317 protein-coding genes, 6 tRNA genes and 7 pseudogenes are annotated in these 348384 nt (G+C 60.2%); 126 read left to right on the top strand and 204 right to left on the bottom strand.

From position 1 onward, the window contains the following. The first annotated feature begins 311 nt into the window (after positions 1-311). The gene (gene rhtA, locus ACM6I7_RS26035) at positions 312-1199 is read left to right on the top strand and encodes a threonine/homoserine exporter RhtA (protein WP_027613370.1); all 888 of its coding nucleotides are present in this window, start codon (positions 312-314) and stop codon (positions 1197-1199) included. A gap of 169 nt (positions 1200-1368) precedes the next feature. Continuing rightward, positions 1369-1650, top strand: a complete 282-nt coding sequence (locus tag ACM6I7_RS26030; RefSeq protein WP_007965435.1) for a hypothetical protein — start codon at positions 1369-1371, stop codon at positions 1648-1650. A gap of 1 nt (position 1651) precedes the next feature. Here ACM6I7_RS26030 and ACM6I7_RS26025 read toward each other — a convergent pair whose 3' ends face one another. Beyond that, positions 1652-2230 (bottom strand): TetR/AcrR family transcriptional regulator, encoded by a 579-nt coding sequence (locus ACM6I7_RS26025; protein WP_097088222.1) that lies wholly within the window; start codon positions 2228-2230, stop codon positions 1652-1654. A gap of 92 nt (positions 2231-2322) precedes the next feature. Here ACM6I7_RS26025 and ACM6I7_RS26020 point away from each other — a divergent pair, with 92 nt between their 5' ends. Both ACM6I7_RS26020 and ACM6I7_RS26015 read left to right on the top strand, forming a co-directional pair. Beyond that, complete coding sequence (locus tag ACM6I7_RS26020) at positions 2323-3051, top strand: SDR family oxidoreductase (RefSeq protein ID WP_414889527.1); 729 nt, start codon at positions 2323-2325, stop codon at positions 3049-3051. Between the two features lie 40 nt (positions 3052-3091). After that, the gene (locus ACM6I7_RS26015) at positions 3092-3688 is read left to right on the top strand and encodes a 2-hydroxychromene-2-carboxylate isomerase (protein WP_414889526.1); all 597 of its coding nucleotides are present in this window, start codon (positions 3092-3094) and stop codon (positions 3686-3688) included. Between the two features lie 49 nt (positions 3689-3737). On the opposite strand, the gene ACM6I7_RS26010 is transcribed toward ACM6I7_RS26015, so the two are convergent. From ACM6I7_RS26010 to ACM6I7_RS25995, 4 genes are all read right to left on the bottom strand, one after another. Beyond that, positions 3738-5546 carry an aminopeptidase P family protein gene (locus ACM6I7_RS26010; RefSeq protein ID WP_414889525.1) on the bottom strand — a complete coding sequence of 603 codons (1809 nt, stop codon included), beginning with the start codon at positions 5544-5546 and terminating at the stop codon, positions 3738-3740. 56 nt (positions 5547-5602) lie between these two features. After that, the gene (locus ACM6I7_RS26005; RefSeq protein WP_414889524.1) at positions 5603-6769 is read right to left on the bottom strand and encodes an aminotransferase class V-fold PLP-dependent enzyme; all 1167 of its coding nucleotides are present in this window, start codon (positions 6767-6769) and stop codon (positions 5603-5605) included. Positions 6770-6974: 205 nt separating this feature from the next. Continuing rightward, complete coding sequence (locus ACM6I7_RS26000; RefSeq protein ID WP_003226640.1) at positions 6975-7589, bottom strand: LysE family translocator; 615 nt, start codon at positions 7587-7589, stop codon at positions 6975-6977. A gap of 99 nt (positions 7590-7688) precedes the next feature. Continuing rightward, positions 7689-7946, bottom strand: a complete 258-nt coding sequence (locus ACM6I7_RS25995; protein ID WP_041069780.1) for a hypothetical protein — start codon at positions 7944-7946, stop codon at positions 7689-7691. Between the two features lie 392 nt (positions 7947-8338). Between ACM6I7_RS25995 and msuE the strand changes: the two genes are divergently transcribed. From msuE to ACM6I7_RS25975, 4 genes are all read left to right on the top strand, one after another. Further along, a complete protein-coding gene (gene msuE / locus ACM6I7_RS25990; protein ID WP_047599911.1) occupies positions 8339-8902 on the top strand; it encodes an FMN reductase in 564 nt (187 codons plus the stop codon). A gap of 10 nt (positions 8903-8912) precedes the next feature. Continuing rightward, a complete protein-coding gene (gene ssuD, locus ACM6I7_RS25985) occupies positions 8913-10058 on the top strand; it encodes an FMNH2-dependent alkanesulfonate monooxygenase (RefSeq protein ID WP_095137367.1) in 1146 nt (381 codons plus the stop codon). 130 nt (positions 10059-10188) lie between these two features. After that, positions 10189-11376 carry an acyl-CoA dehydrogenase family protein gene (locus ACM6I7_RS25980; RefSeq protein WP_346651726.1) on the top strand — a complete coding sequence of 396 codons (1188 nt, stop codon included), beginning with the start codon at positions 10189-10191 and terminating at the stop codon, positions 11374-11376. 25 nt (positions 11377-11401) lie between these two features. Then, on the top strand, positions 11402-12505 hold the full coding sequence (locus ACM6I7_RS25975; RefSeq protein WP_414889523.1) for a sigma-54 interaction domain-containing protein: 1104 nt from the start codon (positions 11402-11404) through the stop codon (positions 12503-12505). On the opposite strand, the gene ACM6I7_RS25970 is transcribed toward ACM6I7_RS25975, so the two are convergent. Beyond that, positions 12502-12867: an antibiotic biosynthesis monooxygenase gene (locus ACM6I7_RS25970; RefSeq protein WP_414889522.1), complete on the bottom strand. Its 366-nt coding sequence runs from the start codon at positions 12865-12867 to the stop codon at positions 12502-12504. The two genes, ACM6I7_RS25975 and ACM6I7_RS25970, sit on opposite strands and share 4 nt — an antisense overlap. A gap of 95 nt (positions 12868-12962) precedes the next feature. Here ACM6I7_RS25970 and soxR point away from each other — a divergent pair, with 95 nt between their 5' ends. From soxR to ACM6I7_RS25950, 4 genes are all read left to right on the top strand, one after another. After that, a complete protein-coding gene (gene soxR / locus ACM6I7_RS25965) occupies positions 12963-13412 on the top strand; it encodes a redox-sensitive transcriptional activator SoxR (RefSeq protein WP_103368494.1) in 450 nt (149 codons plus the stop codon). 103 nt (positions 13413-13515) lie between these two features. After that, complete coding sequence (locus ACM6I7_RS25960) at positions 13516-13974, top strand: VOC family protein (protein ID WP_097088236.1); 459 nt, start codon at positions 13516-13518, stop codon at positions 13972-13974. A gap of 208 nt (positions 13975-14182) precedes the next feature. After that, complete coding sequence (locus ACM6I7_RS25955) at positions 14183-15058, top strand: alpha/beta fold hydrolase (RefSeq protein WP_027613383.1); 876 nt, start codon at positions 14183-14185, stop codon at positions 15056-15058. A gap of 24 nt (positions 15059-15082) precedes the next feature. Further along, positions 15083-16033: a LysR substrate-binding domain-containing protein gene (locus ACM6I7_RS25950; RefSeq protein WP_414889521.1), complete on the top strand. Its 951-nt coding sequence runs from the start codon at positions 15083-15085 to the stop codon at positions 16031-16033. Between the two features lie 114 nt (positions 16034-16147). Here ACM6I7_RS25950 and leuD read toward each other — a convergent pair whose 3' ends face one another. After that, complete coding sequence (leuD, locus tag ACM6I7_RS25945; RefSeq protein ID WP_097088242.1) at positions 16148-16762, bottom strand: 3-isopropylmalate dehydratase small subunit; 615 nt, start codon at positions 16760-16762, stop codon at positions 16148-16150. Further along, on the bottom strand, positions 16759-18177 hold the full coding sequence (gene leuC / locus ACM6I7_RS25940; protein WP_150368226.1) for a 3-isopropylmalate dehydratase large subunit: 1419 nt from the start codon (positions 18175-18177) through the stop codon (positions 16759-16761). The genes leuD and leuC overlap by 4 nt, the downstream gene beginning before the upstream one ends. Before the next feature lie 390 nt (positions 18178-18567). On the opposite strand from leuC, the gene ACM6I7_RS25935 reads away from it, so the two are divergent. Genes ACM6I7_RS25935 through ACM6I7_RS25900 form a run of 8 tightly spaced genes read left to right on the top strand, consistent with a single transcriptional unit; the run spans position 18568 to position 24822 of the window. After that, entirely contained in the window at positions 18568-19758 is a 1191-nt protein-coding gene (locus tag ACM6I7_RS25935) for a PepSY-associated TM helix domain-containing protein (RefSeq protein ID WP_414889520.1), read from the top strand. Beyond that, positions 19755-20297 (top strand): hypothetical protein, encoded by a 543-nt coding sequence (locus tag ACM6I7_RS25930; protein WP_027613388.1) that lies wholly within the window; start codon positions 19755-19757, stop codon positions 20295-20297. The genes ACM6I7_RS25935 and ACM6I7_RS25930 overlap by 4 nt, the downstream gene beginning before the upstream one ends. Further along, positions 20294-20635: a hypothetical protein gene (locus tag ACM6I7_RS25925; RefSeq protein ID WP_103368488.1), complete on the top strand. Its 342-nt coding sequence runs from the start codon at positions 20294-20296 to the stop codon at positions 20633-20635. Before ACM6I7_RS25930 ends, ACM6I7_RS25925 begins: the two co-directional genes overlap by 4 nt. Next, a complete protein-coding gene (locus ACM6I7_RS25920; protein WP_027613390.1) occupies positions 20632-21207 on the top strand; it encodes a DUF6162 family protein in 576 nt (191 codons plus the stop codon). The genes ACM6I7_RS25925 and ACM6I7_RS25920 overlap by 4 nt, the downstream gene beginning before the upstream one ends. A gap of 35 nt (positions 21208-21242) precedes the next feature. Continuing rightward, on the top strand, positions 21243-22172 hold the full coding sequence (locus tag ACM6I7_RS25915; RefSeq protein WP_098964849.1) for a metal ABC transporter substrate-binding protein: 930 nt from the start codon (positions 21243-21245) through the stop codon (positions 22170-22172). Continuing rightward, entirely contained in the window at positions 22169-23017 is an 849-nt protein-coding gene (locus tag ACM6I7_RS25910) for a metal ABC transporter ATP-binding protein (RefSeq protein ID WP_285373371.1), read from the top strand. Before ACM6I7_RS25915 ends, ACM6I7_RS25910 begins: the two co-directional genes overlap by 4 nt. Next, on the top strand, positions 23017-23916 hold the full coding sequence (locus tag ACM6I7_RS25905) for a metal ABC transporter permease (protein WP_003226663.1): 900 nt from the start codon (positions 23017-23019) through the stop codon (positions 23914-23916). The genes ACM6I7_RS25910 and ACM6I7_RS25905 overlap by 1 nt, the downstream gene beginning before the upstream one ends. Next, entirely contained in the window at positions 23917-24822 is a 906-nt protein-coding gene (locus ACM6I7_RS25900; protein ID WP_414889519.1) for a metal ABC transporter substrate-binding protein, read from the top strand. Positions 24823-25008: 186 nt separating this feature from the next. Here the strand turns inward: ACM6I7_RS25900 and ACM6I7_RS25895 are convergent, their stop codons facing one another. The 5 genes from ACM6I7_RS25895 to ACM6I7_RS25875 all read right to left on the bottom strand — a co-directional run bounded on the left by ACM6I7_RS25895 (position 25009) and on the right by ACM6I7_RS25875 (position 29578). After that, on the bottom strand, positions 25009-25233 hold the full coding sequence (locus ACM6I7_RS25895) for an MbtH family protein (RefSeq protein WP_414889518.1): 225 nt from the start codon (positions 25231-25233) through the stop codon (positions 25009-25011). Between the two features lie 83 nt (positions 25234-25316). Continuing rightward, positions 25317-26729 (bottom strand): aspartate aminotransferase family protein, encoded by a 1413-nt coding sequence (locus ACM6I7_RS25890; protein WP_103368485.1) that lies wholly within the window; start codon positions 26727-26729, stop codon positions 25317-25319. 143 nt (positions 26730-26872) lie between these two features. Beyond that, on the bottom strand, positions 26873-27358 hold the full coding sequence (locus tag ACM6I7_RS25885) for a GNAT family N-acetyltransferase (protein WP_097088262.1): 486 nt from the start codon (positions 27356-27358) through the stop codon (positions 26873-26875). Between the two features lie 217 nt (positions 27359-27575). Then, positions 27576-28898: an ATP-binding protein gene (locus tag ACM6I7_RS25880; RefSeq protein WP_414889517.1), complete on the bottom strand. Its 1323-nt coding sequence runs from the start codon at positions 28896-28898 to the stop codon at positions 27576-27578. Beyond that, positions 28898-29578, bottom strand: a complete 681-nt coding sequence (locus ACM6I7_RS25875) for a response regulator (protein ID WP_007969056.1) — start codon at positions 29576-29578, stop codon at positions 28898-28900. Before ACM6I7_RS25875 ends, ACM6I7_RS25880 begins: the two co-directional genes overlap by 1 nt. 153 nt (positions 29579-29731) lie before the next feature. Here ACM6I7_RS25875 and dsbD point away from each other — a divergent pair, with 153 nt between their 5' ends. The 3 genes from dsbD to dsbG are packed head-to-tail and all read left to right on the top strand — an operon-like array spanning position 29732 to position 33081. Further along, positions 29732-31465 (top strand): protein-disulfide reductase DsbD, encoded by a 1734-nt coding sequence (dsbD, locus tag ACM6I7_RS25870; RefSeq protein ID WP_414889516.1) that lies wholly within the window; start codon positions 29732-29734, stop codon positions 31463-31465. Beyond that, positions 31466-32335 (top strand): TlpA disulfide reductase family protein, encoded by an 870-nt coding sequence (locus ACM6I7_RS25865; protein ID WP_003226672.1) that lies wholly within the window; start codon positions 31466-31468, stop codon positions 32333-32335. Continuing rightward, the gene (gene dsbG, locus ACM6I7_RS25860; RefSeq protein ID WP_027613399.1) at positions 32311-33081 is read left to right on the top strand and encodes a thiol:disulfide interchange protein DsbG; all 771 of its coding nucleotides are present in this window, start codon (positions 32311-32313) and stop codon (positions 33079-33081) included. The genes ACM6I7_RS25865 and dsbG overlap by 25 nt, the downstream gene beginning before the upstream one ends. Positions 33082-33194: 113 nt before the next feature. On the opposite strand, the gene ACM6I7_RS25855 is transcribed toward dsbG, so the two are convergent. Both ACM6I7_RS25855 and ACM6I7_RS25850 read right to left on the bottom strand, forming a co-directional pair. Then, the gene (locus ACM6I7_RS25855; RefSeq protein ID WP_103368482.1) at positions 33195-34010 is read right to left on the bottom strand and encodes an alpha/beta fold hydrolase; all 816 of its coding nucleotides are present in this window, start codon (positions 34008-34010) and stop codon (positions 33195-33197) included. A gap of 190 nt (positions 34011-34200) precedes the next feature. Beyond that, positions 34201-47199 (bottom strand): non-ribosomal peptide synthetase, encoded by a 12999-nt coding sequence (locus ACM6I7_RS25850; RefSeq protein WP_414889515.1) that lies wholly within the window; start codon positions 47197-47199, stop codon positions 34201-34203. A gap of 370 nt (positions 47200-47569) precedes the next feature. Here ACM6I7_RS25850 and ACM6I7_RS25845 point away from each other — a divergent pair, with 370 nt between their 5' ends. Continuing rightward, on the top strand, positions 47570-48124 hold the full coding sequence (locus ACM6I7_RS25845; RefSeq protein WP_027613402.1) for an RNA polymerase factor sigma-70: 555 nt from the start codon (positions 47570-47572) through the stop codon (positions 48122-48124). 134 nt (positions 48125-48258) lie between these two features. On the opposite strand, the gene ACM6I7_RS25840 is transcribed toward ACM6I7_RS25845, so the two are convergent. The 3 genes from ACM6I7_RS25840 to ACM6I7_RS25830 form a co-directional block, all read right to left on the bottom strand. After that, complete coding sequence (locus ACM6I7_RS25840) at positions 48259-49272, bottom strand: GNAT family N-acetyltransferase (RefSeq protein ID WP_414889514.1); 1014 nt, start codon at positions 49270-49272, stop codon at positions 48259-48261. Positions 49273-49351: 79 nt separating this feature from the next. Continuing rightward, a complete protein-coding gene (locus ACM6I7_RS25835) occupies positions 49352-50149 on the bottom strand; it encodes a substrate-binding periplasmic protein (protein ID WP_027613404.1) in 798 nt (265 codons plus the stop codon). Positions 50150-50241: 92 nt separating this feature from the next. Continuing rightward, positions 50242-50865 (bottom strand): TetR/AcrR family transcriptional regulator, encoded by a 624-nt coding sequence (locus ACM6I7_RS25830; RefSeq protein WP_027613405.1) that lies wholly within the window; start codon positions 50863-50865, stop codon positions 50242-50244. 183 nt (positions 50866-51048) lie between these two features. Here ACM6I7_RS25830 and ACM6I7_RS25825 point away from each other — a divergent pair, with 183 nt between their 5' ends. From ACM6I7_RS25825 to ACM6I7_RS25790, 8 genes are all read left to right on the top strand, one after another. Continuing rightward, complete coding sequence (locus ACM6I7_RS25825; protein ID WP_414889513.1) at positions 51049-52839, top strand: acyclic terpene utilization AtuA family protein; 1791 nt, start codon at positions 51049-51051, stop codon at positions 52837-52839. A gap of 12 nt (positions 52840-52851) precedes the next feature. After that, positions 52852-53721, top strand: coding sequence for an SDR family oxidoreductase (locus ACM6I7_RS25820; RefSeq protein WP_414889512.1), 870 nt, complete (start codon positions 52852-52854; stop codon positions 53719-53721). 3 nt (positions 53722-53724) lie between these two features. Then, complete coding sequence (gene atuC / locus ACM6I7_RS25815; protein ID WP_414889511.1) at positions 53725-55341, top strand: geranyl-CoA carboxylase subunit beta; 1617 nt, start codon at positions 53725-53727, stop codon at positions 55339-55341. 30 nt (positions 55342-55371) lie between these two features. After that, on the top strand, positions 55372-56529 hold the full coding sequence (atuD, locus tag ACM6I7_RS25810; protein ID WP_115983977.1) for a citronellyl-CoA dehydrogenase: 1158 nt from the start codon (positions 55372-55374) through the stop codon (positions 56527-56529). Further along, positions 56526-57323, top strand: coding sequence for an enoyl-CoA hydratase/isomerase family protein (locus ACM6I7_RS25805; RefSeq protein WP_414889510.1), 798 nt, complete (start codon positions 56526-56528; stop codon positions 57321-57323). The genes atuD and ACM6I7_RS25805 overlap by 4 nt, the downstream gene beginning before the upstream one ends. A 109-nt stretch (positions 57324-57432) precedes the next feature. Beyond that, positions 57433-59394 (top strand): acetyl/propionyl/methylcrotonyl-CoA carboxylase subunit alpha, encoded by a 1962-nt coding sequence (locus ACM6I7_RS25800; protein WP_414889509.1) that lies wholly within the window; start codon positions 57433-57435, stop codon positions 59392-59394. A gap of 70 nt (positions 59395-59464) precedes the next feature. Next, positions 59465-60007, top strand: coding sequence for an exonuclease domain-containing protein (locus ACM6I7_RS25795; protein WP_027613412.1), 543 nt, complete (start codon positions 59465-59467; stop codon positions 60005-60007). A 114-nt stretch (positions 60008-60121) separates the two neighbouring features. After that, positions 60122-60406: a pyrimidine/purine nucleoside phosphorylase gene (locus ACM6I7_RS25790; protein WP_003226701.1), complete on the top strand. Its 285-nt coding sequence runs from the start codon at positions 60122-60124 to the stop codon at positions 60404-60406. 71 nt (positions 60407-60477) lie between these two features. On the opposite strand, the gene ACM6I7_RS25785 is transcribed toward ACM6I7_RS25790, so the two are convergent. Together ACM6I7_RS25785 and ACM6I7_RS25780 are read right to left on the bottom strand one after the other, a co-directional pair. Next, complete coding sequence (locus tag ACM6I7_RS25785) at positions 60478-61284, bottom strand: MOSC domain-containing protein (protein WP_027613413.1); 807 nt, start codon at positions 61282-61284, stop codon at positions 60478-60480. 198 nt (positions 61285-61482) lie between these two features. Further along, positions 61483-62418 carry a chemotaxis protein CheV gene (locus ACM6I7_RS25780; RefSeq protein WP_003226705.1) on the bottom strand — a complete coding sequence of 312 codons (936 nt, stop codon included), beginning with the start codon at positions 62416-62418 and terminating at the stop codon, positions 61483-61485. A 455-nt stretch (positions 62419-62873) separates the two neighbouring features. Between ACM6I7_RS25780 and ACM6I7_RS25775 the strand changes: the two genes are divergently transcribed. The 3 genes from ACM6I7_RS25775 to ACM6I7_RS25765 all read left to right on the top strand — a co-directional run bounded on the left by ACM6I7_RS25775 (position 62874) and on the right by ACM6I7_RS25765 (position 65385). Beyond that, positions 62874-63344 carry a hypothetical protein gene (locus ACM6I7_RS25775; protein ID WP_027613414.1) on the top strand — a complete coding sequence of 157 codons (471 nt, stop codon included), beginning with the start codon at positions 62874-62876 and terminating at the stop codon, positions 63342-63344. Positions 63345-63835: 491 nt separating this feature from the next. Continuing rightward, the gene (locus ACM6I7_RS25770) at positions 63836-64729 is read left to right on the top strand and encodes a sensor histidine kinase (RefSeq protein WP_027613415.1); all 894 of its coding nucleotides are present in this window, start codon (positions 63836-63838) and stop codon (positions 64727-64729) included. Next, positions 64726-65385 carry a response regulator transcription factor gene (locus tag ACM6I7_RS25765; RefSeq protein ID WP_007969079.1) on the top strand — a complete coding sequence of 220 codons (660 nt, stop codon included), beginning with the start codon at positions 64726-64728 and terminating at the stop codon, positions 65383-65385. Before ACM6I7_RS25770 ends, ACM6I7_RS25765 begins: the two co-directional genes overlap by 4 nt. On the opposite strand, the gene yegS is transcribed toward ACM6I7_RS25765, so the two are convergent. Further along, positions 65369-66286 carry a lipid kinase YegS gene (gene yegS, locus ACM6I7_RS25760; RefSeq protein ID WP_414889508.1) on the bottom strand — a complete coding sequence of 306 codons (918 nt, stop codon included), beginning with the start codon at positions 66284-66286 and terminating at the stop codon, positions 65369-65371. The genes ACM6I7_RS25765 and yegS overlap by 17 nt on opposite strands. A 318-nt stretch (positions 66287-66604) precedes the next feature. Here yegS and ACM6I7_RS25755 point away from each other — a divergent pair, with 318 nt between their 5' ends. Then, a complete protein-coding gene (locus ACM6I7_RS25755; protein ID WP_171061883.1) occupies positions 66605-66913 on the top strand; it encodes a hypothetical protein in 309 nt (102 codons plus the stop codon). Between the two features lie 57 nt (positions 66914-66970). Here the strand turns inward: ACM6I7_RS25755 and glp are convergent, their stop codons facing one another. Continuing rightward, on the bottom strand, positions 66971-68197 hold the full coding sequence (gene glp, locus ACM6I7_RS25750) for a gephyrin-like molybdotransferase Glp (RefSeq protein WP_414889507.1): 1227 nt from the start codon (positions 68195-68197) through the stop codon (positions 66971-66973). Next, the gene (gene moaB / locus ACM6I7_RS25745; protein WP_003226719.1) at positions 68181-68720 is read right to left on the bottom strand and encodes a molybdenum cofactor biosynthesis protein B; all 540 of its coding nucleotides are present in this window, start codon (positions 68718-68720) and stop codon (positions 68181-68183) included. The genes glp and moaB overlap by 17 nt, the downstream gene beginning before the upstream one ends. Before the next feature lie 82 nt (positions 68721-68802). Here moaB and mobA point away from each other — a divergent pair, with 82 nt between their 5' ends. Beyond that, positions 68803-69405, top strand: a complete 603-nt coding sequence (gene mobA, locus ACM6I7_RS25740) for a molybdenum cofactor guanylyltransferase MobA (protein WP_414889506.1) — start codon at positions 68803-68805, stop codon at positions 69403-69405. Between the two features lie 78 nt (positions 69406-69483). Next, positions 69484-69705 (top strand): YgdI/YgdR family lipoprotein, encoded by a 222-nt coding sequence (locus tag ACM6I7_RS25735; RefSeq protein WP_027613420.1) that lies wholly within the window; start codon positions 69484-69486, stop codon positions 69703-69705. A gap of 76 nt (positions 69706-69781) precedes the next feature. Here ACM6I7_RS25735 and ACM6I7_RS25730 read toward each other — a convergent pair whose 3' ends face one another. The 3 genes from ACM6I7_RS25730 to ACM6I7_RS25720 form a co-directional block, all read right to left on the bottom strand. Beyond that, complete coding sequence (locus ACM6I7_RS25730; RefSeq protein WP_414889505.1) at positions 69782-70672, bottom strand: pseudouridine synthase; 891 nt, start codon at positions 70670-70672, stop codon at positions 69782-69784. Positions 70673-70753: 81 nt separating this feature from the next. Next, a complete protein-coding gene (locus ACM6I7_RS25725) occupies positions 70754-71071 on the bottom strand; it encodes a transcriptional regulator (protein ID WP_003226726.1) in 318 nt (105 codons plus the stop codon). 167 nt (positions 71072-71238) lie between these two features. Continuing rightward, entirely contained in the window at positions 71239-71475 is a 237-nt protein-coding gene (locus ACM6I7_RS25720; protein WP_027613422.1) for a glutaredoxin family protein, read from the bottom strand. 201 nt (positions 71476-71676) lie between these two features. Between ACM6I7_RS25720 and ACM6I7_RS25715 the strand changes: the two genes are divergently transcribed. Further along, positions 71677-73389 carry a cation:proton antiporter gene (locus tag ACM6I7_RS25715; RefSeq protein WP_027613423.1) on the top strand — a complete coding sequence of 571 codons (1713 nt, stop codon included), beginning with the start codon at positions 71677-71679 and terminating at the stop codon, positions 73387-73389. Here the strand turns inward: ACM6I7_RS25715 and ACM6I7_RS25710 are convergent. Further along, positions 73386-74594 (bottom strand): ammonium transporter, encoded by a 1209-nt coding sequence (locus ACM6I7_RS25710; protein ID WP_123587420.1) that lies wholly within the window; start codon positions 74592-74594, stop codon positions 73386-73388. The genes ACM6I7_RS25715 and ACM6I7_RS25710 overlap by 4 nt on opposite strands. Positions 74595-74899: 305 nt before the next feature. Here ACM6I7_RS25710 and ACM6I7_RS25705 point away from each other — a divergent pair, with 305 nt between their 5' ends. From ACM6I7_RS25705 to ACM6I7_RS25670, 8 genes are all read left to right on the top strand, one after another. Beyond that, the gene (locus ACM6I7_RS25705; RefSeq protein ID WP_003226733.1) at positions 74900-75214 is read left to right on the top strand and encodes a DUF883 family protein; all 315 of its coding nucleotides are present in this window, start codon (positions 74900-74902) and stop codon (positions 75212-75214) included. Between the two features lie 2 nt (positions 75215-75216). After that, on the top strand, positions 75217-75603 hold the full coding sequence (locus tag ACM6I7_RS25700) for a phage holin family protein (RefSeq protein WP_027613425.1): 387 nt from the start codon (positions 75217-75219) through the stop codon (positions 75601-75603). Beyond that, entirely contained in the window at positions 75600-75938 is a 339-nt protein-coding gene (locus tag ACM6I7_RS25695) for a hypothetical protein (RefSeq protein ID WP_027613426.1), read from the top strand. The genes ACM6I7_RS25700 and ACM6I7_RS25695 overlap by 4 nt, the downstream gene beginning before the upstream one ends. A 124-nt stretch (positions 75939-76062) precedes the next feature. After that, positions 76063-77226 carry an EAL domain-containing protein gene (locus ACM6I7_RS25690; RefSeq protein ID WP_150368243.1) on the top strand — a complete coding sequence of 388 codons (1164 nt, stop codon included), beginning with the start codon at positions 76063-76065 and terminating at the stop codon, positions 77224-77226. A 76-nt stretch (positions 77227-77302) separates the two neighbouring features. Then, positions 77303-78631 carry a deoxyguanosinetriphosphate triphosphohydrolase gene (locus ACM6I7_RS25685; RefSeq protein WP_003226741.1) on the top strand — a complete coding sequence of 443 codons (1329 nt, stop codon included), beginning with the start codon at positions 77303-77305 and terminating at the stop codon, positions 78629-78631. A 348-nt stretch (positions 78632-78979) separates the two neighbouring features. Further along, entirely contained in the window at positions 78980-79606 is a 627-nt protein-coding gene (locus ACM6I7_RS25680) for a response regulator transcription factor (protein WP_027613428.1), read from the top strand. Positions 79607-79614: 8 nt separating this feature from the next. Beyond that, a complete protein-coding gene (locus ACM6I7_RS25675) occupies positions 79615-83256 on the top strand; it encodes a transporter substrate-binding domain-containing protein (protein WP_414889504.1) in 3642 nt (1213 codons plus the stop codon). Positions 83257-83304: 48 nt separating this feature from the next. After that, the gene (locus ACM6I7_RS25670; protein ID WP_414889503.1) at positions 83305-86250 is read left to right on the top strand and encodes an HD domain-containing phosphohydrolase; all 2946 of its coding nucleotides are present in this window, start codon (positions 83305-83307) and stop codon (positions 86248-86250) included. Here ACM6I7_RS25670 and ACM6I7_RS25665 read toward each other — a convergent pair whose 3' ends face one another. Continuing rightward, positions 86251-86733 (bottom strand): GAF domain-containing protein, encoded by a 483-nt coding sequence (locus ACM6I7_RS25665; protein WP_027613431.1) that lies wholly within the window; start codon positions 86731-86733, stop codon positions 86251-86253. After that, positions 86730-87620 carry an ATP-binding protein gene (locus ACM6I7_RS25660; RefSeq protein WP_096794965.1) on the bottom strand — a complete coding sequence of 297 codons (891 nt, stop codon included), beginning with the start codon at positions 87618-87620 and terminating at the stop codon, positions 86730-86732. The genes ACM6I7_RS25665 and ACM6I7_RS25660 overlap by 4 nt, the downstream gene beginning before the upstream one ends. Positions 87621-87785: 165 nt before the next feature. On the opposite strand from ACM6I7_RS25660, the gene ACM6I7_RS25655 reads away from it, so the two are divergent. Continuing rightward, on the top strand, positions 87786-90107 hold the full coding sequence (locus tag ACM6I7_RS25655) for a response regulator (RefSeq protein ID WP_414889502.1): 2322 nt from the start codon (positions 87786-87788) through the stop codon (positions 90105-90107). Here ACM6I7_RS25655 and ACM6I7_RS25650 read toward each other — a convergent pair. The 3 genes from ACM6I7_RS25650 to msrB all read right to left on the bottom strand — a co-directional run bounded on the left by ACM6I7_RS25650 (position 90091) and on the right by msrB (position 91531). Beyond that, a complete protein-coding gene (locus ACM6I7_RS25650) occupies positions 90091-90552 on the bottom strand; it encodes a MarR family winged helix-turn-helix transcriptional regulator (RefSeq protein WP_027613434.1) in 462 nt (153 codons plus the stop codon). The genes ACM6I7_RS25655 and ACM6I7_RS25650 overlap by 17 nt on opposite strands. After that, positions 90549-91034 (bottom strand): glutathione peroxidase, encoded by a 486-nt coding sequence (locus ACM6I7_RS25645; RefSeq protein ID WP_027613435.1) that lies wholly within the window; start codon positions 91032-91034, stop codon positions 90549-90551. The genes ACM6I7_RS25650 and ACM6I7_RS25645 overlap by 4 nt, the downstream gene beginning before the upstream one ends. A 101-nt stretch (positions 91035-91135) precedes the next feature. Continuing rightward, on the bottom strand, positions 91136-91531 hold the full coding sequence (gene msrB, locus ACM6I7_RS25640) for a peptide-methionine (R)-S-oxide reductase MsrB (protein ID WP_103368503.1): 396 nt from the start codon (positions 91529-91531) through the stop codon (positions 91136-91138). Between the two features lie 223 nt (positions 91532-91754). Between msrB and ACM6I7_RS25635 the strand changes: the two genes are divergently transcribed. Further along, positions 91755-92966 (top strand): pyridoxal phosphate-dependent aminotransferase, encoded by a 1212-nt coding sequence (locus ACM6I7_RS25635; RefSeq protein WP_003226761.1) that lies wholly within the window; start codon positions 91755-91757, stop codon positions 92964-92966. A gap of 304 nt (positions 92967-93270) precedes the next feature. Beyond that, on the top strand, positions 93271-94158 hold the full coding sequence (gene htpX, locus ACM6I7_RS25630) for a protease HtpX (RefSeq protein ID WP_007964827.1): 888 nt from the start codon (positions 93271-93273) through the stop codon (positions 94156-94158). 181 nt (positions 94159-94339) lie between these two features. Here the strand turns inward: htpX and ACM6I7_RS25625 are convergent, their stop codons facing one another. Continuing rightward, a complete protein-coding gene (locus ACM6I7_RS25625; protein ID WP_414889501.1) occupies positions 94340-94993 on the bottom strand; it encodes a thiopurine S-methyltransferase in 654 nt (217 codons plus the stop codon). 104 nt (positions 94994-95097) lie between these two features. On the opposite strand from ACM6I7_RS25625, the gene ACM6I7_RS25620 reads away from it, so the two are divergent. Continuing rightward, a complete protein-coding gene (locus tag ACM6I7_RS25620; RefSeq protein ID WP_097088299.1) occupies positions 95098-95865 on the top strand; it encodes a DODA-type extradiol aromatic ring-opening family dioxygenase in 768 nt (255 codons plus the stop codon). Positions 95866-95982: 117 nt separating this feature from the next. On the opposite strand, the pseudogene ACM6I7_RS25615 reads toward ACM6I7_RS25620, so the two are convergent. After that, a pseudogene (locus ACM6I7_RS25615) lies at positions 95983-97690 on the bottom strand (DEAD/DEAH box helicase). 387 nt (positions 97691-98077) lie between these two features. On the opposite strand from ACM6I7_RS25615, the gene ACM6I7_RS25610 reads away from it, so the two are divergent. Continuing rightward, complete coding sequence (locus ACM6I7_RS25610) at positions 98078-98869, top strand: crotonase/enoyl-CoA hydratase family protein (protein ID WP_414889500.1); 792 nt, start codon at positions 98078-98080, stop codon at positions 98867-98869. A 119-nt stretch (positions 98870-98988) separates the two neighbouring features. On the opposite strand, the gene ACM6I7_RS25605 is transcribed toward ACM6I7_RS25610, so the two are convergent. Beyond that, a complete protein-coding gene (locus tag ACM6I7_RS25605; protein ID WP_027613441.1) occupies positions 98989-99744 on the bottom strand; it encodes a spermidine synthase in 756 nt (251 codons plus the stop codon). Positions 99745-99897: 153 nt separating this feature from the next. On the opposite strand from ACM6I7_RS25605, the gene ACM6I7_RS25600 reads away from it, so the two are divergent. Further along, on the top strand, positions 99898-101244 hold the full coding sequence (locus ACM6I7_RS25600) for a class II 3-deoxy-7-phosphoheptulonate synthase (RefSeq protein ID WP_414889499.1): 1347 nt from the start codon (positions 99898-99900) through the stop codon (positions 101242-101244). Positions 101245-101361: 117 nt separating this feature from the next. Here the strand turns inward: ACM6I7_RS25600 and ACM6I7_RS25595 are convergent, their stop codons facing one another. Together ACM6I7_RS25595 and ACM6I7_RS25590 are read right to left on the bottom strand one after the other, a co-directional pair. Next, the gene (locus ACM6I7_RS25595) at positions 101362-102588 is read right to left on the bottom strand and encodes a winged helix-turn-helix domain-containing protein (RefSeq protein WP_414889498.1); all 1227 of its coding nucleotides are present in this window, start codon (positions 102586-102588) and stop codon (positions 101362-101364) included. A gap of 64 nt (positions 102589-102652) precedes the next feature. After that, entirely contained in the window at positions 102653-102874 is a 222-nt protein-coding gene (locus tag ACM6I7_RS25590) for a DUF1127 domain-containing protein (RefSeq protein WP_007964812.1), read from the bottom strand. 96 nt (positions 102875-102970) lie between these two features. On the opposite strand from ACM6I7_RS25590, the gene ACM6I7_RS25585 reads away from it, so the two are divergent. Beyond that, positions 102971-103825 (top strand): LysR substrate-binding domain-containing protein, encoded by an 855-nt coding sequence (locus ACM6I7_RS25585; protein ID WP_025113145.1) that lies wholly within the window; start codon positions 102971-102973, stop codon positions 103823-103825. Here the strand turns inward: ACM6I7_RS25585 and ACM6I7_RS25580 are convergent. Continuing rightward, complete coding sequence (locus ACM6I7_RS25580) at positions 103815-104564, bottom strand: sulfite exporter TauE/SafE family protein (protein ID WP_027613445.1); 750 nt, start codon at positions 104562-104564, stop codon at positions 103815-103817. The genes ACM6I7_RS25585 and ACM6I7_RS25580 overlap by 11 nt on opposite strands. 110 nt (positions 104565-104674) lie before the next feature. Here ACM6I7_RS25580 and ACM6I7_RS25575 point away from each other — a divergent pair, with 110 nt between their 5' ends. From ACM6I7_RS25575 to ACM6I7_RS25565, 3 genes are all read left to right on the top strand, one after another. Continuing rightward, a complete protein-coding gene (locus ACM6I7_RS25575) occupies positions 104675-105631 on the top strand; it encodes a LysR family transcriptional regulator (protein ID WP_096794959.1) in 957 nt (318 codons plus the stop codon). A gap of 73 nt (positions 105632-105704) precedes the next feature. Continuing rightward, on the top strand, positions 105705-106169 hold the full coding sequence (locus tag ACM6I7_RS25570; protein ID WP_096794958.1) for a MarR family winged helix-turn-helix transcriptional regulator: 465 nt from the start codon (positions 105705-105707) through the stop codon (positions 106167-106169). A gap of 320 nt (positions 106170-106489) precedes the next feature. After that, complete coding sequence (locus ACM6I7_RS25565; RefSeq protein WP_333989037.1) at positions 106490-106909, top strand: organic hydroperoxide resistance protein; 420 nt, start codon at positions 106490-106492, stop codon at positions 106907-106909. Between the two features lie 190 nt (positions 106910-107099). On the opposite strand, the gene ACM6I7_RS25560 is transcribed toward ACM6I7_RS25565, so the two are convergent. After that, positions 107100-107669, bottom strand: coding sequence for an elongation factor P (locus ACM6I7_RS25560; RefSeq protein ID WP_003226785.1), 570 nt, complete (start codon positions 107667-107669; stop codon positions 107100-107102). Positions 107670-107717: 48 nt separating this feature from the next. Then, positions 107718-108860 carry an elongation factor P maturation arginine rhamnosyltransferase EarP gene (gene earP, locus ACM6I7_RS25555; protein ID WP_414889497.1) on the bottom strand — a complete coding sequence of 381 codons (1143 nt, stop codon included), beginning with the start codon at positions 108858-108860 and terminating at the stop codon, positions 107718-107720. 124 nt (positions 108861-108984) lie between these two features. On the opposite strand from earP, the gene ACM6I7_RS25550 reads away from it, so the two are divergent. Together ACM6I7_RS25550 and ACM6I7_RS25545 are read left to right on the top strand one after the other, a co-directional pair. Continuing rightward, a complete protein-coding gene (locus ACM6I7_RS25550) occupies positions 108985-109395 on the top strand; it encodes a hypothetical protein (protein WP_041069540.1) in 411 nt (136 codons plus the stop codon). Between the two features lie 2 nt (positions 109396-109397). Beyond that, a complete protein-coding gene (locus ACM6I7_RS25545; RefSeq protein WP_003226791.1) occupies positions 109398-109880 on the top strand; it encodes a GreA/GreB family elongation factor in 483 nt (160 codons plus the stop codon). A 9-nt stretch (positions 109881-109889) separates the two neighbouring features. Here the strand turns inward: ACM6I7_RS25545 and cysB are convergent, their stop codons facing one another. The 5 genes from cysB to ACM6I7_RS25520 all read right to left on the bottom strand — a co-directional run bounded on the left by cysB (position 109890) and on the right by ACM6I7_RS25520 (position 113857). Further along, positions 109890-110864, bottom strand: coding sequence for an HTH-type transcriptional regulator CysB (gene cysB / locus ACM6I7_RS25540; RefSeq protein ID WP_007908591.1), 975 nt, complete (start codon positions 110862-110864; stop codon positions 109890-109892). A 113-nt stretch (positions 110865-110977) separates the two neighbouring features. Further along, positions 110978-111481, bottom strand: a complete 504-nt coding sequence (locus ACM6I7_RS25535; protein WP_027613453.1) for a universal stress protein — start codon at positions 111479-111481, stop codon at positions 110978-110980. 98 nt (positions 111482-111579) lie between these two features. Beyond that, positions 111580-112485 carry a 5'-nucleotidase gene (locus ACM6I7_RS25530; RefSeq protein ID WP_027613454.1) on the bottom strand — a complete coding sequence of 302 codons (906 nt, stop codon included), beginning with the start codon at positions 112483-112485 and terminating at the stop codon, positions 111580-111582. Positions 112486-112513: 28 nt separating this feature from the next. After that, positions 112514-113470 (bottom strand): putative 2-dehydropantoate 2-reductase, encoded by a 957-nt coding sequence (locus ACM6I7_RS25525; protein WP_414889496.1) that lies wholly within the window; start codon positions 113468-113470, stop codon positions 112514-112516. Next, positions 113471-113857, bottom strand: coding sequence for a thioredoxin family protein (locus ACM6I7_RS25520; RefSeq protein ID WP_414889495.1), 387 nt, complete (start codon positions 113855-113857; stop codon positions 113471-113473). It lies immediately after the preceding gene. Here ACM6I7_RS25520 and ACM6I7_RS25515 point away from each other — a divergent pair. Continuing rightward, positions 113856-114299 (top strand): PilZ domain-containing protein, encoded by a 444-nt coding sequence (locus ACM6I7_RS25515; protein ID WP_414889494.1) that lies wholly within the window; start codon positions 113856-113858, stop codon positions 114297-114299. The two genes, ACM6I7_RS25520 and ACM6I7_RS25515, sit on opposite strands and share 2 nt — an antisense overlap. 129 nt (positions 114300-114428) lie before the next feature. Continuing rightward, positions 114429-115505, top strand: coding sequence for a 3-deoxy-7-phosphoheptulonate synthase (locus ACM6I7_RS25510; protein ID WP_027613457.1), 1077 nt, complete (start codon positions 114429-114431; stop codon positions 115503-115505). Positions 115506-115565: 60 nt separating this feature from the next. Here ACM6I7_RS25510 and ACM6I7_RS25505 read toward each other — a convergent pair whose 3' ends face one another. Next, a complete protein-coding gene (locus tag ACM6I7_RS25505; protein ID WP_003226804.1) occupies positions 115566-115847 on the bottom strand; it encodes a GNAT family N-acetyltransferase in 282 nt (93 codons plus the stop codon). A gap of 635 nt (positions 115848-116482) precedes the next feature. On the opposite strand from ACM6I7_RS25505, the gene oprI reads away from it, so the two are divergent. Beyond that, positions 116483-116734, top strand: coding sequence for an outer membrane lipoprotei OprI (oprI, locus tag ACM6I7_RS25500; protein WP_025113130.1), 252 nt, complete (start codon positions 116483-116485; stop codon positions 116732-116734). Positions 116735-116856: 122 nt separating this feature from the next. On the opposite strand, the gene ACM6I7_RS25495 is transcribed toward oprI, so the two are convergent. The 3 genes from ACM6I7_RS25495 to ACM6I7_RS25485 all read right to left on the bottom strand — a co-directional run bounded on the left by ACM6I7_RS25495 (position 116857) and on the right by ACM6I7_RS25485 (position 118921). After that, complete coding sequence (locus tag ACM6I7_RS25495; protein WP_027613458.1) at positions 116857-117828, bottom strand: L,D-transpeptidase family protein; 972 nt, start codon at positions 117826-117828, stop codon at positions 116857-116859. A gap of 136 nt (positions 117829-117964) precedes the next feature. Then, complete coding sequence (locus tag ACM6I7_RS25490) at positions 117965-118258, bottom strand: hypothetical protein (RefSeq protein WP_003226812.1); 294 nt, start codon at positions 118256-118258, stop codon at positions 117965-117967. Between the two features lie 57 nt (positions 118259-118315). Then, entirely contained in the window at positions 118316-118921 is a 606-nt protein-coding gene (locus tag ACM6I7_RS25485) for an arylesterase (protein WP_007964780.1), read from the bottom strand. A gap of 10 nt (positions 118922-118931) precedes the next feature. Between ACM6I7_RS25485 and ACM6I7_RS25480 the strand changes: the two genes are divergently transcribed. From ACM6I7_RS25480 to greB, 3 genes are read left to right on the top strand one after another with little or no spacing between them, the layout of a single operon-like run. Next, positions 118932-119615, top strand: coding sequence for an ABC transporter ATP-binding protein (locus ACM6I7_RS25480; RefSeq protein WP_007964778.1), 684 nt, complete (start codon positions 118932-118934; stop codon positions 119613-119615). After that, positions 119615-122119 (top strand): ABC transporter permease, encoded by a 2505-nt coding sequence (locus ACM6I7_RS25475; protein ID WP_414889493.1) that lies wholly within the window; start codon positions 119615-119617, stop codon positions 122117-122119. Before ACM6I7_RS25480 ends, ACM6I7_RS25475 begins: the two co-directional genes overlap by 1 nt. Before the next feature lie 34 nt (positions 122120-122153). Beyond that, positions 122154-122651 (top strand): transcription elongation factor GreB, encoded by a 498-nt coding sequence (gene greB / locus ACM6I7_RS25470; protein ID WP_016770885.1) that lies wholly within the window; start codon positions 122154-122156, stop codon positions 122649-122651. A 5-nt stretch (positions 122652-122656) separates the two neighbouring features. Here greB and ACM6I7_RS25465 read toward each other — a convergent pair whose 3' ends face one another. The 3 genes from ACM6I7_RS25465 to ACM6I7_RS25455 form a co-directional block, all read right to left on the bottom strand. Then, on the bottom strand, positions 122657-122965 hold the full coding sequence (locus tag ACM6I7_RS25465) for a hypothetical protein (protein ID WP_003226820.1): 309 nt from the start codon (positions 122963-122965) through the stop codon (positions 122657-122659). 248 nt (positions 122966-123213) lie between these two features. Further along, positions 123214-123648: a DoxX family protein gene (locus ACM6I7_RS25460; protein ID WP_007964771.1), complete on the bottom strand. Its 435-nt coding sequence runs from the start codon at positions 123646-123648 to the stop codon at positions 123214-123216. 108 nt (positions 123649-123756) lie between these two features. Continuing rightward, positions 123757-125178 (bottom strand): transglycosylase SLT domain-containing protein, encoded by a 1422-nt coding sequence (locus ACM6I7_RS25455; protein ID WP_027612461.1) that lies wholly within the window; start codon positions 125176-125178, stop codon positions 123757-123759. Positions 125179-125413: 235 nt separating this feature from the next. On the opposite strand from ACM6I7_RS25455, the gene ACM6I7_RS25450 reads away from it, so the two are divergent. From ACM6I7_RS25450 to ACM6I7_RS25440, 3 genes are all read left to right on the top strand, one after another. Beyond that, a complete protein-coding gene (locus ACM6I7_RS25450) occupies positions 125414-126220 on the top strand; it encodes a TatD family hydrolase (protein ID WP_414889492.1) in 807 nt (268 codons plus the stop codon). A gap of 212 nt (positions 126221-126432) precedes the next feature. Further along, on the top strand, positions 126433-127914 hold the full coding sequence (locus ACM6I7_RS25445; protein WP_414889491.1) for a methyl-accepting chemotaxis protein: 1482 nt from the start codon (positions 126433-126435) through the stop codon (positions 127912-127914). A 213-nt stretch (positions 127915-128127) separates the two neighbouring features. Beyond that, positions 128128-128493, top strand: coding sequence for an Mpo1-like protein (locus ACM6I7_RS25440; protein ID WP_047295495.1), 366 nt, complete (start codon positions 128128-128130; stop codon positions 128491-128493). Positions 128494-128498: 5 nt separating this feature from the next. Here the strand turns inward: ACM6I7_RS25440 and ACM6I7_RS25435 are convergent, their stop codons facing one another. The 3 genes from ACM6I7_RS25435 to ACM6I7_RS25425 form a co-directional block, all read right to left on the bottom strand. Beyond that, the gene (locus tag ACM6I7_RS25435) at positions 128499-129293 is read right to left on the bottom strand and encodes an acyl-CoA thioesterase (RefSeq protein WP_414889490.1); all 795 of its coding nucleotides are present in this window, start codon (positions 129291-129293) and stop codon (positions 128499-128501) included. A 225-nt stretch (positions 129294-129518) separates the two neighbouring features. Further along, positions 129519-130286 carry a CHAD domain-containing protein gene (locus ACM6I7_RS25430; protein WP_414889489.1) on the bottom strand — a complete coding sequence of 256 codons (768 nt, stop codon included), beginning with the start codon at positions 130284-130286 and terminating at the stop codon, positions 129519-129521. A 79-nt stretch (positions 130287-130365) separates the two neighbouring features. Continuing rightward, positions 130366-130644 (bottom strand): hypothetical protein, encoded by a 279-nt coding sequence (locus tag ACM6I7_RS25425; protein WP_414889488.1) that lies wholly within the window; start codon positions 130642-130644, stop codon positions 130366-130368. A 216-nt stretch (positions 130645-130860) separates the two neighbouring features. Here ACM6I7_RS25425 and ACM6I7_RS25420 point away from each other — a divergent pair, with 216 nt between their 5' ends. Next, the gene (locus tag ACM6I7_RS25420) at positions 130861-131898 is read left to right on the top strand and encodes a patatin-like phospholipase family protein (RefSeq protein ID WP_047598663.1); all 1038 of its coding nucleotides are present in this window, start codon (positions 130861-130863) and stop codon (positions 131896-131898) included. Between the two features lie 119 nt (positions 131899-132017). On the opposite strand, the gene ACM6I7_RS25415 is transcribed toward ACM6I7_RS25420, so the two are convergent. The 6 genes from ACM6I7_RS25415 to kdpF form a co-directional block, all read right to left on the bottom strand. Further along, entirely contained in the window at positions 132018-132713 is a 696-nt protein-coding gene (locus ACM6I7_RS25415; protein WP_096794947.1) for a response regulator, read from the bottom strand. Positions 132714-132761: 48 nt separating this feature from the next. Then, entirely contained in the window at positions 132762-135413 is a 2652-nt protein-coding gene (locus ACM6I7_RS25410; protein WP_414889487.1) for a DUF4118 domain-containing protein, read from the bottom strand. 130 nt (positions 135414-135543) lie between these two features. Beyond that, on the bottom strand, positions 135544-136089 hold the full coding sequence (gene kdpC / locus ACM6I7_RS25405; protein ID WP_097088328.1) for a potassium-transporting ATPase subunit KdpC: 546 nt from the start codon (positions 136087-136089) through the stop codon (positions 135544-135546). A 243-nt stretch (positions 136090-136332) separates the two neighbouring features. Continuing rightward, a complete protein-coding gene (gene kdpB / locus ACM6I7_RS25400) occupies positions 136333-138396 on the bottom strand; it encodes a potassium-transporting ATPase subunit KdpB (protein WP_049827884.1) in 2064 nt (687 codons plus the stop codon). A 10-nt stretch (positions 138397-138406) separates the two neighbouring features. Then, positions 138407-140101 (bottom strand): potassium-transporting ATPase subunit KdpA, encoded by a 1695-nt coding sequence (gene kdpA, locus ACM6I7_RS25395; protein ID WP_414889486.1) that lies wholly within the window; start codon positions 140099-140101, stop codon positions 138407-138409. 8 nt (positions 140102-140109) lie between these two features. Next, positions 140110-140199: a K(+)-transporting ATPase subunit F gene (gene kdpF / locus ACM6I7_RS25390; protein WP_007963673.1), complete on the bottom strand. Its 90-nt coding sequence runs from the start codon at positions 140197-140199 to the stop codon at positions 140110-140112. 399 nt (positions 140200-140598) lie between these two features. Here kdpF and eat point away from each other — a divergent pair, with 399 nt between their 5' ends. From eat to ACM6I7_RS25375, 3 genes are all read left to right on the top strand, one after another. Beyond that, a complete protein-coding gene (eat, locus tag ACM6I7_RS25385) occupies positions 140599-141963 on the top strand; it encodes an ethanolamine permease (protein ID WP_007963671.1) in 1365 nt (454 codons plus the stop codon). A gap of 127 nt (positions 141964-142090) precedes the next feature. Beyond that, positions 142091-142258 (top strand): DUF2897 family protein, encoded by a 168-nt coding sequence (locus ACM6I7_RS25380; RefSeq protein WP_003226857.1) that lies wholly within the window; start codon positions 142091-142093, stop codon positions 142256-142258. 158 nt (positions 142259-142416) lie between these two features. Then, a complete protein-coding gene (locus ACM6I7_RS25375) occupies positions 142417-142974 on the top strand; it encodes a TetR/AcrR family transcriptional regulator (protein ID WP_414889485.1) in 558 nt (185 codons plus the stop codon). Here the strand turns inward: ACM6I7_RS25375 and fabF (ACM6I7_RS25370) are convergent. The 4 genes from fabF (ACM6I7_RS25370) to ACM6I7_RS25355 form a co-directional block, all read right to left on the bottom strand. Continuing rightward, the gene (gene fabF, locus ACM6I7_RS25370; protein WP_414889484.1) at positions 142971-144245 is read right to left on the bottom strand and encodes a beta-ketoacyl-ACP synthase II; all 1275 of its coding nucleotides are present in this window, start codon (positions 144243-144245) and stop codon (positions 142971-142973) included. The genes ACM6I7_RS25375 and fabF (ACM6I7_RS25370) overlap by 4 nt on opposite strands. A gap of 17 nt (positions 144246-144262) precedes the next feature. Further along, entirely contained in the window at positions 144263-145060 is a 798-nt protein-coding gene (locus tag ACM6I7_RS25365) for an SDR family NAD(P)-dependent oxidoreductase (protein ID WP_247840534.1), read from the bottom strand. Between the two features lie 212 nt (positions 145061-145272). Beyond that, entirely contained in the window at positions 145273-145608 is a 336-nt protein-coding gene (locus ACM6I7_RS25360; RefSeq protein ID WP_210558246.1) for a ComEA family DNA-binding protein, read from the bottom strand. A gap of 110 nt (positions 145609-145718) precedes the next feature. Continuing rightward, a complete protein-coding gene (locus tag ACM6I7_RS25355) occupies positions 145719-147713 on the bottom strand; it encodes a polysaccharide biosynthesis protein (protein WP_414889483.1) in 1995 nt (664 codons plus the stop codon). Positions 147714-148233: 520 nt separating this feature from the next. Between ACM6I7_RS25355 and ACM6I7_RS25350 the strand changes: the two genes are divergently transcribed. The 3 genes and pseudogenes from ACM6I7_RS25350 to ACM6I7_RS25340 all read left to right on the top strand — a co-directional run. After that, positions 148234-149034, top strand: a complete 801-nt coding sequence (locus ACM6I7_RS25350; RefSeq protein ID WP_414889482.1) for an ABC transporter permease — start codon at positions 148234-148236, stop codon at positions 149032-149034. A gap of 13 nt (positions 149035-149047) precedes the next feature. After that, a complete protein-coding gene (locus ACM6I7_RS25345) occupies positions 149048-149791 on the top strand; it encodes an ABC transporter ATP-binding protein (RefSeq protein WP_414889481.1) in 744 nt (247 codons plus the stop codon). A gap of 569 nt (positions 149792-150360) precedes the next feature. Continuing rightward, positions 150361-151050, top strand: a pseudogene (locus tag ACM6I7_RS25340) (IS66 family transposase); the annotation flags it as partial. A 186-nt stretch (positions 151051-151236) separates the two neighbouring features. Here the strand turns inward: ACM6I7_RS25340 and ACM6I7_RS25335 are convergent. From ACM6I7_RS25335 to ACM6I7_RS25285, 11 genes and pseudogenes are all read right to left on the bottom strand, one after another. Continuing rightward, positions 151237-152769, bottom strand: coding sequence for a glucosyltransferase domain-containing protein (locus ACM6I7_RS25335; RefSeq protein WP_414889480.1), 1533 nt, complete (start codon positions 152767-152769; stop codon positions 151237-151239). Between the two features lie 135 nt (positions 152770-152904). Next, a complete protein-coding gene (locus tag ACM6I7_RS25330) occupies positions 152905-153303 on the bottom strand; it encodes a GtrA family protein (protein ID WP_414889479.1) in 399 nt (132 codons plus the stop codon). A gap of 134 nt (positions 153304-153437) precedes the next feature. Then, on the bottom strand, positions 153438-154325 hold the full coding sequence (locus tag ACM6I7_RS25325; protein WP_414889478.1) for an aldo/keto reductase: 888 nt from the start codon (positions 154323-154325) through the stop codon (positions 153438-153440). Beyond that, entirely contained in the window at positions 154322-155059 is a 738-nt protein-coding gene (locus ACM6I7_RS25320; protein ID WP_414889477.1) for a glycosyltransferase, read from the bottom strand. The genes ACM6I7_RS25325 and ACM6I7_RS25320 overlap by 4 nt, the downstream gene beginning before the upstream one ends. A 29-nt stretch (positions 155060-155088) precedes the next feature. Continuing rightward, entirely contained in the window at positions 155089-156216 is a 1128-nt protein-coding gene (locus tag ACM6I7_RS25315) for an NAD(P)/FAD-dependent oxidoreductase (RefSeq protein ID WP_414889476.1), read from the bottom strand. Then, positions 156216-157241 (bottom strand): glycosyltransferase, encoded by a 1026-nt coding sequence (locus ACM6I7_RS25310; protein ID WP_414889475.1) that lies wholly within the window; start codon positions 157239-157241, stop codon positions 156216-156218. Before ACM6I7_RS25310 ends, ACM6I7_RS25315 begins: the two co-directional genes overlap by 1 nt. A 977-nt stretch (positions 157242-158218) precedes the next feature. Continuing rightward, positions 158219-158326 (bottom strand): annotated as a pseudogene (locus tag ACM6I7_RS25305) (DUF6127 family protein); the annotation flags it as partial. Positions 158327-158353: 27 nt separating this feature from the next. Next, positions 158354-158499 (bottom strand): annotated as a pseudogene (locus ACM6I7_RS25300) (transposase domain-containing protein); the annotation flags it as partial. A gap of 142 nt (positions 158500-158641) precedes the next feature. Further along, complete coding sequence (gene tnpB / locus ACM6I7_RS25295) at positions 158642-158779, bottom strand: IS66 family insertion sequence element accessory protein TnpB (RefSeq protein ID WP_414889530.1); 138 nt, start codon at positions 158777-158779, stop codon at positions 158642-158644. A 426-nt stretch (positions 158780-159205) separates the two neighbouring features. Next, positions 159206-160186, bottom strand: coding sequence for an NAD-dependent epimerase/dehydratase family protein (locus ACM6I7_RS25290; RefSeq protein ID WP_414889474.1), 981 nt, complete (start codon positions 160184-160186; stop codon positions 159206-159208). Between the two features lie 315 nt (positions 160187-160501). Beyond that, a pseudogene (locus tag ACM6I7_RS25285) lies at positions 160502-161268 on the bottom strand (IS66 family transposase); the annotation flags it as partial. Between the two features lie 657 nt (positions 161269-161925). Here ACM6I7_RS25285 and ACM6I7_RS25280 point away from each other — a divergent pair. The 3 genes from ACM6I7_RS25280 to ACM6I7_RS25270 all read left to right on the top strand — a co-directional run bounded on the left by ACM6I7_RS25280 (position 161926) and on the right by ACM6I7_RS25270 (position 165306). Then, positions 161926-162552, top strand: a complete 627-nt coding sequence (locus ACM6I7_RS25280; protein WP_414889473.1) for a glycosyltransferase — start codon at positions 161926-161928, stop codon at positions 162550-162552. 75 nt (positions 162553-162627) lie between these two features. Continuing rightward, on the top strand, positions 162628-164523 hold the full coding sequence (locus tag ACM6I7_RS25275) for a glycosyltransferase family 4 protein (protein WP_414889472.1): 1896 nt from the start codon (positions 162628-162630) through the stop codon (positions 164521-164523). Positions 164524-164529: 6 nt separating this feature from the next. Continuing rightward, positions 164530-165306 (top strand): glycosyltransferase family 2 protein, encoded by a 777-nt coding sequence (locus tag ACM6I7_RS25270; protein ID WP_414889471.1) that lies wholly within the window; start codon positions 164530-164532, stop codon positions 165304-165306. A gap of 473 nt (positions 165307-165779) precedes the next feature. Here ACM6I7_RS25270 and ACM6I7_RS25265 read toward each other — a convergent pair. The 19 genes and pseudogenes from ACM6I7_RS25265 to mtnA all read right to left on the bottom strand — a co-directional run. Further along, positions 165780-166543 (bottom strand): annotated as a pseudogene (locus tag ACM6I7_RS25265) (IS66 family transposase); the annotation flags it as partial. A gap of 218 nt (positions 166544-166761) precedes the next feature. Further along, the gene (locus tag ACM6I7_RS25260; protein ID WP_414889470.1) at positions 166762-168666 is read right to left on the bottom strand and encodes a glycosyltransferase family 2 protein; all 1905 of its coding nucleotides are present in this window, start codon (positions 168664-168666) and stop codon (positions 166762-166764) included. A gap of 341 nt (positions 168667-169007) precedes the next feature. Continuing rightward, positions 169008-170030, bottom strand: a complete 1023-nt coding sequence (locus ACM6I7_RS25255) for an MraY family glycosyltransferase (protein WP_414889469.1) — start codon at positions 170028-170030, stop codon at positions 169008-169010. Next, positions 170027-170986 carry a UDP-glucose 4-epimerase family protein gene (locus ACM6I7_RS25250; RefSeq protein WP_414889468.1) on the bottom strand — a complete coding sequence of 320 codons (960 nt, stop codon included), beginning with the start codon at positions 170984-170986 and terminating at the stop codon, positions 170027-170029. The genes ACM6I7_RS25255 and ACM6I7_RS25250 overlap by 4 nt, the downstream gene beginning before the upstream one ends. Continuing rightward, positions 170983-171906 (bottom strand): glycosyltransferase, encoded by a 924-nt coding sequence (locus tag ACM6I7_RS25245; protein WP_282412741.1) that lies wholly within the window; start codon positions 171904-171906, stop codon positions 170983-170985. The genes ACM6I7_RS25250 and ACM6I7_RS25245 overlap by 4 nt, the downstream gene beginning before the upstream one ends. A 53-nt stretch (positions 171907-171959) precedes the next feature. After that, entirely contained in the window at positions 171960-172850 is an 891-nt protein-coding gene (rfbA, locus tag ACM6I7_RS25240; protein WP_123534800.1) for a glucose-1-phosphate thymidylyltransferase RfbA, read from the bottom strand. After that, a complete protein-coding gene (gene rfbD / locus ACM6I7_RS25235; RefSeq protein WP_414889467.1) occupies positions 172847-173740 on the bottom strand; it encodes a dTDP-4-dehydrorhamnose reductase in 894 nt (297 codons plus the stop codon). The genes rfbA and rfbD overlap by 4 nt, the downstream gene beginning before the upstream one ends. Next, entirely contained in the window at positions 173737-174813 is a 1077-nt protein-coding gene (gene rfbB, locus ACM6I7_RS25230) for a dTDP-glucose 4,6-dehydratase (RefSeq protein ID WP_282412744.1), read from the bottom strand. The genes rfbD and rfbB overlap by 4 nt, the downstream gene beginning before the upstream one ends. A gap of 224 nt (positions 174814-175037) precedes the next feature. Beyond that, positions 175038-175277, bottom strand: coding sequence for a lipopolysaccharide assembly protein LapA domain-containing protein (locus ACM6I7_RS25225; protein WP_225135894.1), 240 nt, complete (start codon positions 175275-175277; stop codon positions 175038-175040). A gap of 27 nt (positions 175278-175304) precedes the next feature. After that, positions 175305-175601: an integration host factor subunit beta gene (ihfB, locus tag ACM6I7_RS25220; protein WP_003189779.1), complete on the bottom strand. Its 297-nt coding sequence runs from the start codon at positions 175599-175601 to the stop codon at positions 175305-175307. 152 nt (positions 175602-175753) lie between these two features. After that, complete coding sequence (locus ACM6I7_RS25215; RefSeq protein WP_027612423.1) at positions 175754-176032, bottom strand: hypothetical protein; 279 nt, start codon at positions 176030-176032, stop codon at positions 175754-175756. A 205-nt stretch (positions 176033-176237) separates the two neighbouring features. Continuing rightward, positions 176238-177923 carry a 30S ribosomal protein S1 gene (rpsA, locus tag ACM6I7_RS25210; protein WP_027612422.1) on the bottom strand — a complete coding sequence of 562 codons (1686 nt, stop codon included), beginning with the start codon at positions 177921-177923 and terminating at the stop codon, positions 176238-176240. 119 nt (positions 177924-178042) lie between these two features. Next, positions 178043-178732 carry a (d)CMP kinase gene (gene cmk, locus ACM6I7_RS25205; protein WP_015093983.1) on the bottom strand — a complete coding sequence of 230 codons (690 nt, stop codon included), beginning with the start codon at positions 178730-178732 and terminating at the stop codon, positions 178043-178045. Continuing rightward, positions 178729-180936: a bifunctional prephenate dehydrogenase/3-phosphoshikimate 1-carboxyvinyltransferase gene (locus tag ACM6I7_RS25200; RefSeq protein ID WP_414889466.1), complete on the bottom strand. Its 2208-nt coding sequence runs from the start codon at positions 180934-180936 to the stop codon at positions 178729-178731. Before ACM6I7_RS25200 ends, cmk begins: the two co-directional genes overlap by 4 nt. 28 nt (positions 180937-180964) lie before the next feature. Beyond that, positions 180965-182077, bottom strand: a complete 1113-nt coding sequence (gene hisC, locus ACM6I7_RS25195) for a histidinol-phosphate transaminase (RefSeq protein ID WP_096794922.1) — start codon at positions 182075-182077, stop codon at positions 180965-180967. Between the two features lie 13 nt (positions 182078-182090). Beyond that, positions 182091-183185, bottom strand: coding sequence for a prephenate dehydratase (gene pheA / locus ACM6I7_RS25190; RefSeq protein ID WP_003226907.1), 1095 nt, complete (start codon positions 183183-183185; stop codon positions 182091-182093). Beyond that, entirely contained in the window at positions 183185-184270 is a 1086-nt protein-coding gene (gene serC / locus ACM6I7_RS25185; protein ID WP_027612419.1) for a 3-phosphoserine/phosphohydroxythreonine transaminase, read from the bottom strand. Before serC ends, pheA begins: the two co-directional genes overlap by 1 nt. A gap of 231 nt (positions 184271-184501) precedes the next feature. Beyond that, positions 184502-187156 (bottom strand): DNA gyrase subunit A, encoded by a 2655-nt coding sequence (gene gyrA / locus ACM6I7_RS25180; protein WP_027612418.1) that lies wholly within the window; start codon positions 187154-187156, stop codon positions 184502-184504. A 426-nt stretch (positions 187157-187582) separates the two neighbouring features. Continuing rightward, positions 187583-188659 (bottom strand): S-methyl-5-thioribose-1-phosphate isomerase, encoded by a 1077-nt coding sequence (mtnA, locus tag ACM6I7_RS25175; RefSeq protein ID WP_096794920.1) that lies wholly within the window; start codon positions 188657-188659, stop codon positions 187583-187585. 108 nt (positions 188660-188767) lie between these two features. Here mtnA and ACM6I7_RS25170 point away from each other — a divergent pair, with 108 nt between their 5' ends. The 5 genes from ACM6I7_RS25170 (at position 188768) to ACM6I7_RS25150 (ending at position 193732) form a co-directional block, all read left to right on the top strand. Continuing rightward, entirely contained in the window at positions 188768-190102 is a 1335-nt protein-coding gene (locus ACM6I7_RS25170) for a TRZ/ATZ family hydrolase (protein WP_027612416.1), read from the top strand. A gap of 58 nt (positions 190103-190160) precedes the next feature. Then, positions 190161-190859 (top strand): bifunctional 2-polyprenyl-6-hydroxyphenol methylase/3-demethylubiquinol 3-O-methyltransferase UbiG, encoded by a 699-nt coding sequence (gene ubiG, locus ACM6I7_RS25165; RefSeq protein ID WP_096794918.1) that lies wholly within the window; start codon positions 190161-190163, stop codon positions 190857-190859. Between the two features lie 4 nt (positions 190860-190863). Next, positions 190864-191535, top strand: a complete 672-nt coding sequence (mupP, locus tag ACM6I7_RS25160; protein ID WP_003226921.1) for an N-acetylmuramic acid 6-phosphate phosphatase MupP — start codon at positions 190864-190866, stop codon at positions 191533-191535. A gap of 167 nt (positions 191536-191702) precedes the next feature. Beyond that, positions 191703-192443, top strand: a complete 741-nt coding sequence (locus ACM6I7_RS25155) for a YciK family oxidoreductase (protein ID WP_027612414.1) — start codon at positions 191703-191705, stop codon at positions 192441-192443. 362 nt (positions 192444-192805) lie between these two features. Beyond that, the gene (locus ACM6I7_RS25150; RefSeq protein ID WP_333989005.1) at positions 192806-193732 is read left to right on the top strand and encodes a GGDEF domain-containing protein; all 927 of its coding nucleotides are present in this window, start codon (positions 192806-192808) and stop codon (positions 193730-193732) included. 136 nt (positions 193733-193868) lie between these two features. On the opposite strand, the gene ACM6I7_RS25145 is transcribed toward ACM6I7_RS25150, so the two are convergent. Beyond that, positions 193869-194630 carry a TenA family transcriptional regulator gene (locus tag ACM6I7_RS25145; RefSeq protein WP_262924845.1) on the bottom strand — a complete coding sequence of 254 codons (762 nt, stop codon included), beginning with the start codon at positions 194628-194630 and terminating at the stop codon, positions 193869-193871. 79 nt (positions 194631-194709) lie between these two features. Then, complete coding sequence (locus ACM6I7_RS25140) at positions 194710-197169, bottom strand: EAL domain-containing protein (RefSeq protein WP_097088389.1); 2460 nt, start codon at positions 197167-197169, stop codon at positions 194710-194712. A 173-nt stretch (positions 197170-197342) separates the two neighbouring features. Between ACM6I7_RS25140 and ACM6I7_RS25135 the strand changes: the two genes are divergently transcribed. After that, on the top strand, positions 197343-201959 hold the full coding sequence (locus tag ACM6I7_RS25135) for a deaminase domain-containing protein (protein WP_414889465.1): 4617 nt from the start codon (positions 197343-197345) through the stop codon (positions 201957-201959). Here ACM6I7_RS25135 and ACM6I7_RS25130 read toward each other — a convergent pair whose 3' ends face one another. From ACM6I7_RS25130 to ACM6I7_RS25110, 5 genes are all read right to left on the bottom strand, one after another. After that, positions 201960-203777: an ABC transporter ATP-binding protein gene (locus ACM6I7_RS25130; RefSeq protein WP_097088393.1), complete on the bottom strand. Its 1818-nt coding sequence runs from the start codon at positions 203775-203777 to the stop codon at positions 201960-201962. It lies immediately after the preceding gene. Further along, complete coding sequence (locus ACM6I7_RS25125; RefSeq protein ID WP_171061881.1) at positions 203770-204372, bottom strand: DsbA family protein; 603 nt, start codon at positions 204370-204372, stop codon at positions 203770-203772. Before ACM6I7_RS25125 ends, ACM6I7_RS25130 begins: the two co-directional genes overlap by 8 nt. 35 nt (positions 204373-204407) lie before the next feature. Further along, positions 204408-205349 carry a rhodanese-related sulfurtransferase gene (locus tag ACM6I7_RS25120; RefSeq protein WP_096794914.1) on the bottom strand — a complete coding sequence of 314 codons (942 nt, stop codon included), beginning with the start codon at positions 205347-205349 and terminating at the stop codon, positions 204408-204410. Positions 205350-205634: 285 nt separating this feature from the next. Continuing rightward, complete coding sequence (locus tag ACM6I7_RS25115; RefSeq protein ID WP_003226935.1) at positions 205635-205934, bottom strand: BolA family protein; 300 nt, start codon at positions 205932-205934, stop codon at positions 205635-205637. Between the two features lie 12 nt (positions 205935-205946). Further along, positions 205947-206465 carry a DUF2059 domain-containing protein gene (locus ACM6I7_RS25110; RefSeq protein WP_003226938.1) on the bottom strand — a complete coding sequence of 173 codons (519 nt, stop codon included), beginning with the start codon at positions 206463-206465 and terminating at the stop codon, positions 205947-205949. Between the two features lie 193 nt (positions 206466-206658). On the opposite strand from ACM6I7_RS25110, the gene ACM6I7_RS25105 reads away from it, so the two are divergent. After that, positions 206659-208053, top strand: coding sequence for a class II fumarate hydratase (locus ACM6I7_RS25105; RefSeq protein WP_414889464.1), 1395 nt, complete (start codon positions 206659-206661; stop codon positions 208051-208053). 113 nt (positions 208054-208166) lie between these two features. Here ACM6I7_RS25105 and ACM6I7_RS25100 read toward each other — a convergent pair whose 3' ends face one another. Next, positions 208167-209126, bottom strand: a complete 960-nt coding sequence (locus ACM6I7_RS25100) for a DMT family transporter (RefSeq protein WP_183785961.1) — start codon at positions 209124-209126, stop codon at positions 208167-208169. Positions 209127-209335: 209 nt separating this feature from the next. On the opposite strand from ACM6I7_RS25100, the gene ACM6I7_RS25095 reads away from it, so the two are divergent. Beyond that, on the top strand, positions 209336-209530 hold the full coding sequence (locus ACM6I7_RS25095; RefSeq protein ID WP_115989173.1) for a DUF6316 family protein: 195 nt from the start codon (positions 209336-209338) through the stop codon (positions 209528-209530). A gap of 110 nt (positions 209531-209640) precedes the next feature. Here the strand turns inward: ACM6I7_RS25095 and ACM6I7_RS25090 are convergent, their stop codons facing one another. Both ACM6I7_RS25090 and pap read right to left on the bottom strand, forming a co-directional pair. After that, complete coding sequence (locus ACM6I7_RS25090; RefSeq protein WP_414889463.1) at positions 209641-210825, bottom strand: thiolase family protein; 1185 nt, start codon at positions 210823-210825, stop codon at positions 209641-209643. A 103-nt stretch (positions 210826-210928) separates the two neighbouring features. Next, a complete protein-coding gene (gene pap, locus ACM6I7_RS25085; protein WP_139054910.1) occupies positions 210929-212443 on the bottom strand; it encodes a polyphosphate:AMP phosphotransferase in 1515 nt (504 codons plus the stop codon). A 335-nt stretch (positions 212444-212778) separates the two neighbouring features. Between pap and mnmC the strand changes: the two genes are divergently transcribed. From mnmC to ACM6I7_RS25060, 5 genes are all read left to right on the top strand, one after another. Then, positions 212779-214758 carry a bifunctional tRNA (5-methylaminomethyl-2-thiouridine)(34)-methyltransferase MnmD/FAD-dependent 5-carboxymethylaminomethyl-2-thiouridine(34) oxidoreductase MnmC gene (mnmC, locus tag ACM6I7_RS25080; RefSeq protein WP_414889462.1) on the top strand — a complete coding sequence of 660 codons (1980 nt, stop codon included), beginning with the start codon at positions 212779-212781 and terminating at the stop codon, positions 214756-214758. A gap of 149 nt (positions 214759-214907) precedes the next feature. Next, positions 214908-216680, top strand: coding sequence for an N-acetylglutaminylglutamine amidotransferase (locus tag ACM6I7_RS25075; protein ID WP_047598738.1), 1773 nt, complete (start codon positions 214908-214910; stop codon positions 216678-216680). Positions 216681-216683: 3 nt separating this feature from the next. Beyond that, positions 216684-218432 carry an N-acetylglutaminylglutamine synthetase gene (gene ngg, locus ACM6I7_RS25070; RefSeq protein WP_027612399.1) on the top strand — a complete coding sequence of 583 codons (1749 nt, stop codon included), beginning with the start codon at positions 216684-216686 and terminating at the stop codon, positions 218430-218432. Positions 218433-218597: 165 nt separating this feature from the next. Continuing rightward, positions 218598-219788, top strand: coding sequence for an osmoprotectant NAGGN system M42 family peptidase (locus tag ACM6I7_RS25065; RefSeq protein ID WP_027612398.1), 1191 nt, complete (start codon positions 218598-218600; stop codon positions 219786-219788). Positions 219789-219958: 170 nt separating this feature from the next. Beyond that, the gene (locus ACM6I7_RS25060; protein WP_003192759.1) at positions 219959-220186 is read left to right on the top strand and encodes a YheU family protein; all 228 of its coding nucleotides are present in this window, start codon (positions 219959-219961) and stop codon (positions 220184-220186) included. On the opposite strand, the gene csrA is transcribed toward ACM6I7_RS25060, so the two are convergent. The 3 genes from csrA to ACM6I7_RS25045 all read right to left on the bottom strand — a co-directional run bounded on the left by csrA (position 220183) and on the right by ACM6I7_RS25045 (position 221726). Continuing rightward, positions 220183-220368: a carbon storage regulator CsrA gene (gene csrA / locus ACM6I7_RS25055; RefSeq protein WP_027612397.1), complete on the bottom strand. Its 186-nt coding sequence runs from the start codon at positions 220366-220368 to the stop codon at positions 220183-220185. The two genes, ACM6I7_RS25060 and csrA, sit on opposite strands and share 4 nt — an antisense overlap. A gap of 146 nt (positions 220369-220514) precedes the next feature. Beyond that, positions 220515-220847, bottom strand: coding sequence for a YnfA family protein (locus ACM6I7_RS25050; RefSeq protein WP_003226957.1), 333 nt, complete (start codon positions 220845-220847; stop codon positions 220515-220517). A 63-nt stretch (positions 220848-220910) separates the two neighbouring features. Further along, positions 220911-221726: an SDR family oxidoreductase gene (locus tag ACM6I7_RS25045; RefSeq protein WP_097088415.1), complete on the bottom strand. Its 816-nt coding sequence runs from the start codon at positions 221724-221726 to the stop codon at positions 220911-220913. Positions 221727-222049: 323 nt separating this feature from the next. Between ACM6I7_RS25045 and ACM6I7_RS25040 the strand changes: the two genes are divergently transcribed. Next, positions 222050-222208 carry a DUF3309 family protein gene (locus tag ACM6I7_RS25040; protein ID WP_169432680.1) on the top strand — a complete coding sequence of 53 codons (159 nt, stop codon included), beginning with the start codon at positions 222050-222052 and terminating at the stop codon, positions 222206-222208. A 57-nt stretch (positions 222209-222265) separates the two neighbouring features. Here the strand turns inward: ACM6I7_RS25040 and ACM6I7_RS25035 are convergent, their stop codons facing one another. The 10 genes from ACM6I7_RS25035 to ACM6I7_RS24990 all read right to left on the bottom strand — a co-directional run bounded on the left by ACM6I7_RS25035 (position 222266) and on the right by ACM6I7_RS24990 (position 231705). After that, positions 222266-224359 (bottom strand): LTA synthase family protein, encoded by a 2094-nt coding sequence (locus tag ACM6I7_RS25035; RefSeq protein WP_027612395.1) that lies wholly within the window; start codon positions 224357-224359, stop codon positions 222266-222268. Positions 224360-224671: 312 nt separating this feature from the next. Next, entirely contained in the window at positions 224672-225277 is a 606-nt protein-coding gene (locus tag ACM6I7_RS25030) for an START domain-containing protein (RefSeq protein WP_027612394.1), read from the bottom strand. A 41-nt stretch (positions 225278-225318) separates the two neighbouring features. Next, the gene (locus tag ACM6I7_RS25025) at positions 225319-225573 is read right to left on the bottom strand and encodes a YkgJ family cysteine cluster protein (protein ID WP_027612393.1); all 255 of its coding nucleotides are present in this window, start codon (positions 225571-225573) and stop codon (positions 225319-225321) included. Positions 225574-225738: 165 nt separating this feature from the next. Beyond that, entirely contained in the window at positions 225739-226227 is a 489-nt protein-coding gene (locus ACM6I7_RS25020; protein ID WP_103369250.1) for a translation initiation factor 2, read from the bottom strand. A 78-nt stretch (positions 226228-226305) separates the two neighbouring features. Further along, on the bottom strand, positions 226306-227745 hold the full coding sequence (locus ACM6I7_RS25015) for a PLP-dependent aminotransferase family protein (RefSeq protein WP_003226969.1): 1440 nt from the start codon (positions 227743-227745) through the stop codon (positions 226306-226308). A gap of 201 nt (positions 227746-227946) precedes the next feature. Then, a complete protein-coding gene (locus ACM6I7_RS25010; protein ID WP_414889461.1) occupies positions 227947-228759 on the bottom strand; it encodes an OmpA family protein in 813 nt (270 codons plus the stop codon). Beyond that, complete coding sequence (locus tag ACM6I7_RS25005) at positions 228756-229112, bottom strand: DUF4398 domain-containing protein (RefSeq protein ID WP_027612390.1); 357 nt, start codon at positions 229110-229112, stop codon at positions 228756-228758. The genes ACM6I7_RS25010 and ACM6I7_RS25005 overlap by 4 nt, the downstream gene beginning before the upstream one ends. Positions 229113-229121: 9 nt before the next feature. Next, positions 229122-229943 carry a substrate-binding periplasmic protein gene (locus ACM6I7_RS25000; RefSeq protein ID WP_414889460.1) on the bottom strand — a complete coding sequence of 274 codons (822 nt, stop codon included), beginning with the start codon at positions 229941-229943 and terminating at the stop codon, positions 229122-229124. A gap of 80 nt (positions 229944-230023) precedes the next feature. Next, a complete protein-coding gene (locus ACM6I7_RS24995; protein WP_007961977.1) occupies positions 230024-230953 on the bottom strand; it encodes an electron transfer flavoprotein subunit alpha/FixB family protein in 930 nt (309 codons plus the stop codon). A gap of 2 nt (positions 230954-230955) precedes the next feature. After that, positions 230956-231705, bottom strand: a complete 750-nt coding sequence (locus ACM6I7_RS24990; RefSeq protein WP_414889459.1) for an electron transfer flavoprotein subunit beta/FixA family protein — start codon at positions 231703-231705, stop codon at positions 230956-230958. A 525-nt stretch (positions 231706-232230) separates the two neighbouring features. Between ACM6I7_RS24990 and ACM6I7_RS24985 the strand changes: the two genes are divergently transcribed. Beyond that, positions 232231-233895 carry an electron transfer flavoprotein-ubiquinone oxidoreductase gene (locus ACM6I7_RS24985; RefSeq protein ID WP_027612388.1) on the top strand — a complete coding sequence of 555 codons (1665 nt, stop codon included), beginning with the start codon at positions 232231-232233 and terminating at the stop codon, positions 233893-233895. Between the two features lie 183 nt (positions 233896-234078). On the opposite strand, the gene ACM6I7_RS24980 is transcribed toward ACM6I7_RS24985, so the two are convergent. Further along, a complete protein-coding gene (locus tag ACM6I7_RS24980; protein WP_007961974.1) occupies positions 234079-234969 on the bottom strand; it encodes an AraC family transcriptional regulator in 891 nt (296 codons plus the stop codon). Between the two features lie 190 nt (positions 234970-235159). On the opposite strand from ACM6I7_RS24980, the gene ACM6I7_RS24975 reads away from it, so the two are divergent. Beyond that, positions 235160-236212, top strand: a complete 1053-nt coding sequence (locus ACM6I7_RS24975) for an NAD(P)-dependent alcohol dehydrogenase (RefSeq protein WP_027612386.1) — start codon at positions 235160-235162, stop codon at positions 236210-236212. Here ACM6I7_RS24975 and ACM6I7_RS24970 read toward each other — a convergent pair. The 5 genes from ACM6I7_RS24970 to ACM6I7_RS24950 all read right to left on the bottom strand — a co-directional run bounded on the left by ACM6I7_RS24970 (position 236209) and on the right by ACM6I7_RS24950 (position 241384). Next, a complete protein-coding gene (locus ACM6I7_RS24970; protein WP_096794901.1) occupies positions 236209-237012 on the bottom strand; it encodes an IclR family transcriptional regulator in 804 nt (267 codons plus the stop codon). The two genes, ACM6I7_RS24975 and ACM6I7_RS24970, sit on opposite strands and share 4 nt — an antisense overlap. 60 nt (positions 237013-237072) lie before the next feature. Next, positions 237073-238377: an MFS transporter gene (locus tag ACM6I7_RS24965; RefSeq protein ID WP_414889458.1), complete on the bottom strand. Its 1305-nt coding sequence runs from the start codon at positions 238375-238377 to the stop codon at positions 237073-237075. A gap of 180 nt (positions 238378-238557) precedes the next feature. Next, on the bottom strand, positions 238558-239706 hold the full coding sequence (gene dgoD / locus ACM6I7_RS24960; protein WP_007961968.1) for a galactonate dehydratase: 1149 nt from the start codon (positions 239704-239706) through the stop codon (positions 238558-238560). 48 nt (positions 239707-239754) lie between these two features. Beyond that, on the bottom strand, positions 239755-240375 hold the full coding sequence (locus tag ACM6I7_RS24955; RefSeq protein WP_103369247.1) for a 2-dehydro-3-deoxy-6-phosphogalactonate aldolase: 621 nt from the start codon (positions 240373-240375) through the stop codon (positions 239755-239757). Positions 240376-240394: 19 nt separating this feature from the next. Next, the gene (locus tag ACM6I7_RS24950) at positions 240395-241384 is read right to left on the bottom strand and encodes a 2-dehydro-3-deoxygalactonokinase (RefSeq protein ID WP_096794898.1); all 990 of its coding nucleotides are present in this window, start codon (positions 241382-241384) and stop codon (positions 240395-240397) included. Between the two features lie 190 nt (positions 241385-241574). On the opposite strand from ACM6I7_RS24950, the gene ACM6I7_RS24945 reads away from it, so the two are divergent. After that, complete coding sequence (locus tag ACM6I7_RS24945) at positions 241575-242021, top strand: hypothetical protein (RefSeq protein ID WP_414889457.1); 447 nt, start codon at positions 241575-241577, stop codon at positions 242019-242021. A gap of 43 nt (positions 242022-242064) precedes the next feature. On the opposite strand, the gene ACM6I7_RS24940 is transcribed toward ACM6I7_RS24945, so the two are convergent. The 3 genes from ACM6I7_RS24940 to ACM6I7_RS24930 all read right to left on the bottom strand — a co-directional run bounded on the left by ACM6I7_RS24940 (position 242065) and on the right by ACM6I7_RS24930 (position 243983). Beyond that, entirely contained in the window at positions 242065-242559 is a 495-nt protein-coding gene (locus ACM6I7_RS24940) for a hypothetical protein (RefSeq protein WP_049827881.1), read from the bottom strand. After that, complete coding sequence (locus ACM6I7_RS24935; RefSeq protein WP_027612380.1) at positions 242552-242842, bottom strand: hypothetical protein; 291 nt, start codon at positions 242840-242842, stop codon at positions 242552-242554. Before ACM6I7_RS24935 ends, ACM6I7_RS24940 begins: the two co-directional genes overlap by 8 nt. Positions 242843-243503: 661 nt before the next feature. Further along, positions 243504-243983, bottom strand: a complete 480-nt coding sequence (locus ACM6I7_RS24930; RefSeq protein ID WP_007961964.1) for a GNAT family N-acetyltransferase — start codon at positions 243981-243983, stop codon at positions 243504-243506. Positions 243984-244198: 215 nt separating this feature from the next. Here ACM6I7_RS24930 and ACM6I7_RS24925 point away from each other — a divergent pair, with 215 nt between their 5' ends. From ACM6I7_RS24925 to ACM6I7_RS24910, 4 genes are all read left to right on the top strand, one after another. Next, positions 244199-244852, top strand: a complete 654-nt coding sequence (locus ACM6I7_RS24925; protein WP_027612379.1) for an HD domain-containing protein — start codon at positions 244199-244201, stop codon at positions 244850-244852. Between the two features lie 97 nt (positions 244853-244949). Then, complete coding sequence (locus tag ACM6I7_RS24920; protein WP_027612378.1) at positions 244950-245294, top strand: hypothetical protein; 345 nt, start codon at positions 244950-244952, stop codon at positions 245292-245294. A 44-nt stretch (positions 245295-245338) separates the two neighbouring features. Further along, complete coding sequence (locus ACM6I7_RS24915) at positions 245339-245596, top strand: hypothetical protein (RefSeq protein WP_096794892.1); 258 nt, start codon at positions 245339-245341, stop codon at positions 245594-245596. Between the two features lie 63 nt (positions 245597-245659). Continuing rightward, the gene (locus ACM6I7_RS24910; RefSeq protein WP_027612376.1) at positions 245660-246040 is read left to right on the top strand and encodes a Rho termination factor N-terminal domain-containing protein; all 381 of its coding nucleotides are present in this window, start codon (positions 245660-245662) and stop codon (positions 246038-246040) included. Between the two features lie 118 nt (positions 246041-246158). On the opposite strand, the gene ACM6I7_RS24905 is transcribed toward ACM6I7_RS24910, so the two are convergent. The 27 genes from ACM6I7_RS24905 to ACM6I7_RS24775 all read right to left on the bottom strand — a co-directional run bounded on the left by ACM6I7_RS24905 (position 246159) and on the right by ACM6I7_RS24775 (position 271010). Beyond that, positions 246159-247088 (bottom strand): PfkB family carbohydrate kinase, encoded by a 930-nt coding sequence (locus ACM6I7_RS24905; RefSeq protein WP_414889456.1) that lies wholly within the window; start codon positions 247086-247088, stop codon positions 246159-246161. Further along, the gene (locus ACM6I7_RS24900; RefSeq protein ID WP_414889455.1) at positions 247081-248547 is read right to left on the bottom strand and encodes a purine-cytosine permease family protein; all 1467 of its coding nucleotides are present in this window, start codon (positions 248545-248547) and stop codon (positions 247081-247083) included. Before ACM6I7_RS24900 ends, ACM6I7_RS24905 begins: the two co-directional genes overlap by 8 nt. Positions 248548-248768: 221 nt before the next feature. Then, a complete protein-coding gene (locus ACM6I7_RS24895; RefSeq protein ID WP_414889454.1) occupies positions 248769-249767 on the bottom strand; it encodes an ADP-ribosylglycohydrolase family protein in 999 nt (332 codons plus the stop codon). Beyond that, positions 249764-250477 (bottom strand): GntR family transcriptional regulator, encoded by a 714-nt coding sequence (locus ACM6I7_RS24890; RefSeq protein ID WP_027612372.1) that lies wholly within the window; start codon positions 250475-250477, stop codon positions 249764-249766. Before ACM6I7_RS24890 ends, ACM6I7_RS24895 begins: the two co-directional genes overlap by 4 nt. A gap of 187 nt (positions 250478-250664) precedes the next feature. Next, positions 250665-251633, bottom strand: coding sequence for an L-arabinose ABC transporter permease AraH (gene araH / locus ACM6I7_RS24885; RefSeq protein WP_027612371.1), 969 nt, complete (start codon positions 251631-251633; stop codon positions 250665-250667). Between the two features lie 12 nt (positions 251634-251645). Next, positions 251646-253190 (bottom strand): L-arabinose ABC transporter ATP-binding protein AraG, encoded by a 1545-nt coding sequence (araG, locus tag ACM6I7_RS24880; protein ID WP_134787069.1) that lies wholly within the window; start codon positions 253188-253190, stop codon positions 251646-251648. Positions 253191-253223: 33 nt separating this feature from the next. Beyond that, positions 253224-254228 carry a substrate-binding domain-containing protein gene (locus ACM6I7_RS24875; RefSeq protein WP_027612369.1) on the bottom strand — a complete coding sequence of 335 codons (1005 nt, stop codon included), beginning with the start codon at positions 254226-254228 and terminating at the stop codon, positions 253224-253226. A 136-nt stretch (positions 254229-254364) separates the two neighbouring features. Then, entirely contained in the window at positions 254365-255183 is an 819-nt protein-coding gene (locus ACM6I7_RS24870; protein ID WP_414889453.1) for an SDR family oxidoreductase, read from the bottom strand. Positions 255184-255453: 270 nt separating this feature from the next. After that, the gene (locus ACM6I7_RS24865; protein WP_414889452.1) at positions 255454-256329 is read right to left on the bottom strand and encodes an SMP-30/gluconolactonase/LRE family protein; all 876 of its coding nucleotides are present in this window, start codon (positions 256327-256329) and stop codon (positions 255454-255456) included. A gap of 132 nt (positions 256330-256461) precedes the next feature. After that, positions 256462-257178 (bottom strand): FadR/GntR family transcriptional regulator, encoded by a 717-nt coding sequence (locus ACM6I7_RS24860; RefSeq protein WP_047598787.1) that lies wholly within the window; start codon positions 257176-257178, stop codon positions 256462-256464. 192 nt (positions 257179-257370) lie between these two features. Then, the gene (locus tag ACM6I7_RS24855; RefSeq protein WP_027612365.1) at positions 257371-257931 is read right to left on the bottom strand and encodes a DUF1285 domain-containing protein; all 561 of its coding nucleotides are present in this window, start codon (positions 257929-257931) and stop codon (positions 257371-257373) included. Positions 257932-257946: 15 nt separating this feature from the next. Further along, positions 257947-258552: a DUF4823 domain-containing protein gene (locus ACM6I7_RS24850; RefSeq protein WP_007967613.1), complete on the bottom strand. Its 606-nt coding sequence runs from the start codon at positions 258550-258552 to the stop codon at positions 257947-257949. A gap of 169 nt (positions 258553-258721) precedes the next feature. Beyond that, positions 258722-259690, bottom strand: coding sequence for a GTP 3',8-cyclase MoaA (locus ACM6I7_RS24845; RefSeq protein ID WP_027612364.1), 969 nt, complete (start codon positions 259688-259690; stop codon positions 258722-258724). Positions 259691-259827: 137 nt separating this feature from the next. After that, entirely contained in the window at positions 259828-260466 is a 639-nt protein-coding gene (locus ACM6I7_RS24840) for a TetR/AcrR family transcriptional regulator (RefSeq protein ID WP_007950805.1), read from the bottom strand. A 352-nt stretch (positions 260467-260818) separates the two neighbouring features. Beyond that, positions 260819-261610, bottom strand: coding sequence for a TatD family hydrolase (locus tag ACM6I7_RS24835; RefSeq protein ID WP_027612363.1), 792 nt, complete (start codon positions 261608-261610; stop codon positions 260819-260821). Between the two features lie 15 nt (positions 261611-261625). Next, complete coding sequence (locus tag ACM6I7_RS24830) at positions 261626-261982, bottom strand: PilZ domain-containing protein (protein WP_027612362.1); 357 nt, start codon at positions 261980-261982, stop codon at positions 261626-261628. 42 nt (positions 261983-262024) lie between these two features. Continuing rightward, positions 262025-263008 (bottom strand): DNA polymerase III subunit delta', encoded by a 984-nt coding sequence (locus ACM6I7_RS24825; RefSeq protein ID WP_027612361.1) that lies wholly within the window; start codon positions 263006-263008, stop codon positions 262025-262027. Then, positions 263001-263633: a dTMP kinase gene (gene tmk, locus ACM6I7_RS24820; protein ID WP_414889451.1), complete on the bottom strand. Its 633-nt coding sequence runs from the start codon at positions 263631-263633 to the stop codon at positions 263001-263003. The genes ACM6I7_RS24825 and tmk overlap by 8 nt, the downstream gene beginning before the upstream one ends. Before the next feature lie 19 nt (positions 263634-263652). Next, complete coding sequence (gene mltG / locus ACM6I7_RS24815) at positions 263653-264849, bottom strand: endolytic transglycosylase MltG (RefSeq protein ID WP_096794882.1); 1197 nt, start codon at positions 264847-264849, stop codon at positions 263653-263655. Positions 264850-264852: 3 nt separating this feature from the next. Continuing rightward, positions 264853-265668, bottom strand: a complete 816-nt coding sequence (gene pabC, locus ACM6I7_RS24810) for an aminodeoxychorismate lyase (RefSeq protein WP_414889450.1) — start codon at positions 265666-265668, stop codon at positions 264853-264855. Further along, the gene (fabF, locus tag ACM6I7_RS24805) at positions 265668-266912 is read right to left on the bottom strand and encodes a beta-ketoacyl-ACP synthase II (RefSeq protein WP_003227039.1); all 1245 of its coding nucleotides are present in this window, start codon (positions 266910-266912) and stop codon (positions 265668-265670) included. Before fabF (ACM6I7_RS24805) ends, pabC begins: the two co-directional genes overlap by 1 nt. Before the next feature lie 108 nt (positions 266913-267020). Beyond that, positions 267021-267257 (bottom strand): acyl carrier protein, encoded by a 237-nt coding sequence (gene acpP / locus ACM6I7_RS24800; RefSeq protein WP_003175607.1) that lies wholly within the window; start codon positions 267255-267257, stop codon positions 267021-267023. A 196-nt stretch (positions 267258-267453) separates the two neighbouring features. Beyond that, complete coding sequence (gene fabG, locus ACM6I7_RS24795; RefSeq protein WP_027612356.1) at positions 267454-268194, bottom strand: 3-oxoacyl-ACP reductase FabG; 741 nt, start codon at positions 268192-268194, stop codon at positions 267454-267456. Between the two features lie 16 nt (positions 268195-268210). After that, positions 268211-269149 (bottom strand): ACP S-malonyltransferase, encoded by a 939-nt coding sequence (gene fabD / locus ACM6I7_RS24790; RefSeq protein WP_414889449.1) that lies wholly within the window; start codon positions 269147-269149, stop codon positions 268211-268213. 122 nt (positions 269150-269271) lie between these two features. Further along, on the bottom strand, positions 269272-270282 hold the full coding sequence (gene plsX / locus ACM6I7_RS24785; RefSeq protein ID WP_080963300.1) for a phosphate acyltransferase PlsX: 1011 nt from the start codon (positions 270280-270282) through the stop codon (positions 269272-269274). 4 nt (positions 270283-270286) lie between these two features. Continuing rightward, positions 270287-270469 carry a 50S ribosomal protein L32 gene (gene rpmF / locus ACM6I7_RS24780; protein ID WP_003179396.1) on the bottom strand — a complete coding sequence of 61 codons (183 nt, stop codon included), beginning with the start codon at positions 270467-270469 and terminating at the stop codon, positions 270287-270289. A 13-nt stretch (positions 270470-270482) separates the two neighbouring features. Then, positions 270483-271010 carry a YceD family protein gene (locus ACM6I7_RS24775; RefSeq protein WP_003204262.1) on the bottom strand — a complete coding sequence of 176 codons (528 nt, stop codon included), beginning with the start codon at positions 271008-271010 and terminating at the stop codon, positions 270483-270485. Between the two features lie 105 nt (positions 271011-271115). Between ACM6I7_RS24775 and ACM6I7_RS24770 the strand changes: the two genes are divergently transcribed. Then, complete coding sequence (locus ACM6I7_RS24770) at positions 271116-271694, top strand: Maf family protein (RefSeq protein ID WP_414889448.1); 579 nt, start codon at positions 271116-271118, stop codon at positions 271692-271694. Positions 271695-271746: 52 nt separating this feature from the next. Here the strand turns inward: ACM6I7_RS24770 and sppA are convergent, their stop codons facing one another. The 3 genes from sppA to rluC are packed head-to-tail and all read right to left on the bottom strand — an operon-like array spanning position 271747 to position 274370. Then, on the bottom strand, positions 271747-272736 hold the full coding sequence (gene sppA / locus ACM6I7_RS24765; RefSeq protein ID WP_103369222.1) for a signal peptide peptidase SppA: 990 nt from the start codon (positions 272734-272736) through the stop codon (positions 271747-271749). Positions 272737-272758: 22 nt separating this feature from the next. Beyond that, positions 272759-273421, bottom strand: coding sequence for an HAD-IA family hydrolase (locus tag ACM6I7_RS24760; protein WP_414889447.1), 663 nt, complete (start codon positions 273419-273421; stop codon positions 272759-272761). Further along, positions 273408-274370: a 23S rRNA pseudouridine(955/2504/2580) synthase RluC gene (rluC, locus tag ACM6I7_RS24755; protein ID WP_027612350.1), complete on the bottom strand. Its 963-nt coding sequence runs from the start codon at positions 274368-274370 to the stop codon at positions 273408-273410. Before rluC ends, ACM6I7_RS24760 begins: the two co-directional genes overlap by 14 nt. A gap of 699 nt (positions 274371-275069) precedes the next feature. Here rluC and rne point away from each other — a divergent pair. Beyond that, the gene (gene rne / locus ACM6I7_RS24750; RefSeq protein ID WP_414889446.1) at positions 275070-278309 is read left to right on the top strand and encodes a ribonuclease E; all 3240 of its coding nucleotides are present in this window, start codon (positions 275070-275072) and stop codon (positions 278307-278309) included. Positions 278310-278499: 190 nt separating this feature from the next. Here the strand turns inward: rne and ACM6I7_RS24745 are convergent, their stop codons facing one another. The 12 genes from ACM6I7_RS24745 to ACM6I7_RS24690 form a co-directional block, all read right to left on the bottom strand. Beyond that, on the bottom strand, positions 278500-279096 hold the full coding sequence (locus ACM6I7_RS24745) for a nucleotidyltransferase family protein (protein WP_336839152.1): 597 nt from the start codon (positions 279094-279096) through the stop codon (positions 278500-278502). Then, entirely contained in the window at positions 279093-280073 is a 981-nt protein-coding gene (locus tag ACM6I7_RS24740) for an XdhC family protein (RefSeq protein WP_210558169.1), read from the bottom strand. Before ACM6I7_RS24740 ends, ACM6I7_RS24745 begins: the two co-directional genes overlap by 4 nt. Continuing rightward, positions 280073-282394: a molybdopterin cofactor-binding domain-containing protein gene (locus ACM6I7_RS24735; RefSeq protein ID WP_414889445.1), complete on the bottom strand. Its 2322-nt coding sequence runs from the start codon at positions 282392-282394 to the stop codon at positions 280073-280075. Before ACM6I7_RS24735 ends, ACM6I7_RS24740 begins: the two co-directional genes overlap by 1 nt. Further along, positions 282391-282861 (bottom strand): (2Fe-2S)-binding protein, encoded by a 471-nt coding sequence (locus ACM6I7_RS24730; protein ID WP_027612345.1) that lies wholly within the window; start codon positions 282859-282861, stop codon positions 282391-282393. The genes ACM6I7_RS24735 and ACM6I7_RS24730 overlap by 4 nt, the downstream gene beginning before the upstream one ends. Positions 282862-283256: 395 nt before the next feature. Next, complete coding sequence (gene murB / locus ACM6I7_RS24725) at positions 283257-284276, bottom strand: UDP-N-acetylmuramate dehydrogenase (RefSeq protein WP_414889444.1); 1020 nt, start codon at positions 284274-284276, stop codon at positions 283257-283259. After that, positions 284273-284737, bottom strand: a complete 465-nt coding sequence (locus ACM6I7_RS24720; RefSeq protein WP_097088465.1) for a low molecular weight protein-tyrosine-phosphatase — start codon at positions 284735-284737, stop codon at positions 284273-284275. The genes murB and ACM6I7_RS24720 overlap by 4 nt, the downstream gene beginning before the upstream one ends. Further along, entirely contained in the window at positions 284737-285501 is a 765-nt protein-coding gene (kdsB, locus tag ACM6I7_RS24715) for a 3-deoxy-manno-octulosonate cytidylyltransferase (RefSeq protein WP_097088468.1), read from the bottom strand. The genes ACM6I7_RS24720 and kdsB overlap by 1 nt, the downstream gene beginning before the upstream one ends. Beyond that, complete coding sequence (locus ACM6I7_RS24710; protein WP_003174668.1) at positions 285498-285683, bottom strand: Trm112 family protein; 186 nt, start codon at positions 285681-285683, stop codon at positions 285498-285500. The genes kdsB and ACM6I7_RS24710 overlap by 4 nt, the downstream gene beginning before the upstream one ends. A gap of 21 nt (positions 285684-285704) precedes the next feature. Beyond that, a complete protein-coding gene (gene lpxK / locus ACM6I7_RS24705) occupies positions 285705-286715 on the bottom strand; it encodes a tetraacyldisaccharide 4'-kinase (protein WP_097088470.1) in 1011 nt (336 codons plus the stop codon). Then, positions 286715-287143, bottom strand: a complete 429-nt coding sequence (locus ACM6I7_RS24700; RefSeq protein ID WP_097088472.1) for an ExbD/TolR family protein — start codon at positions 287141-287143, stop codon at positions 286715-286717. Before ACM6I7_RS24700 ends, lpxK begins: the two co-directional genes overlap by 1 nt. After that, entirely contained in the window at positions 287140-287775 is a 636-nt protein-coding gene (locus ACM6I7_RS24695) for a MotA/TolQ/ExbB proton channel family protein (RefSeq protein ID WP_003227083.1), read from the bottom strand. The genes ACM6I7_RS24700 and ACM6I7_RS24695 overlap by 4 nt, the downstream gene beginning before the upstream one ends. Positions 287776-287886: 111 nt before the next feature. Then, entirely contained in the window at positions 287887-290100 is a 2214-nt protein-coding gene (locus ACM6I7_RS24690; protein WP_414889443.1) for a DNA internalization-related competence protein ComEC/Rec2, read from the bottom strand. A 136-nt stretch (positions 290101-290236) separates the two neighbouring features. On the opposite strand from ACM6I7_RS24690, the gene ACM6I7_RS24685 reads away from it, so the two are divergent. After that, positions 290237-290755 carry a DUF2062 domain-containing protein gene (locus ACM6I7_RS24685; protein ID WP_414889442.1) on the top strand — a complete coding sequence of 173 codons (519 nt, stop codon included), beginning with the start codon at positions 290237-290239 and terminating at the stop codon, positions 290753-290755. Positions 290756-290835: 80 nt separating this feature from the next. On the opposite strand, the gene ACM6I7_RS24680 is transcribed toward ACM6I7_RS24685, so the two are convergent. The 4 genes from ACM6I7_RS24680 to ACM6I7_RS24665 form a co-directional block, all read right to left on the bottom strand. Next, the gene (locus ACM6I7_RS24680) at positions 290836-291615 is read right to left on the bottom strand and encodes an ABC transporter permease (RefSeq protein WP_027612336.1); all 780 of its coding nucleotides are present in this window, start codon (positions 291613-291615) and stop codon (positions 290836-290838) included. Beyond that, the gene (locus ACM6I7_RS24675; RefSeq protein WP_027612335.1) at positions 291612-292544 is read right to left on the bottom strand and encodes an ABC transporter ATP-binding protein; all 933 of its coding nucleotides are present in this window, start codon (positions 292542-292544) and stop codon (positions 291612-291614) included. The genes ACM6I7_RS24680 and ACM6I7_RS24675 overlap by 4 nt, the downstream gene beginning before the upstream one ends. 133 nt (positions 292545-292677) lie before the next feature. Continuing rightward, on the bottom strand, positions 292678-293301 hold the full coding sequence (locus ACM6I7_RS24670; protein ID WP_414889441.1) for a glutathione S-transferase family protein: 624 nt from the start codon (positions 293299-293301) through the stop codon (positions 292678-292680). A 43-nt stretch (positions 293302-293344) separates the two neighbouring features. After that, complete coding sequence (locus ACM6I7_RS24665; protein ID WP_115989143.1) at positions 293345-294004, bottom strand: transglutaminase domain-containing protein; 660 nt, start codon at positions 294002-294004, stop codon at positions 293345-293347. Positions 294005-294252: 248 nt separating this feature from the next. On the opposite strand from ACM6I7_RS24665, the gene ACM6I7_RS24660 reads away from it, so the two are divergent. Together ACM6I7_RS24660 and ACM6I7_RS24655 are read left to right on the top strand one after the other, a co-directional pair. Then, positions 294253-296700, top strand: a complete 2448-nt coding sequence (locus ACM6I7_RS24660; protein ID WP_183784410.1) for an acyl-CoA dehydrogenase — start codon at positions 294253-294255, stop codon at positions 296698-296700. Between the two features lie 89 nt (positions 296701-296789). Next, positions 296790-297197, top strand: coding sequence for a PA2817 family protein (locus tag ACM6I7_RS24655; protein ID WP_007967565.1), 408 nt, complete (start codon positions 296790-296792; stop codon positions 297195-297197). 84 nt (positions 297198-297281) lie between these two features. Here the strand turns inward: ACM6I7_RS24655 and ACM6I7_RS24650 are convergent, their stop codons facing one another. Continuing rightward, positions 297282-298280, bottom strand: coding sequence for a LysR family transcriptional regulator (locus ACM6I7_RS24650; protein WP_027612331.1), 999 nt, complete (start codon positions 298278-298280; stop codon positions 297282-297284). A gap of 90 nt (positions 298281-298370) precedes the next feature. Here ACM6I7_RS24650 and ACM6I7_RS24645 point away from each other — a divergent pair, with 90 nt between their 5' ends. The 4 genes from ACM6I7_RS24645 (at position 298371) to ACM6I7_RS24630 (ending at position 302438) form a co-directional block, all read left to right on the top strand. Further along, entirely contained in the window at positions 298371-298997 is a 627-nt protein-coding gene (locus ACM6I7_RS24645; protein ID WP_414889440.1) for an alanyl-tRNA editing protein, read from the top strand. A 90-nt stretch (positions 298998-299087) separates the two neighbouring features. Beyond that, positions 299088-299858: a 2OG-Fe(II) oxygenase gene (locus ACM6I7_RS24640; protein WP_414889439.1), complete on the top strand. Its 771-nt coding sequence runs from the start codon at positions 299088-299090 to the stop codon at positions 299856-299858. Position 299859: 1 nt separating this feature from the next. Next, positions 299860-300498 (top strand): LysE family translocator, encoded by a 639-nt coding sequence (locus tag ACM6I7_RS24635; protein WP_414889438.1) that lies wholly within the window; start codon positions 299860-299862, stop codon positions 300496-300498. Between the two features lie 200 nt (positions 300499-300698). Then, entirely contained in the window at positions 300699-302438 is a 1740-nt protein-coding gene (locus ACM6I7_RS24630) for a dipeptidase (protein WP_414889437.1), read from the top strand. Between the two features lie 131 nt (positions 302439-302569). Here the strand turns inward: ACM6I7_RS24630 and ACM6I7_RS24625 are convergent. From ACM6I7_RS24625 to ACM6I7_RS24600, 6 genes are all read right to left on the bottom strand, one after another. Next, positions 302570-302645, bottom strand: a tRNA-Gly gene (locus ACM6I7_RS24625). A gap of 2 nt (positions 302646-302647) precedes the next feature. Next, positions 302648-302723 (bottom strand) — tRNA-Glu (locus tag ACM6I7_RS24620). A gap of 55 nt (positions 302724-302778) precedes the next feature. Further along, a tRNA-Gly gene (locus ACM6I7_RS24615) sits at positions 302779-302854 on the bottom strand. A 3-nt stretch (positions 302855-302857) separates the two neighbouring features. Further along, a tRNA-Glu gene (locus ACM6I7_RS24610) sits at positions 302858-302933 on the bottom strand. Between the two features lie 104 nt (positions 302934-303037). Beyond that, positions 303038-303113, bottom strand: a tRNA-Gly gene (locus ACM6I7_RS24605). Between the two features lie 2 nt (positions 303114-303115). Next, positions 303116-303191 (bottom strand) — tRNA-Glu (locus ACM6I7_RS24600). A gap of 384 nt (positions 303192-303575) precedes the next feature. Here ACM6I7_RS24600 and ACM6I7_RS24595 point away from each other — a divergent pair. Beyond that, a complete protein-coding gene (locus ACM6I7_RS24595; RefSeq protein WP_171061878.1) occupies positions 303576-304334 on the top strand; it encodes a hypothetical protein in 759 nt (252 codons plus the stop codon). 742 nt (positions 304335-305076) lie between these two features. Here ACM6I7_RS24595 and ACM6I7_RS24590 read toward each other — a convergent pair. The 4 genes and pseudogenes from ACM6I7_RS24590 to ACM6I7_RS24575 form a co-directional block, all read right to left on the bottom strand. After that, positions 305077-305781, bottom strand: coding sequence for a methyl-accepting chemotaxis protein (locus ACM6I7_RS24590; RefSeq protein WP_414889529.1), 705 nt, complete (start codon positions 305779-305781; stop codon positions 305077-305079). A 204-nt stretch (positions 305782-305985) separates the two neighbouring features. Beyond that, a pseudogene (locus ACM6I7_RS24585) lies at positions 305986-306039 on the bottom strand (hypothetical protein); the annotation flags it as partial. A 1113-nt stretch (positions 306040-307152) separates the two neighbouring features. Next, complete coding sequence (locus ACM6I7_RS24580) at positions 307153-308505, bottom strand: PLP-dependent aminotransferase family protein (RefSeq protein WP_027612324.1); 1353 nt, start codon at positions 308503-308505, stop codon at positions 307153-307155. A gap of 191 nt (positions 308506-308696) precedes the next feature. After that, positions 308697-309458 (bottom strand): SDR family oxidoreductase, encoded by a 762-nt coding sequence (locus tag ACM6I7_RS24575; RefSeq protein WP_027612323.1) that lies wholly within the window; start codon positions 309456-309458, stop codon positions 308697-308699. A gap of 239 nt (positions 309459-309697) precedes the next feature. Between ACM6I7_RS24575 and ACM6I7_RS24570 the strand changes: the two genes are divergently transcribed. Then, positions 309698-310702 (top strand): NADP-dependent oxidoreductase, encoded by a 1005-nt coding sequence (locus ACM6I7_RS24570; RefSeq protein ID WP_027612322.1) that lies wholly within the window; start codon positions 309698-309700, stop codon positions 310700-310702. Positions 310703-310828: 126 nt separating this feature from the next. Here the strand turns inward: ACM6I7_RS24570 and pyrF are convergent, their stop codons facing one another. After that, positions 310829-311527: an orotidine-5'-phosphate decarboxylase gene (gene pyrF, locus ACM6I7_RS24565; protein ID WP_007968913.1), complete on the bottom strand. Its 699-nt coding sequence runs from the start codon at positions 311525-311527 to the stop codon at positions 310829-310831. A gap of 283 nt (positions 311528-311810) precedes the next feature. Here pyrF and ACM6I7_RS24560 point away from each other — a divergent pair, with 283 nt between their 5' ends. The 3 genes from ACM6I7_RS24560 (at position 311811) to xopAW (ending at position 314694) form a co-directional block, all read left to right on the top strand. Continuing rightward, the gene (locus ACM6I7_RS24560) at positions 311811-312572 is read left to right on the top strand and encodes a response regulator (protein ID WP_371260451.1); all 762 of its coding nucleotides are present in this window, start codon (positions 311811-311813) and stop codon (positions 312570-312572) included. Beyond that, entirely contained in the window at positions 312572-313621 is a 1050-nt protein-coding gene (locus ACM6I7_RS24555) for a sensor histidine kinase (protein WP_027612320.1), read from the top strand. Before ACM6I7_RS24560 ends, ACM6I7_RS24555 begins: the two co-directional genes overlap by 1 nt. A gap of 233 nt (positions 313622-313854) precedes the next feature. Further along, positions 313855-314694: a XopAW family type III secretion system calcium-binding effector gene (gene xopAW, locus ACM6I7_RS24550; protein WP_414889436.1), complete on the top strand. Its 840-nt coding sequence runs from the start codon at positions 313855-313857 to the stop codon at positions 314692-314694. Between the two features lie 659 nt (positions 314695-315353). On the opposite strand, the gene ACM6I7_RS24545 is transcribed toward xopAW, so the two are convergent. The 9 genes from ACM6I7_RS24545 to ACM6I7_RS24505 form a co-directional block, all read right to left on the bottom strand. Further along, positions 315354-316394 (bottom strand): AI-2E family transporter, encoded by a 1041-nt coding sequence (locus ACM6I7_RS24545; RefSeq protein ID WP_027612318.1) that lies wholly within the window; start codon positions 316392-316394, stop codon positions 315354-315356. A gap of 69 nt (positions 316395-316463) precedes the next feature. Beyond that, a complete protein-coding gene (locus tag ACM6I7_RS24540) occupies positions 316464-317270 on the bottom strand; it encodes a DUF4892 domain-containing protein (protein ID WP_096796782.1) in 807 nt (268 codons plus the stop codon). 115 nt (positions 317271-317385) lie between these two features. Continuing rightward, a complete protein-coding gene (locus ACM6I7_RS24535; RefSeq protein ID WP_095137174.1) occupies positions 317386-318240 on the bottom strand; it encodes an alpha/beta hydrolase in 855 nt (284 codons plus the stop codon). After that, positions 318237-319043 (bottom strand): alpha/beta fold hydrolase, encoded by an 807-nt coding sequence (locus ACM6I7_RS24530; RefSeq protein ID WP_027612315.1) that lies wholly within the window; start codon positions 319041-319043, stop codon positions 318237-318239. Before ACM6I7_RS24530 ends, ACM6I7_RS24535 begins: the two co-directional genes overlap by 4 nt. A 118-nt stretch (positions 319044-319161) precedes the next feature. Continuing rightward, positions 319162-319605 (bottom strand): hotdog fold thioesterase, encoded by a 444-nt coding sequence (locus ACM6I7_RS24525; RefSeq protein ID WP_414889435.1) that lies wholly within the window; start codon positions 319603-319605, stop codon positions 319162-319164. Between the two features lie 31 nt (positions 319606-319636). Further along, entirely contained in the window at positions 319637-321292 is a 1656-nt protein-coding gene (locus ACM6I7_RS24520) for an AMP-binding protein (protein ID WP_414889434.1), read from the bottom strand. Between the two features lie 161 nt (positions 321293-321453). Continuing rightward, positions 321454-321906: a phosphohistidine phosphatase SixA gene (gene sixA, locus ACM6I7_RS24515; RefSeq protein ID WP_135296348.1), complete on the bottom strand. Its 453-nt coding sequence runs from the start codon at positions 321904-321906 to the stop codon at positions 321454-321456. Further along, positions 321903-322250, bottom strand: a complete 348-nt coding sequence (locus ACM6I7_RS24510; protein WP_007968953.1) for a DUF4389 domain-containing protein — start codon at positions 322248-322250, stop codon at positions 321903-321905. The genes sixA and ACM6I7_RS24510 overlap by 4 nt, the downstream gene beginning before the upstream one ends. A gap of 18 nt (positions 322251-322268) precedes the next feature. Then, the gene (locus ACM6I7_RS24505; protein ID WP_007968955.1) at positions 322269-323294 is read right to left on the bottom strand and encodes an NAD(P)H-dependent glycerol-3-phosphate dehydrogenase; all 1026 of its coding nucleotides are present in this window, start codon (positions 323292-323294) and stop codon (positions 322269-322271) included. A 196-nt stretch (positions 323295-323490) separates the two neighbouring features. Between ACM6I7_RS24505 and ACM6I7_RS24500 the strand changes: the two genes are divergently transcribed. From ACM6I7_RS24500 to ACM6I7_RS24475, 6 genes are all read left to right on the top strand, one after another. Continuing rightward, positions 323491-325614 (top strand): TonB-dependent receptor domain-containing protein, encoded by a 2124-nt coding sequence (locus ACM6I7_RS24500; RefSeq protein WP_166497761.1) that lies wholly within the window; start codon positions 323491-323493, stop codon positions 325612-325614. Between the two features lies 1 nt (position 325615). Next, on the top strand, positions 325616-326548 hold the full coding sequence (locus tag ACM6I7_RS24495) for an ABC transporter substrate-binding protein (protein WP_414889433.1): 933 nt from the start codon (positions 325616-325618) through the stop codon (positions 326546-326548). Beyond that, a complete protein-coding gene (locus ACM6I7_RS24490; RefSeq protein WP_414889432.1) occupies positions 326545-328449 on the top strand; it encodes a response regulator in 1905 nt (634 codons plus the stop codon). The genes ACM6I7_RS24495 and ACM6I7_RS24490 overlap by 4 nt, the downstream gene beginning before the upstream one ends. A 247-nt stretch (positions 328450-328696) precedes the next feature. Continuing rightward, positions 328697-329212, top strand: coding sequence for a 3-hydroxyacyl-[acyl-carrier-protein] dehydratase FabA (gene fabA / locus ACM6I7_RS24485; protein ID WP_003227150.1), 516 nt, complete (start codon positions 328697-328699; stop codon positions 329210-329212). 11 nt (positions 329213-329223) lie between these two features. Further along, on the top strand, positions 329224-330444 hold the full coding sequence (gene fabB / locus ACM6I7_RS24480) for a beta-ketoacyl-ACP synthase I (protein WP_007968959.1): 1221 nt from the start codon (positions 329224-329226) through the stop codon (positions 330442-330444). Between the two features lie 392 nt (positions 330445-330836). Next, positions 330837-331025 (top strand): hypothetical protein, encoded by a 189-nt coding sequence (locus tag ACM6I7_RS24475; protein WP_095137166.1) that lies wholly within the window; start codon positions 330837-330839, stop codon positions 331023-331025. Positions 331026-331095: 70 nt separating this feature from the next. Here ACM6I7_RS24475 and ACM6I7_RS24470 read toward each other — a convergent pair whose 3' ends face one another. The 8 genes from ACM6I7_RS24470 to ACM6I7_RS24435 all read right to left on the bottom strand — a co-directional run bounded on the left by ACM6I7_RS24470 (position 331096) and on the right by ACM6I7_RS24435 (position 340697). Continuing rightward, positions 331096-331638 carry a DUF2058 domain-containing protein gene (locus ACM6I7_RS24470; protein WP_007968960.1) on the bottom strand — a complete coding sequence of 181 codons (543 nt, stop codon included), beginning with the start codon at positions 331636-331638 and terminating at the stop codon, positions 331096-331098. Between the two features lie 26 nt (positions 331639-331664). Next, positions 331665-332498: a nucleoside triphosphate pyrophosphohydrolase gene (mazG, locus tag ACM6I7_RS24465; RefSeq protein ID WP_414889528.1), complete on the bottom strand. Its 834-nt coding sequence runs from the start codon at positions 332496-332498 to the stop codon at positions 331665-331667. 127 nt (positions 332499-332625) lie between these two features. After that, positions 332626-334869, bottom strand: a complete 2244-nt coding sequence (gene relA / locus ACM6I7_RS24460; RefSeq protein WP_027612305.1) for a GTP diphosphokinase — start codon at positions 334867-334869, stop codon at positions 332626-332628. Between the two features lie 101 nt (positions 334870-334970). After that, positions 334971-336347 carry a 23S rRNA (uracil(1939)-C(5))-methyltransferase RlmD gene (rlmD, locus tag ACM6I7_RS24455; protein WP_414889430.1) on the bottom strand — a complete coding sequence of 459 codons (1377 nt, stop codon included), beginning with the start codon at positions 336345-336347 and terminating at the stop codon, positions 334971-334973. After that, positions 336347-337249, bottom strand: a complete 903-nt coding sequence (cysM, locus tag ACM6I7_RS24450; protein ID WP_027612303.1) for a cysteine synthase CysM — start codon at positions 337247-337249, stop codon at positions 336347-336349. Before cysM ends, rlmD begins: the two co-directional genes overlap by 1 nt. Positions 337250-337358: 109 nt before the next feature. Continuing rightward, complete coding sequence (locus tag ACM6I7_RS24445) at positions 337359-338381, bottom strand: PDDEXK nuclease domain-containing protein (RefSeq protein WP_414889429.1); 1023 nt, start codon at positions 338379-338381, stop codon at positions 337359-337361. 182 nt (positions 338382-338563) lie between these two features. Next, positions 338564-339988: a histidine kinase sensor domain-containing protein gene (locus ACM6I7_RS24440; protein ID WP_414889428.1), complete on the bottom strand. Its 1425-nt coding sequence runs from the start codon at positions 339986-339988 to the stop codon at positions 338564-338566. After that, positions 339975-340697 carry a response regulator transcription factor gene (locus ACM6I7_RS24435; protein ID WP_414889427.1) on the bottom strand — a complete coding sequence of 241 codons (723 nt, stop codon included), beginning with the start codon at positions 340695-340697 and terminating at the stop codon, positions 339975-339977. The genes ACM6I7_RS24440 and ACM6I7_RS24435 overlap by 14 nt, the downstream gene beginning before the upstream one ends. A gap of 217 nt (positions 340698-340914) precedes the next feature. Here ACM6I7_RS24435 and ACM6I7_RS24430 point away from each other — a divergent pair, with 217 nt between their 5' ends. Together ACM6I7_RS24430 and ACM6I7_RS24425 are read left to right on the top strand one after the other, a co-directional pair. Further along, complete coding sequence (locus ACM6I7_RS24430) at positions 340915-343668, top strand: response regulator (protein ID WP_027612300.1); 2754 nt, start codon at positions 340915-340917, stop codon at positions 343666-343668. An 83-nt stretch (positions 343669-343751) separates the two neighbouring features. Then, positions 343752-344741 carry a 2-hydroxyacid dehydrogenase gene (locus tag ACM6I7_RS24425; protein ID WP_027612299.1) on the top strand — a complete coding sequence of 330 codons (990 nt, stop codon included), beginning with the start codon at positions 343752-343754 and terminating at the stop codon, positions 344739-344741. A gap of 12 nt (positions 344742-344753) precedes the next feature. Here the strand turns inward: ACM6I7_RS24425 and ACM6I7_RS24420 are convergent, their stop codons facing one another. After that, positions 344754-345194, bottom strand: a complete 441-nt coding sequence (locus ACM6I7_RS24420; protein WP_027612298.1) for a hypothetical protein — start codon at positions 345192-345194, stop codon at positions 344754-344756. Between the two features lie 133 nt (positions 345195-345327). Here ACM6I7_RS24420 and ACM6I7_RS24415 point away from each other — a divergent pair, with 133 nt between their 5' ends. Together ACM6I7_RS24415 and ACM6I7_RS24410 are read left to right on the top strand one after the other, a co-directional pair. Further along, positions 345328-345762, top strand: a complete 435-nt coding sequence (locus ACM6I7_RS24415; RefSeq protein ID WP_025112952.1) for a hypothetical protein — start codon at positions 345328-345330, stop codon at positions 345760-345762. After that, positions 345762-346166: an META domain-containing protein gene (locus tag ACM6I7_RS24410; RefSeq protein WP_047599708.1), complete on the top strand. Its 405-nt coding sequence runs from the start codon at positions 345762-345764 to the stop codon at positions 346164-346166. The genes ACM6I7_RS24415 and ACM6I7_RS24410 overlap by 1 nt, the downstream gene beginning before the upstream one ends. Before the next feature lie 254 nt (positions 346167-346420). On the opposite strand, the gene ACM6I7_RS24405 is transcribed toward ACM6I7_RS24410, so the two are convergent. After that, complete coding sequence (locus ACM6I7_RS24405; protein ID WP_096796797.1) at positions 346421-346888, bottom strand: TlpA disulfide reductase family protein; 468 nt, start codon at positions 346886-346888, stop codon at positions 346421-346423. 114 nt (positions 346889-347002) lie between these two features. Between ACM6I7_RS24405 and arsC the strand changes: the two genes are divergently transcribed. From arsC to ACM6I7_RS24390, 3 genes are read left to right on the top strand one after another with little or no spacing between them, the layout of a single operon-like run. Then, positions 347003-347356 carry an arsenate reductase (glutaredoxin) gene (gene arsC / locus ACM6I7_RS24400; protein WP_096796798.1) on the top strand — a complete coding sequence of 118 codons (354 nt, stop codon included), beginning with the start codon at positions 347003-347005 and terminating at the stop codon, positions 347354-347356. After that, the gene (gene wrbA, locus ACM6I7_RS24395) at positions 347353-347949 is read left to right on the top strand and encodes an NAD(P)H:quinone oxidoreductase (protein ID WP_115989123.1); all 597 of its coding nucleotides are present in this window, start codon (positions 347353-347355) and stop codon (positions 347947-347949) included. The genes arsC and wrbA overlap by 4 nt, the downstream gene beginning before the upstream one ends. A 2-nt stretch (positions 347950-347951) precedes the next feature. Next, positions 347952-348377, top strand: a complete 426-nt coding sequence (locus tag ACM6I7_RS24390) for a DUF2069 domain-containing protein (RefSeq protein ID WP_135296356.1) — start codon at positions 347952-347954, stop codon at positions 348375-348377. The last annotated feature ends 7 nt before the right edge of the window (positions 348378-348384 follow it).

Here is a 348384-nt window from a genome sequence, read left to right as displayed (position 1 = left end):
CGAGAAGATCGAACCGTCAAAAGAGCCAAACATCACCGCCCTTTCAACTCCTTCCAGGCTTCGATGAACTGAAGCAAGCCGCCGTCGAAAACTGCGCAACTCATTGAATCTCAAGGAGTTTTCCGTTTCGACTGCGCCGGAAGTGGGGCGAATTATAGACCTCCTGAATCTGCCGTCAACCGTTAATTTCAGTTTTCTATCAATGCACCGAAAAAGCCTGCTTATATATAGATGCAACGTCAGCGAATGCGCAGTATATTGCCCAACACTTAAAACAACACCCTGTTCTCACCTTCGGATGATGCCTTGCAATGACTGACCAACCTCGCTCTCTGGCCTCAATGCTGTTCCCGGTTGGCCTCTTATTAATAGCCATGGCATCCATTCAGTCTGGCGCCTCTCTGGCCAAGAGCATGTTCCCGGTGGTTGGCGCTCAAGGAACGACCACTCTGCGCCTGGTCTTCGCCAGCGTGATCATGCTGTTGTTATTGCGCCCTTGGCGCGCAAGGCTGACAGCTCAGTCCCTGCGCACGGTGATCGTTTACGGAATGGCGCTGGGCGGGATGAACTTCCTCTTCTATATGTCATTGCGCACCGTGCCACTTGGAATTGCAGTCGCGCTTGAATTCACGGGTCCGTTGGCCGTCGCCATCTACGCCTCCCGCCGCGCTATCGACTTTCTCTGGATTGCTCTGGCGGCAGTTGGCCTGCTGCTGTTGATCCCGACAGGAGCGACATCCACGGGGATTGATCTAATGGGCGCCGGTTACGCCTTGGGGGCCGGCGTGTGCTGGGCGCTGTACATTCTGTTCGGCCAAAAGGCTGGCGCCGACAACGGCGTGACGACCGCGGCGCTGGGCGTGATGATTGCCGCACTGTTTGTCGCCCCGATCGGCATCGTGCATGCCGGCGCGGCATTGCTCACCCCGTCGCTGATCCCGGTGGCCATCGGCGTCGCCATCCTCTCGACTGCTTTGCCCTACACGCTGGAGATGGTCGCCCTCACCCGCATACCAGCCCGCACCTTTGGGACGTTGATGAGCATCGAACCGGCCTTTGGCGCGTTGTCCGGGCTGCTATTCCTGCAGGAGTACCTCACGCTGTCACAATGGATGGCGATCCTGTGCATTATTCTGGCCTCCGTCGGGGCAACCATGACCATGGGCAGTAGCGCCAAACCCGTTGTAGCGGCAGATTGAAACAGGATTTGACGAAGGTCTGGCAATTGGCGTTCATTTAGGCCATGTTTAGACCCCTTAACTCAGTGCCAGACATGGATTTTTTCGGACAGGGATATCGAACCGCTTAAAGCGCAGGCGAATACAGGCAGACCCGAGCGCCAGACTCGTGGCTACCATAAGGACGGTAATGAAACGAATTTTGATACTGATCGCTGTATTGGCAGTAGCGGGGTGCGCAGCCACTTCCAAGACCCAAGTGAAGCACGGTAAAAAAGGGCTGCACATCAACTGTTCCGGGCTGTCGTCCTCTTGGGACAAGTGCTACACCAGCGCCGCCAATGCCTGCGCCCCAAAGGGCTACAAAGTCATCGCCAAATCAGGGGACGCCGTGGAAGAACCCGGCGACTACCCGTTCGGTCTTAATCCGGCCGGTTATACCAGCCGTAGCATGATCGTCATCTGCAAATGAATCATGCTGGCTGCTCGCCTTGTCGAGCAGCCAGCTGACGCCCGATTTCCTCATGACTGGATTTCAAAACCGTCCGTTGAATCTCCGGCGTCACCAGCATCCGCGCCACTACCAACGCTCCGACGCATTGCGACAGAATCGCCCACGCCAGGCTGTCGCTTTCCAGAATCTGCGCCCAACTGGCGTGCAACCGACAAATCCACAGTTCAGCCTGCTCGCGAACCTGATCATCTGAACGGGCAATTTCCGCACCCAGTGTTGGCAAGGCGCAGCCCGATTCAGGCTGCTCCACGTGAGCCATGCTCAGGTACTGTTTCAGACAGCGTTCCAGCCGCTCACGATCCTGCGCCCCCTGCCCTCCCAGTCGCTCCAGGCTCTGACACAGTTCACGCTCGACGATCGCCGTGAACAGCTCGTTTTTCGACGAGAAGTGGTTATAAAACGCTGCGCCACTGAGGCCGATGGCCTTCATCAAACCATCGACACCGACTGTGGAAAAGCCAGAACGCTTGGCTGACAGCGCGCTGCTGTTCAGCAGCTTTTCTCGGGTTTCCAGCTTATGACCGGCGGAATACCGCATGTGCTTGCCCTCTTGATCGACCGCCTTGACGTTGTCCGGATCCTAGCATAACGTTCGTTCACTTAACGATCGTTTACTAAAGGGATCTACCCATGAATAACAAGAAGGTCGTGTTGGTGGTGGGTGCGGGCGATGCCACTGGCGGAGCGATTGCCAAGCGCTTTGCCAGAGAAGGTTTTATCGCTTGCGTCACCCGGCGCAGCGCCGACAAATTACAGCCGCTGGTCGAGGCGATTCAGGCCGAGGGTGGCGAAGCTCACGGCGTTGCCTGCGATGCGCGCAAGGAAGAAGACGTGATTGCGTTGATTGAAGAGATTGAAACCCACCTCGGCCCGATCGAGGCGTTTGTCTTCAACATCGGCGCCAACGTGCCTTGCAGCATTCTCGAAGAAACTGCGCGCAAGTATTTCAAGATCTGGGAAATGGCCTGTTTCTCCGGTTTCCTCAATGCCCGCGAAGTGGCCAAGCGCATGGTCACCCGCAACCGCGGCACCATCCTGTTCACTGGCGCCACCGCCGGGCTGCGCGGTGCTTCGGGATTTGCCGCGTTTGCCGGCGCCAAACACGGCATCCGTGCACTGGCGCAAAGCATGGCGCGCGAGTTGGGGCCGATGAACATCCACGTCGCCCATGTAGTGGTCGATGGCGCGATCGATACCGACTTCATCCGCAACAGTTTCCCCGAGAAGTACGCGACCAAGGATCAGGACGGTATTCTCAATCCCGAACACATCGCCGAAAACTATTGGTATCTGCACAGTCAGCCACGGGATGCCTGGACCTTCGAGCTGGATCTGCGCCCGTGGAACGAACGCTGGTAAGCCCCGCCTCCTCCATAACAATAATCAGAGAGCAGCGAAGATGACGAAAACCGTGGAGTTCTATTTCGACCTCGGCAGCCCTGCCACCTACCTGGCTTACACCCAATTACCGAAAATATGTGCCGCAACCCAAAGCGAGCTGATCTATATCCCGATGCTGCTGGGCGGCGTGTTCAAGGCGACTGGCAACGCATCGCCGGCAATGATTCCGGCGAAGGGCCGTTACATGTTTCAGGATCTGGATCGCTACGCAAAACGTTACGGTGTGCCGCTGAAATTCAATCCGCACTTCCCGATCAACACGCTGATGCTGATGCGCGCGATCACCGGCATCCAACTGCACCAACCGGAACGCTTTCACGCATTTATCGATTGCCTGTTCAATGCATTGTGGGTGGAGGGACGCCCTCTCGATGAGCCGGAGACTGTCGCTGCGGTTTTGAGCGGACAGGGCTTCGATCCCAATGAAGTCCTGGCCCTGACCAACGACGAGACAGTCAAGGCCGCTCTGAAGGACAACACCGAAACAGCCATTAAACGCGGGGTGTTTGGCGCGCCGAGCATGTTTATCGGCAACCAGATGTTCTTTGGACAGGACCGCCTCGACTTCGTCGAAGAGGCCCTGCGTCAGGCTTAGAAAAACCTCAGAACCCGGACGCTGCCAACAGCGCCCGGGTTTCAGCCATTCAAATCGCCGCTGTGCGCGTGTTCAGCCACTCCAGCGCGGCCCCCTCCAGCAACGGACTCAGACGCTCACGCACTTCAGCATGGTAGGCGTTGAACCACTCCTTTTCTTCCTGCGTGAGCAAGGACGGCTCCAGGCAGCGCGTGTCGATCGGGCACAGGGTCAGCGTTTCAAACTTGAGGAACTCGCCAAACTCGCTGCTCCCCGCCTCGCGGTTCATCGCCAGGTTCTCGATGCGCACGCCCCAACGACCTGGACGATAGGTGCCCGGTTCGATCGAGGTGATCATCCCAGGTTGCATCGCCGTTTGCGGTGCCGGTACTGCCTGATAGGCGATCACCTGCGGGCCTTCATGCACGTTGAGGAAATAGCCGACCCCATGACCGGTGCCGTGACCGTAATCCACGCTTTCAGCCCAAATCGGCGCACGCGCGATGGCATCGAGCAACGGCGACAGAATGCCTTTCGGGAAATGCGCCCGCGACAGGGCAATCACTCCTTTGAGCACACGCGTGCAGTCACGCTTCTGCTCAGCCGTCGGCGTACCGACCGGCACCATTCGAGTGATGTCGGTGGTGCCACCCAGGTACTGGCCGCCCGAGTCGATCAGCAGCAAGCCGTCACCCTCGATCACCGCGTGTTCTTCTTCGGTGGCGTGATAGTGCGGCATCGCGCCATTGGCGTTAAACGCGGCAATCGTGTTGAAGCTCAGCGACACGTAATCCGGACGGCGCTCACGGGCAGCGGTGAGTTTTTCGTCGATGGTCAGTTCGGTGATGCGTTCACGGCCCCAGGCCGATTCCAGCCAGGCGAAGAATTCGCACAACGCCGCGCCATCCTGTTCCATGGCCTTGCGAATGTGCTGTGCATCGGCCTCGCTCTTCTGCGATTTGGCGAGAGTGGTCGGGTTCAGGCCTTCAACCAGTTTCACCGCGCTGTCGAGGTTATCCAGCAGACCGCTGGTCACCCGCGCCGGATCCACCAGCAGACTCGCACCACCCGGTACGGCGCGCAAGGCGTCGGCGACCTCGCGGTAATCGCGCAGAGTCACGCCGTCCTGTTCCAGCACTGCACGCAGTTCGGCATCGACTTTGCTCAAGGCCACAAACAGCGTGGCCTGCTGTTGATTGATCAACGCAAAAGAAACAAACACCGGGTTGAACGACACGTCGCCGCCGCGCAGGTTGAACAGCCAGGCGATGTCATCGAGGGTGGCGATGAAGTGCCAATCGGCGCCACGTGCCTGCAGGGTCTCGCGCAGTTTGGCGAGTTTTTCGCCACGGCTGACCGTCGCTTGCGGTGGCAGATGTTGGTAGATCGGCGCGTTCGGCAGGCTCGGGCGATCCGCCCAGACTTCATTCAACAGGTCGATGTCCGTGCGCAGACGCGCGCCACGCGCCTCAAGCTTGCTGCTCAGGGTACGTGCCGAAGCCACGGCCATCACCGCACCGTCGACCGCCACCACGCCACCTTCGGGTGTCTGCTCCGCCAGCCAGTCCAGCGGGCTCGGCTGACCCGGTTGCAGCTTGACCAGTTCGATGCCGCTGCCCTTGAGTTCCTTGGTCGCCTGTTCCCAATAGCGACTGTCGGCCCAGACCCCGGCGAAATCAGCAGTCACGATCAAAGTGCCGACCGAACCATGAAAGCCCGACAGCCATTGCCGCCCCTGCCAGTAGCCCGGCAGGTACTCCGACAGATGCGGGTCGGCCGATGGCACCAGCAACGCATGAATGCCTTCGCGGCGCATCAGTTCACGGGTGTGCGCCAGGCGCTGGGGAACCGTTCCTTCGGTCAAAGTCTGGGTACTCATCATGTCTCCTGCCAATCACTTCATCGTTATTGTTCGTAGCCGTGAAAACCGGCTGGTTAAAGCCCTGTCGCCCAGAATGCCGGGGCACTGGCGCAGGCGCCTTTGATCAGTGCTGCCGCCTGATCGACATCATCGGCGGTGGTGAAACGGCCGAGACTCAGGCGAATGGTGCGACCGGCCAGCCGGGCGTCGTGCCCCAGTGCCAGCAGCACGTGAGAAGGCGTGTTGCTCGCCGAGTTGCAGGCCGAGGTCGCGGAAAAGGCGATCGACTGGCTCAAGGCCGCACTGTTGAATTCACCTTCGCTGAAGGTCAGGCTCAACGTGTGCGCGATGCGCTGGCTGGCGCTGCCGTTGAGACGTACGCCTGGCAGACTCAGCAACTGTTCGAGCAGCCGTTCACGCAGCGCCACGATGGACTTTTTCTCGGCATCGAATTCGGCAGCCGCCAAGGCGAATGCCGCGCCCATGCCGGCGATCTGATGCGTCGCCAGGGTCCCGGAGCGCAGCCCGCCTTCGTGGCCGCCGCCATGAATCTGCGCCTGCAAGCGCTGCTGCGCGCGTGGGCCGACATACAACGCGCCGATCCCCTTGGGACCGTAAAGCTTGTGCGCCGAAAACGACATCAAGTCCACTGGCCACTGCTGCAGATCGATCACCACTTTGCCGGCGCCCTGCGCAGCATCGACATGAAACAACGCGCCACGGCCGCGCACGACTTCACCGATCGCCGGGATATCGTTGAGGGTGCCGAGTTCGTTGTTGACCAGCATCAGCGATACCAGAAAGGTGTCGTCGCGCATGGCTTCGCTGACCGCCTGCGGGGTGATCAGGCCTTCAGCATCAGGCACCAGATAGGTCACCGCAACGCCGGCATCCTGCAATTGCCGGGCAGTATCGAGAATGGCTTTGTGTTCGATCTGACTGGTAATGATGTGGCCGCCGGCAACGCCGCGCGCTTGGGCCACGCCCTTGAGGGCGAGGTTGTTGGATTCGGTGGCGCCGGAAGTCCAGACGATCTGCGCGGCCTCGGCGCCGACCAGTTCGGCGACTTGCCGACGGGCCTGCTCGACCGTGTGCCGGGCCTGCTGGCCGAAGGCATGGGAGCTGGACGCCGGGTTGCCGAAGTTACCGTGAAAACCCAGACAATCGATCATCACCTGGATGACCCGCTCGTCCACCGGGGTGGTGGCGGCGTAATCGAAATACAACGGACGTTTAATCATAAAAGACTCGCAGAGCGTGTTCCGGGATCAGGAGGCTCGTGTCTGCAAACGGCACAACGCAGCCTTGTGAGCTGCGCCTGGGTTCGAGACCGTCATCAATACCTGATCGGATGCCGTTAAAGAAGAACAACTTCATTTAAAAGTGCGTAGGAACGCTCCTGAAGCCGAGCTTAACAGGCATCGGGCCGGCGGTTGAAGCAATGCGTCAGTGAAAGCTTTCGAGAAGTAACGGGTACAGCGAAATCACCAACAGCGCCGCCATGCCCCAGTTGAACACGCGCAACCAGCGCGGGTCCTTCAGCACGTTACGCAGCAGCGTGCCGCACGCTGCCCAGACGCCGACGCTGGGCAGGTTGATGATGGCGAACACGGCGGCGATCACCACCACGTTGGTGAAGTAACCCTGCATCGGCGTGTAGGTGCTGATGGCGCCGATGGCCATGATCCAGGCCTTGGGATTGACCCACTGAAACGCGGCGGCACCCAGATAGCTGATCGGTTTGGCCTCGCCTTCCACGCCCTCACCCACCGGCCCCGAATGGGCGATTTTCCACGCCAGGTACAACAGATATGCAGCGCCGAGATAGCGCAGCACGGTGTAGAGAATCGGGTAAGTCTGGAATACCGCGCCCAGGCCGAAACCCACGGCGACCACCAATACGAAGAAGCCGCAGGTGATGCCGAGCATGTGAGGAATGGTGCGGTTGAAGCCGAAGTTCACGCCCGACGCAAGCAACATGGTGTTGTTCGGCCCCGGTGTAATCGAGGTGACAAGGGCAAACAGGGCAAAGCCCAACAGCAGATCAAGCGAGAGGGTCATGGGGCAATCCGTCAGGGTCATTCAGGTGTTGACCCTATCGCACGGCAGCGCGCAAACCCACGGACAGTTACGCGAAAATTCAAGCAGTACAGTTTGCGATTAGCTTGGACGACCGTGCAGCTGTATCGCACGCCCGGCGCTCATTTCAGCTTTCTTGTCGAATTGCGATTCGCCCAGCAGTGCAGCTTTTTTCGCATGATATTCGTCGAAAGACAAGCCGCTGCGGTTCAGCGCTTCCATTGCCAGTTCGCGGGTTTCTTCGGCGGTGTACGGCCGTTGTTCAGGGGAAACGTGGGTCGCGCAACCGGCGAGTACGGAGACAGCGAGCAGCAGCGAAACAGTCAGTAAACGATTCATGGGGAGCGTCCTGGCGAGCGGTAGTAGTCGATGGACAAAGGCTACGCCCGCGCCTCTCCGGGCAAAAATCAACGCTCTCAATAGTGGCTATCAGGAATTCAGCTTGATCGGCGACATATCTCTTAACGATCTATAAATATCGATTAACGTTCTTTTACGGAATAAACAGCAGCCGCTATAAATCCCTGCACACGGCGAACAACTGTTGCTCCAGCAACTGTTGCCCAGGCAACAGCAGATCAACAAACCCGCCTGATATCTGCACAACCGACTCACGCCATAGCGCTAAGGCCCAAGTAAACCGGGGCTCTCAGGAATTGGTACAGCGCTTGCTCAAGCCTTGGCACTTACTCACTGCTCGCTGAGCAACTGTTGATAAAAAGGAACTGATCATGTCGCGTCCCCTGAAAGTCGTCGCCCTCTCCGGCGGCACCTGGCGTCCATCGCGCACGCTGGTGCTGACCCAAGCGCTGCTGGCCGAGCTGGCCGGGCACTTGCCGGTCGAGAGTCATCTGATCGAACTCGGTGACATCGCCCGCCCGTTGGGTGGTGCCCTGTCGCGTCAGGAGCTGAGCGCCGAGGTCGAGGCCGAACTGCAAGCTATCGAACAGGCCGATCTGCTGATCGTCGCCGCGCCGGTGTATCGCGGTTCCTACCCGGGCCTGCTCAAGCATCTGTTCGACCTGATCGACCTCAACGCGCTGATCGACACCCCGGTGCTGCTCGCCGCCACCGGCGGCAGCGAGCGCCATGCGCTGGTGCTCGATCATCAGTTGCGGCCGCTGTTCAGTTTCTTCCAGGCGGTGACCCTGCCGATCGGGGTCTACGCCACCGAAGCCGATTTCGCTGACTACCAAATCACCAGCGAACCGCTGAAAGCGCGGATCCGTCTGGCCGCCGAACGCGCCGCGCCGCTGTTCGGCACACAAATCAAACCGTTGCTGAAAATCGCTTAAGGAGCTGTTCATGGATGTTTTCTGGTTCCTGCCGACCCACGGCGACGGCCATTACCTGGGCACCACCCAAGGCGCGCGCCCGGTCACCCTGAATTATCTGAAACAAGTGGCGCAAGCCGCCGACAGCCTCGGCTATCACGGCGTGCTGATTCCCACCGGGCGCTCCTGCGAAGACTCGTGGGTGATCGCCTCGGCGCTGGTGCCGTTGACCGAACGCCTGCGTTATCTGGTAGCGATCCGCCCGGGGATCATTTCGCCCACCGTTTCGGCGCGCATGGCGGCGACGCTCGATCGACTGTCCAACGGTCGTCTGCTGATCAACGTGGTGACCGGCGGCGACCCCGACGAAAACCGTGGCGACGGCAGCTTCCTGAGCCACAGCGAACGCTACGAAGTCACCGACGAATTCCTCAAGATCTGGCGCCGGGTATTGCAAGGCGAATCGGTGGATTTCGAGGGCAAGCACCTGAAAGTGCAGAACGCGAAAGCCTTGTATCCGCCGGTGCAGAAACCGTATCCGCCGTTGTATTTCGGCGGCTCGTCCGACGCGGCGCATGACCTCGCTGCCGAGCAAGTCGACGTGTACCTGACCTGGGGCGAACCGCCCGCCGCCGTTGCCGAAAAACTCGCCGATGTACGTGAACGTGCCGCTCGCCATGGACGCAAGGTGAAGTTCGGTATTCGCCTGCACGTCATCGTTCGCGAGACCGCCGAAGAGGCGTGGAAGGCTGCGGACAAACTGATCGAGCACATCAGCGACGAGACCATCGAAGCCGCGCAGAAATCCTTCTCGCGCTTCGACTCCGAAGGCCAGCGGCGCATGGCGGCGTTGCACGACGGGCGTCGCGACAACCTGGAAATCGCCCCCAACCTGTGGGCCGGCGTCGGTCTGGTACGCGGCGGCGCCGGCACCGCGCTGGTGGGCGATCCGCAGCAAGTGGCCGCGCGGATCAAGGAGTACGCCGACCTCGGTATCGAGAGTTTTATCTTCTCCGGCTATCCGCATCTGGAAGAGGCCTACCGCTTTGCCGAACTGGTGTTCCCGTTGCTGCCCGAGCCGTATGCAAGCCTGGCTGGACGCGGCGTCACCAACCTCACCGGGCCGTTTGGCGAAATGATTGCCAACGATGTGTTGCCCACCCAAGCCAAGGCCTAAAACGCCCCCTGTAGGAGTGAGCCTGCTCGCGAAAGCGGTGTGTCTGCGACGGTGATGTCGACTGTGCTGACCACATCGCGAGCAGGCTCACTCCTACAGAGAATCGCGTCGATTTGATGAGGAACACCGCGTGACCGCCAACCCACAAAGCACCCTGCTCTCCCCGCTGCAGACCGCGCGCCAACTGGCCGCCGAATTCGCCGTCACCGCCGTCGAGCGTGACGAGCGCGGCGGTACGCCGAAGGCCGAACGCGATGCCCTGCGCGACAGCGGCCTCCTGGCCCTGAGCATTCCCACCCGCTACGGCGGCCTCGGCGCGACATGGAGCGAAACCCTGCAAGTCGTGCGCGAGTTCGCCAAGGTCGACAGTTCCATCGCCCACGTCTTCGGCTTTCATCACCTGATGCTCGCCACCGTGCGCCTGTTCTCGCGGCCCGAACAATGGCAGCCGTGGTTCGAACAGACCGCGCGGCAGAACTGGTTCTGGGGCAACGCCCTCAACCCGCTCGACACCCGCACCGTGGTCAAGGACTTCGGCGGTTGGCGCGAGTTTTCCGGGAAGAAAAGCTTCTGCTCCGGCGCCAGCGATTCGCAGATGCTGATCGCTTCGGCCGTCGACGAAAGTGCCGGCGGCAAGTTGCTGATCGCGGCGATCCCCAGCGGTCGCAGCGGCATCACTCTGCACGACGACTGGAACAACATCGGCCAGCGCCAGACCGACAGCGGCAGCGCTACGTTCGAACGGGTGCGGGTCGAGGAATCCGAACTGCTGCTCGATCCCGGCCCGTTGAGCACACCGTTCGCCTGCCTGCGTCCGCTGATCGCGCAACTGACCTTCACCCACATGTTTCTCGGCATCGCCGAAGGTGCTTTTGAGGAAGCGCGCCAGTACACGCTGAGCGAAACCCGGCTCTGGCACAAATCCGCCGCCCGCAATGTGCGTGAAGACCCGTACGTACTCGCGCATTACGGCGAGTTCTGGGTGGCGCTGGAAGGCATCCGCCTGCTGGTCGAACGGGCCGCCGCGCTGCTCGACGAGGCCTGGGCCCAAGGCCCGAACCTGACCGCAGAAGAGCGCGGACATCTGGCCACAGCGATTGCCACCGCCAAGGTCGCCGCCAGTCGTCAGGGGCTGGATATTTGCAGCCGTTTGTTCGAAGTCACTGGCGCGCGCTCGACCCACGCTTCGCTGCGTCTCGATCGGCACTGGCGCAACCTGCGCACGCAGACCCTGCACGACCCGCTCGACTACAAACTTCACGAGTTGGGCGACTGGGCGCTGAATCAGGCGCTGCCGGTGCCAACGTTCTATTCCTGATCCTGCCTTTAATGGAGCGAGCCCCATGCAACTGCTGACCCTTCCGCCCTCACCCGCTCTGGCGACGTCGATCCGTGCCACCGCACAGGTCTTCGAAGACCCCAAGTCCCAGGCCCTGCTGGCGCATCTGCAGCAGGTCGCGCCGAGCGAAGCCAGCGTGCTGATCATCGGCGAGACCGGCACCGGCAAAGAGCTGGTGGCGCGGCACATCCACAATCTGAGCCACCGCCGGCATCGGCCGTTTGTCGCGGTCAACTGCGGTGCGTTCTCCGAATCGCTGGTGGAAGCCGAGCTGTTCGGCCATGAAAAAGGCGCCTTCACTGGCGCCCTCAGCGCCAAAGCCGGGTGGTTCGAAGAGGCGGATGGCGGCACCTTGTTCCTCGACGAAATCGGCGATTTGCCGATGGCGATTCAGGTCAAGTTGCTGCGGGTGTTGCAGGAGCGCGAAGTGGTGCGCCTCGGCTCGCGCAAGAGCATTCCGATCGATGTGCGCGTGCTGGCCGCGACCAACGTGCAACTGGAGAAAGCGATCAATGCCGGAAACTTCCGCGAAGACCTGTTCTACCGGTTGAACGTGGTCAATCTGGAACTCAGTCCGCTGCGCGAACGACCCGGCGATATCCTGCCGCTGACCCGACATTTCATCGAGGCCTACAGCCAGCGCCTGGGTTACGGACGGGTCAGCATCAGCTCCGGTGCCGAACAGAAACTGCGCAGCTACAGTTGGCCGGGGAACATCCGCGAACTGGAAAACGTCATCCATCACACCCTGTTGATCTGCCGCAACGGCGTGATCGAACGCGACGATCTGCGCCTGTCGAACCTGCGCATCGAGCGCCCGGACGATCAGCAGTCGAGCGCCGACGATTCACCGGAAGCGCTGCTGGAGCGAGCCTTCCAGAAGCTCTTCGAACAACAGGCCGGCGCCCTCCACGAAAAGGTCGAAGACGCCCTGCTGCGCGCCGCCTATCGCTTCTGCCATTACAACCAGGTGCACACCGCCGCGCTGCTCGGTCTGAGCCGCAATGTCACCCGCACGCGGCTGATCAAGATCGGCGAACTGGCGGTGAACAAACGGCGACTCACGGAGAACCTGCACGGTGAACGCCTGATCCAGTTGTCGATCTAGCCGACCAGATTGCAGTGCAGCGCATCGTCATGACTGCGGGCGATGCTGCTCAACACCTGAAATGAATTGAAGGTCACGGTCTTCGCCTGATGGGCGCGGATCAGCTGCCAGAAATCCTGCTCGCCGCTTTCAAAGCGACAGAACGCCGCCTCCCCGGCCTCGCGGCTCTGCCATTGCAGTAAGCTCAGCACCCGCCGACCGTCGTCGCTGACCTGGACGCTGGCGCTGACAAAGCCAGCGTAGCGCTGTGCCAGATGTTCGCTCTGCTGCGCCAGCGCACAGACCAATGCCGGTTGCTGGCGCGGCTCGATCTCGAATTCGATCAATTGGGTAAAGCTGCGATTTTTCGCTGAGGTTTGCATGAGAAGTCCCCACTCATCGTAAGCCGAGTCTTGCGACTCGAAGGCCTGCAGGGTAAAACCTCTAGTTAAGTCAAGGTCAAGAGTCCTTTTGCAAAATGATCACCCCGGAAAACCTGCACAAACAGCTCACCGTGGGCGAAGTCGCCGCGCGCAGCGGAGTCGCGGTCACTGCCCTGCATTTTTATGAAGCCAAAGGCCTGATCACCAGCCAGCGCAATGCCGGCAATCAGCGCCGTTACCCACGGGCGGTCTTACGCCGGGTGGCGTTGATCAAGGTCGCGCAACGCCTGGGCATTCCGCTGGCGGAGATTGGCGAGGCGCTGAAGAGACTCCCCGACGACCGCGCTCCGACAGCAGCAGACTGGAAAGTCCTGTCCGAACAATGGCGCCGCGAACTGGACGAGCGGATCAATCAACTGACCTTGTTGCGCGACCGCCTCACCGGTTGCATCGGTTGCGGGTGTCTGTCGATGGAGGCCTGCCCGTTGCGCAATCAGGGCGATGTGCTCGGTGATCAGGGGCCGGGGGCGCACTTTCTGGACTGACTGCTCGTCGGGGAAAAATCCTGGCCGCGCAGACAGTTCTATAGTGAATCTTCCACAAATCCGGTGGAGCCATACCTCGCAAAACAAAAACAGGGAGAACGTCATGAGCGTCAAACCCATTCCCGAGGGGTATCACAGCATTACCCCGTACCTCGGCATCCTCAAGGCTGCCGAAGCCATCGAGTTCTACAAGAAAGCCTTCGGCGCGACCCAGGTCATGCGCCTGGACATGCCAGACGGGCGCGTCGGCCACGCCGAACTGCGTATTGGCGACAGCGCGATCATGCTCGGCACGCCGTGCGATCAAGGGCCGTTGAGTGGTCCGGACAATGCCGTGTCGGTCGGTTTGCATCTGTATGTCACCGATGTCGACAAGTCCTTTCAGCGGGCGCTGGATGCCGGGGCGAGTGCGGTGTCGGAGGTCAAGGATCAGTTTTATGGCGATCGCAGCGGGACGCTGAAGGATCCCTATGGGCACCTGTGGTTTCTCGCCACGCGCAAGGAGGATCTGACGGAAGAGCAGATCAAGCAGCGGGCGATGGAGATGTTCAGTCAGGGTTGAGATTTTCAGGGTTTTGGCTGGCCCTATCGCGAGCAGGCTCACTCCTACAATTGGAACGCATTTCAACTGTAGGAGTGAGCCTGCTCGCGATGAGGCCAATGCGGATAGATCACACTTCACGAACCACCACACCACGCTTCAACCCTTGCCCCGAATGCCGAACACTTTCAGGATGCATCCCACCCGCACCTGAACAAGGATCAGCCCGATGTTTGCCGGATTCGTCAAAGACCAGCGCCACGTCAACGGCGTCGACATCGCCTATCGCCTCGGTGGCAGCGGCCCGGGGCTGTTGCTGTTGCACGGACACCCGCAGACCCACGTGATCTGGCACAAGATTGCCGAGCAGTTGGCGGAGCATTTCACCGTGGTCGCCGCCGACCTGCGCGGCTACGGCGACAGCGCCCGACCGGCTGCCGATGAACAACACCGCCATTACTCAAAACGCGAAATGGCCAGGGACAACCTCGAGTTGATGCAGGCGCTGGGCTTCGAACAGTTTTCGATTCTGGCCCACGACCGTGGCGCCCGGGTCGGCCATCGCCTGGCCCTCGACCACCGCGCGGCGGTGCAGCGGATGATGCTGCTGGACATCGCCCCGACCCTGGCGATGTACACACAGACCAACGAAGCGTTCGCCCGCGCCTATTGGCACTGGTTCTTCCTGATCCGCCCGGCGCCGTTGCCGGAAACCCTGATCGAGGCCGATCCCGCAGCCTATCTGCGCAGCGTGATGGGCAGCCGCAGCGCCGGACTCGCGCCGTTCACCGAGCCAGCGTTCAGCGAATACCTGCGTTGCCTGCAACGTCCCGGCAGCGCCCGAGGCATTTGCGAGGACTACCGCGCCAGCGCCAGCATCGACCTGGAACATGACCGGGCCGACATCGCTGCCGGGCATCATCTTGACCTGCCGCTGCGGGTGCTGTGGGGTGCGCAAGGCACAGTCGGGCGCTGCTTTGACCCGCTCAAGGAATGGCAGCTTGTGGCGACCAACGTCAGTGGCAAGGCGCTGCCGGCCGGGCATTATCTGGCCGAAGAAGTGCCCGAACTGTTGCTCGCCGAAGCGCTGGATTTCCTACGCTGAATCGAGCCCTGTACCGCCGATGCTATGCTGGCGGCTTGTGCCGCCAATGCTCGTTCCCACATGTCCCAGAACCAAGACCCCGTGCCCCTGCCCGAAGACCTGCGCGTGCTGCTGACCGTTATCCGCAAGAACGGTTTTGCCGCCGCTGCGGATGAACTGGGCCTGTCCCCGGCCTACGTCAGCAAACGCATCCAGATTCTCGAATCGACCCTCGGCACCCGCCTGCTGCACCGCACCAGTCGCCGGGTGTCGCTGACCGAGGACGGTGAGCGGGTGCAGCGCTGGGCCTTGCGCATCCTCGATGATTTTCAGCAACTGCATGACGACCTCGCCGACGCCCACGACAACCCGCGCGGGCGTTTGCACATCTGCAGCAGTTTCGGCTTCGGTCGCAACCATGTGGCGCCTGCGGTTTCGCGGCTGGCCGAGCTTCACCCGCAGTTGCAGATTCGCCTGGACCTGTTCGACCGCGCGGTGGACATCGTCAACGAAGGCTTCGATCTGGAAATCCGCGTCGGCGACGACCTGCCCGGCCAGCACATCGGCCGGCAACTGGTGAGCAACCGCCGTGTGCTATGCGCTGCGCCCGCATACCTTGAGCGCCGAGGCACACCGCAGACTCTGGACGATCTGCAACAACATGACTGCCTGGTGATCAAGGAGCGCGACAACGCTTTCGGCGTCTGGCATCTGGATCGCGACGGCACGCAGGAAAGCGTGCGGGTCAGTGGGCCGCTGTCTTCCAACAACGGCGAGATCGTCCTGCAATGGGCGCTCGACGGACGCGGCGTGCTGCTGCGTTCATTGTGGGATGTGAAACCGTTGCTGGAACAGGGCCGACTGCTGCCGGTGCTGGCCGCTTACAGCCAGAGCGCCAATGTCTGGGCGGTGTACCCGACGCGGCTGGCCAATTCCGGCAAGCTACGGGCGTGTGTGGAGTTTCTGCAGGGGCATTTCAAAGCACTGTCACTGTAAAAACAGCCTCCTGTGGGAGCGAGCCTGCTCGCGAAAGCGTCGGGTCAGACAATTGAGTGCTGGCTGAGACGACGCCTTCGCGAGCAGGCTCGCTCCCACAGGGTAAAAGGCGTGTCAGGTCAGCCATGGGTTGGCGGCCAGATGTTCGCGCTCGAACGCCTCGATCTGCTCACGCCGCTGCAAGGTACTGCCTATCGCATCCAGCCCCAGCAACAGTGCGGTCTTGCGCAAGCCGTCAATCTGGAAATCGATGACTTCACCGTCCGCCAGACGTATCTGCTGCGCCTCAAGATCCACATGGATCAGTGCCGTTTCAGGCTGACTCACCAACCGGCCAATGCGCTGCACCTGTGCCTCGTCCAGGGTAATCAGCAACACCCCGTTGCGCTGGCAGTTGTCGTAGAAGATCCCGGCAAAACGGCTGCCGATCAGCGCGCGAATGCCCATTTGCTGCAACCCCCACACCGCGTGTTCGCGGCTGGAACCGCAACCGAAATTCGGCCCGACCACCAGAAAGTTCGCGCCCTGCCAGGCCGGTTGGTTCAACACGAATTCCGGGTTGGGCGTACCGTCGGCAAGAAAGCGCAGATCGAAAAACAGTCCACGATCCAGTCCCTGACGATCGATACCCTTGAGAAACTGCTTGGGCATGATCACGTCGGTATCGACGTTGGCCGCGAGCAGCGGCGCGGCCCGGCCGCTGACTTGCGTGAAGGGTTGCAGGCTCATGGGCGTTCTCCAAAGTGGCGGATGTCGGTGAGGTGGCCGCTGATCGCGGCGGCGGCGACCATCGCCGGGCTCATCAGGTGGGTGCGCGCCCCGGCGCCCTGGCGGCCTTCGAAATTGCGGTTGGTGCTGGAGGCGCAACGGTCGCCGGGCGCGAGCACGTCATCGTTCATCGCCAGGCACATCGAGCAGCCGGACTGACGCCATTCGAAACCGGCGTCGATGAAGATCTGCGCCAGCCCTTCGGCTTCAGCCTGAGCGCGGACCTCACTGGAGCCGGGCACGATCATCGCCCGCACATGCCCGGCCACCCGCCGACCGCGCACCACGCTGGCGGCGTCACGCAGATCCTCGATCCGCGCGTTGGTGCAGGAGCCGATAAAAGCGTGGCTGATGACGATATCGCGCAGCGCCATCCCCGCCTCCAGGCCCATGTATTGGAGGGCGCGGCGCATGTCCTGACGCAGGATCGGATCGTCGATGCGTTGCGGGTCCGGCACCTGCGCACCGATCGGCGCGGCCTGATCGGGGCTGGTGCCCCAGGTGACCATCGGTTCCAGCAGACTGGCGTCGAGATGGATTTCGCGGTCGAACACGGCGCCGGGATCGCTGCGCAGTTCACGCCACTTTTCCACGCCCCGCGCCCACAGTACGCCTTGCGGCGCGCGGGGTTTCCCCTTGAGATAAGCAAAAACTTTTTCGTCCGGTGCCATGAACGCGCCGCGTGCACCGGCTTCTACCGCCATGTTGCAAATGGTCATCCGCGCCTCGACGCTCAGCGCATCAATGGTCGAACCGCAGAACTCGATCGCATAGCCAGTGGCGCCCGACGCACCGATGCGGCCGATCAGCGCCATGATCACATCCTTCGACGTCAGCCCCGGCGCCAGTTCGCCATCCACCGTCACGCGCAGGCTTTTCAGGCGTTTGTAGACCAGCGTCTGCGAGGCCAGCAGGTGCTCGATTTCCGAGGTGCCAATGCCAAATCCGAACGCCCCCAGCGCACCGTACGTGGTGGTGTGGCTGTCACCGGCAGCGATGACCATGCCCGGCAGAATGAAGCCCTGCTCCGGGGCGATCACATGCTCGATGCCCTGACGTTTATCGAGAATGTCCAGCAGTTCGATGCCGAAGTCCCGGCAGTTCTCCGCCAGATACGACACCTGCCGCGCACCGCCGGCATCAGGCATCGCCGCCACCCGTTTGGGGGTGGTCGGGTTGACGTGATCGACCACCGCCAACGCCGTACCCGGCCGCCAGACCTTGCGCCCGGCAGCACGCAGACCGCTGAACGCCTGCGGGCTGGTGTATTCGTTGATCACTTGGCGATCGATGTACAACAGCACATGGCCCTGATCGTCGAGGCGGCACACGGTGTGCGAATCGATGTGTTTGTCGTAGAGGGTTCTGGGGGTCATCAGGGGGCTCACTAGGGGAATCGAGTGATTTCCATCATAGGGAGCGCCTTGACTGCATCAATTGCCAGGCAGTGAGAGCGGCATTCATGAATCGTGTTTGATCGGCCGATCACCGAACGCCCCTGTGGGAGCGGGCTTGCTCGCGAAGGCGTCGTGTCAGTCGACCTCAATGTTGAATGATCGACCGCTTTCGCGAGCAAGCCCGCTCCCACAGGGGGGAATTGCGAAACATTTGCTTTCATATCGTCTTTCGGGATTTGTCCGGCTCATCCGTCCTATATAGATGCAGGCCGCTCGCACAGGCAACAGCCACGACCGCGCCTTTTGCGGACACCCGCGCTGCGAAGCCCGTAGCCGCGTGCCCTTTCATCGAAATCAAGACGCGCAATCATGTCGAAGAAATCCCGCTCCAAACTGTGGTTCCTGGTGCATAGCTGGCTCGCGCTGCCGATCTGGTTTTTTGTCCTGATCGTCTGTGTTACCGGCACGCTGGCGGTGGTCAGCCAGGAAATCGTCTGGCTGGCCAACCCGCAGATGCGCGCCAGCCAGCCATCGGATGACGCGCCGCTGCTCAGCTACGATCAAGTGCTGGCCGCGATCAAACAGGCCGAACCGCAGACGCTGGTGGAAAGCATCAGCCGTCCCGACGAATCGCACTTCGCCCTCGACGTCGAGGTCAGCTACCCCGACGGCCGCTCGCAGACGGTCTACGTCAACCCGTACACCGGGGTGATTCAAGGCCCGGCGCCGGACTTCAACTTCAAGGCGTTCACCCGCGCCCTGCACGGCTGGTGGCTGGTGCCGTTCACCAATGGTTTCAGCTGGGGCTGGTACCTGGTGTCGTTCCTCGGCCTGCCGATGCTCGCTTCGCTGGTCACCGGGCTGGTGGTGTACAAGCGTTTCTGGAAAGGTTTCTTCAAACCCACCCTGCGTTTTCGTCACGGTGCGCGGATCTTCTGGGGCGACTTCCATCGACTGAGCGGCATCTGGTCGATCTGGTTCATCGCGGTGATCTCGATCACCGGCACCTGGTTTTTGATCCAGGCCATTCTGGCCGACAACCAGGTGTCCATCAGCAGCGAACCGATCATTCCCGCCATGTCTCGGGAAAGCGTACCGATGTCGAGCGACGCCAGTCCTCCCCCACGGATCAGCCTTGATCGCGCGGTGCAGATCGCCGAACAGCACATCCCCGGGCTGGAGGTCAGCTTCGTCAGCCTGCCGGGCAATGCCTACAGCCACTTGAGCGTTGGCGGGCGCGGCTGGTATCCACTGATGTTCCAGACCGCCACGCTCAACCCGTACAACGGTGAGATGGCCGCCACGCGACTGCTGACCGACCGTTCCTCGCTGGAGTTCGTCACCGAGTCGATGCGCCCGCTGCACACAGGTGATTTCGGCGGTCTGTGGATCAAACTGATCTGGTTCTTCTTCGGCCTGCTGCTGAGCATGATGGTCCTCAGCGGCCTGTTGATCTGGACCAAGCGCACCGCGCTGGCCACCGCCAACGCCCTCAAGCGCGAAAATAAAAAGGCCCGCAGCCCCCGCGTCAGCCGTGAACCGGCGGAGGTCAGCCTGTGAGCCCGTCCAATCGCACTGCCCAACCGTCCGCCCTGCGCCGCTTCTGGCACAAATGGCGTTTTCATCTGAACGCCCTGTTGCTGCTGATTCCGTTGGGCTTCATGCCCAAGTATTTCGCCGATGCCGCGCTGTTTCGCGGTGACGTCGGCCTCGGTGAGCATGAGGTCGGCGAAATCCAGGTCGGCCCGTGGAGCCTGCGCCTGGCCGAACTGCGTAACGAAGCACCGCGCCTGAGCGGCCCCGCCGGTTACATGAAGGACTTCAATGCCGCCCTCTGCGATGCCTGTGTCGAACAGGTCAAGGCGACGTACCTGCGCATCGGCAAACCGCGCAGCCTGCGCGCCGCCGGGGTGATTTTCTTTGGCACGCCGTATCGCATGGGCGCGCAATTGCCGGTGGCGGAAAAAACCAAAGCCGATGCCGAACTGTGGATCACCATGGAAGGCTGGGACGGCAGCATGCATCAGGCCTCGATTCCCCTGAGCCAGGCCTCCCCCGCCACCCTCGCCTGGCTGAACCAACAAGGAGCCAAACCATGAACCGCGTTCCACGCCCTTCCCGCCTGCGGTTGCGCGCCGCGTTGCTGATGCTGTGCGCAGGTTTCAGCACCGGCGCCCTGGCCCATAACCCGATGTGCGAATGCAAGGCCGTCGATGCCGAGCAGATCAAATGCACCGGCGGCTTCTCCGACGGCAGCGGCGCGCCGGGGGTGACCCTCGATGTGATCGGTTACGACGAAACCATCCTGCTGCCGGGCAAGCTCGGCGCCGACTCAAGCCTGACCTTCAAGAAACCGGCGGCCGAGTTTTATGTGCTGTTCGACGCCGGCCCCGGCCACGTCGTGGAAATCGACCAAGCCGACATCGAGGCCCCATGAGCACGCCCACCACCCAAGTCGTCCGCCCGGCCGGTGCCGGGCATGAAACCCTCAATGTTCTGCTGTTGTGTTTACTGATCCTTGCCGTCGCCGGCTCGGTGGTCGCGTGGCGCGGGGTGTCCCATGAACCGGAACCGGTCGCCAGCCATCAGCTCGATGCGCGGCGCGACCTCAGCGCTGCCGAGCAAGGCATCTACGCCGACCTGCGGGTGACCCTCGATGAAATCCGCCTGCTGCGTGCAGAACAGCAAAGCCTGCCGACACCACAGACCCTGGCTGAAGAAGGTTTCGCCCCGTTCGCTCAGGACGCCAGCTCGGTCAGCCGTGGTGGCCATGCCTGGCAGTTACTGGCGGACCGCGCCTATTTCGGCCACAGCCAGTCGCCCGCCGTCGCCGGTTCGTTCGTGATGCTACTGAGCGCCGACGCCACTGCCGCGCCGGACATCTGGCTCAACCGCGCCGCCGAGCTGCAGACGCCCACCGAACTGACTGACGCCGCGCTGTCCGCCGCAGGCTGGAAACAGATCGTCGCGCAGTTCGATGCCGGCGTGACCCGCGAGCATCGCCACTGAACCTTCGCCTTCACCCGAGAGAAGACCGCTTGCCCATGCTTATTTCCCTGACTCGCCGTCCCCTCCTGCGCACCCTGCTGTTAGGCCTGTGCGCGTGCCTGCTGAGCCCGCTGGCCAGCGCCGATCCGGGCAAACGCCTGCGCATCGGCATCACCCTGCACCCGTATTACAGCTATGTGGCGAACATCGTCGGCGACAAGGCCGAGGTAGTGCCGCTGATTCCCGCCGGTTTCAACCCGCACGCCTACGAGCCACGCGCCGAAGACATCAAGCGCATCAGCGGGCTGGACGTGATCGTGCTCAACGGGGTCGGTCATGACGACTTCGCCGACCGCATGATCGCCGCCAGCGAAACGCCGAACATCAAGACCATCGAAGCCAACGAAAACGTGCCGCTGCTGGCGGCCACCGGTACCGCTGCGCGCGGCGCCGGCAAAGTGGTCAACCCGCACACCTTCCTGTCGATCAGCGCCTCGATTGCCCAGGTCAACAACATCGCCCGCGAGCTGGGCAAACTCGACCCGGACAACGCCAAGGCCTATACCCAGAACGCCCGCGCCTACGGCAAACGCCTGCGGCAGATGCGCGCCGATGCGCTGGCCAAACTGACTCAGGCACCGAACGCCGAACTGCGCGTGGCCACGGTGCATGCGGCTTATGACTATCTGCTGCGCGAATTCGGCCTGGAAGTGACGGCCGTGGTCGAACCGGCCCACGGCATCGAACCGAGCCCGAGCCAGTTGAAAAAGACCATCGACCAACTGCGCGAACTCGACGTGAAGGTGATCTTCTCCGAGATGGATTTCCCCTCGACTTACGTCGAGACCATCCAGCGTGAGTCCGGGGTGAAGCTGTACCCGCTGTCGCACATTTCCTATGGCGAATACAGCGCCGACAAGTACGAAAAGGAAATGACCGGCAACCTCGACACCGTGGTGCGGGCGATTCAGGAGTCCGGGGCATGACAGCAAAAGAAACCCTCTCTGACACCCCGCCATCCCCTGTGGGAGCGAGCCTGCTCGCGAAGGCGTCCGGTCAGTCAGCATCATTATTGAATGAACCACCGCATTCGCGAGCAAGCCCGCTCCCACAAGGGGTAAGTGGGCCGACTCTGGATTTTGCGGGAGTCTCTCTGACCCTCGGGCGCACCACGATCCTCGACAACGTGACCTTCCAGGTTCAGCCCGGTCACGTCCACGCCCTGGTCGGCCCCAACGGCGGTGGCAAGAGTTCGCTGATCAAGACCCTGCTCGGGCAAATGCCGCATCAGGGTCAACTGAGCCTGCACTGGCCCGGCCAACCCGGCACCATCGGCTACGTGCCGCAGGCGCTGGAGTTTGATCGCGGCCTGCCGATGACCGTCGACGATTTCATGGCCGCCATGTGCCAGCGCCGCCCGGCGTTTCTCGGCCTGAGCAAGCATTACGCCAAGGCCATCGGCGAGGCGCTGGAACGGGTCGGCATGCAGGACAAGCGGAAGCGGCGCATGGGCGCGTTGTCCGGTGGCGAACGGCAGCGCGTGTTGCTCGCTCAAGGCTTGATCCCGGCTCCGCAATTGCTGGTGCTGGATGAGCCGATGTCGGCCCTCGACGAAGCCGGGATCCAGGTGTTCGAACGCCTGCTCGGCGACTGGCGCGCCGCTGGCATCACCGTGCTGTGGATCGAGCACGATCTGGAAGCGGTCAAGCGTCTGGCCGACCGGGTCACCGGTCTCAACCGCCGCGTGCTATTCGACGCCACGCCGCAACAGGCACTGACCCCGGAACGTCTGCTGAGTCTGTTTTCCACCCATCCACGGAGCGCGGTCTGATGAGTTACGAAGCCTTTCGTTTGATGGTTCAGGGCTGGGCGTCGTCCGGGTACCTGCCGGAAGCGCTGGCCTACGGCTTTGTGGTCAACGCATTGCTCGCCGGCCTGTTGATCGGTCCGGTGCTCGGTGGCCTCGGCACGCTGGTGGTGGTCAAGCGCTTTGCGTTTTTCTCCGAAGCGGTCGGGCACGCGGCGCTGACCGGCGTGGCCATCGGCATTCTGCTCGGCGAACCCTACACCGGGCCGTACGGCAGCCTGTTCGGTTACTGCCTGTTGTTCGGCATCCTGCTCAACTACCTGCGCAACCGCACCGGCCTGGCGCCCGACACCCTGATCGGCGTGTTTCTCTCGGTGTCGCTGGCGCTTGGCGCGAGCCTGCTGTTGATTCTGGCGGGCAAGATCAACGTGCACATTCTGGAGAACGTGCTGTTCGGTTCGGTGCTCACCGTCAATGGCAACGACCTGCTGGTGCTGGCCATCGTCGGTTCGCTGGTCATGGCCCTGGCACTGCCTTTGTACAACCGGATCATGCTCGCCAGTTTCAACCCGCAACTGGCGGCGGTGCGCGGCGTCGCGGTGAAGACTCTGGATTACCTGTTCGTGATTCTGGTGACGCTGATCACCGTCGCGGCGGTGAAGGTCATCGGCGCGATTCTGGTCGGCGCGTTGCTGGTGATTCCGGCGGCGGCCGCGCGTTTGCTCAGCCAGTCGCTCAAGGGCTTCTTCTGGTGCTCGGTGCTGATTGCTACCGTCAGCACGCTGTGCGGGATTCTCGCGCCGATCGTCTTCGATCTGCCAATCCCGTCCGGCGCCGCGATCATCCTGGTCGCCGGCATCGCCTTCGCCCTCGCCGCCATTGCGCGCGGGGTTGTCCCGAGTCTGAAAGGGAACCTTGGATAAATGATCTTCTCACTGCGAAAACTGACCCTGGCCATGGCCCTGTGCGGCGTGGTCGGCAGCCCGTTGCTGGCGGCTGAAAACCCTCAACCGCTGCGCGTACTGGCCTCTTTGCCCATCACCTACGGCCTCGGCGAAGTGCTGCTCAAAGGCACCGACGTCAGCCTGGAACGCGCGGCCCCGGCGAATCTGCCGGGCAGCCGTCAGACCGCATACTTCACCGGTCGCGGCGCTCCGGCGCTGGGCAAACTGGCGAGCAATGCCGACGCGGTGATCGGCGTGCGCTCGCTGTGGGCCGATGATCCGCTGTACCCGATCGCGCGGCGCAGCAACATTCGCATTGTCGAAGTCGACGCGGCGCGCCCGGTGGATGGCGCCCTGCCGGGGATTGCCGTGCAGCCGGGGCTTAAGGTCGATGGTTTGAACAGTCAGCCATGGCTGGCGAGCAACAACATGGGGCGCATGGCTGACGTGATCGCCGCGGATCTGGTGCGCCTGGCGCCGTCGGCCAAACCGAAGATCGAGGCCAATCTGGCGATGCTGAAACAGCGCCTGCTCAAGCTCAGTGCCGACAGCGAAGCGCGCCTGGCCGAGGCCGACAACCTCAGTGTGCTGAGCCTCAGCGATCACTTCGGTTATCTGATCGGCAGCCTGAATCTGGAGCTGATTGGCCAGGACGCGCGAGCAGATGCCGAGTGGACAGCCGAAGATCTGAAGAAGCTCACGGCGACGCTGAAGGACAACGACGTGGCGCTGGTGCTGCATCATCGTCAGCCGTCGGAGGCAGTGAAAGCAGCAATTGCCGCCTCGGGGAGTCATCTGCTGGTGTTGAGTACCGATGCAGCGGACCCGGTGGCGGAGCTGGAGGGGAATGTGGATTTGTTGCTCAAGGGGTTGAGCGGGGCGTAGTTTCAGTTACACCGCGTTATCGTTCTTCGCGAGCAAGCCCGCTCCCACAGGGGAGTTGTGTGCACCACAGATCCAATGTGGGAGCGGGCTTGCTCGCGAAGAGGCCCGCCAGAACAACACCATTGCGAGCAATGAAAAAACCCGCTGCCTGTCACCAGTCCAGCGGGTTTGTTTTTGCCTGGCAGATTACTGAGCAGCCGCCTGCCCTTCCATCTTCTGCCGCAGGCTCAACGGACGCATGTCGGTCCAGACTTCTTCGATGTAGGCCAGGCATTCCTTCTTCAGGCCGCTCTTGCCCAAGGTGCGCCAGCCCTCCGGCACGGCTTTGTAATCCGGCCAGATCGAGTATTGCTCTTCGTGGTTGACCACGACCTGAAAGAGGATGTCCTCGCGGTCGAATACTGACGTCATGCTGGTTCTCCATCGTTGTAAGGGTGGGCTGCACCGGGGGTGCAGCCGGGTATGTAGAAAGAACGTTCGGCGCTGCGAAAAATTTACACAGCGGCGGTGGCAGCGGCCAGGGCCCGGCCGAAGATCTCGGCGACGCGGTCGATTTCGGCAGCGGTGATCACCAGCGGCGGCAGGAAGCGCACCACCGCACCATGCCGGCCGCCCAGTTCGAGAATCAGTCCGCGCTTGAGGCATTCACGCTGCACCAGCGGTGCCAGACGCGCGAACGCGGGTGGGTGACCGAGCGCATCCGGCGCGCCGTTGGGGTCAACCAGTTCGACGCCGAGCATCAAGCCACGACCACGAATGTCGCCCAGTTGCGGGAAGTCGCGTTGCAGGATGCGCAGGTGTTCGCTCAGGCGTTCGCCCATCGCCGCAGCGTGTTCGCAGACCTTGTGCTCAAGCAGATAACGCATCACCGCGGAACCGGCAGCCATCGCCATCTGATTGCCACGGAAGGTGCCGGCGTGGGCACCCGGTTGCCAGGTGTCGAGCCAGTCGCGATAGACCACCACCGCCAGCGGCAGGCTGCCGCCGATAGCCTTGGACAACACCACCACGTCCGGGACGATATCGGCGTGTTCGAAGGCAAACATCTTGCCGGTACGCGCGAAACCGCTCTGGATCTCGTCGACGATCAGCGCCACCCCGGCCTTTTCGGTGATCCGACGCAAGCCGCGCAGCCACTCGATATCGGCCGGGATCACCCCGCCCTCGCCCTGCACCGCTTCGACAATCACCGCTGCCGGCAACTGCACGCCGGCCTCAGGATCATTAAGCAGGTTTTCCAGGTAACTCAGGTTGGCTTTGACCCCGGCCGCGCCGCCGAGACCGAATGGGCAACGGTAGTCGTAAGGGAACGGCATGAATTGCACACCGTTGCTGAGCAAGGCGCCCAGCGGCTTTTTCGGCCCCAGGCTGCCCATCAGACTCAAGGCGCCCTGGCTCATGCCGTGATAACCGCCGGAGAACGACAGCACGGTGCTGCGCCCGGTGGCGGTGCGCACCAGTTTCAACGCGGCTTCCACCGCATCGGTACCGGTCGGGCCGCAGAACTGGATTTTCGCTTCGGCCGCCAGTGCTGGCGGGAGTAAACCGAACAGGTCCTGGACGAACTGATCCTTCACTGGCGTGGTCAGGTCGAGGGTGTGCAGCGGCAGCTCATCGGCCAGCACTTGCTGGATCGCCTCGATCACCACCGGATGGTTGTGCCCCAACGCCAGAGTCCCGGCACCGGCCAGGCAATCGATGAAGGTGCGACCTTCGACATCTTCGACGTACAGGCCCTTGGCGCGCTTGAGGGCCAGCGGAATGCGTCGCGGATAACTGCGGGCATTGGATTCCTGCTGGCTCTGCCGGGCCAGCAGTGGTGATTCGTTGAACTGATACAGGGTTTCCACCGGCGCGGAGCTGATCCGGGCCGACGACTCTTCGATAAGGCTGGTGGCGACTGACATCTCTCGACCCCTCAATACGCTATGGATAGTGACCAAAACAGCACACCGCACAGGTGCGCGTTCCGGTCGCGGGGCGCACATGCAGGTTTTCCTGTTCTGGAAACGCTTAAGCGGGGCGAGGATTTAGACCCTTGATCGAGATGTCAGTCGGACAATGGCAACAGCTTGTGCAGCGTAACGCGGTGCAAGCCCTGATCGCTGGCGCGTGGCACTGCATCGCAGTAGCCCAGATGCCGATAAAAAGCCGCGCCGCTACGGGTGCTGGCGATGCGCGCCTGCGGCACACCCCGAATCCGCAGCCAGCCTTCAAGGTCGGCCATCAGGGCGCGCCCTGCGCCACGGCGAAACCATTCCGGCTGCACATGACAAAAGCCTATCTCACCGCTGGCCGTGGCCATGCCGACACCCACCGGTTTGTCCTGCAACAAGGCGATATTCAGGTAGCAATGCGGGTCGGCAAGGTGCGCGCTGATGACGTCGGCAGATTGTCGGCCGATCCAGCGGCTGACCAGTTGCGGATCGTTGCGGTGTTCGAGCGCACAACCGACGCGAATCGATCGCTCGATGATGCGACTGATGATGCCGGCGTCGGCAGGTTTCGCCGGGCAGATGCAGATCGATGCTTCCATGGCGCGTTCCCTCAATCCATTGAGTCAGAGCAGCCCCGACCTTAACGCCGAGGCTGGCGAATCACCAACGCAGAGACGTTACATTTGATGTGCCACACCACAAATCCCCTAATGTGGGAGCGGGCTTGCTCGCGAAGGCGGCGTGCCAGTCAGCAACCTGTCGACTGACCGGACGCCTTCGCGAGCAAGCCCGCTCCCACAGGGGATTTTTGCTGGTTCAGACAGGTTGCAGCGGCATGGTCAGCTCGACGCGCAAGCCATCCGGACGGCTGTCGAAATGCAGGGTGCAGGCGCAGCGCTGGACGATGGCTTGCACAATGGCCAGGCCGAGACCGCAGCCGGTGCTCTGACCGTTGCGCCAGAAGCGTTGGGTCAGATGCTGCAGATCTTGCGCCGCAATCCCCGGGCCGTGGTCGCGCACCACAAAACGGGCGCGCTGGCCGACCGTTTCCAGACTCAGCTCCACCTCAGCGTCCGCCGGGGTATGGCGCAGGGCGTTGTCGAGCAGATTGCGCAACGCGGCAATCGACAGCACCGCCGGCATTTGCACCGGCGCACTGGAGAGCTGCTTGGGCAATTGCAGTTTGATGCGCTGACGCTCGCCGCCGGCCGCATCCTGCATCGCCAGTTTCGCCACCTGTTCGGCGCTGCACTGCACGCCGTCATCGAACGACAGACTGCCCTCGACCCGCGCCAGCAACAGCAGTTGCTCCAGCGTGCGGTGCATGCGGTCGGCGCCCTCTTCGGCGCGTGCCAACGACTGATCACGGGCACTGCCTTCGGTCATGCGTGCCACTTGCAGGTGGGTCTTGATCGCCGTCAGCGGGCTGCGCAGTTCGTGGGCGGCATCACCGGTCAGGCGGCGTTCACGCTCGATGGTCTTGCCGATGCGCTGGAACAGCTGATTCTGCGTATCGAGCAACGGTTTCAATTCGCTGGGAAATGATTGCAATTGCAGCGGCTCAAGCGAGTCGGCATTACGTCGCATCAGTGCTTCGCGCAGCCGATTGAGCGGCGCCAGCCCCTGGCCGATGCCCAGCCACAACAGGCACAGGCAACCGAGCAATGCCACGCCCACCGGCACCGAGGCCGCCAGCAGGATCGACATGTTCAGCGCTTCGCGTTCAATCTGCCGATCGGCCGTGGTGATCCGCACGTCCCCCCGCGCGAGAGTGAAACTGCGCCACGGCGCGCCATTGATCATCTGGTCATGGAAGCCCATCTTTTCCGCTTCCAGGGTTTGCTCGGGACTGCTGTGACTACGGGCCAGAATCTCCCCGCGCAACGAACTGACCTGACAAGCCATGCCGCCGGGAATGTTCAATTGTTCGGCACTGAAATGGGTGCCCTCGCCCTTGCTCGGCAGCGCCGGTAGTTGCTCCAGCAGCCCGGCGACCATGCGCGCCGAGGCTACCAGCCGCTGGTCGAGGGAAAACATCATCTGATTGCGCAAGTCGCTGAGCATCCAGGCCGCGGCCAGCGCCCAGATCAGGGCGAACGCGGCGCCGAGGGTCAGACTCAGGCGCAAACGCAGACTCATCACTTCTGTTGTTCTCCACCATCGGCCGGCCCGAGGCGATAACCCAGACCGCGCACGGTTTCGACGATGCCCTTGCCGAGTTTGCTGCGCAGGTGATGGATGTGCACGTTGAGGGCGTTGCTCTCCAACTCGTCGTTGAAGCCGTAGACGCTGTCCTTCAATTGCTCGGTCGACAATACCCGGCCACGGTTATGCAACAACGCCTGCAACAGCGACTGTTCGCGCCGCGACAGATCCACCGGTTGCCCGGCCAGGGTAGTTTCACGGCTGCTCGGGTCGTAGGTCAGCGCGCCGTGCTCGATCAGGTTGACGCTACGCCCGGCGACCCGGCGCAGGAGGGTTTGCAGACGGGCGAACAATTCCCGCAGATCGAAGGGTTTGAGCAGGTAATCGTCAGCCCCGGCCTGCAAGCCATCGACCCGGTCGGTCACCGAGTCGCGTGCGGTCAGGATCAGCACCGGAATTTCCAGGCCCTGCTGACGTAGTTGTTGCAGCAACTTGAGGCCATCTTCGTCGGGCAGGCCGAGATCGAGCACCATCACGTCGAATTCGGCAACTTTGAGCATCGCTCGCGCTTTCGAGGCGGTGTTGACGTGCTCGACCGTCAGGCCCTGCGCCGTGAGACCGGCAACGATACCGCTGGCGATCAGTTCATCGTCTTCGCAAACCAGTACGTGCATGATCCGTCCCGTAGAAAAAAGCCGATTAGGCCGTTGGCCGATTAAGCTGACATTATGGCGCCCAACGCCACAGCGACAAGGGCGTGACGGTTAATCATCGGTTAATCGCCATCCACCATTGTGCCCACACTTGCACAGGGACAAGGCTCCTCCATGCGTCATTTTTTTCTTTTGTTTGTACTGCTGATCTCCGGCCTGGCCCAGGCGGGAAACAACCCATTCGAGACCAAACCGGAGTTTCTGCCGGTCGACAAAGCCTTCGTGCTCACCTCCGAACGCCTTGAGTCCGGGGAAACCCAGCTGTTCTGGCAAATCACCGACGGCTATTACCTGTACCAGAAACGCCTGAAATTCGACGGTTTGACGGCCGAGCAGCAGCCTGCGCTGCCCGAGGGCGAGTCGCACAGTGACGAGTTCTTCGGTGAACAACCGGTGTATCGCCAAGGGCTGGAGGTGAAAGTCCCGGCGTCGGCCAGCGGTCAGATCAAGGTCAGTTATCAGGGCTGCGCCGATGCCGGCCTGTGTTATCCGCCGCAGACCCGGGTCATCGATCTGGGCGGCAAAGCCACGCCAACGGCCAGTGCCGAAGCACCGGATCAGGCCCTGGCCAGCAGCCTGCAACAACGGGCGCTGGGCTGGAGCCTGCTGGTGTTCTTCGGCCTCGGCCTGTTGCTGGCGTTTACCCCGTGTTCGTTGCCGATGCTGCCGATTCTGGCGGGCATGATTGTCGGCAGCGGCGCCACCCCACGCCGTGGTTTCGCCCTGGCCAGCAGCTATGTGATCTGCATGGCGCTGGTGTATGCAGCGATGGGGGTGATCGCTGCGCTGCTCGGCGCCAACCTGCAGGCGTGGCTGCAAAATCCATGGCTGCTCGGTGCATTTGCAGCAGTGTTCGTGGTGCTGGCGCTACCGATGTTTGGCTTCTTCGAATTGCAATTGCCGGTGGCCCTGCGTGACCGCCTCGAACACGCTTCGCGCAGTCGCAGCGGCGGCAGCCTGATTGGCGCCGGGGTGCTCGGCGCGTTGTCCGGTCTGCTGGTCGGTCCGTGCATGACCGCACCACTGGCCGGCGCTTTGCTGTACATCGCGCAGAGCGGCAATGCGCTGCACGGTGGCTTGATTCTGTTTGCGCTGGGCATCGGTATCGGGGTGCCGCTATTGCTGTTGGTGACCGTCGGCAATCGCTTCCTGCCAAAGCCTGGCGCGTGGATGAACCTGCTCAAGGGCATCTTTGGTTTCCTGTTCCTCGCGACCGCGTTGCTGATGCTGCGCCCGGTGCTGGACTCGTCACTGTGGCTGGGCCTGTGTGGCGCGCTGCTGCTGATCGCGGCGTTCTGTGCCTGGAAGCAATCGGACGGCTTCGGCCGGGTCGCCCAAGTGTTCGGCGCCAGTTCGTTGCTGCTCGGTCTGTGGGGCAGCCTGTTGCTGATCGGCGCTGCCGGTGGCAGTGACGACCCGTATCAACCGTTGCAGGTTTACAGCGCCGGGCGGGTCGCCAGCACCACGCCGAGCGGGCATGACGCGTTCACCACGATCAAGGATCCGGCCGCCCTGCTGCGCGAACTGGATAGCGCCAAGGCTCAAGGCCAGTGGGTGCTGCTCGATTACTACGCCGACTGGTGTGTGTCGTGCAAAGTCATGGAGAAACAGGTGTTCGGCAAGGACAAGGTCATGCAGGCGTTGAGCGATGTGCGCCTGCTGCGCCTCGACGTCACTGCCGACAATGCCGCCAGCCGCGAGCTGCTCGGCCGCTACAAAGTCCCGGGGCCACCGAGTTTTGTCTGGATCGGCACCGACGGCGAAGAACGACGTAGCCAGCGCATCACCGGTGAGGTGGATGCCGAGACGTTCCTGCAACGCTGGACCACCACCCGAGACGCCAATTAAATGCTGACGTTCACCCTCGGCACCTTTGCCATCGCGCTTAACCACCTGCTGCTGATCAGTGCCCTGGCGCTGGCGACCTTTGTCGGCTGGCGGGTGGCCAAGCGTGGCGGCGATAACCCCGAGTCGGCGCTGTTCAGCCTGTTTCTGCTGGGCATGCTCGCGGCACGCGTGGCGTTTGTCGCCCTGTACTGGGGCCACTATCGCAACGATCCGTGGCAGATCATCGACCTGCGCGATGGTGGATTCCTCGCCTGGCCGGGGGTGATCGTGCTGCTGCTCGCCGCTCTCTATCGCGGCTGGCGTCGCCCGGGCCTGCGTCGGCCATTGGGGTTTGGCGTGGCCAGCGGCGTGCTGTTCTGGTTGTTGGCGACCCTGTCACTGAACATCTACGAACAAGGCACGCGCCTGCCGGAAATCACCCTGCGCAACGCCGCAGGCGAGACCATCCAGCTCAGCGACTATCAGGGCGGACCATTGGTGATCAACCTCTGGGCAACCTGGTGCCCGCCCTGCCGGCGCGAGATGCCGGTGCTGGAAAACGCTCAACAACAACGCCCGGACCTGACCTTTCTATTCGTCAATCAGGCCGAAAGCATGCAAAGCGTTGCCACCTTCCTGGAAACCCAGGGCCTGAGCCTGAACAACGTGCTGTTCGACCGCAGCGGTCGACTGGGTCAGGCCGTGGGCTCCATGGCGTTGCCGACTACGCTGTTCTATAGCCCTGACGGTCGCTTGCTGAGCAGTCATCTGGGCGAACTGTCGAACGCCAGCCTGGCCCGCGCCCTGGAAAATTTCGACATCCCGAATCCAACCGCCGCACCGGCCACCTCTGCAAGGAAACTGCCATGCCCCGCCTCCGCCACCTGCTGACGCTGACTCTGGGCACTGCCCTGCTGCACCTGCCGTCGGTGCAGGCCGCCGAAGAATTGCCCGCCGCGATCAAGCAGATCGAAGCCAAGGGCGCAAAAATCGTCGGCCAGTTCGACGCCCCGGACGGCTTGCGTGGTTATGCGGCGCAGTACCAGAACCGTGGCATGGCGTTGTACCTGACGCCGGACGGGAAACACGTGCTGCTCGGCAATCTGTACGACGCCGACGGCAAGGATCTGAGCAGCGAGCCGTTGCAGAAACTGGTCTATGCGCCGATGGCCAAGGAAATCTGGGGCAAGTTCGAAGCCAGCAACTGGATTCAGGACGGCAACAAGGACGCGCCGCGCACCGTGTACCTGTTCAGCGATCCCAACTGTCCGTACTGCAACATGTTCTGGGAACAGGCGCGACCATGGGTCAAGGCCGGCAAGGTGCAGCTGCGGCACATCATGGTCGGGATCATCCGCGAAGACAGCCCGGCGAAATCCGCCGCGCTGCTGGCGGCGAAAGATCCGGCCAAGGCCCTGGAAGATCACGAAAAGGCCGGCAAGGCCAGCACCCTGAAGCCGTTGAAAGACATTCCAAAAGCGGTGCAGACCAAACTGGCCGCCAACATGCAGTTGATGGAAGACCTGGAACTGCAGGCGACGCCGGCGATTTTCTACATGGATGACAAGGGTGAGCTGCAACAGCAGCAAGGCGCGCCTTCGCCGGAGAAACTGGCGAAAATTCTCGGGCCAAAGTGAGTCCGGCTTCTTTATTGCCTGATCGGGCCTCTTCGCGAGCAAGCCCGCTCCCACAGGGATCACCGCGGTCACTGTGGGAGCGGGCTTGCTCGCGAAAAGAACGTTGACACGGTTTAGCGGTTGCGCTCAGCCAAAAAAGTAAACAACACCTCGCTCACAAACTGCGGATTCTCCAGACTGGAAATATGCCCCGCCTCCGGCACCAGCACCCACGGGCAACCGATCAATTCAGCCATTTCCTGTGCCTCCGACGGCGGTCGCGGTTTGTCCTGATCGCCGCACAGCACCAGGGTGGTCGCGGCATTCAGTTCGCCCAGGCGCGGCAACAGATCATCACGACTGAAGGTGATACGCCCCATCGGCACGATGCTTTCGCGCAGGCGATCCGCGGTGTAGGCCGCCAGTTTGGCGCGGAAGTCCTGATACAGCGCCGACTGCGGATCGATGCCCGGGCGGAAGAAGATCGGCACCACGATGTCGAGCAACTGAGGCGCAATCTCGCCGCTTTCCTCGATCTGCTTGAACAGCGAGAAATAGTACTGACGGGTTGGCTCAGGCTCGACGCCGACGTAGGTGTCGAGCAGTACCAGACCGTTGATCCGCTGCGGTGCCGACAACGCCAGACGCACGCCCCACATGCCGCCGACTGACAGCCCCGCCAGCGTTATCTGCTCGATCTGCAGGTGGTCGAGCAAGGCCTCGACCTGCCGCGCGATGTCATCCAGCGAGGTGGTGCCTGGCGGCAAGCGCCCGGATTCGCCGTGGCCCCACAGGTCCAGCGCAATCACCCGGTAGTGCGGCGACAGCGCAGCGATCTGCGGCGCCCACATGGCCGTGTCCCACAGATAACTGCCCGCCAGCAACACGGCCGGGCCGGTGCCTTGATCAATGTAGTGCAGCGCTTGTCCGTCAACCGTGAAGAAAGGCATCGACCACCCCCGAGACAAAAAAGAGAACCGGCAGACTGAGCTGCCGGTTGTTGATCGTCAACCGTGTAAATGTCTGAAAATGTGCCGCCCCAATCGCGAGCAGGCTCGCTCCCACAGGGGATCTGTGATCGACACAAAACCCATGTGGGAGCGAGCCTGCTCGCGAAGGGGCCGGTACAGACGCCGAAGATTACAAGCCCTCCAGCTCCGCCATCAGATCATTCAAGCGATCCACTTTATCCTCGGTCATGTCACTCGCCGCCAGGCCTTCGATGTACTCGGCCAGTTCCTGCACCGTGCTGCACTCGAACATCGCCCGCAGCGGCACATCGCGTTGCAGGGTTTTCTGCACCCGCGAGGCGATCTGCGTAGCCAGCAACGAATGCCCGCCCAACTCGAAGAAGTTGTCGCGCACGCCGACCTTGTCGACCTTGAGCACTTCGGCCCAGATGTCGGCCAGGGTCTGCTCCAGTTCGTTGCGCGGGGCCAGGTAATCCTCGCTCTGCAACTGGCCGATCTCCAGCGCCGGCAAGGCCTTGCGGTCGAGTTTGCCGTTGGCGTTGTGCGGCAGCTGATCGAGCCACAACCAGTGCAGCGGCACCATGTATTCCGGCAGTTCGCTGCGCAGGCGTTGCTTGATCCGCTCCAGACGTTCGCTCGGGTTGAGCGCCGAATCCGCCGCGACCAGATAGCCGACCAGGTGCTTGCCATTCACGCCTTCCTGCACGCCGACCGCCGCATCGCGGACTTCCGGTTGTTCGTGCAGACGCGCTTCGATTTCACCCAGCTCGATCCGGTAACCGCGAATCTTCACCTGATGGTCGACCCGGCCAACGTACTCCAGCACCCCGTCGCTGCGCCGCCGCGCGAGGTCACCGGTGCGATACAGACGCTCGCCCGGCGCGCCGAACGGGTTCGGCACGAATACCGGCGCGGTGCGCAGCGGATCGCTGACGTAACCGCGACCGACGCCGGTCCCGGCCACGCACAACTCGCCCACCGCGCCCAGCGGCACCAGTTCCAGCGCGCCATCGACCAGATACAGCAAGTTGTTGTCGGTCGGCGTACCGATCGGCAAATAGCTGCCGCGAGTCGAAGCCATGTCCACACGGAAGAACGCCACGTCATCCGAGCATTCCGCCGGGCCGTAAGCGTTGACCAGACCGATCTGCGGATAACGCAGCAGCCACTGGTGCGCCAGTTCCGGCGGCATGGCTTCACCGGTCGGCAGCATCCAGCGCAGGCCGTCGAGGCTCAGGCGATCGGAAGCGAGCATGCCCTGAATCAGCGACGGCACACTCTCCAACACGGTGATGCCCTGCGCCTGCACATGCACCAGCAGACCCTGCGGATCGTGGGCGATGCTGTTCGGCACGATGTCCACCCGCGCCCCGAACAGCGGCGCGGCGAGGAACTGCCAGACCGAAATATCGAAGCTTTGCGAAGCGGTCTGCGCGATCACGTCGGCGTCGGTCAGTTGCAGGTACGGCACCTTGCTCAACTGGTTGTTGAGCATGCCGCGCTGCTCGACCATCACGCCTTTCGGCAACCCGGTCGAACCCGAGGTGTAGATCACGTAGGCCAGGTTGTCCGGGCCACTGTAGATTCCCGGGTTGTGCAGCGATGTCGCCAGCGCCTGCACTTCTTCCCAGACCAACAGCCGTGGACGGTTGGCGCAGCTGAACTCATCGAGCAAAGTCTGCGCCTGTTGGCGGCAGGCTTCGCTGCACACCAGCACTGGCGTGCGGCTCAGTTCGATGATCCGCTGCAGACGCTGGCTCGGCAGGCCCGGATCCAGCGGCAGGTAACCGGCACCGGCCTTGAAGCTGCCGATGATCATCCCCAAAAGATCCAGATTACGCTCGGCCAGCAGCGCCACCGGTTGATCCATCTGCACCCCGGCCGCAACCAGTGCATGGCCGAGACGGTTGGCATTGTGGTTGAGCGCGGCATAGCTCAGTTGCTGATCAAGGCAAGTGGCGGCGATGCGCTGCGGATGCGCCGCGACCTGCGCTTCGAACAGCGACACGTAACTCTGCTCCAGCGGATAATCGTGCGCGCTCTGGTTGCAGCCGTGCAGCAGGAAGTCCTGCTCATCAAAGCCCAGCAGCGGCAGATCAGCCATGTCACCGTGGAAACCATCGACCAGTGCCAGCAGCAGGCGTTTGAACTCGCCGAGCATGCGCTCGATTGTCGATTCGTCGAAGTAACGCTGGTCATACGACAGGTGCAGGCCGAGGTCATCGCCCGGGTAGCACACCGCCGTCAGCGGGAAGTTGGTGTGGGTACGACCAGAGTCCGACGTAGCGTTGAGACTCTGCGCTCGGTCCAGCACCGAGACTTCCACTGGCGCGTTCTCGAACACGAACAGGCTATCGAACAGCGGCTGGCCTTTCGGCAATTCGCTCTGCTCCTGGATGTTCACCAGCGGCAGGTATTCGTACTCGCGCAGTTGCATGTTGCTGTCGAGCAACCCGCTCAACCACTGCCGCACGCTGCTGCGCTGATCGTCCTCAGGCATTTTCACCCGCAGCGCGATGCTGTTGATGAACAGGCCGACGGTGCGCTGCATTTCCGGCATTTCCACCGGGCGCCCGGCCACGGTGACGCCGAACAGCACGTCGCGATCACCGCTCAGACGGCGCAGCACCAAGGCCCACGCCGCTTGGGCGAAAGTGTTGATGGTCAGTTGATGAGCCTGGGCCAGCTCGCGCAGCCGGACGCCATCTTCAACGTTGAGACGGGTGTAGCGGTCACCGACGATCATGCCACCGCTTTCGCCGGCGTGTTCGCGCAGGAACGGTCGGTCGCTCGGGATCGGCGTGGTGCGTTCGAAACCTTGCAGGTTCTGCTGCCACCACTGGCGCGCCTCGGCCAGGCTCTGGCGTTGCAGCCAGCCGATGTAGTCGCGGTAACGCGGCGGCACCGACAACTGTGCTTCGCGACCTTCACCGAGGGCGGTGTAGATCTCGAAGAAATCGTTCATCAGCAGCGAACGACACCAGGCATCAATCAGGATGTGGTGGTTGCTCATCATGAACCAGTAACGCGCCGCGCCGACCTTGATCAGGCGCAGGTGGAACGGTGCCTGATTGAGCAGATCGAACCCGGCCTCACGCTCGCTTTTCAGCAGCGCTTGCAGCTTCGGTTCTTGCTCGTCCTCGGCAACGGCGCTCCAGTCCAGGTACTCGATCGGCGTGCGACCCGGGGTGTGGATCACTTGCAGCATGTCCTCGCCGACGTTCCAGCAGAACGACGCACGCAGCGCTTCATGACGGGCGATCACCGCTTGCCAGGCCTGGGCGAAACGCTCGGGATCGAGCTCGCTGTTGATACGGTAGCGATCCTGCATGTAGTACAGACCGGTGCCCGGTTCGAGCAAGGTGTGCAGCAGCATGCCTTCCTGCATCGGCGTCAGCGGGTAGACATCTTCGATCTGCGCCGCCGGCACCGGCAGTGCATCGAGTTGCGCCTGGGTCAGTTTCGCCAGCGGGAAGTCCGACGGCGTCAGGCCACCGGCCGTGTCTTGCAGGCAATGTTCGATCAGGCTTTGCAGCTCGCCGAGGTAGGCGTCGGCCAGATCGTTGATGGTTTGCGCCTCGTAGCGCTCGGCACTGAAAGTCCAGCGCAGCAGCAGTTCGCCGCCGTACACCTGACTGTCGATGCTCAACTCGTTGGGCAACGGCGCTTGCGGATCGTGGGCCGCACCGACCGGCTCGTCCAATGGACGGAACAGCGCATCGCTGGCGAAACTCTGGTCGAACTGGCCGAGGTAGTTGAAGGTCACCGGAGCATTCGGCAACGCCGCCATGCTGCGCTGACTGAGGTCATCGGCCAGATAACGCAACACGCCATAACCGAGGCCTTTGTGCGGCACGGCGCGCAGTTGCTCCTTAATCGCCTTGATCGAAGCGCCCTGCCCGGCGGCCTCTTCGATGTTATGCGGGGTCAGGCGTAATGGATAAGCGCTGGTGAACCAGCCAACGGTGCGGGTCAGGTCGATCTCGTCGAACAGCGTTTCGCGGCCGTGGCCTTCCAGGTGAATCAATGCCGACGGCTGCCCGCTCCAGCGGCACAGCACGCGGGCCAGCGCGGTCAGCAGCAGGTCGTTGACCTGCGTGCGGTAGGCCCGCGGCGCCAGTTGCAGCAGTTGTTGGGTACGCTCGGCATCCAGGCGCACGCTGACGGTTTGCGCGTGACGATTCTGCTGTCCGCCCTGCGGGTTTTCGCACGGCAGATCGGCGTTCGATCCGGCCAGTTGGGTTTGCCACCAGTTCAGTTCTTCACGCAGTGATTCGCTGCCGGCATAGGCCTGCAAACGTGCAGCCCAGTCTTTGAAGGCACTGGTTTTTGCCGGCAGTTTTACCGACTGTTCGGCGTCGAGCTGGCGATACACGGTTTGCAGGTCGTCGAGCAATACGCGCCACGACACACCGTCGACCACCAGGTGATGGATCGCAATAAACAGGCGTTGCTGCCCTTCGGGACCATCGACCAGCAAGGCGCGCAGCAGCGGGCCGTTCTGCAGATCGAGACTGCGCTGGGCATCGGCGAACAGCGCTGCGCACTTGTCCATCGCCGCCACCCGCACTTGCCACAACACCTCGGCGTCGGACACCGGTTGATGCGTTGCCTGCCATTGATCGTTGGCCTGAGTGAAGCGCAAACGCAGGGCGTCGTGCTGTTCGATCACTGCCAGCAGCGCCTGCTCCAGACGATGCGGTTCCAGCGCCACTGTCGGTTCCAGCAGCAACGCCTGGTTCCAGTGTTGACGCTCAGGAATATCAGTGTCGAAGAACCAGTGTTGAATCGGCGTCATCGCCGACTCACCGAGCACCAGTCCCTGCTCGGCAGTGACTTGCTCGCTGCGGCTGGCGACAGCGGCGAGGGTCTGCACCGTCTGATGCTGGAACAGATCCCGTGGACTGAAATGAATGCCCTGCTGCCGCGCCCGGCTGACCACTTGAATCGACAGAATCGAGTCGCCGCCGAGTTCGAAGAAGTTGTCGTTGAGCCCGACCTGCTCGACGTTAAGCACCTCGCACCAGATCTGTGCCAGGGTCTGCTCCAGCTCATTGCTCGGGGCGACATAGTGCTGACGGTTCAGCTCGGGATCCGGTGCCGGCAAGGCGCGGCGGTCGAGTTTGCCGTTGGCGGTCAGCGGCATGCTCGCCAGCAGGATCAGGTGCGTCGGCACCATGTAATCCGGCAGTTGTGCCTTGAGGTGCGACTTCAGTGCTTCACGCAGTTCGGCCTGTTGCGCTTCGCCTTGCTCGGCGACGTCGCTGACCAGGTAGCCCACCAGTTGCTTGCCGCTCGGCGCATCCAGCGCCAGCACCACCGCTTCGCGGATCGAGTGGTGATCGAGCAGACGGGTTTCGATCTCGCCCAGCTCGATGCGGAAACCACGGATTTTCACCTGATGGTCGATCCGGCCCAGGTATTCCACCAGACCATCGGCACGCTGGCGTACCAGATCGCCGGTGCGGTACATGCGTCCGCCATCGGCGGCAAACGGGTCTGCCACGAAACGCTCGGCGCTGATGCCCGGACGGTCGTGATAGCCCTGCGCCAGACCGGCGCCGCCGACGAACAATTCACCGGTCGCGCCTTGCGGCACCAACGCCAGATCGGCGTCGAGAATGTACGCCACGCGGTCACCGATCACGCTGCCGATCGGCACGCTGCCGGCGCCCTCTTCCAGCACTTCCGGGGCGAGACTGGCGAGCGGCATGACCACGGTTTCGGTCGGGCCATAGGCGTTGAAGAACAGACTCGGTTTGAACGCGGCGCGAATCCGTTGCAGGTGTTCGCCGGTCAGCGCTTCGCCGCCGGTGATGATCATCCGCACCGGCAGAACCTGGTTTTGCGTGGCGAGGAACTGCGCCAGCTGGCTGCCGTAGCTCGGGGTGAAGCCGAGCACATTGATCCGGTGGGTGCGGATCAACCCGCAGATTTCTTCCGCATCCCACTGCCCTTGCGCTCGCAGCACCACCTGCGCGCCGCTGAGCAGCGGCACCAGCAGACGCTCGGTGGCGGCGTCGAAGTTGATCGAATAGAAGTGCAGCTCGCAGTCGTCCGCACGCATGCCGAAACGCTCGATCACCGCCTGGCAATGCATGGCGATTTCGCCGTGGGACACCACCACGCCTTTCGGCTTGCCGGTCGAGCCCGAGGTGTAAATCAGATAGGCCTGATGCTGCGGCAGGCTGATAAAAGGCAACTCGCTGACCGGGTAATCCAACAGCGCCGCGCTGTCATCTTCCAGGCACCAGCGCGCCACGCTCGACGGCAAATCGCCGAGGGCGTTGAACATCGCCCGGTCGCTGAGCAGCAGACCGATGCGGCTGTCTTCGATCATGTAGTGCAGGCGATCGAGCGGGTATTCCGGGTCCAGCGGCACATAGGCGCCACCGGCCTTGAGAATCGCCAGCAGGCCGATGACCATTTCCAACGAGCGCTCCAGCGCCAGACCGACCCGCACTTGCGGACCGACCCCACGCTCACGCAGAGCCCAGGCCAAGCGATTGGCGCGGGCGTCGAGTTCGGCGTAGCTCAGGGTCTGCCCGGCGAAGGTCAGGGCCGGGGCATCTTTGCGCGCCAGCGCCTGCTCGGCGAACAGGTGATGGATGCACTGGTCGAGACGACGTTCGCCCGGTTCAACGCCGAGGCTGTCGAGCAACTGCTGTTGTTCAGTCGGGGCGAGCAGCGGCAACTGGCTCAGACGCTGTTGCGGATCGGCGATCAACGCTTCCAGCAGGTTGCGCCAATGCTGGGCCATGCGCGCGATGGTCGGTTCGTCGAACAGGTCGGTGCTGTAGGTCAGGCAGCAACCGAGGCGATGATCGAGGTCGGTGACTTCCAGGTTGAGGTCGAACTTGGTCGCCCGCGCATCGTTGGCCAGGTACTCGACGGTCATCCCGGCGAGCATGCGGCTCTGCTGGAATTCCCAGCGCTGCACGTTGCACATCACCTGGAACAACGGGTTGTACGCCGCGCTGCGTGGTGGTTGCAGCGCTTCGACCAGATGATCGAACGGCAGGTCCTGATGCGACTGGCCTTCGATAACGGTGTGGCGCACTTGCTCGAACAGTTCGCCGACCGACATCTGGCCGTCGAGCTGGCAACGCAGCACCTGGGTATTGAGGAATGCGCCGATCAGCCCTTCGCTTTCCGGACGAATCCGGTTGGCCACCGGCGCGCCGATGCGCAGGTCGGTCTGGCCGCTGTAGCGGTAGAGCAAGGTGGCGAGCGCAGCGGTCATGGTCATGAACAGGGTCAGACCGTTTTGCGCATTGAACGCGCGAACGCGAGCGGCGAGATCATCACTGAGGTCGAAACGGAACAGCTCACCCTGATGGCTTTGCACCGGCGGACGCGGACGATCGCCGGGCAGTTCCAGCAGCGGATGTTCGCGACCGAGTTGCGCAGTCCAGTAGTCGAGCTGGCGCTGACGTTCACCTGACTCCAGCCACTGCCGTTGCCAGACGCTGTAATCGAGGTACTGCACCGGCAACGCTTCAAGCGGCGAATCGCGCTCATCGACAAAGGCTTCGTACAGCGCGCTGAGCTCGCGGGCAAAAATATCCATCGCCCAGCCTTCGGTGACGATGTGATGCAGGGTCAGCACGAAGTAATGCTCGTGCTCGGCGGTCTTCACCAGACAGGCGCGCAGCAGCGGGCCGCTTTCCAGGTCGAACGGCAGATGCGCTTCGTCATCGGCCAGTTGCTGGACGTTCTGTTCACGCTGGTCAGCCGGCAGCTTCGAGAAATCTTTCCAGCCCATGCGCACGCCGGTCTCGGCATGCACCTGCTGACGGGCCACGCCATCGACGCTCGGGAACGTGGTACGCAAGGTTTCGTGGCGCAGGATCAACGCCTGCAAGGCTGCCTCGAAATGCTCGACGTGCAACACGCCGCGCAGGCGCGCCATGCCCCCGACATTGTACGCCGGGCTGTCCGGTTCCATCTGCCAGAGGAACCACATGCGCTGTTGCGAGTACGACAACGGCACCGGTTTGCTGCGATCGACTTTGGCAATCGACGGCTGTTGGTTGGTCTGGCCGCTGGCCTGGATCAGGCGGATCTGCTCGGCGAAATCGCCGAGTTCGCTGTGCTCGAACAATGCACGCAACGGCAGCTCGACGTCACAGGCCTGACGGCTGCGGGAGATGATTTGCGTGGCCAGCAACGAGTGCCCGCCGAGGGCGAAGAAGTCGTCACGCAGACCGATCCGTGGCAGACCCAGCACTTCACGCCAGATCGCGGCGATCTGTTGTTCCAGCTCGGTGGCCGGTTCGACGTGTTCACGCACTTGCCACTGCGGCTCAGGCAAGGCGCGACGGTCGAGCTTGCCGCTCGGGCTCAGGGGCATTGCGTCCAGACGCATCAGTTGCGCCGGGACCATGTATTCCGGCAGCTCGGCGGCCAGCGCGGTTTTCAGGCGGGCGATCTGCACGTGCTGATCTTCACTGGCATCGACAGCGGTGAAGTAGCCGATCAGTTGCGCGCCGACCGCGGTTTCGCGCACCAGCACCACGGCCTGGGCGACGCCGTTTTGAGCCAGCAGCCGCGCTTCGATTTCTTCCGGTTCAACGCGGAAACCACGCAGTTTGACTTGCTGATCGAGACGCCCGAGGTATTCGATCACGCCGTCCGAGGTCCAGCGTGCACGGTCACCGGTGCGGTACAGGCGTGCACCGTGCTCGCCCAGTGGATCGACCACAAAGCGCTCGGCAGTCAGTGCCGGGCGACCGAGGTAACCCCGGGCCAGACCGATGCCGCTGATGCACAGTTCACCCGGCACACCGGCCGGCACGGGATTGAGATCGGCGTCGAGCACGCGGCAGATCACGTTGCCCAGCGGCCGGCCAATCGGCGAACGCTCGCCGTCGGCCGTGGTGCAGTGCCAGTGGGTGACGTTGATCGCGGTTTCGGTCGGGCCGTAACGGTTGTGCAGTTGCACCGCCGGCAGCTGCGCCAGCACGCGGTTGCGCAGTTCCGCCGGCAGCGCTTCACCGCCGGAGAACACCCGGCGCAGGCTGGTGCATTCGGCGCTCAGCGGTTCGTCGATGAACAGCGAAAGCAGCGGCGGCACGAAGTGCAGCGTGGTCACACCATATTCTTGAACCAGTTGCGCGATGCGATGCGGATCACGGTGCTCACCAGGGCCGGCGATCAGCAGACGCGCGCCAGTGATCAGCGGCCAGAAGCACTCCCACACCGACACGTCGAAACTGATCGGCGCCTTTTGCATCAACACGTCGCTGTCGTTCAGGCGATAGCTGTTCTGCATCCATTGCAGACGTTCGGCCAATGCAGCGTGGGTGTTGCCGACGCCTTTTGGTTGACCAGTGGAGCCGGAGGTGTAAATCACGTAGGCGAGATTGTCGCCGTGCAGGTGCAGACCCGGTGCCTGACTCGGCCAGTTTTCCAGGTGCAACGCGTCCATGGCGATCACGCTGACGCCGTCACTGGCCGGCAAGCGGTCGAGCAATGCGGTCTGGGTCAGCAGCAGTTCGACGCCGCTGTCGCTGAGCATGTAAGCCAAGCGCTCGGCCGGATAATCCGGATCCAGCGGCACATAGGCGCCACCGGCCTTGATGATCGCCAGCAGGCCGATCAGCAGTTGCGGCGAACGCTCGGCGGCAATCGCCACGCACACGTCCGGGCCGACACCTTTGTCGCGCAGGTAGTGCGCGAGGCGGTTGGCCTGGGCGTGCAATTCGGCGAAGTCGAGGCTACCTCCGTCCCACACCAGCGCGGTGCGTTCCGGGGTCCGCCGCGCCTGTTCGTTGAGCAGTTCCGGCAGCCAGTGTTGCGCCGGGGTGCACGGGGCGACGCTCCACGCTTGTTGCTGTTCCTGCTCGCACGGAGTGAGCAATGGCAGGTCGCCGATCGCCTGTTGCGGCTGCTCGCAGACCGCGCGCAGCAGGTTGCTGAAATGCTCGGCCAGACGCTCGATGGCCGCTGCTTCGAACAGTTCATCGGCGTAGTCGAAGGACAGGGTCAGGCGCCCGTTGCGATCTTCTTCGCTGTGCAGTTGCAGGTCGAACTTGACTTCGCGGCTGTGCCACGGCAGCTCTTCGGCGAGCAAGCCCGGCAGGCGCTTGAGCGCACTCAAGTCGCGTTGCTGGTGGTTGAACATGACCTGGAACAGCCCCTGTTCGCGAGCCTGCGGGAACGTTTCGAGCAGTTGTTCGAACGGCAGATCCTGATGGGCCTGCGCACCCAGTGCAGCCTCGCGGGTCTGCGCCAGCAACTCGACAAACGACAGCCGCGAATCAACCTCGGCACGCAGCACCTGGGTGTTGATGAAGAAGCCGATCAGGCCTTGGGTTTCCAGGCGCGGACGGTTGGCGTTGGGGATGCCGATGCGGATATCGCGCTGACCGCTGTAGCGGTGCAGCAGGCTCTGGAACGCCGAGAGCAACAGCATGAACGGTGTCGATTGATGCGCCTGCGCAGTCTGCTTGATCGCGTCGCTGAGGCTGACGCCGAGGCGCACGCTGTGGCGCGCGGCGCTGTGCAATTGTCTGGCTGAACGCGGGTGGTCGGTGGCCAGTTCCAGCACCGGATGCTCGTCGCCCAGTTGGGCTTTCCAGTAGGCCAGTTGCCGCTCGCCCTCGCCTTGCGCCAGCCATTGACGCTGCCAGCTGCCGTAGTCGGCATATTGAGTGGGCAGCGGCGCGAGTTCGGCGCGCTGGCCTTGGGATGCCGCAGCGTACAGGCGCGAGAGTTCGTCGATCAGCACGTTCAGCGACCAGCCGTCGGCGATGATGTGATGCAGGGTCACCAGAAGCTGATGATCTTCATCGTCGAGGCGTACGAGTGTCACCCACAGCAGCGGGCCTTTTTCCAAGTCGAATTGAGTGCGCGCCTCGTCCTCGCGGATCTGTTGCGCGCGGGCTTCACGCTCGTGCGCCGGCAAGCCGCTGATGTCGATCAGTTGCAGATTGAATTCAGGGGCGGCATCGACTTGTTGCAGCGCCACACCGTCACGCTCGAAGAAGCGCGTGCGCAGCGATTCGTGGCGCTCGATCAGTTGCTGGAAGCTGGCGCGCAACGCATCTTCATCCAGCTCGCCGCGCAGACGCAGGGCGCCGGGAATGTTGTAGGCGCTGCTGTGCGGGTCGAGTTGCCAGGTGATCCACAGTCGGTTTTGCGCCAGCGATTGCGGCAGTGCTTCGCTGCGCGACAAGGCGTTGATTGCGTCTTGGGCGTTACCGCCATCCTGTTGCTGCTGCGCCACGGCAGCGGCGAATGCCGACAGGGTCGGTGCTTCGAACAACAGGCGCAGGTTCAGCTCCAGGCCCAGTTCTTCGCGCACCTTGGCGATCACCTGAGTTGCCGCAATCGAGTTGCCGCCGAGCAGGAAGAAATGATCGTCGGCATTGACTTGTTTGACGCTCAGATGCTCGGCCCAGATCTTGCCGATCAGCGCTTCCAGCTCCGAAGCTGCCAGGGTCGATTCGCTACTTTGCACCTCGGCGGACGGGAACACCGCGTAGCTGTCGAGGCTGCCGTCGGCCAGACGATTGCGGCACGCCGAGCGTTGCAGCTTGCCGCTGGACGTCTTCGGCAATGCACCGGGGTTGAGCAGCACCACCACGCTCGGCGCTTGTTGATAGGCCTCGGCCACCGCTTGGCGAATAGCTTTGATCAGCGCTTCGGGCGGCAGGATTTTCTGCACGCTGCGGCTGATTTCCGCCGCGATGCCGATGCCTTCTTCGCCGTCCTGAGTGACCGCGAATGCTGCAACGCGGCCTTTGCGCACCACTTCCACTTCACGCTCGACGGTTTGCTCGATGTCCTGCGGATAGAGGTTGTGACCGCGCACGATCAGCATGTCTTTCAGGCGCCCGGTGATGAACAGTTCACCGTCGCGGATGAAGCCCAGATCGCCAGTGCGCAGCCAGGTGCGACCGGCGTGCTGGACAAAGGTCTTGGCGCTGGCCTCGGGATTGCGCCAGTAGCCGTGAGCGATGCTCGGGCCGGCGGCCCAGACTTCACCGACGAGGTTGTCAGCCAGTTCGTTTAGCGTTACCGGATCGACGATTAGCACCGCATGTTCAGGCTGGCTGATGCCGCAACTCATGATCGGGCTGCCGTCGCCCGGCTCGGCGCGGTTTTGCGCCAGTGCCTGATCATCGACGCGCAGCGCAGGAATGCCGGTGCCCCGTGGTGTGCCGGCGACGAACAGGGTCGCCTCGGCCAGACCATAGGAGGCCATGAAGCTGTCTTCGCTGAAGCCGCACGGGGTGAACTTCTCGGCGAAGCGCTCAAGGGTATCGAGACGGATCGGTTCGGAGCCGGAATAGGCTACGCGCCAGCGGCTCAGGTCGAGGCGCTCCAGCGCCGATTCGCTGACCCGCTCGCTGCACAAACGATAGGCGAAATCCGGCCCGCCGCTGATGGTGCCGCCGTATTGGCTGATCGCTTCGAGCCAGCGCAACGGGCGACCGAGGAAGTAAGCCGGCGACATCAGGATGCACGGCACGCCGCTGAAAATCGGTTGCAGCAGGCCGCCGATCAGGCCCATGTCGTGGTACAGCGGCAGCCAGCTGACGATCACGTCGTCAGGGTTCACATCGATGCCAAAACCGTGGCGAATCAGCAGCTCGTTGGCCACCAGATTACCGTGGCTGACCTGCACGCCTTTGGGCAGCGCGGTGGAGCCGGAGGTGTATTGCAGGAAGGCGATGTGGTCTTGCGGCAGAGCCGGTTCGACCCAGCGCTCGGCCAGGGCGTTGTCGAGGGTATCGACGCACAGCAACGGCGGCGCGCCGTCGATTTGCTGCAAGGCATCGCGCACGTCGGCACTGGTCAGCAACAGACGCGGTTCGGCGTCGGCAATGATCGACAGCAGGCGTTCCTGATGATGACGACGGGCGGACTCCGGCGGATAGGCCGGCACGGCGATCACCCCGGCGTACAGGCAACCGAAAAACGCCGCGACGTAATCTGCGCCACTTGGAAACAGCAGCACCGCGCGATCGCCGAATTCAGTCTGACTCTGCAACGCGGCAGCAATAGTGCGCGCGCGTTGATCCAGTTCGCGGTAACTGAGCACCACGCCCTGCTCCTCGGTTTCGGCGAGAAAGCGCAGGGCCAGGCGATCCGGCGTCTGTGCCGCACGGCGCTGGAGGGCTTGGACCAGAGTGCTGGGGAGTTCGAACGCGTCGGTCATGAGGTTTCCTGCCTGAATTCGGCTTGCTAAGTGGAATCGGGTTGCTGCGTCACGCCGATCGAGGGCGTGCAGGGCGCGGTCTGTGCCGACCGCGCAAGGCATCGGAATGCTGTCTGGCCGGGGCTCGGTACCCGGAACCATTCACCAATGAGAACGGATGACGTCTTGAAATAATTAGTCGGCAGGCTGGATCGCCAACGGGGGCTGGGGTGTGGCGGTGTGTCGCAGTTCTCGATTCGCACCTTTACGGAGCATTAGTTCTCTTTCTCAATTGACAATCATTATCATTCAACATAATTTGTCGCTCGATGTGTAGGACGGCCTCGTCCCCCAGGCGTCCCACTAACCTATTGGCAGCAAGGTGATTTCCATGACGGAACAAGTATCCACAAGCAGGTGCGATTCACCGCTACTTCAGGCCTTCGTCGACAATCGACTGATTCTGGTGAAGATTGCAGCGCGCATTACCGGCTGCCGTTCACGCGCCGAAGATGTGGTGCAGGATGCGTTCTTCCGCTTGCAGTCGGCCCCGCCGATCACGTCGTCGATCAAGGCGCAATTGAGTTATCTGTTCCAGATCGTGCGCAACCTCGCCATCGATCACTACCGCAAACAGGCGCTGGAACAGAAGTACTCAGGCCCGGAAGAGGAAGGGTTGAATGTGGTCATTCAGGGCGCTTCGCCGGAAACCTCGCATATCAACTTCTCGACGCTGGAACACATCGCCGACGCGCTGACCGAACTGCCCAGCCGCACCCGCTACGCCTTCGAGATGTACCGTCTGCACGGCGTGCCGCAAAAGGACATCGCCAAGGAACTCGGCGTCTCGCCAACCCTGGTCAATTTCATGATTCGCGATGCGCTGGTGCACTGCCGCAAGGTGTCGGGCAGTCGCGGGGATGCGGCTTCGATGGGTCGTCGTTAATCAGCGAAATCGTGGTAACCCCATTCGCGAGCAGGCTCGCTCCCACATTTGTCCTGTGTATGCAGAACCTGTGTGGGAGCGAGCCTGCTCGCGAATGCGGCCTCAAGATCACGTAGATCTTTGAGGCCTGAACCTCAGGCCAGCTTGCACCGATCAAAAAACCGCTCACGCCCCAGAATCATCAACGCCGCGCGCTTGTGCGGAAAGTCGAATTCCTTCTCGCAGTGGAAGCACTGATTCTGCATGTGGCCGATCATCTTCGCGTTGTCGGCACGCGGTTCGGCGACCACGCGCTGGGTACGCGGATCATCCAGAAACAGATAGTGCACCAGCGCCGACAACCAGCTCGCGACCTTGTGCGGGCCACGGTGACTCTCTTCCCCCACCAGCATGTGAATGCCACGGTCGTAATTGTCGACATCATAGAACGGCGCGATACGGTCTTCCTTGGCCCAGTAGGCCTCGAAATAGGCAAACGGTTGATCGTCGAAGCAGCCGATCAACGTCAGCGTGTGCGGATCGGCGTCTAGCTTGCTCAGGTATTCGCGATGCTGCTCAAGACTGCCCTCCTCCTGCCAGAAACTGGCGACACGCGGACTGTTCTGCCAGCGATTGAACCGCGCCAGATCCTGCTCGATCTCCAGCGTGCGCAGGGAAATCCACGCCCCGAGGCGTGCATCGAAACGTCGATAGACTTCGCCGCGCGGCTTGACCGGACGCAGCGGATGGCGCTTGCCCTGGCTGATCACCATTTGTTGTGGGTAGCTGCCGCTCAGCGATGTACCGAGCCATGGCTGCGGCAATTGCCAGAACAGGGTGCGCTCGCAACGGTATTCGCCGGCCACTTCGGTGCTGACCAGCAAGCCGCTGAGCAAGGCTTCGGTGGGCGGCTGGTCCAGTTGCCAGAGCAATTGCTGACGCTCCGGCTCACGGGCGAACAACCAGTAACAGGCAGCCCACAACGCCAGGCCGGGGGGCAGGGCAAAACGCTCATCGAGCTGAATCGGGCCGGTGCCGTCACGATTCAGACGCAAGCGAACCAGCGGTTGCCCGTCCAGGCTCAGGCTCAGACGGCTTTCAGTAGCATCGGCTACCAGTTCACTGCCCGAAGGCAAGGCCAGGGCAGTCAGGTCATTCAGATTGGACATGGGTCGGGCTCACGATAATCGTCGACAGTTCAACGATGGGACGTGAGCCGCACGGGAAAATTTAGCCGGCGGGGTGAAATCAGTGTTGCGGTACCGGTACCAGAGCGATCTTGTATGGCTCGAAAATCTTCAGCATCTGTCCGTTGTCCCGCAGCTCCTGCAACAATTTGCCAAACGCCTCACCGGTGATCGGCGCGGCCGGGCGCAAAATGGAGTAGTGGTGATAAACCTGATCGATGCGCTGCGACACAAGCAACTTGTCGGCCACCTTTTCGTTGCGTTTCAGGTAGTCGAACAGGTAAGAGCGCGTGACCAAGGCAATGTCGGCGCGCCCGCGCAGCACCATCAACAGGTTGCTGTCATGGGAATAGGTCAACGTGGCCTTGAACGTATCCGCGAGAAATTTGGGGTCGGCGTTGAAATTGGCGAACTCGTAGTGATAACCGCTGTAAAGCGCCAGCCGCTTGCCCTTGAGATCCGAGAAGTAATCCTGCTGCCGACCCTCCTCGCGTTGCGCGACGAAAATCTCGGCATCTTCCAAGCCCATATCGACCGTGGTGTGTGGAATGTCCTTCCAGCCCCACTCCGGGTTTTCGAAAATCGCCATGTCGGTGCGCCCTTCCTTCAAGTCACCGAAACGCCGGGGAATCGAGGTCGGTACCAGGACAAACTGATACTCCGTCTGCAACGCATTCAGCGCTTCGACCAATTCCGGCAGCAGACCGGTGTCGGCTCCGTTTTCCGGGCGGATGGTGTAAGGCGGAAAGTGCGCGGCGCCCACTCGAACCAGTTGCGCCGCCTGCGCAGGCAACCCTGAAAATGCCGTCAGCGCGACGAGTACCAGCCCCGTGGCCGTCCGAATTGGCGAAGACTTCAAAACACCCCACTCCCCGAAAAAATACCGATCAATGCATTCAAGCTAGGCGGTTTCGCCCAGTTAGCCAGTTTCCTGACCTGTTGGAACGTGGGTTAACGCTCTTCGAGCACCAGAATCAGCGCTTCATCGGCCAACTGATCGAGGCTCAGGCTGCCGCCGGCACGAAACCAGGTGGTGGTCCAGGACAGCGCGCCAGTGAGAAAACGTCGGGTAATGAATACATCGCCACGGATAAACCCCGCCTCCTTGGCTTCGCCCAGCACCTGCAACCAGAGGTCTTCATAGACATCGCGCAGGGCCAGCACCCGGGCCTGACCTTCTTCGGACAGCGAACGCCATTCATAGACCAGCACCGCCATGGCTTCGCCGCTGCCGCCCATGATCGACTGCAACTCGCAGCGAATCAGCGCCAGCACCCGCTCGCGCACGTTGCTGGCTTCGGCCAGCGCAGCGCGCATCAACGCGGTGTTGTAACGGATGGTTTCTTCCATCACCGCCCGAAGGATTTCATCCTTGCTTTTGAAGTGATGAAAAATGCTCCCGGACTGGATCCCTACCGCCCCGGCCAGATCGCGCACGGTGGTGCGTTCATAACCCTTGTTGCGGAACAGGTGAGCCGCCACTTGCAGCAGTTTGCCGCGGGCGCTGTCAGGGTCGGTCAACTGGCCTTGGTCGACCAGTTCGCGCATGACCCTCAGGGCTTTTTGCTCGTCCACCCGTTCTCTCCTACAGTCGATCAGTCTGTTGCCCCCTGAACACGCAGGGTTGCGCGCAATTTAAGCCGCGGGCCGCAACCAAGCAAGCGCTTGGGCAGAAGATATTTCAGTGGTTTACAAACCAAGCGCTTGCTTGGTAGCCTCCAGACACTTCTGTCGCAGGTTCCTGAGTCGGAGATAAAAATGCCCACCACCGTTCGGATCGGATGCGCCAGCGCATTCTGGGGTGACACCAGTACCGCCGCCGCACAACTTGTGGCCGGCGGGCAGCTGGATTACCTGGTGTTCGATTACCTGGCCGAGATCACCCTGTCGATCATGGCCGGCGCGCGCATGAAGGACCCGCAGGCAGGGTTCGCCGGGGACTTCGTTGAGGTGCTCGCGCCGCTGCTGCCGCAACTGGCTGAACAGAAAATTCGCGTGATCAGCAACGCCGGCGGGATCAATCCGAAAGCCTGTGCCGCCGCCCTGCAAGCCGCCTGCGACAAGGCCGGGGTCAAGCTGAAAATCGCCGTGCTGCTCGGCGATGACCTGCAACCGCAATTCAAGCAACTTGCCGCCCAAGGCATCCACGAAATGTTCAACGGCACGCCGCTGCCGCCGATGTGCGTATCGACCAACGCCTACCTCGGCACACCGGGCATCGTCGAAGCCCTGCGCCTGGGCGCCGACATCGTCATCACCGGGCGCGTGGTCGACAGCGCGGTGGTCAGTGCGGCGCTGGTGCATGAATTCGGCTGGGCGTGGCACGACTACGACAAAATGGCCCAGGCCGCGCTGGCCGGGCACATCATCGAATGCGGCGCGCAATGCACCGGGGGCAACTTCACCGACTGGCGCGACGTGCCGGACTACGAACACATCGGTTTTCCCATCGTTGAAGTCAGTGCCGACGGCCAGTTCATCGTGAGCAAACCCGAAGGCTCCGGCGGGTTGGTGACACCGCTGACGCTTGGCGAGCAGATGCTCTATGAAATCGGTGATCCGCAGGCCTATCTGTTGCCGGATGTAGTCTGCGATTTCACTCAAGTGAAACTGCAGCAACAGGGCAAAAACGCCGTGCACGTCCACGGAGCCAAAGGCCTGCCGCCCAGCGATAAATACAAGGTCAGCGCAACTTACCCGGACGGTTTCCGCTGCACCGCCAGTTGCCTGATCGCCGGCATCGATGCGGTGGACAAGGCGCGCCGCGTCAGTCAGGCAATCATCGACAAGACTGCAGAAATGTTCAGCCAGCGCGGCTGGTCGCCCTACAGCGAAGTCGACATCGAACTGCTGGGCAGCGAAGCCACATACGGCCCTCACGGCCAGCGTCGTGACAGCCGCGAGGTGGTGATCAAACTTGCGGTGCGCCATCCACTGAAACCGGCGCTGATCCTGTTCTCCCGGGAAATCGCCCAGGCTGCCACCGGCATGGCACCGGGACTGACCGGCATCGTCGGCGGACGGCCGACGGTGTATCCGCTGATCCGTCTGTTCTCGTTCCTGATCGATAAAACCGCCTGCACCCTGCACATCGACATGGCCGGTGAACAGCATCCCTGCGCCCTCCCCGCGCAAATGCCGCTCGACAGCCATGACCTGCCAACCCCCGACCAGCCACCCAAACCCCAAGGCCGCGCCGACGCCAGTGTGCCGTTGGTGAAACTGGCGGTGGCGCGCTCCGGTGACAAGGGCAACCACAGCAACATCGGTGTCCTGCCGCGTCGACCGGAATACCTGCCATGGATCGCCGAAGCGCTGACGCCAGCGGTGATCGTCGACTGGATGCGCCATGTGCTCGACCCGATTCACGGCCGGGTCGAACGCTGGTACCTGCCCGGCACCCACAGCCTGAATTTTCTGCTGGAGAACGCGCTTGGCGGCGGTGGCGTGGCGAGTCTGCGCATCGACCCACAGGGCAAGGCCTTCGCCCAGCAGTTGCTGGAAATCCAGATCCCGGTGCCGCAGAGCATCGCCGAACAACTCGACTAGAGGTTGGGCTTCATGGCTTACGCATCGATTTTCAAAGCCGATCTGTTCAGCGGCCAGACCATCATCGTCACCGGTGGCGGCAGTGGCATCGGCCGTTGCACCGCGCATGAACTGGCGGCGCTCGGCGCCACTGTGCTGCTGGTCGGGCGCAAACCGGAGAAGCTGCAAAAGGTCGCCGCCGAAATCAGCGAAGACGGCGGCCGCGCCCATTGGCAGGCCTGCGATATCCGTGACGAAGACGCGGTGAAACAACTGGTCACCGAGTTGATCGCCGAACACGGGCCGATCCACGGTCTGGTCAACAATGCCGGCGGCCAGTACCCGTCGCCACTGGCCGCGATCAATCAGAAAGGCTTTGAAACCGTGTTGCGCACCAACCTGGTCGGCGGCTTCCTGATGGCCCGGGAAGTGTTCAACCAGTCGATGAGCAAGCACGGCGGCAACATCGTCAATATGCTCGCCGACATGTGGGGCGGCATGCCCGGCATGGGCCATTCCGGCGCGGCACGCTCGGGGATGGACAACTTCACCAAAACCGCCGCGTTCGAGTGGGGGTACGCCGGGGTGCGGGTCAATGCGGTGGCGCCGGGCTGGATCGCGTCCAGCGGCATGGACACTTATGAAGGCGCTTTCAAAGCCGTGATCCCGACCCTGCGCGAACACGTGCCACTCAAACGCATCGGTACCGAATCGGAGGTCAGTGCGGCGATCGTTTTTCTGCTCAGCCCGGCGGCGGCGTTCATCAGCGGCAGCACCTTGAAAATCGATGGTGCGGCCAGTCTCGGCAGCCGCGCATGGCCGTTGCACAAGGCAAGCCACAGCGAGTCGTTCAACGGTTTCCATCGGGCGTACCTGCCCGACGTGCTCAAGGACAAGGAGTAAGCCATGCCGCAGATCCAGTCCCAACTCGATCCGCACAGTGATGCTTTCGCGCGCAACTGCGCGGCGATGCTCACGGCCATCGAGCAAGTCCAGCAACTGGAACAGAACCTGCTGAACAAGGCTGCCGAAGCCAAGGGCAAATTCGACAAGCGCGGGCAACTGCTGCCCCGCGAACGCCTGAACCTGCTGCTCGACCCCGGTGCGCCGTTCCTCGAACTGGCGAGTCTGGCCGGCTACAAGCTGCACGACGACAAGGACGGCAGCGCTGCCGGTGGCGGCCTGATCGCCGGCATCGGTTACGTGTCCGGCATACGGGCGATGGTGGTGGCCAACAACAGCGCGATCAAGGGCGGCACGATCTCCCCCACCGGCCTGAAAAAATCCCTGCGGCTGCAACAGATCGCCCTGGAAAACAAACTGCCGGTGATCACTCTGGCAGAGAGCGGCGGCGCCAACCTCAATTATGCGGCGGAGATATTCGTCGAAGGCGCACGCAGTTTTGCCAATCAGGCGCGGATGTCGGCCATGGGGTTGCCGCAAATTACCGTGGTGCACGGCTCGGCGACGGCCGGTGGCGCCTATCAACCGGGGCTGTCGGATTACGTGGTGGTGGTGCGCGGCAAGGCCAAGCTGTTTCTCGCCGGACCGCCACTGCTCAAGGCCGCGACTGGCGAGGTCGCCACCGATGAAGAGCTGGGCGGCGCCGAGATGCACGCGCAGGTCGCCGGCACCGCCGAGTATCTGGCCGAGAACGATGCCGACGGCGTGCGCCTGGTCCGCGAGATCTTGCGCATGCTGCCGTGGAACGAGCAACTGCCGTGGCTGCCGGAGCCGCAATACAAGGCGCCGCTGTACCCGATCGACGAGCTGCTCGGGCTGATTCCCGACGACCCGAAGAAGCCCTACGACGTGCGCGAAATCGTTGCGCGGATTGCCGATGAATCGGAGTTTCTCGAATTCAAGGGCGAGTTCGATCAGCAAACCATCTGCGGCCAATTGAAAATCCACGGTCGCGCCTGCGGCTTGATCGGCAACAACGGCCCGATCACCCCCGCCGGCGCGAGCAAGGCCGCGCAGTTCATTCAGCTGTGCGACCAGAGCCAGACGCCGCTGCTGTTTTTCCACAACACCACCGGTTTCATGGTCGGCACCGAGTCCGAGCAGCAAGGCGTGATCAAACACGGCTCGAAACTGATTCAAGCGGTGGCCAATGCCCGAGTGCCTAAACTGACGATTGTCGTCGGTGGCTCCTACGGTGCCGGCAACTATGCGATGTGCGGACGCGGTCTCGATCCACGTTTCATCTTCGCCTGGCCCAACAGCCGCACCGCGGTGATGGGCGGCGCGCAGGCCGGCAAGGTGTTGCGCATCGTCACCGAGGCCAAACAGCTCAAGGAAGGCCTGGTGCCGGATCCGAAAATGCTCGACATGCTCGAACAGGTCACCGCGCAGAAACTCGACAGCCAGTCCACCGCGCTCTACGGCAGCGCCAACCTGTGGGATGACGGCCTGATCGATCCGCGCGATACGCGCACCCTGCTCGGTTACCTGCTGGATATCTGCCACGAAGCCGACATCCGCACGCTGCAACCCAACAGCTTCGGCGTCAGCCGCTTCTGACTGCCACAGATCCCAAGGAGAACAATAAAAATGATCTTCACCCCGGAACACGAAGCACTGCGCCGCACCGTCCGCCAATTCGTCGAGCACGAAATCAACCCGCACGTCGATGAATGGGAAAAGGCCGGACGCTTTCCAATCCACGAGATTTTCCGCAAGGCCGGCGACCTCGGTCTGCTGGGGATTTCCAAGCCGGAAAAATTCGGCGGCATGGGTCTCGACTACAGCTATTCGATTGTCGCCGCCGAAGAGTTCGGCACCATTCATTGTGGCGGCATTCCGATGTCGATCGGCGTGCAGACCGACATGTGCACCCCGGCGCTGGCCCGCTTTGGCTCCGATGAATTGCGCGACGAATTCCTCCGTCCGGCGATCACCGGTGAGCAGGTCGGTTGCATCGGCGTCTCGGAAGTCGGTGCCGGCTCCGACGTCGCCGGACTCAAGACCACCGCGCGCAAGGACGGCGACGACTACGTGATCAACGGCAGCAAGATGTGGATCACCAACTCGCCCAGCGCCGATTTCATCTGCCTGCTGGCCAATACCTCGGACGACAAGCCGCACATCAACAAGTCGCTGATCATGGTGCCGATGAACACTCCGGGCATCAGCCTCAGCTCGCACCTGGACAAGCTCGGCATGCGCAGCTCGGAAACCGCTCAGGTGTTTTTCGACAACGTGCGTGTGCCGCAGCGCAACCGCATCGGCCACGAAGGCGCCGGGTTCATGATGCAGATGCTGCAGTTCCAGGAGGAACGCCTGTTCGGCGCGGCGAACATGATCAAGGGTCTGGAATATTGCGTCGACAGCACCATCGAGTACTGCAAGGAACGCAAGACCTTCGGCAACGCGCTGATCGACAATCAGGTGATCCACTTCCGCCTCGCCGAATTGCAGACCGAAATCGAATGCCTGCGGGCGCTGGTCTATCAGGCCACTGAGCAATATGTGAAAGGTCAGGACGTCACACGTCTGGCATCGATGGCCAAGCTCAAGGCCGGGCGTCTCGGCCGTGAAGTCAGCGACAGCTGCCTGCAATATTGGGGCGGCATGGGCTTCATGTGGGACAACCCGGTAGCCCGCGCCTATCGCGATGTGCGGCTGGTGTCGATCGGCGGCGGCGCCGACGAAATCATGCTGGGGATCATCTGCAAACTGATGGGCATTCTGCCGGGAAAAAAGAAATGAGCCCCCTGCCCGACTGTCAGACTCTGCTGCTGGAACTGCACGGCGGCGTGCTGCACATCACCCTCAATCGCCCGGACAGCCGCAATGCGATGAGCCTGCAAATGGTCGCCGAACTGCGCGCGGTATTGGCGGCGGTGCGCGATGACCGCGGGGTTCGCGCTCTGGTCCTCAGCGGTGCCGGTGGGCATTTCTGTGCGGGTGGCGACATCAAGGACATGGCTAATGCCCGTGCCCAAGGCGCCGACGCTTACCGCGAGTTGAACCGCGCCTTTGGAGCTCTGCTGCAAGAAGCTCAGGACGCACCACAAGTGCTGATCACCGTTTTACAGGGCGCAGTGCTCGGTGGTGGTTTCGGGCTGGCATGTGTCAGCGATATCGCGATGGCCGACCATCAAGCGCAGTTCGGTCTGCCGGAAACCAGCCTCGGTTTGCTGCCAGCGCAGATCGCGCCATTCGTGGTGCAGCGCATCGGCCTGACCGAGACCCGCCGACTGGCGCTGACTGCGGCGCGTTTCGACGGCCATCAGGCGCGGCGGTTGGGGCTGGTGCATTTCGTCGAGCAGGATCCGCAGGCACTGGCAGAACGCCTCGACGAAGTGCTCGACCATGTTTTGTGCTGCGCGCCCGAAGCGAATGCGGCGACGAAAAAACTGCTGCTCGCCAGTGCCGGGCAGCCCTCGAATGAACTGCTGGATGAGGCAGCGCAATGGTTCAGCGAAGCGGTGACCGGGGCCGAAGGGATCGAGGGCACCATGGCCTTCGTGCAAAAACGCAAACCGCGATGGGCCCCTTAAAAGCTTCGCGAGCAGGCTCGCTCCCACAGACGGAACGCATTCCAAATGTGGGAGCGGGCTTGCTCGCGAAGAGGCCAGCACCGACACCGCAAATTCCGAGGGAACAGCCATGCCCGTCATCCACAAAATCCTGATCGCCAACCGCGGTGAAATCGCCTGCCGCATCCAGCGCACCGCCCAGGCCCTCGGCTATCGCACCGTCGCCGTATTCAGCGATGCCGACGCCGATGCCCTGCACGTGCAGATGGCCGATCAAGCGGTGAACATCGGCGCCGCACCGGTGCAGCAGTCCTACCTGAACATCCCGGCGATCCTCGACGCCGCCCGCCGCAGCGGTGCCGACGCGATCCATCCCGGCTATGGCTTCCTCTCGGAAAATGCCGAATTCGCCCGTGCCTGCGCAGAGGCCGGCCTGACCTTCATCGGCCCCAGCGCCGAGGCCATCGAGCTGATGGGCAGCAAGCGCCTGTCGAAAATCGCCATGCTCGACGCTGGTGTTCCCTGTATCGCCGGCTATCAAGGCGCCGCGCAGGACGACGCCACGTTGCTGCGTGAAGCCGAGCGCATCGGCTACCCGCTGATGATCAAGGCCAGTGCTGGCGGCGGTGGACGCGGCATGCGCCTGGTGCACAGCAGCGACGAGTTGCCGGCGCAATTGCGCACCGCCCGCTCCGAGGCGCTGAACGGTTTCGGCAGCGATGAACTGATCCTCGAACAGGCGCTGATCGAACCTCGGCACGTCGAGGTGCAACTGTTCGGCGATCATCACGGCAACCTGATCTACCTCGGCGAGCGCGATTGCTCGGTGCAGCGCCGCCATCAGAAAGTCGTCGAGGAAGCACCCTGCCCGGTGATGACCCGCGAGTTGCGCCAGGCCATGGGCGAAGCGGCATTGAAGGCTGGCCGAGCGGTGAATTACGTCGGTGCCGGCACCGTCGAGTTTCTGCTCGATGCCCGTGGGCAGTTCTACTTTCTGGAAATGAACACGCGTTTGCAGGTCGAGCATCCGGTGACCGAGTTGATCACCGGGCAGGATCTGGTCGCCTGGCAATTGGCCGTCGCCGAAGGGCAGCCGCTGCCGTTGACTCAGGATCAGGTCGCGCTGAACGGCCACGCCATGGAAGTGCGTCTGTATGCCGAAGATCCGACGCAGAATTTCCTGCCGCAGACCGGTCGTGTACAGGCCTGGGAACCGGCGTTGGGTCCGGGGGCGCGGATCGATCATGGCGTGCTCGAAGGTCAGTGGGTCAGCCCGTTTTATGATCCGATGCTCGGCAAACTGATCGCCCACGGCGCCACCCGCGAAGAGGCGCGCCGCAAGCTGTTGCGCGCGGTGCAGGACAGCGTGCTGCTCGGCGTTCAGAGCAACCAGCGTTTGCTGGTCAGCCTGCTGCAACATTCGCAGTTCATCAGCGGTGAATTCAGCACCGCGTTCATCGCGCAGCATTTCACTGACCACCCATGCCTGCACACTTACGCCCCCACCGCCGAGGAGCTGGCCATCGCCGCCGTGCTGTTTTATCAGTCTGGCGCGCAGGCGCATCGTGCGCCGCTCAAGGGCTGGCGCAACAATGCGGGCGCGCCGCTCAATTACCGCCTCGGGCTTGAACAGCAGGACTGGACCGTGCAACTGCTTGCGGACGGGGATGACCGCTTCACCGTGAACGTGATGCAGCGCGCACTGGTACTGACCGTCATCAATTGCGACGAGCGCGCGGTGACACTGGAAGTCGACGGCCTGCGCCAGCGTCACGCCTACCGGATCGATGACGAAGAACTCTGGCTGTTCACCCACCCCGGCAACCTGCGCCTGGAGGATCGAACTCATGCGCTGATCAGCAGTCAGAGCAGCGTCAGCTCCGGCACACTGAAAGCGCCGATGGACGGTGCCATCGTCGACGTGCTGGTCAGCGAAGGCAGCCCGGTCAGCAAGGGTCAGTTGCTGGTGGTGCTGGAGGCAATGAAAATGGAGCACCCGCTCAAGGCCGGCATCGACGGCGTGCTCAAGCGGGTGCAGGTCAAGGTCGGCGATCAGGTAAAAAGTCGTCAGGTTCTGTTGCAGGTCGAGTGAGTCGCCAGGCGCAAACGCAAGGTTTGACTACGCTCTGATCTATCAGGACGCGTAAATCAGGAAACCTGCGATGCCCCATTGGCTGGTCATTGATCTGGAAGCCACCACAGATGAAGGTGGCTGGCCGGTTACGGAAATGGAAATCATCGAAATCGGCGCGACGCTGGTCGACCGTGCCGGTCGCGAGCAGGATCACTTTCAGCGGTTCGTCAAACCGACCCGGCGGCCGTTGCTGACGCCGTTCTGCCGTGAGCTCACGCACATCACCCAGGCCAACATCGACGCCGCGCAGCCGTTGAACGAGGTCTGGCCGGCCTTCGAACGCTGGCTCGGGCAACACCAGACACGCCTCGAAGGCTGGGCCAGTTGGGGCGATTACGACCGCAAGCAGTTGCTCCAGGAATGGCAGCGCCTGCAACTCGACAGCCTGCTGAGCCGGGTGCCACACATGAACCTCAAGCAGCGCTTCGCCAAGGCCCGGCGCCTGGAGCGACCATTGGGGTTGAATGGCGCGCTGCAACTGGCCGGCATGCAATTCAGCGGGCAACAGCACCGGGCCCTGGAAGATGCGCGCAATACCGCGCGGTTGTTGCCGTTGGTCTTGCCACTCTGAAGTCAGGGCGAGAACTCGCCGGACACGCCCCGGGCAGGTGACGGCGCCGGGAGCGTTGTGCATACTGACCGGCCCTTTTTAACCCCTGTTTGCCCTTTTCGAGAGGAATCGCCCATGTTCAAAGTCAACGAGTACTTCGACGGCACCGTCAAGTCGATCGCTTTTGGCACCGCTGAAGGTCCGGCGACCATCGGCGTCATGGCCCCGGGCGAATACGAATTCGGCACCGCTCAGCGCGAGATCATGCACGTGGTCTCCGGTGCGCTGACCGTCAAACTGCCAGACAGCAGCGACTGGGAAACCTTCGCCGCCGGCAGCCAGTTCAACGTTCCGGCCAACAGCAAGTTCCAGTTGAAAGTCGCCGTTGATACCGCTTACCTGTGCGAATACCGCGGCTAAGCCCACGGTTTTTCCCGGTGCAAAAAAATGCCCGTGTCCATGGACACGGGCATTTTCATTTCCGGCAGCGGTTACTCGAGGATTTCCACCGGCATTCCGACTTCCAGTTGACCATTGCTGTCGTTGACCAGGTTCTGCCCGAACATCGCGCCATCGGCCTGCGCACGATATTTCTGCAGGGTTGCCAGCGGTTCGCGATCAGCACTGCGTTCGCCGGTTTGCGGATCGATGGTGGTCAGAATGCAGCGCGAGCAAGGCTTCACCACGCGGAACTCGACGTCACCGATACGAATGCGCTTCCAGCCGTCCTCGGCGAACGCCGCGCTGCCTTCGATCACCAGATTCGGCCGAAAGCGCAGCATCTCCAGCGGTCGTCCGACCTTTTGCACCAGATCCTCAAGTGACGCTTCGCCAATCAGCAACAGCGGGAAACCGTCGGCGAACGCGACCTGATCGTCCTCGCGGCCATAACCGGCCTGCGTCATGCGCGCGCGATCAAGGGGCACCTGCACCAGACGCGTCGGCTTGCCGATGAAATCGCTGACCCAACGGGCGGCTTCATCACCGGCATCCGGAACCCGCAGTGTGTCACGCCAGATGGTCACACCGCGCAGGTCGGAATCGGCCTCGGGCAGTGGCACGTCCAGCGCGGCAAGCCCGGGGGCACTCAGGGTCAGACCGCCCTGCGCATTCCACAGCGCCGACAGCTGGCTCATTTTCGCCTCGGCCCGCTGGGTCAGAAAGCGGCCGCTGGCCTCGTCCACGAGCATCCAGCGTCGGTCCCCTGCAAGACCCAGTTTGTCCAGGCCAATCGATTGCAGAATCTCGGGTTTGCCGGATTTCAACGGATAACGATAAAGCGCGCTCAGACGCAGCATGGCCAGCTCCCCGGTGGGCAAAAAAGCCACCCTATACGAGCTTTATCGGCGAATCAAAGGCAGATGCACGCCACCTGGAAGATAACTTTGTGGCGAGGGGATTTATCCCCGATGGGGCGCGAAGCGGCCCCACATGAATCAAGAAGCGGGACCGCTGCGCAGTCCATCGGGGATAAATCCCCTCGCTACAGGTTTTCGTCAGGCCGGCACTTCATCGAGCATCAGACGCTGACGCACCACATCGACCAGTTTGTCCGGCTGGAACTTGGAGAGGAAGTTGTCGCAACCGACCTTCTTCACCATCGAGTCGTTGAAACTGCCGGACAGTGAAGTGTGCAACACCACGTACAGGCCACGCAGACGCGGATCGTTGCGGATCTCGGTGGTCAGACGATAGCCATCCATTTCCGGCATTTCCGCGTCGGTGAACACCATCAACAGCTTGTCGGTCATGTTCACGCCGGTATCGGCCCAGGCCTTGAGCATGTTCAGTGCCTTCAGGCCGTCACTGGCGATGTGCATTTTCACCCCGAGCTGGCCGAGGGTGTCGCGCAGTTGCGAAAGCGCCACGTTGGAGTCGTCCACCAGCAGCACTTCGCGGCCACGGGCACGCTCCAGCACCGGATCATCGAGCTTGTCACGCGAGACTTTGGCGTTGTATGGGACGATTTCGGCGAGGACTTTCTCGACGTCGATGATTTCCACCAGTTGATCGTCAACCTTGCTGATTGCAGTCAGGTAGTGCTGGCGGCCAGCACTGGTCGGCGGCGGCAGAATGGCTTCCCAGTTCATGTTGACGATGCGATCCACGCCACCGACGAGGAAAGCCTGCACCGAACGGTTGTACTCGGTGACGATGATGGTGCTGTTCGGGCCCGGCACCAGCGGGCGCATGCCGATCGCCTGAGACAGATCGATCACCGGCAGCGTCTGCCCACGCAGGTTGACCACGCCGCAGACAAACGGGTGACGCTGTGGCATCAAGGTCAGCTTTGGCAGTTGCAGAACTTCCTGAACCTTGAACACGTTGATCGCGAACAATTGGCGTCCGGCCAGTCGAAACATGAGAATTTCCAGGCGATTCTCACCCACCAGTTGCGTGCGTTGGTCTACCGTGTCGAGAATGCCGGCCATCAATGACTCCTGGGCTTGTTCTGATGAATTCACTACTAAGTGGGGTTATCGGCTGTTTATGGCGATTCTTGATCCCACAAAATTCACCATCAAAATGCCACACACGGGCATTGATGTCACATTAACATCATGGTTTACTGACCCGGTGTTTTCATCTGCTACATCCTCTTCTGGCGCGACCACAGTTTGCGCCAAAGGTTCCCGCGCGTAAGGGAATCCCCTAGGAACAATCAGGCCCAACCTGATGTTCGCAATATCCAATAGCCATTAATGTGACGCCATTCTCATTGCATGAACGGAGTCAGGCTATTGTGTGCGATCGCAGGTCAGTGGAACCCCACCCTCTGGAAAACCTCAGCCAGTGCAATTGCACGGTGGGGCGCGATCTCCCGACGATCCACGAACGTCGACACACACGGCATTCCCTCATCAGACATGACGCTGTGGAGATAAGCATGCCAATCGACCGTAAAGACTGGGCGCAACGCTTTCCCGAATTCCTCGTCGAAGCTGAAACACTCCTGGCCAAGTCCGAAGAGTGCCTGAGCCACCTGCAATTGATCAGCAACGACAAAGATGCCATCGACTGCATGCGCAACACCCTGCTCAAACTGGCGAGCCGGGCTGAAGCGTTGGCACTGGAGGCGATCTCCGAGTTTTCCCTGCATATTCACAGCCTGCTCGACCACGCGCCGGATCATATCGATCTGCACGCACAGGCGCTGAATGCGCTGCAGGACTGTTTCACCCTGATGGCCTGGCAGATTGAACTGGTCGATCACAATACCGGCCAATTGAGCCTGGATGGCAGCGAACAAACCTCTCTGATCGAAGCGTTCGCGTTTCAGGTCGGTCAGAGCCAGTTCAAGCCACCGCTCCGGCCTCAGCCGCTTTCGCTGTTGTCTTATTCCGAGCGTCAGGCGTGATCCGCCGCATTCAAAGCGTAAATCCAGGCTGAAGACGGGAATCGCTTAATGTCGCAATTGAATAGTTCATACCTGCCAGCGACAATTCGAATTAAATAATCACACCTGACACCAGCGGATATTCTGCCGCGGCCTCAGGGTTTGCCTGTGTCTGTGTAACGATCAACTTCGAACCGCACGGATCTCTACCAAGCACAATAAAACGACATTTTCCATAATGGAACTCACGTCCAACATGGCGTATTTCCTGACTCATTGGACATATATGGCAAACGCGACCAACGGTATCTTAAGTGGTATTATGCCGACCGTTAGTTGCTTTCAACTAATGGCACAGTGATTCAGCGACTGTCATCCAACGAACTTGATGGTCGAATATCGTTCACTGTACTTCGTTAAAATCAATAACATAATTGACAGCATTTTCAGACAGAGATCCGCCAGCCACCGGCCGGTCTGCCCGTAGCGAACATCCATTGGCTCCATCCGTTATGTACGCCAGCCTCAAGTCAATCATCAAATGGCCACCGTCCCGGGAAAATGCACGCCGGTTCACTCTCATATTGAGTGTCATCGCCGCCGCTGGCAGCCTGCTGACCTACGGATTGTCTGCTCCGCTCTCACTGGGTCTGCTGCTGTTGAATATTGCCGCCACTGCTTGTGTCTGGGTGCAATATCGACTGTCGCGCAAATCGATCAAGTTTCAGCCTCAGGAACTCGCCGATCGTTTGCTGGAAGTCCAGGAAAACGAACGCCACCGTCTCAGCCGTGAACTGCACGACGATATCGGCCAGTTACTGACAGCGGCCAAGCTGCAAAGTGAATGGCTGAAAAAACGCCTGCCAGCCGACTTGCAAGCGCAATGCTCGACACTCTGCGACACCCTTGATGAAACCCTCAACAAGGTGCGCGACGTTTCCGCCATTCTCAATCCGCGCCAACTGACCAGCCTCGGGCTGGAGGCCAGTCTGCGCGCGCACCTGCTCAAGACCCTGGCGAACACCTCGGTGCACTGGAGCCTCGATTGCCAGCAACGGCTCAATGGCATTCCGGAAGAAATGGCGGTCGCTGCCTTTCGCATTGCCCAGGAAGCGGTCACCAACATTCTGCGTCATGCGCAGGCCAGCAATCTGCTGATCCGCGTGCAACGCCTGCCAAAAGGCCTGACGCTGTTGATCAGCGACGACGGACAAGGCTTTGCGCCTGCCGCGGATCCAGGTCGAGAAGGACAACGCGGCATGGCCGGGATGGCCGAAAGGATCGAACAGTTGGGCGGCACGCTGAACGTCATCAGCGAGCCGGGCAAAGGCACTCAAATCGAAGCACTATTCCCCTGGGCGCCCCGTGCACTCGAGCGGGCCAGTACGAATAAGGTTATGCGTTGACTTGTAACTTACTTCTGGTGGATGACCACTCGCTGATCAGGGCCGGCGTGCGCGCTCTGGTGCTCGATATTCCCGGTTACGCGGTCGTTGGCGAAGCCAGCGACGGCTCGCAGTTGCTCGAAATGGTCGAGCAACTGGCGCCCGACATCGTGTTGCTGGATATCTCGATGAAGGAAACCGGTGGCCTGGAAGCCTTGCAACGGCTCAAGCGGGTGCGCCCGCAAAGCAAGGTGCTGATTCTCTCGATGCACACCGATCCGGCGCTGATCATGCAGGCGCTGGAGTCCGGCGCGCACGGTTACCTGCTCAAGGACACCACGGCCACCGAGCTTGAACATGCCCTCGAAGCCCTGCGCAACAACGAGCGCTACCTGAGCCCGGCGATCGCCCATACCGTGATCAACCAGGCGCTGACCCGCACGCAGAAAAACCAGCCGGAAGTGGCCGACTCGCACAATCTGACGGCACGCCAGCTGGAAATCCTGCGGTTGATCGTACGCGGCAAATCCACCCGGGAGATCGCCAACGGCCTGGGCCTGAGCATCAAGACCGTCGAGACCCACCGCTCGCAGATCATGAAACGCCTGCAGATCTACGACGTGGCGGGTCTGGTGCTGTTCGCGGTGCGCGAACAGATCATCAGTCTGGACGACTGATCAAGCCCGCGCCGCCCAACAGCGGCGAATGCTCCGGCAAATGCACCTGCAAGGCGGCGGGGCGCGCCTCGAAACGCAGGCTGTCGCCCTCCAGCGGCTCGCCGTCAAGGTTGATGCTCAGCCCCTCGGCGACCTTGATTTCAACCCAGGGCAAACGGGCCCGGACAAACATACTGTCGAGGCCGAAGCCGTCGCTGAGCAGATTCTTCAGCGTGCCCACCAACTCCTGTGGCGCCGGCAGAATACTGATGTCCAATAGACCATCGTCCGCCAGTGCCTGCGGGCACAAGACGTGTCCGCCGCCCGCCTGACGACCGTTACCGATGCCCAATGCGAGCAGCTCGCCGCTCCAGTGAAAGTCCGGCCCTTGCAGTTCACCGTAAGCCGCGTGCAGCTCACTGAAGCGCGACAAACCGGTGAACAGATAGGCGGCCCCGCCGAGCACTTTTTTCAGATCTTCAGAGGTATTGGCCGTGACCTGGCTGCCGAAACCACCCGTTGCCATGTTCAGGAAAATCTGCCCACCGACTTCGCCCAGGTCAATCTTGCGCGGTGGCACGTCCAGCATTTCCAGTGCTTCGGCTGGCTCCAGCGGGATCCCCGCCGCGCGGGAAAAATCGTTAGCCGTTCCTAGCGGCAACAGCACCAGACTGGCCTCGTCCGGATGCGCGGCAAGCGCTTCAGCGATATCGCGCAACGTGCCATCTCCGCCTCCGGCGATGATCTTCCGATAGCCACTCGCCAGTGCTTCTTCCACCAGACGCTGAGCGTCACCGGCCTCCCAGGTCAGCCGTACGGCCAATTCCCAGCCCTGCTTGCGTTTGCCTTCGACGGCGGCGCGAACCGCCTCATTGAGTGCCTGCTTGCCATGCAGAATCAACAGCGCCCTGCGTTCACTCATTACGGTCACTCCCCAAGATTGAATCGGTATGAAACATCTTGACCACTGGTGCAGGCAAAAAAGCCATGGGAACACCATTTAATTCAAGCGACTGACCTGTTGCGTCCTACGCGACGGTATTTTTTCTTACAACATGTGAGGAATCGGCTCAATTGACCGGACACGATCCTTGATTCACCTTGTGCAGGTGGTATCAATTTTCGATTCAACAACACAAGGATGTGCAGGTAATGATTGGATACACCCTCGGAGCTGTTGGCAGTCTGGATGACGGGAAGGCCGGTGCGCTTACACTTGAAACAGCCGATGGACATTTCCATGCCAAGCCATGAAGCCAGAATTGCAAATAGTCCGGTTGCCCCTCTCGACGAAAGTCGCGCCAGTCACAAATCCGATTTCAGAAAGAACGCCAGAACCGCTGGAGAAGTTGATATGGAACCGCGCGTGACCGAACTGGAAACCCACCTCAAATACATTCGTCGGGATATGGACGAAGTTCGCGGGGATGTAAAGACCATCAAGCACCGTCTCGCCTATTCGGCGGGTGCGACGGCGGTGGTCCTGGGACTGCTGGGATGGGTTGCCAACAGCCGGTTCGATCAGTTGGTCACACTGATGAGCCATTGACAGAGGAATGCAGGCATCGACGCGGTATCGGTCGAGCCTGCAATTACCGGAAGCGGATCAGCCGAGCAGGTCGCTCAGGGGAATGAACCCGACCTCATCGCCTTCTACCAGCGTGCGGCCTTCCAGCACCTCTACCAGACCATCCGCCCAGGCCGCGCTGCGCAGCACACCGGAGCTTTGATTGCGGTAGATGATCGCCCGCCCCTGCTCGAGACGACCGCGCAGGTATTCGCGCCGATTGCCGGCCACAGGCCAGACAAAACCTGCCGGAATCGTAAACTTCAGGGGTTCGACATCCTGTACGCCCTGACGCCGCAACAAGTAGGGCCGCGTGAGCAGAGCAAAGGTCACCAGCGTCGAAGCGGGGTTGCCCGGCAGGCCGATGACCGGCACCTTGCGAAAATGACCGAATGTCAGCGGCTTGCCCGGTTTGATGGCCAGTTTCCACAGCGCCAGCTCGCCCTCTTCCCGCAATGCGATGCCAAGAAAATCCGCTTCACCGACCGACACGCCTCCGGTCGAGAGAATCAGGTCGACACCCTGCAAGTCGCCAAGGCGCGCCCGCGTGGTCGCCAGATCGTCCGGAAGAATACCGGCATCAATCACTTCACAACCCAGGCGCTGCAGCCAGCTGCACAACACCACCCGATTACTGTTGTAGATCTGCCCCGGCCCCAGCGGCCGGCCCGGCTCGACCAGCTCATCGCCGGTGGACAGCACCGCCACTCGGACCTTGCGTACCACATTCAGCCCGGCACACCCCAGCGACGCCGCCAGACCTTGTTCGATCGGTCCCAGCCGGGTACCTGCAGCCAGAATCAACTCACCCACGGTGGTTTCCTGGCCTTGCGGGCGAATGTTCTGGCCGACGCTCATGGTTTCGATGAAACGCACGCTGCCGTCGCCCTGAACTTCGGCGTTCTCCTGCATTTCCACGCAATCGGCCCCGGCAGGCACTGGCGCACCGGTGAAGATCCGCGCGCAGGTACCGGGCTTCAACGGCTCAGGCGCCTGCCCGGCAAAGACTTTCTGGCTGACCGGCAGCGGTGCGCCGGTCCAGTCGGCCAGATTCAGGGCATAACCATCCATGGCACTATTTGGCCAGGGCGGCAGATCCAGGGTCGAAACCAGGTCTTCGGCGAGCACCCGGCCTTCCACCTCAGCCAATGGCAGAAACTCGCGCTCGACAATCGGCGTGGCTTCAGCCATTTCCAGCAGGCGGGCCAACGCTTGCTCGACAGGCATCAGGCTGCCGGTCTTGCCCGGCTTACCCACGGGATTCACAAGGCGCCGCCTGCTTCAGGTGAGGGACGAAGTTGCACGGACGGTGCCGCGAATCCAGCTGTTCGGCGAGAATGCCGTCCCAACCGGTGCGCACCGCATTGGTCGAACCTGGCAGGCAGCACACCAGTGTGCCATTGGCCAGGCCGGCCAGTGCCCGCGACTGCACGGTCGAAGTACCGATATCGGCCACCGAGATCTGGCGGAACAGTTCACCGAAGCCGTCAACCTGCTTGTCGAGCAGACAAGCCACGGCTTCAGGCGTGCTGTCACGCCCGGTGAAACCAGTGCCGCCGGTAATCAACACGACCTGCACGACGTCCTCGGCAATCCAGTGGGCAACTTGCGCGCGGATCTTGTACAGGTCATCTTTGAGCAGGACCCGTTCGGCCAAGCGGTGACCGGCAGCAGTCAGGCGGTCGACGAAGACCTGGCCTGAGGTGTCGGTTTCCAGGGTTCGGGTATCGCTGACAGTCAGCACCGCAATGTTCAGCGGCGCAAAAGGTACATCGGCCTTGGCTTTCATTAGGCTCGTCCAGTTGTAGGAGAAACAGCCCGGTGTTATATCACAGCGCCTGAATTTTTCGCCGCCCCGCTGGAGAGCTGCCATGACCTCGAATACGCCATTGCCCCCCTGCTCCATTCTGCTCCTGGCAGGCGGACGCGGCCAGCGCATGGGCGGCCAGGACAAAGGGCTGGTCGAATGGCAGGGTGAGCCGCTGATTGCGCATTTGCAGCGCAAGGTCCGACCGCTGACTGACGATCTGATCATCTCCTGCAATCGCAATCACGAGCGTTATGCAGCCTACGCCGATCAATTGGTCAGCGATGAGCAAGGCGATTTTCCCGGGCCCCTGGCCGGCATCCTCGCCGGACTCAAGGCAGCCCGCCAGCCACACCTGCTGGTCTTGCCCTGCGATGTGCCGCGAATCGACGCCGCGCTGTTGCAGGACATGCGTGAAACCGCCGGCCGGTTTCCTGAAAAACCTTTAATGTTGCGTCACGACGACCACTGGGAACCCCTGCTGTGTGTAATTCCCGTCGCCCTGTTGCCAGCCTTCGAAGCCGCGTGGAACGCCGGCGAACGCAGCCCCGGCCGGGTCATGCGCAATCTCGGCGCGACTGCCCTGCAATGCCCGGACAATGACCCGCGACTGGCCAACCTGAACACCCCCGAACTGTTAAATACGCACAACACTGTGTCAGACTGACAGCATTCAAGGAACTCTCACGCCTTGTACACGTCTCAAGCTCAGTAACCAAAAGTATTCCCATTCGGAGACACACCCATGACTCAACGGACCCTCGCCACTTTCATGCTCGCACTGGGCCTGGCTACCCTCGCTGGTTGCTCCTCGCCAACAGTGCTCACCTTGAATGACGGTCGCGAAATCCAGGCCGTCGACACCCCGAAATACGATGAAGATTCGGGCTTCTACGAGTTCAAGCAACTGGACGGCAAAGAGACCCGCATCAACAAGGATCAGGTTCGTACCGTTAAAGAGCTGTAAGCTTTACGTCTATACCGGATACAGAAAAGCCCGCATCAATGCGGGCTTTTTCATGGGCACGGGAAAGTGCCTGGCATCACCACTGCAGGGTGATCCGGCTCTCGAATTCACGATCCTCGCCCGTCACCGGATCGACAAACCGCAGCCCCTGCGCCAGCAGCTTGAGCGGATTGGCGTAATCGTCCTCAACGTCTTTCAGCACCTCCGGGTAAAACGGATCATTGCAGATACTCGCTCCCAGCGCGGTCATGTGTACCCGCAACTGATGCTTCTTGCCGGTCACCGGGTACAGGCCGTAGCGCCACAGATCACCGTTCTTTTCCCGGACTTCCACCGCTGTTTCCGTATTGGCAACGCCTGGCCCTTCCTGCATGCGGAAGAATGGTTCGCCATCGATCAGACGGCTTTTGTGTACCAAGGGAAATTTGAGCGCCGGAAGCGCACGGGCAATCGCCTCATAGCGTTTATCGATCTGCCGCGTAGGGAACAGCGACTGATATGCGGAGCGGGTTTGTGGGTTAGCCGAAAAGATCACCAAGCCTGCCGTGTGCCGGTCAATGCGGTGCAGTGGCACCAGATGCGGATTATCGAGGCGACGGATCAGACGACGCAGCAACGTCTGTTCGACGTATTCGCCGGCCGGCGTCACCGGCAGGAAGTGCGGCTTGTCCGCCACCACCAGATGTTCGTCCGCATACAGGATCGACTCGACCACCGGGATCGGTTTTTCATCCGGCACTTCACGGAAGTAGTGAATACGCAGGCCTTCCTTGTACGGCAGATCCAGCGCAATCGGCTGTCCCTGCCCATCCAGTACCCGGCCCCGGGCGATCCGGTCCAGCCATTGCTCGCGACTGATCGCACTGAAATGCTCACACAGGCAATCAAGGACCGTAGGCCAACTCCCCGGAGGAAGGTAAAGGGTGCTGGCCTGATTCTGCGCAGCGGAAAACGTTGGTGTGGACATACGGAAATTCGAACCCTCAATGCAGGTCGGCATTATCCAACACTGAGCGATACGAACCTAGCGCCGATTCCACCGCCCGCCTCAGGCCGGGATCGACTTGAGCGCGGCGGCTTCGGTGAATTCCTTGAGCCAGCGCAGCACATCGACCGCCTCCCAGCGCCCCGGGTCATACAAGGCGTACAGCAAGCCCTGATAACCGACCACATCCAGTTGCTTGTGATAACCGGCACGCTGGAACAGCGCCTCGATCTCGGCAAAACAGGTGTTGAAATGCAATTTGTTGAAAGGCGTCTTGCCCTCCGTGACCAGCCCGTCCAGGCGCAACTCGAGGACGGCCTCGCGCACCACGTCAACCGACATCCGGTTCACGCTGTTCTTCAACTGTTCGACATTGACCACGGTTCATCCCTCTGACTGCCGGATTCACCTGCTCAAGTCATCAAAAGCAGCAGGCCCATCCAATTACTGTATGCACATACAGTAACCGAATAATCCGCAAAGCGCCAAGGGAAGGATGCGCGGTCGCGACCGGCGGAAAGCCATGTCGCGTCAACGAAGAAACAGGCTCAGCGCAGGAAGGCCACCACCTGATCGGCACTGAAAGGCCAGCTCAGCTCCGCGCCGGTGTCAATTCGGCGCAGTACCGGAATTCGCAGGCTGTAAGCCTCGAACCAGGATTCATCGTCAGCAATATCCACCAGTTCGACCAGCAGACCATGCTCGACAAAAGGCATCAACTCGGCCTCTGCCACCTCACACAAATGGCATCCCAAGGTGCCGAACAACTGACATTCAGGAGGCATGATCGCTCAACCGGAAAAATGAGCGTTCATTCTAGGCCTGCCTCGAAAACCCGTCGAGCCGCTGCCGCCCAAAGGCCCGAGCACGGCAACCAGTACGCAAAACCCTGACGCAAATCAGTCCAGAGAAAAGCCAATCAGGCCATGCTCCCGGGCTTTTTGCCTCTACGCTTGAGAAGCCTGAGCCTGAAAACGGAGTGCCTTGTGTTTGCCAACCTGCTGATCATCCTCGCCTCATCCCTGGTGATGATTGCCCTGTTTCGCCGCCTGCGCTTGCCGCCGGTGCTGGGCTATCTGTGCGTGGGCCTGATGGTGGGGCCGACCGCGTTCAACTGGGTCAACGAGAGCGAGCACCTGCCGGACGTGGCCGAGTTGGGCGTAGTGTTTCTGCTGTTTTCGCTGGGCCTGGAGTTTTCCCTGTCGAAAATGATCGCGCTGCGCCAGGTGGTGTTTCGCCTGGGCAGTCAGCAGGTATTGCTCAGCACGGCATTACTGGGAATGGTGCTGATCGTGCTGGGCATGCCGGCGACCCCGGCCCTGCTGCTTGGCGCAGGGCTGTCGTTGTCGTCAACGGCGATTGTCACCAAGGAGTTGAGCAGCCTGGGCGAGGTGTTCAGCAGTCACGGGCAAAACGCGGTCGGGGTCCTGCTGTTTCAGGACGTGGTGGCGGTGTTATTGCTGACCCTGGTGCCGGTGTTCGCCGGAAGCAGTACGCAAGCCTGGTACTGGGCCTTGCCGCTGACGCTGGTGAAGACCGTGGTGCTGTTTTTCGGTCTGTTGCTGGCCAGCCGCTGGTTGCTGCCACGGCTGTTCCACGAAGTGGCGGCCTCGCGCTCGGCGGAATTGTTCGTCCTGCTGGCGCTGGTGATTGTGCTGCTGACCGCCTGGCTGACGCACCTGCTGGGCCTGTCCCCTGCCCTTGGCGCATTTCTGGCCGGCATGCTGCTGGGCGAGAGCCACTATCGCCATCAGATCGAGGCCGATATCCGGCCGTTTCGCGACATCCTGCTCGGGGTGTTTTTCGTCAGCATCGGCATGCTGATCGATCTGCAACTGTTCGTCAGTCACAGCCTGCTGATTCTCGGCCTGACCCTCGGCCTGATGCTGATCAAAGGCACGGTCGTCGCGCTTTTGGTGAAGTGGCGCGGCAGCGATCACGAAACCGCCTGGCGCAGCGGCCTGGCGTTGGCGCAGGGCGGGGAATTCTGCTTCGCATTGATGGCGCAGATGCAGCAAAACCGCATGCTGCCTGACGAGCTGGGCGGCCTGCTGCTGGCGGCGACGTTCTGCTCGATGTTGCTGACTCCGCTATTGTTGCGCGGGGCACCGAAAATTGCCCTGCGCCTGCATCGCAAGCCGAATCAGGAGGCGCAAATCGAGGAGATCAGTGCACTCAACGCCGACCTCGATCAGCATGTGGTGATTTGCGGCTACGGGCGCGTTGGCCAGTCCATCGGCCGTTTCATGCGCAATGCCAACCAACCTTACATCGCGTTGGACAACGATCCGGTGCGCGTGCAGGAAGCCGCGTCCGAGGAAAGTGATGTGCATTATGGCGACTCATCGCGCGGTGACTTGCTGACGGCCATCGGCTTGTTGCGCGCGAAACTGCTGGTGATCGCCGTGGATCAGAGCGATGTCAGCCTGCGGATTCTCAAGGAAGCGCGCCGGCTCAATGCGCGGATACCGATTCTGGTGCGCACCCGCGATGACAGCCAATGGGCGGAGCTGAAGGCTGCCGGCGCCACCGAAGTGGTGCCGGAGTTATTGGAGTCGAGCCTGATGCTCGCCTCCCACGCCTTGATCATGCTCGGTCTGCCAGCTCATCAGGTACAGGAGAAAGTCGACCAGGTGCGCATCAATCGCTATCGCCTGTTGCATGGCTTTTACCCCGGCACCGACGACAAGGAAACTTAGTCCTGACTGACCGCGCCGATCTTGTGCAGCGACAGATCGGCGCCGTAATACTCTTGTTCCTGACTCAGGCGCAGGCCGTGCAAGGCCTTGATCACGCCGTAAACGGCGAATCCGCCGAGCAATGCGACCACCACACCGAGCGCAGTGCCGATCAACTGACTGATCAGGCTGACGCCACCGAGGCCACCCAGCGCAGTCTGGCCGAAGATGCCGCAGGCGATCCCGCCCCACACCCCGCACAAACCGTGCAACGGCCAGACGCCGAGTACATCGTCGATACGCCATTTGACTTGCGCGGCGGTAAAGCACCAGACAAACAGTGCACCGGCAATCGCGCCGGTCACCAGCGCACCCACCGGGTGCATCAGGTCGGACCCGGCGCAGATCGCCACCAGCCCGGCCAACGGACCGTTGTGCAGGAAGCCCGGGTCATTGCGCCCGACGATCAACGCCGCCACCGTGCCGCCGACCATGGCCATCAGCGAGTTGACCGCCACCAGACCGCTGACGCCCTGCAAGGTCTGCGCGCTCATCACGTTGAAGCCGAACCAGCCGACAATCAGAATCCACGAGCCCAGCGCCAGAAACGGAATGCTCGACGGCGCGAACGCCACCAGTCGCCCTTCGCGATAACGGCCGTTGCGCGGGCCGAGCAGCAAAACCGCCGCCAGTGCCAGCCAGCCGCCCATGGCGTGCACCACCACCGATCCGGCGAAATCATGGAACGCCGCGCCAAAACGTGCCGTCAGCCAAGCCTGCAGACCGAAGTTGCCGTTCCAGATCATGCCTTCGAAAAACGGGTAGATGAACGCCACGATCAGCGCCGTTGCGCACAACTGCGGAACGAAGCGCGCGCGCTCGGCAATCCCGCCGGAGATGATCGCCGGAATCGCCGCAGCAAACGTCAGCAGGAAGAAAAACTTCACCAGCCCATATCCGTGATCGGCACTCAGCACCGCCGCCGGTTGCATGAAGGTCACACCGTAAGAGATCCAATAGCCTATAAAGAAATAGGCCAGGGTCGAAACGGCAAAGTCGCTGAGGATCTTCGACAGTGCGTTGACCTGGTTTTTCTGGCGCACCGTGCCGACTTCAAGGAAGGCGAAACCGGCGTGCATCGCCAGCACCATCACCGCACCGATCAGAATGAACAACGTGTTGGAGCTGTGAACCAGCGTGTCCACAGCGCTTTGCAGATTTTCCATAAAGAGGCAGACCTGAAGGCTAAAAAGGCACCAAAGCGGTTCGCGCGGACAATTCATGCACCAAGTTGCGACCGGTCGGTCTGCGCAATGAAGCTGCGATGAACCGGTTTGGCGCACAAGGTCGATGTCCTGACACGAACCAGGATTATTTGAGTTAAGGTTTTGCTGCATGTACGCCCGCCAACAGCGCACAGCGGCAGCAGGACGCACCACGACATAGCAAAAGCTGTACCAGTCATTTGTACTGAACCTTCGCGCAAGGCTCATACTCGAACGCTTCAGACGTCACTTACGGAGATCCACCCATGGCCAGCATCAAGGCAAAGACTGCTCAAGAAATCCTGATGAACGACTTCCAGACTCTGGTCGCCGACACCGAGCGGCTGCTCGAACACACCGCGTCCCTGGCGGGCGATCAGGCTGATGAGCTGCGTGATCAGATTCACGACAGCCTGTTGCGCGCCCGGGAAACCCTGAAGCTGACCGAAGACACCCTGCGTGATCGCGGCCAGGCAGCGGTCACCGCCACCGAAGATTATGTGTCGGCCAACCCTTGGCAATCGGTGGGCATCGCCGCCGGGGTGGGCTTCCTGATTGGCCTGCTGGCCACTCGGCGCTGATCATGTCGATCGGCGAATCCGGCCTGGGGTCGGGCACCTCCTCTTCCACGCGGCGTCTGGGCGCCGCTGTTCTCGGCTTGCTGCACAGCCATGTCGAACTGTTCGGCATTGAATTGCAGGAGCAGAAATCACGCACCGTCAGCCTGTTGCTGTTCGCAGGGCTGGCGCTGGTGTTTGCCCTGCTGTTGCTGGTGGGTCTGTCGACGCTGGTGCTGATCGTGTTCTGGGATACCTATCGTCTGGCAGCGATCATCGGCCTGTGCGTGTTCTACACCCTGGCGGCTGCTTTCTGCGGGCTGCGTCTCAAGGCAGCAGTCTTCGATGAATCCTCGCCCTTCCACGGCACGCTGGAAGAATTGGCCAATGATCGGGAGCGCCTGCTGCCATGAGCCTGCCTGAACTGCCACACAACAGCTCGCGCCGGGAAATGCGCAAGGCGCTGATCCGCCTGCGCATGGAAATGCATCGTCAGGAAATCCGCCACGAAGCCGGGCAAGTGCTGCAGCCCTTGCAGCGCATGCGCGGCATGACGCAAAACCTGCAAGGCGGCTTCGGCATCAAGCACGCGCCGCTTTGGGGCGTGGCCGCCGTCACCCTGCTGGGCTTCATCACCGGCAAAGGCGCAAAAAGCGGCGGTGTTGGCGGGCTGACCCGGCTGATACGGCTGGGCACCAGCCTCGGGCCATTGATCAAACTGGTCATGCAGAGTTCGGGCAAACGCTAAGCCGATGCATCTGGCTACATTCTTGCAATATCCGCGGGATGAACCTCTTTACCCGGAGGTTCAATCCCGCGCGCCTACCCGGTCGGCGGGGTTCATCCAGAACAAGAACGACTAAGGAGGCCCCGTGATCGACGGGCAACCGCTCGCCTGCTTTCAACCTTTCATCGATACCGCCACCGGACGTATTGCAGGCGTCGAAGCATTGGGTCGCCTGCGCCAGCCTGACGGCCAACTGGCCTCGGTCGGGCCGTTGTTTGCCGACCCACGCACACCCGCCATCGCTCTGCGCCGGCTCGACCGGCAGATCCGCGACAACGCCCTGAGCCGACTGCATGAAGCCCCCGCCGAGTGGTTTCTCAGCCTGAACATGTCGCCGCGCTGGATCAGTCGCCTGCGCGCCGATCAACCGCTGCCCAGCCTCAAGCAGATGCTGCGCCACGGCGTCGATCCGCAACGCATCGTGTTCGAGATCACTGAACTGGGCGGCAATGGTCAGCGCCTGGCCGAAGTGGTCGCGCGCTATCGCGAGGCAGGGGCGCGGATCGCTATCGATGACTTCGGCGCCGGTTACTCGCAGCTCGATCGGGTGCTGGCGTTGCAGCCGGACATTCTCAAACTCGACATGCGCCTGTTTCAGGCTGCCGCACTGGGCGGGCCGAGCAGTGACGTGGTCAAGGCTCTGGCGCAAATGGCCGAAAAAACCGGCTGCTGGATCATCGCCGAAGGCGTGGAAACCGAGGCCCAGCTCAATTTCGCCCTGGAATGCGGTTCGCGCTACGTTCAGGGTTTCCTGTTCGCCCGGGCGCAGGAGGCGTTTTATTCGACCGACGCCTTCGTGCAGCGCTTCGCCGAACTGCGCCAGCGTTACGTGCGGCAGAAACTGGCCGAACGCGGGCGCCTGATGCAGATGCGCCAGCAACTCGGCGAACTGATGGCGATCCTCCAGAGCTGGGCTCAGGCCCACGCGCCGCTGAGTGCGCTGCCGCAACTGGAAGCCTTCCCGTGGTTGCTGCGGTTCTACCAATGCGACCGTCACGGCACCCAACTCACGCCCAACCTCGAATGGCGCAACAACGGCTGGGTCGCCGACAACCGCTACCTGGGGCACAACTGGTCATGGCGTCCGTACTTCTATCATCTGCTCGCCGAAGGCTGGGAAGAGCGACGCCTGACCCTGTCCAGCACCTACCGCGATGCCACCAGCAACCAGTATTGCCTGACCGCCGGGCAGTTCTTCGATAACGGCGAGCGCCTGCTGCTGATCGATATTGATGCCGCGGGCTTGTAGTTCCGCTTGCAGGTGTGTGGCTGAACCGGGAAGCTAGGGCAACAGTCATCCCAGTCACCGACGGAGAGAACCAGCCTTGGATTGGCAGACCCTGCTCAACCGCGAACGCCTTGGAAAACCGCTGCACAGCCCGCAAGAGCTGGGCCGCAGCCCGTTCCACAAAGACCACGACCGCATCATCTTCTCCGGTGCCTTCCGCCGTCTGGGCCGCAAGACCCAGGTGCATCCGGTGTCGAGTAACGACCACATCCACACCCGGCTGACCCACTCGCTGGAAGTCAGCTGCGTCGGGCGCTCGCTGGGCATGCGCGTCGGTGAAACCTTGCGCAGCGCCCTGCCCGACTGGTGCGACCCGAGCGACCTGGGCATGGTCGTGCAATCGGCCTGCCTGGCCCATGACATCGGCAATCCGCCGTTCGGCCACTCCGGTGAAGACGCGATTCGTCACTGGTTCCAGCAGGCAGCCGGGCGCGGCTGGCTCGACGGCATGAGCGAAGCCGAGCGCGGTGACTTCCTCAATTTCGAAGGCAACGCGCAAGGCTTCCGGGTGCTGACTCAGCTGGAGTATCACCAGTTCGACGGCGGTACCCGCCTCACCTACGCCACCCTCGGCACCTATCTGAAGTACCCGTGGACCGCACGTCACGCCGACTCGCTGGGCTACAAGAAACACAAATTCGGCTGCTATCAGAGCGAACTGCCGCTGCTGGAGCAGATCGCCCACAAGCTCGGTCTGCCGCAACTGGAAGACCAGCGCTGGGCGCGCCACCCATTGGTGTACCTGATGGAGGCTGCCGACGACATCTGCTACGCGCTGATCGACCTCGAAGACGGCCTGGAAATGGAGCTGCTGGAGTACGCGGAAGTCGAATCGCTGCTGCTCGGTCTGGTGGGAGACGATCTGCCGGAAACCTATCGCCAGCTCGGCCCGCAGGATTCGCGTCGACGCAAACTGGCGATCCTGCGCGGCAAGGCCATCGAGCACCTGACCAACGCCGCTGCCCGGGCATTCGTCGAGCAACAGGATGCGCTGCTGGCCGGCACCCTGCACGGCGACCTGGTGGAACACATGCACGGCCCGGCCAAACGCTGCGTACTCAACGCCAAGGACATCGCCCGCAAGAAAATCTTCCAGGACAAGCGCAAGACGCTGCATGAAATCGGCGCCTACACCACTCTGGAAATCCTCCTCAACGCGTTCTGCGGCGCGGCCCTGGAGCAACATGGCGGCCGCACGCCGTCGTTCAAGAGCCGCCGGATCCTCGATCTGCTGGGCAACAATGCGCCGGATCCCCATGGCCCGCTGCACACCTCGTTCCTGCGCATGATCGACTTCATCGCCGGGATGACCGACAGCTACGCCAGTGACATGGCGCTGGAAATGACCGGGCGTTCCAGCCACTGACAGAAAAAATTGCTCAACCGGGTCAGGCAACTGCCCGGATGAGCAATACCTCGATTGAACCGGTTCTGTGGTCTCAGGCAAACGGATCGACTGAAAGGTAAATCCGTTTAACAGCCAACTACGCAAACAAAACCTTGTTTATTCAAGGCTCGACAAGCAACTTAAAACATTCAGATAAACAAATCAGCACAACACTTCCTTACGCGACACAGAGTTTGGTCGTAGTCGGTTTCCTTTTAGTGCGTAGGACTTATCCTATATTGCCGCAACAGCCCCGGGAGTTCATGCGGCAGCTCATTTATCTGAGCTAAGGTGCGCCCTTTATTCGCGCACGTATGGGATTTGATTATGAACTCCGTTTTTATTGTCGATGATCACCCCGTCATCCGACTTGCCGTTCGAATGCTGCTCGAGCATGAAGGTTACAAGGTCGTCGGCGAAACCGATAACGGGGTCGATGCCATGCAAATGGTCCGCGAATGCATGCCCGACCTGATCATCCTTGATATCAGCATACCCAAACTCGACGGCCTGGAAGTTCTCGCCCGTTTCAACGCCATGGGCACCCCGCTCAAAACCCTGGTACTGACGGCGCAATGCCCGACGCTGTTCGGCATTCGCTGCATGCAGTCCGGTGCATCCGGTTATGTCTGCAAAGAGGAAGACTTGAGTGAACTGGTCAGTGCGATCAAGGCGGTACTTTCCGGTTACAACTATTTCCCCAGCCAGGCATTGAATCCGGTACGCCTCGACGACGTGCGTTATGCCGAACTGGAGTTATTCAAATCCGTCAACGACCGCGAGCTGATGGTCCTGCAATTATTTGCCCAGGGACGCACCAACAAGGAAATAGCCAAGGGCATGTTTCTCAGTAACAAGACAGTCAGTACCTACAAAAAACGCCTGATGCAAAAACTCAAGGCCAGATCTCTGGTGGAACTGATCGAGATGGCCAAACGCAACGCGCTAGTGTGAGAGCCTGAATGCCCAGTCGTTTAAAGATCTGTCTCGCCCTATGTTGCGTCAGCCTGTGCCTGACGACTCAGGTGCATGCCAGCTTCGTCACCGCGCAAGATTATGTGCTGCGCAGCCGCTCGGGCCACGAAGCGCCATCCGTGTCCCTTGAACCCGCGCAACGGCAATGGCTGGAGAGTCGCCGCGAACTGGTACTGGGCACTTCCGCGCCGGACTATCCGCCGTTCGACATGACCGCCAGCGGTCGTGATTACGAAGGTTTTACCGCCGACTACGCCGGTCTGCTCGAACAGGCTGTCGGGTTGCCAATCCGGGTCCAGCGCTTTGCCTCACGGGAAGCCGCCTTGCAGGCGTTGATTGCAGGTCAGGTCGACATGCTCGGTACGGCCAACGGTTTCGAGGCCAGTAACGTAAATATCCTGCTTTCAACGCCCTACGCCATCGATCAGCCGGTTCTGGTTACCCGCGAAGGCGAGACCCGCTCGCTGACTGAAGGCCTGGCCGGTCTGCGGCTGAGCATGGTCTATCACTATCTGCCCCAGGATGAGGTCAAGGCGCAGTATCCCAAAGCCATCCTGACGTCCTATCCCTCCTATCAAAACGCAATCAACGCGGTAGCTTTCGATCAGGCTGACGTGTTTCTGGGTGACACCATTTCCACCCACTACATGATCAACAAGGGTTATCTGAACAACATTCGCATGGCCAATTTCGGCAAACAGGAAGCCCATGGTTTCAGCTTTGCCGTTCACGCCGACAATCCGCAACTGCTGGCGATCATCAACACCGTGCTGCAAGCCATACCGGCCAGCGAACGGGACAACATCGCCAAGCGCTGGAGCGCCGGCAGCGACATTCTGCTGACCGACCAGAAGCTGCAATTGACCCACCACGAAGAACAGTGGCTCAAACAGCACCCGGTGCTGCGCGTCGTCGTCAACGAGGCGTTCGCGCCGCTGACATTCTTCGACAGCGACGGCAACCTGCGGGGCATCACCGCCGACCTGCTCGAACTGCTGCGCCTGCGTACCGGCCTGCGCTTCGAACTGGTCCGCAGCCGCAGTGATGGTGAAATGATCGAGCAGATCAATCAGCATCGGGCGGATCTGATCGCCGCGTTGCTACCCAGCCCCCAACGGGAAAAGACCCTGCAATTCAGCCGTCCCTATCTGGAAAACTCCTTCGTCCTGCTGACGCGCAAATCCGCTGACAGCCCGACACATCCCACCCAGCTCAAGAACCGATACCTGGCGATTGCCCAAGGCAGTCCCATGGCTGATTACCTGCGCCGCGAATTCCCCAACATCCACCTGATCGAAACCTCCGACACTTTCGGTGCCGCAACCTTGCTCGCCGAAGGCAAGGCCGATGGCGCCGTCGCCTCGCTGGTGATTGCCAATTATCTGATTTCGTCGCGGATCTTCGAACATCAATTGCAGATCACCACCACCCTGGGCACACGTCAGGCGGCCTTCTCGCTGGCCAGCGCCCGTGACAATGCCGAACTGGGCTCGATCCTCGACAAGGCGCTGCTGAGCATCACACCGGAGGAACTGGGGGTCATCAACAGTCGCTGGCGCGGTTTCTCCAATGCGGCTCAAAGCAACTGGCATCACTACAAGCGCCTGTTTTACCAATTGATCGGCGCGGCCTGCCTGCTGCTGTTGCTGTCGCTGTTGTGGAACGCCTACATGCGTCGCCAGATCAAGCAACGCCAGGCCGCCGAACGGGCACTCAACGATCAGTTCGAATTCATGCGTTCACTGGTCAACGGCACCCCTCACCCGATCTACGTGCGCGACCGCCAGGGTCTGCTGCAAAGCTGCAACGACAGCTACCTCGAAGCCTTCAACGCCAAACGCGAAGACGTGATCGGCAAAAGTGTCATGCAGGGCACCCTGAGCAACGCCTTCGAAGCCCAGGCATACCAGGCGGATTACCAGCGGGTGGTGGCCGAAGGCACGCCTCTGCTGCTCGATCGACCGCTGCACATCGGTGGCCGGCGTTTGACGATCTACCACTGGATCCTGCCGTACCGCGACTCCAGTGGCGATGTGCAAGGGATCATCGGCGGCTGGATCGACATCAGTGAACGTCGCCAGTTGTTCGATGAACTGCGCCGGGCCAAGGAACAGGCGGACAACGCCAACCGCGCCAAAAGTACCTTTCTGGCCACCATGAGCCACGAAATCCGCACGCCGATGAATGCCATTATCGGCATGCTCGAACTGACGCTCAAACGCATGAATGATCAGGCTCCGGATCGCTCCTCCATTGAAACCGCCTACTGCTCGGCCAAGGATCTGCTGGGCCTGATCGGCGACATTCTCGATATCGCGCGGATCGAGTCCGGGCACCTGAGCCTGAGCCCGGAACGGGTCAATCTGGTCGAAACAGTGGCGTCGGTGGTCAGGATCTTCGACGGCCTCGCCCGCCAGAAAAACCTCCTCCTGCCGCTGATCATCAATCCGCCCGGGCTGCAGGTCGACGTGGAACTGGATCCGTTGCGCTTCAAGCAGATCCTGTCAAACCTGATCAGCAATGCCATCAAATTCACTGAGTCCGGGCAGGTGCGGATCAATCTGGATGTGCTGCCCAACGGGCCGGGCCAATGCTCGCTCGTTCAGTTGACGATCCAGGACACCGGGGTCGGTATCAGCATCGAAGATCAACAACGCCTGTTCGAGCCGTTCGCCCAGACCGAGAGTGGCCGGCAGCAAGCTCGCAGCGGCGCAGGCCTGGGGCTGGTGATCTGTCGCAACCTGTGTGAAATGATGGGTGGGCAGTTGCAGTTGAGCAGCCAGCCGGGGATCGGCACCCAGGTCTGCCTGTCGCTGCCGCTGCAGACGCTGCCGTGCCAGGTGACCACGGCAAAAACCGAGCCTGTGCTGCAAACCTCTGCACCACTGAACATTCTGGTGGTCGACGATCATCCGGCCAATCGCCTGCTGATGTGCCAGCAACTGGAGTTCCTCGGGCACCGATTCACCCTCGCCGAAGAGGGTCGGAGTGGATTCGAGAAATGGCAGACCGGTGCATTCGACCTGGTTATCGCTGACTGCAACATGCCGTTGATGAACGGCTACGAACTGACCGAGGCGATCCGCCAGCAGGAACAACGCACTGGCCGCCCTCCGTGTACCGTGCTGGGTTTCACGGCCAACGCGCAGCCTGAAGAAGTACAGCGCTGCAAACAGGCCGGCATGAATGACTGCCTGTTCAAGCCGTTGAGCCTCAGCGCACTGAGCCACTGGATCAATGGTCTGCAGCCCGCGACGCTTGAACCGGCGTTCAATCTTGACGGGTTGAGTCAGTTGACTGGCGGCAACCCGCTGCAAGTCCGGCGTCTGCTCACGCAATTGCTCAAGAGCAGCCGTCTCGATCGCGAGGAATTATTAGCCCTGGCCCCCTGCAATGATCGTCAGGCAGTGGCGCTGGTCGCCCACAAGATCAAAGGCGCCGCCCGGATCGCCCAGGCCTCGCGTCTGATCGCCTGTTGCGATGCGCTGGAACAGGCCTGCATGCAGACAACGCCCGCACCGACCATCGTGCGCTGCGTCGAGGCCACCGACGCAGCCATGCTCGAACTGGAGCAGGCGTTGCGGCAACAACTGGAACCGTTCGAAGAAAGCACAATGACCGAGCCTTAACTATGCTTGGACGCTGAGCAGTGTGTTTACTTCAATGGAGAGTCAGCAATGCCCAGCCCACTGCGCCCGGATCAACGCCGGTTCCCGTTGCACGTGCACATCAGCGTCATGTTCACCTTTCTGCTGTTGCTCACAGGCGTGGTGCTGGGGCTGTTCAATTATCGCCAGACCACCCGGATCATCCTGTCGAGCAGTGAAAACCTGTTCAATCGCATCGAACAGGATGTGCGCCTGGACCTGCATTCAACCTACGAACCGATCCGGCACCTGCTGAGCCTGCTGGCCGACAATCAGGCGGCCGAGGCGCCGAACCTGCAACAGCGTCTGGCGCTGCTCAAGCCGTTCAGTCAGTCGCTCAAGGACAACACCGATCTCGCCTCGCTGTATCTGGGCTACGGCAACGGCGATTTCTTCATGGTCCGGCCCTTGCGCACCAGCGCGCTGAAAACCCTGCTCAAGGCACCACCAACAGCGGCCTATCAAGTCTGGAGCATCGAGCACGACGCCAGCGGCACCGTATTGTCGCAGTCACTGTTCTTCGACCAGACGCTGACGCCTGTCGGACGCGACACCAATCCCGACGACCGCTACGACCCGCGTACCCGCAACTGGTACAGCAACGCCCTGCAACAGGGCGATCAGATCACCACCGAACCCTATGTATTTTTCTCCACGCACAATGTGGGCACCACCCTGGCCAGACGCAGCAGCGCAACCAGTGTGATCGGTGCCGATCTGACTTTGGAGGCACTCTCGGCCACCTTGACCAAGCATGTGGTCACCCCCTCGACCGAAATCGTGCTGTTCGATGTCGATGGCAATGCGGTGGCCTATCCGGACAGCAGCCGGCTGATCGTCGACGACAGCAGCGCACGCCTGGCCAAAGCGGCCGACCTCAGCCCGAATCTGCACGCGTTGCTGTCCACCGCCCATCCGGGCAAACGGCTCGACGTCAATGGCCGCCACTGGATCGTCGCCCGCAGCACCCTGCAGGAAGGCGGGCCGAAAGGTTTGCAGATGGCCCTGCTGGTGCCCGAGGACGAACTGCTTGCCGATGCCTACCGCATGCGCTGGCAAGGCGCGCTGATCACCTTGGCGATCTTGCTGCTGTGCCTGCCGCTGGGCTGGCTGATCTCGCGGATTCTGGTCAAACCGTTGCACGCGCTGGTCAAGGAAGCCGACGCGATCCGCAGTTTCGATTTCAACTTTCCGGTCACCCGCCGCTCGCCGGTGCTGGAGGTTGACCAGTTGAGCCTGTCGATGGCGCGCATGAAGGACACGCTCGCCAGTTTCTTCCGCATCACCGACAGCCTCTGCGCCGAAACCCGCTTCGCCCCGCTGCTGCAACGGGTGCTGTTCGAAACGGCGCAGATCGCCCAGGCGCAGGCGGGGTTGATCTATCTGCGCGAAAGCGATGGCAACCGGATGGAGCCTTACGGACTGGTCATTGATGGCGCCTCGCACGAGCCGGGCGAGTTCGCTGTGCTGGGCCGGGATCTCCTGGCCGATCAAGGGCCGGCGTGGTTCCAGCAACTGATCAACGCTGACAACGTGGTCAGCAGCCTTGGCTTCGAGCAGGCCGGGGACTTGCAGAAAGTCCTGTTGGCCATGCAGTCGCCGCGCATCCACCTGATCGGCATCCGCCTGCGTAATCGGCACAACGAAACCATCGGCCTGTTGCTTCTGCTGATCAACGACAGCGGCAGCGCTCAGGACCTGGAAAAACTGCGCCCGGACCGCATCGCCTTCCTGCAAGCCGTGTCTGGTGCGGCGGCGGTGAGTATCGAAAGTCAGCGCCTGCAAGCGAAGCAGAAGCAGTTGCTCGACGCGTTCATTCAGTTGCTGGCCGGCGCCATCGACGCCAAGAGCCCCTACACCGGCGGCCACTGCCAGCGCGTGCCGGAACTGACCCTGATGCTCGCGCAGGCCGCGGCCGCCAGTCAGGCGCCGGCGTTCCAGAGCTATCAGCCCAGTGAAGATGAATGGGAAGCCCTGCACATTGCGGCCTGGCTGCACGATTGCGGCAAAGTCACGACACCAGAATATGTCGTCGACAAGGCGACCAAACTGGAAACCCTCAACGATCGCATCCACGAAATCCGCACCCGTTTCGAAGTGCTCAAGCGCGATGCCTGGATCAGTTACTGGCAGGCGATCGCACTGGGCGGCAACGCGGCGCAACTGAGCGAACTGCGTGACGCCACGCTGACGCAACTGGATGACGACTTTGCCTTCGTTGCCCGCTGCAATCTGGGCGGTGAGGCCATGGCGCCCGCCGATCTGCAACGTCTTGAACGCATTGCCGAGCGGCGCTGGACGCGCACCCTCGATGATCGCCTGGGGGTGTCATGGGAGGAAAACCGCCGTCAGGCGCAAACGCCGGCGGCGAATCTGCCGGTCAGCGAGCCACTGCTGGCGGACAAGCCCGAACACCTGATAGAACGCGCCGACAGCGAACTGATTCCGGAAGACAATCCGTGGGGGTTCAAACTGGATGTGCCGCGTTACAAATACAATCGCGGCGAACTGTACAACCTGAGCATTGCCCGGGGCACGCTGACCCGCGAAGAGCGCTACATCATCAATCACCACATGGTGCAGACGATCCTGATGCTCAGCCACCTGCCCTTCCCCGGGCACCTGGACAGCGTCGCGGAAATCGCCGGTGGGCATCACGAAAAGATGGACGGCAGCGGTTATCCCAAACGCCTGAAACGCGAGGACATGAGCCTGCCGGCACGGATGATGGCGATTGCCGATATTTTCGAAGCCCTGACAGCGGCGGATCGACCGTACAAGAAGGCCAAATCCTTGAGTGAAGCCCTGGGGATCATGGCCACCATGTCCCGCGAGGCGCACATCGACCCCGAGCTGTTTGCGCTGTTCATCAACGATGGGGTGTACATGCAGTACGCCGCACGGTTTCTCGATCCGCGCCAGATCGATGTGGTGGACCCGGCCAGCCTGCTGCGCAAGGCTGGCCTGAGTGCCTGATCAGCAGTCGGTCAGACGCAGGAAAATCGCCGCCAGTTGCTCGATTCCGGACTGATCGGCGGTGCCGAAACGTGCGAGTTTCGGGCTGTCGAGATCAAGTACGCCGATCAACCGACCGTCCTTGACCAGTGGCACCACCAGCTCGCTGTTGGAGGCGCTGTCGCAAGCGATATGACCGGGGAACGCATGCACGTCTTCAACGCGCTGGGTCTGTCGACTGGCCGCTGCCGCGCCACACACACCGCGACCGAAGGGAATGCGCACGCAGGCGATCTGCCCCTGAAACGGGCCAAGCACCAGTTCTTCGTTGCGATTGAGGTAGAAACCGGCCCAGTTCAAATCGTCGAGCTGGTTGAACAGGAACGCCGAAAACTGCGCGGCGTTAGCGATGAAATCGCGCTCGTCCGCCAGCAGCGATTCCAGTTGTGCGGCCAACATGCCATAGCCTTCGAGGCCCTGGCCGCTTTGTTGCAAATCAATCATGCCTTGTGCTCCAGCAATTTCAGTCCCACCCAGTAACGGGCGAATTGGTACGCGCAACGTCCGTTGCGATTGCCGCGCCCGGTTGCCCAGCGCACGGCGAGGATGTCGAGCTCTTCGTCGCGCTGCCAGCTCAAGCCGGCCTTGGCGGCCAACTGGCCGATCCAGTGTTCGACGACGTTGAGGAAATGTTCCTGGGTAAACGGATAGAACGACAGCCACAGGCCGAAACGGTCGGACAAGGCGATCTTGTCTTCCACCGCCTCACTCGGATGCAGCTCGCCGTCGACGCGTTTCCAGTTTTCGTTGTCGCTTTCCTTTTCCGGCACCAGATGGCGGCGGTTGGAAGTGGCGTACAGCAGAACGTTGTCCGGGGCCTGTTCGAGCGAGCCGTCGAGCACGCTTTTCAGCACGCGATAATCGCCTTCGCCGGATTCGAACGACAGGTCATCGCAGAACAGCACGAAGCGTTGCGGCAGTTTGCCGATCTGCTCGACCACTCGCGGCAGGTCGGCCAGATGGTCGCGCTCGATTTCGATCAAACGCAGGCCGGCCTTGGCGTGTTCGGCCAGCAGCGCGCGCACCAGCGACGATTTACCGGTGCCGCGCGAGCCCCAGAGCAGCGCATGGTTGGCCGGCATGCCGTCGAGAAACTGCTGAGTGTTGCGGCCCAGTTGTTCCAACTGACGATTGACACCGATCAGGTCGGACAGGCGCATGTCGAGGCTGACTTCCAGCGGCAGCAAATAGCCGCTGCGCCCGTCACGCTGCCAGCGCGCGGCCAGGCAGGTTTCCCAGTCGATCAGCGGACGCGGCGCCGGCAGCAAGGGTTCGATCCGCGCCAGAACCGACTCGGCGCGTTCAAGAAAAGCATTCAATCGGGAATCCACGTCTTCTCCTCGGGCACGTTCACAGTGATGATGTCGATCCAGCGACGACAGACAGATCTCAATCCCCATTCAAGCCTTGTTACAAGGCGCTTCGGGAACCTCGGTATCCATACATGATCGACTATGCTTGAGCAGCGAAGGGAAACGGAAGTGGTTCAACACCCCATGGATATCAAATTCACCCACCGGCTGTCATACAAGCAAGCCAGATTCACGGTGCTGGTCGGGTTCGTTCTGGGCACGCTGCTCAGCCTGCTGCAAATCGGCATCGATTATGCCAGTGAAGACGCCTCCATCAACCGTGAAATCCTGTCTTTGCTGGAAATCAGCCACAATCCGGCGTCGCGAATCGCCTACAACATCGATGCGGAACTGGCGCAGGAACTGACCCTGGGCCTGTTGCGTTCGCCGGCGATCATCTCGGCGCAACTGACCGACAACAACGGCAACGTCCTGGCCAACGTCAAGCGCCCGGAGCTGCAAAGCGGTTACCGGGTGATCAGCGACTTTCTGTTCGGTGCCAAGCGCCAGTTCGAAGACCGCCTGTACCTCGACCACCTGCCCGAGGAATCACTGGGCACGCTGAGCCTGGAGGTCGATACCTACGCGTTCGGCAGCCGGTTCCTGCGCCGCGCCGAAGTCACCCTGCTCAACGGCTTTGCCCGCAGCCTGATTCTCACCGGGATCCTGTTGGCGCTGTTCTACGTGATGCTGACCAAGCCACTGGTGCGCCTGATCCGGGAACTCAGCGCGCGTGACGCACGCAGCGCAGAGCCAACCACCCTCGAATGTCCGACCGGCCACGCCAATGACGAGATCGGCGTACTGGTCAAAGTCGCCAACCAGCAGTTCGACAATATCGCCACGGAGATCCAGCAACGGCGCAACGCGGAAAACCGCCTCACCGATTACCTCGGGCAACTGGAGCACATCGTCTCGGCCCGCACCGCCGAGCTCAAGGCCATCAACACCCGGCTCAGCCAGTCCAACGAAGAACTGGAAGTCGCTCGCAGCACCGCACTGGACATGGCCGAAGCGCGCTCGGCATTCCTCGCCAACATGAGCCACGAGATCCGCACCCCGCTCAACGGCCTGCTGGGGATGATCGCCTTGTCCCTCGATGGGCCGCTGAATGCCGAGCAGCAACAGCAACTGTCGATTGCCCATGACTCGGGCAAGGTGCTGGTGGAGTTGCTCAACGATATTCTCGACCTGTCCAAATTCGATGCCGGGCAACTGGAGCTCGAACACATCCCGTTCGACCTCGGCTCACTGATCGAAGACACCGCCAACCTGCTGTCGCAGAACGCTGCGCCGAGCGTCGAGCTGACCTGCCTGATCGACCCGCACTTCCCCGCGCTGGTGCTGGGGGATCCGACCCGGGTACGGCAAATCGTCAGCAACCTGCTGTCCAATGCCCTGAAGTTCACCCGCTTCGGCCGGGTCGATGTGCGCCTGTCCGCCCACAAGGACGGGGTGCGCATCGAAGTCTGCGACACCGGCATTGGCATCGCTCAGGATGCCCAGGTGAAAATCTTCCAGCCGTTCACCCAGGCCGGTGCCGGCATTACCCGGCAGTACGGCGGCACCGGTCTCGGTCTGGCGTTGACCTACAACCTGTGCGAGGCCATGCAAGGCCGATTGACCATCAGTTCCGAGGCCGGTTTCGGCAGTCAGTTCTGTGCCGACCTGCCACTGCTGTGTCACACCCGGGCGGTCATGCCGCCGCCACTGCACGGCAAGGTGCTGGCGATCACGGCCGCCAGCAGCGGGCTGGCGGAACTGCTCAAGACATTGCTGCCGGTGTGGGGCGTGACCTATGAGCAGCGCACCATGGATGACCCGTTGCTGGGCCTGTCACCCGATCTGCTGATCACCGATTGCCCGGAATGCCTGTTCAGTCTGCGCCCGACCATCAGCGCACCGATCCTCGTCGTAACCGCTTATGGCAGTTTCATGCCCGGCGAAGAAGCCGCCGCGCTGGCGCCATTGCAGCAACAAGCCCGACCGCTGGCACGCAACGCGCTGTACCAGATCCTGCGGCGCATTCTGCTGGCCGATGTCACCACGAGCAACGATGCGCGCCTAGAGAGCCAGCCGGTCCGGCGGCGCGGAAAGGTGCTGCTGGTGGAGGACAACCCGGTCAACCAGTTGGTGGCCAAAGGCATGCTCGGCAAGCTCGGTTGCGACGTGGTGGTCGCCGCCCACGGTGCCGAGGCGCTGGATCAACTGGAGCACGATGAGTTCGATCTGGTGCTGATGGACTGCAACATGCCAGTGATGGACGGCTACGAAGCGAGCCGGCAGATCCGCCAGAGCGGGCGCTGGCCGAATTTGCCAATCGTCGCGCTGACCGCCAACGCCATGTCCGAGGAACGCGAGCGCTGCCGTGCGGCAGGCATGAGCGATTACCTGGCCAAGCCGTTCCGCCGCGAAGAGCTGGCGGCCCTGCTCGACCAGTGGATGCCGGCTACGTCAGCGCTTTGATCTGCCCCAGCAGATGATCGAGGCCATTGCGCAAATCGTTGAGCCGATCAAGATCCACCCCGCTGTCGCACAACAACCGGGCCTTGAGCGGCCCGACCTGCTCGCGCAGCGCTTGGCCTTGCGCGGTCAGGCTCAGATGCACTTCACGCTCGTCGCGCGCCGAACGCTGGCGCTGCACCCACTGCAATTGTTCAAGACGCTTGAGCAACGGCGTCAGGGTGCCGGAGTCCAGCGCCAGGCGCTCGCCCAACGCCTTGACCGTCGGTTGCTCCGGTGCACTGTCCTGCCACTCCCACAGCACCAGCATCGCCAGGTACTGCGGGTAGGTCAGGCCGAGTTGATCGAGCATCGGCTTGTAAGCGCGAATCACCGCCCGGGACGCGGCGTACAACTTGAAGCACAACTGACTGTCGAGCTTCAGCGAATCGTCGGGCAGGCTGTTCATTTGAGCAGGGCTTCGATCTCGCCGCTGATGTCCTGCGGCTTGGTGGTCGGGGCAAAACGCTTGACCAGTTGCCCATCCTTGCCGATCAGGAACTTGGTGAAGTTCCACTTGATGCCCTCGGAGCCGAGCAAACCCGGAGCGCGCTTTTTCAACTGCACGAACAGCGGATGCGCATCAGACCCGTTGACGTCGATCTTCTTGAACAGCGGGAAACTCACGCCGTAATTCAACTCACAGAACTCGCTGATCGCACCCTCGTTACCCGGCTCCTGCTTGCCGAACTGATTGCACGGGAATCCCAATACCACCAGGCCCTGATCCTTGTAGGTCTGCCACAGCTCTTCCAGGCCTTTGTATTGAGGGGTGAAGCCGCATTTGCTGGCGGTGTTGACCACCAACACCGCTTTGCCGGCAAAATCGGCCAGGGTCTTTTGCTCACCCTTGATGGTGGTGACAGGGATATTCAGCAGGTTGTCGCTCATGAGACGGCTCCACGGGTTATCGGGAAAGGCCAAACATAGCGAGCAATTAAATTGTGTGCAATTTAATTATCCGAATGGCGACCCGCAGGTCGCCTGTCCGCTTACTCGCGCGGCTCGAGATTCAGGCACACCGAGTTGATGCAATAACGCAAGCCGGTCGGTGGCGGGCCATCGGGGAACACGTGGCCCAGATGCGCGTCGCAGCGGGCGCATTTGACCTCGGTGCGGATCATGCCGTGGCTGGTATCGCGAATCTCGGTCATGGCGCTTTTGCCGATCGGCGCGTAAAAGCTTGGCCAGCCGCAGCCGGAATCGAATTTGGTCTTGGAGTCAAACAGCGGCTCATTGCAGCAGACGCAGTGATAGACACCGTCGGTTTTGGTGTCGTTGTATTTGCCGGAAAACGGCCGTTCGGTCGCACTGAGACGGCACACGTTGTACTGCTCGGGGTCGAGCATCGCCCGCCATTCTTCCAGGGTTTTTTCCAACTTTTCCATCATCACACCTCAGCGGCTGAAAAAGCCCGATCTGTACCTTTTCCACGGATCGGGTGGCACGTATGATTGCGCCTCGTCACACGCCAGTCTGGCAGCCAGACCGGGCGCATTCAAACGGATTCTCGGCGCCATGGCGCAAGACTCCGCCTGTGCGAAGACGCAGGAATCCCAGTACGGTTGGCCATCCGCCGTCTGGATCGTTCATTTTCGGGATCACATCGCCATGCAGTTCAGCAAATCGAACAAGCTCGCCAACGTCTGCTACGACATTCGCGGCCCGGTGCTCAAGCACGCCAAACGTCTGGAGGAGGAAGGCCAGCGCATCCTCAAGCTGAACATCGGCAACCCGGCGCCGTTTGGTTTCGAAGCGCCGGACGAAATTCTTCAGGATGTGATCCGCAACCTGCCGACCGCCCAAGGCTACAGCGACTCCAAAGGCCTGTTCAGTGCCCGTAAAGCGGTGATGCAGTACTACCAGCAAAAAAATGTCGAAGGTGTCGGCATCGAAGACATCTACCTGGGCAACGGCGTGTCCGAGCTGATCGTGATGTCGCTGCAGGCGCTGCTCAACAACGGCGACGAAGTGCTGGTGCCGGCCCCAGACTACCCGCTGTGGACCGCCGCCGTGAGCCTGGCCGGCGGTAACGCCGTGCACTACCTGTGCGACGAGGGCGCCGACTGGTTCCCTGATCTGGCCGACATCAAGGCCAAGATCACCCCGAACACCAAGGCCATGGTGATCATCAACCCGAACAACCCGACTGGCGCGGTGTATTCGAAGGAAGTGCTGCTGGGCATGCTGGAAATCGCCCGCGCGCACAACCTGGTGGTGTTCTCCGACGAGATCTACGACAAGATCCTCTACGACGACGCCGTGCACATCTGCACCGCTTCGCTGGCGCCCGATCTGCTGTGCCTGACCTTCAACGGCCTGTCGAAATCCTATCGCGTGGCGGGTTTCCGCTCCGGCTGGATCGCCATCTCCGGGCCGAAACACAATGCCCAGAGCTACATCGAAGGCATCGACATGCTGGCCAACATGCGCCTGTGTGCCAATGTCCCGAGTCAGCATGCGATTCAGACCGCCCTCGGCGGCTATCAGAGCATCAATGACCTGGTGCTGCCGCAGGGCCGGCTGCTGGAGCAGCGCAACCGTACCTGGGAGCTGCTCAACGACATTCCGGGCGTCAGCTGCGTCAAGCCGATGGGCGCGCTGTATGCGTTCCCGCGGATCGACCCGAAAGTCTGCCCGATCCACAACGACGAAAAATTCGTTCTCGACCTGCTGCTCTCCGAGAAGCTGCTGGTGGTGCAAGGCACGGCCTTCAACTGGCCTTGGCCGGATCACTTCCGCGTGGTGACCCTGCCCCGTGTCGACGATCTGGAAATGGCCATCGGCCGCATCGGCAACTTCCTCAAGTCCTACCGCCAGTAACCGGTCAACGGTGCGCAACGGCCCGAACGTTGCGCACTGTCTGATTCAGCAACACTTCTGCTCTCCCCGCCTCGCTGCGCCTTCTACACTTGCGATTCATATGGCCCACCCGCCTCTGGCGCAGTGGCGGCGGGTAGCGGCCGGCTGTAATCCCTTTCGGTTTTGGCCGTGGGCAATGACCTGCAGACTCGAGAATCCGCTGTAGGACACAGTTTGAAATAGTCACTCGGTTGAATCACCCGGTGCCGCACCTTATATACCCCGCAGTACGCTACATCTTTAGCTTGAGGAGATTTCTACAACCATGATGCGCATCCTGCTGTTTTTGGCCACTAACCTGGCGGTCGTGCTGATAGCCAGCATCACCCTGAGCCTGTTCGGCTTCAACGGGTTCATGGCGGCCAACGGGGTTGATCTCAACCTCAGTCAGCTGCTGGTTTTCTGTGCGGTCTTTGGTTTCGCCGGTTCGCTGTTCTCGCTGTTCATCTCCAAGTGGATGGCGAAGATGAGCACCAGCACCCAGATCATCAGCCAGCCACGTACCCGGCATGAGCAATGGCTGCTGCAAACCGTCGAGCAACTGTCCCGCGAAGCCGGGATCAAGATGCCCGAAGTCGGTATTTTCCCGGCCTACGAAGCAAACGCCTTCGCCACCGGCTGGAACAAGAACGACGCGCTGGTCGCGGTCAGTCAGGGCCTGCTCGAACGTTTTTCGCCAGATGAAGTGAAAGCCGTTCTGGCCCACGAAATCGGTCACGTGGCCAACGGTGACATGGTCACCTTGGCACTGATCCAGGGCGTGGTGAACACCTTCGTGATGTTCTTCGCGCGGATCATCGGCAACTTCGTCGACAAGGTGATTTTCAAGAACGAAGAAGGCCAGGGCATCGCCTACTACGTGGCGACGATCTTCGCCGAGCTGGTTCTGGGCATTCTCGCCAGCGCCATTGTCATGTGGTTCTCGCGCAAACGCGAATTCCGTGCCGACGAAGCCGGCGCACGTCTGGCCGGTACCAATGCGATGATCGGTGCATTGCAACGCCTGCGCGCCGAACAGGGCCTGCCGGTGCACATGCCGGACACCCTCAACGCATTCGGCATCAACGGTGGCATCAAACAAGGCTTTGCCCGCATGTTCATGAGCCACCCGCCGCTGGAAGAGCGTATCGACGCGCTGCGTCGTCGCGGTTGATCGGTTTGGCGCAGTAACGAAAAGGCCCGCAGCGATGCGGGCCTTTTTTGTACATGCGAATAATGGTTGTTGCTGATGACCTCTTCGCGAGCAGGCTCGCTCCCACATTGGATTCTTGTATACAGATCTAGTGTGGGAGCGAGCCTGCTCGCGAAGGGGCCGGCACTGTCAGCAAAATGTATCACGAGGAAACCCGGTAAACCCGCTCCTCTAACCGCGTCACCCCCGCCTGCAGGAACCTGACACTCTCCGCCAGCACATCCTGCTCCTCAAGCACCTGCACCTGCCAGACTTCGCTCAGCAAGCGCTGCACCTCATCATCCCCCACCGCAAACGGTGGCCCGGACATCTGCGCCTGATCGTAATCCAGGGTGATCAACAACCCTTGCACACTTTGCGGCAGGATCTGCTGCAGATGCGCCGCATAGCGCTCACGCATCGGAGCCGGCAAGGCAATCAGCGCTGCCCGGTCGTACAACGCCGCGCAATCCGCTACATCGTCGGCTGTCAGCGCAAAGAAATCACCACACCACAACTCGATGGAATCGGCGCGATAGACTTTGAACGGCCCCTTGGCAATGACCTGCGGCGTTACCTGATGCTCACTGAAAAAATCCTCGACGGCCTTCAGCGACAGCTCGACTCCGAGCACCAGATGCCCGCGCCCGGCCAGCCACAACAGATCCAGGGTTTTCCCGCACAGCGGCACCAGCACCCGGGTCTGGGCCGGGATCGCCAGTTGCGGCCAGTGCCGCTGCAGATACGGGTTCACCTCAGGCAAATGAAAGCCGATCTGATTGGATTCCCACTTCTTGTGCCAAAACTCAGGCTGCATGCATCACCCCAAAAAATTCGATCAAAAGGCGTTAAAACTTATATTAGATTTAGATCAATGATCTGACTGAAGATGAGGCCATCTTACCGCTCAGGAACCTTTCCATGTTTCCCAGCCTGTTTATCTCCCACGGCTCACCGATGCTGGCCCTGGAACCCGGTGCCAGTGGCCCGGCGCTGGCGCGTCTGGCGGCCGAACTGCCGCGGCCTAAAGCCATCGTGATCGTCTCTGCCCACTGGGAAAGCCAGGAACTGCTGGTCAGCAGCAATCCTCGTCCGGAAACCTGGCATGACTTCGGCGGCTTCCCGCGTGCCCTTTTCGAAGTGCAGTACCCGGCACCGGGCAATCCGCAACTGGCAGCCGAAGTGGCTGAATTGCTTGACGCCGCGCATCTGCCGGCACGCCTCGACCCGCAACGACCGTTCGATCACGGCGTCTGGGTGCCGCTGTCGCTGATGTACCCGCAGGCGGATATTCCGGTGGTGCAGGTGTCGCTGCCGAGTCGCGGCGGCCCGGTGTTGCAAACCCGTGTCGGACAAGCGCTGGCGAGTCTGCGCGAGCAGGGCATTCTGCTGATCGGCTCCGGCAGCATCACCCACAACCTGCGCGAACTGGACTGGCACGCCGGCCCGGAAAGCGTCGAGCCGTGGGCACGTGACTTCCGTGACTGGATGATCGACAAGCTGGCGGCCGACGATGAGGCGGCACTGCACGATTATCGTCAGCAGGCGCCCAATGCGGTGCGCAGCCATCCGAGTGACGAGCATTTGTTGCCGCTGTATTTTGCGCGGGGTGCGGGAGGTGAGTTCCGCGTAGCGCATAAAGGCTTCACGATGGGTGCACTGGGTATGGATATCTATCGCTTCGGCTGACGTCATCGCTGGCAAGCCAGCTCCCACAGGGTTGTGGGGCGAGGCAAAAAGCAGGCAAAAAAAATCCCCGAACCAGTCGGGGATTTTTCATGTTCGATCAATCAGCCCAAGGGCGGATCAATCTTCGCGGTAGCGACGCAGTTTCAGCTGCTTGCCAGCGACGCGAGTGTCCTTCAGCTTGGTCAGGAGTTTGTCCAGACCATCTTCCGGCAGCTCGACGAGGCTGAAGCTGTCACGCACCTGGATGCGACCGATCGCTTCGCGGGCCAGACCACCTTCGTTGAGGATGGCGCCCAGCAGGTTCTTGGCGGCGATACCGTCACGCGCACCCAGCGCGGTACGGCAACGGGCACGACCTTCGCCCAGAGGCATTGGCGCGCGACGCTCGCGGTCACCACGCTCAGGACGATCACCGGAACGCTCAGGACGGTCGCCACGCGGTGCATTGTTCGGCACCAGTGGGCGTTCCTTCTCGATCGCCGCCAGGTTCAGCGCTTGACCGTTGGTAGCCTTGCGCAGCAGAGCTACAGCCAAGGCACGCGGGGTGCAACCGATGTCAGCGGTCAGGCGATCCAGCAGTTCGCCGTGAGTCGACTCGGCATCAGCGACCAGCGGCGACAGGCTGTTGGTCAGTTTCTTGATGCGTGCATCGAGAACGGCCTGAGCGTCCGGCAGACGCACTTCGGCAACCTTCTGACCGGTGACACGCTCGATCACTTGCAGCATGCGGCGCTCACGCGGAGTCACCAGCAGCAGTGCGCGACCTTCGCGACCGGCACGGCCGGTACGGCCGATACGGTGCACGTAGGATTCCGGGTCGTACGGCATGTCCACGTTGAATACGTGGGTGATGCGCGGAACGTCCAGACCACGGGCAGCCACGTCGGTCGCGACAACGATGTCCAGGCGGCCATCTTTCAGCGAGTCGATGACGCGTTCACGCTGGTTCTGGGCGATGTCACCGTTCAGCGCAGCGGCCTTGTAGCCTTTGGCGTCGAGGGCACTGGCCAGATCCAGGGTCGCTTGCTTGGTGCGCACGAACATGATCAGCGCGTCGAAGTCTTCCACTTCCAGCAAGCTGAGAACGGCGGAGGTCTTCTGGTCAGCGTGAACCAACAGGTGAGCCTGTTCGATCGCGGTAACGGTCTGGGTCTTGCTCTGGATCTTCACGTGCTTCGGATCGCGCAGGTGGCGCTCGGCGATGGCACGGATCGACTGCGGCAGGGTTGCCGAGAACAATACGGTCTGACGGGTTTCCGGCATGGCCTTGAAGATCACTTCCAGGTCGTCCATAAAACCGAGTTTGAGCATTTCGTCTGCTTCGTCCAGAACCAGGTGGTTCACGGTAGCGAGGACTTTTTCGTCGCGACGCAGGTGGTCGCACAGACGGCCCGGAGTGGCGACAACGATCTGTGCGCCATTACGGATTGCTTTCAATTGTGGGCCCATCGGCGCGCCGCCGTAGACAGCCACAACAGTTACGCCCGGCATTTGCTTGGCGTAAGTTTCGAAAGCGGTTGCAACTTGTAGCGCCAACTCACGAGTTGGGGCCAGGATCAGAGCTTGCGGCTCGCGCTTGGACGGATCAATGCGGTGCAGGATAGGCAGGGCAAAGGCAGCGGTTTTACCGGTACCGGTTTGCGCCTGACCAATCATATCGTGACCGGCGAGGATGATCGGGATCGACTGCTGCTGAATGGCCGAAGGCTCTTCATAGCCGGTAGCGACTACTGCAGCGACAATATTGGGATGAAGTTCAAGAGCGGCGAAGCCGCCGATTTCCTGGGTCATGGGTCTGCCTCTAAGTGCATCCGCAAAGACCCATGCTCCAAAGCTGCACATGCCGTGTTGAGACTCAAGAGTCGCCCTGGCAGCTTTGTCGGCGGGGATTTGCGAAAACGTATGAATGAAAAAGAATCGTCAAGGAAGAGCCCGCAGTGCGGACGTGCAGCCGAAGCTGACTTCGGGGAATTGCGCTACCTAAACGCGGCCCGGTTAAAGGCCGGCGCGCACTATACCGGAATTTGCCCGAAAAGGGAGCTTTTTTTATCGCCTGAATCGGTGTGTCACCGCTGTGTAACGGGGTTTTGCGGATAATCGTGCAAAGGTCTATTTTGCAAAGGCCCGGCCCTGCGGGTGATGACGCTTAAACGATTCATCGATGTGCGGCATACCGTCGCTGCACCCGCCCTTCCCGCCCGAGGATTTCTCCATGAATCAGCCCTGCCCCGGCCGCGTCAGCCGTGAACGTCGAGGTCATATCCACTTGATCGGCCTCGACCGGCCCGCCAAACGCAACGCCTTCGACCTCGATCTGCTCAATGACTTGAGCCTGGCCTACGGCGAGTTCGAGGCCGACAGCGAGGCGCGGGTGGCGGTGGTGTTCGGGCATGGCGAACACTTTACCGCCGGTCTGGATCTGCTCAACGCCAGCGCCGCCCTCGCCGAAGGCTGGCAGGTTCCGACCGGCGGTTGCGACCCATGGGGTGTTTTCGTCGGTCCACGGGTCAGCAAACCGGTAATTGTCGCCGCGCAGGGCTACTGCCTGACCATCGGTATCGAGTTGATGCTGGCCGCGGATATCAACCTGTGCGCGAGTAATACCCGCTTCGCGCAAATGGAAGTGCAGCGGGGGATTTTTCCGTTTGGGGGCGCGACTTTACGTTTTCATCAGGTGGCGGGATGGGGCAACGCGATGCGCTGGCTGCTGACCGGCGATGAGTTTGATGCCCACGATGCGTTGCATCTGGGTTTGGTGCAGGAAGTGATGGCCAGTGAGGATCTGTTGCCGCGGGCGATCGAACTGGCCGAACGGATTGCCCGGCAGGCACCGTTGGGGGTGCAGGCAACGCTGATGTCGGCGCGCCAGGCGCGGTATGAAGGCGAGACGGCGGCGGCGCAGGGGTTGCCGGCACTGGTGAAGAAGTTGCTGGGGAGTGAGGATGCCAAGGAGGGGGTGAGGTCGCTGGTTGAGCGGCGCCCTGGAGTCTTCAAAGGGATCTGAGAAAACGGGTGCTCTTCAGGCCCTCTTCGCGAGCAGGCTCGCTCCCACAGAAAATTGTGTGAGTGCCACAGGACCCATGTGGGAGCGAGCCTGCTCGCGAAGGGGCCATCACTGGCAACTCATGTCGCCGGGCGAATCGCCTTGATCAACGACTGCAGCGAATAACCCAGCCGTGGCGCCAGCACTTCGGCGCGGGCGGTCAGCGCCTGCATGTCGAGTTCCTGATCGAGATCCGCCGGCACAATCAGAATCACATTGCCCTCCTTCACCGGCAGCTCCCAGTAATGCCGGTGATAAAGCCCGCGCAACAACGCCGCGCCCAACGGTTTGCCGTCATCGGTGGCCCACTGGTTGATCACCAGCCAGCCGCCCGGGTTCAGACGCTTCTGACAGTCGCCGAGAAAACTCCAGGCCAGGTGCCCGACACCCGGGCCGACATCGGTGTACAGATCGACAAAGATCAGATCCGCAGGCTCGGCCGTCGGCAGCAACTCCAGCGCATCGCCGACCCGAATGTACAAGCGCGGATCGTCATCCAGCCCCAGGTATTCGATCGCCAGGCGCGGCACGTCCGGACGCAGTTCGATGGCTTCGACATCTTCCAGCGGCAGGAACTTGAGGCAGGCCTGGGTCAGCGTGCCGGCACCGAGGCCGAGAAACAGTGCGCTCTCCGGTTGCTCATGGCACAACGCGCCAATCAGCATCGCCCGGGTGTAGTCGTATTCCAGCCAGCTCGGATCGGCGGTGAACACGCAGCTCTGTTCGATGGCATCGCCAAATTCCAGAAAGCGGTAATCGGCCACTTCCAGCACGCGAATCACGCCGAACTCATCCTGTACCTCGGCGAGCAACAGCTCGACGCGCTCCTCAGTCATTTCGTCTCCTGATGGTCACCGGGCGCGGTGACGCGATGGCACCGCTGCGGCGCCGTGGCAAAGCGACGATTGTCGGTGATGGGGCGGGAGCAGGTCACGCACTAATTGCTGCTACCATGGGCTTCCCGTGCGTAGAACCAATTAGAGACCGTGATGAGCCAACCGTGGAGCCCTGACAGCTGGCGCGCCCTGCCGATCCAGCAACAACCCCAATACCCTGACGCGGCGCATCTGCGCCAGGTCGAGCAGACCCTGGCCAGTTATCCGCCGCTGGTGTTTGCCGGAGAAGCGCGCGAGCTGCGCCGTCAGTTTGCCGAAGTGACTCAGGGCCGGGCGTTCCTGCTGCAGGGCGGCGATTGCGCGGAAAGCTTTGCCGAGTTCTCGGCGGCGAAGATTCGCGACACGTTCAAAGTATTGCTGCAAATGGCGATCGTCATGACCTTCGCCGCCGGTTGCCCGGTGGTCAAGGTCGGGCGCATGGCCGGCCAGTTCGCCAAGCCGCGCTCGGCCAACGATGAAACTATCGAAGGCGTGACCCTGCCGGCCTACCGTGGCGACATCGTCAACGGTATCGGCTTCGACGAAAAGAGCCGCGTGCCGGATCCGGAGCGCCTGCTGCAGTCCTATCACCAGTCCACCGCCACCTTGAACCTGTTGCGCGCCTTCGCCCAGGGCGGCTTTGCCGACCTGCATCAGGTGCACAAGTGGAACCTGGATTTCATCGCCAACTCGGCACTGGCCGAAAAATACAGCCATCTTGCCGATCGCATCGATGAAACCCTGGCGTTCATGCGCGCCTGTGGCATGGACAGCTCGCCGCAACTGCGCGAAACCAGTTTCTTCACCGCCCACGAAGCGCTGCTGCTGAACTACGAAGAAGCCTTCGTGCGTCGCGACAGCCTGACCAACGATTACTACGATTGCTCGGCGCACATGCTGTGGATCGGCGACCGCACCCGTCAGCTCGACGGCGCTCACGTCGAATTCCTGCGCGGGGTGAACAACCCGATTGGCGTCAAAGTCGGCCCGAGCATGAACCCGGATGATCTGATTCGCCTGATCGACGTGCTCAACCCGGACAACGATCCGGGGCGCCTGAACCTGATTGCGCGGATGGGTGCGAACAAGGTTGGCGATCACCTGCCGGCGCTGATCCGTGCGGTGCAGCGTGAGGGCAAACAGGTGCTGTGGAGCTCCGACCCGATGCACGGCAATACCATCAAGGCCAGCAGCGGCTACAAGACCCGCGACTTCGCGCAGATCCTGGGTGAGGTGAAGCAGTTCTTCCAGGTGCACGAAGCCGAGGGCACTTATGCCGGCGGGATTCATATCGAGATGACCGGGCAGAATGTCACCGAGTGCATCGGTGGTGCGCGGCCGATCACTGAAGACGGGTTGTCGGATCGTTATCACACCCACTGTGACCCGCGGATGAATGCCGATCAGTCGCTGGAACTGGCGTTTTTGATCGCGGAAACCCTGAAACAAGTCCGCCGCTGAATCAGTCAGATTTTTAGCGTCGGGCAGGCCGCCTTCGCGAGCAAGCCCGCTCCCACAGTGGATCTGTGTCGTACACAAAACCCATGTGGGAGCGAGCCTGCTCGCGAAGAGGCCAGCTCAGTCACTACAGATTTCAGCCAATGCCACCCGCAACCGCCCCGCACTCTCGCGCTGACAATTAAGCTGCACTCGCGCAAGCCCCAGCCAATCGGCCATCTGCCGCAAATTCAACGCCAGCGCCAGCATCCCCTCTTTGTCCAGCCCCGGCTCTTCCTCGTGCACTGCATGCACCGCCAATCGTCCCGACGCCCGCTCGGCGCGCAGATCGACCCGCGCCGCAATCCGCTCATTGTGCAGAAACGGCAACACGTAGTAGCCGTAGACCCGCTTGTCCTGCGGCGTGTAAATCTCCAGCCGATAGCGGAAGTCAAACAAGCGCTCGGTGCGACTGCGCTCCCAGATCAGTGAATCAAACGGTGACAACAGCGCACTGGCGACGACTTTGCGCGGGACTTTCGGCTGCGGCAGGCAGTAGGCGATCTGTCGCCAGCCAGCGACTTCGCAGGTCTGCAACTGCCCGTCCTCGACCAGCTCCGCCAGACGCGGGCGCGCATCGCCAGGGTTCAAGCGGAAATAATCGCGCAGATCCTTTTCCGTGCCGACGCCCAATGCCTGGGCCGCGTGCAGCAGCAGACCACGCTGCGCTTCGGCTTCATCCGGCAACGGCTGCTGTAGAATCGATGTCGGGATCACCCGCTCCGGCAAATCATACAAACGCTCAAAACCGCGGCGGCCGGCGACGGTCACTTCACCGGCGGCGAACAACCATTCCAGCGCATGCTTTTCCGCGCTCCAGTCCCACCATTGCCCGGCCTTGTCCTCGCGAGTCGACAGACTGCCGGCGCCCAATGCACCGCGCGCCTCAACCGCGCTTAAAACCCGGCGCACGACGTCCTGCTGCTCAAGACCAAACTTCGCCAGTTGCTGATAGATGTCTCTGCCAGTTCTGGCCCGCTGCATCCGCCACCCCATCAACGGATACATCGCCAGCGGCAGCAACGACGCTTCGTGGCCCCAGTATTCGAAGAGCGTGCGCCGACGCCCCGAACTCCAGGCAGCCTGGTCGAGCAGATCGGAAGAATAGGAACCCAGACGGGAAAACAGCGGCAGATAGTGCGAGCGCACCACGGCGTTGACGGAGTCGATCTGCAACAGCCCCAGCCGTTCGATCAGCCGGTTGAGTTGCGGCGCCTTGACGGTCGGCGGCTGGCGCCCATTGAACCCTTGGGCAGCCAGCGCCAGACGTCGCGCCTGTTTGAGGGAAAAGGCCAGAGTCGCGGGCATGAGCATCTCCTTGTCTGCTCGCAACCTACCTCACCTGAAAGTGGTTTGTGTAGTAAGGCCCTGATCATTTATGCATCGGATCGTCCCAGAACGGCCGGATGGCCTCGTGCTCGACGTCGGCACGGCTGACCCCGATGTCCTTCAGCGCTTCGTCGCTCAGGCTGGCAAGCAACTCGCGTTCTCGGTGCAGTTCGTACCAGCGGCTAAACTTGTGCAGCAGGTCGGAAACGATATGACCGTGGCCGGAAAATTTTGTGTCGTCTACATACTCTCTTTGACCTTTCATCGTGTTGCCCTCCTTGTGGATGGCTCAAGTCTCGCGCTGGCGCTAAGATCAATCCAACGAATGTTTCTGATGGCATTCATCACGGAGATTCATCAATTGTCGGCCTACCCCAGTATCGATACCGATGTCCTGCGCACTTTCGTTGCGATTGCCGATCAGGGCGGTTTTACCCGCGCCGGCGAGATGGTCAACCGCACGCAATCGGCGGTGAGCATGCAGATGAAGCGCCTCGAAGAAGATGTGCTGCAACGTCAGTTGTTCGAGCGCGACGGCCGCCAGGTACGTCTAACCGCCGAAGGCCAGGTGCTGTTGGGTTACGCGCGGCGCATCCTGAAATTGCACAGCGAAGTGTTCAACACGCTGCGCGAGCCGCACATGGTCGGCACCGTGCGCATCGGTACGCCGGACGATTACGTGATGCGGTTTCTGCCGGGGATCCTCTCGCGGTTCGCTCAGTTTTACCCGCTGATCCAGATCGAAGTGCATTGCGAGTCCAGCAAACAGCTGTTGCAGCGCACCGATCTGGACTTGTCGATTGTCACCCGCGAGCCGGGCAACGAGATCGGTCAGTTGCTGCGTAAGGAGCGTTTCGTCTGGGCCGAGGCGCAGAATTTCAGCGCCCACGAGCAGACGCCGTTGCCGCTGGCGATGTTCAACAGTGATTGCTTCTGCCGTTTGTGGGCGTGCAATGCGCTGGACGCGATGGGCCGCGACTACCGCATCGCCTATAACAGCACCAGTCTGTCGGCGCTGATGGCGGTAGTGAGCGCGGGTCTGGCGATCACCGCGCAACTGGAAAGCCTGATCACCCCGGACATGCGCATTCTTGGCGCCGCCGAAGATTTGCCGCTGTTGCCCGAGGCCAGCATCATGCTGATCCGCAACCTGAACAATCCGTCGCCGATCACCGAATGCCTGGCCGAACACATCGTCGAAGGCTTCAAACTTTAAACGCGAGCATCACCGCGCACAGCACCAGAAAACCGCAGAACAGCCCGCGCAGGAGCCTTTCCGGCATGGCGTGGGCGACTTTCACCCCCCAACTGATGCTGGCCAGACCGCCGATGGCCAGCGGCAGGCCGATCATCCAGTCCACTTCGTGATGCACCGCGTAGGTCACCAGGGTCACGCCGGTGCTTGGCAACGCCAGAGCCAGCGACAAGCCTTGAGCAACCACTTGGCTGGTGCCGAACAGACTGGTCAGCACTGGCGTCGCCACCACGGCCCCGCCGACACCGAACAAACCGCCCATGGTCCCGGACGCTGCGCCCAAAACACCGAGCCATGGCCATGAGTAACGCATTTCGGAGGTCACGGCGGTTTTCTTGCCGAACATCTTCAGCAGGTTGTACGCCGAGAGCACCACAAGGAACGCGACAAAACCGATGCGCATGGTTTGCGCATCGATGCCCACCGCCCAGATCGAACCGATCCACGCAAAGCAAAAACCCATGACCGCCAACGGCAGCGCATGACGCAGCTCGATGCGATTGCGCTGATGATAGCGCCACAGCGCCAGCATCACGTTCGGCACCACCATCACCAGCGCCGTGCCTTGGGCGATCTGCTGATCGAGGCCAAACCACACGCCCAGCAGCGGGATGGCGATCAAACCACCGCCGATGCCGAAGATCCCGCCCAATGTGCCAAGGGCGGCGCCAAACAGCAGGTACAACAAAAACTCGATCACAGCGATGTCCTCATCCGTCAGGCGATTCATCCTACGCAGTCGAGGCTGGCGGGGAAACGCACAGCAACGCACAATGGCTATGCCAATTTCGCACAAGCACCGAAACACTAATGAATCCCAATCAGTTGACCGAACAGCTCGGACTGTTTCTCGATGTGCTGGAAAGCGGCAGTTTTTCTGCAGCTTCCCGTCGTCATCCGCTGACGCCTTCCGCCGTGGCGCGGCGCATCGACAGCCTGGAAAGCGCGGTTGGCAGCCAGTTGTTCATTCGCAGCACCCACGCCGTGCGGGCGACCCCGGCAGGTCTGGCGTTTGCCGAGCGAGCACGACGCATCGTCAGCGAACTGCAACTGGCCCGCGCCGAGGCGGTGTCGTTGAGCAGTGCGCCGGAAGGCTTGATTCGCATCGATGCCCCGGCCGCTTTTGGTCGCCGCCATCTCGCGCCGGTCATCGCTGACTTTCTGGTGCTGTACCCGGGCCTCGACGTGCAGTTGCACCTGATCGACAGCTTCATCGACATGCACGGCTCGAATCTGGGCAAAGTCGATCTGGTGCTGCGCGCCGGGCAAATGGCCGATACGCGGCTGGTCGCCACGCCGCTGGCGAGCATGGTGCGCATTGCCTGCGCCAGCCCCGACTACCTCAAACGCCGTGGCGCACCGCGCCATCCCGCGCAGTTGAGTGAACATGACGGGCTGGATTGGGAAGGTCTCGCCCCGCCCTTCGCCTGGCGCTTCGAACTGGACGGGCAAATGCAACTGCATCGCCCCGCGCGCATCCGCATGAGCGCCAACAATGCCGAAGCGCTGGTGTGCGGTGCTCTGGCCGGGCTGGGCATCGCGCATTTGCCGACCTGGCTGGCCAGTGAGTACCTGCTGCGCGGCGAACTGCTGCCGCTGTTCTGCGAGAACGGCCTGCCGCAACCGGAAAGCACCGGCATCTATGCGCTGCGCATGGAACAGCAGACCCACTCGCGCAGCCGTCTGCTTCTGGAATACCTCAAGACCCGCTTCAGCCCGGTGCCACCGTGGGATCTGGCGCTGCAACGCGAGCTGGGCCGACACTAGATCCTGGATAATTATCTGGCGCATTAAACATTCGGGCGCTAGATTCAAGCCCATCACCGAACAAGGCTTTGCCATGACCACCGAACGCGACACCCCCGACAACTGCGATCACCTGCTGCTGGATAATCAGGCCTGCTTCGCCCTGCATTCCACTTCGCTGATGATGACCAAGGTCTACAAGCCGCTGCTGCAAGCGCTGGGCCTGACCTATCCGCAGTATCTGGCGATGATGGTGCTGTGGGAAAAGGATGGTTTGACCGTGGGCGAAATCAGCACGCGGTTGCTGACCGATCCAGGCTCGCTGACACCGTTGCTCAAACGGCTAGAAGGTGAAGGCTTGCTCAGCCGCACGCGCAGTCGTGAAGATGAGCGTGTGGTGATTGTCGAGTTGACCGAGCAAGGTCGAGCACTGCGCGACAAGGCGCAAACCATTCCACAATGCATCCTCGGCGCCAGTGGTTTCACCCTCGAACGCCTGCAGAAGCTTCAATCTGAGTTGCAAGCCCTACGCAACCATCTGCAAAACAGTTTGGCCTGAGCCCGCCACTGTAGGAGTGAGCCTGCTCGCGATAGCGGTGAACGCGCCGCCATCGTGTTGACTGCTGCACCGCTATCGCGAGCAGGCTCACTCCTACAGGTAATCTCGTTGTCTGAAAAATATTTTTCCACGCCTGACCTTCCCGCCATCCTCTCTAAACCGCGCCTTCCAGGCTAACCAAACGAACCAGTCCTTCGTCGAAGCGCATATTTTCCAGAAAATTATCTTGCGCACTAAACATTAGCGAGCTACATTCACCTCGCACTTACTTAGCGCGCAAACAATTAGCGCAAAAACAGACACCCAACGAGGCCCACACCATGCAAACTCTCTACACTGCAATCGCAACCTCCACTGGCGGCCGTGATGGTCGTGCGATCTCCAGCGACAACATCCTCGACGTCAAACTCGCTACCCCGAAAGAACTCGGCGGTGCCGGCGGCGCAGCGACCAACCCTGAGCAACTGTTCGCTGCCGGTTACTCGGCCTGCTTCATCGGCGCACTGAAATTCGTCGCCAGCCAGACCAAACGCAAAATCCCCGACGATGCCTCGATCACTGCTCATGTCGGTATCGGTCAGATTCCTGGTGGTTTCGGTCTGGACATCGACCTGCACATCAGCCTGCCGGGTCTGGAACAAGCCGACGCGCAGACACTGGTCGACGCGGCGCACCAGGTCTGCCCGTACTCCAACGCCACCCGTGGCAACGTCGACGTGCGTCTGCACACCACCGTTTGAGAACAACACCAATCCACTGTGGGAGCGGGCTTGCTCGCGAATGCTTTGTGTCATTCAACACACAGGTTGTCTGACCGGGCCTATTCGCGAGCAAGCTCGCTCCCACAGGGTTCGGTGGTAGACGTGGAATCGCAGACACAAAAAAGCCCGACTCAATGGTCGGGCTTTTTCTTTCCGTAAAAAGCAGTGCTTATTTGGCACGGCCTTTGTAGGAACCGCCTTCGCGGGTATCGATCTCGATCATGTCGCCGATTTCGATGAAGTCAGCAACCGACAGCTCGGTACCGTTCTTCAGTTTGGCAGGCTTCATCACCTTGCCGGAAGTGTCACCGCGAGCGGAACCTTCGGTGTAGTCAACCTGACGCACGATGGTGGTCGGCAGTTCTACGGAAACCAGACGCTCTTCGAAGAACACGGCTTCGCAAACGTCGGTCATGCCTTCTTCAACGAAAGGCAGAACGCTTTCGATGTCTTCGGCGTTCAGTTCGTACATGGTGTAGTCAGTGGTGTCCATGAACGTGTAGGTGTCGCCGCTGATGAAGGACAGGGTCGCTTCTTTGCGGTCGAGGATCACGTCGTCCAGCTTGTCGTCCGCACCGTAAACGGTTTCGGTCTTGTAACCGGTCAGCAGGTTCTTCAGCTTGGTCTTCATGATCGCGCTGTTACGGCCCGACTTGGTGAATTCAGCTTTCTGAACCAGCCAAGGATCGTTGTCGATACGGATCACGGTACCGGGTTTGAGTTCTTTACCAGTTTTCATTGCGAATATCCGAATTTGGATGGGATTTACAAAAATCTAGGCCGCGTATCATATCCAATTTAGGTAAAACTGTACCAGCGCCGTGGCAAGATCCGCCTGCAAGCCTTGTTCCAGACACCATTGCTCGGCGTTTTCCTGCAGTTCTGGCCAGTGTTTACGGACCTGGAGCCAGTGCTCGCCGATCGGTTTCCCGGCACTCCAGGCCCGCCACAGACCGCTCATCGCCTCGGCAGCGGCCGGGGAAAGCCTTTTGGTATAGAGCGCGAGAAAGGCATCGAGCTTGTCGAGGTGAATGTCTTCGTCCTGCTGATAGATGTGCCAGAGCATCGGTCGCCCGGCCCACTGTGCACGGACGAACGAGTCTTCACCGCGCACCGCGTTGAAGTCGCAGCACCACAGCAACTGATCGTATTGATCCTGACGGACGAACGGCAGCACCTGCACCGTCAGCGCCTGACGCACGTCCAGATCGCCGACAGCCAATGCATCGACCCCGAGCCAGTGCGCAACATCACCGAGAATCCGCCCTTCCGGCACCAGCAGATGGGTCGGAGTGCTATCGGCCGCCAACGCATCCAGCCAACTGGCCAGCCCGGCATTTTCGTAGGCAAACAACGAGATCAGCTGTGCGTCAGCTGCGCGATCTACGCCCAGGCCGTGCAGGAATTGTCGCTGCGCAGCCGCGTCCTGCTGAAATCGCCGACGCCGCTCAAGCAGACCGTTTTCACGCAGCAAACCGCCCGTCCCCGGTTGAAATCCGGGAAAGAAAAAGAATTTCTGTACCGACTTGTACTTCACCGACGGCAAACCGTGACAACCGGTGACCCAGTCTTCGGCGCTGAGGTAATCGAGGTTCATCCACAGCGGTGGCTGTTGCCGCTCGGCCATGGCGTCCATGTACGCCGATGGCAGCTGACAGGCAAATGCGGCGATCACCACGTCCGCCGCCTCCGTCTGCGGCCAGTCGCTCGGCCAATGCCGCACCTCGACACCCTGCTGCGATTGCTGCGCCAGGTGGATGTCGATCTCGGGGCAGATACGCTCGAAGGCGCGCAGGTCGTCGACCCACAGGCGCACCGCCAGCCCATGCTCGGCTACCAGTTGCCGGGCCAGACGCCAGGTCACACCGATATCGCCATAGTTGTCGACCACGGTGCAAAAAATATCCCAGCGGGTTTTCGGTACCGGCATGCAAGTCTCCCGTTGGCAAAAGCGCTGATTGTCCGCATAAATGACCTCGCGCAGAAGAGCCGACGGCGATTAATCTTCGTGCGACAATCGCCACTTGCCCGCAATCATCCGCCAGGAGGCAGCCATGCCCTATCGTCCCAATCCGCGTCGCCCGTTGCCCGTTCAGCTTAGCGCGCTGCAACTGACCGGCAGCATTGCCCTGGGCATGTGGCTGGGTTTTCTGGCCATTGCCCTGACTTGCTGGCTGATTTCGCGTTTTGTGTTGACCGAGCAACTGGCACCGGTTGCTCAGGCGGTGCAGCAACTGGCCAAGCCGCCAGCGGCGGTTCAGGTACAACCGGACATTCCGCCACAGAGTCCGCTGTTCGAACAGTACGAAGAAAACCTGCGCAAGAACGAGCAGCAGGCGCGCCTGGATCAGGCTCGCGGCAGCAGTCGCAACCAGTCAAATCCGAAATGCCAGTTCTGGCTGCAACAGGACCAGACCGCGCCGAGCGAAAAGAGCCGCGCCAACGTTTTGCAATTCTGCGATTGATCATGAACAAACACACCGTCCACCAACTGATCCTCGACAAACTGCGCGTCGACCTCGACATCGCCGAACGCGCCGCGCAGACCGCTTACGAAACCGCGACCCACGAAGAGAACATCGCCGAGAACAAATACGACACGCTAGGGCTTGAGGCTTCCTATCTGGCGGCGGGTCAGGCGAAACGGGTCGAGGAAATCCGGCAGTCACTGGCGCTGTGCCAGAACCTGACACTGCGTGCCTATGACGAAAATCGCGGCATCGAGATCGGCGCCCTGCTCGGTCTGGAGGACGAAAAGGGTCGCGAGCAATGGCTGTTTCTGGCCCCGGATGCGGCGGGCCTGAAAGTCGATGTGGTGGGTCAGCCGATTACCGTCATCACCCCGCGCTCGCCGCTGGGCAAAAGCCTGCTGGGCAAGTTCGAGGGCGATGAAGTGGAGATTCTGGTGGCGGGCACCCGGCAACAGTTTGCTGTCACCGAGGTGCTTTGAGGCAGGGTCTTAGTGGACCGGCAGTTCGACGCCGTCGAACAGCTCTTCCAGTTCCTGCTTGTTGTGGCACTGGATGGCTTTGGCCATCACTTCGCGGGTCAGGTGCGGGGCGAACTTCTCGATAAAGTCGCACATGAATCCACGCAGGAAGGTACCGCGACGGAAACCGATCTTGGTGATGCTCGACTCGAACAGCTCGCTGGCATCCAGCACCACCAGGTCGTTATCAAGTTTGGTGTCGACCGCCATCTTGGCGACGATACCCACACCCAGGCCCAGACGCACGTAGGTTTTGATCACGTCGGCGTCGGCCGCGGTGAACACCACTTTCGGCGTCAGGCCACGATGACTGAAGGCTTCGTCGAGTTTCGAACGGCCGGTGAAACCGAACACGTAAGTCACGATCGGGTATTCGGCCAGCGCTTCGAGGGTCAGCTTCGGCAGCTTGGTCAGGGGGTGGCCCTGGGGCACGACCACGCAGCGGTTCCAGCGATAGCACGGCATCATCACCAGATCACCGAACAGCTCCAGCGCTTCGGTGGCGATGGCGAAATCGACGGTGCCGTCAGCGGCCATCTCGGCGATCTGCATTGGCGAACCCTGGTGCATGTGCAGCGCCACGTCCGGGTATTGTTTGATGAAATTGCTGATCACCGGCGGCAATGCATAACGCGCCTGGGTATGGGTGGTGGCGATCGACAGGGTGCCTTTTTTCTCGTTGGAGAATTCCTGGGCGATCTGCTTGATGCTTTCGACCTTGCGCAGGATTTCGCCAGCGGTGGTGATGATGCGCTCGCCGGCCGGAGTGACGCGGGTCAGGTGCTTGCCGCTGCGGGCAAACACTTCAACGCCAAGTTCGTCTTCCAGCAGGCGGATCTGTTTACTGATACCCGGTTGCGAGGTGTAAAGGCTTTGGGCGGTAGCGGAAACGTTGAGGTCGTGGTGCGCCACTTCCCAGATGTAGCGCAGTTGTTGAAGCTTCATATGTATCCCTCAAAGCAGGTAGACGCCACGGGCATCAGCGACGGTATATAACTATATTAATGGTTTGATGAATAAATCTAGAACTTTTTTATCAAAAGGCCATTATTCCCGCTTCAGCGATCCCCCCGGCGCCGGCGCTCCACCAAGGGCACCAGATAAACCGGCACCTTGGCCAATTGCAGGACCCGAGTCGCCGTGCGCCCCAAAGGCGTTTCCGCCCCTACGCCGTGGCTGTGAGTGCCTACGATCAGCAAATCCACAGAGAGTTTCTGCACCTGGTCGAGAATCACCTGCGCCGGATCGCCCTGCACTACCCGAACCGCGCAAATCCGCTGCAGATCCTGCTCGCCCTCGTCGCCCAGCTCTTCGCGAAAACTGTCCAGCACCCGTTGCTCGATATTGGCGATGACAGTTTTCAGACCCTGACTGTGAAATTCGTTCAATGCCTGTTCGTCGAGATAACTCTGCAACACCGACTCGGCAAACAGCCCCATGGGTTCCACTGCATGCACCACATACAAGTCGGCATTGAATGTCCGCGCCAGCGCCAGGGCATGCTGCATCACTAAAGGTGCGTACAGACCGAGGTCAGTGGCATACAGCATCGAACGAATCATATGACCTCCTCGCGTGCCAACATGGCGGAGATTTGATTCAGCTTAGCAGTGCCTTGGCGAGTACGACGTGCGACGCAACGTCTTGAAGCACTGGGGCTTTAGATCGACGGTTCGTTACTGATGCCATGCGGTACGTGACCGGTGGCGACCACTTCGCGGGCGGCCTCGCAGTGGCCGGTCTGATCGTCGAAGAACACATCGGCAGCGAAGGCTTCGAGAAACGCCGATTTGGTCAGCCCGCCGAGAAACAGCGACTCGTCGAGGCGGATGTCCCACTCGCGCAAGGTGCGGATCACCCGCTCATGGGCCGGTGCCGAACGCGCGGTAACCAGCGCCGTGCGGATCGGGCAGTCGTCTTCGGGGAACTCGCGTTGCAGCGCATTGAGTGCCGCCAGAAAGCCCTTGAAAGGCCCACCGCGCAATGGCTCGCGCGCCGACTCGCGTTCCTTGGCCTGAAACGCCAGCAGCCCGCCGGCCTGATAAACGCGCTCGGATTCGTCGGAGAACAACACCGCGTCGCCGTCGAAGGCGATGCGCAACTCATCACTGGCCGCGCGACTGGCGCCGCCGGAGAGAATCGTCGCCGCGGCAAACCCGGCGTCCAGCGCGGCGCGCACATCCTCGGCGTGGGTGGACAGAAACAAGTCACAGCCAAACGCTTTGAGATAGGGATACGGACTGCGCCCGCCGACGAAGGCCGCCCGCGAGATGTCCAGCCCATAATGATCGATCGAGTTGAACGCGCGCAGGCCGGTGTCGGCACTGTTGCGCGAAACCAGAATCACCTCGACCCGGGCGCGGTCGAGGCGACTGTTGAGACTCAGGAGTTTTTCCACCAGCGGGAACGCATCGCCGGGCGCGAGAATTTCGTCTTCGTGTTCAATCTGGTATTGCCGATAGGCTTCGACGCCGCTCGCCAGATAGACCTTATGACTCTCGCTCAGGTCGAACAAGGCGCGAGACGAAATCGCCAGCACCAGTTTGTCATCGATGTTCTTGGCCATGCCTTCCCCCACTCCCCCGAAAACCGACTCAAGTGTTGCGTCGGTCGATAAAACTCAATGTGCGATACAGCGCTTCCATCCGTGGCAACTCACAGCCTGCCGCTTTGGCTGCGGCCAATGGCCGGGCGTAAATCGCTTCCAGCTCCAGCGGCCGTTTATGCAGGAAATCGTGGTACATGCTCGGCCAATAGTCGGGCATTTTCTCGGTCATCATGAACAGGTACTCGGCGTAACCGGGCGGAACGTCGTGACCGCAGGCCTTGGCGCCCTGCACCACTTCGGCCATCAACGCCTGGATCAGCGCGCGACTGTCCCCGTCGGCCATCAGCGGCGTGGTGCCGGCGCCGAGCAACACCGAAAGACCGTTGTAGGGAATATTCCACACCAGTTTCTGCCAGCGCGCCTGTTGCAGATTGGGCATCGCCTGCGAATCGATGCCAGCGGAGCGGAACAGACCGGCACCCTCCTCGACCAGCGCCATGCGCGCCGCTTCATCCGCCGCCGGGCCACTGTGATAGCCGACATTCACCGCACCCAAGGCCTGGTGGGTGATGTGCCCGGGACCTTCGCGATGCACGCAGATCAGGCACAGACCACCGAGCAGATGCAGGGAATCGGGCAGCAACTCGCGCAAGCTGTCTTCGACGTCCAGACCGTTCTGCAGCACCAGCACTTTCGCGCCGGGCCTGGCCGCAGCGATGATCGCCGGGGCCAGACCCGCGCTGCTGGTGGTCTTGGCGCCGACCAGCAACCAGTCGCAAGCCGGCATGTCCTCGGCCTTCGCATACGCCTGCACCGGGTTCAGCGTCAGGGTGCCATGCACGGCACTGTCCACCTGCAAACCACGTTCGGCCACCGCCGAGAATTCACTGCGCAGTAAAAAGTGCACATCGAAACCGGCCCGCGCCAGCATCAGACCGTAAAACCCGCCAATGGCCCCGGTGCCGATAATCCCGATCACCGGTTTGCTGTCTGCTCCCACCATCTATGGCAACTCCTCTGCAATTCGACCCAGTGCCTGCGCCACTGCCGCGTTCAGCGCAACGGCGGTCAGACGCGTGTGCAATGCCCCAAAGAACTCGCCGTCGCGCACCACAAACAGCGCCGGCAAATGAAAGACCTGATAGCGCTCCACCAACCCGCTGTTGTTGCCGGCATCGATCCAGCACAGGCGATCCACCGCCAGCTCGAACCCGGGCAACACCTCTCTGGCATAGCGGCAGCTGGAACAGCCGACGCTGGTGAAAATCACCAGCGAAACGCCGCTCATCGCCAGCAGCCGCTGGTCGGCGTCGAAATCGGTCAGCTCGGATTCGACCACTATACTGGGGGAAACAATGTCAAATGGCCGACACATGGAGTCTGTGCTCATGGGACGTTTCATTCCTCATCCGGACGATGTGCCGGTTGAATTAACCTTGCTCAAGCCCGAGTGTATTTCCAGGCAACAGCTGCACACTATCAGCCTCGGCGGGATCGCTTGCAATTATCACCGCGCGTGGCGACACGGCACGGCGCTGCAAGTGCGCATGCCGACACTCAACGCCGAGATCTGTTATCCGGGCTATGTCGCGTGGTGTCTGCGGCGCAAAAAGGGCTATCTGCTGGGGATCGCGTTCACCGATGAGCAGACGCTGTTCAGTGCCCGGATGGGCGAACAGGTGTGCCAGATCGAGCGTTATTGCCGCATGAACGAGGCCCACGACGATCTGCAGGATATTCAGGCGCTGGCCCTGCAATGGGTCGAACAACACGCCGACGAGTTCTCCCACGACAGCGTGCGCAAGGCTTTTGCCCAGCCAGTGCTGGATTAAAGCGGCGTTTGCCCATTGTCGAGCCGCGTCTGACGCGCTAAGGTTCGGCTCCCCGACGCGCTTAAATCTGCTGTGCTCCGCCGCGCGGGGATCGCTGGCGGCCGGCACCCGTGACCTGACGAGTAAACGATGGCTGATTTACCGATCAACGACCTAAACGTCGCCTCTAACGAGACCCTGATCACTCCCGATCAGCTCAAGCGTGATATCCCTCTGAGCGATGCTGCGCTGCGCACCGTCACCAAGGGCCGCGAAGTCATTCGCAACATTCTTGATGGCACCGACCACCGTCTGTTCGTAGTGATCGGCCCGTGCTCGATCCACGACATCAAGGCTGCCCACGAATACGCCGATCGCCTCAAGGTGCTGGCGGAGGAAGTCTCCGACACCCTGTATCTGGTCATGCGCGTGTATTTCGAGAAGCCACGAACCACCGTTGGCTGGAAAGGCCTGATCAACGATCCGTACCTGGATGACTCGTTCAAGATTCAAGACGGTCTGCACATCGGTCGCCAGTTGCTGCTGGACCTGGCCGAGAAAGGCCTGCCGACTGCCACCGAAGCCCTCGACCCGATCTCCCCGCAGTATCTGCAGGACCTGATCAGCTGGTCGGCCATCGGCGCACGCACTACCGAATCCCAGACCCACCGTGAAATGGCTTCCGGCCTGTCCTCGGCTGTCGGCTTCAAGAACGGCACTGACGGCGGCCTGACCGTGGCGATCAACGCCCTGCAGTCGGTGTCCAGCCCGCACCGTTTCCTCGGTATCAACCAGGAAGGTGGCGTGTCGATCGTCACCACCAAGGGCAACGCCTACGGTCACGTGGTGCTGCGTGGCGGCAACGGCAAGCCGAACTACGATTCGGTCAGCGTCGCCCTGTGCGAGCAGGCGCTGAACAAGGCGAAGATCAAACCGAACATCATGGTCGATTGCAGCCACGCCAACTCCAATAAGGACCCGGCCCTGCAACCGCTGGTGATGGAGAACGTCGCCAACCAGATCCTCGAAGGCAACCAGTCGATCATCGGCCTGATGGTCGAGAGTCATCTGAACTGGGGCTGTCAGGCCATCCCGAAAGACCTCGCCGACCTGCAATACGGCGTGTCGATCACCGATGCCTGCATCGACTGGTCCGCCACCGAGAACACCCTGCGCGGCATGCACGCCAAGCTCAAGGATGTTCTGCCGAAACGTCAGCGCAGCTGATCAGCGTTTCACGGGCATAAAAAAACGCCGGGCATTGCCCGGCGTTTTTGTGTGTGCGATTCAGATCTTGGCGGCGCGGCGCTGATGACGTTCCATGTAGCGCTCGACGTAGGAGCATGACGGGATCACCGTGTAGCCCATTTCTTCGGCGTACTGCAGCGCGCTTTCGGTCAGCGCTGCGGCAATGCCACGGCCGCGCAAGGCGTTGGGCACGAAGGTGCGATAGATATCCAGGGTCTGTTTCCCCAGATCCATATAGGTCAGGTAGGCACGATGACCGTCCACATTGGTCTCGAACTGATGACCAGCCTGGTCATGGTGGATGGACAACGCCTCGCTCATCACTACTCCTCGCGGGTCTCGAATTCTGACCCCTACCTTACCGATGTTTTTCCGGCGAAGGAACATCTACGCCACCCCGTGCCTGATGGACACCGAGAAAAACCACACCGGTCTCGCGCAATCGAGCACGTCATAAATAGTAGGCACCATTGGCGAAAATGCTCAAGGTGCGCTCGTCATCATGCTCGTTGAACGGGTGACTCCGATGGGCGTAGTGGCAGGCGCGGGGACGATCTTCCCCAGGCACTCGCCTGAACATTGCCGGATGTCGAGACTTAAGACGCAGCCTCTTCTTTAAAGTCACCTCAAGAGCGACAAAGATATGTGAGGTGTCATGCAAAATCGGAACAAAAGTGTAGACGAATTCATCTAGGCAGACTTGGTGCAAGACGCAGAAACAGCACCGGACAACGGGAACTTTTTCTCATTAACACGCTCAAGCCGGGGCCTGTAGCTGGATATTTTTTATACAGCCCGGTTAAAAGTTGCTCGAAAAAGAATCAACGCCTACAATTTTTTTTGCTTCTTGCGCTCCGTCAGTTTACTTACTACAAGTAATGGGTAGTATGTACGCCGGCTATTTCCTCAATCGGAGGAGAAAGCCACTTAATTGAAAGTCCTTGAAGGGGAACACGATGAACAACGTTCTGAAATTCTCTGCTCTGGCTCTGGCCGCAGTTCTGGCTACCGGTTGCAGCAGCGCATCGAAAGAAACCGAAGCACGTCTGACCGCTACTGAAGACGCAGCTGCTCGCGCTCAAGCTCGTGCAGACGAAGCATACCGTAAAGCTGATGAAGCTCTGGCTGCTGCTCAAAAAGCACAACAGACTGCTGACGAAGCTAACGAGCGTGCTCTGCGTATGCTGGACAAAGCTAGCCGCAAGTAATAATCCCTCGGGATTGTTATCAAGCCGACCCATTTTTTGGGTCGGCTTTTTTATTGCCGGTACTTTCCCCCGGGCAATAAAAAACCCGCCGACGCTGCACGCGCCTGCGGGTTTTGATCGACTTACTGCTGCAGGTCGATCGGGGTGTTCGAGACCATCGGCGCCGAGGTATTCGGTGTGCCGATTTCAGTTGGCAGGCCATCTTCGGCCGCTACCACATCACGCACGACATCCCAGTTCACGCGCAGGTTGTTGGTGACATCTTCGCGCTTGAGCATCGCATTGATCACTGCAGTGTGCTTGTCGACCACCGACGGGTTGCCCTTGTCATCGATGGGTGTGTGCGCTTCCAGATAGACCTTGCCGCCACTGCTGCCGAACTTGTAGGCATCGTTGAGAATGCGCACCGAAGTGCCGACCGGCACCATGGCCGCCATTTCCAGCACGTTGTTGTTGAACATGCGGAAGCAGCCGTGGCTGGTGCGCATACCGATGCCGAACTTCTTGTTCGAACCGTGGATCAGGTAGCCCGGAGTGCCCAGGGTGAACTTGAACGGCCCCAGCGGGTTGTCCGGGCCGGCCGGTACCACGTTCGGCAGCGGATCACCGTCGGCGGCGTGCTCGGCCTTGATCGACGCCGGAGGGGTCCAGGTCGGGTTCGGCGTCTTGGCAGTGATCGAGGTGTGTGCGATTGGCGAGCCCCAACCTTCACGCCCAATCCCCAGCGGGAAGGTGTACACCACGTTCCGGCCTTTCGGGTAATAGTAGAGGCGGTACTCGGCGAGGTTGATCACGATGCCTTCGCGTGGACCCGGCGGCAGAATGAACCGGGTCGGCAGGACGATTTCGGTACCGGCGCCCGGCAGCCAGGCATCGACGCCCGGGTTGGCCGCGACCATTTCCGAATAGCCCAGGTCGTACTTGGTGCCCAGGTCAGCGAAGGTGTCTTCGTATTTGGCCTTGATCACCTGCACCTGGCCGATGATGTCCTCACCGGGTGGTGGCAGGGGAAACTCCAATGCAGCAACGGGACCGGCCACACACAGGGCGGCAAGTGACAGGCAGCGGGTGACGGCAGGAAAGCGCGGCAACATCCGGAAAATCCTTCGCATGATCAACAAGGGTATAAGAGCGCGATTGTACACCGCACCTCGGGAATTCGGGGAGATGCGCCGATGGCCAGCCAGAAGTCTTCATGTAGGAGCTGTCGCAGGCTGCGATCTGTTGATCCTAGAGTTCGAAACGCAACTCAGGCCAGATCGGCGAGGTGCCGCGCTTCTGCGACTCGAGAATCGCCCGGCACAACGAACACAGACGCTGATCCTGAAACACCCGACGATCCACACTCGACCAACGCGGTTGGGCTGGAAGCAGACTGCCACACAACGTGCGGTCTGCCGAGCCACCGAGTTCGAGCTGACGGGTCACCAGATGCACCCGCACTTCCTGGCAGGCGAACAGATCCAGCTGTTCGTCAGGCTCGATCAGTTGGTAGGCAAACAGGGACCAGGCAGGACGCGGCATCGGGGGCTCCAAATAAGGGGGCGCCACATTAGCCGAAAGCCTGCCACTAGAAAAGCCTCATAACAGCGGTTTTAGCGTCGGCCAGACATTTTCCAGCAACTTGCCCTGAGCCCCGGCGGCCGGGTGCAGACCATCGGCCTGCATCAGCTCGGGATGCCCACCCACGCCGTCGAGGAAAAACGGCACCAGCGGGATCTTTTTATCGTCGGCGAGTTTGCCGTAGACCTCGGCGAAGGCATCGGTGTAACGCTTGCCGTAGTTGGGCGGCAATTGCATGCCCAGCAGCAGCACCTTGGCGCCGCTCTGACGAGAGCTGTCGATCATCGCCGCAAGGTTTTGTTGCAATTGCGTTGGCGGCATTCCGCGCAGGCCATCATTGCCCCCAAGCTCGAGGATCACCAGTTCCGGCTTGTGCTCTGCAAGCAGCGCCGGCAGGCGCGCCTGGCCTCCGGCACTGGTGTCGCCGCTGATGGAAGCATTGACTACTTTGTCGTCAAAACCCTCCTGCTTGAGCCGTTGCTCGAGCAGCGATACCCACCCCAGGCGGGTATCCAGTCCGAAACCGGCGCTGATACTATCGCCAACGATCAGGACAGTACCCGCCGCTGCGTTCTGGGCCATGCACATCAAGGCCAGGCCAGCACTCAAAAACCAAACACGCATCGGATTCTCCATGGGCGCAAGCATTCTCACCGCGAAGAACCTCAGCAAAGTGGTTCCCAGCGCGGAAGGTGAACTGACTATCCTGCACGAACTCAGCCTGGAACTGAACCAGGGCGACAGCCTGGCCATCGTCGGCGCGTCCGGTTCCGGCAAATCCACCCTGCTCGGCCTGCTCGCCGGCCTCGACCTGCCAAGCAGCGGCGAAGTCATCCTCGCGGGGCAAGGCCTGAGCAATCTCGACGAAGACCAGCGCGCGCGAATCCGTGCCGAACACGTGGGTTTCGTCTTTCAGTCCTTCCAGTTGCTCGACAGCCTCAACGCCCTGGAAAACGTCATGCTGCCGCTGGAACTCGATGGCCGCAAAGACGCCCGCGAACGCGCCACCGAACTGCTGCAACGGGTCGGTCTCGGCCAGCGCCTGACGCACTCGCCGCGCCAGCTCTCCGGCGGCGAACAACAGCGCGTGGCGATTGCCCGGGCTTTCGCTGCCGAGCCGGACGTGCTGTTCGCCGACGAACCCACCGGCAACCTCGACAGCCACACCGGCGAGCGCATCAGCGACTTGCTGTTCGAACTGAACAAGGAACGCGGCACTACTCTGGTGCTGGTGACCCACGACGAACGCCTGGCCCATCGCTGCCGGCGCCTGATCCGACTTGAAGCCGGGCTGCTGGTTGCCCCTCTGGAGCCTTGATGGCACGTCTGCCGCTGTTGCGTCTGTTCAGTCTCGCCCTACGTCAACTCATGCGCGATGCACGCGCCGGCGAATTGCGCGTGTTGTTTTTTGCCTTGGTCGTGGCGGTCGCGGCGAGTACTGCCATCGGCTACTTCGGCGCCCGCCTCAACGGTGCGATGATGCTGCGCGCCACCGAGTTCCTTGGCGCCGACCTGGTGCTTGAGGGCAGCTCGCCGGCCCGCGACGAACAGATTCGCAGCGGCACCGAGCTGCGCTTGAATCATGCGCAGGTGGTGGAGTTTTCCAGCGTCATTGCCACCGACAATGGCATTCAGTTATCGAGCATCAAAGCCGTCGACCGCGCCTACCCGCTGCGTGGCGAGCTGAAAAGTGCCCCGGCCCCGTTTGCCGCTGAAACCTCGGGCGGCGAGCCGCAACCCGGTGAAGCCTGGGTTGAAGCTCGTCTGCTGACTGCGCTGGATCTGAAGATCGGCGACAGCATCGACGTCGGCATGAAAACCCTGAAGCTGACCCGCGTGCTGACTTACGAGCCGGATCGCGCCGGCAACTTCTACAGCCTCACGCCTCGGGTGATGATCAACCTCGACGACCTCGCCGCCACCGGCGTGGTGCAACCCGGCAGCCGCGTGAGTTATCGCGAACTGTGGCGCGGCGAACCGCAGGCGCTGGAAACCTACCGACAACTGCTCAAACCCGGTCTGGCCGCCAATCAGCGCATTCAGGATGCGCGCGACGGTAACCGGCAGATCGGCGGCGCGCTGGGCAAGGCCGAGCGCTACCTGAACATGGCCAGTCTGGTCGCGGTGCTGTTGGCCGGCGTGGCCGTGGCGCTGTCGGCCAACCGCTTCGCCAGTCGCCGCTTCGATGCCAGTGCCTTGCTGCGCTGCCTTGGTTTGTCGCGTCGGGAAACGATGCTGTTGTTCAGCATTCAACTGACCGTACTCGGCCTGTTCGCTGCCCTCAGCGGCGCAGTGCTCGGCTGGCTGGCGCAACTGGGCCTGTTCGCTCTATTACATGATCTACTGCCTGCCGATGTGCCACCGGGCGGCCTGTTTCCGGCGCTCGCCGGGATCGGCACCGGGCTGGTAGCGCTCGCCGGGTTTGCCCTGCCGCCACTTGCCGCGCTGGGTCGGGTGCCACCGCTGCGGGTACTGCGCCGCGACATGCTGCCGATTCCGTCGAGCACCTGGATGGTCTATGGCGCGGCGCTGGGTGCACTGGGCCTGATCATGTGGCGCCTGAGTCTGGATCTGCTGCTGACCTTCGCCCTGCTTGGCGGTGGCGTGGTCGCTGCGCTGGTGCTGGGTGGCTTGCTGCTGTTGTTGCTCAACAGCCTGCGCCGAATGCTCGCCCGCGCGCCGCTGCCGTGGCGTCTCGGCCTGGGGCAGCTGCTGCGTCATCCGCTGGCGGCGGCCGGGCAAGCGCTGGCGTTCGGTCTGATCCTGCTGTCGATGGCGCTGATCGCCCTGCTGCGTGGCGAGCTGCTCGACACCTGGCAAAACCAGTTGCCGAAAAACGCCCCCAACTACTTCGCCCTGAACATCCTGCCGGCGGACAAACAGGCCTTCACCGATCACTTGATCAAGGTGTCCGCGCAGGCGGCGCCGCTGTACCCGGTGGTGCCGGGACGGCTGATCAGCATCAACGGCGAACCGGTGCAGCAGATCGTCAGCAAGGATTCGGCCGGCGACCGTGCCGTGCAACGTGACTTGAGCCTGACCTGGGCCGCCGACCTGCCGGCCGGTAACAAGCTCACCGCCGGTACGTGGTGGACCGGGCAACCCTCGGACGACGTACCGGGCGTGTCGGTTGAAGGTAAAGTCGCCGAAAGCCTCAAGCTCAAACTCGGCGATCACTTGGTGTTCAGCGTCGGCGGGGTCAATCGTGAAGCGAAAGTCACCAGCCTGCGCGAGATCAACTGGGACAACTTCCAGCCGAACTTCTTCATGATCTTCCAGCCCGGCACCCTGAAGGATCTGCCAGCGACTTACCTGACCAGTTTCTATCTGGCACCCGGTCACGATCAGCAGATCGTCGAGCTGTCACGGGCATTCCCGGCGGTGACCATCCTTCAGGTCGAAGCCCTGCTCGAACAGCTGCGCAGCATCCTCGCCCAGGTCACCCTGGCGGTGGAATACGTGTTGTTGTTTGTGTTGGCGGCGGGGATGGCGGTGCTGTTCTCCGGCTTGCAGGCAACCTTGGATGAACGCATTCGCCAAGGTGCGCTGCTGCGTGCGCTGGGCGCGCAACGGCAGTTGCTGATCAAGGCGCGGCGCATCGAGTTCGGCTTGCTCGGTGCGGTCAGCGGTTTGCTCGCGGCCATCGGTTCGGAAGTGGTGAGTCTGGTGTTGTATCGCTATGCGTTCGATCTGCCATGGCATCCGCATCCATGGTTGCTGATGCTGCCGTTGATTGGCGCCGCGTTGATTGGCGGTGCCGGGGTGTTCGGCACGCGTCGGGCATTGAATGCGAGTCCGCTGACAGTCTTGCGCGAGGGTTGATAGACTCCAGCCTTCGTCACCACAAGAAGTTGCCATGAGCCGTTATCGCCCTCCCCGCACCGCCGGCACCGCGCTGATCACCCCTGAAGGTGAAGCGCGGATGCGCGCCGAATTCCATGAGCTGTGGCATGTGCGCCGTCCGCAGGTGACGCAAGCGGTCAGCGAAGCAGCGGCGCAGGGTGATCGCTCGGAAAACGCCGAGTACACCTACGGCAAGAAAATGCTGCGCGAGATCGACAGCCGCGTGCGATTTCTCACCAAGCGTCTCGAAGCACTGAAGGTCGTCAGCGAAAAACCCAGCGATCCGAACAAGGTCTACTTCGGCGCCTGGGTCACCATCGAGGACGAAGACGGCAAGCAGTCGCGCTACCGCATCGTCGGTCCGGATGAACTGGATCTGAAACTGGGTCTGATCAGCATCGACTCACCACTGGCCCGCGCCTTGATCGGCAAGGCGCTGGACGCCGAAGTCCGGGTACAGACGCCAACCGGTGAGCAGTTTGTCTATATCGTGGCGATCGAATATCCCTGAGCGTTTCAGCGGCGAGTGATCAAACCCTGCCGCGCAACGCGGGTCAGTTGCTTGATCATTTCCGGCGCGTCTTCAGCGCTCGGTGCCTGAATCACCGCCAGGTCAAAACTGTCACTGGCAAACCGCGCCAGCGACTCGCCATCTTCAACGAACTGGATCAGGAACGCGGCAGGACCGCCGCTGCGACGTGGCCAGCCATCGAGATAACGCAACAGCGTCGGCTGATGTTTACCGCCAAGCAGGATTTTCGGGTTGCGCTGGGTGATATGTGCCGTGATCGGCGCGGGACGTGCTGGAGGGCGTAGTGCATTCATCGTGTCGTGTCTCTGCCTCAAAAGTCTGCATGGCAGGTGAGAGGCAACACCGAACCAGCGCTTTAGCGGTATTTCGAAGCCTTGTTCCGGCTTCTGACGGCAACTGTCTGAGTCACCTAGCGCCCCGCAAGTAGCTGTTTAAATCGGCGCATGAGCAACATCCTAGATAACGTGACCGATGAGTGTCAAGAATCGGCCGCAACAAAAAAGGCCCGCACAATGCGGGCCTTTTGCTTGAGCCAGAGCGCTCAACCGGCGATGGCGCGATCCACCGACAGCTTGCCGGCGCCTTCGATCATCACCGCGAGGCTGCCACCGAGCAGCGCCAGGGCGAACTCGTAACCGTTGTTGGCCATGAACAGACCGTTGCTGATGTGTACGGTGAAGATCGCCACCAGCGACAGGAAGGTCAGACCCAGCGCCGCCGGGCGCACCAGCAGGCCGATGATCAGCGCCAGACCGGCGAAGAACTCGGTACCGCCGGCCAGCGTGGCCATCAGGTAACCCGGGTGCAAGCCGATGCTGTCCATGTATTGCGCGGTGCCCGCCAGACCGTAACCACCGAACAGACCAAACAGCTTTTGCGAACCGTGGGCGGCGAAGATCACGCCGACCGCGATGCGCAGAATGGTCAGGCCATAACCGGCGCGGGTGAACAGAACCTTGTTGATCAGAGAGCTCATGGGGCATTCCTTGTTTTGCGAGAAGTGTGTTGGGATTGGCCGCTATATTAATCAGTAAAATTCATGTTAAAAGCGCAATTATTCCGCCATTACAATCAAATTATTAGATCATTTCCGTGAAGCGACTTTCTGTCCCCGGGGCTCCAGCGACTCCCGCTCCCGGTCGAACGCCAGATAATACTTGTTCACGCTATTAACATAGCTGACGGGGCCCATGCCCACCTGCTCCATGGCGATGCGCTCGACCTGAAAGAACCACTGGTTCGGATTCAGCCCGCGCCGGCGTGCCTCGGCGCGCATGCCCTGCACCCGCTCCGGGCCGATGTTGTAGGCCGCCAGGGTGAACGCCATGCGCTCGCGCTCATTGAGTTTCGGACTGTTGAAAAACTTGCGGCGAATCATCGCCAGGTACTTGGCCCCGGCCTGCACATTCGCATCGAGATTCTGGATGTTGCTCACACCGACCCGCTGCGCTGCGGACGGGGTAATCTGCATCAACCCGGTCGGGCCACTGCCGCTGCGGGCGCTGGGTTGCAGGGCTGACTCCTTGAAGGCCAGCGCCGCCAGATTCAGCCAGTCCATGCTTTGCGCGTCGGCGTGTTTTTGCAGAGTCGGGCGCAGTTTCTCCAGACGCTGGCGGTCAGCCTTGGCCAACGGATAATGCACTTGATAGAGCCGTCGATAAATCCGCAGAAACTCTGCATCCTCGTTCGCCGGCTTCCTGTAGCCGACCAGGAAACGATCGATGCTCGCCCGCAGCATCGAGGCATCACGGCGCACGAACCAGTATTCCTCACCCGGCTCGCTGATCATCAATTGTCGGTCGAAACGCAGCTTGGGCAGGATCTTGCCCCAACGCTCGGCGATCGGTTGCTCGACGACGGTCAGGTGGAAAATCCCGCCCTGCACCATCTCCAGCACGTCCTCGACCGCCAGCGTCGGATCGACCCATTCGATCTTGATCGGCGCCAGTTTGTGCAACGCCAGTTTCTGATTGAGCTGGCTGACCGCCTCCCCCGCCGCACTGCCGGTGGGCAACGCCAGGGTTTTGCCGGAAAGCTGCTCGACCTTGGTGTAACGGCGCTCGCCCTTGATGCCGACCAGCACCAGCGGCACGTTGCTGGCGATCGGCTCACTGCTGGCAACCGCGTGGCCGGGTTGCAGATCAAGCAGCTCGCCGGGCGCGACCAGATCTCCTTCACCACGCTGCAAGGCACCGAGCAGTTGATCCTTGGCTTTGGGAATGATCTTGAGGGTAATTTCCTGACCATCGCGGGCGTGGCCATTGAGGTATTGCTCGAAGGCGCGCAGGCGATGGTATTCGACGCCGATGGCCTGACCCTGGACTTCACCGGAACTGTTGCGACTCTGATTGACCAGCACGCGCAACACGCGACTGCTGCGGATCTCCGACAGGTCACGAACCTTGGCGGCCGGCACGGCTTGCTGTGGCCCGGGCAAGCGCGCAACCGCCGTTATCGGCAGCAGCAGTGACGCGCACAACAGGAGCAAAACCGAGGGACGATGCATCCACTCTCCGGAAAAAATACGGGACGATTTCACCGCTGAACGGTCGAAATCACCGACGAAAACAGAGCGCCGGGAGCGCTGGCAAAGTGCGAGAGACTGGCACAGTGATGGCTTTTCTGCCAACCCGAGCTGCGTCACGGCATCAAAAGACAGCTATAACTCGTTGTAGTTCTTGGCTTTTCTTATAAATCTACAGCTCTGGTATGCTTTCCGGCCTTCGGCCCGAGGTAGAACCATGCAACTCATCGATATCGGCGTCAACCTGACCAACCCCAGTTTCGCCGAAAAACATCAGGCCGTGCTCGACCGCGCCTACGCTGCCGGGGTCTGCCAACTGGTGCTGACCGGCACCAGCGTCGAGGGTAGCGATCAGGCGCTGGAGCTCTGCCGGCAACTGGATCAAAGCGGCCAGCGGCTGTTTGCCACCGCTGGCATTCACCCGCATTCGGCCAGTGACTGGAACGCTGACAGCGCGCGTCGTTTGCGCAGTCTGCTGCAAGAGCCAAACGTGGTCGCCGTGGGTGAATGCGGACTGGATTTCAACCGTGATTTCTCGCCGCGCCCGCAACAGGAAAAAGTCCTCGAAGAACATCTGGCGCTGGCGGTAGAACTGCAATTGCCGGTGTTCCTGCATGAGCGGGATGCCAGTCAGCGTCTGCTGGTAATCCTCAGGGACTTCCGCGATCAACTGCCCGCCGCCGTGGTGCACTGCTTTACCGGCGAGCAAAAAGCCCTGTTCAGTTACCTTGATCTGGACCTGCACATCGGCATCACCGGCTGGATCTGCGACGAGCGCCGGGGCACGCATTTGCATCCGCTGGTCAAAGAGATCAAGCGCGGACGACTGATGCTCGAAAGCGACGCGCCGTACCTGCTACCTCGCACCTTGCGCCCAAAGCCGAAGAACGGCCGCAATGAACCGGCGTATCTGACCGAGGTGCTGCGCGAAGTGGCGCTGCATCGGGGCGAGACCGAGGAAGATCTGGCTGCGCACACAACGGCGTGTGCCCGCGCGTTCTTCAACCTCCCCGCCCTGCCCTGATACACCTCAAATCCCATTGTGGGAGCGGGCTTGCTCGCGAAAGCGGTGGTTCAAATGTCAATGATGTTGGCTGACACGCCCTCTTCGCGAGCAGGCTCGCTCCCACAGGGGGGCGATGTGTTCTTTTGATATGTATCAAGATCTTCAGATCTGCATAGCGGCACAATGCTGGCACCTTGCCGAAACTGTTTCCGCTATCAGAGAAGACCTCCATGGGTGCCTGGCTTAGCAATATCTCGCTGAAATACAAATTCTGGGCGGTCAATGCGGTCGCTTTCGTCACCACCCTGCTGCTGGTGCTGTATGCCGTGCAGCTTGAGCAGCAGGCACGCAGCCACGCCTCACAGGCTTCCGCTCAGGCCCAGGCACAATTGCTCAAGGCCTGGCCGGCCGGGCAGGCGCTGCCCAAGGCCGATCAGGTGCTGACCTTCAAACGCGGTGAAGCGCCGCGCCTCAACGATCAACCGGTGCTGGAGATCAGCGACAGCAACGGCTGGAACGAGATCAACCATCTGCCGCTGTTCGGCAACAACCCGCTGCTGGGCGCCGAAGTGTTCAGTCGTGGCGACGGCGAGCAAGTCGCGGTCATCGCCTATGGCCCGAGCCTGGCGCAAGTGTTCAGTGAACGCTTTGCCAACTACGCCGTGGCGGTGTTCATCCTGATGCTGGCCATGCTCGGCGCTTCGCAGTTGCTGATCCGCTTCCTGCTCAGTCAGCTCAACACCTTGAAAGACGTGATGCTGCATGTAGAGAAGAGTGGTGACCTCTCGGCCCGCGTGCCGCTGGCCTGCAAGGACGAAGTCGGGCAAATGGCCAATGCGTTCAACGCGATGCAGGCCGGTTATCAGCGCGTGGTCACCACCGTTGCCAAAACCGCGCGGCAACTGGACGTCGGTGCCGCGCGTCTGGCGGCGAGCATGAACGAAGTGCGCCACGGCATGCTCGGTCAACAGAGCGAAACCGATCAGGCCGCCACTGCGATCAATGAAATGACCGCCACGGTTTACCACATCGCCCAGCACGCCGGTGCCACCCGCGACCTGTCGCAGACCGCCGATGGTCTGGCCGGCAGCGGCCAGCAAGTGGTCAGCCGTGTGCAGCAGTCGATTGCCGGACTCTCCAGCGGTGTGCAGCAGACCGCCGAGATGATCCAGCGTCTGGCCGAGGACAGTCAGAAGATCAACGGCGTAGTCAGTGTGATCCACAGCATCGCCGAACAGACCAATCTGCTGGCGCTGAACGCCGCCATCGAAGCGGCCCGTGCCGGCGAGATGGGCCGCGGTTTTGCGGTGGTCGCCGACGAGGTGCGCAATCTCGCCAAGCGCGTGCAGACCTCCACCGATGAAATCACCACCATGGTTTCGGCGCTGCAGGCCGGCACCCGCGATGCGGTGGACTTCATGCAGGAGAGTTCGTACAAGGCCGACGACTGCGTGCAGCAGGCGCAGGAGGCTGGCGAGGCGCTGGCGGAAATCACTGGCGCGGTGGCGCAGATGCGCGAGAGCAACACGCAGATTGCGGTGGCGGCCGAGCAGCAGAGTCAGGTCGCGGAAGAGATGAATCGGGCGGTGGTGAGCATTCGTGATGTGACCGAAAACACCGTGCAGCAGACCGTGGATTCAGCGACCACCAGCAATGAGTTGGCAACGTTGGCCGGGGAATTGAGCAAGGCCATCGGTCAACTCAAACTTTAAGGGACTCATCGCGAGCAGGCTCACTCCTACAGGGGATTTGTGTGCGCAGCAGATCCTTTGTAGGAGTGAGCCTGCTCGCGATGGCGTCAATTGCAACACCATCGAATCCAGCCATTGCACCTATCACCACCATAGCCAACCTTGATTCGCCGCCCCACCCGCCCCGGCCTATTCTTCAACCATGTGTTCAACATGGATCGAGGAGTAGTCAACATGGGCAAACGTCACCCCAATCTTCCCGCGTGGCAATGGCGCGCGTACCCGAACAATCACCAGCACCCGACCAATCTGGTGTTGCACCTGATTGCCGTGCCGCTGTTCATCGTTGCATTTCTGCTGATCGTGTCCGGCGTGTTCAGCCTGAGTCTGGCGAGTGTGGCGATCGGTGTGATCGGTATCGTCGCGGCGCTGGGTCTGCAGCGCCACGGCCACAGCCTGGAAGCGCAAGCCTCCGAGCCGTTCAGTGATCGTAAAGATGCCGTGTCACGCTTGCTGGTCGAGCAGTTCCTGACCTTTCCGCGGTTTTTCCTCAGCGGCGGCTGGTGGCGCGCCTGGCGGGAGCGCCACCGTCGGCATTGAATGATTCAGGCAAAAATCGTCACAGTCTGCCGACTCATGGCGATCAACTCCCCCTCCGCGCTCCACAGCTTGGCGGCGACATGGCCGTAGCCGTCGGCGGCGTATTCGATGTCTGCCAGGTATTTGCACCAGTCCAGCGTGCTCAGGTCGCGTAGCGGTTGCACGAATTCGATGGTCCAGGTCAGCGTGCTGCCCGGTGCCGGTTTCTTCAGGTACGGCAACAAGGCCGGTGGCCAGGCATCCACCAGCGCCAGCAGATGCGCCTCATTGACCGGTTCTTCCTTGACGTCCCCACGCAAACGTACCCAGCCGCCCATCTGCCGCGATGTGTTGCCGGTGAACGGCATGCCGCCGACACTCCAGCGCATCGCCAGATGCCGCATGAATTCCGGGGTCACGCCCTTGATGTAGGGCAACTCCTGGCATTCGTCCCAGTGTTTCATTTCGGCTGCCGGATAGGCGGCAACGGCCACTTCCGAAGGTCGCGAAGCGCCGAAGCTGCCCTGCACAACTGTCACCACCTGACCGTTCTGCACAGCCCGGCCCAGCACCTGGCTGACCGCTTTACCTTCGCGCAACACGTCAACTTCGAAACGCACCGGAATTTCCGGCTCGACCGGGCCGACAAAAGTGATCGCCAACGAACGCACCGGGCGATCCGCCGGCACATTCGCGCGCATGGTCTCGTATTGCAGCGCCGCCACCAGGCCACCAAAACTGGCTCGCCCCTGACCCCACTCGGCGGGAATGGTCACTTCTGGCTGGCGACGGACCGCCTCGATCAGATCGGAAAAGCGCATGACAACCTCGGCAAGCGAAAAAAGGGATGCAGCGATCTTAACCAGCATGGCAGAGCGCCGCAGCGTCTATTCCGGTCAAATGGACTGACAGAAAGGCCTTAAGGCAGGAAGATATTCGAATGTGGGAGCGGGCTTGCTCGCGAAAGCGGTGTATCAGTAGACACATCTGTGACTGACACACCGCTTTCGCGAGCAAGCCCGCTCCCACAGGGGATCTGAGTGGATTCAGGATTTGAAGCAGCTTGAACTGAGTTTATCCAGCACCCGATCCGCCTTGGCTTCAGCCTTGATCAGGCCTGCCTGCCACGTCGCGACGCAGGGTTGCAGATCGCTTTCCAGTTCGGCCCGCGCCAGCCACTGCCAGCAATCGTGCCAGTCACCCAACGCGCCCTGCGCCGACTTCAACCGCGGCAGCGCCGGCTCAGGCAGGCGATCGAGTTCCGGATAGGCTTCGATGCCATAACGCACGCGCTTGATCAGCAAGCGCAGACGATGGCGGTCGTGGGCCGGATCGTGCAGGGCCTCGTCGAGTTTTTTCCATTGTTTGTGCAGGCGTTTTTCGATGCGCTTGCCCAGACCCTTGAGCAGCCCCTGACGCTCGGAAGCACGCAGGAAACGCGGGAAGGCGTCGAGGATGATCAGCAGCGAAGCGACTTCGGCGCTCGCTGCCAATGCTGGATAGGCTTCGTCCATTTGCGCCATGCGTCGCTGTGCGGCTTGCGGTTGATCGTGCTTGAGCAGGTAGGCGGCCAACACCTCGCGATCGCGCCACGGGGTGGTCAACTGACCGACTGCCGAGGAGGCACCTTCCAGTTGCTCGACTCCGGGCAAACCACGCAAGGGTCGCAACAGGCTGCGCAAGCGCCGCACCGTGGTGCGCAAGTCGTGCAGCGCCTCGGGGTCGGTACGCGCAGTCAGGCGCGCCTGACAGGCCAGCAAACGCACTTCCAGGCTCAGGACATGAGCCACCAACCCATCCACCAACGCAGACATCGCTTGCTCCTGATTCACATGGCTTGAAGGATGAGTCTGCCGTCAGAAGGCAGGCGCATCCTTGCGTCAGGTCAGCAGCTTAGCGCCCGGCGCGGGATTCGCGAATATAGAAACGGGCTTTCTCGGCCTTGTTGCTGCAGCCCTCAAAGCCTTCGAATTGCTGTTGAGTCTTGGCCGCCGTCAGCAACGACAGCGCCTTGGAGTAGCTGACCGTGCCGGCGAAACCTTCGGCCTTGGCCAGGTCCAGCTCATGCCACGCCGCATCCAGCTGACTGCCACAGCTGTCACGATAAGCAGTCTTGCCCGCGCAACCGGTCAATGCCAGCGCAATCAACGGCACACAGATCCAGGCTTTCATCACTCACACCTCAAAATAGGTCAACAGTCGTGCAGGTAAGACGTTGCGGCACGGGAAAAGTGCCTTGGCGCCCCATGAATCTGCGGTGACCAGAGCATAGCGCCGAGTGGTCACGGAGTATCGAAAAAACGACGCCCCTGCCGTCTCCAGCGACCCTGCCGATTGTCGCCCGCCCCCCGAAGGGTGCATTGTGGAGCCTTGTCGGGAGGAAGTTTGATGAAAAAGCGTGTCGCACTGGTGCTGGGCTCCGGTGGCGCCCGGGGCTATGCCCATATCGGAGTCATCGAGGAGATCGAAAGACGCGGTTACGACATTGCCTGCATTGCCGGTTGTTCGATGGGCGCGGTGGTCGGCGGGATCTATGCCGCAGGCAAACTCGACGAGTACCGCACCTGGATCGAAACCCTCGATTATCTGGATGTGCTGCGGCTGGTAGATGTGAGTTTTCGCCTCGGGGCGATACGTGGCGAAAAGGTCTTCGGGCAGATCCGCAAGATCGTCGGCGAGATCAATATCGAAGACCTGCGCATTCCCTACACCGCCGTCGCTGCCGACTTGACCAACCAACAGGAAATCTGGTTTCAGGAAGGCTGCCTGCATCAGGCGATGCGCGCCTCGGCGGCAATTCCCAGCCTGTTCACCCCGGTGATGCAGGGCAACCGGATGCTGGTGGACGGCGGCATTCTCAACCCGTTGCCGATTGTGCCGGTGGTGTCCAGCCACTGCGACCTGATCATCGCGGTCAACCTCAACGCCACCAACCAGCGGCATTACAAATTGCCGGTGATTCAGCGCCCGCCCGCGTTTCGTTCGCGCTTCGACAGTTTGCTCAGTTCGCTGGGTTCGAAGATGCCGTTCCGCCGCAAACAGGCCGAACAGTTGCTGTTGCTGGAACAGGAAGCGCTGCGCGCCGAAGCCGCCGACATCAACCCGTGGCTGGAAGGCAGCGAACCGGAAAGTCAGCAACCGGCAGCGGCCCCCGAGCGCGAAGGCGCGCCGAAGTCCGCCACCGGTTCGTTCATCATCGACAACGTCGGGCCGGCGTCACTGCTGGACCTGATCAACCAGAGTTTCGAGGTGATGCAGACCTCGTTGGCGCAGTACAAGATCGCCGGCTATCCGCCGGACATCCTGATCAACGTGCCGAAGCGCGTGTGCAGGTTTTTCGAGTTCTACAAGGCGCCGGAACTGATCGCGCTGGGACGGGAAATTGCGCGGGATACGCTGGATCGGTATGAGAGTGAGCAGGGTTGATCGGGCCTGATTTCTCGGGTGTGTTTGATGACATCTTCGCGAGCAGGCTCGCTCCCACAGGGGATTTGTGAACGACGCAGATCCAGTGTGGGAGCGAGCCTGCTCGCGAAGAGGCCAGATCAGCCAACATCACTCAACAACCGATATCCAACCCCCGCCTCCGTCACAATAAACCGCGGCCGCGTCGGATCATCCGCCAGCTTCTGACGCAAATGCCCGACCACAATCCGCAAGTAGTGACTGTCCTCGGTATGCGTCGGCCCCCAGATGTCCTTGAGCAATTGCTGCTGGGTGATCACCCGGCCCGGATGCCGTGCCAGTTGCGCCAACACTGCGTATTCCTTGCGAGTCAGCGCCACTTCGGCACCGTCGAGCAGCACTCGTCGATAGGCTAGATCCACGGTCAATGGGCCGAACGTCAGCGCTGCTTGCTGGGCCTCGCCGGCCGGTGCCTGACGCAACAGCGCACGGACCCGGGCGAGGAATTCCTGAATGCCGAACGGCTTGGTCACGTAGTCATTGGCGCCGCCATCCAGCGCTTGGACTTTCTGCCCTTCGCTGGCCCGCACCGAAAGCACCAGCACCGGCGCGGTGGCCCATTCGCGAAACTCGCGCAGCACCTGCTGGCCGTCCATGTCCGGCAGGCCGAGGTCGAGCACCAGCAAGTCGGGCTTGTTCAGCGCGGCCTGGGCCAGGCCTTCGGCACCGGTGCCGGCCTCCAGCACTTTGTAGCCTTGTGAGGCGAGGCTGATGCGCAGGAATTTACGGATCTGCGGTTCGTCATCGATGACCAAAATGGTCGCGGTCTGGCTCATGAATTCACATCAACACAAAAGATTGGCAAGAGAGTAGCGCAGTCGCGATCAGGCTTCATTGTCCATCCCCGGTTGCGTCTGCAATGGCAGGTGCAGGGTGATGCTGGTGCCGTGCCCGTCGATGCCGTCGGCGACGCTGATGCGCCCGCCATGCGCACCCACCATGCCCTGACAGATCGCCAGCCCCAGCCCCGTGCCCTGTCCGCCGCGATCACCGCGTGCGGCGGTGTAGAACATGTCGAAAATCTTCGCCCGCTCCTCTTCGGGAATCCCCGGCCCTTCATCGCTGACCGTGAAGAAAATCTCGTCTTCACTCGCCCCGGCACTCAGTTGCAAACGACCGTGAGCCGGCGAAAAGCGTGCGGCGTTTTCCAGCACATTGACCAGCGCCTGCTCGATCAGCGCCGCATGCACGAACAGCAGCGGCAACTCGGACGGCACATCGGTGCTGACCTGCAACGGCGCGAGCACCGCACGCAGGCGATTGAGCGAACTGCCGACGATGTCCGCCGGCGCCACCCAGTCGCGCGCGAGCTTCAATGCACCGTGGCCGAGGCGGGTCATGTCCAGCAGGTTCTGAATGTAGCGATCGAGGCGTTCGGCTTCGTCGCGGGTGCCTTCGAGCAACTCGCGGCGATCCTCCAGCGGAATGGCTTCGCCGAGGGCCAGCAGGCTGTCGATGCTGCCGCGCATGGCGGTCAGCGGTGTGCGCAAATCATGCGATACCGAGGCCAGCAGCGCACTGCGCAACTGCTCGGTTTCACCGTGCAAGCGCGCGGCTTCCAGATCGTCCGCCAGTTGCGCCCGCGCCAGTGCCTGAGCCAGTGGCTGACTCAACGCAGTGAGCAGGCGTCGACGCTGGCCGCTCAAAGTCTGGCCTTCTTTGGCGCAGACCCCGAGCAGCGCCAGCGGCCCGTCCTCCACCGACAGCGGCCACCACCACCAGCGACCGAACGGCAGCGTACCGGTGCCCATGCCGGCCGGTTGATCGTGTTGCCAGGCCCAGTCGGCGGCGGCGCGTTCGGATTCGCTGAATTCCAGTGGCCCGCCGGTCTCGACTTTCCAGCCGCCCTGGCCGTCGCGGTTGAGCAGGCACAATTGCAGATCGCTCCAGCCGTTGAGGTGCTGCGCAGCAGCGCTGATCACTGCCTGACGATCCGTCGCCGCAGTCAGTTTGCGCGACAGATCGAGCAGCTCTGTGGTCTCTTCCTGCGTGTCGCGCAACGCCTGCAACTGCCGCCGCTGACGCGCCGCAAGATTGCCGGTGAGCGCCGCCATCAGCAGGAAGAACAGCAAGGTCAAAACGTCTTCTTCGCGCTGAATGGCGAAGGAAAAATTCGGCGGAATGAACAGGAAGTCGTAAGTCAGAAACGACAACGCCGCGCAGGCCAGCGCCGGGCCCAGACTGCTGCGCACCGCCACCAGCAGCACCGCCGCGAGGAACACCAGCGAGATGTTTGGCAGCGGCAAAATACTCGATACCGCCCACGCCAGGGCACTGGCCAACAGCGTGGCAACCAGCGCCAACAGATAGTCGAACCAGACCAGCGTCGGCGTCGCCCGCAGACGCGGTTGCGGGTGTTCATGGTCGTTGTCGAGGACGTTGATTTCCAGGCCGTGGGCCTGACGAAGCAAACGCGCTGCGAGCCCGCCACCGAACAGGCGACGGCGCAGACTCGGCCGCGACTGGCCGACCAACAGCAGACTCGCCCGGCGTTCGGCAGCATGCTGAATCAGGGTTTTCGCCACTTCGCCGGCGCGCAGCAATACCACTTCGCCGCCGAGGCGTTCGGCCAGTTGCTGGGCATTTTGCAGGCGCAGGCGCGATTGCTCGTCGCGCACCGTGCCGTTGTCGACATGCACCAGACTCCACGGCAAATGCCGACGCTGGGCCACGCGGCTGGCGTGACGCACCAGGCGTTCGGCATGCGCATCGCCATCGACGCCGACCAGCAAACGCCCGCGCACCGCCGGAGCTGCCTGACCAAGTTGGCGATAGCCTTGCGCGAGATCGTTGTCAACCTGCGCGGCCGCCGTTTGCATCGCCAGTTCGCGCAACGCGGTAAGGTTGGTCTGGGTGAAAAACGCATCGATCGCCGCCCGCGCCTGTTCCGGCACGTAGACCTTGCCTTCACGCAGACGCTCCAGCAATTCACGCGGCGGCAGGTCGATCAGCAGCAGTTCGTAGGCTTCCTGCAGCACCCAGTCCGGCAGGGTTTCGCGCACCTGCACGCCGGTGATGCCGCGCACCTGATCGTTGAGGCTTTCCAGGTGCTGGACGTTGACCGTGGTGTAGACGTCAATGCCGGCGGCAAGCAGTTCCTGAATATCCTGCCAGCGCTTGGCGTGACGACTGCCGGGGGCGTTGGTGTGCGCCAGCTCATCAACCAGCACCAGCTTGGGTTGGGCTGCGAGCAGGCCGTCGAGGTCCATTTCTTCGAGCATCACGCCACGGTATTCCGAGCGCACCAGCGGCTGCTGCGGCAAACCGCCGAGCAGCGCTTCGGTCTCCGCGCGGCCGTGAGTTTCGACGACACCGGCGATGACTTTCACGCCCTGGCGCAATTGCGTGTGCGCGGCCTGGAGCATGGCGTAGGTCTTGCCGACCCCGGGGGCGGCGCCGAGGAAAATCTTCAGCCGGCCACGGCCGTCGCGGGGCAGGTCTGCTAACAGCGCGTCGGCGCGGCCGGAGTCGCTCATGCTTGATGTTCTCTCTTCCAGATAGTTATGCGGTGTTCTTTCGGTCCTCTTCGCGAGCAGGCTCGCTCCCACATTTGGAACACGTATTCCTGTGGGAGCGAGCCTGCTCGCGAATGGCCGCGCCGCCGGTTCAGAGTTTTTCCAGCGCCATGTTCAGCTCCAGCACATTCACCACCGGCGGCCCCACCAGCGGCTGTTCGATGTGCGCATCGAGCAGTTGCTGCAAGGTCGCCACCGGCAAGTTGCGCGCTTGCGCGACACGCGCCAGTTGATAGGCAATTGCCGCCGGTGGCAAGTGCGGATCGAGGCCGCTGCCGGAGGTGGTCAGCAGCGCCAATGGCACCGGCCCCTGGCCGGGCACCTGCAACTTGTTGGCGTCGTCGATTACCCGAGTGGCCAGCGCCGGATTGCTCGGCGCGAGGTTGCTGGCGCTGCTGGACACGGTGGCAAAGGCGCCCGCCGAAGGGCGCGGATGGAACCACGCATCACCGACGAAATCCTGGGCGATCAACGACGAGCCGCGCACCTTGCCATCGGCGTCGTGCACCAGGCTGCCGTTGGCCTGTTCAGGGAAAGCGACCTGCGCAACACCGGTCACCACCAGTGGATAGGCCACGCCGGTGATCAGGGTCATCAGCACCAGCAGGCTCAGGGCCGGACGTATCATTGTGGACATTGCAAAATCCTCGAATTCGTTGGGCAAACTTTTGCGGGGTACCAGGGAGATCTTTTCCCCCTCACCCCAGCCCTCTCCCCCAAGGGGGCGAGGGGAAAGGGAGCCGATCTCTGCGCTTTTCCAGACCTGAGTTTGGCTCGCTATCCCAGGTCGGTACGCCTCTTACAAACACCTCGATCAGTCCCCTCTCCCTACGGGCGGTCCGACGTTTCGGGAGGGTTAGGGTGAGGGGCTCTTCCAACCTCAAACCAAATGCAAAGCCGTGAGCAGCATGTCGATCGCCTTGATCCCCACGAACGGCACCAGAATCCCGCCCAGTCCGTAGATCAGCAGGTTGCGCCGCAGCAGTGCCGCGGCACTCGCTGCTTGTACGCGTACGCCACGCAATGCCAGTGGAATCAGCACGACGATGATCAGGGCGTTGAAGACGATCGCCGAGAGGATCGCGCTCTGCGGACTGGTCAAGTGCATGATGTTCAGCACACCCAGTTGCGGATAGATCGCGGCGAACAGCGCCGGCAGAATCGCGAAGTATTTGGCCACGTCGTTGGCGATGGAAAACGTCGTCAGCGCACCACGGGTCACCAGCAATTCCTTGCCGATCTGCACCACGTCCAGCAGCTTGGTCGGGTCGCTGTCGAGGTCGACCATGTTCGCCGCTTCGCGCGCGGCTTGTGTGCCGTCGTTCATCGCCATGCCGACGTCAGCCTGGGCCAGCGCCGGGGCGTCGTTGGCGCCGTCGCCGCACATGGCGACCAGACGACCGTCGTTCTGCTCAAGACGGATGCGCGCCAGTTTTTTCTCCGGGGTTGCTTCGGCCAGCACGTCATCGACGCCCGCTTCAGCCGCGATGGCCGCAGCGGTCAACGGGTTGTCGCCGGTGACCATCACCGTGCGAATCCCCAGTTTGCGCAGCTCGGCAAAACGCTCGCGAATGCCTGGCTTGACCACGTCCTTGAGATGGATCGCACCGAGCAGCTTGCCGTCGGCGCAGACCAGCAACGGCGTACCGCCGCTCTGGGCAATCTTGTCGATTTCCCGCGACAGCGCCGGGGCCAGATCGGAGCGTTGTTGGCCGAGGAACGACAGCAGCGAATCGACTGCGCCCTTGCGATACACGCGGCCCTGATAGTCGACACCGGACAAGCGGGTTTCCGCACTGAACGGCACGGCAGTCAACGTATCCAGTGCCGGCTCGGTTTGCGGATGCAGACCGCGCAGGTACTCGACGATGGATTTGCCTTCGGCGGTTTCGTCCGCCAGCGAGGCAAACAACGCGCCTTCGGCCAACTCGCGACCACTCACGCCCGGCGCCGCATACACCGCGCTGCAACGGCGGTTACCGAAGGTGATGGTGCCGGTCTTGTCCAGCAGCAACACGTGCACGTCACCGGCCGCCTCCACGGCGCGCCCGGACTTGGCGATCACGTTCAGGCGTACCAGTCGATCCATCCCGGCAATACCGATGGCGGACAACAGGCCACCGATGGTGGTCGGAATCAGCGTGACCAGCAGCGCCACCAGAAACACCAGCGGCAGGTTGCCGTTGGCGAAATGGGCGAACGGCTGCAGGGTCACCACCACCAGCAGGAAGATCAGGGTCAGGCCGATCAGCAGGATATCCAGCGCGACTTCGTTCGGGGTCTTCTGGCGTTTGGCGCCTTCGACCAGCGCGATCATACGGTCGAGGGTCGATTCACCGGGGTTGGCGGTGATCTTCACCAGCAGCCAGTCGGACACCAGACGCGTGTTGCCGGTAACCGCGGAGCGATCGCCGCCGGACTCGCGAATCACTGGCGCCGATTCACCGGTGATCGCCGCTTCGTTGACCGCCGCAATGCCTTCGATGACTTCGCCGTCACCGGGGATCATCTCCCCCGCTTCGACGCGCACCACGTCGCCTTTGCGCAGGCTGGCGGCGGGTACCACCTGAAAGCTGCCATTGGCCAGTTTGCGCCGCGCGCTGAGGCCTTCGCTGCCGGCCTTGAGGCTGTCGGCGCGGGCCTTGCCGCGACCTTCGGCCAAGGCCTCGGCGAAGTTGGCGAACAGCACCGTGAACCACAGCCACAGGGCAATCTGCGCGGCGACGAACGTCGGCACGACGTTGTCCGGGATGAAGCACAGCACGGTGGTGAAAATCGCCGTCAGTTCGACCACCAGCATCACTGGCGAACGCACCAGTTGGCGCGGGTCGAGCTTGACGAAAGCTTGCACCAGCGCCGGACGCCACAGGGCCGAGATCGCGGTTTTCGGTGCTTCTGCCGACTGGGTCGGCACTGCAGGTTTTGCAGGAACATGCATATTCATGATCGATTCCTTAGAAGCCCATGCTCAAGTGTTCAGCAATCGGACCGAGCGCCAGAGTCGGCAGGAAGGTCAGGCCGCCCACCAGCAAAATGGTCACGGTCAACAGGGTCACGAACAGCGGGCCGTGGGTCGGGAAGCTGTTCTGGCCGATCGGTGCGGTTTTCTTCATCGCCAGGCTGCCGGCCAGGGCCAGTACCGGCAGGATGTAACCGAAGCGACCGATCAACATGCCCAGACCGAGCATCAGGTTGTGGAACGGCGTGTTGGCGCTCAGGCCACCGAACGCCGAACCGTTGTTCGCGCTGGCCGAGGTGTAGGCATAGAGCAACTGGCTGAAACCGTGCGGGCCGGGGTTGCTGATGGTCGCCGCCGGGCCAGGCAGAGCCGCCGCGATGGCGCCGAGTACCAGCACGCCCACCGGCATCACCAGCAAGGTCACCACCAGCAATTGCACTTCCCGCGCCTGCAGTTTCTTGCCGAGGTATTCCGGTGTGCGGCCAATCATCAGACCGGCGAGGAACACCGCGATCAGCACGTTAAGCAACATGCCGTAGAGCCCGGCACCGACGCCGCCGAAGATCACTTCGCCGACCATCATGTTGACCAGCGCCACCATGCCGCTGAGCGGGTTGAGGCTGTCATGCATGCCGTTGACCGAACCGTTCGACGCCGCAGTCGTGGTCACCGACCACAACACGGTGGCGGTGGTGCCGAAGCGCGCTTCCTTGCCTTCCAGCGGCGCGGTCTGTTCGACAGCAGCATTGTTCAGCGCCGGGTTGGGCTGATATTCGGCCCACAGCGAAGTCGCGCCGCCGATCAGGAACAGTGCAAGCATGCAGGCGATGATCGCGCGGCTCTGACGCTGGTCTTTCACGTAATGACCGAAGGTGAACACCAACGCTACCGGAATCAGAATGATCGACGCGAGTTCGAACAGGTTGCTCCACGCGGTCGGGTTCTCGAACGGATGCGCCGAGTTCACACCGAAGAAGCCACCGCCGTTGGTGCCCAGTTGCTTGATCGCAATCTGGCTGGCGGCCGGGCCGAGCGGGATCACTTGATCGACGCCCTGCATGGTTACGGCATTGACGTATTGCGCGAAGGTCTGCGGCACGCCCTGCCAGACGAGGTACAGCGCCAGCAGCAGGCACAGCGGCAGTAGGCCGTAGAGGGTGGCGCGGGTCATGTCGACCCAGAAGTTGCCCAGAGTCTTGGTCGACTTGCGACCGATGCCACGACACAACGCAACCAGCACGGCGAGACCGGTGGCGGCACTGACGAAGTTCTGCACGGTGAGACCGACCATCTGGCTCAGATAGCTGAGGGTCGCTTCACCACTGTAGGACTGCCAGTTGGTGTTGGTCATGAAGCTGACCGCGGTGTTGAACGCCTGAGTCCATTCCTGGCCCGGCAGGTTTTGCGGGTTCAGCGGCAGGTGATCCTGAAACAACAGGATCGCGAACAGCAGCAGGAAACCGGCGAGGTTAAACGCGAGCAAGGCCAGCGTGTACTTCTGCCAGCTCTGCTCAGCCTGCGGATCCACCCCGGCAATCCGATAGCAACCGCGCTCGACCGGGCCGAGAATCGGTGTCAGCCAGGTGCGCTGACCTTCCATCACCTTGTAGTAAAAGCGCCCGAGGAACGGCGCCGGCAGCAAGACCACCGCAAAAAACGCGAGGATCAGCCAATAGTCATAACTGTGCATAGCCGCTCCTAGTTCCGATCCGCGCGCAACAGCGCAACCAACAGATAAATGAACAGCCCGGCTGCCAACAGCAGGGACACCCCGTCCAGAACGCTCATGGAAGATCTCCGTTTTACGGCGTATTGCCGCGTGTGGAGGCATTGTCGGAAAGGAGGCTGTAAAGGAACGAGACCGAGGGAGTTGGCTGGGCATAAAGAAAGCGTAAAGAGTGGGTTTATACTGGCGTTACAGCGGGGTTTTGCGCCGAATGGGCCGGCCTCTTCGCGAGCAGGCTCGCTCCCACATTTTGAAATGCATTCCCCTGTGGGAGCGAGCCTGCTCGCGAAGACGGCATAACTGCCAGCATCGCACCCAACTGGCGCACAAAAAATGCTCATCCAGCCGCGAACATCCCCGATACGACAGCTTTCAGCGCTTTACGACCTGACTTACAGCAATGGCACGCCCACTGCACACGCCCTCCCCCGAGCTTTCCAAACCGTTCCGGGAGCAAGCGCATGAACACACAACTCAAACCCACGCTGGGCACCTTGCACCTGTGGGGCATCGCCGTCGGGCTGGTGATTTCCGGCGAATACTTCGGCTGGAGTTACGGCTGGGGCGTGGCCGGCACGCTGGGTTTTCTGGTGACCTCGTTCATGGTCGCCACGATGTACACCTGTTTCATCTTCAGCTTCACTGAACTGACCACGGCGATTCCGCATGCCGGCGGGCCGTTCGCTTACAGCCGTCGTGCGTTCGGTGAGAAAGGCGGGCTGATCGCCGGGCTGGCCACGCTGATCGAATTCGTTTTCGCACCTCCGGCGATTGCGCTGGCGATCGGCGCCTACCTGAATGTGCAATTTCCAGCGCTCGACCCGAAACATGCGGCAGTCGGCGCCTATATCGTGTTCATGACCTTGAACATCCTCGGGGTGAAACTGGCCGCGACGTTCGAACTGATCGTCTGCGTGCTGGCGGTGATCGAATTGCTGGTGTTCATGGGTGTGGTCGCGCCAGCGTTCAGCTTCAGCAGTTTTGCGTTGAACGGCTGGGCCGGCTCCGATGTGTTCGGGCCGCCAGCGATTGCCGGGATGTTCGCCGCGATTCCATTTGCGATCTGGTTTTTCCTCGCCATCGAAGGCGCGGCGATGGCTGCCGAAGAAGCCAAGGATCCGAAGCGCACGATCCCCAAGGCCTACATCAGCGGGATCCTGACCCTGGTGTTGCTGGCGATGGGCGTGATGTTCTTCGCGGGCGGCGTCGGTGACTGGCGCACCCTGGCGAACATCAACGATCCGTTGCCGCAGGCGATGAAGACCGTGGTCGGCGACAATTCCGGCTGGCTGCACATGCTGGTGTGGATCGGTCTGTTCGGTCTGGTGGCGAGCTTCCACGGGATCATCCTCGGCTACTCGCGGCAGTTCTTCGCCCTCGCCCGCGCCGGTTACCTGCCGGCGTCGCTGGCGAAACTCTCGCGCTTCCAGACCCCGCACCGGGCGATCATTGCCGGCGGCATCATCGGCATCGCCGCGATCTACAGCGATGGTTTGATCAACCTCGGCGGCATGACCCTCACTGCGGCGATGATCACCATGGCCGTGTTCGGCGCGATCGTGATGTACATCATGAGCATGCTCAGCCTGTTCAAATTGCGTAAATCCGAACCCAATCTCGAGCGGACTTTCCGTGCGCCGTGCTATCCGCTGATTCCGCTGATCGCACTGGTGCTGGCGGTGGTGTGTCTGATCGCCATGGCCTGGTTCAATGCACTGATCGGGCTGATTTTCCTTGGCTTCATGGCGGTCGGCTTCGGCTACTTTCTGCTCACCGGGCAACTGCGCGCTGACGCTCCGGCCGATGCGATGCTGACCGGCCGCTGAGGGATTTCGGGTACACCGGGCTTAACCGGCCTAGAATGGAACCACTGCGAACTCACTTCGCTCAAAGTGGTATGCAGCGTCGCTGGCGAAACCCTCGCCCGTCGAGCTGCCATTAAGGAGAGCCGTTATGCCCTGGTATGCCTGGTTGATTCTGGTCGTTGCAATCGGCTCGATCGTTGGCGGATTGATGATGCTGCGCGACACTGCCAACAAGGTTGAACTGACCGATGAAGAACGCAAACGCGTTGCGCAGCGCAATGCCGAAGCGGACATCAAGGACGCGCAGGATCGCTGAACGAAAAACCCCGCCTGAATCGGCGGGGTTTGTTTTTTTGCGGCGTATTAACTCCAAGGATCGTGTTGGACTCAGCGGCGCGCTTTTAAGAAGTAGAAGTACAGTCACCATGTCATTTACCTTGGTTAAGATGGTGGTCTTGTTGCGGAGAGTTCCACATGCGTTACTCGCAAGATCATAAAGCTCAAACCCATCAGCGGATCATCAAGGAAGCCTCGGCGCGTTTTCGCAAGGACGGCATTGGTGCTACCGGTCTGCAACCTTTGATGAAAGCACTGGGGCTGACCCACGGCGGCTTTTATTCGCACTTCAAATCCAAGGACGAACTGGTCGAGAAAGCCTTGCAGGAAGCAAGCGATCAAGTCGATGGCCTGTGCGCCGAGATCTTTGCCCAGGAACAACCGCTGCAGGCGTTTATCGACACCTACCTGTCCGAATGGCATCAGACCTCCCCGCACGAAGGCTGCCCGCTGCTGACCATTTCCTCAGAGCTGGGTCTGCGCGGCCAGCCGAGCCCGACCAGTGATGCGGTACTCAATGCCCGACTGAATCAAATCGAAGGCACCCTCGAGGGCGACAACAACGCCGACCGGGCCATCGTCATCATGTCGACGCTGGTCGGCGCGCTCTTGTTGTCACGCAGTGTCGCTGACGTCGAGCTTGCCCAACGCATCCTCGACGTCACGCGCGATCACCTCAAGCAATCGCAAGACTAAGCCTGCCAGCGCTTGAACAGCACACTGGCGTTCACTCCGCCAAAACCGAAACCGTTGGACAGGGCAAACTCGATCGGCATAGACCGCGCCTGGCCATGAACGATATCTACACCCACACTCGCAGGATCCGGATTGTCGAAGTTCAGCGTTGGCGGGACTACCTGATCGCGGATGGCCAACAAGGTGAAGATCGCTTCCAACCCACCAGCAGCGCCGAGCAAATGCCCGGTGGCGGATTTGGTCGAGGTCACGGCGATTTTGTTCTCCGTACCGAACAGCGCCTTGATCGCTGCCAACTCACCCAGATCACCCACCGGCGTCGAGGTCGCGTGTGCATTGAGATGCTGCACCTGCTCCGGCGCGACACCTGCCTGAGCCAGCGCCAACTGCATCGCGCGTCGTGCACCGCTGCCGTCTTCCGGCCCGGCGGTGAGGTGATAGGCATCGGCAGTGGTACCGTAACCGACCAGCTCAGCCAAAGGTTGTGCGCCGCGGGCCAGTGCATGCTCCAGCGATTCGATGACCAGCAGACCGGCGCCCTCGCCCATCACGAAGCCATCGCGACCACTATCAAAGGGTCGTGAGGCACGTTCGGGGGTGTCGTTGTAGCCGCTGGACAACGCTCGCGCCGCGGCAAAGCCGGCCAGGCTGACCCGATCGATGCAGGCTTCCGCCCCGCCACAAACCGCGATATCCGCTTCACCGGCACGAATCATCCGTGCAGCATCGCCAATCGCCTGGACCCCGGCCGCACAAGCAGTCACCGGTGCGCCGAGCGGGCCCTTCAAAGCGTGCTGGATCGACACATGACCGGCCGCCAGATTGACCAGAAACGATGGGATGGTGAACGGCGACAGCCGACGCGGGCCACGACTGTCGGTGGTGCGTACAGCGTCGGCTATTGCACCGAACCCGCCAACACCGGAGCCGATGATCGTCGCGGTGCGCTCCTGATCCTTGGCCTCGGACGGCTGCCATCCGGCTTGCGCCAACGCTTGGCGCGCCGCTTCCATGGCGAACAGGATGAAGCGATCCATCTTCTTCTGCTCCTTGGGTGGCGTGGCAAGGTCCGGATCGAAACCGGCCTCGACGTCCTCCGCCGCCGTTGGCACCATCCCGGCGACCCGGGTCGGCAGATCTGCGCTCACCGCCTCCGGCAAATTGCGCAAGCCCGAGCGCCCGGCGAGCAAACGCTGCCAGACAATCTCGAGATCACTGCCCAAAGGCGAAACCAGGCCCATACCGGTGACAACAATTCGACGCTGACTCATACCGCAGTTACCTCTGATCAATTTTTATAGCGTTGGGCCGCGGAGCTGCGCGACAGATTCGGTGCCATGACATGCCGCGCACGGACAAATGCCTGCCACTCCCCCTCATCCGGCAACGAAGGGATGGTAATCAACTCGCCCTGATCCAGACCGGCGAGCGCCGCATCGACCATCTCGCCGGCCTCCATCACCATCTCCGCCGGAATGCCGCTGGCATCGATGCCGGAACGCTCCCAGATTTCAGTGCGGGTAACGCCAGGCAACACCGCTTGCACCTTCACGCCAGTGCCTTCGAGCTCGGCGTTGAGCGACTGAGTCAGGCTCAACACGTAGGCTTTACTCGCGCTGTAGGTGGCATTGAAACGTTCTGGAAACAGCGCCACCACCGAGGCGATATTGATGATCGTGCCGCGTCCAGCCTTGGCGAAACTGGCGGCGGCTGCCGAGGCCAGCAACGTCACGGCGGTGACGTTCAATTGGATCAGACGCTCCAGTTGCTCGGCGTCGGAATTGGCCAGCAAACCATCGGCTGCGACCCCTGCGTTATTCACCAACAGGCTGATGCTCGAATCACTGCGCAGACGTTGCTGGAGTTTGAGGACATCGTTCTTTTGCGTCAGGTCGGCTTTGAGCACTTCGACCTTTACACCGTACGCTTCGCGCAACTGGTTCGCTGCGCTTTCCAGACGCTGTTGATCACGTGCCACCAACAGCAAATCAAAACCACGCGCTGCCAGCCGCTGCGCGTAGATGGCACCGATACCGGACGATGCGCCAGTGACGACAGCCGTACCTTGAGACTGGACTGAACTCATGAGAGCGCTCCTGAAACATATTGGGAGATAGGCCTCCAACGCTCACCGGCCTGGAGGTGACGGAAATTATTATAGGCATAATCCAAAGACAATATGATACCCATAATTTTCAGCTCACCGACAAACGCGACGCCACTCCCTCTGTTGCATCGCTGCCACCAGAAAACAGAAAGGCCGGTCAATGACCGGCCCCTTGGCGTTGAATAATCAGCTTAGTTCACTTCCAGCTTGTCGCGGTTGCGATCCAGGATTGCCTTGCCGATGCCCTTCACTTCAAGTAGTTCATCCACCGAGGCGAATGGCCCATTAGCATCACGATACGCAACAATCGCTTTGGCTTTCGCCTCGCCGACTCCGGACAGCTGTTTTTGCAGAGTTGCTGCGTCGGCGCCGTTGAGATCGACCTTTTCACTGGTAGACGTCGCAACGGTATCGCTCACCATTGTTGCCTGATCCGCGTTCTGGACAACGGCAGGTGCCGCCACTACAGCGATTGAAGCACTGGTGAGCAAAGCAAAAACCACAGAGTAGAAAAAACCGTTACGCATAAATGACGCTCCATCATCGATTGAGAAAGCAGCTTTTCCGAAGCTGCTCTCCAAACTTAGGCGATGGTTGGCGGGTGTCAAAAATGCGTCTATTACAGGATGTGAAACAATCAGGGTTCCAGGCGGCGCTGCTGGTAGATCCAGTCGACGATTTCGCCGTCGGGGGTGTAGCCGGAGACAGTTTCGCGTAGGAGTTGGCGGACGCGGGAGTAGTCATCTTTTTCGACCGCGTTCAGCAGTTCGCTCAACCTGTCCTTTAATACTTCCCAAGGCAGGTGATCTTCATTAGCGGACATGATCATCGGGTGAGAGGTCGCCGCCACGTTATCTCCGATCAACAGCTCTTCGTAGAGCTTTTCACCCGGCCGCAATCCGGTGAACTCGATGGAAATGTCGCCTTGAGGATTACGCTCGGATCGAATACTCAAACCTGACAAATGGATCATCTTCTCTGCCAATTCGACAATCCGCACCGGCTCGCCCATATCCAGAACGAACACATCACCACCCTGCCCCATGGAACCTGCCTGAATAACCAACTGCGCGGCTTCGGGAATGGTCATGAAATAGCGGGTGATTTTGGGGTGGGTGACCGTTAACGGGCCACCGGATTTGATCTGGCTGTGGAACAGTGGAATCACCGAGCCAGAAGAACCCAACACATTACCGAAGCGCACCATAGTGAAGCGAGTCTTGTTGACCCGGGATACGTTGGCATTGTCACCAAACAACACCGGAGCGATTTCACGACTGAGGGCTTGCAAAGTCAACTCGGCCAAACGCTTGGTGCTACCCATTACATTGGTCGGGCGGACAGCCTTATCAGTAGAGATCAACACAAAGTTGGACACGCCTGACTGCAATGCAGCCTGAGCAGTGTTGAGCGTGCCAATGACGTTGTTAAGCACACCCTCAGCAATATTGTGTTCGACCATGGGCACGTGCTTGTAGGCAGCAGCGTGATAAACCGTGTCGACACCCCAGGTCTTCATAACATCAAGAAGCTTGTCCTGATGCCGGATGGAGCCCAGGATCGGCAGCAAGCGCACAGCAACTAACGCCCTGCCGCTACGCTGCTCCAGCTCCGCCAAGATGCTGTAGAGATTGAACTCGCTGTGCTCGAACAGCAAAAGCGTAGTGGGTTCCAGTGCAAAAATTTGCCGACACAGTTCTGCGCCAATCGACCCGCCAGCGCCAGTGACCATCACTGTCTTGCCCTTAATACAGCGCTCAAGCAAATCGGGTTGAGCAGGAACGGAGTCGCGGCCAAGCAGGTCGGCAATATCGACCTCTTGGATGTCTTCTACCTTAACTCGTCCGCTGGCTAGATCAGTGAAGTTGGGCACGCTTCGAATATGAAGCGGGAAACGCTCCAGGATGGTGAGAATTTCACGGCGTCGGGCCCGGGTTGACGACGGCAGCGCCAGAAGAATTTCCTGCGCACCGGATTCGTCGATCATCTGCTGGATGTGTTTGGGCTTGTAGACTTGCAATCCCGCAATCACTCGGTCAGCAATGCTCGCATCATCGTCGATAAAGGCGACCGGCCTCAACGTTCGGCCCATGCGCAACGCTGCGACCAACTGGTTGCCTGCTACGCCTGCGCCGTAGATGGCGACTTTAGTAAGCCCATCATCCCTGTTTGTGAACGGTACATGCTGTGCAGCAGTGAACCAATCCCCCATGAAGTATTGCCGCATGCATAGGCGCAGCCCTCCAATGATGACGAGGCTGAGCCACCAGTAATTGAAAATGATCGAGCGCGGGACGACTGTCTCATGGTTGCTGTACCAGTAGACCACAAGCGCCAGGATCAACGACGACAGGCTCACAGCCTTGACAATGGCCAGCAGGGCATCATTGCCAAAGTAGCGCATGACGGCTCGATACATGCCAAAACGAATGAAAAGAGGGATCGCAATAAGCGGCGCACTGATGAATAGCCAAAAGTGAGCTTTCAGCGGGTTATACATATCATCTATGCCCAGGCGCACGATAAAGGCGAGCCATAACGCGCACCATACCAAGACCACATCGGTGGCGACCTGGACCAGCCTTTTTTGCCTGCGAGGCAACCCCAGCAAAACTCTGCGCACTTTATCCATTCAGCCTGTTGAGCACGTAGCCCCCTCCTTTAAGCAGTCGTCAAGCGGCATTGTAACCTCAATGACAACAAGATCACCCGACACTTACACCGTGAGGACTTAGCATCTACAGAAAGAATCGATCAATTGGGTCCAAAAGGCCATCAACCATCATCGCAGCGCTGATCATCGAGAGCGCTTGAAGCGCTTGCGCCCGGCGACAAGGAAATTCTTGGGCGTGCGCCCCTCTGCGTGGGATGATAAGCTAAGTCTGTTCAGTGCGTCAGAAAGAAATAGCGCTTGGAAGGCACATCCAGGTGCGCTTGCACAGGATTTTTCAATAGCTCACATCGTCCACGATGACGCGACCAGGAAGGGCACGCCTGCATGAAAAAACAGCAGAAAGATGCAGAGCTCACCTTCTACGCAGAGTCTGGCTCCCGCGACAACTAAGAATCTGGATGTTAACGGGATGAAAAAAGCAACTCCATCCTCAGACAATATTACAATCATTGACTGTTTTGAAACCCCGGTGATTTGAATGCTCAACAACTCAATAAATGCTGCCTTGACGGACATAGGGGCGGCGGTGAAACGCTATTCCCTCGTTGGCATGCTTGGATGGCAAGATGTTCGCCAGCGATATAGGCGCTCTGCCGTCGGGCCATTTTGGCTGACAATCAGCATGGGTGTCATGATTGGCACAATTGGTTTGGTATTCGGCCAAATTTTCAACTCTCCCATGAAGGAATTTCTTCCTTTCCTTGCTGTGGGCATGATTCTGTGGAGCTTCATTGCCACGTGCCTGCAGGAGGGATGCACCAGCCTTATAGTTGCAGAAAGTATTATCAAACAACTGCCCATTCCGTTGTTTGTGCACATTTTGCGCACACTGTGGCGTAACACACTTATCCTCGCGCATAACATTGTAATCTTCCCCTTGGTACTGCTGGCTGTACAAAAGCCGATTGGCATTGAAGCACTGCTGAGCATTCCTGGCATGGTTTTATTAGCGCTGAACCTGGCCTGGGTTAGCCTGATATTGAGCGTCTTTTGTGCACGATATCGCGACCTCCCGCAAATCATTGCCAGCATTTTGCAAATCGCGTTTTATCTCACTCCAATCATGTGGCTGCCGAGCCTGATCTCTGGCCGATCCGGCACCTATTTGTTGGATTTCAACCCCATCTACCATCTCATCCAAATTGTCAGGGCACCCTTGCTCGGGCAGGACGTCAGCGCTGTCAGTTGGTGGGTAGCGGGGAGCATGGCAGTGCTTGGCTGGAGCCTGGCAATCCTGATTTATGGCAGCTACAAACGTCGCATTGCATATTGGATCTAAGAAGAAAACTATTATGGCTTCTATTGAGTTTGATAAAGCATGCGTTGATTTCCCCATCTACAACGCAAACGCACGCTCGCTAAAAAAGCGACTTATTGAAGTTGCAACCGGTGGAAAAATCAACACCAATGAAAAAGGAAGAGTTACTGTAAGAGCACTGGAAAATCTTACTTTCTCTCTAAATGACGGGGATCGAATTGGATTGCTCGGACATAACGGTGCGGGGAAAAGTACACTGCTCAGACTGCTGAGCGGCGTGTACGCCCCCTCATCCGGCACGGCTAAAATTAATGGGGAAGTCGCCTCCCTCATTGATATTTCACTCGGAATAGACCCCGAAGCAACCGGCAGAGAAAACATCTTCATCCGAGGTATTCTTCTCGGAATGACGAAAAGCGATATTTCAACAAAACTCGAGGAAATTATTGAGTTTTCGGAGCTTGGCGACTTCATCGATATGCCAGTGCGAACATACTCGTCAGGCATGCATCTGCGCTTAGCCTTTGCGGTATCAACTACGATCAGACCAGAAATTCTTATTATGGATGAATGGCTATCTGTGGGCGACGAAGGCTTTAAACACAAAGCAGAAATGCGAATGAACGACTTAGTCAAAGCAACCAATATTTTGGTGATCGCCAGCCACTCCCGCGAACTTATTATGCATACCTGCAACCGAGTCATCTGGCTGGAACACGGAAAAGTAAAATTGGATGCAGACCCTGCAACCGTCACTCGAGCTTACTTCGGCGAATAATTTTTCCGAAGGTGCCCATCCTTCTGGTGAACCGATAGGGTCCATTACCAATTAGGCCAGTAATTTTTTTTGTGGGGAGGAGAACTACATAAAAATGACAGCATAGAAGCCTGCAACTGATGTAATTCTTGCGGGCTTTTGAACGGAGAACGGTGACCTTGTAGCCAGGGGGCCCCGCACTTCATAATGCTATATCGTGGAACTCTCAGAAAACAATCGGCACCGCAAGCCCTCCCCTCTCCTCGCAAAACATGACGCCACTCACTTGTTACGACAAATTGCCCTGGAACTGGAAACAAGAATCGCCCACCTTGAAGGGGAAAAAGGATTGCGGACGGACGCCACCTGAAAACGGACGGCGAGCTTTTGATCAGGGCATCAGACAGGTCTTTGAGCATCATAAACGACCTAAAGACTCGTTGTTTCGTCAGCGCGCCATAAACTCCACATTCAAAGTCACCACCCGCCCCCCGATGCTGTGCTCCCGCTCCTAGGCGGAGCAAGCACCTCATGACGCGTCACAACGCAAAAGTCAAATAGCCTATCTCAACCCCGAGCCCGTCGACTGACCGCTTCATCGTTTCGAAAAGTATAGGGCCGCCATAGTGTTGATATCCCGCGCCAGATAGTTGCCCGTTGTCCGCAGGGTTATCCAGTGCGGTAAATACTTGTAGCCGTAGCTGAATTTGATGGACGACCGACTAATTGAAAGCCGCGTCTTTCACTGCGATGAAGCGCGTGTACAGGTGGTGAAAAGGCCAGGATTTCGCTGGTTATCACTCTTTGGGTGAGCAATCCAATGTCGACCGTATAGGCTGCTGGGTAAATGTGCGGCGCAAGTTTGTTGGGACGCAAAAGGTGCAGCCTAAAGTCAAACCCGGGCGTGCCGATATCGCCCTGAATTTGACCATCAAGCGGTATTGCAAACTTGGCTGAAGAAAACCCAGCCACCAGTGACGGCGAAAAATGCACTGGGCAAAGCTAACAGCTACCTGGCCAGCAACTGATCAAGTTGATACGTTACCCCAACGTTTGTTACTTGCCGATCGACAACAATGTGGCAGCTCGCGCGATCAGACCCTTCACCCTTGGTTATCGGGCGCAAGAATTGGCTGTTGCGCGACGGCCAGCGCTCAACTTAACAGTTTGGTCGAGACGGCTAGAGCCAATGGCCAAGAGCTCTATGCGTGACTGCGTCACGCACTTGAGCACCTGCCACAGCCTCGAGCGTAGAAGCCTTCGAGGCCTTGCTGCCTTGAAGCTGTTCGCCCACATCGCCTCGCGAGCACACCGCCTATTTTTGAATCGGAGGGCTCATGGAGCACTTACGTTGTTACCGTGAAACTGCTCACCGGCAATACCACAGCAAACCAAAAGCCCAATTTGCGGTAGGTGAGGTTTATGGATTACGTACACCGCTCCACCGATCTTCGCAACACTGAAAACTATTTCTTCAAACAAATAATAGCGAGGTCATTATCAATAGCTATCGATTCCGCATGAGGCCAAGGCTGCTTAGCCTCACAATACGTTTTACCAATAACAGCCTTGGCGCCCGTCGCCTTTTCGAACATATATCCAGAAACCCCTGTCAGCACCGAAATTTTTGAGTATTCCGGAAAAAACGCAGACATATTCATGTCACCTTGAATTGTACGTAACTTAGCAGGGTAGCCCCATGTACCCCCTTCAATATGCACATATTTCACATTATCAAAATTCGGGGACATTTCAAGACGAGATACAATCCGATTCGCCTTCATTCTATCCCACTCGTTAATTGTTTGTTGATCAGCCAGGATTTGATTATTAACAATCAAAAAGCCGACAAGGGTAACAAGTCTTGAAAAAATAATAATTGATTTTAGATGGCGACTGTCTAAATTTCGAATATACGAATCCGCCAAAAGAAATATTAACCCGATAGCAATTGACACATGAGCAATGACACGGGGAACAGGCCACCAATCCTTGAACACCAGGATCACTCCCAGTGAAACTGGAATTAGCATTGAAACTGCAAAAAGCGCAGAAAATAAACGCACAACTCTTTTATCGCTACACTTACTCTGAGCGAATGAACATCCAAAAACTATCGCCAACGACACTACAATCATCAGCAAGAATAGTTTTTTCAACCAACCAGGAAAAACGGGTTCAGCCGCCCAATAAATATTCACCAAAGATGACGATATTTGATCTATTCGCTCGGGGATGTCAGAAAGCCCTATAAAATTAGCCCTACCTGTGACCTCTATTAACCCAAGAGCTTTCGTTAAGCCCGTAACTAAAACAAACGCAAAGGCTGAAATAATGCAAATGATCGCCAAAGATATTGCGCGTTCACGATAAACATTATCTACAGCTACTGACTGGTTGTTTCTGTCTTTAACTCCCTGCCCGAAAAAAAAGGCAAAAATAATTGCAACAGCAAAATAATTTAAAAAAGCCTGATAGGTAAGAAGCATAGCAAAAGTTGAAAGTAGCGCGAGCACTCTCATGCGCCAGGTTGCAGGACTTCTTGATACCACCTCCAAGGTCAAGATAGTAAAAATCAGTGCAACACAATATCCGGGCAACACCATTCGGAAAGTAAGTGTTTCCGCCAAGTATGGATGCGCTACCATTAAGGCTCCAACCAGACCAGCAGCGGGTGAATCTTCCATTCCAACAAAACGCAGGATCGAAACTACTAGAGTTGCCTGCAAAAACAATGTCACTATCCCTAGCAGGAAATACATGTCGCTGATGCTGGCACCTAATGAATCAACAGCCCATACCGTCGCTGCCATGATGTAACGACCTTGGGAAAAAAAAACCATCAATTCTTCAGGTTTGACGCCATGGATAAATATGTAATCATCAATTGCAAATCCACGAAAGATAGCGGCCCCCTTTGCAAGAAGAGCAACACCAAAAATAATTATAATTAATCGAGTATATGACTGGCCAGCATCAAACCATTTATCAAAAGCCATTATTTTTCTCACAAAAAACCTCATTTACCAAAGCATATTTTAAGCAGGCAGTTAACTAACAATGCTGGACCTGCGTGCTCTTCATGGACACCCTGCGCACCAACTAATCCGCCCATCACCCCTTATCACATTGAGTCAGGGAATTTCATCGTTCCTGCTGGGCTTGAGAGCCCTGAAGACATAGAACTTATTCAGGAGATAAAAAATTATTGTATACACGACCATGGCGAATACTTGCGCGATCTCCGCTGGGACTAAAAAGCCCCTAAAAGAGACGATTAGAACAGCCTGATTTAGCAAAAAAGCAGCTGCAAATGCAACAAAGAATCGCAACATAGAAGAAGTTGAAGAATTTGCGCCAGAAAATACAAAAATACGATTGAGATAAAAGGCGACACAAAGAGCGATTGCGTAACCAAAAGCGTTGGCTAATTCAGGGCTGCATCCAACCCAGTGCAATAGTGTCCAAAATACAGCATAACCTACAGCTGTGTTAATCAACCCAACAATCATATATTTAACTAGCTCATTCATCTTACTACATCCTGGTATTCATAGAATTCACTTCTGACTGGCAGGAAATAGCGAATCTCTAATGAGCTCACTCTAGCCCGCAATTTTCTTTATTAAACATTCATTCTGAATTTGGTTAATTTAGGTTATGCGACCTATGAACACTCTTCTTTCAATCGCTTCCAGAAATCCATAGTACCTTCAAGCTGTTCCATGTTGCGAGGCCCGACAATAACGCCACTAAGCGCTGGATTTCGATAACTATTCGAAAGAGCAAGCTCATTGAGATTTTTGGGTGCAGGCTTCAGTTCATGATTTGAAGTTATAGACTTAGATAGCTGCTCCACCAGATTATTTTCATACTTGATACCCCGTAAAGCCAACGAACCGATCTCAGTAGAAGGCTCACTTTTTATTCCGCCCATATTTATGCCGTAGGCCAAATAGCGTGCTTTAGGGAAGTATTTTTGACATTCCAGACGCGCCGCACTAAACAGCGCATTTTCCTTGACCTGTATCCACCATTTGTCAGATAGCTCCGGTGCGGCCTTCAAATACAAACCGGGGTTTCGCACACCTGAAAACCCGATCGACAAGCCCAACGCTTGAAGTTTGGCCATGGCGTCAGTTGTTTCGGCAATCAAATCAGACTCATCGTCTCCTCGATTGTCCCAGTGGACTGCTACTGCCGCCAGCGCTGCTCCAAATTTATCTCGAAGAAACGCTGCAGAATTGAGAATGCTCCTCCCCCCCAAATCTGGCGAGGAACCACCCATATTATCTGTCCCACCTACCTTGACCAAAAGAGAAAGCTCGTCTGTCCCATTTGATGCAATCCAGTCTGAAATCCAACTTACTGCTAATCCAAAGTCTTCAGGTCGCTTGTTGATGGGATAGTTAGTTGCTGTATCCACGACACGGTAGCCAAGCGACAAAAACCGTTCAAGCATTTGATATGCAGTCGATCGATCTACGCCCCATCCCCAGAGTGCAGTACCAAGAACGAGAGTTTTTTGATCCGTGCAAGCATCAGGTAGTGTCATGCGACGCTCTTCCTTTTTGGCAGTCGGCCACGAAGAACCTGCATTGCTTTTATGTATTCAATTGCGAGCGCGCCAATTTTCACCTTTGAATCTGGATCATCCGTCCATTCAACTGCAAGATCGTTGACGCGGTAGCCAAGATATTCGCCTGTAATTAATATTTCAGTCGCAAAAAACCATCCATCGCTTTGGGCGCCTGCAGCCTTTAGATCATCTAGGCAACTTCGCTTCAAAAACTTGAATCCACACATGCCGTCGCTAAAGGATATTTGAAACATTGCTTTGACTATTAAGTTGAAGCAACGACTTGTGAAGTTGCGCAGAGGCGTGCGACCAATTACTCGCGCACCTTTAGCGAGACGCGAACCAGTTACTATATCCGCGCTATCGGAACGCAACTTTTCTAGCGCCGGACGGAGATAGCGTAAATCAGTAGCGAGATCGAGATCCATATAACCAATGATGTCCGCTTTTGACAACTCCCACGAAGCTTTCAGGGCGCGGCCAACGCCTCTTTGCTCTAGACGCAAATAGTGAACATTTGTGAGTTCTTGGGTAAGTGATCGAGCGATTTCAGGCGTCTTATCAGTTGAACCGTTATCTGCCAGGATTATTCTGATTGGACCCAGATCACTCAGATTCGTCTCTATATAGAGGTGCACCTTGCGAACCTGTTGAAAAAGCGTACTCTCTTCATTGAGAATTGGAATTGTTATTTCAACAAGCGAATTCATATTTTATTACCTTTATTTAAGTAACTTTTTTAAACAAATACTTCAGAATCTAATTTCTCAAGAACATCATATATATTGTCGATTTTCCCACCTAGAACGGAGTAGCAGCCAGGCAACTCAGGATGCTTTTCAAACAAAATCGGCCGACCATCATCAACATCGTTCTTCAGCAGTACGGTCTTGATCTCGAATAACGATTCAACATACTTTGCATCTAGTACAGCAGGCAGATAACGCCCCACATCCCTCACCATGCGATCGACACGCGTTGAGCGCTCATACTGACTGAGTTTTTGGTAAGGATCGATACCTTGCTCGTCGTTCCAGTGCATGTGGGGGGTGTAACGGACGTGGGAAAGCGTATGCAACCCACGAGCGGGGAACGGCATCATCGAGAAGAAGGGGCCATCCATCACGGTGATTCCCAAGCCCTCGAGCGCAGGAGGCGCCTGCATCAGTGCCATTTCTGTTATTTCCTGCTTAAGGCCTGTTTGGGTTCCGGGAAAATCACCTTTGAATTGATTAAGCCCACTGTAGGTACAATTAAAAACATAGCGGCAAGTGAGCAAATCTTCAGATCCGTCCTCGGATTTCAAGGCGACCTGTAGCGTTTTGTTTTGCCCGTTTGAGATCGCCGTTGCGCTCGTTTGAAGATGGACCTGCACACCACAATCTTGCAATTCTCTCGCTGCCCAACTTGCCAACTTAGTCGAATCAAAAGCATGTTCTTCGACCAGAAACACATCCTCAATTAAACCCGGCTCAAATAAGGTTCGCAGCGACGGTTCTGCGGGTTGAATTTTGGCGCCTATCTCCCGACAGAAGCGGTCAAATTGTTTGGCAGTGACCTTAGAGTTGCGGCGTGCAATCGCGTAAAGTTTGGTAAAGTCTTGCGTTACTGCATTGGGCCAGTCACGCACGAACTTGGGTAGATTGACTCGACTTCGATACGCGGTCGTAAAGCTCCGTGGATAGTGATATCCATTATGAACACGCGCCTGATTGTTGTAAGAGGCACGCATGAGAAGTCCAGGCTCACGCTCTACAAGGACCACACGCTTGAATCCTCGCTGTTTAACCAGGTATATGGCAATAGCTGCACCATAAAATCCGCCTCCAACGATGACTGCATCGTGATCTATATTTGCAGTGGGCATCAAGCAATTCGTCCAGGTCGTGTGCTTAATGCGTTTACAGGCTTGGTTCTTACTTCCTCGATATTCAACTTTTCACGCCGAGTCATGCGAGCACTGGTGAACTCTTGCCCCACGTGATAAAGCGGACCTTCATTCGACAGGCTGACCATGTGGAGGATGTACTCGCCAAGCACAAGAAGCACAAGAGAGATCAATAAAAACATGCCAGATTGCTGGAGGGACAGACTGATCCAGCCGGGTGCAATATCAGTCTTCAGAAACCCGACGGCGACAACGTAGACGGAGTACACCAAGTTGGCCGCAGCGCCAAATAACGAGAGTGAGGTGACAAGACGCATCGGCACACGGGTTGTAGAAACCAACAAACGCATACCTCGGTCGAAGCTTTCGCCCAGTCGCTTGGTGTGCATGAGTTTTGGCGCTGCGCTGTAGTTGAGATTGACGCGCGCGAATCCCCCGGTAGCAGGTAGATGGCGATAGGTCATCGCTGGCTGGGGATGTTGGAGAATGAAGTTGACGACTCTCTTGCTCAGTACGCGATACTGAGGTGCCTCTTTGGCTAGATGAATGCCATTGAAACGCTTATAGAGCCCGTTAAAGACGGCGTAAGAGACTCGATAAGCTAGGCTCTGGGTGGCTTTTTGTTGATTGTTGGCAAAGACTACATCGGCGCCACTAACCGCCTTGTTAAGCATTTCTGGTAGAAATTCGATATCGTCTGCCAAAGGGTCAATGACGGCGACAAAGTCGCCCAAAGCGTTCTCCAGTCCAACCCATGATGCAGTGTCTGTATCGACCTCTTTGGTCAGCGCATATATTTGCAGATTGGGGAGTCCGTTTTCCCCTGTGAGTGCTTTAAGGACAGAAATGCTGTCGTCGTCCGATGCATTGTCGACGATGATGATCTCGTAATCACTGACCAGGGAGGCAATGCAAGAAGCGGCGTCTGCCAGTATCTTTTGAGTATGAGCGGACTGGTTGCGCACAACGAATACAATCGACAGGAAAACCGGGTAAAACGCCATTCCACACCCCTTTAAACGCTCATCGCTAGATTGACGCGCTCTAGTTATCAAAATTTGATGTCATTTTACTTTACGAGAAGGGGGTGGGACACCCTATTTGTCAGATTTAGCCCTCATCTGCCCCTCTCCGCGATTAGCGAGGCAGCATTGCCGCGCGGTACAACGCCCCCTCTGCCTGCCGCCGACGAATCAGCACAGTCGATTTTCCTCCTGCCGACCACACCCACTACATCAGCTCGACCGGAACATCGCCATACTAGCCTCGGTTGATCTTCATTATTCGTGACGACCGCTGCGAGACTCCCGTACCAAGATCGAAGGTGAACGACACCAGGTGCGTCAAACCGCCCATCGGACAGTGGTTTTTTAATCAGCCGCAGCACAGCGGACTCGGCAATACGAACATTTCGACGCAGGACCTCGGCGCCCCCCCCTCTCGGATGATGCCGCCATTAAAGCGGGACTGCTCTCCCTGCTAGACCATATGCCCGAACCAGGTCGTGAGATACTCTGCTGAACAGAGGTAAATTGCCGGTCTGAACACCTCGAACCATTTGATCAGACCCAGTCCCTCGTCAGTAATGTGGCGCATCTCAGCCACCATGGCTCATTTTGCCGATCTGGCAGCTTCCGAACAGAAGGACATTACAGCAGCGAACGGCGCTTGGTATTGTTCGTCCGAGACGGACTGGAAGGTATTTGCCAGGGAAACGCCATCGGCCTGCCGCATGGAATTCAGTGCAGTAATTTTTACCAATGCAAACACCACGAAAAGGCGTAGGTGATAACTGGACGTACAGAAGGCTGGAACGCTTCCACTCACAGTGGTCCGGTCGAATGGTTGGTGTTGCTGAAGAGCGCCTGCTTTCTGAGACATCAGCGACGATCTGGATTTCTACCAGCCGCAGACTCTGAGCGCGTTTATGCAACTCCATCTGGCGGTCTAGCCAGTGCAAAGCCGGTGGTGACTATCCTTACTACGGTTGCCTGGCAGTCTGCTTGACCGTGTTGAACGCATCCAGCAGACCGCTTAATTCACGGATGTCGGCTGCAGCACCCTCACCGTCTGAGCCAACATCGGCCGTAGCGCGTTTTGCGTATGCATCCGGGCATCACGCCTTACGTGATTGATGCGGTTTCCGCCTATGCGGCATCAATTGATTGATCTTGCTTGCCCCGGTGTCGGCAGGCGCGTGAGCATATCCATCAAATAAGCATACTGAGCATGCCCATTCAGTCGCCCAGACTGGAACATGGTTCGACAATTTTGCGTTTGAGTTCTGACGGGAAGTTGGCACCGCGACCCGGTCGGCGGGCTGGGCGACGATATCCTAGATAGAGTCCATTACAAATTTTTTGCTGATTCTGGAGTCTCTCAGTAAAGGTTATTGGCCGGATGGTTATGCTTCATCGGTGAGATCGGGTGATGCTTTGAAACACTCGGACTCGAGGCACTTGAGCCAAAGGCAAAAGCCGTTGCGCTCCCAATAAAGTATTTTCTTTTGTTTACGTTGGCGATTCAGGAAGACGAACCGCACACGGTCAAACACCGCGACCTTGATATTCAATTTGAAGAGGACGGAAAAACGTCGATAGGTTTTCGCAAGTCCACCGGTTTGGAGTACAGATTAACTTTTTCGACTTTAGCGTCGGGACGCATCACTGTGCGGGCTCCTGAAAGAAATCAAGAGCACAGCATCAGGCTTCAACTGGCGGCTTTGAATGTGGGCACGGCGGAGCGTATGCGGCAAACGAGGCGGTAGTTTGTTCATGGACCGGATACGTTCAAACCCTATCCACGCGAGCTAATCATGCATCTGTACCCCACTCCCCGCTTCGACGTCAAAAACCAAGGCAGGAGCCTTATGGGGCAATTCCGCATGTACAGATCTGTACAGGAGGAGGCAGGTGACAGCTATTCCTGCCGCGACCGGCACTAGTGGTTACAAGGATCGAAAGTATCTTCAGGCGACACTAGAATCTGGGTTTTCCAGCAACCACCCCACAAAACGCTCCACCCCCAGTTCAAAGCTCACAGCTGGAACCCACCCCAGCGCGCTTTTCGCACGATCTATATTTAAAACACTGAGTGGCACATCAAAGCCTCGACCCGACAAATATTCGCGACGAGTGACGCGTCCAGTGACCTTTTCAATCGTATCCAGCACCTCATTCAAACTATGCCCATGACCTGAGCCGATATTGAATACATGTTCTTGCATTGATGGTTCAATAGATGCCAGAAGAGCTTGCACGACATCCGCGATATGGATGTAGTCACGAACCACAGAGCCGTCACCCCAGATTTCAATGGGCTCATCACGCAGCACTTTGCCAAGGAATACCGCTACCGCACCTTGACTCGCGTGTGTGCGCTGACCTTCACCGAAGGGGTTCGCCAAACGCAAAACGGTGTAATCCAAGCCGTACAGCCGATGGAAAAGCGCCAGGTATTTTTCGATCGCCAACTTCGTAATTCCATACGAACACACGGGCTCTGTAGGGTGTGTTTCCGGGATAGGCACCTGCGTAGGCTCACCATAGACGGTTCCCCCTGACGAAACGAAAATAACCTTCTTGACCCCTGCCTTCAGCGCCAGAGTCAGCATACGAATCGTTCCGATGAGATTGCTTTCTACATCGAAAACAGGGTTCGCATTTGAAGACTTTGGTAATGTGGTGGACACCAGGTGGTAACAAATATCGCAATATTTCAACGCTTCACTCATATCAGCTTCGCTAGTGAAATCGCCTTCAAAAAGCTCAAACTGAGGATGCTTTGAGTGAGAGTCACTTGGCTTGACAACATTCGGCCGATCAAAACACCGCACGGCGTGGCCCTGACTGAGCAGCGCGTCGATCAGATGCGTCCCGATGAAGCCTCGTCCACCCAACACCAACGACCGTATGACTCTGTCGGTTGATTTGCTCCCGGAGTTTTTCAACGTTTGACTCCCTTGCCTAAACCATTAAATCTGCTACATAGCTATGCAGTGTTGGACGAGCTCCATATGCGCTAAACGAACTTTTCGCTCCAGAACTCATCTTGCTGACATCTCCGTTTTTACGGGAGCCGCGCAGTGTTTCACGTTCCCGCCACTCTCCAAAAATAGAGGCCAGGCCACCATAGCCATCTTCTATTTAGGGCGGGATAACTCCGAGGGCCATCATATTGGGGCGCTCGTGATTGTATGTCCAGATCCCAGTTCGTACGTATATCTGATCCATGAACCACGCCTACCACCAAAGTACTGCCTCGTTTACCGCGGCATCTGTGGCGAGCAGTTCTACGGCAAAGGCTTGATAGTCTTCTGCTGACCGCGCATGTGGCAACTGCTCAAGTACGTCGCGCAGCCACGTATAGGGTGTCCGGCCGTTGACCTTCGCGTTCCTGACCAAGCTGTAGATCTGAGCACTGGCGGCCGCGCCTCTAGGGGTTTCACTGAATAGCCATGCCTTCCGGCCAATTATAAACGGCTTGATCGCCTTTTCGGTGGCGTCGTTGTCGATCGATAAAAAACGGCCTCCACGTCACTACAGAGGACTCCAGTTGTTTGCCAGATTACTGATAGCCTTGCCCAGCGCGCTTTGTGAAATGAATTCCGAATGCGTTTTCTCCAGCTAGCCGTGTAGGTGCGCCACCACCGGCAGGCTGTTTTGCTGTCGACATTCATGACGATGTTCATCGCTGACTTCTTTCAGATCTCGCTCGATACCCTGCAGATTGTTGATCCGACTCAGGGCGATATCGCACGCCCGCCCTTGCCCTTATGCCGGGCTTTTGTGAGTCGACAAACTTGCGCCCTACAGGTGCCATGCACCCCAGACAGTCCAAGCTGGGTTGCAACGCCAACACGTTATAACCTGCGCAATAATCAATCGTCACGTCATCGCGATAATCGGAAAGTAGGCGCAATAGCGCTTCCCGCGCGCGGCTGGTCGTATAGTCAAACAAGATAACTGCACGCTCCGACAGGCCACTGGCCCGCACCCACATCCACGCCCGGGGCGCTTCATTGCGGCGGGGTCAAGAAAGGAATCAGGAGCATCGCATCGGGGGGCTGTTGGCAGGTTTGAATGTGGGGTTCAGGCTCAGTCACGTAGTACCAACAGAAGCGGTGGTTTTCAAATACCGCGACTAACGGCAAAGAAACAAATGCGCACATCGCCGCTGGCCATTCGGGATGGGCTGAAATGCCAATGTCATGAACCAGGTCGAATCAGGGGGCAGCGGCTTAACCGAGTGATTAGTAGGTACAATAACTACTACGCAGCGCCCGGGAGAATTGATGCATATTGGATCAATTTTAGTGTTTTCGTCTCACGGCAAGACCTTAAACGTCGCAGCCAGCGTAATCAGCTTCAGTGGTCACAATACGGAAGCCTTGCCTGCCTCTATATTCTAAGCCGCAAAAACGCACATCCTACCCTGAGGATCGCTTCGCGTCACATACCCAATGCAGGAGCCGTATGCCGTAGTTCCGCGCATACGGATCAGTGGTGGGGGGGCAAAATCTGGAAGTCTTCTTCCGGGTTTCCCTAGCGGACCGCTCCCCGGATGAGGCATACTTCTCGCTTCGCGACACTGCAGCAATCAAATTTGAATCCTGACTGTACCGGCGGCTCAACTTAAAAAATTTAGAATCCCGTCCAAAAAACGAGACCACATTTATACGAGACCGCCATGCCAAAGCTCAGCTTAATAATCACTTGTCACAACCAAGTCGAACTTTTAGAACGGCGTGTCAGACGCGCGTTGACGCAATCAATCTTAGGCTTAGAAATAATTGACGTCGATGACGACTCGATCGAATCACCTGACTTTGTGTTTGAGCCTTTCAGGTCAAATGCGCGACCTCGAATTATTCGAAAACAAAATATGAGTGTTGCCAACGCAAGAAATGCAGTGAGAGATATAAGCGGCGGTAAACACCTCCATTTTGTTGGCGCAGACGACTGGACTGCCCCAACAACCGATGCCGATCATGAAGCCCGCTATTTGGACAGGCGACTAAGTTATTATCGCGCGCGTAAGAATTCGATGAACAAAGCGCAACTGCATACGCAAGAAACGGCCATCACCACACCTGTTAAAAACATTAGTCAGCTCCCGACTAAAATGGCCAAATCAATCCATGAGCTTACTGGGATTCACGACACCGTTATCACCACCAACTCATCATTGAACAAGCGAATCGGCGAATCGACTAATCGGCGCCTTATCTTTCCGAAATACAAACGGTTAAAAGTTGGCTTTAGGGGCAGCGGCATGTCTACTGAGCGGCGCCTGAAGAGAAAAGCGTATTGCTGAGGCAATACAACGCGAAAAACAGAGCAACTTCAAAATAAATTGTAGCCCACTAAACCTTCAGAATTATTTATCTTTATGGCAAATTTGTTTAGTACATTCTTAAAAAGACAAGTAAAAAAAGCAATGCCTTTTTCTCCGGATGAAAAATTACTTCACGGGTCGAAACTTTTCGATCGAAGGTTTTATTTGGAACAAAACCCTGACGTAAAAAAGGCTGGACTTGATCCCATCAAACATTATCTTGCGTACGGCGCTGCCGACGGTCGGAATCCGAGCGCAAATTTTGACGGGAGCTTCTACCTGCAGCGCTATAGTGACGTCGCGCTCTCCGGCTTGAACCCGCTCGTCCACTTTTTGCGGTTTGGTCAAGCGGAAGGACGCGTTGCGTTACCGCCAGGCGCGACGGCTTCGGACACCGATTCATCTGCGGCAAGCGCATGGGCGATCGAACGAGCGCTCGTTGAACAATCCGAATGTTTCAGTGCTCCATTTTACCTCAAGACATATCCGGATGTAGCGGCAGCGAAGATTGACCCGCTCGATCATTTTATGAACCAGGGATGGCGCGAGGGACGACGGCCGCATCCGAACTTCGACGTGGCGTGGTATGCAGATCAGTGCCCAGAAGTTTTAACAATCAAGACTAACCCGGTTCTCCATTATCTGCAGTACGGCAAGCAACGAGGATATACAAGCGGCCCCGGCGTTGAAGTCTTCGAAATTGCTCGCCAAATGATTGCGGAGGCAGCACTTATAGAGCCAAGCATCGTTCTGGACGACAAGTTGCTACAGGCAGAGGAACTTCACATCAACTATGGCAGCAAGGCAACCCCCGTCCTGCTCGCATGGCACAAGTTGTTTGAAAGTCTGGATAAGCCGTTCGACTATATTGTCATGACTCCATGGCTAGTTCGAGGCGGCGCTGATTTAGTCGCCTGCAACGCCATTAAAGCCGCGATTGAAAAACACGGAGTGAATTCAACACTGTTACTGCTCACCGATCATGACCGCAGGGAGGCGGACCACTGGCTACCTCCCGGAACCAATGTACGAGTTATCTCCGACTACGACAAATCGCTTTCAAGATCAGAGCGCGCGCACATTGTAAAAATGTTAATTACAGCCATGCGGCCAAAATCCGTTCTGAATGTCAACAGTGGCGCCTTATGGGAAGCGACAGTTGGTGGCGCCCTGTCTAGGGTGACGGATATATATGCATGTTTGTTCTGTCGCGATTACCTGCCGGACGGCCGCGCTGCCGGTTACTCAGATACACATTTTCGTGACTGCCTTCCATATTTAAAACGAGTTTATTGTGATAACAGAGCATTTCTCGACGAGCTTATTTTAGATTATGGTGTGCCTCCATCATTGCAAGAAAAAATGCTAACCCTTCACCAACCGATTTCAAGCAGCACGGAAAATTTGCATCGCGGCGGGCCAACTACTAAAAACTCTGTTGTATGGGCAGGTCGTTTCTGCGCGCAAAAAAATATCGATCTGCTGATCGAGATAGCAGAAAAAGGATCAGACTTTGAGTTTGAAGTTTACGGCTACGGTGACGATGAACTCACGAAAAAGCTGAATGCGGCAGCAAGCCGACTGTCGAATCTCCGCTTGATGGGACCGTTTACAGCAACATCCGATCTACCTTTCGAGCAATACAATGCGTTTCTCTTCACTTCGCTGTGGGAGGGATTACCACTCACGTTGGCCGACACGGCGATGACAGGCATACCGATAGTTGCCTCCGGCGTGGGCGGGATTCCCGAGCTCGTGACGGCAGAGACGGGGTGGTGCATAAAACACTACGAAGTCTCTGGCCCTTACCTAGCTGCATTGCGAGAGATCAAAGACAACCCTGTTCTCGCGGCGCAAAAAGGTGATGCGATGCGAAAACACGTCCTTGACACCCACTCCTGGTCACAATATTTTTCGGCCCTTGCCGCTTCGCCGTCGTTTTTGGACTAGCCTTCAATGCATACTTTCGACGTAACTGCCGTTATCAATGGTCATACGGAAGGGCTTATGGCCCTCTCATCCCTCAGAAGCCTTGCAAGGAACGCTGATACCGCACGCCTTGCGGGCTTAAAAGTCGAGCTGATCGCTATACTGGACAAGCCCGACCCGCTCACATTGGAAGTTTTTCAAAACTTTGCCAACTTGCGTACTGACATCCGCGTAGAAGTGGTGGATATGGGCGACCTCGGGTTTGCGCGGAACAAGGCTGCGGCACTAGCGTCGGGGAAATGGATATCTTTCCTCGACGCCGACGATATATGGGCCGATAGATGGCTAGTTGAAGCCTTCACTGCCGCCGAAAACGATCCACGACAGGTTGTCTGGCATCCTGAAGTAAATGTTTACTTCGGTGCTCGAGCGCATCTGTTTTTGCACGGAGACATGGATGAGCCGCAGTTCAACATATCGACCCTTGCGTACACCAATCTTTGGACAGCACTCGCCTTCGTCTCTGCCGAATTCCTTCGAAAGACACCCTATGCGGGGACAAACCTCAAACAGAATATTGGTTACGAAGATTGGAGTTGGAATATAGAGGTGGTGAATCAAGGCGCCATTCATAAGGTTGTGCCTGGAATTGCACACGCAATTAGAACAAAATCGGTGTCCTTGCTCAGCCAAACTATCGCTGCAGGGTGTATTGCACACCCAACCCATTTCTTTAGACATGTGCTCGACAGGCGAGCTGGAATCGCCTCTACAAAACCGGACACCAACCACCCATTGAGTTGATGCAACTGCCAAGCGCCTATCTCACCCTGGTGAACGGTAGATCAAGGCGCTGTGGGGACAGCTCGTTGTAACGCTCGAAGGCAATTGCCAGGTTGAGCTGTCCCGTTTCTCGATCCGGCTGGCATGGATGCCACGTAACCTCGCCTGACCGTTTTCACGAAGCTCTCCGGCATGCCGCCATGCTTCGGGCTTCGGGCTTCGCACTGGGGTTACATAGGCTGTAATCCGATCTGTAGAGCAAAACCGCGATCTTTTCGGCGATGTAGGCCGGATCATTATCGCTGATCCACTGCACAGACGTTGCAGGCAGTTGATCACCAAAGTGCTTCTCCACACATTCCAGCATCAAGTCGCGAACGTCATCGCCGGTGCACCCGGTCGAGTTCGCGACCCAGCCGATGGCTTCGCAATCACAGCAATCCAGTGCGGGGGGGGGCCCTATTCATAATAGGCGGCGCGCTTAGCGGGCTGATGTTGCTGAACAGCCAATTCTTGCACCCGATAATGAAGGACCTGATCGCGCGCTATCGATCGGCAACTAACCAGCTTTGATGCAACGTAGCAACTTGATCAGTTACTGGCTAGGTAGCTGTTAACTTTGCCTAGTGCACTTTGCGCCGTCACTTGTGGCTGGGTTTTCACCAGCCATGTTTGCAACTGCACCAACACCGGCAGGCTGTTTTGCTGTCGGCTTTCGTAGCGATGTTCATCGTCGACTTCTTTCAAATCTCGCTCGATACCGTACAGCATGTTGATCAGATTCAAGGCGATATCGGCACACCCGGTTTTGCCTTTGGGCTGCACCTTATGCGCCTCAACAAACTGGCGCCGCCCATGTAATCAACAGCCTAAACGGTCGACACTGGATATGGCGGCCCAGTACTTTTTCGAAACGATAAAGCGGTAAAGCTTACACTTATTTGGCGGTCAGCAGTATCACCAAAACGCTGGGGCCGACCATACTCTTTTCGATCAATTGGGTGGACTGTCCGCGGTGGCCGAGGGGGGGGGGGTCGCAATCCCGGCAACCGTAGAGCTTGCGGATATGTTTGATCACGCATGTATTGGCACGACCTCAAGCTGATTACTGACTTTCCTCGCCAATGCAGTGTTTACGGCAGCCGCAGCACAGGCCAGTTCATGCTTGAACACTTCATGGCTGACTTCGATACGAGAGATCGGCGGGCATAGGCTTGCGTTTGCCTCGTCGTTAAGTCTGAGCAACGACCTCTTCTTCCACCGTTTCGTCGACGTGCTTAGGCTAGAGATATACTTTTTCGACTTTTGCGTCGGTACGCGTTATGAGGTGCTGGCTCCGCGAAGGAATCGGGAGCGCGGCATCGGAGGCCCAACTGGTGACTTTGAATGTGGGGCTCATGGAGCGCTTACAATACAGCAAGCCTGTGAAGCGATGACCTCACAGGCGGGCGAGTAAATTATTCTAAAAACAGGGCGCTAGTATCCAGAAGATTGATCCGAACTTCTCGTATTTGCCGCGATACGCGCTTGAGCACTTCTAACTGCCATATCGTATGCATCATGTAAAAGAGCATGACGATCGGCACGAACGCTTGAATCAGCAGGTGTTCGGAAAAGTGACGTGGTTTTTTCGACATATTTGAAATGCGCGCCATATCCGTAACAAAGCCACAAGTTCCAGTCTTCAAGTTGATCCAGATCGAGATCAAACCCACCCCAACGCTGGTACAGTTCTTTCTTGAACATGATGGACTGGATAGGGATAAAGTTATGGCGCTGCATGACCTTATAGTCCCATTCCTGGCGAAACACGGGAGGCGTATAGAATAGCTCCTCGACATAATGACTTTTGTCATCATTAACGTGGGTAGCAACTTCAAAAGCCAAACTGTAAGCAGCATCAAGCGTTGCGTCGGCTGCCAAGCATTGCATCAGCGTTTCGACGTGATCCGCGAATAACAGATCATCATCATCCAGGAACATATAGTAATCGCCCGACGCTGCAGCCATTGCAGCATTACCCACACCTGAGCGACCTATCTTTTCATTATCCAAAAACTTGACAGTGAGATGGGAAGGCGCGTACTTGGCTACAGACTCTACCAGCTCAAGCTGAGTATCCCCACCGTCTTCCGCAACAATAAGTTCGATATTCGGATAGGTCTGATTAAAGACACTCTGCATCGCCTGCCGCAGAAAAACCCCACGGCCTCTATAAGTACGTGTAATGATCGTGACTTTAGGCACTACAGCCACCGAGTCAAAGGGTTTCGCCTGCCAAAACGCGCCATCCCTGACAAGTTCGTAGTCATAACCACGAAACGGAAATCTTGCGGTGGCGGGCCCCTTTCCCTTCAAAAAGCCCGGTATATTTTTCAGCAACTTTGGCAGGTTGCGCCACAACATTTTTTTAGAACCGGGGAATTGCGACGGGTAAACAAAAAGGATTGCGTACAATGCCAACGCCACACATCGATCGACGTTCGAGCCGTACCGCAGACGAATATAGGTATTGCCCAAGACGCTACCGGCGAACTGCAATGGTTTGACTTCACCAGCCTCTTCGTACGTATGGTGAATGACCGCCGCATTTGGCAGGTATTTCAGTACATAACCGTAGGAGCGCAATCTATAAGAAAATTCGACGTCTTCGCCATACATGAAAATGGCACGGTCGTAACCACCGCAGCGAATATACGCATCACGCCGCAGTAGGATACAGGCGTGTGAAGACCAATTGGCTTCCAGCGTGACCGGGTCATAATATTTCGGGTGTTCGAATGGCACCTGGCGAAACTCCCAGCTTGCCGACGCTGGGTCACGATCATTAACTGCTGCGGTAACGGCATTTACGATTGAGCACGGAAGGAACTCGAGGTCGAGATTTACGACCAGGCAATAATCCGACTGACCTTTGCGGATAGCACGATCATGGCCCATGCCAAAACCAAGGTTCTCTTGCTGAATGACCTCGACGCTGGCGAACAGACTACCGTGCGAGCTCAAGTAATCTTTAAATAGCTCCACCGTATTATCGGAGGAACCATTATCAACAACTTTGAAGTGAATACTTGACAGCGGATATTCTTGCGCCGCCAGAGAGTCAAAAAACTTTTTTATCCAGCGAGAGCTATTATAAGAAACCACCGAAATATCAATAGGCGGAAAAACAGTTAGCGCCGAAGCAGCAGCCAAGCCCGACATATAGGAAAACCGCTTGTCAGACAATGCATTCAAAGACTTGATATTATCGTTCGAAAACGTCTTATCACGAAAGCCCCGCATCAGCTTCATTTTTTGAAAGGTATAAAACGACCACACAAACTTTAAAAACGGCACCCGTAAATACACAGCTCGAGCATAGCCTCTAACTGTAGCCACGTCTCCTCGCAGCACAGCACGCACTATATTGGAGCCTATAGAGAACCCCCGTCGAAGAATACGCAGCGGCCTGGTGAATGCTCGTGTGACTGGTCTATCAGAAGCTTTACAATTTTTATCCATTGGTCTGTAACTCAATATCAATCATAGAAGTCCCCACTAACCCAGTAAACGCGTTAGCGCTACGGGACCTGAAACCATTACTTTGCGCAACCAGCCACATATTATCTGTTGACGCAGGCGCTACTTTTGCTCAAACCATCTGATCCAGCGGGGGCGAATCATAGCGTCATCATCGACGCTTACTTTGCACCCCGGCGGCGGTAAACGATCAACAATCCCTAAGCCTTGGGCTGCTCTCGCCTTCCCGCACCCAATGCGCACGCAATCAGTATCAGGGGCAGATAAGCAACAGCCAAACCGATGACACCGGACACAAGCCCAACTCCCACAGCGACAGCCAAAGGCGTCAGCCATAAGAGATTTATGCCGACGACTGCAAACACCACCACTTTGTGGCTGCCATACCGTCGAGCCGCGTACTGATATGCATGACTCCGATGAGCCTCATAAACCTTTTCACCGCTGAGCAAGCGCCTCGCCAGCGTCCAGGTTGCGTCAACAATAAAAACTCCCAGAAGAATCAACCAACTCCAGAGAAAAGCGCCTGATTGCCACGCAGCATCAATGGCAATGAGGCCTAAAACGAGCCCCAGGAAACCACTGCCTGCATCCCCCATGAAAATGCGCGCGGGTGGAAAATTCCAACACAGAAATCCCCCGACCGAGGCAGCCAGGGCCAACGCAACCCACACCAACTCGACATGACCGGTCAAACCGTAGATCAGACAACTACCAAGACAGGCACAGATGGCTTCGGCACTGGCAAGGCCATCGATACCATCCATGAAGTTGTAAAGATTCAACATCCAGACGAGATAAATCAAAGCCAGCACAATGCCCGCAACGCCAAGATCCACGGTCATATTCGCAATAGACAGGGGAGCAAGACCTCCCAGCCAAAAAAGTGCCCATCCGGCGGCAGCGAAATGCCCCAGGAGTCGCCATCTTGCTGGAATGTGATTATGGTCATCAGCAAAACCGACAGCTGCAACCAGTAGCCCACCACCCAACAGACCGTACATCAACTCCGCAGTCATCAGCCCAAGCAGCTTCAACGCTGGCAGAGCAATCAGGGACGCAAAGACTATCGCGACACCGCCACCGCGCGGGGTGGGCGTCGTGTGAGAGCTTCGCTCATTTGGTACATCGATCAGCTTCCTCCCCAATGCGTAACGGCGAAACATTAGTGTCAATGCCCAAGACAATAGAAAAACCGACAGTAACAACCACCAAACATTCATTTCGTTTGCTCATCCAAGTAATAGCGAGCGGTTTGAAGCATGGCCTGATCCACATTAACGGGAGGTCGCCACCCCAACACTTCGAGGTTTTTTTCAATATTGACCTGAAGCGAGCCGCATATACGCTGAGCAATCGACTGTCTGCCAAGCAGACCAGCCACGAAAATCAGCAATTTCTGCGGTACCGGTATCAACAACGCCCTTTTACCCAACGCCCGCGACAAATGTCGCAAAAGCTGTGTGGTTGACAGGTCGTCACCATCACTCACCAGAAAGGTCTCATTTGCAGCGGCCGGATGTTCGATGCAGGTGACAATCAGATCGACCAGATTCCCGATTGCGACCAGGCTACGCTTGTTTCCTATCGCACCCAGTGGCAATGGCAGCCCCTTGCTGAGCCATCGCATCATGCTGAGGAAGTTGGCCTTGACACCCGGACCGTAGACCAGAGGCGGACGAATAATGACGACTTCCATACCGGTTTCAAGACTCAGCTTCTTTAAACTTTCTTCCGCTTCATACTTGGAAACACCATAAGGATCAACAGGAGCAGGCACGCTATCGGCAGTGAATGGTTCCCCTGCCGCGGTGCTTTCTCCGTTGACCTTGATGGAACTGATGAAAATAAACCGGGCGACGCCTGAATCGGCAGCGTGCCTTGCCAACCTCATAGTCCCATCGACATTGAGGCTGCGAAACATCGCCAGCGCATCGGTCGCTGTTTCGTCCATGACGTGCACCCTGGCAGCGGCGTGGACAACTACGCGTACATCATCAAGCAACGGCAGAACACCCGGTACACTCAGATCAAAAGTCACACCAGAACAGCGTCCTGCCACACAGTTCGTATCCCGTGCAGCCGCAATCGGTTGAAATTTCCCATCAAGTAACAACCTGGAGACCAGCGCCCAGCCAATAAAGCCACTTGCCCCCGTCACAACCACCTTTGAACTCATTCAGATCGGTTCCCTGAAAACGCGAACATCCAGCAGACAAAAAAGAACAATACCTTGTCGCGCAACCGCCGCCGACACTGCCAGGCATCAAAAGAAAGCCTTATGAGTTGGCACCTCTTCAATTGCAGCCGTGACTGTACAAACGGATGGTCGCCCTTGCCTACCAATAACGCGATGATCCGCACCTGACTGAACCACCAACCGTCATGGATGGTTTTGTAACGTGCGAGCAAAGAGCTCAAGCCTTTATTGGCGCCCACTTGATTGTTTGCGTGCTGGCGGTAATCCATGGTCGGCACTGGGTCGATGAACCATCGAAAACCATGACTTCGAGCGAAGGCGTAGCAGTACCAGTCATGCAAGCGAACCTTCTGCAGCTTTTCCCAGTCATTTGTTACTGAAGTTTTAAGGGCGTCGGCAAAGTGATTATTGAATACATAAGTGCATCCAGGACCTGCTGCCTCAAATAGAAAATCCCAGGCAACTTGAGGCTGTGCCTTGTCCAATAGATGGATCCTGCCATCCGGCCAGAAGGCGGTGACATTACTGGAGTAGGCATCAACGTGGTGAGAATCAATCGTACAAGTGGCACGCCGTAGCTTGTCTGGATGCCAGATGTCATCCTGGTCAGCCAGCGCTATGAAGTCATAAGGAGAGAAATCGACGTCACGAATCAATCGAAAGAAATTGCGCGACGCACCTCCAAATTTTCCGGCATCCGGGAGGAGAAAAATCTGTGGGTGTTTCGCGGCGAACGCCGCGCACCACGCTTCTGTACCATCAGAGGAAGGATCAATGCTTATATGAATTGAGACTTCAACGCCTGATTGACACAGGATCGAGGCGAGTTGCTCCTCGATCCACTGTATTCCGTTGTAGGCAGCCAGCAAAACCGCAACCTTTGGAAGTCTAACTGGCATGCCATTCCTGCTTGCACTAATTGACGCTAAGGATTCGAGTGGATTGTCTTGGCTCAACGAGCGCTTAGGTCCAGCAACTTTTGCAAGTACTGACCATAACCTGTTTTCTTCAGCGCCTCGGCTTGCATCCCCAGTTGCGCAGCAGTAATCCAGCCGTTGTTATAAGCGATCTCCTCCAGACACGCCACCTTCAGGCCTTGGCGTTGCTCAATGGTGTGCACAAAGTGACTTGCTTCCAGCAGAGAGTCATGAGTGCCGGTATCAAGCCAGGCGAAACCGCGACCGAGCATCTCGACATTCAGCGTCTTGCGCTCCAGGTAGGCGCGGTTAACATCAGTGATTTCCAGCTCGCCGCGCTCGGACGGCTTGATGCTCTTGGCAATCTCGACAACATCATTGTCGTAGAAGTACAGCCCAGTCACCGCATAATTGGATTTCGGCTGGAGCGGCTTCTCTTCAATGCTCAGCGCCCGACCGGTTTTATCAAACTCTACTACACCAAAACGTTCCGGATCGGAAACGTGATAGCCAAATACCGTGGCCCCTTGCTGTTGCGAGCTAGCGGAACGGAGGTTGTCCGAGAAGTGCTGCCCGTAGAATATGTTGTCACCCAGAATCAGGCAGCAAGGATCGGTACCAATGAAATCCTCACCAATAATGAAGGCTTGAGCCAGACCGTCCGGACTAGGCTGCTCAGCGTAAGTGAGCTGGATGCCATACAGGCTACCGTCACCCAGCAACTTGCGGAAACATGGCAAATCTTCAGGCGTGGAGATAATCAGGATTTCACGCATGCCTGCAAGCATCAATACAGACAGCGGATAGAAGATCATCGGCTTATCGTATATTGGCAGCATCTGCTTGGATACGCCGAGAGTTAACGGATGCAGGCGCGTGCCCGAGCCGCCGGCGAGGATGATACCTTTACGATTCGTCGTGGTCATTTGTTCAGAACTTCCCTAAGCATTCGGTTTACACCACTTTGCCAATCCGGCAAGTGTAGAGAAAAATTGTCGCGCAACTTCTGAGTATTCAAACGAGAATTCAGAGGCCGCTTCGCAGGAGTGGGATAAGCTGCAGTATCGATTGGGGTGACCGCTGTTACGGCAAGTTGCTCGCCATTGGCCTTAGCGAAAGCGATTACATGACTTGCATAACCATGCCAGGACACCTCACCACTGGCTACCAAGTGATACAAACCCGAGAGCTGCGGCTGTTGGCTCGCCTGGCGAACGGCCAAAGCCGTGACGTCAGCAATGAGGTCAGCCCCTGTCGGCGCCCCGATCTGATCGGCGATGACATTCAGCGTTTCGCGATCTTTGGCCAGACGTAACATGGTTTTGGCAAAATTGTTACCGCGAGCGCCATAGACCCAGCTTGTACGAAAGATCAGATACTTGCAGCCCGAAGCGATAATCGCCTTCTCACCTGCCAGCTTACTTTCACCGTACTGGTTCAACGGGGCGACGTCATCCGTCTCCTGCCATGGACTGGAACCCTGGCCATTGAACACATAGTCAGTCGAATAATGCACAAGCCAGGCATCTAGAGCTTTTGCTTCTTCGGCCAACACCTTACTGGCACGGCCGTTTACCAGAAAGGCATGCTCGACATCGGATTCAGCCTTGTCGACTGCTGTATAAGCGGCCGCATTAACGATGACATCAGGCATGATTTTGCGGATCGTCGCGCTTACCGCATCAAGATCGGAAAGGTCGCCGCACAGTCCATCGACCGGATGACGATCCAGCGCGACCAACTCGCCAAGCGGAGCAAGGGAGCGTTGCAGCTCCCAGCCTACTTGACCGTTTTTGCCCAGCAGTAGAATCTTCATGCCTTGTTCGAGCGGTCCGCGTAATTCTGGTCGATCCACTGTTGATAGGTACCGCTCTTCACGTGAGCGACCCACTCAGTGTTGCTCAGATACCATTCAACGGTTTTACGAATGCCCGTTTCAAAGGTTTCTTCCGGAGTCCAGCCCAGCTCGCGCTGAATCTTGCTCGCATCAATTGCGTAGCGCTGGTCGTGCCCCGGGCGGTCCTGAACGTAGGTTATCAGGCTTGCATGCGGACGGTGGGCAGAGTCAGGACGCAACTCATCAAGCAGCGCACACAAGGTGTTCACGACTTCGATATTTTGCTTTTCGTTGTGACCACCAATGTTGTAAGTCTCACCGATCACACCTGCTGTCACGACTTTGTACAACGCACGAGCGTGATCTTCTACATACAGCCAGTCACGAACCTGATTGCCTTTGCCGTAAACAGGGAGAGGCTTTCCTTCCAGTGCGTTGAGAATGATCAGCGGGATCAACTTCTCAGGGAAGTGGTACGGTCCATAGTTGTTCGAGCAATTGGTGACCAATGTCGGCAAACCGTAGGTACGCGCCCAAGCACGAACCAAGTGGTCGGAACTGGCTTTGCTGGCCGAATAAGGCGAACTTGGCTGATAAGGCGTGGTTTCTGTGAACAGATCTTCCGGACCTTCCAGATCACCATACACTTCGTCAGTCGAGATATGGTGAAAACGGAAGTTGGCTTTACGCGCATCATCCAGAGCAGCCCAATAGTGGCGCGCCGCTTCAAGTAGCGTATAGGTACCGATGATATTGGTCTGAATAAACTCGGATGGACCGGAGATCGAACGATCCACGTGGGATTCTGCGGCCAGGTGCATGATCGCATCCGGTTGATGCTCACGTAGCACGCGGTCGATTTGATCACGATCGCAAATATCGACACGCTCAAATGCATAACGCGAGTTTTGGCTGACTTCCGCCAAAGATTCCAGATTGCCGGCGTAAGTCAGCTTATCAACGTTAACGACAGAGTCGGCGGTATTGGAAATGATATGACGGATGACTGCCGAGCCGATAAACCCGGCGCCGCCGGTTACTAGAATTTTCACGCGAAACAATACCCTTGAGCTGCAGACAGGCCACCGACGAGCACTGTCTAATCCATGAATGCGAAAGCCGCAGAAAACGAAGCTTCTGTCAGAGTCAGTCTGAATCGATATGGGAATATGCCACTATCGAACAAAGGTAGCATTTTACAGCTTAATGAATCTTTTACTAATGGATATGGATAGGTTGTGACGCAATTTCGACAGACGCCCTGCGCCTGTCGCTTTCAAACAAGACGCTTGCGCGCAGCTTTGGACGGACGCCCCAGAAACCAGCCGAGTATTGGGCCAATCAACATACCGATGAGCAATGCCAAAACCACGACAAGTGATACCGGCAACTGCGGACCAGACAAACCCAGAAACAACAACGATACCGACTGCTGATTCTCAAGCACAAACGCCAGAATCACCAACACCAGCAGCAGAATAAAAACACCAAGAAGTATGCGCTTGAGGTTACGCATGAATAACTCCTTGTAAGGTAGCGACTGTCAAACCCCCTCCTCCTCTTCCTCATTCACCCGATCACGCAACTCCTTACCCGGCTTGAAATGCGGAACGAATTTGCCGTCGAGACTAACCGACTGACCAGTCTTTGGATTGCGCCCGACGCGCGGCGCACGATAGTGCAGGGAGAAGCTGCCAAACCCACGGATCTCGATGCGATCACCAGTGGCCAGACATTGGGACATTTGTTCAAGCATGGTCTTGATGGCCAGCTCCACATCCTTGGATGAGAGTAGCCCTTGATGGGTGACAATTCGTTCGATCAACTCCGACTTCGTCATATTTTTCCCTTCTTTTTCAAGCAGCTAGATCAGCGCTTGAAAGGTTTTAGCACGCCCGGAAGATTTTGAACAGCCCAGGGATTGACATATCTTCCTTGGCGCTGAAACGCCTGTTTTCAGTGCACAAAAGCACAAGCCGAAGCAGTACACACTCAACGGCACATGACCAGCATGGTTCGAGTGACGTAGCCTGCGGGATTGAAGCCAAACGGATATTCATCTTCATCCTTGGCCTGATCAGATCGTGTGATTACCCTGTAACCCGCGCCCTTGCACTCCTTCGCTGCGCGCTTTTGGCATTTCTCCCACCCCGAACCCAGGCCAGAGCAGTCGATCTCGATACCGCTGACGCCACGCACGGCATGCGTCTTGGCACTTGTGGTGCAGCCAGCCAGTACCAACACCGCGATCAAGACAATAAATCTGTTCATCCACTTCCTTATGCCAGGCAACGCCCGACTACCGCACGACTAATACCCAGCTTAGTCGCGAATAGGCGATTGATCCGATTAAAGAAACAGACAACCCGCTGAAGGGATTGGTTTCACCAACACTCCACTCCCAACGGTACCGCCACCAAATCGCAGGCACAAAAAAGGGCGACCGAAGTCGCCCTTTTTCATGATCAAGCAGAACTTAGTTCTGTTTGGCCATTGCTTGACGCAGCAGTGCCGCCATAGTGGTGTCAGCTGCTTCACCTTCCGGAGCTGCTTTCAGGCTCTGGATGGCTTCTTTCTCTTCAGCATCGTCTTTCGACTTGATCGAGAGCTGGATTACGCGGCTCTTGCGATCAACGCTGATGATCTTGGCTTCAACTTCCTGGCCTTCTTTCAGAACGTTGCGCGCGTCTTCAACGCGGTCACGGCTGATTTCAGAGGCTTTGAGGGTTGCTTCGATGTCGTCGGCCAGAACGATGATGGCGCCTTTGGCGTCAACTTCTTTCACGGTACCGGTCACGATAGCGCCCTTGTCGTTAACCGAGACGTACTCGGAGAACGGATCGCTTTCCAGTTGCTTGATGCCCAGGGAGATGCGCTCGCGCTCTGGGTCAACCGACAGGATGACGGTGTCCAGCTCGTCGCCCTTCTTGAAACGACGTACGGCTTCTTCGCCCACTTCGTTCCAGGAGATGTCGGACAGGTGAACCAGACCGTCGATGCCGCCGTCCAGACCAATGAAGATACCGAAATCGGTGATCGACTTGATGGTGCCGGAGATCTTGTCGCCCTTGTTGAACTGGCCAGAGAAGTCTTCCCACGGGTTCGACTTGCACTGCTTGATGCCCAGGGAGATACGACGACGCTCTTCGTCGATGTCCAGAACCATGACTTCCACTTCGTCGCCGACTTGTACGACTTTCGAAGGGTGGATGTTCTTGTTGGTCCAGTCCATTTCCGAAACGTGTACCAGACCTTCAACGCCTTCTTCCAGCTCAGCGAAGCAGCCGTAGTCGGTCAGGTTGGTTACACGAGCGGTAACGCGAGTGCCTTCTGGGTAACGGGCTTTGATAGCAACCCATGGATCTTCGCCCAGTTGCTTCAGGCCCAGGGAAACACGGTTGCGTTCGCGATCGTATTTCAGAACCTTGACGTCGATTTCGTCACCAACGTTGACGATTTCGGAAGGATGCTTGATACGCTTCCACGCCATGTCGGTGATGTGCAGCAGGCCGTCCACGCCACCCAGATCGACGAATGCGCCGTAATCGGTGAGGTTTTTGACGATACCTTTGACTTGCTGGCCTTCCTGCAGGGATTCCAGCAGAGCTTCACGCTCGGCGGAGTTCTCGGCTTCCAGGACGCTGCGACGGGAAACGACAACGTTGTTGCGCTTCTGGTCCAGCTTGATGACCTTGAATTCCAGCTCTTTGCCTTCCAGGTGCGTGGTGTCGCGCACTGGACGGACGTCAACCAGGGAACCTGGCAGGAACGCACGGATGCCGTTAACGTCGACAGTGAAGCCGCCTTTAACCTTACCGTTGATAACGCCCTTGACCACTTCCTCAGCTGCGAAGGCTGCTTCCAGAACGATCCAGCATTCAGCGCGCTTGGCTTTTTCACGGGACAGCTTGGTTTCACCGAAACCGTCTTCAACCGAATCCAGAGCAACGTGAACTTCGTCACCGACATTGATAGTCAGATCACCAGCATCGTTGTAGAACTGTTCCAGCGGGATGAGTGCTTCAGACTTCAGGCCAGCGTGAACGGTTACCCAGCGAGCCTGGTAATCGATATCAACGATAACACCGGTGATGATGGAGCCTGCCTGAAGGTTCAGGGTCTTTAGGCTTTCTTCAAAGAGTTCCGCAAAGCTTTCGCTCATTTTAATTCCTGTAGATGAGGGCGAAGAATACGCCCATCTCCACACCCCAGACGGTGTGGGTTAGTTTCATTTAAAAGAAGCGCCGCAGGACTATGACTGGTCCCCTGCGGCCTTCTTGGTCACCCGGCGATATCGCGAATGGCGATCTCGCTCATGATGCGTTCAAGCACCTGATCGATGGACAACTCCGTGGAATCCAGCTGTATCGCATCAGCCGCCGGCTTGAGCGGGGCTACTGCGCGCTGGGTATCACGCTCGTCGCGTGCACGGATCTCATCTAGCAGACTCGACAGACTAACACCCTCGACTTTGCCCTTCAACTGCAAATATCGGCGGCGCGCCCGTTCCTCGGCACTGGCGGTGAGGAAAATCTTCAGCGGCGCATCCGGAAAAACCACTGTGCCCATGTCGCGACCGTCGGCCACCAGGCCCGGCGCTTCCTGGAAAGCACGCTGGCGCTGCAGCAGCGCCTCGCGTACCGCCGGCAATGCGGCCACCTGAGAAGCACCGGAACCGACGCTTTCGGTACGGATGACATCGCTGACTTCATCACCTTCCAGAATGATGCGCTGCAGTTGACCGTCGGTCGCCGCGATGAACTGAACATCCAGATGAGCGGCCAGTTTCTTCAGCAGCTCTTCATTGGTCAGGTCGACACCATGGTTATGCGCAGCGAACGCCAGCAGGCGATACAGCGCACCGGAGTCCAGCAGATTCCAGCCCAGACGCTTGGCCAGGATCCCGGCGACCGTGCCCTTGCCCGAACCGCTTGGCCCATCGATGGTGATGACCGGTGCAATGTTTTTCACGACTGAGCCTCTTGAGCCACGCGAATGCCGACCTGCGCGCACAGCGCGAGGAAGTTCGGGAACGACGTCGCGACGTTGGCGCAATCATGAATGCGGATCGGTGCAGTGGCGCGCAGCGAAGCGACGCTGAAAGCCATGGCGATACGGTGATCACCGTGACCATGCACTTCGCCGCCACCGATCTGGCCGCCATCAATGATGATGCCGTCCGGAGTCGGCTGGCACTTGACGCCCAGCGCCAGCAAGCCGTCCGCCATGACTTGAATGCGATCCGATTCCTTGACGCGCAGCTCTTCGGCACCGGTCAGTACGGTACGACCTTCGGCACACGCCGCCGCCACGAACAGCACCGGGAATTCGTCGATGGCCAGTGGCACCAACGCTTCCGGAATCTCGATACCCTTGAGTTTAGCAGCGCGCACGCGCAGGTCAGCCACTGGCTCGCCGCCAACTTCACGCTGGTTTTCCAGGGTGATGTCTGCGCCCATCAGACGCAGGATGTCGATGACGCCGGTACGGGTCGGGTTGATGCCAACGTGCTCCAGCACCAGCTCGGAACCTTCGGCGATTGACGCCGCCACCAGGAAGAACGCCGACGACGAGATGTCGCCCGGCACTTCAATGTGGGTCGCCGTCAGCTTGCCGCCGGACTCGACCGACGCGGTGGCGCCATCGACGCTTACCGGGTAGCCAAAACCGCGCAGCATGCGCTCGGTGTGGTCACGGGTCGGCGCCGGCTCGGTCACGGTGGTCTTGCCTTCCGCGTACAGACCCGCCAGCAGCAGGCAGGACTTCACCTGAGCACTGGCCATCGGCATGGTGTAGGTCAGACCTTTGAGCATGTGCCCGCCACGAATGGTCATCGGCGGACGACCTTCGGCAGCCGTTTCGATCACGGCGCCCATTTCACGCAGCGGATTGGCCACGCGATTCATCGGACGCTTGGACAGCGATGCGTCGCCGGTCAGGGTGCTGTCGAAGTTCTGCGCCGCCAGCAGGCCGGACAGCAGACGCATCGAGGTGCCGGAGTTGCCCAGATAGATCGGACCCGGCGCAGGCTTCAGACCGTGCAGGCCGACGCCGTGAATGGTCACACGACCGTGGTGCGGGCCTTCGATGACCACGCCCATGTCGCGAAATGCCTGCAAGGTCGCCAAGGCATCTTCGCCCTCGAGGAAACCTTCAACCTCGGTCACGCCTTCGGCCAGCGAGCCGAGCATGATCGAGCGGTGGGAAATCGATTTGTCACCTGGTACGCGAATCCGACCGGACAGGCGGCCACCAGGTTGAGCCAGGAAAATCAGATCGTTGGAATTCATAGCGTCCACATAGGCCCTGCGGGCCAGGATTTTACTGAAATGCTCGCGGGCAACCCGGGCGCGCGTGAAGACGCCCAACAATTGGTGCCCATCCCCTGCATCGACCGCGTCGCGCAAGGCGTCGAGGTCGCTGCGAAATGTATCGAGTGTGCGCAGGACAGCCTCGCGGTTGGCGAGGAAGATGTCGTGCCACATCACCGGGTCGCTTCCGGCGATTCTTGTGAAATCGCGGAAACCGCCCGCAGCGTAACGGAAGATCTCAAGGTTTTCATTGCGTTTGGCCAACGAGTCGACCAGACCGAAGGCCAGCAGGTGCGGCAGATGACTGGTCGCGGCCAACACTTCATCGTGGCGCTCGACCTGCATGTGCTCGACGTCGGCACCCAGTTCGCGCCACAAGCGATCAACCACCGCCAGTGCGGCCGGGTCGGTCTGCTCGAGCGGCGTCAGAATCACCTTGTGCCGACGGAACAGCTCAGAGTTGGAGGCTTCCACCCCGCTCTGCTCGGAGCCGGCAATCGGATGGCCCGGCACGAAGCGCGCTGGCATACCGCCAAACGCCTCGGTCGCCGCGCGCACCACATTGCCCTTGGCGCTGCCGACATCGGTCAGAATCGCCTGCCCCAGATCAACGCTCGCCAGACGAGCCAGGACTTTCTCCATGGCCAGAATCGGCACCGCCAGCTGAATCACGTCGGCACCCTGACACGCAGCGATCAGGTCTTCTTCACAACGATCCACCACACCCAACTCGACCGCCAGCTTGCGCGATTGCGGGTCGAGATCGACCCCGACCACTTCGCGGCAGATACCGCTTTCACGCAAGCCTTTGGCAAACGAACCACCGATCAACCCCAGACCGACCACTACAAGGCGACCGATCATAGGTGCAGCAGATTGCAGAGCAGTGACATCACCCACGAGCCAGAACCTTACGCAGCGCTTCGAGGAAGCGGCTGTTTTCCGCCGGCAGACCGATGGTCACCCGCAGGTGGTTCGGCATGCCGTAATTGGCCACCGGACGCACGATCACGCCTTCACGCAGCAGCCCCTGGAAAATCGGCGCAGCAACCTGACCGAGATCGACGCAGATGAAGTTGCCTTTGGACTCGATCCAGCTCAGACCCAACTCACGGAACCCTGCCTGCAACTGCTGCATGCCGGATTCGTTGAGCTGACGGCTTTGCGCCAGATACTCTTCGTCTTTCAGCGCCGCACAGGCCGCGGCCAGGGCCAGGCTGTTGACGTTGAACGGCTGGCGCACGCGGTTCAGCACGTCCGCTACTACCGCAGTGGACAGGCCATAACCGACGCGCAGCGCCGCCAGACCGTAGGCCTTGGAGAACGTGCGCGATACCAGCAGATTCGGATACGCCGCGAGGAAATCCAGACCGTCCGGCAGATCACTGCCTTCGGCGTATTCGATGTATGCCTCGTCCAGCACCACCAAGACGTGCTCCGGCACGTCCTGCAGGAACTCGTCCAGCGCTTCGGCGCCGAACCAGGTACCGGTCGGGTTGTTCGGATTGGCAATGAACACCACGCGGGTGTTGGCGTCGATGGCTGCGAGCATCGCAGGCAAGTCGTGCCCCCAGTCTTTGGCCGGAACCACTTTGGCCTGCGCACCGACAGCCTGGGTGGCGATCGGGTAGACAGCGAACGCGTGCTCACTGAACACGGCGTTCAGGCCCGGCGCCAGATAGGCGCGCGCCACCAGCTCGAGAATGTCGTTGGAGCCGTTGCCCAGGGTCACCTGGTTCAGCTCGACGCGGCACCGCTCGGCCAACAGCGATTTCAGCGCGAAGCCGTTGCCGTCCGGATAACGGGTCAGCTCGGCCAGTTCTTCGCGGATCGCTGCCAAGGCTTTCGGACTAGCGCCCAGCGGATTTTCGTTGCTTGCCAGTTTGACGATTTTCGCCGGATCCAGATCCAGCTCGCGCGCCAGTTCGTCCACAGGCTTGCCCGGAACGTACGGCGAAAGTTGTTGCACGCCCGGCTGTGCCAGAGCGAGGAAGTTGCCACTCATTTGCTACCGCCCCTTAGAGAACTGCTTTCGGGTAGGAACCCAGCACTTTGAGTGCTACTGCTTCCTGACTGATCTTTTCCAGCACACCTTTGATCAGCGGATCACGGTGGTGGCCGACGAAGTCGATGAAGAACACGTAGGTCCATTTGCCGCTGCGCGACGGACGGGTTTCGATCCGGGTCAGGTCGATCCCGTTGTCATGGAACGGCACCAGCAGCTCGTGAAGCGCGCCAGGCTTGTTGCTCATCGAGACGATGATCGAAGTCTTGTCGTCGCCGGTCGGCGGCACTTCCTGGTTACCGATCATCAGGAAGCGCGTCGAGTTGTCCGGACGGTCTTCGATCTTCTCGGCCAGACGCGTCAGGCCGTACAAGCCTGCGGCCATGTCACCGGCAATCGCCGCCGAATTCCACTCACCCTTGACCCGCTTCGCCGCTTCAGCGTTGCTCGACACCGCCACGCGCTCGACATTCGGGTAATGCGCGTCCAGCCACTTGCGGCACTGGGCCAGCGACTGGGCGTGGGAGTAGATGCGGCTGATGCTGTCGGTCTTGGTGTTTTCACCGACCAACAGGTGATGGTGGATGCGCAGCTCGACTTCACCGCAGATCACCATGTCGTGCTCGAGGAAGCTGTCGAGGGTGTGATTGACCGCGCCCTCGGTGGAGTTCTCCACCGGCACCACGCCAAAGTTCACCGCACCCGCTGCCACTTCACGGAACACTTCGTCGATCGCTGCCATCGGCTTGCTGATCACCGCGTGACCGAAGTGCTTCATGGCCGCCGCCTGGGTGAAGGTGCCTTCAGGGCCGAGGTAAGCCACTTTCAATGGCTGCTCGAGCGCCAGGCACGAAGACATGATTTCGCGGAACAACCGCGCCATCTCTTCGTTGCCCAGCGGCCCCTGATTGCGCTCCATCACCCGCTTGAGCACCTGAGCTTCACGCTCGGGACGATAGAACACCGGCACTTCGCCTTCGGCCAGCGAGGCCATCTTTACTCGCGCAACTTCCTGGGCGCAGCGGGCGCGTTCGCTGATCAGCTCGAGGACTTTGCTGTCCAGAGCGTCGATGCGAACGCGCAGTGCCTTGAGTTCTTGCTCGGACATCAGCCGTGTTCCTTCTCGAATTCAGCCATGTACGCCACCAGCGCGTTGACGGCGTTGATGTCGACGGCGTTGTAGATGGAGGCGCGCATGCCGCCCACGGAGCGGTGGCCCTTGAGGTTGAGCAGGCCGCGTTCGTCAGCACCGGCGAGGAACGGCTTGTCCAGGCGATCGTCAGCCAGACGGAATGGCACGTTCATCCACGAGCGGTCCGACTTGTTGATCGGGTTGCTGTAGAGGCCGCTGGCATCGATGAAGTCATACAGCGTGCGCTGCTTGACGTCATTCAGTTTGGCGATCGCTTCAACGCCGCCCTGCTCTTTCAGCCACTGGAACACCAGGCCGGACAGGTACCAGGCCAGGGTCGGCGGGGTGTTGTACATCGAGCCGTTATCGGCCGCGACCTTGTAGTTGAGCATGGTCGGGCACAGCGAACGCGCCTTGCCCAGCAGGTCTTCGCGGATGATGTTGACGACGATGCCGCTCGGACCGATGTTCTTCTGTGCGCCGGCGTAGATCATGCCGAAACGCGAGATGTCGACCGGACGCGAGAGGATGTCCGAAGACATGTCGGCCACCAGCGGCACATCACCGGTTTCCGGGATCCACTGGAATTCCAGACCACCGATGGTTTCGTTCGGCGCGTAGTGAACGTAAGCGGCGTCTTTCGACAGATTCCACTCGTTCTGGCCCGGAATGGCGAAATAGTCGTAAGGCTTGGCGGTGGCGGCAACGTTGACGTGGCCGTAGCGCGAGGCTTCTTCGATGGCTTTCTGCGACCAGATACCGGTGTCGATATAGTCGGCGCTGCCGCCTTCAGGCAACAGGTTCAGCGGAATCTGCGCAAACTGCTGGCTGGCGCCGCCTTGCAGAAACAGCACTTTATAGTTCGACGGGATATTCAGCAGGTCACGCAGGTCCTGCTCGGCCTGGGTAGCAATGGACACGAACTCATCGCTGCGATGGCTCATTTCCATGACCGACAGACCCTTGCCATGCCAATCAAGGAGTTCACCCTGGGCACGTTGCAGGACAGCTTCAGGAAGCGCCGCAGGACCGGCACAGAAGTTATAGGCTCGCTTGCTCACATCCAATCTCGCTCTGATTTGGTGGTATCACGCAATAAATCACACTACCGATCAACACAGCCCTGTAGGAGCGAGCCTGCTCGCCAATGCATCACCGCGGTGGGTCAGAGGTACCGCAGCGCCTGCATTCGCGAGCAGGCTCGCTCCCACAGGGGATCTCCATGATGTCGAAATTTCATACCGGACAAATAACAAGGGGGCGAATTTTCATCCGCCCCCTCGCTTGTCCGCTTATTCCTGCGGCTCTTCGTCAGCTGCGGCGTCGAGTTGCTGGTCCTCGGCAACGTCGTCGATCACGACATCCCCCTCGAACCCGGCACCCTCTTCACCTTCAAGCTCATCGCCTTCGACTTCCGACGGCTCCTGAACCCGCTCCAGACCAACCAGGGTTTCATCCTTGGCCAGTTTGATCAGGGTCACGCCCTGGGTGTTACGGCCCAGGCTCGACACTTCGTCGACACGGGTACGTACCAACGTGCCCTGATCGGAGATCAGCATGATTTCTTCGCCGTCGAGCACCTGAACCGCACCGACCAGACGGCCGTTACGCTCGTTGCTGACCATGGCGATCACGCCTTGGCCGCCACGCTTGTACTCAGGGAACTCGGTGATCGCGGTACGCTTGCCATAACCACGCTCGGAAGCGGTGAGGATCTGGCTGCCTTCTTCCGGGATCAGCATCGAAATCAGCTTCTGCCCTTCCGGCAGACGCATGCCGCGTACACCGCGGGCGGTACGGCCCATGGCACGCACGTCAGACTCTTTGAAGCGCGTGACTTTGCCGCCGTCGGAGAACAGCATCACTTCGCGCTCGCCATCGGTGATGGCCGCAGAGATCAGCACGTCGCCTTCGTCCAGCTCCAGCGCGATCAGACCGACGCTGCGCTGACGGCTGAAGGATTCCAGCGGGGTCTTCTTCACGGTGCCGTTGGCGGTCGCCATGAAGATGTAGTGACCTTCGGTGTATTCCTCGACCGGCAGCATGGTGGTGATGTATTCACCGTCATCCAGCGGCAGCAGGTTGACCAGCGGGCGACCACGGGCGGCACGGGACGCTTCCGGAATTTCGTAAGTCTTCAGCCAGTACACCTTGCCCTTGCTGGAGAACAGCAGGAGGGTGGTGTGACTGTTGGCCACCAGCAGGTGAGCGATGTAGTCCTCATCCTTGACGCCGGTCGCCGATTTGCCTTTGCCGCCACGACGCTGAGCCTGGTACGCAGCCAGCGGCTGAGTCTTGGCGTAGCCACCGTGGGAGATGGTCACGACGCGCTCTTCTTCCGGGATCATGTCGCCCAGGGTCAGGTCGAGACGCGCATCGAGAATCTCGGTGCGGCGCACGTCGCCGTATTCGGCGCGGATCACTTCCAGCTCTTCGCGGATCACTTCCATCAGGCGCACGGCGCTGTTGAGGATGCGGATCAGCTCGCCGATCTGGTTGAGAATCTCTTGATACTCGGCCAGCAGCTTCTCGTGCTCCAGACCGGTCAGACGGTGCAGACGCAGTTCCAGAATGGCTTGCGCCTGCTCTGGCGACAGGAAGTACTTGCCTTCGCGCAGACCGTATTGCGGATCGAGGTTTTCCGGACGGCACGAATCGGCGCCGGCACGTTCAACCATCGCCACCACCGCCGAGGATTCCCAAGGGGTGCTGACCAGCGCTTCCTTGGCTTCCGACGGGGTCGGCGACGCCTTGATCAGGGCGATCACCGGGTCGATGTTCGACAGGGCAACGGCCTGGCCTTCGAGGATGTGACCACGCTCGCGAGCCTTGCGCAGCTCGAACACGGTACGACGGGTGACCACTTCGCGACGGTGACGGACGAAGGCTTCCAGCAGATCCTTGAGGTTCAGAATCCGCGGACGGCCATCGATCAGCGCGACGATGTTGATGCCGAATACCGATTGCAGCTGGGTCTGGGCGTAGAGGTTGTTGAGGATCACCTCAGGCACTTCGCCGCGACGCAGTTCGATCACGACGCGCATACCGTCCTTGTCGGACTCGTCGCGCAGCTCGGTGATGCCTTCAAGCTTCTTCTCTTTGACCAGCTCGGCGATCTTCTCGATCAGACGCGCCTTGTTCAGCTGATACGGGAGTTCGGTAATGACGATCTGCTGACGGCCACCGACCTTGTCGATGTCTTCGATGATCGAACGGGCACGCATGTAAATGCGGCCGCGACCGGTGCGGTAGGCTTCGATGATGCCGGCACGACCGTTGATGATCGCGGCCGTCGGGAAGTCCGGACCAGGGATGTATTGCATCAGCTCATCGACGGTCAGCTCGGGGTTGTCGATGAGGGCCAGGCAACCGTCGATGACTTCACCGAGGTTGTGCGGCGGAATGTTGGTCGCCATGCCCACGGCGATACCGCTGGAACCGTTGACCAGCAGGTTCGGGATGCGCGTCGGCATCACCGCCGGGATCATTTCGGTGCCGTCGTAGTTCGGCACCCAGTCCACGGTTTCTTTATGCAGGTCAGCCAGCAGCTCGTGCGCCAGCTTGGTCATGCGCACTTCGGTGTATCGCATGGCCGCGGCGTTGTCGCCGTCCACCGAACCGAAGTTGCCCTGACCGTCAACCAGCAGGTAGCGCAGGGAGAAAGGCTGAGCCATGCGGACGATGGTGTCGTACACCGCGGTATCACCGTGCGGGTGATACTTACCGATCACGTCACCGACAACACGGGCAGATTTCTTGTACGGCTTGTTGAAGTCGTTGCCCAGCTCGCTCATCGCGAACAGTACGCGACGGTGCACGGGCTTGAGGCCATCGCGCGCATCCGGCAGTGCACGGCCGACGATTACGCTCATCGCGTAGTCGAGGTAGGACTGTTTCAGCTCGTCTTCGATATTGACCGGGAGGATTTCTTTGGCCAGTTCGCCCATGAGAAGCCTGATTCCTTTTTCTGGTGAAACTTCGTCATATCCATATGGGATGTACGAAGCTCGTCGGGGCAGGCTGAGTGCCATGCGCCGACTTACGACAAATCAACAAATCGAACCGTGGATTTGCGCAGTAAAGACAGCTCCGTGAAGCTGCCTCGGAAAACGCCGGATGTTATCACAAGAGCCGCCACGCACCTATCCCCCAGATGCGCATGGAGCATAGTTAGTTGACCGATGACAGGCGTAAAGGGGACGAGAGAGGCTCAGAGCTTCTTTGAATGCAGTTTTGAGGTCAGGTTTTGCGATGTTTATTGACTTTGATGACCTCATCGCGAGCAGGCTCGCTCCTACAGGGTTTGCGTTCGACACAAAACCTTGTAGGAGTGAGCCTGCTCGCGATGGCGTCCTTGCAGACGCCAAAGCCAATCAATGCAGGCGCTTGCGGCACATCAACTGGGCCATTTTCGCCGTATCCGGCCGCTCGACGATGCCTTTTTCAGTGACGATCGCATCGATCAGATCCGCCGGCGTCACGTCGAACACCGGGTTGAACGCCTCGACATCGGCCCCCACGCGCTTGCCACCCACCTCCAGCAACTCGGCGCCGTCACGTTCCTCGATCGGGATGTCGTCGCCACTGGCCAGATGCATGTCGATGGTCGAACTCGGCGCCACCACCATGAAACGCACGCCGTGGTGCATGGCGTTGACCGCCAGTTGATAGGTGCCGATCTTGTTCGCCACGTCGCCATTGGCAGTGATGCGGTCAGCACCAACGATCACCCAGGTCACGCCTTTGGTCTTCATGATGTGCGCAGCGGCCGAGTCGGCATTCAGCGTCACCGGGATGCCTTCGTTCGCCAGCTCCCACGCGGTCAGGCGCGAACCCTGCAGCCATGGCCGGGTTTCATCGGCATACACCCGCTCGACCATGCCTTCCAGATACGCCGCACGAATCACCCCCAGCGCGGTACCGAAACCACCGGTGGCCAGAGCACCAGTGTTGCAGTGGGTCAGGATCGCCTGGGCATTGCCCTGATGTTTGCGGATCAGATCGACGCCGAGCTGGGCCATGGTCAGGTTGGCTTCGCGGTCGCTCTCGTGAATGGCAATGGCCTCGGCTTCCAGCGCCACCAGCGGATCGGCATTGTCCTTCAGGCGATCGAGCCGATCGTGCATGCGATTCAACGCCCAGAACAGGTTGACCGCCGTCGGGCGGGAATCCGCCAGCAGGGCGAAATCCTCTTCCAGCGCCGCGTACCAGTCGCCGCCTTCAGCCACGCGGGCGCGGGCCGCCAGCACAATGCCATAGGCCGCGCTGATGCCGATGGCCGGTGCGCCACGCACCACCATCGAACGAATCGCCTCAGCCACACCGGCAGCGCTGGTGTAGGCAATCCACGTTTCCTCGAACGGCAAAATACGCTGATCCAGCAGGTGGAGCGCGCCATCTCGCCAATCGATGGCCTTTACTTTCTCCGCAGCCAACAGTCGATCGCGCATCCCTCACCCCGCACTCATGAACAAAAGCCGCCGATTATAGCGATCCCCCCGCGAAGACGCTCGGGTATACTTCGCCATCCTTTACAAAAGCACTGGAACCGACCCTCGATGCCGAAACCTGCCATTGCGCTCGACTTATTATTGCTGCCGACCTGGCTGGTACCCGTCGAACCTGCAGGCGTTGTGCTCAAGGAGCATGGCCTGGGCATTCGCGACGGTCGCATCGTGTTTATCGGCCCGCGCGCCGAAGCATTGAAGTGTAACGCCACTGAAGTCCGCGAATTGCCGGACGTGCTGCTCAGCCCCGGCCTGATCAACGCTCACGGGCATGCGGCGATGACCCTGTTCCGTGGCCTGGCCGACGATCTGCCGCTGATGACCTGGCTGGAAAACCACATCTGGCCGGCCGAAGCCAAATGGGTCGATGAAGAGTTCGTCCGTGATGGCACTGACTTGGCGATTGCCGAGCAGATCAAGGGCGGCATCAGCTGTTTCTCGGACATGTACTTCTTCCCGAAAGTCGCCAGTGAGCGCGTGCACAATAGCGGCATTCGCGCGCAGATCGCGATTCCGATCCTCGATTTCCCGATCCCCGGCGCCAGCAGCGCCGATGAGGCGATTCGTCAGGGCGTCGAGCTGTTCGGCGATCTGAAGCATCACGAACGGATCAAGATCACCTTCGGCCCACATGCACCCTACACCGTGGGCGACGAGAACCTGGAAAAAATCCGCGTGATCGCCGAAGAGCTGGACGCGTCGATCCACATGCACGTCCACGAGACCGCCTTCGAAGTCCAGCAATCGCTGGAGCATCGCGGCGAGCGGCCACTGGCCCGCCTCGGTCGTCTCGGCCTGCTCGGCCCGCGCTTCCAGGCGGTGCACATGACCCAGATCAGCGATGACGATCTGGCATTGCTGGTAGAAAGCAACACCAGCGTGATCCACTGCCCGGAATCGAATCTGAAGCTGGCCAGCGGGTTCTGCCCGGTGGAGCGCCTGTGGCAGGCTGGCGTGAACGTCGCCGTCGGCACCGATGGCGCGGCGAGCAACAACGACCTTGACCTGCTCGGCGAAACCCGCACCGCCGCGCTGCTGGCCAAAGCCGTCGCCGGCTCGGCCACCGCGCTGGACGCCCATCGTGCGCTACGCATGGCCACGCTCAACGGCGCACGGGCCTTGGGCATCGAGGCGCAGGTCGGTTCGCTGGAGATCGGCAAGGCTGCGGACATTGTCGCTTTCGACCTGTCCGGCCTGGCTCAGCAACCGGTCTATGACCCGGTGTCGCAGCTTATTTATGCCACCGGCCGCGACTGTGTGAAACACCTGTGGGTCGCCGGCAAACAGTTACTCGACGACCGGCGCCTGACCCGTCTGGACGAACAACAGCTGGGCGCCACCGCCCGGGCCTGGGGCCAGCGCATCAGCGGCCACACCGAATCGTAAACACCGCGGAGCAGACTCCGCGGCTACAGCCCTTTTCAAGTTTCTCGAGGAATAGATCATGAGCAACGTCGACCACGCCGAAATCGCCAAATTCGAAGCCCTGGCCCATCGCTGGTGGGACCGTGAAAGCGAGTTCAAACCGCTGCACGACATCAACCCGCTGCGCGTCAACTGGATTGACGAGCGAGTCAATCTGGCCGGCAAGAAAGTTCTCGACGTCGGTTGCGGCGGCGGCATCCTCAGCGAAGCCATGGCCCAGCGCGGCGCCACTGTCATGGGCATCGACATGGGCGAAGCGCCACTGGCGGTCGCGCAACTGCATCAACTGGAGTCCGGCGTCAGCGTCGAATACCGGCAGATCACCGCCGAAGCCCTGGCTGAAGAGATGCCCGAGCAGTTCGACGTGGTCACTTGCCTGGAAATGCTTGAGCACGTACCGGACCCGTCGTCGGTGATCCGCGCCTGCTACCGCATGGTCAAGCCCGGCGGCCAGGTGTTCTTTTCGACCATCAACCGCAACCCGAAGGCGTACCTGTTCGCCATCATCGGCGCCGAATACATCATGAAGCTGCTGCCGCGTGGCACCCACGACTTCAAGAAATTCATCCGCCCGTCCGAGCTGGGCGCCTGGAGCCGCATCGCCGGCCTGACCGTCAAGGACATCATCGGCCTGACCTACAACCCGCTGACCAAGCACTACAAGCTGGCCAGCGACGTTGACGTCAACTACATGATCCAGACCCTGCGCGAGGAGTAAGCCGATGGCCATCAGAGCAGTCCTTTTCGACATGGACGGCACCCTGCTCGACACCGCGCCGGACTTCATCGCCATCTGTCAGGCGATGCGCGCGGATCGCGGCTTGCCGCCGATGAACGACAAGCACATCCGCGACGAAATCTCCGGCGGCGCCAAAGCGATGGTCGCGGTGACGTTCTCGATGGACCCGGAATCGCCGGGCTTCGAGGAGCTGCGTCAGGAATTCCTCGAGCGTTATCTGGCCGGTTGCGCTGTGCACAGCAAGCTGTTCGACGGCATGGGCGAGCTGCTGGCCGACATAGAGCGGGCCAACCTGATCTGGGGCGTGGTCACCAACAAACCGGTACGCTTTGCCGAGCCGATCATGCAACAGCTGGGGCTGGCCGAGCGCTCGGCGCTGCTGATCTGCCCGGATCACGTGAAAAACAGCAAGCCGGATCCGGAGCCGCTGATCCTCGCGTGCAAGATGCTTGATCTGGATCCGTCGACGGTTCTGTTTGTGGGCGATGATCTGCGCGATATCGAATCCGGGCGCGATGCCGGCACCAAGACCTGCGCCGTGACCTATGGCTATATCCACCCGGACGACAACCCGCGGCACTGGGGCGCGGATGTGGTGGTGGATCATCCGCTGGAGTTGCGCAAGGTGCTCGACAGCGCGCTGTGCAGCTGCTGAAAACGGCCTTTGTGGCGAGGGGATTCATCCCCGATGGGTTGCGAAACAGCCCCCGCAATCTTTCAGGTCGATTCGCCATGCAGGTTTACGACTGCTTCGCAGCCGGTCGGGGATAAATCCCCTCACCACAAGGAAGCAGGTCTTCATGAATGGATTGTGAGGTTTTTATGTTTGATTACACCGCCCGTCCCGAATTGCTCAAGGATCGGGTCATTCTGGTCACCGGTGCCGGCCGTGGCATCGGTGCAGCTGCCGCAAAAACCTACGCCGCTCACGGCGCCACCGTGCTGCTGCTGGGCAAGACCGAAGCCAATCTGACTCAGGTCTACGACGAGATTGAAGCGGCGGGGCATCCGCAACCGGCAGTGATCCCGTTCAACCTCGAGACCGCCTTGCCCCATCAATACGATGAGCTGGCGGCGATGATCGAGAGCGAGTTCGGCCACCTCGACGGCTTGCTGCACAACGCCTCGATCATCGGGCCGCGCACGCCGATCGAGCAGCTGTCGGGCGAAAACTTCATGCGTGTCATGCAAGTCAACGTCAATGCCATGTTCATGCTGACCAGCACCCTGCTGCCGCTGCTCAAGCTGTCGCAGGATGCCTCGGTGGTGTTCACCTCCAGCAGCGTCGGGCGCAAGGGCCGGGCCTACTGGGGCGCTTACGGAGTATCGAAGTTCGCCACCGAAGGCTTGATGCAAACCCTGGCCGATGAAGTCGATGGCGTGGCACCCGTGCGCTCCAACAGCATCAACCCGGGCGGTACGCGTACCAGCATGCGTGCACAGGCCTATCCGGGAGAAAACCCGCTGAACAATCCGACCCCGGAAGAGATCATGCCGGTGTACCTGTACCTGATGGGTCCTGACAGCGCGGGCATCAATGGCCAGGCATTCAACGCGCAATAACTGCCATACGTCGCTTTTGTTGCCGTGGCGGATTACCGTCGCGGCACGCAATTGCCGCTTCCCACCGTCACACCTCAGTCAAATATCCGCCACCCGCCCTCAAAGCAAAAAGCCATCCCGTTGATTCATAAAGGTTTTAATAAACCTGAACCGAATGGCACGACTTTCGCTCTAATTTTCCTCAAAGCATGCCGTGTGAAGGCACTGGGGCAAGGCCGATTTCGATAGCTGACTAATCGTCATCAGGCAGACTAAACTTACGCCAAATGTCCTACGGGACTGATGGATCAGTATGACGCGCAGCCCATAGCCGCTCTCACCCAGCCTGTAAGACAGACTTACTGCTTAGGGGCTCACGCCATATGAAATCACCTTCCCAGACCAATGCAATTGACTTTGACAGTGCCAAATTGCAACGCCTGGGCTTTGGTCAGCTGCCTCCGCTTCTGGAACGCCCGGCCAGCCTGGCGCAATTGCGCCAGCAAATGAGCCTGCAACTGCAAACCAGTCTTGAGCCGCAACGAATCCTCGGTCTGTTTTTCCGCGAAGTTCAGCGCCTTGTGCCGCTGGATGCCTTGAGCTACGTGCATTCGGGCAGCGACCTGCGCCTGGAGTTCGGTGCCCGCGGTCACCATTCGGTCAGCTACAGCCTCAGCCACGAAGGCGAGCACTTGGGCGAACTGGTCTTCCGCCGCAATCAGCGCTTCAGCGAGCAGGATCAGGGCAACCTCGAATCGCTGCTGTCGTCGCTGTTGTTCCCGATGCGCAATGCCCTGCTCTACCGCGCGGCAACACAAAGTGCGCTGCGCGACCCGTTGACCGGAACCGGCAACCGCATCGCCATGGAGCAGACCCTGCAACGCGAGATCGACATGTCCCGCCGGCACCTGCAACCGTTGTCGGTGCTGATGCTCGACATCGACCACTTCAAACGGGTCAACGACAGTCATGGCCACAGCGCCGGGGATGACGTACTCAAAGGGGTGGCAGCGTCGATCAAGGGCCAGCTACGCAACGTTGACATGGTGTTTCGCTATGGCGGGGAAGAGTTTCTGATTTTGCTTTGCAACACCGGCCGGGAAGCGGCGGCGATGGTCGGCGAGCGTCTGCGGCATGCCGCGCAGACTGCGGAATACTTTGCGGACGGTCAATTGATCGACCTGACTGTCAGCCTTGGCTGTTCGACGCTGTTGCCGGGAGAGTCAGCTGACAGCCTGCTGCGCCGGGCCGACAGTGCGCTGTACGTGGCCAAGCGCGAGGGGCGCAATCGGCTGGCGATGGCTGGCTGAGTCCTTCCAGACAACCACAAACCACTGTAGGAGTGAGCCTGCTCGCGATCCGGTGTGTCAGTCACCTTCTTTGTTGACTGACACACCGGATCGCGAGCAGGCTCACTCCTACACTTTTTTGCGGCGTTATTGGCTATCAGCTCTCTACCAGTGCCCGGCGTTCACGCCCGTGCAACGCCCGCTCGGCGGTTTCCAGTTGCATGCAACGCTCCAGAAACAGGTACATGTAGTCGTAGCTCTTGCACACCGCCTGACGCAGTTCGGTCTGCAGAGCCTTGCTCGGGTTCATGCCTGCCAGCGTGCAGATGATTTCCAGCGCTTCCCACGGGTGCGCGTCATCATATTGGGCATGCATCTTCAGCCACTTCATTGCACGCTTGCGCTCTTCTTCCGGGAACGCTGCCGCGTACACGCCAGTGGAGCAGACCAGCGCCGACCACTCCCCGGTCGCGCCCTCGATGGCGTAGTTGGTCGCAGCGATGGCGACGATCAGCGAATCCGCCGAACTCGTATGCCAGCACCAGTGACTCAACGCATGTAGTTCCGGCGGTACTTGCTGGGCCTGCAGATCCTCCAGGCTGACCCCATGCGCGCGACTCCAGTTCAGCCAGTAGTCGGCATGATTGAGTTCGACGCGGATGTTGCGCATCAGCCAGCGGCGCGCCATGTCCTCCCCAGGATGGCGGGCAAACTTGGTTTTGGTCAGGTTCTGCGCCATATACAACGCAAACTGTTCAACTACTGGCCAGCCCCCGATCAAGTACTGGCGCATGGTTTTGGCGCTGAGCTTGTTATCGCGCATGCGCAGGTACAGTTCATGTTCGACAACCCGGCGCTTGCTCTCGCTGCAATCTGCAATGAGCTGTTGTGCCCAGGCAGGATAACTTGCAGCTTCCATGAGTGGTCCGGTTCGGTTGAATGTGTCGATCACTGTTCGGCTCCTTTTGATTTGTGATTGTAAGGATCGGCAAGATATTTCAACGGAACGTGCCAGGCGCCTTGAACAACAGCGGCTGCGGTCTGGCGGGCCGACTTTGCAAACTGTCGCAGGTAAACAACTGCGGGCGTTCGATGACATAACCCTGAGCGTAATCCACCCCGATTTCAAGCAATGCCTGCTCGATCTGGGTTGTTTCAACAAACTCGGCAATTGTCTGCTTACCCATGACATGCCCGATGTGATTGATCACCTCGACCATTGCACGGTTAATCGGGTCGTCCAGCATATCCTTTACGAAACTCCCGTCGATCTTCAGGAAGTCTACAGGCAAATGTTTCAGATAAGCGAATGAAGACATTCCGGCACAAAAATCATCAAGTGAGAAGTAACAACCTAAGCCTTTGAGTTCATTAATAAATCTAATTGCGCTGCCGAGATTGGCAATGGCGCTGGTTTCAGTAATTTCAAAACAAATCATTTCAGGGGGTATAGCGTAATTAACAAACTGTTCACGCAGAAAGTGCAAGAACGCGTCATCTCCGATAGTAATGCCTGAAAGATTAATCGCACACATTGCCAACGGACCTTCATGTTGTTCGGTAATACATTGGGCAATCACTTTAAAAACATTCTCGACGACCCAACGATCCAGTTGACTCATCAGGCCATAACGTTCGGCCGCCGGAATGAAACTGTCCGGCAGGATCATCCGCCCGGCTTCGTCATGCAGACGCAAGAGTATTTCGATGTGCCCCCCGCCATGGGCTGTAGCGCCCAGCGGAGCAATTTCCTGGGCATAGAGGCAGAAGCGGTTTTCCTCCAGCGCCATGTGCAGGCGCTGCACCCAGGCCATTTCGCCGAAGCGCAGCGACAGTTCGGAGTCGTCGGCATGATAGACCTGCACCCGGTTGCGGCCCTTTTCCTTGGCCATGTAGCAAGCCATGTCGGCGGCGCGCAATGACGCTTCGAGGGTGGTCGGGGTCTGGGCGATGTGCACCAGGCCGATGCTCACAGTGGTCAAAAACGGCCGCCCCTTCCACACGAAGTGCAGGTTCTGCACGGTCTGGCGCAGGCTCTCGGCGATTTTCTCGGCGGCATCCGGGGCGCAGTTCTCCAGCAGAATGCCGAACTCGTCGCCGCCCAGCCGCGCGAGGGTGTCGCTCTCGCGCAAGCCCGATTGCAACAGCGTGCAAATGTGCCGCAGCAACTCATCGCCGGCGGCGTGACCGCAGGTGTCGTTGACCAGTTTGAACTGGTCCAGATCGAGGAACATCAGCGCATGCCGACCGGGCTGGCGCGTCAGATTGTGCAGGGCCTGCTCCAGGCGATATTCGAACTCGCGGCGGTTGGCCAGACCGGTCAGGGCATCGTGGGTCGCCTGCCACGACAGGTTGGCGATGTATTGCCGTTCCTGAGTCATGTCATGCAGCACCAGCACCGTACCGATAACCTTCTCGGCGTTGCGGATCGGCGCGCCCACCAGCGTCACCGAGACCGTACTGCCATCCAGGCGCTGAATCAGTTTGGAGTGCTCGCTGCCACCGATCAGTTGCCCGCTGAGAATATGCTCGATCAGCGTCAGCCCTTCGGTCTGCGCATTGTCATCGAGCAGATTGAACAGCGCTGCCAATGGCAACCCCGCCGCGTGCTCGGACTTCCAGTGCGTCATCGCCTCCGCCGCCGGGTTCATGTAATCGATCGCGCCGTTGACGTCGGTGGTGATCACCCCGTCGCCAATCGATTGCAGGGTGATGTGTGCCCGATCCTTCTCCAGCTGCAGCGCCTGGGCAAAGGCATGCCGCTGCTTGAGCAGTTTGTGGGTGCGCAACAGTGCCAGCACGATCAACCCCAGCGCCGTGGCCAGGTTGGTGAACAGCAGCAGGCGCAGGATCATCCGTGAACCCTCGCCCAAGGCATCGCTGAACGCCTTGGCCGCCGGCGTCACACCGTCGTTGATGGCAAAAATCTGCGCTTTCCAGTGCTGTATATCAGCCGGCGTCGCGATGTTTTCGCTGATGCCCTGATGCATCTCGCGCGCGACATTGTCCAGTTGCACCAGATAGGCGTCACCGATGGTCCAGCGGTCGATCGCGGTTTCCAGATAACTGAAATGGCGGAAATTGAGGTACAGCCAGATCAGGCTCGACACATCATCGGGATGGTTGCCGCCCTTGAGGATCCCCTCCCGTGCCGCCTGCAGATCCGGCGGCTGACGATCCAGCGCCAGACGCAACTGGTGACCGCCCTGAGGCACGGCAATCGCTTGCTTGTATTTGAGGAAGATCGCCTCGTCGCGGCTGTCGGCATACAGGTTCAGGTAATAGATGGCGTCTTTCTGGCCCTTGGACCAGAGGCTCTCGCCGGCGACATAGCCGCGAACGGCCGACAGGACGTAAAGACTCACGCCCCCCAGTAAAGCCTGAAATAACACAACGGCAATAAATGGCCAGACGATGCCCAACAACCGTGGCGTTCCGAGAGTCCTTTTATGCTTCATGAGGTCCTTTGCGCACGCACTGTCATCTTCAAGGGGAGATCGCCAGAGCCAGACAAGGGAGCGACCCCTTCCAGCAAACCAGGACATTTTCAACCGGCGATACGTATGTACCGCACCCGCTGTTCGCCATGCTTCGACACTGACGGCTTTCAATCATTCCAGAGCCGTTTTCCATGCAGTCACCTTCCGCCACGCTGCAACGCCATACTGCCCAACAGAGCGAATACCGCGCAATAATCTCTGCCCTGCGCGCGGTGCTCAGCGCATCGACCTCACTGCAGACCTACTACCTCACACCCCAGACACATTCACGCCTGGGTGCAGCCCACGACCAGGCGCAAAGCCTTCTGCAAGCACTGTTCGATGACAGCGCCGAACCACAATTGGCGGCCTACCTGCAAACGTCCAGAGGATCATTGCTGCAAGTCGACGCCGCAGCCGGTCACTGCAGCTTTTCCTTCAATCGTCCCGATGGCAGCTGCGCCCGCTTCATCATCGAGGATGTCACCCGGGCCTCCAGCACAATTCAAGAATTTCAGCGAGCGTTGCTGAGTATAGGCGCACACCTGCGTTCCGACAGGCTGCTGCCGTTGTCACAACTGCTGCGTGAGTCCGGGTTCACATTTACGGATGCACAGGACGCCACGGCACTGGCCCGGCTGATCGGCAAGGTCGAAGAACAACGCGCCTGCCATCGACTGAATCTGCGACATCACCCGGCGCTGATGGGACTGATGAGCGACGATGACAAAGCCGCGATTCACGACCTGATTGGCGACTGGCTTACCGGCAAAACCCTGTCGGCCATCGACAGCCTGGCCAGCGAAGTAACGCCTGCCTTCACCCGCCAGCAACTGGAACAGCAGCCTGCCGCCTGTCTGGAACGCCTGCTCGACACGCCCAAGGCGCGTGACTTGGGCCAGCGCTTGCTGCAGAAACTGCAATGGTATGGCGCGCGGCCCGATGAACTGACCGTGCCCGATATCGGCCTGCGTTTACTGCTTGAGGCGTTGTGCCTGTGGTACGAACTGCCCGTCGAAGGCAGCTCGACCGAAGTGGCCGGTTTTGCGCTGGAACAACGCGCTTACTACGGCGCCAGCTACGCCGCCATACGCCGGGACTTTTTAAAGCACCTAGAGGATTCTCACCGAACCTCGACCCCGACCGAAAAACATCTGCTGGGATGGGTATGCCTGACGCAGTTCGGGCCGGATTTTCAAGTGCGCGACATTCCTGACGACCTGCCGTACGCCAGCTCGGTGGTCTGGGTCAATTTCGTGCATGGCGTGCACCTCGCCCATGCCCTCGATCCACAGTTGCTGGAATATCTGAGCTTTCAGCAACTGGTCGATCTGCCGCTGCACAAAAGCGAAAACGCCAGCACCGACCTGCAAACCCTGATCGCCATGACCCGAGTGGCTGCCGCACAGACCTGGACACTGGCCACCGGAGCCCAGGCCGCAGCGAACGAGACATCCGGCGATGACGCTGCCCTGCAAGCGCTGGAAGACCACAAGAAGCAAATGAACGCAGCGATCCTGCAACTGGACATCGAGCCGCCACAGCGACTCGCCCTGGCAAAACAGCAACTGGACAAGGCGCTGGCCAACGAGCTGTACGATCACACGACGATTCGCCTCAAACGCCACCATCCTTCAACACCCAACCGTAGCCGACGCAGCATTATCGACACCCCGGATGTGGTATTGCCGACCTGGCCGTTGCTGGAGGTCTATGCCGCCGGCGGGTTGAGCAGCGACACACGCTGGTACGTCAGCAACGATGGCCGCAGTGCCAGCGAATGGATCAGCCTCAACGCAGCAGGCAAACTGCAAAGCGGTTTTGTCGATACCGGACATCCAGGCCGACGCCTTTCACGGTTTCCGAGCAACTGCACCTTGCCCGAGATCAGGCCCTTGTTCGAGCAGCAGTTCGATGACTATCTGAGCGAGACCCGCGAAGCCTATGAATACCTGATCAAGTCGCTGCTGGTCACACTGCCGTGGCCCGACCGCCGGGCACTGGAGCACGGCGAAGTGCGGATTCACAGCCTCAGGGATCCGACACGGCATATCGAAGCTCACCTGGAGACAGCGGAAAACATCCTGCCGTACCGGGCTCGCATGGGCTTCGTGTTGCAGGCGATGTGTCAGGGCCCGCCACAATTCTACGAATGCCTGCCACGCGCCGGCATCATTCGCAAACGCGCGGATCTGAATGACACACATGTGGGCGGCCTGTTATTGCCACCCCTGCCGCCCAAACGTGGACGGACCAAGGGCCAGAGCATCAGCCGCATCGTCGCCCGCCGCCTGCCGTTCGATCGAAAAGCACACTGGGACGGTTCGACACCTGCCCCCGACGCCAAATGCGTCGCGATCCTCGAACCGCTGGGCGACTCCCTCCCGGTATCGATGATCCCGGCGGCCCATCACGACAGTTCGCCGAACCTGACCTTCACCTCGCCGCGCACGGCGCACATCGCCTCGTTCATCGCGACCCGGTTGTTCTATGCCGATGAGCAGGCGCTGCGCAGTGAGGCCTGGGGAAAAACCGGCTTTGAGCAAGACAACAGCAAAAAGCACTGGATTCATGCCCTCAAGGGCTTTGTCCCGTTCTGGGGCAGTCTCGAAGACCTGCAGTCGGACAGTCCGGGCAAACGCGCAATGGGCGTACTCGGCCTGCTCCTCGATATCGTCTCGTTCGCGATTCCCTTGGGCAAATTCGTCGCCGGCAGCATTCGCCTCGCGGCCGTGGCCGGGAAAATGGCGATTCGCGTCGCCCTGCCACGCATGGCGCAATTGTCGAAAAACCTGCTGGTTTCGAGCTTGAGAAACCTCAATCCGCTGGACGCTGCGCCTGCTTTGCTCAAGCTCGGCGGCCGAGGTGCGATCGGCGCAGTGCGGGCCGTGGCGCATCTGGAACACCGCGCGGTTGCACGTCTGAAAAGGCTGGCCGGCAGAAGCGCTGACTATGACCTGCTGCACAGTCTGCCCCAGGCACTGGATGCCGGGCGCTGGAAAGCGCTGAACCCTGCCGATCATCTGGCCGTGGTCAGAGGCATTGACGATGTGCCGGTGCGCAACGTCGGCGGCTCGCGGCATCACTTGCTCGATCCGCTGTCCGACCGCCCTTATGGGCCGCAGTTGCTCGCACACGAGCATGATTTTTCGCTGGGGCGTTCGCACTACCGCACCGTGAAAAAAACCGACGATCAGATCGATATCGAAGTAGCGCCGAACACCCGCGTCGAGCTTGTCCCCGAGGCTGGCGGACGCACCACGGTCTTGATCGATGATGTGCCCTATCGACTCGACGGCGATGAACTGCGCCGGGTCGAGCTGCTCGATGACAGTCAACACTGGACGCTGCTGCCGTGCCGGATCCGTCGCGCACCGGGCGCGGGCGACTGCCGCGTCAGCTACATCACCGCAGAACCCGCCCCGACGCCCGCCGTCGGCACGATCGACAAGGAAAAGGGTTACGCACCGTGGTTCGGCGAGCGGGTTTCGGAGCCGGCCATGCTGCCCCATCAAGACGGAATGTTCCTGGCGGTCGATGCCAGGCTTTATCAAATCATCGATAACCGCCCGAGGCTGTTCACCGGTGATCTGCGACTCCTTGGATTCCATCAAGGCAGGCTGGTACCAAGACAGCAGATTCAAGCCACGCTGCAGTTTCGCAAAGGCATTTATGCGCGGATAAAAACCGGCGGCAGCTATGACGGGATCAATGACTCACATCAGGTTGGTGCGGTGCTAATGCCGGCCATCGACGACTCGGCCTCCTACGTGTTCTTCCGAATCAACATCCAGGAGTACTACCTGGCCACCATCGCCAAGGGTAAAAAAGCGCCCGATCAATTGACCTTCAGGCGCCTGGCACCCGCCGAACTGGCCGACGGCACCCTCGGTGCTGAACTGCTGACCGTCTACACCGGCTCGCTACACGCCAACAACATTGTGCGCATCCATGGTCTGGAATCGGTGCAGCGCGCGATGCACACCATGGAACAGATCGCGATCCCCATCGGCACCACGGCCATTCCTGCAAACAATATGAAATGGCTGAAGGTCGACACCAGCCCGGGCGAAGCATTGATGTTCGATAATTCGACACGGATGATCGTCACCCGCCTGCCCGAAGGCGCCACCACCTGGACGCGCAGCAGCGAAGCGCCGGAGCTCTTCCGGCAGAAAACCGCAGAGATTTTCGACACGTTGTTTCTGTCACCGACGATCAACCCGGCCAACACCAACGCGCCACTGCGTATCAACCGTGCCATGCAGAAACTGCACAAACGGTTGCCCGCGCATCAGCAGTCACACAATCCGCGCAACATTGCCTATGCAGAAGTCACCACGACCAGCGGCAATCGGGAGGTGTACGTCAGTGTCTCCGGCGCTCAGGGCAGCACACAGTGCTTGCCGCTGTTTAGCCGCATCAACGCCGATCACGTGCGGATCGGCGACACCACTTACATCAACATCGACTACAACCCAGACTTCCCGCGCACCTCGCTGGAGGTCACCGAGCAAGGGCAACTGCTGGCCGTGCCGCTGACCATCAAGGAGCTGAAAACCTATCAGCCGACGCAGACCAGCCGGCCGACCTCGCTGGACAGCGAAAGCAAACTGATCAGCGTGCTGCGCGAGAAATATCCCGACCCGACAGAAATCCGCGCGGTCGACATCGCAACAACGATGCGCCCGTGCGAATCCTGTTCGGTGGTGATGAAGCAGTTCGGCCATGACGGCGGCGAGGCGGCGTTGCAGGTGCTGTGGGGCTGATTACAGGCGCTGCAGATGGCCGTAGAGTTTGGCGTAGAGGCCGCCATCGGCGATCAGTTGCTGGTGGTCGCCATCCTCGGCCACTTGCCCGCCATCGAACACCAGCACCCGATCCGCCTGCTTCACCGCCGACAGGCGATGGGCAATGATCAGCGTGGTGCGGCCATTGAGGAAGCGCGCCATGGCCTGATGCAGGTTGTATTCGGTGGCAGCGTCGAGGGCTGAAGTGGCTTCGTCGAGAATCACCACTTTCGGCTCGGCGAGGATCATCCGCGCAATTGCCAGACGCTGACGCTGACCACCGGACAGGCGCACGCCGGAACGTCCGACGATGCTGTCGAGTCCGTCCGGCAACGCCCGGATGGTCGTCTCCAACTGGGCGATTTCCAGCGCCTGCCAGCAGGCTTCGTCACTGCGGGTGCGGCCCATGGTCAAGTTGGCGCGGACGGTGTCGTTGAACAGCGCCGGATGCTGCAGCACCACCGCGACGTTTTCACGAATCAGCTCCAGACCGATTTCCTGCTGGGTCGAACCGCCGAAACGGATAGTCCCGGACAACGGCGTGTACAGCCCTAACAACAGTTGCACCAAAGTGCTTTTGCCGCCGCCGCTGGCGCCGACAATCGCGACTTTTTCACCGGGGGCGATGGACAGGTTCATCTGATCCACCACCAATTCATCGCCGTAACCGAAGCTCAGTCCCTGCACCTCGATACCCACGGTTTCCCGCCCCTTGAACGGATCGACGCCGCCCGGGTATTGCGGCTCGTCAGCCCGCGCCAGCAGTTCGTTGATCCGCGCCAGTGCGCCACCCGCCGCGTAGTAGGCGTATTGCAGATTGAGCAGTTGTTCGACCGGGCCGATCATGAACCACAGGTAGCTGAACACCGCGAGCATCTGGCCGATCGACAGGTCGGAGAACAGCACCGTGAGCATCGCCGCCGCGCGGAAAATATCGATGCCGAACTGGAACAGCAGACCGCTGGCACGGTTCGAGGCATCGGTCTTCCACTGCGAGTTGACCGCATAGTTACGCACTTCCTGCGCGCGCAAGCCGAGTCGCCCGAGGAAGAAACCCTGACGGTTGCCGGCGCGCACTTCCTGGATCGCATCGAGGGTTTCGCTCAAGGCTTGAGTGAAACGCGAGGTGCTGTCGTTCTCCAGTTTCTTCAGGTGCTTGACCCGCTTGCCCAGTTGCACCGTGGCGTAGATCACCAATGGATTGAACAGCAGGATCAGCAGCGCCAGCTTCCAGTGCATCCACATCAGGATGCTCGCGGTGCCGACCAGCGTCAGCATCGCCACCAGAAACCGGCTGAGGGTTTCGCCGACAAACTTGTCGAGGGTGTCGAGGTCAGTGACCAGATGCGTGGTCACGGTGCCGCTGCCGAGGCTTTCGTATTCGCCGAGGGAGATCCTTTTCAGGCGCTCGATCAGCCGCACGCGAATGCGGTAGACGATGTCTTTCGCCAACCGGGCGAACAGCCGCGCCTGCAACACGCCAAAACACAGGGCGCTGCAACGCAGAGTCAGGGTGACCACCAGCATCAGGCCGATGTAACCCGCCGCTTGTTGCCACATCGACGGCAACACGTGGTTCATGACTTTCAGCGCGGCATCGCCATGGCCGAGCAGGACTTCGTCCACCAGCAAGGGCAACAGCAACGGAATCGGCACGCTGCACAGCGTCGCCAGCACGGCCACGCCGTTGGCGATCCACAGAGACTTTTTGTGATGCAGTGCCAGACGCCGGACTTCTGCCCAGCTCAGCCGGTCGACACGCTTTACGGCTGGCGTGTCATCGGCCAGGTCAGGCACAGGCGGCGCGCTCTAGCCAGCGACCAAGCAGCGGCGAGAGTTCGCTGAGCGGTTGATAGCCGTTGGTCAACAGCGCCAGTTGGCCGTTGCGCTCGGCGAGCAGGGTCGGGAACCCGGCGATGCCCAGATCCTGCACCCAGCTGAAATCAGCCTGAGTCGCTTTGTGTTGGTCGGCATGATCGAACAGCGCGGCAAACTCGATACGCGGTACGCCGGCCTGCTCGGCCAGCTCGACCAACACACTGGCCTGGGTGACATCGCGGCCTTCAGCGTAAAACGCCTGCTGGATCAGGCCGACCAGCGTCCACGCGCAATCCGGCGCCAGGCTGCGCGCGGTGACGATTGCCCGACAGGCCGGCTCGGTGTCGTAGACAAAACCGTCGGGCAACGCCCCGTCGAACTTGAACGGCTGGCCGGTAGCCTCAGTGACCGCTTGCCAGTGCTCGAGGATGTAGCGCCGCGTAGTCGGTTCCAGCGCCGCACCGCTACCGGTGCGCAACCCGCCGACCACCAGGTGCAACTCCACCCCGGCTGCCTGCGCCTGCTCGACCAATGCCTTGGCAACCGGAGCGAACCCCCAGCACCAGGAACACATCGGATCCATCACATAGAGCAGGCGCGCAGTCATGATCAGGCCTCGGTGGATGCTTGTTTATAGTTGTAGCCGATCGGGTGCGGCATGTTGCGCGCCTTGGCCAGTTCGATCTGCTTCTGCCGATCGATGGCGCTGCGGCGGGTTTTCTCGCTCAGCTTGTCCCAGCAATGCGGGCAGCTGATGCCGGCCACGTAGTGCTCGGAGGCGCGATCTTCAACACTGACCGGTGTGCGGCAGGCATGACATTGATCGTAGTCGCCTTCGCTGAGGTCGTGACGCACGGTCACGCGGTTGTCGAACACGAAGCAGTCACCCTGCCACTTGGTTTCTTCCTGCGGCACCTCTTCGAGGTACTTCAGGATGCCGCCCTTGAGGTGGTAAACCTCTTCGAACCCCTCGCCCAGCATGTAACTGGAGGCTTTCTCGCAGCGAATGCCGCCGGTGCAGAACATCGCGACTTTCTTGTGCACGGCCGGGTCGAAGTGTTCTTTGATGTAGTCGGGGAATTCGCGAAAACTGGTGGTTTTCGGATCGATGGCGCCTTCGAAGGTGCCGATCGCCACTTCGTAGTCGTTGCGGGTGTCGATCAGCAGCACTTCCGGGTCGCTGATCAGCGCGTTCCAGTCCTGCGGCTCAACGTAGGTGCCGACCTTTTTGTTCGGGTCCACGCCTTCGACGCCAAGGGTGACGATCTCTTTCTTCAGCTTGACCTTGGTGCGGTAGAACGGCTGCTCGTCGCAGTACGACTCTTTGTGGTCGATGTCGATCATGCGCGGGTCGTTCTTCAGCCAGGCGAGCAGGCCGTCGATGCCTTCGCGAGTGCCGGAAACCGTACCGTTGATGCCTTCCTCGGCGATCAGCAAGGTGCCTTTGATACCGTTGTCGACCATCGCTTGCAGCAGGGGCTCGCGCAGGTCAACGTAATCTTCGAGGGTGACGAACTTATACAGTGCCGCCACGACAATCGGTTGTGTCATGGGTATTTCTCCAGGTGGCTACCCTCGCAAAGGGTGAACCGGATTCAAAAAAAACGCGCCGGGTGAGCGGCGCGTTGCGGATTCTAGCAAAAACACGGTGGATTTAGGATCTGTCAAAACTACTGTGGTGAGGGGATTTATCCCCGATCGGCTGCGCAGCAGTCGTAAATCCTGAGAATGCGGTTTAACGGTTGTAAATGGATTGAATGGTTTCAGGGCTACTTCGTAGCCCATCGGGGATAAATCCCCTCACCACAAAAGCCCCTGCCACAACTGCATCCAATATCAGTGTTTGCTACCGCCGGCACAGGTCGGCGACGCCGGGGCGGCGCCGACTTCTGCCCATTCCTGCGGGGTGTAGGTGTGCAGCGCCAACGCATGGAACTCGCCCATCAGCTCGCCAAGCGTGCCGTAGACTTTCTGGTGGCGCTTGACCCGGTTCAGGCCTTCGAACTGCGCGCTGACCACCACTGCCTTGAAGTGCGTCTGTAACCCGCGACTGTGCATGTGGCTTTCGTCCAGCACTTGCAGATGCTCAGGCTGCAGCAGGCCCAGCGTCGATTCGATGCGTTGTTGCATGGTCATCACGAACTCCGCTTACTTCTTCTTGGCCGGCGCAGCGCCTTTCGGTGCCAGCTCGTTGGTCATGTCGTCGAGCAACTTGTTGACGACAGGCACGGCGCTTTCCAGCTTGGCCTGGGTCATCTGGGCCGATTGCTGGGTCAGCTGCGGCATTTTCTCCAGGACTTTCTTGCCCAGTGGCGACTGGTAGAACGCGACCAGGTCTTTGAGCTCCGATTCGCTGAAGTTGCTGGTGTAGAGCTTGACCATGTCAGGCTTGAGCTTGTTCCAGCCGATGGCCTGGTCCAGGGCGGCGTTGGCCTTGGCCTGGTAGGTTTCCAGTACGGCTTTCTTGGATTCCGGGGCTTTGGTCTGTTCAAAACGCTGAGCGAACATTTGCTGCACTTGCATGTACACCGGAGTGCCCAGCTTGTCAGCGTGCGCCAGGGTCAGGAAAGCTTCAGCACTGGCGTTGTGGCTGGCGGTATCGGCAAGCACCTGGCCGCTGGCGCAAACCAGTGCAACCGCGGTGCAGATGGCACGAAGACGAGTCATCGAGTTTCCTTTTCAGCTAGGCGAGGTAAAACCCCAAGGGCGACCATTCTGCGCCTAAAAAACCTCGTGGCTCAACCCCCGAGCCTTGCCGCGCTTGATTGCCCGGGTTTTACCGGTCAACAATCGGTTCGAGGGAACCACCTGGGCCTGACCGGGCCTAAACTGCGCAAACAGACCAACAGGAGTGTGCACGATGAGCCGTATCGAAACCGACAGCCTGGGCCAGATCGAAGTCCCGGACGATTCCTACTGGGGTGCTCAGACGCAACGCTCGCTGATCAACTTCGCCATTGGTCAGGAACGCATGCCGCTGCCGGTACTGCACGCCCTGGCCCTGATCAAGAAAGCCGCCGCCCGGGTCAACGACCGCAACGGCGACCTGCCCGCCGACATCGCCCGCCTGATCGAACAAGCCGCCGACGAAGTCCTCGACGGCCAGCACGACGACCAGTTTCCGCTGGTGGTCTGGCAGACCGGCAGCGGTACCCAGAGCAACATGAACGTCAACGAAGTGATCGCCGGTCGCGCCAACGAACTGGCCGGCAACCCGCGCGGCGGCAAGACGCCGGTGCATCCCAACGATCACGTCAACCGCTCGCAAAGCTCCAACGACTGCTTCCCCACCGCCATGAGCATCGCCACCGCCAAAGCCGTGCAGGAGCAATTGCTGCCGGCGATCGCCGAGCTGTCCGGCGGCCTGGCCGAATTGGCCGCACGGCACATGAAACTGGTGAAGACCGGCCGCACGCACATGATGGACGCGACGCCGATCACCTTCGGTCAGGAGCTATCGGGGTTTATAGCGCAGCTGGATTACGCCGAACGGGCGATTCGCGCCGCACTGCCGGCGGTGTGTGAACTGGCGCAGGGCGGCACTGCCGTCGGCACCGGCCTGAATTCGCCGCACGGCTTTGGCGAAGCGATTGCCGCGGAACTCGCCGCGCTGTCCGGCCTGCCCTTCGTCACTGCGCCGAACAAGTTTGCCGCGCTGGCCGGGCATGAGCCGCTGACCAGTCTGTCCGGCGCCTTGAAGACCCTCGCCGTGGCGCTGATGAAAATCGCCAACGACCTGCGCCTGCTCGGCTCCGGCCCTCGCGCAGGCTTTGCCGAAGTCAAGCTGCCGGCGAACGAGCCGGGCAGTTCGATCATGCCCGGCAAGGTCAACCCGACCCAGTGCGAAGCGCTGTCGATGCTCGCCTGTCAAGTATTGGGCAACGACGTCACCATCGGCATTGCGGCGAGTCAGGGCCACCTGCAACTGAACGTGTACAAACCGGTGATCATTCACAACCTGCTGCAATCGATCCGCCTGCTCGCCGACGGTTGCAGCAACTTCCAGCAGCACTGCATTGCAGGCCTTGAGCCGGACGCGCAGGTCATGGCCCAGCACCTGGAACGCGGTCTGATGCTGGTGACCGCGCTGAATCCGCACATCGGTTACGACAAGTCGGCGGAAATCGCCAAGAAGGCTTACGGTGAGGGCCTGACCTTGCGCGAGGCGGCGCTGCAGCTGGGGTATCTGACCAGTGAAGAGTTCGATGCCTGGGTGCGGCCGGAGAACATGATTGAGGCTGGCGCCAAGGGCTGATTCCTGTAGCGCCTGACAGGCCGCCTTCGCGAGCAAGCCCGCTCCCACATTTTGATCGGTGTACGCCGTACCAATGTGGGAGCGGGCTTGCTCGCGAAAAACGATAACGCGGTCTAACTGGCTGCAATCCGCATCCGCCGCGCCTTCAACCCGGCAATCAACGACGGCCCCAACGCCACCAGCGCCGACCCCAGCACCACCAGCACCGCCCCGCCATAACCCAGCCCATTGATCTGCTCGGCATGCACATATTCCGGCCACACCCCGGCGGCAATCGCTACCGCGCCAAAGGTCACCAACGGCGTGATCGCCAGCGTCGCACTGACCCGCGAGGCCTCCCAGTGCGCCAGTGCTTCAGCAAAGGCACCGTAGGCAATCAGCGTGTTCATGCAGCACGCCAGCAACAGCCAACCCTGCACCGGGCTCAGTTCCAGTGCTTCGAGCGGATGCACCCACGGTGTCAGCAACAGCGCGCAGAACAGGTAGATCACCATCATCACCTGCAACGAATTCCACACCGTGAGCAATTGCTTCTGCCCCAGTGCGTAGAAGGTCCAGACTGTCGAGGCCAGCAGCACCAGCAACACGCCGGCGGTGTAGTCCGACAATGAGGTGAGCAGTTCAGCCAGACGCTGATTGAAGAACAGCACAAAGCCGATCAGCAGCACCGCCAGGCCAATGCCCTGACCGATGCTGAAGCGCTCCTTGAACACAAACAGGCTGGTGATCAGCAACATGATCGGCCCCATCTGCACCACCAACTGCGCGGTGCCGGGGCTGAGCAGGTTAAGGCCCATCAGGTACAGCACGTAGTTGCCCACCAGCCCGAGCACCGCCATCAGCACCAGCCAGCCACCCCGGGGGCCGAGCACCTGGCGGCTCGGCAGCCGTCGGGTGGCCGCCAGGTAGATGAACAGGCAGCCGCCCGACACCAACAGGCGAAACCAGGTCACGGTGATCGGGTCCATCACCAGCAGCACCTGTTTGAGTTTGATCGGCAGGATGCCCCACAAAAATGCCGTCAGCAGCGCCAGGAACAAACCGTAGACCCAGCGACCGGATGAAATGTGCATGCGAACCCCAATGCCTGCTGACGAGAGCGGTCATTCTAGGCCCGCCGACAGACGCAACACAGGGACAGTTCGGGCCAAGCCGCGAATGAAACTGTGCAGGTCGCAGCATTAAATTGACGCTTTGCCGTTGATCGGCTGACGAGGCACGTCAAGTGCTTCAGGCATAAGCTGATTGGATCCCTGTAACGGATCAATCAAGGAGCCCGATCATGTACGGAATGCGCGCCGATGACAGCGCCCCCGCCACGCACTTTCGCAGCGACCGTTTGTGCCGGGTCAATGGCGAACTGTTTTTCAGCACGCGGGAGAACACCCTTGAGGGGCCGTTCGATTCCCCGGATAAGGCTGAGCAGGAAATTCAGGCGTATATCGCGCGGATGCAGCTTCTGGATTCCAACCGGTAAATCCGGTCGATCTCTTCGCGAGCAGGCTCGCTCCCACAGGTGAATGCATTCCAATGTGGGAGCGAGCCTGCTCGCGAAAGCGGTAGATCAACCACCCCACCTTCCAGGGTTCAGCGCACCGCCTCAAACAACCCCGTCGCCCCCATCCCGCCCCCCACGCACATGGTCACGATGCCGTAACGCAGGTTACGCCGCTGCAACTCGCGCACCAGATGCCCGACCTGCCGCGACCCGGTCATGCCGAACGGGTGGCCGATGGAAATCGAGCCGCCGTTGACGTTGTATTTGTCGTTGTCGATTTCCAACCGGTCCCGGGCATACAGGCATTGCGAAGCAAACGCCTCGTTGAGTTCCCACAGATCGATATCCGCCACCTGCAAGCCTTTGGCCTTGAGCAGTTTCGGCACCGAGAACACCGGGCCGATGCCCATTTCGTCCGGCTCGCAACCGGCGACGGTGAAACCACGGAAAAACGCCTTCGGCTTGAGCCCCAGTTGCAGGGCTTTTTCCAGGCTCATCACCAGCGTCATCGAGGCGCCGTCAGACAGCTGCGACGAGTTGCCGGCCGTCACCGAACCGTCCTCGGCAAATACCGGTTTCAGTCCGGCGAGACTTTCGTAAGTGGTGTCCGGGCGATTGCAATCGTCGTGATCGACGATGCCATCGAGGATCTGCACCTCACCACTGTTCTTGTCCTCGACCCGGTACTTGACCGTCATCGGCACGATTTCATCATTGAACAGCCCCGCCGCCTGCGCCTGGGCAGTGCGCAACTGGCTTTGCAGCGCGTAACGATCCTGCGCCTCGCGGCTGACGTCGTAACGGCGCGCAACCACTTCGGCGGTCTGGCCCATGGTGTAGTAGATGCCCGGCACCTGCTGCTTGAGCAACGGGTTGATCAGGTGATCGGTGTTGACGCTTTTCAGGGTCAGACTGATTGATTCGACGCCGCCGGCAACAATGATGTCGCTGCAACCGGAGGCGATCTGGTTGGCGGCAATCGCGATCGCCTGCAACCCCGACGAGCAGAAACGGTTGAGGGTCATGCCGGCCACGCCGGTGCCCAGCCGCGACAGCACCGCCACGTTGCGGCCGATGTTGTAACCCTGCGCGCCCTCGTTGGATCCGGCGCCGACAATGCAGTCCTCGACGCTGGCCGGGTCGATGTCATTGCGCGACAGCAGCGCGTTGATGCAATGGGCCGCCATGTCGTCGGGACGGGTCTGGTTGAACTTGCCGCGAAAGGACTTGGCCAGGCCGGTCCGCACGCTGTCGACGATCACCACTACACGCATGGCATACCTCAATTGTTGTTGTCGGAGGAGAGTGAACCGAGCATAAGTCCACCTCACCGCCGACCGCGACAATCATTCACCCCGCGTATGCGGGTCCATCGGCTCAGTCCTTGTGTTTTTTCGCGCGTTTGTCGGACTTCGCGAAAGCTTCCTCAAGCGCTCGGTTAATCGTGCGCAAGACCTTGACCCGGGCCCAGCGTTTGTCATTGGCCTCGACCAGCGTCCACGGCGAAATCTCGGTGCTGGTGCGGTCGACCATGTCGCCCACGGCGGCGCGGTAGGCGTCCCACTTGTCGCGGTTGCGCCAGTCGTCCTCGGTGATCTTGAAGCGCTTGAATGGAATCTGCTCGCGGGCCTGGAAGCGCTCCATCTGCGTGTCCTTGTCGATCGCCAGCCAGAACTTGACGACGATGACCCCGGCGTCAGCGATCTGCTCTTCGAAATCGTTGATCTCGCTGTAAGCCCGCAGCCAGTCGGCCGGGCTGCAGAAGCCCTCGACCCGCTCCACCAGCACCCGGCCATACCAGGAGCGGTCGAACACGGTGAACTTGCCCCGCGCCGGCAAATGCCGCCAGAAGCGCCACAGATACGGCTGCGCGCGCTCCTCTTCAGTGGGCGCGGCAATCGGCACGATGCTGTACTGACGCGGATCGAGCGCCGCCGCCACCCGGCGAATCGCCCCGCCCTTGCCCGCCGCATCGTTGCCTTCGAACACCGCCACCAGTGCGTGGCGGCGCATGCGTTTATCGCGCATCAGCCCGGACAGCCGCGCCTGCTCGGTGATCAGTTGTTCTTCGTAGTCTTTCTTTTCCAGCCGCTGGTTCAGGTCGAGGCTGTCGAGCAGGTTGAGTTGATCGACCGCCGTGCCCAACGGCGCCGCGTTGACCTCTTCGGTATGCACCTCGGGGCGCTTGAGCGCATTCTGCAGGCCTTCGAGCAGGATCTTGCCGACCGCCAGACTGCGGTAATTGGCGTCCATGCCTTCGATGACATGCCACGGCGCATAGTCGCGGCTGGTGCGGCGCAGCACGCGCTCGCCGTATTTGACGAACTTGTCGTAGGTCTGCGATTGCTGCCAGTCCAGCGGGCTGATGCGCCAACTGTGCAGCGGGTCGTCGGCCAGCGCCTTGAGCCGCGCTTTCATCTGCTTCTTGGACAGGTGGAACCAGAACTTGAAGATCAGCGCGCCTTCATCGCAGAGCATTTTTTCCAGACGCTCGGCGGCGTTGATCGCCTGGTCCAGGCGTGGATCCTTGAACAGCCCGTGAACCCGCCCTTGAAGCATCTGGCTGTACCAGTTGCCGAAGAACACGCCCATCCGCCCCTTGGCCGGGAGCATCCGCCAGTAACGCCACGCCGGTGGCCGCGCCAGCTCTTCATCGGTCTGCTGATCGAAGGTGCGCACCTCGATCAGGCGCGGGTCCATCCACTCGTTGAGCAACTTGACGGTCTCGCCCTTGCCCGCGCCTTCGATGCCATTGATCAGAATGATCACCGGAAAACGCTTCTGCTGCTGCAACTCGAACTGCGCTTCCAGCAGTGCTTCACGCAAGGCAGGTACAGCCGCGTCGTAAGTCTCTTTGTCGATGGCATGGCCGATTTCGGCGGATTCAAACATGGGGACGGCTCCTTCCAGGATTCAGCAAGACTAGCGGATTGGGCATGGCGATGGAGGAGAAATTCCCCCACAAAGTTGAGTTGAATGAATGAAAACCTGTGGCGAGGGAGCTTGCTCCCGCTCGGCTGCGCAGCAGTCGCAAGATCTGCAACCACCATCCTCCAGATAAATTGTGGTCGCAGGTTTTGGGGCTGCTGCGCACCCCGGCGGGAGCAAGCTCCCTCGCCACAAAAGCCGGTGATGATCCTGCATTCGACACAAGGGTCACTTGCCATGGATCAAGCACCCTCCGCCCGATCAGCTAGAATGGCCGCCTTGTCGTTGCCGAGCCTGCCATGAAACCTGTATTGCCCCACGCCCAACTCGACTGGGATGACCACGGACGCCCACGTTCGCGGGTGTTCGATGATGTGTATTTTTCCGACCAGTCGGGGCTGGATGAAACCCGTTACGTGTTCCTCGAACAGAACCGTCTGGCCGAGCGCTTTGCCGCGCTGCCGGCGCACGGGCGGCTGGTGATCGGCGAAACCGGCTTCGGCACCGGGCTGAATTTCCTTTGCGCCTGGCAGTTGTTCGAACAGCACGCGGTGGCCGGTGCGCGGCTGCATTTCGTCAGCGTCGAAAAATACCCGTTGAGCCCGGCCGATCTGCAACGGGCGCTGGCCTTGTGGCCGCAGCTCAAGCCACTGGCCGATCAACTGCTGACGCAGTACGTGGCGATCCATCAGGGCTTTCAGCGGATCATTCTCGGCAATGGCCGCGTGACGCTGACGCTGCTGATCGGCGATGCGCTGGAGCAACTGCCGCAACTCGATGCGCAGATTGATGCGTGGTTTCTCGACGGTTTCGCCCCGGCGAAAAACCCCGACATGTGGACCGCTGAACTGTTCGTCGAATTGGCTCGACTGGCCGCGCCGGGCTCGACCATCAGCACCTTTACCAGCACCGGCTGGGTGCGGCGCCTGCTCAACGCTGCCGGCTTCAAGATGAAACGCACGCCGGGCATCGGCCACAAGTGGGAAATCCTGCGCGGCGAGTTTCTCGGCTGGCCGCAGGACGTCGCGCCACCACTGCCGGACAAACCGTGGTTCGCTCGCCCTGCCCCGCTGACCGGCGAGCGTCGGGCGCTGGTGATCGGCGCCGGGCTGGCCGGTTGTGCGACCGCTGCCAGCCTCGCCGCGCGCGGCTGGCAAGTCAGTCTGCTGGAGCGTCACGAGGCCGTGGCACAGGAAGCGTCGGGCAATCCGCAGGGCGTGCTGTACCTGAAGTTGTCGGCCCACGGCACCGCGTTGTCGCAACTGATTGTCAGCGGCTTCGGCTACACCCGCCGTCTGCTGGAAACCCTGCAACGCGGCACCGACTGGAACGATTGCGGCGTGCTGCAACTGGCGTTCAATGCCAAAGAAGCCGAGCGTCAGGCGCAACTGGCCGCGGCATTCCCGGAAGATCTGGTGCACTGGCTTGATCAGCCGCAAGCCGAAATCCAAGCCGGGATTGCGCTGGCACACGGCGGGCTGTTCTACCCCGAAGGGGGCTGGGTGCATCCACCCGCGCTGTGCCAGGCGCAAGCCGCGCAAGCAAACATCGAACTGCTCAAGCATCACGATGCGCTGGAACTGCGCAAGGTCGAAGGTCAGTGGCAAGCCCTCGACGGCGAGCGCGTGCTCGCCAGCGCGCCGGTGGTGATATTGGCCGGCGCGGCGGAGATCAAACGCTTTGCGCAAAGTGCCGAGTTGCCGCTCAAGCGCATTCGCGGGCAGATCACGCGCCTGCCGCAAACCACCGAGAGCCAGACACTGCGCACCGTGGTCTGCGCCGAAGGTTATGTCGCGCCGGCACGCTTGGGCGAACACACGCTGGGTGCGAGTTTCGACTTCAACAGCGACGACCTGACCCCGACCACCGCCGAACACCTGGGCAATCTGGCGATGCTCGAAGAGATCTCCAGCGATCTGGTGGCGCGCCTGCACATCAATCAACTGCCCCCGGAAACACTGGAGGGACGCGCCGCATTCCGCTGCACCAGTCCCGACTATCTGCCGATCGTCGGCCCCCTCGCCGACCGCACAGCCTTCGCTCAGGCCTACGCCGCGTTGAGCAAGGACGCGCGACAAGTGCCGGACATCGCCTGCCCGTGGCTCGATGGCCTGTACGTCAACAGTGGCCACGGTTCACGCGGGCTGATCACCGCGCCGCTGTCTGGCGAACTGCTCGCGGCGTGGCTGGACAACGAGCCGCTGCCACTGCCCCGAAGCGTCGCCGAGGCCTGCCATCCCAATCGTTTTGCACTGCGCACGTTGATTCGCGGCAAATGAAAAATCGCGACTGGCCGCTGGTCAGTCGCACCCTCTTATAACTCATCGTTCTAAAACTCCCACATCTGCAGCGGGTCAGTTTCTGAGTACCGGCCATTTTGGCCTGACTTGAATCACCCCTCCCCAACGGAAAAACCGGTAAGGACTTTATGTGCGGATTAGCTGGCGAGTTACGTTTTGATCATCAACCTGCAGACCTTGCAGCGGTAGAGCGAATCACCCATCACCTGGCCCCTCGCGGCCCCGACGCGTGGGGCTTCCATGCCCAAGGGCCGATTGCCCTGGGCCATCGTCGCCTGAAAATCATGGACCTGTCGGACGGCTCGGCGCAGCCGATGATCGACAGCCAGCTCGGTTTGTCCCTGGCCTTCAACGGCGCGATCTACAACTTCCCGGAACTGCGCGCCGAACTTGAAGCGCTGGGCTACGCCTTCTATTCCGGTGGCGACACCGAAGTGCTGCTCAAGGGCTACCACGCCTGGGGCGAAGCGCTGCTGCCCAAGCTCAACGGCATGTTCGCGTTCGCCATCTGGGAGCGTGATGCCCAGCGCCTGTTCATCGCTCGCGACCGTCTCGGCGTGAAGCCTTTGTACCTGTCGCGCACCGGCCAGCGTTTGCGCTTTGCCTCGGCCCTGCCGGCGCTGCTCAAGGGCGGCGACATAAACCCGATCCTCGATCCGGTGGCGCTCAATCACTACCTGAATTTCCATGCGGTGGTGCCGGCTCCACGCACCTTGCTCGCGGGCATCGAAAAGCTGCCGCCAGCGACCTGGATGCGCGTCGAAGCCGATGGCCGCACCGAGCAGAAAACCTGGTGGACCCTGCCCTACGGCCCACACGACGACGAGAAAAATCTGACCCTCGAAGACTGGCGCGACCGTGTACTCGACAGCACCCGCGAGGCCGTGGCAATCCGTCAACGCGCAGCGGTGGATGTCGGCGTGCTGCTTTCCGGCGGTGTCGATTCGAGCATGCTCGTCGGCCTGCTGCGAGAAGTCGGGGTGGAGAACCTGTCGACCTTTTCCATCGGTTTTCAGGATGCCGGCGGCGAGCGTGGCGATGAATTCCAGTATTCCGATCTGATCGCCAAGCACTACGGCACTCAACATCATCAATTGCGCATCGACGAAAAAGAGATCATCGAGCAACTGCCCGCTGCGTTCCGTGCGATGAGCGAGCCGATGGTCAGCCACGACTGCATCGCCTTCTACCTGCTGTCGCGCGAAGTGGCCAAGCACTGCAAAGTGGTGCAAAGCGGCCAGGGCGCCGACGAACTGTTCGCCGGTTATCACTGGTACCCGCAAGTCGACGGTGCGGCGGATCCATACGCAGCCTATCGCGCGGCGTTCTTCGACCGCAGCTACGACGACTACGCCGCCACCGTGCAACCGAAATGGTTGACCGCGAATGACGCGGCCGGCGACTTCGTGAAAGAACACTTCGCCCAACCCGGCGCCGATGCCGCAGTCGATAAAGCCTTGCGTCTGGACAGCACGGTGATGCTGGTGGACGACCCGGTCAAACGTGTCGACAACATGACCATGGCCTGGGGCCTGGAAGCGCGCACGCCGTTTCTCGACTATCGCCTGGTGGAACTCTCGGCGCGGATTCCCGGCCAGTTCAAGCTACCGGACGGCGGCAAACAGGTACTCAAAGAAGCTGCACGTCTGGTGATTCCAAGCGAAGTGATCGACCGCAAGAAAGGCTATTTCCCGGTGCCGGGCCTCAAGCACTTGCAAGGCGACACCCTGAACTGGGTGCGTGAACTGCTGCTGGATCCGAGCCAGGATCGTGGCCTGTTCAACCCGGCCATGCTCGACAAATTGCTGACTGATCCGCAAGGCCAACTGACGCCATTGCGCGGCTCGAAACTGTGGCAACTGGCGGCCCTGAACCTGTGGCTCAGTGAACAAGGAATCTGATTGATGAAACCTCACGCCACAGCGATCAATCAGCGCCTGATACGCGGTCAGACACCGTCGTATGAACGCTTGCAGGCGCGTCTGGCCGAAGACGGCAGCGAACTCGGCGCCGACCCCATCGCCGTGCATTGCGGTTGGGGCCGGCTGCTGATCGGCCACACTTTCCCTGACCCGGCGACGCTGGCGCAGGAACTGCTCAACGAACAGCCCGGCGAGCGCGATATCGCTCTGTACGTTGCCGCACCGCAACAGATTCTCGGTCTGGAACCGACGCAGCTGTTTCTCGACCCATCCGATACTCTGCGCCTGTGGTTCAGCGATTACCGCCAGGCCACCCGCGTGTTTCGCGGCTTCCGCATTCGTCGGGCGCAAAGCGAAGCGGACTGGCAAGCGATCAATCTGCTGTATCAGGCACGCGGCATGTTGCCGATCGATGCGACACGGCTGACCCCGCATCATCAGGGCGGTCCGGTGTACTGGCTGGCCGAAGATGAAGATAGCGGCGCGGTGATCGGCAGCGTCATGGGCCTCAATCATCAGAAAGCCTTCAACGATCCGGAACACGGCAGCAGCCTGTGGTGCCTGGCAGTGGATCCGCAGTGCTCGCGGCCCGGTGTCGGTGAAGTGCTGGTGCGGCATTTGATCGAGCACTTCATGAGTCGTGGTCTGAGTTATCTGGATCTGTCGGTGCTGCATGACAACCGTCAGGCCAAAAATCTTTACGCCAAGCTCGGTTTTCGCAACCTCTCGACCTTCGCCATCAAACGCAAGAACGGTATCAATCAGACGCTGTTCCTCGGGCCCGGGCCGGAAGCCAACTTCAACCCTTATGCGCGGATCATCGTCGAGGAAGCGCACCGGCGCGGCATCGATGTGCAAGTGGACGATGCCGAAGCCGGGCTGTTCACCCTCAGCCATGGCGGGCGCCGGGTACGTTGCCGCGAATCGTTGAGCGACCTGACCAGCGCGATCAGCATGAGTCTGTGCCAAGACAAGAGCCTGACCCACAAAGTGTTGAAAGGCGCCGGACTGAAGCTGCCTTCGCAGCAACTGGCGGGCAACGCCGACGACAACCTGGCGTTTCTTGACGAGCATCAGCGTGTGGTGGTCAAACCGCTCGACGGTGAACAAGGCCAGGGCGTGGCGGTGGATCTACAGAGCATCGAAGAGGTGCAGCAGGCCATCGAAGCTGCCAAGCGTTTCGACAGCCGCGTACTGCTGGAAAGCTTCCACGAAGGCCTCGACCTGCGGATTCTGGTGATCGGTTTTGAAGTGGTGGCGGCAGCGATTCGTCGTCCCGCCGAGGTGGTCGGTGACGGCCATCATTCGATCGGTGCATTGATCGAGGCGCAGAGCCGGCGTCGGCAAGCCGCTACCAGTGGCGAGAGCAAGATCCCGCTGGATCACGAAACCCAACGCACCCTGCACGCGGCCGGGTATGACTACAGCAGCATCCTGCCGGCGGGCGAGCACCTGTTCGTCCGTCGCACGGCCAATCTGCACACCGGTGGCACGCTGGAAGATGTCACCGCAATCCTGCACCCGACCCTGGTCGATGCCGCCGTCCGCGCAGCGCGGGCGCTGGATATTCCGATGGTTGGCCTCGACTTGATGGTGCCGGCGGCGGATCAGTCCGAGTACGTGTTTATCGAAGCCAATGAACGCGCCGGCCTGGCCAATCACGAGCCGCAGCCGACGGCAGAGCGATTTGTCGATCTGTTGTTTCCGCACAGTCAGCCGGCTGTTTCTTGATCATGTAGCGCCTGAACCGGCCCCATCGCTGGCAAGCCAGCTCCCACAGGTTTATCGGTGTACCCAATCACTGTGGGAGCTGGCTTGCCAGCGATGAGGCCCTGACAGGCAACACAAATTCCCTCATCGAAACCATCGATGCGCCTCAACTCATCAGGAGTTTCCATGACCACTCAAATCCCTGAACCGGATCTGAACTACCTGCAAAAAGTCCTGCTGGAAATGCTCGCCATTCCCAGCCCTACCGGGTTCACCGACACCATCGTGCGCTACGTCGCCGAGCGTCTGGAAGAACTTGGCATCCCTTTCGAAATGACCCGTCGCGGCACCATTCGCGCCACCCTCAAGGGCAAGAAAAACAGCCCCGACCGCGCCGTCTCCGCGCACCTCGACACCATCGGCGCCGCCGTGCGTGCAGTGAAAGACAACGGCCGTCTGACCCTGGCCCCGGTCGGTTGCTGGTCGAGCCGGTTTGCCGAGGGCAGCAGGGTCAGCCTGTTCACCGACAATGGCGTGATACGCGGCAGCGTGTTGCCGCTGATGGCCTCCGGGCACGCGTTTAACACTGCCGTAGACGAGATGCCGATCAGCTGGGATCACGTCGAGCTGCGTCTGGATGCCTACTGCGCGACCAAGGCCGATTGCGACTCGCTGGGCATCAGCGTCGGCGACGTGGTGGCGTTCGACCCGCTGCCGGAGTTCACCGACAGCGGTCACATCAGTGCCCGACACCTCGACGACAAGGCCGGGGTTGCGGCGTTGCTCGCTGCGCTCAAAGCCATCGTCGAGAGCGGTCAGGAATTGATGATCGACTGTCACCCGCTGTTCACCATCACCGAGGAAACCGGCAGCGGTGCGGCGGCAGCCTTGCCGTGGGATGTCAGCGAGTTCGTCGGCATCGACATCGCGCCGGTCGCGCCGGGCCAGCACTCCAGCGAACACGCGGTGAGCGTGGCAATGCAGGATTCCGGCGGGCCTTACGACTATCACCTGTCGCGGCATTTGCTGCGTCTGGCCGGGGAAAACGAACTGCCGGTACGGCGCGACCTGTTCCGCTATTACTTCAGCGACGCGCATTCGGCGGTGACTGCCGGGCACGATATCCGCACCGCCCTGCTGGCCTTCGGCTGTGATGCGACCCATGGTTATGAACGTACGCACATCGACAGTCTGGCGGCGCTCAGTCGTTTGCTCGGGGCGTACATTCTGAGTCCGCCGGTATTTGCCAGCGATGCGGCGCCGGCCAATGCTTCGCTGGATCGCTTCAGTCACCAGATCGAACATGAGACACAGATGGAGAGCGATACGCGAGTGCCGTCGGTGGACAGTCTGGTAGGGCAGCGTTCCGACAGTTGAATCCTTGTTATCTGAACTATGGCTATCGCGAGCAGGCTCACTCCTACAGTTGGAACGCATTTCCTTGTAGGAGTGAGCCTGCTCGCGATGAGGCCGGTACAAACCACACAAAACTGGCAGCCAACCCTCAATCGCCGTAGCATCCCGCCATTGATTTAGCCGAGGTGCCCATGCTGATTCCCTACGACGCTCTTGAAGTCGACACCCTCACCCGCCTGATCGAGGACTTCGTCACCCGCGACGGCACCGACAACGGTGATGACACACCGCTGGAAACCCGCGTGCTGCGCGTGCGCCAGGCGCTGACCAAAGGCCAGGCGCTGATCGTCTTCGACCCGGAAAGCGAGCAATGCCAGTTGATGCTCAAACACGATGTGCCCAAGCATCTGTTCGACTAGCGGACCTTTTCGGTGACCTGTTTGCGCTGGATCCGCTGATAGACTTCAGAACGGTGCACATTGACCTTCTGCGGCGCCTCGACACCGAAGCGCACACTGGAGCCGTTGACTGACAACACGCGCACGGATATGTCGTCACCGATGGAAATCAACTCGCCCACTACACGGCTGAGTACAAGCATGGAATTTATCCTTCAGGGTTAGCCAGCCCTGAAGATGCGCGGTGGACGCCCGCTCGACAATGCACGCAGAGCAATTCAGTCTTGCCCTACACCCACAAGCGCCGCGCCCGTCAGACGTTTCCTGCAAATCGCTAAACAGTCTCGCCTCAAGCCGCGGAAAATCGCGGCCCGAACAGAATCACGCTCGCGCCGATCACGCACAGCGCCACGCCGATCCAGTCCGAACCCAAAGGGCGAACGCGCTCGACCACCGCCAGCCAGCCGATCGACGCGACGATGTAGATCCCGCCATAGGCGGCATAGGCGCGCCCGGCATAAGCCGCTTCGACGCGGGTCAACAACAGCGCGAACAGGGTCAGGCTGAGCAGCGCCGGGATCACCCACAAGGCACTTTTGCCCTGACGCAGCCACATGAAAAAGGCGAAACAACCGGCGATTTCAAACAGCGCCGCGAGGAAGAACCACAGGTAATTGAGCATTGATGCGTCTCGACAGGGTGACCATTGCGGCCACCCTAACGACGCAACATCCTCGGGGCAAGTTCAGCCGTTGGTTTGTCTGGCCTTGGCGCGCATTTTATCGGCCATGGTGGTCATTTCGTTGTAGATCAGTTGCGGGTTCTTCTGTTTGATCGCCCAGGCCATGCGCCCCTGCTCGTGCGGCAGGATCATGAACTCGCCGGCCGCCACTTGCTGATAGATATAGTCAGCAATGTCGGCAGCCGTGATCGGCGAACTTTCCAGCAACTTGCCGACCTGGGCTTTCATGGCCGGCGTCGGGCCACGGAAGGAGTCGAGCAAGTTGGTCTGGAAGAACGACGGGCAGACCACATGCACGCTGACTTCCTGCTGCGCCAGTTCGATCAGCAAACTTTCCGACAGCGCCACTACACCGGCCTTGGCCACGTTGTAGTTGCTCATCGCCGGGCCCTGCATCAGTGCAGCCATCGAAGCGATGTTGATGATCTTGCCTTTGCTCTGTTCGAGCAGCGGCAGGAACGCCTTGCAGCCCTTGACCACCCCCATCAGGTTGATCGCGATCTGCCAGTCCCAATCCTCCAGCGACAGTTCGCTGAAGAATCCGCCGGACGCCACACCGGCGTTGTTGACGATCACATCGATGCCGCCCAGCTTCACTTCGCAAGCCTGGGCAAACGCGGTGAGCTGGCTGTAATCACGCACATCGCAACGTTGGGTGAAACCATCGCCACCGGCCTCGCGCACCCGCTTCAGGGTTTCCTGCAGGCCAGGTTCGCTGACGTCGGACAAGGCCAGCTGCCAGCCTTCACGCGCCCAGCGCAGCGCGATTTCGCGACCCAAACCTGAGCCCGCACCCGTGATCATCATGCGATTTTGCATAGCAGACAGCCTTGTTGTTCCGTAGGAGATGCACGGAGTGTAGCGAAGGAACACTGGCCACCCACGCTCCATCAGATTGCTGAATACAGGATCAAAAGATCGCAGCCTTCGGCAGCTCCTGCATCAGTTCCCTATAGGAGCTGCCGAAGGCTGCGATCTTTTGATCTCGCGCTTTAAAGGAAATAAACGAGTAATCCAAATACATTAAAAAAACATTGAATTTTCTTTCATTCGCACCAGTCGGAATTTGTAAGCCGTCTGGAATTAGTTAGCCTCCAGTCGCCCTTGAACACCAAGTCTTCTCGAACGCTATAAACAAGGAAATCGACATGGGCACAATTCTTATCATCATCCTGATCCTGTTGCTGATCGGTGGTCTGCCGGTCTTCCCGCACTCCAGAAGTTGGGGTTATGGTCCTTCGGGCATTATCGGCGTGGTGTTGGTGGTGCTGTTGGTCTTGCTGTTACTTGGCAGGATATAAAACCCCAAGACAAAAAAAAGAGGCCCTCAGGGGCCTCTTTTTTATGCAGCGGTTTTATCAGTCCGGCTTGCCGTTGATCACACCGGCAGTGTTGTCCATCAGGCTCTTGGTCGCCGTTTGCAGGAACGCCTCAAGCTTGAGCTTCAGTTCGGCGGTACGCGGTGCGTCCGGAATGATCTCGGCAGAAGGGTTCGCGCCCAGTTGGTACTGGTAGATCTTCGGCGCCATTTCCTTCTCTTTCGGCAGCACCAGGATCTGGTCGGCAGTGACGATGGCGGTGGTCTGCTCGCTGCCCGACGGCTTGATCACACCGAAACCGGTGTCGCCGGCCGGCAGGTTGAGCAGGTCACGCCCCCAGCACTGATGACGCACTTCGCCACCCAGACGGCCCATGATGGTCGGCACGATGTCGATCTGCGTACCCACGGTGTGGTCACGGGTGCCGAATTTTTCCTGAATGCCCGGGGCGATCATCAGCATCGGCACGTTGAAGCGGCCCAGGTCCATTTCGGTGATCTGGCGTTCGTTGCCGAAACCGTGGTCGCCGACGATGACGAACAGGGTTTCCTTGAAGTACGGCTCTTTGCGTGCCTTCTCGAAGAACTGACCCAGCGCCCAGTCGGCGTAACGCATGGCGGTCAGGTGTTCGTTGAGGCTGCCGCGATCGGTCACGCGCTCGACCGGCAATGGCGTCGGCAAGGCGTACGGCGTGTGGTTGGACAGGGTTTGCAGCAGCGCGTAGAACGGCTTGCCGTTTTCCCGTGCCTTCAGCTCCTGCAGACCACGGTCGAACATGTCCTGGTCGGACACGCCCCAGGTCGGATCGGAGAACACCGGATTGACGAAGTCGTTACGGCCAACGAAGTTGGTCATGCCCTGGTTGCTGAAGAAGCCCGACTGGTTGTCCCAGGCGAAGTCGCCGTTGTAGACATACACGTCGTCATACTTGCGCGCGCTGAGCAGCTGCGGCAGACCGGACAGCTTGTGGCTGCCTTCCGGGGTCTGCATCAGGTATTCGAAACCTGGCAGGTTCGGGAAGCACGCCATGGTCGCAAACATGCCCTGGTGGGTATGGGTGCCGTTGGAGAAGAAGCGGTCGAACAGCAGACCTTCCTTCGACAGTTTGTCGAGGTAAGGTGTGATGTTGCCCGGTGCGCCCAGGGCGCCGACCGAGTGACCGGCCATGCTTTCCATCAGGATCACGACCACGTTCTTGATCGGCAGGGTCTTGTCGGCCGGTGGCGTGTAGTCACGACGCACGGCAGCGATGTCGGCATCGACCAGTTTGTCGTCCGGCATCACCAGCATCTCGCGCACCACTTTCTGCGCCTGTTCCTGCGGCAGGGTGGCTTTCCAGATGTTATCGCGGTCCTCGCCCATGCGGTCCTTGGCGGCGGCGATCAGCGACAGCGTGCCGTTGAGGCCGAGCTGGTTGGCGAAGTTCGATTCGGTGGTGTACACGTCACCCCAGCGCAGCGGCGGGCCCTGACGCAGGGTGCCACGGGCGGCCACGACGCAGATCAGCAGGCAGACCACGAACACCGCCAGGCGGGTGTACCACGGCGCCACCTGACGGGTGCCGACGTTGCCGCCGCTGAACGGGCCGCGTGGACGGGTCGCACGGTCGGCGCCCTTGAAGGCCAGGGTCAGGATCACGGTGCCGATGACCCACGCCAGCAGGTAACGCACTACCGGGAAACCGTACCAGAGCATGCTCATCACGGTTTTCGGGTCTTCCTTCACGTACTGGAACACCAGGCCGTTGAGGCGCTGGTGGAACTCGCGGTAGAAGTCCATTTCCATCAGGCCGAGGAACAGCGCGATGCTCGACGCCACGGTCAGCCACAGGCGGAAGAAGCCACGCGCAGCCATCGCCCGGGCACTGAACAGCGCCAGCACCAGCGGAACGCAGACGTAAACCACCAGGCGCAGGTCGAAACGCAGGCCGTTGGCGAAGGCTTCGAGGAAGGTCGAAGCCGGGGTATCGAGGATCATCTCGCGGTTGTAGACCAGCAGCGCGAGGCGCAGCACGGAAAACATCACCATCATGACCAGGGCACACAGCAGCGTGTAGGCCAGATGCGATTTGACGGTCGGTTGCAGCAGGCGAGTGGAAGATCGCTGCTGATTCAGGGCGTCCGGGTTTGCCATGTCGTTTTAGGACCCATTGGAAGTTGAAGTTGCAAAATACAGCGGCGCCATGCCCTCTTTTGGCCATTCCAGGCCCCGGGGCGTGCGCGGTGCGCAAATGTTGCACGATCAACGGCAGCATTGCCATTGATTACTGCCCCATTGCCCGACTCTTTCATACAAGCATTCGGACGGGGGACAAACCGAGTTGCGCGGGCGAATTGTCTGGAACACTTTGTGAAAATTTCGTCCAACGCATATCTGGAAACACAATATAACGACAAAACAAAACGCCCCGATTCGGTCGGGGCGTTTTGCTGTCAGCGCGAAGAATTACTTCTCGGCGCGTTCTTTCAGGGCTTTCAGCGTATTGAACGGCGCATCGACCACGAACTTGTTGGCGATCATGCTCGGCACGCTGCCGCCGGGCTCGGTGTGCACCTGATAGGTCACTTCGACTTGATCACCTTTGGGTACGAACTTCCAGAAGCCTTTGACCTGAGCGACACGGACAAAGCCTTTCTCTTCGGGAAGGTACTTCGGCACGCCTTCGAGGTTGCGGGTCAGGCTGCCATCGGCGCCCTCAACGGTGGTGATGTGCAACACCGAATCACGTGGGGTCACTGGCCACGGCGTATTGAACTGGGTGTAGGTCCAGCTCTGATCGCCCTCGTGCTTGAGCAGTTTCTGGGTTTTGCATTCGTGAATCCACGCGCAGGCTCCGGCCACGTCTTCCTGCAAGGCACGCAGTTTGGCAACGGTGGTCTTCATCAGGGCAACCCCCTGATAGGACTTGTAATCGGAACCCGGCACTTCGGCCAGCGAGACCTTGATCCCGTCCTGTTCCTTGGCGACCTTCCAGTCTTCGGCCTGAGCCATCGAAGTAGCCAGCACAGCGGTCAAACCACACAACACAGCGATACGATGCAGCGAACCCATAGTCTTATTCCTTATTGTTGAAGTTCCGTTCGTTTGACACATCACGCCGCCGTCATCTGCTCCCACCAGCCGATCAACCTGATCGCTTCTTCCGAGCTGCTGCCGCAGACTTCGACATCGGCGGCGAATCCTGAACAGACCGCCGGACGCTCCGGCTGGCCGAAAATGCTGCACAGGTTTTCGACCGAGAGTTGCACGCAACGTTCGCCGGCAGGTTTGCCGTTGGGCATGCCCGGAATGGCAGAGCTGATGGACGGGGCAATGCAGCAAGCGCCACAGCCTTCACGGCATTTCATGACGAGCAAGTCCTCGCGACGGGCAATGTGTTAAAGAGACACGGACAGAGTAACCGCTAAAACGGTTGTTTCAAATTCCCTGGACCGGGGTTTTTACCGATAACTGAATGTGACTGACCAGTCTCCGACAAAGCGTCTGGTCTGCGGGTCACGGGTCGATTGAATTTATTGCTTGAACTCGAAATCCAGCGCTGCGCCTTCGACTTCGCGGCGCTCTTCGTTGCGCAGCTGCAACTGCATTTCATTGCTGAGCAGGCGGCCATTGAGCTGGAAGCCGCTGTTCTTCTCGCCAAACATCTGCGGCAGGATCGCCTCGTGTTTGGGCATCGGCACGGTACCGGCAGGTTTGAGCTGCTGGACCATGTCTTTGGGCAGGCTCAGGTCCAGTTTGGCCGGCGGCAGCCTGGTTTTAGCCACTTCACTGGCCGGTTTTGACTTGGAGGCAATCGGGGGCCGCTTCTTCACCGGGGCCGCTTTCTTCTGCGGGGCTTTCTTCGTCTGAGCTTTCTTGTCCGCAACGGCTTTGCTGGCCGTTTTACTCGCCGGAGCTGACGCCGCAGGCTTTTCCTGAACGGCGGCTGCCATGACACCGGGCGCATGGCCCATCGTCAACACACCAAGCAAAATCCAGGCAGCAGGCAAAATCGCTTTCATGAGCCCCACAACACTAACGGCAGAGGGCCATATGCTCGCCTGTTGAGCGTCACAAGACAAGCGCGGTGCGCCACTCGTTCAGAAACCGCCTGCGGTTTCCTGACACAGTTGAGTCGCCAGCAAACCGAGGGTCATCAGCGCCCTTTCTGCCTCGCGATTCCACGGCGTGCCGCAGTTCAGGCGGATGCAGTGGTTGAACTGCTCGGTATTACTGAAGATCAGCCCCGGCGCAATACTGATGCCCTGCTGCAAGGCGCGGACATGCAATTCCTGTGTATTGACCCTGCCCGGCAGACTCACCCAGAGGATGAAACCGCCCGTGGGCCGGGTCATTTGCGTGCCTTCGGGGAAGTACTGCTGCACCGCCAACTGGAACGCGCTGAGGTTTTTTCGGTATTCCTGGCGGATGTACCGTAAATGCCGGTCATAACCGCCATTTTCCAGATAAGCGGCAATCGCCATTTGCGTGACGCTGCACGCCGAATGCGTGGTGAAGGTCTGCAGACGCTGGATTTCCTGCTGATACTTGCCGGCGATCATCCAGCCGACGCGCACACCCGGCGACAACGTCTTGGAAAAACTCGAGCAGTAGATCACCCGATCCAGTCGATCGTAGGCCTTGAGGGCTTTGGTGCGGCCCTGTTCGAACATCAACTCGCCGTAGATGTCGTCTTCGACGATCTGGATATCGAAGTCCGAGGCCAGACGCAGCAGTTGTTTCTGCCGTTCTTCCGGCATGGTTCCGCCCAGTGGATTGCTCAGGCGAGTGGTCAGAACCAGCGCCTTGATTGACCATTGGTTCGCCGCCAGTTGCAGGGCTTCGAGGCTCATGCCCGTGGCCGGATCGCTGGGGATCTCGATCACTTTCAGGCCCAGCAGGTCGGCCAGTTGCAGCAGACCGTAATAGGTTGGCGATTCGGCGGCGATCAGGTCGCCCGGACGAGTCAGCACCCGCAGCGACATCTGCAGCGCATCGACACACCCGTGGGTGATCACCACTTCTGAAGGATCGACGACGACCCCGGCATCGCGCATGCGGATCGCCACTTGCCGACGCAGCGGTTCGAAACCCGGGCTGAACATGTAACTGAACGCGCGCGGACTATGGAATCGGGTGACCTTGGCCAGTTGTTGATGTAGCGCGCGCACCGGGAGGTAATCGACACTCGGCACCGCAGCGCCCAACGGGAACACCCCTTCGCGCCGCGATTCGACCAACACTTGCTGAATGATGCTGGCGCGGGTGACCAGGCCTGGCCGCTCGACCCGGGCGATGTCCGGGGTCGGCGCTGTCAGTGCCGGGGTCTGGTGCACGTAGTAACCGGACTGCGGCCGTGCACGGATCAGGCCCTGATCTTCGAGATTGGCGTAAGCCTGCAACACCGTTGCATGGCTGACATTGAGCTGCGAACTCATCTTGCGCACCGACGGCACGCGTTCTCCGGGCTGATAGACACCGCGCCGGATGTCTTCCGCCAGTTGTTGAGCAATACGCTGATAGAGCAAGAGGTTGGTCATGACGCAGCACTCGATTTCACGGGCATTTTATTCTTGTGTGAAACAATACCGGAACAGTTTAGAAGTGTACTGGGACAGTTGCCACCATAGTCGACCGTACAGTGCAGTGTCAGCTACAACTGTACGGATTTGCGCGCTATTCGACAGACGTAAAAAAGCCCGGCGCTGCATGACAGGCCGGGCTTTCCAGAGACGCAGCCCTCAGCGGGCGGCGCCGAGCTGGCCTTTTTCGTCGGAGAACACAATTTCCACCCGACGGTTCTGTGCTCGCCCACGCTCGGAAGCGTTGACGTCCACCGGGTATTCGTCGCCGTAACCTTCGACCTGAATGCGCTTGTCCTCAATCCCGAGGTCCATCAGCACATCAGCCACCGCTTGCGCGCGATCACGCGACAGCTTGAGGTTTTCCTGCTTGCCGCCGGTGCTGTCGGTGTAGCCCTCGATGCGCACCACGCGTTTCGGGTTGAGCTGCAGGAACTGCACGATCTTCAACACCACGCGATTGGCCGAGTTCTTCAGCTCCGCTTCGCCGGTGTCGAACAGCACGTCGCCCAAGGTCATGACCAGGCCGCGATCGGTTTGCGTGGTGGCCAGCGCAACGATCTGCTCCTCGAGCCACTTGCCCTGCTGCTGCACGCTCAGCAGTTTGGACTCGCGCAGGGCCAGTTGCAGGCGTTGACGCTCCAGCTCAAGCTTCGCCGCACGCTCTTCGTTGAGCACCAGATTGGTGTGTTCGCGGGCGATTTCGCTGTAGCGCTGACTCAGGTAGGCGTAATGCACCACGTCCGAGCCACTGCCCCAATAGGTCGACAGGCGATCGGCACGGGCCAGCGACTCACCGGCGCGGATCACATCCTTCGGCGCGATACGCAGCACGTTGGAATCTTCCTTGACCTTCTGGAAATCACTGCCGGCCTGCTGCAAGACAGCTTCGCTGTGTTGACCGGCGCAACCGTAGAGGCTCGCGCAACCGGCCAGAAGCAAACCGCCGAGGGCTTTGGACTTGAGGCTCATTGGGCATCTCCCAGTTGCTTGCGCAGACGGATGATGCGGGTGTTGAGCACGTTCAGTTGCTCTTCGCTCTTTTGGGTCAACACCTTGGCTTCTGCCAGACGTGCATCCAGCTCGGCCTGTTCGGCGCGCATGCGGGCGTTCTTGAAGGACTCGTCGGTCATGTTGCCCTTGGCCCGGTTGAACTTGTCTTCGGCCAGTTTCATTTCCGGCATTTCATCGGCGGTCGCACCGACAGCCTTGGCCTGGGTGATGGCCTGCTCGGTCAGGCGCATTTGCTCATTGGGTGCCGGATCGTTGGCGCAGCCGGCCAGGGCCAGAACGGCCATGGCCGCGAAAAGAGGTCGAATACTCACTAAGAATCCCTACTGTTTTGGGGCACTGACAGGTGGCTGCGGCTGTTGCTGCTGAGCCTTCCAGCGCTCGATGTTGCGTTGCAGCGCGGCTTCGGTCAGTCCGGACGCGGGCAATTCTGTCATCTTTTTAGCGAGCTGTCCGCGCAACCACGGATCGTTGCAGGCCGAGTTGTGCGAAACCGCGAGGAAAAGTCCCGGTCGGTCGATCGGTTGCTCGAACGCCAGCAGATCATTGGCCATGCCCAATGCCTGCGCGGCAGCCATGCCCGAGTAGCGACCGGCGAGTACGTATTCCACTTCACCCAGCAGAAGTTTCTGAAAGGCCTGAGTGAGGTTTGCCGTCCGGGTCAGGGTCAGATTCTGCTCGGCGGAAGTGCCGAATGCCTGGGTCATTCGAGACTTTTCCGACAGCCCGCCGGTGTGCCCGTGCAGGTCCCTGGCTTCGCTGTAGACCAGCGTCGAGCCTTTGCGCGTCCACACCAGATAGTCGTTTTCCAGCAACGGCGGATAGATGTAGTCGAGGTTTTCCAGCTCGTTGAACATCAGAGGCGTGTCGGCCAGCATGTCCATGCGCCCGCTGCGTACTTCATCAAGGGCCTGCGCGCGTTTGCCGGCGTAGATCAACTCGACCTTGATCCCCAGATCCTTGGCCACTTGCTGCAACAGGTCGGCACTGGCGCCGATCAAGTGCTTGGGATTCTGTGGATCCTGCCACAGGTACGGCGGCGCATCCGGGCTGCCGGTGACGACAAGGCGCTCGCATTTGCCAGCGGCCGCAGCCATCCCCGGTAACAGGATCAATCCCAATAACAACCCGCGGCGCAGATCCATGGCAAAACACTCCCACGCAAATTCGAGACAAAAAAAAGCCCGACCATAAGGCCGGGCTCTTTATAAGTGAAGCTGCCGGATTAGACCAGCTTCTCCAGCTCAGGTACCGCTTCGAACAGATCCGCCACCAGACCGTAATCGGCCACCTGGAAGATCGGCGCTTCTTCGTCCTTGTTGATCGCGACGATCACTTTGGAATCTTTCATGCCGGCCAGGTGCTGGATCGCGCCGGAGATACCGACCGCGATATACAGCTGTGGTGCAACGATCTTGCCGGTCTGACCGACCTGCATGTCGTTCGGTACGAAACCTGCGTCGACCGCGGCGCGCGAAGCACCGACGGCTGCGCCCAGCTTGTCGGCCAGAGCGTACAGGTGTTTGAAGTTGTCACCGTTCTGCATGCCGCGGCCGCCGGAAACGACGATCTTGGCAGCGGTCAGCTCAGGACGATCGGACTTGGCCAGTTCTTCGCTGACGAAGCTGGAAGTGCCGGCGTCGTGCGCAGCCGCTACGGCTTCAACAGCCGCCGAACCACCTTCAGCGGCAACCGGGTCGAAACCGGTGGCACGCACGGTGATCACTTTGATCGCAGCGGTCGATTGCACGGTAGCGATAGCGTTACCGGCGTAGATCGGACGCTTGAAAGTATCGGCGCTTTCTACCGAGATGATCTCGGAGATCTGGTCAACGTCCAGTGCAGCGGCAACGCGCGGCAGGATGTTTTTGCCGTTGGACGTGGCGGCAGCCAGGATGTGGCTGTAGCCCTTGCCCAGCTCTGCAACCAGCGGCGCAACGTTTTCCGGCAACTGATGCGCGTAAGCGGCATTGTCAGCATTCAGGACTTTGCTTACGCCAGCGATTTTCGCAGCGGCCTCGGCCACGGCGCCAGCGCCCTGACCGGCAACCAGCACGTGAATGTCGCCGCCGATTTTGGCAGCAGCAGCCACGGTGTTCAGTGTGGCCGGGGCCAGCACTTTGTTGTCGTGTTCAGCGATTACCAAGATAGTCATTTTTAGATTACCTTCGCTTCGTTTTTCAGTTTCTCGACCAGTTCAGCCACCGACTTGACCTTGATGCCTGCGCTGCGTGCAGCCGGCGCTTCGACTTTCAGGGTCTTGTTGGTGGAGGCGGTGGAAACGCCCAAAGCGTCCGGAGTCAGCACTTCGAGAGGCTTCTTCTTGGCTTTCATGATGTTTGGCAGAGACGCGTAGCGCGGCTCGTTCAAACGCAGGTCGGTGGTGACGATGGCTGGCAGTTTCAGCGAAACGGTCTGCGCGCCGCCGTCGATTTCGCGGGTCACGGCAACGCTGTCGCCGGAGACTTCGACTTTCGAGGCGAAAGTGCCCTGACCGTAACCGCTCAGTGCAGCGAGCATCTGGCCGGTCTGGTTGTTGTCGCTGTCGATCGCCTGTTTGCCCAGGATCACCAGCTGAGGCTGTTCCTTGTCGACCACAGCCTTGAGCAGCTTGGCCACGGCCAGCGAAGTCAGGTCTTCAGCGGATTCGACGAGGATGGCGCGGTCGGCACCCAGAGCCAGTGCTGTACGCAGCTGTTCCTGAGCGGTGGACGGGCCGATGGAGACGACGACGATTTCAGTCGCCACACCTTTCTCTCTCAGGCGTACGGCTTCTTCCACTGCGATTTCGCAGAACGGGTTCATCGACATCTTGACGTTGGCGAGGTCTACGCCGGAATTGTCCGCCTTGACGCGGACCTTGACGTTGTAATCCACAACGCGTTTGACAGCTACAAGAACCTTCATGGATTCCTCGTTACTCTCCGGTGAAAAGAAAGTCGCCTAGGCGAACCTGGCGGTTGATGCTCATCGGGCACAAGGGCACCTCTAAAAACGCCGGCTGGGGGCGATGACCGTTCGTCAGTGGTGACCAACGGGTCATTGAATCGCACGGTGTGTAAACTGCGCGCCGGACTTGCGCTGCGCATCACCTTGTACTGCCTGTGCCCTGTCTTTAGAGGTGCTCTTGAAACCGCCAGTCTGCCTACGGCGAGCGCAAAACCGCCCGTATCTTGACCGGAACGCCTATTCCGGTCAATACGGCAAAATGGCCGTTCATAAGCCGCGCTTCTTTGATTTCTCTGGGCTGGAGCCGATTCAAACAAACGTTTGTATTGGACGCTCGGAGTGGTGTAGATATAATGCGCCGCCTAGAGAGAAAGGTGGTTTACCCATTATTACCCTTGACGTTAACGTAAAGGCAATAACGGATGCGACACCGAACCTCCAAATTAGAAAAAAAACTGTTGAGCCTTGAGTAGGAGATAGCCTGTGGAACGCGAATACATGGAATTCGACGTGGTCATCGTCGGTGCCGGCCCCGCTGGCCTGTCCGCCGCCTGCCGTCTGAAGCAGAAGGCCGCCGAAGCCGGTAAGGAAATCAGCGTCTGCGTGGTCGAAAAAGGCTCCGAAGTCGGCGCACACATCCTTTCCGGTGCCGTGTTCGAACCACGTGCTCTGAACGAACTGTTCCCGGACTGGAAAGAACTCGGCGCCCCGCTGAACACTCCGGTCACCCGCGATGACATTTTCGTGCTGAAAAACGCCGACAGTGCGCAGAAAATTCCTGACTTCTTTGTGCCCAAGACCATGCACAACGAAGGCAACTATATTATTTCCCTCGGCAACCTGTGCCGCTGGCTGGCCCAGCAGGCCGAGAACCTCGGCGTGGAAATCTACCCGGGCTTCGCCGCTCAGGAAGCGCTGATCGACGAAAACGGCATCGTGCGCGGGATCATCACCGGTGATCTGGGCGTCGACCGCGAAGGCAACCCGAAAGAAGGCCTGTACACCCCGGGCATGGAACTGCGTGGCAAGTACACGCTGTTCGCCGAGGGCTGCCGTGGCCACATCGGCAAGCAACTGATCAAGCGCTACAACCTCGACAGCGATGCCGATGCCCAGCACTACGGCATCGGCCTGAAGGAAATCTGGGAAATCGACCCGGCCAAACACCAGCCAGGCCTGGTGGTGCATACCGCCGGTTGGCCGCTGGACATCATGGGCACCGAAAACACCGGTGGCTCGTTCCTCTATCACCTGGAAAACAACCAGGTAGTGGTCGGTCTGATCGTTGACCTGTCTTACAGCAACACTTACCTGTCGCCGTTCGACGAGTTCCAGCGCCTCAAGCATCACCCGGTGCTGGCTCAGTACCTGGAAGGCGGCAAGCGCGTCAGCTACGGCGCCCGTGCGATCTGCAAAGGTGGCCTGAACTCGCTGCCGAAAATGGTCTTCAAGGGCGGCGCGCTGATCGGTTGCGACCTCGGCACCCTGAACTTCGCCAAGATCAAAGGCAGCCACACTGCGATGAAGTCCGGCATGCTCGCCGCTGAATCGGTGGCCGACGCGCTGTTCGCCGAAAAGGATGGCACCGAAGAGCTGACCACTTACGTCGACGCTTTCAAGAAGAGCTGGCTCTACGACGAACTGTTCGCCAGCCGTAACTTCGGCCCGGCGATCCACAAGTTCGGCGCGATCGTCGGCGGTGGTTTCAACTGGCTGGACCAGAACATCTTCGGCGGCAAACTGCCGTTCACCCTGCACGACACCAAGCCGGACTACGCTTGCCTGAAACTGGCGGCCGACTGCAAGAAGATCGACTATCCGAAGCCGGACGGCAAACTCAGCTTCGACAAACTGAGCTCGGTGTTCATCTCCGGTACCAACCATGAAGAAGAACAGCCGTGCCACCTGAAGCTCACCGACCCGAGCATCCCGATCAGCAAGAACCTGCCACTGTACGACGAACCGGCGCAGCGCTACTGCCCGGCCGGCGTCTACGAAGTGATCACCAAGGAAGACGGCGAAAAACGCTTCCAGATCAACGCCCAGAACTGCGTGCACTGCAAGACCTGTGACATCAAGGACCCTTCGCAGAACATCACCTGGGTCACGCCGGAAGGCGCTGGCGGCCCGACTTACCCGAACATGTAAGGCGTATCGCTGAACAACGAGGCTCCCGAAACGGGGGCCTTTTTGTTGCCCAAAATTCCTCTGACACCACAAAACAACTGTGGGAGCGAGCCTGCTCGCGAAAGCGGTGTGTCGTTAACAATGATGTCGACTGCTACACCGCCTTCGCGAGCAGGCTCGCTCCCACAGGGGATTATCGTCTTATCAGGCTACGCGCTCATCACCAGGGCTACGCTCGAAGTAGCGCTTGTACTCGCGACTGAACTGCGACGTACTCTGATACCCCACCCGATGCGCCACCTGCGCCACGCCCAGCCCTTCGGCGACCAGCAAGGTCTGCGCCTTGAGCAAGCGTAAACGTTTCAGATACTGCACCGGCGACAACAGCGTGCTGCGCTTGAAGTGCTCGTGGAAGGACGACACGCTCATATTCGCGCAACTGGCCAGAGTCTCGACATTCAGCGGCTCGGTGTAATGCGCATGCAGGTGACTGATCGACGCCGCCACCCGGGCGAACTGCCCCTGCTGTTCCACCAGCGCGCGCAACACATCGGCCTGTGGCCCGCGCAGCGCGGTGAACAACAATTCACGCACCCGCGCCGGCCCGAGAATCTGCCGCTCCAGCGGATCGTGCAGGCAGCGTAACAAGCGTTCGACGCAGCCACGCATGTCATCGTCGAGCACCACCGAGGTCATCGACTCCGGCGTTTGCGCCGGGATATGCCGCCCGGGCGCCAGCCCCATGGCCAGCACCAGCTCGCCGAGCAGCACCCGGTCGATGGCCACCGACACACCCAGCAACGGCGCATCCGGCAAGGCAAAGGTTTCGCACTCGAACGGCACCGGCAGCGCCTGAATCAGGTAATGCCCGGCGCCATATTCCATGGTGCGCGGGCCGAGGAACGCCAGTTTGCTGCCCTGGGCGATGATCATCAGGCTCGGCTCATAAATGTGCGGGCCACGCGCCACGTCGCAACTGGCGCGCAACACCTGCACGCCGGGCAGCCCGGTCTGGCTGTAACCATCGCAGAGCGCCAGCGGCTCGATCAGCGAAACCAGCGTGGCATTGGCATCAAGGTGACGGGTCAACTGCATCGGAGGGGTCTTCAAAAAAGTCACGGAAAAAGGCATGCAAGCATCATCGCAGATCCTTTTGCCAATGCGCTTGCCCAGACCTGCATGCCGGAGGATTAGGCATGAGACCCGGAGGAATCGTCATGGCCGCAGCGGCAGACGGCGCCCAAAATGCGCCACCTCACCTGTCACTGCTTCTGCGAGGTTTCTCATGTACACCGCTATCGGTTATGCCGCTCAATCGGCCACCACTCCCCTCGCCCCGATGAAATTCGAACGCCGCAGCCCACGCGCTGACGACGTGGCGATCGAGATCCTCTACTGCGGCGTCTGCCACTCCGACATCCACCAGGCGCGCAACGAATGGGGCATCGCGGTTTATCCGTTGATGCCCGGCCATGAGATCGTCGGTAAAGTCACCGCCGTCGGTGCGAACGTCACTCAACATAAAGTCGGCGATCTGGTCGGTGTTGGCTGCATGGTCGACTCGTGCCGCACCTGCGCCGCCTGCCAGCAGAACCTCGAGCAATACTGCCTCGAAGGCCCGACCATGACCTACGCCACCCCGGACCGGGTCGATGGCAGCAACACCATGGGCGGCTACTCCGACAGCATCGTGGTCAGCGAGCACTTCGTGGTGCGCATCCCGGAGAAACTCGACCTGGCCAGCGCCGCGCCGATCCTCTGTGCCGGCATCACCACCTACTCGCCGCTCAAGCACTACGGGGTCAAGGCCGGCGACAAGGTCGGGATTCTCGGCATGGGCGGCCTCGGCCACATGGGCATCAAATTCGCCAAGGCGATGGGCGCGGAAGTCACGCTGTTCACCCGTTCGGCGAGCAAGGCCGAAGAAGGTCGTCGGCAGGGCGCCGATCATGTGATCGTCTCCACCGATGCCGAGCAGATGGCTGCCGCTGCAGGCCGGTTCGACTTCCTGCTGGACACCATTCCGGTGCAGCACGACCTCAACCCGTACCTGCAAACCCTGCGCTTTGATGGCGTGCACATTCTGGTCGGCCTGATCGAACCGATCGATCCGCCCGTGCACGCCGCCAACCTGGTGCTGGGGCGCCGCGTACTGGCCGGTTCGTTGATCGGCGGCATTGCCGAAACCCAGGAAGTGCTGGATTTCTGCGCCGAGCACAACATCACCTGCGACATCGAAATGCTCGACATCCGCCAGATCAACGAGGCTTACGCGCGGATGATTGCCGGTGACGTGAAGTATCGCTTCGTGATCGACATGGCGACGTTGAAGCTTTAAACCTTCAGACCGAGTTCTGCCGAGAGCCGGGCTGTGACCCCTTTGATCAGGGGAATCAGCTCGGCCATTTTTTCCAGCGGCATGTACGGCACGGTGCTGGCGATACTGATCGCCGCCACAATGCGCTTGCTCGCATCACGAATCGGCGCCGCCACACAGCGGATCGACGGCTCGTTGTCTTCCAGATCGAAGGCGTAGCCGCCGGCCACGTACTCGGTCATGCGCTGCTCAAGCTGTTCCCACGACTGCTGGGGATGCTGCGGCCAGAACTGACTTTTCCCACCCGCCGGCAGGCTGATGTCGTACAGGCGCTGCCAATCCTGCGGCGCATCATCGAGCATCAACGCCTTGCCGATGCCGGTTCGCGCCAACGGCATGCGATGGCCGACCCGCGAACGCATTTCCGGGCCGTTGCGCCCCGGATTTTTCAGCAGATACAAGACCTCGTCACCCTCACGAATGCCCAGGTGCACGGTGTCGCCGGTCAGCGCCGACAACTCGTCCAGATACGGCCCGGCCAGACTCACCAGCGGCAACTCTTCGCGCGCCTGAAACCCCAGCTCGATCAGCTTCGGCCCCAGCAGATAGCCGATTTGTGGCACCACGCGCAGATAGCGCTCGTCGACCAGGCAACTGGCCAGACGATGGGTGGTGCTGCGCGTGGTGCCGATCAGCCGGGCGATCTCTTTCAGATCGCGGGCGCCACTGGCCACCGCCTGCACCACACCCAGGCCGCGAAGCAGCGTCTGGGTGCCGGTGGGTGCGGCGTCCTTGGTTTTTTCCGGGGCGTCTTCCTGCATATCCAGCCTTTACCGTTGAGCGAGGGAACGGGCGGCATTATGGTCGCCCGACGCTGACCACTACAACTCGATACGTTCGACCTTGCCCACCAGCAGCACGTAGGACAATGCACCGATCAGCGCCAGCACCGCGATGTAGGTGATCGCCGGGGCGAACGAATCACCGCTGGCGAGGAAACCGATGACAATCGGCGTGGCAATCGCCGACAGGTTGCCGATGAAGTTGAACACCCCGCCGGTCAGCCCAAGCAACCGCGCCGGAGCGAGGGTCGAGACCAGCGACCAGGTGATCGAGGCCAGACCGTTGCCGAAAAAGGCCAACGCCAGGAAGGCGATCACCAGCGGCGTCGATTCAACGAAATTGGCGCCGATGATCGAGGTGGAAATCAGCAGCCCGCCAATGATCGGTAGCTTGCGCGCAAAACCCACGCTGCAGCCACGGCGGATCAACAGGTCGGAAAAGAATCCCGAGCACAGCACGCCGACAAAGGCCGCGAGAAACGGCAGCGATGCCAACAGGCCGGACTTGATGAAGTCCATGCCGCGATATTTCACCAGGTAGGTCGGGAACCACGTCAGGAAGAACCACAGCGTCGAGTTCAGACAGAACTGGCCGAGGTAGATGCCCCACAACTTGCGTTTGCTCAGGACGATGCCGAGATCGGTCCAACTGAACGAGGCCTTGGATGCTTGCGCCTGAATGTCTACCAGTCCGCCACCCTCGCGGATCAGGTCGATCTCCGCGTTGTTGGCGCCCTTGAAATCCCGCGGTTCGCGGTACACCGCGTACCAGATCGCCGCCCAGATAATGCCCGCCGCACCGGTCGCGACGAACACCATGTGCCAGCCGAACTCATGTTGCAGCCAGGCCAGCACCGGCGTCAGAAACGCTAGGCCGACAAACTGCCCGGAGGTGTAGAAACCAATCGCCGTGGCCCGCTCGCGCTCGGGAAACCAGGTGGTCACCACGCGGCTGTTGATCGGATAGGCCGGTGCTTCCAGCGCGCCGACCGCCATGCGCAGCACAAACAGCGCAATGAAACTCGCAGCGAAACCGAGCAGCACCGTGGCCAGCGACCACAGCAGCAGCGCGACACTGTAGAGGATGCGCGGCGGCACCCGATCCACCAGCCAGCCGCCGGGAATCTGCATCGCGGCGTAGGTCCAGCCGAATGCGGAGAAAATCAGCCCGACGTGAACCGGGTCGATGCCCAGTTCACTGGTCAGCGCGGGCGCGGCAATCGACAGGTTGCTGCGATCGAGGTAGTTGATGACCACGGTGATGAACAACAGCACCATGATGAAAAACCGCTTGCGGCTGGGCGTGACTAAAGACGCCTGCCCGGTGAGGGTTTGCGTTGGCATGGGGGGTGCCTCTTCTTATGATTATTTGAGGTCATTGACGCCATCTCCCATCCATGGAGATCAATTGTGGGAGGGGGCTTGCTCCCGAATGCGGAGTGTCAGTCGACATCTCTTTAGCTGACATGCCGCATTCGGGAGCAAGCCCCCTCCCACAAGGATTTGTGGTGAGTCAGAAGGGACTCACCACTCGGCAAAACTGCCATCGGCATGGCGCCAGATCGGGTTGCGCCAGCGGTGGCCGACCGCCGCACGTTCGATCACGTATTCCTCGTTGATCTCGATGCCCAGCCCTGGCCCGTTCGGAATCTTCACGAAGCCCTGGTCGTAGTCGAACACTCGCGGATCCTTCACGTAGTCGAGCAGATCGTTGCTCTCGTTGTAATGGATACCCAGGCTCTGCTCCTGGATAAACGCGTTGTAACAAGCCGCGTCCAGTTGCAGGCACGCCGCCAGCGCAATCGGCCCCAGCGGACAATGCAGCGCCAGCGCCACGTCGTAGGCTTCGGCCATGTTGGCGATCTTGCGGGTCTCGGTGATACCGCCGGCATGCGAGGCATCCGGCTGGATGATGTCGACGTAGCCTTCGCTCAGCACCCGCTTGAAATCCCAGCGCGAGAACAGCCGCTCGCCAAGGGCGATCGGCGTGCTGGTCAACGGCGCCAGCTCTTTCAGCGCTTCGTAGTTTTCACTGAGCACCGGCTCTTCGATGAACATCAGTTTGTACGGGTCGAGCTCCTTCATCAGCACCTTGGCCATCGGCTTGTGTACCCGACCGTGGAAGTCGACGCCGATACCGACGTTCGGCCCGACGGCATCGCGCACGGCGGCAACGTTGGCCAGGGCCAGATCGACTTTCTCGAAGGAGTCGAGGAACTGCAGCTCTTCAGTGCCATTCATTTTCACCGCAGTAAAACCCCGGCTCACCGCCTCTTTCGCGGCGCGTGCGGTGTCGGCCGGACGATCGCCACCGATCCACGAATACACACGAATCTTGTCGCGCACCTGACCGCCGAGCAGATCGCTGACCGACACGCCGAGGGCCTTGCCCTTGATGTCCCACAGCGCCTGATCGATACCGGCCAGCGCACTCATGTGAATCGCGCCGCCGCGGTAGAAGCCGCCGCGATAGAGCACCGTCCAGATGTCCTCGATGTTGCGTGGGTCTTTGCCGATCAGGTAGTCGGACAATTCCTCAACGGCAGCGGCGACAGTGTGGGCGCGGCCTTCGACCACAGGCTCGCCCCAACCGGTCACGCCCTCATCGGTTTCGACCTTGAGGAAGCACCAGCGCGGCGGGACAATGAAGGTGGTGAGTTTGGTGATTTTCATCTGTTTGTCTCTCTTGTTAGATGCAGCGCACGCAGCGCCGGATAAATCTCAGCGAAGGGCCTTCCAGGCAGCCACGTAGGCCTTGGCGTTGGCCGCCACTTGTTCAACCGTCATGCCCGGTTTGAACAGTCCGGAACCGAGGCCGAAACCTTTCACGCCAGCGTCGATGAATGCTTGCATGTTGTCCGGGGTGATCCCGCCGACCGGCGCCAGCACCGTCCCGGAAGGCAACACCGCGAGCCATGCCTTGACCACCGCCGGGCTCATCTGCTCGGCCGGGAACAGCTTGAGAATGTCCGCGCCCTCCTCCAGCGCCGCGAACGCTTCGGTAGGCGTCGCTACTCCCGGCGACAGGTACAGCCCCGCCGCTTTCGCTGCGCGCAGCACCTTGGCGTCGCTGTGTGGCATCACGATCACCTGGCCGCCGGCCTCTTTCACCAACTCGACCTGCTCCGGGGTCAACACCGTGCCGGCACCGATCAGGCAATCGGCGGGCAAGGTCTGACGCAGGATGCGGATACTTTCGTACGGCGACGGTGAATTGAGCGGTACTTCGATGACGCGAAATCCGGCGGCATACAGGACTTCTCCGACAGCTGCGGCTTCCTGCGGATGCAGGCCACGCAGGATTGCGATCAGACCGTTTTGTGCCAATGCTTGCTTGAGCATGTCAGGCCTCCAGTCAGGGTTAACGGGATAAGGAATCGAGCAGCCCGGCGGCCAGCGCCAGTTGCCACAGGCCACGCTCGGTGGCCTGCTCGGCCAGCGTGACGCGCGCGAAACCGCAGGCATCGAGGGCACGGCCGTAACGGGCGCAGAGTTGCGCGTTGCCGATGAGGATGATCGACGGCAGATGCGCACTATTGCGTCGGCGCCGCTGGGCTGCGGCAAGCGCCACCAGTTCATGGCCAATCATCAGGCCAGAGAGGTAATCCGCTTGCGCCGTCGGCGCCAGTTCGCCGGTCAGGCCCAGGGTGCGGGCACTGAATAATGTGGAGAGCACGCCCAGTTCGCCGTCCGCCGACAGCGCCACTTGCACGCCACGGTCAAATGCCACGCCGTCGAACGCCGCACCCTGTTGCTGGGTACGCCCGAGAATGCTGTGTTCACTAAGCACGGCGAACACTTCGCCGGTCATGAAGGTGTCGAAATGAGTGATGCGGCCCTCGACCACCTCCACCCACTTGGAGTGGCTACCCGGCAGACCGATCAACAGATCGCCGCCCGCCTCGGCCGGCAGGTTCTGCAGTACGCCGAGGACCTGAGTTTCTTCGCCGCGCATCACATTGGGCAGACGCGAACGCTGAATCACCCCCGGCACGATATGTACCCGCGTGCCGCGCAGACTGACCAGTGTTTGTAAGGAATTTCCGAGATTGGCGACGTTCGCCGGCGTCTCGCAGTAGGCCGCTTCGCGCCAGCCCTGGGCGCTGCCGACCATCCCGCAGGCGATCACTGGCAGATCCGGCTGCGCCTCGAGCCAGTCGCCACACGCCTCTTCGAAGGCCAGTTCAAAGCCGTCGGCGCATTCACCACCGTGGATGACTCGCGGCGTCTTCGGTAACTGCATGATCCCGGACGACAGCGCACGCTGCTCCAGCACCACCCCGCCCGCCGCGAGTTTGTAAGCACGTAATGAGGTCGTCCCCCAGTCGAGCGCGATCAATTGCGCCTGCATCGCTTCACCTGTTTTGTTTTTGGCAGTGAGTGCGACGGACTATAAACCTTGGCGCAGGAAAATCTCAATATATAAATATCATTCCCATATTATGGGATTTACAAGTGTAACAGCCGTTTCTTCGCCAAATCTCTAAAATGCCGATCCCATTCACGCGACGACCGCTCTCGACAGGTTCAAGGAAGAAAAAATGAAAACCGCTTTAAAGGCGTTACTCCTCTGCAGCGCACTCTGCTTCGCGGCGATTGCCAGCGCCTTGCCCGCTATCAAGGAGGGTGATATCTGGGCTTACAACACCCGGCCGGGTGAAGAAGCCTCGACCTTGACCATCCTCAAAATCGAAAGCTATCCGCACTACGGCACCGTCGTGCATATCCGCGTTGATGGCATTCGGATGATCAACCCGGTCACCGTAGGCCAGTTCACCGCAATGCCCCACCTGCCTTTCCAGGCCGAGGCTTTGCAGCGCAGCCTGACTCGTCGCGTGGGAGAGACGGCGCAGATTCCGGATTTCAGTCAGGGCTACACCTACTGGAAAGCGGCCTTCGATGAAGAGAAGGCCGGGGCTTTCAAGATTTCCGTGCGAAAGACACTTGATGTGTTGCTCAGCGGTCATTGGGAATCCGCAGAGAAATGAGCATCAGAACAAGGCTTCCTGTGATCAGGCAAGAAGCCCAATCTCAATACTTGTCAACTTCCTTAAGCAGCTCAGCAACAGGAATATTCATCACTTCTGAATAGTAGATTTTGTAGGAGTAGGAGTTGATTCTGACTTTGCATGCGATTGTTTTTCGCCCCGCTAATACAGTGCTTAAGTCCTTGCTGCTCATCAGCGTTTCACTCGTTGAGTCTTTCACACGATAAAACATGAGATCCGCTTTGAAAGTGGATCCGTCTGCAGGCTTCAGAGGCTCAATCCATCCTTCACCATATTCATTCAGATTGCGCGACTGCGAAAAATCTCTACTCTCCCCCAAAGCACAAAGCAGCGACTGACTTATCTTGGACTTGAAGAGTTTGTCGACATCGACGTCGGACGAAAAACTGACTTGGTAAATGTTTCGATCCAAGTAGCGCTCCACCCCCAAATACTCGATTTTTGCAGTAGGTTTTCCGTGGCTGATCGCACATGAAGCACACATCGAAAACATCAAAATCAGAATTAACTTACGCACATTTCCTTCCTTTAAAATGCAACACCACCGATTCCATCAGAACATCTCTGGCTGACAGCCCGGCGCCAAGATCGGCAATATAAATGGCCCATGCATCAGCGTGGTTAACGTCAACCCTGCCATTCATGTTCGGACCGCTCTTCATATCCCACTGTTCTCCGAAATCAGCCACCAGGTCGGAAAAATTCCAGTCCTTGGCATCGGCTCTCACATTCACCCAATATTCAGCCTTAGGCGCGGGCTCTTTTTGATGCTCGCTCGCCCATCCCGTCGTCGTACCCACGTTCTGTCCTCCAAGCGTGAAACCGTCGAGCCGTCGCTTTGGCTGCTCAAGCCGTTGGCACACGCGGTGGCGTTGTGTCTGGTGGCGGGCAGTGCGCAGTCACTACGAGATCCTTTTTGAAATGGCGGTCCCATAAAGAGCCCGCCATTGAGTTTCAAGATTTTTAGTTCAGAGGACGGCCAATGCCGTTGCAAACGCTGGGGTTGTTGATATCGAGGTTATTGCTTGCCACACTTTGGTTGCCAAAGATGCCGCAGGCCTGCAAAAACCTGCTGTTACGTCATAGGCAGTTGGCGGAGGGCGCGACCGAACGGATGTCACGGCTGCAGCCGTTGCGGGGTGGTTGCAGATGACAGAAAGGAGAACCCGAGGATGGTGCTTTTGAGGGTCGGGTGATGCTGAAGTCCTGGTAAAAAAGTCTGAATTATTTGTTGTTCTGACGGGCGCCTTCGCGAGCAAGCCCGCTCCCACAGGTTCTTGCGGTGTGACATATATTGCATTAACAACTCTGTCCCCTGTGGGAGCGGGCTTGCTCGCGAAGAGGCCAGACCAGACGACCTCGGAATCAGCTACTGCACCAACTGGTTGATCTCAATGATCGGCAACAACACCGCCATCCCGGTGGCGGCAATCACTTCAGCATCGGATTGCCATCATCTCATCAGCCTTCGGCAAACTCACGCAACACCTTGCCATCCATGCGATAGCGCACCCACTCTTCCTGCGGCTGCGCACCGAGGGATTTGTAGAATTCGATGGCCGGGGTGTTCCAGTCCAGCACGCTCCATTCGAAGCGCCCGCAGTCGTTGTCGCAGGCGATTTTTGCCAGATGCCGCAGCAGGGTTTTACCGGCACCGCCGCCGCGTTGTTCGGGGGTGATGTAGAGGTCTTCGAGGTACAGGCAGTTGCTGCCGAGCCACGTCGAATAGCTGAAGAAGAACACTGCAAAACCGATCGGCACACCGTCACGCAGGCAGATCAGGCCGTGGGCGGTAGCGCCTTCGCTGAACAGGCTGCGCTCGATGTCGGTGACGCTGGCGATCACTTCGTGGCGGGCCTTTTCGAAATCTGCCAGTTCGGTGATGAAGGCGAGGATTTGCGGCGCATCGCTGGGGGTCGCCGGGCGGATTTCGATCGTCATGAACGGGCCTTGTCGGAAGTTGGAAAGCGCCATACTAAGGCCGGATGCGGCGCTCGTCACATGGCAACACAGAGAATATCCTGCGCCGATATTGCAATGTGTGTGCGGGCTTGCTCGCGAAAGCGCTCTGACAAACAACAATGATGGTGACTGGATTGACGCCTTCGCGAGCAAGCCCGCTCCCACAGGAACTTCGCCAGTCTGAAAGGATGCTCATGAACACTGAGATTTTTATGCCCGTGGAGGCGCTTGCAGCAGCACTGCTGCCCCACGCCCTCGAACCCGGCGACGACGGTGCCCACGACCTCGCGCACCTGCAACGGGTCTGGCACAACGCGCGCACCTTGCAGGCTGACGAAGGTGGCGACCTGGAGGTGTTGCTCGCTGCCGTGCTGCTGCACGATTGCGTGTCCGTGGAAAAAAACTCGCCGCTGCGCTCGCAGGCTTCGCGTCTCGCCGCAGAAAAAGCCGCCAGCGTGCTGGCCGATCTGGACTGGCCCGAAAGCAAAATCAGCGGCGTCACCCACGCCATCGAAGCCCACAGTTTTTCCGCCAACATCACCCCGCTGACCCTCGAAGCGAAACTCGTTCAGGACGCCGACCGGCTCGACTCGCTGGGCATGCTCGGCGTTGCCCGCACCTTCTACGTCGCCGGGCGCATGGGCAGTGCGCTGTATGACCCGCTCGACCCTGAAGCCAAGGAGCGCGACTACGACGACACACGCTTCTGCCTCGACCACTTCCAGACCAAGCTGCTGCACCTCGCCGACGGTTTCCAGACTGGCGCCGGTCAGCGTCTGGCGCAGATCCGCCATCAACGCCTGAAGGGTTTCATGGAGCAGTTCAAGGAAGAAATCGGCCTCGACTGATAATCCTGTGTCTCGACCGTTCGTCGTTCATCAGGCACCAATCCGATTCGAGGGCAGACCAAATACAGGTAAGGATTCCAATCACTGGAGAAGCCCTATGATCCCGTCAAGGTTGACTGCCCTCGTTTTCGCCGCCCTGCTGAGTCCTGCGGTGTTCGCCGCCTCCACCACCGCAGCGGGCACAGGCCCCACCGACCCGGTTCCACCGCCACGCGCGCCCGCCATCAACAGTGCCCCCGGCATGAACACCGATGGCTCCGGCGTACCCTTGATCAACCAGCCACCTGCCACTGGCACCGACCCACGCACCCAAGGCAGTGACCCCGGTCGCCAGGGTGGCATGAACACCCCTGACTCCCCCGCCACACCCGATAACGCCGGCCCCGGCATCGGCTCGAAAACCACCACCGGTGGCTCGGGCTCCGAGGGCGGCAGCCAGTAGTTCGCCGACGCGAGCGTCCTATTCACATCCATGAAGAGGTAACCATGAACGTCGATAAAAACCTGGAAAAAGAAGTCCTCACCCGCCTGCTGCATGCTCATCCAAGCGGACTGGGCAAAGAGGTGCTGGACAATTATCGCGGCGAGAAAGTGGTGGCCAGCGCCCTCGCCTCCCTGCAGGATCGCGGTTTGATCCACCATGGTCATGTGACTTGCAACGAGGCCGGCGAACACTCGTTGAATCTGCCGATCAAGCTCAGTGCGGCTGGCGTCGAAGCGGCGCGCAAGCTGGATCTGCAGTAGACCTCAGGCCGCTCGCTGCCGGTGCGGCGAGCGGCCGAATCTGCACAAAAGAGGAGAAATCCCATGCCTCGTGGAAGCAAAGACAAATACACCGCCGAACAGAAGCGCAAGGCCGAACACATCGAAGACAGCTATGAGAAAAAAGGCTTGTCGAAGGATGCAGCCGAAGCGCGGGCCTGGGCGACGGTCAACAAACAGTCGGGCGGCGGCGAAAAGGCTGGCGGTTCCGGACGCAAGAAACCGGCGAGTGCCAAGTCCGAAGACCGCAAGGAGTCGTCACGACGCGCAGTGGCCAGTCGCGAGGGACATGCGCGTGACAGCAAGGCCTCCCGGGATACTCAGACCGTAGACAGTCTGCGCAAGGAGGCGCGGGCGAAGAACATTGCCGGGCGTTCTTCGATGCGCAAGGATGAGTTGATTGCGGCGTTGCGCAAAGCGGGCTGATCCATATTTTTTGTGCTGAGCCGTATGGCCCCTTCGCGAGCAGGCTCGCTCCCACAAAGGGAACTATGAACGATGCAAATCTCCCTGTGGGAGCGAGCCTGCTCGCGAAAGCGTCAGCTCAGTCGCTGCCGGATCCGCGGATAAACCCATCCACTTCAGCCGCGCCCGGCGCTGTTGCCGGCCCCCATCGCGTCACTGCCAAAGCCGCCGCCGCATTCGCCCGCCGCGCCGCCTCATGGGCGGGCAAACCCTGCGCCAACCCGGCGACGAACACCCCGGCATGGGCATCACCCGCCCCGTTGCTGTCCACGGCTTTTACCGCAAACCCCGGTACATGCCGTCGCTCGCCACGCTGCTGAATCCAGCAACCCTGTGGTCCATCGCGCACCACCATCAGCACATCCTTGGGCAGATGATCCGCCAGCCGATCCAGCCCTTGAGCAATGTCTGCAGCCTCGGTAAAGCGCAACGCCTCGACGCTGTTGCTGGTCCACACATCGATGCGCGGCAGCAGCGCCTGCATCAACGCCGAGTCCGGCGACTCGACCAGCGGCCCCGGATCGAACACCACGTTGATCGCCTCCGGCAGCGCCAGCGTCCAGTCCAGCAGCGCCTGCGCCTTGCCTGCGTGCAGCAGGCTGTAACCGCTCACATAAACGTAGTCGCCCGCCTCGGCCGCCACGCTGTTCAAGTCCTCTTCGGTGACCTCACCTTCAGCGCCGATGTAGGAAATGAAACTGCGCTCGGCCGATGAGTCGGTCAGCGCCACGCAAATCCCGGTATCGCGTTGCGCAGGCGTCTGGATGCCTATGTGAATGCCTTCATCCTTCATCGCCTGGCGCGCCAGATCACCGAAACGCCCGGTACCGTGACGACCGAGATAGACCACCGGCAACCCGTTGCGCACGGCTGCGGCCATCACGTTGAAGCCGCCGCCCGCCTCGAAAGCGGCAGACTGCGCCAGCACATCGCCGCCGACTTGCGGCAGCTGATCCACGGCCATGACCAGGTCGATGATGACCTGGCCGGTGTGCAACATCTTAGGCATGAGCATTCTCGACTTGCGCGGCGCGACGATCTTTCGCCCCGCCGAGAACCAGGTAAATGCCACCGGCCACTACGAAGGTCACGATCCAGCCCAGACCGTTGTGGCCCAGCCACGAGTCGGACAAAAAGCCCTTGAACCAGACGTTCTCGGCGGTGGTGCCGATGGTGGTGAAACTGAAGCCGAGCACGATGGCAATCGCCCACGCGCCGAACGCGCGCCACTCGATGCCGCCGCGATACCAGTACGCGCTGCTCGGGCTGACATCAAGCAGATCTTTGGGGCTGTAGTAGTGACGGTGAATCAGATCGACCACGAAGATCCCGACCCACGCGGTGATCGGCACCGCCAGCAGCGAAATGAAGGTGATAAACGGGCCGTAGAAGCTGTCGGCAATCAGCATGAAGTAGATCGAGCCGGCGAAGATCGCCACGATGTCGACCACCACCGCGTACACGCGTTTGACCTTCAGACCGAGGGTTAGCGTGGTCAGACCGGCGGAGTACACCGACAGGTTGTTCGACAGCAGCAAGCCACCGAACGCGGTGATCAGGTACGGCACGGCCATCCAGGTCGGCAGCATGTCGCGGATGGCCACGATCGGGTCAGTCGCCGATGCCAGATCGTTGTTGCCCACCGACAGCAGGCCGCCGAGGGTGATCAGCAGCACCAGCGGAATCCCCGCACCGAACGCCGCCGAAGCGACCAGCCGTACAGCCTTGACGCTGCGGTGCTGATAGCGCGACATGTCCGCACCGGCGTTAGCCCAGCCGATCCCGGTGCCGGCGGCCATGGTGCCGATGCCGATGATCATCGCGCTCAGCGGCGCTGGCGTGGCGTTGAACACCGCGCTCCAGTCGATGGTCGCGCAGAGGAAGCCGCCGACCAGAATGTTCAGCGCGCCGAACACGTAGGTCGCCCACTTCTGGATCACCAGCAAGGTGGCGTGACCGAGGCCGGAAACCGACAGAGTCAGCAGGACGAAAATGGCGATGAAGATCAGCGTCAGCACGGGCGCACTTTTCGCTTCAACCGGCGAGCCGAACAGGATCGAACACAGCGACAGCAGCACGAACGCCGCGGTGGTGGTGTTGACCGTTTCCCAGCCCAGACGCGACATCAGCGAGACCAGCGTCGGGCCGATATTGCCACGCACGCCGAAGATCGCCCGCGACAGGGTCAGACTCGGCGCACGGCCACGGCGGCCGGCAATCGAGATGATCCCGACCACGGCGAATGAACCGGCGGCGCCGACGATGGCAACGATGATCGCCTGCCAGATCGCCAGCCCGCGAAACGCCACCAGCGTGGCGCCCAATGGCAGGCCGAGAATGGAAATGTTGGCGGCGAACCAGACCCAGAACAGCTGCAGCGGATGGCCGTTGCACTCAGCTTCCGGCACCGGCTCAATGCCGCGGGTTTCCAGTTGCCCGGCGCTTTGCCCGGCGTTTGTTGAACTCATGAACAGTGCTCCTGTTTGCCTTTATTGTGGTTGTGGCAATGACGCAAAACGACAAGACATCCCGGCCATCCTCGGCCTGTCTGTGCGATCCATTGCGGGTGAATAATTCATAAACGCGTCGCGCCTATCGCGGGCAAGCCCGCTCCCACAGGTTCAAAGTGAACCTTAAGATATGCACGATCCCTGTGGGAGCTGGCTTGCCAGCGATGGCGTCAATTGAATCAACGCAAGGCCAACAAACCTTGCACCAACGGCTCAAGCTCCAGATGATTGACAGCCTTCACCGTCTCGATCATCTCGGCAGGCCAGCTCTCAAGGCCCAGGCAGGCCCCGAGCATGGCGCCAAGAATCGCCGCGATGGTGTCAGTGTCGCCGCCAAGGCTGGCGGCCATGCACAACGCTTCGAACGCGCTCATTTCGCCGACCGCCACTTGCTGCGCCAGGGCGAACGACACCACGACCGATTCCTGCGAGGCCACCGACGTGCCGATCACGTCGTACAGCAGATCCGCCAACAGCGCCTTGTCGCTATCGACGCTGATGGTTCGCGCCCAACTGATGCGCGAAGCGATGCGCCCGCCGGCCACCCAGTGCCCATGTGCCTCGGCCTGTTGCGCAATCTGCTGACCTAGGTTCAGCGCTTCGCCCAGGTCCATGCCGTTGATCCCGGCCGAAACCACCGCCGCCACCGCCGCCGCGCTGGAAATCCCAAGCGTGGTGTTGTGGGTGACCTGACAGGCCTGCACCACGGCTGCGATGAAACGCTCGGGATCAGCGACGTCTGCCGCAATGCCCACCGGAGTGATGCGCATCGCCGCACCATTGGTAGTGCCATAGCGTCCGGCCTCCTCTGGCGAGTGACCGGCGAGGATCATTTCAATGGCGCGTTTGGTCGACGGGCCGAGCAGGTCCTGCGAACCCTTGGCCTGCATCTCGGCTTCCCACTCGATCAGCCGTTGAGCGAGGACTGCCGGTTCGATGCGGCCCTTGCCTTCGACCAGCAACTCACCGACCAGAATCGCCTGTTCGGTGTCGTCTGTGATCGAGCCTTTGGGCATGTTGGCGGCAATCGGTTGCAGAGGACCGGCGTCCTGCAGATCAGTGATCCGGCCAAAGCGGGTCTTGATCGTTTCGCGGTTCAACGATTGCGTCGGCATGCCCAGCGCATCACCGAGGGCCAGGCCATAAAACGCACCGAGGGCACGGTTGAGCGCGGTCATTTCGATTCTCCAAATTGCAGGTGCAGGCGGAAATGCACCGGGTCGAGCAGGCTTTCGACCTGCTCCATGAAACGGTTCTGCCGGTCGTAGGTGGTACGCAGGGCCTTGAGGAACACGGTGCCGACCGGGCGCCCGAGCAGTTCGGCGTCTTCGGCATTGAGTGGTTCGGCGCCGATCCACTGATCGCCGCGCTCGCCGATGTAGCCGTAGGCAGCGAGGGTGATGGTCAGCGAGTTATCGATCAGACCGACCCGCGGCAGGCTTTCCAGGCCGCCGGTGGCCGGCATCAAAGAACGTTCAAGGGACACCAGCGTGCCGTCGTTGGAACGACGACGGCGATCGAGGGTGATGAATTGGTCGGTGCCGAAGCGCGAAAGCAAATCAGGCCGCGTCACCGCTTCCAGGCGCAGCACTTCGGTGTTGATCAGCGCCCCGCTGTCGGCCAACGCCTGCGCCCAGCCGCTGCGCTGATCGAGCGCGACACCATCGAAGGTGACGATCGAGCCGACCCCGCTTTGCGTGGCGATGTAATTGCGCCGCTTCAGTTCGGCCAGCGCTTCGCGCAACGTGCCACGGCTGACGTTGAATTCCTGAGCCAACTGATGCTCGCCGGGCAACAGAAAGCCGTCCTCCATGAGGCCGCTTTCAATGCGCCGGACGAGTTCGTCGACCACCCGTTGTTTCTTGTCAAATCGTACCTGTCTAATCATGTACAAAGTGATAACCGAAACGGGCGCGGGCGAGCAAGGAATTTTTAGGAGAGATGACGGAAGGTCTGGCTCGGCGCGGTCCCCTGTGGGAGCGGGCTTGCTCGCGAAAGCGCTGTGTCAGACGCCGAAAAAATTGACTGACACACCGCATTCGCGAGCAAGCCCGCTCCCACAGGGGGATTGAAGATTACCGTTGTTTGAGGCGATCGATGACGACGGCCAGCAACAGAATCGAACCACGAATCACATACTGATAAAACGTATCAATGTTCTTCAGGTTCATCGCGTTCTCGATGATCGCCAGAATCAGCACCCCGGCAATCACATGCCGGATCATGCCGATCCCGCCGCTCAGCGACACCCCGCCGAGCACGCATGCCGAGATCACCGTCAGCTCGAAACCCTGGCCAATCATCGGCTGCCCGGAGGTCATGCGCGACGCCAGAATCACCCCGGCCAGCGCACCGATCACGCCGTGCACGGCGAAGATGATGATCTTGGTCCGGTCAACGTTGACGCCGGCGAGCAACGCCGCTTCCTGGTTGCCACCGATGGCCATGGTGTTGCGCCCGTAGGTGGTGTAGTTCAGCAGCCAGCCGAAGAACAGGAAGCAGACGATGGTGATCAGGATCGGCACCGGCACGCCGAACAACTGGCCGTTGCCGAAGACGAAGAACGATTCCTGCGACACGCCCACCGCTTTGCCGTTGGCAAAAATGTAGGCCAGACCGCGAACGATCTGCATGGTCGCCAGCGTGGTGATCAACGCGTTGACCCGCAACTTGGCGATCACGATGCCGTTGATCAGCCCGACAATCAGGCCCATCACCAGCGCTGCGCTGACGCCGAGGAACACGCTGTTGGTGTCGCGCATCACCACCGCCGCCACCACCCCGGCGCAGGCGATCACCGAGCCCACCGACAAGTCGAAGTGACCTGACGCCAGGCAATACAGCATGGTGCACGCGGCAATCCCGGTGGTGGAAATCGCCAGCCCCAGCCCGCGCATGTTCAGCGGCGAGAGGAAGTTATCGATCAGCAGCGTGCAGGCGACGAAGATACCGATCGCCGCCAGCAGCATGACCCAGTCGTCGAGGAAGCGCCGCAGGTCCAGCGGTTTGCGGGGAGTAGGCAGCGCCTTGTTTTGGATGGTCATCATAGTCACCTCTCAGTTCGCCACGCCGTCAGCGCGATGGCGCGGCAAAGCCAGTTGCAGCAGGTTGGATTCATTGGCCTGGTCGCGGCTGACTTCGCCGCGCAGCGCGCCTTCGCAGAGCACCAGAATGCGGTCGGAAATGCCCATCACCTCCATGAGGTCACTGGACACCACGATCACCGAAATCCCGTCGGCGGCCAGGTTATGGATGATCTGGTAGATCTCGGCCTTGGCGCCGATGTCGATGCCGCGAGTCGGCTCGTCGAGCAGCAGCACCTTCATCGGCATCGACAGCCAGCGACCGAGAATCGCCTTCTGCTGATTGCCGCCGGACAGGAATTTGATCTGCTGACCGGCGTGCGGGGTTTTGACTTTCAGCGCCTTGATCTGCTTGTCGGCGTTGCCCTTCTCCCACAGCCCGCGCAGCAGGCAGCCGAGGCTGGCATTGGCGCCGCGCGCGCTGATGTTGATGTTCTCGGCAACGCTGGCCAGCGGGATGATCCCCTCTTTTTTGCGGTCCTCGGGGCACAGCAGGATCCCGGCGGCAATCGCATCGCGCGGTGAGCGCAATTTCAATTCATGCCCGCGCAATTCGAGGCGTCCGGCGGTGTTGCGTTCAAGCCCGCTGAGCAAGCGGAACAGCTCGGTGCGCCCGGCTCCGACCAGGCCGAACAGCCCGAGAATCTCGCCCTTGTGCGCCTCGAAACTCACCGGCTCACGCAGCCCCGGGCCGAGCAGTCCGTCGACCTTCAACGCCACCGCGCCGCGTGGACGGCTGCGGTAATCGTAGATGTCCTGAATGTCGCGGCCGACCATGCAGGTCACCAGTTGATCGTGGGTCAACTGGCTCATGTCATCGAAGGTGCGCACGTAACGGCCGTCCTTGAACACCGTCACCGCGTCGCAAATGCGGAACACTTCTTCCATGCGATGCGAGACGTAGAGCACCACTTTGCCCTCATCGCGCAGGCGGCTGATGATCGCCATCAAACGGTCGATTTCGCGCGCCGAGAGGCTGCTGGTCGGCTCATCGAAGGCGATCACATGCGCGCCACGGGACAGCGCCTTGGCGATTTCCACCAGTTGCCGCTGACCGAGCGACAGGCGCCCGACCTTGGTCTGCGGATCGATTTCATCGGCCAGGCCCTTGAGGCAGGCCAGGGCATTCTGGCGCAGGACGCCACGATTGATCAGGCCGAAACTGGCCGGCAGATGACCGAGAAACAGGTTCTCGGCCACGCTCATTTCCGGCACCAGATGCAGCTCCTGGTGAATCACCGCGACGCCGCTGCCGATGCTGTCGGCGGTCGACTTGAACGCCATGGTCTGCTCGCCGATCTGCAACTCGCCGCTGCTCGGGATGTAGGCGCCACCGAGGATTTTCAGCAGGGTCGATTTGCCGGCGCCGTTCTCGCCCATCAAGGCGTGCACCTGCCCTGGATGGGCGACGAAGCTGATGGCGTCCAGCGCCTTGACCCCGGGGAAGGTCTTGCCGATCCCGTTGAAGCGTAGGCTGCCGCCGGCGCTGCTTGCATGTGTCTGTACTTGCGCGTGCATCTGAGTCACCTCTTCACACCGATCGAGCAGCCATCAATTCCACAGGCCGATTTTTTCCAGCTCTTGCTTGAAGTTCTCACGGGTGATCAGGGTGACGTCGTCCATCGCTGTGTATTTCGGCGGTTCTTTGCCGGTGGTGACCCACTCGTACATCATCTCGGCAGTCTTGTAGCCTTCGATGTGCGGGCTTGGCAGCATCGAACCGAAGAAACCGCTGTTGGGCTTTTTCAGCTCGCCGATGGCGTCGGTGCCATTGATGCCGATACCGATCACGTTGGCCGCAGCGAACCCGGCGGCTTCGGTGGCGCGTACGCCGCCGAGCACGGTGTTGTCGTTCATGCCGCCGATGATCAGGTTCTTCGCCGCGCTGGGCAGCTTGACCAGCGCCGAGTTGGTGGCGTCCATGCTGCCTGGCACGTCGAGGGTTTTCAGTGCGGCGGTCAGGATGTGGTCTTTCGGCAGGCCGGCGTCTTCGAGCGCCTTCATCGAACCGTCGGTGCGCTTCTTGCCGGTGTCGAGTTCGTTGTAGGTGTTGACCACCGCGTAGGTGTCTTTCCAGTCCCAGTTGCGTTTCTTCGCCTCGGCGACCATCGCGTTGCCCTGCTTCTGGCCGACTTCGAACGCGGCCATGCCGAGGTACGGCACGTCCTCCATGAACTTGCCGTTGGCGTCGACGAAACGATCGTCCACGGCAATCACTTTGAGGTCATTGAGTTTGGCTTTGGCCATGATCGCCGGGCCGAGCGAGACATCCGGCGGGCAGATCACGAAGCCTTTGGCACCGTTGGCGGCAAGGCTGTCGATGGCCGAGAGGGTTTTCTCGCCGTCTGGCACGGCGATCTTGATCAGTTCGAAGCCTTTATCCTTGGCGGCTTTTTCAGCAAAAGCCCACTCGGTCTGGAACCATGGCTCTTCAGCCTGTTTGACCAGGAAACCGATTTTCACGGCATCGGCAGCGAGCAGCGTACTGCTCAGACTGAACGCGGTGACCGCCAGCGCAGCACTGCACAGGGTACGAATCCCGAAACGACGTTTCATAAGCTGACTCCTTGTTATTTTTTTTGAGCGTTATTTGAAAAACGTTAAAGCCTGGTTTTGCAATGTAGGACAAAAATAGTCATATCGTATGATGATTGGATTTCACGCGGAGTTCACCGCCTGAAACCCGATCCACTCAGTCGTGGTACATCACCGAGCGCCCACCATCGATGGTGATGCACGAGGCGTTGATGAACGGCGCTTCATCACTGGCCAGAAACACGGCGGTCATCGCCACTTCGAGCGGCTGGCCGATGCGTTTCGGCGGGTGCAGATCGAAGGCTCGCTGACGCTCGGCGTGGGGATCGGCAAAGCCGTTCCAGTAATCGACGTTGAGTTGCGTCTCGATGTACCCCGGGGCGATGGCGTTGACCCGAACGCCCTTCGCCGCATATTCGATACCCAGCGCCCGGGTCAGCCCAAGCAGGCCGTGCTTGGCCACCGGATACGGGAAGCAGCCGGGAATGATGTGGCTGGAATGGGTCGAGGCGATGTTGATGATGCTGCCGACACCCTGCTCGATCATCTGCGGCAGCACGGCTTTGCAACCGTACCAGGCACCGTCCAGATCGATGGCGAAGCAACGACGCCAGTCTTCTTCGGTCATTTGCAGCGGGTCGCGGAACACGTTGACTCCGGCGCAGTTGACCAGCACGTCGATGCGCCCGTGCAGCTCGATCGCCCGTCTGGCCATGGCATGCAGGTCTTGCTGGCGCGAGACGTCAGCCTTGATCGCCTGCACGTCGTAGCCCTTGTCGCGCCAGTGGGCGGCAACCTTCTCGACCTTCTCTGCCTGAATATCGCTGATCACCAGTCTGGCCTGCTGCGAGGCGAACGTGGCAACAATGGCTTCGCCGATGCCTTGGGCGGCGCCAGTCAGCAGCACCACTTTGTTTTTCAGACGCTCACCCTTCGGCGGCGCGGGCACCGGCGGCAAGGAAAGAGGTTCAGCCATGGATCAGGACTCCTGTTCGTCAGCACAAAAAAACCGGGCATCTGCCGATGTCCGGTCTGGAAAACTGTGAAAACGAAACAGGCAGGCGCGGCGAGCGACGCCGGTCCGTTGCGAGACGCTGACTCCGCTGAGGAGTGCGATAGAGGTTCGCTGCATCACTTCACCTGTTTTGTTCTTTTTAAGTGTGAGTGCGTGTTACTGCTGGAGCCGACTATAAACCCGACTGCCAAATAATCTCAATATATAATTTTGCATCCCATATTTTGGGATTTAGCCAGCGAAGCGTGTGCAAAGTTTGCCCGGCACATCGACCCTCATCGACAGGACTGCGCCATCCAGTGGATGGTTGCGCGGACTCTGGGCGCTGGTGATGTACAGGGTTTTCAGGTCTTCGCCGCCGAATACGCAACTGGTTGGCCGGCTGACGGGCAGGTCGAATCTGCGATCGACCTTGCCGTCCGGCGTCAGACGCAGCAGGCAGCTGCCGTCCCAACGGGCGTTCCACACATACCCTTCGGCGTCGACTGCCGAACCATCCGGGCCGCCGTTCTCGTCGGGGCCATACCAGATCTCGGCGTTATCCAGATTGCCATCGGTGTGAATGAAATAGCGATTGAGCGCCCCGTCGAGGCTGTCGCCGAACAGCAGCGTGGTGCCGTCATCACTCCACAGCAGTGTGTTGGGAATGCCGAGACCGAGCAGCAATGGCGTGACACGCTGGTCGGGATCAATGCGAAACAAGCCGCCGGAACGACGCTCGATCGGCAGGTCTTCGCCGTTGTCACCGATGTTGTTCTGCATGGTGCCGAGCCACAGTCGGCCTTGGGCGTCGCAGCGTGCTTCGTTGGGTCGATTGCCGGGTTGCGGGTCGGCGATGCAGAACAGCGTGAGGCGTGGTTCGAGGCCCGGGGAATCGAGATCCAGTCGATACACGCCGCTGCTCAATGTCACCAACGCGTCGCCACTGGCACAGGGGATGAACGCGGAAACGTGCTCGGGCATCTGCCAGATCTGCACATTGTTGCCGATCAGCCGCAGCGCCTGCTTGCCGGCGATATCGACCCAGTACAGCGCCTGGGTCGGGGCGTCCCAGAATGGCCCTTCACCGAGCTTGGCGCGGTGTTGGGTTACGGCGGTCAACGGCATATCGAATCCTTCATGTTGTTGTTTTAACTGTAGGAGTGAGCCTGCTCGCGATGGCGGTGGGTCAGTGACGACGATTGTGACTGACCCACCGCCATCGCGAGCAGGCTCACTCCTACAGGGGGATTTGTGTTTTCAACTGGCTTTTTTGTCGGCCATCACCTGTGGGTAAAAGCGTTTGATTGCCAGGTCGGCATTGTCAATCAGGGTCATGCAGGCCCACACGCCGCGCGCGGAGTCACGGGCGGCGATGGCGTCGGCCATGTCTTTGTGGATCGGCAAGGTGCGACGCAGTTCATCGGGGTCGGCAGCGGAGACTTCAAACGACACGGCGAGCAAGGCGCCGAGGGCCGGGACCATTTGCTCGATGAACTGGTTGTGGCTGGCCGCCAGAATGCATTCGTGGAAGGCCTGGTCGGCACGGTTGTAATCAATGCCGCTGTCGACCGCCCGTTCCAGCGCGTTGTAGGCCAGTTGCACCGCGTGAATCTGCTCCAGGCTGGCGCGCTCGCAGGCCCAGCGCACGGCCATCGGTTCGATGGTGCGGCGCAGGTCGAGCAGGTCATCAACAAAGTTTTCCGGCAGGCCGTTGCGTGAAAGCCAGCCGACGACTTGCGGATCGAACAGGTTCCAGCGCCGTACCGGTAACACGCGAGTGCCAACCTTAGGCCCGACTTCGAGCATGCCCTTGGCGACCAGGGTCTTGATCGCTTCGCGAATCACCGTGCGGCTGACACCTAACTGCTCGCCCAGATCCGCCTCGACCTTGATCGCCTGTCCCGGCTTGACCTGGCCAGCGGCAATCCAGCTGCCCAGCCAATCGACCGTTGATGCATGAAAGCTGCTGGACATGGACACCTCAAAGCTCTTGGCGATGGGTGTCCACGCTAATGATCATATGATTGAGTGTCAAATCAGATTTTCAGGTTGCCCATCAATTAATGCGGGAGGGGGCTTGCTCCCGAAGGCAGTGCAGCAGTCAATACATAGAGTGACTGTCACACCGCCTTCGGGAGCAAGCCCCCTCCCACGTTTGATTCATTGTCAGGGTTCGAGGCCGATCCGGAAGAACTCGCCGCCACTCCATACGCCCAACCAGCGCTGCCCGTCGATTTCGCGACTGACCGCCAGTTCCACCAGTTGGTAAAACACATTGCGGTGAATCAGCGCTTCGAGGTTGGTGCGCACATGCACGTAAGGCGCAGGTTCCTGGGTTATTGGGTCGATCTCGACGCGGATCGGATGTTCCGGCCCGGCCTCAGCAGTCTCTTCAACGTTGGTAGTGAAACGCAGGACCTGCGCTTCGCCCTCGCCTTCGGCTTCCACGGCAATCGCCACGAACGGCGCATCGTCGACTTTGATCCCGACCTTTTCGACCGGGGTAATCAGGAAGTAATCATCGCCGTCGCGGCGGATGATGGTGGAGAACAGCTTGACCATCGGCTTGCGCCCGATCGGCGTGCCCAGGTAATACCAGGTGCCGTCGCGGGCGATGCGCATATCGATGTCGCCGCAGAAGTCCGGGTTCCACAAGTGCACCGGCGGCAGGCCTTTGGTTTTGGGGATCTGCCCCAACAGGTCATTGGCTTTTTGCGGTCCACTCATGGCGTACTCCTTGGTTTATTGGTCGCCGACTCCCAGCAGGCTGCGCGCGTATTGCGCCAGCGGCGGGCCGATCAGGTCTTCCGGCTTGTTATCGTGGAACGTCAGTAAACCGCCACGACTCTTGATCCGTGCAGTATCAATCAAATACTGGGTGCTGGTCTCGATCAACATGATCTGAATCACCCCGCCATCGATGCCGAGGCGATCCACGGCCTCCTGATCGAGCCATTCGTCAGAGTTACCGATACGGTCGTCAGCCTTGGCGAAACGGGTGTACAGCAGGTAGTGCGCGCCGGCATCGCGGGCTTCGCCCATCGCCTGATCGAGGCCTTCAGGGGCACGCGCGCGGCGGACCATCGGGAAGTATTCGACAAAACCCTTGAACGCTTCTTCTGCCACCACGTTCGGGCGCGGATAGGAGCCACCCGGCGGTGCAAATGCGCCCTGAGCGATGTAGATGAACGAATCCGGCTGAATGCGGAAGTTGTTCACCCGACGGCTGTCGCTGTGATCCAGCAGCCCCGCGTCGCTCATCTGATAGCGAGTGCCTTCGGCCATATCGCTGACAGTCATACAGCCGCCGAGCGCCAAAACGGCCAGCAGCAAAACCAGGCTACGCATCCTCATCCTCCAGAAGCCGGTGACGGAAAACCGGCGAATGGCCGTTGGATGCAGCTTTTGCGCCAGCTCAGGATCTTTGTCGAATGATGAGTTGCTTTCGCGAGCAGGCTCGCTCCCACAGGATTGCGCAAATCAATGTGGGAGCGAGCCTGCTCGCGAAAAATAGAGATCAACCGCCGATGATCTTCATGATTGTCGCGCCACCGGAGAACGCCACTTCCTGCTTGTCGCCCAACGCCTTGACCAACAGACGCTGCAACGCCGGCAACGCCTGATGGCGAGGCTTGTCGAGCAGATCACCGACATAGTGGCGGTTGCTCGACGACAGGCAGCCATGCAGCCAGCCGGTCGACGACAGACGCAAACGCGAACAGGTTCTGCAGAACGGCACGCTTTCGTTGGCGATCACGCCGAAATGGCCGCGGCCCGGTATCGCATAGCGCACGGCCGTGGCATCCACCGGCGCATCTGCCTGGGCGTACTCGTAGCGCTCGCCGATCAGGCTCAGCAGTTGCTGCAGGCTGACGAACTGTTGCAGGAAGGCGTTGGAGTCGGTGGCGAGGTGGCCCATGCGCATCAACTCGATGAAACGCAACTCATAGCCCCGTTCCAGGCAGTAATCGAGCAGCGGCATCACCTGATCCAGGTTCTGCCCACGCAACGGCACCATGTTGACCTTGATCTTCAGTCCCGCCGCTTTCGCCTGGTCCATGCCATCGAGCACGGTCGCCAGATCGCCGCCACGGGCAATGCTGCGGAACGCACCGGCATCCAGGGTATCGAGAGAAACGTTGATCCGGCGCAGGCCGGCATCCACCAGCAGCGGCAGCTTCTTCGCCAGGAGTTGACCGTTGGTGGTCAGGCTGATGTCTTCCAGGCCCATCTTGCCGACGGCGCTCATGAAAGATTCGAGTTTGGGGCTGACCAGCGGCTCGCCACCGGTGATGCGCAAGCGCTCGATGCCGGCGGCTTCGATCAGATAAGCCACGCCGCGGGCCATGGCCTCGGCCGACAGTTCATCCTGCGCAGCCACCAGCCGCTTGCCGTTGGGCACGCAGTAGGTACAGGCGTAATTGCAGGCTGAAGTCAGGCTGATGCGCAAATTGCGAAAACGCCTGCCTTGACGGTCAACGATCATGATCACTCCGGCGATAGAATTTCGAGCCGCTAAAACTTGACTCACAAATCAAGTTTTAGCAAGCCCTATGCCTGAGTATATTCCTGCGGTACTGCGTCATGTAGCGAAATCATGGCGCAATAAGGCCGCTGAATGATTCAGCTGCTCGGTGTTTCCGGGTCGCGCTTGCGCTTGTTGCCCATGCGCACGCCGATGTCCATCAGGAACTGGAAGAAACCTTCCTGATCTTCCAGCACATTGCTCCAGAACGGCGAGTGATACAGCGCCACCGCGCCGTGCACCAGCGCCCAGGACGCGCAGTAGTGGAAGTATGGCGGCACGTCTTCGAGCTTGCCTTCGCTGATCCGGCCTTTGATGAGCAGGGTCAGGCGTTCGAAGTTCGAGGCACGGATCTTGTGCAGCTCCTCGACCATTTCCGGCACCTGATTGCCTTTTACCACCTTCTCTTCGAGACGGTCGAACAGGCGGTAGCGCTGCGGGTCGCGCATGCGGAATTCGAAGTAGGCACGGGACAGCGCTTCCTTGTCCTTGTCGACATCGGCCGAATGCAGCAGCTCGTTCAAATCACGCTCGTAATCGAGCATCAGGCGCAGATAGATCTCGGCCTTGGATTTGAAATGCTTATAGATCGTGCCTTTGCCGATACCCACGGCATCAGCAATCATCTCGACGGTGACACTGTCTTCACCTTGTTCGAGGAACAGCTTGAGCGCGGTATCGAGAATTTCTTGCTCGCGGCGACGAAACTCACGGACCTTACGAGGTTCTTTGTGCATAAGAAAAGGTCTGTAGGGGTCAAAATTCGAAGCCGCGTATTATGCCTAACTTGCACAAAAATGCACGGATCATCCGACCATATCTGCGTTTCTTGTTCATTTTGCGAACGCCAGGGGTGCAATGAGAACTCAACTGAAGCGCACGTATTCCAAATTTGTTTAAAAACCTCGACCGGCTAACTGGACTGAACGCCAGACTGATCAATACTTGAACTGTCGGGCGGCATCTCCCCCAAGTGCCGTGCCGGTAAAGGTACCAAGGGACCGCGTGCCTTTGTTTTACTCCTAATGGTCTTAACCCGGATTCACCCCCCAGAACCCGGGTTTTTTTTGCCTGCGATTTGGCGGTGACCTACATGGCAGATTTGACAGAGGCCAGCGGAAACAGGCGCTTGAAGTTCTCGGTGGTCTGCTCGGCAAACCGCTCGTAGCTCTCCCCACGCAGCATCGCCAGAAACTCCGCCACCTCACGCACATACTGCGGCAGGTTCGGCTTGCCGCGATAAGGGATCGGCGCCAGATACGGCGAGTCGGTCTCCACCAGCAAGCGATCGGCCGGCACTTTGCTCGCCACATCACGCAGGGCGTCGGCATTGCGGAAGGTGACGATGCCCGACAGGGAAATGTAGTAGCCCATGTCCAGCGCGGCTTTGGCCATGTCCCAGTCTTCGGTGAAGCAATGCAGCACACCGGCCTGGGGCAATGCCGCTTCACGCAGCAGCTTGAGGGTATCGGCACGGGCGCCGCGGGTGTGGATGATCACCGGCTTACCAGTCTGCTGTGCGGCTTGCAGGTGCAGGCGGAAGGATGCCTGCTGCAGCTCGGCGGCTTCCGGTTCGTAGTGATAATCCAGACCGGTTTCACCGATCGCCACCACTTTCGGGTGATTGAGTTCGTGCAGCAGCCAGTCAAGTGCAGGCGCCGCGCCCGGTTGCACATCCAATGGGTGCACACCAACCGAGCAATCGACGTCGTCGTAGCGCTCGGCGAGGGCTTTGACGTCGGCGGCGTTATCGGCACTCACGCCGATACACAGGAAGTGTCCTACCCCTCGCTGGCGAGCCGCATCGAGTGCAGCATCCAGCGAACCGTCATGGGCGGCGAGGTCGAGGCGATCAAGGTGACAATGGGAATCTACGAGCATAAAAAAGACGGCTACTTACATCGTATGAGTGGGACGGTCGGATTTCAGTGCTCCGGCCAGATGGGTTTCAATTCGACTGCGGGCGGTGTTGTCGCCTTCATTGAACTGCACGCCGACACCGGCGGCACGATTGCCTTGCGCACCTTTGGGGGTGATCCAGGCGACCTTGCCGGCCACCGGAATCTTCTCCGCCTCGTCCATCAGGTTCAGCAGCATGAACACCTCGTCGCCCAACTTGTAGCTCTTGTTGGTCGGGATGAACAGGCCACCGTTCTTGATGAACGGCATGTAGGCGGCGTAAAGCACCGATTTGTCCTTGATCGTCAGGGACAGGATGCCGTTGCGCGGCCCGGGGCTGATGGCTTCATTCATGTTGACCTCCACTGCTGATGTTCAGAGTCTAGGTACACATTCTTATCTTTGACCAGGCAATCCCGCCCATTGCACCAACAACGCTTCCAGCAGCAGTGCCGGATTGAGGTTGGCTTTGCTCAGGACTTTCTGCCGCTGGGCGAGAATCCAGTCCTGAATATCGAGGACTTTGCCTTGGGCGCTTTTCTGCGCCAGGTACTGCACGACTTTGCGCATGTCGCTCAGACCGAGGCCGGCTTCATCCTGGGTCAGTTGGTAGCGTAGGATCAGGCTCGACCAGTCACAGAACCAGTCGAACAGGCGCAGCATCGGAATGCTTTTCCACTCTTCGGCCAGTTGCGTCGGCGATTGCTGCTGTTTGAGCAGCTTCTTCACCCCTTCGACCACCTGCGCCCGCTGTTCACGCACGCCCTGGGACTGCAGGCTGACTGCCGCCAACGGCGAACCAGCCGCTAGCGTCAGCAATTCGACGCGTTCCTCTTCGGAACACTCCGGCAGCGCTTGCGCCAGCCACTGCAGGCTCATGGCCTCGCCCGGCAGCGGACATGCCTGCTGTACACAGCGGCTCTTGATCGTCGGCAGCAAACGGCTCGGCTGGTGGCTGACCAGCAACAGCACGGTATCGCCGGACGGCTCTTCGAGGCTCTTGAGCAAAGCGTTGGCGGCGTTGATGTTCATCGACTCCACCGGCTCGATCAGCACCACCTTGCGCCCGCCCAGTTGCGCGGTCTGCACCACGAAACTGACCAGATCACGGACCTGGTCGACCTTGATCGCCTTGTCGGCTTCTTCCGGCTCAAGGATGTAATTGTCCGGATGGCTGCCGGCCTTGAGCAACAGGCAGGATTTGCACTCACCGCACGCCTCGGGGGTCGGACGCTGACACAGCAGGCTGGCCATCAGGCGCTCGGCCAACGCGCGCTTGCCGATCCCGGCCGGACCGTGCAGCAAGTACGCGTGGGCGTGCTGGCTACGTCCGGCCAGTTGCTGCCAGAGGCTGTCCTGCCATGGATAGGCCTCAGCCACGAATCAGCTCCAGCAAGTTCGGAATCAAGGTGTCCAGTGATTGCTGAACCTTGACCAATGGCTGACCGGCATCGATGCGCACATAGCGCGCCGGATCAGCCTCGGCGCGTTGCAGAAACGCATTGCGTACCGCTTCGAAAAACGCCCGTCCTTCCAGTTCAAATCGATCCAGACGGCCACGGGCACTGGCGCGGGCCAGGCCGATTTCCACCGGCAGATCGAAAATCAGCGTCAGATCCGGACGCAGGTCGCCCTGAACGAACGTCTCCAGCGCAGCAATGCGTTCCAGCAACAAACCACGACCTCCGCCCTGATAGGCGTAAGTCGAGTCGGTGAAACGATCGCACAACACCACCGCGCCGCGCGCCAGCGCCGGACGGATCACTTCGGCCAGATGCTGGGCGCGCGCGGCGAACACCAGCAACAGCTCGGTATCGGGGTTCATGACTTCATCGGCCGGGGCCAGCAGCACATCGCGAATGCGCTCGGCGAGTGGCGTACCGCCGGGCTCGCGGGTCAGTACCACTTCGATACCTTCGGCGCGCAGACGCTCGGCGAGGTATTCGCGGTTGGTGCTCTTGCCGGCGCCTTCCGGGCCTTCCAGGGTAATAAACAAGCCAGTCACAGGCAGTCCTTAATCAAAGTCATTGCGCGTTTTGCGGTGCGGTCGTCGCGGGTTCGGCAGCAGGAGCCGGCGTCGGTGCGGGTTCCTGAGCGGGAACCTGCGGCAGCGCTTCAGGCGCGGTATCCGGGGACGCCGCAGGAGTCGCCTCCTCGGTCGCCGAAGCCGGAACAGCCGGCGCATTCACCGGGGCCGGGCTGGAGCGGTAATCGGCGCGACGCTTGAGCTGGAACTCGCGCACTGCACTGTTGTGCGCATCAAGGTCATCAGAGAACACATGGCTACCATCGCCACGGGCGACGAAATACAGGCTGTTGCCTTCCACCGGATTGAGCGCGGCGTGAATCGCCTCGCGGCCGACCATGGCAATCGGCGTCGGCGGCAATCCGGGAATCACATAGGTGTTGTAGGGCGTCGGCTCCTTGAGATGAGCACGGGTCAACTTGCCGGTGTAGCGATCGCCCAGGCCGTAGATCACGGTCGGGTCGGTTTGCAACTGCATGCCCAGCGCCATGCGGCGCACGAACACGCCGGCAATCTGCCCACGCTCCTGCGGCACACCGGTTTCCTTCTCTACCAGCGAGGCCATGATCAGCGCCTGATATGGCTCGCTGTACGGCGCATCAGCGGAGCGGTTCTCCCACTCCTTGGCCAACACCTCGTCGAGGCGGTCGAAGGCTTTCTTCAGCAATTCGACGTCGGAAACACCGCGCACAAAGCGGTAGGTATCCGGGAAGAATCGCCCTTCCGGGAACAGCCCGCGATGGCCGATTTTCTCCATCACTTCGCTGTCGCTCAAGCCCTTGAGGGTCTGCTCGATCTTTTCGTCTTTTGCCAGCGCGGCACGGACCTGGTGGAAATTCCAGCCCTCGACCAGCGTCAGGCTGTACTGCACCACTTCGCCGCGCTTCCACAGGTCGATCAGACCGTTGACAGTCATGCCCGGCTGCATGCGGTATTCGCCAGTATGGATCGGTGTGCCGGCCAGATTGAAGCGCCAGTAGATGCGCAACCAGAAGGCGTCCTTGATGACCCCATCGGTTTCAAGTTCAAGAAAGGTACGGGTCGGCGTCGAGCCCTTCGGCACATCCAGCAGTTCTTCCTGCGTGATATTCAGGGGCTGTTCCAGCGCCGAATGAATTTTCCAGGCGCTGGCGCCCATCAGCAGCCCTGCCAGAACCAGTCCGGTTTCCAGCAGCAGCAAGAGTTTACGTCTCACGAATCAAGCATCCAGTAGCGCGCGGGCAATGGTTTGCAGTTTACGGGTGAGCGGGCCAACCGGCCAGCTCAGTGCAGCGTAGGCACGTACCGGCCAGACGCCATACACGCTGTTGCAAACAAAGACTTCATCAGCCCATTGCAGCTGTTCGAGGCTGATGTCGATGATTTGAGTGGGGATGGCCAATGACTCGGCCTGAAACAATATTTCAGCACGCATCACACCGGCCACGCCACAGCGCTTCAGATCCGGGGTGATCAGTACGCCGTCGCGCACCAGAAACAGGTTGCTGAACACGCCTTCGATGACCCGTCCGGCCTGATCGAGCATCAAACCTTCGGCGTGTTCGCTGTCGTGCCATTCGGCGCGGGCGAGCACTTGCTCCAGACGATTCAGATGCTTGAGACCGGCCAGCAACGGCTGGTTGGATAATCGCGTGACGCAGGGAAACAGGCGCACGCCCTGCTCGCCATGCACGGCAGGATAAGTCGCAGGCGGACTGCCTTGCAGAATGCGTCGACCCTGCGCCGCAGGATCGGGCGCGTAGCCGCGCAAGCCATCACCTCGGGTCAGAATGAGCTTGAGCACGCCCTCGCCCATTGCCGCGGCATAAGCCAGTAGCTCGCTGCGAACCCGCTCGATATCCGCGGCGATGGCCAGACGCGAGCAGCCCTCGGCCAAACGCGTCAGGTGACGATCCAGCAATACCGGCTGGCCGCCGTGCACGGCAATGGTCTCGAACAGCCCATCGCCATAAGCCAGGCCGCGATCTTTCAGCGACAGAGCGTCAGCCGGCTGACCGTCGACCCAGCTGTCCATCAACCGGCGAACCGGCGGAATGCCAACGTGCCGTTGGTGCCGCCAAACCCGAACGAGTTGGACAGTACGACGTCGATGTCCATGTTGCGCGCAGTGTGCGGCACGAAATCGAGATCGCAGCCTTCATCCGGCTCATCGAGGTTGATGGTCGGCGGTGCCACCTGACTGTTGATCGCCAGTACGCTGAAGATCGCCTCGACCGCGCCCGCCGCACCCAGCAGGTGACCGGTCATGGACTTGGTGGAGCTGACCGCCAGGTTGTAGGCGTGATCACCGAACACGGTCTTGATCGCGTTGGCTTCGGCAAGGTCGCCGGCCGGGGTCGAAGTACCGTGGGCGTTGATGTACTGCACCTGGTCGATGTTGATCTTCGCATCGCGCAGCGCATTGGTGATGCAGCGGGCTGCACCGGCGCCATCAGCGGGTGGCGACGTCATGTGGAACGCATCGCCACTGGTGCCGAAGCCGATCAGCTCGGCGTAGATCGTGGCGCCACGGGCCTTGGCGTGCTCGAGTTCTTCGAGTACCAGCGCACCGGCACCGTCAGACAGCACGAAGCCATCACGGCCCTTGTCCCATGGACGACTGGCGCGAGTCGGCTCGTCGTTGCGGGTCGACAGCGCACGGGACGCGCCGAAGCCGCCCATGCCCAGACCGCACGCGGCCATCTCGGCACCGCCGGCGATCATTACGTCGGCCTCGTCGTACATGATGTTGCGCGCCGCCATGCCAATGCAGTGCGTACCGGTGGTACAGGCAGTGGAAATGGCGTAGTTCGGCCCCTGTGCACCCAGGTGGATGGACAGAAAACCGGAAATCATATTGATGATCGAGCCTGGCACGAAGAATGGCGAAATTCGACGCGGGCCCGTCTCATGCAGGGTACGGCTGGTTTCTTCGATGTTGGTCAGACCGCCGATGCCCGAGCCCATGGCCACGCCAATGCGCTCACGGTTGGCGTCGGTGACTTCCAGACCGGCGTTGCGAACAGCCTGAAAACCCGCGGCCAGACCGTACTGAATGAACAGGTCGAGCTTGCGTGCTTCCTTGACCGACAGGTATTCCTCGACATTGAAGCCCTTTACCGAGCCGCCAAAACGGGTGGAATAGGCAGAAAGGTCGGTGTGTTCGATCAGACCAATGCCACTGCGGCCAGCCAGAATGCCCTGCCAACTGCTCGGCACATCCGTGCCCAGTGGCGACAACATACCCATACCGGTGACTACGACGCGTCTACGCGACACAGCACTCTCCTTTTTCAAATGACGACTTTGCATCAGGCCTAAAGAAAAAACCGCACGCCATGATGGCAGTGCGGTTTTTCCATGACAGCAGACAACGATTACAAACTATTACGCCTGGTGGCTAGTAACGTAGTCGATTGCAGCTTGTACAGTAGTGATCTTCTCAGCTTCTTCGTCAGGGATTTCGGTCTCGAATTCCTCTTCCAGAGCCATCACCAGCTCAACGGTGTCAAGGGAGTCGGCACCCAGGTCTTCAACGAAGGAAGCAGTGTTGACCACTTCTTCTTCTTTAACGCCCAGTTGCTCGGCAACGATTTTCTTGACGCGCTCTTCGATGGTGCTCATACCTTGTTTTCACTCCTAATGGACAAATTCAGGCAGCTGGCCAGTGGGTAAGTGTATAGAAAGGCTTTTCAGCTTTTCAACTGAAAGCTTCACTCCTCAAACCCTGCGGCCCTCTGCCTATAAATAGATTGCAGCTTTATAACGGATTTTAGACAGCTCGTATGACATTTTTTTGAAGCAATCCGTCACATTTTACTTACATGTACATCCCACCGTTCACCGGGATTGTAGCCCCAGTGACGTATGCCGCACCGTCGGATGCAAGAAAAGCGACCACCGAGGCGATCTCTTGAGCTTGTCCCAGACGGCCCAGCGGAATCTGCGTCTGCAAGGCTTCACGCTGTGCTTCCGGCAGTTCGCGGGTCATATCGGTGTCGATGAACCCAGGGGTTACCGAGTTGACCGTAATCGAACGCGAACCGACTTCACGCGCCATCGCACGGCTGAAACCTTCCAGACCGGCCTTGGCGGCTGCATAGTTTACTTGGCCTGCGTTGCCCATGGCACCCACCACCGAGCCAATACTGATAATTCGGCCCCAGCGCGCCTTGGTCATGCCACGCAAAACGCCCTTGGACAGGCGATACAGACTGTTCAGGTTGGTATCGATCACGTCGTACCATTCATCGTCTTTCATGCGCATCATCAGGTTATCGCGGGTGATGCCGGCATTATTGACCAGAATCGCCGGCGCGCCGAACTGCTCCTGAATGCTCGCGATCACGGCGGCAACGGATTCGTCGCTGGTGACGTTCAGCTCCAGGCCGGTACCTTGAATGCCGTGCTCCTTGAGCGTGGCAGCAATCGCCTCGGCACCCTTGGCGGAGGTCGCGGTGCCAACAACGATGGCGCCCTGACGACCCAGTTCCAGTGCGATAGCCTGGCCGATACCGCGGCTTGCACCGGTGACCAGTGCAACTTTACCTTGCAGACTCATGCAAGTTTCTCCTGATTCAGGCCAGCGCTGCACGGGCGGCAGCGAAAGCGTCTGGGGTATTGAGATTGGAAGTCGAAACGCCTTCGGCGCAACGTTTGTTCAGACCGGCCAGCACTTTGCCCGGGCCGCACTCGACCAGACTGGTAGCGCCTTTGGCAGCCAGCGTCTGAACCGATTCAACCCAGCGAACGGGCTTGTACAGTTGTTCGAGCAGATCACGCTTGAGGGTCTCCAGATCGGCCGGCACTTGCGCGCTGACGTTCTGTACGACCGGGATCTGCGGCGCCTGCCAGTTGATGGCGGCGATGGATTCGGCAAAGCGCTCGGCAGCCGGACGCATCAGTTCGCAGTGCGATGGCACGCTCACTGGCAACGGCATGGCACGCTTGGCGCCACGGGCCTTGCAGCCCTCGATGGCACGTTCAACCGCGCCCTTGGCGCCGGCAATCACTACCTGGCCAGGCGAGTTGAAGTTCACCGCGCTGACCACTTCGTCCTGCGCCGCTTCGGCACAGGCTGCCAGCACGTCGGCATCTTCCAGACCGAGGATGGCAGCCATGCCGCCCTGCCCGGCCGGAACGGCTTCCTGCATCAACTGGCCACGGCGCTCAACGAGCTTCACCGCGTCGGCCAGGCTCAGGCTGCCGGCAGCAACCAGCGCGCTGTATTCACCCAGGCTGTGACCGGCAACAAATGCCGGACGCGCGCCACCTTCAGCCAGCCACAGACGCCACAGGGCGATCGAAGCGGTCAGAATGGCCGGTTGGGTTTTGTCGGTTTGATTGAGCAGCTCTTCCGGGCCCTGCTGGGTCAGTGCCCACAGGTCATAGCCCAGAGCAGCGGAGGCTTCTTTGAAGGTTTCGAGGATCAACGGATATTCCGCGCCCAGCTCGGCCAGCATGCCGAGGGACTGCGAACCCTGTCCTGGAAAGACGAATGCGAGGGAAGCAGACATGTAACAAGCCCCTAATGATCTTGTCGTCGAAAATGACGCCCCACTGGGGGACGCAAGAAACTGACAGTTGGATGGCCCTTTGAACCGGGCGGTCACATTTAAGCATTGTCCGACGAAAACGCCTAAGACAACAAATCCTCCAGACGACCGTGGAGGCGCTCGGGCAGGTTCTCCTGAATCTCGATCAGCGCGCGCTGAATCGCACTCTGAAAGCCCTGAACCCCGGCCGAACCGTGACTTTTCACCACGATACCCTGCAAGCCGAGGAAGCTTGCGCCGTTATGTCGCGCCGGTGCGAGATCCGCCTGCAGGCGCTTCATCAATGGCAGGGCCAAAGCACCTACCACGCGGGAAGCAAAGTTTTTCCTGAACAAGGCCTCAATGCGCGCGGCGATCATCGTCGCCAGGCCTTCGCTGGACTTGAGCAGGATATTGCCGACAAAACCGTCACAGACCACCACATCCGCCTCGCCGCGATACAGGCCATCGCCCTCGACAAAACCGATATAGTTAATGCCGCGCGCCGCCTGCAACAAGGTCGCCGCCAGCTTGACCTGCTGATTGCCCTTGATGTCCTCGGTGCCGATATTCAGCAACGCGACACGCGGCCGGGCGATGCCCAGCGTCTGCGCCGCCACCGAGCCCATCACCGCGAACTGCAATAGATGCTCGGCGCTGCAATCGACGTTGGCGCCCAGGTCGAGCAACTGGCAATAACCCTTCTGCGTCGGAATCGCCGCCACCATCGCCGGCCGATCAATCCCCGGCAAGGTCTTGAGCACAAATCGCGACAGCGCCATCAACGCCCCGGTATTGCCGGCACTAACACAGGCCTGAGCCTTGCCGTCACGCACCAGTTCCAGGGCGACACGCATCGACGAGTCCGGCTTGCCACGCAAGGCCTGGGTCGGCTTTTCGTCCATGGTGATGACTTCAGACGCCGGGACAATTGTCAGGCGCGCGCGATCGGCAGCCGATTGGCCGTTGATCAGTTCTTCAAGTAGGGAGGGTTGACCGACGAGGGTCAGGTGCAGCGAGGGCGTAGCAGAAAGGCAAGCAAGGCTGGCCTGAACAATGCTGCGGGGACCGAAGTCCCCGCCCATTGCGTCAATCGCGATGACTTGAGCGGACAAGTGATTACTCGTCAGCGCCCTTGTCGATCACTTTACGGCCACGGTATACGCCTTCTGGCGATACGTGGTGACGCAGGTGAACTTCACCAGTTGTTTTTTCTACAGACAGGGTGCTAGCCTCGAGAGCGTCGTGCGAACGGCGCATGTCACGGGCAGAGCGGGATTTTTTGTTCTGCTGAACAGCCATAATTGATTAACTCCTAAACGTTTGGGTCACGCTTTAACTGCGCCAATACACTGAACGGGTTGGACCGCGTTACCTCGTCCTCGCTCGGTTCGGGTTCATCTGCTCCCGCCGGCTGCTGGCATTCTTCCGGATGATGAGCAGGCACAATGGGCAAGGCGAGCAGAAGCTCCTCCTCGATCAGTGACTGCAGATCCAATGGATCTTCGCCCAGTTCCAGCACGTCATAACCTTTCGGTAACGACTGGGTATTCGCACCCTCCTTCACTACAGCGTAACTGCATTCGCTGTGGATCGGCAGGGTGACCAGCTCAAGACAACGCTGGCAAACCATTTTGACTTCGGTGTCGATAAAGCTGTGGATCACCACAGATTTACGTTCATCTCGTTCAAAAACGAATTTGGCCTGCACCGTACCGACATCGTCGGAAAGCGGGTCGCAGAGTCTCTTCAAATCGGCCAGCAGCAGTTCACCTTGAAGGGTGGTGCCACGGTCAGCCAATTTGCGCGGGTCAACGTGAGGTGGAATCGGGTCATTCAACATAGGCGCAGCATTATAGGGATGCACCCACCCATGTCAAAGGAAATTGTGCCCTGTCCGTCACTTGCGTGCCTCCGCTAGAATTCGCGCCTGCCTCAGGAGACGCCAATGCTGCCTTTATTACTTGCTTCCAGCTCGACCTATCGCCGGGAATTGCTCGCCCGCCTGCACCTACCGTTCGTCTGCAGCTCGCCGGATATCGACGAAAGCCACCGACCGGGCGAATCCGCCATCGAACTGGTCAAGCGCCTCGCCGAACAGAAAGCCCGCGCAATCGCCGCGAGCCATCCCGCTCATCTGATTATTGGCTCGGATCAGGTCGCAGTGCTCGGCGATCAGATCATCGGCAAGCCACACACCTTCGACAAGGCTCGCGAGCAACTACTCGCCGCCAGCGGCGCCAGCGTGACCTTCCTCACCGGCCTGGCGCTGCTCAACAGCCAGACCGGCCACTGCCAGGTCGACTGCGTGCCGTTTACCGTGCACATGCGTCAGCTCGACGAGGCGCGAATTGAACGCTACCTGCGCCTGGAGCAGCCCTACGACTGCGCCGGAAGCTTCAAGGCTGAAGGGTTGGGCGTGAGTCTGTTCCAGTCCACCGAAGGGCCTGATGCAACCAGCCTGATCGGTCTGCCGCTGATTCGCCTGATCGACATGCTGCTGGTCGAGGGCGTGCAAATCCCTTAACGCACAAAAAACCGGCCATTGAGGCCGGTTTCTTTTCAACACTGCACCAGGCTTAACGCAACGAAGGCCCGTGGAAACCCATCCACATCGCCAACTGCTCAGCCACACTGGCGCCAAGTTTCTTCGAGAAGCGGTCGAACGGCGATTCCTGCACAGTGAAATCCACTAGCTCTTTCTCGCCAATTACGTCGCGCGCCACCGAACTGGCATTGCCCAGGCCATCGATCAAGCCCAACGGCAGCGCCTGCTCGCCGGACCAGACCAGCCCGGAGAACAACTCCGGATGCTCCTTGTCCTTCAGGCGATCGCCACGACCCTGTTTGACACTGTTGATGAACTGCTTGTGCGTTGTATCCAGTACGGTCTGCCAGAACGCAGTCTCGTCAGGCTTCTGTGGCTGGAACGGATCCAGAAACGATTTGTGCTCGCCCGAGGTATAAGTGCGACGCTCGACGCCGAGCTTGTCCATGGTGCCGACGAAACCGTAACCGGCGGCCGTTACACCGATGGAGCCGACCAGACTGGCCTTGTCGGCATAGATCTGATCCGCAGCACTGGCGATGTAATAGGCACCGGACGCACCGAGATCGGAAATCACCGCGTACACCTTGGTGTCCGGGTGCAGACCGCGCAGACGCTTGATCTCGTCATACACATAACCCGACTGCACCGGACTGCCGCCAGGACTGTTGATCCGCAGGATCACACCCTTGACCTTCTTGTCCTCGAAGGCTGCACGCAGGCTGCCGACGATGTTGTCAGCGCTCGCAGGCTCCTTGTCGGCAATCATGCCGGTGACGTCGATCAGCGCGGTGTAGTTCGGGCCACGGGTGGCGCTCTTTTCCATGTCCATCAGCGGCGTGAACAGGATCAGCGCGACAAACAGATAAACAAACGTCAGCAGCTTGAAGAAAATCCCCCAACGCCGTGAGCGACGCTGCTCCTGCACACTGGCCAGCAAAGTCTTTTCCAGTAGCTTCCAGCTTTTCTCGTCACCGTCGTCGGCACTTGCCTTGGCCGATGCTTTCCATTCGTCGGTCATGCGCTACCCCAGCAAAAACATATTAAGCCTGCTGCCTCAGCCAGGCGTGCAATTCACTAAAACGGTCGATCGACAGGCGCGGTTCGAACTGCTGCAGCGACTCGATCGACTGCGCGCCGTAGCTGACCGCCACCGACGCCATGCCCGCATTACGCGCCATCAGCAGATCGAAGGACGAATCCCCGACCATCAGCGCCTGCTCGGGCCGCACGCGACAATGCGCGAGAATCTGCTCAAGCATCAGCGGATGCGGCTTGCTCGCGGTCTCGTCGGCGGCACGGGTGATATCGAAATAATCTTCCCAGCCATTGGCCTTGAGCACCCGATCCAGTCCACGACGATTCTTGCCGGTCGCGACCGCCAGGTGGTAGCCCTGCTCGCGAAACGACGCCATCGACTCCACTACGCCTTCGAACAGCGGCGAAGGCACGGCTTCTGCCGCGATGTAGTGGTCGGCGTAATACTCGCGAAACAGGGTCATCTCGGCATCGCTGATGTCCGGGTACAAGGTGCGGATCGCCTCGGGCAAGCCCAGACCGATGATGCCCTTGACGGCAAAATCATCACGCAACTCGAAACCGGAACGCGCGGACGCAGAATGCATAGCTTCGACAATCCGACCAATGGAATCAGCGAGGGTGCCGTCCCAATCGAAAATCAGCAGTTTGTAATCAGATGGGCGCACTCAATCGCTCCACGGTCTTGGCCCACATTTCATCCACCGGCGCCTGCAACTTGAGCTCACCGCCATCGGGCAGCGGCACGGTCAGCATGTAGGCGTGCAGGAACAGACGCTTGCCGCCCAGATCACGGATTTCCTTGCTGAAACCGTCATCGCCGTACTTGGTGTCGCCAGCAATGCAGTGCCCGGCGTGCAAGGTGTGGACGCGGATCTGGTGGGTGCGCCCGGTAATCGGCTTGGCTTCGATCAGGGTGGCAAAGTCGCCGAAGCGCCGCAGGACCTTGAACACGGTCACCGACTCCTTGCCCTCCTCCTCGTCGACCTCGACCATGCGCTCGCCGGAGCGCAGGTTGCTCTTGCCCAGCGCCGCACGGACTTGCTTGATCGAGGTCGCCCAGTTGCCGCGCACCAGCGCCATGTAGCGCTTGTCGACACCGTCACCGCGCAGGGCGGCATGCAAGTGCCGCAGCATGCTGCGCTTCTTGGCGATCATCAGCAGGCCGGAGGTGTCACGGTCGAGACGGTGAACCAGCTCCAGCTCTTTGGCATCGGGGCGCAACTGACGAAAGGCTTCGATCACCCCGTAATTCAAGCCACTGCCGCCGTGAACCGCAATGCCGGCGGGCTTGTTGATCACGATCAGGGCTTTGTCTTCGTAGATAATCGAGGCTTCCAGCCGCTGCAACAGGCCTTGAGCCAATGGCACCGGTTCGTCGCGCTCAGGCACACGAACCGGCGGCACGCGCACGATATCGCCGGCCTGCAGCTTGTATTCGGGCTTGATCCGCCCCTTGTTCACGCGCACTTCGCCTTTACGCAAAATGCGGTAAATCAGGGTCTTGGGCACGCCTTTGAGCCGGGCAAGGAGGAAATTGTCGATTCGTTGGCCGGCATACTCCGGCGAGACTTCAAGCAGTTGAACGCCTGGAGTCGAAGGGGCAGTAGTTGTCATGCCGCGGATGATAACAATTTTTATGGAATTGAAGCACTTAATCATTGCTGCTATAGTCGCGAACGCCGCCAAAAGCGGCCTGGACAGCGGAACCACGGTCAAAAACCGGCCCTGACCAACGCAATTCACCAGGACGCGAGGCCGTCCTACGGGGCTTTCGCTACGTAACGGTGGAGTTTGCAGTTGTAACAAGCGCAGGTGACATGAGGCCTGAATTACACCGTCGAGCAGAGTTTTCACTCGCCTGACAGGCAAATATTCGAGGCCAGTTCACAAAGTGCAGTCAGCTGCAGATGACCCCGAGCGAAGGCTTCGGAAACATCGCCTGAATTAGCCATGATGCGTGACCTCCCCTTTCGGAGCTCACGGTAAATGCCAACCCGCTGCGGATTCTGCGCGCGGCAGCACCCGAATTATCAGGGATACGTGTAGGGTGGAGATGCACAACCGCCGGACTGTGTAGCAATAGGCTTTATCAAGACGCTTCATCTCGTCCACAGCCGCTGGTTGATTCCTCCTCCTGACTGAGTGCTTAAGTAGCCACAGCAAGCAGGACGCGTACGTCGCGATATCGGCCCAATTGGCCTGACATCGCTGGACACGGGAATGGCCAACCACTCCCGACGCACCTGACACCGACCGTGAGAAGTCGTGTGTGCCGAACGCCGTTTCCGGCAGCCCGGAAACCGACGGTACTACATGAAAAGAATGCTGATTAACGCAACTCAACCCGAAGAGTTGCGTGTTGCACTGGTAGATGGCCAACGCCTCTACGACCTGGACATCGAATCCGGTGCACGCGAGCAGAAGAAGGCCAACATCTACAAAGGCCGTATCACTCGCATCGAACCAAGCCTTGAGGCTGCCTTTGTCGATTTCGGCTCCGAGCGCCACGGCTTCCTGCCCCTCAAAGAAATCTCCCGCGAATACTTCAAGAAAGCCCCTGAAGGCCGCGTCAACATCAAGGACGTCCTGAGCGAAGGCCAGGAAGTCATCGTTCAGGTCGAAAAAGAAGAACGTGGCAACAAGGGCGCCGCCCTGACCACCTTCATCAGCCTGGCCGGTCGTTACCTTGTACTGATGCCGAACAACCCGCGTGCCGGCGGTATCTCCCGTCGCATCGAAGGCGAAGAGCGCAACGAACTGCGTGAAGCACTGAACGGTCTGGTTGCTCCAGCCGACATGGGTCTGATCGTGCGCACTGCCGGCCTGGGCCGCAGCAGCGAAGAAATGCAGTGGGACCTCGACTACCTGCTGCAACTGTGGACCGCCATCAAAGAAGCCTCGCTGGATCGCTCCGCGCCATTCCTGATCTACCAGGAAAGCAACGTGATCATCCGCGCCATCCGCGATTACCTGCGCCAGGACATCGGCGAAGTGCTGATCGACAGCGTTGAAGCCCAGGACGAAGCCCTGACCTTCATCCGCCAGGTGATGCCGCAGTACGCCAGCAAGATCAAGCTGTACGAAGACAGCGTTCCGCTGTTCAATCGTTTCCAGATCGAAAGCCAGATCGAGACCGCTTTCCAGCGCGTCGTCGAACTGCCTTCCGGCGGCTCCATCGTCATCGATCCGACCGAAGCCCTGGTGTCCATCGACATCAACTCGGCGCGCGCCACCAAAGGCAGCGACATCGAAGAAACCGCGCTGCAGACCAACCTTGAAGCCGCCGAAGAAATCGCCCGTCAGTTGCGCCTGCGCGACATCGGCGGCCTGATCGTCATCGACTTCATCGACATGACCCCTGCCAAGAACCAGCGCGCCGTGGAAGAGAAAGTCCGCGAATGCCTGGAAGCCGACCGCGCTCGAGTGCAGATCGGCCGCATCTCGCGCTTCGGCCTGCTGGAAATGTCCCGTCAGCGCCTGCGTCCATCGCTGGGCGAAAGCAGCGGCATCGTCTGCCCGCGCTGCAACGGCACCGGCATCATCCGTGACGTCGAATCGCTGTCGCTGGCGATCCTGCGCCTGATCGAAGAAGAAGCCCTGAAAGACCGCACTGCCGAAGTGCGCGCCCAGGTGCCGATCCCGGTCGCCGCGTTCCTGCTCAACGAAAAACGCAACTCGATCACCAAGATCGAACTGCGCACCCGTGCCCGTATCGTCATTCTGCCGAACGATCACCTGGAAACCCCGCACTTCGAAGTTCAGCGTCTGCGTGACGACAGCCCGGAAGCTGCGACCAACCAGTCCAGCTACGAAATCGCTGCTGCCGCTGCCGAAGTCGAAGAAGTCCAGCCAGCCGCTGCGACCCGCACCCTGGTTCGCCAGGAAGCCGCGGTCAAGACTGCGCCGGCCCGTGCCAATGCGCCGGTGCCGACCGAAGTCGCCGCGCCTGCCGCTGCTGCACCGGCTCCAGTTGCCGCGCCAGAGCCAAGCCTGTTCAAAGGCCTGGTGAAATCGCTGGTCAGCCTGTTCGCGACCAAAGAAGAGCCAGCCGCTCCGGTCGTCGTTGAAAAACCGGCCACCGAGCGTCCAGCGCGCAACGAAGAGCGTCGCAACGGTCGTCAGCAGAGCCGCAACCGTAACGGTCGCCGCGATGAAGAGCGCAAGCCGCGCGAAGAACGTGCTCCGCGTGAAGAGCGCGCCCCACGCGAGCCGCGTGAAGAGCGTCAGCCACGTGAAGCCCGTGAAGTCCGCGAGCCGCGTGAAGCCCGCAGCGAAGCACCGGCCGCTCGCGAAGAACGCGCACCCCGCGCTCCGCGTGAAGAACGTGCACCACGTGCGCCGCGCGAAGACCGCAAGCCACGTGGCGAGCGTGAAGAGCGTGTGCGTGAACTGCGCGAGCCACTGGACGCCGCTCCGGCTGCACCCGTAGCGGCTGCCGCTGCCGCTGTGGTCGCAGAAGAGCGTCCGGCCCGTCAGCCTCGCGAAGAGCGCGCACCGCGCCCACCGCGTGAAGAGCGTCAACCGCGTGCCGAGCAGGCTGCTGCTGCCGTTGCTGAAGAAGAAGTGAACAGCAACGAAGAGCAACTGCCGGAAGACGGTCAGGACAACGCCGAAGGCGATCGCCCACGTCGTCGCTCCCGTGGTCAGCGTCGTCGCAGCAACCGTCGCGAGCGTCAGCGTGATGCCAACGGCAACGTGATCGAAGGTTCGGAAGAGTCCGAGTCCGGCGAAAACGCTGAAACAGCACCAAGCGCTGCCGATCTGGCTGCCGGCCTGGCCGTCACTGCCGCTGTTGCCAGCAGCGTGATCAGCGCTCCGGCCGAAGCACAGGCTCACGAGCAAGCCGAACGCGCCACCGCCGCTGTTCAGGCAACCGCTCCAGTGGAAGCGCCGGTTGTTGAGGCCACTACCCCAGTGGAAGTGGTTGCTGCTCCGGAAGTCGAAGTGGCACCGGTTCAAGAAACACTGCCTCAGGTTGAATCCGTTGCACAACCTGCCGTTGAGGCGCCAGTCGTGGCCGCAGAGCCGGTTGCTGAAACCGTCACTGAAACCGTGACCGAAACCGTGCGTGAAGTACGCGAAGAACAGACCGCGTTCAACTGGGTTGCCGAGCCTGCCGTCGCTGAAACTTCAGCGCCAGTCGTTGAAGCCCCAGTGGTTGAAGAAGCCAAGGCTGCCGCGCCAGTGGTCGAAGCCGCCGAACCTGCTCCAGCGCCAGTGGTTGAAACACCGGTGGTCGAAGCGCCAGTGGTTGCCGAAGCCCCTGCTCCAGTGGTTGAAGCCGCTCCGGTCAGCGCCCTGACGCCAAACGGCCGTGCGCCAAACGACCCACGTGAAGTGCGTCGCCGCAAGCGTGAAGCCGAGCGTCTGCAGAAGGAAGCCGAACTGGCTGCCGCTGCTGCTCCGGCTGCTGAAGTGGTCGAGGTTGCTGCCGTGACTGAAGAAGCGGTGGTTGAATCGGTGATCGCCGAAGCACCACGCTCCGTTCAGGACGCGGTCGAGCATCACCAGGCGACCGAGGAAAAACAGCACGAGCCTAAACCGCTCGTCTGATTCCGCAAGCCAATAAAAAGCCCCGCCTGAGCAATCAGGCGGGGCTTTTTTATCTCATCCAATTCAAGCATCACCCCGATCCCTTGTAGGAGTGAGCCTGCTCGCGATAGCGGTGTATCAGCCACCACAAATGACACTGACCCAACGCTATCGCGAGCAGGCTCACTCCTACAGAGGATTTATGCAGGGCTCAGGATTGAGGAAATACCAGAGAATCGGGCACATCGATATCCCACAACACCCCGGGATCATCCACCGCTACCTCAATCACCCTGCCCTGCTTGAACAAAGGCCTGGCGCCGCGATCACCACTCAATGCCTGCAAGCCCGGCCCGAACGAACGCCCGAACCCCACCGGATGCCCAAATTCGCCCTCCTGCACCGGCACACTAACCGCGTCATCGGTCATTGCCGCCACCACCCGCTCAATACTCGACGGCAGGATAAACGGCATATCCCCCAACACGATCAGCCAGCCATCTGCATCCGGACAAACCGCAACGCCAGCCGCAATACTGTCACCCATCCCGGTCGATTCAATCGAGACCACGTCACAGCCATAAGCCTGAGCCATGCGCATCGCCTGCGGCCGCGCTTCAGTGGTCACCAGCACCCGCTTGTCGAGGTTGGCCGGCAGATTCAGCAACACTTGCTCGATCACCGAGCGCACCGCGCCATCACGCCCGGTGCAATCGGCCAGCAACTTGTCCTTGTCGGCACCGGCAACCTGGCGAAAGCGACTGCCCTCGCCCGCCGCCAGCACAATCACTGCGATAGATCGACTCATGTGCCCTCCACGACTTTCTTCTGTTTCAACTCGACGCCGTTCTTGATCGCGACGATCTCCGCCAACAACGACAGAGCAATCTCCGCTGGCGAATGACTGCCGATGTGCAGACCGATCGGCCCGTGCAATCGCGCAATGGCAGCTTCTGACAAGCCCAGCTGAGCCAGATTGTCCCGGCGCTTCTGGCTGTTGACCCGCGAACCGAGTGCACCGACATAGAAGGCCGGCGAATCGAGCGCGGTGAGCAACGCCATATCATCCAGACGGGGATCGTGAGTCAGCGCGACGATGGCTGTGCGTTCGTCCGTCTGAATGCTCAACACCGCGTCATCCGGCATACCCGGGACGAACCGTCCGTGGTGCTCTTCCCAGCCATAAACGAACTCGGTACGCGGATCGCAGATCAGCACTTCGAAATCCAGCAGCCGCGCCATGTCCGCCACGTAACGCGACAGCTGCCCGGCGCCGATCAACAACAGACGCCAGCGCGGACCATAAATGGCGCGCAGGGTCTTGCCATCGAATTCGAGCACATCGGATTTGCTCGCCGCCGACAGCACAACCTCACCGGTTTCTATGTTCAGCTCACGGGCGACAATCTCATGGTTTTCACAACGGGCGAGCAACTCGGCGACCCACGCCGGATCAGCGACCCGCTCCTCGGTCAGGCGCAGCGTGCCGCCACAGGGCAAGCCGAAACGCGCCGCCTCCTCGCGGGTGACGCCATAGGTAATCAGTTGCACTGGCGGGCCGTCGCTGGCGATGCGCCCGTCGTGCAGACGGGCGATCAAGTCATCCTCGACACAACCGCCGGACACCGAGCCGATCACCACGCCGTCCTCACGTAACGCGAGCATCGCGCCGGGTGCCCGGGGCGCAGTGCCCCAGGTCTGCACCACGCTGAACAGCACCACCCGCTGCCCGGCGCGGCGCCATTCGAGCACGCTGCGCAGGACGTTGAGATCGGCGCTGTCCATTACGCCTGCGCCTTCTGCCAGCCCTGCAACTGATAACGCACCGGCAAGTTACGGATGCGCTGGCCGGTGGCGGCGAAGATCGCATTGCACAGCGCCGGCGCAATCGGCGGCACGCCCGGCTCACCGACTCCGCCCAACGGCACGTCACCCGGCGGCGTCACCAGATGCACCGCAACTTCCTTCGGCGCCAGCGACATGCGCGCCACTTCGTACATATGGAAGTTGTCCTGCTGGACCTTGCCGTCCTTGAAGCTGATTTCACCCAGCACCGCGTTGCCCAGGCCCATGACACAGGCGCCTTCGAACTGCGAGCGGATGCGCTCAGGGTTGATCTGCGGCCCGCAATCGACGGCGATGTCAGACTTGTGCACGATCAGCGTACCGTCGTCCTTGACCTCGACTTCGATCACCGCCGCCACATAGGTGACGAAGCTGTAATGCACCGCCAGACCGAGGCCTCGGCCCTTGGGCAACTGACGCCCCCAGCCGGCAGCCTTGGCCGCGGTTTCCAGTACCGTGCGCATGCGTCCGGTGTCGATCGGGTAACGCTCGGGGGATTCGCCGTAGTTCCACTCCTCACTCAGGGTACGCGGGTCGATCTGCCGATCCGGGCCGAGCAACTTGATCTGGTACTTGAGCGGATCGACGCCAGCCTTGTGCGCCAGTTCGTCGACGAAACTCTGAATCGCAAAACCGTGAGGAATGTTCGACACCGAGCGATACCAGCCGACGCGGGTATGCACCGTGGCTTCGGGGTTTTCCAGGCGCACGCTGGGAATCGCGTAAGCCATATTGGTGAAACCCATGCCCAGTTCGAACGCCGCTTCATGGTTCATGCCCGGGGCGAACAGCGCAGTGATGCTCGGCGCCACTGTGCGATGCAGCCAGCCGGACGGCATGCCGTCCTTGCCGACAGCGGCCTTCAGGTACTCGGCGGACACTGTGTGGAAATACGAGTTGTGGATGTCATCCTCGCGGGTCCATTGCACCCGCACGGCTTTACCGGGGAACTCCTTGGCAAGGATCGCCGCTTCGACGACGAAATCCGGCTTCGATTTACGGCCGAAACCGCCGCCCAGCAGCGTGACGTTGAAGGTGACATTGTCGAACGGCAGCCCCAGGCGCTCGGCGATACGTTCGCGAGTCACCTGCGGCGCCTGACTCGGCGCCCACGCTTCACACACACCTTTGTCGTAGCGCGCGATGGCGACCATCGGCTCCATCGGTGCCTGGGCCAGATGCGGCAGATAATAGGACGCTTCGAGGCTGCTGGCGGCGCCGCTCAAGGCTTTGTCGATATCGCCAGTGTTGCGCACCACTTTGCCGGGTTTGCGCGACGCCGCTTCCAGTTCCTTGCGATAAGCGATCGAGTCATAACTGGCATTGGGGCCGTCGTCCCATTCGATCTTCAGCGCCTCGCGGCCCTTGATCGCCGCCCAGGTATTGCTGGCAATCACCGCTACGCCGCCCAGCGGCTGGAATTCCGAAGGCAGCGGACGGCTCTCGATCTGCATGACCTTCAGCACACCCGGAACCTTCAGCGCAGCGCTGTCATCCAGCGACTTGACCTTGCCGCCGTACACCGCCGGACGGGCGATGGTCGCGTAGAGCATGCCGTCGAAATGCACGTCCGCGCCGTACACCGCACGCCCGTTGACGATGTCGGCGCCGTCGATGGCTTTGGTGCCTTCCTTGCCGATGTAGCGGAACTCCGACGCCTGCTTGAGGCGCAGGCTGTCACGGGCCGGCACCGCCAGTGCACTGGCTGCAGCGGCAAGTTCGCCGTAACCCAGCTCGCGACCGGACGGTTTATGCAGGACTTTGTGCAGCTGCGCCTGGCACTCGCCCACCGGCACCTGCCATTGCGCGGCGGCGGCTTGTTCCAGCATGGTCCGGGCCGCCGCGCCGCAACGACGCATCGGCTCATACCAGTGACGCATGCTGCGTGAACCGTCAGTGTCCTGGTTGCCGAAACGTACTTCGTCACCCGGCGCTTGCCGGACTTTGACCTTGGCCCAATCGGCGTCCAGTTCGTCGGCAACTACCATGGTCAGGCTGGTGCGCACACCCTGGCCCATTTCCGAGCGGTTGCAGACCACGGTGACCGTGCCATCCGCGGCGATGCTGACGTAGACCTTGGGATCGTCGATCCAGCCATTGGGCATGCCGTCGGCACCGAACTTCTTCGGTTTGTCTTCAGCCAACGCATCCTGCCAGCCCCAGCTCGCGGCCAGCACCAATGCGCCCGTGGCGCCGACGCCCTTGAGAAAGCCACGGCGGCTGAGATTGCTCAGGGCGAAATCATTCGGCAAGCGGCTCATGCCTTGGCCTCCTTCAAGTGAGTCGAGGCCTGGCGGATCGCAGTCTTGATCCGGTTGTAGGTGCCGCACCGGCAAATGTTGCCGACCATGGCCTCTTCGATCTGCTCGTCGCTCGGATCGGGGTTGGTCTTGAGCAACGCGGTGGCGGACATGATCTGCCCGCCCTGACAAAAACCACACTGCGCCACGGCGCTATCGAGCCAGGCTTGCTGCACCACCTGCCCGACCGGATCGGCGTGCAGATTGTCGATGGTGGTGACGTTTTGCCCGACCACCGAGCCGATCGGCGTGATGCAACTGCGCGCCGGCAAGCCGTCGATATGAATGGTGCAGGCACCGCACAGGCCCATGCCGCAGCCGAATTTGGTGCCGTTGTATCCGGCGACATCACGGATTGCCCACAGCAGCGGCATGTCTTCGGTGACGTCCAGTGGGTGATCCTGGCCATTGAGTTTCAGGGTAATCATGGGCACGCCCGCATATTCTTGGTGGTTATGGGGTCGAGCAGAACTGGCGGTGGTTCACGCAGATCGACTCAGGCTAATGGGCCAATACACATCAGTGAAGCCGAACACTGAGCCTGTGGCGAGGGTGCTTGCTCCCGCTGGACTGCGGAGCAGGCCCTTCTTGAAAGCGGGGCCGCTACGCGCCCCAGCGGGAGCAAGCTCCCTCGCCACAGGGTCATCGCTGACTGATATGTGGTTGGCACAGGCTCTCTTGTGCCGACGCGAACGTCTGCACCGGGCCTTTGGTGGAGCAAATGACGGTTATCGTTAGCTGGCTAAGTTAACCCACCGTTAACAAAAAAGCCCTGCACTTTTTGTTCAGTGCAGGGCTTTGGATACCGACCTGAAGCGTAGCCTCAATAGCGGTTCGGCTCCATTTCCAGTTCAACATTGAAACGTTCGGCAATATCTTTCTGGATGCGTTGCGCCAGCTCCAGCAATTGCAGGCCGGTGGCGGTGCCGTAGTTGACCAGCACCAGCGCCTGCAATTTATGCACGCCAGCATCGGCCTCGCGGAAACCTTTCCAGCCAGCGCGCTCGATCAACCAGCCGGCGGCCAGTTTCATCTGCCCGTCCGCTTGCGCATAGGCCACCAGATCCGGGTGCTGCGCCTTGATCTGCTCGACCAGCGCGGCCGACACCAGCGGATTCTTGAAGAAACTGCCGGCATTGCCGAGCACCGCCGGATCCGGCAGTTTTTCGCTGCGGATACTGCAGATCGCGCGGCTGACGTCGCTGGGTGTCGGTTGCTCGATGCCTTGCTCGGTCAGGCGCTGACGCACCGGGCCGTATTCCAGATGCAGATGCGCAATACGATCGAGCTTGAAGCGCACCCGCAGGATCAGCCAACGCCCCGGCTGCTGCTTGAACAGGCTGTCGCGGTAGGCGAAGTTGCATTCTTCCAGGCTGAAGTCGCGCAGCTCGCCGGTCTGGCGATCCAGCGCGGTCAGCCCGGCGAACACATCCTTGATCTCGACGCCGTAGGCGCCGATGTTCTGCATCGGTGCCGCGCCCACGGTGCCGGGGATCAGGCTGAGGTTTTCCAGACCGGAAAAACCCAGCGCCAAGGTGTGTTGCACGAACGGATGCCACGGTTCGCCGGCTTCAGCCTCGAGCACCACGCGGCTGCCGTCATCGCTGATCAGCCGAATGCCACGGCTGGCCATGCGCAGCACCAGTGCAGGGATGTCCGCGGTCAGCAGCAGGTTGCTGCCGCCGCCGATCACCAGCAATGGCAGGTCATGGGCAGTTGAATAGGCCAGCGCTTCGCGCACGTCGGCATCGCTGTGGGCCTCGGCGAACAACTGCGCGCGAACGTCGACGCCGAAACTGTTGAACGGTTTCAGCGAAACCTGTGATTGAAGCTGCAAACTCATAACCGGCCCTTCACTTCGATCAACACTTGGTCACAGGCTGCCTCGATCAGATCCAGTACCTGCTCGAAGCCCTGATCGCCGTCGTAGTACGGATCCGGCACTTCATCGACCACACCGGCATAACGCCGCAGGAACAGGTCCAGCTCGGCCTTGCCGGTGGACGGCTGCAGCGCCTTGAGGTTGCGCAGGTTGCTGTTGTCCATGGCCAGAATCAGGTCGTAACTGGCGAAATCGGCGCGGCTGACCTGCTGCGCGCGTTGCGCCGACAGGTCATAACCACGCACTTTGGCTGCAGCCTGGCTGCGCTTGTCCGGCGGATTACCGACGTGCCAGTCACCGGTGCCGGCGGACGCCACTTCGACCTGATCCGCCAGCCCCGCTTCGCGCAATTTGTGGCGTAGCACGCCTTCAGCAGTGGGCGAACGGCAGATGTTGCCCAGGCACACGAACAGAACGCGCATCAGGCCTCCAGCAGGCGACGAACGCGCTCGAGGTCTTCAACGGTGTCGACGCCGGTTGGCGGCGCGATCAACGCGTCGGCGACATGAATCCGCACGCCATGCCACAAGGCACGCAGTTGTTCGAGGGATTCAGTGTTTTCCAGCCAGCACGGGCCCCAGCTCACGAAGTCCTGAAGGAACCCGGCGCGGTAGGCATAAATGCCGATGTGGCGACGGTACGGCACGCCTTCCGGCAACTGCTCGCGGCTCTTGGCGAAGGCATCGCGGGCCCACGGCAAGGTGGCGCGGCTGAAGGTCAGCGCCAGACCATTGAGGTCGCTGACGACCTTGACCACGTTCGGGTTGAACAGGGTTTCGACGTCTTCGATCGGCTCGGCCAGGGTGGCCATGCGCGCTTCGGTGTGGGCCGCGAGATTGGCCGCGACCTGATCGATCACGCTCGGCGGGATCAGCGGCTCATCACCCTGCACGTTGACCACGATCGCGTCCGGTGCAAGACCCAGCTTCGCCGCGACTTCCGCCAGGCGGTCAGTCCCGGAATTGTGATCTTCACGGGTCAGCACTACTTCCGCGCCGAACACTTTGCAGGCCTCGACGATGCGCGCATCGTCGGTCGCGACCACCACACGGCTGGCGCTGCTTTTGCTCGCCTGCTCCCAGACATGCTGGATCATCGGCTTGCCGGCGATATCCAGCAGCGGTTTGCCTGGCAGGCGGGTCGAGGCGTAACGCGACGGGATGACAACGGTGAAAGCAGTGGTCATTTATCCAGACGCTCGTCAGTGGTCAGGGTGCGCGCTTCGCTTTCGAGCATCACCGGGATGCCGTCGCGGATCGGATAGGCCAGACCGGCGCCCTTGCTGATCAGTTCGGTCTTGTCGGCGCTGAGCTTGAGCGGGCCTTTGCAGATCGGGCACGCGAGGATGTCGAGCAATTTGGTGTCCATGAACATTCCCTGGATAAAGAGTTAAGGCAAAAGACGATCGGGCAGCAGGCGCATCAGCTGGGTGTCGAACCAGGCCACGAAGGCTGGTGACGGCACGGCATCGACCGCCAGATACCACCAGTCGTCTGCTGCGAAGGCACGGCACTTCACCGCGTCCTTTTCGGTCATCACCAACGGCAATGACGGTGTGAAATTCAAGGCCTGCACGCTGTATTCGGCGTGGTCGGCAAACGCATGGGGGACTGCTCGCCAGTCTAGCGCTTCGAGGGTATTGAAGAAACGTTGCGGATTGCCGATCCCGGCCACCGCGTGCACCGATTGACCGGGCGAAAAATGATCGAGCGGCTTGCGCTCGCCACTGCGCAGATTGACCAGCGCCGTCGGTTGCAGGCGAAACGCGAAGCCATCTTCGCGATCCGCAGTGGCACCGTTGAACAGCACGCCATCGACGCTTTGCAGGCGTTCGATCGGCTCGCGCAACGGACCGGCCGGCAGGCAGCGCTGGTTGCCCAAACCACGGGCGGCGTCGATCAGCACCAGCTCCAGATCCCGCGCCATACGGTAATGCTGCATGCCGTCGTCAGACAGGATCAGGTCCAGCGGTTCACTGGCGAGCAAGGCTTTGACCGCCGCGCTGCGATCAGGGTCGATCATCAGCGGTATGCCGGTGCGCTGCACGATCAACAGCGGCTCGTCGCCCGCGATCTCGGCGCTCTGCTCGGCGGTGACCCGCCACGGCAGTTGCGGTGGTTTGGCGCCATAACCTCGGCTGACCACACCAACCCGCAGACCGGCGCGTCTGCAATGCTCGATCAGCCACAGAATCATCGGTGTCTTGCCGGTGCCGCCGACGGTGATGTTGCCGACCACGATCAACGGCACCGGTGGCTGATAGATCTGGCCTTCACCGTCAAGAAAACGCTGACGCTTGTTGACCACTACGCGGCGGTAGAGCATTTCCAGCGGCCGCAGCAGTGTCAGGGCCGGATGCCCCTGATACCACGCGGCGAGCAAACGATCGGACAGGCTCATCAGGATTTGGGCGCCGCCTCGACCGTGGTCATGCGCAAATGGCTGAAACCGAGCTTGCCGGCCGCGTCCATGGCGGTGATCACCGATTGGTGTTGGGTCTTGCCGTCGGCACTGATCGACAACGGCATGCTGGTGTCACCGTTGGCTTCTTTCTGCATGGCTTCCATCAGCGTCGCCAGGTCATTCTTCGGCAGAATCTTGTTGTTCACCGAGAACACGCCTTCGGCGCTGATCGCGACATCCAGTTGCTTGAGCTGCTGATCTTCGGCGGGCGAACCGCTGACCGATTCCGGCAGATCGACGCGCAACTGTGTCTCGCGGGTGAAGGTGGTGGTCACGACGAAAAACAGCAACAGGATGAACACCACGTCGATCAGCGACGCGAGGTTGATATCGATCGTTTCCCGGGGTTTGCGACGGAATTTCACGCTTTGTCCCCGGCCAGATCGACGTCACGGTCGCCCTGCACCACTTCGACCAGTTTGATCGCTTCCTGCTCCATGCCCACCACCAGCTCATCGATGCGGCGTTGCAGGAAACGGTGGAAGAACACCGACGGAATACCGACCATCAGGCCCGCCGCAGTGGTGATCAGTGCCTTGGAAATACCGCCGGCCAAGACCGAGGCGTTGGTGGTCATGCCGGAACCGGTGAAGGCGCTGAAAATGTCGATCATGCCCAATACCGTGCCCAACAGGCCCAGCAACGGCGACATGGCGGCAATCGTGCCCAGCGCGTTGACGTAGCGTTCGAGCTCGTGAATCACCCGCGCCGCGGCTTCTTCGATGCATTCCTTCATGATCTCGCGACCATGCTTGGAATTGGCCAAGCCCGCGGCGAGGATTTCACCCAGCGGCGAATTGGCGCGCAATTCCTTGAGCTTTTCTTTATTGAGCTGCTTGTCCTTGATCCAGACCCAGACCTGACCCAGCAGATGCTCGGGGGTGACGCGGCTGGCGCGCAGGGTCCACAGGCGCTCGGCGACAATCGCCATGGCCGCGATGGAACTCAGAATGATCGGCAACATCATCCAGCCGCCGGATTTGACCAATTCCCACACAGTGACAGTCCCCTCGAAAAAGTGCGCCACTTTACCATACCGGTTCGCGATTAAGACCCGCTGCCCCGACGACCTGATGCCACATTCGGCGATCCCGCGATCAATGGTGTTTCAGCGCCAGAAACGCCGTTGTTGACGCATCAGCCACGGCGCCTGAAAGCCGCCCAGGCGCAGTTGAATGGCGCCGTGCTGCGCGCTGTCGTAGATGCGCAGCCCTTGCTGGCGATAACGCGCGAGCACCAGCGGGTGCGGATGACCGAACGAATTGCCCTGCCCCCGGGAGATCAGCACCGAATGCGGACGTAATGCCCGCAGCAAAGCCATCGAAGAGGAACTGCGGCTGCCATGGTGCGGCTCTTGCAGCCAGTGCGTCGGCAGCGCCAACGGACTTTCCAGCAAAACCCGTTCGGCAGCCGTGTCGATATCGCCGGTCAGCAGCAGCCGCTCGCCATTGGCCTCGATCTGCAACACACAGGAGCGCTGATTGCTGTCATGGGCCGCCGACCATTGCCACAGCTGAAACCGGACCCCGTCCCACTGCCATTGACGTCCACTTTCACAGGACTCGGCCTGCAGGATGGCGGGCAGCCCCGGCGGATCGCCGCTGATCACCCGCGTCACTTTCAAGCCCCGCGATACTGCCAACGCACCACCGGCATGGTCGGCGTCGGCATGACTGAGCAGCATCAAATCAATGCGCTCGACCCCCAGTTTGTGCAGCGCCGGCAGCACCACCCGCTCCCCCAGATCGAAATCGCCGAAGCGTGGACCGGCGTCGTAGAGCAACGCGTGATGACGCGTGCGGATCAGGATCGCCAGGCCCTGACCGACATCGAGCTGCCAGACATCGGCCTGGCCCTCGGCTACTCGCTCGCGCGGCGGCGCCAGCAGAATCAACAGCAACGGCCAGCCCAACGGTCGCAACGGCACCCCACGCGGCAACAGCAACAGCAAGGCGCCGAGACTGCCGAGCAGCAAAACCCACCACGGCAGCGACGGCGAGATCCACGCCGGCCAGGCCCCGGCGATCAGCGACAAGCCACGAAACAGCCAGTCGATCAAACCACCGGCCAGCCACAACAAGCCTGCACCGACGTAAGGCACCGGCAACAACAGCGTGCCGAGCAGCGCCGGTGGCAGCACCAGCAGACTGACCCACGGCACCGCGAGCAGATTTGCCAATGGCCCGCTGAGGCTGATCGGCAGGTTCAGCGCCAGCAACACCGGGCACAGACCCAGCGCAATCAGCCATTGCGCGCGGGTCCAGGTCTGCCACCATTTCCACGCACCGAGTCGCCCGCCGAAGGTGAAAATCAAAATCCCCACCGCGGCGAACGACAGCCACAAACCCGGACGCAAACTGGCTAACGGGTCGAGCAACAGCAATGCATCGAATGCCAGCAACAGCGGCCACCACGCGCCGAGATGGCGAAAGCGCAAACGCCACAACAACACCAGCCCGACCATCACGCAGGCCCGTTGCACCGGTACATCAAACCCGGCGAGCAAGCCGTAGCCGAGCGCCGCGGCAAACGCCAGCCCGCAGGCCCATGGCAGCCATGGCCAGCGGAGCGGCCACCAGCCGTAGCGCGCCAGCCCGGCGACCAACAGATAGATGACCGCCGCCAACATCCCGATGTGTTGACCGGAAATCACCAGCAGATGCACGGTGCCGGTGTCCTGCAGGATCTGCCAATCCTCGCGACTGAGCCCGGAGCCGTCGCCGAGCACTAGCGCCGCCAATGCACCGCCCCGGCCTTGGGCATCGACTGCCATCAAGCGCTGACGAATGCTGTCGCGCCATGCCCAGTTTGCCTCGGCCAGGCGCTGACCATCCTTGATCGTGCCGGTCGCGCCGATGCGTTGCGCCAACAGCCAGGCTTCGTAATCGAAGGCGTCGGGATTGAGCAAACCACCGGGGCGCCTGAGCTTCACCGCCAGGCGCCAGCGCTCACCGCTGTTGAGCGGCGGCCCGGCGTACCACGCCAGACGCATCAACGACGGCAATTTTTCGTGTCGCGAGCGGGCATCGGCCAACTCGAACCGCACCACGCCCTCGCTGGTTTGCGGCAAACCGACCACCCGCCCTTCGACCCAACGGGTTTCGCCGTCAAGCGCTTCCGGCAGGCGATCATTCAACGCCCATTGCGCACTGACGCACGCCCAGGTGAAACCGAATAGCAGAAACGCCAGGGGATAGCTGCGAAACGGCAGCAACATCAGTCCCACCAACGGCAACAACATCATCAACCCGACCGGCGGTAAAACCGGCAAAAAAACCGGAACCAGCAGACCGACTGCCAGCGCCATCATCCCTGTGCGCATAAGCCCGTCCTTGAGAGTTCCTGCATTAGGCGTAGCTGGTATGAGGGCGGGTCGTCGTCAACAATTGTCACAAAGTCTGAATGGGCGCTTCGTAGAATCCAGACATACTTGCCGCCTTAACCGACCGAGAAGCCTTATGCCCCGGCGCTTATTCAAACGTTACATGCCCGATCCGACGAGCATCAGGGAACACAAATCCTTACGCTTTCTCGGCAAGTTGCTGCATGACCCGAACCTCTGGCACCTCAATCGGCATTCGGTGGCCCGGGCGATGGCCGTCGGCCTGTTCGCCGCGTTCCTGCCGATTCCGGCGCAGATGCTGGTGGCGGCGGCACTGGCGATCACCGTGCGCGGCAACATGCCGATTGCCGTCAGCCTCGTGTGGCTGACCAACCCGATCACCATGCCGGCGGTGTTTTTCTGTACTTATCAGGCCGGAGCCTGGTTGATGAATGTGCCCGCCCGCACCCTGCCCGATTCGTTGACCTGGGAATGGATCAGCGGAGAGCTCTCAACAATGTGGCAGCCGTTTTTGCTCGGGTCGGTAGTGTGCGGATTGATACTTGGCATCCTCGCTTACTTCACGGTGATGCTGTACTGGCGCTGGTGGGTGGCGCGGCAATGGGCGCGGCGCAAGAAAAGCCGCATGCGCTGAATGCAAAACGGCCTCCGCAGTGGGAGGCCGTTCAGTTTTGTGTTGTCTGCATTCGCGAGCAGGCTCGCTCCCACATTGGATCAGGTCCGCATCCCGCGCCCACTCACCAGCAACCGCGCACAACCGAGGTACAACACCACCGTCGCCACCAGCATGAAGGTGATCGCGATACCGATGCGGATATCCGATACGCCAAGAATGCCGTAACGGAAGGCGTTGACCATGTGCAGCACCGGGTTGGCCAGCGACACGGTCTGCCAGAACGGCGGCAGCAAGGTGATCGAGTAGAACACGCCACCGAGGTAAGTCAGCGGGGTTAGCACAAACGTCGGGATGATCGAGATGTCATCGAAGTTGCGCGCAAACACAGCGTTGATGAAGCCGAGCAGCGAGAAGATCGTCGCGGTCAGCACCACCACAAGGATGGTCACGCCCAGGTGATGCACCTGCAGATGAGTGAAGAACAACGACAGGATGGTCACGATCACCCCGACCATCAAGCCACGCAGCACGCCGCCAATGGTGAAGCCGATCAGAATCGTGTGCGGCGACACCGGCGAGACCATCAGTTCCTCGATGGAACGCTGGAACTTGCTGCCGAAGAAGCTCGAGACCACGTTGCCGTAGGAGTTGGTGATCACCGACATCATAATCAGCCCCGGCACGATGTACTCCATGTAACTGAAGCCACCCATGCCGCCAATCTGCTTGCCGATCAGGTTACCGAAGATCACGAAGTACAGAACCATGGTGATCGCCGGCGGCAGCAGGGTCTGCGGCCAGATCCGCGTGAAGCGTTTGACCTCGCGATAAACGATGGTCTGGAGGGCGACGAGGTTGGGGCGGAACTCGGAACTCATACCGCCACCTTCGACAGATTCTTCTCTACCAGAGACACGAACAGCTCCTCGAGGCGATTGGTTTTGTTACGCAGGCTCAGCACTTCGATGTTCTGCTGCGCCAATTGAGTGAACAGCGCGGTGATGCCCATGGATTTGTCGACCTGGACTTCCAGGGTATGGCCGTCGAGCAACCGGGCGGGATAGCCGATCAATTGCGGCGCGGCGTGCAAGTCGTTTTTCAGATCCAGCAGGAAGGTCTCGACGTGCAACTGGCCCAGCAACTGTTTCATGCTGGTGTTCTCGACAATGGTGCCGTGGTCGATGATGCCGATGTTGCGGCACAGCTGCTCAGCCTCTTCCAGATAGTGCGTGGTGAGGATGATGGTGATGCCTTTCTGGTTCAGCTCGGTGAGGAACGTCCACATCGAGCGACGCAGTTCGATGTCGACGCCAGCGGTCGGCTCATCAAGGATCAGCAGGCGCGGCTCATGCACCAGGGCGCGGGCAATCATCAGTCGGCGTTTCATGCCGCCGGACAGCGAACGCGACGGCACATCGCGCTTGTCCCACAGGCCGAGCTGGGTCAGGTACTGCTCGGCGCGTTCCTTGGCGATCTTCGCCGGGATGCCGTAGTAACCGGCCTGGGTCACGACGATGTCGAAAGTCTTTTCGAACTGGTTGAAGTTGAATTCCTGGGGCACCACACCGATCGAGCGCTTGAGCGCGGCGGGGTTCTTGTCCAGGTCATGACCGAAGATATTCACCGTGCCGCTGGTCTTGTTGACCAGGGTCGAGAGAATGCCGATGGTCGTAGATTTGCCGGCGCCGTTGGGGCCGAGCAAGGCGAAAAAATCACCTTCGGCGACGTCCAGATCGATACCACTCAAGGCCTGGAACCCGTTGCCGTAGGTTTTGGTTAGCTGCCGGATGGACAGAGCGGAACTCATATCGGATTTACGCACCAAGAAGGGAAGAAAAGGAAAGATTGGGCCGGGCGGCGAACAAAACAACCACGGCGCATGAGCGCAATGGTGCTTGCCGCCGCCACACAAGTACAGTCAAGAGTGTCGATAGTTATTATCAAGTCAACGCGGTCATGACTGCTTTCTGATAGGCCGGACGCTGCTTCAGCCGTGCGTACCAAGCCTGCAGATGCGGCTGCGCGGCACGTTCGATGGGCATCTCGAACCAGGCATAAATGAAACTGCCCAGCGGAATATCGCCCATGCCGATTTCGCTGCCGGACAGATATGGCTGGCTGGCGAGGGCCTGATCGGCCATGGCCAGTAGCGCGGTGCATTCCTTGATTGCGGCGTTGATCGCCAGCCAGTCCTGCTGGTCCGCTGGGGTACGCAACACGCCCCAGAACACGGTGCGGAACGGCCCGGCAAAACTCGAGGTGGTCCAGTCCATCCACTTGTCCGCGATGGCCCGGGCTTGCAGGTCTGCCGGATACCAGGCGCTGTTCGGCGCATGTTTGGCCAGCAGGTAACGGACGATCGCATTCGATTCCCACAGCACGAAGCCGTCATCCTCGATCACCGGTACCCGGCCGTTCGGGTTCATCGCCCGGTATTCAGGCGTGTCGACCACACCGAAGGCGCCACCGGCGTCAATCGCCTCGTAGGCCAGGCCCAGCTCCTCGGCGGCCCACAGTGGCTTCCTGACATTCGATGAGTTTTTCCGTCCCCAGATCTTCAGCATGACCGCCTCTTTTCCAATGCGTGGGCAGGCAGCATACGCCGGATCAGACCCGACTCAAATCACTCTGCATATCGCCCAAGACCTTCGCCTGATGTTCGCCGAACAGATGCGGGTAGCACTTTTCCAGGTGTTCGAAAAAGAAATGCTCCGGCACATCGGTGAACTGGCCATGATCGACCAGATACTCCATCAGCAGTGCGCCGTCACGGTTGTACGGGTGGAAAACGCTGTCATTGATGCCGTCAAAGTCCAACGGTGCGACGTTGAACAGCTCGCAGAGTTGCTGGTTGAAGGCCGGCGTGGCCTTGACCCAGCGCTCGTTGAGGAACAATTCGGTGTAACCGTGCATGGCGAACACATCGCTGCGCAACAACTCCAGCAGACGCGGGGTCGACAGGTGATTCTTGACGTCGGCCAGACCGATGCGTGCGGGAATGCCGCAATGCCGTGCGCACCCGGCCAGCAATGTGGCCTTGGGCACGCAATAACTTTCCCCGGCCGCCAGCGCATGACTGCCGCACAGGGTCTGTGGGTCGAGACTGAAGGTATACGGGTTGTAGCGCACCGCTTCGCGCACGGCGTGATAGAGACTGATCGCCTGCGCGAGCGGGTCGCGGCTGGCACCGCGGTGTTGTTCGGCGAACTCCACCACCGCCGGGTGGTCACTATCGATGAAGCGGCCGGGACTCAGATACTCGTGCATGACGATGTTCTCCTGGGTGAGCCCCGAGTCTAGCGACAGCTCAAGCACAGAGATAACGACGTTTCGGCCAAACATGCACGCGAAGACGCGGGAGCGGCGAACGATTTCCCACGGGTGTTGCCCACCGAACCTACGAAAACCATCCGGGGTTTCCCACGAGTTCAATCACCATGTTCTGACCACCCCGTTTTACAGATGCCGTCTAAGCTCTGGAGGGTCGGTTTGCCTTGGTTCACGGAGGATTACATATGCTGTTGTTGTGGATACTGGTTCTGATCGTCGGTGTGGCGTATCTCGCCCACCGCCGCATCGCCCCCCTGCCCGCGTTGGGTATCGTCGCCGTATACCTGCTGGCGATGGGCATTTTCAGCCATGCCCCGGGCTGGTTGCTGCTGGTGTTGTGGGTCGTGCTTGCGGCGGTTGCCGCGCCGTTGCTGCTGCCTGACCTGCGCCGCAAACACTTCACCGCGCCGCTGTTCAACTGGTTCCAGAAAACCCTGCCGCCGATGTCGCAAACCGAACGCGACGCGATCGATGCCGGCACCGTATGGTGGGATGGCGAGCTGTTCAGCGGCCGCCCCGACTGGGACAAACTGCTGTCCTATCCCAAGGCGCAACTGAGCGAGGAGGAACAGGCCTTTATCGACGGCCCGACCGAAGAACTCTGCGCGATGGTCACTGACTGGCAGATCGGCCAGTCGATGGACCTGCCGCCCGAAGCCTGGAGCCACATCAAGGAACATGGCTTCTTCGCCCTGATCATTCCCAAGGAATTCGGCGGCAAGGGCTTTTCCGCCTACGCCCACTCGCAAGTGGCGATGAAACTCGCGACCCGCAGCGGTGACCTCGCCTCCACGGTGATGGTGCCCAACTCCCTCGGCCCGGCCGAACTGCTGCTGCATTACGGCACCGATGAGCAACGCAACCACTACCTGCCGCGGCTGGCCCGTGGCGACGACATTCCGTGCTTCGCCCTCACCGGCCCGCTGGCCGGTTCCGATGCCGGCGCCATGCCGGACACCGGGATCATCTGCAAAGGTGAATGGGAAGGCCAGGAAGTCATCGGTCTGCGCCTGAACTGGGAAAAACGCTACATCACTCTCGGCCCGGTCGCGACCCTGCTCGGCCTGGCCTTCAAAGCCTATGACCCGGAGCATCTGCTGGGCGACAAGGAAGATCTCGGCATCAGTCTGGCGCTGATCCCCACCGATACACCGGGTGTGGAAATCGGCCGTCGTCACCTGCCACTGGGTGCCGCGTTCATGAACGGCCCGAACTCGGGCAAAGACGTGTTCATCCCGCTGGACTACCTCATCGGCGGCCAGGAAATGCTCGGCAAGGGCTGGATGATGCTGATGAATTGCCTGTCGGTGGGGCGTTCGATTTCGCTGCCGGCAGTCGGTACCGGCGCGGCCAAGTTCACCAGTCTGGTGACCGGTCAGTACGCGCAGATTCGTGAGCAGTTCAACGTCCCGTTGTCGGCCTTCGAAGGCATTCAGGAAGCCATGGCGCGCATCGGCGGCAACGCCTGGATGATGGACGCCGCGCGCATGCTCACCGCCAACGCGGTGGATCTGGGCGAGAAACCATCGGTACTGTCGGCGATCCTCAAGTATCACCTGACCGAACGCGGCCGCGAGTGCATCACCCACGCCATGGACGTGCACGGCGGCAAGGCGATCATCATGGGGCCGAACAACTACCTCGGACGCAGCTGGAACGGCGCACCGATCTTCATCACCGTGGAAGGCGCGAACATCCTCTCGCGCAACCTGATGATTTTCGGTCAGGGCGCCATTCGCTGCCATCCGTTCGTCCTCAAGGAAATGGCCCTCGCCGGCCGCGAAGACAAAGAACAGGCACTGAAAGAATTCGATGGCCTGCTGCTCAAGCACATCGGTTTTGCCGTCGGCAACGCCGCCAGCACCCTGGTGCTGAACCTGGGCTTCGGCCACTTCGAACATGCACCCGGGGACAGGATCAGTCAGGGCTACTTCCGCGCACTCAATCGGCAGGCAGCGGCATTTGCCATGCTGGCCGACTTCAGCATGATGCTGCTGGGTGGCGAACTGAAGCGCCGGGAACGCCTGTCGGCGCGTCTTGGCGATGTGTTGAGCAACCTGTATCTGGCCTCCGCTGCGCTCAAGCGTTATCACGACCTGGATTCGCCGGCGCATATGGAGCCGCTGTTCCGCTGGGCCATGGAAGAAAGCCTCGGCCAGTCGGAACGGGCGCTGGATGAGCTGCTGAGCAACTTCCCGAACAAAGTGTTTGGCTGCCTGTTGCGAGTGATCGTGTTCCCGTTCGGCCGTCGCCACAAAGGCCCGTCGGACAAGCTCGGCGCCGAAGTGGCAGCGGTGATCGGTCGTGCCAAAGGCGATCCGACCCTTGAAGAACTGCTCGCCGGCTGCTATCGCCCGCAGTCCGCCGACGATGCCGTCGGTGCCCTGCAACACGCCAGCGATTTGCTGAATGCCGCCCAACCGCTGCACAAGAAACTGCACACCTCGCTCAAGAGTGGTCAGGTCAAACCGGTCGCTGGCGAACACGCCATCGACGCCGCACTGGAGGCCGGGGTGCTGCAACCGCAGGAAGCACAGACCCTGCGCGATGCCGAAGCAGCACGGCGCAAGGTGATCGACGTCGATGATTTCGACAAGGAAGAGTTGAAGCAGGCAGAAGGCAAAGTTCGCTGATGCTGACGACCGTGTAGCTGTTTATTTGTGAAAAACGGGCGCGAGAGCTTTATACTCCCGCGCCCGTTTTGCTCTTGAGGACTTATCTCGTGTCCAACGTCGTTGCCGATCATCTGGTTTTGCTCGACCACCTGCGCAGTATCCTGGTCGCCGTAGGTGAGGCCGAACAGGTTCCCGAAGAAAGCCATGCCTTGTTCCTGGAGCGCTTTGACGAACTGCTGGCGTCCCTGCCGATCGATCCGATCGAAAGCCAGTACCTGGGCCAGGACATCCTGACCCAAGTGATTACCCGCTATCCGCAAATTGCCCACCTGATCCCGCGGGATCTGCTGTGGTTCTTCGCTGGTGACTGCCTGCACTACTTGTCTGATGAAGAAATCGACCTGTATCAGGCACTGGAAGAACGTCGCTACGAGGCCGAACAGAACGACGAACCGTTCGACTGGAATCAGGAAAAGCAACTGCTGGCGATGTCTGCCCAGGACAGCAAGCACTAAGCGTCCAAAGATCAAAAGATCGCAGCCTGCGGCAGCTCCTACAGGGATTGTGTAGGAGCTGCCGCAGGCTGCGATCTTTTGCTTTTAAAGCAGCCCCTCGCTCTCCGGCAATTCATACGCAAGCGCCAGATTATTCGGCGCCCCCGCCTTGCCCGGCTTGCTCAACGTCGGCTCCTTCTCCAGGCACTCCACCAGATAATCGATGAATACCCGCAGCTTCGGCGGCAGGTAGCGCGTGGGCGAATGCAGCAACCACAGACCACCGTGGTAGGACGCGAGGAACGTCCACTCCGGCAGCACCTGCACGATCAACTTCTGCTCAAGCGCATAACGCGCGGTGAAATACGGCAAGCTGCCAATACCAATGTGCTGCAACACTGCCCCGAGCCGCACGCCGGTATGGTTGGCGGCATAGCGGCCACGCACGCCGACGGTCACCGCTTTGCTGCCCTTCTTGAATTTCCAGCGCGCATCGCTCGGGGTTTCCCCCAGATAGATGCAACTGTGATTGAGCAGATCGTGCGGATGCGTCGGCGTGCCGTGTTCGGCCAGGTATTGCGGGGTGGCGCAGAGCAAATGGTCGATGGTCAGCAGCTGCCGCCCGACCAGCCCGGCCGGCGGACGGTCAGTGATACGAATCGCCAGGTCGACATGATCGTCGATCAGATCAACCTGACGGTCTTCCAGCAGCAACTCGACATCGACTTTCGGATAACGCCGCAAAAACTCGGGCATGTGCGGATGAATCACGAAACGCCCGACCGCTTTCGGCACACTGACCCGCACCAGCCCTTCCGCCTCGTGGGTGAACTGCCCACTGATCTCCATCACCGATTTGGCGGCGCTGACCATCTCCTGACAGCGCTTGAACACTTCCTCGCCACCGTCACTCAAGCGCAGTTTGCGCGTAGTGCGCTGCAACAAACGCGTGGCCAAGGCCTTTTCCAGGCGGGAAATGCTGCGACTGATCGCCGACGGCGACGAGCCCAACTGGCGGGCCGCCTCGGAAAAACTGCCGGTCTCCACGACCTTGACGAAGATCGCCATTTCACCGAGCAGTGGCAGCGGAAGATTGATGCTCACAGCGCACAAGTCCTTTGATGTTTGAACGGATTATCACGTTATTGCACGATTCATATAATAAAAACAGACACTTTAATAAGGGCATGGAATATGACGCTTCGCCTCTTTTTCCATAGTGATGACCTCAAGGCTAATGTGGAAGTCCTCGACTGCACGCCCCACGAGAACGAATTTGCCGTGGTGCTGCGCGCCACGTTGTTTCATCCGCAAGGCGGTGGTCAGCCTTGTGACACCGGCATGATCGGCGAAAGCCAGGTGCTGCGCGTGGTGCAGGAGCCTGACCGGATCGTGCATTACGTCGATCGCCCGGTAAAACCCGGCATGACCTGCATTCATGTGGATGAACAACGTCGCCGCTACAACACCCGCATGCATTCGGCCGGGCACCTGATCGGGCATTTCGTGCAGGCCATGGGCTGGACGCCGATCAAGGCGCACCACTGGCCGGACGAGGGCCGAGTGCAATTCAAGCCGGGCGATGCCGCTCAGGAAGTCGACGCGCCAACCGTTCAACACGGTATCAGTCAGTGGATCGAACACGATCTGCCGCGCCTGACCTCACTGCGCGAAGGCGCGCGGGAAATCGGTTTTGGCGAGCTGCCGGCCTATGGCTGCGGGGGCACCCATGTACGCAGCCTGAAGGATTTGGGCGCAGTCACGATCCCCTCGCTTTCGCAGAAGAAAGGCACGTTATCCGTCCACTACAGCGTGGATTAAGCTTCTCGGGCGCTGCTCCGCGCAGCGTCCGACGCCGGGGGAACCGCACTCGCCGGTTCCGTTGACTATCGATAGATGGACCTAAAAACAATGATGCTAGACGTCGAGCGTCTCGATGAGACGTGCATAAAAAAACTGGCCAACGAAGAAGTCCTCGCCATCCGCGTCAGAGGCTTCTTGCCCGAGCCGCTGGCGATCGAGATTGGCGACAAGATTCTTGCACCGGGCTTTGAGGGCTACATCAACGCGCCGAGCATCGGCCGGATCGGCATGGCGTTTTACGAGGCGGAAAACCAGCCGCTGCTGATCGAGGACTACTTCGAGCGCGCCACCCGCAACATCGCCGAACTGCGCGAGCGCTGTGCGCCCTATTCCTCGCCGGTCGACACCCTGCGCTGCATGCTCGACGAGTCGTGGCCGGCCGGCGCGCATCTGGAAAACCTCTATGGCCGCAAGATGTATGTCGGCCTGTCGCGGGTGGTCAAACCCGGCGTGTGCTTCCTCGCCCACCACGACATTTTCGCCAAGGACGCCCCGGACAGCTTTCAGGCCCGCAGCCTGGAGGCGCAGTTCGCCTGCAACGTGTACCTGAACATGCCGACCGAGGGCGGCGCACTGCAGATGTGGGACGACGACATCACCCCGGATCAGTTCGACCAGATGCGTGGCGACAGTTACGGCATCGACCCGGCGCTGCTCGGCCCACCGACCCTGGAAGTGCGGCCGGAGCCGGGCGATTTCATCATGTTCAATTCGCGCTGCATGCACTCGGTGACCCCGGGCGTGGCGGATCCGCGTCTGAGCCTTTCGTTCTTTGTCGGCTATCGCGGCAATGCTTCACCCCTGACCTTCTGGAGCTGAGATGTTATCGAACTACCTGGGCGAGTTTCTGGCGCTGGCCACCATTCACTTTCTGGCCGTGGTCGCTCCCGGCCCGGACTTTGCCGTGACCATTCGCCAAAGCGTGCGCTTCGGCCGACTGGTGGGCATCTGCACCGCACTGGGCATCGGCGCCGGCATTTCCGTGCACGTTCTCTACACCTTGCTCGGCGTTGGCGCCCTGATGCACACCACGCCGTGGTTGCTGACGGTGGCCAAGGTGATCGGTGGCGCATACATCTTTTACCTCGGCATCAGCCTGATCCGCAGTAAACCGAAGACCACGCTCGAAGGCGAAAAAAGCGCTGACGAACCGCTGGTCGAGCAGTCGCTGTTCAAGGCGTTCAGCACCGGTTTTCTGACCAATGCCACCAACCCCAAGGCCACGCTGTTCTTCCTGGCGATCTTCACCACGATCATCAGCGCCAGCACCCCGCTGAATGTTCAGGCGCTGTACGGGGTGTGGATGTGCTTCGTCAATGCGCTGTGGTTCGTGATCGTCGCGCTGTTTTTCTCCAGCAGCCGGGTACGCACCCTGTTCATGCGCATGGGCCATTGGTTCGAGCGCAGCATGGGCGTGATCCTGATTCTGTTCGCCGGCAGGCTGGTGCTGTCGATGTAAAAACGACACCCAAAGACAAGGCCCGGTCAGTTGCACACTGCTCGGGCCTTTTTCGTTTGTGCGCCGCTTTTGCATTTCTTTGCGACGGATCCCACTTCAGGGGCTCCCCTTCAACACCTTCGCGGTGTTAGTTTGGAAAAGATTTGTTTCAACTTTCAAACACTTCCCTCTCAACTGCCTGCAAAGGAATGCCCACCGCAATGAATTTTTCTCTCAAGCGCCTGGCCGCTACCAGCCTGATCCTGGCCAGCTTTTCTGCGTTCACCCTGCCCGCGCAGGCCAACATCACTCCGCAACAGAGCGCAGCCATTCTCAAGAGTTTCGATGAGGCGAGCCTCACCGACTTCCGCCAGTTTCTGGGTGCCGTAGGCAAGAGCGACCTGGGTAAAACCGACAACCTCGGCCCGGCGATCAACGCCTTTCTCGACAACAAGACCCCGAGCGCGGAACAGCAGAACGAGATCTACCGCCTGCTGGGCATTTACACCCGCGCCAAGTACGGCAAAGCCGCCCTGGAAACCCTGCGCGAACTGGTGGAAATCCCGACCTTCCAGAAAGAAGGCGTGGCCCAGCACGACAATCCGGAGTTCATCAAGATCGCCGAAAAGATCAAGAACCTGGCCGAATCGTTCAACCTGAAGTTCCGCAACGTCGACAACCGCGTCTATGAAATCTCCCTCGATGGCAGCGGCGACGAAGTCGTGGGCATTCACGCGCATGCCGACGTGGTGCCGGTCACCCCGGAAAACTGGGTGCTGAAGGACGGCACCAAACTCGACCCGTTCAAAGTCACGCTGATCGGCGACCGCATGTACGGTCGCGGCACCGAGGACGACAAGAACGGCATCGTCGTCGCGATGTACGCGATGAAAGTGATCAAGGAAGAAAAGCTGCCGCTGGCACGCAACTTCAAACTGCTGGTGGACACCACCGAAGAAACCACCGGCGACGCGATCCCGTATTACTTCGAACACAACCCGACGCCGAACTACAACATGGCGCTGGACGGTGGCTACCCGGTGGTCATCGCCGAGAAAGGCTACGGCACGGTCATGGCCAGTTTCCCGCTGCGCAAGGCTGAAGGCAGCGGCGCAGAAATCATATCGATGACCGGCGGCCTGGCAACCAACCAAATTCCATCGGTTTCGGTGGCGACACTCGTCACCGACAAGCCTGAGCAACTGGCTGCGAGTCTGCAGAAAGCCGGCAGCGAATACGCGAAAAAACACGGTGGTGACTTCGAAGTCGCGGCCAAGGTTGACGGCAAAGACGTCAAGCTGAGCGTCACCGGTGTGTCAGCGCATTCCTCCGAACCCGAGTCCGGCGTCAACCCGGTCGCGCGGATGCTCGACTTCATCAACAGCCTCGACGGCAAGGTGGCGCTCAAGCACAACCAGATCACCGACGCTGCACGCTATGCGTCCACCAACTGGGGCCTGGATTATCTGGGTAAAAAACTCGGCGTGGACTTCTCCGATTCGTTCATGGGTCCACTGACCACCTCGCTGACCTACGTCGGCGTGGACGACAAAGCCTTCAAACTGGCAGTCAACCTGCGCGTGCCGAAGGGTAAATCGCCAGAAGTGCTGAAGAAGCAAATCGCTGACAAACTGGCGGCCTGGAGCAAGAAATCCCACGTTGCCGTGGACTTCACTTACTCGATCGCCGAACCGATGTACCGCAATCCGGAAGGCGAATGGGTCAAGGCACTGCTGGCGGTGGCCACTGAAAACCTCGGCATGAAGCACGAGTTCGGCACGTCTGCCGGCGCGACCTCGGTGCATGAACTGCCGAACGGCGTGCAATTCGGCCTGGCCCGGCCTGAAGTGAAATACACCGGGCATACCGATGGCGAGTTCAAGACGGTTGACCAGTTCCTGCTCGACCTGCAGATCGTCACTGAGATGATGGGCCGTGTCGGCCAGCTACCGAAGCTCTGATAAGGCATGGGCCCGTGATTCAACGGGCCTGACGTGAAAACAAAAAAGGACCCGAAGGTCCTTTTTTGTTGCGTACAAAACGCTGCACAAACAAAAACGCCGATCATCACTGATCGGCGTTTTTGTGAAATTGGAGCGGGAAACGAGACTCGAACTCGCGACCCCGACCTTGGCAAGGTCGTGCTCTACCAACTGAGCTATTCCCGCAATGGCGTCCCCTAGGGGACTCGAACCCCTGTTACCGCCGTGAAAGGGCGGTGTCCTAGGCCACTAGACGAAGGGGACAGGCTACAACTTTCACTAATAAAAACGCCGCTCACTGAGCGGCGCTTTTAGAATTTGGAGCGGGAAACGAGACTCGAACTCGCGACCCCGACCTTGGCAAGGTCGTGCTCTACCAACTGAGCTATTCCCGCAAATGGCGTCCCCTAGGGGACTCGAACCCCTGTTACCGCCGTGAAAGGGCGGTGTCCTAGGCCACTAGACGAAGGGGACACGCTACCCGGAACACATGGTGTGTGTTTCGGTGTCCAGACCCGCATCCGAAGACTTGGTTCTGGTTTCACTCAGCCCCGCCCTAGAGCAGTGCTGTTTAAAATTGGAGCGGGAAACGAGACTCGAACTCGCGACCCCGACCTTGGCAAGGTCGTGCTCTACCAACTGAGCTATTCCCGCATTGGCGTCCCCTAGGGGACTCGAACCCCTGTTACCGCCGTGAAAGGGCGGTGTCCTAGGCCACTAGACGAAGGGGACACGCTACAACATTCACTCCCTGCCGCGTTTCGCTGTGTGCTTTACGCTGCAAGTGGCGCGCATTCTATGGATGGTTTGAGAGGTCGTCAACCCCCGAATATAAATTTATTTAAATCAATGACTTCGACCTGCTTTACGGGAGCATTCGGGCTTTTCCGTCGCCCGACGATTGACGCCTATATTCCGCCACCCGCCAAGGCGTTATAGTCCGCAACACAATGATGGCAATCTGCGCACCTTGCGCCAGCATTCATATAAGCAGTGTGCAGCCGATATAGACAGAAGCTGCTGAATCAACTCGTCGAGCGGCGCTGGGCGCCTGAATGTCCAGCCACTACACTCGCATGCGAACCCTATAAAGAGGTCTTACCGGTGACACCACTCATGATCACCCTGCTAGTCATAGCCGGGATCGCAATTCTGATCGCCATTGGCTACATGAACCATGTGGTGGAAAACAACAAACTGGAGAAGGCCCGCACCAAAGTCGAACTCAACGACCGCCTGCGCCGCTGCGGCGAGCTGACCGAAACCTTCCCCGGCCAGTTCATGACCCCGGCACTCAAGCTGCTGCTGACCCGTCTGGAGCTGAACGTCTGCCAGCGCCTGCTGAACCTGGAAAAAACCAGCGCCACGACCAAGGCACGGATCACCGAACTCAGCGCACTGGTGGCCCAAGGCGAATCGATCCCGGTCAACAACCCGCCGGCACCGATCCTGACCGAAGCCAAAGCCAAGGACGTCCGCTTCCTGCTCGAAGCCTTGCACGGCCAGATCACCCGCGCCGCCCATGACGGCTTCCTGCCACCGAACGAAGCCAAACACTGGATCAAGGAAGTCCGCCACATCCTGGTCCTGCTGCACATCGAATTCTTCAACAACCTCGGCCAACAATCCCTGCAACAAAACCAACCCGGCCAGGCCCGCCTCGCCTTCGAACGCGGCGTGCAATACCTGCGCAAACAGCAAGACCCGCAGATGTACTCGGAACAACTGCAATACCTGGAAAAACTCCTGGCCCGCGCCAATGCCCAGGTCATGGACAAGATTGCCCCGGTTGAAGGCGAAGTGAACCAGTTGACCGAAGGCCTCAAAGAAGTCGAAGCCGATGCGGACTGGAAGAAGAAAGTGATTTACGACTGATGGTCGAGAGTTAAGAGAAGCCACCGAGAGGTGGCTTTTTTGTGGGGGGTGGGCTGACTGCCATTGCGAACATTCAGTTAGAGATTGGTTGGCAGTAAGGCCGCCTTCGCGAGCAAGCCCGCTCCCACAGTGGGCATGAGTTTATTCAGTTGGAGATTGGTCGGCTGTCAGGCCGCCATCGCTGGCAAGCCAGCTCCCACAGTTGGAATGGGGGCGCTCAGTTGGAGACTGGTCGGCTGTCAGGCCGCCATCGCTGGCAAGCCAGCTCCCACAGTGGGATAGGGTGAGTGAGTTAGAAAACTGGTCGGCTGTCAGGCCGCCTTCGCGAGCAGGCTCATTCCTACAGAAAAGCAAAGCAGTCCAGACAGCCCCCATGCTTTTCACCACTCAAATGGCCGAGTGTCAGCTCGCCGAAAGCTCTTGATCTTGCCGTGCCGGCCCCTTCGGCAGGCTGAGTGGAGGGGTTCATCCGGGGGTGGGAGCGCAGCGACCGTTTGGCGCAGCCAAACACATCGAGAGGAGGTGCAGCGAAGCAAACCGGAGGCGATGCGCCCGGATGAATCCCGCAGCGAAGGAACCCGAGCCACGGCGAGGGCCGTACGTTGGGGCCAAAGACCTTTGCTTCCTTTGGGGCGTTTGCCAAAGGGAGTCGCTGTAAGAGCGAAACCGCCAGCCGCAGCCCCCGAAGCAACGGATATTCACCCAAAACCCCCAGAACCTGGTCGGCCCAGAGGCCGCCAAGTCAAAGCCGAAAATGCCCAACCATCCCCTTGAGCTCCCCTCCCAACCGCGCCAGCTCAACACTCGAAACCGCATTCCCCCGCATCGCCATCGAAGACTGATCCGCACTCGCACGAATACTCGTCACACTGCGATTGATCTCCTCAGCCACCGAACTCTGCTCCTCGGCCGCCGCCGCAATCTGCTGATTCATCTGCTGAATCAACGAAACCGCCGCCGCAATACTGCCCAGCGCACTCTCGGTCTGCAGCGCATCACTGACCGCCAGCTTCACCAAGTCACCACTGCTCTGAATCTGCTGCACCGACGAATGCGCCGCCGAACGCAACGCACTGACCAGACGCTCGATCTCCTCGGTGGATTGTTGTGTACGCCGCGCCAACGCGCGAACCTCATCAGCCACCACCGCAAAGCCCCTGCCCTGTTCCCCGGCCCGCGCCGCCTCGATCGCGGCGTTGAGCGCCAGCAGATTGGTCTGCTCGGCAACGCTCTTGATCACATCCAGCACCGTACCGATGTTCTGGATCTGCGCACTGAGGCTTTCGATGCTCGAACTGGCTGATGTCGCCGAATCCGCCAGTTGCTCGATCCGCACCATGCTCTGGCGCACCACCTGCTGCCCGCTCTCGACCTTGGCATCCGCCGTTTGTGCGGCCAGCGCGGCCTCCTCGGCGTTACGTGCCACATCATGCACGGTGGCGGTCATCTGGTTCATGGCCGTGGCCACTTGCTCGGTCTCTTCCTTCTGGCTGTTGACCTCAAGGTTGGTCTGCTCGGTTACCGCCGACAGCGATTGCGCGGAACTGGCCAACTGCTCGATGCCCGCCTGCAAACCGCTGACGATCGTGCTCAGCCCAGTGCCCATCTGCTGCATTGCCAGCATCAGTTGCCCGATCTCATCACGCCGGGTGACCTCCACCCTCGCACTCAAATCCCCCGCCGCAATCTGTTGCGCCACCCGCATCACACTGCGCAACGGCGCGACAATCAACCGGGTGATGACCCACGCGGCAATCAGCCCGACCAGCAATGCCAGCGCCGAAGAACCGATGATCAACACCGAGTTTTTCTTCAATTCCGCCTGCATCGCGCCGTCCTCGGCGCCATACGCCTGATCCACGCGCTCCATCACCTGCGCCGCACGCTGGTGCAACTGTTCGTAGACGGTTTTTTCCTGGGCCAGCAGGCCGGTGTACTCGGCCAGTTTGTCGTTGAATCCGGCGATGTGCCCGGACACTTCATTGAGTACCGTCAGATAGCCCTCATCCTTGACCGTGGTCTTCAACTGCTCGGCCTGAGCCTGCGCCTGGGCGGCCTGCTCGATATTGCCCTTGCCGGCACTCTCGGCATCGCACTTGCGGCTCTGATCCAGACGAACCCGCGCCTCGTTCATCGCCTGCAACATCAGCCGCGACACCTGGCTGACCTGGCTGGCCTGTTCGATGAACTGTGCGCCGTCCTTGCCCTCGCTGTCCTTCAAGGTATACGCGCCATCATCGGCCAGCCCGGCTTGCAGCACGTCCAGGTTGTTGGCCACGCTGGACACCGACCAACTGGCCATTTCCAGCGCCAGATCCTTGGCCTGGGTCAGCGAGACAAACTCATCGAAAGCCTTGCGATAAGCGCCCAGTGCCTGTTCGACATCGCTCATCACCGCCACGTTGGCCGGGGACTGCGCCTTGAGTTGCGCGGCCTGGGCCAGCAAACCGTCTACGCCTTCGTGCAAGGCATCGACGGTTTTCGGATTGCTGTGCAGCGCATAGTCCTGCTCCAGCAGCCGCACCTTGAGCAGTGCACTGTTGAGCGACGACATCTGCTTCAGCCCATCGAAGCGCTGACTGATGGTCTGCAGGGACCAGACACCAATGGCAGCCACCAGCGCAGTCAACAGCAGCACCAGCACGAACCCGATACCCAGTTTCTTCGCCATACCGAGGTTGGCAAAACGTCCTTGCACGGCGGAAATCATTGCGCGAAGCCCCCTGCCAAAGTCTGTTACCGAAGATTCGCAACGGCCATGGAGCAGCACAAGTCTCTGGCGACGGAATAATGGCAAAAAGCTACGCACGCGTCGTTTTCAGAACGCTTGAGGTCGATTCACACCGGTACTGCGAAAAAACTGCCGGGCCCTCGGATCACAGGCATAGGCCACGTTGATCCGCTGCCACTCACTGGGTTCGCCACTCGGACTGAAGGCCCCCGGGTCGCAAAGGCTGACACCATTGCACTGCGCCTGACTGTGCAAGCGGCCAGTATCGCCCAGAGGGGCACGGGCCCAGATGAACAGGCCGCCACACGGCTTACCGAAGACCTCCCAGTCGGCGTCTTCCAGCGCCTGCAACGCGGCGACCCGATCGGTATTCAACCGTTGACGCTGGCGCTGGACCATTTTGCGATAGGCGCCATTGGCCAGAAGACTGGTCAGCACTGCCTCATTGAAACTCGAAGCGCCCATGCTACTGATCATCTTGATTCGCCCCAGCCGCGCTATCAGCGCTGGCTCGGCGTACACAAACCCGACGCGCAGCGAGCTGCTCAGTGTCTTGGAAAAGCTGCCGACATAGATCACTCGCTCATCGAGTGCCGCCAGGCGTGTGCCATTGCCATTGTGCAGGTCGGCGTAGACATCGTCCTCGATCACTCGCACATCGTGAGCGTTACACAACCGCAGGATCTGTTGGGCAACGCCAAGTGTCAGGCAAGAGCCGGTGGGATTGTGGTGGTGACTGTTGATGAACATCGCGACCGGCCGGAACTGCCGCAACAGTGCTTCCAGCGCCTGGGGATCCGGCCCGCTCGGCGTGCGGCGCACTTCCAGCAACTGCACGCCGTACAGGCGCAACAGCTCGAACAGCGGCGCATAGCCCGGGGTTTCGACGACAACGCAGTCACCGGCCTTCAACAATGTGCGCGCGAGCAGATCAAGCGCCTGGCTCGCACCGGAGGTCGTCAGCACCTGTTCATCCAGAGCCTCGACGCCGATCAGCCTGAGGCGTTTGACGATCTGCTCGCGTAACGCCGGCAGCCCCAGCGGGCTGCTGTAATTGAACAGACTCGCCATGTCGGTACGGGCCACCTGACGGATCGCATAACTCAGGTCGTCGGATTCACGCCAGCTCTGCGGCAAGCCTCCCTCGCCGAGTTTCAACCCGCTGTGTGCCTGCCCGCAGTCAATCCCGATCACCCCACGGCCCTGCGCGGCCACCATGAACCCGGCGCCCTGACGCGGGGCCAGAACGCCTTGCGCCACCAGCCGTTCGCAGGCTTCGGCCACACACGACTGACTCAGCAGATTGGAGCGCGCAATCTGCCTGACGGAGGGCAAGCGCGTGCTCGGCGCCACACCGCTTCGCGAGATCCACTCAGTCATGCCATCAACAATCTGCTGTACGACCGGCACCATTGCCTGTCGGTCAATTCTCAATTCCATGAGCACGCAAACTCCTGTCCATTTTGCTGGCGGCAGTAAATCACAGCCGCGTCGCTCAGGCTGTGCGACAACGCCGTCAAAAGCAGCCGTTCTAACCGTTTGATACACATTGTTTACCGGTTTAACGGAACTGGCGCCCAGCAACAGGAAAACCCGCACTGAGGCGGGTTCCAGAGTCTTGCCACTCGGCGTCAGAAAGCCGTGACGCCGCCATCCACGGCCAAGGAATGACCGGTGGTAAACGCCGCGCCATCGCTGCACAGATACAGCACGGCGCTGGCGATTTCCTCGACCTTGCCGATACGCCCCACTGGGTGCATCGCGTTGGCAAATTCGCCTTTCTTCGGGTCAGCCTCATAAGCGCGACGGAACATGTCGGTGTCGATCACCGCCGGGCACACCGCGTTGACGCGGATTTTCTTCTTCGCGTATTCGATCGCCGCCGACTTGGTCAGGCCGATCACCGCGTGTTTCGACGCCGCATAAATGCTCATCTTCGGCGCCGCACCAAGCCCCGCCACCGACGCGGTGTTGACGATCGCCCCGCCGCCCTGAGCGAGCAACAACGGCAACTGGTACTTCATGCACAACCACACACCTTTGACGTTGACGCCCATGATCGCGTCGAACTCGTCCATCGAGCCGTCGGCCAACTTGCCTTGCTCGATTTCGATCCCGGCATTGTTGAAGGCATAGTCCAGACGACCGTAGGTATTGATCACCTCGTCCATCAGATTCTTAACTTCGCTTTCGACGGTAACGTTGCAGCGCACGAAGGTCGCTTCGCCGCCGGCTGTACGAATCAGCGCCACGGTGCCTTCGCCCCCTGCCGTGTCCAGGTCGGCCACCACCACTTTCAAACCTTCGGCGGCGAACGCCTGGGCGGTCGCCCGGCCGATACCGTTGGCCGCTCCGGTGACTACGACCACTTGGCCGGAAAACGTCATGCTCATTGTTATGTCCTCGAAGGGAGAGATGCAGGAGGGATTTGCAGACTCGCAGCATAGTCACCGGGGCCCGTCCCGAGTCAGCACTATCAGAAGGCTGTTTATGCCTTCATCCGTCGCAGTGATAAAAGCCTGTGGGCCACTATCACTGCACTGGATCATTGCGCATTCGCCACATCAGCCGACCTTGCAGCATTGGCCTCGAGGGTCTATCAACAAGGCTTCATTCAGTTCGAGTGCCTGCCATGACCAGTCAGACCAATCGCCAGTTCCTCCTCGCCAAACGCCCGGTGGGGGCTGCGACCCGTGAGACCTTCACCTACCAGGAAGTCCCAGTCGGCGAACCGGGCGCTGGTCAGATACTGGTGAAAAACCAATACCTGTCCCTCGACCCGGCCATGCGCGGCTGGATGAACGAGGGCAAGTCCTATATCCCGCCGGTAGAAATCGGTGAAGTCATGCGCGCCTTGGGCGTGGGCCAGGTCATCGCTTCGAACAACCCGGGCTTTGCCGTCGGCGACTACGTCAACGGCGCCCTCGGCGTGCAGGATTATTTCCTTGGCGAGCCCAGAGGTTTCTACAAGGTCGATCCGAAACTGGCGCCGCTGCCGGTGTATCTGTCCGCCCTTGGCATGACCGGCATGACCGCTTACTTCGCCCTGCTCGACGTCGGCGCACCGAAGGCCGGCGACACGGTGGTGTTGTCCGGAGCTGCCGGGGCAGTGGGCAGCATTGCCGGACAGATCGCCAAGATCAAAGGCTGCCGGGTCGTCGGCATCGCCGGTGGTGCCGACAAGTGCAAATACCTGATCGATGAGCTGGGCTTCGACGGCGCCATCGATTACAAGCACGAAGACGTGCTGGCCGGACTCAAGCGTGAGTGCCCGAAAGGCGTTGATGTGTATTTCGATAACGTCGGCGGCGAGATCCTCGACGCTGTGCTCAGCCGTCTGGCGCCGAAAGCCCGGGTGGTGATCTGCGGCGCCATCAGCCAGTACAACAACAAGGAAGCGGTCAAAGGCCCGGCCAACTATCTGTCGCTGCTGGTAAACCGTGCGCGCATGGAAGGCTTTGTGGTGATGGACTATGCCGCGCAGTACGCCGGTGCCGCGCAGGAAATGGCCGGCTGGATGGCCAAGGGGCAGCTCAAGAGCAAGGAAGACATCGTTGAAGGTCTGGAGACCTTTCCGGAGACGCTGATGAAATTGTTCAGCGGGGAGAATTTCGGCAAGTTGGTGCTGAAAATCTAAGACCACTCAGAAACCAATGTGGGAGCGAGCCTGCTCGCGAAAGCGGTGGATCAGTCGGCAAGGAATTCGACTGACACGCCCTATTCGCGAGCAGGCTCGCTCCCACATTTGGATCTTCGGTGTTGCTTAGGCGATTTCGGCCACGACCGACGCCAGTGCCTTGGCCGGATCCGCCGCCTGACTGATCGGACGGCCGATCACCAGATAATCGGAACCGGCATCCAGCGCCTGACGCGGGGTCAGGATACGGCGCTGGTCATCTTGCGCACTGCCCGCCGGGCGAATCCCCGGGGTCACCAGTTGCAGCGACGGGTGCGCCGACTTCAGTGCGGTGGCTTCCAGCGCCGAGCACACCAGACCGTCCATCCCGGCCTTCTCGGCCAGCGCAGCCAGACGCAGCACTTGCTCCTGCGGTTCGATATCCAGACCGATACCGGCCAGATCCTCGCGCTCCATGCTGGTCAGCACGGTCACACCGATCAGCAGCGGTTGCGGGCCGCTGCGCTTGGAAAGCTCTTCACGGCAGGCCGCCATCATGCGCAGGCCACCGGAGCAATGCACGTTGACCATCCACACGCCCATCTCGGCCGCGGCTTTCACGGCCATCGCGGTGGTGTTGGGAATGTCGTGGAATTTCAGGTCGAGGAACACCTCGAAGCCTTTGTCACGCAAGGTGCCGACGATTTCCGCGGCGCAACTGGTGAACAGTTCCTTGCCCACTTTGACCCGGCACAGTTTCGGGTCCAACTGGTCGGCCAGCTTCAGTGCGGCGTCACGGGTGGGGAAATCCAGGGCGACGATGATAGGAGTCTGGCAGGCGGACATGGATGGGCTCTCAGGCAAGTCGAAATCGGCGCGCATTGTAGCGGAAGCGGCGCCAGCGCGGCACCCGATGATCGGTAAATCGTCGCCGCAAACGTGATCAGCATAGCGCTCGCGGCTATTGTGTCGAACCCGATACACAACCGACACGCCGCCAACAAGCGCCCGCGCTAGCCTCGCCAGCCGCAACACGTCCTTACATCAGCACTTCCCGCCTCACGGCAGGACGCCTATGCTGAAACCACCACCTCGCAGCCCATCTTTGTGGTTGGCGGCCTACTGGCAGATGAACAGCCCCATGCACAACACCCAGACCACCGTGACTGATGAGCAGAAAGACGACAAGCGCTGGAGCATCCGTGCGCTGATCGTCGATGACGATGTGCCGATCCGCGAGCTGATGATCGACTACCTCGCGCGTTTCAACATCCACGCCAGCGGCGTCACCGACGGCGCGGCCATGCGTCAGGCGATGCAGGCCGAGCATTTCGACGTGGTGGTGCTCGACCTGATGCTGCCCGGCGAAGACGGCCTGTCGCTGTGCCGCTGGCTGCGCGCCGAATCGGACATCCCGATCCTGATGCTCACCGCCCGCTGCGAACCCACCGACCGCATCATCGGCCTGGAACTGGGCGCCGACGACTACATGGCCAAACCGTTCGAACCACGGGAACTGGTGGCGCGGATTCAGACTATCCTGCGCCGTGTGCGCGATGACCGCACGGAACAGCGCGCCAACATCCGCTTCGACAACTGGCGCCTGAACAGTGTGCTGCGGCAGTTGATCGCCGACGATGGCCTGGTAGTGCCGCTGTCCAACGCCGAATTCCGCCTGCTCTGGGTCTTCATCGAACGCCCGCGCCGCGTACTCAGCCGCGAACAACTGCTGGATGCCGCCCGTGGCCGCTCGATCGAGGCGTTCGACCGCAGCATCGATTTGCTGGTGTCGCGCCTGCGGCAAAAACTCGGCGACGACCCGAAAGCCCCGCAGTTGATCAAAACCGTGCGCGGTGAAGGTTACCTGTTCGACGCGCGAGACATCGGCTGATGCGAGCGCGCTTCGACACGCTGTTCGGCCGCCTGTTTGGCATGCTGTTCGTGGCGATCGTCCTCGCGCACCTGCTGGCCTTTGCCTGGTTTCATCACTATGGGCCACCCCCACCGCCGCCCCCGCCGGAGTTTGCCGAGGGCGTCGACGGCCAACGGCCACCGCCGGATCCACGTTTCGCCCATCGCCCGCCGCGCCCCTGGTTCGGCGGGCCGTTGGTGCCGCTGACCTTCCAGTTCATCTCGCTGATGATCGCTGCGTGGTACGGCGCCAAACTGCTCAGCCGGCCGATCCAGCGCCTGAGCGATGCCGCCGAACGCCTCAGCGAAAACCTCGACAGCCCGCCGCTGGACGAGTCCGGCCCGCGTGAGGCACGACAGGCGGCGCACACCTTCAACCTGATGCAACAACGCATTCGTGAACAGGTGCAGCAGCGAGCACGCATGCTCGGCGCCGTCTCCCACGACCTGCGCACTCCGCTGTCGCGGTTGAAGCTGCGCCTGGAACAGATCGACGACGAAAAACTGCAAGGTCAGATGCGCCAGGACCTCAACGACATGATCGGTATGCTCGACGCTACCCTCACCTACCTGCACGAACAGCGCACCAGCGAAGCGCTGCAGTTGATGGACGTGCAGGCGCTGGTCGAATCGTTGTGCGAGAACGCTCAGGATCAGGGCGCCGACGTTGACGTCAGCGGCCATTGCGCACCGCTGCAGGTGCAGCCGATGGCGCTGCGCTCGTGCATCAACAACCTGATGGACAACGCCCTGCGCTACGCCGGACAGGCACGCATCGAACTGCAGGATCAACGCGAGCAACTGCTGATCCGCGTGATCGACCACGGCCCGGGCATTGCCGAAGACAAACGCGAGGCGGTGTTCGAACCGTTCTTTCGCCTGGAAGGCTCGCGCAACCGCAACTCCGGCGGCGTAGGCCTGGGCATGACCATCGCCCGCGAGGCAGCGCAGCGTTTGGGTGGACAATTGAATCTGGAAGAAACCCCGGGCGGCGGCCTGACCGCAATCATCCGCCTGCCGCGCACTTAAGAAACACACCTATCCACCGTGGGAGCGGGCTTGCTCGCGAAAGCGGTGTGTCAGTCGACTTCTGTGTTGAATGATTGGCCGCCTTCGCGAGCAAGCCCGCTCCCACAGAGGATTTTTGGTATTCCCGCCACTGTGTACCACTCGGTACAAAGCCAAAACACCCAGGACATCTTGCCCCTTGAGTCTGCACAAGCCGGTACACCCACCGGTTTTACAGTCCAAGGAGTGAGCCCATGATCGGTAGCGTCAGCAACTACACGAGCTATACCAGCACCAGCAGCACCACCCAGAACGCCCGCAGCCAGCAATTGCAAAAGGAACTGTTCGCCAAACTCGACAGCAACGGCGACGGCGCGGTGGATCAGGACGAACTGAAAAGTGCTCTGTCGCAAAAATCCGACGATGGCCTGCTGGTCAACCTGAGCAAGCAATTCGGCGATCTGGACAGCGACGCCAGCGGCAGCCTCAGCGCCGAAGAAATGACCGCGATGGCGCCTCCGCCGCCACCTCAGGATCAAGCACCGAACACCGACCTCGCCGACGCCCTGATCAGCGCCCTCGACGCCGATGGCGACGGCGCCATCAGGCGCAACGGCCTCACCAGCGCCGGCAGCAGCGCCGACAGCAACCAAATATTCTCGGCCCTGGACAAGAACAAGGACGGCACCGTCAGCCAGGACGAACTCACCGCCAGCCTCACCCCACCACCGCCACCACCGCCGCAACAAGCCTCCAGCGACGAACTGTTCAGCCAACTGGATGCCGATGGTGACGGCAGCATCAGCGAGACCGAACTGAGCAGCGCGTTGCAAAGCAGCGACAGCGCCTCGCCGATTAGCACTGATACCAGCGCTGCATTGCTCAAGGTACTGGACAGCGACAGCAGTGGCGGCGTGAGCAGCGACGAACTGAAAGCGGCGCTACAGGCAGGTCGGGAACGCCCGCCCGAAGAACAGACCACCAGTACCCAGACCACCAGCGAAGCGCTGAACCGGATGATTGCCAACTTGAGCAAACAGTACTCGCTGGACAATGCTGCGCCGGTGGGCAAATACCTGAATGTGGCGACTTGAGTTGATGGGGTGATGGGTGATCGTTTCCATGCAGCGGTGTGGGAACGGTCATTTGGGTACAGCGGGAAGAGAGTAGTTGGTTGAGAAGGCCTCATCGCCAGCAGGCTGGCTCCTACAGTTGGATGGAGTGCATTCAGTTGGAGATTGTTTGGCTATAAGGCCGCCTTCGCGAGCAAGCCCGCTCCCACAGTGGGAATGGGTTTATTCAGTTGGAAATTGGCCGGCTATAAGGCCGCCATGGCGAGCAGGCTCACTCCTCCAGAAGAGCGAGATAGTGCACCGCCTCGCTCTTCACCACTCAAATGGTCGAGTGTCAGCTCGCCGAAAGCTCTTGATCTTGCCGTGCCGGCCCCTTCGGCAGGCTGAGTGGAGGGGTTTATCCGGGGGTGGGAGCGTAGCGACCGTTCGACGCAGTCGAACACATCGAGAGGAGGTGCAGCGAAGCAAACCGGAGGCGATGCCCCCGGATGAACACCGTAACGAAGGAACCCGAGCCTAAGCGAGGGCCGTACGCCGGGGCCCAGCGTTTTGGTTACTTTTGGGCGTCTGCAAAAGTGACTCGCCGTAAGGGCGAAACCGCCAGCCGCAACACCCAAAAAAACGGATATTCACCCAAACCCCCAGGAACCTGGTCGGCCCAAAGGCCGCCAAGCCAAAACCTAAACCCGAGCCTGACTCTTACTCCAATCCGTCAACAAACTATAGGCCACCGCCAACAACGTAGGCCCGATAAACAACCCGATAAACCCAAACGCAATCAACCCGCCAAACACCCCAAGCAACACAATCACCAACGGCAGATTCCCCCCGCGGCTGATCAGATAGGGCTTCAACACGTTATCCACGCCACTGATGATGAACGTCCCCCAGATCCCGAGAAACACCGCCATCCCGTATTCACCTTTCCAGGCCAGCCAGGCCGTGGCCGGAATCCACACCAACGGTGGCCCCATCGGAATCAGACTCAACAGAAAGGTCACGATCCCCAGCACCAGCGCCCCCGGAACCCCGGCAATCAGGAACCCGACCAACGCCAGAACCGCCTGCGCCGCCGCCGTACCGATCACCCCGTTGACCACCCGCTGCACGGTGCCGGCCACCAGCTCGATGTAATACCCGGCACGCTCACCAATCAGGCGCTGCAGCAGACCGTGCACAAATGCCGCCAAGCGCGGCCCGTCGCGATAGAAAAAGAACACGAAGACAATGCTCAGGGTCAGCTCGAGAATCCCGCCGCCGATCTGCGCACTGCGCGCCAGCAGCCAGTTCCCGACCTGCCCCAGATACGGTTTGATCGACACCATCAGCGCTGCGCCCTGCTGATCAATGCTGTTCCAGATCCCCACCAGCCGCTCGCCCACCAATGGCACGCTGCCGAGCCAGACCGGCGCCTCCGGCAGACCATCGACCTGCACATCCTTGATGAACGCCGTGGCATCGCGCACGTGATCGGCCAGGTTGAACCCGAGCCACACCAGCGGCGCCGCCACCAGCAACATCCAGCCCAGGGTCAAAATGGCCGCGGCAAGTGATTCGCGGCCATTGAGCCAGCGGGTCAGCAGACGCATCAGCGGCCAACTGGCGAACGCCAGCACCGCGCCCCAGAACAGCGCCGACCAGAACGGCGCCATCACCCACAGGCTGGCACCGAACAGCACCAGCAGGAGGATTTGCACCAACAGCCGATCGTTATTGAGCATGTACAGTCTCGAAGAAGTCAGTCGGTCAAAGAGTAGGCGAACACGCCGCGCGTGCACGCCCGATGCAGCTTACCGCAACAGATCGATGCGCAGGCCAGAGCCGTCGGCGCTCCCCGCCTCCATCCGTGCCGCCCGCACCCCCTGACCGATCAGCGCCTGACGCCAGGCCTCGGCCTTGGGTCCGGCAATCGTCACGCGTTGGGTGGTGTCGAGGTTCAAGCCACGGGAAATCAGTCGTAACCAGGTGTCATCCGGATCGCCGGTCAGCTTGGGAAAGTCCAGTTCACCGGTACTTTTGAGCTGTCGCAACAGCGTGGCCGAGGTCGGCAGCAGCTCGCCCAACGGTGCGCCCGCTTCGAACTGTTCGACATGCAGATAGGCTTTGCGATTGCCGCGGGTGATGCTGTAGAGCGCCACCAGGGTGTTGTCCTTCGGTGCGGCCAGACGCAACAGTAGATAGGCCTGTTGCTCGTCGGCGCCGTACAGCTTGGCGTTACCGAACACTTCATTGGCCCACAGGCTGCTTTCGCCACAATCACGGGCCTGGCACCAGAACAGCAACTCGGCGTCCTGCTTTTGCAAGGCTTCACGGGCGGCGGTGAAGGCTTCGGTGGCGGAATGCTCAGGCGGCAACTCGTAGGTGACCGAAGTGGTCTGGCCGCGCGCCGTGACCTGGCCGTCAAAGCGCAGCTGGCCGCTGATCTTGCGGATCGAGCCCAGCGGATAGATCCGCTCAAGCTCCACAGGAGGGCGATAGTCGACGATCTGCGCATCGGCCAGACGCGGCACGATCTGCAAATCCTGGCTGCCGGGCACGTCGGCGGCGAACGAAACGGAACTGAAACAGCACAGCGCCAACAGACTGAGTGACCGCATAGTCAGGCTCATCGGATCGGCATGGCTTGGCGGGTCGGGGGCGCAGCGGTATAGAAATCCATCGTGTTTGTCTCCCATTTCAACCCGCCCAGCCTCGACAGTTGCCCGGTGCAAGTCAAGGAATGGCGAAGAAGCGATTGAAACAGTCTGCGACAAGGTCGGCACCGGACTCATCGTTCAGGTGCAAATGATGCCCGCCCGCCAGCTGTTCCTGGCTAAAGGGTAGCCGCTCCAGCAACTCCGGATGTTTGGCCAGCATGCCGTCGGCGGCGACCACCAGTTGCGCCGGACACGTGATGCGCTGGACGAAGGCCATCGCCTGCTCCTGAGTCAGGCGCAGCGGTGACGGCAGGGTCAGACGATTGTCGGTGCGCCAGGTATAACCACCAGGTACCGGCATCAGACCGCGTTGCGCCAGCAGTTCGGCGGCTTCACGACTGACCGCTACCAAACCCTTCATCCGCGCTTCGATGGCGCGGTCGAGGGTGTTGTAGACCGGTTTGCGCTTCTCACGCAGATCCAGCTGCGCCTGCAGAGCCATGCCCATGCGCTCGGCAGCGTTTTCGCCTTTGTCCGTAGGAGGAATCACCCCGTCGATCAACGCCAGGTGGCTGACGCGCTCCGGCAACGAACCGGCCAGCACCAGCGAAACGATGGCGCCCATCGAATGCCCGAGCAGGCCGAAGCGCTTCCAGCCCAGTTGCTCGGCAACCTGCAGCACATCGTGGGCGTAGTCCCACAGCGCATAACCGGCGCCGTTGGGTCGATGCCCGGAATGCCCGTGCCCGGCCATGTCCAGCGCAATAATGCGCAGGCCCTTGAGCTTGGGTGCCAGGCGCGCAAAGCTGTTGGCGTTGTCGAGCCAGCCATGCAGGGCAATCACCGGCAGACCGTCCTCGGGGCCGAACAAGTGCGCCGCCAGTTCGATATGCGGCAGGCTCAAGCGCACTTCTTCGAAAGTCGGGCTCATGCGCAGTCCTTCTGTTGGCGGCGCTCCCAGCGCGTAAACAGTTCTTTGAGCAGGCGCGCCGTGTCTTGCGGACGTTCCAGCGGAAACATGTGCCCGCCCGGCATGCTCAGTGCTTCACCCTGCGGCAGGCGCCCGACGAATCGGCTGTGATGACGCATGACCACGCGGCTCTTGTGGCCACGCACCACCGCCAGAGGCACTTTCAGCTGACGAGTGCGACCGGGACTGGTGTGCGGCACGCCGCGATAGATGCTGATTTCAGTGGCCGGATCAAAGCGCAGACGCAGCTTGTCGCCAACCGTATGCAGCCCGTGCTGCAGGTAGGCATCGAAGCATTCCGGATCGAAACCGCGAAACAGGGTCTTGCCGGCAAAATAGCTGCGCGCCGTGTCGAGATCGGCGAACTCTTCGCGCCGCCCCAACGTACGTCCGGCCGGGGTCAGTTTGTCGATGAAGCCGAAGCGCTTGGCCGCGCGGATCACCCACTGGTCTGTGCGAGTCAGCACCGGCGAGTCGAGCATGACCACGCCGCGATACAGCTCAGGGCAACGCAACGCCGCGTGCAGGTGCAACACACCGCCAAACGAATGGCCGACGCCCCACACCGGCTGATCCTGTTGCTGCAGATGGTGGATCAGTTCGTCGACCAGGTTGTACCAGTTGTCGTCCGCCGGGAAACGCGGGTCATGGGCATGCTGTTCCAGATGCGCGACCCGATACTCGGGCGCCAGCGCCGCGAACAACTTGCCATAGGTGCCCGAGGGAAACCCGTTGGCGTGGGCGAAAAAGATCGGTTGCGACATGCAGGTTTATCCATGAGCGGAAACATGCCGCTGATTGTCCGCAAGAGCGCGGCCCTGAGCAATGACCGTAACTGCCAGGAATGATGACAGTCCGGTCATGGCGATGGCGCATCTGACCTCAACGCGCCGACGGCTGCTCGCCCAATGGCACCACCGCCATGGTCAAACGCGACACACAACTGGCCTTGCCCTCGTCACTGGTCAGGCGGATATCCCAGACATGCGTGGTGCGGCCGATGTGAATCGGTTTGGCCACCGCGGTCACGCGCCCGCTGCGCAAACCGCGCAAATGGTTGGCATTGATCTCCAGCCCCACGCAGTAGAACTTGCTGGCATCGATGCACAGATAACTGGCCATCGAACCGACGGTTTCCGCCAGCACCACCGAGGCGCCGCCGTGCAGCAGACCGTAAGGCTGGTGGGTGCGGTGGTCGATGACCATGCTCGCCGTCAGCGATTCCTCGTCGAAGGACTCGAAACGGATATCCAGCACTTCGCCGATGGTGTTTTTCTGGATTGCGTTCAACTGCTCGATGTTCGGAGTGGTGCGCCACAAGCTCATCGCAGGCTTCCTTTGTTGTTTTGGTGGTCACTCAATCCTGCCACAGCACCGCCTCGCTGCGCGCGCTCCATTCTTCAAACCGCGCGCCGTAGGTGTCTTCAATGACGTTGCGCTTGATCTTCAAGGTCGGCGTGAGAAAACCGTTTTCCACCGCCCAACTGTCCTTGACCACCACCAGCCGGCGCAGGCGTTCGTGCTTGTCGAGCACGGCGTTGACCTCTTCCAGCAGTTTTTCCAGGCTCGAATGCAGGCTGGCCCGCCCCTCCTCCTGATTGACCGTCGACAGTACGCACAAGCCCAGCGGCGCACTCAGGCCATCGCCGACCACACAGACCTGTTCGATCCGTGAGTGCACCGCCAGCCGGTTTTCAATCGGGGCCGGGGCCACATATTTGCCTTTGCTGGTCTTGAAGATTTCCTTGAGCCGGCCGGTCAGGCGCAAGCGTCCCTCGGCATCCTGCTCACCCTTGTCGCCGGTACGCAGGAAGCCGTCCTCGGTGAGGGTCTCGGCGGTTTTCTGCGGCTCCTTGAAATAGCCAAGCATGTTCGCCTGACTGCGCACCAGCACCTCACCGGACTCGTCGATGCGCACCTCGACCTCCGGGCACGGCTTGCCGATCCAGCCTTGCTTGTACTGACCCGGCAGGCAGATGTGCGAATAGCCGCAACTCTCGGTCATGCCATACACCTCCAGCACATCGAGGCCGAGTTTCTGATACCAACTGAGCAAGGTCTGCGGCACCGGTGCCGCACCGGACAGCGCCACGCGCAAGGCATCCAGCCCCAGCCCCGCCAACACCTTGTGCCCGACTCGCTTGCCAATGAATGGCAGGCCAAGCAGGAAATCCAGGCGCTTGGCCGGGATCTTGCCGTACACGCCCATCTGAAATTTGGTCCAGATCCGCGGCACGCCAAACATCGCCGTGGGCCGCGCCCGGCGCAGATCGGTGATGAAAGTGTCGAGGCTTTCGGCAAAGAACACCGTTTGCCCGGTGTAGATCGAGGCCAGCTCAACGAACATGCGTTCGGCGACATGGCACAGCGGCAGGTACGACAGCAGCCGGTCTTGCTCGTTAAGCCCGAACAGTTGCGTGCCGCGAGTCGTGGCGAACCCCAGATTGGCAAAACTGTGCATCACGCCTTTGGGCAACCCGGTGGTGCCGGAGGTGTAGATGATGGTTGCCAGTTGCTCCGCCGCAGGACGCGGATCGTCCTGGATCGGCGAGCTTTTTTGCAGGTCATCCCAACTGAAATCGAACTCGCCGGGCGGGTGCAGCGGCAGGCTGATGGTCGGCAAATCCGCCGGCACACCGACGGACATGCCCGGCCAGTCATCGAGTTTGCCAATGAACGCCAGCACACTTTCCGAATGCGTCAGCACCTGATTCACCGAGTCGGCGGTGAGGTTGGGATACAGCGGCACCGAGACGTGCCCGGCCATCCAGATCGCCAGATCGGCAATGATCCAGTGCGCGCAGTTTTTCGAGATCAGCGCGATATGGCTGCCCTGCGGTAATTCACGGGCGCGCAGCCAGTGCGCGGCACAACGCGCTTGATGACCGACGTCGGCCCAGGTCAGGGTCTCGACCTGCCCGCCGCCGATGGGCTGCACCAGAAAACGCTGGCGCGGGTGCCGGGCCTCACGCTCGTAGAACACGTCCAGCGGCAAACGGAAGGCGGCAGACATGCGACTCGCTCCTGTTTTTTTGGGTCTGGAGCAAGCGTAGTCAACCAAGCAAGTGCTTGGTTGGATTTTTTACCAAAAGAAACAAGATCAAAAGATCGCAGCCTGCGGCAGCTCCTACACAGGTCTCTGTAGGAGCTGCCGCAGGCTGCGATCTTTTGCTGTTAAGGATGCTTGAGGCTGTTGAGGGTCATCGAGCCGATCAGCAGTTCAGGACTTTCCAGCTCGGCCAACCCCGCCGTACCGACCTTCTCCGGCGGATACCCGGCGCCATGCTGCAGATAGCTCAGCAGATTGCCCACCAGCGGGTTATGGCTGACCAGCAGCACATTGCTCACCGACACCAGTTGATCGGTGACCTTGTCCGGATCGGTCTCCGGGGTCAGCCATTCGACGGTACGAATCTCCGGCTCGAAGCCCAGCGCCTCGCGGACAATCTGCGCGGTCTGTTGCGCACGCAGATAAGGGCTGGCATAGATCGCCGTCAGTGGCTGACCGATCAATCGGGCTGCACTGTTCAAGGCCTCTTTGCGACCCTGCTCGGTCAACGCCCGCTCGGAATCGGGGCACGAGCCGTAAGGCACCGCCTCGCCGTGACGCAACACCCAGAGTTTCATAGCTTGGGTTCCTCATCACGGGCCGGATGCGGCGCTGGCGGCACGGCGTGCGGTGCTTCGCCTTCCGGGGCACGCGGGGTTGGCCAGTCGGCAAACGGCCAGGGTTTCTGGTCGCTGTGAAAGCTGCCGAAGCGGCCGATCTGCGCCAGGAACTGGCTCAGGCTGTCGCCGAAATTCATCAGGCTGGCGCTCGGCGCGCCGTAAATCAAACGATAGATCAGTTGCACCAGCACGACGGCGCCGAGGATGAACTGCGCCACTTGCCAGACCAGCACGTAGACGATCATCCACAGCACCCGCAGGAGAATGGATTCGTACTTGGCTTCGGTTTTCGGATCGTTCATGGCTCGCTTCCTGTTGAATCAGTTGAAACCGCTGGTGGAAATAAAGTCGACGTCGGTTTTCGGTTCGGCACGCATCAGTAGACCGATCACCTGCTCCAGCGTGCGTCCCTCAAACAGAATCGCGTGCAACCCGGCGACCAGCGGCATGTACACGCCAACCTCTTGGGACTTGGCCTTGAGCACCTTCAGGGTGTTCACGCCTTCGGCGACTTCGCCCAGACGCGACACCGCTTCATCAAGGCTCAAGCCCTGACCGAGGGCAAACCCGACCTGATAGTTGCGGCTCTTCGGCGACGAGCAGGTGACGATCAGATCACCGACCCCGGCCAGACCGAGGAAGGTCATCGGGTTGGCGCCCTGATTCACCGCAAAGCGCGTCATCTCGGCCAACGCACGGGTGATCAGCATGCTTTTGGTGTTCTCGCCCATCTCCAGCGCCACCGCCATGCCGGCGATGATCGCGTAAACGTTTTTCAGCGCCCCGCCCAGCTCGACGCCGAAACGGTCAGCGCTGGCGTAAACGCGGAAGGTGCGACCATGCAGCGCAGCCTGCACCTGTTTGCACAATTCTTCGTCTTCGCTGGCGACCACGGTGGCGGTCAACGCATGCTCGGCGATCTCCCGCGCCAGATTCGGCCCGGACAGCACGCCAATACGCGCCTGCGGGGCGATCTCTTCGAGGATCTGGCTCATCAGTTTGAAGGTGTGCGCTTCGATGCCCTTGGTCAGGCTGACCAGCATTTTGCCGCTCAGGCGCTCGGCGTGGGCGGCCAGCACCGTGCGCAATGCGCTCGAGGGCAGTGCGACGAAGCACAGCTCGCAGGCGTCGAGGGTGGCCTGCAGATCAGTGACCGCAGTCACTCCCGGCAGAATCTTGATGCCTTTGAGGTAACGCGGATTCTCGCGGTTGACCCGGATGGCCTCGGCCTGCTCGGGGTCACGCATCCACTGCCGGACTTGATGGCCGTTCTCGGCCAAAAGGTTGGCCACGGCGGTACCAAAACTTCCGCCTCCCAGGACCGCAATCGGGCGCTGTTCAGTCATATGCAATCCGTTAATCCATACCAGTGGCGATGCCGGCATTATACGGGGCGACCGGAGCGCGGCCAGCCCCTGCGTCAATTACCGACACTTGTAGGAAGAAGACCAATAAAGCCGAGGAAAATGCCCGCATCGTGACTGGAAAAGTCACTGTCCTCGGTTAACATGCGCGCCAATTCTTTGCGATCAAGGCCGTGCCGTGTCTTTTGGCTCTCCCCCCTCGCGTTCGTCACTGCTGCTGGCGCTGCTGTTCAGCCCGGTGTTGCAGGCGGACGATCTGTTTGTCGACAGCGAAACGCTGCCGCAGGTGCTGACGGCTACGCGCCTGAAACAGACGCCGGCGGAAGTGCCGGGGAGCATGACCGTGCTCGACAGTGAGCTGATCAACGCCAGCGGTGCGCGAGATATCAGCGAGTTGCTGCGGCTGGTGCCGGGGATGATGGTCGGCAACATCAACGGCAATCAGGCTGCGGTCAATTATCACGGAACCAACGCCAGCGAAGCGCGGCGCATGCAGGTGCTGATCGATGGCCGCTCGGTGTACCGCGCAGGCCTGGCCACGGTGGACTGGAGTGATATTCCGGTGGCCATGGAAGACATCGAACGGATCGAGGTTTTCCGTGGGCCGAACACCGTCAGCTACGGCGCCAACGCGCTGATGGCGGTGGTCAACATCATCACCCGCAACCCGGCGGACAGCCACGGCACGCGCCTGAAGTACACCCGTGGCCAACGCGGCATCAACGATTTCTATGCCAGCCAGGGCACCGGCTGGAATGGCGGTGACCTGCGCCTGTCGCTGTCCGGCCAGGAAGACGATGGCTTCGACAGCGACCGCACGGGCGCCGATTATCGCGACAGCCGCCGCTTGAACCGCTTCAGCCTCGCCGTCAGCCAGACCCTGAGCGACAACCAGAGCCTCGACTGGCAGATCAACGCGAAGGACGGCAGCAACCAGCGGCCCTACACCTACCGCCCAGTGTTCTCGGGGATTACCGCTGCCGGGAACAATTCCGACGTGGTCGCCAAGGATTACGCCGGCTCGGTGCGCTGGAATCTCGACATCAACCCCGAACACAGCCTTTATATACAGGGCTCGGCCCAACACTGGGATCGCCAGCAGGTGTGGCGCGCCTGTGATGCCGAAGTGTCGTTCAGCCCGCAACTGACCCAACTGTGGCAGCTCAACCCGAACTACACCGAACGGCTGGCACGCAACATCACCCGCTTCACCGGCCCCGGTCCGGAAGCCGGCACCCCGCAGGAGATGGCCCTCGCCAATCAAGTGCTGGATCAATGGCGCAACGGTGCCAGCCAGACCCTGTGCGGCGACATCGACCAAAGCGCCCGCGAGTCGCGCTACGACCTCGAATTGCAGGACACCCTCAGCCTGTCCGACAGTCTGCGGCTGGTCAGTGGCCTGAACTATCGTTACGACCGGGCCGACTCCGAGACCTACTTCAACGGCACGCTGGACGACACCACCTGGCGCGCGTTCGGCCAACTGGAGTGGCGCGCCAGTGAACACTGGCTGCTGCAGGGCGGCGCCATGTTCGAAGACACCCGACTGATCGGCAATTCGCTGACGCCCCGCTTCGCCGTCAACTACCTGATCAACCCACGCCATGGCCTGCGCGCGGTGTACTCGGAGGCGATCCGTTCGCCGGACATGTTCGAGAACAACGTCAACTGGAGCTATCAGGTGAGCAACCTGCGGCCGTCCGCCTATGGCCAGTCTTCGGCGCGCTACTTCGTCAAGACCCGTGGCCCGGGCAATCTCGATCAGGAACACATGCGCTCGCGCGAGTTGGGCTACAACGGCTATTTCGCCGAGCTGGGCCTGGCCGTGGACGTGAAGCTGTTCTACGACGAAATCACCGGGATGATCAGCGAGCCGCTGCGTAACAACCAGTACATCGCCAGCAACGCCAACAGCTCGCGCTTTCGCGGCACCGAAACCCAGCTCGACTGGCGCCTGAGCATGATCGATCGCCTGCGCTTCACCTACGCCTTCGTCGACGCCGAGGCGAGCAACCCGCTGGATCAGCAATTCACTGCGCGCAACAGCGGTTCTGCCGGTTGGCTGCGCGACTGGGGCCACGGCTGGAACAGCGCCCTGTTCTATTACGGCGACAACGCGCTCAACGGCTACCGCTTCGAACGGGTCGACACGCGCATCGCCAAACGCATCCCGCTGGGCAAGGCCCAACTGCAACTGGCCGGCGTGCTGCAGCAGCGGCTCGACAATGAACCGACCACTTTCGTCGACAACAATTACGACGAACGCCGGGTGCTGTACTTCAGCGCCGAGCTGGAGTTCTAGGGTGCGCTACGCCACGCCAAACAAGACGCCAACCCTCGGCCACTGGCTGGCGGGCGTCTGTCTGTTTTTGACCGCGTGGCTGCACGGCGTGGCGGTGCAAGCCGCAGACATTCTGTTGACCGGCGCCGAAGAAAGCCCTGGGGTGCAGGCCTTCGTCCAGGCCCTGAGCGAGCTGCGTCCCACCGACAACGTGCGCTTCCAGCCGCTGGCCAGCCTGCCGGCACCGGGCAAGTTGCCGAGCAATTTGCGGATGATTCTGCTCGATCTGCCCAGCCTCGACTGGCGCCTGCAGGAGCCCCAAGGCCCGGCGACGCTGGTGTTGCGCATCAGCCGATTGCAAGCGCGGCAACGCCTGAGTGGTGCACAACCGCCGCACTTGAGTCTGCTATGGAGCGATCCACCGCTGGGGCGGCAACTGCAACTGATTCGGCGGATTCTGCCGCAGGTGCGGCGGGTCGGCGTGCTGTTCGACCAGCACAGCGAATTCCTGCTCAAGGAGCTGCACCAGGCCGCAGCGCCGCTGAATCTGCAAATCGTCAGCCAGCGTTGGGACAACACCCAGGACAGTCGCCCATTGCAAAGCGTGCTGAGAAACAGTGATGTGTTGCTGGGCCTCGACGATCCCGATCTGTACAACCCGAAAACCGCGAAAAACCTGCTGCTCAGCAGTTACTCCCGGCAAGTGGCGCTGGTCGGGCCGAACGCTGCGTTCGTGCGGGCCGGCAGCCTCGCCAGCACTTACAGCGATCAGCCCGACTGGCTGGCGATCCTCGACCAGTTGCTGGATCGCCCGCCGGCGACGTGGCCGCGCACGCTCTACCCCGATCGTTTCAAGGTCTCAAGTAATGTGCAGGTCGCTCGTTCCCTGGGTATCGAGCCAATCGATGAAGCGTCTGTAGCCCGCCAGTTGGCTGAAGGAGAAAGCCACCCATGAATCTGCGTCGCCGCTGGGACATCAACACCCGCACGCAATTGATCAGCCTCGGCCCGGCCCTGCTGCTCACGCTGCTGCTGATCAGCTTCTTTACCTTCGTGCGGATTCAGGATCTACGTCAGGAGCTCAATCACACCGGGCAATTGATCGCCAACCAACTGGCGCCCGCCACCGAGTACGGGGTGATTTCCGGCAACAACGAAGTGCTGGAAAGCCTGCTCAAAGCGACCCTGGCGACTCCGAACGTGCGCTTTCTGGAAGTGCAGGACAGCGCCAACCGGATTCTCGCCTATGTTGAGCAAGCCGCGGACGCGCACAACCGTCCGCATCAGGTCGAGGTGTTTCAGGCCCCGGTGCGCCTGCAACGGATCGCCCTCAACAGCGATTTTTTCCACGACGCCAAAGCCAGTAATAACGTGACCAGCGAGGACTATCTGGGCCGGGTGATCGTCGGTCTGTCCAACGATGCCTTCAGTCAGCGCCAGCAGGAAATTCTGCTCAAGGCCGGGATTCTGGCGTTGTTTGCACTGCTCTTCACTTTTGTTCTGGCGCGGCGTCTGGCCGGCAGTTTGTCAGCGCCGATTCGCGATATCGGCAACGCGGTCAAGGCGATACAGCAAGGCGACTACAAGACCCCGCTGCCAATCGTCGACGACACTGAATTGGGCGCGCTGTCGCAGCACATCAACAACCTCGCCCAGGCACTGGAACAGGCCAGTCGCGAACAACATCAGGCGATGGCGCAACTGATCCAGACCCGCGAGGAAGCGGAAAAGGCCAACAACGCCAAATCCGATTTTCTGGCGATGATGAGCCACGAACTGCGCACCCCCATGAACGGTGTGCTGGGCATGTTGCAGTTGCTGGAAACCACGGACATGACCGAGGAGCAGATCGAGTACGCGGCGCTTGCTTCGGAGTCCACCGAACATCTGCTGAAGGTCATCAATGACATCCTCGACTTCTCGCGGATCGAACGCTCGGAGCTGGAGCTTGAGCACATTCCGTTCAACCTCGCCGACCTGATCGGCGCTTGCGCCCAGTCGTTCCAGCACAGCGCGGTGCAGCGTGGCCTGGACCTGAACCTGCGGATCCCCGAGGACATGCGCGACTTGCAGGTGCAGGGCGACCCGACGCGGATCCGGCAGATTCTGGTCAACCTGGTGGGCAACGCGTTGAAGTTCACCGAGCGCGGCCGGGTCAGCATCGAGGCGCAGTGGCAGTCGCTGGATCACGAACTGCTGTGGTTCACCTGTTCGGTGCGCGACAGCGGCATCGGCATCTCCCCGGAAAGTCTGGAGTTGATGTTCAACGCCTTTCAGCAGGCCGACAGTTCGATTTCCCGGCGCTATGGCGGCACCGGCCTCGGCCTGCCGATCGCCCGCACCCTGGCCGAACGCATGGGCGGGACGTTGCGCGCGCAAAGTGAAGAAGGCCTGGGCTCGGTGTTCACTCTGGAAATCCCGCTGGCCTTATATAAGCAGACGTTGCCGCAACTGGCTGCACCGCGCGCGGCCAATGGCAACGGGCATGGTGAAGGGCGCAATGTGTTGCTGGTGGAGGACAACCCGGTCAACCAGACGGTCATCGAAGCGATGCTGCGCAGCCTCGGCTTTACTGTCAGCGTCGCTACCGATGGCGCGCAAGCGGTGCGCAGCGCCGAGGGCAATGATTTCGAAGTGATTCTGATGGACTGCCGCCTGCCGATCATCGACGGTTACGAGGCGACCCGGCAGATCCGCCAACTGCCCGGACGCGGCGAGGTGCCGATCATCGCGCTGACCGCCAACGCCTTGCAGGGCGACCGTGAAACCTGCCTGTCGGCGGGCATGAACGATTACCTGGCGAAGCCGTTCAAACGCAATGACCTACAACAGATTCTGCAGCGCTGGGTGCAGTAGTGCCGGTTTTTCGACCATCTGCGACTGGCGTGAAAAGCGAAAGTGCGGCAGTCTTAGGCACCCGAACAAGCCTCAAAAGAGGCTTGAATAAAAATTTCAGTGCACAAGTGTACATTCATGTCCTTGGTGCTGTGACTTTCACCACAACGCAATAGTCTATGAGTAGGCTGCCGGTACGAGGCATGAACGCGTCGATCGGCCGGGAAGATTTGCCCCACCTGCCGCATGGGATTATTGAGGAGCTCGCATGACCAAACAAAACGCCTTTACTCGGGAAGACCTGCTGCGCTGCAGTCGCGGTGAGCTGTTCGGCCCAGGTAACGCGCAACTGCCCGCCCCGAACATGCTGATGGTGGATCGCATCACCCTGATCAGCGAAGAAGGCGGCAAGTACGGCAAAGGTGAATTGGTCGCCGAGCTGGATATCAACCCTGACCTGTGGTTCTTCGCGTGCCACTTCGAGGGCGATCCGGTGATGCCGGGCTGCCTGGGTCTGGACGCCATGTGGCAACTGGTCGGCTTCTTCCTGGGCTGGCAAGGCCTGCCGGGCCGTGGCCGTGCGCTGGGTTCGGGCGAAGTGAAATTCTTCGGCCAGGTCCTGCCGACCGCCAAGAAAGTCACCTACAACATTCATATCAAACGCGTCCTCAAGGGCAAGCTGAACCTGGCCATCGCCGACGGTTCGGTGACTGTCGACGGTCGCGAAATCTACACCGCCGAAGGCCTTCGCGTCGGCGTGTTCACCTCCACTGACAACTTCTAAGGGTTATTCGCATGCGCCGCGTCGTTATCACTGGTCTGGGCATTGTTTCGTGCCTGGGCAATGACAAAGAGACCGTCTCCGCTAACCTGCGTGCAAGCCGCCCTGGCATCCGGTTCAACCCGGAATATGCTGAAATGGGTCTGCGTAGCCAGGTTTCCGGCTCAATCGACCTCAACCTTGAAGAGCTGATCGATCGCAAGATCTATCGTTTCGTCGGCCACGCAGCGGCTTACGCCTACCTGGCCATGAAAGACGCGATCACTGACTCCGGCCTGACCGAAGAGCAAGTGTCCAACCCGCGTACCGGCCTGATCGCCGGCTCGGGCGGCGCGTCGACCCTGAACCAGATGGAAGCGCTGGACATCCTGCGCGAGAAAGGCGTAAAACGCGTTGGCCCATACCGTGTAACGCGGACCATGAGCAGCACCGTTTCCGCGTGCCTGGCCACGCCGTTCAAGATCAAGGGCCTGAACTACTCCATCGCTTCTGCCTGCGCCACCAGTGCTCACTGCATCGGTACCGCCATGGAACAGATCCAGATGGGCAAGCAGGACATCGTCTTCGCCGGTGGCGGTGAAGAAGAGCACTGGAGCCAGTCGTTCCTGTTCGACGCGATGGGCGCCCTGTCCAGCAAGCGCAACGACACCCCGGAGCAAGCCTCCCGCGCCTACGACGCCGACCGTGACGGTTTCGTCATCGCTGGCGGTGGCGGCATGGTCGTGGTTGAAGAGCTGGAACACGCTCTGGCCCGTGGTGCCAAGATCTACGCCGAAATCGTTGGCTACGGCGCAACGTCCGACGGCTACGACATGGTTGCCCCAAGTGGCGAAGGCGCGATCCGCTGCATGCAGATGGCAATGTCCACCGTCGACACCCCGATCGACTACCTGAACACCCACGGCACCTCGACTCCGGTCGGCGACGTCGCGGAAATGAAAGGTGTGCGTGAAGTGTTCGGCGACAAGGCTCCAGCGATCAGCTCGACCAAGAGCCTGTCCGGTCACTCCCTGGGCGCCGCCGGCGTTCACGAAGCGATCTACTGCATGCTGATGATGGAAGGCAACTTCATCGCCGGCTCCGCCAACATCGACGAACTGGACCCTGAAGTGGCCGATCTGCCGGTGCTGACCAAGACCCGCGAAAACGCCACCATCAACACCGTGATGAGCAACAGCTTCGGCTTCGGCGGCACTAACGCCACGCTGGTGCTGAAGCGTTGGGAAGGCAAGTAAGCCCCCGCTGCTGAGCCACACATGAAAACGCCCCGACTGGTTCGGGGCGTTTTTTTTCGTCTGCAGAAAGTCGCCAGGCACTCCGCTTTCCCTTGTGGGAGCGGGCTTGCTCGCGAAAGCGTTGGCTCAGGTATGAAGGTGGCGACTGACACTCCGCTTTCGCGAGCAAGCCCGCTCCCACAGGGGATATCAGTGCGCCTTAAAATGAAACTTCTGTCATGAAACTTCCCGCCCTGCGACCGAATGTCGCGGATTACGCGGGCTGCAGCACTGTTGCAAAAACCGCAACAATACCTTGCGCAAATCAAGCGTTTACTTAGCAAGCTAACAAATCATATAAAAGAGCCCTGCACACGCCTTGCTGCAGATAACTTGAGATTTGGAGCTAGCAGATGACTGTAAAAGTAACTGAACGCGACGATTCACACATGTCCCACGAAGGCGTAGCCGCCGGTATCCGCATCTGGGATGTGCATCAACAAGACTTGCTGGTCGGCATGTTCCACAACGAGATCGATGCCCACAACTACAAGGCCGAACTTGAACTGCAGGAACAGCAGCGGGATCTGAAATCCGCCTGAAGCAACCACAGCATTGAAAACGACAAACCCCGCCATGAGCGGGGTTTGTCGTTATTACAGCTTTATCGGTTTACCACATCAGGTCATCCGGGATCTGATAGGCCGCGTACGGATCGTCTTCGGCATTGACCTCTTCGGTCTGCACGTTGAGCTGCACGATACGTTGCGGGTCGCGCTCCTGGATCTTCAGGGCCGCTTCACGAGGGATCACTTCGTAGCCGCCGGCATGGTGCACGATCGCCAGCGAGCCGCTGCTGAGCTTGTTGCGCATCAACGTATTGACCGAGATGCGCTTGACCTTCTTGTCGTCGACGAAGTTGTAGTAGTCCTCAGTGGTCAGCTTCGGCAGACGCGAGACTTCGATCAACTGTTTGACCTGCGCGGCACGGGCCTTGGCCTCGGCTTTCTCCTGCTGCTGACGGTTCAACTCCTGGTCGCGCTTGACCTTCTCGGCCATGGCTTCCTGAGCGGCGCGCTGCTGCGAATCATCCAGCTCGGCCTGCCCTTTGTGGGCCAGACGCTGTTGCTTCTGCTTGTCTTTGCTGACCTGCTTGGCCTGCTTTTGGTTGACCAGACCTGCTTTGAGCAACTGGTCGCGAAGGGAAAGGCTCATTAATGCTTACTCACTTGGGCAACGGCTCAGCCGCAGCTGGGCAAATTCTTTTCCTGACGTTTGGCTTCACCCCACAGGGCGTCCAACTCTTCGAGGGTGCAATCTTCCATGGGACGACGGGTGTCGCGCAATGCCTGTTCGATAAAACGGAAACGTCTTTCAAACTTGGCGTTGGCGCCACGCAGCGCGGTTTCCGGATCGACCTTCAGGTGCCGGGCCAGATTGACCACGGAAAACAGCAGATCGCCGATCTCGTCGGCCACCGCTTGCGGATCGTTTTCGGACATGGCTTCGAGCACTTCATCGAGCTCTTCGCGCACTTTGTCCAGCACCGGCAACGCATCCGGCCAGTCGAAACCGACCTGCCCGGCACGCTTTTGCAACTTGGCCGAACGCGACAGTGCCGGCAGCGCGGCAGGTACATCATCGAGCAGTGACAGCTGCTCGGGCGCGGCGGATTTCTCGGCGCGTTCTTCGGCCTTGATCTCTTCCCAGCGCTGCTTGACCTGCTCTTCGCTCAGGCATGGTACGTCCAGCGGCGCATACAGATCGCCGGTGGGGAACACGTGCGGATGGCGGCGGATCAGCTTGCGGGTGATGCTGTCGATCACCCCGGCGAATTCGAAGCGCCCTTCTTCCTTGGCCAACTGGCTGTAATAAACCACCTGAAACAGCAGATCGCCCAGTTCGCCCTGCAAGTGATCGAAGTCGCCCCGCTCGATGGCGTCGGCCACTTCGTAGGCTTCTTCGAGGGTGTGCGGGACGATGGTCGCGTAGGTTTGCTTGATGTCCCACGGGCAACCGTACTGCGGGTCGCGCAGACGGTTCATCAGGTGGAGCAGGTCTTCAAGGCTGTGCATCATTTTTCTGTCTCACCACAAAACCATTGTGGGAGCGAGCCTGCTCGCGAAAGCGGTGTGTCTGCAACAACCTTGTCGGCTGACACACCCTCTTCGCGAGCAGGCTCGCTCCCACAGAAAAACGACATCACGGAGTACGGTTACGCCGCGTCTCGATGATGTTCGGCAACTGCGAAATCCGCCCCAGCAAGCGTCCCAGCGCATCCAGCCCGGGAATCTCGATGGTCAGCGACATCAGCGCGGTGTTGTCTTCCTTGTTCGAGCGGGTATTGACCGCCAGCACGTTGATCCGCTCGTTGAGCAGCACCTGCGAGACGTCCCGCAGCAGACCGGAACGGTCGTAGGCGCGGATGACGATGTCCACCGGATAGGTGAGCACCGGCACCGGGCCCCAGCTGACCTGGATGATCCGCTCCGGCTCGCGCCCGGCCAGTTGCAGCACCGAGGCGCAGTCTTGCCGGTGAATGCTCACGCCACGACCCTGAGTGATGTAGCCGACGATCGCGTCGCCCGGCAGCGGCTGGCAGCAGCCAGCCATCTGCGTCATCAGGTTGCCGACACCCTGGATCTGAATGTCGCCGCGCTTGCCCGGCTTGTAGCCGGTGGCCTTGCGCGGGATCAGCTCCAGCTGTTCGTTGCCGCGTTCCGGCTCGACCAGTTGCTGTGCGAGGTTGACCAGTTGCGCCAGACGCAAATCGCCGGCACCGAGGGCGGCGAACATGTCTTCGGCGGTTTTCATGTTGGCCTTTTCGGCCAGCTTGTCGAAATCCACCGCCGGCAGACCGAGGCGATTGAGTTCGCGCTCGATCAGGGTTTTACCGGCCGCGACGTTCTGGTCACGGGCCTGCAACTTGAACCAGTGAACGATCTTCGCCCGCGCCCGCGAGGTGGTGACGTAGCCCAGGTTCGGGTTCAGCCAGTCGCGGCTCGGCGTACCGTGCTTGCTGGTGATGATCTCGACCTGCTCACCGGTCTGCAGGCTGTAGTTGAGCGGCACGATCCGCCCGTTGATCTTCGCGCCACGGCAGTTGTGCCCGATTTCGGTGTGCACGCGGTAAGCGAAGTCCAGCGGCGTCGCGCCCTTCGGCAAGTCGATGGCATGACCGTCCGGGGTGAAGATGTAGACCCGGTCCGGTTCGATATCGACCCGCAGCTGTTCGGCCAGACCACCGATGTCGCCCAGCTCTTCGTGCCATTCGAGCACCTGCCGCAGCCAGGAGATTTTCTCTTCGTAGTGGTTCGAGCCGGATTTGACGTCGGTGCCCTTGTAGCGCCAGTGCGCGCAGACGCCGAGCTCGGCCTCTTCGTGCATCGAGTGCGTACGAATCTGCACTTCGAGAACCTTGCCTTCCGGGCCGATTACCGCGGTGTGCAACGAGCGGTAGCCGTTCTCTTTCGGGTTGGCGATATAGTCGTCGAATTCTTTCGGGATGTGCCGCCACAGGGTGTGGACGATGCCGAGCGCGGTGTAGCAGTCGCGCATTTCCGGCACCAGCACGCGCACCGCACGCACGTCGTAGATCTGGCTGAATTCCAGACCCTTGCGCTGCATTTTGCGCCAGATCGAATAGATGTGTTTGGCCCGGCCGCTGATATCGGCGTCGACGCCGGTGGCCTGCAATTCGTCCTTGAGCTGGGTCATCACATCGCTGATGAACCGCTCACGGTCCAGCCGTCGCTCGTGGAGCAGCTTGGCGATCTGTTTGTATTGATCGGGTTCCAGGTACCGGAAGGACAAGTCCTCCAGTTCCCACTTGATATGACCGATGCCGAGTCGATGCGCGAGCGGCGCATAGATGTCGAAGACTTCCCGGGCGACGCGGTTGCGCTTCTCGTCGTCAGCGGTTTTCACCGCGCGAATGGCGCAGGTACGTTCGGCCAGTTTGATCAGCGCGACACGAACGTCGTCGACCATCGCCACCAGCATCTTGCGCAGGTTTTCCACCTGGCCTTGGGTGCCCATCACCATCGACTGGCGCGGGCTGAGGCTGGCACTGATCGCCGCCATGCGCTGCACGCCGTCGATCAGTTTGGCCACGACGGGACCGAAGCGCTGGCTGACCGCCGCGAGCTCGATCTGGCCCTCGCGAACACCGCGATAAAGCACCGCCGCGACCAGCGAATCCTGATCGAGTTTGAGATCGGCGAGGATCTCGGCGATCTCCAGTCCCGTGCTGAAACTGCCGGAGCCTTCGGCCCACAGATTCTTCTTGGCATTGGACTGCTGTTCGGCCTCGCGAGCGAACTCGCAGGCTTCTTTCAAGGCTTCGCGATCCAGTGCCATGTCGACACTGACCGCGTGATCGAGCCAAGCCTCGAGATTGATACTGCCGTCAGTGTTGATCGGCTGGTGTGCTCTCACCTGTACCATGCTGCTTTACCTTCCCTACGACGCAGATTCAATGCGTCAAATCGCTGACCCTCAACGCCCGTATGCGCTCGCGGGGCTAAAGCGAGCGCCGCCCGGACAGGTCAGACGGATTCAGACGAGCCATCCTGGCTCGCTTCAAATAACGCCATGGCCTCGACATGTGCCGTCTGAGGAAACATATCGAGAATCCCGGCACGTTTTAACCGGTAGCCCTGCCTGATCAATTCGACCGTATCGCGCGCCAGAGTTGCAGGGTTGCACGATACATACACCAACCGTTTGGCACCCAGGGTCGCGAGCTTGCGCACCACCTCGAAAGCACCGTCACGCGGTGGGTCCAAGAGTACCGCAGAAAAGCCGTTTCCGATCCACTGAGCATCGGTCAAAGGCTGGGATAAATCGGCTTGAAAAAACTTTGTGTTATGCAAATTGTTGCTAGCGGCATTCGCAGCGGCGCGGTCGACCATGGTCTGCACGCCCTCCACCGCCACCACTTCGCGCACGCTTTTGGCCAGCGGCAAGGCGAAGTTGCCCAGACCGCAGAACAGGTCGAGTACCCGCTCGTCACCGGTCGGCTTCAGCCAGTCCAGCGCCTGCGCGACCATGGCCTCATTGACCCCGGCGTTGACCTGAATGAAATCCCCCGGGCGCCAGGCCAGATCCAGATCCCACTGCTCCAGGCGATAACCCAGCGACTGCGTGGCATCCACCGGTTGCGGCTCGCCGTCGCCATGCAGCCACAGTTGCGCCTGATGGAACTGGCAGAAATCCTTGAGGATCGTCAGGTCGGCTTCGGACAGTGGCGCCATGTGTCGCAACAACACCGCCAGCGATGAACCACTGAACAACTCGACATGCCCCAGCGCCTGCGGTTTGCTCAAACGACGGAGCATCTCCGGCAAACGGGTCATGATCGGTTGCAAGGGCTGTACCAGCACCGGGCATTCGTTGATGGCGACGATGTCCTGACTGCCGGCAGCGCGGAAACCGACTTCAAGCTGCTTGGCTTTCATGTCCCAGCGCACGGCGATCCGCGCGCGGCGGCGATAGCCGAATTCCGGGCCGGTCAAGGGCGCAGCCCATTCGTCAGGCGCGACCCCGGCAACCTTCGACAACTGCTCGGCGAGCATGCGCTGTTTCAGGGCAAGCTGTTCGGCGTGGGGCAAATGCTGCACGCTGCACCCGCCGCAGCGGCCGGCATGCTGACAGGCTGCCGGGCGACGCAACTCGCTGGCCTTGAACACGCGCTCGGTGCGCGCTTCAACCACTTTGCCGTGGGCGCCAAGTACCCGCGCCTCGACCTCTTCACCGGCGAGGGCGCCGAGGACGAACCAGGTTTTGCCTTCGAAAAACGCGATGCCGCGACCGTCATTGGCCAGGCGCTCGATGTTCAAGCGCTGTTTTTTGCCGGTCGGAATTTGCGCGGCCTTGCTGCCGCCGGTGGGCTGGAAGCGCAGGCCTCTCTCGTGCTTGGCCATCAGTTGGGCGCGTCGAAAATGCCGGTCGACAGATAACGGTCGCCACGGTCGCAGATGATCGCGACGATCACCGCGTTTTCAACTTCTTTGGACAGGCGCAGCATGGCTGCCACCGCACCGCCCGAGGACACGCCACAGAAGATGCCTTCTTCGCGGGCCAGACGCCGGGTGACGTCCTCGGCTTCGCTTTGCGCCATGTCGACAATACGGTCGACGCGGTCGGCCTGATAGATCTTCGGCAGGTATTCCTGCGGCCAGCGACGGATACCGGGAATGGCCGAGCCTTCCATCGGTTGCAGCCCGATGATCTGCACGCTGTCGCTCTGCTCTTTCAAGTAGCGCGAGACGCCCATGATGGTGCCGGTGGTGCCCATCGAACTGACGAAATGGGTGATGGTGCCCTGGGTCTGACGCCAGATTTCCGGGCCGGTGGTGGTGTAGTGCGCCTCCGGATTATCGCCGTTGGCGAACTGATCAAGCACTTTGCCACGGCCTTCGGCTTCCATCCGCTGGGCGAGATCGCGAGCGCCTTCCATGCCCTCTTCCTGACTGACCAGAATCAGCTCGGCACCGTAAGCGGTCATCGCCGCTTTACGTTCGGCACTGGAGTTGTCCGGCATGATCAGAATCATCTTGTAACCCTTGATCGCGGCGGCCATGGCCAGCGCAATCCCGGTGTTGCCCGAGGTCGCTTCGATCAGCGTGTCACCGGCGTGGATCTGCCCGCGCAGTTCGGCACGGGTGATCATCGACAGCGCCGGACGGTCCTTGACCGAGCCCGCCGGGTTGTTCCCTTCGAGCTTGAGCAATAGGGTGTTGCTGGTGGCACCGGGCAGGCGCTGCAAACGCACCAGCGGAGTGTTGCCGACGCAATCGGCGATGGTTGGGTACTGCAGGGTCATGGCGTATTCGCAATCCAGACGTGCGGGGGCGCCTATCATACCGGCAAACGTTCGCAGGCCATATCACGCAAAGTGCGGTGCTTATGGTTTCTGGGAATAAGCAGATGGCTCAGCCTTCCTCTTCTCCTGCGACATTCATGGCATAGAACTCGTGCAATTTGGCTTGCAGCAATTGTTTGTCTGGCAACTGCACCTGATATTCCGCGATCAGTGCCGCAGACAAACTGCGATTGAGGGCATATTCGACTACCTCGTCCTCCTTGCTGGCGCAAAGCAATACGCCGATGGCCGGATTCTCGTGAGGCTTGCGAACGCCGCGATCCAGCGCTTCAAGATAGAAATTCAGCTTGCCCAGATATTCAGGTTCAAAACGTCCGACCTTGAGCTCGATGGCGACAAGACAGTTGAGCCCACGATGGAAGAACAGCAGATCAAGGGCGAAATCACGACCGCCAACTTGTACCGGATACTTCGAGCCGACGAAGCAGAAATCGCGCCCCAACTCGATCAGAAACTCCTTCAGTCGCCCCAGCAAACCTTGGTGCAGATCGGTCTCGGCGTGTACGCCGGGCAGGTCGAGAAATTCGACCATGTAGGCGTCACGGAAGATCTCGAGTGCGGCGGGATGAGTCTGTTTGAGGACAGCAGAAGCCTTTGCGGGCTGGGTGATGCTGCGTTCGAAGAGCGCAGCCTTGAGTTGGCGTTCGAGTTCGCGCTTTGACCACTTTTCCTGAATAGCCATGCGGACGTAGAACTCGCGTTCTTCTGAACGTTTGCTTTGGCTGAGAATGATCAAATTGTGAGACCAAGACAATTGTCGCACCAGTGGTGCGACTTTTTCTTCAGCGTGATAAGTCTCGTAGAACTGGCACATGCGGAACAAGTTCGAACGGGTAAACCCACGCAGCCCTGGCTGCGTTCGAGCCAGATGTTCGGCCAGTTGCCTAACCACCGCATCGCCCCACTCAGCGCGAGCGATCTTGCGGCTGATGTAACCCCCCACCTGCCAGTACAACTCGATCAGTTGAGTATTTACTGCTTGCACGGCTTGCTGCCTGGCGTTCTGAATCAGCGCCAGTACTTCATTGAAACGGTTATCGGAGGTATTGCCGGGGATGTCAGTTGCAGTCATGACCAGTTCCTTGAGGACGAGCGGAGCCCCGAGAGTAAACGGTCAAGAACGGGTTAAAACGTCGATAAACTCCTTTAGGAAAGGTCGTACAAAAATACGAGATCCCTCCCGCACTGGCTTACAGTGGTGAAGCGAAATTCCCCATCGCGAGCAGGCTCACTCCTACAGGAGATCTGCGTTGTTCACACGTTCGGTGGCGAAACGAGTTCCAGTGTAGGAGCGAGCCTGCTCGCGATAGCATCAGTCGATGCGACATCATCGTCAGCCACCAGGCGCAAATTCAAGCGCAACCCCGCCCCACCATTCTCCGCCCACACCATCCCACCCTGACGCTGCACCGCATTCCTCGCAATGCTCAGCCCCAGCCCAAAACCGCCGTCCCCCGGGCGCGAGCCGTCGAGGCGGGTGAAGGGCGAGAAGATCCGTTGCAGATCGCCCTCGGCCACCCCGCCGCCCTGATCCTCCAGCCACAAATGCCAGTAATCGCCGTCACGCCGTCCATCGAGGCGCACGATGCCGCCCTCGGGCGAATGCCGAATGGCGTTGCGCAGAATGTTTTCCAGCGCTTGTGCCAGGGTGTTGAGATTGCCGCGCACCCAGCACGACGCGGGCACCGCGCACTGCAATTGCAGGCTCGGCCAGCCGCTTTCGTAACAGGCGTTGTCGGTGAGCATTTCCCACAGCGCCTGAATCTGGATCGCTTCGTCAGGCAGCGGCGCACGCTCGGTGTCGAGCCACGCCAGTTGCAGGGTGTCTTCGACCAGTCGTTGCATGCCGTCGACTTCACGGCCGATGCGCTCGCGCAGTTGCCGTAGATCCTGTTCGCTTTCACTGGCCACCCGCAGCCGGCTCAGCGGCGTGCGCAGTTCATGGGACAGGTCGCGCAGCAATTGCTGTTGCAAGGCGACGGTGGATTGCAGGCGTTCGGACATTGAATCGAAGGCCCGCGCCAGTTCACCGAGTTCGTCCGGGCGCTGGGTAATGCCGCTCGACAGACGCACATTCAATTGGTCGGCACGCCACGCATTGGCCTGCTTGCGTAGATTGTTCAGCGGCACCACCAGCAAGCGATACAGGCCGACACACAGCAACAGAGTGAACAGCCCCGGAATCACCCCGTTGGTGATCACCCGCCAGAACACCCGGTATTTCCCCGGCAGGAAGCGCTCGGGCAACTCGATTACCAGACTGCCGGCGGACGGATTCTGCGGAAACGGTACACGCAGCCACGGCCGGCCCTTCTTGTGGATCGGCCAGTCGAGCCCACGCAAAAAGGTCAGGTGCTGGATTTCCTGTTCATTCAGCGGATCGCTGCTCAACGACTGCAAATTGCGGTCGATCACCCCGACCCAGGCGGCTTCGCGCAGCTCCATGCTCTGCAACCAGTTATCGACCCCGTCACGCTCACCGCGCTGCCACGCCCGCTCGGCTTCGCCGGCATAGCGGCTGAGGGTGCCGCGCGCCTCGTCGGAGAGATACTGGTTGCGCTCTTCCATGTAGCGGCCCCAGGACCAGCTCAGCCAGATCATCAGCAGACAGAACGCCACCAGCAGACACGCCAGTTTCCAGAACAGCGAATGCCGCCCCGGCAGGTCAGAGATTTTCATCGGTGGCACTCAGCACATAACCCTTGCCCCACACCGTGCGCACTTCCCGTTCGGCGTAACCGATGGCCTTGAGTTTGCGGCGGATCTGGCTGATGTGCATGTCGAGGCTGCGGTCGTGGGCCGCGTAGCCGCGTTGCAGCACATGCTGATAAAGGAAGGCCTTGCTCAGCACTTCTTCGTCGTTGCGATTGAGGGTTTCCAGCAGACGGTATTCGCTGCGGGTCAGGCCGGCAGCATGCTGGTTATAGAAGACTTCGCACTGTTCGTCGTCGAAACGCAGCGCGCCGTGGATCGCAGCCGGGGCAATCGCTGCCGGACGTCGATCCAGCGCCACCCGGCGCAGGATCGCTTCGATCCGCACATGCAGCTCGGCCATGCTGAACGGCTTGGGCAGGTAATCATCGGCGCCCAGGCGAAAACCGCTGATGCGATCGGCCTCGGCGCCCAGCGCCGACATCAGCAGCACCGGCGTCGAATGGCTCTGGCGCAACTGCGTCAGCACCTTCAGGCCGTCGAGCCCCGGCAGCAGAATGTCCATCAGCACCACGTCGAACGGCTGGTGACGCGCAATGTTCAGCCCTTCCTGACCGTTCTGGCACCAGGTCACCGCAAAGCCGCTGCGGCCCAGATGCTCGTGAACATAGGCGCCCAGCACCGGGTCGTCCTCAATGGCGAGAATGCGTGGCAGGTCGGTGGAAACAGGAGTCATGAGTATCTGCTAATAATTCTCAGTTGGCCGATTATTCAAGATTGCCCGCCATCGGGCAACCCAAGCTTGACCGGCCGGACAAACGCGCCAAGCCGCGCCGACCAATGGCGACATGATTTTTCCGAAGATTGCCTGCCTGCAAATCGCTACACTGCGCCAATGTCGCGTGCCGGACGCACGTGCGAGTCAACAGTTCAGCGGGATGCAGGAGATGGGTGTGCTCAAGAAACTGGGAATCAAAGGTCGCGTGTTGTTGCTGACCCTGTTGCCCACCAGCCTGATGGCGTTGGTGCTCGGTGGCTATTTCACCTGGATGCAACAGTCCGATTTGCAGACCCAATTGATGCAGCGCGGTGAAATGATCGCCGAACAACTGGCGCCGCTGGTGGCGCCCGCCATGGGCCATGGCAACACCGATCTGCTCGAACGCATCGCCACCCAGTCCCTCGAACAACCCGACGTGCGCGCCGTCACCTTCCTCGCCCCCGACCGCACACCGCTGGCGCACGCCGGCCCGACCATGCTCAATCAGGCGCCCAGCGGTGACAGTGCACAACTGCAACGGCGCAGCGGCAATGACGCCACCCGTTACCTGATGCCGGTGTTCGGCAAGCATCGCAACCTCGCTGGTGATCTGATCCCCGAAGAATCCGACCGTCTGCTCGGCTGGGTCGAACTGGAGCTGTCGCACAACGGCATGCTGCTGCGCGGTTATCGCAGCCTGTTTGCCAGCCTGCTGTTGATTGCCGCCGGTCTGGCGGGCGCGGCCCTGCTCGCGTTGCGCATGGGCCGCACCATCAACCGCCCGCTGAGCCAGATCAAACAGGCAGTTGCCCAGCTCAAGGACGGTCATCTGGAAACCCGCCTGCCACCGCTCGGCAGTCAGGAACTGGACGAGCTCGCCTCGGGCATCAACCGCATGGCCGGCACCTTGCAGAACGCTCGCGAAGAACTGCAGCACAGCGTCGATCAGGCCACCGAAGACGTGCGGCAGAATCTGGAAACCATCGAGATCCAGAACATCGAACTGGACCTGGCGCGCAAAGAAGCACTGGAGGCGAGCCGGATCAAATCCGAGTTCCTCGCCAACATGAGCCATGAGATCCGCACGCCGCTCAACGGCATTCTCGGTTTCACGCATCTGTTGCAGAAAAGCGAACTGACCCCGCGCCAGCTCGACTATCTGGGCACCATCGAAAAGTCCGCCGACAGCCTGCTGGGGATCATCAACGAGATTCTCGATTTCTCGAAGATCGAGGCCGGCAAACTGGTGCTCGACCACATCCCGTTCAACCTGCGCGATCTGCTGCAGGACACCCTGACCATCCTGGCCCCGGCCGCCCACGCCAAGCAATTGGAGCTGGTGAGTCTGGTCTATCGCGATACGCCGCTGTCACTGGTCGGCGACCCGCTGCGCCTCAAGCAGATCCTCACCAACCTGGTCAGCAACGCGATCAAATTCACCCGCGAAGGCACCATCGTCGCCCGCGCCATGCTTGAAGAAGAACACGAAGACAGCGTGCAGTTGCGCATCAGCATTCAGGACACCGGCATCGGCCTGTCGAGTCAGGACGTGCGCGCGTTGTTCCAGGCATTCAGTCAGGCCGACAACTCGCTGTCGCGCCAACCCGGCGGTACCGGTCTGGGTCTGGTGATCTCCAAGCGTCTGATCGAACAGATGGGTGGCGAAATCGGCGTCGACAGCACCCCGGGCGAAGGCTCGGAATTCTGGATCAGCCTGAGCCTGCCGAAAACCCGCGACGACAGCGAAGACCTGCCGGGCCCGCCACTGCTCGGGCGTCGCGTGGCGGTGCTGGAAAATCACGAACTGGCACGTCAGGCGCTGCAGCATCAACTGGAAGACTGCGGCCTCGACGTCACGCCGTTCAATACGCTGGAGAGCCTGACCAACGGCGTCACTGGCGCACACCAGACCGATCAGGCGATCGACCTTGCGGTGCTCGGCATCACCAGCAACGATATGCTCCCGGAGCGCCTGAACCAGCACATCTGGGATCTCGAACACCTCGGTTGCAAAGTGCTGGTGCTGTGCCCGACCACCGAACAGACGCTGTTCCATCTCTCGGTGCCCAACCCGCACAGCCAGCTGCAAGCCAAACCAGCCTGCACGCGCAAACTGCGTCGAGCGTTGGCCGATCTGGCCAATCCACGCCAGCCGCGTAACGAGCCGGGTGAGCCGCTGTCGAGCCGTGCACCGAAAGTGCTGTGCGTCGACGACAACCCGGCCAACCTGTTGCTGGTGCAGACCCTGCTCGAAGACATGGGCGCCAAGGTTCTGGCCGTGGAAAGCGGCTACGCAGCAGTCAAAGCGGTGCAGAGCGAGTCCTTCGATCTGGTGCTGATGGATGTACAGATGCCGGGCATGGACGGACGCCAGACCACCGAAACCATTCGCCAGTGGGAAAGCGAACGGCATAGCACACCGCTGCCGATCGTCGCCCTCACCGCCCACGCCATGGCCAACGAAAAACGCGCCTTGCTGCAAAGCGGCATGGATGACTATCTGACCAAGCCGATCAGCGAGCGGCAACTGGCGCAAGTGGTGCTGAAGTGGACCGGTCTGGCCTTGCGCAATCAAGGAACGGAACGGGCCAGCGACAGCGCGGCGGGTGGCAATGAGTTGCCGGTGCTCGACCACGAAGAAGGCTTGCGTCTGGCCGCCGGCAAGGCCGATCTGGCAGCCGACATGCTGGCCATGTTGCTCGCCTCGCTGGAGGCTGACCGCGAAGCCATTCGTGCCGCCAGTGAAGCCCGCGATCAGAACGCACTGATCGAGCGCGTGCATCGCCTGCACGGTGCGACCCGATATTGTGGCGTGCCGCAGTTACGCGCGGCCTGTCAGCGCAGTGAAACCCTGCTCAAACAGGGCGATCCGAAGGCAGTGGTGGCGCTGGAAGAACTGGAGCGGGCGATCAATCGACTCGCGACGCAAGCCAGGATCAGCGCCTGATCCACGGCAATGCCGGCAGCGGCATCCGCCGTTAAAGTGGTGGCCGTCAACGCTGACTCGCCACCCCGTTCCAGGAGGAATTCATGCGCACGCTCGTTTTCAGCAGCCAGACCTACGACCGCGACAGTTTCCTCGGCGCCGCCTGCCCGGCCGGGATAGAACTGCACTTTCAACCGGCCCGGCTCAGTCTCGACACCGCCGCCCTGGCCGAGCAGCATGAGGTGGTCTGCGCCTTCATCAATGACGATCTCAGTGCGCCGGTGCTGGAGCGCCTCGCCGCCGGTGGCACACAGCTGATCGCCCTGCGCTCGGCGGGCTACAACCATGTCGATCTGCTCGCGGCAAAACGCCTCGGGCTGGCCGTGGTGCGGGTACCTGCCTACTCGCCACATGCGGTGGCCGAACACGCGGTGGCGCTGATTCTGGCACTCAACCGACGCCTGCACCGCGCCTACAACCGCACCCGCGAAGGCGATTTCACGCTGCACGGCCTGACGGGTTTCGATCTGGTGGGCAAGACCGTGGGGATTGTCGGCACCGGGCAGATCGGCGCGACGTTCGCGAAAATCATGCACGGTTTCGGTTGCCAATTGCTGGCCTACGACCCGTACCCAAACCCTGAGGTCGTGGCGCTGGGCGCACGTTACCTGAGTCTGCCGGAGCTGCTCGCGCAGTCACGAATCATCAGCCTGCACTGCCCACTCAACGCCCAGAGCAAACACTTGATCAACCGCGAGTCACTGGCACACCTGCAACCGGGGGCGATGTTGATCAACACCGGACGCGGCGGCCTGGTCGACACGCCGGCGCTGATCGACGCCTTGAAGGACGGCCAACTGGGCTATCTGGGACTGGATGTGTATGAAGAAGAGGCGCAGCTGTTTTTCGAGGATCGCAGCGACTTGCCGTTGCAGGACGACGTATTGGCGCGGCTGCTGACCTTCCCGAACGTGATCATCACCGCCCATCAGGCGTTTCTGACCCATGAGGCGCTGGGCGCGATTGCCGCGACCACCCTGCACAACATCGCGACCTGGGCCGCAGGCGCGCCGCAGAACCAGGTCGAAGGTTGAAGGCTTGCCGGTTTACTTCGGCGACAGCGACGAGGCCAGGATCAGCAACGCCAGCCAGCCAAAACCGAAAAAGCGCTGCTTCATCGAATGACCGTTACGCAGCAGGAACCAGACGAAGACTATCGGTAGCAGGAACACCATGATCTTCAACCAGCCTTCCACCGGCCGCGAACCGTCGGCGTTGGGCTGAAGTTGAGGTGCGGGTTCCCGTTGCCGACGGCGACGACCGACCGCCGCCGGTGAAACGCGCGGCGCGGGCTCAGGGGCTGCTGGCGGGATAAACGCCTCGGGCACGGATTTGTTGCGCGGCAGGCTGCCAAATGAAATCGTCGCGGCGGCGGCTTGCGCCGGTGTGTGCTCGTGCTGCTGCGCCATCGGAGCACCACAATGAATGCACGCCTTTGCTTCCGAGCTGATGCTCCGCTTGCATTCATAACATTCGATCAGCGCCATGTTCCGTTCCCTCAGAGTGAAGGGCGGCAGTTTGCCATGAGCGCCGGACGATTTGAACCGGATCGAAGGTCGCACGTGTACGCCATCCTGCAATCCAGCCCGTGCTAGCATGTCGCGCAGATTTGGAGGACCCATGGTCGAACACGATTTCCGCTACACCCTGATGAACCCGCAACACACCCTCACCGAATGCCGCGCCCTCGTACCGGGCCGCTATCAGGTCACCGGCAACGGTGGCTCGATCCGCAACGGTGACGTCCTGTTGGTCACCCTCAAAGGCAGCAAGGATTTGTCCATGCGCCTGACCGTCGACACCGTGCGCCACCTGATCAATCCGCCGGGCCAATGGACCGCGATGACCACCGGCCCGGTATTCGGCGAACTGGCGATCCACACCTGGCAGGTCAACTGCGACAGCTGCGCCAAAGAGCTGAACTTCGAGTTCGCGGTGGACGCCAAGCTGGGCAAGACCGCCGAGAAACCGGCCGCCACGGCGCGCATCGCCGAGCTGGGCTGGAAAGCCGTCGGCGACAAGCACCTGTGCCCGAAATGCCAGGAGCCTGCGTGATGAAACGCCTTGCCCTGCCGCTGCTGGTCGGTGCCGCTCTGGTGGGCTGCGCCGCAGAGCCTGTGCAATTGCAGCAGAACCGCAGCTACATTCTGGAGTGGATCGGCGAGCGGCCATTGATGGATTACAGCCATCTGACCGTGACCCTTGGTGACGATGGCCGCGCATATGGCAACGGCGGTTGCAACCACTGGTTCGCGCCGTACACCCTCGACGGCGACAAGCTGAGCTTCGGCCCGATCGGCAAGACCCGCAAACTCTGCGCGCCGGCGCTGATGGAGCAGGAACAACGCTTCCTGCAGGCGCTGCAAGGCGTTGAGCGCTGGGACATCTCGCCGATCGAGCAGATGCGCTTCTGGCCGGCGCAAGGCAAGCCGTTGCGTTGGTGGCTGGAAGAGGGCTGATCGTTCAGCCGTAGAAAAGATCGCAGCCTGCGGCAGCTCCTACAGGTGTACACATGACCTTGTAGGAGCTGCCGCAGGCTGCGATCTTTTTTCTGAACGCCAGTTACTGTGGCGAGGGAGCTTGCTCCCGCTCGGCTGCGCAGCAGTCGCACAACCGTTAACCGCGCGTTGCCGGAGACACCGAGTCAGCAGGGTTTGGGGCCGCTTCGCGCCCCAGCGAGAGCAAGCTCCCTCGCCACAAAAGCCCATTCAACTCACTTTGTCGCCTGCAACGCCTCAAGCTTGGCCATCACCCCCGCCGCCGTCTGCTCGCCCATCAACTGCTCACGCACCTTTCCCTTGTTGTCGATGATGTAAGTCACCGGCAAGGCCTCACTGCGCGGCAGGTCGAACAGGTCGGCCGGATCCTGCGCCAGCACGGTGAACTTGATGCCCAGCTTCTCGCTGGCGCTCTTCAGGTCTTCACCCTGGACGTTGTCGAAGTTGACCCCGAACACGCCGATGTTCTTGCTCTTGAGTTCGTCCGCCAAATGATTGAGCTCCGGAATTTCCGTGCGGCACGGGCCACACCATTCGGCCCAGTAATTGATGACTACCCATTGTTTGTCCAGACGCTCGGACGCGACCTTCTGACCATTCTGGTCAATGCCGTAGTCATTGCCGCAGCCCCCCAGCATCAACGCCCCGATTATCGTCAATGCCGCTGCCAATCGCCGTGTCATGTCATGTTCCCTGGTCAAAAATTGAAGGCGCCTGCGACCCATCGCCTCTGAAGGTTCTGGATTGCGCGCTGCACAGTTAGAATAGCCGCCACTTTACGCCAGAAGCGACCCGCCATGACCGATCTGACGCTTTATCACAATCCGCGCTGCTCGAAATCCCGCGGCGCGCTCGAACTACTTGAGGCCCGTGGCCTGACCCCGAACGTGGTGCGTTACCTCGAAACCCCGCTGAATGCAGTGCAAATCAAGGCACTGCTCGGCAAGCTCGGGATCAGCGCGCGTCAGTTGCTGCGCAGCGGAGAAGATGAATACAAAATGCTTCAGCTGGCTGACGAAAGCCTCAGCGAAGCGCAATTGATCGACGCCATCGCCCAGCATCCAAAACTGATGGAACGACCGATTCTCGAAGTCGGCGACAAGGCTGTGATCGGTCGTCCGCCGGAAAATGTGCTGGAGCTGCTGCCGTGAGCGCGCCGTACATTCTGGTTCTGTATTACAGCCGCAACGGCTCGACCAACGAGATGGCCCGGCAGATCGCCCGCGGTGTCGAACAGGCCGGTCTCGAAGCGCGCCTGCGTACCGTACCGGCGATTTCCAGCGAGTGTGAGGCGGTCGCCCCGGACATCCCGGAAGACGGTGCGCTCTACGCCACCCTCGATGACCTGAAGAACTGCGCCGGCCTCGCCCTTGGCAGCCCGACGCGTTTCGGCAACATGGCCGCACCGCTCAAGTACTTCCTCGACGGCACCAGCAACCTGTGGCTGACCGGCGCGCTGGTTGGCAAACCGGCCGGCGTGTTCACCTCCACCGCCAGCCTGCACGGCGGTCAGGAAACCACCCTGCTGTCGATGATGCTGCCGCTGTTGCACCACGGCATGCTGATCACCGGCCTGCCGTACAGCGAGTCGGCGCTGCTGGAAACCCAGGGCGGCGGTACGCCGTATGGCGCCAGTCATCATGCCGGGGCCGATGGCAAGAAAGGTCTGGATCAACACGAAATGGCGCTGTGTCGCGCACTCGGCGCACGCCTGGCCAAGACCGCGCAAAAACTGGAGGGCTGAGGGTGGCGAAGAAGCCGAAAGTCCTGCCCTCCGTCGAGTGGCTCGAACCCCGCGTCAAGGCGATGCGGATTGTCAGCCTGTTGTGCTTCTTCGGCCTCGCCGGGCTGCTCGCCGCTTACTACCTGGTGTTCGCCGACCTGCACGGCGCCCGACCTTGGGTGATCCTGCTGGTCGAGCTGATCCCGTGGCTGATCCTCGCGCCGGGGATGCTGATGGGCAACGCGCGTGCGCACTCGTGGATGTGCTTTGTGGTGAATCTGTATTTCATCAAGGGCGCATTGGCAGCGTATGACCCGAACCGGCAACTGTTTGGCGTGCTGGAGATGGCCGCGAGCCTGGCGCTGTTCTGCTCCGCGCTGCTGTATGTGCGGTGGCGGTATCAGTTGAATCGCAAGCTGGCGGGTGAAGGCGAGATCAGCGTCGCCTGATCTGACG

Origin of the sequence: Pseudomonas sp. IT-93MI4 (genome assembly GCF_949767635.1) — a bacterium.
Taxonomy (GTDB): domain Bacteria; phylum Pseudomonadota; class Gammaproteobacteria; order Pseudomonadales; family Pseudomonadaceae; genus Aquipseudomonas; species Aquipseudomonas putida_A.
Note: the sequence above shows the minus strand (reverse complement) of the source record. Positions and strands in the feature narration are given on the sequence as shown.

Excerpts from the sequence above, each read along its gene's own strand:
- ACM6I7_RS25025 (WP_027612393.1), bottom strand. The coding sequence starts at position 225,573 with ATGAAATGCCGTGAAGGCTGTGGCGCTTGCTGCATTGCCCCGTCCATC.
- csrA (WP_027612397.1), bottom strand. The coding sequence starts at position 220,368 with ATGCTTGTACTCAGCCGTGTAGTGGGCGAGTTGATTTCCATCGGTGAC.
- ACM6I7_RS24955 (WP_103369247.1), bottom strand. The coding sequence starts at position 240,375 with ATGCTCAAGCAAGCATTGGCACAAAACGGTCTGATCGCAATCCTGCGT.
- kdsB (WP_097088468.1), bottom strand. The coding sequence starts at position 285,501 with ATGACCACTGCTTTCACCGTTGTCATCCCGTCGCGTTACGCCTCGACC.
- ACM6I7_RS24980 (WP_007961974.1), bottom strand. The coding sequence starts at position 234,969 with ATGCAGTTGACCCGTCACCTTGATGCCAATGCCACGCTGGTTTCGCTG.
- ACM6I7_RS24830 (WP_027612362.1), bottom strand. The coding sequence starts at position 261,982 with ATGAATGAAGCCATCAGCCCCGGGCCGCGCAACGGCATCCTGTCCCTG.
- ACM6I7_RS24560 (WP_371260451.1), top strand. The coding sequence starts at position 311,811 with ATGAACAGCCCCATGCACAACACCCAGACCACCGTGACTGATGAGCAG.
- ACM6I7_RS24520 (WP_414889434.1), bottom strand. The coding sequence starts at position 321,292 with ATGTCTGCCGCCTTCCGTTTGCCGCTGGACGTGTTCTACGAGCGTGAG.
- ACM6I7_RS24405 (WP_096796797.1), bottom strand. The coding sequence starts at position 346,888 with ATGACACGGCGATTGGCAGCGGCATTGACGATAATCGGGGCGTTGATG.
- ACM6I7_RS24890 (WP_027612372.1), bottom strand. The coding sequence starts at position 250,477 with ATGATTAGACAGGTACGATTTGACAAGAAACAACGGGTGGTCGACGAA.
- kdpC (WP_097088328.1), bottom strand. The coding sequence starts at position 136,089 with ATGTCCACAATGATACGTCCGGCCCTGAGCCTGCTGGTGCTGATGACC.
- ACM6I7_RS24445 (WP_414889429.1), bottom strand. The coding sequence starts at position 338,381 with ATGACTGCAACTGACATCCCCGGCAATACCTCCGATAACCGTTTCAAT.
- ACM6I7_RS25780 (WP_003226705.1), bottom strand. The coding sequence starts at position 62,418 with ATGGCCGGCATTCTCGACACGGTAGACCAACGCACGCAACTGGTGGGT.
- ACM6I7_RS25315 (WP_414889476.1), bottom strand. The coding sequence starts at position 156,216 with ATGCCCACTGCAAATATAGATCACGATGCAGTCATCGTTGGAGGCGGA.
- ACM6I7_RS25755 (WP_171061883.1), top strand. The coding sequence starts at position 66,605 with ATGCCAAGCCATGAAGCCAGAATTGCAAATAGTCCGGTTGCCCCTCTC.
- ACM6I7_RS25455 (WP_027612461.1), bottom strand. The coding sequence starts at position 125,178 with ATGCATCGTCCCTCGGTTTTGCTCCTGTTGTGCGCGTCACTGCTGCTG.
- ACM6I7_RS24770 (WP_414889448.1), top strand. The coding sequence starts at position 271,116 with ATGCTGCCTTTATTACTTGCTTCCAGCTCGACCTATCGCCGGGAATTG.
- ACM6I7_RS25155 (WP_027612414.1), top strand. The coding sequence starts at position 191,703 with ATGTTTGATTACACCGCCCGTCCCGAATTGCTCAAGGATCGGGTCATT.
- ACM6I7_RS24440 (WP_414889428.1), bottom strand. The coding sequence starts at position 339,988 with ATGAAAATCTCTGACCTGCCGGGGCGGCATTCGCTGTTCTGGAAACTG.
- ACM6I7_RS25270 (WP_414889471.1), top strand. The coding sequence starts at position 164,530 with ATGCATACTTTCGACGTAACTGCCGTTATCAATGGTCATACGGAAGGG.
- ACM6I7_RS24420 (WP_027612298.1), bottom strand. The coding sequence starts at position 345,194 with ATGGCGCTGATCGAATGTTATGAATGCAAGCGGAGCATCAGCTCGGAA.
- msrB (WP_103368503.1), bottom strand. The coding sequence starts at position 91,531 with ATGGAAAAGTTGGAAAAAACCCTGGAAGAATGGCGGGCGATGCTCGAC.
- ACM6I7_RS25280 (WP_414889473.1), top strand. The coding sequence starts at position 161,926 with ATGCCAAAGCTCAGCTTAATAATCACTTGTCACAACCAAGTCGAACTT.
- ACM6I7_RS25790 (WP_003226701.1), top strand. The coding sequence starts at position 60,122 with ATGTTCAAAGTCAACGAGTACTTCGACGGCACCGTCAAGTCGATCGCT.
- ACM6I7_RS24900 (WP_414889455.1), bottom strand. The coding sequence starts at position 248,547 with ATGAGTTCAACAAACGCCGGGCAAAGCGCCGGGCAACTGGAAACCCGC.
- ACM6I7_RS25410 (WP_414889487.1), bottom strand. The coding sequence starts at position 135,413 with ATGAGCGACTCCGGCCGCGCCGACGCGCTGTTAGCAGACCTGCCCCGC.
- ACM6I7_RS26030 (WP_007965435.1), top strand. The coding sequence starts at position 1,369 with ATGAAACGAATTTTGATACTGATCGCTGTATTGGCAGTAGCGGGGTGC.
- xopAW (WP_414889436.1), top strand. The coding sequence starts at position 313,855 with ATGATCGGTAGCGTCAGCAACTACACGAGCTATACCAGCACCAGCAGC.
- ACM6I7_RS25895 (WP_414889518.1), bottom strand. The coding sequence starts at position 25,233 with ATGACGTCAGTATTCGACCGCGAGGACATCCTCTTTCAGGTCGTGGTC.
- ACM6I7_RS25045 (WP_097088415.1), bottom strand. The coding sequence starts at position 221,726 with ATGCAAAATCGCATGATGATCACGGGTGCGGGCTCAGGTTTGGGTCGC.
- ACM6I7_RS25115 (WP_003226935.1), bottom strand. The coding sequence starts at position 205,934 with ATGACCATGCAACAACGCATCGAATCGACGCTGGGCCTGCTGCAGCCT.
- ACM6I7_RS25795 (WP_027613412.1), top strand. The coding sequence starts at position 59,465 with ATGCCCCATTGGCTGGTCATTGATCTGGAAGCCACCACAGATGAAGGT.
- ACM6I7_RS24580 (WP_027612324.1), bottom strand. The coding sequence starts at position 308,505 with ATGGAATTGAGAATTGACCGACAGGCAATGGTGCCGGTCGTACAGCAG.
- ACM6I7_RS24640 (WP_414889439.1), top strand. The coding sequence starts at position 299,088 with ATGATGCTAGACGTCGAGCGTCTCGATGAGACGTGCATAAAAAAACTG.
- ACM6I7_RS24680 (WP_027612336.1), bottom strand. The coding sequence starts at position 291,615 with ATGAGTTCCGAGTTCCGCCCCAACCTCGTCGCCCTCCAGACCATCGTT.
- ACM6I7_RS25675 (WP_414889504.1), top strand. The coding sequence starts at position 79,615 with ATGCCCAGTCGTTTAAAGATCTGTCTCGCCCTATGTTGCGTCAGCCTG.
- ACM6I7_RS25480 (WP_007964778.1), top strand. The coding sequence starts at position 118,932 with ATGGGCGCAAGCATTCTCACCGCGAAGAACCTCAGCAAAGTGGTTCCC.
- ACM6I7_RS25655 (WP_414889502.1), top strand. The coding sequence starts at position 87,786 with ATGGATATCAAATTCACCCACCGGCTGTCATACAAGCAAGCCAGATTC.
- ACM6I7_RS25820 (WP_414889512.1), top strand. The coding sequence starts at position 52,852 with ATGGCTTACGCATCGATTTTCAAAGCCGATCTGTTCAGCGGCCAGACC.
- ACM6I7_RS25460 (WP_007964771.1), bottom strand. The coding sequence starts at position 123,648 with ATGAGCTCTCTGATCAACAAGGTTCTGTTCACCCGCGCCGGTTATGGC.
- ACM6I7_RS25610 (WP_414889500.1), top strand. The coding sequence starts at position 98,078 with ATGAATCAGCCCTGCCCCGGCCGCGTCAGCCGTGAACGTCGAGGTCAT.
- cysM (WP_027612303.1), bottom strand. The coding sequence starts at position 337,249 with ATGACCCTGCAGTACCCAACCATCGCCGATTGCGTCGGCAACACTCCG.
- ACM6I7_RS25530 (WP_027613454.1), bottom strand. The coding sequence starts at position 112,485 with ATGGCCAAGAACATCGATGACAAACTGGTGCTGGCGATTTCGTCTCGC.
- ACM6I7_RS25535 (WP_027613453.1), bottom strand. The coding sequence starts at position 111,481 with ATGATTCGTTCGATGCTGTATGCCACTGACCTCGGTCTGTACGCACCT.
- ACM6I7_RS25665 (WP_027613431.1), bottom strand. The coding sequence starts at position 86,733 with ATGATTGATTTGCAACAAAGCGGCCAGGGCCTCGAAGGCTATGGCATG.
- ACM6I7_RS25030 (WP_027612394.1), bottom strand. The coding sequence starts at position 225,277 with ATGGGTTCGCTGCATCGTATCGCTGTGTTGTGTGGTTTGACCGCTGTG.
- mupP (WP_003226921.1), top strand. The coding sequence starts at position 190,864 with ATGGCCATCAGAGCAGTCCTTTTCGACATGGACGGCACCCTGCTCGAC.
- ACM6I7_RS25880 (WP_414889517.1), bottom strand. The coding sequence starts at position 28,898 with ATGAGTCTGCGTTTGCGCCTGAGTCTGACCCTCGGCGCCGCGTTCGCC.
- pap (WP_139054910.1), bottom strand. The coding sequence starts at position 212,443 with ATGTTTGAATCCGCCGAAATCGGCCATGCCATCGACAAAGAGACTTAC.
- ACM6I7_RS25435 (WP_414889490.1), bottom strand. The coding sequence starts at position 129,293 with ATGCGCTTTTCCGATCTGATCGAGGCGGTCCGTCGCCAGCCAGAAGTG.
- ACM6I7_RS25035 (WP_027612395.1), bottom strand. The coding sequence starts at position 224,359 with ATGGCAAACCCGGACGCCCTGAATCAGCAGCGATCTTCCACTCGCCTG.
- fabB (WP_007968959.1), top strand. The coding sequence starts at position 329,224 with ATGCGCCGCGTCGTTATCACTGGTCTGGGCATTGTTTCGTGCCTGGGC.
- ACM6I7_RS24570 (WP_027612322.1), top strand. The coding sequence starts at position 309,698 with ATGACCAGTCAGACCAATCGCCAGTTCCTCCTCGCCAAACGCCCGGTG.
- earP (WP_414889497.1), bottom strand. The coding sequence starts at position 108,860 with ATGCCGGTACCGAAAACCCGCTGGGATATTTTTTGCACCGTGGTCGAC.
- ACM6I7_RS24645 (WP_414889440.1), top strand. The coding sequence starts at position 298,371 with ATGACGCTTCGCCTCTTTTTCCATAGTGATGACCTCAAGGCTAATGTG.
- pabC (WP_414889450.1), bottom strand. The coding sequence starts at position 265,668 with ATGGACAGCTGGGTCGACGGTCAGCCGGCTGACGCTCTGTCGCTGAAA.
- ACM6I7_RS26005 (WP_414889524.1), bottom strand. The coding sequence starts at position 6,769 with ATGATTAAACGTCCGTTGTATTTCGATTACGCCGCCACCACCCCGGTG.
- ACM6I7_RS25775 (WP_027613414.1), top strand. The coding sequence starts at position 62,874 with ATGCCAATCGACCGTAAAGACTGGGCGCAACGCTTTCCCGAATTCCTC.
- ACM6I7_RS25375 (WP_414889485.1), top strand. The coding sequence starts at position 142,417 with ATGCGTTACTCGCAAGATCATAAAGCTCAAACCCATCAGCGGATCATC.
- ACM6I7_RS25695 (WP_027613426.1), top strand. The coding sequence starts at position 75,600 with ATGAGCCTGCCTGAACTGCCACACAACAGCTCGCGCCGGGAAATGCGC.
- ACM6I7_RS25680 (WP_027613428.1), top strand. The coding sequence starts at position 78,980 with ATGAACTCCGTTTTTATTGTCGATGATCACCCCGTCATCCGACTTGCC.
- ACM6I7_RS25425 (WP_414889488.1), bottom strand. The coding sequence starts at position 130,644 with ATGAAAGCCTGGATCTGTGTGCCGTTGATTGCGCTGGCATTGACCGGT.
- ACM6I7_RS26015 (WP_414889526.1), top strand. The coding sequence starts at position 3,092 with ATGACGAAAACCGTGGAGTTCTATTTCGACCTCGGCAGCCCTGCCACC.
- ACM6I7_RS25310 (WP_414889475.1), bottom strand. The coding sequence starts at position 157,241 with ATGGCGTTTTACCCGGTTTTCCTGTCGATTGTATTCGTTGTGCGCAAC.
- ACM6I7_RS25110 (WP_003226938.1), bottom strand. The coding sequence starts at position 206,465 with ATGACTCGTCTTCGTGCCATCTGCACCGCGGTTGCACTGGTTTGCGCC.
- ACM6I7_RS25145 (WP_262924845.1), bottom strand. The coding sequence starts at position 194,630 with ATGGAAGCTGCAAGTTATCCTGCCTGGGCACAACAGCTCATTGCAGAT.
- ACM6I7_RS25645 (WP_027613435.1), bottom strand. The coding sequence starts at position 91,034 with ATGAGCGACAACCTGCTGAATATCCCTGTCACCACCATCAAGGGTGAG.
- ACM6I7_RS25735 (WP_027613420.1), top strand. The coding sequence starts at position 69,484 with ATGACTCAACGGACCCTCGCCACTTTCATGCTCGCACTGGGCCTGGCT.
- ACM6I7_RS25215 (WP_027612423.1), bottom strand. The coding sequence starts at position 176,032 with ATGAACAGATTTATTGTCTTGATCGCGGTGTTGGTACTGGCTGGCTGC.
- ACM6I7_RS25910 (WP_285373371.1), top strand. The coding sequence starts at position 22,169 with ATGACAGCAAAAGAAACCCTCTCTGACACCCCGCCATCCCCTGTGGGA.
- ACM6I7_RS25710 (WP_123587420.1), bottom strand. The coding sequence starts at position 74,594 with ATGGAAAATCTGCAAAGCGCTGTGGACACGCTGGTTCACAGCTCCAAC.
- ACM6I7_RS24505 (WP_007968955.1), bottom strand. The coding sequence starts at position 323,294 with ATGACTGAACAGCGCCCGATTGCGGTCCTGGGAGGCGGAAGTTTTGGT.
- ACM6I7_RS24720 (WP_097088465.1), bottom strand. The coding sequence starts at position 284,737 with ATGCGCGTTCTGTTCGTGTGCCTGGGCAACATCTGCCGTTCGCCCACT.
- ACM6I7_RS25360 (WP_210558246.1), bottom strand. The coding sequence starts at position 145,608 with ATGCGTAACGGTTTTTTCTACTCTGTGGTTTTTGCTTTGCTCACCAGT.
- ACM6I7_RS25325 (WP_414889478.1), bottom strand. The coding sequence starts at position 154,325 with ATGACACTACCTGATGCTTGCACGGATCAAAAAACTCTCGTTCTTGGT.
- mobA (WP_414889506.1), top strand. The coding sequence starts at position 68,803 with ATGACCTCGAATACGCCATTGCCCCCCTGCTCCATTCTGCTCCTGGCA.
- ACM6I7_RS25020 (WP_103369250.1), bottom strand. The coding sequence starts at position 226,227 with ATGAAAGCGATTTTGCCTGCTGCCTGGATTTTGCTTGGTGTGTTGACG.
- kdpF (WP_007963673.1), bottom strand. The coding sequence starts at position 140,199 with ATGAGCGTTCTGGACGGGGTGTCCCTGCTGTTGGCAGCCGGGCTGTTC.
- araG (WP_134787069.1), bottom strand. The coding sequence starts at position 253,190 with ATGCACGCGCAAGTACAGACACATGCAAGCAGCGCCGGCGGCAGCCTA.
- ACM6I7_RS25225 (WP_225135894.1), bottom strand. The coding sequence starts at position 175,277 with ATGCGTAACCTCAAGCGCATACTTCTTGGTGTTTTTATTCTGCTGCTG.
- ACM6I7_RS24850 (WP_007967613.1), bottom strand. The coding sequence starts at position 258,552 with ATGCGTAGCCTGGTTTTGCTGCTGGCCGTTTTGGCGCTCGGCGGCTGT.
- ACM6I7_RS24915 (WP_096794892.1), top strand. The coding sequence starts at position 245,339 with ATGAACGTCGATAAAAACCTGGAAAAAGAAGTCCTCACCCGCCTGCTG.
- ACM6I7_RS25255 (WP_414889469.1), bottom strand. The coding sequence starts at position 170,030 with ATGAATGTTTGGTGGTTGTTACTGTCGGTTTTTCTATTGTCTTGGGCA.
- ACM6I7_RS24535 (WP_095137174.1), bottom strand. The coding sequence starts at position 318,240 with ATGAGCCCGACTTTCGAAGAAGTGCGCTTGAGCCTGCCGCATATCGAA.
- acpP (WP_003175607.1), bottom strand. The coding sequence starts at position 267,257 with ATGAGCACCATCGAAGAGCGCGTCAAGAAAATCGTTGCCGAGCAACTG.
- ACM6I7_RS25575 (WP_096794959.1), top strand. The coding sequence starts at position 104,675 with ATGAATCCCAATCAGTTGACCGAACAGCTCGGACTGTTTCTCGATGTG.
- ACM6I7_RS25770 (WP_027613415.1), top strand. The coding sequence starts at position 63,836 with ATGTACGCCAGCCTCAAGTCAATCATCAAATGGCCACCGTCCCGGGAA.
- ACM6I7_RS25250 (WP_414889468.1), bottom strand. The coding sequence starts at position 170,986 with ATGAGTTCAAAGGTGGTTGTGACGGGGGCAAGTGGCTTTATTGGCTGG.
- ACM6I7_RS25730 (WP_414889505.1), bottom strand. The coding sequence starts at position 70,672 with ATGTCCACACCAACGTTTTCCGCTGCGCAGAATCAGGCCAGCACCCTT.
- ACM6I7_RS24545 (WP_027612318.1), bottom strand. The coding sequence starts at position 316,394 with ATGCTCAATAACGATCGGCTGTTGGTGCAAATCCTCCTGCTGGTGCTG.
- ACM6I7_RS25925 (WP_103368488.1), top strand. The coding sequence starts at position 20,294 with ATGAACCGCGTTCCACGCCCTTCCCGCCTGCGGTTGCGCGCCGCGTTG.
- rpsA (WP_027612422.1), bottom strand. The coding sequence starts at position 177,923 with ATGAGCGAAAGCTTTGCGGAACTCTTTGAAGAAAGCCTAAAGACCCTG.
- ACM6I7_RS24510 (WP_007968953.1), bottom strand. The coding sequence starts at position 322,250 with ATGAACGATCCGAAAACCGAAGCCAAGTACGAATCCATTCTCCTGCGG.
- ACM6I7_RS24595 (WP_171061878.1), top strand. The coding sequence starts at position 303,576 with ATGATCACCCTGCTAGTCATAGCCGGGATCGCAATTCTGATCGCCATT.
- ACM6I7_RS25705 (WP_003226733.1), top strand. The coding sequence starts at position 74,900 with ATGGCCAGCATCAAGGCAAAGACTGCTCAAGAAATCCTGATGAACGAC.
- ACM6I7_RS24925 (WP_027612379.1), top strand. The coding sequence starts at position 244,199 with ATGAACACTGAGATTTTTATGCCCGTGGAGGCGCTTGCAGCAGCACTG.
- rlmD (WP_414889430.1), bottom strand. The coding sequence starts at position 336,347 with ATGGCCAAGCACGAGAGAGGCCTGCGCTTCCAGCCCACCGGCGGCAGC.
- ACM6I7_RS25960 (WP_097088236.1), top strand. The coding sequence starts at position 13,516 with ATGAGCGTCAAACCCATTCCCGAGGGGTATCACAGCATTACCCCGTAC.
- ACM6I7_RS25840 (WP_414889514.1), bottom strand. The coding sequence starts at position 49,272 with ATGTCCAATCTGAATGACCTGACTGCCCTGGCCTTGCCTTCGGGCAGT.
- ACM6I7_RS24910 (WP_027612376.1), top strand. The coding sequence starts at position 245,660 with ATGCCTCGTGGAAGCAAAGACAAATACACCGCCGAACAGAAGCGCAAG.
- ACM6I7_RS24675 (WP_027612335.1), bottom strand. The coding sequence starts at position 292,544 with ATGAGTTCCGCTCTGTCCATCCGGCAGCTAACCAAAACCTACGGCAAC.
- ACM6I7_RS25335 (WP_414889480.1), bottom strand. The coding sequence starts at position 152,769 with ATGGCTTTTGATAAATGGTTTGATGCTGGCCAGTCATATACTCGATTA.
- ACM6I7_RS24710 (WP_003174668.1), bottom strand. The coding sequence starts at position 285,683 with ATGGACACCAAATTGCTCGACATCCTCGCGTGCCCGATCTGCAAAGGC.
- ACM6I7_RS25415 (WP_096794947.1), bottom strand. The coding sequence starts at position 132,713 with ATGAGCCAGACCGCGACCATTTTGGTCATCGATGACGAACCGCAGATC.
- ACM6I7_RS25505 (WP_003226804.1), bottom strand. The coding sequence starts at position 115,847 with ATGAGCGAGGCGTTGTCCATCCACCATGACCAGGCTGGTCATCAGTTC.
- ACM6I7_RS25920 (WP_027613390.1), top strand. The coding sequence starts at position 20,632 with ATGAGCACGCCCACCACCCAAGTCGTCCGCCCGGCCGGTGCCGGGCAT.
- ACM6I7_RS25445 (WP_414889491.1), top strand. The coding sequence starts at position 126,433 with ATGGGTGCCTGGCTTAGCAATATCTCGCTGAAATACAAATTCTGGGCG.
- ACM6I7_RS24665 (WP_115989143.1), bottom strand. The coding sequence starts at position 294,004 with ATGCACGAGTATCTGAGTCCCGGCCGCTTCATCGATAGTGACCACCCG.
- ACM6I7_RS24540 (WP_096796782.1), bottom strand. The coding sequence starts at position 317,270 with ATGCGGTCACTCAGTCTGTTGGCGCTGTGCTGTTTCAGTTCCGTTTCG.
- ACM6I7_RS25090 (WP_414889463.1), bottom strand. The coding sequence starts at position 210,825 with ATGCGTGTAGTGGTGATCGTCGACAGCGTGCGGACCGGCCTGGCCAAG.
- ACM6I7_RS25850 (WP_414889515.1), bottom strand. The coding sequence starts at position 47,199 with ATGACCGACGCGTTCGAACTCCCCAGCACTCTGGTCCAAGCCCTCCAG.
- ACM6I7_RS25510 (WP_027613457.1), top strand. The coding sequence starts at position 114,429 with ATGGCTGATTTACCGATCAACGACCTAAACGTCGCCTCTAACGAGACC.
- ACM6I7_RS24995 (WP_007961977.1), bottom strand. The coding sequence starts at position 230,953 with ATGACTATCTTGGTAATCGCTGAACACGACAACAAAGTGCTGGCCCCG.
- oprI (WP_025113130.1), top strand. The coding sequence starts at position 116,483 with ATGAACAACGTTCTGAAATTCTCTGCTCTGGCTCTGGCCGCAGTTCTG.
- rhtA (WP_027613370.1), top strand. The coding sequence starts at position 312 with ATGACTGACCAACCTCGCTCTCTGGCCTCAATGCTGTTCCCGGTTGGC.
- ACM6I7_RS25490 (WP_003226812.1), bottom strand. The coding sequence starts at position 118,258 with ATGCCGCGTCCTGCCTGGTCCCTGTTTGCCTACCAACTGATCGAGCCT.
- htpX (WP_007964827.1), top strand. The coding sequence starts at position 93,271 with ATGATGCGCATCCTGCTGTTTTTGGCCACTAACCTGGCGGTCGTGCTG.
- arsC (WP_096796798.1), top strand. The coding sequence starts at position 347,003 with ATGACCGATCTGACGCTTTATCACAATCCGCGCTGCTCGAAATCCCGC.
- dgoD (WP_007961968.1), bottom strand. The coding sequence starts at position 239,706 with ATGAAAATCACCAAACTCACCACCTTCATTGTCCCGCCGCGCTGGTGC.
- greB (WP_016770885.1), top strand. The coding sequence starts at position 122,154 with ATGAGCCGTTATCGCCCTCCCCGCACCGCCGGCACCGCGCTGATCACC.
- mazG (WP_414889528.1), bottom strand. The coding sequence starts at position 332,498 with ATGCACAGCCTTGAAGACCTGCTCCACCTGATGAACCGTCTGCGCGAC.
- fabF (WP_414889484.1), bottom strand. The coding sequence starts at position 144,245 with ATGAGTCAGCGTCGAATTGTTGTCACCGGTATGGGCCTGGTTTCGCCT.
- hisC (WP_096794922.1), bottom strand. The coding sequence starts at position 182,077 with ATGAGTGGCAACTTCCTCGCTCTGGCACAGCCGGGCGTGCAACAACTT.
- ACM6I7_RS25825 (WP_414889513.1), top strand. The coding sequence starts at position 51,049 with ATGCCCACCACCGTTCGGATCGGATGCGCCAGCGCATTCTGGGGTGAC.
- ACM6I7_RS24775 (WP_003204262.1), bottom strand. The coding sequence starts at position 271,010 with ATGTTGAATGACCCGATTCCACCTCACGTTGACCCGCGCAAATTGGCT.
- ACM6I7_RS25485 (WP_007964780.1), bottom strand. The coding sequence starts at position 118,921 with ATGCGTGTTTGGTTTTTGAGTGCTGGCCTGGCCTTGATGTGCATGGCC.
- ACM6I7_RS24425 (WP_027612299.1), top strand. The coding sequence starts at position 343,752 with ATGCGCACGCTCGTTTTCAGCAGCCAGACCTACGACCGCGACAGTTTC.
- ACM6I7_RS25885 (WP_097088262.1), bottom strand. The coding sequence starts at position 27,358 with ATGGAAGCATCGATCTGCATCTGCCCGGCGAAACCTGCCGACGCCGGC.
- ACM6I7_RS24865 (WP_414889452.1), bottom strand. The coding sequence starts at position 256,329 with ATGCCGTTGACCGCCGTAACCCAACACCGCGCCAAGCTCGGTGAAGGG.
- ACM6I7_RS25570 (WP_096794958.1), top strand. The coding sequence starts at position 105,705 with ATGACCACCGAACGCGACACCCCCGACAACTGCGATCACCTGCTGCTG.
- rne (WP_414889446.1), top strand. The coding sequence starts at position 275,070 with ATGAAAAGAATGCTGATTAACGCAACTCAACCCGAAGAGTTGCGTGTT.
- ACM6I7_RS24875 (WP_027612369.1), bottom strand. The coding sequence starts at position 254,228 with ATGAAACGTCGTTTCGGGATTCGTACCCTGTGCAGTGCTGCGCTGGCG.
- ACM6I7_RS25430 (WP_414889489.1), bottom strand. The coding sequence starts at position 130,286 with ATGTCTGCGTTGGTGGATGGGTTGGTGGCTCATGTCCTGAGCCTGGAA.
- ACM6I7_RS24895 (WP_414889454.1), bottom strand. The coding sequence starts at position 249,767 with ATGACCGCGCTCAACCGTGCCCTCGGTGCGTTTTATGGCCTGGCCCTC.
- yegS (WP_414889508.1), bottom strand. The coding sequence starts at position 66,286 with ATGAGTGAACGCAGGGCGCTGTTGATTCTGCATGGCAAGCAGGCACTC.
- ACM6I7_RS25620 (WP_097088299.1), top strand. The coding sequence starts at position 95,098 with ATGTTTCCCAGCCTGTTTATCTCCCACGGCTCACCGATGCTGGCCCTG.
- ACM6I7_RS25275 (WP_414889472.1), top strand. The coding sequence starts at position 162,628 with ATGGCAAATTTGTTTAGTACATTCTTAAAAAGACAAGTAAAAAAAGCA.
- ACM6I7_RS24475 (WP_095137166.1), top strand. The coding sequence starts at position 330,837 with ATGACTGTAAAAGTAACTGAACGCGACGATTCACACATGTCCCACGAA.
- cysB (WP_007908591.1), bottom strand. The coding sequence starts at position 110,864 with ATGAAGCTTCAACAACTGCGCTACATCTGGGAAGTGGCGCACCACGAC.
- ACM6I7_RS25345 (WP_414889481.1), top strand. The coding sequence starts at position 149,048 with ATGGCTTCTATTGAGTTTGATAAAGCATGCGTTGATTTCCCCATCTAC.
- ACM6I7_RS24575 (WP_027612323.1), bottom strand. The coding sequence starts at position 309,458 with ATGAGCATGACGTTTTCCGGCCAAGTGGTCGTAGTCACCGGAGCGGCC.
- ACM6I7_RS24590 (WP_414889529.1), bottom strand. The coding sequence starts at position 305,781 with ATGACCGCCACCGTGCATGATGTGGCACGTAACGCCGAGGAGGCCGCG.
- ACM6I7_RS24860 (WP_047598787.1), bottom strand. The coding sequence starts at position 257,178 with ATGTCCAGCAGCTTTCATGCATCAACGGTCGATTGGCTGGGCAGCTGG.
- ACM6I7_RS24855 (WP_027612365.1), bottom strand. The coding sequence starts at position 257,931 with ATGAGTGGACCGCAAAAAGCCAATGACCTGTTGGGGCAGATCCCCAAA.
- ACM6I7_RS24965 (WP_414889458.1), bottom strand. The coding sequence starts at position 238,377 with ATGCCAACGCAAACCCTCACCGGGCAGGCGTCTTTAGTCACGCCCAGC.
- ACM6I7_RS24970 (WP_096794901.1), bottom strand. The coding sequence starts at position 237,012 with ATGCAGGAAGACGCCCCGGAAAAAACCAAGGACGCCGCACCCACCGGC.
- dsbG (WP_027613399.1), top strand. The coding sequence starts at position 32,311 with ATGCCCCGCCTCCGCCACCTGCTGACGCTGACTCTGGGCACTGCCCTG.
- ACM6I7_RS24660 (WP_183784410.1), top strand. The coding sequence starts at position 294,253 with ATGCTGTTGTTGTGGATACTGGTTCTGATCGTCGGTGTGGCGTATCTC.
- ngg (WP_027612399.1), top strand. The coding sequence starts at position 216,684 with ATGAAACCTCACGCCACAGCGATCAATCAGCGCCTGATACGCGGTCAG.
- ACM6I7_RS25955 (WP_027613383.1), top strand. The coding sequence starts at position 14,183 with ATGTTTGCCGGATTCGTCAAAGACCAGCGCCACGTCAACGGCGTCGAC.
- gyrA (WP_027612418.1), bottom strand. The coding sequence starts at position 187,156 with ATGGGCGAACTGGCCAAAGAAATCCTCCCGGTCAATATCGAAGACGAG.
- ACM6I7_RS25560 (WP_003226785.1), bottom strand. The coding sequence starts at position 107,669 with ATGAAAACTGGTAAAGAACTCAAACCCGGTACCGTGATCCGTATCGAC.
- ACM6I7_RS25525 (WP_414889496.1), bottom strand. The coding sequence starts at position 113,470 with ATGGTGGGAGCAGACAGCAAACCGGTGATCGGGATTATCGGCACCGGG.
- murB (WP_414889444.1), bottom strand. The coding sequence starts at position 284,276 with ATGAGTTTGCAGCTTCAATCACAGGTTTCGCTGAAACCGTTCAACAGT.
- ACM6I7_RS25855 (WP_103368482.1), bottom strand. The coding sequence starts at position 34,010 with ATGCCTTTCTTCACGGTTGACGGACAAGCGCTGCACTACATTGATCAA.
- ACM6I7_RS25520 (WP_414889495.1), bottom strand. The coding sequence starts at position 113,857 with ATGAGCACAGACTCCATGTGTCGGCCATTTGACATTGTTTCCCCCAGT.
- ACM6I7_RS25915 (WP_098964849.1), top strand. The coding sequence starts at position 21,243 with ATGCTTATTTCCCTGACTCGCCGTCCCCTCCTGCGCACCCTGCTGTTA.
- ACM6I7_RS25440 (WP_047295495.1), top strand. The coding sequence starts at position 128,128 with ATGGGCAAACGTCACCCCAATCTTCCCGCGTGGCAATGGCGCGCGTAC.
- ACM6I7_RS24835 (WP_027612363.1), bottom strand. The coding sequence starts at position 261,610 with ATGCTCGTAGATTCCCATTGTCACCTTGATCGCCTCGACCTCGCCGCC.
- ACM6I7_RS25635 (WP_003226761.1), top strand. The coding sequence starts at position 91,755 with ATGCAGTTCAGCAAATCGAACAAGCTCGCCAACGTCTGCTACGACATT.
- ACM6I7_RS25625 (WP_414889501.1), bottom strand. The coding sequence starts at position 94,993 with ATGCAGCCTGAGTTTTGGCACAAGAAGTGGGAATCCAATCAGATCGGC.
- ACM6I7_RS24950 (WP_096794898.1), bottom strand. The coding sequence starts at position 241,384 with ATGCAGGCGCAATTGATCGCGCTCGACTGGGGGACGACCTCATTACGT.
- kdpB (WP_049827884.1), bottom strand. The coding sequence starts at position 138,396 with ATGAATATGCATGTTCCTGCAAAACCTGCAGTGCCGACCCAGTCGGCA.
- ACM6I7_RS24840 (WP_007950805.1), bottom strand. The coding sequence starts at position 260,466 with ATGCACAAAGAACCTCGTAAGGTCCGTGAGTTTCGTCGCCGCGAGCAA.
- ACM6I7_RS25125 (WP_171061881.1), bottom strand. The coding sequence starts at position 204,372 with ATGTGTTCCTGGTGCTGGGGGTTCGCTCCGGTTGCCAAGGCATTGGTC.
- ACM6I7_RS25475 (WP_414889493.1), top strand. The coding sequence starts at position 119,615 with ATGGCACGTCTGCCGCTGTTGCGTCTGTTCAGTCTCGCCCTACGTCAA.
- ACM6I7_RS25245 (WP_282412741.1), bottom strand. The coding sequence starts at position 171,906 with ATGCCAGTTAGACTTCCAAAGGTTGCGGTTTTGCTGGCTGCCTACAAC.
- ACM6I7_RS25805 (WP_414889510.1), top strand. The coding sequence starts at position 56,526 with ATGAGCCCCCTGCCCGACTGTCAGACTCTGCTGCTGGAACTGCACGGC.
- ACM6I7_RS25015 (WP_003226969.1), bottom strand. The coding sequence starts at position 227,745 with ATGACCAACCTCTTGCTCTATCAGCGTATTGCTCAACAACTGGCGGAA.
- rluC (WP_027612350.1), bottom strand. The coding sequence starts at position 274,370 with ATGACAACTACTGCCCCTTCGACTCCAGGCGTTCAACTGCTTGAAGTC.
- ACM6I7_RS24905 (WP_414889456.1), bottom strand. The coding sequence starts at position 247,088 with ATGCCTAAGATGTTGCACACCGGCCAGGTCATCATCGACCTGGTCATG.
- ACM6I7_RS25935 (WP_414889520.1), top strand. The coding sequence starts at position 18,568 with ATGTCGAAGAAATCCCGCTCCAAACTGTGGTTCCTGGTGCATAGCTGG.
- kdpA (WP_414889486.1), bottom strand. The coding sequence starts at position 140,101 with ATGCACAGTTATGACTATTGGCTGATCCTCGCGTTTTTTGCGGTGGTC.
- atuD (WP_115983977.1), top strand. The coding sequence starts at position 55,372 with ATGATCTTCACCCCGGAACACGAAGCACTGCGCCGCACCGTCCGCCAA.
- ACM6I7_RS24410 (WP_047599708.1), top strand. The coding sequence starts at position 345,762 with ATGAAACGCCTTGCCCTGCCGCTGCTGGTCGGTGCCGCTCTGGTGGGC.
- ACM6I7_RS25140 (WP_097088389.1), bottom strand. The coding sequence starts at position 197,169 with ATGAAGCATAAAAGGACTCTCGGAACGCCACGGTTGTTGGGCATCGTC.
- ACM6I7_RS25065 (WP_027612398.1), top strand. The coding sequence starts at position 218,598 with ATGACCACTCAAATCCCTGAACCGGATCTGAACTACCTGCAAAAAGTC.
- ACM6I7_RS25095 (WP_115989173.1), top strand. The coding sequence starts at position 209,336 with ATGTACGGAATGCGCGCCGATGACAGCGCCCCCGCCACGCACTTTCGC.
- ACM6I7_RS25650 (WP_027613434.1), bottom strand. The coding sequence starts at position 90,552 with ATGAACAGCCTGCCCGACGATTCGCTGAAGCTCGACAGTCAGTTGTGC.
- ACM6I7_RS25365 (WP_247840534.1), bottom strand. The coding sequence starts at position 145,060 with ATGAGTTCAGTCCAGTCTCAAGGTACGGCTGTCGTCACTGGCGCATCG.
- ACM6I7_RS25355 (WP_414889483.1), bottom strand. The coding sequence starts at position 147,713 with ATGGATAAAGTGCGCAGAGTTTTGCTGGGGTTGCCTCGCAGGCAAAAA.
- fabA (WP_003227150.1), top strand. The coding sequence starts at position 328,697 with ATGACCAAACAAAACGCCTTTACTCGGGAAGACCTGCTGCGCTGCAGT.
- ACM6I7_RS25545 (WP_003226791.1), top strand. The coding sequence starts at position 109,398 with ATGAACAAACACACCGTCCACCAACTGATCCTCGACAAACTGCGCGTC.
- ACM6I7_RS24740 (WP_210558169.1), bottom strand. The coding sequence starts at position 280,073 with ATGGACAGCGCCGATCTCAACGTCCTGCGCAGCGTGCTCGAATGGCGC.
- ACM6I7_RS25900 (WP_414889519.1), top strand. The coding sequence starts at position 23,917 with ATGATCTTCTCACTGCGAAAACTGACCCTGGCCATGGCCCTGTGCGGC.
- ACM6I7_RS25845 (WP_027613402.1), top strand. The coding sequence starts at position 47,570 with ATGACGGAACAAGTATCCACAAGCAGGTGCGATTCACCGCTACTTCAG.
- ACM6I7_RS25670 (WP_414889503.1), top strand. The coding sequence starts at position 83,305 with ATGCCCAGCCCACTGCGCCCGGATCAACGCCGGTTCCCGTTGCACGTG.
- ACM6I7_RS26025 (WP_097088222.1), bottom strand. The coding sequence starts at position 2,230 with ATGCGGTATTCCGCCGGTCATAAGCTGGAAACCCGAGAAAAGCTGCTG.
- ACM6I7_RS25875 (WP_007969056.1), bottom strand. The coding sequence starts at position 29,578 with ATGCACGTACTGGTTTGCGAAGACGATGAACTGATCGCCAGCGGTATC.
- ACM6I7_RS24945 (WP_414889457.1), top strand. The coding sequence starts at position 241,575 with ATGAAAACCGCTTTAAAGGCGTTACTCCTCTGCAGCGCACTCTGCTTC.
- ACM6I7_RS25565 (WP_333989037.1), top strand. The coding sequence starts at position 106,490 with ATGCAAACTCTCTACACTGCAATCGCAACCTCCACTGGCGGCCGTGAT.
- ACM6I7_RS25170 (WP_027612416.1), top strand. The coding sequence starts at position 188,768 with ATGCCGAAACCTGCCATTGCGCTCGACTTATTATTGCTGCCGACCTGG.
- ACM6I7_RS24930 (WP_007961964.1), bottom strand. The coding sequence starts at position 243,983 with ATGACGATCGAAATCCGCCCGGCGACCCCCAGCGATGCGCCGCAAATC.
- ACM6I7_RS25050 (WP_003226957.1), bottom strand. The coding sequence starts at position 220,847 with ATGCTCAATTACCTGTGGTTCTTCCTCGCGGCGCTGTTTGAAATCGCC.
- ACM6I7_RS24670 (WP_414889441.1), bottom strand. The coding sequence starts at position 293,301 with ATGCTGAAGATCTGGGGACGGAAAAACTCATCGAATGTCAGGAAGCCA.
- leuD (WP_097088242.1), bottom strand. The coding sequence starts at position 16,762 with ATGAGCCTGCAACCCTTCACGCAAGTCAGCGGCCGGGCCGCGCCGCTG.
- fabG (WP_027612356.1), bottom strand. The coding sequence starts at position 268,194 with ATGAGTCTGCAAGGTAAAGTTGCACTGGTCACCGGTGCAAGCCGCGGT.
- ACM6I7_RS25380 (WP_003226857.1), top strand. The coding sequence starts at position 142,091 with ATGCCCTGGTATGCCTGGTTGATTCTGGTCGTTGCAATCGGCTCGATC.
- rfbD (WP_414889467.1), bottom strand. The coding sequence starts at position 173,740 with ATGAAGATTCTACTGCTGGGCAAAAACGGTCAAGTAGGCTGGGAGCTG.
- ACM6I7_RS25970 (WP_414889522.1), bottom strand. The coding sequence starts at position 12,867 with ATGCAAACCTCAGCGAAAAATCGCAGCTTTACCCAATTGATCGAATTC.
- ACM6I7_RS25515 (WP_414889494.1), top strand. The coding sequence starts at position 113,856 with ATGGGACGTTTCATTCCTCATCCGGACGATGTGCCGGTTGAATTAACC.
- ACM6I7_RS24555 (WP_027612320.1), top strand. The coding sequence starts at position 312,572 with ATGCGAGCGCGCTTCGACACGCTGTTCGGCCGCCTGTTTGGCATGCTG.
- moaB (WP_003226719.1), bottom strand. The coding sequence starts at position 68,720 with ATGAAAGCCAAGGCCGATGTACCTTTTGCGCCGCTGAACATTGCGGTG.
- ACM6I7_RS25595 (WP_414889498.1), bottom strand. The coding sequence starts at position 102,588 with ATGCCCGCGACTCTGGCCTTTTCCCTCAAACAGGCGCGACGTCTGGCG.
- ACM6I7_RS25135 (WP_414889465.1), top strand. The coding sequence starts at position 197,343 with ATGCAGTCACCTTCCGCCACGCTGCAACGCCATACTGCCCAACAGAGC.
- ACM6I7_RS25350 (WP_414889482.1), top strand. The coding sequence starts at position 148,234 with ATGCTCAACAACTCAATAAATGCTGCCTTGACGGACATAGGGGCGGCG.
- ACM6I7_RS25120 (WP_096794914.1), bottom strand. The coding sequence starts at position 205,349 with ATGACACAACCGATTGTCGTGGCGGCACTGTATAAGTTCGTCACCCTC.
- ACM6I7_RS25150 (WP_333989005.1), top strand. The coding sequence starts at position 192,806 with ATGAAATCACCTTCCCAGACCAATGCAATTGACTTTGACAGTGCCAAA.
- sixA (WP_135296348.1), bottom strand. The coding sequence starts at position 321,906 with ATGAAACTCTGGGTGTTGCGTCACGGCGAGGCGGTGCCTTACGGCTCG.
- ACM6I7_RS25000 (WP_414889460.1), bottom strand. The coding sequence starts at position 229,943 with ATGGATCTGCGCCGCGGGTTGTTATTGGGATTGATCCTGTTACCGGGG.
- rpmF (WP_003179396.1), bottom strand. The coding sequence starts at position 270,469 with ATGGCTGTTCAGCAGAACAAAAAATCCCGCTCTGCCCGTGACATGCGC.
- rfbA (WP_123534800.1), bottom strand. The coding sequence starts at position 172,850 with ATGACCACGACGAATCGTAAAGGTATCATCCTCGCCGGCGGCTCGGGC.
- ACM6I7_RS25100 (WP_183785961.1), bottom strand. The coding sequence starts at position 209,126 with ATGCACATTTCATCCGGTCGCTGGGTCTACGGTTTGTTCCTGGCGCTG.
- ACM6I7_RS25950 (WP_414889521.1), top strand. The coding sequence starts at position 15,083 with ATGCTGGCGGCTTGTGCCGCCAATGCTCGTTCCCACATGTCCCAGAAC.
- fabD (WP_414889449.1), bottom strand. The coding sequence starts at position 269,149 with ATGTCTGCTTCCCTCGCATTCGTCTTTCCAGGACAGGGTTCGCAGTCC.
- ACM6I7_RS24435 (WP_414889427.1), bottom strand. The coding sequence starts at position 340,697 with ATGACTCCTGTTTCCACCGACCTGCCACGCATTCTCGCCATTGAGGAC.
- ACM6I7_RS24415 (WP_025112952.1), top strand. The coding sequence starts at position 345,328 with ATGGTCGAACACGATTTCCGCTACACCCTGATGAACCCGCAACACACC.
- eat (WP_007963671.1), top strand. The coding sequence starts at position 140,599 with ATGAACACACAACTCAAACCCACGCTGGGCACCTTGCACCTGTGGGGC.
- ACM6I7_RS25720 (WP_027613422.1), bottom strand. The coding sequence starts at position 71,475 with ATGCCTCCTGAATGTCAGTTGTTCGGCACCTTGGGATGCCATTTGTGT.
- ACM6I7_RS25495 (WP_027613458.1), bottom strand. The coding sequence starts at position 117,828 with ATGTTGCCGCGCTTTCCTGCCGTCACCCGCTGCCTGTCACTTGCCGCC.
- ACM6I7_RS24920 (WP_027612378.1), top strand. The coding sequence starts at position 244,950 with ATGATCCCGTCAAGGTTGACTGCCCTCGTTTTCGCCGCCCTGCTGAGT.
- msuE (WP_047599911.1), top strand. The coding sequence starts at position 8,339 with ATGTCGCGTCCCCTGAAAGTCGTCGCCCTCTCCGGCGGCACCTGGCGT.
- ACM6I7_RS25105 (WP_414889464.1), top strand. The coding sequence starts at position 206,659 with ATGAGCCGTATCGAAACCGACAGCCTGGGCCAGATCGAAGTCCCGGAC.
- ACM6I7_RS25320 (WP_414889477.1), bottom strand. The coding sequence starts at position 155,059 with ATGAATTCGCTTGTTGAAATAACAATTCCAATTCTCAATGAAGAGAGT.
- ubiG (WP_096794918.1), top strand. The coding sequence starts at position 190,161 with ATGAGCAACGTCGACCACGCCGAAATCGCCAAATTCGAAGCCCTGGCC.
- ACM6I7_RS24635 (WP_414889438.1), top strand. The coding sequence starts at position 299,860 with ATGTTATCGAACTACCTGGGCGAGTTTCTGGCGCTGGCCACCATTCAC.
- dsbD (WP_414889516.1), top strand. The coding sequence starts at position 29,732 with ATGCGTCATTTTTTTCTTTTGTTTGTACTGCTGATCTCCGGCCTGGCC.
- ACM6I7_RS24525 (WP_414889435.1), bottom strand. The coding sequence starts at position 319,605 with ATGAGCTTGTGGCGCACCACTCCGAACATCGAGCAGTTGAACGCAATC.
- ACM6I7_RS24490 (WP_414889432.1), top strand. The coding sequence starts at position 326,545 with ATGAATCTGCGTCGCCGCTGGGACATCAACACCCGCACGCAATTGATC.
- relA (WP_027612305.1), bottom strand. The coding sequence starts at position 334,869 with ATGGTACAGGTGAGAGCACACCAGCCGATCAACACTGACGGCAGTATC.
- ACM6I7_RS25420 (WP_047598663.1), top strand. The coding sequence starts at position 130,861 with ATGAAAAAGCGTGTCGCACTGGTGCTGGGCTCCGGTGGCGCCCGGGGC.
- ihfB (WP_003189779.1), bottom strand. The coding sequence starts at position 175,601 with ATGACGAAGTCGGAGTTGATCGAACGAATTGTCACCCATCAAGGGCTA.
- leuC (WP_150368226.1), bottom strand. The coding sequence starts at position 18,177 with ATGACCCCCAGAACCCTCTACGACAAACACATCGATTCGCACACCGTG.
- ACM6I7_RS25590 (WP_007964812.1), bottom strand. The coding sequence starts at position 102,874 with ATGAAAGGTCAAAGAGAGTATGTAGACGACACAAAATTTTCCGGCCAC.
- ACM6I7_RS25785 (WP_027613413.1), bottom strand. The coding sequence starts at position 61,284 with ATGCTGCGTCTGAGCGCGCTTTATCGTTATCCGTTGAAATCCGGCAAA.
- ACM6I7_RS24990 (WP_414889459.1), bottom strand. The coding sequence starts at position 231,705 with ATGAAGGTTCTTGTAGCTGTCAAACGCGTTGTGGATTACAACGTCAAG.
- ACM6I7_RS26000 (WP_003226640.1), bottom strand. The coding sequence starts at position 7,589 with ATGACCCTCTCGCTTGATCTGCTGTTGGGCTTTGCCCTGTTTGCCCTT.
- ACM6I7_RS24735 (WP_414889445.1), bottom strand. The coding sequence starts at position 282,394 with ATGAGCCGCTTGCCGAATGATTTCGCCCTGAGCAATCTCAGCCGCCGT.
- ACM6I7_RS25865 (WP_003226672.1), top strand. The coding sequence starts at position 31,466 with ATGCTGACGTTCACCCTCGGCACCTTTGCCATCGCGCTTAACCACCTG.
- ACM6I7_RS25330 (WP_414889479.1), bottom strand. The coding sequence starts at position 153,303 with ATGAATGAGCTAGTTAAATATATGATTGTTGGGTTGATTAACACAGCT.
- ACM6I7_RS25550 (WP_041069540.1), top strand. The coding sequence starts at position 108,985 with ATGCCCTATCGTCCCAATCCGCGTCGCCCGTTGCCCGTTCAGCTTAGC.
- ACM6I7_RS24470 (WP_007968960.1), bottom strand. The coding sequence starts at position 331,638 with ATGAGCCTTTCCCTTCGCGACCAGTTGCTCAAAGCAGGTCTGGTCAAC.
- ACM6I7_RS25975 (WP_414889523.1), top strand. The coding sequence starts at position 11,402 with ATGCAACTGCTGACCCTTCCGCCCTCACCCGCTCTGGCGACGTCGATC.
- pheA (WP_003226907.1), bottom strand. The coding sequence starts at position 183,185 with ATGTCCGAGCAAGAACTCAAGGCACTGCGCGTTCGCATCGACGCTCTG.
- ssuD (WP_095137367.1), top strand. The coding sequence starts at position 8,913 with ATGGATGTTTTCTGGTTCCTGCCGACCCACGGCGACGGCCATTACCTG.
- ACM6I7_RS24870 (WP_414889453.1), bottom strand. The coding sequence starts at position 255,183 with ATGGCTGAACCTCTTTCCTTGCCGCCGGTGCCCGCGCCGCCGAAGGGT.
- ACM6I7_RS24690 (WP_414889443.1), bottom strand. The coding sequence starts at position 290,100 with ATGCGCACAGGGATGATGGCGCTGGCAGTCGGTCTGCTGGTTCCGGTT.
- ACM6I7_RS25905 (WP_003226663.1), top strand. The coding sequence starts at position 23,017 with ATGAGTTACGAAGCCTTTCGTTTGATGGTTCAGGGCTGGGCGTCGTCC.
- ACM6I7_RS25060 (WP_003192759.1), top strand. The coding sequence starts at position 219,959 with ATGCTGATTCCCTACGACGCTCTTGAAGTCGACACCCTCACCCGCCTG.
- araH (WP_027612371.1), bottom strand. The coding sequence starts at position 251,633 with ATGACCATCCAAAACAAGGCGCTGCCTACTCCCCGCAAACCGCTGGAC.
- ACM6I7_RS25010 (WP_414889461.1), bottom strand. The coding sequence starts at position 228,759 with ATGAGCCTCAAGTCCAAAGCCCTCGGCGGTTTGCTTCTGGCCGGTTGC.
- lpxK (WP_097088470.1), bottom strand. The coding sequence starts at position 286,715 with ATGAGCCTGTCCGATCGTTTGCTCGCCGCGTGGTATCAGGGGCATCCG.
- ACM6I7_RS25465 (WP_003226820.1), bottom strand. The coding sequence starts at position 122,965 with ATGAATGCACTACGCCCTCCAGCACGTCCCGCGCCGATCACGGCACAT.
- ACM6I7_RS25075 (WP_047598738.1), top strand. The coding sequence starts at position 214,908 with ATGTGCGGATTAGCTGGCGAGTTACGTTTTGATCATCAACCTGCAGAC.
- atuC (WP_414889511.1), top strand. The coding sequence starts at position 53,725 with ATGCCGCAGATCCAGTCCCAACTCGATCCGCACAGTGATGCTTTCGCG.
- ACM6I7_RS24845 (WP_027612364.1), bottom strand. The coding sequence starts at position 259,690 with ATGATCGTTGACCGTCAAGGCAGGCGTTTTCGCAATTTGCGCATCAGC.
- ACM6I7_RS25200 (WP_414889466.1), bottom strand. The coding sequence starts at position 180,936 with ATGATCGGTCGCCTTGTAGTGGTCGGTCTGGGGTTGATCGGTGGTTCG.
- ACM6I7_RS24685 (WP_414889442.1), top strand. The coding sequence starts at position 290,237 with ATGCCCCGGCGCTTATTCAAACGTTACATGCCCGATCCGACGAGCATC.
- ACM6I7_RS25605 (WP_027613441.1), bottom strand. The coding sequence starts at position 99,744 with ATGACTGAGGAGCGCGTCGAGCTGTTGCTCGCCGAGGTACAGGATGAG.
- ACM6I7_RS25700 (WP_027613425.1), top strand. The coding sequence starts at position 75,217 with ATGTCGATCGGCGAATCCGGCCTGGGGTCGGGCACCTCCTCTTCCACG.
- ACM6I7_RS26010 (WP_414889525.1), bottom strand. The coding sequence starts at position 5,546 with ATGAGTACCCAGACTTTGACCGAAGGAACGGTTCCCCAGCGCCTGGCG.
- pyrF (WP_007968913.1), bottom strand. The coding sequence starts at position 311,527 with ATGTCCGCCTGCCAGACTCCTATCATCGTCGCCCTGGATTTCCCCACC.
- mtnA (WP_096794920.1), bottom strand. The coding sequence starts at position 188,659 with ATGCGCGATCGACTGTTGGCTGCGGAGAAAGTAAAGGCCATCGATTGG.
- ACM6I7_RS25800 (WP_414889509.1), top strand. The coding sequence starts at position 57,433 with ATGCCCGTCATCCACAAAATCCTGATCGCCAACCGCGGTGAAATCGCC.
- soxR (WP_103368494.1), top strand. The coding sequence starts at position 12,963 with ATGATCACCCCGGAAAACCTGCACAAACAGCTCACCGTGGGCGAAGTC.
- ACM6I7_RS24975 (WP_027612386.1), top strand. The coding sequence starts at position 235,160 with ATGTACACCGCTATCGGTTATGCCGCTCAATCGGCCACCACTCCCCTC.
- ACM6I7_RS24530 (WP_027612315.1), bottom strand. The coding sequence starts at position 319,043 with ATGTCGCAACCGATCTTTTTCGCCCACGCCAACGGGTTTCCCTCGGGC.
- ACM6I7_RS26020 (WP_414889527.1), top strand. The coding sequence starts at position 2,323 with ATGAATAACAAGAAGGTCGTGTTGGTGGTGGGTGCGGGCGATGCCACT.
- mnmC (WP_414889462.1), top strand. The coding sequence starts at position 212,779 with ATGAAACCTGTATTGCCCCACGCCCAACTCGACTGGGATGACCACGGA.
- ACM6I7_RS25450 (WP_414889492.1), top strand. The coding sequence starts at position 125,414 with ATGCAACTCATCGATATCGGCGTCAACCTGACCAACCCCAGTTTCGCC.
- ACM6I7_RS25600 (WP_414889499.1), top strand. The coding sequence starts at position 99,898 with ATGAGCCAACCGTGGAGCCCTGACAGCTGGCGCGCCCTGCCGATCCAG.
- ACM6I7_RS25995 (WP_041069780.1), bottom strand. The coding sequence starts at position 7,946 with ATGAATCGTTTACTGACTGTTTCGCTGCTGCTCGCTGTCTCCGTACTC.
- ACM6I7_RS24630 (WP_414889437.1), top strand. The coding sequence starts at position 300,699 with ATGAATTTTTCTCTCAAGCGCCTGGCCGCTACCAGCCTGATCCTGGCC.
- ACM6I7_RS25890 (WP_103368485.1), bottom strand. The coding sequence starts at position 26,729 with ATGTCAGTCGCCACCAGCCTTATCGAAGAGTCGTCGGCCCGGATCAGC.
- ACM6I7_RS24745 (WP_336839152.1), bottom strand. The coding sequence starts at position 279,096 with ATGAGTCGATCTATCGCAGTGATTGTGCTGGCGGCGGGCGAGGGCAGT.
- ACM6I7_RS24730 (WP_027612345.1), bottom strand. The coding sequence starts at position 282,861 with ATGATTACCCTGAAACTCAATGGCCAGGATCACCCACTGGACGTCACC.
- sppA (WP_103369222.1), bottom strand. The coding sequence starts at position 272,736 with ATGACCGACGAATGGAAAGCATCGGCCAAGGCAAGTGCCGACGACGGT.